This window comes from Paraburkholderia graminis (assembly GCF_003330785.1).
GTDB lineage: Bacteria > Pseudomonadota > Gammaproteobacteria > Burkholderiales > Burkholderiaceae > Paraburkholderia > Paraburkholderia graminis.
Genome location: NZ_CP024935.1, coordinates 627,668 through 1,081,387, shown reverse-complemented (window position 1 = coordinate 1,081,387; position 453,720 = coordinate 627,668). Strand labels below are relative to the sequence as shown.

At 63.1% G+C, this 453,720-nt stretch carries 405 protein-coding genes and 1 riboswitch (1 of these 406 running past the window's edge); of the genes, 185 read left to right on the top strand and 220 right to left on the bottom strand.

Features of this window, described 5'->3' with window-relative positions; translation table 11 throughout:
• A riboswitch (cobalamin riboswitch) is annotated at nucleotides 1-45 on the top strand; it begins 146 nt to the left of the window's first position.
• 83 nt (nucleotides 46-128) lie between these two features.
• Genes cobG through cobJ form a run of 4 tightly spaced genes read left to right on the top strand, consistent with a single transcriptional unit; the run spans nucleotide 129 to nucleotide 4,705 of the window.
• On the top strand, nucleotides 129-1,640 hold the full coding sequence (cobG, locus tag CUJ91_RS23040) for a precorrin-3B synthase (protein ID WP_279635433.1): 1,512 nt from the start codon (nucleotides 129-131) through the stop codon (nucleotides 1,638-1,640).
• On the top strand, nucleotides 1,633-2,259 hold the full coding sequence (locus tag CUJ91_RS23035; RefSeq protein WP_006047013.1) for a precorrin-8X methylmutase: 627 nt from the start codon (nucleotides 1,633-1,635) through the stop codon (nucleotides 2,257-2,259). Before cobG ends, CUJ91_RS23035 begins: the two co-directional genes overlap by 8 nt.
• Nucleotides 2,256-2,999, top strand: a complete 744-nt coding sequence (locus CUJ91_RS23030) for a precorrin-2 C(20)-methyltransferase (protein ID WP_029970557.1) — start codon at nucleotides 2,256-2,258, stop codon at nucleotides 2,997-2,999. Before CUJ91_RS23035 ends, CUJ91_RS23030 begins: the two co-directional genes overlap by 4 nt.
• A complete protein-coding gene (cobJ, locus tag CUJ91_RS23025; protein ID WP_114157236.1) occupies nucleotides 2,996-4,705 on the top strand; it encodes a precorrin-3B C(17)-methyltransferase in 1,710 nt (569 codons plus the stop codon). The genes CUJ91_RS23030 and cobJ overlap by 4 nt, the downstream gene beginning before the upstream one ends.
• A 30-nt stretch (nucleotides 4,706-4,735) precedes the next feature.
• Here cobJ and CUJ91_RS23020 read toward each other — a convergent pair whose 3' ends face one another.
• Together CUJ91_RS23020 and CUJ91_RS23015 are read right to left on the bottom strand one after the other, a co-directional pair.
• On the bottom strand, nucleotides 4,736-7,360 hold the full coding sequence (locus tag CUJ91_RS23020) for an AAA family ATPase (protein WP_114157235.1): 2,625 nt from the start codon (nucleotides 7,358-7,360) through the stop codon (nucleotides 4,736-4,738).
• Nucleotides 7,357-8,499: a metallophosphoesterase family protein gene (locus tag CUJ91_RS23015; protein ID WP_107709852.1), complete on the bottom strand. Its 1,143-nt coding sequence runs from the start codon at nucleotides 8,497-8,499 to the stop codon at nucleotides 7,357-7,359. Before CUJ91_RS23015 ends, CUJ91_RS23020 begins: the two co-directional genes overlap by 4 nt.
• A gap of 223 nt (nucleotides 8,500-8,722) precedes the next feature.
• Between CUJ91_RS23015 and CUJ91_RS23010 the strand changes: the two genes are divergently transcribed.
• From CUJ91_RS23010 to CUJ91_RS22995, 4 genes are all read left to right on the top strand, one after another.
• Nucleotides 8,723-10,003 carry a DUF445 domain-containing protein gene (locus CUJ91_RS23010; RefSeq protein ID WP_029970553.1) on the top strand — a complete coding sequence of 427 codons (1,281 nt, stop codon included), beginning with the start codon at nucleotides 8,723-8,725 and terminating at the stop codon, nucleotides 10,001-10,003.
• A gap of 149 nt (nucleotides 10,004-10,152) precedes the next feature.
• On the top strand, nucleotides 10,153-12,108 hold the full coding sequence (locus tag CUJ91_RS23005) for an AI-2E family transporter (RefSeq protein WP_006047007.1): 1,956 nt from the start codon (nucleotides 10,153-10,155) through the stop codon (nucleotides 12,106-12,108).
• A gap of 173 nt (nucleotides 12,109-12,281) precedes the next feature.
• Entirely contained in the window at nucleotides 12,282-14,030 is a 1,749-nt protein-coding gene (locus CUJ91_RS23000; RefSeq protein ID WP_114157234.1) for an FAD-dependent oxidoreductase, read from the top strand.
• A complete protein-coding gene (locus CUJ91_RS22995; protein WP_114157233.1) occupies nucleotides 14,027-14,227 on the top strand; it encodes a hypothetical protein in 201 nt (66 codons plus the stop codon). The genes CUJ91_RS23000 and CUJ91_RS22995 overlap by 4 nt, the downstream gene beginning before the upstream one ends.
• Before the next feature lie 90 nt (nucleotides 14,228-14,317).
• Here CUJ91_RS22995 and CUJ91_RS22990 read toward each other — a convergent pair whose 3' ends face one another.
• The 3 genes from CUJ91_RS22990 to CUJ91_RS22980 form a co-directional block, all read right to left on the bottom strand.
• The gene (locus tag CUJ91_RS22990) at nucleotides 14,318-15,292 is read right to left on the bottom strand and encodes a 2-dehydropantoate 2-reductase (protein ID WP_044020097.1); all 975 of its coding nucleotides are present in this window, start codon (nucleotides 15,290-15,292) and stop codon (nucleotides 14,318-14,320) included.
• A gap of 4 nt (nucleotides 15,293-15,296) precedes the next feature.
• Entirely contained in the window at nucleotides 15,297-16,088 is a 792-nt protein-coding gene (locus CUJ91_RS22985) for a class II aldolase/adducin family protein (RefSeq protein WP_114157232.1), read from the bottom strand.
• Between the two features lie 70 nt (nucleotides 16,089-16,158).
• Nucleotides 16,159-17,358: an amino acid aminotransferase gene (locus CUJ91_RS22980; protein WP_114157231.1), complete on the bottom strand. Its 1,200-nt coding sequence runs from the start codon at nucleotides 17,356-17,358 to the stop codon at nucleotides 16,159-16,161.
• A 174-nt stretch (nucleotides 17,359-17,532) separates the two neighbouring features.
• Here CUJ91_RS22980 and CUJ91_RS22975 point away from each other — a divergent pair, with 174 nt between their 5' ends.
• Nucleotides 17,533-18,474 carry a LysR family transcriptional regulator gene (locus CUJ91_RS22975; RefSeq protein ID WP_029970546.1) on the top strand — a complete coding sequence of 314 codons (942 nt, stop codon included), beginning with the start codon at nucleotides 17,533-17,535 and terminating at the stop codon, nucleotides 18,472-18,474.
• Between the two features lie 42 nt (nucleotides 18,475-18,516).
• Here CUJ91_RS22975 and CUJ91_RS22970 read toward each other — a convergent pair whose 3' ends face one another.
• The 5 genes from CUJ91_RS22970 to CUJ91_RS22950 form a co-directional block, all read right to left on the bottom strand.
• Entirely contained in the window at nucleotides 18,517-19,326 is an 810-nt protein-coding gene (locus CUJ91_RS22970) for a helix-turn-helix transcriptional regulator (RefSeq protein ID WP_114158036.1), read from the bottom strand.
• A gap of 155 nt (nucleotides 19,327-19,481) precedes the next feature.
• The gene (locus tag CUJ91_RS22965; protein ID WP_114157230.1) at nucleotides 19,482-20,606 is read right to left on the bottom strand and encodes a hybrid sensor histidine kinase/response regulator; all 1,125 of its coding nucleotides are present in this window, start codon (nucleotides 20,604-20,606) and stop codon (nucleotides 19,482-19,484) included.
• A 9-nt stretch (nucleotides 20,607-20,615) separates the two neighbouring features.
• Nucleotides 20,616-21,242, bottom strand: coding sequence for a chemotaxis protein CheB (locus CUJ91_RS22960; RefSeq protein WP_114157229.1), 627 nt, complete (start codon nucleotides 21,240-21,242; stop codon nucleotides 20,616-20,618).
• A 10-nt stretch (nucleotides 21,243-21,252) separates the two neighbouring features.
• Nucleotides 21,253-22,098 carry a CheR family methyltransferase gene (locus CUJ91_RS22955; protein ID WP_114157228.1) on the bottom strand — a complete coding sequence of 282 codons (846 nt, stop codon included), beginning with the start codon at nucleotides 22,096-22,098 and terminating at the stop codon, nucleotides 21,253-21,255.
• A 37-nt stretch (nucleotides 22,099-22,135) separates the two neighbouring features.
• Nucleotides 22,136-25,744, bottom strand: a complete 3,609-nt coding sequence (locus tag CUJ91_RS22950) for a response regulator (RefSeq protein WP_114157227.1) — start codon at nucleotides 25,742-25,744, stop codon at nucleotides 22,136-22,138.
• 247 nt (nucleotides 25,745-25,991) lie between these two features.
• Between CUJ91_RS22950 and treF the strand changes: the two genes are divergently transcribed.
• Nucleotides 25,992-27,815: an alpha,alpha-trehalase TreF gene (gene treF / locus CUJ91_RS22945; RefSeq protein ID WP_114157226.1), complete on the top strand. Its 1,824-nt coding sequence runs from the start codon at nucleotides 25,992-25,994 to the stop codon at nucleotides 27,813-27,815.
• A gap of 60 nt (nucleotides 27,816-27,875) precedes the next feature.
• Here treF and CUJ91_RS22940 read toward each other — a convergent pair whose 3' ends face one another.
• From CUJ91_RS22940 to CUJ91_RS22930, 3 genes are all read right to left on the bottom strand, one after another.
• On the bottom strand, nucleotides 27,876-28,772 hold the full coding sequence (locus CUJ91_RS22940; RefSeq protein ID WP_107709864.1) for a MipA/OmpV family protein: 897 nt from the start codon (nucleotides 28,770-28,772) through the stop codon (nucleotides 27,876-27,878).
• 398 nt (nucleotides 28,773-29,170) lie between these two features.
• Nucleotides 29,171-29,914 (bottom strand): peptide-methionine (S)-S-oxide reductase MsrA, encoded by a 744-nt coding sequence (gene msrA / locus CUJ91_RS22935; protein WP_114157225.1) that lies wholly within the window; start codon nucleotides 29,912-29,914, stop codon nucleotides 29,171-29,173.
• A 203-nt stretch (nucleotides 29,915-30,117) separates the two neighbouring features.
• Nucleotides 30,118-30,633 (bottom strand): Lrp/AsnC family transcriptional regulator, encoded by a 516-nt coding sequence (locus CUJ91_RS22930; RefSeq protein ID WP_029970535.1) that lies wholly within the window; start codon nucleotides 30,631-30,633, stop codon nucleotides 30,118-30,120.
• Between the two features lie 161 nt (nucleotides 30,634-30,794).
• Here CUJ91_RS22930 and CUJ91_RS22925 point away from each other — a divergent pair, with 161 nt between their 5' ends.
• Nucleotides 30,795-31,811 carry a 1-aminocyclopropane-1-carboxylate deaminase gene (locus CUJ91_RS22925; RefSeq protein ID WP_114157224.1) on the top strand — a complete coding sequence of 339 codons (1,017 nt, stop codon included), beginning with the start codon at nucleotides 30,795-30,797 and terminating at the stop codon, nucleotides 31,809-31,811.
• A gap of 48 nt (nucleotides 31,812-31,859) precedes the next feature.
• On the opposite strand, the gene CUJ91_RS22920 is transcribed toward CUJ91_RS22925, so the two are convergent.
• Nucleotides 31,860-32,750 (bottom strand): LysR family transcriptional regulator, encoded by an 891-nt coding sequence (locus CUJ91_RS22920; RefSeq protein ID WP_053859169.1) that lies wholly within the window; start codon nucleotides 32,748-32,750, stop codon nucleotides 31,860-31,862.
• A gap of 176 nt (nucleotides 32,751-32,926) precedes the next feature.
• Here CUJ91_RS22920 and CUJ91_RS22915 point away from each other — a divergent pair, with 176 nt between their 5' ends.
• On the top strand, nucleotides 32,927-33,652 hold the full coding sequence (locus CUJ91_RS22915; RefSeq protein ID WP_006046986.1) for a pirin family protein: 726 nt from the start codon (nucleotides 32,927-32,929) through the stop codon (nucleotides 33,650-33,652).
• A 169-nt stretch (nucleotides 33,653-33,821) separates the two neighbouring features.
• Here the strand turns inward: CUJ91_RS22915 and ahpF are convergent, their stop codons facing one another.
• The 3 genes from ahpF to prpR all read right to left on the bottom strand — a co-directional run bounded on the left by ahpF (nucleotide 33,822) and on the right by prpR (nucleotide 38,320).
• Nucleotides 33,822-35,414: an alkyl hydroperoxide reductase subunit F gene (gene ahpF / locus CUJ91_RS22910; protein ID WP_114157223.1), complete on the bottom strand. Its 1,593-nt coding sequence runs from the start codon at nucleotides 35,412-35,414 to the stop codon at nucleotides 33,822-33,824.
• 179 nt (nucleotides 35,415-35,593) lie between these two features.
• Complete coding sequence (gene ahpC / locus CUJ91_RS22905; RefSeq protein ID WP_006046984.1) at nucleotides 35,594-36,157, bottom strand: alkyl hydroperoxide reductase subunit C; 564 nt, start codon at nucleotides 36,155-36,157, stop codon at nucleotides 35,594-35,596.
• Between the two features lie 123 nt (nucleotides 36,158-36,280).
• A complete protein-coding gene (gene prpR, locus CUJ91_RS22900) occupies nucleotides 36,281-38,320 on the bottom strand; it encodes a propionate catabolism operon regulatory protein PrpR (RefSeq protein WP_114158035.1) in 2,040 nt (679 codons plus the stop codon).
• Nucleotides 38,321-38,539: 219 nt separating this feature from the next.
• On the opposite strand from prpR, the gene CUJ91_RS22895 reads away from it, so the two are divergent.
• From CUJ91_RS22895 to CUJ91_RS22880, 3 genes are all read left to right on the top strand, one after another.
• On the top strand, nucleotides 38,540-39,421 hold the full coding sequence (locus tag CUJ91_RS22895) for an isocitrate lyase/PEP mutase family protein (protein ID WP_029970528.1): 882 nt from the start codon (nucleotides 38,540-38,542) through the stop codon (nucleotides 39,419-39,421).
• Nucleotides 39,422-39,882: 461 nt separating this feature from the next.
• Nucleotides 39,883-41,337: an MFS transporter gene (locus CUJ91_RS22885; RefSeq protein WP_114157222.1), complete on the top strand. Its 1,455-nt coding sequence runs from the start codon at nucleotides 39,883-39,885 to the stop codon at nucleotides 41,335-41,337.
• Nucleotides 41,338-41,365: 28 nt separating this feature from the next.
• Nucleotides 41,366-41,827 carry a GNAT family N-acetyltransferase gene (locus tag CUJ91_RS22880; protein ID WP_114157221.1) on the top strand — a complete coding sequence of 154 codons (462 nt, stop codon included), beginning with the start codon at nucleotides 41,366-41,368 and terminating at the stop codon, nucleotides 41,825-41,827.
• A 39-nt stretch (nucleotides 41,828-41,866) separates the two neighbouring features.
• On the opposite strand, the gene CUJ91_RS22875 is transcribed toward CUJ91_RS22880, so the two are convergent.
• From CUJ91_RS22875 to CUJ91_RS34905, 4 genes are all read right to left on the bottom strand, one after another.
• Nucleotides 41,867-42,790, bottom strand: a complete 924-nt coding sequence (locus CUJ91_RS22875; RefSeq protein ID WP_114157220.1) for a 2OG-Fe(II) oxygenase — start codon at nucleotides 42,788-42,790, stop codon at nucleotides 41,867-41,869.
• 54 nt (nucleotides 42,791-42,844) lie between these two features.
• Nucleotides 42,845-43,324: a nuclear transport factor 2 family protein gene (locus CUJ91_RS22870; RefSeq protein ID WP_006046978.1), complete on the bottom strand. Its 480-nt coding sequence runs from the start codon at nucleotides 43,322-43,324 to the stop codon at nucleotides 42,845-42,847.
• A gap of 170 nt (nucleotides 43,325-43,494) precedes the next feature.
• Nucleotides 43,495-44,940: a nicotinate phosphoribosyltransferase gene (locus CUJ91_RS22865; protein WP_114157219.1), complete on the bottom strand. Its 1,446-nt coding sequence runs from the start codon at nucleotides 44,938-44,940 to the stop codon at nucleotides 43,495-43,497.
• A 138-nt stretch (nucleotides 44,941-45,078) separates the two neighbouring features.
• Nucleotides 45,079-45,273: a hypothetical protein gene (locus CUJ91_RS34905; RefSeq protein ID WP_244231073.1), complete on the bottom strand. Its 195-nt coding sequence runs from the start codon at nucleotides 45,271-45,273 to the stop codon at nucleotides 45,079-45,081.
• A gap of 1,410 nt (nucleotides 45,274-46,683) precedes the next feature.
• Between CUJ91_RS34905 and CUJ91_RS22855 the strand changes: the two genes are divergently transcribed.
• On the top strand, nucleotides 46,684-48,135 hold the full coding sequence (locus CUJ91_RS22855) for a sigma-54-dependent transcriptional regulator (RefSeq protein WP_053859177.1): 1,452 nt from the start codon (nucleotides 46,684-46,686) through the stop codon (nucleotides 48,133-48,135).
• A gap of 648 nt (nucleotides 48,136-48,783) precedes the next feature.
• A complete protein-coding gene (locus CUJ91_RS22845; RefSeq protein WP_114157217.1) occupies nucleotides 48,784-51,528 on the top strand; it encodes a mechanosensitive ion channel family protein in 2,745 nt (914 codons plus the stop codon).
• A gap of 34 nt (nucleotides 51,529-51,562) precedes the next feature.
• On the opposite strand, the gene CUJ91_RS22840 is transcribed toward CUJ91_RS22845, so the two are convergent.
• The 9 genes from CUJ91_RS22840 to CUJ91_RS34040 form a co-directional block, all read right to left on the bottom strand.
• The gene (locus CUJ91_RS22840; protein ID WP_114157216.1) at nucleotides 51,563-53,827 is read right to left on the bottom strand and encodes an ATP-dependent DNA helicase; all 2,265 of its coding nucleotides are present in this window, start codon (nucleotides 53,825-53,827) and stop codon (nucleotides 51,563-51,565) included.
• The gene (locus tag CUJ91_RS22835; RefSeq protein ID WP_114157215.1) at nucleotides 53,824-55,647 is read right to left on the bottom strand and encodes a VRR-NUC domain-containing protein; all 1,824 of its coding nucleotides are present in this window, start codon (nucleotides 55,645-55,647) and stop codon (nucleotides 53,824-53,826) included. Before CUJ91_RS22835 ends, CUJ91_RS22840 begins: the two co-directional genes overlap by 4 nt.
• Nucleotides 55,648-55,701: 54 nt before the next feature.
• Nucleotides 55,702-56,292 (bottom strand): LutC/YkgG family protein, encoded by a 591-nt coding sequence (locus CUJ91_RS22830; RefSeq protein WP_107709889.1) that lies wholly within the window; start codon nucleotides 56,290-56,292, stop codon nucleotides 55,702-55,704.
• Entirely contained in the window at nucleotides 56,279-57,670 is a 1,392-nt protein-coding gene (locus CUJ91_RS22825; protein ID WP_114157214.1) for a lactate utilization protein B, read from the bottom strand. Before CUJ91_RS22825 ends, CUJ91_RS22830 begins: the two co-directional genes overlap by 14 nt.
• The gene (locus CUJ91_RS22820; protein WP_029970513.1) at nucleotides 57,667-58,410 is read right to left on the bottom strand and encodes a (Fe-S)-binding protein; all 744 of its coding nucleotides are present in this window, start codon (nucleotides 58,408-58,410) and stop codon (nucleotides 57,667-57,669) included. Before CUJ91_RS22820 ends, CUJ91_RS22825 begins: the two co-directional genes overlap by 4 nt.
• A gap of 162 nt (nucleotides 58,411-58,572) precedes the next feature.
• Nucleotides 58,573-59,301, bottom strand: a complete 729-nt coding sequence (locus CUJ91_RS22815) for a FadR/GntR family transcriptional regulator (protein WP_029970512.1) — start codon at nucleotides 59,299-59,301, stop codon at nucleotides 58,573-58,575.
• A 74-nt stretch (nucleotides 59,302-59,375) separates the two neighbouring features.
• Entirely contained in the window at nucleotides 59,376-60,545 is a 1,170-nt protein-coding gene (locus CUJ91_RS22810) for a pyridoxal phosphate-dependent aminotransferase (protein ID WP_114157213.1), read from the bottom strand.
• A 171-nt stretch (nucleotides 60,546-60,716) separates the two neighbouring features.
• Nucleotides 60,717-62,195, bottom strand: a complete 1,479-nt coding sequence (locus CUJ91_RS22805; protein WP_006046966.1) for an RNA polymerase factor sigma-54 — start codon at nucleotides 62,193-62,195, stop codon at nucleotides 60,717-60,719.
• Nucleotides 62,182-62,364, bottom strand: a complete 183-nt coding sequence (locus CUJ91_RS34040; RefSeq protein WP_132384603.1) for a hypothetical protein — start codon at nucleotides 62,362-62,364, stop codon at nucleotides 62,182-62,184. The genes CUJ91_RS22805 and CUJ91_RS34040 overlap by 14 nt, the downstream gene beginning before the upstream one ends.
• Nucleotides 62,365-62,703: 339 nt before the next feature.
• Between CUJ91_RS34040 and CUJ91_RS22800 the strand changes: the two genes are divergently transcribed.
• The gene (locus CUJ91_RS22800) at nucleotides 62,704-63,042 is read left to right on the top strand and encodes a BON domain-containing protein (RefSeq protein ID WP_006046965.1); all 339 of its coding nucleotides are present in this window, start codon (nucleotides 62,704-62,706) and stop codon (nucleotides 63,040-63,042) included.
• Between the two features lie 104 nt (nucleotides 63,043-63,146).
• On the opposite strand, the gene CUJ91_RS22795 is transcribed toward CUJ91_RS22800, so the two are convergent.
• On the bottom strand, nucleotides 63,147-63,596 hold the full coding sequence (locus CUJ91_RS22795) for a ferritin-like domain-containing protein (RefSeq protein WP_006046964.1): 450 nt from the start codon (nucleotides 63,594-63,596) through the stop codon (nucleotides 63,147-63,149).
• A 296-nt stretch (nucleotides 63,597-63,892) separates the two neighbouring features.
• On the opposite strand from CUJ91_RS22795, the gene CUJ91_RS22790 reads away from it, so the two are divergent.
• The gene (locus tag CUJ91_RS22790) at nucleotides 63,893-64,150 is read left to right on the top strand and encodes a hypothetical protein (protein WP_114158033.1); all 258 of its coding nucleotides are present in this window, start codon (nucleotides 63,893-63,895) and stop codon (nucleotides 64,148-64,150) included.
• Nucleotides 64,151-64,270: 120 nt separating this feature from the next.
• Here the strand turns inward: CUJ91_RS22790 and CUJ91_RS22785 are convergent, their stop codons facing one another.
• The 5 genes from CUJ91_RS22785 to CUJ91_RS22765 form a co-directional block, all read right to left on the bottom strand.
• Nucleotides 64,271-64,852 carry a hypothetical protein gene (locus CUJ91_RS22785; protein WP_006046960.1) on the bottom strand — a complete coding sequence of 194 codons (582 nt, stop codon included), beginning with the start codon at nucleotides 64,850-64,852 and terminating at the stop codon, nucleotides 64,271-64,273.
• 125 nt (nucleotides 64,853-64,977) lie between these two features.
• Nucleotides 64,978-65,322 (bottom strand): DUF1488 family protein, encoded by a 345-nt coding sequence (locus tag CUJ91_RS22780; RefSeq protein ID WP_029965663.1) that lies wholly within the window; start codon nucleotides 65,320-65,322, stop codon nucleotides 64,978-64,980.
• Nucleotides 65,319-65,885, bottom strand: a complete 567-nt coding sequence (locus tag CUJ91_RS22775) for a DUF4142 domain-containing protein (protein WP_006046958.1) — start codon at nucleotides 65,883-65,885, stop codon at nucleotides 65,319-65,321. Before CUJ91_RS22775 ends, CUJ91_RS22780 begins: the two co-directional genes overlap by 4 nt.
• Before the next feature lie 71 nt (nucleotides 65,886-65,956).
• Nucleotides 65,957-66,508, bottom strand: coding sequence for a type 1 glutamine amidotransferase domain-containing protein (locus CUJ91_RS22770; RefSeq protein ID WP_029965665.1), 552 nt, complete (start codon nucleotides 66,506-66,508; stop codon nucleotides 65,957-65,959).
• Between the two features lie 185 nt (nucleotides 66,509-66,693).
• A complete protein-coding gene (locus CUJ91_RS22765; protein WP_006046956.1) occupies nucleotides 66,694-67,041 on the bottom strand; it encodes a hypothetical protein in 348 nt (115 codons plus the stop codon).
• Nucleotides 67,042-67,240: 199 nt separating this feature from the next.
• On the opposite strand from CUJ91_RS22765, the gene CUJ91_RS22760 reads away from it, so the two are divergent.
• Nucleotides 67,241-68,611, top strand: a complete 1,371-nt coding sequence (locus CUJ91_RS22760) for a DNA topoisomerase IB (RefSeq protein WP_114157212.1) — start codon at nucleotides 67,241-67,243, stop codon at nucleotides 68,609-68,611.
• A 74-nt stretch (nucleotides 68,612-68,685) separates the two neighbouring features.
• Here the strand turns inward: CUJ91_RS22760 and CUJ91_RS22755 are convergent, their stop codons facing one another.
• Nucleotides 68,686-68,982 carry a hypothetical protein gene (locus CUJ91_RS22755; protein WP_114157211.1) on the bottom strand — a complete coding sequence of 99 codons (297 nt, stop codon included), beginning with the start codon at nucleotides 68,980-68,982 and terminating at the stop codon, nucleotides 68,686-68,688.
• A gap of 237 nt (nucleotides 68,983-69,219) precedes the next feature.
• Between CUJ91_RS22755 and CUJ91_RS22750 the strand changes: the two genes are divergently transcribed.
• From CUJ91_RS22750 to CUJ91_RS22735, 4 genes are all read left to right on the top strand, one after another.
• Nucleotides 69,220-69,735, top strand: coding sequence for a PRC-barrel domain-containing protein (locus CUJ91_RS22750; RefSeq protein ID WP_006046953.1), 516 nt, complete (start codon nucleotides 69,220-69,222; stop codon nucleotides 69,733-69,735).
• Nucleotides 69,736-69,932: 197 nt separating this feature from the next.
• Nucleotides 69,933-70,343 carry a DUF3175 domain-containing protein gene (locus tag CUJ91_RS22745; RefSeq protein WP_107709896.1) on the top strand — a complete coding sequence of 137 codons (411 nt, stop codon included), beginning with the start codon at nucleotides 69,933-69,935 and terminating at the stop codon, nucleotides 70,341-70,343.
• A gap of 162 nt (nucleotides 70,344-70,505) precedes the next feature.
• On the top strand, nucleotides 70,506-71,825 hold the full coding sequence (locus CUJ91_RS22740) for a cation:proton antiporter (protein ID WP_006046951.1): 1,320 nt from the start codon (nucleotides 70,506-70,508) through the stop codon (nucleotides 71,823-71,825).
• Nucleotides 71,826-71,892: 67 nt separating this feature from the next.
• Nucleotides 71,893-72,465, top strand: a complete 573-nt coding sequence (locus CUJ91_RS22735) for an FUSC family protein (protein ID WP_114157210.1) — start codon at nucleotides 71,893-71,895, stop codon at nucleotides 72,463-72,465.
• A gap of 312 nt (nucleotides 72,466-72,777) precedes the next feature.
• Here the strand turns inward: CUJ91_RS22735 and CUJ91_RS22725 are convergent, their stop codons facing one another.
• Nucleotides 72,778-73,827 carry an aldo/keto reductase gene (locus CUJ91_RS22725; RefSeq protein WP_114157209.1) on the bottom strand — a complete coding sequence of 350 codons (1,050 nt, stop codon included), beginning with the start codon at nucleotides 73,825-73,827 and terminating at the stop codon, nucleotides 72,778-72,780.
• A gap of 241 nt (nucleotides 73,828-74,068) precedes the next feature.
• Between CUJ91_RS22725 and CUJ91_RS22720 the strand changes: the two genes are divergently transcribed.
• Nucleotides 74,069-78,793, top strand: coding sequence for a DEAD/DEAH box helicase (locus CUJ91_RS22720; protein WP_114157208.1), 4,725 nt, complete (start codon nucleotides 74,069-74,071; stop codon nucleotides 78,791-78,793).
• 275 nt (nucleotides 78,794-79,068) lie between these two features.
• Nucleotides 79,069-81,072 (top strand): cyclic di-GMP phosphodiesterase, encoded by a 2,004-nt coding sequence (gene pdeR / locus CUJ91_RS22715; RefSeq protein ID WP_006046946.1) that lies wholly within the window; start codon nucleotides 79,069-79,071, stop codon nucleotides 81,070-81,072.
• A gap of 73 nt (nucleotides 81,073-81,145) precedes the next feature.
• On the opposite strand, the gene CUJ91_RS22710 is transcribed toward pdeR, so the two are convergent.
• The 3 genes from CUJ91_RS22710 to CUJ91_RS22700 form a co-directional block, all read right to left on the bottom strand.
• Entirely contained in the window at nucleotides 81,146-82,033 is an 888-nt protein-coding gene (locus CUJ91_RS22710) for a crotonase/enoyl-CoA hydratase family protein (protein WP_029965677.1), read from the bottom strand.
• 404 nt (nucleotides 82,034-82,437) lie between these two features.
• Nucleotides 82,438-83,541, bottom strand: coding sequence for a malate/lactate/ureidoglycolate dehydrogenase (locus CUJ91_RS22705; RefSeq protein WP_114157207.1), 1,104 nt, complete (start codon nucleotides 83,539-83,541; stop codon nucleotides 82,438-82,440).
• 92 nt (nucleotides 83,542-83,633) lie between these two features.
• Complete coding sequence (locus CUJ91_RS22700; RefSeq protein ID WP_114157206.1) at nucleotides 83,634-85,094, bottom strand: M20 family metallopeptidase; 1,461 nt, start codon at nucleotides 85,092-85,094, stop codon at nucleotides 83,634-83,636.
• 218 nt (nucleotides 85,095-85,312) lie between these two features.
• Between CUJ91_RS22700 and CUJ91_RS22695 the strand changes: the two genes are divergently transcribed.
• Nucleotides 85,313-85,624 carry a superinfection immunity protein gene (locus tag CUJ91_RS22695; RefSeq protein ID WP_006046942.1) on the top strand — a complete coding sequence of 104 codons (312 nt, stop codon included), beginning with the start codon at nucleotides 85,313-85,315 and terminating at the stop codon, nucleotides 85,622-85,624.
• 34 nt (nucleotides 85,625-85,658) lie between these two features.
• Here CUJ91_RS22695 and CUJ91_RS22690 read toward each other — a convergent pair whose 3' ends face one another.
• From CUJ91_RS22690 to CUJ91_RS22680, 3 genes are all read right to left on the bottom strand, one after another.
• The gene (locus CUJ91_RS22690) at nucleotides 85,659-85,928 is read right to left on the bottom strand and encodes a YodC family protein (RefSeq protein ID WP_006046941.1); all 270 of its coding nucleotides are present in this window, start codon (nucleotides 85,926-85,928) and stop codon (nucleotides 85,659-85,661) included.
• A 494-nt stretch (nucleotides 85,929-86,422) separates the two neighbouring features.
• Nucleotides 86,423-88,027 (bottom strand): MFS transporter, encoded by a 1,605-nt coding sequence (locus CUJ91_RS22685; RefSeq protein WP_114157205.1) that lies wholly within the window; start codon nucleotides 88,025-88,027, stop codon nucleotides 86,423-86,425.
• A gap of 31 nt (nucleotides 88,028-88,058) precedes the next feature.
• Entirely contained in the window at nucleotides 88,059-88,697 is a 639-nt protein-coding gene (locus CUJ91_RS22680) for a TetR/AcrR family transcriptional regulator (RefSeq protein ID WP_114157204.1), read from the bottom strand.
• 450 nt (nucleotides 88,698-89,147) lie between these two features.
• Here CUJ91_RS22680 and CUJ91_RS22675 point away from each other — a divergent pair, with 450 nt between their 5' ends.
• Together CUJ91_RS22675 and CUJ91_RS22670 are read left to right on the top strand one after the other, a co-directional pair.
• Nucleotides 89,148-91,562, top strand: coding sequence for a two-partner secretion domain-containing protein (locus tag CUJ91_RS22675; RefSeq protein WP_114157203.1), 2,415 nt, complete (start codon nucleotides 89,148-89,150; stop codon nucleotides 91,560-91,562).
• A gap of 219 nt (nucleotides 91,563-91,781) precedes the next feature.
• Nucleotides 91,782-93,200 carry a DEAD/DEAH box helicase gene (locus tag CUJ91_RS22670; protein WP_114157202.1) on the top strand — a complete coding sequence of 473 codons (1,419 nt, stop codon included), beginning with the start codon at nucleotides 91,782-91,784 and terminating at the stop codon, nucleotides 93,198-93,200.
• 76 nt (nucleotides 93,201-93,276) lie between these two features.
• Here CUJ91_RS22670 and CUJ91_RS22665 read toward each other — a convergent pair whose 3' ends face one another.
• Nucleotides 93,277-94,158 (bottom strand): LysR family transcriptional regulator, encoded by an 882-nt coding sequence (locus CUJ91_RS22665; protein ID WP_114157201.1) that lies wholly within the window; start codon nucleotides 94,156-94,158, stop codon nucleotides 93,277-93,279.
• A 294-nt stretch (nucleotides 94,159-94,452) separates the two neighbouring features.
• Between CUJ91_RS22665 and CUJ91_RS22660 the strand changes: the two genes are divergently transcribed.
• From CUJ91_RS22660 to CUJ91_RS22650, 3 genes are read left to right on the top strand one after another with little or no spacing between them, the layout of a single operon-like run.
• Nucleotides 94,453-94,947 carry an SRPBCC domain-containing protein gene (locus CUJ91_RS22660; protein ID WP_114157200.1) on the top strand — a complete coding sequence of 165 codons (495 nt, stop codon included), beginning with the start codon at nucleotides 94,453-94,455 and terminating at the stop codon, nucleotides 94,945-94,947.
• Nucleotides 94,948-94,974: 27 nt separating this feature from the next.
• The gene (locus CUJ91_RS22655) at nucleotides 94,975-95,490 is read left to right on the top strand and encodes an SRPBCC domain-containing protein (RefSeq protein WP_114157199.1); all 516 of its coding nucleotides are present in this window, start codon (nucleotides 94,975-94,977) and stop codon (nucleotides 95,488-95,490) included.
• Nucleotides 95,491-95,495: 5 nt separating this feature from the next.
• Complete coding sequence (locus CUJ91_RS22650; protein ID WP_114157198.1) at nucleotides 95,496-96,290, top strand: SDR family NAD(P)-dependent oxidoreductase; 795 nt, start codon at nucleotides 95,496-95,498, stop codon at nucleotides 96,288-96,290.
• Nucleotides 96,291-96,309: 19 nt separating this feature from the next.
• On the opposite strand, the gene CUJ91_RS22645 is transcribed toward CUJ91_RS22650, so the two are convergent.
• The 10 genes from CUJ91_RS22645 to CUJ91_RS22600 form a co-directional block, all read right to left on the bottom strand.
• On the bottom strand, nucleotides 96,310-97,488 hold the full coding sequence (locus CUJ91_RS22645) for an alpha-hydroxy acid oxidase (RefSeq protein ID WP_006046929.1): 1,179 nt from the start codon (nucleotides 97,486-97,488) through the stop codon (nucleotides 96,310-96,312).
• Nucleotides 97,488-99,158, bottom strand: coding sequence for a thiamine pyrophosphate-binding protein (locus tag CUJ91_RS22640; protein WP_114157197.1), 1,671 nt, complete (start codon nucleotides 99,156-99,158; stop codon nucleotides 97,488-97,490). Before CUJ91_RS22640 ends, CUJ91_RS22645 begins: the two co-directional genes overlap by 1 nt.
• Before the next feature lie 72 nt (nucleotides 99,159-99,230).
• Complete coding sequence (locus CUJ91_RS22635) at nucleotides 99,231-100,601, bottom strand: MFS transporter (protein ID WP_006046927.1); 1,371 nt, start codon at nucleotides 100,599-100,601, stop codon at nucleotides 99,231-99,233.
• Between the two features lie 110 nt (nucleotides 100,602-100,711).
• Nucleotides 100,712-101,518, bottom strand: a complete 807-nt coding sequence (locus tag CUJ91_RS22630) for an enoyl-CoA hydratase/isomerase family protein (RefSeq protein ID WP_006046926.1) — start codon at nucleotides 101,516-101,518, stop codon at nucleotides 100,712-100,714.
• Nucleotides 101,519-101,524: 6 nt separating this feature from the next.
• Entirely contained in the window at nucleotides 101,525-103,105 is a 1,581-nt protein-coding gene (locus CUJ91_RS22625; RefSeq protein ID WP_114157196.1) for an AMP-binding protein, read from the bottom strand.
• A complete protein-coding gene (locus tag CUJ91_RS22620; RefSeq protein ID WP_053859196.1) occupies nucleotides 103,098-103,631 on the bottom strand; it encodes a (2Fe-2S)-binding protein in 534 nt (177 codons plus the stop codon). Before CUJ91_RS22620 ends, CUJ91_RS22625 begins: the two co-directional genes overlap by 8 nt.
• Nucleotides 103,628-104,449, bottom strand: coding sequence for an FAD binding domain-containing protein (locus CUJ91_RS22615; RefSeq protein WP_114157195.1), 822 nt, complete (start codon nucleotides 104,447-104,449; stop codon nucleotides 103,628-103,630). Before CUJ91_RS22615 ends, CUJ91_RS22620 begins: the two co-directional genes overlap by 4 nt.
• A complete protein-coding gene (locus CUJ91_RS22610) occupies nucleotides 104,446-107,487 on the bottom strand; it encodes a xanthine dehydrogenase family protein molybdopterin-binding subunit (RefSeq protein WP_114158032.1) in 3,042 nt (1,013 codons plus the stop codon). Before CUJ91_RS22610 ends, CUJ91_RS22615 begins: the two co-directional genes overlap by 4 nt.
• Before the next feature lie 4 nt (nucleotides 107,488-107,491).
• The gene (locus CUJ91_RS22605; protein WP_006046921.1) at nucleotides 107,492-108,106 is read right to left on the bottom strand and encodes a UbiX family flavin prenyltransferase; all 615 of its coding nucleotides are present in this window, start codon (nucleotides 108,104-108,106) and stop codon (nucleotides 107,492-107,494) included.
• Nucleotides 108,099-109,559 carry a UbiD family decarboxylase gene (locus CUJ91_RS22600; protein WP_408481524.1) on the bottom strand — a complete coding sequence of 487 codons (1,461 nt, stop codon included), beginning with the start codon at nucleotides 109,557-109,559 and terminating at the stop codon, nucleotides 108,099-108,101. The genes CUJ91_RS22605 and CUJ91_RS22600 overlap by 8 nt, the downstream gene beginning before the upstream one ends.
• A gap of 337 nt (nucleotides 109,560-109,896) precedes the next feature.
• Between CUJ91_RS22600 and CUJ91_RS22595 the strand changes: the two genes are divergently transcribed.
• Nucleotides 109,897-110,817 (top strand): LysR family transcriptional regulator, encoded by a 921-nt coding sequence (locus tag CUJ91_RS22595; RefSeq protein WP_006046919.1) that lies wholly within the window; start codon nucleotides 109,897-109,899, stop codon nucleotides 110,815-110,817.
• Between the two features lie 24 nt (nucleotides 110,818-110,841).
• Nucleotides 110,842-112,293, top strand: coding sequence for an aldehyde dehydrogenase family protein (locus CUJ91_RS22590; RefSeq protein WP_114157193.1), 1,452 nt, complete (start codon nucleotides 110,842-110,844; stop codon nucleotides 112,291-112,293).
• Between the two features lie 169 nt (nucleotides 112,294-112,462).
• Here CUJ91_RS22590 and CUJ91_RS22585 read toward each other — a convergent pair whose 3' ends face one another.
• Nucleotides 112,463-113,407: an AraC family transcriptional regulator gene (locus CUJ91_RS22585; RefSeq protein ID WP_006046917.1), complete on the bottom strand. Its 945-nt coding sequence runs from the start codon at nucleotides 113,405-113,407 to the stop codon at nucleotides 112,463-112,465.
• Nucleotides 113,408-113,592: 185 nt separating this feature from the next.
• On the opposite strand from CUJ91_RS22585, the gene CUJ91_RS22580 reads away from it, so the two are divergent.
• On the top strand, nucleotides 113,593-114,054 hold the full coding sequence (locus CUJ91_RS22580) for a (2Fe-2S)-binding protein (RefSeq protein ID WP_029965711.1): 462 nt from the start codon (nucleotides 113,593-113,595) through the stop codon (nucleotides 114,052-114,054).
• 2 nt (nucleotides 114,055-114,056) lie between these two features.
• On the top strand, nucleotides 114,057-116,264 hold the full coding sequence (locus CUJ91_RS22575; RefSeq protein ID WP_114157192.1) for a xanthine dehydrogenase family protein molybdopterin-binding subunit: 2,208 nt from the start codon (nucleotides 114,057-114,059) through the stop codon (nucleotides 116,262-116,264).
• Between the two features lie 240 nt (nucleotides 116,265-116,504).
• Here the strand turns inward: CUJ91_RS22575 and CUJ91_RS22570 are convergent, their stop codons facing one another.
• On the bottom strand, nucleotides 116,505-118,745 hold the full coding sequence (locus CUJ91_RS22570) for a two-partner secretion domain-containing protein (RefSeq protein WP_114157191.1): 2,241 nt from the start codon (nucleotides 118,743-118,745) through the stop codon (nucleotides 116,505-116,507).
• Between the two features lie 164 nt (nucleotides 118,746-118,909).
• Between CUJ91_RS22570 and CUJ91_RS22565 the strand changes: the two genes are divergently transcribed.
• Nucleotides 118,910-119,203 carry a hypothetical protein gene (locus CUJ91_RS22565; RefSeq protein ID WP_114157190.1) on the top strand — a complete coding sequence of 98 codons (294 nt, stop codon included), beginning with the start codon at nucleotides 118,910-118,912 and terminating at the stop codon, nucleotides 119,201-119,203.
• Nucleotides 119,200-119,571 (top strand): YciI family protein, encoded by a 372-nt coding sequence (locus tag CUJ91_RS22560; protein WP_114157189.1) that lies wholly within the window; start codon nucleotides 119,200-119,202, stop codon nucleotides 119,569-119,571. Before CUJ91_RS22565 ends, CUJ91_RS22560 begins: the two co-directional genes overlap by 4 nt.
• A 156-nt stretch (nucleotides 119,572-119,727) precedes the next feature.
• On the opposite strand, the gene CUJ91_RS22555 is transcribed toward CUJ91_RS22560, so the two are convergent.
• From CUJ91_RS22555 to CUJ91_RS22545, 3 genes are all read right to left on the bottom strand, one after another.
• Nucleotides 119,728-120,801, bottom strand: a complete 1,074-nt coding sequence (locus tag CUJ91_RS22555) for a porin (protein ID WP_114157188.1) — start codon at nucleotides 120,799-120,801, stop codon at nucleotides 119,728-119,730.
• Between the two features lie 186 nt (nucleotides 120,802-120,987).
• The gene (locus CUJ91_RS22550; protein ID WP_114157187.1) at nucleotides 120,988-122,430 is read right to left on the bottom strand and encodes an MFS transporter; all 1,443 of its coding nucleotides are present in this window, start codon (nucleotides 122,428-122,430) and stop codon (nucleotides 120,988-120,990) included.
• A 240-nt stretch (nucleotides 122,431-122,670) separates the two neighbouring features.
• Nucleotides 122,671-123,594: a dihydrodipicolinate synthase family protein gene (locus CUJ91_RS22545; RefSeq protein ID WP_114157186.1), complete on the bottom strand. Its 924-nt coding sequence runs from the start codon at nucleotides 123,592-123,594 to the stop codon at nucleotides 122,671-122,673.
• A 182-nt stretch (nucleotides 123,595-123,776) separates the two neighbouring features.
• On the opposite strand from CUJ91_RS22545, the gene CUJ91_RS22540 reads away from it, so the two are divergent.
• Nucleotides 123,777-124,721 (top strand): LysR family transcriptional regulator, encoded by a 945-nt coding sequence (locus tag CUJ91_RS22540; protein ID WP_114157184.1) that lies wholly within the window; start codon nucleotides 123,777-123,779, stop codon nucleotides 124,719-124,721.
• 45 nt (nucleotides 124,722-124,766) lie between these two features.
• Here the strand turns inward: CUJ91_RS22540 and CUJ91_RS22535 are convergent, their stop codons facing one another.
• The 6 genes from CUJ91_RS22535 to CUJ91_RS22510 form a co-directional block, all read right to left on the bottom strand.
• Nucleotides 124,767-125,615, bottom strand: coding sequence for an isocitrate lyase/PEP mutase family protein (locus CUJ91_RS22535; RefSeq protein ID WP_114157182.1), 849 nt, complete (start codon nucleotides 125,613-125,615; stop codon nucleotides 124,767-124,769).
• Between the two features lie 143 nt (nucleotides 125,616-125,758).
• Nucleotides 125,759-126,184, bottom strand: a complete 426-nt coding sequence (locus CUJ91_RS22530; protein ID WP_029965723.1) for an OsmC family protein — start codon at nucleotides 126,182-126,184, stop codon at nucleotides 125,759-125,761.
• Nucleotides 126,185-126,432: 248 nt separating this feature from the next.
• Nucleotides 126,433-126,987 carry a carboxymuconolactone decarboxylase family protein gene (locus tag CUJ91_RS22525; RefSeq protein ID WP_006046909.1) on the bottom strand — a complete coding sequence of 185 codons (555 nt, stop codon included), beginning with the start codon at nucleotides 126,985-126,987 and terminating at the stop codon, nucleotides 126,433-126,435.
• Nucleotides 126,988-127,044: 57 nt separating this feature from the next.
• Nucleotides 127,045-128,373 carry an aspartate aminotransferase family protein gene (locus CUJ91_RS22520; protein ID WP_029965726.1) on the bottom strand — a complete coding sequence of 443 codons (1,329 nt, stop codon included), beginning with the start codon at nucleotides 128,371-128,373 and terminating at the stop codon, nucleotides 127,045-127,047.
• 5 nt (nucleotides 128,374-128,378) lie between these two features.
• On the bottom strand, nucleotides 128,379-129,452 hold the full coding sequence (locus tag CUJ91_RS22515) for a C45 family autoproteolytic acyltransferase/hydrolase (RefSeq protein ID WP_114157181.1): 1,074 nt from the start codon (nucleotides 129,450-129,452) through the stop codon (nucleotides 128,379-128,381).
• A gap of 109 nt (nucleotides 129,453-129,561) precedes the next feature.
• Nucleotides 129,562-130,416 (bottom strand): MurR/RpiR family transcriptional regulator, encoded by an 855-nt coding sequence (locus CUJ91_RS22510; protein WP_006046906.1) that lies wholly within the window; start codon nucleotides 130,414-130,416, stop codon nucleotides 129,562-129,564.
• A gap of 179 nt (nucleotides 130,417-130,595) precedes the next feature.
• Here CUJ91_RS22510 and CUJ91_RS22505 point away from each other — a divergent pair, with 179 nt between their 5' ends.
• Complete coding sequence (locus tag CUJ91_RS22505; protein ID WP_114157179.1) at nucleotides 130,596-132,164, top strand: sensor domain-containing diguanylate cyclase; 1,569 nt, start codon at nucleotides 130,596-130,598, stop codon at nucleotides 132,162-132,164.
• Between the two features lie 422 nt (nucleotides 132,165-132,586).
• Here the strand turns inward: CUJ91_RS22505 and CUJ91_RS22500 are convergent, their stop codons facing one another.
• Nucleotides 132,587-132,844, bottom strand: coding sequence for a hypothetical protein (locus CUJ91_RS22500; protein ID WP_029965734.1), 258 nt, complete (start codon nucleotides 132,842-132,844; stop codon nucleotides 132,587-132,589).
• A gap of 270 nt (nucleotides 132,845-133,114) precedes the next feature.
• On the opposite strand from CUJ91_RS22500, the gene CUJ91_RS22495 reads away from it, so the two are divergent.
• The gene (locus tag CUJ91_RS22495; protein ID WP_114157177.1) at nucleotides 133,115-133,423 is read left to right on the top strand and encodes a hypothetical protein; all 309 of its coding nucleotides are present in this window, start codon (nucleotides 133,115-133,117) and stop codon (nucleotides 133,421-133,423) included.
• A gap of 112 nt (nucleotides 133,424-133,535) precedes the next feature.
• Here CUJ91_RS22495 and CUJ91_RS22490 read toward each other — a convergent pair whose 3' ends face one another.
• A complete protein-coding gene (locus tag CUJ91_RS22490; protein WP_006046807.1) occupies nucleotides 133,536-135,818 on the bottom strand; it encodes an amylo-alpha-1,6-glucosidase in 2,283 nt (760 codons plus the stop codon).
• 395 nt (nucleotides 135,819-136,213) lie between these two features.
• Here CUJ91_RS22490 and CUJ91_RS22485 point away from each other — a divergent pair, with 395 nt between their 5' ends.
• Nucleotides 136,214-136,615, top strand: a complete 402-nt coding sequence (locus tag CUJ91_RS22485; RefSeq protein ID WP_006046806.1) for a hypothetical protein — start codon at nucleotides 136,214-136,216, stop codon at nucleotides 136,613-136,615.
• 106 nt (nucleotides 136,616-136,721) lie between these two features.
• Here the strand turns inward: CUJ91_RS22485 and mreB are convergent, their stop codons facing one another.
• Entirely contained in the window at nucleotides 136,722-137,774 is a 1,053-nt protein-coding gene (gene mreB, locus CUJ91_RS22480; protein ID WP_114157175.1) for a rod shape-determining protein, read from the bottom strand.
• A 203-nt stretch (nucleotides 137,775-137,977) separates the two neighbouring features.
• Nucleotides 137,978-138,637, bottom strand: coding sequence for an alpha/beta hydrolase (locus tag CUJ91_RS22475; protein ID WP_029965739.1), 660 nt, complete (start codon nucleotides 138,635-138,637; stop codon nucleotides 137,978-137,980).
• A gap of 346 nt (nucleotides 138,638-138,983) precedes the next feature.
• On the opposite strand from CUJ91_RS22475, the gene CUJ91_RS22470 reads away from it, so the two are divergent.
• Together CUJ91_RS22470 and CUJ91_RS22465 are read left to right on the top strand one after the other, a co-directional pair.
• A complete protein-coding gene (locus CUJ91_RS22470) occupies nucleotides 138,984-140,570 on the top strand; it encodes a DHA2 family efflux MFS transporter permease subunit (RefSeq protein ID WP_029965740.1) in 1,587 nt (528 codons plus the stop codon).
• 92 nt (nucleotides 140,571-140,662) lie between these two features.
• Nucleotides 140,663-141,577 (top strand): glutaminase, encoded by a 915-nt coding sequence (locus CUJ91_RS22465; protein WP_006046802.1) that lies wholly within the window; start codon nucleotides 140,663-140,665, stop codon nucleotides 141,575-141,577.
• 143 nt (nucleotides 141,578-141,720) lie between these two features.
• Here the strand turns inward: CUJ91_RS22465 and CUJ91_RS22460 are convergent, their stop codons facing one another.
• Nucleotides 141,721-142,602, bottom strand: a complete 882-nt coding sequence (locus CUJ91_RS22460; RefSeq protein ID WP_114157173.1) for an NmrA family NAD(P)-binding protein — start codon at nucleotides 142,600-142,602, stop codon at nucleotides 141,721-141,723.
• 296 nt (nucleotides 142,603-142,898) lie between these two features.
• Between CUJ91_RS22460 and glmS the strand changes: the two genes are divergently transcribed.
• The 7 genes from glmS (at nucleotide 142,899) to CUJ91_RS22425 (ending at nucleotide 151,305) form a co-directional block, all read left to right on the top strand.
• Nucleotides 142,899-144,737 (top strand): glutamine--fructose-6-phosphate transaminase (isomerizing), encoded by a 1,839-nt coding sequence (glmS, locus tag CUJ91_RS22455; protein WP_006046800.1) that lies wholly within the window; start codon nucleotides 142,899-142,901, stop codon nucleotides 144,735-144,737.
• Between the two features lie 133 nt (nucleotides 144,738-144,870).
• Nucleotides 144,871-146,403: a N,N-dimethylformamidase beta subunit family domain-containing protein gene (locus CUJ91_RS22450; RefSeq protein WP_114157172.1), complete on the top strand. Its 1,533-nt coding sequence runs from the start codon at nucleotides 144,871-144,873 to the stop codon at nucleotides 146,401-146,403.
• Nucleotides 146,404-146,881: 478 nt separating this feature from the next.
• Nucleotides 146,882-147,619, top strand: a complete 738-nt coding sequence (locus tag CUJ91_RS22445; protein ID WP_006046798.1) for an AraC family transcriptional regulator — start codon at nucleotides 146,882-146,884, stop codon at nucleotides 147,617-147,619.
• A gap of 12 nt (nucleotides 147,620-147,631) precedes the next feature.
• Nucleotides 147,632-147,844, top strand: a complete 213-nt coding sequence (locus CUJ91_RS22440) for a hypothetical protein (protein ID WP_029965746.1) — start codon at nucleotides 147,632-147,634, stop codon at nucleotides 147,842-147,844.
• A gap of 158 nt (nucleotides 147,845-148,002) precedes the next feature.
• Nucleotides 148,003-148,956 (top strand): GlxA family transcriptional regulator, encoded by a 954-nt coding sequence (locus CUJ91_RS22435; RefSeq protein ID WP_006046796.1) that lies wholly within the window; start codon nucleotides 148,003-148,005, stop codon nucleotides 148,954-148,956.
• A gap of 48 nt (nucleotides 148,957-149,004) precedes the next feature.
• Nucleotides 149,005-150,309 (top strand): flippase, encoded by a 1,305-nt coding sequence (locus CUJ91_RS22430; RefSeq protein ID WP_114157171.1) that lies wholly within the window; start codon nucleotides 149,005-149,007, stop codon nucleotides 150,307-150,309.
• A gap of 36 nt (nucleotides 150,310-150,345) precedes the next feature.
• Nucleotides 150,346-151,305, top strand: a complete 960-nt coding sequence (locus tag CUJ91_RS22425; RefSeq protein ID WP_029965750.1) for a glycosyltransferase family 2 protein — start codon at nucleotides 150,346-150,348, stop codon at nucleotides 151,303-151,305.
• Nucleotides 151,306-151,395: 90 nt separating this feature from the next.
• Here the strand turns inward: CUJ91_RS22425 and CUJ91_RS22420 are convergent, their stop codons facing one another.
• The 4 genes from CUJ91_RS22420 to CUJ91_RS34900 form a co-directional block, all read right to left on the bottom strand.
• Nucleotides 151,396-152,463: a lipase family protein gene (locus CUJ91_RS22420; protein ID WP_114157169.1), complete on the bottom strand. Its 1,068-nt coding sequence runs from the start codon at nucleotides 152,461-152,463 to the stop codon at nucleotides 151,396-151,398.
• A 73-nt stretch (nucleotides 152,464-152,536) separates the two neighbouring features.
• Complete coding sequence (locus tag CUJ91_RS22415) at nucleotides 152,537-153,790, bottom strand: LssY C-terminal domain-containing protein (RefSeq protein WP_114157168.1); 1,254 nt, start codon at nucleotides 153,788-153,790, stop codon at nucleotides 152,537-152,539.
• Nucleotides 153,787-155,076, bottom strand: a complete 1,290-nt coding sequence (locus CUJ91_RS22410; protein ID WP_114158031.1) for an LssY C-terminal domain-containing protein — start codon at nucleotides 155,074-155,076, stop codon at nucleotides 153,787-153,789. The genes CUJ91_RS22415 and CUJ91_RS22410 overlap by 4 nt, the downstream gene beginning before the upstream one ends.
• Before the next feature lie 97 nt (nucleotides 155,077-155,173).
• Entirely contained in the window at nucleotides 155,174-155,521 is a 348-nt protein-coding gene (locus CUJ91_RS34900) for a hypothetical protein (protein WP_114157167.1), read from the bottom strand.
• Between the two features lie 554 nt (nucleotides 155,522-156,075).
• Here CUJ91_RS34900 and CUJ91_RS22400 point away from each other — a divergent pair.
• Nucleotides 156,076-156,429, top strand: a complete 354-nt coding sequence (locus CUJ91_RS22400) for a BON domain-containing protein (RefSeq protein ID WP_114157166.1) — start codon at nucleotides 156,076-156,078, stop codon at nucleotides 156,427-156,429.
• Between the two features lie 38 nt (nucleotides 156,430-156,467).
• Here the strand turns inward: CUJ91_RS22400 and CUJ91_RS22395 are convergent, their stop codons facing one another.
• From CUJ91_RS22395 to CUJ91_RS22385, 3 genes are all read right to left on the bottom strand, one after another.
• Entirely contained in the window at nucleotides 156,468-157,301 is an 834-nt protein-coding gene (locus tag CUJ91_RS22395) for a class II glutamine amidotransferase (protein WP_006046788.1), read from the bottom strand.
• 139 nt (nucleotides 157,302-157,440) lie between these two features.
• Nucleotides 157,441-157,659: a DUF2964 family protein gene (locus CUJ91_RS22390; RefSeq protein WP_006046787.1), complete on the bottom strand. Its 219-nt coding sequence runs from the start codon at nucleotides 157,657-157,659 to the stop codon at nucleotides 157,441-157,443.
• 168 nt (nucleotides 157,660-157,827) lie between these two features.
• The gene (locus tag CUJ91_RS22385) at nucleotides 157,828-158,847 is read right to left on the bottom strand and encodes a hypothetical protein (RefSeq protein WP_029965760.1); all 1,020 of its coding nucleotides are present in this window, start codon (nucleotides 158,845-158,847) and stop codon (nucleotides 157,828-157,830) included.
• A 360-nt stretch (nucleotides 158,848-159,207) separates the two neighbouring features.
• Between CUJ91_RS22385 and CUJ91_RS22380 the strand changes: the two genes are divergently transcribed.
• Nucleotides 159,208-160,623: a DUF3300 domain-containing protein gene (locus CUJ91_RS22380; RefSeq protein WP_114157164.1), complete on the top strand. Its 1,416-nt coding sequence runs from the start codon at nucleotides 159,208-159,210 to the stop codon at nucleotides 160,621-160,623.
• Between the two features lie 12 nt (nucleotides 160,624-160,635).
• Nucleotides 160,636-161,559 (top strand): DUF2950 domain-containing protein, encoded by a 924-nt coding sequence (locus CUJ91_RS22375; RefSeq protein ID WP_114157162.1) that lies wholly within the window; start codon nucleotides 160,636-160,638, stop codon nucleotides 161,557-161,559.
• Nucleotides 161,560-161,732: 173 nt separating this feature from the next.
• Here CUJ91_RS22375 and CUJ91_RS22370 read toward each other — a convergent pair whose 3' ends face one another.
• The 10 genes from CUJ91_RS22370 to ppk2 form a co-directional block, all read right to left on the bottom strand.
• A complete protein-coding gene (locus CUJ91_RS22370) occupies nucleotides 161,733-162,350 on the bottom strand; it encodes a PqiC family protein (protein ID WP_006046783.1) in 618 nt (205 codons plus the stop codon).
• The gene (locus CUJ91_RS22365) at nucleotides 162,347-163,966 is read right to left on the bottom strand and encodes a PqiB family protein (RefSeq protein WP_029965767.1); all 1,620 of its coding nucleotides are present in this window, start codon (nucleotides 163,964-163,966) and stop codon (nucleotides 162,347-162,349) included. Before CUJ91_RS22365 ends, CUJ91_RS22370 begins: the two co-directional genes overlap by 4 nt.
• Nucleotides 163,941-165,230 (bottom strand): paraquat-inducible protein A, encoded by a 1,290-nt coding sequence (locus CUJ91_RS22360; RefSeq protein WP_053859234.1) that lies wholly within the window; start codon nucleotides 165,228-165,230, stop codon nucleotides 163,941-163,943. The genes CUJ91_RS22365 and CUJ91_RS22360 overlap by 26 nt, the downstream gene beginning before the upstream one ends.
• Nucleotides 165,227-166,702 (bottom strand): efflux transporter outer membrane subunit, encoded by a 1,476-nt coding sequence (locus CUJ91_RS22355; RefSeq protein WP_006046780.1) that lies wholly within the window; start codon nucleotides 166,700-166,702, stop codon nucleotides 165,227-165,229. The genes CUJ91_RS22360 and CUJ91_RS22355 overlap by 4 nt, the downstream gene beginning before the upstream one ends.
• A gap of 1 nt (nucleotide 166,703) precedes the next feature.
• Entirely contained in the window at nucleotides 166,704-169,949 is a 3,246-nt protein-coding gene (locus CUJ91_RS22350) for an efflux RND transporter permease subunit (RefSeq protein ID WP_006046779.1), read from the bottom strand.
• Between the two features lie 12 nt (nucleotides 169,950-169,961).
• Nucleotides 169,962-171,227: an efflux RND transporter periplasmic adaptor subunit gene (locus CUJ91_RS22345; RefSeq protein ID WP_006046778.1), complete on the bottom strand. Its 1,266-nt coding sequence runs from the start codon at nucleotides 171,225-171,227 to the stop codon at nucleotides 169,962-169,964.
• 177 nt (nucleotides 171,228-171,404) lie between these two features.
• Nucleotides 171,405-171,791 (bottom strand): response regulator transcription factor, encoded by a 387-nt coding sequence (locus CUJ91_RS22340; protein ID WP_029965773.1) that lies wholly within the window; start codon nucleotides 171,789-171,791, stop codon nucleotides 171,405-171,407.
• A gap of 186 nt (nucleotides 171,792-171,977) precedes the next feature.
• Entirely contained in the window at nucleotides 171,978-172,607 is a 630-nt protein-coding gene (locus CUJ91_RS22335; RefSeq protein ID WP_006046776.1) for a response regulator transcription factor, read from the bottom strand.
• Complete coding sequence (locus tag CUJ91_RS22330) at nucleotides 172,604-173,827, bottom strand: ATP-binding protein (protein WP_244231090.1); 1,224 nt, start codon at nucleotides 173,825-173,827, stop codon at nucleotides 172,604-172,606. The genes CUJ91_RS22335 and CUJ91_RS22330 overlap by 4 nt, the downstream gene beginning before the upstream one ends.
• Before the next feature lie 763 nt (nucleotides 173,828-174,590).
• The gene (ppk2, locus tag CUJ91_RS22325; protein WP_006046774.1) at nucleotides 174,591-175,412 is read right to left on the bottom strand and encodes a polyphosphate kinase 2; all 822 of its coding nucleotides are present in this window, start codon (nucleotides 175,410-175,412) and stop codon (nucleotides 174,591-174,593) included.
• Nucleotides 175,413-175,640: 228 nt separating this feature from the next.
• Here ppk2 and CUJ91_RS22320 point away from each other — a divergent pair, with 228 nt between their 5' ends.
• Both CUJ91_RS22320 and CUJ91_RS22315 read left to right on the top strand, forming a co-directional pair.
• Entirely contained in the window at nucleotides 175,641-176,291 is a 651-nt protein-coding gene (locus CUJ91_RS22320) for a VIT1/CCC1 transporter family protein (RefSeq protein WP_114157159.1), read from the top strand.
• A 232-nt stretch (nucleotides 176,292-176,523) separates the two neighbouring features.
• A complete protein-coding gene (locus CUJ91_RS22315; protein ID WP_006046771.1) occupies nucleotides 176,524-176,781 on the top strand; it encodes an RNA recognition motif domain-containing protein in 258 nt (85 codons plus the stop codon).
• Between the two features lie 28 nt (nucleotides 176,782-176,809).
• Here the strand turns inward: CUJ91_RS22315 and CUJ91_RS22310 are convergent, their stop codons facing one another.
• Together CUJ91_RS22310 and CUJ91_RS22305 are read right to left on the bottom strand one after the other, a co-directional pair.
• Nucleotides 176,810-177,397, bottom strand: coding sequence for a BPSL1445 family SYLF domain-containing lipoprotein (locus CUJ91_RS22310; RefSeq protein ID WP_006046770.1), 588 nt, complete (start codon nucleotides 177,395-177,397; stop codon nucleotides 176,810-176,812).
• 161 nt (nucleotides 177,398-177,558) lie between these two features.
• The gene (locus CUJ91_RS22305; RefSeq protein ID WP_044020158.1) at nucleotides 177,559-177,999 is read right to left on the bottom strand and encodes a glycine zipper family protein; all 441 of its coding nucleotides are present in this window, start codon (nucleotides 177,997-177,999) and stop codon (nucleotides 177,559-177,561) included.
• Nucleotides 178,000-178,521: 522 nt separating this feature from the next.
• Here CUJ91_RS22305 and CUJ91_RS22300 point away from each other — a divergent pair.
• From CUJ91_RS22300 to gad, 5 genes are all read left to right on the top strand, one after another.
• Nucleotides 178,522-180,273: a SulP family inorganic anion transporter gene (locus CUJ91_RS22300; RefSeq protein ID WP_114157158.1), complete on the top strand. Its 1,752-nt coding sequence runs from the start codon at nucleotides 178,522-178,524 to the stop codon at nucleotides 180,271-180,273.
• Nucleotides 180,274-180,436: 163 nt separating this feature from the next.
• Nucleotides 180,437-181,024 carry a hypothetical protein gene (locus tag CUJ91_RS22295; protein WP_006046767.1) on the top strand — a complete coding sequence of 196 codons (588 nt, stop codon included), beginning with the start codon at nucleotides 180,437-180,439 and terminating at the stop codon, nucleotides 181,022-181,024.
• A gap of 196 nt (nucleotides 181,025-181,220) precedes the next feature.
• Complete coding sequence (gene aspT / locus CUJ91_RS22290) at nucleotides 181,221-182,912, top strand: aspartate-alanine antiporter (RefSeq protein ID WP_006046766.1); 1,692 nt, start codon at nucleotides 181,221-181,223, stop codon at nucleotides 182,910-182,912.
• 56 nt (nucleotides 182,913-182,968) lie between these two features.
• The gene (locus CUJ91_RS22285) at nucleotides 182,969-184,624 is read left to right on the top strand and encodes a bifunctional aspartate transaminase/aspartate 4-decarboxylase (RefSeq protein ID WP_006046765.1); all 1,656 of its coding nucleotides are present in this window, start codon (nucleotides 182,969-182,971) and stop codon (nucleotides 184,622-184,624) included.
• Nucleotides 184,625-184,709: 85 nt separating this feature from the next.
• Complete coding sequence (gene gad, locus CUJ91_RS22280) at nucleotides 184,710-186,089, top strand: glutamate decarboxylase (protein ID WP_006046764.1); 1,380 nt, start codon at nucleotides 184,710-184,712, stop codon at nucleotides 186,087-186,089.
• Nucleotides 186,090-186,134: 45 nt separating this feature from the next.
• Here gad and CUJ91_RS22275 read toward each other — a convergent pair whose 3' ends face one another.
• The 5 genes from CUJ91_RS22275 to CUJ91_RS22255 form a co-directional block, all read right to left on the bottom strand.
• Nucleotides 186,135-187,280 (bottom strand): AI-2E family transporter, encoded by a 1,146-nt coding sequence (locus tag CUJ91_RS22275; protein ID WP_114157157.1) that lies wholly within the window; start codon nucleotides 187,278-187,280, stop codon nucleotides 186,135-186,137.
• Nucleotides 187,281-187,472: 192 nt separating this feature from the next.
• The gene (locus CUJ91_RS22270) at nucleotides 187,473-187,745 is read right to left on the bottom strand and encodes a hypothetical protein (RefSeq protein ID WP_006046762.1); all 273 of its coding nucleotides are present in this window, start codon (nucleotides 187,743-187,745) and stop codon (nucleotides 187,473-187,475) included.
• Nucleotides 187,746-187,909: 164 nt separating this feature from the next.
• On the bottom strand, nucleotides 187,910-189,250 hold the full coding sequence (locus tag CUJ91_RS22265) for an ArsB/NhaD family transporter (RefSeq protein WP_006046761.1): 1,341 nt from the start codon (nucleotides 189,248-189,250) through the stop codon (nucleotides 187,910-187,912).
• A gap of 17 nt (nucleotides 189,251-189,267) precedes the next feature.
• Nucleotides 189,268-190,305 (bottom strand): amino acid ABC transporter substrate-binding protein, encoded by a 1,038-nt coding sequence (locus tag CUJ91_RS22260; protein ID WP_114157156.1) that lies wholly within the window; start codon nucleotides 190,303-190,305, stop codon nucleotides 189,268-189,270.
• A 364-nt stretch (nucleotides 190,306-190,669) separates the two neighbouring features.
• The gene (locus tag CUJ91_RS22255; RefSeq protein ID WP_006046758.1) at nucleotides 190,670-191,554 is read right to left on the bottom strand and encodes a LysR family transcriptional regulator; all 885 of its coding nucleotides are present in this window, start codon (nucleotides 191,552-191,554) and stop codon (nucleotides 190,670-190,672) included.
• Between the two features lie 122 nt (nucleotides 191,555-191,676).
• On the opposite strand from CUJ91_RS22255, the gene argC reads away from it, so the two are divergent.
• Nucleotides 191,677-192,603: an N-acetyl-gamma-glutamyl-phosphate reductase gene (gene argC, locus CUJ91_RS22250; protein WP_114157154.1), complete on the top strand. Its 927-nt coding sequence runs from the start codon at nucleotides 191,677-191,679 to the stop codon at nucleotides 192,601-192,603.
• Nucleotides 192,604-192,691: 88 nt separating this feature from the next.
• On the opposite strand, the gene CUJ91_RS22245 is transcribed toward argC, so the two are convergent.
• A complete protein-coding gene (locus CUJ91_RS22245; protein WP_114157153.1) occupies nucleotides 192,692-194,086 on the bottom strand; it encodes an MFS transporter in 1,395 nt (464 codons plus the stop codon).
• Nucleotides 194,087-194,217: 131 nt separating this feature from the next.
• Here CUJ91_RS22245 and CUJ91_RS22240 point away from each other — a divergent pair, with 131 nt between their 5' ends.
• Nucleotides 194,218-195,132 (top strand): LysR family transcriptional regulator, encoded by a 915-nt coding sequence (locus CUJ91_RS22240; protein WP_114157152.1) that lies wholly within the window; start codon nucleotides 194,218-194,220, stop codon nucleotides 195,130-195,132.
• A 2-nt stretch (nucleotides 195,133-195,134) separates the two neighbouring features.
• Here the strand turns inward: CUJ91_RS22240 and CUJ91_RS22235 are convergent, their stop codons facing one another.
• Nucleotides 195,135-196,394, bottom strand: coding sequence for a LysR family transcriptional regulator (locus CUJ91_RS22235; RefSeq protein ID WP_114158030.1), 1,260 nt, complete (start codon nucleotides 196,392-196,394; stop codon nucleotides 195,135-195,137).
• 140 nt (nucleotides 196,395-196,534) lie between these two features.
• Here CUJ91_RS22235 and CUJ91_RS22230 point away from each other — a divergent pair, with 140 nt between their 5' ends.
• The 5 genes from CUJ91_RS22230 to dld all read left to right on the top strand — a co-directional run bounded on the left by CUJ91_RS22230 (nucleotide 196,535) and on the right by dld (nucleotide 203,048).
• On the top strand, nucleotides 196,535-197,386 hold the full coding sequence (locus CUJ91_RS22230) for an amidohydrolase family protein (RefSeq protein ID WP_114157151.1): 852 nt from the start codon (nucleotides 196,535-196,537) through the stop codon (nucleotides 197,384-197,386).
• 11 nt (nucleotides 197,387-197,397) lie between these two features.
• The gene (locus CUJ91_RS22225) at nucleotides 197,398-198,330 is read left to right on the top strand and encodes a substrate-binding domain-containing protein (RefSeq protein WP_114157150.1); all 933 of its coding nucleotides are present in this window, start codon (nucleotides 197,398-197,400) and stop codon (nucleotides 198,328-198,330) included.
• Between the two features lie 90 nt (nucleotides 198,331-198,420).
• Nucleotides 198,421-199,773: a C4-dicarboxylate transporter DctA gene (gene dctA / locus CUJ91_RS22220; RefSeq protein ID WP_053859247.1), complete on the top strand. Its 1,353-nt coding sequence runs from the start codon at nucleotides 198,421-198,423 to the stop codon at nucleotides 199,771-199,773.
• Between the two features lie 136 nt (nucleotides 199,774-199,909).
• Nucleotides 199,910-200,947 carry a porin gene (locus CUJ91_RS22215; RefSeq protein ID WP_244231072.1) on the top strand — a complete coding sequence of 346 codons (1,038 nt, stop codon included), beginning with the start codon at nucleotides 199,910-199,912 and terminating at the stop codon, nucleotides 200,945-200,947.
• 361 nt (nucleotides 200,948-201,308) lie between these two features.
• On the top strand, nucleotides 201,309-203,048 hold the full coding sequence (dld, locus tag CUJ91_RS22210) for a D-lactate dehydrogenase (protein WP_114157147.1): 1,740 nt from the start codon (nucleotides 201,309-201,311) through the stop codon (nucleotides 203,046-203,048).
• A gap of 86 nt (nucleotides 203,049-203,134) precedes the next feature.
• Here dld and CUJ91_RS22205 read toward each other — a convergent pair whose 3' ends face one another.
• Entirely contained in the window at nucleotides 203,135-203,404 is a 270-nt protein-coding gene (locus tag CUJ91_RS22205) for a hypothetical protein (RefSeq protein ID WP_006046744.1), read from the bottom strand.
• A gap of 214 nt (nucleotides 203,405-203,618) precedes the next feature.
• On the opposite strand from CUJ91_RS22205, the gene CUJ91_RS22200 reads away from it, so the two are divergent.
• Nucleotides 203,619-204,440 (top strand): PadR family transcriptional regulator, encoded by an 822-nt coding sequence (locus tag CUJ91_RS22200; protein ID WP_006046743.1) that lies wholly within the window; start codon nucleotides 203,619-203,621, stop codon nucleotides 204,438-204,440.
• 41 nt (nucleotides 204,441-204,481) lie between these two features.
• Nucleotides 204,482-205,330, top strand: coding sequence for a siderophore-interacting protein (locus CUJ91_RS22195; RefSeq protein ID WP_114157146.1), 849 nt, complete (start codon nucleotides 204,482-204,484; stop codon nucleotides 205,328-205,330).
• Between the two features lie 168 nt (nucleotides 205,331-205,498).
• Here CUJ91_RS22195 and CUJ91_RS22190 read toward each other — a convergent pair whose 3' ends face one another.
• Nucleotides 205,499-205,936 (bottom strand): winged helix-turn-helix transcriptional regulator, encoded by a 438-nt coding sequence (locus CUJ91_RS22190; RefSeq protein ID WP_232292199.1) that lies wholly within the window; start codon nucleotides 205,934-205,936, stop codon nucleotides 205,499-205,501.
• Between the two features lie 96 nt (nucleotides 205,937-206,032).
• Here CUJ91_RS22190 and CUJ91_RS22185 point away from each other — a divergent pair, with 96 nt between their 5' ends.
• From CUJ91_RS22185 to CUJ91_RS22170, 4 genes are all read left to right on the top strand, one after another.
• A complete protein-coding gene (locus CUJ91_RS22185; RefSeq protein WP_114157145.1) occupies nucleotides 206,033-206,917 on the top strand; it encodes an alpha/beta fold hydrolase in 885 nt (294 codons plus the stop codon).
• A gap of 36 nt (nucleotides 206,918-206,953) precedes the next feature.
• Nucleotides 206,954-208,069, top strand: a complete 1,116-nt coding sequence (locus CUJ91_RS22180; protein ID WP_114157144.1) for an NADH:flavin oxidoreductase — start codon at nucleotides 206,954-206,956, stop codon at nucleotides 208,067-208,069.
• Nucleotides 208,070-208,201: 132 nt separating this feature from the next.
• Nucleotides 208,202-208,816 (top strand): hypothetical protein, encoded by a 615-nt coding sequence (locus CUJ91_RS22175; protein WP_114157143.1) that lies wholly within the window; start codon nucleotides 208,202-208,204, stop codon nucleotides 208,814-208,816.
• A gap of 101 nt (nucleotides 208,817-208,917) precedes the next feature.
• Entirely contained in the window at nucleotides 208,918-209,493 is a 576-nt protein-coding gene (locus CUJ91_RS22170; protein WP_114157142.1) for a DUF308 domain-containing protein, read from the top strand.
• Nucleotides 209,494-209,585: 92 nt separating this feature from the next.
• Here the strand turns inward: CUJ91_RS22170 and CUJ91_RS22165 are convergent, their stop codons facing one another.
• The 5 genes from CUJ91_RS22165 to CUJ91_RS22145 are packed head-to-tail and all read right to left on the bottom strand — an operon-like array spanning nucleotide 209,586 to nucleotide 214,734.
• A complete protein-coding gene (locus tag CUJ91_RS22165) occupies nucleotides 209,586-211,007 on the bottom strand; it encodes an amidohydrolase family protein (RefSeq protein WP_114157141.1) in 1,422 nt (473 codons plus the stop codon).
• 13 nt (nucleotides 211,008-211,020) lie between these two features.
• A complete protein-coding gene (locus tag CUJ91_RS22160; RefSeq protein WP_006046735.1) occupies nucleotides 211,021-211,869 on the bottom strand; it encodes an ABC transporter permease in 849 nt (282 codons plus the stop codon).
• 2 nt (nucleotides 211,870-211,871) lie between these two features.
• Nucleotides 211,872-212,669: an ABC transporter ATP-binding protein gene (locus CUJ91_RS22155; RefSeq protein ID WP_114157140.1), complete on the bottom strand. Its 798-nt coding sequence runs from the start codon at nucleotides 212,667-212,669 to the stop codon at nucleotides 211,872-211,874.
• 3 nt (nucleotides 212,670-212,672) lie between these two features.
• Entirely contained in the window at nucleotides 212,673-213,707 is a 1,035-nt protein-coding gene (locus tag CUJ91_RS22150) for an aromatic ring-hydroxylating oxygenase subunit alpha (protein ID WP_114157139.1), read from the bottom strand.
• Between the two features lie 55 nt (nucleotides 213,708-213,762).
• A complete protein-coding gene (locus CUJ91_RS22145) occupies nucleotides 213,763-214,734 on the bottom strand; it encodes an ABC transporter substrate-binding protein (RefSeq protein ID WP_114157138.1) in 972 nt (323 codons plus the stop codon).
• A gap of 550 nt (nucleotides 214,735-215,284) precedes the next feature.
• On the opposite strand from CUJ91_RS22145, the gene CUJ91_RS22140 reads away from it, so the two are divergent.
• The 3 genes from CUJ91_RS22140 (at nucleotide 215,285) to CUJ91_RS22130 (ending at nucleotide 217,938) form a co-directional block, all read left to right on the top strand.
• Nucleotides 215,285-216,253, top strand: a complete 969-nt coding sequence (locus tag CUJ91_RS22140) for a helix-turn-helix domain-containing protein (RefSeq protein WP_244231071.1) — start codon at nucleotides 215,285-215,287, stop codon at nucleotides 216,251-216,253.
• A 176-nt stretch (nucleotides 216,254-216,429) separates the two neighbouring features.
• Nucleotides 216,430-217,026, top strand: a complete 597-nt coding sequence (locus tag CUJ91_RS22135; RefSeq protein WP_006046730.1) for a tetratricopeptide repeat protein — start codon at nucleotides 216,430-216,432, stop codon at nucleotides 217,024-217,026.
• Nucleotides 217,027-217,110: 84 nt separating this feature from the next.
• Nucleotides 217,111-217,938 carry a hypothetical protein gene (locus CUJ91_RS22130; RefSeq protein ID WP_006046729.1) on the top strand — a complete coding sequence of 276 codons (828 nt, stop codon included), beginning with the start codon at nucleotides 217,111-217,113 and terminating at the stop codon, nucleotides 217,936-217,938.
• Nucleotides 217,939-218,018: 80 nt separating this feature from the next.
• Here CUJ91_RS22130 and CUJ91_RS22125 read toward each other — a convergent pair whose 3' ends face one another.
• The 6 genes from CUJ91_RS22125 to CUJ91_RS22100 all read right to left on the bottom strand — a co-directional run bounded on the left by CUJ91_RS22125 (nucleotide 218,019) and on the right by CUJ91_RS22100 (nucleotide 225,512).
• Nucleotides 218,019-219,191 (bottom strand): enoyl-CoA hydratase/isomerase family protein, encoded by a 1,173-nt coding sequence (locus CUJ91_RS22125; RefSeq protein WP_114158029.1) that lies wholly within the window; start codon nucleotides 219,189-219,191, stop codon nucleotides 218,019-218,021.
• Nucleotides 219,191-220,006, bottom strand: coding sequence for an enoyl-CoA hydratase (locus tag CUJ91_RS22120; RefSeq protein WP_114157136.1), 816 nt, complete (start codon nucleotides 220,004-220,006; stop codon nucleotides 219,191-219,193). The genes CUJ91_RS22125 and CUJ91_RS22120 overlap by 1 nt, the downstream gene beginning before the upstream one ends.
• Complete coding sequence (mmsB, locus tag CUJ91_RS22115) at nucleotides 220,006-220,938, bottom strand: 3-hydroxyisobutyrate dehydrogenase (protein WP_114157135.1); 933 nt, start codon at nucleotides 220,936-220,938, stop codon at nucleotides 220,006-220,008. The genes CUJ91_RS22120 and mmsB overlap by 1 nt, the downstream gene beginning before the upstream one ends.
• Before the next feature lie 27 nt (nucleotides 220,939-220,965).
• Nucleotides 220,966-222,474 carry a CoA-acylating methylmalonate-semialdehyde dehydrogenase gene (locus CUJ91_RS22110; protein WP_114157134.1) on the bottom strand — a complete coding sequence of 503 codons (1,509 nt, stop codon included), beginning with the start codon at nucleotides 222,472-222,474 and terminating at the stop codon, nucleotides 220,966-220,968.
• A gap of 105 nt (nucleotides 222,475-222,579) precedes the next feature.
• Nucleotides 222,580-224,283: an AMP-binding protein gene (locus CUJ91_RS22105; protein ID WP_114157133.1), complete on the bottom strand. Its 1,704-nt coding sequence runs from the start codon at nucleotides 224,281-224,283 to the stop codon at nucleotides 222,580-222,582.
• Nucleotides 224,284-224,378: 95 nt separating this feature from the next.
• Nucleotides 224,379-225,512 (bottom strand): acyl-CoA dehydrogenase family protein, encoded by a 1,134-nt coding sequence (locus tag CUJ91_RS22100; RefSeq protein WP_114157132.1) that lies wholly within the window; start codon nucleotides 225,510-225,512, stop codon nucleotides 224,379-224,381.
• 210 nt (nucleotides 225,513-225,722) lie between these two features.
• Here CUJ91_RS22100 and CUJ91_RS22090 point away from each other — a divergent pair, with 210 nt between their 5' ends.
• The 4 genes from CUJ91_RS22090 to CUJ91_RS22075 all read left to right on the top strand — a co-directional run bounded on the left by CUJ91_RS22090 (nucleotide 225,723) and on the right by CUJ91_RS22075 (nucleotide 230,767).
• Nucleotides 225,723-226,760 (top strand): AraC family transcriptional regulator, encoded by a 1,038-nt coding sequence (locus CUJ91_RS22090; RefSeq protein ID WP_114157130.1) that lies wholly within the window; start codon nucleotides 225,723-225,725, stop codon nucleotides 226,758-226,760.
• Nucleotides 226,761-226,848: 88 nt separating this feature from the next.
• Nucleotides 226,849-228,594, top strand: coding sequence for an NfeD family protein (locus CUJ91_RS22085; protein WP_114157129.1), 1,746 nt, complete (start codon nucleotides 226,849-226,851; stop codon nucleotides 228,592-228,594).
• A complete protein-coding gene (locus tag CUJ91_RS22080) occupies nucleotides 228,591-229,364 on the top strand; it encodes a slipin family protein (RefSeq protein ID WP_006046720.1) in 774 nt (257 codons plus the stop codon). The genes CUJ91_RS22085 and CUJ91_RS22080 overlap by 4 nt, the downstream gene beginning before the upstream one ends.
• A 101-nt stretch (nucleotides 229,365-229,465) precedes the next feature.
• A complete protein-coding gene (locus CUJ91_RS22075; protein WP_006046719.1) occupies nucleotides 229,466-230,767 on the top strand; it encodes an NCS2 family permease in 1,302 nt (433 codons plus the stop codon).
• Nucleotides 230,768-230,797: 30 nt separating this feature from the next.
• Here the strand turns inward: CUJ91_RS22075 and CUJ91_RS22070 are convergent, their stop codons facing one another.
• A complete protein-coding gene (locus tag CUJ91_RS22070) occupies nucleotides 230,798-231,088 on the bottom strand; it encodes a DUF1488 family protein (RefSeq protein ID WP_006046718.1) in 291 nt (96 codons plus the stop codon).
• 436 nt (nucleotides 231,089-231,524) lie between these two features.
• On the opposite strand from CUJ91_RS22070, the gene CUJ91_RS22065 reads away from it, so the two are divergent.
• Together CUJ91_RS22065 and CUJ91_RS22060 are read left to right on the top strand one after the other, a co-directional pair.
• On the top strand, nucleotides 231,525-233,513 hold the full coding sequence (locus CUJ91_RS22065; protein WP_114157128.1) for a sigma-54-dependent Fis family transcriptional regulator: 1,989 nt from the start codon (nucleotides 231,525-231,527) through the stop codon (nucleotides 233,511-233,513).
• Nucleotides 233,514-233,592: 79 nt separating this feature from the next.
• The gene (locus CUJ91_RS22060) at nucleotides 233,593-233,922 is read left to right on the top strand and encodes a 2Fe-2S iron-sulfur cluster-binding protein (RefSeq protein WP_029965842.1); all 330 of its coding nucleotides are present in this window, start codon (nucleotides 233,593-233,595) and stop codon (nucleotides 233,920-233,922) included.
• 18 nt (nucleotides 233,923-233,940) lie between these two features.
• On the opposite strand, the gene CUJ91_RS22055 is transcribed toward CUJ91_RS22060, so the two are convergent.
• Nucleotides 233,941-234,144, bottom strand: a complete 204-nt coding sequence (locus CUJ91_RS22055) for a DUF1653 domain-containing protein (protein ID WP_029965844.1) — start codon at nucleotides 234,142-234,144, stop codon at nucleotides 233,941-233,943.
• 32 nt (nucleotides 234,145-234,176) lie between these two features.
• On the bottom strand, nucleotides 234,177-234,821 hold the full coding sequence (locus tag CUJ91_RS22050) for a helix-turn-helix transcriptional regulator (protein ID WP_006046714.1): 645 nt from the start codon (nucleotides 234,819-234,821) through the stop codon (nucleotides 234,177-234,179).
• A gap of 508 nt (nucleotides 234,822-235,329) precedes the next feature.
• Here CUJ91_RS22050 and CUJ91_RS22045 point away from each other — a divergent pair.
• From CUJ91_RS22045 to CUJ91_RS22030, 4 genes are all read left to right on the top strand, one after another.
• Nucleotides 235,330-235,611: a hypothetical protein gene (locus CUJ91_RS22045; RefSeq protein WP_029965846.1), complete on the top strand. Its 282-nt coding sequence runs from the start codon at nucleotides 235,330-235,332 to the stop codon at nucleotides 235,609-235,611.
• A gap of 125 nt (nucleotides 235,612-235,736) precedes the next feature.
• Nucleotides 235,737-236,009: a translation initiation factor IF-1 gene (gene infA / locus CUJ91_RS22040; protein ID WP_006046712.1), complete on the top strand. Its 273-nt coding sequence runs from the start codon at nucleotides 235,737-235,739 to the stop codon at nucleotides 236,007-236,009.
• A 467-nt stretch (nucleotides 236,010-236,476) separates the two neighbouring features.
• The gene (locus CUJ91_RS22035; RefSeq protein WP_006046711.1) at nucleotides 236,477-237,052 is read left to right on the top strand and encodes an ANTAR domain-containing response regulator; all 576 of its coding nucleotides are present in this window, start codon (nucleotides 236,477-236,479) and stop codon (nucleotides 237,050-237,052) included.
• 9 nt (nucleotides 237,053-237,061) lie between these two features.
• Nucleotides 237,062-238,225, top strand: coding sequence for a CmpA/NrtA family ABC transporter substrate-binding protein (locus tag CUJ91_RS22030; protein WP_114158028.1), 1,164 nt, complete (start codon nucleotides 237,062-237,064; stop codon nucleotides 238,223-238,225).
• A gap of 25 nt (nucleotides 238,226-238,250) precedes the next feature.
• Here CUJ91_RS22030 and CUJ91_RS22025 read toward each other — a convergent pair whose 3' ends face one another.
• Together CUJ91_RS22025 and CUJ91_RS22020 are read right to left on the bottom strand one after the other, a co-directional pair.
• Complete coding sequence (locus CUJ91_RS22025) at nucleotides 238,251-239,675, bottom strand: sensor histidine kinase (RefSeq protein ID WP_114157127.1); 1,425 nt, start codon at nucleotides 239,673-239,675, stop codon at nucleotides 238,251-238,253.
• Nucleotides 239,672-240,367, bottom strand: coding sequence for a response regulator (locus CUJ91_RS22020; protein ID WP_006046708.1), 696 nt, complete (start codon nucleotides 240,365-240,367; stop codon nucleotides 239,672-239,674). The genes CUJ91_RS22025 and CUJ91_RS22020 overlap by 4 nt, the downstream gene beginning before the upstream one ends.
• Before the next feature lie 115 nt (nucleotides 240,368-240,482).
• On the opposite strand from CUJ91_RS22020, the gene CUJ91_RS22015 reads away from it, so the two are divergent.
• The 4 genes from CUJ91_RS22015 to CUJ91_RS22000 all read left to right on the top strand — a co-directional run bounded on the left by CUJ91_RS22015 (nucleotide 240,483) and on the right by CUJ91_RS22000 (nucleotide 245,663).
• Entirely contained in the window at nucleotides 240,483-241,571 is a 1,089-nt protein-coding gene (locus tag CUJ91_RS22015; protein WP_006046707.1) for an ABC transporter substrate-binding protein, read from the top strand.
• Nucleotides 241,572-241,683: 112 nt separating this feature from the next.
• Nucleotides 241,684-243,453 carry an ABC transporter permease gene (locus CUJ91_RS22010; RefSeq protein WP_053859265.1) on the top strand — a complete coding sequence of 590 codons (1,770 nt, stop codon included), beginning with the start codon at nucleotides 241,684-241,686 and terminating at the stop codon, nucleotides 243,451-243,453.
• Nucleotides 243,446-244,513 (top strand): ABC transporter ATP-binding protein, encoded by a 1,068-nt coding sequence (locus CUJ91_RS22005; protein ID WP_006046705.1) that lies wholly within the window; start codon nucleotides 243,446-243,448, stop codon nucleotides 244,511-244,513. The genes CUJ91_RS22010 and CUJ91_RS22005 overlap by 8 nt, the downstream gene beginning before the upstream one ends.
• A gap of 46 nt (nucleotides 244,514-244,559) precedes the next feature.
• A complete protein-coding gene (locus tag CUJ91_RS22000) occupies nucleotides 244,560-245,663 on the top strand; it encodes a porin (protein WP_161966591.1) in 1,104 nt (367 codons plus the stop codon).
• Between the two features lie 205 nt (nucleotides 245,664-245,868).
• On the opposite strand, the gene CUJ91_RS21995 is transcribed toward CUJ91_RS22000, so the two are convergent.
• From CUJ91_RS21995 to CUJ91_RS21970, 6 genes are all read right to left on the bottom strand, one after another.
• Complete coding sequence (locus CUJ91_RS21995) at nucleotides 245,869-246,813, bottom strand: copper resistance D family protein (RefSeq protein WP_114157126.1); 945 nt, start codon at nucleotides 246,811-246,813, stop codon at nucleotides 245,869-245,871.
• Nucleotides 246,813-247,187 carry a copper homeostasis periplasmic binding protein CopC gene (copC, locus tag CUJ91_RS21990; protein WP_114157125.1) on the bottom strand — a complete coding sequence of 125 codons (375 nt, stop codon included), beginning with the start codon at nucleotides 247,185-247,187 and terminating at the stop codon, nucleotides 246,813-246,815. Before copC ends, CUJ91_RS21995 begins: the two co-directional genes overlap by 1 nt.
• 64 nt (nucleotides 247,188-247,251) lie before the next feature.
• Nucleotides 247,252-247,611 carry a copper-binding protein gene (locus tag CUJ91_RS21985; protein WP_114157124.1) on the bottom strand — a complete coding sequence of 120 codons (360 nt, stop codon included), beginning with the start codon at nucleotides 247,609-247,611 and terminating at the stop codon, nucleotides 247,252-247,254.
• Between the two features lie 66 nt (nucleotides 247,612-247,677).
• Nucleotides 247,678-248,973, bottom strand: coding sequence for a copper oxidase (locus CUJ91_RS21980; RefSeq protein WP_114157123.1), 1,296 nt, complete (start codon nucleotides 248,971-248,973; stop codon nucleotides 247,678-247,680).
• A 2-nt stretch (nucleotides 248,974-248,975) separates the two neighbouring features.
• Nucleotides 248,976-250,391: a TolC family protein gene (locus CUJ91_RS21975; RefSeq protein ID WP_114157122.1), complete on the bottom strand. Its 1,416-nt coding sequence runs from the start codon at nucleotides 250,389-250,391 to the stop codon at nucleotides 248,976-248,978.
• On the bottom strand, nucleotides 250,388-250,690 hold the full coding sequence (locus tag CUJ91_RS21970) for a hypothetical protein (RefSeq protein ID WP_114157121.1): 303 nt from the start codon (nucleotides 250,688-250,690) through the stop codon (nucleotides 250,388-250,390). The genes CUJ91_RS21975 and CUJ91_RS21970 overlap by 4 nt, the downstream gene beginning before the upstream one ends.
• A gap of 263 nt (nucleotides 250,691-250,953) precedes the next feature.
• On the opposite strand from CUJ91_RS21970, the gene CUJ91_RS34185 reads away from it, so the two are divergent.
• The 4 genes from CUJ91_RS34185 to CUJ91_RS21950 all read left to right on the top strand — a co-directional run bounded on the left by CUJ91_RS34185 (nucleotide 250,954) and on the right by CUJ91_RS21950 (nucleotide 254,700).
• Nucleotides 250,954-251,178, top strand: a complete 225-nt coding sequence (locus CUJ91_RS34185; RefSeq protein WP_157140563.1) for a hypothetical protein — start codon at nucleotides 250,954-250,956, stop codon at nucleotides 251,176-251,178.
• A gap of 232 nt (nucleotides 251,179-251,410) precedes the next feature.
• Nucleotides 251,411-252,082: a heavy metal response regulator transcription factor gene (locus CUJ91_RS21960; protein WP_006046695.1), complete on the top strand. Its 672-nt coding sequence runs from the start codon at nucleotides 251,411-251,413 to the stop codon at nucleotides 252,080-252,082.
• Nucleotides 252,079-253,479, top strand: a complete 1,401-nt coding sequence (locus CUJ91_RS21955) for a heavy metal sensor histidine kinase (RefSeq protein ID WP_114157119.1) — start codon at nucleotides 252,079-252,081, stop codon at nucleotides 253,477-253,479. The genes CUJ91_RS21960 and CUJ91_RS21955 overlap by 4 nt, the downstream gene beginning before the upstream one ends.
• 33 nt (nucleotides 253,480-253,512) lie before the next feature.
• A complete protein-coding gene (locus tag CUJ91_RS21950; RefSeq protein WP_114157118.1) occupies nucleotides 253,513-254,700 on the top strand; it encodes a permease in 1,188 nt (395 codons plus the stop codon).
• Nucleotides 254,701-254,770: 70 nt separating this feature from the next.
• On the opposite strand, the gene rhaS is transcribed toward CUJ91_RS21950, so the two are convergent.
• From rhaS to rhaM, 6 genes are all read right to left on the bottom strand, one after another.
• Nucleotides 254,771-255,778, bottom strand: a complete 1,008-nt coding sequence (rhaS, locus tag CUJ91_RS21945; RefSeq protein WP_053859273.1) for a rhamnose ABC transporter substrate-binding protein — start codon at nucleotides 255,776-255,778, stop codon at nucleotides 254,771-254,773.
• A 65-nt stretch (nucleotides 255,779-255,843) separates the two neighbouring features.
• Complete coding sequence (locus tag CUJ91_RS21940; RefSeq protein WP_114157117.1) at nucleotides 255,844-256,860, bottom strand: ABC transporter permease; 1,017 nt, start codon at nucleotides 256,858-256,860, stop codon at nucleotides 255,844-255,846.
• Complete coding sequence (locus CUJ91_RS21935) at nucleotides 256,853-257,917, bottom strand: ABC transporter permease (RefSeq protein WP_006046690.1); 1,065 nt, start codon at nucleotides 257,915-257,917, stop codon at nucleotides 256,853-256,855. Before CUJ91_RS21935 ends, CUJ91_RS21940 begins: the two co-directional genes overlap by 8 nt.
• Entirely contained in the window at nucleotides 257,914-259,443 is a 1,530-nt protein-coding gene (locus tag CUJ91_RS21930) for a sugar ABC transporter ATP-binding protein (protein WP_107707457.1), read from the bottom strand. The genes CUJ91_RS21935 and CUJ91_RS21930 overlap by 4 nt, the downstream gene beginning before the upstream one ends.
• Nucleotides 259,444-259,497: 54 nt before the next feature.
• Nucleotides 259,498-260,391 (bottom strand): amidohydrolase family protein, encoded by an 894-nt coding sequence (locus CUJ91_RS21925; protein ID WP_114157116.1) that lies wholly within the window; start codon nucleotides 260,389-260,391, stop codon nucleotides 259,498-259,500.
• Nucleotides 260,392-260,428: 37 nt separating this feature from the next.
• Nucleotides 260,429-260,752, bottom strand: coding sequence for an L-rhamnose mutarotase (gene rhaM, locus CUJ91_RS21920; RefSeq protein ID WP_114157115.1), 324 nt, complete (start codon nucleotides 260,750-260,752; stop codon nucleotides 260,429-260,431).
• 146 nt (nucleotides 260,753-260,898) lie between these two features.
• On the opposite strand from rhaM, the gene CUJ91_RS21915 reads away from it, so the two are divergent.
• Nucleotides 260,899-261,894 (top strand): LysR family transcriptional regulator, encoded by a 996-nt coding sequence (locus CUJ91_RS21915; protein WP_006046686.1) that lies wholly within the window; start codon nucleotides 260,899-260,901, stop codon nucleotides 261,892-261,894.
• A gap of 15 nt (nucleotides 261,895-261,909) precedes the next feature.
• Here the strand turns inward: CUJ91_RS21915 and lra1 are convergent, their stop codons facing one another.
• The 7 genes from lra1 to CUJ91_RS21880 all read right to left on the bottom strand — a co-directional run bounded on the left by lra1 (nucleotide 261,910) and on the right by CUJ91_RS21880 (nucleotide 269,158).
• On the bottom strand, nucleotides 261,910-262,692 hold the full coding sequence (gene lra1, locus CUJ91_RS21910; RefSeq protein ID WP_029965875.1) for an L-rhamnose 1-dehydrogenase Lra1: 783 nt from the start codon (nucleotides 262,690-262,692) through the stop codon (nucleotides 261,910-261,912).
• A gap of 42 nt (nucleotides 262,693-262,734) precedes the next feature.
• Nucleotides 262,735-263,913 (bottom strand): L-rhamnonate dehydratase, encoded by a 1,179-nt coding sequence (rhmD, locus tag CUJ91_RS21905; protein WP_006046684.1) that lies wholly within the window; start codon nucleotides 263,911-263,913, stop codon nucleotides 262,735-262,737.
• Nucleotides 263,914-263,961: 48 nt separating this feature from the next.
• The gene (locus tag CUJ91_RS21900; RefSeq protein WP_114157114.1) at nucleotides 263,962-265,290 is read right to left on the bottom strand and encodes an MFS transporter; all 1,329 of its coding nucleotides are present in this window, start codon (nucleotides 265,288-265,290) and stop codon (nucleotides 263,962-263,964) included.
• Between the two features lie 88 nt (nucleotides 265,291-265,378).
• Entirely contained in the window at nucleotides 265,379-266,131 is a 753-nt protein-coding gene (locus tag CUJ91_RS21895; RefSeq protein ID WP_114157113.1) for an SDR family NAD(P)-dependent oxidoreductase, read from the bottom strand.
• A gap of 175 nt (nucleotides 266,132-266,306) precedes the next feature.
• On the bottom strand, nucleotides 266,307-266,651 hold the full coding sequence (locus tag CUJ91_RS21890) for a hypothetical protein (RefSeq protein ID WP_006046681.1): 345 nt from the start codon (nucleotides 266,649-266,651) through the stop codon (nucleotides 266,307-266,309).
• Between the two features lie 144 nt (nucleotides 266,652-266,795).
• Complete coding sequence (locus tag CUJ91_RS21885) at nucleotides 266,796-268,055, bottom strand: MFS transporter (RefSeq protein ID WP_114157112.1); 1,260 nt, start codon at nucleotides 268,053-268,055, stop codon at nucleotides 266,796-266,798.
• A 200-nt stretch (nucleotides 268,056-268,255) separates the two neighbouring features.
• Nucleotides 268,256-269,158 carry a LysR family transcriptional regulator gene (locus CUJ91_RS21880; protein WP_029965881.1) on the bottom strand — a complete coding sequence of 301 codons (903 nt, stop codon included), beginning with the start codon at nucleotides 269,156-269,158 and terminating at the stop codon, nucleotides 268,256-268,258.
• A gap of 114 nt (nucleotides 269,159-269,272) precedes the next feature.
• Between CUJ91_RS21880 and CUJ91_RS21875 the strand changes: the two genes are divergently transcribed.
• Together CUJ91_RS21875 and CUJ91_RS21870 are read left to right on the top strand one after the other, a co-directional pair.
• On the top strand, nucleotides 269,273-269,698 hold the full coding sequence (locus CUJ91_RS21875; protein ID WP_053859283.1) for a (R)-mandelonitrile lyase: 426 nt from the start codon (nucleotides 269,273-269,275) through the stop codon (nucleotides 269,696-269,698).
• Between the two features lie 88 nt (nucleotides 269,699-269,786).
• Nucleotides 269,787-270,488 carry a carboxymuconolactone decarboxylase family protein gene (locus tag CUJ91_RS21870; protein ID WP_244231070.1) on the top strand — a complete coding sequence of 234 codons (702 nt, stop codon included), beginning with the start codon at nucleotides 269,787-269,789 and terminating at the stop codon, nucleotides 270,486-270,488.
• Between the two features lie 24 nt (nucleotides 270,489-270,512).
• Here CUJ91_RS21870 and CUJ91_RS21865 read toward each other — a convergent pair whose 3' ends face one another.
• The 8 genes from CUJ91_RS21865 to CUJ91_RS21830 form a co-directional block, all read right to left on the bottom strand.
• Entirely contained in the window at nucleotides 270,513-271,121 is a 609-nt protein-coding gene (locus CUJ91_RS21865) for a cation efflux transmembrane domain-containing protein (protein ID WP_208716191.1), read from the bottom strand.
• Nucleotides 271,122-271,125: 4 nt separating this feature from the next.
• A complete protein-coding gene (locus tag CUJ91_RS21860; RefSeq protein ID WP_192699196.1) occupies nucleotides 271,126-272,172 on the bottom strand; it encodes a LacI family DNA-binding transcriptional regulator in 1,047 nt (348 codons plus the stop codon).
• Nucleotides 272,173-272,218: 46 nt separating this feature from the next.
• Entirely contained in the window at nucleotides 272,219-273,424 is a 1,206-nt protein-coding gene (locus CUJ91_RS21855) for an ABC transporter ATP-binding protein (protein ID WP_114157108.1), read from the bottom strand.
• 4 nt (nucleotides 273,425-273,428) lie between these two features.
• Nucleotides 273,429-274,346, bottom strand: a complete 918-nt coding sequence (locus CUJ91_RS21850; protein WP_114157107.1) for a carbohydrate ABC transporter permease — start codon at nucleotides 274,344-274,346, stop codon at nucleotides 273,429-273,431.
• Nucleotides 274,346-275,296 carry a carbohydrate ABC transporter permease gene (locus CUJ91_RS21845; RefSeq protein ID WP_114157106.1) on the bottom strand — a complete coding sequence of 317 codons (951 nt, stop codon included), beginning with the start codon at nucleotides 275,294-275,296 and terminating at the stop codon, nucleotides 274,346-274,348. Before CUJ91_RS21845 ends, CUJ91_RS21850 begins: the two co-directional genes overlap by 1 nt.
• 7 nt (nucleotides 275,297-275,303) lie before the next feature.
• Nucleotides 275,304-276,542: an ABC transporter substrate-binding protein gene (locus CUJ91_RS21840; protein WP_114157105.1), complete on the bottom strand. Its 1,239-nt coding sequence runs from the start codon at nucleotides 276,540-276,542 to the stop codon at nucleotides 275,304-275,306.
• 89 nt (nucleotides 276,543-276,631) lie between these two features.
• A complete protein-coding gene (locus CUJ91_RS21835) occupies nucleotides 276,632-278,026 on the bottom strand; it encodes a GH1 family beta-glucosidase (protein ID WP_114157104.1) in 1,395 nt (464 codons plus the stop codon).
• A 229-nt stretch (nucleotides 278,027-278,255) separates the two neighbouring features.
• Nucleotides 278,256-279,245 carry a LysR substrate-binding domain-containing protein gene (locus tag CUJ91_RS21830; RefSeq protein ID WP_114157103.1) on the bottom strand — a complete coding sequence of 330 codons (990 nt, stop codon included), beginning with the start codon at nucleotides 279,243-279,245 and terminating at the stop codon, nucleotides 278,256-278,258.
• A 75-nt stretch (nucleotides 279,246-279,320) separates the two neighbouring features.
• Here CUJ91_RS21830 and CUJ91_RS21825 point away from each other — a divergent pair, with 75 nt between their 5' ends.
• The gene (locus CUJ91_RS21825; RefSeq protein ID WP_006046668.1) at nucleotides 279,321-279,719 is read left to right on the top strand and encodes a nuclear transport factor 2 family protein; all 399 of its coding nucleotides are present in this window, start codon (nucleotides 279,321-279,323) and stop codon (nucleotides 279,717-279,719) included.
• 98 nt (nucleotides 279,720-279,817) lie between these two features.
• Nucleotides 279,818-280,090 (top strand): hypothetical protein, encoded by a 273-nt coding sequence (locus CUJ91_RS21820; protein WP_006046667.1) that lies wholly within the window; start codon nucleotides 279,818-279,820, stop codon nucleotides 280,088-280,090.
• 76 nt (nucleotides 280,091-280,166) lie between these two features.
• Here CUJ91_RS21820 and CUJ91_RS35210 read toward each other — a convergent pair whose 3' ends face one another.
• Complete coding sequence (locus CUJ91_RS35210) at nucleotides 280,167-280,859, bottom strand: hypothetical protein (protein ID WP_341868932.1); 693 nt, start codon at nucleotides 280,857-280,859, stop codon at nucleotides 280,167-280,169.
• Nucleotides 280,860-281,106: 247 nt separating this feature from the next.
• Here CUJ91_RS35210 and CUJ91_RS21810 point away from each other — a divergent pair, with 247 nt between their 5' ends.
• Nucleotides 281,107-281,433, top strand: coding sequence for an H-NS histone family protein (locus CUJ91_RS21810; protein WP_006046665.1), 327 nt, complete (start codon nucleotides 281,107-281,109; stop codon nucleotides 281,431-281,433).
• A gap of 28 nt (nucleotides 281,434-281,461) precedes the next feature.
• Here CUJ91_RS21810 and CUJ91_RS21805 read toward each other — a convergent pair whose 3' ends face one another.
• Together CUJ91_RS21805 and CUJ91_RS21800 are read right to left on the bottom strand one after the other, a co-directional pair.
• Nucleotides 281,462-281,914, bottom strand: a complete 453-nt coding sequence (locus tag CUJ91_RS21805) for a low molecular weight phosphatase family protein (protein ID WP_244231069.1) — start codon at nucleotides 281,912-281,914, stop codon at nucleotides 281,462-281,464.
• Between the two features lie 205 nt (nucleotides 281,915-282,119).
• Nucleotides 282,120-282,818 (bottom strand): J domain-containing protein, encoded by a 699-nt coding sequence (locus tag CUJ91_RS21800; protein ID WP_114157101.1) that lies wholly within the window; start codon nucleotides 282,816-282,818, stop codon nucleotides 282,120-282,122.
• 445 nt (nucleotides 282,819-283,263) lie between these two features.
• Between CUJ91_RS21800 and CUJ91_RS21790 the strand changes: the two genes are divergently transcribed.
• The 5 genes from CUJ91_RS21790 to CUJ91_RS21770 all read left to right on the top strand — a co-directional run bounded on the left by CUJ91_RS21790 (nucleotide 283,264) and on the right by CUJ91_RS21770 (nucleotide 287,922).
• A complete protein-coding gene (locus CUJ91_RS21790) occupies nucleotides 283,264-283,923 on the top strand; it encodes an NADPH-dependent FMN reductase (RefSeq protein ID WP_107707468.1) in 660 nt (219 codons plus the stop codon).
• A 381-nt stretch (nucleotides 283,924-284,304) separates the two neighbouring features.
• Nucleotides 284,305-284,520: a hypothetical protein gene (locus CUJ91_RS21785; protein ID WP_029965901.1), complete on the top strand. Its 216-nt coding sequence runs from the start codon at nucleotides 284,305-284,307 to the stop codon at nucleotides 284,518-284,520.
• A 151-nt stretch (nucleotides 284,521-284,671) separates the two neighbouring features.
• Complete coding sequence (locus tag CUJ91_RS21780; RefSeq protein ID WP_029965902.1) at nucleotides 284,672-285,595, top strand: hypothetical protein; 924 nt, start codon at nucleotides 284,672-284,674, stop codon at nucleotides 285,593-285,595.
• Nucleotides 285,596-285,606: 11 nt separating this feature from the next.
• On the top strand, nucleotides 285,607-287,061 hold the full coding sequence (gene iaaH, locus CUJ91_RS21775; RefSeq protein WP_114157099.1) for an indoleacetamide hydrolase: 1,455 nt from the start codon (nucleotides 285,607-285,609) through the stop codon (nucleotides 287,059-287,061).
• A 12-nt stretch (nucleotides 287,062-287,073) separates the two neighbouring features.
• The gene (locus CUJ91_RS21770; protein ID WP_208716189.1) at nucleotides 287,074-287,922 is read left to right on the top strand and encodes a CDP-diacylglycerol diphosphatase; all 849 of its coding nucleotides are present in this window, start codon (nucleotides 287,074-287,076) and stop codon (nucleotides 287,920-287,922) included.
• A 43-nt stretch (nucleotides 287,923-287,965) separates the two neighbouring features.
• Here CUJ91_RS21770 and CUJ91_RS21765 read toward each other — a convergent pair whose 3' ends face one another.
• The 6 genes from CUJ91_RS21765 to CUJ91_RS21740 all read right to left on the bottom strand — a co-directional run bounded on the left by CUJ91_RS21765 (nucleotide 287,966) and on the right by CUJ91_RS21740 (nucleotide 294,548).
• Nucleotides 287,966-288,772, bottom strand: a complete 807-nt coding sequence (locus CUJ91_RS21765) for a MetQ/NlpA family lipoprotein (RefSeq protein WP_408279786.1) — start codon at nucleotides 288,770-288,772, stop codon at nucleotides 287,966-287,968.
• Between the two features lie 14 nt (nucleotides 288,773-288,786).
• Nucleotides 288,787-289,860 (bottom strand): formylglycine-generating enzyme family protein, encoded by a 1,074-nt coding sequence (locus CUJ91_RS21760; RefSeq protein ID WP_029965908.1) that lies wholly within the window; start codon nucleotides 289,858-289,860, stop codon nucleotides 288,787-288,789.
• Nucleotides 289,861-289,897: 37 nt separating this feature from the next.
• Nucleotides 289,898-291,868 (bottom strand): arylsulfatase, encoded by a 1,971-nt coding sequence (locus CUJ91_RS21755; protein ID WP_114158026.1) that lies wholly within the window; start codon nucleotides 291,866-291,868, stop codon nucleotides 289,898-289,900.
• Nucleotides 291,869-292,000: 132 nt separating this feature from the next.
• Nucleotides 292,001-292,432: a hypothetical protein gene (locus tag CUJ91_RS21750; RefSeq protein ID WP_114157097.1), complete on the bottom strand. Its 432-nt coding sequence runs from the start codon at nucleotides 292,430-292,432 to the stop codon at nucleotides 292,001-292,003.
• A gap of 213 nt (nucleotides 292,433-292,645) precedes the next feature.
• The gene (locus CUJ91_RS21745; protein ID WP_114157096.1) at nucleotides 292,646-293,773 is read right to left on the bottom strand and encodes a porin; all 1,128 of its coding nucleotides are present in this window, start codon (nucleotides 293,771-293,773) and stop codon (nucleotides 292,646-292,648) included.
• A 100-nt stretch (nucleotides 293,774-293,873) separates the two neighbouring features.
• Nucleotides 293,874-294,548 (bottom strand): response regulator, encoded by a 675-nt coding sequence (locus CUJ91_RS21740; protein WP_114157095.1) that lies wholly within the window; start codon nucleotides 294,546-294,548, stop codon nucleotides 293,874-293,876.
• 506 nt (nucleotides 294,549-295,054) lie between these two features.
• On the opposite strand from CUJ91_RS21740, the gene CUJ91_RS21735 reads away from it, so the two are divergent.
• From CUJ91_RS21735 to CUJ91_RS21725, 3 genes are all read left to right on the top strand, one after another.
• Nucleotides 295,055-296,086, top strand: coding sequence for a fatty acid desaturase (locus CUJ91_RS21735; RefSeq protein ID WP_114157094.1), 1,032 nt, complete (start codon nucleotides 295,055-295,057; stop codon nucleotides 296,084-296,086).
• Nucleotides 296,087-296,165: 79 nt separating this feature from the next.
• A complete protein-coding gene (locus CUJ91_RS21730; protein ID WP_114157093.1) occupies nucleotides 296,166-296,807 on the top strand; it encodes a TetR/AcrR family transcriptional regulator in 642 nt (213 codons plus the stop codon).
• Between the two features lie 205 nt (nucleotides 296,808-297,012).
• The gene (locus CUJ91_RS21725; protein ID WP_114157092.1) at nucleotides 297,013-297,408 is read left to right on the top strand and encodes a VOC family protein; all 396 of its coding nucleotides are present in this window, start codon (nucleotides 297,013-297,015) and stop codon (nucleotides 297,406-297,408) included.
• A gap of 34 nt (nucleotides 297,409-297,442) precedes the next feature.
• Here the strand turns inward: CUJ91_RS21725 and CUJ91_RS21720 are convergent, their stop codons facing one another.
• A complete protein-coding gene (locus CUJ91_RS21720; protein WP_044020150.1) occupies nucleotides 297,443-298,141 on the bottom strand; it encodes an SDR family NAD(P)-dependent oxidoreductase in 699 nt (232 codons plus the stop codon).
• Between the two features lie 126 nt (nucleotides 298,142-298,267).
• Between CUJ91_RS21720 and CUJ91_RS21715 the strand changes: the two genes are divergently transcribed.
• Nucleotides 298,268-299,197 carry a LysR family transcriptional regulator gene (locus CUJ91_RS21715; protein WP_053859304.1) on the top strand — a complete coding sequence of 310 codons (930 nt, stop codon included), beginning with the start codon at nucleotides 298,268-298,270 and terminating at the stop codon, nucleotides 299,195-299,197.
• Between the two features lie 48 nt (nucleotides 299,198-299,245).
• On the opposite strand, the gene CUJ91_RS21710 is transcribed toward CUJ91_RS21715, so the two are convergent.
• Nucleotides 299,246-300,424 carry a GGDEF domain-containing protein gene (locus tag CUJ91_RS21710; RefSeq protein ID WP_114157091.1) on the bottom strand — a complete coding sequence of 393 codons (1,179 nt, stop codon included), beginning with the start codon at nucleotides 300,422-300,424 and terminating at the stop codon, nucleotides 299,246-299,248.
• Nucleotides 300,425-300,753: 329 nt separating this feature from the next.
• On the opposite strand from CUJ91_RS21710, the gene CUJ91_RS21700 reads away from it, so the two are divergent.
• Nucleotides 300,754-301,956 carry a hypothetical protein gene (locus CUJ91_RS21700; RefSeq protein ID WP_208716187.1) on the top strand — a complete coding sequence of 401 codons (1,203 nt, stop codon included), beginning with the start codon at nucleotides 300,754-300,756 and terminating at the stop codon, nucleotides 301,954-301,956.
• A 56-nt stretch (nucleotides 301,957-302,012) separates the two neighbouring features.
• Here CUJ91_RS21700 and CUJ91_RS21695 read toward each other — a convergent pair whose 3' ends face one another.
• Genes CUJ91_RS21695 through mhpT form a run of 3 tightly spaced genes read right to left on the bottom strand, consistent with a single transcriptional unit; the run spans nucleotide 302,013 to nucleotide 306,171 of the window.
• A complete protein-coding gene (locus CUJ91_RS21695) occupies nucleotides 302,013-303,719 on the bottom strand; it encodes a tannase/feruloyl esterase family alpha/beta hydrolase (protein ID WP_114157090.1) in 1,707 nt (568 codons plus the stop codon).
• Between the two features lie 10 nt (nucleotides 303,720-303,729).
• A complete protein-coding gene (locus CUJ91_RS21690) occupies nucleotides 303,730-304,872 on the bottom strand; it encodes a porin (protein WP_107707479.1) in 1,143 nt (380 codons plus the stop codon).
• Nucleotides 304,873-304,929: 57 nt separating this feature from the next.
• Nucleotides 304,930-306,171 (bottom strand): 3-(3-hydroxy-phenyl)propionate transporter MhpT, encoded by a 1,242-nt coding sequence (gene mhpT, locus CUJ91_RS21685; RefSeq protein WP_006046638.1) that lies wholly within the window; start codon nucleotides 306,169-306,171, stop codon nucleotides 304,930-304,932.
• Between the two features lie 444 nt (nucleotides 306,172-306,615).
• Between mhpT and CUJ91_RS21680 the strand changes: the two genes are divergently transcribed.
• The 3 genes from CUJ91_RS21680 (at nucleotide 306,616) to CUJ91_RS21670 (ending at nucleotide 310,966) form a co-directional block, all read left to right on the top strand.
• Nucleotides 306,616-307,452, top strand: a complete 837-nt coding sequence (locus CUJ91_RS21680; protein WP_029965929.1) for a p-hydroxycinnamoyl CoA hydratase/lyase — start codon at nucleotides 306,616-306,618, stop codon at nucleotides 307,450-307,452.
• A gap of 95 nt (nucleotides 307,453-307,547) precedes the next feature.
• Nucleotides 307,548-308,999: an aldehyde dehydrogenase gene (locus tag CUJ91_RS21675; RefSeq protein ID WP_114158025.1), complete on the top strand. Its 1,452-nt coding sequence runs from the start codon at nucleotides 307,548-307,550 to the stop codon at nucleotides 308,997-308,999.
• A gap of 77 nt (nucleotides 309,000-309,076) precedes the next feature.
• Nucleotides 309,077-310,966: a feruloyl-CoA synthase gene (locus tag CUJ91_RS21670; protein WP_114157089.1), complete on the top strand. Its 1,890-nt coding sequence runs from the start codon at nucleotides 309,077-309,079 to the stop codon at nucleotides 310,964-310,966.
• Between the two features lie 75 nt (nucleotides 310,967-311,041).
• On the opposite strand, the gene CUJ91_RS21665 is transcribed toward CUJ91_RS21670, so the two are convergent.
• The gene (locus CUJ91_RS21665) at nucleotides 311,042-311,731 is read right to left on the bottom strand and encodes a hydrolase (RefSeq protein WP_006046634.1); all 690 of its coding nucleotides are present in this window, start codon (nucleotides 311,729-311,731) and stop codon (nucleotides 311,042-311,044) included.
• A gap of 436 nt (nucleotides 311,732-312,167) precedes the next feature.
• On the opposite strand from CUJ91_RS21665, the gene CUJ91_RS21660 reads away from it, so the two are divergent.
• From CUJ91_RS21660 to CUJ91_RS21645, 4 genes are all read left to right on the top strand, one after another.
• Nucleotides 312,168-314,423 carry a hybrid sensor histidine kinase/response regulator gene (locus CUJ91_RS21660; RefSeq protein ID WP_114157088.1) on the top strand — a complete coding sequence of 752 codons (2,256 nt, stop codon included), beginning with the start codon at nucleotides 312,168-312,170 and terminating at the stop codon, nucleotides 314,421-314,423.
• 317 nt (nucleotides 314,424-314,740) lie between these two features.
• Nucleotides 314,741-315,757 (top strand): ATP-grasp fold amidoligase family protein, encoded by a 1,017-nt coding sequence (locus tag CUJ91_RS21655; RefSeq protein WP_114157087.1) that lies wholly within the window; start codon nucleotides 314,741-314,743, stop codon nucleotides 315,755-315,757.
• A gap of 235 nt (nucleotides 315,758-315,992) precedes the next feature.
• Nucleotides 315,993-316,994: a glycosyltransferase family 2 protein gene (locus CUJ91_RS21650; protein ID WP_006046631.1), complete on the top strand. Its 1,002-nt coding sequence runs from the start codon at nucleotides 315,993-315,995 to the stop codon at nucleotides 316,992-316,994.
• A gap of 54 nt (nucleotides 316,995-317,048) precedes the next feature.
• Nucleotides 317,049-318,272 (top strand): acyltransferase family protein, encoded by a 1,224-nt coding sequence (locus tag CUJ91_RS21645; protein ID WP_114158024.1) that lies wholly within the window; start codon nucleotides 317,049-317,051, stop codon nucleotides 318,270-318,272.
• Between the two features lie 18 nt (nucleotides 318,273-318,290).
• Here the strand turns inward: CUJ91_RS21645 and CUJ91_RS21640 are convergent, their stop codons facing one another.
• Nucleotides 318,291-319,142: an alpha/beta fold hydrolase gene (locus CUJ91_RS21640; RefSeq protein WP_029965944.1), complete on the bottom strand. Its 852-nt coding sequence runs from the start codon at nucleotides 319,140-319,142 to the stop codon at nucleotides 318,291-318,293.
• A 124-nt stretch (nucleotides 319,143-319,266) separates the two neighbouring features.
• Here CUJ91_RS21640 and CUJ91_RS21635 point away from each other — a divergent pair, with 124 nt between their 5' ends.
• Nucleotides 319,267-320,088 carry a LysR substrate-binding domain-containing protein gene (locus CUJ91_RS21635; protein WP_171800019.1) on the top strand — a complete coding sequence of 274 codons (822 nt, stop codon included), beginning with the start codon at nucleotides 319,267-319,269 and terminating at the stop codon, nucleotides 320,086-320,088.
• Between the two features lie 68 nt (nucleotides 320,089-320,156).
• Complete coding sequence (locus CUJ91_RS21630; RefSeq protein ID WP_114157086.1) at nucleotides 320,157-321,077, top strand: ATP adenylyltransferase family protein; 921 nt, start codon at nucleotides 320,157-320,159, stop codon at nucleotides 321,075-321,077.
• A gap of 38 nt (nucleotides 321,078-321,115) precedes the next feature.
• Here the strand turns inward: CUJ91_RS21630 and CUJ91_RS21625 are convergent, their stop codons facing one another.
• Nucleotides 321,116-322,357: an NAD(P)/FAD-dependent oxidoreductase gene (locus tag CUJ91_RS21625; RefSeq protein ID WP_114157085.1), complete on the bottom strand. Its 1,242-nt coding sequence runs from the start codon at nucleotides 322,355-322,357 to the stop codon at nucleotides 321,116-321,118.
• A gap of 28 nt (nucleotides 322,358-322,385) precedes the next feature.
• Entirely contained in the window at nucleotides 322,386-323,186 is an 801-nt protein-coding gene (locus CUJ91_RS21620) for an ABC transporter substrate-binding protein (protein ID WP_006046625.1), read from the bottom strand.
• Between the two features lie 238 nt (nucleotides 323,187-323,424).
• On the opposite strand from CUJ91_RS21620, the gene CUJ91_RS21615 reads away from it, so the two are divergent.
• Both CUJ91_RS21615 and CUJ91_RS21610 read left to right on the top strand, forming a co-directional pair.
• Nucleotides 323,425-324,393, top strand: coding sequence for an ornithine cyclodeaminase family protein (locus tag CUJ91_RS21615; protein ID WP_114157084.1), 969 nt, complete (start codon nucleotides 323,425-323,427; stop codon nucleotides 324,391-324,393).
• 106 nt (nucleotides 324,394-324,499) lie between these two features.
• Complete coding sequence (locus CUJ91_RS21610) at nucleotides 324,500-325,144, top strand: helix-turn-helix transcriptional regulator (protein WP_006046623.1); 645 nt, start codon at nucleotides 324,500-324,502, stop codon at nucleotides 325,142-325,144.
• A gap of 18 nt (nucleotides 325,145-325,162) precedes the next feature.
• Here CUJ91_RS21610 and CUJ91_RS21605 read toward each other — a convergent pair whose 3' ends face one another.
• The 11 genes from CUJ91_RS21605 to CUJ91_RS21555 all read right to left on the bottom strand — a co-directional run bounded on the left by CUJ91_RS21605 (nucleotide 325,163) and on the right by CUJ91_RS21555 (nucleotide 335,835).
• Nucleotides 325,163-326,170 (bottom strand): vWA domain-containing protein, encoded by a 1,008-nt coding sequence (locus CUJ91_RS21605; RefSeq protein ID WP_114157083.1) that lies wholly within the window; start codon nucleotides 326,168-326,170, stop codon nucleotides 325,163-325,165.
• A gap of 44 nt (nucleotides 326,171-326,214) precedes the next feature.
• Entirely contained in the window at nucleotides 326,215-326,790 is a 576-nt protein-coding gene (locus CUJ91_RS21600) for an MxaK protein (protein WP_107707488.1), read from the bottom strand.
• Nucleotides 326,787-327,776, bottom strand: coding sequence for a vWA domain-containing protein (locus tag CUJ91_RS21595; RefSeq protein WP_114157082.1), 990 nt, complete (start codon nucleotides 327,774-327,776; stop codon nucleotides 326,787-326,789). Before CUJ91_RS21595 ends, CUJ91_RS21600 begins: the two co-directional genes overlap by 4 nt.
• Entirely contained in the window at nucleotides 327,773-328,708 is a 936-nt protein-coding gene (locus CUJ91_RS21590) for a calcium incorporation protein MxaA (RefSeq protein ID WP_114157081.1), read from the bottom strand. Before CUJ91_RS21590 ends, CUJ91_RS21595 begins: the two co-directional genes overlap by 4 nt.
• A complete protein-coding gene (locus tag CUJ91_RS21585) occupies nucleotides 328,705-329,574 on the bottom strand; it encodes a DUF58 domain-containing protein (protein WP_114157080.1) in 870 nt (289 codons plus the stop codon). Before CUJ91_RS21585 ends, CUJ91_RS21590 begins: the two co-directional genes overlap by 4 nt.
• Nucleotides 329,575-329,577: 3 nt before the next feature.
• Complete coding sequence (locus tag CUJ91_RS21580) at nucleotides 329,578-330,597, bottom strand: AAA family ATPase (protein ID WP_006046617.1); 1,020 nt, start codon at nucleotides 330,595-330,597, stop codon at nucleotides 329,578-329,580.
• Between the two features lie 53 nt (nucleotides 330,598-330,650).
• On the bottom strand, nucleotides 330,651-331,637 hold the full coding sequence (locus tag CUJ91_RS21575) for a LysR family transcriptional regulator (RefSeq protein WP_029965957.1): 987 nt from the start codon (nucleotides 331,635-331,637) through the stop codon (nucleotides 330,651-330,653).
• Nucleotides 331,638-331,649: 12 nt separating this feature from the next.
• Nucleotides 331,650-332,426: a hypothetical protein gene (locus CUJ91_RS21570; protein WP_408280225.1), complete on the bottom strand. Its 777-nt coding sequence runs from the start codon at nucleotides 332,424-332,426 to the stop codon at nucleotides 331,650-331,652.
• Between the two features lie 122 nt (nucleotides 332,427-332,548).
• Nucleotides 332,549-333,460 (bottom strand): substrate-binding domain-containing protein, encoded by a 912-nt coding sequence (locus CUJ91_RS21565; RefSeq protein WP_006046614.1) that lies wholly within the window; start codon nucleotides 333,458-333,460, stop codon nucleotides 332,549-332,551.
• A 28-nt stretch (nucleotides 333,461-333,488) separates the two neighbouring features.
• A complete protein-coding gene (locus tag CUJ91_RS21560; protein ID WP_006046613.1) occupies nucleotides 333,489-333,908 on the bottom strand; it encodes a c-type cytochrome in 420 nt (139 codons plus the stop codon).
• A gap of 106 nt (nucleotides 333,909-334,014) precedes the next feature.
• Nucleotides 334,015-335,835: a methanol/ethanol family PQQ-dependent dehydrogenase gene (locus CUJ91_RS21555; protein ID WP_006046612.1), complete on the bottom strand. Its 1,821-nt coding sequence runs from the start codon at nucleotides 335,833-335,835 to the stop codon at nucleotides 334,015-334,017.
• A gap of 537 nt (nucleotides 335,836-336,372) precedes the next feature.
• On the opposite strand from CUJ91_RS21555, the gene CUJ91_RS21550 reads away from it, so the two are divergent.
• The 9 genes from CUJ91_RS21550 (at nucleotide 336,373) to CUJ91_RS21510 (ending at nucleotide 344,801) form a co-directional block, all read left to right on the top strand.
• Nucleotides 336,373-336,789 (top strand): 4a-hydroxytetrahydrobiopterin dehydratase, encoded by a 417-nt coding sequence (locus tag CUJ91_RS21550; RefSeq protein ID WP_006046611.1) that lies wholly within the window; start codon nucleotides 336,373-336,375, stop codon nucleotides 336,787-336,789.
• Between the two features lie 168 nt (nucleotides 336,790-336,957).
• Complete coding sequence (locus CUJ91_RS21545; protein ID WP_053859322.1) at nucleotides 336,958-337,986, top strand: beta-ribofuranosylaminobenzene 5'-phosphate synthase family protein; 1,029 nt, start codon at nucleotides 336,958-336,960, stop codon at nucleotides 337,984-337,986.
• 285 nt (nucleotides 337,987-338,271) lie between these two features.
• On the top strand, nucleotides 338,272-339,213 hold the full coding sequence (locus CUJ91_RS21540; protein WP_006046609.1) for an NAD(P)-dependent methylenetetrahydromethanopterin dehydrogenase: 942 nt from the start codon (nucleotides 338,272-338,274) through the stop codon (nucleotides 339,211-339,213).
• Between the two features lie 99 nt (nucleotides 339,214-339,312).
• Nucleotides 339,313-340,542, top strand: coding sequence for an ATP-grasp domain-containing protein (locus CUJ91_RS21535; protein WP_114157078.1), 1,230 nt, complete (start codon nucleotides 339,313-339,315; stop codon nucleotides 340,540-340,542).
• Complete coding sequence (mch, locus tag CUJ91_RS21530; RefSeq protein ID WP_208716185.1) at nucleotides 340,505-341,542, top strand: methenyltetrahydromethanopterin cyclohydrolase; 1,038 nt, start codon at nucleotides 340,505-340,507, stop codon at nucleotides 341,540-341,542. The genes CUJ91_RS21535 and mch overlap by 38 nt, the downstream gene beginning before the upstream one ends.
• Nucleotides 341,539-342,615: an ATP-grasp domain-containing protein gene (locus tag CUJ91_RS21525; protein ID WP_114157077.1), complete on the top strand. Its 1,077-nt coding sequence runs from the start codon at nucleotides 341,539-341,541 to the stop codon at nucleotides 342,613-342,615. The genes mch and CUJ91_RS21525 overlap by 4 nt, the downstream gene beginning before the upstream one ends.
• A complete protein-coding gene (locus CUJ91_RS21520; protein WP_408279777.1) occupies nucleotides 342,599-343,642 on the top strand; it encodes a triphosphoribosyl-dephospho-CoA synthase in 1,044 nt (347 codons plus the stop codon). Before CUJ91_RS21525 ends, CUJ91_RS21520 begins: the two co-directional genes overlap by 17 nt.
• 146 nt (nucleotides 343,643-343,788) lie before the next feature.
• The gene (gene fae / locus CUJ91_RS21515) at nucleotides 343,789-344,298 is read left to right on the top strand and encodes a formaldehyde-activating enzyme (RefSeq protein WP_006046604.1); all 510 of its coding nucleotides are present in this window, start codon (nucleotides 343,789-343,791) and stop codon (nucleotides 344,296-344,298) included.
• 95 nt (nucleotides 344,299-344,393) lie between these two features.
• Complete coding sequence (locus tag CUJ91_RS21510; protein ID WP_053859325.1) at nucleotides 344,394-344,801, top strand: hypothetical protein; 408 nt, start codon at nucleotides 344,394-344,396, stop codon at nucleotides 344,799-344,801.
• A gap of 88 nt (nucleotides 344,802-344,889) precedes the next feature.
• Here CUJ91_RS21510 and CUJ91_RS21505 read toward each other — a convergent pair whose 3' ends face one another.
• Nucleotides 344,890-345,450, bottom strand: coding sequence for a dihydroneopterin aldolase (locus tag CUJ91_RS21505; protein WP_114157076.1), 561 nt, complete (start codon nucleotides 345,448-345,450; stop codon nucleotides 344,890-344,892).
• Between the two features lie 412 nt (nucleotides 345,451-345,862).
• Between CUJ91_RS21505 and CUJ91_RS21500 the strand changes: the two genes are divergently transcribed.
• The 3 genes from CUJ91_RS21500 to CUJ91_RS21490 are packed head-to-tail and all read left to right on the top strand — an operon-like array spanning nucleotide 345,863 to nucleotide 350,010.
• Nucleotides 345,863-348,004, top strand: a complete 2,142-nt coding sequence (locus CUJ91_RS21500) for a sigma-54-dependent Fis family transcriptional regulator (protein ID WP_114157075.1) — start codon at nucleotides 345,863-345,865, stop codon at nucleotides 348,002-348,004.
• On the top strand, nucleotides 348,001-348,579 hold the full coding sequence (locus CUJ91_RS21495; protein ID WP_006046600.1) for a flavoprotein: 579 nt from the start codon (nucleotides 348,001-348,003) through the stop codon (nucleotides 348,577-348,579). Before CUJ91_RS21500 ends, CUJ91_RS21495 begins: the two co-directional genes overlap by 4 nt.
• A gap of 48 nt (nucleotides 348,580-348,627) precedes the next feature.
• Nucleotides 348,628-350,010: a DUF6513 domain-containing protein gene (locus CUJ91_RS21490; protein ID WP_114157074.1), complete on the top strand. Its 1,383-nt coding sequence runs from the start codon at nucleotides 348,628-348,630 to the stop codon at nucleotides 350,008-350,010.
• Between the two features lie 47 nt (nucleotides 350,011-350,057).
• On the opposite strand, the gene rpe is transcribed toward CUJ91_RS21490, so the two are convergent.
• From rpe to CUJ91_RS21450, 8 genes are all read right to left on the bottom strand, one after another.
• Nucleotides 350,058-350,771, bottom strand: coding sequence for a ribulose-phosphate 3-epimerase (gene rpe / locus CUJ91_RS21485; RefSeq protein ID WP_035569414.1), 714 nt, complete (start codon nucleotides 350,769-350,771; stop codon nucleotides 350,058-350,060).
• Nucleotides 350,772-350,786: 15 nt separating this feature from the next.
• Nucleotides 350,787-351,824 (bottom strand): class II fructose-bisphosphate aldolase, encoded by a 1,038-nt coding sequence (fba, locus tag CUJ91_RS21480; RefSeq protein WP_006046596.1) that lies wholly within the window; start codon nucleotides 351,822-351,824, stop codon nucleotides 350,787-350,789.
• A gap of 21 nt (nucleotides 351,825-351,845) precedes the next feature.
• Complete coding sequence (gene tkt / locus CUJ91_RS21475; RefSeq protein WP_114157073.1) at nucleotides 351,846-353,915, bottom strand: transketolase; 2,070 nt, start codon at nucleotides 353,913-353,915, stop codon at nucleotides 351,846-351,848.
• A gap of 81 nt (nucleotides 353,916-353,996) precedes the next feature.
• Nucleotides 353,997-354,869 (bottom strand): phosphoribulokinase, encoded by an 873-nt coding sequence (locus tag CUJ91_RS21470; RefSeq protein WP_006046594.1) that lies wholly within the window; start codon nucleotides 354,867-354,869, stop codon nucleotides 353,997-353,999.
• Nucleotides 354,870-354,938: 69 nt separating this feature from the next.
• On the bottom strand, nucleotides 354,939-356,054 hold the full coding sequence (locus tag CUJ91_RS21465) for a class 1 fructose-bisphosphatase (protein WP_006046593.1): 1,116 nt from the start codon (nucleotides 356,052-356,054) through the stop codon (nucleotides 354,939-354,941).
• 25 nt (nucleotides 356,055-356,079) lie between these two features.
• Nucleotides 356,080-357,063, bottom strand: coding sequence for a CbbX protein (cbbX, locus tag CUJ91_RS21460; protein ID WP_114157072.1), 984 nt, complete (start codon nucleotides 357,061-357,063; stop codon nucleotides 356,080-356,082).
• Nucleotides 357,064-357,066: 3 nt separating this feature from the next.
• Entirely contained in the window at nucleotides 357,067-357,495 is a 429-nt protein-coding gene (locus CUJ91_RS21455; protein WP_006046591.1) for a ribulose bisphosphate carboxylase small subunit, read from the bottom strand.
• A gap of 126 nt (nucleotides 357,496-357,621) precedes the next feature.
• Entirely contained in the window at nucleotides 357,622-359,121 is a 1,500-nt protein-coding gene (locus tag CUJ91_RS21450) for a form I ribulose bisphosphate carboxylase large subunit (protein WP_114157071.1), read from the bottom strand.
• 489 nt (nucleotides 359,122-359,610) lie between these two features.
• Here CUJ91_RS21450 and pqqA point away from each other — a divergent pair, with 489 nt between their 5' ends.
• The 3 genes from pqqA (at nucleotide 359,611) to CUJ91_RS21435 (ending at nucleotide 361,165) form a co-directional block, all read left to right on the top strand.
• Complete coding sequence (gene pqqA / locus CUJ91_RS35135; RefSeq protein WP_013342881.1) at nucleotides 359,611-359,685, top strand: pyrroloquinoline quinone precursor peptide PqqA; 75 nt, start codon at nucleotides 359,611-359,613, stop codon at nucleotides 359,683-359,685.
• A 99-nt stretch (nucleotides 359,686-359,784) separates the two neighbouring features.
• Nucleotides 359,785-360,369: a DUF447 domain-containing protein gene (locus CUJ91_RS21440; RefSeq protein ID WP_114157070.1), complete on the top strand. Its 585-nt coding sequence runs from the start codon at nucleotides 359,785-359,787 to the stop codon at nucleotides 360,367-360,369.
• Between the two features lie 52 nt (nucleotides 360,370-360,421).
• The gene (locus tag CUJ91_RS21435; protein WP_114157069.1) at nucleotides 360,422-361,165 is read left to right on the top strand and encodes a (5-formylfuran-3-yl)methyl phosphate synthase; all 744 of its coding nucleotides are present in this window, start codon (nucleotides 360,422-360,424) and stop codon (nucleotides 361,163-361,165) included.
• A 77-nt stretch (nucleotides 361,166-361,242) separates the two neighbouring features.
• Here CUJ91_RS21435 and CUJ91_RS21430 read toward each other — a convergent pair whose 3' ends face one another.
• The 3 genes from CUJ91_RS21430 to CUJ91_RS21420 all read right to left on the bottom strand — a co-directional run bounded on the left by CUJ91_RS21430 (nucleotide 361,243) and on the right by CUJ91_RS21420 (nucleotide 364,187).
• Entirely contained in the window at nucleotides 361,243-361,833 is a 591-nt protein-coding gene (locus CUJ91_RS21430) for an amino acid kinase family protein (protein ID WP_006046586.1), read from the bottom strand.
• A 144-nt stretch (nucleotides 361,834-361,977) separates the two neighbouring features.
• Nucleotides 361,978-363,117, bottom strand: coding sequence for a hydantoinase/oxoprolinase family protein (locus tag CUJ91_RS21425; RefSeq protein WP_114157068.1), 1,140 nt, complete (start codon nucleotides 363,115-363,117; stop codon nucleotides 361,978-361,980).
• The gene (locus CUJ91_RS21420) at nucleotides 363,114-364,187 is read right to left on the bottom strand and encodes an ATP-grasp domain-containing protein (RefSeq protein ID WP_114157067.1); all 1,074 of its coding nucleotides are present in this window, start codon (nucleotides 364,185-364,187) and stop codon (nucleotides 363,114-363,116) included. Before CUJ91_RS21420 ends, CUJ91_RS21425 begins: the two co-directional genes overlap by 4 nt.
• A gap of 13 nt (nucleotides 364,188-364,200) precedes the next feature.
• Here CUJ91_RS21420 and CUJ91_RS21415 point away from each other — a divergent pair, with 13 nt between their 5' ends.
• The 12 genes from CUJ91_RS21415 (at nucleotide 364,201) to CUJ91_RS21360 (ending at nucleotide 375,765) form a co-directional block, all read left to right on the top strand.
• Nucleotides 364,201-364,980 (top strand): HisA/HisF-related TIM barrel protein, encoded by a 780-nt coding sequence (locus tag CUJ91_RS21415; protein WP_114157066.1) that lies wholly within the window; start codon nucleotides 364,201-364,203, stop codon nucleotides 364,978-364,980.
• Nucleotides 364,981-365,347: 367 nt separating this feature from the next.
• The gene (locus CUJ91_RS21410) at nucleotides 365,348-366,757 is read left to right on the top strand and encodes a molybdopterin-binding domain-containing protein (RefSeq protein WP_114157065.1); all 1,410 of its coding nucleotides are present in this window, start codon (nucleotides 365,348-365,350) and stop codon (nucleotides 366,755-366,757) included.
• Nucleotides 366,754-368,466 (top strand): formylmethanofuran dehydrogenase subunit A, encoded by a 1,713-nt coding sequence (locus tag CUJ91_RS21405; RefSeq protein ID WP_114157064.1) that lies wholly within the window; start codon nucleotides 366,754-366,756, stop codon nucleotides 368,464-368,466. Before CUJ91_RS21410 ends, CUJ91_RS21405 begins: the two co-directional genes overlap by 4 nt.
• A gap of 46 nt (nucleotides 368,467-368,512) precedes the next feature.
• Entirely contained in the window at nucleotides 368,513-369,472 is a 960-nt protein-coding gene (gene fhcD, locus CUJ91_RS21400; RefSeq protein ID WP_107707606.1) for a formylmethanofuran--tetrahydromethanopterin N-formyltransferase, read from the top strand.
• The gene (locus CUJ91_RS21395; RefSeq protein WP_114157063.1) at nucleotides 369,469-370,329 is read left to right on the top strand and encodes a formylmethanofuran dehydrogenase subunit C; all 861 of its coding nucleotides are present in this window, start codon (nucleotides 369,469-369,471) and stop codon (nucleotides 370,327-370,329) included. Before fhcD ends, CUJ91_RS21395 begins: the two co-directional genes overlap by 4 nt.
• 14 nt (nucleotides 370,330-370,343) lie before the next feature.
• The gene (locus CUJ91_RS21390; protein ID WP_114157062.1) at nucleotides 370,344-370,910 is read left to right on the top strand and encodes a cytochrome b; all 567 of its coding nucleotides are present in this window, start codon (nucleotides 370,344-370,346) and stop codon (nucleotides 370,908-370,910) included.
• Complete coding sequence (locus CUJ91_RS21385) at nucleotides 370,907-371,887, top strand: alpha/beta fold hydrolase (RefSeq protein ID WP_167450665.1); 981 nt, start codon at nucleotides 370,907-370,909, stop codon at nucleotides 371,885-371,887. The genes CUJ91_RS21390 and CUJ91_RS21385 overlap by 4 nt, the downstream gene beginning before the upstream one ends.
• Complete coding sequence (pqqB, locus tag CUJ91_RS21380) at nucleotides 371,884-372,804, top strand: pyrroloquinoline quinone biosynthesis protein PqqB (RefSeq protein WP_114157060.1); 921 nt, start codon at nucleotides 371,884-371,886, stop codon at nucleotides 372,802-372,804. The genes CUJ91_RS21385 and pqqB overlap by 4 nt, the downstream gene beginning before the upstream one ends.
• Before the next feature lie 43 nt (nucleotides 372,805-372,847).
• The gene (pqqC, locus tag CUJ91_RS21375) at nucleotides 372,848-373,585 is read left to right on the top strand and encodes a pyrroloquinoline-quinone synthase PqqC (protein ID WP_006046574.1); all 738 of its coding nucleotides are present in this window, start codon (nucleotides 372,848-372,850) and stop codon (nucleotides 373,583-373,585) included.
• A complete protein-coding gene (gene pqqD / locus CUJ91_RS21370) occupies nucleotides 373,582-373,851 on the top strand; it encodes a pyrroloquinoline quinone biosynthesis peptide chaperone PqqD (RefSeq protein WP_006046573.1) in 270 nt (89 codons plus the stop codon). The genes pqqC and pqqD overlap by 4 nt, the downstream gene beginning before the upstream one ends.
• A 4-nt stretch (nucleotides 373,852-373,855) precedes the next feature.
• On the top strand, nucleotides 373,856-375,100 hold the full coding sequence (gene pqqE / locus CUJ91_RS21365) for a pyrroloquinoline quinone biosynthesis protein PqqE (protein ID WP_114157059.1): 1,245 nt from the start codon (nucleotides 373,856-373,858) through the stop codon (nucleotides 375,098-375,100).
• A 2-nt stretch (nucleotides 375,101-375,102) separates the two neighbouring features.
• On the top strand, nucleotides 375,103-375,765 hold the full coding sequence (locus tag CUJ91_RS21360) for a response regulator (RefSeq protein ID WP_006046571.1): 663 nt from the start codon (nucleotides 375,103-375,105) through the stop codon (nucleotides 375,763-375,765).
• On the opposite strand, the gene CUJ91_RS21355 is transcribed toward CUJ91_RS21360, so the two are convergent.
• Nucleotides 375,735-376,769 carry a histidine kinase gene (locus CUJ91_RS21355; protein WP_208716183.1) on the bottom strand — a complete coding sequence of 345 codons (1,035 nt, stop codon included), beginning with the start codon at nucleotides 376,767-376,769 and terminating at the stop codon, nucleotides 375,735-375,737. The genes CUJ91_RS21360 and CUJ91_RS21355 overlap by 31 nt on opposite strands.
• Before the next feature lie 202 nt (nucleotides 376,770-376,971).
• On the opposite strand from CUJ91_RS21355, the gene CUJ91_RS21350 reads away from it, so the two are divergent.
• Nucleotides 376,972-379,356, top strand: a complete 2,385-nt coding sequence (locus CUJ91_RS21350; protein WP_114157058.1) for a TonB-dependent receptor — start codon at nucleotides 376,972-376,974, stop codon at nucleotides 379,354-379,356.
• A 49-nt stretch (nucleotides 379,357-379,405) separates the two neighbouring features.
• Here CUJ91_RS21350 and CUJ91_RS21345 read toward each other — a convergent pair whose 3' ends face one another.
• The gene (locus CUJ91_RS21345) at nucleotides 379,406-380,569 is read right to left on the bottom strand and encodes a YVTN family beta-propeller repeat protein (protein WP_114157057.1); all 1,164 of its coding nucleotides are present in this window, start codon (nucleotides 380,567-380,569) and stop codon (nucleotides 379,406-379,408) included.
• Nucleotides 380,570-380,766: 197 nt separating this feature from the next.
• Here CUJ91_RS21345 and CUJ91_RS21340 point away from each other — a divergent pair, with 197 nt between their 5' ends.
• From CUJ91_RS21340 to gph, 3 genes are all read left to right on the top strand, one after another.
• Complete coding sequence (locus CUJ91_RS21340) at nucleotides 380,767-381,483, top strand: MotA/TolQ/ExbB proton channel family protein (RefSeq protein WP_053859351.1); 717 nt, start codon at nucleotides 380,767-380,769, stop codon at nucleotides 381,481-381,483.
• A gap of 152 nt (nucleotides 381,484-381,635) precedes the next feature.
• Nucleotides 381,636-382,412, top strand: coding sequence for an HAD family hydrolase (locus tag CUJ91_RS21335; protein ID WP_114157056.1), 777 nt, complete (start codon nucleotides 381,636-381,638; stop codon nucleotides 382,410-382,412).
• Nucleotides 382,409-383,167 carry a phosphoglycolate phosphatase gene (gene gph / locus CUJ91_RS21330; protein WP_114157055.1) on the top strand — a complete coding sequence of 253 codons (759 nt, stop codon included), beginning with the start codon at nucleotides 382,409-382,411 and terminating at the stop codon, nucleotides 383,165-383,167. The genes CUJ91_RS21335 and gph overlap by 4 nt, the downstream gene beginning before the upstream one ends.
• Before the next feature lie 128 nt (nucleotides 383,168-383,295).
• Here the strand turns inward: gph and CUJ91_RS21325 are convergent, their stop codons facing one another.
• Nucleotides 383,296-384,447 (bottom strand): porin, encoded by a 1,152-nt coding sequence (locus CUJ91_RS21325; protein WP_114157054.1) that lies wholly within the window; start codon nucleotides 384,445-384,447, stop codon nucleotides 383,296-383,298.
• A 526-nt stretch (nucleotides 384,448-384,973) separates the two neighbouring features.
• Here CUJ91_RS21325 and CUJ91_RS21320 point away from each other — a divergent pair.
• Nucleotides 384,974-385,252 (top strand): DUF1488 family protein, encoded by a 279-nt coding sequence (locus CUJ91_RS21320; protein ID WP_006046561.1) that lies wholly within the window; start codon nucleotides 384,974-384,976, stop codon nucleotides 385,250-385,252.
• Between the two features lie 30 nt (nucleotides 385,253-385,282).
• A complete protein-coding gene (locus CUJ91_RS21315) occupies nucleotides 385,283-386,074 on the top strand; it encodes a phosphate/phosphite/phosphonate ABC transporter substrate-binding protein (protein ID WP_006046560.1) in 792 nt (263 codons plus the stop codon).
• A gap of 56 nt (nucleotides 386,075-386,130) precedes the next feature.
• Here the strand turns inward: CUJ91_RS21315 and CUJ91_RS21310 are convergent, their stop codons facing one another.
• The 4 genes from CUJ91_RS21310 to CUJ91_RS21295 form a co-directional block, all read right to left on the bottom strand.
• Nucleotides 386,131-388,158 carry an acetyl/propionyl/methylcrotonyl-CoA carboxylase subunit alpha gene (locus tag CUJ91_RS21310; protein WP_114157053.1) on the bottom strand — a complete coding sequence of 676 codons (2,028 nt, stop codon included), beginning with the start codon at nucleotides 388,156-388,158 and terminating at the stop codon, nucleotides 386,131-386,133.
• Between the two features lie 72 nt (nucleotides 388,159-388,230).
• Nucleotides 388,231-389,016: an enoyl-CoA hydratase/isomerase family protein gene (locus CUJ91_RS21305; RefSeq protein ID WP_107707607.1), complete on the bottom strand. Its 786-nt coding sequence runs from the start codon at nucleotides 389,014-389,016 to the stop codon at nucleotides 388,231-388,233.
• A 28-nt stretch (nucleotides 389,017-389,044) separates the two neighbouring features.
• On the bottom strand, nucleotides 389,045-390,652 hold the full coding sequence (locus CUJ91_RS21300) for a carboxyl transferase domain-containing protein (protein WP_006046557.1): 1,608 nt from the start codon (nucleotides 390,650-390,652) through the stop codon (nucleotides 389,045-389,047).
• A 27-nt stretch (nucleotides 390,653-390,679) separates the two neighbouring features.
• A complete protein-coding gene (locus tag CUJ91_RS21295) occupies nucleotides 390,680-391,861 on the bottom strand; it encodes an isovaleryl-CoA dehydrogenase (protein ID WP_006046556.1) in 1,182 nt (393 codons plus the stop codon).
• A gap of 275 nt (nucleotides 391,862-392,136) precedes the next feature.
• Between CUJ91_RS21295 and CUJ91_RS21290 the strand changes: the two genes are divergently transcribed.
• The 9 genes from CUJ91_RS21290 (at nucleotide 392,137) to CUJ91_RS21250 (ending at nucleotide 400,177) form a co-directional block, all read left to right on the top strand.
• Nucleotides 392,137-392,892, top strand: a complete 756-nt coding sequence (locus tag CUJ91_RS21290; RefSeq protein WP_053859356.1) for a TetR/AcrR family transcriptional regulator — start codon at nucleotides 392,137-392,139, stop codon at nucleotides 392,890-392,892.
• A gap of 112 nt (nucleotides 392,893-393,004) precedes the next feature.
• The gene (locus CUJ91_RS21285) at nucleotides 393,005-393,427 is read left to right on the top strand and encodes a MarR family winged helix-turn-helix transcriptional regulator (protein WP_114157052.1); all 423 of its coding nucleotides are present in this window, start codon (nucleotides 393,005-393,007) and stop codon (nucleotides 393,425-393,427) included.
• An 81-nt stretch (nucleotides 393,428-393,508) separates the two neighbouring features.
• Nucleotides 393,509-393,931 carry a MarR family winged helix-turn-helix transcriptional regulator gene (locus CUJ91_RS21280; protein WP_006046553.1) on the top strand — a complete coding sequence of 141 codons (423 nt, stop codon included), beginning with the start codon at nucleotides 393,509-393,511 and terminating at the stop codon, nucleotides 393,929-393,931.
• Between the two features lie 86 nt (nucleotides 393,932-394,017).
• Nucleotides 394,018-395,118 carry an HlyD family secretion protein gene (locus CUJ91_RS21275; RefSeq protein WP_006046552.1) on the top strand — a complete coding sequence of 367 codons (1,101 nt, stop codon included), beginning with the start codon at nucleotides 394,018-394,020 and terminating at the stop codon, nucleotides 395,116-395,118.
• 7 nt (nucleotides 395,119-395,125) lie between these two features.
• Nucleotides 395,126-396,733: a DHA2 family efflux MFS transporter permease subunit gene (locus tag CUJ91_RS21270; RefSeq protein ID WP_114157051.1), complete on the top strand. Its 1,608-nt coding sequence runs from the start codon at nucleotides 395,126-395,128 to the stop codon at nucleotides 396,731-396,733.
• Nucleotides 396,734-396,743: 10 nt separating this feature from the next.
• Nucleotides 396,744-398,177: an efflux transporter outer membrane subunit gene (locus CUJ91_RS21265; RefSeq protein ID WP_114158020.1), complete on the top strand. Its 1,434-nt coding sequence runs from the start codon at nucleotides 396,744-396,746 to the stop codon at nucleotides 398,175-398,177.
• An 85-nt stretch (nucleotides 398,178-398,262) separates the two neighbouring features.
• Nucleotides 398,263-399,483, top strand: coding sequence for an NRAMP family divalent metal transporter (locus CUJ91_RS21260; protein ID WP_114157050.1), 1,221 nt, complete (start codon nucleotides 398,263-398,265; stop codon nucleotides 399,481-399,483).
• Nucleotides 399,480-399,848 (top strand): hypothetical protein, encoded by a 369-nt coding sequence (locus CUJ91_RS21255; RefSeq protein WP_244231068.1) that lies wholly within the window; start codon nucleotides 399,480-399,482, stop codon nucleotides 399,846-399,848. The genes CUJ91_RS21260 and CUJ91_RS21255 overlap by 4 nt, the downstream gene beginning before the upstream one ends.
• Complete coding sequence (locus CUJ91_RS21250) at nucleotides 399,845-400,177, top strand: hypothetical protein (protein ID WP_114157049.1); 333 nt, start codon at nucleotides 399,845-399,847, stop codon at nucleotides 400,175-400,177. The genes CUJ91_RS21255 and CUJ91_RS21250 overlap by 4 nt, the downstream gene beginning before the upstream one ends.
• Nucleotides 400,178-400,244: 67 nt before the next feature.
• On the opposite strand, the gene CUJ91_RS21245 is transcribed toward CUJ91_RS21250, so the two are convergent.
• Entirely contained in the window at nucleotides 400,245-401,150 is a 906-nt protein-coding gene (locus CUJ91_RS21245; protein WP_006046546.1) for a LysR family transcriptional regulator, read from the bottom strand.
• 146 nt (nucleotides 401,151-401,296) lie between these two features.
• Here CUJ91_RS21245 and CUJ91_RS21240 point away from each other — a divergent pair, with 146 nt between their 5' ends.
• From CUJ91_RS21240 to CUJ91_RS21230, 3 genes are read left to right on the top strand one after another with little or no spacing between them, the layout of a single operon-like run.
• On the top strand, nucleotides 401,297-402,745 hold the full coding sequence (locus CUJ91_RS21240) for a M20 family metallopeptidase (protein WP_114158019.1): 1,449 nt from the start codon (nucleotides 401,297-401,299) through the stop codon (nucleotides 402,743-402,745).
• Complete coding sequence (locus tag CUJ91_RS21235; RefSeq protein WP_114157048.1) at nucleotides 402,742-404,034, top strand: MFS transporter; 1,293 nt, start codon at nucleotides 402,742-402,744, stop codon at nucleotides 404,032-404,034. Before CUJ91_RS21240 ends, CUJ91_RS21235 begins: the two co-directional genes overlap by 4 nt.
• A 42-nt stretch (nucleotides 404,035-404,076) precedes the next feature.
• The gene (locus tag CUJ91_RS21230; protein ID WP_114157047.1) at nucleotides 404,077-405,135 is read left to right on the top strand and encodes a serine hydrolase domain-containing protein; all 1,059 of its coding nucleotides are present in this window, start codon (nucleotides 404,077-404,079) and stop codon (nucleotides 405,133-405,135) included.
• Nucleotides 405,136-405,201: 66 nt separating this feature from the next.
• On the opposite strand, the gene CUJ91_RS21225 is transcribed toward CUJ91_RS21230, so the two are convergent.
• From CUJ91_RS21225 to CUJ91_RS21215, 3 genes are all read right to left on the bottom strand, one after another.
• The gene (locus CUJ91_RS21225) at nucleotides 405,202-405,993 is read right to left on the bottom strand and encodes an SDR family NAD(P)-dependent oxidoreductase (protein ID WP_053859363.1); all 792 of its coding nucleotides are present in this window, start codon (nucleotides 405,991-405,993) and stop codon (nucleotides 405,202-405,204) included.
• Nucleotides 405,994-406,111: 118 nt separating this feature from the next.
• On the bottom strand, nucleotides 406,112-407,470 hold the full coding sequence (dctA, locus tag CUJ91_RS21220) for a C4-dicarboxylate transporter DctA (RefSeq protein ID WP_114157046.1): 1,359 nt from the start codon (nucleotides 407,468-407,470) through the stop codon (nucleotides 406,112-406,114).
• Nucleotides 407,471-407,620: 150 nt separating this feature from the next.
• Nucleotides 407,621-408,787 carry a mandelate racemase/muconate lactonizing enzyme family protein gene (locus CUJ91_RS21215; protein WP_006052121.1) on the bottom strand — a complete coding sequence of 389 codons (1,167 nt, stop codon included), beginning with the start codon at nucleotides 408,785-408,787 and terminating at the stop codon, nucleotides 407,621-407,623.
• 119 nt (nucleotides 408,788-408,906) lie between these two features.
• Here CUJ91_RS21215 and CUJ91_RS21210 point away from each other — a divergent pair, with 119 nt between their 5' ends.
• On the top strand, nucleotides 408,907-409,869 hold the full coding sequence (locus tag CUJ91_RS21210) for a LysR family transcriptional regulator (RefSeq protein ID WP_107707530.1): 963 nt from the start codon (nucleotides 408,907-408,909) through the stop codon (nucleotides 409,867-409,869).
• A gap of 28 nt (nucleotides 409,870-409,897) precedes the next feature.
• On the opposite strand, the gene CUJ91_RS21205 is transcribed toward CUJ91_RS21210, so the two are convergent.
• The gene (locus tag CUJ91_RS21205; protein WP_053859365.1) at nucleotides 409,898-411,229 is read right to left on the bottom strand and encodes an MFS transporter; all 1,332 of its coding nucleotides are present in this window, start codon (nucleotides 411,227-411,229) and stop codon (nucleotides 409,898-409,900) included.
• A gap of 359 nt (nucleotides 411,230-411,588) precedes the next feature.
• Here CUJ91_RS21205 and CUJ91_RS21200 point away from each other — a divergent pair, with 359 nt between their 5' ends.
• From CUJ91_RS21200 to dctA (CUJ91_RS21190), 3 genes are read left to right on the top strand one after another with little or no spacing between them, the layout of a single operon-like run.
• Complete coding sequence (locus CUJ91_RS21200; protein ID WP_114157045.1) at nucleotides 411,589-412,524, top strand: helix-turn-helix transcriptional regulator; 936 nt, start codon at nucleotides 411,589-411,591, stop codon at nucleotides 412,522-412,524.
• Complete coding sequence (locus CUJ91_RS21195; RefSeq protein ID WP_107707533.1) at nucleotides 412,503-413,432, top strand: LysR family transcriptional regulator; 930 nt, start codon at nucleotides 412,503-412,505, stop codon at nucleotides 413,430-413,432. Before CUJ91_RS21200 ends, CUJ91_RS21195 begins: the two co-directional genes overlap by 22 nt.
• Nucleotides 413,429-414,730 (top strand): C4-dicarboxylate transporter DctA, encoded by a 1,302-nt coding sequence (dctA, locus tag CUJ91_RS21190; protein ID WP_114157044.1) that lies wholly within the window; start codon nucleotides 413,429-413,431, stop codon nucleotides 414,728-414,730. Before CUJ91_RS21195 ends, dctA (CUJ91_RS21190) begins: the two co-directional genes overlap by 4 nt.
• A 39-nt stretch (nucleotides 414,731-414,769) precedes the next feature.
• Here dctA (CUJ91_RS21190) and CUJ91_RS21185 read toward each other — a convergent pair whose 3' ends face one another.
• The 8 genes from CUJ91_RS21185 to CUJ91_RS21150 form a co-directional block, all read right to left on the bottom strand.
• Nucleotides 414,770-415,552 carry a substrate-binding domain-containing protein gene (locus tag CUJ91_RS21185; RefSeq protein WP_114157043.1) on the bottom strand — a complete coding sequence of 261 codons (783 nt, stop codon included), beginning with the start codon at nucleotides 415,550-415,552 and terminating at the stop codon, nucleotides 414,770-414,772.
• Nucleotides 415,553-415,603: 51 nt separating this feature from the next.
• A complete protein-coding gene (tcuC, locus tag CUJ91_RS21180) occupies nucleotides 415,604-416,899 on the bottom strand; it encodes an MFS transporter (RefSeq protein ID WP_006052113.1) in 1,296 nt (431 codons plus the stop codon).
• A 139-nt stretch (nucleotides 416,900-417,038) separates the two neighbouring features.
• Nucleotides 417,039-417,377 (bottom strand): DUF4148 domain-containing protein, encoded by a 339-nt coding sequence (locus CUJ91_RS21175; RefSeq protein ID WP_208716181.1) that lies wholly within the window; start codon nucleotides 417,375-417,377, stop codon nucleotides 417,039-417,041.
• A 70-nt stretch (nucleotides 417,378-417,447) separates the two neighbouring features.
• Nucleotides 417,448-417,690 carry a DUF3460 family protein gene (locus CUJ91_RS21170; RefSeq protein ID WP_006052111.1) on the bottom strand — a complete coding sequence of 81 codons (243 nt, stop codon included), beginning with the start codon at nucleotides 417,688-417,690 and terminating at the stop codon, nucleotides 417,448-417,450.
• 111 nt (nucleotides 417,691-417,801) lie between these two features.
• On the bottom strand, nucleotides 417,802-417,984 hold the full coding sequence (locus CUJ91_RS21165) for a hypothetical protein (protein WP_006052110.1): 183 nt from the start codon (nucleotides 417,982-417,984) through the stop codon (nucleotides 417,802-417,804).
• 109 nt (nucleotides 417,985-418,093) lie between these two features.
• Nucleotides 418,094-418,690, bottom strand: a complete 597-nt coding sequence (locus tag CUJ91_RS21160) for a DUF4142 domain-containing protein (protein ID WP_161966590.1) — start codon at nucleotides 418,688-418,690, stop codon at nucleotides 418,094-418,096.
• Nucleotides 418,691-418,848: 158 nt separating this feature from the next.
• Entirely contained in the window at nucleotides 418,849-419,160 is a 312-nt protein-coding gene (locus CUJ91_RS21155; protein WP_006052108.1) for a hypothetical protein, read from the bottom strand.
• 114 nt (nucleotides 419,161-419,274) lie between these two features.
• Nucleotides 419,275-420,255 (bottom strand): AraC family transcriptional regulator, encoded by a 981-nt coding sequence (locus tag CUJ91_RS21150; protein ID WP_114157041.1) that lies wholly within the window; start codon nucleotides 420,253-420,255, stop codon nucleotides 419,275-419,277.
• A gap of 108 nt (nucleotides 420,256-420,363) precedes the next feature.
• On the opposite strand from CUJ91_RS21150, the gene CUJ91_RS21145 reads away from it, so the two are divergent.
• Nucleotides 420,364-421,197, top strand: coding sequence for an oxidoreductase (locus CUJ91_RS21145; RefSeq protein WP_114157040.1), 834 nt, complete (start codon nucleotides 420,364-420,366; stop codon nucleotides 421,195-421,197).
• 34 nt (nucleotides 421,198-421,231) lie between these two features.
• Here CUJ91_RS21145 and CUJ91_RS21140 read toward each other — a convergent pair whose 3' ends face one another.
• Nucleotides 421,232-422,152 (bottom strand): AraC family transcriptional regulator, encoded by a 921-nt coding sequence (locus CUJ91_RS21140; RefSeq protein ID WP_114157039.1) that lies wholly within the window; start codon nucleotides 422,150-422,152, stop codon nucleotides 421,232-421,234.
• Nucleotides 422,153-422,251: 99 nt separating this feature from the next.
• On the opposite strand from CUJ91_RS21140, the gene CUJ91_RS21135 reads away from it, so the two are divergent.
• Complete coding sequence (locus CUJ91_RS21135; protein ID WP_114157038.1) at nucleotides 422,252-423,004, top strand: SDR family oxidoreductase; 753 nt, start codon at nucleotides 422,252-422,254, stop codon at nucleotides 423,002-423,004.
• 123 nt (nucleotides 423,005-423,127) lie between these two features.
• Here CUJ91_RS21135 and CUJ91_RS21130 read toward each other — a convergent pair whose 3' ends face one another.
• Nucleotides 423,128-423,829, bottom strand: a complete 702-nt coding sequence (locus CUJ91_RS21130) for a FadR/GntR family transcriptional regulator (protein ID WP_006052103.1) — start codon at nucleotides 423,827-423,829, stop codon at nucleotides 423,128-423,130.
• Between the two features lie 239 nt (nucleotides 423,830-424,068).
• Between CUJ91_RS21130 and CUJ91_RS21125 the strand changes: the two genes are divergently transcribed.
• From CUJ91_RS21125 to CUJ91_RS21105, 5 genes are all read left to right on the top strand, one after another.
• Entirely contained in the window at nucleotides 424,069-425,628 is a 1,560-nt protein-coding gene (locus tag CUJ91_RS21125) for a sugar ABC transporter ATP-binding protein (protein ID WP_244231067.1), read from the top strand.
• Nucleotides 425,621-426,652, top strand: coding sequence for an ABC transporter permease (locus CUJ91_RS21120; RefSeq protein WP_053859375.1), 1,032 nt, complete (start codon nucleotides 425,621-425,623; stop codon nucleotides 426,650-426,652). The genes CUJ91_RS21125 and CUJ91_RS21120 overlap by 8 nt, the downstream gene beginning before the upstream one ends.
• Before the next feature lie 48 nt (nucleotides 426,653-426,700).
• Nucleotides 426,701-427,648 (top strand): ABC transporter substrate-binding protein, encoded by a 948-nt coding sequence (locus CUJ91_RS21115; protein WP_006052100.1) that lies wholly within the window; start codon nucleotides 426,701-426,703, stop codon nucleotides 427,646-427,648.
• 161 nt (nucleotides 427,649-427,809) lie between these two features.
• Nucleotides 427,810-428,817, top strand: coding sequence for a zinc-binding alcohol dehydrogenase family protein (locus CUJ91_RS21110; protein WP_114158017.1), 1,008 nt, complete (start codon nucleotides 427,810-427,812; stop codon nucleotides 428,815-428,817).
• A 426-nt stretch (nucleotides 428,818-429,243) separates the two neighbouring features.
• A complete protein-coding gene (locus tag CUJ91_RS21105) occupies nucleotides 429,244-430,383 on the top strand; it encodes an acyltransferase family protein (protein WP_053859376.1) in 1,140 nt (379 codons plus the stop codon).
• Nucleotides 430,384-430,395: 12 nt separating this feature from the next.
• Here the strand turns inward: CUJ91_RS21105 and CUJ91_RS21100 are convergent, their stop codons facing one another.
• Together CUJ91_RS21100 and CUJ91_RS21095 are read right to left on the bottom strand one after the other, a co-directional pair.
• Nucleotides 430,396-431,397, bottom strand: coding sequence for an NADP-dependent oxidoreductase (locus tag CUJ91_RS21100; protein WP_114157037.1), 1,002 nt, complete (start codon nucleotides 431,395-431,397; stop codon nucleotides 430,396-430,398).
• A gap of 43 nt (nucleotides 431,398-431,440) precedes the next feature.
• On the bottom strand, nucleotides 431,441-432,301 hold the full coding sequence (locus tag CUJ91_RS21095; RefSeq protein ID WP_114157036.1) for an oxidoreductase: 861 nt from the start codon (nucleotides 432,299-432,301) through the stop codon (nucleotides 431,441-431,443).
• Nucleotides 432,302-432,390: 89 nt separating this feature from the next.
• Here CUJ91_RS21095 and CUJ91_RS21090 point away from each other — a divergent pair, with 89 nt between their 5' ends.
• On the top strand, nucleotides 432,391-432,834 hold the full coding sequence (locus CUJ91_RS21090; protein ID WP_006052095.1) for a winged helix-turn-helix transcriptional regulator: 444 nt from the start codon (nucleotides 432,391-432,393) through the stop codon (nucleotides 432,832-432,834).
• A 30-nt stretch (nucleotides 432,835-432,864) separates the two neighbouring features.
• Here the strand turns inward: CUJ91_RS21090 and CUJ91_RS21085 are convergent, their stop codons facing one another.
• Nucleotides 432,865-433,476: a TetR/AcrR family transcriptional regulator gene (locus CUJ91_RS21085; protein WP_029966068.1), complete on the bottom strand. Its 612-nt coding sequence runs from the start codon at nucleotides 433,474-433,476 to the stop codon at nucleotides 432,865-432,867.
• A gap of 174 nt (nucleotides 433,477-433,650) precedes the next feature.
• On the opposite strand from CUJ91_RS21085, the gene CUJ91_RS21080 reads away from it, so the two are divergent.
• Nucleotides 433,651-434,439, top strand: a complete 789-nt coding sequence (locus CUJ91_RS21080; protein ID WP_006052093.1) for an SDR family NAD(P)-dependent oxidoreductase — start codon at nucleotides 433,651-433,653, stop codon at nucleotides 434,437-434,439.
• 28 nt (nucleotides 434,440-434,467) lie between these two features.
• On the opposite strand, the gene CUJ91_RS21075 is transcribed toward CUJ91_RS21080, so the two are convergent.
• The 6 genes from CUJ91_RS21075 to CUJ91_RS21050 form a co-directional block, all read right to left on the bottom strand.
• Nucleotides 434,468-435,466 carry an NADPH:quinone oxidoreductase family protein gene (locus CUJ91_RS21075; protein WP_114157035.1) on the bottom strand — a complete coding sequence of 333 codons (999 nt, stop codon included), beginning with the start codon at nucleotides 435,464-435,466 and terminating at the stop codon, nucleotides 434,468-434,470.
• 107 nt (nucleotides 435,467-435,573) lie between these two features.
• Nucleotides 435,574-437,226 (bottom strand): AMP-binding protein, encoded by a 1,653-nt coding sequence (locus CUJ91_RS21070; RefSeq protein ID WP_114157034.1) that lies wholly within the window; start codon nucleotides 437,224-437,226, stop codon nucleotides 435,574-435,576.
• A 14-nt stretch (nucleotides 437,227-437,240) separates the two neighbouring features.
• The gene (locus tag CUJ91_RS21065; protein WP_051153874.1) at nucleotides 437,241-437,966 is read right to left on the bottom strand and encodes a nitroreductase; all 726 of its coding nucleotides are present in this window, start codon (nucleotides 437,964-437,966) and stop codon (nucleotides 437,241-437,243) included.
• A 75-nt stretch (nucleotides 437,967-438,041) separates the two neighbouring features.
• Nucleotides 438,042-439,400 carry an MFS transporter gene (locus tag CUJ91_RS21060; protein WP_006052089.1) on the bottom strand — a complete coding sequence of 453 codons (1,359 nt, stop codon included), beginning with the start codon at nucleotides 439,398-439,400 and terminating at the stop codon, nucleotides 438,042-438,044.
• Between the two features lie 210 nt (nucleotides 439,401-439,610).
• On the bottom strand, nucleotides 439,611-441,299 hold the full coding sequence (locus tag CUJ91_RS21055; protein WP_114157033.1) for a tannase/feruloyl esterase family alpha/beta hydrolase: 1,689 nt from the start codon (nucleotides 441,297-441,299) through the stop codon (nucleotides 439,611-439,613).
• Nucleotides 441,300-441,592: 293 nt separating this feature from the next.
• A complete protein-coding gene (locus tag CUJ91_RS21050) occupies nucleotides 441,593-442,609 on the bottom strand; it encodes an AraC family transcriptional regulator (RefSeq protein ID WP_053859386.1) in 1,017 nt (338 codons plus the stop codon).
• A gap of 217 nt (nucleotides 442,610-442,826) precedes the next feature.
• Between CUJ91_RS21050 and CUJ91_RS21045 the strand changes: the two genes are divergently transcribed.
• Together CUJ91_RS21045 and CUJ91_RS21040 are read left to right on the top strand one after the other, a co-directional pair.
• On the top strand, nucleotides 442,827-443,594 hold the full coding sequence (locus tag CUJ91_RS21045; RefSeq protein ID WP_114158016.1) for a 3-hydroxyacyl-CoA dehydrogenase: 768 nt from the start codon (nucleotides 442,827-442,829) through the stop codon (nucleotides 443,592-443,594).
• 104 nt (nucleotides 443,595-443,698) lie between these two features.
• Complete coding sequence (locus tag CUJ91_RS21040; protein ID WP_114157032.1) at nucleotides 443,699-444,907, top strand: acetyl-CoA C-acetyltransferase; 1,209 nt, start codon at nucleotides 443,699-443,701, stop codon at nucleotides 444,905-444,907.
• Nucleotides 444,908-445,804: 897 nt separating this feature from the next.
• On the opposite strand, the gene CUJ91_RS21035 is transcribed toward CUJ91_RS21040, so the two are convergent.
• The 3 genes from CUJ91_RS21035 to CUJ91_RS21025 all read right to left on the bottom strand — a co-directional run bounded on the left by CUJ91_RS21035 (nucleotide 445,805) and on the right by CUJ91_RS21025 (nucleotide 448,256).
• Nucleotides 445,805-446,539: a uracil-DNA glycosylase family protein gene (locus CUJ91_RS21035; RefSeq protein WP_114157031.1), complete on the bottom strand. Its 735-nt coding sequence runs from the start codon at nucleotides 446,537-446,539 to the stop codon at nucleotides 445,805-445,807.
• Nucleotides 446,540-446,946: 407 nt separating this feature from the next.
• Nucleotides 446,947-447,354, bottom strand: a complete 408-nt coding sequence (locus CUJ91_RS21030) for a DUF2000 domain-containing protein (protein ID WP_053859388.1) — start codon at nucleotides 447,352-447,354, stop codon at nucleotides 446,947-446,949.
• A 44-nt stretch (nucleotides 447,355-447,398) separates the two neighbouring features.
• Nucleotides 447,399-448,256, bottom strand: a complete 858-nt coding sequence (locus CUJ91_RS21025; protein WP_114157030.1) for an AraC family transcriptional regulator — start codon at nucleotides 448,254-448,256, stop codon at nucleotides 447,399-447,401.
• Nucleotides 448,257-448,408: 152 nt separating this feature from the next.
• Between CUJ91_RS21025 and CUJ91_RS34475 the strand changes: the two genes are divergently transcribed.
• Nucleotides 448,409-448,843 (top strand): hypothetical protein, encoded by a 435-nt coding sequence (locus CUJ91_RS34475; RefSeq protein WP_114157029.1) that lies wholly within the window; start codon nucleotides 448,409-448,411, stop codon nucleotides 448,841-448,843.
• 27 nt (nucleotides 448,844-448,870) lie between these two features.
• Here CUJ91_RS34475 and CUJ91_RS21015 read toward each other — a convergent pair whose 3' ends face one another.
• Nucleotides 448,871-450,400 (bottom strand): PAS domain-containing sensor histidine kinase, encoded by a 1,530-nt coding sequence (locus CUJ91_RS21015; RefSeq protein ID WP_114157028.1) that lies wholly within the window; start codon nucleotides 450,398-450,400, stop codon nucleotides 448,871-448,873.
• A 265-nt stretch (nucleotides 450,401-450,665) separates the two neighbouring features.
• Between CUJ91_RS21015 and CUJ91_RS21010 the strand changes: the two genes are divergently transcribed.
• Both CUJ91_RS21010 and nadE read left to right on the top strand, forming a co-directional pair.
• A complete protein-coding gene (locus CUJ91_RS21010) occupies nucleotides 450,666-452,225 on the top strand; it encodes an ABC1 kinase family protein (protein WP_114157027.1) in 1,560 nt (519 codons plus the stop codon).
• A gap of 153 nt (nucleotides 452,226-452,378) precedes the next feature.
• Nucleotides 452,379-453,239, top strand: coding sequence for an ammonia-dependent NAD(+) synthetase (nadE, locus tag CUJ91_RS21005; RefSeq protein WP_053859391.1), 861 nt, complete (start codon nucleotides 452,379-452,381; stop codon nucleotides 453,237-453,239).
• A gap of 39 nt (nucleotides 453,240-453,278) precedes the next feature.
• Here nadE and CUJ91_RS21000 read toward each other — a convergent pair whose 3' ends face one another.
• Together CUJ91_RS21000 and CUJ91_RS34470 are read right to left on the bottom strand one after the other, a co-directional pair.
• A complete protein-coding gene (locus CUJ91_RS21000; RefSeq protein ID WP_006052079.1) occupies nucleotides 453,279-453,557 on the bottom strand; it encodes an RNA-binding protein in 279 nt (92 codons plus the stop codon).
• Nucleotides 453,558-453,562: 5 nt separating this feature from the next.
• Nucleotides 453,563-453,712 carry a hypothetical protein gene (locus tag CUJ91_RS34470; protein ID WP_167450664.1) on the bottom strand — a complete coding sequence of 50 codons (150 nt, stop codon included), beginning with the start codon at nucleotides 453,710-453,712 and terminating at the stop codon, nucleotides 453,563-453,565.
• Between the last annotated feature and the right edge of the window lie 8 nt (nucleotides 453,713-453,720).

The following is a 453,720-nucleotide window of genomic DNA, read 5'->3' as shown; positions in this document are numbered from 1 at the left end:
CGACGACCTGCGAGCCAGGAGACCTGCCGGCGAGACTGTTCGTGCCAGCCAACATCGGGCGGGGTGTACCGATGCCGCAGCCAAGCCGCTTTATCGCTTGCTCGGGCCGTCGCGCGACGCTAACCGCGGTGTCCGTCTTGAATCGAGCTTCTCCCTCCTCCACTGTGTTGCCTGACGCGGCTTTCGCGCTGCGGCCCTCGGCGTGTCCGGGGCTCCTGCGGATCGTCGCCGCGCGCGACGGCGGCATCTGCCGGATCAAGCTGCCGGGCGGCGAGTTGAGCGCGGCTCAGGCCCACGCGATCGCGGATGCGGGCGCGCAGCACGCGGCGGGCGTGATCGAGTTGACGAACCGCGCGAATCTGCAACTGCGCGGCGTTCGTGGCGGCGAGGAAGCGGCGTTGATTGCGGCGCTGGTGGATGCGGGGCTTGGGCCTTTGGCGGAGGCTTCTATTTCTTCTGAAGAAAAAGCCGACACCAGGTCTTCCGCCGCTCTCACCGCTTCAGCCGCCGACGACATCCGCAACGTGATGATCAGCCCTACCGCAGGGCGCGACCCCTCCGCGCTCTTCGATACGAGGCCGCTCTGCACGACGTTGCTCGCGCTCTTGCAAAGCGACGCACGTTTTGCGGCGCTGTCGCCGAAATTCGCACTGCTCGTCGACGGCGGCGAGCGTCTTGCGCGGCTCGATCATCCGCATGACGTGTGGCTCGCGGCATCGCAGGATGGTTCCGGCGAGATCCGCTTCATGTTCGGCCTCGCCGGTTGTCCACCGGTTGCTGCGACGAATTCGGCGACGATTGATGCAGGCGCACTCGCCGCCGTGTTGCCGTCGCAAGTTCCGGCGCTGGTGCGGGCGCTGCTGCATACGTTCCTCGATCTCGCCGCCGACTCCGACACGACCCGCATGCGTCACCTGCTCGCCGAACATTCCGCCGACGCGATCCTGCGACACGCGCAAACCTACGTCGATTTCCCGTTGGCACGCGACGCAGCGCTCGCCGAGTGGCAGCGCAGCACGCCCGCCGATGCCACGCTGCGCGTCGGCGCTCACGCGCAGCGTATCGCGGGAACGTGGCACGTCGGCGGTCAACCGCTGCTCGGCCGCATCGACGCAACCGCGCTGCATGGCCTCGCTTCGCTGGCGCGGCAACACGCGAACGGCGCGCTGCGCATCACGCCGTGGCAAAGCGTTCTGCTGCCCGACATCGCCACACATGCCGTGCCCGCCGTGCTTACCGCGCTAAAAACGCTCGGCTTCGCGTGCGACCTGGACGACCCCGCTTCACGCCTCATCGCGTGCGCCGGTTCCACCGGCTGTGCAAAAAGTCTCGCGGATACCAAAGCCGACGCGCTCGCGCTCGCGAAGCGCCTGCCCGCCGGCGTCGACGTGCACCTGAGCGGCTGCCCGCGCTCCTGCGCCGCCGCGCATTGCGCGCCGTTCACGCTGCTTGCCGCGGCGCCCGGCCTCTACGATCTTTACCGACGCGACGCACAGCCGGGTTTCGGCGAATGCGTCGCGCGCCGACTGACGATCGCACAAGCCGCCGACACCCTCGCGCAACTCGCCCAAGCCGGACAGACGCACGCCCAGGACGCACGACCAGAATGCCCGACTCAAATGAGTGATACCGATGCTTGATTACATTCGCGACGGTCAGGAGATCTATCGCCAATCCTTCGCGACGATCCGCGCCGAAGCCGATCTGTCGCGCATCCCCGCCGACCTCGAAAAGCTCGCGGTGCGCGTGATCCACGCGTGCGGGATGGTCGACGTGATCGGCGATCTCGCGTTCTCCCCGAATGCCGGCACGGAGGGGCGCCTGGCGCTCGCGCAGGGTGCGCCGATTCTCTGCGACGCCGGCATGGTCGCGCAAGGCATCACGCGCGCGCGGCTGCCCGCGAACAACGACGTGATCTGCACGCTCACGCACGAAGCGGTGCCGGACCTCGCGCGCGAACTCGGCAACACGCGCTCGGCCGCCGCGCTCGAGTTGTGGCGTCCGCGTCTTGCGGGCAGCGTCGTCGTGATCGGCAATGCGCCGACCGCGCTGTTTCATCTGCTCGACATGCTCGATGCCGGCGCGCCGAAACCCGCGCTGATTCTCGGCTTTCCGGTCGGCTTCGTCGGCGCGGCCGAATCGAAAGCCATGCTCGCGGGCGACAGCCGCGGCGTGCCGTATGTCGTCGTGCATGGCCGCCGCGGCGGCAGCGCGATGGCCGCCGCCGCGGTCAACGCGCTGGCGACGGAGGTCGAATGACCGCCGCGCCGCAACGTGCAGGGCGTCTCTTCGGACTCGGCGTGGGTCCGGGCGATCCCGAACTCATCACGCTCAAAGCACTGCGTCTCCTGAAGGCCGCGCCGGTGGTCGCGTACTTCGTCGCGAAGGGCAAGAAGGGCAACGCGTTCAGCATCATCGAGGCGCATTTGCACGACGCGCAACAGCACCTGCCGCTCGTCTATCCCGTGACGACGGAGGCGCTCGAGCCGCCGCTTTCGTACGAAGCGATCATCGCGGACTTCTACGACACGGCCGCGCAGATCGTCGGCGGACATCTGGACGCGGGGCGCGACGTCGCGGTGATCTGCGAAGGCGATCCGTTTTTCTACGGCTCGTATATGTATCTGCACGACCGGCTCGCCGCGCGCTACGAGAGCGAGGTCGTGCCGGGCGTGTGCTCGATGCTCGGCGGCGCGGCCGTGCTCGGGGCGCCGCTCGTCTATCGCAACCAGAGTCTGTCGGTGCTGTCGGGCGTGCTGCCCGAAGACGAACTGCGCCGCCGTCTCGCCGATGCCGACGCCGCCGTTGTGATGAAACTCGGCCGCAACTTCGACAAGGTGCGGCGCGTGCTCGGCGATCTCGGCCTCGCGCATCGCGCGTTGTACGTCGAGCGCGCGACGATGGGCAATCAGCGCATCGTGCCGCTCGCCGAAGTCGATCCGATGGCGTCGCCGTATTTCTCGCTGCTCGTCGTGCCGGGGGAAAAATGGCAAGGATGATGCCGCCCGCCATCGTCATTCTGGGCGTGGGCGCGTTGGACACGGCGCGGCGCATTCAGGCGCTCACGGCCGGTTCGCAGGTGCATGCGCTGCAAGGACGCGTGCAGGCCGATGTCGCTTACACAGAACTCGGCGCGCATCTGCGCGAGCTGTACGCGCGCGGCACGCCGATCATCGCGCTGTGCGCGGCCGGCATCGTGATTCGCTGCGTCGCGCCGCTCTTGTCGAACAAGGGCGCGGAGCCGCCGGTGCTGGCCGTCGCCGAAGACGGCAGCGCGGTCGTGCCGCTGCTCGGCGGCCTTGCCGGCGTCAACGTGATGGCGCGCGACATCGCGGCCGCGCTCGGTGTGTCGCCCGCCATCACGACGAGCGGAGAACTGCGGTTCGGTACGTGCGTGCTGAATCCGCCCGAAGGCTACGCGCTCGCCGATCCAGGCCAGGGCAAGCGCTTCGTGTCGGATCTGCTGGCGGGCGAAAGCACGCGCGTCGAAGGCGACGCGCCGTGGCTCGACGACGCGCAACTGCCGCGCTCCGCATCCGCGCGGCTCGCGATTCGCGTAACACCGCACGCGTGGAATGGGCGCGAGGATGAGCTTGTGATTCATCCACGCAGCGTGGTTGCGGCGGTGGCGTTGGGAGAAACGTCGGAGATTGTCGCTCGCGTGCGCGCTTCACTTGAGGCGCACGGGCTTGCTCCGCTTTCGCTCGCGGCGTTGGTGGCGTCGTCGGAAGATATGGCGCACGCGGCGTTGGCCGAAGCCGCCGCAAGCCTGAACGTGCCGCTGCGTTTTGTCGAACCTCGTTCCGCAGACGACCGCTCATCGGCGAGGCTGCCACACAAGCTCTTAAACGCCGCATTGCGCATCCCTTACGAAACGCTCAACGACGACCAGGCCCAAGGCGTCGCGCTCGCCCTATCGCCTTTGGCCATCGATCCCGACACGATAGGCCGCGCGCGCGGCCGACTGACGGTGATCGGCCTTGGCCCCGGCAGCGCCGATCTCATGGTGCCCGCCGCGCGCACCGCGCTCGACGAAGCCACCGACATCCTCGGCTACGAGACCTACGTGAAAATGGCCGGCCCGCTGCGCGCCGATCAGCGTGTGCACGCGACCGACAACCGCGAGGAAATGCAGCGCGCGCGCCATGCATTCGAACTCGCGAGCGAGGGACGCTCGGTGGTGATGGTGTCGTCCGGCGACCCCGGCGTGTTCGCGATGGCCGCGGCCGTGCTCGAAGCGCTCGACGCGTCGGACAACAACGCGTGGGCCGCCGTCGAACTCAGCATCGTGCCGGGCGTATCGGCCGCGCTCGCCACCGCCGCGCAAGCGGGTGCGCCGCTCGGCCACGACTTCTGCATGCTGTCGCTGTCGGACAATCTGAAGCCGTGGAGCATCATCGAAAAACGCTTGCGGCATGCAGCGCAAGCGGACCTCGTGATGGCGTTCTACAACCCGATTTCGCGCGCCCGTCCGTGGCAACTCGACAAGGCGCTCGACATCGTGCGTGAATACCGCGCGGCCGATACGCCGGTCGTGCTCGGGCGCGACATCGGCAGACCGGGCGGCACGCTGCGCACGGTCACGCTAGCCGAACTGCATTCCGCCGATGTCGACATGCGCACGATGGTGATCGTCGGCTCGTCAACGACGCGCCGCTTTAGCAAAGGCGCGCAATGGGTCTATACGCCGCGCTGGTATCAATGAGCGCGGCCTGTAGAGTAGAAAGAGCAAAGGTCACGCCGCCGCCTTGATATCGTCGATCGCGCGCTGCCTCACGCCCAGGTCGTCCCACAACTCGGGGTGACAGGTGAACACGAGTATCTGATGCCGCGACGCCGCGTCGATCAACGCCCGCTTGATCGCGTCGCGGCGAGCGGCGTCGGTATGCACGGCGGCATCGTCGAGCATGAGCAGCGTCGGCCGGCCCGACGCCTTCAACAGATCCGCGTACGCGAGCCGCGTGAGAATGCCGAGCTGTTCGCGCGTGCCGAAGCTCAACGCGTCGAGCGTATCGGCGCGGCCGTAGCGGTCGAGCGTCGCGGGACTCAGATCGTCGCCGAGCGCAATCGTCGATTGCGGGAAAATCCGCTTCAGATAATGGCCGAGGCGCTCGGTCAACGGCGCGCGCAGTTGCGCGACCGCCGCATCGCGTTCGGCGACGAGCACTTCATCGAGCAGACTCAACGCACCGGCGCGCAAGCTCAATTCGTCCTTGCGGCGCGTGGCCTGCTCGATCTTTGCCTCGAGCGCGGCGAGCCGCTCGCCGAGTCCCGATGCGCCCACCGTCTCCAACTGGCTGCGCAAATGCGCAATGCGCACTTGCCGCTCATGCTGCTCCTGACGCGCAAGCTGCGCAGACGCGCGATAACGCTGCGCCTCGGCGGCGGGATCGTCCAGACGCGCGGCCTCGAGTTCGCGCTCGCGTCCTTCGCGCTGCTTCGTCAGCGCCTCGACCTGCACGCGCTGTTCGACAATCTTCGCCTGCCATTGCGCGCGGTTGCTGCAAAACGCCGCGTCGCTCAATTGCGCTTCCTTGCGCTGCAATTGAAGCGCGAGCGATTCGGCCGTGGCAATGCCGGTCGAACGCTTTTCCGCGGCATCGTTCAACAGCTTGCGGGCGCTTTCCAACGCGGCGCGCGCGAGGTCGGCGTTGCGCCGCGCTTCGTCGAGCGGCAACGCCGACGAGACATCGGGCAAACTCGCGAGCCGTTCGTTCGCGGCCTGCAAGCGCGCGCTCGCCGAAGCCGACGCCGCACGCAACGCGTCGATGCCGTGCGGCGCATGCGCGTCGAGCACCTTCGCGTGACTCGTCTGCTGCGCGACGAGCGCCTTCCACTGCTCATGCCTCTGTTCGGCTTGCGCGAGCGACGCCACGCCGAGCGCCTGCAACGACTGCGCGTGCTGCGCTTCGAGCGCCGCGAGCTCGGACAGTCGCGCGGGCAAATCGGAGACGCCGGGAATCACGCGCAACTCGCCGAGTTCGCCGAGACCAATGCGCTTTTCTTCTTCCAGACGCAGCACGCCCTCGCCGCCGATCCGCGCATCGCCCACCGTGATCGATCCGTTCAACCGGTATTCGATGCGAGTCATCGCCGCTTCGGTGCGCGCGCGCAGCACGGTCAACGACGCATCGAGCGAAGCCAGGCGCTTCAGTTTCGTCTCGTCGATTTCGAGCGCGGCCGCGGCGCGTGTCGCTTCGACAAGCGCTTCGTGCGCTTCGCTCGCCGCGCCGATCGCCGCTTCGAGCCGTTCGAGTTCGGCGCGATAAAGACCGATCTGGCTGCGCAAATCCGCGGCGCTCACCGCTGCGTTGGCCAGTTCGAGCGCGCGGTTTGCATCGGCCGAGGCTTGCTCCAGTTGGACGACGCGGCTCGACGCCTGCCCATGTTCGGTCTCGACGGCGGACACATTGGCGCGCGCCGCGTCGAGTTGCTGACGATCGCGCGCGACGGCCGCCTCCAGTTCCACCGCGGCCTGTTCCTGCTGCAACGACAACGCGAGTTGCGCCTCGCCGACCTTCAGCGCCTGCACGAGATCCTGCACGCCGCGCTCCAGTTGCACGGCGGCATCGGCGCGCTGTTGCGCGAGCAGCGCCTTCTGCTCGTGAAGCTCCCAGGGCCGCTTGCGCTCGGCGTCGTCGAACGCTTCCTGCTGCGCGGCGAGACGCGCGATGTTTTCGTCGAACTGCTCGCGCTGCCGGACAAGATCGTCGCGCTCGGCGCTCAATGTGCTCAGCGCCGCTTCGGCTTCCGCGAGCGGACCGGTGGACTTCTGCGTGCGCGCGGTCAGCAGTTGCCGAAGCTCGCGCTGCACGACGGCGATCAACGCGTCCTCTCCCGCCGATTCACGGCTGCCCGACAATTGTGACAACGCATCGCGCAGATACTGCGCCGCATGTCCCGTCGAGTCGCGCATTTCCTGGGTGCCGCCCTGCTGCACCCACAGCAAGCCGGGCACGCCCGCGTTCTCGGCCTTCAGCGGACCGCGCGCGGCGCGCGAAAATCCGAGCAAGGCCGCGAGCTTGTCTTCCGCTTCGTCCTCGCCGTACACGCTTTGGCCGATCTTCAGTTCGCAGCGCTGACGCGTGACGAACTGCTTCGACAGGCGGCATGCAACGCCGTCCAGATCGAAGCTCACTTCGACCGAAGGCTGCCCGCTCGCCTTGCCCCACGGCAACAAATCCTTCAGATGCGAAGCCTTGTAACGTTCGAGGAACACCGCGCGCACGGCCTCGGCAATCGTGCTCTTGCCGGCTTCGTTCGGCCCCACGAAAAGATTGAGCCCCGGCTGAAGGTCGTCGATAAAAAGCCGTCCGGTGAACTGCTTGAATTCCTGTATCGCGATGCTTTGTAGCTTCATGCGGACCTCGCCTCACGCGGCAGTTCACGTTGAAAACGCGCCAGCAGCAACAACGCCTCGGCCGCGCGCCGGACCTGTTGCGGATCGGATTGCGGGTCTTCCTGCAGGCCGCGCAGACGCGCGACCACTTTCGCCAGATAACCGCTCTGCGCGCCGAGTTCGGCGAGATCTTCGGTGGTGGGCAGCACTTGCAACGCGCTCATGTCGACGCGCAATGCGCGCACGCGCGCGCGGGTTTCCTCGACGGCGACGTGGAGCGCTTCTGCATCGGCGAGCGCGGCCGTGCCGCTCACCGTGACGCGCAGCACGTCGCTGCCGCTCAGCGTGGCGAGGCGCGCCTTCAATGCGTCGACGTCGGTCGGCACGGAGATCGTTTCATCCCACCGATGCCACTGATACTGACCGACCCGCACGGCCTCCACCACGGCTCGCGCGCCCGGCTCGCTCAAGCTCACATCGAGCACGAAGCCCGGATCGTTCGCGCGAAAACGGTCCTGCTCGTGCGTGCCCGCGTACCACGTGCGATCGTCGACGCGAAGGTGGCCATGCCAGTCGCCGAGCGCCAGATAGTCAAGCCGCGCGCTCGCGGCGCGCGTCGGCGAAATGGGATTGGACGAGTCGATGCCTTCCTGCAGGATGCCGCTCACGCTGCCGTGCGCGAGGCCGACGCGGTGATAACCCGGCGGCGTTTCGGCGCTATCGAAGAAGCCAGTGGTGTCGTCGTAAGTGATGCGTTGGGTGAGCGGCGCGCACAGGAGCGCGCAGCGGCATGCGTCGAGCAACACGACGCCAGGCTCAAGCACGATGCGCACGTTCGGCGGCACGCAGTTCAGGCGCTGCGCGCGCGTCCATACACTTTCGACGAGCGCCGCGTCGTGATTGCCCGGCAGCATGATCCACGGACCGGCGAACGCTTGCAGCGCGGCGAACAGACGCCGGATCACCGTGTCGGACACGGTTTGCAGATCGAATACGTCGCCGGCCACGAGCACGGCGTCGACCTTGCGCGCGGTGGCTTCGTCCGCGATGCGGCGCACCGTGTCGAAGCGCGCCTGCGCGAGATGCGCGGCCTCGTCCGGCTCGAACTGGCCGAACTGCGTGCCGATCTGCCAGTCCGCGGTGTGCAGAAACCTGATCACTGTGCCTCCATTGCATTCGATTGCGTTGCCGCATGGCGCGCGCGATTCGACTCGGCGCATCGCCGCGGCGGTTCAACCGTGCATGTTACCGCGCCGACGCGTCGAAAGAGCCGTATGTGTTTCCCATATCGCTTGGGCTTCGTCACCTCACATCGCCTCGCATGGCCCCGCCCCGCCCCTCACGGCGCTAAACTCGCGTTTCCAGACCCGGGCTCTCTCGCCGATGAACAAAGCACTCGAACTGAAGAAAGCCAAACGCACGCCGTTGCTGCTGCTCGCGGCCGCGGCCTGCGTCTTCGTCGCGACCGCCTTGATGCCGCGCGGCTTGTGGATCGACGGTATCAAGGCGGTGGCCGAGGCCGCGATGGTCGGCGCACTCGCGGACTGGTTCGCGGTCGCCGCGCTGTTCCGACGCGTGCCGATTCCGCTCGTGTCGGCGCATACGGCGATCATTCCGCGCAACAAGCACAAGATCGCCGACAACCTCGCCGTCTTCGTGCAGGACAAATTTCTCGACGTGCCGTCGCTGGTCGGTCTGATCAGGAAGCACGATCCGGCGCAGAGCATCGCGCGCTGGCTCGCCGAGCCCGCCAATAGCGCGCGCCTCGGCGATTACGTGGTGAAACTGACGAGCGGCATGCTCGATCTCACCGACGACGTGCGCATCCAGGTCTTCATCAAGGACGCGCTGCGCGACGTGCTTGCGAAGGTCGATCTCTCGCAGTCGATGGGCTCGATTCTCGATACGCTCACGAAGGACGGCCGTCACCAGGAACTGCTCGACGCCGGCATCGAACAGGTCGTCGCGCTGCTGCGCGAACCGCAGGCGCGCGAGTTTATCGCCGAACGTATCGTCGATTGGGTGAAGAGCGAGTATCCGAAGATGGAGAAGATTCTGCCGTCCGCATGGCTCGGCGAAAAAGGCGCCGAGGCGCTGGCCAACGCGGTGAACCGCATGCTCGAACAGATCAGCGAGAACCCGACGCATGAACTGCGGCAGAAGTTCGACGGCGCGGCGCACAAGCTGATCGTCAAGCTCAAGAGCGACCCCGCGTTCCTGCAAAAAGGCGAGGAACTGAAGCGCTATCTCGTGGAAGGCGAAGCGCTCGCTTCGTATGTGAAGGACATGTGGGGCGAATTGCGCGCGTGGCTCAAGCGCGATCTGCATAGCAGCGACTCGGCGCTGCATGCGCGAGTCGTCGCGTCCGGTCAATGGGTGGGCCGCGAACTCGCGAACGATCCGGCGCTGCGCCAGTCGCTGAACGATCACCTCGAAGAAGCCGCGCGCGCGATGGCGCCCGAGTTCGCGCGATTCCTCACACGGCATATCAGCGATACCGTGAAGAACTGGAACGCGCCGGAGATGTCGCGGCAAATCGAGTTGAACATCGGCCGGGATCTGCAATACATCCGCATCAACGGAACGGTGGTCGGCGGCTTTATCGGTTTGCTGCTTTATGTGAGCACGCAACTGTTCGGCTTGCTGCGCGTGCACATCGGCTGAGCGTGCGATATAGCGTCGCGCGACGCAAAGCGCCTACAATCCGGGCATAAGGTTTGCTCTCCCGCATGGGCCGCACACGGCCTGTGCCGCCGCCGCGTCCATCGCGCCGGACCAGAAGCGACCGCGCCACTCAATCGGACAGTGTGCTCATGAAAATATCGTTGCCGCCGCCTGGGCGGCCCAATCGCGTTTATCCGCCTGGCGCACCAGGCCTGCACGGCCTTGCCTCGGTGATCACGGGCGTCGTGGTGGTGTGCGCGCTTTACTTCGGCCGCGCGGTGCTGATCCCGATCACGCTCTCCGTGCTGCTCAGCTTTCTGCTCGCGCCGCTCGTGCAGATGCTGCGGCGTCTGCGCATGGGACAGTTGCCGTCCATCTTCATTGCGGTGCTGTTCGCGCTCGCCGCGCTGCTCGCTATCGGCGCGCTGATCGGCGCGCAGCTCGTGCAATTGGCCGGCGACTTGCCGCAGTATCAGGTGGCGATCGAGCAGAAGATCGAAACCGTGCAGGAGAAAACGATCGGCCGCGCCGATTCGCTGATGAGCCGCGCCGCGGCCACGCTGCAACGCGTCGCGCCCTCGAAGCCGCCGCCGCCGCGTCCGACCGGCCGCGCGGCGCGCAATGCGCCCGCGGTGCCTACGCCGGTCGAAGTGCACGAGCCGTCGCCCACGCCGATGCAGCTCGCGCAGCGCGCGTTGTCGCCGGCCATCGCGCCAATCGAAACCACGTTCATCGTGCTGGTGGTGACCATTTTTATTCTGCTGCAACGCGAGGATTTGCGTGACCGTTTGATCAGTCTGTTCGGCTCGCGCGACCTGCATCGCACGACGACCGCGATCAACGACGCCGCCGTGCGCCTGAGCCGCTACTTCGTCGCGCAACTCGGCGTGAACCTGAGCGCGGGCGGCGTGATTGCAATCGGTCTCGCGATTATCGGCGTGCCGGGCGCGCTGCTGTTCGGCGTGATCGCGGCGCTGCTGCGCTTCGTGCCGTATATCGGCATCTGGATCGCGGCGATTCTCGCGGTGTTTCTCGCCGCCGCGATTCAGCCGCAATGGACGATGGCGGTGTACACGCTGATACTGTTCATCGTCGTGGATGTGGTGGCCGGGCAGATCGCGGAGCCGCTGCTGTATGGCCACCGTTCGGGGCTCTCGCCGCTGGCGGTCGTGGTCGCGGCGATTTTCTGGAGCTGGCTGTGGGGGCCGATCGGCCTCGTGCTGTCCACGCCGCTCACGCTGTGCGTGGTGACGCTCGGGCGTTACGCCGACCGTCTCAACTTTCTCACGGTGCTGCTCGGCGATCAGCCGGCGCTCACGCCCGCGCAGAACTTCTATCAGCGGCTGCTCGCCGACGATCCGCACGAAGCGATCGTGCAGGCGGAGCGTCTGTTGCGCGAAATGTCGCTGATCGACTACTACGACAAGGTCGCGCTCGAAGGGCTCAAGCTCGCGCGCAACGACGCGATGCGCGGCGTGTTGATGCCCGACCAGTTGGCGAGCGTCAATGAAGCGCTGGTGGACATCGTGGAAAACCTCGAGATCGCGGACGGTTTGCCGGACCGCCTCGCGCGTCCGGAACCGGGCGACGCGGCCGCGCTGCACGCGGCGTCATCGGCGGATCTGTCGGAGCGGCACGAGCAGACCCGCGAGCATTCGTCCGAACATCACGACGACGAAAAGACCGCCGTGCTATGCGTGCCGGGACGCGGCGCGTTCGACGAAGTGACGACCGCCATCGCCGTGCAACTGCTCGGGCGCGTCGGCTTCGCGCCGATCATGGCGACGCACTCGGGCTATCGCAGCGCGCGCGCCGACGAACCGAGCTACAAAAATGCGCCGATCATCTGCATCGTCACGCTCGACGCGCCCGATTCGCCGCCGTATCTGCGCAACATGCTGCGGCGCACGCGCGAATGGCGGCCGCGCGCGACGCTCGTGGTCGGCGTGGGCGGCAGCGCGGAAAACGGGCACGACATCGGCATGGGCTCGACTGCCGCGGCGCATTCGGCGCCCACCTTCCGCGCGATGATCGAGGAATGCCAGGTCGCCGCGTGGGCGTTGCAGGCGGGCCGGCATTCGCATGTCGCCGGTGGGGCGGATTGATCGTGGTCGATCCAACCCCCGCATAAAAGCACCCCGCGCCTGTACCCAAAATGAGGACAGGCGCGCACAAGCTCTCCTCCATACTTCGCTCATCGCTTTTTCATTTCGCGCCACTTCTAAAAGAACCGAACACCCCAGCGGCCGCGAATGCAGCGAACATCGAGGAGACCCGCATGAGCCGCAGCTTCAAACCCTATCCATTTTCGCCGCGCCGTTACGAGGGCGCGGTGCCTCCACTCGTCGACGGACGCGATCCCGTGCGACGGTCCGTTGCGATTGTCGGCGGCGGGCCGGTCGGCATGACGCTCGCGCTGGCGCTCGCCCGCCAGGGCGTGCGCTCCGTTCTGATCGAAGCCGACGACAGCGTATGCACCGGCAGCCGCGCCATTTGCATCTCGCGGCGTAGCCTCGAAATACTCAAGCGCCTCGGCGCCGTTGAAGGCTTCTTGCAAAAAGGTCTGCCGTGGACGGGCGGCCGCAGCTTCTATCGCGATACCGAGGTGTTCCGCTTTTCGATGCATCAGGACGACGAGCAATCGCTGCCGCCGATGATCAACATCGCGCAGTATCAGATCGAACAGTTCCTGCTCGACGAACTGGAGCGGCGCGCGGACCTGATCGAGATTCGCTGGCAAACGCGTGTTACCGCAATCGGGCAACGCGCTGCGTCGGACGCTTCGCGCGGCGCCACGCTCGATCTGCAGACCGGCGACACCGCGTGGCAAATGGAAGCCGACTGGGTCGTCGCGTGCGATGGCGGACGCAGCACGATACGCGAGGCGCTCGGACTCAAACTGACCGGCACGACGTACGAAGGCCGCTACGTGATCGTCGATATCGAACTGCACAGCGATCGCGCGACCGAGCGGCTCGCCTATTTCGATCCGCCGTCCAATCCCGGCTCGACCGTTCTCGTGCACAAGCAGCCGGACAACGTGTGGCGCATCGACTACCAGCTACGCGACGACGAAGACCCGCAGGCGGCCGTCGAACCCGGCAACGTGATGCCGCGCGTGCAAAGCGTGCTGGACGCGATGGGCGAAACAGGCGAATGGTCGCCGATCTGGATCACCGTCTACAAGGCCAACGCGCTGACGCTCGAACGTTATCGCCACGGCTCGGTGCTGTTCGCGGGCGACGCGGCGCATCTGGTGCCGATCTTCGGCGTGCGCGGCGCGAACTCGGGTATCGACGACGCCGACAATCTCGGCTGGAAACTCGGCTGCGTGGTGAACGGCATCGCGTCGCCCGAGCTGCTCGATAGCTATAGCGACGAGCGCGTGTTCGCCGCACGCGAAAATTTGAGCTACGGCATGAAGAGCACCGAATTCATGGCGCCGCCGACCTTCGCGTTCGAGCTGATGAGAAGCGCCGTGCTCGGACTCGCCGAACGTCATGCCGCCGTGCGTCCGCTGATCAATCCGCGGCAAACGCATCCGATTGCTTATGGGCAATCGCCGCTCAATCGCGTGGCGGCTGAAGCAACGGAGAACCCGTTCACCAATGGCGCGGCGCCAGGCAGTGTGCTGCCGGAGTGCCGCCTCAAGTCCATTCGCGATGGCAAGCTGCTCGACATGCACCTCACCGATCTGCTTGCGCCCTGCTTCACCGCGCTGCGCTTTTCCGCCGATGCATCGCAAGAGAGCGCGTGGCGGGACATGCAAGAGGACCTGGCAAGCCGCGCGATTCCGTTCAACGCAATCACCGTGGTTCATGCAAGCGACGAGGCCAACGCTAACGGCACAACCGCAATCGATCACACCGGCCGTCTGCATCAAATGCTCGATGCCGCAAAGGGCACTGTCTATCTGATCCGCCCCGACGGCCATGTGCTCGCGCGCTGGCGCGAAGGCAGCGCGGCCGCCACGCAGCGCGCGCTGATGGCCGCACTGAACATGGAAAACAAGGAGAGCCAGTCATGACCGATAGCGATCTCGACCGCGTCTATACGGCGCTTTGTCAAACGCTCAGCGCCGAAGGCGAAGCCGATGCTCCGCTGTATCTCGCTCGCCTCGCGCTGCTGTGCATCACCGACCTCGACGATGCACAACGGGCTGTGTCTTTGATCGAAGCGGCGCGCTTGCCAAGATCCGAAGCCGTCACGGCGACGGCTGTTTAGCTGGAATAGCCCTATAAAACAGGCATAAAAAAAGCCGCCGCGAGAAAAACACGCGGCGGCTTTCTGCTTTAACGTGGCACTGCGCTGCGTTCAATACAGACCCAGCGTGCTGGCATGCAGGCGCGCGAGACCGAGCAGCGCATCCGTATAAGGCGTCTTCACGCCGGTCAATTGCCCGAGTTCGCGGACCGCGCTCACGAGTGCATCCAGTTCGACCGCCTTGCGCGCCTGCACGTCTTGCAGCATCGACGTTTTCATCGCGCCGAGTTTCAGCGTGACCGCGTGCCGGTCCTCGGGCGCCTGGTCGATCGGAATGCCGAAACGCGCGCCGATTTCCTTCGCCTCGAGCATGATGCTCGTGACGAAGTTGCGCGCCAGTTCGTCGCCGAGAATGCGGTCGGTGGTGGCGCCCGTGATCGCGCTGATCGGGTTCATCGTCATGTTGCCCCACAGCTTGTACCAGACGTCGCGCTGAATCTGCTCCGACACCGACGCATTGAAACCCGCCGCGGCCAGCGTCTCGGCGAGCGCCTTCACGCGTTCGCTCGGACGCCCGAGAGCCTCGCCGATAATCAGCCCATTGCCTTGATGATGCCGGATCACGCCCGGCGCCTCGACGAGGCAACTCGCGTGCACCACGCAGCCCACTGTTTGCGCGCTTGGAATCGCGGCGGCGATTGCGCCGTCGGGATCGATTGACTTGAGCCGCTTGCCCACGAAGTCGCCATGCAGACCGTCGCAGAACCACCACGGCACACCGTTCATTGCGGTCAGCACGACGGTTTGCGCGCCGAGCAGCGGCGCGATGTGCGCGGCCACCGAGGCCATTGCCGGCCCTTTGACCGCGACCACGACGACATCCTGTACACCGAGCGCGACGGGGTCTTCCGCGGCTTGCACGTCGACTGTTTGCGTGCTGCCGCCTTCGATCAGCCTCAAGCCCTGCTCGCGCAACGCGGCCAGCGTCGCGCCGCGCGCCACCACGCCGACCTCGTGACCCGCCTGCGCGAGCTTCACGCCGATCCATCCGCCGATGGCGCCCGCGCCGTAAATCGCTACTTTCATCGCTTCATTCCTTGTAACTCGCATCGATGCGCTCGACGCGCCGCACGAGCGCATCGAACACGTCCTGTCCCGCGCCGTGACGGGGATCGAATTGCAACGCGTCGCGCGAGCAGCGAATCGCGACGTCTTCGGGAACCGGCCGCGCCTTGCCCATCGAAAACGTCGCCATCTGAATCTCGCATGCGCGGTTCAGCGTCCATAGAACCGCGAAAGTTTGCGGCAACGTGCGGCCCCATGCAAGCAGCCCGTGATTGCGCAGAATCACAGCCTGCCTGTCGCCGATATGTTCGACGAGCCGCGGCCCTTCCTCCGCATGCACGGTGATGCCCTCGAAGTCGTGATACGCGATGCGCTCGTGCAATTGCGCGGTGTAGAAGTTGGTCTGCTGCAAACCCTCTTCGAGACACGCGACCGCGACGCCCGCCGTGGTATGCGTGTGCATCACGCAATGCGCGCCTGGCACGCCTTCGTGAATCGCCGCATGCACGACGAAACCAGCGGGATTCACCGGATAACGCGAGCCGTCGAGCACGCGCCCTTGCGCGTCGATCTTCACCAGGTTGCTCGCCGTCACTTCGCTGTAGTGCAAGCCGAACGGATTGATGAGGAACTGGCGCTCGCCGCCGCTCACGCTCTCCGGCACACGCAACGTGATGTGGTTGTAGATCATCTCGGTCCAGCCGAGCATGTCGAAGATGCGGTAGCACGCGGCCAGTTCAACGCGTGCCTGCCATTCGTCCGCATGCATGCCGGCTTTTTGCGGCGCGCTTGCCGGTGGCATATCAAGTGTCGTCATCGACGTCTCCAGGGTTATCTGTTGGCTGTGCGCGTTGCGTGCTCGTTCGCGTTGGCTGCGCTGCCTGTCGCTATGCGCCCGCGACCACCGCGGCAATCGACGACGCCACGTACTCCGCGTTGCGCGCATTCAAACCCGCGACGCACATGCGGCCCGAGCGCAGCACATACACCGCGTGTTCGCTGCGCAGGCGCTCGACCTGGCGCTCGCTCAGGCCCGTATAGGTAAACATGCCGCGCTGCGCGACGTAACGCGCGCGCATCACTTCATCGACACGGCCGGCGAGTCCCGCGTGAATCGTGCCGCGCATCGCGAGAATGCGCTCGCGCATGGTGGCGAGTTCCGCTTCCCACGAAGCGCGCAACGACGCATCGGACAGTACGTTCGCGACGAGACGCGCGCCATGCGTCGGCGGATTGCTGTAGTTCGCGCGCACCGTGGACATCAACTGGCCAAGCACGCGGCCCGCTTCATCGGCGCTCTTGCAGACCACGCTCAATGCGCCGCAACGCTCGCCGTACAGCGAGAAATTCTTCGAAAACGAATTGGCTGCGATCAGCGGTATGTCGGCTTCCGCGAGCATACGCACGCAAGCGGCGTCTTCTTCGAGGCCCGCGCCGAAGCCCTGATAAGCCATATCGACGAACGCAATCAGCTTGCGACGCTGCAATACCGGCACGAGTTCAGCCCATTGCTCGTTGCTCAGATCGACGCCCGTCGGATTGTGGCAGCACGCATGCAGCAGCACGATGCTGCGCTCGGGCAATTCGCCGATCGTCTCGATCATATCGGCGAAACGCAGGCCGCCTGTCGCTTCGTCGTAATACGGATAGGTGTTGACGGTTAGGCCCGCGCCCTCGAACACGACGCGATGATTCTCCCAGCTCGGGTCGCTGATCCAGATTTGCGAAGCCGGGAAATAGCGCCGCAGGAAATCGGCGCCGACCTTCAGCGCGCCGGAGCCGCCAATGGTTTGCAGTGTCGCGATGCGGCCCGCCGCGCGTGCTTCGCTGCTCGCGCCGAAAACCAGCGTCTGCGCCGCTTCGCGGTAGAGCGGCAAGCCTGCCATCGGCAGATAGGAACGCGGGCCGATTGCGTCGAGCAACGCGGTTTCGGCGCGGCGCACGGCGTCCATGACGGGCAGTTTGCCGGCGTCGTCGAAATAGATACCGATGCTCAGATTGACTTTGTTCGGGCGCGGATCAAGCTGGAAGTCTTCGTTCAGGCTGAGAATCGGGTCGCCGGGATAGGCGGGAATATGGTCGAACATGGCATTTCCTTGAAGGGAGCCTGGCGTGGCGCACGCATACGTCCACAGAGGCGAGGCGGAAAGTCTAAGCGCCTTTGTGTGCTTCCGTCGATTGGGACAAGTGTCGATGAACGCGCGGCAATCTACAATCAACCGATTTTGCACGATTCGTAAGTTTTTCTTTAGAATCGCGTCATGGCACTTACTCGCGTCACCATCCGTCAATACGAGGCGTTTCTCGCCATTGTCGATCTTCACAGCATCGGCGCGGCGGCCGAACGGCTGGGACTGACTTCGTCCGCGGTGAGCCAATTGCTCGCGGAACTCGAAGCGGAACTCGGCTTTCGTCTTTTCGACAGGACCACGCGGCGCGTGAATCTCTCGAGCGCGGGTCAGGATTTCCTCGCATCGGCGGAATCGGTGCTGCGCCACGTGCGCGCCGCCGCGCAATCTGCCGACGATATTCGCAACCGCGCGGCCGGCATCGTGCGGATCGGCGCGCCGCTGGTGCTGGCGTCCACCGCGTTACCCGCGGCGATTGCCGACTACGCGCGCGACAAGCCCAAGGTCGTCGTGCGCATTTGCGATACCGTGGTGGAGCAACTGGTCGAGCGTGTGGAAAGCGCGGACGTCGATCTGGCAATCGGGCCGGACAGGCCAAGCGGTGCGCGTGTGCGCCGGGACGCGGCGTTCGCAAGTCCGTGGGTGATGTGGTGCTCGCCGTCGCATCCGCTCTCCGCGCGCAGACGTGTGCAATGGCAGCAGTTGCGCGACGTCCCTATCGTCGCGACCGGCCGCGATCACGAACGGGCCGTCGACCAGATGCTCGCCGATCTCCCCGTCGAGGCGCGCATCGTTCCCGCAGACGTGGTGGACAACGTGACCACCGCTTTCGGTATCGCATCGCGCGGCCTCGCGGTGACGCTCGCGCCGGCTTACGTGGCGCCGCTCGCACGCACTTTCGGTCTGGTGATGAAGCGGATTGTCGAACCGGAGACGATCCGCGAGGTGTGTTTGTACCGCTCGACCGAACGCGCGTTGTCGCCGCCCGCAGCGGGCTTCGCGGATTTTTTGCTGCCGTGGCTCAAGCGCTGGGATCGTGAGACGCAGGCGGATACGCGGGTGAAGCGCGGGTGAAACGCGGTTGGGGCGTGGTTGAAGCGTGGTTTAAGCGGGAAATCAGCCGCGCTGCGGCGTCACGCATAGCGCAAACAGTTGCCGCTGCCCCGAAATACCGAGCCGCGCGTAAGCGCGCTTCTGATAAGTGACGACGCTCGCGGGCTTCACGCCCATTCGTTCCGCGATTTCGACTGCGCTCGCACCTTCGAGCGTGCCGCGCAGCACGTCGAGTTCGCGCGGGGTGAGCGCCGGGCAGATTCGTCTGACGCGTGCGAGCATGGTTGCCGCCGGACTCTCTTCATGCTGCGTATGCAGCGCGTAATGCGTTTTCGCCGCCTGCGCGAAGAGCTGCGCGAGGCTTTCGACTCGCTGCAACTCGCTCGTCTCGAAGACGCCGTAAGCGCGATCGCGATACAGGTTGATCGACAGCCACACGCTTTCCATCGGTTGCACGAGCAACGACAGTCGGTCGGACACATTGGGCTGCGCGTAACACGCCGCGCGATACGCTTCGTTCCCGATCTCGTCGCTTTGCTGCTGATGCAAGACGAGCGCGTCGCGGGAGTGCGGGTTATCGACAATCGCGCGGTTGCCGTCGAGTGCATAAAAATGCGCGGCATAGCGATTCGCGACGTCGCGGAGAAAGCGCCCGCCGCGATGGTCGGCGGCGGAAATGGTGCGCGGCCGTGCGTCGAATTCATACGCGAATACGGTGCACTGCGAAACCGGCATCATGTCGCCGACCGTTCTCAGCATGCTGGCGGCGAGCGCGTCGGCGTCGCCGTGCGCAATCGACATGACCAGATCGACCGCGCGCGCGGTGCTGATCTGTTCGTTTCGGTGAGGCGGGGAAATGCGCCAGGAACGCATGATGGCTTCGGGCTCGCGCGGCATGGATGGGGTGCGTCAAGCGTAGCACAGCGCGTCGCGGCGTGCGTCGGCAGCGGTGTTCATAGCGCGTGCCGTCGCGGCAAAAGCACTGCGCGGTTCGTCGCGCGCAGTTCGTCGCGCGCAGTTCGTCCCGATCACCTCCCCGAAAACGACCCGCGTTGCAGCGTGACCATTCGCGGCAACTCGATCGTGAACACCGTGCCGCCGGTTTCGTCCGATTTCACGTCGACCGTACCGCCGTGCATCCGCGCGATTTCATGGACGATATGCAAGCCGAGACCCAGTCCCTCGCGCGAACGCGAGCCGTTGTTGTTGGGCCCGAACGCCTTGAAGAGATGCGGAAAAACCTCGGGTGGAATCACGCCGCGATTCGCCACTTTCAGACGCACGAAATCCGCCGCTTCGCCGTCCACCTCCACGTTCACGTCGCCTGCCGCGCCGTGGTGCAGCGCATTGCTGACGAGATTGGACACCGCCTGCCACACGAGATCCGTATCCCACGCGCCCGCCGTATTGCCGCGGCTCCTGAACAGGATGCGCTTGCCGTTCTCGCGCGAAGCGAATTCGTCGATCACCGACCGGCATAGCGTTGCGAGTTCGATCGAACGAGGCTGCAACGGCAGACGTCCGCCTTGCAGACGCGCGAGGTTAAGCAACTGATCGACCATCCGCGCCATGCGCAGCGAACTGTTTTTAACGCGCGCCGCGACCGTTGCGGATTGCTGATCGGCTGCCGTGCGCATGAGGTATTCCGCCGACGCAAGCACCGCGCCAAGCGGCGTGCGCAGATCGTGACTCAGCACGGCCATCAGCATCTCGTTGGCTTCGAGCATCTGACGCGTGGTGACGAGCTGCGCGGCAAGCTGGCGCTTTTGCTGTTCGAGCTGAACGAATACATCCACCTTCGATTGCAGAATGCGCGGATCGAACGGCTTGTAGAGAAAGTCCACGGCGCCCGCTTCGTAGCCGCGAAACGTGCGCGACGCATCCTGCGCGGTGGCCGTCAGGAAGATGATCGGCACATGCGATGTTCGCGGACTGCCGCGCATCAACGCCGCCAGTTCGAAGCCGTTCATGCCGGGCATGTTGACGTCGAGAATCGCGAGCGCCACCTCGTGCTTGAGCAGCAGATCGAGCGCGGCCGTGCCCGAGTCGGCCACCAGCACGGCCACATCGGGACGCGTCAGCAACGCCTTGAGCGCGGTGATGTTATGGGCGATGTCGTCGACGATAAGAATATTGACGGGTGAGTTCGACATGGCATCGGGTCAGAGAGAGGCCGGCCATGCTGCGAGCCGCCGGGCCATGGTTTCGGGAGAATAGATGTAGTCGGCCGCGCCGCGTTCAATCGCGGTGCCCGGCATCTCGGACGACATGGCGGTGGCCGGGTCCTGCACCCACGCGACGCCGCCCAACGCGCGCACGCGCTGCAAGCCGTTCACGCCGTCGTCGTTCGCACCGGAGAGCAGCAGCGCCAGCAAATGCTCGCGATACACGTCGGCCGCGGACTCGAACAGCACGTCGATGGAAGGCCGCGAGAAACGCACGGCCGCATCGGTTGAAAGTGCAACGGTCCGGTCCACTTCGACCAGCATGTGATAGCCGGGCGGCGCGACATGCACGCGGCCCGGCATGATCTGCTCGCCCGCGTCCGGTTCGATCACGGGCAACCCACAACGGTGCGCCAACGCATGCACGAGATAGCTCGGCGGGTCGGGCGGCAGATGCATGACGATCATCACAGCGGGTGCAAAGCTCGCCGGCAGCGCGGCGAGCAGCAGGTTGATGACCTCCATGCCGCCTGCCGAACCGCCGATCACGACGAGTTCGCACGCGCGCGCATCTCGTGCGTCACGCACTGCGTCGACGTCAGGTTGAGTGATTGAGCGCGGCATCACGTTGGTCTCAGCGCTTCTGGTAAATACGCTCGCCTGGACGGAATTCGTCGAAGGCTTCGTAATGACGGGAAAACCGCAAGGTCTCCTTGCTGCCGAGGCCGAGAAAACCGCGCCGTACCAGCGCGTTTTCGAATAGCCCCAACGCGCGGTCCTGCAAGCCGCGATCGAAATAGATCAGCACGTTTCGGCACGAGACGAGGTGTGCTTCGAGAAAGACTTCGTCGGTGGAAAGACTGTGGTCGGCGAACACCACGCGGCCTTTGAGCGAGCCGGCGAAACGCGCGCCGCTGTACGCCGCGTGGTAGTAGTCCGACAGCGAGCGCGTGCCGCCCGCCGCGAGATAGTTCTGCGTGAAGCCTTGAATGCGGTCCAGCGCGTAAATGCCGGCTTCGGCGCGCGCGAGCGCGTCGGGGTTGATATCGGTCGCATAGAACAGCGTGCGCTCGGTCAAGCCCTCTTCGTCGAAGAGAATCTTCAGCGACCATAACTCTTCGCCCGTGCTGCAGCCGGCGACCCACACCTTGATCGACGGATACGTGCGAAGACGCGGCAACACATGTTCACGCAGCGCGAGAAAATAGGCAGGATCGCGAAACATATCGCTGACCTGCACGGTGAGATACTGGAACAGCCGCGAAAACTGCTCGCCGTCGCGCATGATGCGGTCCTGCAATTGCGACAGCGTGCCGAGCCCGAACTCATCGAGTGCCTGCGACAGGCGGCGGCGCAGCGACGACATCGCGTAGTGGCGAAAATCGTGCTGGTACTTCAGGTAAATAGCCTCCAGCAGCAATTTCAACTCGATGTCGAAATCGCTCATGCGTTGCCGTGCGTCGAATTCTGGCTGGCTCATTCGTTCTTTCCGTGTCGCTATGCTGATCCGTTTGCGGCTAGCGCTGGCGCAGCCACACGCGGCACAGCGCAACGAGCTTGTCCACGTCGATCGGCTTGGACACGTAGTCGTCCGCGCCGGCTTCGAGGCAACGCAGACGATCGTTCGCCATGGCCTTCGCCGTCAGCGCAATGATCGGCAGATGCGCGAAACGCGGATTGCGCCGTATCTCGCCCATCGCGGTCAAGCCGTCCATCTCGGGCATCATGATGTCCATCAGGATCAGGTCCGCTTCAGGGCCGTTTTCCAACGCTTCGAGTGCTTCGCGGCCATTGCGCGCGATTTGCAGCTTCGCGCCGAGCGGCTCGATCACATGCGAAAGCGCAAAGATATTGCGCACGTCGTCTTCGGCAAGCAGGATCGTGCGCCCTTCGAATGCATTGTCGCGCTGCCGCACCGTGCGCAGCATGCGCTGCTGCTCGGGCGCAAGCGACGACTCCACGCTGTGCAGGAACAGCGTGACTTCGTCGAGCAGGCGCTCGGGCGACTTCGCACCCTTGATGATGATGGATTTCGAGTAGCGGCGTAGACGGTGCTCTTCTTCGTCCGACAGCATGCGCCCCGTGTAGACGATCACCGGCAGCGCGGCATGTTCGGCGTTTGCCGCGAGGCGTTCCAGCAAATCGTAGCCGGTGCCGTCCGGCAGCGCGAGGTCGGTCACCACGCAGTCGAACGACGACTTCTCGAGATACTGCAGCGCCTCCGACAACGTTGCAGCGGCAACGATCTCGGTGTTCTCGCTTTGCAGCAGCGCGCGGATGCTTTCGCGCATCGGCGCATCGTCTTCGATCACCAGTACGCGTTTCAGTTGCTGCTGCAAGCGTGCTTCGAGGCGGCGGATCGCGGCTTCCATCGTCGAGCGCGCGGTCGGCTTGAGCGTGTAGCCGATTGCGCCGAGATGCAGCGCCTTATCCGCGTGATCGGTCGCGGACACGATATGAATCGGAATATGACGCGTCAGCGGATCGTTCTTCAGCCACTCGAGCACGGTCAGTCCCGAACGGTCCGGCAAGCCGACGTCGAGCAATACCGCTGCGGGGCGCATGTCGCGCACGAGCGCGAGGCCGCTTGCCGCGTTGCTCGCATGCACGAAGTCGAAGTCGAGTTCGTGCACGAGATCGCGCAGGATTTCAGCAAACGCGAGATCGTCTTCGATCGCGACGATCAGACGGCCCGTGCGCGTGCGGTTGTCGCGGTCGTCGGCGATGGAAGCGATGGACGCCACGCCGCCTTCTGGTGCGCTGACGTGCGCGGCGCTGGCGCCTGCACCGTTGGCCCCATTCGCAGACGTTGCCGGCATCAATCCGTTCGCGGGCGAGATCACCGCGGGCGCTGCGTCGCTCCACGCTGCACGCGCGAGCAGCGCGTCTTGCGTGTTGCCGTTCGACGCGGTCGCACTCGCGAGCGTTTGCGCAGCCGAGTCCGCGAGCGCGCTCTCGTTGCCCGCCGTGAGCGCCGCGCGCCCATCGAGCGGCAGCCACAACGTGAACACGCTGCCCTTGCCGACTTCGCTTGCAACGGTGATGCGGCCGCCCAGCAAGCGCGCGAACTCGCGCGAAATAGACAGGCCGAGCCCGCTGCCGCCGTACTGGCGACTCGTCGATCCATCGGCCTGCTGGAACGCTTCGAAGATCATCTCGAGCTTGTCGGCCGGAATGCCGATGCCGGAATCGCGCACGTCGATACGCAGCATGTCGTCGTCCGCCGGCGCGACCGACAGCGCGACCTCGCCATGCGCCGTGAACTTGACCGCATTCGACAGCAGATTGCGCAGGATCTGCGTGACACGCTGGCCGTCGCTGACCATCGTATCCGGCACGCCCGGCAAGCGGTCGAATACGAGACTCAGGTGCTTCGCGCCCGCCAATGGCTTGAAGAGTTCTTCGAGCGATTGCAGCGTTGCGTCTATGGAAACCGTCTCCAGTTCGACGTTCACCTGTCCGGCCTCCACTTTCGAAAGATCGAGGATGTCGTTGATCAACACCAGCAAGTCGCTATTCGATGCGTGGATCGTTTCCGCGTAACGCACCTGCTCTTCGGTCAGATTACCGGTGCGGTTCTGTTGCAGCAGCTTGGCAAGAATCAGCGAACTGTTTAGCGGCGTGCGCAGTTCATGCGACATGTTCGCGAGGAACTCGGACTTGTAGCGGCTCGACTGTTCAAGACGCTCCGCGTTTGCCGCAAGATCGTCCTGCGCGCGTAGCAGGTCCGCTTTCTGCCGCTCGAGCCGGTTCGCGTATTCCTCGAGTTGCACGTTGGTCTGTTCGAGTTCCGCTTGTTGCGCCTCGAGACGCGTTTGCGATTCGAGCAGCGCGCGGCCGCGCTCTTCGAGGCCTTCATTCGACACGCGCAATTCTTCCTGCTGAACCTGCAACTCTTCGTTCAACTGTTGCGTTTCGATTAGCGCATCCTGCAAGCGCTCCCGATAAAGCGCGGCCTCGATAAAGTCGCCCATGCTGTTGCTGACGACTTCGATAAACTCCTGGTCGCGCGGCGCGAGTGGCCGAATAAAGCCCAATTCGACGACGCCGTTGACCTCGCCCTCGCTCGCAACCGGCGCGATGATGAGATTCTTCGGCGTGCTTTTTCCGGTTGCCGAGACGACCTGTATGTAGTTCTCGGGCACCTCATGCAACACGACAATGCGGCGCGAGAGCGCTGCCTCGCCGATCAGCGTGTCGGCTTCGCCCAGGTCGCGCGCGCTCGCCTGCTCGCTTTCGCGGCTAAAGCCGTAAGTTGCGATGCGGCGCAGCGTGCCTTGCCGCTTGTCGCGCACGTACAGCGCGCCGACCGCCGCGTCCAGGTATTGCGCGAGGCAATCGAGCATCGCGCGGCCGACGAGTTGCGGCGTGGCCTGCCCCACTACTCGCTCGGCAAGCAGGCGCTGCCCCGAGCGCAACCACACCTGTTTTTCCAGTACTTCCGTCTGCTCCTCCTGCTGGCGCAAAGCCTTGTCGTAGATGCCGGCCAGGTTCAGCAGTTCACGGCGGCCCAGCCACGCAAGCAGACCGTTCACGCCGATGCTAAAGAGCAGGAAGACGCTCACGAGTATTCCGGTGACGCGCCGCGACGCTTCGCTGCGCTCCTGGCGCAGGCGCAATTCGACGGCGAGAAAGTCGTCGAACTCTTTACGTATCTCGTCGAATTCCATCTTGCCGCGGCCGCTCGCCACAATACTCGCGACGTCGCGCATTCTGCGCCGTGCATCGATCATGTCTTCGGCCACGCGGTTCCAGCGCTCCTGAATCGCGGCGACCTGTTTGAGCTTTTCGACTTGCGGCGGGTTGTCGGCGACGAGTGCCTGCAATTCGTCCATTTGCGCCTTGAACTGCGGTCCGCCGTTTTCGTATTGCGCGAGAAAATGCTCGTCGCCGGTGATGAGAAAACCGCGCATCGACGATTCGCGGTCTACTGCGAGACGCAGCATCTGGTTCGCCTTGCCAATCACGCGCTCCGAATGCTCGGCCAGACTCGTGGTGGAAACAAGGTACGCAATGAGCCCGACGAACACGGCTATTGTGATCAGTCCGACTAGCAAGGGCAACGCGATGTTGCGGCGAATGATGCCGCGAAAGTAGCGTTCGTCGACAGCCTGGGATGCGGTCATTTTTTCTATATTCAACAAGGCGGATCATTGCGATCCGGAATATTTTTCAGGGCTCCGGCGAGATTCATGCGTGGCTATGCAAACGCTTAATCATACAGGACGGGTCTCGTTTTTTGCGTGCGTGAGCGCGCTCTGACTTACTTCGTGAAGACCGCAAGAAGCACGCAACTTTGCTGGACCGGCCGCGGTCAATGATGCGAACAATGCCCGCTTATTCATTCATGCGTTCCTTCTCCTGGCTCAGCCGATGACCGATAAAGCCTTCGCTTCCAACCGCCTTCGTTTGCGCAGCGCGCTCGTTGCGGCGTTCGTGCTGCATGCGTCTTTCGCGACTGCTGCTTTTGCTGCTTCTACTGCCGACGTTGCCCACACGGTGAACGGCATCACGCGCGTCGCGCTGCACGTCGAGCCGCCGTCGCAGGCATCGCCGGTTGTGCCCGTCCCGCCTTCCGAGCAATATCCCGAGCTTTATCGCGACGTCCAGCTCGCTCACCTTTTTCCGGACAGCAAGACGTTCGCCGACATGGTGCCGCTCGCGCCGCCGGAGCAGATCGCCGCCGACTACGCGAGTACGCGGCAACAGCCGGGCTTCAATCTCGGCGACTTCGTGAAGCGCAATTTCACGCTGCCTGCAAGAGCGTCGAAAAGCTATGTGTCCAATCCGAACGAGGACGTGGTGAGCCACATCGATACGCTGTGGCCGGTATTGCGCCGCGAGCCGGACTCGACCGCAAGCCGCTGGTCGTCGCTGCTGCCGCTGCCCGATGCGTACATCGTGCCGGGCGACCGCTTCGACGAAATCTATTACTGGGACTCGTACTTCATCATGCTCGGTCTGGAGGCAAGCGGCCGGCATGCGTGGGTCGTCGACGAACTGAAGAACTTCGCAACCCTGATCAATCGGTACGGCCATATTCCAAACGGCAACCGCACTTACTATCTGAGCCGCTCGCAACCGCCTTTCTTCGCGCAGATGGTGCGGCTCGTGGCCGAGAAGGACGGCGACGCTGTCTACGCCCAATACCTGCCCGAGCTGCAACGCGAATACGCGTACTGGATGAATGGCAGCGAGGGCCTCGCCGCCGGCCATGCGAACCGCCATGTCGTGCGCCTCGCGGACGGCACGCTGCTCAACCGTTACTGGGACGAGCGCGCGGCGCCACGCGACGAGTCCTATCGCGAAGACGTCGCCACGTCGCAGCAAACGCCGCAACGCAACGCGGAGGACCTGTGGCGCAATCTGCGCGCGGGCGGCGAAACGGGCTGGGACTTCAGCTCGCGCTGGTTCGCCGACGGCAAGACGCTCGCTACCGTCGATGTCACTTCGCTTGTGCCCGTCGATCTGAACTGCCTGCTGGTCGATCTCGAACGCGCGCTTGCGAAGGCGTACCGCATGCGCGGCGACGTCACGCATGCGGAGAACATGGCGCAGCGCGCCGCGAGCCGCGCCGACACCATTCGACGCGTGCTGTGGGACCCGCAATTGCAGGCATTCGGCGACTACGACTTCGTGCATCGCACGCTCACGCACAGGCTGACCGCGGCCACGGTGTATCCGCTTTATGCGGGCGTCGCGAGCCGGCAGCAGGCGAAGGCCGTCGCGGCGACCGTGCAGCGCCAGTTGCTGCGCCCCGGCGGCCTCGCTACTGCACTGGTCGCGAGCGGCCAGCAATGGGATGCGCCAAACGGCTGGGCGCCGCTGCAATATCTCGCGGTGATCGGCCTGCGCCGTTACAGCGAACCCGCGCTCGCGCAAACCATTGCGACGCGCTGGATCAAAACCAACGTCTCTTACTATCAGCACACTGGACGGCTCGTCGAAAAATACGATGTGGAAGCGGCCTCGCCCGGCGTGTCCGCGGGTGGCGGCGAATATCCGTTGCAGGATGGATTCGGCTGGACCAACGGCGTGTTGCGCGCGTTGCTCGCGCTCTATCCGGAGGCGGTCGGCAGTTCGCGTCCGAGCGATATTGCAGCCGGTCCCGCAGGCGTATCGGAAGCGGCGGCATCCGCCGCTGCGGCGTCGAAAAACACGCATCGGCTGCAAGCGGCGCCGCGCGTGAATCCGTAACCGCGCTGCTTGCGTAACCAGTGCGGTTACGCTTGCCGTCGCTTGCCGTTTGTGCGTCACTCAGAACCGGTAGTTGATCGATATGTCCGCAACGCCATTGCCCTTGCGATGCGTGACCGGACTATTCCCCGCACTGCCGACGAGTTGCTGGAACGCGCCGTCGGCGGTAGCGAACCAGTGCTTGTCGAACAGCCACACAGCGCTGATACCGAAGCCCACCGACTTGAAGCCCGCACTCGCGTGATACTGCCGAAACTGCGAATGCGCCGCCTGTTGCTGATTCACGCCGAACCAGCTATTCATATAAGTCGAGTCCGCGAGCGTGACATTCGGGCCGGCGAACCAGAAGAATTTCTTCGTGCTGCCGGGCATCGGCATATATGCGCCGAGATCGCCGATCCACCCATTCGATCCGCCGAAATAGCGGCGCACGTCCGCGCGCAAGACCAGCGGAAAGTCTTTGGATATGACGTATTCGCCGGACAGCTTGAGCCCCGGCGCGGCATTGATATTGCCCAGACCGTTCAGTTCCTGCGGATCGTCGTGTGCGCGGCGGCCCAGGTCGTAGACCGCTGCGAGGCTCGCGCGCCAGTTCGGGCCTTGCGCGAAGTTGACCCCGAAACCTTCGCCGCTCGATAAGAAGAACAGGTCTTTATAGCGCACGTCGATGCTCGGGCCGGCCATCAGGTGATAGCGGTCCGAGCCTTCGTAGCGCGGCTGAAACGACGCTGCAGCGCCAACGCGCAATTGCCAGTCGGGGATCGTCGGCTGCCACATCTTTTGCAGCGGAATGCCCACCGAGTACTGCCATTCGCCCAATGGCGAAGGCGTTTGCGCAAACGCCGTCCCCGGAAGAGCAGCAACGCCGCCGATGGCGACGGCTACCCAGCAAATTGCCGCGATGCCTGTTTGTTTATTGCGGACCTCGTTGATCCGCTTTCTACGGCTGTTCAACACCAATGCCTCCAATCTCGCGTATCGCGAAGAGGGTTACGTTTGCTCGCTCCAAGCCCAGCGCGTCGGGCGATGAACTCGGGCGACCGCCGCGTTGCTACGCGCGGCATGTAAGTTTTTCAGCAACAGGATGCGTTGCACGGCAAAACCGGTTACTGCGCCAGGTCCCTCTACCGCAATGCACAAGGCTTACTGCTACGGTATTCGTCGGAACAGACAGAGCGAAAGTTTTGCCGACGGACCTGCTAGTGCAAGATGCGGGCCTACGACGTGGAGGCGCGCCTCCAGCCGCCTCTCTTCACCGCGAGAGAAGCCAATAAAAAAGCGCTGCACGGGGCAGCGCTTTTTTCTAAAGCCGATTCAAGGCTCATTAGGCCCATGACCGGACGACGCCGCGCGCCTCATTGCGCGGCCTGAACAAGCACGGGTTTGTCACTGTACAGATTGGGGAAAAGACGCTTCAAACTGGCGACCTTCGGCAAATCGTAAAGCGCAATGTACCCCGAGTTCGGATGTTGCGTCAGGTAGTTCTGGTGATAGAACTCGGCTGGATAAAAGCCCTTGAACGGTTCCACCTTTGTCACGATGGGTGCCGTGAATGTGTGCGCTTTCTCGAGTTGCGCGATATAGCTCTGCGCGACTCGCCGCTGCGTATCGTTCAATGGGAACACCGCCGACCGGTATTGCGTGCCGCTGTCCGGGCCCTGGCGATTCAATTGCGTCGGGTCGTGAATCACCGAGAAGTACACCTGCAATAACTGGCCGTAGGTGACTTGCGCGGGATCGAACGCGACTTGCACCGATTCAGCGTGGCCAGTCGCGCCGCCGCTCACCGTTTCGTAATGCGCCGTGTCGCGCTGGCCGCCCGAATAGCCGGACACCGCCTGCTTCACGCCGTGCACATGCTGGAATACGCCCTGCACACCCCAGAAGCAGCCGCCCGCGAAGACCGCGGTTTCTTCATGCGCCGACGCGGCGGAGACGGGCTCGTCAAGCGCAGGCGGCGCGATCGGCACCGCGTTTTCCGACGAAAACGCCATGCGTTGCGCGAGCAGCAGTGCGAGCGCGCCGAAGCCGATGCCAACGGAAATTCTTGCCACGCGCGAGCGGGAGCGCTTGGTGTCGATACGTTTGTCGATGTTCATGATGTCTGTCCTGTCTGTCCTCATTGCACCTGCATAACGGCGATACCTTTCGGTTCACGCGCGGTTCACGCGGCCCGGCGCGTTTCGCGTGGCTCGAATGGCCCCGAGTATTAGTCGCGCGAGCGCCGCATTAATGACAGCCTCCAATAGCATGCGCGTGTTTTTCTCTTCGCGCCGGCGAACGCGGACCATCGGCGAAGACGTCAAAGCGGAAAACGGGTGGTCGACAGAATCTCCTTGAGCACCATGAACGAGCGGATCTGCCGCACGCCGGGCAAATAGAGCAACTGCTCGGCATGCAGGCGATTGAAGCTGTCGCTGTCGCGCGTGCGGATGGTCATGAAGTAATCGAATTCGCCGGTCACGACATGGCACTCCATGCAGCCGGGCACTTTCTGCGCGGCCTTCTCGAAGTTGGCAAACGATTCGGGCGTGGAGCGATCGAGCACCACGCCGATGATCACGAGCATGCCCGCGCCCGCGGACTTCGGGTCGATCAACGCAACCACGCCGCGAATCAGGCCAGATTCCTTTAGACGTTCGACGCGCCGCAAGCAGGCCGGCGCGCTCAGCTTTACTTTTGCCGCCAGCGCGACGTTCGAGATGGACGCATCCGTTTGCAACTGGCGCAGGATCGCCCGGTCGATGCGGTCAAGCGATTGCAGAGAGTCGCCGGCGGCGGGCGCGGCTGAAGCAGCGCGAACTTTCGTTTTGTTCATTGGCTCCACGGCGAAATAAAATTAAACGCAAACAGCGTTGTCGATCTCGAAGTTACGCTCGAAGCATTTTCTTCGCAAGCTCATTTCCCGGCATTTTTCCTACCATGTGCTGAACGCGGCAACCGCTTGCCCGCGCCGGACCCATCGATCACGGAGATGCCATGAACCTGCAACGCTTCCCCCGCTACCCGCTCACTTTCGGGCCGACGCCCATCCAGCCGCTCAAGCGCCTGAGCGATCATCTGGGCGGCAAAGTGCATCTCTATGCGAAGCGCGAGGACTGCAACAGCGGCTTTGCGTTTGGCGGCAACAAGACGCGCAAGCTCGAGTACCTGATTCCCGAGGCGCTTGCGCAAGGCTGCGACACGCTCGTGTCGATCGGCGGCATTCAGTCGAATCAGACACGCCAGGTCGCCGCGGTTGCCGCGCATCTCGGCATGAAGTGCGTGCTGGTGCAAGAGAACTGGGTCAACTATTCGGATGCGGTGTACGACCGTGTCGGCAATATCCAGATGTCGCGCATACTCGGCGCCGACGTGCGTCTCGTGCCCGACGGCTTCGACATAGGCTTTCGCAAAAGCTGGGAAGATGCGCTGGAAAGCGTGCGCGCCGCCGGTGGCAAGCCGTATGCGATTCCGGCCGGCTGCTCGGACCATCCGCTCGGTGGCCTCGGCTTTGTCGGCTTCGCGGAAGAAGTCCGTCAGCAGGAAGCGGAACTCGGTTTTCGGTTCGACTATATCGTGGTGTGCTCGGTGACGGGCAGCACGCAGGCCGGCATGGTGGTGGGGTTCGCCGCCGACGGCCGCGCCGACCGCGTGATCGGTATCGACGCATCGGCCAAGCCCGCGCAGACGCGCGAGCAGATCACGAGAATCGCTCGTCAAACAGCGGAGAAAGTGGACCTCGCGCGTGACATCACCGCTCAGGACGTGGTGCTCGACGAGCGCTTCGGCGGCCCGGAATATGGCTTGCCGAACGCTGGCACGCTGGAGGCAATCCGTTTGTGCGCGCGCCTTGAAGGTGTGCTGACCGATCCTGTGTATGAGGGCAAGTCGATGCACGGCATGATCGACATGGTGCGCAACGGCGAGTTTCCGGAAGGCTCGCGCGTGCTGTATGCGCACCTTGGCGGCGTGCCCGCATTGAACGGCTACAGCTTTATTTTCCGCGACGGCTGAGTGACGCCTGAGTGTCTTTTGAGTGCTGAGTAATGCCGCGCCTGGCGTTCACGCCGTCAGGCGCTTCTTCAAATGCTTGCGCAGAAAGTCGACGAAAGCGCGAATCGTCAACGAACTCTGCCGATGTTGCGGATATACCGCATACACGCCCGTCGGGCTCGGCAGAAATTCGTCGAGCACGGTGACGAGCTCGCCGCTTCGCAATGCGTCGGCGACAATGAAATCAGGAAGCCGAACTATTCCGAGGCCGGCCACGGCCGCATCGCGAATCAGATCGCCGTTGTTCGCGCGCAGCGGCCCCTGCACTTCGAAGCTTTTCAACGCGCCATCCACGGCGAACTCCCACGCCACGACACCGCCGTGCCCGTATAGCAGGCATGAATGGCGCGCGAGGTCGGCGGGCGCGGCCGGTGTCCCGCGACGGCGCAGATAGCGCGGACTGCAACACGCGACGAGATTCACGTCGAATAATTTCTGCGCAATCAGCGTCGAGTCCGGCAACACGCCGATCCGCACCGCCATGTCGAAGCCCTCGCCGACCACATCGACGGTACGGTCGCTCAACTCCATATCGAAACGCACGTCGCGATGCTCGCGCAGAAAGTCGGCGACGAGCGGCGACAAATGCATCATGCCGAACGACATCGGCGCACTCACCCGCAGCAGGCCGCGCGGCCCGGCGCGCCGCAGCGACATGGCCTGCTCGGCGTCTTCGACCTCGCCGAGAATGCGTTTGGCCCGCTCATAAAATTCCTGACCCAGCTCGGTGACAGCCAGTTTGCGCGTGTTGCGCACGAGCAGCGGCACGCCGAGCGCTTCTTCGAGCGCCATCACGCGGCGGCTGACGAACTGCTTCGACAGCGACAGGCGTTTCGCAGCGGCGGTGAAGTTGTGCGCGTCGACAGTCGCGACGAAAATCCGCATGTCATCCAGTTGCATGGCTATTGTCCACTAAAACGAGACGGTGTTTCCGATTAACGGCCGATTATAGCCTCAAGAGTTGACCTACACTCCTGTTCATGGATCGCGGACAACACATCAGTCCCGATCGCCCGCAACGAAAGTTGCATGGACGACGATCACGACGCCAAAGCGTCGGCTCACAGGAGAAAGAGATGCTTGAAATCAGACACGCCAATCAACGCGGCCGCGCGGAGCACGGCTGGCTCAGTTCGCGTCACACCTTTTCGTTCGCGCACTATCACGATCCGAAGCAAAACGGCTTCTCCGACCTGCTCGTGATCAACGACGACCGCGTCGCGCCGGCCCAGGGTTTCGGCAAGCACCCGCATCGCGATATGGAGATTTTCTCGTACGTGCTCGAAGGCGCGCTCGAACATAAGGACACGATGGGCACCGGTTCGGTGATCGTGCCCGGCGACATCCAGTTGATGAGCGCGGGAACCGGCGTGGCGCACAGCGAATACAACCATTCGAAGACGGACCCGGTCCACTTCCTGCAAATCTGGATCGCACCGGCGCAAAAGGGCACCGCGCCGCGCTATCAGCAACAGCATTTCAGCGAGGACGACAAGCGCGGCGTGCTGCGCCTCGTTATGTCGCCGGATGGTGCGGACGGTTCGCTGGTGTTGCAACAGGACGCTCGCGTGTATGCCGGCCTGTTCAACGGCGACGAAACGGCGCGGCTCGAACTCGCGAATAACCGCTACGCTTATGTGCACGTCGCGCGCGGCAGCGTGACGGTGAACGGCGTGGAACTCGGCGAAGGCGACGGCGTGCGCGTGCGCGGCGAGGAAGCGCTGAGCTTCACGCAAGGCCGCGATGCCGAAGTGCTGGTGTTCGATCTGCGCGACATCGAGACGTCGGCGTTGTGGGCCTAGGCGGTCTGACGCGCGATACTCGCTTGCGTCGTTGAGAGCCGGCCGGTTTGCGCCGGGCGGCTTTTTTGCGCCTGTTTTTCCGCGTGTTTTTACGTGTTCAGCGCAGATGCAATAAAAACGGCGGCCCGCGGGCCGCCGTCATTCGCTACTTACTTGCCAGGCGAGATTATCAAACCGTCGCTTCGGCTTCCACCTCGCTAACCGCTTCCGTTTCCTCGCTGTTGCGGATCAGATGATCGAACGCGCTGAGCGATGCCTTCGCGCCCTCACCGACCGCAATCACGATCTGCTTGAACGGCACCGTGGTCACGTCGCCGGCTGCGAACACGCCCGGCACCGACGTCGCGCCGCGTGCATCGACGACGATCTCGCCGTGCTTCGACAACTCGACCGTGCCCTTCAGCCATTCGGTGTTCGGCACGAGACCAATCTGCACGAACACGCCTTCCAGCTCAACCTTCTTCACTTCGCCCGAACGCAGATCCTTGTAGACGAGACCGTTGACCTTCTTGCCGTCGCCGGTGATTTCGGTAGTCTGCGCCTGCGTGACGATCGTCACGTTGGCGAGGCTGCGCAGCTTGCGTTGCAGCACTTCGTCGGCACGCAACGTAGCGCCGAATTCGAACAGCGTCACTTCGCGCACGATGCCCGCGAGGTCGATGGCCGCTTCCACGCCCGAGTTGCCGCCGCCGATCACCGCGACACGCTTGCCCTTGAAGAGCGGGCCATCGCAGTGCGGGCAGTACGCGACGCCGTGATTGCGGTACTCGCGCTCGCCCGGCACGTTGATTTCGCGCCAGCGCGCGCCCGTCGCGAGAATGATCGTTCTGGCCTTCAGCACCGCGCCATTCGCGAGACGCACTTCGTTGATGCGGCCGGGAATCAGCGCGTCGGCGCGCTGCACGTCCATGATGTCGACTTCATACGTCTTGACGTGCTGCTCGAGCGCGGTGGCGAACTTCGGTCCTTCGGTCTCGGTGACGGACACGAAGTTCTCAATCGCGAGCGTATCGAGCACCTGGCCGCCGAAGCGTTCCGCGACGACGCCTGTCGCGATGCCCTTGCGCGCCGAATAGATCGCCGCAGCCGCGCCAGCCGGCCCGCCGCCGACGATCAGCGTGTCGAACACCGGCTTGTTTTCCAGTTCCTTCGCGGCACGCGCGCCGGCATTCGTGTCGAGCTTCGCGAGGATTTCCTTCACGCCGCTGCGGCCCTGGCCGAACACTTCGCCGTTCAGGAACATGGTCGGCACAGCCATGATCTGGCGCGCTTCGACTTCGTTCTGGAACAGCGCGCCGTCGATCGCCACGTGGCGAATGCGCGGGTTGATCAACGCCATCACGTTCAGCGCCTGCACGACTTCCGGGCAGTTCTGGCATGACAGCGAGAAATACGTTTCGAATTGATAGTCGCCGTCGAGACTGCGGATCTGTTCGATCACCGCGTCGTCGAGCTTGACCGGATGGCCGCCGACCTGCAGCAACGCAAGCACGAGCGACGTGAATTCATGCCCCATCGGAATGCCCGCGAAACGGATGCCGATGTCCTTGCCCGGCTCGCCGATCGAGAACGACGGCTTGCGTTCGCTGTCGCCGCGGCGTTCGATGACGGTAACGCGTTCCGACAACGTCGCGATATCGTTCAGCAATGCCAGCAGCTCTTGCGATTTCGCGCTGTCGTCGAGCGACGCGACGATCTCGATAGGGTTACTAACCTTTTCGAGGTACGTTTTCAACTGAGTCTTGAGATTGGCATCAAGCATGGCTATTCGATTCCGTGACGATGGGTGTTGGATTCCCGGCGCCGCACGCATTCGTGTAAAACGCGTGCGGCCCGGGGACGCGCGAACTGCTGCATGAAGCGGTTCGCACGGTGATGCGCCGCGTGGGCGCGATTGCCTGAAGCTTTGAGGCTATGCGCAGCTTTGGAAGCTGCGAGACCTTAGATCTTGCCGATCAGGTCGAGCGACGGCGTGAGCGTTTCTGCGCCCGGCGTCCACTTGGCGGGGCAGACTTCACCCGGATGCGCCGCGATGTATTGCGCAGCCTGCACCTTGCGCAGCAGTTCGCCTGCGTCACGGCCGATGCCGTTGTCGTGCACTTCGCACAGCTTGATCTCGCCTTCCGGGTTGATCACGAACGTGCCGCGCAGAGCCAGACCTTCTTCTTCGATCAGCACGTCGAAGTTGCGCGAGATTGCCAGCGTCGGGTCGGCGATCATCGGGTACTTGATCTTCTGGATCGTGTCCGACGTGTCGTGCCAGGCCTTGTGCGTGAAGTGCGTATCGGTCGACACGCTGTAGATTTCAACGCCGAGCTTCTGGAAATCGGCGTAGCGATCGGCCAGGTCACCCAGTTCGGTCGGGCAAACAAACGTGAAGTCGGCCGGATAGAAAACGAAAACCGACCACTTGCCCTTCAGGCTTTCTTCAGTGACGGTCACGAATTCGCCGTTGTGATAAGCCTGTGCCTTGAACGGTTTGACTTGACTATTGATGATCGGCATTTGCTGAGTCCTCTTTCTGGGTGGTTGGAAAGTGGAGTCAGTATGTCAGACCACGCTTAATAGGTAAAGTGGATTGTTTTAATTCTTCCGATAGATTGATTCTATCTACTCCGGGGCTTCGGGCTATCGTGCGTCGTCGGCTTTGAGCAGCCGCCACAGTGTGGTTCGGCCTATGCCCAAGGCCCGGCTTGCCGCCGCGCGATTGCCGCCGCACTGCTCGAGCGCCTTCGCGACGTCGTCGCGGGTCGGGGTGATCCGGGGCGCCGCTGGAGCGCTGGCGGCGTCGGCGGCGTGCGCGTTGGGAGCAATACGAACCGCATCTTTGCCGCCTTCGCGCTGCATCCGGTCGAATTCCGGGAAAAGCGCCAGCAGATCGGGCCCGATGTCACGGTCGAGATCGCCTGCCGCGTCGCCGAGATAAATGGCCGCGCGCGTCAGCAGATTTTCCAGTTCGCGCACATTGCCCGGCCACGCGTAGCGCTCGAACAGCGGCGCCAGAAACTGCAGCACCCGCCCGATCGACGCCTCCGACAACCCATATTGGCGCGACCCGCGGCTTAACAAGTGCCGGGCGAGCGGAACGACATCGGCGCGCCGCTCGCGCAGCGGCGGCAATTCTATCTGAAGCAGATTCAGACGAAAATACAGGTCCGCCCGAAACGCGCCCCGCTCGACGAGCGCATGCAGATCGCGATGCGTGGCGGCGATCACCCGCACGTCGATGGGCGTCGCGCGGCCCGAGCCGAGCTTCATTACCTCGCGTTCCTGCAGCACGCGCAGCAGCCGGCTTTGCAGCGCGGCGGGCATCTCGCCGATTTCGTCGAGGAAAATGGTCCCCGTGTGGGCGATCTCGAACAGGCCCGGCTTGCCGCCGCGCCGCGCGCCGGTGAACGCCCCCTCCTCGTGGCCGAACAGCTCGCTTTCGATCAAGCCTTCCGGCAGCGCCGCGCAATTGAACGCGACGAACGGATTGCCGCGCCGCCGGCTCGCGTTGTGGATGCCCTGCGCGACCAGCTCCTTGCCGGTGCCGCTCTCGCCGGTCAGCAGGACGGTCGCGTCGTGCGCCGCGCCTGCGCGCGCGAGCCGCCGCACGCGTTCGAGCGCCGCGGACCCGCCGACCAGATCGTCCAGCCGATGCCGCGCGACCAGATGCTTCGGCCGCTGGCTCGTGCGCAGCGACCGGTCGATCCGCTGCGCGACGAGCGCGTCCTGCACCGTGACCACGGAGCCGGAACGCGCGCCCTGCTCGAGAATCGGGACGCAATTGACGATCAGCGAACGTTCGCCGATCTGCTCGATGCGCTCGTCGGCGGCGTCGCCGCGCTCCGCTGCTTCGCGCAGCCACGGGCCGAGCGTGCGGGCGAGTTCGGCGGGCACATCGCGGTCGCGGTCGTTATCGCGGTGGCGGTCGCCGTGGCGGTCGCCGGTCAGGCCGAGCAGATCGAGCATCGCGGGATTGACGGCCTCGAGCTGGCCGGCGTCGTCGAAAGCGGCCACGCCGTCGCGCAGATGCGCGACGATCGTGTTCAGGCGCACGCGTTTCGATTCCTTCTGCCGGCTCACGCGGGCGAGCTCGACCGAACGCTCGAAGGCTTCCTCGACCGCGCCGAGCGAGTACAGAAACACGCTGTCCAGACCCGCCTGCTGCGCCAGATCGCAAGCCATGCCGGGACCGATGATGACGCGGCAGCCCTCGGCGGCCAGATCGTTGACGGCGGTCCGCACCTCATCGACCGAACGGTAGGCGCGCTGCGTCAGACGAACGTTCAGCCAGCCGCCGAGATCGGCGAGTTCGTGCGAGATGGTTTCGTGCAGCACAAGGCCGATCGGCGCGCCCGGCCGCGCGGCGGTGGCGCGGGTGATCGCGCTCAGCACGTCGAAGCCGTTGACCTTGACCATGACCACCGGCACGCTGAGGTGCTCGCGCAGATACGCGCCGTTCGAGCCGGCGGCGAGCACGACATCGACGGAACCGGCATCGACGTGCGCCTGGAGCGCTGTGACCGCGGCGCCATAGCCTTCGCGGATCGAGAAAAATCGGGCGCGGCCGGCGTAGCGCGGCGCGATAGTCTCGCAAAGCGACTGCAGGCGGCTAATACTGACGAGGGCGATGCCGGGCCGGCCGGGGTCGGCGTTGACGAAAGCAGGCGTGAACGTGGACAACGGGATGCTCCGGTTGCTGCGGCCAAAAGGCGGGATTATGAGTGTTCCGCGAAACGTTTCATGAAACGCCCAGCCATTTTGCCATGAAACGCCGCGCGGACCCGAGTCGCGTGCAAGCGTTTGATTCTGCGTGGAAAACCCGTGGCCCGCCGTCAATGGCATGCATCCTGCACTTCCCGGGTCACCTCAACACCTCAAACCTTTCCGGAGACACCTCTCATGACCACTTCCGCCACACGCCGCGCCGCCTTCCGCGCCAAGGTCAACCAACGTCAGGGCCTGCTCGTGCCCGGCGCCTTCAATGCGATGAGCGCCCGCGTGATCGAGGACGCCGGCTTCGAGGCCATCTACATCACGGGCGCGGGCGTCACCAACATGTCGCTCGGCCTCCCCGATCTCGGCTTTATCGGACTCGCGGAAGTCGCCGAGCACACGGCGCGGATCCGCGACGCGGTCGCGCTGCCGCTGATCGTCGACGCGGACACCGGCTTCGGCAACGCGCTGAACGTGCGCCAGACGGTGCGCGTGCTCGAGCGCAGCGGCGCCGACGTGATCCAGTTCGAAGACCAGATCATGCCGAAGAAATGCGGGCACTTTTCCGGCAAGGAAGTGATCGGCGCGAGCGAAATGGCCGGCAAGATCCGCGCGGCCGTCGATGCCCGCGAGGACGGCAATCTGCAGATCATGGCGCGCACCGACGCGGCGGCCGTCCACGGTATCGAGGATGCGATCGAGCGCGGTCATCGCTTCATCGAGGCGGGCGCGGACATTCTCTTCATCGAGGCGACCGAATCGCTCGCGGACATCGAGCGGCTGCCGTCGCTGTTCGACGCGCCGCAGTTGATCAACATCGTGATCGGCGGCAAGACGCCGGTGCAGTCGCGCGAGGCGCTCGGCAAGCTCGGCTACGGGATCGTGCTCTACGCGAACGCGGCGCTGCAAGGCGCGGTGCTCGGCATGCAGCGCGCGCTCGGCAGCCTGCAAACGAATGGCCGCCTCGACGAGGACGCGACGCTGGTCGCGCCGTTCAGCGAGCGCCAGCGTCTCGTGAACAAGCCGTTGTATGACCGGCTGGATCGGGAGTATGCCGCGAAGGATTGAGCGGAGCGCGTCGAAACGTGTTGCCGTAGCGTGGAGGGCGGCACGCGGGGTGCTGGGTGCTCGCATGCTCGGCGTTCGGCGCTCCCCTCGCGCGCCATCGCCGCAAGCATGCGCATCGTGCTGATGCGCCAGGCTCGATTGCGCTACGATTCAGGGCCGGCGTGCAAAGCCGCGCGAAACGACGTCAGCGGGACCGGCGCAATCGCGCCCGCCCTGCTGCACAACCGCCAGCTGAGCAACCCGAGGCGGCCGCCGCGAGTCCCCTCGCACCGGACGGAGCAAACGCGCGCAAACGCCCGCAAAACACGTATTCGCCAGCGAAAGGTAGTCAGAAAAATGAAGCCCATCACATCGCGCATAGCGTGCATAACGCGCATAGCGTCCCCGGCGCCCCGCATTCGCCCGCCAATTCGCCGCACGCCTGACGAAGCATCCATGCCCACGCTGCCCGGAGCCTTCCAATGAGCGCAGCGAGCGCGCCGCACAAGCACGTCGGCTGGCTGCCGTACATCGTCGCCGCCACGTTTTTCATGGAGTACCTCGACACCACGGTCATCGCGACCGCGTTGCCGCAGATGGCGCACTCGTTCGGCGTCGGCCCTAACAGCGTCAGCCTAGGCATGACGGCCTACATGCTGGCGCTCGCCATCTTCATTCCGGCGAGCGGCTGGATTGCCGACCGCTGCGGCTCGCGCACCGTGTTCTTCAGCGCGATCGGCGTGTTCACCGTGGCCTCGGTGCTGTGCGGACTGTCGCAGAACGTCGCCGAATTCACCGCCGCGCGTCTGCTGCAAGGCATCGGCGGCGCGATGATGGTGCCGGTCGGCCGGCTCATCGTGGTTCGCAGCACCGAAAAAAGCCGCATGATGCAGGCCATTTCGACGATCACCTGGCCCGCTATCGCCGCGCCGGTCGTCGGTCCGCCGATAGGCGGTTTCATCACGACCTACGCGTCGTGGCGCTGGATTTTCCTGCTCAACGTACCGTTCGGTCTCGCGGCGATGGCCGTCGCGCTCGCGATGGTGCCGAACCTGCGCGGCAGCGAGCGCAAACCACTCGACCTGGTCGGCCTGCTGCTGAGCGGCACCGCGCTCACGGCGATCCTGTACGGCGCGGAACTGGCGAGCCAGCCGGCCGAGAACCCGTGGATTGCCGGGGCGATCATCGTCGGCGGTTTGCTGGTCGGCGTCGTCGCGTTCCAGCATGCGAAGCGACATCCGCATCCGCTGATCGACGTGTCCACGCTGAAGATCCCGACCTTTTCCGTGACCGTCGTGACGGGCTCGTTCACGCGCATCGGCATTGGCGCCGTGCCTTATCTGATGCCGCTGCTGTTCCAGGTCGGCTTCGGCTTGTCCGCTTTCAAGTCGGGTCTGCTGCTGCTCGCGAGCGCGCTCGGCAATCTCGGCATGAAGGCGTTGACCACGCGCATCCTGCAGCGCTTCGGCTTTCGCATGGTGTCGATCGTCGACGTAACGGTGGCCGGCATCTTCATCATCGCGTGCGGGTTGCTGACGCCCGAGGTGCCGCTCGCGCTCGTGCTGATCGTGGTGTTTGTGTATGGCGTCGCGCGCTCGATGCAATTTTCGACGCTCGCAACGCTCGCCTACGCCGACGTCGCGCAGCCGCAAATGAGCGCGGCCAGCACGCTGTGGAGCGCCGCGGCGCAAATGACGATCGGGCTCGGCATCGCATTCGGCGCAGTGTCGCTGCGCGCAGCCGCGTTTTTCAACGGCGAGACCACAGGCCATGAGACCGCAGGCCTCGTCTTCACGCTCGACGATTTCCGCCTCGCGTTTCTGCTCGCGGGCGTGTTGACGCTGCTGTCGGTGATCGGCTACATGGGTCTTGCGCGCGATGCGGGCCAGAGCATCGGCGGCGGTTCGCGTGGAACGGGAGATCCCGCGAAGGGCTGATAAATTTCTGGAGCGTTCAGGAGACTACATGAGCACCGTCACCGATCTGCGAATTTCAAGCGACAAGAACGAACTCGACGTCGAGATGATCTACGCGTTCCTGTCGCAGGAAACGCCGTGGGCGAAGGGCATGCCGCGCGAAACGCTCGAACGCGCGATTGCAGGGTCGCTGTGTTTCGGCGGCTATCTCGGCGACCAGACGGGCGACTACGCGAGCGGCAAGCAGGTGGCATTCGCGCGCGTCGTCACGGATCACGCGACTTTTGCGTACCTGTGCGACGTTTTCGTGCTGCCGGAGTATCGCGGCAAAGGTTATGCGCACGCGTTGCTCACGCAACTATTCGCGAGCGAGTCGTTGCAGGGACTGCGAAGAATCATGCTGGCGACGACGGACGCGCATCACGTGTATCGGCCGCATGGGTTCAGCGCTTTGTCGAACCCCGAGCTTTTCATGGAAGTGCATAACGCGGACGTTTACCGCAGCGCCTGATGAAGCGGAGGCGACGTGCCTCCGCAACCCTCGCACCAATCAAACATACGCCCGTTCGCGCATCCACTTCGTCATGATCCACTTGTCGCCGGCACGCACCGGCGCGCCGCCGTGCAAGGTCAGCGGATCGAGTTGACGCTGGCCGTTCATATAACGGAAATACACTGCACCGCCCTGCTTCGCGGCCACAGATAAACCCGCTTCCGGAAAGATCGTTTCGCCGCCGTCAGGCACATCGTTCAGATAGATGACGAGCGTGGCCACGCGTTGTCCGCCGCGTGCCGTATGCACGGTGCTGCCAAGCTGATCGGGCGGGAAATAGTCGAAATGCGGCCGGTATTCGCCGGTTGGGCCATAGTGGAGAATCTGCAAGCCCTCGCCGTTTTCGACCGGCCAGTTCATCAGGCTCGCGATGCGCTGATCGAGCCGCTCGATGAACGCGTCTTCCCCGCGCTGATACCAGATGCCCTCGCTGGTGCGGTTGCGAATCACGTTTTCCTGGCCGGTCGCCGGATCGACGATGGTCGAGCGTTTCAGCCGATGCCGCGAACGCTCGATCACTTCATCGCACTCTTCCGGCGACAGCACGTTCGCGAACACGATCACCTGCGGACGCTCGCAGCGCATCAACACCTGCACGTCGCGGTCGAACGCGCGGATTGTGTTGCCGCGCGCGACAGGCCCGTCGTCGTACGCATACGGCGTACGCTGCACGCCCGGCGCACCAGGCGCACCAGGCGCACCCGGCGCCGTTTGCGGCAGCGCGGCTTCAATCCCGCCCGCCGCTACCGGCGAAGCCGCTGCACCCGACGCGACCACGCCGAACGCGCCATGCACCGCTTGTGCGGCTGCGTCGGCGGCAAAACCCGCCTGGACCATCGCGTCGATCATCGAATCGATCGTGCAGCCGCGCGCTGCATTCGTGCGCAGCCATTCCTGCCACGCGGCATCCACTACCGGCATACGCGACTCCGCTGTTGGATAGAACGAGAATAATGCATCGGCGGAAGCCGGCGGTCAGGCGCCATGATCCTGGCGCCGGTAAATCGCGAGCCCTTTTCTCGCTCGCGCGCGGATCGAGCGATGCACGAGCGGCGACCATCCGAGCAGCGCGCCGCGCGCGCCCAGCGCCTGGCGCATCCACGCCCACAAGTCGAAACTGTCGCGATGCTCGACGATGAGTCCATCGCGAAACGCGAAGCGCGCTTCGACATGATTCACCACCGGACGCCCCGTCTGACTGAATACATAGCCCGCGGTCCAATGCGCGCGGCCGCTGTGTTCGTCGGCTTCGATACTATCGAACGTCAGCGAAAAATCCTGAGCGCGCGTGACCAGCATGCGCCACATGTCGCGCACTTCGTCGCCGCGCAATTCGCCGAACGCCGGGTCGCTGAAGACGACGTCATCGGCATAGCAGGCAATCATGGTGGCGGCGTCGCGCCGCTGGAACGCCGTATAGAAGCGCTCGATCAGTTCGGTGTTGGGATGGCTCATTTGTTGTGTACTTGAGTTGCCGGATTAAAAGCCCGCATTGCAGCCGATATGGAAGCCGGTTTGATTGTGCGCGATGCAACCGGCAATCGAACCGCACGCGCCGCCCACGATCAGCCGAACTTCGCGGGATTGTATCGAATGATCGCGCCCGCGCTCGCATCCGCGATGCGCTAGCCTTCGTGCGCGTGAGCGCGAGCCCGGATTTCCGACAACGATACATCGACGAGCAGCTTGCCCGAATCGAACACCGTTTCCATCGCATCGTCCCAATCGGAGCCATCGGCGCGCGCGTCCCGATCCGGCGCGAGCGGCAGCGTCGCCGTGCGGTACTCGCCCGTTCGACGATTGATGAGCAGCGTGAGCCGTCCTTTCATCGAGCGTTTGGTGCTGTCCGTCACGGGGTCTTTCGATACGTCATGCCATGTATCGCCGAGGCGGATCGCCGAGCATTTCATCGCGAAGCGCTGCGTGTCGCGGTTGATCTGCTGCAACAACGCGCCGCCCATGCCGAACACGATGTTGTCGGCCGCGAAACCCGCGTGGTCCATCGCCGCGAGTATGGCCTCGAGCGAGTCGGGATTCACGCCGTCGCCCTGAATCACGCGCACGTTGTTGAGCACGCGCCGGCCTTTGCTGTTCACCGCCGATCCAAACGACGCCTCCAGCGCGCGCAGCGTTTGCAACACGATGCTGCGCGGATCGCCGGAATCGGGGCGGATCACAAGCGTCGCGCCGGAGTCGAGCACCGCCTGCTTGAGCTCCGTGCCCCACACCTTCAACGCAGCGAACAGATCGTAAGAGTCGGACACCACGGAAACGATTGCGCCCGGCCTCGCGAACTTCGCGATCATGTTGCGATACGCGTCGGTCTCGCGCTCGCGGCCCCACGCGGTGATTGTGCTGTGCTCGGCGGCCGGCACCGAAAACGCGGCCATGCTCTCGTTGTAGTAATGATTCGCCGCCACCACGCCGAGCACGGTATCCGAACCCATGAAGCTCACCAGATGCGCCGCGCCGCCAATCGCCGCCGATTCCGCGCTCGACACGCCGCGTGCGCCGAAGTCATGCAGCTTGAACGGCAGTTGCGTGACATCATCGCTGGTCTTCAGCAGATACTCGCGAATCGTCTTGCGCAGATGCCAGCTTTGCGTCGCGACCGTGACCGGATACCAGACGCGCAACAACATGGTTTCTATATACGACGCGAGCCAGAACACCTCGGGGTCGTCGCATTCGACGGTGACGAGCACGTTATGTGTGGGCACCACCGACCCTTCGGGCACCGCGCGAATGCGCACCGGCAGATAACCGCGATGACGTTCGACGATATGACGCCAGCCCGCTTCGTTGAACGGCTCGCCATGTGCGCTGAAAAACGCCTTGGCCTCGTCGATCATGGGTGCGGTAATGGGACTGCACAGATACTGCTTGATGAGCATCTGCAAGCCAAAGAAGAGCGTGCGGTCGTAGCGCCCGCCGCGCGATTCGATGTATGAAAACATCGCCGACGCTTCCGGCGGGTACTGGAGATAGTGCGACGCCTTGTATGAATCCGTGTTGAGGATCGGATTCGAGAAGATCGCGGAAGCGCCGCTCGGACCGCTGAATTCGTTCATCGTGGATGACGCCGCATTCGGCTCGCTGACGGTAGCTGGCTTTACATGATGCCACGGGCACGATGCGGGCGCGGGCTTCGGCTTCAGCTTCCGCGTTCATGCAACTTGCCCGTGCCGCCCGCTGTTGCGCAACGGTGTTCAGTCCAGATCGTCGTATTCGCGTCGGCGGATGTCCGCATCGCGGTCTGCGTTGCGCTCCTGCGAAACGGGCAATTCATAGGCATCGCGCAGTGCGGGGCGGTGAATCTCGGCCTGCTCGCGGCGCTTGATTGCGTCGGCGATCACGAGCGTCAGCAGATCGACTGGCGGCGCCGCAAACAACGCGCGTTGCATACCGGCGCATGCCCGGTAACGAAGACGGACAACGCTGCCCGCAGATGAAGTAACCGAAGGAGCAACCGAGGAAGTACCCGGCGTGGCCGGCTGATCGTGGCGCGGCGCGCGGGCCGGCCCGGAAACAGGTGCTTTCATGACATCCCCCGTGAGAATGACACATTGAAATGCGCTGACGGCCGCGTTGCAGCCTTCCAGGTCCGCCGTGCCCACGCGAAAGCGCGAACACGGCGCCCGGTCCACCTCGCTATGTGCCTCTCTTATGGAGGCTGTGGCCTTCTCCCCGTTTCGTCGCGCCGGTTGGTCCAGACCGTACGCTGCCCCTTCCCTGTTATGCACGTCGGTCGCGCAAACGTTGCCGCGCGACGACCTGTCGTTATAGGCCCAACACTTGCACCTTCACAGACGAAAAAAACCGGCGAGGTCAGAGCGTTGCGTCGTCGGGTGACGAACGACCGCTTCGCATCGGTCGTTCGCCCCGTGTTGTTTGACGTCCGTCTGTCAGTGGCCCCGCCGCAGCCTCGTAGACGCAATGGCATTCCCCGGCCACGTCCACGAAGTCGTTTATTGCGCCGGTCGTTACCTCTACTGACCGGCACAACAGATTCGCTGCGACTCCCTTAATGCAATGGCTATGCCATGTGCGCCCAGGTGCCGTCGCGCGGAGCGTCGCCGACGATGCAACGCTACCGTCCGCCCGATCGCCCGACTGAAAAACCGCCGGTGATTCGTATTCGAGACGCGTCTGGGCGCTCACGCGGTCTGCAAGATGCGCATCTAACGCATCGAATACACGCTTCCGATAAGCGCCATTCGCTGCCACGCCCGCGCGGCTTCGCGGTTTGTGTGCGAGCCCGGTCATTAATGCCGACGCCGAAACACATAAAAGCGACACGAAAATGGCCGAAAAGGCTTATGCGATTTTTGTTGCATGCATGAAACATCGCAAATGGATGTATGCCTACGCGTAAAGCGCATTCGTTCACGCGCTGTGTACTCCAGCGCGCATAACACGGCTTGACGTATCGCCGTCCGAACAGTATCGGATTAGCCGCGCGGCGCCTTGCAAAATCGGGCGACTGCCGAATAAGCGCACGTCAAATCGGGAAACTTTCTCGATACTGATTTGTTTGTATAGCATTCCAAAGCGCTTTCGCTTATGTTTGAGTCATGCGCCAGTCAGAGCGCCATAAAAAAAACGAACGAGTTAAGAAACGGTATAAGTGATTCGGGGATGAACTACTCCGGCGGTTGCCACGAGGCACCTTCCGTCGCCTGCCGCGATAATGCGGCGCCTCGCGGCTTGCGCCGCGCCCTGCTCGCTCCGCCGCAAACGTTGACTGTAGGCCGGCCACTACCGGTCTTCAATATCTCGCACAGCAGTCTTTCGAGCAGTAGGAATCGGGGGTAATGGAAATGACTTTCGCATCTGCGGACACCGGACGCACCGTTCTTTATGTGTCGAGCTCGCCCGATCAGAAACTCGCCGACTTCCTCGCCGCATCGGGCTGGCATGCCGTGCACGCGAAAAACGCGGCGGGCGCGGAACGCATGATCGAGCGCGACAACGTCAAGGTTGGTCTGGTCGAACTGCCGGAAGACTGCACGACACAGCAGTTGTCCGCGCTCGCTGCGTGCATGCGCCGCCCCGAAACCAACTGGGTCGCGCAGATCGCGCCGGGCCAGGCGGATAACGAACTGGTCAGCCGCTTTATCCTCGATTACTGCTTCGACTTCGTTACGCGGCCGTGGCTCAACGAGCGTCTCGTGTTCGCGCTCGGCCACGCGCATGGGCTGTCGTCGCTGAGGCATGGACATGTAGCGCCGGAACCGTCGCTCGGGCGGCATGGCATGGTCGGTCAATGCGAGGCGATGCAGCAGTTGTACCGGCGCATCGACAAATGCGGCGCGACCGAGGCGCCGGTGTTCATCGCCGGCGAATCGGGCACGGGCAAGGAGCTGACCGCGCTCGCGATTCACGAACGCTCGCCGCGCACCGGCCGGCAGTTCGTCGCGATCAATTGCGCGGCGATTCCGCCGAGCCTGTTGCAGGCGGAACTGTTCGGTCACGAACGCGGCGCGTTCACCGGCGCGCTTCAGCGCAAGATCGGGCGGATCGAGAGCGCGCATGAAGGCACGCTCTTTCTGGATGAAATCGGCGACATGCCGCACGAATGCCAGGCGGTGCTGCTGCGCTTTCTGCAAGAAGGCACGATCGAGCGGCTCGGCGGCAACGGCCCGATTCACGTCGACGTCCGCGTTATTTCGGCGACGCACGTCGATCTCGACAAGGCAGTCGAAGACGGCCGCTTCCGCGCCGACCTGTATCACCGGCTATGCGTGCTGCGCCTCGTCGAGCCGCCGTTGCGCGAACGCGGCGGCGACATCAAGCTGCTCGCGAACTATGCGCTCAGCATGTACAAGCAGGACGGCGCGCGCAAATTGCGCGGGCTGTCGAGCGACGCGATCGTCGCGATGTCGAACTATGCGTGGCCGGGCAACGTGCGCGAGCTGATCAACTGCGTGCGGCGCGCCGTCGTGATGAGCGAGGGCCGTTTCATCACCGCGAACGACCTCGGCTTGCCGGCCACGGACAACGGGCCCGCCGTCACGCTCGCGGAAATTCGCAGCAAGGCCGAGAAAGACGCGATCGAACATGCGTTGCAGCGGCACGGCTATAAGTTGTCGGAGGCGGCGGTCGAACTGGGCATCTCGCGCGCCACGCTGTACCGGCTGATGCACGCGGACCGGCTGCATCCGGAGCCTTCCGGCGGCAACGGGTCGAACGGCGGCGCGGATGCGGACGGGGACAGCGAGGCTGAGCGGCGCGGGCATGGATTGGTGTCGACGGCTTCGGTTTAGGTTTAGGTGGTTGTCGGTGTAGACGGCGGGCGGGCAGTTTAGGGTTGGTGGTCCGCCTGGCGGATTGTTGTGCGATTGACGCGCTGGTTGCGGGGCTTCGGGTGTCGGGCCTGGTTGTTCTTGGCGTTGTTCTTGGCGTTGTTCTTGGCGTTGTTCTTGGCGTTGTTCTTGGCGTTGTTCTTGGCGTTGTTCTTGGCGTTGTGCCTGCCGTTGTTGCGTGCCGTTGTGCCAGCCGTTGTGCCAGCCGTTGCTGCCTCGCGTTGCTGCCTCGGCGTTGTTCTTGGCGTTGCTGCCTCGCGTTGCTGTCTTAGCGTTGTCCTTGGCGTTATATCGCCTAATATCCGTTCACGGCATCTCGCCCCGTTGGCCGCTGAGCCACGCGCAACGGAGTCCTTCCCTCTCCTTGCGCGGTCCCTCCAAAACCCACGGGCAAGCAACTTGCTACCGCATGTTGCCGACGCGTCGCCGACGCGCGCGTCTTCGCGAGCCCGGACGCCGCGTCGCATTCCATAACGACGCAGCGGCCGCCGCCTCAGGAACTTGCGCGGCGAAACTCGTGTCGGTCAAGACCGGGGCCCAGGCCCAAAACAGCCAGACCGGCCGATGCGTCCTGCCGCCGTCCGCATTCCGCAGCCCGTCCCATACCTTATGCGCAAATTTCTACACGCCTGCTTCGTCGTTCTGCTCATTCTCGGCGCCCCGCCCGCTTTCGCCGCGGTGACGCCGGCCACTCCCGCCGCGGAGGCTTCCGGCACCGCCGTCACGCTGACGCCCGACCAGACGCGCCAGGCGCTCTCGGTTCTCAACGACCCCAAGCGCCGCGCGCAGGTCGCCGATACCTTGCAGGCCATCGCCGCGGCCGGCGCGCTGAGTGCGCCGGCATCGGCACCGACGGCCGCCTCCGCGCCCGCTGCGGCGAGCGGCGCAGCGTCGCTCGTGCCCGCCGCGTTCAAATCGAACGGACTGGCCTCGCAGCTCGCCCGTCAGGGCGCGCACTGGGCGGTCCATCTCGGCGGATCGCTGCGCAATTCGGTGACGGCGCTGCTCGACGTCGCTTCGGTGCGCGCGTGGTGGAACTGGCAATCGACCAGTCCGCAAGCGCGCTCGATCCTCGCGCACGTCGCCTGGTCGCTGCTGGCCGCGTTGTTGCCGGCGCTCGCGCTCGAATGGCTCGCGCGGCGTGTGCTGCGCCGCGCGTATCGCACGCTGGCCGCGCGCCGCGAGCATGGCGATCCCGCCGACGCGCCGCGCACCGACTTGCCCGTCGACGTCGAACCACAGCCTGCCGACGCCGCGCATGCCGCACCGCCGTTGCCCGCACCGCCGGTCGCCGAGGCGCAGGCCGAAGCACGGGCCCAAGCGGAATCGAAAGCCGAATCCACAACAACAGCCCGCGCACAAGCCGCCGCGGCCGCCGCCGCAACGGTGCCCGCAACCGGCCAACCTGCCGCGACGCCAACATCCACACCGAGCCCCACGCCGTCCGCCACCAGCGGCAAAGCGGCCGAAGCCAAAGGCAAGCAAAACGCCACGCATCACTGGACGCTCCTGCAACGCCTGCCCCGCGCGCTGCTGATCACGGTGCTGCGCCTTCTGCCGCTAGCGGTGTTCGTGGGCGCGGCGAGCGCCCTCATGTCGATCTTCACCGACGACGGCACGCCGCCAGACCGCGCGCTCGATTCGCTCGTCGACATTTATGTGCTGTGCCGCCTGATCGTGATCGTGAGCGGCTTCTTCCTGCAGCCGGCCGCGCCGCGTCTGCGCCTGTTGCGCATGAGCGATGCGTGGGCCGTGTTCGTGCATCGCTGGGTGATCCGCATTGTCAGCGTGGTGGGCGTCGGCTTGGCGATTGCGGAAATCGGGCAATCGCTCGGCCTGAACGAAGCCGCGCATCTCGCGTTGATGAAGGTCGTCGCGCTCGCCGGCCACGTGATGCTCTCGATCCTGATCCTGCAATGCGCGAAGCCGGTCGGCGAACTGATCCGGCAGCGCGCCGCTACGCGGCCATCGCTCGAAATGTTCGGCAATGCGCTCGCCGATGCATGGGCATGGCTCTCGGTGTTCGTCGTGATGGCGCTGTGGTTCGTCTGGGCGCTCGACGTGCGCAACGGCTATCACGCGCTGCTGCATCTGGGCGGCGCGTCGCTCGCGGTGCTGGTGGGTGCGCGCGTGCTCGCCATCGTGATCTTCGGTGCACTGGCGCGGCTCTTCAACGGACGCGAAGACGCCGACCGCTCGCTCGTGAACCGGCATGCGTACCGCTACTATCCGCTCGCGCGACGCGTGGTGGCGTGGATCATCGGCATCGTGACCGCGCTTGCGTTGCTCGCGGTATGGGGCGTCGACGTCGGCGAACTGTTCCGCGACGGCAGCGTCGGCCACCGGCTCGCGTCGGCCATCGTCACGATCGGCGTGGCGGCCGTGATCGCGCTGCTCGTGTGGGAAAGCGTGAACGTATCGGTCGAACGGCGGCTCGATCGCTGGACCACGACCGGCGACCTCGTGCGCGCCGCGCGCCTGCGCACGCTGCTGCCGATGCTGCGCACCGGCCTCTTCTGCGTAATCGCTCTCGTCGTCGTGCTAACCGGGCTGAGCCAGCTCGGCGTGAACATCGGGCCGCTTCTTGCGGGCGCGAGCATCTTCGGCGTGGCGCTCGGCTTCGGCTCGCAAAAACTCGTGCAGGACTTCATCACAGGCATTTTTCTGTTGATGGAAAACGCGATGCAGGTCGGCGACTGGGTCACGCTCGCGGGCGTGTCCGGCACCGTCGAATATCTGTCGATCCGCACGGTGCGCCTGCGCGGCAGCGACGGTTCTCTATATACCGTGCCGTTCAGTTCGGTATCGACGGTCAACAACACCAATCGCGGCATCGGCAATGCGGCTGTCCGCGTCAACATCGTATTCGGCCAGGACGTGGATCTCGCGATCGACACGCTCAAGGAAATCGGCGCCGGCCTGCGCGAGGAGGAGAAGTTCAAGGACGGCATTCTGTCCGACTTCAGCTTCTGGGGCGTCGACGCGGTGGACGGCTCGGCCGTCACACTGGCCGGCCAGATGCAATGCCGCGACTCGGCTCGCTGGGGCGTGCAGCGCGAATTCAACCGGCGCATTCTCGACCGCTTCCGCGAACGCGGCATCGAAATCGCCAATCCGCAGCGCAACCTGCTGACGTGGGACCCGGAGAGCGTCGCGCCGCGCGTCGAAGCGGGCGAGCCGCCGAAGCAGGAACCGCAGCAGGAACCTTCGACGCATGCTTCCGGCGATGGTGCTTCGTCCGATGGCGCATCAAAGGGCGACGCGCCCGTCGAGGACCAGATCCCCGTCGACTCGAAGCCCGCGGGCGGGCCGGGCACGCCCGCGAATCCGGGACCGACCTCGCCGCACGAGTGACGTACTGACTGACAGGGCGCCGGGCGCGCGCTATCTATTGAACCTGCCACCAGCGAGGCAACAGGCGGCGCACCTCGGGCCGCCTGTACCGGTCGTCGATCAGATGCACGACGCCCTCGTCGTGCTCCGTGCGAATCACGCGCCCCGCCGCCTGCACCACCTTTTGCAAACCGGGGTACAGGTACATGTATTCGTAGCCGCTGCCGAAGCGCGCCTCCATCGTGCGGCGCATCTGTTCGTTCATTTCGTTCATTTGCGGCAAGCCGAGCGTCGCGATGAATGCGCCGATCAACTGCTGACCGACCAGATCGACGCCCTCGGAAAACGCACCGCCCAGCACCGCGAAGCCGACGCCCTGGTCGGTGCCGCGAAAGCGCGCGAGAAATGCGTCGCGGGCCGCTTCGTCCATGCCCGGCTCCTGCGCCCAGACAGGCATGTGAGGATAGCGCTCGCGCATCAGCGCGACCACGCGTTGCAAATACTCGAAGCTGCTCAGGAACCCCAGGTAATTGCCGGGCTGCGCCGTGTACTGCCTCGCAATCAACTCGACGATAGGTTCCAGCGAACGGTCGCGATCGCGCCAGCGCGTCGACACGTTGCCCGCAACCCGCACTTGCAATTGCTCCGCGCGAAACGGCCCTTCGACGTCGAGCCATGACGTGTCCTCGGCGAGCCCCAACGTATCGCGGTAAAAATGATGCGGGCTGAGCGTGCCGGAGAACATGACCGTGGTGCGCGCGGCGGCGTAGCGCGGCGCGAGAAACGGCGCGGGAATCACATTGCGCACGCACAGCACGCAACTGGTTTTATCGCGCGGCGCGTGGCGGTCTGTCGTCAGCGTGATGTCGAAAATCGAATGCTCGCCGAACTGTTCGGCGAGCGCGACGAAATGCATCGCGTCGAAGAAGAAACGCAGCGACGTTTGATCGATGGAAAGCGGCGCTTCGGCAAGCTGATCCGTCACCGCGCCGATCAGATTCTGCGCGGCCGATAACAGCTTGCCCGGTACGTCGGCATAGACCTCGTATGAAGCGATCTGCGCGCGCTTGAGCGCATTCCATTCGCGTTGCAAGCGTTCGAGCGGCTTGCGCAACGTGGGCGGCGCCGTGTTGCGCGCAAGCCGCAACGCCGCCTGATCCAGCGACGCCGTGTACATGCGGCGCGCGCGATCGAGCAGATTGTGCGCCTCGTCGACCAGCACGCCGACGCGCCACTGGTTGATCTGCGTGAGCGCGTAAAGCATCGCGCTGCTGTCGTAGTAATAGTTGTAGTCGCCGACTACGACGTCGGCCCAGCGCGCGAGTTCCTGCGCGAGGTAGTACGGACAGACGTCATGCGCGAGCGCCGCTTCGCGCACCGTGGCGCGATCGAGACGCGGCCCGGCAAGCGCCGCGCTCCGTGCCGCGTCGAGCCGGTCATAAAAGCCGCGCGCGAGCGGACACGACTCGCCGTTGCACGCCTTGTCCGGATGCTCGCAGGCTTTGTCGCGCGCGACGAGTTCAAGCGTTCGCAGCGGCAACGGCGCAGCGCTCTGGCGCAGCGTTTCGATTGCATCGAGTGCGAGCGCGCGGCCCGGCGTCTTCGCGGTCAGAAAGAACACGCGATCGATCTGCTCCGCCGCGCAGGCCTTCAGCAACGGAAAGATCGTAGCGAGCGTCTTGCCGATGCCCGTCGGCGCCTGCGCCATCAGCGGCTTGCCGTCGCGCGCCGCACGATACACGGACACCGCCAGTTCGCGCTGGCCGCTGCGAAACTGCGCGTGCGGAAACTGCAATGCGCCGAGCGCGGCATTGCGTGCCGCACGATGCGCTTCCTCCTGCACGGCCCAGTCGAGAAAGCGCTCGCATTGTTCGACGAAAAAAACCTCGAGCTCGCGCGCCGTATGCGTTTGCGTCAGCAACGTTTCCTTCTGACTGCCGACGTCGAAATAAACCAGCGCGACGGTCAATTGGCCAAGTCCGCGCGCGCGGCACAGCATATGTCCGTACACCAGCGCCTGCGCCCAATGCAGAGTGCGGTGATTCGCGGGCATGCGTTCGAGATCGCCGCGATGCGTCTTGATCTCTTCGAGACGATTGGCCGCCGGGTCGTAGCCGTCGGCGCGGCCTCGCACGGTCAGATTGCGATGCGTGGCGATCAGCGTCATTTCGCTTTCGTAGCCGCTCGCGCGACGCCCCGCGACGGTCACGTGCCCCGCCATGCCTTCGAGCGAAGTCGGCGCGGGCGTGAACCGCAGATCGAGGTCGCCGCGTCTTGCGGTGAACTCGCACATCGCTCGCACGGCGACGATGTAGCTCATGCCGTGCGCTCCGCTGTGAATGTGGCGGGCGTGGCGGGCATGCTTGCGTCGACGCTTGCATTGTCGGGCGCGTTGCACTCGGCTTCGTCCGCCCAACGCAGGTCGACCACGCGCACCGGCATGCCATGCTGCACACAGTAAGCGAGCCAGCGGATCTGGTTGTCCTGCAAGCGGTCGCCGGGTCCCTTCACTTCGATCAACTCATAACGGCGCTCGGCGGGCCAGAAGCGGATCAGGTCGGGCAACCCCGAGCGATTGCCGCGCACATCGCGCAACAGGCGCTCGAACCACAACTTCAGATGCGCGGCCGGCAGACAGTCGAGCGCCGTTTTCACGAGTTCGGGCGTGAGCAATCCCCAGAACACGAACGGCGACTGCACGCCGGCCTTCTCATGCAGATGCCGCAGAATCGTCTGGCGATACGCGCCGTTATCGAGTTGAGCCAGGCACGCGGCGAACTGCACGGCACGGCGCGCATGAAAATCCGGCGCGTGAAGATCAGCGGGACCGCGTTGAAACGGATGGAAAAACGCACCGGGCAACGCGGCGAATACTGGCTCCCAGCAGAGCAGGCCGAATAGCGAATTGATCAGCGCATTCTCGACGTAATGCACCGGCGCGGCGTCGCAAGCCAGATGATCGCGCACGACGAATTCGACGGCCTGCGGCGCTTGCGGCCTCGGCAACGTCAACGTGCTGCGCTCGGCCGCGCGCGCCGCCTGCACGCGAACCGCCGGCTCGCCGAGCTTGCGCTGCAAACGCGGCAACATGCGTGCGATACGTTGCGCCTCTTCCTCGCTTTCCGGCGATGCCGCGGCCTGCGACGCGAGCGCGAGCGCCGCATCGAAACGTTCGCTGCGCTCGAGCACACGCATGCGCCGATGACGCGCGCCGGGCCACGCGCAACTCTCGTACACGGCGAGCGCCGAAGGCCACATCTGCCGCCGTTCGCAATACTGGCCGATGCGGAATAGCAGCTTCGCGCGGCGCGTTTCGAGCCACGAATTAGACGTTTCGACTGCACGAACGCGCGCGACAAGGGCGTTGATCGCGTCGCTTGCCGCTTCTGAATTAATCAGCGATCCGAACGATTCTATCGATTCAAGCTCATCGCGACATGCCTGTAACGCGAGATACACGTCGACGTCCGCGCGCTGCTGAAATGCACGCGACGCCGGCCCGAACGCGACTTTCTCGTACTGGAGCACGCCAAGATCGGCGAGCACGAACTCGGACCAGTCCTGCTGCAGATTGCCGAAGAACATCAGCCGAAAACGCTCGCAGAGCGGCGCAATGTCGACACGAAACACGCAATCGCTCGAATGCGCATGCCATGCGGACAACGGACGCGCGGCGGCACCGCCGTTCTCGCGCTCCTCTTCTTCCGCGTAGAACGGACGCAATGCATCCAGCAACTCGGGCTTGCGCAGGCTGCGCGCGCCGGGAATCATGGCAAGCGCGTCCGCGAAAATATTCAGCAATTCGGCGCGCGTGGTGAGTGCAAAGAGATCGTCGAGCGTTAGATGCGGCGCCGCGTCCAGCCAGCCGAGCGCAGTAACAGGCGCGGCGGCGCGTAACGGGCAGCCGATTTCGTCGTAAGCCAGGCGGCTCGCGCGAAACAGCGTGCCCTTGCGCATCAGCATGCGGACCAGCAATGCGCGCGACGCTTGCGGCAATGACGCAAACGCGCCGAGAAAAGCGCGCTCGCCTGCATCGAGCAGATCGTCGTAACGTTGCGCGAGCCATGCAAGCGCACGCTCGAAGTTCAGCAGATAGTAAGGAGCGCCGGCGAGGGAATCCGGCGGAGCATCGGTTGCCACGGAGTTTGCAGGACCTGTACGTTTATACAGTGATGATAGCAAACTCCACTGCCGCTACGGCTTTGCTGCGAGCCACACCACCGTCAGCGAACGCACGCCCTGCGCGCCGCGAATCAGCACGCCCTCGATGTCCGCGGTCGCGGACGGTCCCGTGACCAGCGCGGCATAACGCGCATCGCGAAAGTCGTCGCGCCGGTAAACGTCCTGCAAACCGTCCACCAGTTGCGCCGGATCGAGCAGCACCACCAGATGCTGCACGATGTAACCCAACGCGTTGACCACGTACTCGCGTTCGCTGAACCACACCGAGCCCGTCTCCGCGACGCCGAAACGCGCGCGCACCACGCCGACGTCGATGTCCTGCAGCGATGCCGGTTCGGTGTCGGCGGTCAGCATGCGCGTGCCGGGCACTTCGGCTGTAGCCGATGTGATCGACACCGCCGCGCCGAACCGCTCGCGGATCAACGCGGCGACATCGGACGCGGCTTGCGCTTGCACGCATGTGCCGCCCATCATTTGCAATGCAGCCGCGAAGCGCTCACGCAGATCGCCGCCCATCGCGGGAAAGAGCGGCACATCGGGACGCGGACGCGCGGCCGGTTGCGCCTGCCGCACCTTCGCGAGAAAAGCCTCACGCGTTGCCATCGCCACCTCCGCGGTTTTTCTTGTACCAGGCGTGGAAGGTCTGCTTCGGCGCCTCGGGCAACTCGCGTTGCCTGCCCCAGATATTCAGCGGGTTATACAGCACGAAATTCGGCAGCCGCCGCAGTGCGCCGCTCATCGACGCGACGGTCGCGCGATACAAGGTCGGACTCGCCAGCAGGCGCCCCGCCATCTTCAACACTTCCTGCTTCACGAACGGCACTTCATGACGCTCGGCGATTACCGTGCGCCATTTGTAGATCTGCTCGTGAATATTGATCTTCACCGGACACACGTTCGTGCAACTGCCGTTGAGCGTCGACGCAAACGGCAACGCGCTATAGCGCTTCAGATCGAAGGTCGGGTTGATGATCGCGCCGATCGGCCCGGAGTAAGTGCCGCCATACGACAGCCCGCCGCTGCGCCGGTAGACCGGGCACGTATTCATGCATGCGCCGCAGCGGATGCATTTGAGCGAGTACCAGAAGTCCTCCATCGCGAGCCGCTCCGAGCGGCCATGATCGACGAGGATGAAATGCATCTCCGTGCCCGGACGCGGCGCGCGGAAATGCGACGTGTATTGCGTGATCGGCGAACCCAGCGCGCTGCGCGACAGCATGCGGATAAACACGCCGAGGTCCGCGACCTTGGGAATCAGCTTCTCGATACCGATCGACGCGATATGCAACGGCGGCACATTCGCCGAAAGATCCGCGTTGCCTTCGTTCGTGCACACCACGACCGTGCCCGTCTCCGCGACGGCGAAATTGCAGCCCGTCATACCGGCCGTTTTTTCGCGCACGAAATAAGGCCGCGTATTCATGCGCTGGCTTTCGGCGAGATAGTGGATATCGCTATTGTTTGGGTCGGTGCCAATGGTTCGGCCGAACAGTTGCGCGACGTCCGCGCGCAACTTGTGGACCGCGGGCACCACCATATGGCTCGGGTCCTGATGATCGAGTTGCTGGATGCGTTCGCCGAGATCGGTTTCCATCACCGTAATGCCGCGCGGTTCGAGATACTCGCGCATCTTGCATTCGTCGGTGAGCATCGACTTGCTTTTGACCAGCGTGGTCATGCCGCGCGCGGACATGATCTGGTGCACGAGCGCGTTGTGCTCTTCCGCCGTGGACGCCCAGTGCACCACGACCCCGTTCGCCTCCGCTGCCGCGGCAAACTGTTCGAGGTACTCGGACAAATTCGACAGCGTATGTTCCTTGATGCCCGAGGCGAGTTCGCGCAGCGTCTCCCATTCGGCAATGCCGTGCGCCTGCGCGTCGCGCTTCTCACGCAAATCCCACAGACGCTTGTCGTGAAACGCAACGTGTTCAGTCTTCCTGATGAACTCGCCGGCCGCCTTCGCGTGGTCGATGCGGCTCATGCGCGTGCCCCGTTCAGCACCTGAGCGATATGGATGAAGCGCGCGTCGGCTTTCATGCGTTCGGCGCAGCCTTGCTGATGCATCAGACACGACATGTCGCCCGATACGATGTATTGCGCGCCTGCGTTCAGATGATCGCGCACCTTGTCCTGCCCCATGCGCACGGAGACGGGCTCTTCCGTGACAGAGAAAGTGCCGCCAAAACCGCAGCATTCATCCGGTCTGGACGGTTTGACGAACTCGATGCCCTTCACGCCTTCGAGCAACGTGCGTGGTTTCGAAAACGGCTGCCCCGCGACTTCCGATACCGACGCTTCCTTAAGATGCCGCAACGCGCTGCAACTGTTATGCAAGCCGACGCGATACGGAAACTCAGCCCACGGAAATTCGCGCGCGCCGACCACGTCATGCAGAAACTCGACGAGTTCATAAGCACCTGCGCGCACGTTTCTGACCTCGTCCGTCTGCTCGATCGCGGTCAGATGCTCGCGCACGTGATGGATACAGCTCGCCGAAGGTCCGACGATGTAGTCGTAGCCCGCGAAGTTGCGCGCAAACACGCGCTCGGCGCCGGCCGCGTCCGCGTGCGCGCCACTATTGGCCATCGGCTGGCCGCAACAGGTTTGCTCCTGCGGATAGTCGACCTCGATGCCGAAGCGCTCCAGCAATTCGAGTGTGGCGATGCCGACCTCGGGGTAAAACGCGTCGATAAAGCACGGAATAAAGAGGGCGACTTTCATGAGTTCATTGGACGGAACGCGGCAGGAGACAACGCCGACGGTCATGTTGGCAAGGTTGGTCAGCTTGGTCTGACCAAAAATATAAGGAAGTCCCCGGTTCGTGTCAATCGGAAGATCGCGACGGGCGCTGAGCGACAGGCGCCCGCGACCGCCCATAAACGTCTACAGCTTCGCCGCGTCTTCCTGATAAATCTCGCGCACGAAGGCGAGATGCCGCTCCGCGGCCTTGCGCGCTTTTTGCGCGTCACGCGCCATGACCGCGTCGTAGATGGCCTGATGCTGGCTCATCAACTGCTTTTCCATCGCCTCGTCGTAATCGATCAGCCGATGGTACTGGCGCATGCCTTCGCGAATCAGCGTATGGATGCCGTGCATCACATGCGCAAGCGCGATGTTGTGCGTGGAGTCGGCAATGGCGAGGTGAAACGCGGCGTCCAGTTCCGCGAGATTGTCACGATCCTGCGATCGCGACGCCGCCTTCAACGCTTCAAACGCGGCCTTGATCTTGCGAAGATCGGCGGCTGTCGCGCGCTCGGCGGCATACACCGTCGAAATGGATTCGAGCCCCTGGCGCAATTCGAGAATATCGGCACTGGTACGCGGATTCTGCAAAAGCAGTTCGGCGAGCGGCCCCGAAATGAGCGGCGCGGTGAGTTCCACCACCGTAAAACCGCCGCGCCCTGACGTGGCGATATAACCGTCCGACTCGAGCCGGATCAGCGCCTCACGCAGCGAGGGCCGCGAGACCGCCAGTTGCGTGGCGAGATCGCGTTCCGCCGGCAAGCGGTCGCCCGGCATCAGCACGCCGTCCGAGATCAATTGCTTGATCTGATCGGCGACCACGTCGGAAAGCCGCTTGCGCGTGAAGGACTGAATCGGGCGAAAGTGCATAGGCGGCGGCTCATAAAGCCGGATGGTTCAAGGTTCGTTGGCGAATGCAAGGCACTTGCGGAATCGCGAATGAATTATACCGTCGCCACAAACGCCGCAATCCGCTTGCATGCCTCGGCAAGACGCGCTTCATCCACCACGAAGCCCAGGCGCACGAAGCCGTTAGCGGTCTCGCCGAACGCGCTTGCATCGAGCACCGACACGCCTTGCGCGCGAAACAGCCGCCACGTGAAATCCATCGTATCGAGACCTGTGCCGCTGACGTCGACCATCATGAACATGCCGGCTTCGGGAAGCAGGCAGCGCAAGCGCGGAATGCGGCTCAAGTGCTCGAACACGACGTCGCGGCGGCGCCGGTAAATCTCGCGCATTTCATCGACGATTCGCGCCTTCTCTTGCAGCGCCGTCAGCGCGGCCTGCTGGATGAAACCCGGCAAGCCGTACAGCATCGCGAGCGCGAGCCGCCCCATGTGTTCGATCAATTGCGTCGGCCCGATTGCCCAACCGACGCGCCAGCCCGCCATCGCATGCGATTTCGACAGACTGCCTAGCGTCACCGTGCGCTCCGCCATGCCCGGCAGCGACATGATGCTCACATGTTCGCGCTCGAACGTGAGGTCGGCATAGACTTCGTCGGACAGCACCCACAGATCGTGCTCGCAGGCGACGCGCGCAATCCGCTCGAGATCCGCGCGCGGCATGACGACGCCCGTCGGATTGCAGGGCGTCGCGAAGAAGATCGCCTTGGTGCGCGAGGTGACCGCTCTTTCGAGAGCGTCGCAATCGAGGTGGAACGCACGCGCGGGGTCCACCGGCACCGGCACGAGCGTCGCTCCCGCCGCACGCACGCAGGCTTCGTACGTGAGGTACATCGGCTCTGGAACGATGACTTCGTCGCCTGCTTCGAGCAGACACAGCGACGTGGCGAACACGCCGTTTTGCGCGCCCGCGGTGAGGATCACGTTGGCCGGCGCGACCGCGACGCCGCTCATGCGCGAGTGTTCGCTGGCAATCGCCGCACGCAACGGATCGCGGCCGGAGACCGCGCTGTAGTGCGTATCGCCGCCGCGCAACGCGTCGACGGCGCGCTCGACGATCGGCGCAGGCGTCGCGAAGTCGGGGTCTCCGACGCTGAGCACGATCACGTCCTCGCCCTTCGCGGCCGCCTGCTGCGCGACCCGATGAATTTCCCACGCCGACGTGCGCCTGCCTTGCAAACCCTCGACCCGACTCGAATACTTCATCGCGCTCACCCGTTTCCATTTGACCCGCCAATGTAATGGGGCGTGCGCGAAACGTCCAGATACGAAAAAGCGCCACGCGGGCGGACAGTCTCGCGTGGCGCTTCAGTTTCGATCGAATCACCGCATGCAACAAACGTCGAGCCGACTCAATTCGCGACTCGAACTCGCGGCTCAAACCTGGCGGCGCAACTCCGCCGGCGGCACTTTCATCAGATGACGATACTTCGCGACCGTGCGGCGCGCGACGAGCACGCCCTGATCGGCGAGCATCTTCGCAAGCGTCACATCGGACAGCGGATCGCGCGTGTTTTCCGCGGCGATCATCTCCTTGAGCAGCGCGCGCACCGCGGCCGCGGAACAGGTGCCGCCGCTTTCCGTGCCGAGTTCACGCGGGAAGAAATGCTTGAATTCGAAAATGCCGCGGGGCGTGGCCATATATTTGTTGCCGGTCGCGCGCGAGATGGTCGATTCGTGAAGACCGAGTTCGTCGGCGACATCGCGCAGCACCATCGGCTTCAGCGCGATTTCGCCGTACTGGAAGAACGCCTTCTGATGCGCGACGATGCATTCGGCCACGCGTTGAATCGTATCGAAGCGTTGTTGCGCATTCCTGATCAACCAGCGGGCTTCCTGAAGCTGCTGCGCGAGCGGCGAACGGCTCGCGCCCGCGGACTGCGCGAACAGCTCGGCATACATGCGGTGAATCCGCGCGCGCGGCTGCACCGCGGGGTTGATCGTCACGACCCACTTGTTGCGCACCTGACGCACGATCACATCGGGCACGACGTAGTTGTCCTCGGTGCGGCCATAGCAGTTGCCCGGCTTCGGGTCGAGCTTGCGCACGAGCGCGCAGGCCACGCGTAGTTCTTCTGCGCTGCAGCCAATCTGCTTCTGCAATTCGGCCTGCTCGCGACGCGCAAGCCGTTCGAGATGATGCTCGACGATCTGCCGCGCCACGTCGCGCCCCGGCGTCTCCGCGGGCAACGCGTTGACCTGCAGCAGCAGGCATTCCGACAGCGAACGTGCGCCGAGACCCGGACGGTCGAGCGATTGCACGAGGCGCAGCGCCACCAGCAATTCTTCTTCGGTCAACTCGGGCTCGAGATCGACGCTGTCCGCGAGATCCGCGAGGTCCTGGCGTAGATAACCGTCGTCGTCGAGCGCCTCGATGATGAAGCGCGCCACGGCGCGATCGCGGTCGTCCAGCCGGTATAGACGCAGCGCGTCATGCAACTGCTCGCGCAAGGTCGGCTGCGAGCGCGCCCATTCGGCCGGATCGCTGCCGTCGGAATCGCCGTTCTGGCGTGCGGAACTGCGGCTGCTGTAGTCGCCCGAGAAGTCTCCCGGCATGTCGTCCGGGCCGCCGCTGTCGAGCGTCTCGCTCGTCACCGCTTCGGCGGGCAACGCGTCGGGCTCGGCGGCTGCGACCGCATCGGTGGCGGGCAGCGCGCCGGCTTCGTCGGGGGTCGGCGTTGCGAGCGCGACGTCTTCCGTTTCCGACGAATCGTATTCGAGGAAGGGGTTCGTATCGAGCGCGGTTCGCAACTCCTGCTGGAACTCCAGAGACGATAGCTGCAACAGACGCACGGACTGCTGCAAGCGCGGCGTGAGTGCAAGAGACTGCCTTGTGCGAAGTTCAATTGAAGGCATCGTGTTGAGGTCCCATGAATAGCTGAAGTAAAGAGCAACCTGAACAGAGCAACTGCCGTACCAGCTTTTGCAACACGCTGTTTTTTCTAGCCTTTGCTTTTTCGGGCTTGCGAATTGCGGCCCCGCGCGGCGCCTTTTTTACAAGCGAGGCGGCAAATTCCGGGTTCACTTCTTATCTTTTGCTCCGCCCTTTCGTGGCGTGCTGAGCGCTTATTCATCAGCGGAAAAGCGCCGCTGCAATCGGGGCTCGACCGGCTTTGCACTGCGCGCACTGATTCGCGGGCACGGACTTTGCGCCCCGGCTCTATGTGGACGGACGTGTGTCCTCGCATCCGGCGCTAATCGTTTAACGACTGAGGCGCAACGACTGCGAAGACCCGGCCGGTGTCGATAACGGGCCCTGACGGAACCGTAGCGGCAACGATCCCACGCGAGTCATCGGCGGCGCAGGCCGCGATCGACCGCAGGCAACAAGACCGCCATTTCATCAACACCCGAAGGAGGAACCATGAAGACCATCCATCTGTTGAAGACCGCAGGCAGCATCGCGTGTGTCGCATTCGCACTGAACGCTACCGCGCAAACCAGCGCCTCGGCGCCGCCCGCATCGTCGGAAAGCATCGGTCAGCATATCGACGACGGCACGATCACCACGAAGGTCAAGGCAGAACTGCTGGGCGCGAAGAACGTGAAGTCCACGCATATCCATGTGAAGACGCGCAAGGGCGTCGTGTGGCTCACGGGCACCGTGCCTTCCGCCGACGATAAACTCGCCGCCCAGGACGTCGTGGAAGGCGTGAAGGGTGTGACGAGCGTCAAGAACCGCCTGAAAATCGCAGCCGAGTAAATGCGGTTGCAGCAAGCCCGGCGCGTTTCATGAATTCCGCGCCGGGCAAAGAGAAAGCCGTCCGCATGCGGACGGCTTTTTTGCGTGAACGCGAGGCTTAGCCGTTAGCTCTTCGCCGCATACTGATCGCGCAGATCACGCACGCGGTCGTGGTTCTGCAGCACGCCCTGATATTGACGCTCAACGATCGCGCGCACATCCGCGGGCAATTCTTTTTCGAGCGCGTCGTGATAGCTCTTCTTCGCGACGTCCTCGCCCTTCTCGACCTCGACGAGTATCTGATGATCGCTGCGGTCCGTCACCGCCGACTTCATGTCGACCCAACCGCGATGCAGCGCGCCGCTCACGCTGCCACCCGTTTCCGGCTTGCCGCCCAAACGCTGAACCACATCCTGCAGTTCGCGTGCGCCGCGGGCGCAGTCTTCGGCACGCGTGAGGAAGAGCGTCTTCAACTGCGTGTCGCGCGCATCTTCGGCTGCCTTGCGAAAGCCCTTTTCTCCATCCTTCGATGTTTCGACGAGATCGTTCAGCACGGAAACAACGTTCGTAGCCATTCAATACCTCCAAGGGGTTTCGTTAATCGCGGAATCCGTCGCGAGGGTTAGCGCGTGTGTTGCCATGCGCGTGCCCTGATTTGTCGTGAGTTGCTCATGAACTGCTCATGAATGCATACGCGACGGAGTTCACTCAACTACTCGCACGGCGCGTGCCTGGCGTGTCGAACGACGCATGCACAGCAAGCTGTTGGGATTGGCATGTGCGTTGCTCCCTTCATCTCGCCCGCGCGATGTCATGCAGTGCACAAGAGTTGAAAAGAATCGCGGGCAGCAACGACAGGGAGAGCAACATCATGAAGATCAGCAGCGCAGAGCTTCTGGCCACCGTCGCGATCGTCACGTCGGCGGGCGTGTTTCAGATTCGTCAGCATATGGACCCGCCTACAGGCGTTACGGCAAGCACGCCCGAAAGCGTACGAACGGCGCCTTCGTCATGCGGCACGTCGCGCAACGGCATCATTCCGGCTTCATGCGAGCCGGCGCGCGAGCAACCGCCGGCGGAGCATGCGCTGCCACTGCCGCAGCGCGGCGCCGCACGCATCTGGGTATAAACCGCAAGGGTCCAAGGCAAGCTGTACGCGTGTTCCGCGGTTTGCGGTCCGTAAAAGAAAAGGCCCGACGTTAAGTTGTCGGGCCTACTCGCTGTTACGCAGCGCTCGTACGAGCGTCCATCAAGCGCGCTTCTCGCTGTACTCGTTGAGCGGCACCGGCTGCTTCAACGGATCGAAGTCGGCCCAGCGCCCCTGCTGCCAACGGCCCGTTGCGCGCTCGATCGACACACCGCCCGCTTCACGCAGCACGCGCGCCGCCTCGAGCTGATTGTCGGGCGATACGTGCACGGCGACGAGCACGCCCGAATCGCGCGCCTCCTGGTGAAACACCGCGCCGTTTCCTGCGTCGCCGTCCTTGCGTGTGCGCCACATCGCGCCGGCAAGCGAGCCGATATAGGCGCCGACGCCCGCCGCAATCACAGAGACAAGCAGCGGCGCCGAGAACGCCGCGAAGATGCCGACGCCGATGATCGCGCCCGCCACCGCGCCGACCGTCACGCCGAGACCGGCGCCCTTCGGCGCGCCTTTCGCACCGGCGTCGGTATGCACGTCGCCGCCAATCGGAAAACGCGCATGCTGACCGCGCGGATTGACGAAGAAAAGCGTGACGTCTTCTTCGACGAAGCCTGCATTGAAGAGTTTTTGCGCCGCTTCCTCAGCGGCGGGAAAAGTCGTAAAGCGTGCTGCGACGATGAGTGACATAAGGCCTCCTTGCATCGTGATGCGTTTTTACAGACGACGCTCGCGAACCGCGGTGCGCCTTGTGGCGAGGAGTTGACGAAGACCGGCGGCGAGCAGCGGAGCAGCGGAGCAGCGGCGCGATGGACTCAGGCAGCGTTGCCGCGATCGGGTTCCATGCCTTCCACCCGGAACAGTCCGCTATGCAAGATTACGCCTTCGCCGTTGTTCTGGTCGAGCGCTTCGGCGCATACCGAACGGATCCGGTTGCGGCCCTTGTCGAAGGCCTCCATCAAGGCGCTTTCGAGCGGCGACTGCGCGCCGAAGTGATCCTCGAGCGCCTCGACGGTAATCGCGCAGACAACCGGTTCGCCGTCCACGCGCGCCATGAAGCGAACCGTCAGGTTCGCGCCGTCGAAGGTCGGCTTGTCGTCGGGGAAAGTGATCTGCATAAGGGAGTCCTCATAGGCAGGCCGCGGCAGGATAGCGTTCATGATGAAGAACCCTTCATGGTGCCGGCGAGCTGCTTCGCCATCTCGAGATGATGCTTGATGACGGGCAGCGCGCGCGCCGCCGCAGCCTTCAGTTGCGAGTCGGTGCCGCTCTGGCTTTGCTGCTGGAACAGATCGACCGCTCGCTGATGCGCCTCGACCCCGACCTGCTCGACGTACGCTTCATCGAACTGCTGGCCCTTGAGCGTTTGCAGTTTGCCGACGAGTGCCGAATCGGCCGCACCCGCCGCCGGCAGCCGCTTCTTCGCGGCGAGCGCGGCCATGCTTTGCGAGAGCTTTGTATGATCGGTGATCATCTGCTGCGCGAACTTCTTCACACGCGGATCACGCGAATTCTTCAACGCGATCTTGCTCGCGGCGATTTCGGTGGCGTCGGATTGCGAAGCGTCCTGGATGAACTGCTGATCCGCGGGCGAGAGCTGCGTGCCGCCTGCGGGCGCATCGCTTGCCGGGGCGTCGCTTGCCTGCGCGTGGACCGCGCCGGCCGACGCCACGCCAAGACCGAGCGCGACAGTCATCACTTGTAGGGAATACCGTAGTTTCATGCTTTTTCTCCCTTGCTTACGGAGTCACCGGCGCTGCTCGCTCGCCGCATGCGCGAATCGCGTTGCGCCGCTCATGCCGCCTTGCGTTTCGACAGTTGCCCGATCAGCGCCTTGTTGAATGCGGGAATGTCATCGGGCTTGCGGCTCGAAATCAGGTTGTTGTCTTCCACCACTTCCTGATCGACCCATGTGCCGCCCGCGTTGCGAATGTCGTCCTGCAGACTCGGCCAACTCGTCACCGTTCGACCCTTGATGATTCCCGCCGATACGGGCAGCCACGTGCCGTGGCAAATCACCGCGATCGGCTTCTTCGCGCTGTCGGCGGCTTTGACGAAGGCCTGCGCCTGTGGCAGCAAACGAATCGCATCGCCGTTCACCACGCCGCCTGGCAACACGACTGCGTCGTAGTCGTCGGCGGTGGCTTTGTCGAAAGTCGAATCGACGTCGACCGTGTCGCCTTTGTCGACGTGCTTGAAGCCCTGGATCTTGCCCGGCTTCTGTGAAATCACATGCACGGTCGCGCCCGCTTCGGCAAGCGCGCGTTTCGGCTCGACCAGTTCCGCCTGTTCGAAACCGTCGACTGCGAGTACCGCTATCTTCAGACCGTCGAGGCTGTTAGCCATTGCGTTCTCTCCTTCAATTCCAGTGCGGGGCGGCACGCGTTCGACGCGGCCGCCTCCGTGATTCGCTACTCATTGACTATGCGGCAGCAAGGCATGTGCCTGCCGCCCGCGCGTGCCCGTTGATCTGGCTGCGCCGCCCGCTGGGCCGGCGTTGCGGCGCGTTGGGTGTGAACCGGACAGGTCGATTAAAGACCGGTGGGGTCCTCGTCGAGACCGTCGTCGCCGTCATCGGCTGCCGATGGCCGCACGATGTGATCGGGCTCGATATCGCGATCGGGATCGAGCGTCGAATCGCCGTCGGCTGCGGCGCGCTCGCCCGTGCCGGCGCGATCGGTGTCGCTGGCGAGTTCGGCTTCCCCGGTTTCGAGCGCGTGATTGTCCAGTTCAGTTTCGACGTCGAACTCGTGACGCTTCTCGCCGGCGACATCGCTGCCGCTATCGGACGAATCGCTCGGTCCCAACGTGCCCGTCGTGCCGGAGGTCTGCTTCACCACCTGTTGCGGCTCTTCATCGGGATTCAGCGTGCTGCTCATGGCGCTCTCCTTTTCGGTTGGGTTTGCGTTTGCGTTGCGCTTGCGTTTGCGTTTGCGTTTGCGTTTGCGTTGATACGTATGACGTTGTTCGCAAGGACCGTTCCGCCCGCACACTCGCAGCGTATGCGCCAGGCACCGGCCTTGCTCCGGGCCATCACTGGCGCAACGCGCTTCACGCTTGAAAGTTCTACCTGCGAAGATGGCTATGACGAACAGCACAACTCAAAACGGTCATGCATCGACCGACGACAGCGCGAAGCAGGCCGCGCCCGCCGCGATGCCGCCCGGTCTGCGCCACGCCGACGACAGCAAGCCTGGCTACACGCGCAAGCGCGAGAAAGAAGGCTTCGCGTATTTCGACGTCGAAGGAAAACGCATTGAAGACGAAGCGGAAATCCAGCGCATCAACTCGCTCGCGATTCCGCCCGCCTATGAGGACGTATGGATTTGCCCCGATCCGCGCGGCCACATTCAGGCGACCGGACGCGACGTGCGCGGCCGCAAGCAATACCGTTATCACCCGCGCTGGCGCGAAACGCGCGACGCGGACAAGTACGAACGCATGGCGGAATTCGGCCGCGCGTTGCCGAGGATTCGCGCCCGCGTCGCGCGCGATCTCGAACTGCCGGGCATGCCTGCCGACAAGGTGTTCGCGGCCGTCGTGCGGCTGCTCGATACGACGCTTGTGCGCGTCGGCAGCGTCGAATATGCGCGCGAAAATCAGTCATACGGTTTGACGACGCTGCGCAAGAAACATGTGAAAGTCGAAGCGGGACAGTTGCGTTTCAGGTTTCGCGGCAAGAGCGGCATCGAGCACGACGTCACGGTCGACGACCCGCGCGTGAAGCGCATCGTGCGGCGCTGTGCCGAACTGCCGGGGCACGACCTGTTCCAGTATCTCGACGAGGACGGCACGCGCCGCACCGTCGGCTCTGCCGACATCAACGACTATCTGCGCCGTGCAAGCGGCGCCGACTTCACCGCGAAAGATTATCGGACATGGGCCGGCAGCGTGTATGCGCTCGCAACGCTGCGGCGGCTCGTGTGCGATAGCGCCACGGAAGCGCGTCGCCATATCGTCGCGACCGTGAAGGAAGTCGCGGGCCTGCTGCGCAATACGCCCGCCGTCTGCCGGCGCTGCTATATCCATCCGGCCGTCATCAGCGCCTTCGAAGCCGACGAATTGCAGACCTTACCGCCGGGCCAGTCGAGGCGCGGTCTGAAAGTGGACGAAGTGGCGTTTGCCGCGTTGCTCGCACATGCGGAAAAACGCGCGGCGAAACTCGCGCGTCAGGCGGGCGCGAAGGGCCGCAAGCTGCGCGAAGCACAAGCCGCCGACAGCATCAACGGCTCGATTTCGACACTGCTTCAGAAGTCGCGTGTGATTCGCAAGGAAGCGAACAAGGCAGCAGCGAAAGCCGGCGCAAAAACCGGCCGGGCTGCCCGCGCTAAGGTCAACGAGGAAGTCACGGGAAAGGCCAGCCGGAAAGCCGGCGCGCGAAGCGCGCGGCGAGCCGCGGGGGAGCGCGTCGGCTCGCCGCAGTCCACGGACAAACCGGCTGCGAGTTGAATCGGCTCACTTCGGATCAGCGCTGCGCTGCATGATTGCACCGCGTACACCACGCAATTAGTTCGGGCAACGAATCACATTTTCTCCTCGAACGCGGCCATTACGAGCCACACGTCGCGCTCGCCGTCGCGGATTTCCGCGGCCAACGCATAAGGATCGCGCGGATCGCAAATCTGCGCGAGCGCTTCATGCGCGATCTCGCCGTTGGGGAACACGCGCTCGGTCAAGGGCCGGACTTCCTGCTTGCCTTCGAACATGCGCTGATTCCTGCGATACACGAGCGTCTGCGATTTCCAGTCGCGAAAGCATTCGAGTACATGCGCGAAATCGCCGCCGCAGATGTTCGACTGATAGTGAATTCGGTTGTTCATGATGAGGTCTCCCACAGATGCGTGGATTCATGATGCTCACCATGAATCGAGCAATCGACATGCCGAGCGCATTCTTTACAACGCGTTCGAAAGCACGGCACCGGCGCAGGAATTTCAATGGGGCGCGCATCATTTACGCGGACCGCGCGAGCGCGTGGCAAACGCTTGGCGAAAGCGGACGAGGAACGCGCGTTGCTGCACTCGTCATCACCCCCAAACCTGCGAAGGAGACAGATCATGGTCATGCAAAGTCAGACGCAAGGCACGCAAGGCGCACGCATCGTCGGTAAAGGCAGCGCGACGGCGGAAGGCCCGGGCCCGGACGTAATGGCGGCAGACACACTCGACGACAACAGAGTGCTCAGCAGCGACGGCGAGGACATCGGCAAGATCAAGGACATCATGCTCGACGTGCGCTCAGGGCGTATCGCGTATGCAGTGCTTTCGAGCGGCGGCTTCCTCGGCATCGGCGACAAGCTGCTCGCCATTCCGTGGCACGCGCTCACGCTCGACACCGAGCAGAAATGCTTCGTGCTGAACATGCCGGCGGAGCGCGTGAAAAACGCGCCGGGATTCGACAAGGACCATTGGCCGTCGATGGCGGACGCGACATGGGCCACGTCCGTGCACCAGTACTACGGCAGCGAGCCGTACTGGAGCCGCGACCGCTTCGACATGCGCGATGACGCCGGCGTCGGCGATATTCCGGCAGGCTCGTCGGACGCGCCGGAAGCCGGTGGCGTGAAGCTGTAATCAGCGAGGCACGCGAAACCGCGCGGTTCGCTGCGCGGTTTATAGACTACGCGCCGGCATGCCGCCGTTGCGGCGGCCGGCGCTTTTAATTTCGAACGAGAGAACGGCGTCGCGCATCGCGCATCACGAATCCGGTATGACAAGCGGCCGCGACCCGCGCAAACAGCACCAGACATCTGGCAAAGGAGGCGGCTCCGATGGCCACCAGCAAGACCACACGCAAGACGAAGCGCCCGAAGGCGCGAAGCCGGTCCGGACGTCCGCCGCGGCAACGTCACGCGCAGGCTCATGCGGCGCAGCACAAGAAGGCGTCGCGCGCGAACGGCGGCAAGAGCCCGCACAAGTGGTCGCATCACGTGATGGAAACGAGCGACGCGATGGACCTCCAGCGGGACATCTTCAAGAACGGCAACGCGGAGGAAATCGCGCAGTCGCTCAAACAGTCGTCGACGAAAAGCCGCCGCCGCAAAGGCACACCGTTTCAATCGGCGATGTCGATGCTCAATTTCTACATCAACCGCGCGGGCCGAAACCTGCCGAAAACTCGCCGCGCAACGCTGGAGCAAGCCAAGCGCAAGCTGCGCGAAGCGTTTGGACGCGCGCCCTGAAGCCGCTTTCGTCCGCATCCATTCGCCTTTCACCGCATTCATGCGCGCTCTGACGCATCACATGCGCTGCCATGCCCTCATGTGCGCGTGACGCATCAAGGCTTGCGCCCTTCCACCCCGGCCGGCACGCGCCGTTTGCATGCCGGCCTTGACTGGATGCTCATGCACGAAACTTTGTGGTTTCTCATCGTCGGCTCCGTGCTCGTTTTCATGGGCGTGGCCGCGACGACGCTGCGCCGCCTGCCCGTCAGCGCGGCGATGGTGTATGTCGCGATCGGCTACGCGCTCGGGCCGCCGGGCGTCGGACTGCTGCACCTCGACATGGCCGCCGACGCGCACTTGCTGCGCATGCTCACCGAAGTCGCGCTGCTGGTGTCGCTCTTCGCGATCGGGTTGCGCCTGCGCGTCGGCGTGCTCGACAAACTGTGGATGGTGCCGCTGCGTCTCGGCTTTCTTGCGATGCTCGCCACCGTGCCGCTGCTCGCCCTCTTCTGCGTGTACGTGCTTCATCTCGGCTGGGGGCCCGCGATTCTGCTGGCCGCGATTCTTGCGCCGACGGACCCGGTGCTTGCCCACGACGTGCAGGTGCATAACCCCGGCGATCACGATCTGTTGCGATTCGCGCTCTCCGGCGAAGGCGGTCTGAACGACGGCATCGCGTTGCCCTTCGCGATGATCGGCCTCGCGTTTTGCGCGATGCACGGCGCGGGCGCGGGCGACGTGCTCAACCTTAAACTCGCCGCGTCCGCCGTGTGGGGCGTGCTCGGCGCCATCGCGATCGGCGCGCTGCTCGGCTGGGTGACGACCCATGCGGTCGCCTGGCTGCGCACGCGCTTTGCGCATGCGCTCGGCCTCGAAGGTTTCTTCGCGCTCGGGTTGATCGGCCTGTCGTTCGGCGCGGCCCAACTCGCGCATACCTACGGTTTTCTCGCGGTGTTCGCGGCGGGCGTGTCGATGCGCCGCGTCGAATATCGCGCGAGCGGCGGCACGTCGCCGCGCGAAACGATCGGCACCGTCGATTCCGCCGACGTCGAAGCGACCGCGTCCGATCCCGACAAGGCGCACGCGTTCATGACCGAGTCGGTGCTCGGCTTCACGATCGAACTGGAACGTATCGCCGAAGTGATCATCATGGCGATGGTCGGCAACGTGCTCGCCACGCTCGCCGCGCCGCTCTTCACGTGGCAGGCGCTCGCGCTCGTCATTGCGCTCTTCATGTTCGTGCGGCCGGCGTCGGTCGCGTTGTCGTTGATCGGCTCGGCCGCTTCGCCGACGCAGCGCCGCCTGATGAGCTGGTTCGGGATTCGCGGCGTGGGCTCGTTCTACTACCTCGCGTATTCGCTCGAACACGGGCCAGCCGCCGACATCAAGCCGCTCGTGCCGCTCGCGCTCGCGGTGGTGACTGCGTCGGTGGTGATTCACGGCGTGTCGGCGACGCCGCTGATGAACCGTTATCGCCGGCTGCGTCGTAGCGAAAGCTAGAATACGGGCGGCCTTTCGCCGCTCGCGTACCTTTCGTTTTCACCAGCCTTTGCTACCTCGCCCGCCGATGACACCTTCCGATCACCCAGCACGAACGAAACGCACAAGCGCCGGCGAGTCGCTGTTCGCCTTCCTCAAATCGCTGCCGTTCGGCGAGCGGCTCGTCGAAGGCTGCCTGATGGCATTGCAGGCGGTGGCGGGCGCGAGCCTCGCGTTCGGCATCGGCCAGGCGCTCCACACCGAGCAGGCGTTCTGGGCCGCGATCACCGCCATTGCCGTGAGCCAGCACAGCTATATCGACACGCGTAAGCTGTCGCGCGACCAGTTCATCGGCGCGATGGTCGGCGGGCTGTGCGGGCTCGCGGGCGCGACGCTCGGCGACGGCTATTTCGCGGCCTACGCGGCGACGGTGGCGGCGGCCATCGTGATCTGCTGGATCGTCAACGTGGGCAGCGCGGCGCGGCTCGGCGGCATCACCGCGACCATCATGCTGCTGGTGCCGGGCATCGGCCCCGCGTGGGACAGGGCGATCCTGCGCCTCGGCGAAGTGACGCTCGGCACCGTGTGCGCGTTGCTGGTCGCATGGTTGATGTCGGTTGTCGAAAAACGCGTGTTCGGCGCGGGCGACGATGCGCGCTGAGGGCCAGGGTTCGCCGTCCGCGCCAGGCAGTTGCAGCCGGCGCGTTGTCGTGCGGTGGACGTCGGTAGCGGCGCGGCGTCACGTCGACGGTTTGCTGAGACGCTTTGCCGAGCGCCGCTTCAGATTGATAGCGCATCGTTTCGCCGATTTTCGCGGCGCTGCGCTGCGGTCCGGCGCTGCGGATCGCAGGCGATCGTTAATCGTCATACGGATTTGCATGAGGAAATCCGTGCAACGGATCGCGCAGCGCGTTCAGCAGCAAGGCCGACGAACCCGGCGTATCGACGAAGCGGCCGCACTTTACGCAAAGCGTCACACCAGACGGCGCGCTTCCTCTAGCTGCTTGCGGCGCGCCTCGCCCTGGCGCGCGAGCATCCAGCCCGGATACTCGGCGGGCAGCGCGCTCACCTGATCGAGCTTCGCCAGGTCGTCAGCGGTGAGCGCGACGCCGGTGGCCGCGATGTTGTCGTCGAGTTGCTCGACTTTCTTCGCGCCGACGATCACCGACGTCACCACCCGCTGATGCAGCAGCCAGGCCAGCGCGATCTGAGCGACCGACACGCGCTTAGCTTCGGCGATCTCGCGCATCGCGTCGATACAGCCGTACGCGCGTTCGCGATCGACCGGCGGGAAGTCGAACGTGGTGCGCCGGCTGCCCGCTTCACCCTGCTGCTCGCGGCCGTATTTGCCGCTCAGCAGCCCGCCCGCGAGCGGACTCCATACCATCAGTCCGAGGCCTTCGCTTTGCAGCATCGGCACCAGTTCGCGCTCGAGGTCGCGGCCCGCGACGGTGTAATAAGCCTGAAGGGTTTCGAAGCGCGCGAGCCCCAGACGCTCGGCGATGCCAAGCGCCTTCACGATCTGCCAGGCCGCCCAGTTCGACACGCCGACATAGCGCACGTGGCCGTGCTGCACGAGCGTATCGAGCGCGCGCACGGTTTCCTCGATCGGCGTGGCCGGATCGAAACCGTGAATCTGATACAGATCGACGTGATCGAGTTGCAGGCGCTTCAAACTGGCCTTCACTCCGTCGATGATGTGATACCGCGACGCGCCCCGCGCATTCGGAAACTCTCCGGTCGGGCCGAACACCTTGGTGGCCATGACGACCTTGTCGCGCGGCACCTTGAGATTCTTCAGCGCCTGGCCTGTGATCTGCTCGGACAGGCCTTCGGCATAGACGTCGGCGGTGTCGATGAAATTGATGCCCGCGTCGAGCGCCCGGCCGACCAGCCGCTCGGCGTCCGCCTGCTGCAAATCGCCGATCTGCTTCCACATGCCTTCGCCGCCGCCGAAGGTCATCGTGCCGAGGCACAGTTCTGAAACGAAGACGCCGGTACGGCCAAGCTGGTTGTATCGCATTGTCGGAACTCCGTTGTGGGTGAGTGGACGGGTTAGCTGTAAAGGGTACTGGAATTGGGTCGGGTCGGTTGGGTGGCGGGCGCAGCAAGTTTGCGGTCGAACCATCGACCGATGCAGCATTTGGCAAACCCCATCAAAACCTGCGAGACTGATTTCCCCATCCCGCGATTGCGGTTTTCTCGCAACGCAGGGGGTTTTCCGTCGTCTGGATATTGGGCATCGCGTCCCCATCTAAGCGAATATGACTTCAGCCGCCACCGCCACCACGACAGCGACCACGACCGCCGCCACCCCGCCCGCTGCGCATGCAGCCGAGCACGGCGGCCCGCTCGCGGCCTTCCACCCCGCGGTGGCCGGCTGGTTCCTGAAGACCTTCCCCGCGCCGACCGACGCGCAAGCCGCCGCGTGGCCGCAGATCCGCCGTGGCCGCTCGACGCTCGTCGCCGCGCCGACGGGTTCCGGCAAAACGCTCACCGCGTTCCTGTCCGCGCTCGACGATCTCGTCCAGCAAGGTCTCGCGAACCACGGCGCGCTGCCCGACGAAACGCTGGTGGTCTACGTGTCGCCGCTCAAGGCGCTTTCCAACGACATCCGCCTCAACCTGCAGATACCGTTGCAAGGCATCGCCGCCGAACTCGACGCGCGCGGGCTGCCGCCGCTCGACATCCGCACCGCCGTGCGCACCGGCGACACCACGCAGCAGGAGCGCAACGCGCTCCGAAAGCGCGCGCCGCACATTCTCGTCACCACGCCGGAATCGCTATACGTGCTGCTCGGCTCGGACTCGGGCCGGCGGATGCTGTCGACGGTGCGCACGGTGATCGTCGATGAAATCCATGCGCTCGCGGGCAGCAAGCGCGGCAGCCATCTGGCGCTCAGCCTCGAGCGGCTCGACGCGTTGTGCGGCCGCCGTCTGCCGCGTATCGGCCTGTCCGCGACGCAAAAACCGGTGAGCGCGGTTGCGCGATTTCTCGTAGGCGGCGCGAGCATCGACAGCGATATTCCGGCTGATTGCGCGATCATCGACGTCGGCCATATCCGCGCGCGCGATCTCGCGCTGGAAATCCCGCCCGTGCCGCTCGAAGCGGTAATGCCGAACGAAGTGTGGGAGCGCGTCTACGACCGGCTCGCCGAACTCGTCGCGCTGCATCGCACGACGCTGATCTTCGTCAACACGCGGCGCATGGCCGAACGCGCCGCGCGTCATCTGACCGAGCGGCTCGGCAAGGAGGCCGTCGCCGCGCACCACGGCAGCCTCGCGAAAGAGCATCGTTTCGACGCCGAACAGCGGCTCAAGCGCGGCGAACTCCGGGTACTGATCGCGACGGCGTCGCTGGAACTCGGCATCGACATCGGCGACGTCGATCTGGTCTGCCAGATGGGTTCGCCGCGCGCGATCGCGCCGTTTCTGCAACGCGTCGGACGCTCGGGCCACCAGGTCGGCGGCATGCCCAAAGGCCGGCTTTTCCCGACTTCGCGCGACGATCTGATCGAATGCGCCGCGCTGCTCGATTGCGTGCGGCGCGGCGAACTGGACGCGCTGCGCATTCCGCGCGCGCCGCTCGACGTGCTCGCACAACAGATCGTCGCCGAGGTGTCGAGCGCCGAATGGAGCGAGGACGCGCTGTTCGACCTGATGCGACGCGCCGCGCCCTACGCGGAACTCACGCGCGAGCAGTACGACGCGGTGCTGCGCATGCTCGCCGAGGGCTACACGAGCCGCAACGGACCGCGCGCCGCCTACCTCCATCGCGACGTGGTGAGCGGCACGTTGCGCGGGCGGCGCGGCGGCAAACTCGTCGCGGTCACGTCGGGCGGCACGATTCCCGAGAACGCCGACTATGCGGTCGTGCTCGAGCCGCAAGCGATCAACATCGGTACGGTCAACGAAGATTTCGCGGTCGAAAGTCTCGCGGGCGATGTGTTCCAGCTCGGCAACGCGTCGTACCGGATTCTGCGGATCGAAAGCGGCCGCGTGCGCGTCGAGGATGCGCAGGGCCAGCCGCCCAACATTCCGTTCTGGCTCGGCGAGGCGCCGGGCCGCAGCGATGAATTGTCGTTGGGCGTCGCGCGGCTGCGCGAGCAGATCGCGCGGCTGCTGGAGGCGGACGAGGCGGCGGCGTCCGCGGCGCCACTCATTGCGCAGTCGCCGAAGACGCGAGCGCGGTTGCAAAGCAAGCGGACAACGAATGGCGAAGCGCCCGCCGAAGCCGAGCAAGCCAAGCAAGCCAAGCAAGCCACAGAGGTCACAGAGGTCACAGAGGTCACAGAGGTCACAGAGGTCACAGAGGTCACAGAGGTCACAGAAGTCACAGAGGTCACAGAAGTCACCCAGCCGACACAAACCCCCAACAACCCCATGCCCGCGCGCCTCGAACGCGCGATCGACTGGCTCATCGCCGAGCTCGGCCTTGACGAAGCCGCGGCGCGTCAGATCGTCGACTATCTCGCACGGGCGCGCGCCGCGCTCGGCGTATTGCCGACGCATGACACGCTCGTGATGGAGCGCTTCTTCGACGAATCGGGCGGCACCCAGCTCGTGATCCATGCGCCGTTCGGCAGCCGCGTGAATCGCGCGTGGGGCCTCGCGCTGCGCAAGCGCTTTTGCCGCCAGTTCAACTTCGAGCTGCAAGCGGCCGCGACCGAAGACGCGATCGTGCTGTCGCTGACCGGCAGCCACTCGTTCGTGCTCGACGAAGTGTGGCGCTATCTGCATTCGGCGAGCGCCGAACATCTGCTGATCCAGGCGCTGCTCGACGCGCCGCTTTTCGGCGTGCGCTGGCGCTGGAACGCGACGACCGCGCTCGGACTGCCGCGCTACACCGGCGGACGCAAGACGGCGCCGCAATTGCAGCGCATGCGCAGCGAGGATCTGCTGACGAGCGTCTTTCCCGAACAGGCCGCGTGTCTCGAGAACGTGGTCGGCGAGCGCGAACTGCCGCGTCATCCGCTAGTCGATCAGACCGTCGACGACTGTCTGCACGACGCGATGGACAGCGAGCGCTGGATCGCGCTGTTGCGCCGTATCGAAAGCGGCGACGTGCGGCTCGTCGCGCGCGATCTGCCTGCGCCCTCGCCGCTTGCCGCCGAAATCCTCAACGCGAAGCCCTACGCTTATCTCGACGACGCGCCCATCGAGGAGCGTCGCACGCAGGCCGTGCTCAACCGCCGCTGGACCGATCCGTCGAGCGCCGACGACCTCGGCGCGCTCGACCCCGACGCGATTGCGAGCGTGCGCGACGAAGCCTGGCCGCAGGCGCGCAGCGTCGACGAAATGCACGAGGCGCTCACGGGCCTCGCGTGCATCACCGAGGCTGAGGCACGCGGGAACGAAGGCTGGCCGCAATGGCTCGAGTCGCTCGCGCAGTCGGGCCGCGCAACCCGCCTGCAAATTGCCGCCGACGCCGCCGACGCCGCGCTGTGGCTGCCCGCCGAACGGCTCACCTGCTTCGCCGCGCTTTACCCGGAGCCGGACGGCCCGCGCTTCGCGCCGCCGCTGACCGCGCCGAAGGGCTACACCGACGAGTGGACCGCCGACGACGCCCTCGTCGACGTGCTGCGCGCGCGGCTGACCGGCTTCGGCCCGCTGCCCGCCGCTGCGATTGCGGACACGCTGCGGCTGCCGCAGACATCGGTCGAACAGGCGCTCATCCGCCTCGAAGCCGAGGGCTATGTGATGCGCGGCCGCTTCACGCCGCAAGCGCTCCAGGCACCCGACGCACCCGGCGACGAATGGTGCGAGCGGCACCTGCTCGCGCGCATCCACCGCTACACGGTCAAGCGCTTGCGCCGCGAAATCGAGCCGGTCGAACGCCACGACTTCATGCGTTTTCTGTTCGAGTGGCAGCATCTGACGCCGGACACGCGCAGCGAAGGCCGCGATGCGCTCGCGGCCGTGCTCGAACAACTGGAAGGTTTCGAGGCCGCGGCCAGCGCCTGGGAGGAAGACATTCTGCCCGCGCGCGTGAAGGCGTACACGAATACTTCGCTCGACGAACTATGCCGCGCCGGCAAGATCGTCTGGACGCGGCTCACCGAGCGCTCGCGCAGCGCAGCGGGCCCCGTGCGCGGCACGCCTATCGTGTTGCTGCCGCGTCCACAGGTGCGCGTATGGAGCGCGCTGATCGATCCGGCGCGTCAGCCGGAGTTGTCGCCGCGTGCGCAAGCGGTTCACGACGCGCTGTCGCAACACGGCGCGATGTTCTTCGACGAATTGCTGCACGAACTTCGCGTCTTGCGTATCGAACTGGAAAACGCGCTCGGCGAACTGGTGGCGGCCGGTCTCGTGAACTCGGACAGTTTCGCGGGCCTTCGCGCGCTGCTGAAGCCGGCCGCCAAACGCAATGCTTATTCCGGCAGCCGGCGTGTGCGCTCGACGGCGCTGATCGGCGGAATGGACGATGCCGGGCGCTGGGCGCTCGTCAACCGCCCTGTTCCTGCGGCCGTCAGCGCGAACGAGGCGCCGCCGCAATCACTGCAAAGTCCGCGGCGGCGCACGTTGCCGCCCGAGATCGTCGAACATGTCGCGATGACGTTGCTGCGGCGCTACGGCGTCGTTTTCTGGCGCCTGCTCGAGCGCGAAGCCGATTGGCTGCCGCCGTGGCGCGATCTGCTTCGTGTGTATCAGCGGCTCGAAGCGCGCGGCGTGATTCGCGGCGGCCGCTTCGTCAATGGATTGGCCGGCGAGCAATTCGCGTTGCCCGAAGCGATTCCGTTGCTGCGCGAAGTACGAAGGCATGCGAACGATGGTGCTTTTGTGTGCGTCGGCGGCACCGATCCGTTGAATCTGGCGGGCACGCTGCTGGTCGGGGAACGGGTGCCGGCTGTGGGCGGCAACCGCGTTCTGTATCGTGACGGCGTCGTCGTGGCCACGCTGGTTGCGGGCGCGTTCTGGTTCGACGCGTCGCTCGAAGCAAGCCCGGCTGAGCGCGAGCGCGCGCGGAGTTGGCTGACGCGGCGCTTCTGATGCCTGGCGCCGCGTAAGCGGCGTAAGCCGCATCAGCCGCGGGCGCCGCGCGCCGGATGCCCCATGCGCGACGCCCCGATGTAAAGAATGCCTCACCACGCACCCTCCACACTCCCTTTTACCGATCGACGCGCGCGCCACACAACCGCGCGTCCTTCATTGTTTTATGGCCCGAATTTCAGTGGCTTCGCTACAATGGGCCGTCTTTAAGTATGATGAAGACTGTCTGCCGCTATCCGCCATCAGGGCCGAACGGCACACCGCCCGGGGATTCCATGAATGACGACCAACACGAGCAGGTGCTTTTTGCGCAGTTCGGCACAAGCAGCCCTTGCTGGCGTCTGTCGAGCGACAGCAACGCGCTCGAACTGACGCCAGTCACCGGGGACGTGCCGGCCAACGTGGCCATTCCGCTGAATCCCCAGCAGGCATCGCAAATCCGTTGCCTCACGGGCATCACCTCGCATGTGGTTCTCGACGTTCGCCTGTTCGGCGAGCCGCTGCGGCTGCATCTCGTCGGCAGAAAAATCAACAGCATCAGTTGGGCGGGCACGGCCTCGGCTTATGACGACACGGAGTCGGTCGCGCGCGATCTGATGCATGGTTTGTCGTTCGCCGAGCAGGTCGTGTCGGAAGTCAATTCTGTGGTTGTGATCGTCGACCGGCATGGGCGAATCCAGCGCTTTAACCGCCTCGCCGAAGAACTGACGGGCGTGAAGGAAGAGAACATCATCGGGCGCAATGTGTGGGCGCTGTTCATGTCCTCGGAAGACGGCGCGGCGTCGAGCCAGAACATTGCGGGCTTCTTCAATCGCGGCGTGTCGTACGAAGTCGAGCGGCGCGTGAAGACGCTGCACGGCGAGCGGCTCTTCCTGTTTCGCAACAAGTTCGTGCAAAGCGGCAGCGGCATCGACGAGCAATATCTGATCTGCTCGGGCACCGACATCACCGAAGAACGTCTCGCGCAGGAACGCCTGAGGCAACTCGCCAACACCGACTCGCTCACCGGCCTGCCGAATCGCAATGCGATTCAGGACTACATTCGCACCGCGATCGAAGAAGCGGCGCCCGGCGAATCGGTGGGCGTGCTGTTTCTCGATCTCGACAACTTCAAGAAGGTCAACGATCACTACGGCCACGTATTCGGCGACCGTCTGATTCGCGACGTGTCGGCCGCCATCGGCATGTGCCTGAACGAAGGCGACACACTCGCGCGGCTCGGCGGCGACGAGTTCATCGTGCTTGCGGCAAAAGGCACGGCGCACGAACTGGAAGCGACCGCGCAGCGCATCCTCGAACGCATGCGTACGCCGTTCAGCCTCGGGCTCGTCGAAGTCTATACGGGCTGCTCAATCGGCATCGCGCGCTATCCGGAACACGGCGACAACCTGGAGTCGCTGATCCGCTCGGCCGATACCGCCATGTACGTCGCCAAAGACGAAGGCAAGCGCACGCATCGCGTGTTCTCGCCGGAGATGAACCGCAAGGTCGCCGAGTACATGTGGCTCGACACGAACTTGCGGCGCGGCCTCGACGAAGGCCAACTGACGCTGCACTATCAGCCGAAGCTGGTGCTTTCAACCGGCGTGGTGCAAGGCGTGGAAGCGCTGGTCCGCTGGAATTCGCCGGAGCGCGGGCAGATCATGCCGGCCGAATTCATTCGTTATGCCGAGGAGTCGGGACTGATCGGCGTGCTCGGCCGCTGGGTCATGGAAACGGCCGCCAAACAGGCCGCCAAATGGAAAGCGGACGGCTACAACCTGCGCATCGCCATCAACGTGTCGGCGCGGCAACTGGTGGACACCGCCGTGGTCCGGCATTTCACCGAAGCGCTCGCCGCGGCCAATCTCGAACCCTGCCTCGTCGATGTCGAGTTGACCGAGAGCTGCCTGATCGAAGACGAAGCCGCGGCCATCGACCTCATCAAGCACTTCCGCCAGATCGGCGCGCAGGTGCATCTGGACGACTTCGGCACCGGCTATTCGTCGCTGTCGCAACTGGGCCGCATTCCGCTCGACGTCATCAAGCTCGACCGCAGCTTCGTGCGCTCGATCAACGCCGACACGAAAGCGCAAGCGCTCGTGCGCTCGATGGTCGTGGTCGCGCAGGAACTCGGCTTCAAGGTGGTCGCCGAAGGCATCGAGACCGAATCGGAAGAAGCCTTCATGAAGGGGCTGGGCGTCGAGTACGTGCAAGGCTATCTGTACGCTCACCCGATGCCCGCCGCCGATTTCGAGCGCTGGTTGCAGGACCGGCAGAAGCTCAGGCTGATCGCCTGAGCCTGTCAGCCGCGACGGGCACGGCGGGCCGCATCGCGATTGAGTGCGCTTGAATGCGCTTGATGCGATAGAGTCAGCCGAAATTGGCCGCGCTCGCGGCCGTCTGCCGCAGGTTGGACGTGCGGCGGTTTTGCAGCATCACGAGCCGTTCCATGAAGGCGAGATCCTTCTCTTCGATCATGAACGCGGCGTCGACCCAATCCTCGGTGATCTCCATCAACTCGGCGCGCGGCAGTTGCAGCACGCGCTGACGTGCACGCAGCATCGCGCGGATGCCGTTCATTTTCGGCTTGAGCGTGTCGATGAACGTGCGGGTCGCCACATACGCGTCGCCGGGTTCGAACAACTGATCGACGAGCCCTTTTTCCTGATGCCACTCGGCCGTATGCGATTCGCCGCCGCCGATCAGTTCCTCGGCGAGGCGCATGCCGGCCTTGCGCGCCACGAGCGAATAGCCGCCCATGCCGGGGAACAGATTGAAGGCGATTTCGGGGAAGCCCATGCGCGCGTCCGACTGCGCGAGCAGGAAGTGATGCGCGAGCGCCGCCTCGAAGCCGCCGCCGAGCGCCGTGCCCTCCACCATTGCAATCGAGATCGCGCCGGTGTCGAAACCGCGCGCCGCCGCATGAACGCAGTCGACGCAAGCGCGCGCATACGCCATCAGCGCCTGGCGCTTGCCCGAGCGGATCGCGTCGGCGAAGAAATCGAGGTCGCCGCCCACGTTGTAGATGTTCGGAATCAGCGAACCCGTCACCCAGAAATCGATCGGCAAGCCCGACTCGCGCGCTGCCTGCGCGAGCCCGAGAATGTCGTGCACCAGATCGAGATTGAAACAGGGACGCGGCTGCGCACGCAGCATCATCCACATGACATTGCGGCCTTCTTCGTAGTAAGCGGCGATTTGCGACAGATTGCCGGCTTCGAGGAACGGGCGGCAGGCGTGGTGGTTATGCAGATTCATTTTGAACGGTCCTTTAAGGTTAAACACTGATATTGCAGTGCGAGCCTAAAACAGACCGGAATCCGATGGGAGCGGGATAACCAACAGAGCAACGCAAGGAAATGTCAAACCCTTGCGCGGCGGGCGTCGCAGCGGGGCGATTCCGTGCCGTGACGTGCGCTGGCGCGCAAACGCTTGCGCGGCCAAAATGGTGCGAGATAGCGCGATGTTTTGCACTATCGATGGAAAGGCCCGGTGGCGCGTGTGAGTGAAAATGCGCGTTGAAAAGGTGAAAGAAAAAGCAATAAAGGCCGATTAGACGAGCCAGTCGAAATTGCTGCTTGCGAATGGGGTTTTGTTGGTGGGGTGGCAGACGGAATATGTATATTGCATGAATGCGCAACCGCTCGTCGGCATGATGAAGGCTATTGGAGCAACGCCGACCAGCGCGCGACTTCATCCGCGCTCATGCCGACCGCGAGTGCCGCCGCAGAGATCTGCGTCCACGTGGCGGCGTCGACGGGAACGCCGTTGGCTTCGCGCTCCGCGCGCGTGACGCGCTCCGGTTCGCCCGGCTCATAGATGCGCTCGGTGCCCACCGCGAGCGGCGAAGCCTTGATCCATGCGATGAAGGCGTCGGCTTCGGCTTGCGCGTCGGGGGCATCGAACGCGGCCGGATCGACGATGACCGACAGCATGCAGTTGATGATCGCGTTAGTCGTGCCGAGCGTGTCCGCATGCGTGGTGAAGCCGCCCGCGAGCGCACCGCTGAAAATCTCGCACATGGCCGCGAGCCCGAAACCCTTGTGGCCGCCGAACGGCGTCAGCGATCCGAACGGCGCCTCGTGCATGACCTTGGGATCGGCGGTCGGCACGCCTTGATGGTCGATGAGCGCGCCGGCCGGCACCTGCTTGCGCTGGTTATACGCGACCCGCGTCTTGCCGTAAGCCACGGTGCTGGTCGCGAAGTCGAGCACGAGCGGCGGCTTGCCGGGCCGCGGATAAGCCGCGCAAAACGGATTCGTGCCGATACGGCGGTCGGCGCCGCCGAACGGCGCGACGAGCGGATCGCCGGCCACGTTGACGAAGTGAAACGACACGAGCCCCGCACGCGCGCACTGCTCGGCCCAATGACCGATGCGGCCAATGTGATGCGCGCCGCGCAAGCCCACCGCGCAAATGCCGATGCGCTGCGCGCGAACGATGCCCGCTTCCATCGCCTCGAAGGCAACCACCTGGCCGAAGCCCTTGTGGCCTTCGACGGTGAGCACGGCGCCCGCGTCCTTGACGACTTCCGCATGCAGATTCAGTTGCAGTTGCCCGTCGGCCAGCGAAGCCGCATAGCGCGGAATCATGCCGACGCCGTGCGAATCGTGCCCCGTGAGGTTCGCCGCCACCAGATGATCCGCGACCAGCTCGGCTTCGCGCGGCGCGCTGCCGGCCCGCTCCCAGATCGCTCTCACGTAGGCGTGCAGTTGGTCGGCCGCGATGCGGGGCGTGCTGGATCGAGCGAGATTGTTATCGGTCATGCGAAGTTAGGCGCTCGAAATCGAGCGCTCGAGTTGGGCACTTATCGGCAGCGAAAATTAGCGACGAAGATCAGCAACGAAAATCCGCCCCCTCAAGGCGCGGCTGCAATCACCTCAGCCACCGCCGCCGTGAGTTTCCTGCCATACGGCACATGCAGAAACTCATTCGGGCCGTGTGCATTCGACTTCGGTCCCAACACGCCGCACACCATGAATTGCGACTTCGGGAAGCCCGCCTTGAGCACGTTCATCAGCGGGATCGTGCCGCCCTGCCCCATGTAGGCGACATCGGCGCCGTAATGCTCGCGCGATGCGTCGTTGAGCGCGGTGGCGAGCCACGGCGCGAGGTCGGGCGCGCTCCAGCCGCTCGCCGCGCCCGCGTCCGGCTTGAACGTCACCTTCGCGTTGTACGGCGGGTCGAATTCGAGCAGCGCCTTGAGTTCCGCGACGGCCTTCTCCGCTTCGATCAGCGGCGGCAGCCGCAGCGACAGCTTGAATGCGGTACGCGGACGCAGCACATTGCCGGCGTCGGCGAGCGCGGGCAAGCCGGCCGCGCCGGTCACCGACAGCGACGGACGCCACGTCGAATTAAGCAACGCCTCTTTCGGATCGGTCGTGGTGGGCAGCACCTGACGGCCGTCCTGGCCGCAAGCCCACGGCAGCTTCTTCCACACATCGTCGCCGAGGATCTGTGCAGTGGCTTCGGCTTCACGCAGACGGTCGGCGGGAATCGGGCTGTGAAAACCCTTCGGCAGCAGCGTGCCGTTAGCGGCGTCTTCAAGCCGGTCGAACAGTTGCCGCATGATGCGGAAGCTCGACGGCGCGATGCCGCCGTAGCCGCCCGAGTGGATGCCTTCGTCGAGCACCTGCACCTCGAGATCGCCGGCGACGAGTCCGCGCAGCGACGTCGTAAGCCACAATTGATCGTAATTGCCCGCGCCCGAATCGAGGCACACGACGAGCCCGACGTTGCCGAGCCGCTCGCGCAGCGCGTCGACGTAGGGCAGCAGATCGTAGCTGCCCGACTCCTCGCAGGTTTCGATCAGGCCGACGCAGCGCGGCCGCTCGACGCCTTGCGCGTCCAGCGCGGCGATCGCGGTGATGCTCGCGTAGATCGCGTAGCCGTCGTCGGCGCCACCGCGCCCATAGAGCTTGTCGTTCTCGAGCTTCGGCGTCCACGGACCCAGGTCGCTGCGCCAGCCGTCGAACTCCGGCTGCTTGTCCAGATGGCCGTACAGCACGATGGTTTCGTCGCTGCCGGAACGCGTGGCCGGCGTCTCGAAGAAAATCACCGGCGTGCGGCCCGGCAAGCGCACGATCTCCAGCTTCAGGCCGCGCACCGGCTGCTGCTCGACCCATTGCGCGGCATCGGTAATCACGCGCTCCAGGTAACCGTGCTTGACCCACTCGGGATCGAACGCCGGGCTCTTGGCCGGCACCGCGATGTAGTCGGTCAGCGCGGGCACGATCTCGTCGTTCCATTTGCGGTCCACGAACTCACGGAGCGTGTCGGGGTTAAGGCGCTGGGTCTGCTGGGTATCGTCGGAGATCATGGTCGCGGTCCGTAACGGTTTCGTTCACTCGAAACGAACATGATAGTCCTGATGGCGAATGTGCTGAAGGGTTCGTCGCTCATCGGTGCAACGCAGCGCGGGGCTGCACGCGCGGAAGCCTTTCAACGAAGCTGCACGTGGCAAACAATCGCGCGACAATCGATGTGAGGTGCCTACGTCGCGTAAGACACGCAGGTCGCGTTTCGGGGAGGCGGCATATGAATGAGCGTGTTGCCATTCAGATCATCGCCGTGGTGATCGCGCTGGCGCTGTATTTCCTGCCGGCGATTCTGGCCGACCGCCGCAAGCGCGTCGACGTGCTGACGCTCGCGCTGTTCAACGCGTGCATGGGCTGGACGGTGCTTGGCTGGCTGCTCGCGCTCTACTGGGCGTTGCAGCCGAACCCGCCGAAGGATCTCGCGGGCGAGGTGGTGGAAAAACGGAAGCTGGTGCGGATGCGCGCGTTTTCGTCGGCGCTGCTGCTACGCGTGCAAAGACGCGACACGGCGCGCGATCATCCCGACAGATAACAAGCGCGCAGCCGTGCGCTCACAGACGACGGCCTTACGCCGCGCGGCCGATCCGGTTCCACTGCACGGAGCCGGCCGGAATACAGCGCGGCTCGGCGCGCACGCTGGAAGGCGAAAACATTTCGCGACGCAGTTCGCCGTGGTCGTCGAACCATTCGCAGATCAGCCACTCGCCAGGATTGAGCGCCACCGGTCCCGCATACGTGACAGTCATGCGCGGGCCTCCGTCTTTCAACGTGACGACGTCGCCGGCGGTGAAGCAGGCGGGCGGCGCGGCAAGTGCGTCAATGGTAGCGGTTAGCATTTTCAATCCTCTACGGAACCGTTGGCAGTATTTGAATGATTGCGCCAGGCATCGGTCCGACTTGTTCAGGACCGACTGAAGAACACCTCTAAAGCGCGTTCAGATTAACAATCGAAATTAAAGACGGCAAGCGCTTTTTATTGAAAGCGATTTCATAGGGACGATAAAGACATTATGACGCACTGCAATTGCGGGTTAAACCGGAGGCGCTCCCCGCAAGGCCGCGGACAGCCGTGTGCGGGAGCGCACAGACCGCAAGAATTACTGCCACGGGCCGTGGTGCGGGTAGAAACTGCATGGCCAAAAATGCTTCATAAGTGAAACAGATTTCGGCGCGGATAACGACATGATGCTATTTGCCAGCGATTCTCAATTACCTATGAATGACTCGCTCATCGGTAAATGCGCTGCAATTAAAAATGAAAACCGTGTGAAACAGCTTAATAATTTTCGCGATGTTATAGCGATGAAAACGATTACCTGGCGCGTCGTTTTCAAAGCGTGCGCGCCGAGCGCCGCAACGCGAGCTGCTGATGGCGCACGAGCAGCACGCTCAAGCCGATGCAAACAAACATCAGCACCGCGTTAATGGCCAGGCTCAACTGGAACGCGTGGGCGTACGCGGCCGGCGTCGAACCTGCGCCGCTCCCGCCGAGTGCGCCGAAGAATGCGCCGCTGATCGCTGCGGTGCCGAACGCCGAGCCGATCTGCAAGGTCGATGAAACCACGCCCGACGCAAGCCCCGCTTTTTCGGGTGCGACTTCGAGCAGCACGATGCGCATGATCGACGGCAGCAGCAAACCATGACCGACGCCCGCGCACACGAGACCCGCGTAGAACGCGAGGTCCGGCGCGGCGGCTTCGCTTGCGGCCCAGCCGGTTATCGTGAAGCCTAGCGTCATCATCGAAAAGCCCAGCGTGAGCACATGCCCGCCGATGCGCTTCACGACCGCCGGCGAAGTCAGCGGCCCGATCACGAAGCCGATCGCGAACGGCATGATGGCGATACCGGACGCGAGCGGCGTCCAGTGAAGGCCGGTTTGCAGATAGATGCCGTAGGTCAGGAAAAACGCGCTGTTGCAATAGAACAGAAACGCGAGCACGAGGCCGAGCGCGAACGCGCGGTTGCGGAACAATTGCAGATCGACGAGCGGATGCCCGCCGCCGCGCTCCACGCGCTTTTCGGTGGCGACGAAGAGCGCGAACGCCGGCACCGCGAGCGCGAACATCGCGAAAGTCCATGCGGGCCAGCCGGCTTCGCGACCGTGCGTCATCGGATAGATCACGAGCAGCAACACCGCGGAAAGCAGCGCGACGCCCTTCATGTCGAGGCCGGTGCGCGTGGCGGGCTGATTCTCGGGCACGAACTTCCAGGTGCCGAAAAACGCCGCGACACCGATCGGAATATTGATCAGGAAGATGATTCGCCAGTCGAGGCCGAACGGGTGATAAGTGATCAGCGCGCCGCCGCCGAGCTGCCCGACGATCGACGAGAGGCCGAATACGAAGCCGTAAAAACTCATCACGCGGGTTTGCTGATGCAGCGGCACGACGGCGCGGATCGTGGCGAGCACTTGCGGCGCCATGATCGCCGCGGCCATGCCCTGGACGATGCGCGAGATCACCAGCATGTGGCCGCTCGTCGCGAAACCGCACAGCGCCGACGCAATCACGAAGGCGGCCATGCCCGTCATGAACATGCGGCGCCGGCCGAACAGATCGCCGAGCCGTCCGCCGGTAATCAGCAGCACCGCGTACACCGACGCGTAGGCGGATACGACGAGCTGCAGTTGCGCGTCGGTCGCGTTCAGGCCGGTGCGAATCGACGGCAGCGCGAGGTTGACGATGAAGTAGTCGAGCGGCGCGAGAAAAGCGCCGACGAACAGCACGGCCAGCGCGAGCCCCTGGCGCGCGAAGCGCGGCGCGGGCGGGTCGGCCGCGGGCGCGGTGTGCGCGGTGTGCGCGGCGCTCGCCGCAACCGAGCCTGGACACACGGCGACGTGCGAAGCACTGCAACCTGCTGCGCGTGACACGCCGGCCAAAGCAGCGGACGAAGGGGACGAGATAGACGAAGACGGCGAAACAGGCTCAGATTTCATGACTGATCGTTCAATAAATCGGCAAAAAAATTTAGACGAGGGCCCGCATCGCGACATCGACGATGCCGGTCAGCGCGTCTTCCTTATGGGCAACGCGGCCCAGCACGCGCAGACCCTGCATGACGCACAGCAGGAAATCGCCGACGGCTTTTTCGTCGAGCGTGGAATTGAATGCGCCGCTTGCCTGACCGCGGATCACCGATGCGGCCAGCAACGTAGCCATGCGGCGCTGGATGGCGGCGACGCGGCTGCGCAACTCGTCGTCGCCGGGCTGCATTTCGAGCGTGGTGTTGGTGATGAAGCAGCTACGCTCGCCGGACAACCCGCACGCGACCCGCGCGTAATGCAGCAATGCATTGCGCAGCGCCTCTTCCGGCAGCACGGGTGCGTTCAGCCGCTCGGCGAGACGCGCCACCGAGCCCTCGGCGTAGTGATCGAGCGCGGCGAGCATGATGCCGTGCTTGTCGCCGAATACGCCGTACAGACTGCCCCGCTGCAGACCGGTGGCTTTGCAAAGGTCGTCGATCGAGGTGGCGTGATAGCCGTGGTTCCAGAACACCTGGCTTGCGCTGGCGAGCACGGCGTGTGTGTCGAACTCGCGTGGCCGGCCGCGCGAGCCGATAGGTCCCGCCTTCTTCGGCGACGAATGGGGTTGACCGGTTGGCTTCATGCAACCGATATTATGACTAACCGTTCAACAAATCAACCCGGAATCTCGTAGGCTGCGCGGCGCGTGCATTGTCACTTGTCCCTGCACAATAGACCGCAAAAATTGAGCAATAGCCTCGCAAACGCCGCTGGACTGCCGCGCATTAGGCCTCGAAAAACGAAAGCTGTTTTGAATCTTTAGTGGTCGGCTGCTTTCGCGCAGGGTCGACCATGGATACTCACCGTTGCAATAGTTCAAGACGTCTTTGCCTCGCCCGCAGAGCCGCACCGACGCTCGATCAGCGTCTTTGGCTCTTGCGACAATAAGGCGCAAATAAGGCGCAAAACGCAGAGATATCGGCAGGCATGCGCAGGGCCAGCAGCTATTCTTCAGACGCTGTGACCAACGCATTTGCGCTCGGCTCTGCGGGTCATCTGCAGCCCTTCCGCTCGTACGCGGAGAAGGGGGTGTATGTCACGTCCAAAACTTCCTCGGCCTGCGCGACGCACACTGCGGCGTCAACATTCAAACGCAGCCTTCCTGCTGGCCATCGGCATTTCGCTGAGTGGACTGTCCCTGACACCTGTGGCGCTCGCGGCGGGCGGCCTTCCACAAGGCGGCACATACGTGGCCGGCACCGGCGCGATCGCAAGCCAGGGCAACGGCCTCCTGATCACGCAGCCAGGTTCAACGCGCGGCGTGATCGACTGGAACAGCTTTTCGATCGGCAAAACCAACAGCGTCACGTTCGATAACGGCTCCGGCGCGACGCTGAACCGGGTGACGGGTGGTTCACCCTCTGCCATCCTCGGCAGGCTCGGTGCGACGGGCAGCGTCTATTTGATCAATCCGCAGGGAATCGTCGTCGGACCATCGGGCGTTATTACGACCGGCGGACGTTTCGTTGCGTCGACGCTGGACATCTGCAACGACGCGTTCATGCAGGGCAGCGGATCGCTCACGCTGTCGGGCACCTCGAACGCATCCGTGATCAATCTCGGCAAGATCAGTTCGAGCGGCGGCGACATATTCCTGATTGCGCGACACGACGTCGTCAACGCCGGCACGGTCGCAGCGCTCAACGGCACGGCGGAGCTGGCCACGGGCGAGCAGGTGCTGCTGCAGGATTCGGCCGGCAGCAAGCAGGTGTTCGTGCAGACAGGCAGTCAGGGCACGGTCTCCAACAAGGGGCGGATAACCGCCGCTCAGATCAGTCTGCAGGCCGCCGACGGCAACGTGTATGCGTTGGCGGGAAGAGGCACGCGTATCCGCGCGACGGGCACCGCGAGCCGCGACGGCCATGTGTGGCTCGTTGCCGACAGCGGCCATGTCGGGCAGTTCGGCAAGATCGCCGCAAGCAACGCCGACGGCAGCGGCGGAACGGTCGACACGCAAGCGGCGCAACTGGAATTGGGCGGGCACGCGGTGGTGCATGCAGGCCTGTGGAATCTCTCGACGCCTGCTTTCACAATCGACGGCGCCGCTGCGCATGCGTTGCAGCGCAGCCTGAACTCGGGCACCTCTGTCGATATCACCGCGACGGGTGCCAACGGCGCGACGGGCGACCTGGGTGTCGCATCGAGCGTGCGCTGGCACGGTCCCGCTTCTCTCACGCTTGCCGCCTACCACGACGTCTCCATAGCGACGAGTACGACCCTCGCGAACGACGGCGCAGGCAATCTGACCTTGCGCGCCGACGCATCGGGCATCGACAACGGCGGCAGCGTCATCAACCACGGCACGATCGACTGGTCGAAGAGTACGGGCATCGTCCGCGCGCTCTACGACATGAACGGCAGCTATACCGCCGGGACAAACCTCGCAAACGCCGCATGGACAGCGGCTCCGTATAGCGGTCTCGTCACGCAGGTGACCGGCTATAAGCTGGTCAATTCGTTGACCGACCTGCAGGGCATCTCGCTCGACCTCGCGGGCAACTACGCACTGGGCAAGGATCTCGACGCCAGTGCGACCGATACATCATTCGCTTTCTCTTCGCTCGGCAATGCCACCACTCCCTTCTCCGGACAATTCGACGGCATGGGCCACGTTATAGACAGGTTTTCACAGCGCGAACAAGGTTCGCCGGTGCCGGGGCTGGGACTGTTCGGTGTGATCGGGCCGATGGGAGTCGTGCGCAATGTGGGGATGACGAATGCGAAGCTCAGCACGTATGTCTATTTTCCAGCGGGAATCGCGTTCGGCATTCTGGCCGGCCTGAACCAGGGCACGATCACGTACGCCTATACGAGTGGGACGCGCGGCACCGCATCGTTCGAAGGTGCGACGAGCGGTGGACTGGTGGGACGCAACGACGGCCTGATCGAGCGCTCGTGGAGCAGCGCGTTCGTCGGGTCGGCCGGTTTGCTCGGCGGACTGGTCGGCCTCAATGAAGGGACAATTCTGCAATCCTATGCAACCGGCGTTGCGAGTGCGGGCAATCACGGCGTGGCCGGAGCGCTGGCAGGCTTCAACGGCGGTAGCATCTCCCAGTCGTATGCAACGGGCACGTCGTATGGCAGTCTGAGCACCGGCGGCCTCGTCTATGAGAACGCCGGCACAATCGAGCAGTCGTTTGCGGCCGGGCTGGTGCAAGGTTATTGCTGCGCGCCGCCGGATACGCCCACCAGCTTCGGCGGCATCGCGGCGTACAACCACCCGGACCCCAACGCGGGGATCTCCGCCAACGTCTACTGGGACAAACAGACGACGACCCGCAGCGTCAGCGCCGGAACCGGCCCGCAACTGCCGGCATCCAACGGCCTCACCACCGCGCAGATGAGCGATCCGGCAAGCTTCGTCGGCTGGGACTTCGGACCGACCGGCGCGTGGGTCATGCCGGCCGGCGCGAGTCACCCTGTCCTGCGCTGGCAACCGAGCCATTAACCGGGCTATTGGCCGACCTATTCACTTTCGCACCGAGTCGCCCTTCTTTCATCCTGGCGGGATGTGCCTGGTTGCGGCCAGTGGCGCCTTTGCTGTTGATGCAATTTGCGCTGCCGCTGGCGGCAATACTGCTCAACGGTGTCTCATAGTACAGCTTGCCAGCGCGGCGCAATCAGGCGGTAACCGCTAGAATCTGCGGTTTTAGACAGGAATACGCCAATGTCTTTTGCGTCGCTTGGCCTGATCGATCCCTTGCTGCGTAACATGCGGGACCTCAATTACCAGACACCTACGCCGGTGCAGGCCAAGGCGATTCCTGCTGTGCTGAGTGGCAAGGACGTCATGGCTGCGGCACAAACCGGTACTGGAAAAACGGCGGGTTTTGCGCTGCCGCTGTTGCAACGGCTGGTGCAACAGGGCCCGGCGGTGTCGAGCAACCGCGCGCGTGTTCTGGTGCTGGTGCCCACCCGTGAACTGGCTGAACAAGTGCTGCAAAGCTTTATCGATTACGGTAAAGGCCTCGATTTACGATTTCTGGCCGCCTACGGCGGTGTGAGTATCAACCCGCAGATGATGAAGTTGCGCAAAGGCGTCGACGTGCTCGTTGCCACGCCGGGCCGTTTGCTGGATCTCAATCGCCAGAACGCAGTGCAGTTCGATCAGGTACAAACGCTGGTACTGGATGAAGCCGACCGCATGCTGGATCTGGGCTTTGCGCGCGAGCTCAACGCTGTGTTCGCTGCGTTGCCCGCAGAGCGCCAGACGTTGCTGTTCTCCGCCACGTTTACGGATGATATCCGCGCCCTGGCGGCGGGCATTTTGCATGGCCCCGTCGACATCAGCGTCAGCCCGCCCAATGCCACGGCCAGCAAAATCAGGCAGTGGGTGGTGCCGGTGGATAAAAGGAACAAGCCTGATCTCTTCATGCACCTTGTGGCTCAGAACAACTGGGAGCACGCGCTGGTGTTCGTCAAGACCCGCAATGGCGTGGATTACCTGGCGGCCATGCTGGATGAAGCGGGCTATGCGGTCGACACCATCCACGGCGACAAACCGCAACCCGCGCGCATGCGTGCGCTCGAGCGCTTCAAGACGGGCGAAGTCAATATGCTGGTCGCCACCGATGTGGCTGCGCGCGGGCTGGATATCGACGACCTGCCGCTGGTGATCAACGTTGATCTGCCGATCGTGGCGCAAGACTATGTGCACCGCATTGGCCGTACCGGCCGCGCTGGCGCCAGCGGCGTAGCGGTGTCCCTTGTGTGTGCCGACGAAGCGCCGCAACTGGCCGCGATTGAAGCGCTGATCCGGCAAACGCTGCGCCGTGAAGAGGAGCCGGGTTTTGAAGCCGAACACCGCGTGCCGCAAACCAGCGCGATGGGCGAGACCGTCAAAGCGCCACAGGCTGCGCCGGGCGCCAGCCAACTGACGAGCAAAAAGCCGCGCCCGCAAATTGGCGAAAACAAACGCAAGCCTGCGGCGCAGCGCGCAGTGGCCGCGGATAAAGCCACAAGGTTGTCCAGCGGTAGTCCATTCAGCGTGCAAAAGCCGCGCAGCAAAGCCGCCAGCAAACCAGTTGCGAATTCAGCCAAGCCGGCTGGCAAACTCGCCGGTGGCCGCGGCAAACGCCAACCCTGATCCGTGGGGATGAGTAACCGCAGCCCTGGAACAGCGTCGCGGCTTGCGGCCAGCTTGCAGGCAAACCGTCCTGGAGCTAAATCCGCTCCGCAAGCGCACCGGCCAGAAAATCCGTCGCACTGCGCACGCGGGTCGGCACAAACCGTCGCTTGGGCCAGATCAAGCTGACCTCCCTTGGCTGCTGTACGAAATCGTCCAGTACGGTGACGATGTCGGATTGCTGGAACTCGCCCACCAGCGAAGCGCGGTGGAACATGCCGATGCCGACGCCGGCCAGCACGCCCGCAAGAATCGTCTCCACGCTATTGGACGACAGATTGCCCCGCACCGGCAAATTGAACGGCCCCTGCGGCCCGGCGAACGGCCAGTCCGTCATCTCGCCATAGACCAGACAGTTGTGATCCGCGAGATCGGCAGGAGTACGAGGTACACCGTGCTGCTCGAAGTAACGGCGCGATCCGGCGCACACGAGTGAGGTGGCAGCCACACGACGCACCACCGAATCGGGCTCTTCAACGGGACTCACGCGAATCGCAAGATCGATCCTGTCTTCCACCATATCCCGCACGGCGTCCGACAGCACCATATCGATGCGCAAGCCAGGATGTCGCGCCAGCAATCCGGGAATCAGTGGAAGCACGTGCAGGCGACCGAACGTCGACGGCGCCGCGATCCTGATGAGGCCCGAAACCTCGAGCGTGGTGCTGGTCAGCTCGCTATCCGCCACCTGGATTTCGTCCACCAGTGGACGCATGCGGTCGTAGTACAGCCGCCCCAGATCGGTCAGCGTCACCTTGCGCGTACTGCGATGGAGCAGCGCCACGCCGAGGCGCTTTTCCAGCGCGTTCACGGCCTTACTGATGGCGGACTGCGACTCGCCAATCCTTCGCGCGGCTGCGGAAAAGCCGCTTGCCTCCACGACGGCAAAAAATGCGTTCAATTCGTCAAACCGATCCATCCCGCGACTCCGGCTACGTCCATTCGACAACTAATTCCAGTTTGGAATAGATCCTATGATAGTTAGCGTGATTATCATTCGATTCGGCGCAAATTACTATTCTCCGCAAGCTGACTCAAAGCAGGAGAACAAAGATGAGCCGGGCTCGCTCCGCGAGGGCGGCTCGCTCGTACGGGCGAGACGCCGCAACTGGGCGCCGCTCATCTTCCAGCATCTCATCAAACCCGAGTGAGTCCCGCGCCGGGCCTCACTCGGCAGCATCACAATCCATCGCTCACCCGTTAGAGAACCACCATGTACGAAACAATCAAGTGGCCCGAGGAGATGAAACCGAGCCGCTCTCCGATCCATTTCACCAACGAGCTCGAGGTCTCGGCATCCGTCGAAACAATCTGGTCCCTGCTCACCGATTTCGACTCCTGGCCAGCTTTCTATCCCGGTGTTCAGCACGTGCAGCCGCTTGACGGAGGCGATCACTTTGGCCTTGGTACGACATTCGAGACGAACCTCGCCGGCCAGGACGTCTTCGCATCCGTGCAGGAGTTCGAGCCGATGACCCGCATCGCGTGGGGCGGCTATCCAAAGGTCTCCACAACGTCCAGGGCCTACCACGCCTGGATCATCACGCCTACCGCAAGCGGGTGTCATCTGTGGACAGAGGAGACGATGCAGGGACCGCACTGGCTGGAACTCGCGAAGCAGGCACCCGACGTGTTCTGGCTCACCCACGAGAAGCTGCTCAGGAACCTCGCCCAGATCGCCACCGCGCCTGAGCATTCCCGTGGCTAACCCAACCGAAAAAAAGGGATTCGATACATGATCGACAAAGTCAACTGGCCGGAACGCTATGACCCGCGTACCTCGGCAATTTACGCGCTCAACGACATCGACGTGAAAGCGCCACCGGAAGTGGTTTGGAAACTGCTCGTCGACGCCGAGCGCTGGTCGCGATACTTTCCGGCCGAGGATCAGGTCCGGATATTGTCCGGCGAGTCGGAACTCGCGCTCGGCACACGCTACGGCCGCGTGACGGTCGGCTATCCGATGTCACTGGTCGTCACTGAATGCGTGCCGAATCGCCGGCTCGCGTGGGCCACAACGGTCGATGGCGATGAAACAGGTTCGAGCGCCTATCACGGCTGGGTGATCACGCCAACGAAAGAAGGTTGTCACCTGCTGACCGAAGAGACACAGCAAGGCCAGTTCTTTGTGGAACTGATCGGTAGCAGACATCCTGGCGCGCTCTATCGCTATCACCAGGATTGGGTCGAATGCCTCGCCCGGGCCGCCGAAGCAGAACTAGAAGCAGAACTAGAAGCAGAACGGAGATAAGCGCTATGAAGATCGAACTCAATGGCCGCAAGGCAATCGTTACGGGCTCCACTGCCGGCATCGGACGGGCAATTGCCGAAGGGCTCGCGCGCGCCGGCGCTGTGGTCGTACTTAATGGCCGAACCCAGGAGCGGGTCGATGCTGCGCTGCGCGAGATGCGCGCCATTCTGCCGAATGCGGAATTGACCGGCGTGGCCGCCGACGTTGCGACAGCCGAAGGCTGCGCGGCCCTGTTTGCACACGCGCCGGAGGCCGACATTCTTGTCAACAACGCAGGCACAGCGCGGCTAAACGACTTTTTCGCACAGGACGACAGCGAATGGCTCGACCTCTTCCAGCTCAACGTGATGAGTGGCGTTCGCACCGCCCGCTATTACGTGCCCAAAATGGCGAAACAGGGTTGGGGGCGCGTCGTGTTCGTCAGTAGCGAGTCAGGGCTGAATATCCCGAAAGAAATGATCGACTACGGTGTGACCAAGACCGCGATGCTCGCGGTGTCGAGGGGGCTAGCCGAACTGGTTGCCGGTACAGGCGTGACCGTCAATGCCGTGCTGCCCGGCCCGACCAACTCTGAGATCCTTTCGAACTGGATGAAGGCGACCGCGCGAGAGCAAGGGATCACGCAAGAGCAGGCTGAACAACAGTTCCTGAAGAACTCGCGGCCCACATCGCTGATCAATCGTTTCGCCACTACGGACGAAGTTGCGAACATGGTTGTGTATGCATGCTCTGAGCAGGCGTCCGCAACGACGGGTGCAGCGTTGCGTGTCGATGGGGGCGTGGTTCGTTCAATTGCGTGATTGCATGGGCAGATATTCACTATCCATGAGCCGCATGCCACGACTCACGCGAAACCTGCACAACAAAGTCCCTATTGAGCTTCTCGATCCTCGGACATCCCAGCAATGCGAGGTCTACGTCGATCTCTCTTCTTAGCAACTGCAACGCATGCCGAACGCCCGCATGACCGCCGACGGCCAGGCCGTACATCGCTGGTCTGCCCACGAGGACCATACGCGCTCCCAGCGACAGCGCCTTTATAACGTCTGTGCCGCGGCGAACGCCACTGTCGAGGATAACCGGCATGTCGCCGGCAACGGCAGTAATGGCCGGAAGCGCATCGAGCGTTGCAAGCGCGCCGTCGAGCTGCCGCCCGCCGTGATTAGAGACAATAATGCCGTCCGCGCCTGCCTGTTTGGCCCGCAGGGCATCGTCGGGATGAAGGATTCCCTTCACCACCAGAGTCCCTTTCCACTGACTTCGAATCCAGTGGATGTCGTTCCAGCAGAGCGCTGCACGGCCACTGCGGTGGTCGCCGGTCGCGCCGGTGATGATCGGTCCGCCCCGGTTGGCCGTGAAGTTTTCGAAATGCGGAACACCTTGCGTAAGCAGCGTGCGTCCAAACGTCGACAGAAGCCATCTGGGCCTTGCCAGACCACCATAGACCAGGCGGCGGCTTAGCCGCAGCGGTACGCTGAAACCGTTGCGCAGTTCGTTTTCCCGTTGCGCGGCCAATGGCACGTCAACAGTAATCACAAGAACACCGAACCCGGCCCTTTCGATACGCGCGAGCAATGGCGTGATCGTCGATCGGTCGGCACTCAAATACCCCTGATACCAACTGCCGGGTGCTGCCATTGCCACCTTTTCGAGGGGAACGGTCGACGCTGCGCTCAGAACGAAGGGCACTTTCGCGTCGCGAGCGGCCGCCGCGAGTTGCAGGTCACCCTCATAGGCACAGAGCCCGGCGAGCCCCATCGGCGCTATTCCCACCGGAGACGTGTAACGTTGCCCAAAAATCTCCACTTCTTGCGAGCGCTCGGCGACGCCAGTGAGCATTCTCGGTACGAGTACCCAACGATTGAAAGCCGTGCGGTTTCCCACTACGGCGCGGTGGTCTTCCGCGCCACCGCTTACATAGCCGAAGATGCTGGCCGGCAGCCGCCGGGACGCGCTTCGCTCCAGGTCCGCGATCGACAGGTGATTGCTGAGACGCATCAGACCCCCGGACCGATAATCATATTTGGCGTGAGCAGGTTGGGATCGGTGCGCAGGACGAGAACTGCCGGGCGGCCTGCCTCGCGTGCGCGTTGGAATGCGTCTGGAAAGTCCACCGTGCGCTCAACGCTTTCCGCGTAAGCACCATAAGCGCGGGCAAGTCCGACAAAATCGGGACTCTGCAATGTCGTGCCAATGACCCGCCCAGGATAGTGACGATGCTGATGCATTCGAATGCTGCCGTACATGCCGTTATCGACAACGATCACAATGACTCGCGCATCGTACTGCACGGCAGTTGCCAACTCCTGACCGGTCATGAGGAAGCATCCATCTCCGGCGAAACAGACCGCAGGCCGATCAGGTTTCTGAAGCGCCGCGGCGATGGCGGCGGGCAATCCATATCCCATCGCGCCACTCGTTGGAGCAAGCTGAGTGCGCCAACCGCGATAACGGAAGAATCGTTGAACCCAAAGAGTATAGTTGCCCGCGCCGTTGCTTACGATCGCATCCTCGGGCAACGCTTCATCGATGTGAGACACGACAGCGCCCAGATCGATTGAACCGCTATTAGGGGGAGGCGCACGTCGAGCCTCATAGTCGGCGTGCGCGGCTTGCGTCCATTCGGCCCACACGGGCTTTGTCGGCGATTCAAGCCTGGCGACGGCGCGCGCAAATTCCGCCATGCCCGAATTGATGGGGAGATCCGCCCGGTACACACGCCCCAGCTCGTTCGCGTCGCGATGCACATGCACGAGCTTGACTGCCGGCGTTGGGATAGAAAAAAGCTCGTAGCCGAGTGTGCTCGTCTCGCCGAGGCGAGGTCCAATCGCAAGCAGCAAATCCGCTTCCCGTAAGCGCGCGGCAAGCGCCGGGTCCATTCCCAGACCCGCTTCGCCGGCGTAATGTCGATCGCGGTTGTCATACAGGTCTTGTCGCCGGAATGTGCAGACAACCGGCAAATCAAACCTGGTCACGAACTGGCGGAGATCGTCGCAGGCCTCGCGGCTCCAGGCCCCGCCGCCGAGAAGAACGATCGGCTTGCATGCCTCGGACAGCAGCTTCTCAACGCGGGCCAACTGTTCGCTCGCCGGTTGCATCGTGATCGTCTGATAAGGGAGTGGCGGCACGACCTTTTCTACTGGTGCCGTCTCAACGAGCATGTCTTCGGGCAAGGCGATCACCACAGGCCCTGGACGGCCCGACGTTGCGACGTGGAAGGCGCGGCTGATCAACTCGGGGATCCGGGCTGCCGAATCGATTTGAGTGACCCACTTGGCCACCTGGCCAAACATCTGCCGGTAGTCGATTTCCTGCCACGCTTCCCTCTCGAGCGTATCGCGTGCGACTTGCCCAACAAAAACGATCATGGGCGTGGAATCTTGCCGCGCGGTGTGTATTCCGATTGATGCGTTTGTCGCCCCTGGCCCTCGCGTCACGAAACAGACGCCTGGTCGATTGGTCAGCTTGCCATGCGCCTCCGCCATGTTCGCGGCTCCACTCTCGTGCCTGCAAACCACGAGCTTGATGTCATCTGCGACATCGTACAGAGCGTCCAGCACCGCCAAAAAACTCTCGCCTGGAACGGTGAAGATCGTGTTGACCGACTGCGCACGCAATGCATCGACCAGGATGCGTGCGCCGGTAATGTCCCGGTTTTCGTTTGCCATACGTATCTTTTGAAAAACAGTCAGAGTTTCGTCAGTCGCCCGTCCAGCACCAAAGCTTCGCATCGCTAATCGTCATGCTCCAGGCATGCCGGCTTCGCTTCTTCGGCTCGCCTCCAGGTTGCCTCGTGTTTCCGGAACGATGAATGCCCCGACGAGGAAGAGCGCCGAAACACCGAGAAGAAACCACGACAGCGTCGCGGGCAACTGCTGCTCGCTTGCTGAGAGAAGCGAGACGAACGTCGGCATCATGCCGCCAAGCGCAAATCCGATATTCCACGAAAGCCCGGTGCCGCTCGCCCGAATCGCTGTGGGGAAGCGCTCATTCAAAAAGATCAGCAGCGGCGCGTAACTTGCCCCGCCGAGAACTGCGAGGAGCAGCGTGTAGCCCGCCAATAGAGGCACGCTGTCTGTCTTCGTCATCAATATGTACAGGATGGGAAGCAGTGCGAGGCGCAGAACACCCGCTCCGATGAATACTTTTTTGCGGCCGAAAAAGTCACTCGCCGCACCGATTGCTATCGCTGCTGCTATTGAAAGCAAACCGGTCGCCATGAGAATGGTTGAAGTCGTACCGTTCGGCAGGTGCTTGACGACCTTCAGGAAGGTCGGCAAATAGCCAGAGCAGAGGTAATAACCTGCACCGCTTGACGTTGTCATGATGACGTTGACGATCATGACCCGGCGATATTCGGAGGAAAAGAGCGTTCGCAGCGGCGAAGATTGCTTCGACACGGCGGCCTTGCGTGCAGCCTTTCGCGCATGCTGCTCTTTCCAGAACGGAGACTCCTCGAGTCTCAGGAACAACAGCGCGCCGAGGAGCGAGGTTATCAATCCGGCAAAGAACATGACGCGCCATCCCCACACTTCGAATTGCGGACCCGGAAACAGCGCCGACGCGATGAAAAAGACAATAGAGGCAAGCAGTCCGCCGATGCCCGCCCCACCCCCGCCGATCAGGCCCGAAACCGCGCCTCGCCAGTGAGGCGGCACGGATTCGGTCCCCAACGTGTGCGAGGAAGCAACGACACCGCCGACAAACACGCCCTGCACCAGGCGAAGAAGCACAAACAGGATTGGCGCTATGACACCAGCCTGTGCAATCGTCGGCAGCGTCCCAAACACTGCCGTGCTTATGCCCACGCCGAACACGGCAATCTGCATTGCACGCTTGCGCCCATTCCGGTCCGCGTACGATCCAAAGAGAGCGGAGCCGATGGGCCGCATCAGCAGCGTCACGGCGAACGACGCATACACGCCTGCGAGAGACAGCGTTGGATGATCCGATGGAAAGAACAGCTTGCCGACGACAGGCGCGACATACAGCAGAATGAACAGGTCAAACAGGTCGAGCGCCCATCCAAAACAGGATGCGGCGGCGGCTATAACAATGCTTCTATTGCTTTGCGTCGCCGTATTCCGCGCGCCAGCTAATGTCGTTTCCATCAATTGTCTCCTTCAATGTACGTCGCCAGAAACGTCAAGTTGTGGCCGGTAGCCGTTCTCCGCGGCGTCATGTTTGTTTGTTGTGCTGCGGATGGCTGAGTGCTTCGGGCCTAGCTGCCGCGAAACACCGGTTTGCGCTTGCCGTGGAAAGCCTCCACTCCCTCGCGGAAATCGTCCGACGCGCGCAGCCGGCTATAGCAATGCCCTTCGAGTTCGATCGCAATCGAGAGCGGCGAGTCTTCCGTATCGTTCAGCAGCTTCTTCGCGGTGCGTTGCGCGAGCGGCGAGAACGCGCGCAGTTCGTCGACGAGCGCATCGGTCGCCGACTCCAGTTCCGCATCGGCTACGCAGTCCACCGCGATGCCCCAGTCGTACGCCTGCTTGCCCGGGATGCGGCGCGAGCGCATCACGATGTCCTTCGTGCGGCCGATGCCGACCATCGACTGCAAACGCGCCGAGCCGCCCGAGCCGGGAATCTGGCCGAGCTTCTGCTCCGGCAGCGCATAAAACGTCGTATCGGTGACGATGCGGAAATCGCATGCCAGCGACAACTCGAAGCCCACGCCGAAGCAGAAGCCGCGATTCGCCGCGATCACCGGTTTCGAGCAGCGCGCGGGCGCCGCGATATTCCACGCGAGCTTCGATACGTGTTCCGGCGACGCTTCCAGAAAGCCCTTGATGTCGCCGCCACTCGAGAAGTGCTCCCCCTTCGCGCGCACGACGATCACGCGCACGCGGTCGTCCTCGTCGAGGGCTTCGAACACGGCGCGCAACTGGTCGCGTGCGTGCATCGAAATGACGTTGAACGGCGGACGGTGCAGCACGATGTCCGCGCGCTCGCGCTGCGCGTCGATGTCGACCGAGAAGCCGTCGAGATCTTGCAGCAGCGTCTGGCCGCGATGGTTGAGATCGCTCATTGTGGGTTACTCCTTGGTGATTGTGGTTTCTGCAGGTCGTGCGGCCTGCGTATTCGAATCGGTCGTGTACTCGCCCGCTTGCAGCTTGCGGCGCAAAATCTTGCCGACCGGCGACTTCGGAATGTCGTCGACGAAAACGTAATCGCGCGGACGCTTGAAGTTGACGAGATCGGACTGGCGGCACCATGCATCGAGCGATTCCGAATCGACGTACTCGCGGCGCTTGATGAAAGCAACCACGCGCTGGCCCCAGCGCTCGTCCTTGACGCCTGCGACCGCGACTTCGTCGACGGCGGGATGCAGCGACAACACCGATTCGATATCCACCGGCGAGATGTTTTCTCCGCCGCTGATGATCATGTCGTCGACGCGGCCCGTCACATAGAGATCGCCGTCGCGGTCGAGATAGCCTGTGTCTCCGGTGAAGTACCAGCCGTCGCGCAAGCTCTTCGCATCCGCGTCCGGACGATGCCAGTAGCCTTCGAAAGCTTCGTCGCCGAGCAGGTCCACGATGATCTGCCCTTCTTCGCCGGTGTCGGCGATCTCATCGGGCGAAAGAGCATCGAGCTTCACCACGCGCAGCCGCGTATTGATGCCCGCGCGGCCCGCGCTGCCGGGTTTCCTGGTTGCATCCTGATCGATGCTGAACGTGTAGACCTCGGACGAACCATAGTGGTTGACGAACAGCTCCGGCTCGAACGCGGCCGAGAGGCGCTTGAGCAGGCCGTCGTTCATCGGTGCGCCGGCGAAGCCGAGCTTTCTGACCGACGAGGTATCCGTGCCGGGGAAGGCGCTGTCGGCAAGCAGATCGTGATAAAGCGTCGGCACCAGATAGAGGCAGGTGAGCGCGTGCTTCGAGATGCATTCGAGCGCGAGCTTCGCGTTCCAGCGCCGCACGCAGACGAAAAGGCCATCCACGAGCGCCATCGCGAGCAGCGAGCGCACGCCCATCGTGTGATAGAGCGGCATCACGCCGAGCGTGCGTTCGCCGCGCCGGTAGAGGTTTTGCGCGACGTGCGCGAGCGCGCCCGCGCGTTCGTGCCGATGCCGCCGCGGCACGCCCTTCCCTTTGCCCGTCGTGCCCGATGTGTAGAGGATCAGCGAGATGTCGTCGGCGGTGGCGTGCGTCGTGTCGCTCGCAGCGCCGCTGCGCGTTCGTTCGACGATGAGCGTATCGAAGGCGGCGGTTCGGCCGGGAGCATCGTCGAGTCCGATACGCGGCACTTTTTGTGCGGCGGCGCTCTGCGCGACGGCAGCGGCGCTGACGGGTTCGTAGACGATCGCCTTCGCTCCCGAGTCGGTCACGCAGTAGTCCAGTTCGTCCGGCTTCGCGCGCCAGTTGATCGGCACGATGACGATGCCTGCAAACTGTCCGGCCCAATGCAGCGTCGCCATTTCCCAGCGGTTTTGCAGCACGACGAGCAGCTGGTCGCCGCGTTGCAGGCCCAGTTCGCGCAGGCCATCGGCGACACTCAGGATCATGCGATGCCACTGCGCGTAGGTCAGTTGCACATCGCCATCGACGAGCGCGAGCGCGTGCGGGCTACGCTCGACGCTCTGCAGGAACGTGCGTCCGAGATCAAGCATGTTCGACCTCCGTCGTGCCTGCCTCGGCCCGGCGGCGCGCCGCAACGTCGAGCACCGCGGCCACGATGGGTGTGTAACCCGTACAGCGGCAGATATGACCCGACAGCATCTGCCGCACCTGCTCTTCGGATGGATTCGGCACGCGCCGCAGATAATCCGCGCACGACATCAAAATTCCCGCCGTGCAGAAGCCGCATTGCAGCGCGTGATGCCGCTGGAACGCCTGCTGAAGGTCGCCAAGCGTCTGATCGGGCGCGAGGCCCTCGACGGTATCGATACGCCGGCCATCGGCCTGCACGGCAAGCATCAGACACGAGCGCGCCGCGACGCCATCGACCTGCACGGTACATGCGCCGCATACGCCATGCTCGCAGCCCACGTGCGTGCCCGTCGCGCCGAGTTCGTGCCGAATGAAGTCCGACAGCAGTTCGCGCGGCTCGCAATGGCCGCTTCGTTCGCGGCCGTTCAGCGTCAGCGCGATCCGCTGCGCTTCGCCGTGCCGCATGATGGTGTCCGTCTTGCTCACTTTGCCTCCTCGATCACGCGCCATCCGAGTTGCCGCACCAGATTCCGGCGATATTTCGCGCCGATGTGCGCGTCGTCCTGCGCGTTCAGTTTCCAGCTCAAATCGTTCAGTGCACCGCGCAGGTCGTCGCCCTGCAGACGCGGCCATTGCTCCGTCACCGGCCGGTCCGCGACGCCGCCGACTGCGATACGGATCGACTCGTCGGTGACGACCGCAGCACACGCGACGATCGCGAAATCGCCGTGCCGCGCGGAAAATTCCGTGAATGCATAGCGCTCGCCCGGGCGGCGCAGCGGAAAGCGCACCGCTTCAACAAGTTCATCCGGCTCGCGCGCGGTCATCAGCATTCCCTGAAAGAAGTCCTGCGCGGCGAGCGTGCGGCGCTTCCTTCGCGAGCGCAGCATCACGTCGCCGCCAAGCGCGGAAAGCACGAGTGGCAACTCCGCGCTCGGGTCCGCATGCGCGATCGAACCGCACACGGTCCCGCGATTGCGAATCTGGAAGTGCGAGATATGCGGGAAAGCCATCGCGAGCAGCGGCGCTTCGTCGGCGAGCGTGCTGCGCCATTCGACGCTGCCTTGCGTCGCCGCGGCGTTCACGACGAGATGCCCCGCTTGCGTGTCGACGCGCACGGCATCGAGTTCGGCAGTACGCGAGATGTCGATGAGCACCTTGGGTTGTGCAAGCCGCATATTGAGCACGGCCATCAGCGACTGACCGCCTGCCAGCATGCGCGCGTCTTCGCCGTATTGCGCGAGCGCGTCGAGCGCGTCTTGCGTGGTCATCGCGCGCAGGTAGTCGAACGGTGCGGGCTTCATGTGTGTCTCCTGAAACGGGCGACGAGTCTTGCGATCCACGATCCATGCGCTTCTACCGGCTTGCCCGCCGCCTGCCGTCCGAGCGATTCGAACAACTGCTTCAGCACGACCTTCGCCGCGCCTTCGAGCATGCGCGCGCCGACCGCGGCGACCTTGCCCGACACCTGGGCTTCGTAGTCGTACGTGAGCCGCGTGCCGCTGCCGTGCGGCGTCAGTTCGACGAGACCGTTGCCGCGCGCGCTGCCGAGCGGCGAGATGCCCGCACCCGCGAGACGCAGGCGGCGCGGCGCCTCGATCTCCGACAAGCCGATACGCGCTTCGAAACGGGCCTTGATCATGCCGACGCCGACGGTCACGTCCGCGCGATACTGGTTGGGCGCCGTTTCTTCGAGCGCGTGGCAGCCGGGAATGACGTTCGCCAGCGCCTTCGGATCGAGCAGCACGGCGAACACGGCTTCGGGCGTCGCGGGCAGATCGACCGCGCCCTGCGCCGTCAGCGCGCGTCCGCCGCCCGGCGTCGCGGGCTTCGTGGCAGGCGCTTCGCGATATTCCGGCCGCGACGGTTCGGGATCGTCGATGCCGATCATCGCCATCACTTTGGGCGGCGTGAGCGGCAAGCGAATGTCTTCGACACCGAGCGCATCCGCCACCGCATTCGCGATGCACGGCGGCGTGCTCATGTTGTTGCCTTCGCCGAGGCCCTTCGCGCCGAGCGGCGTGAAAGGCGAAGGCGTTTCCAGATGCACGATGAGCGGATCGGGCACTTCGCATGTCGTCGGCATCAGATAGTCGGCGAGCGTGCCCGACTGGAAGCTGCCGTCCGCGCCGTAGCGGAACTCTTCCATCAGCGCCGCGCCGACGCCTTGCGCGAACGCGCCGCGAATCTGGCCATCGGCGAGTGCGGGGTTCAGGATGGTGCCGGCGTCGTGCACGGTCACATAGCGGTCGATGCGCACGCGTCCGGTCGTGCGATCCACTTCGACACCGCACATGTCGAATGCGAAGCCATACGCCGCCGATGTATTGATGCGGTCGTGCTCGTCGGGCGCATCCATGTGCGGCGGCGACCAGAACACGGTTTCGCGCAGGCCCGGCTCTTCGCCTTCGGGCAGGAGCGCGGGCGCCCAGTGCGGCGCATTGCTCGCTGCGCGCGCGAACGGCAGCGCGCGGTCCGCGGCGTCGCGCGGATAGACGCGCCCGCCTTCGAAGCGCACGTCGTTCGCCGCGCAGTCGAACTGCCTGGCGAGCACGCGCGCGAGTTTGTCGCGCACGCGCGTCGCGGCGAGATGCACGGTGCCTGCCACCGCGCCCGCGAAGCGGCTCGAATAATTGCCCGCCGCGACGGACCAGGCGTCCTTGTGCGTATCGAACTCGACATTGACGACGATGTCCTTCGGATCGAGCCCGAGCACGTCGGCCACGACTTGCGCACACACCGTCATGTGGCCCTGCCCCGCAGGCGTCGACGCGATGGTCACCACCACGCCGCCGAGCAGATCGACGCTGACCGTCGCGCTCGCGATCGCGCCGTTCTTCGGTCCGGCTTTTTTGCGCGCGTCGGCGGGCATCACAGTCGTGATATAGCCCATGTTGGACACCGACGGCTCCACGATCGCCGCGAAGCCTATGCCATAGAACCGCCCTGCGCGTCGCGCGGCGTCGCGGCGCGCGACGAGTTCGTGGTATCCGCCATCGTCGATCGAACGGCGCAGCGCTTCCTGATAGTTGCCCGAATCGAGCAGCGCGCCCGCTGCCGCGCGATACGGGAAGGCATCGGCGGGAACGAAGTTGCGGCGATACACGTCGAGCACATCGAGCTTCAACTCGATGGCGATGCGCTGGATCAGCCGCTCCAGCGCGAAGTACACCTGCGGTCCGCCGAAGCCGCGCACGAGTCCGGTCGGCGTCTTGTTGGTCAACACGACGCGGTTGCGCACGAGCAGATTCGGGATGGCGTACGCGCCCGTCAGACAGCCGTGCATCCGGTAAAACGTCGCGGGCTCGGGCGCGCGCACGTAGCCGCCGACGTCTTCCAGTTGATCGTAGGACAGCGCGACGATGCGGCCATCCGCTTCGACCGCCGCTTCGATTGTCGAGAGGCGCGCGGTCGCCGATGTGGCCGCACTCAAATGCTCGAGCCGGTCCTCGACCCATTTCACCGGCGCGCCCGCCTTGCGCGACGCGAGGCACATCAGCACCACGTACGGAAACACGGCCTGCTTCACGCCGAAGCTGCCGCCGGAATCGCGCGGTGCCTTATGACGCAGACGATTGGCGGGCACGTTCAACGCCATCGCCATGACGGCGTGCAGCGAGAACGGTCCCATGAAATTCGACGTGACGTCGTAGCCTTCATCGCCGGAAAGGTACTCGGCGATGACTACGCCGCACTCGATCGGCGCACAGGTATTGCGCGGATAATGCGCGACCAGCTTCACGCGATGCGGCGCGCGTTCGAATGCCGCTTCGGGCTCGCCGTAGCGGAAGTGCCGGTCGCTGATGACGTTGCTGCCCACGCGTTCGTGTAGCGCGGGGCCTTCGTTGCTCGCGGCCTGTTCGATCGACGTCACGGGATCGAGCATCGCATAGTCGACCTTGATGCGATCGAGCGCGTCTTCAGCGAGCGCACGCGATTCGGCCATCACGACCGCGACCGGCTCGCCGACATAGCGCACGCGGTCCATCGCGAGCGCCCACTGCTCCATTGGCGACTTCACGCCGACGACGAAGGGACGCGACCACGCACGCAGATCGTCGCGCGTTAGCACGGCGCGCACGCCGGCGAGTTTGGCTGCGGCTTGCGTATCGATCGACAGGATCTCCGCGTGCGCGTGCGGCGAACGCAGAATCGCGGCGTGCAGCGTGCCCGGCTTCACAGCGATGTCGTCGCCATAGCGGCCGCGGCCTGTCAGGATCGCAGGGTCTTCGAGGCGCTGCATCGAGCGCCCGATGTGACGCCGCGGTGTGCTCGCGTCGCGCGTCCCGTTGTCGGCGACACGCGCGTTTATGTCGGCAAATGCGGTTTCGCGCTGATTCATGACGTTACTCCTCACGCGCGGCGCGGCCGCCGAATTCGTCGGCAAGACCGTTCCAGCGGCGCGCAATTTCCTCATGGTCGATACCGAACAGATCGAGAATGCGCCCGACCGTGTGATCGACCACGTCCTCGATGGTCTGCGGATGCGCATAGAACGCGGGCACCGGCGGCATCACGATCGCGCCCATTTCCGTGGCGAGCGTCATGTTGCGCAGATGCGCGAGATTGAGCGGCGTTTCGCGCGCGACCAGCACGAGGCGGCGGCGCTCCTTGAGCATCACATCGGCGGCGCGGGTGAGCAGGTTGTCCGCGAAGCCGTTCGCGACGCTCGCAAGCGTTTTCATCGAACACGGGGCGATCACCATGCCTTCGGTCAGAAACGATCCGCTCGCGACCGCGGCGCCAATGTCGCGTACGTTGTGCACGACGTCGGCGAGCGCGTCGATGTCGCCGCGCGCGAGGCCGAGTTCCTGCGCCGCCGTCACCGCGCCGGAAGCGGACACGACCAGATGCGTTTCGTGCGTGCCGAGGCGGCGCAACGCGGCGAGCAGGCGCACGCCGATTACCGCGCCGCTCGCGCCCGAAATACCGACGACGATGCGCTTCTTGCGTTCAGTCATGATCGCGCGACAAGTAGGCGTCGAACGCGCTGTTGTCAGCGGCGACGAGTGTGTGCAGATCCACCGAGTCTTGCCCCGGAATGCGCACGCGTGTGAACACATGCGCGGGATACACGACGGGGCGCGTCGCATCGAGGCCCATCTTCGCGCTCACGCCTTGCAGATGCGACGGCGCGTCGTCGGGCTGGCCGACGGTCGTCGACGGATCGAGCGGCGAACCCTGCGCGCCTTCGATCACGACGAGATCGCGGTCGGCCTGAAAGCGCGTCGCGATGGCCCATTCGATTTCGGCGGGATCGTGCACGTTCACATCGGTATCGACAACGACGACCTGCTTGATGTCGTAATGCGCGCCGAACGCGCACAGAATGACGTTCTTCGCTTCGCCTTCGCGCTTCTTGTCGAACTGCACCCACAGGTGATAGCGGCACACGCCGCCGACAGACAGATGAACGTCCTTCACCGCCGGATGGCTGCGCTGCAGATGCGCGAGCAGCGTTGCTTCGCGCGGAATCGCGCCCAGCAGCAGATGCTCCATTTCCGCAGGCACGATCGTATGAAAGATCGGATCACGCCGATGCGTCACCGCGGTCACCTCGATGACTTCGCGCGCTTCCCTCGCGCTGTAGTACTTCGGAAACTCGCCGAACGGGCCCTCGGGCTCGCGGACGTTCGGCAGAATCCGCCCTTCGATGACGATCTCCGCAAACGCCGGCACGTGCACACCATTCGTCACACATTGCGCGACCGGCAGCGGCGCACCATGCAGCGCGCCCGCAATTTCGAGCTCGTCATGATCGATGGGTGTGATCGCTTGCGACGCAAGCATCGTGAGCGGATCGACACCGATCGCGATTGCTACGTCGAGCGCGTCGCCTGCAGCTTCTGCCTCGCGATGAAATGCGTAGAGATGCCGCGGCAGCAGCAGGATCGCCATGCGATTCTGGCCATGCACCTGAATGCGGTTGATCGAAACGTTCTGCACGCCGGTGCGCGGATTGCGCGCGATCACGAGGCCCGCCGTAATGTACGGGCCGTTGTCGTACTCGCTGTGCGTGGGAATCGGCAGCAGCGCGTGAAGATCGATGCCGCTCGTATGCACCACTTGCTGACACGGCGCCTCTTCACGTCCGACGAGTTTCGATTCGAGCGGCGCGGCGGCCGCAGCGGAGAAACGCGCGAGCAACGCGGATTCGTCGACGCCCATCGCTTCCGCGATCCACGCACGCTTCGACATGAAACCGCTGACGACGGGCACCGCATGGCCGCCCGGCTGCGTGAAGAAGGCCGCCTGCGTGGCGTCCAGGCACTTGGCGATCGCGGCGAGTTCGTGCTCGAGCGCAACGGGCTTGTCGATCGCCGCGACGCGGCCGCTCCGACTCAGATGTGCAAGCCAGTGACGCAAGGTGCGCGCAGGCCCGACGTCGTTCGCCGGGGCGCCCAGGGACGTCATCGGCGAGCTTTCGCGTGAATTCATTTTGAGTCTCTCTCCATTGCTGCCGGCCTCGGAGGTGCTAACACCGGCAGATTGAAGAGCAGAATATCGACGCCACGGTATAAGCGATAATATTAATTTTTGAACCTAGGCATCAGAAGTACTGATGTCCGTACGGATACTGATGCAAGACAGTCCCCGTTTTGATACCAAGTAAAAAAGGGAAGACGGACCGGGCTTTTGATACACGCCAACGGTACGAATCGCAGCACACCGGCAAACATGTTGATACCTCGACTCATCGCGTATCAGCGCATATGATTGGCGAAACAGGTATCACGACGAGCGCTGCCCAATGGATCTCAAACAAATTCAGTACTTCATCGCTCTCTTCGAAGACGGATCGGTAACTCGTGCGGCCAAACGGCTAAACATAGTTCAACCGGCTTTGAGCATGCAGATCGCCAAGCTCGAAGACGAGTTGAAGCAGACCTTGTTCGAGCGCGGCGCACATGGAATGACTCCAACTGCTGCCGGCCGTTTGATGTATCGCCTTTATTTGCCGATCATGCGCGATCTCAAGCAAGCGCAGACACAACTGATGCAGCGCGATGAGGTCGTGTCTGGACACGTTTCCCTGGGACTGATTGCGTCTGTCAGCGAGAGCGTGCTTGCGGATGCGCTTTCGCGCTTTCACGAGCAGTACCCGCACGTCGAAGTAACGGTCGCCGACGGCTACAGTGCGACTTTTATCGATCTCGTGACAGGCGGACAGCTTGAAGCCGCGTTGATCAACCGGCCACGCGCCCGCTTATCTCTCGACTCGGAGCCATTGCTGGACGAAGAAATGGTGTTGGCAACCGGCGTGAATGGCGGACCCACATTGCCGCCCGTCATTGAGCTCGCACAAGTGCAGGAACTGGATCTTGTGTTGCCGACAAAACGTCACGGCTTGCGCGGCGTGCTCGACGCGGCCGCGCAATCCGCAGACGTGCTTCTGGCGCCCCGTTTCGAGATCGATGTTCTGAGCGCCATCGTCAAGCTCGTCGAAAACACGGGGTTCGCCACGATCCTTCCTCGCATCGTGGTCGAACGTTCGGTGCAGCGCGGCACCATGCGCGCGCATCCGATCCTTGCGCCGCGAATCGTGCGGCACATCGTGCGAATCAGTCACCCTCGCCGTCCGATAAGTGCTGCTACGGAAGCGCTAACAGCGATCATTGCCGACGAACTACGGAAGGTATCGGCCGGCGCATCCGACCCTGTCGATTCTTAACAACCACGCCCACTGGATAGTTAAATGGAAAGAGACGCTATGAATTGGATCGCCGGCGAATGGGCCGGCAAGCCCGTGCTCGCAAGCTCCGATCCTTCGAACGGAGAGACGCTCGGCCGGTTCGTCAGCTCGAACACGCAAGACGCGGACGCCGCCGTCGCGGCTGCCCGCCATACGTTCGATCACACAACGTGGGCACAGGATGCCCGTCGACGGCAGGATGTTCTGCTTCGCTGGGCCCAGACTCTCGAGTTGTCGGTGGAACCGCTAGCGGAATTGCTGACACGTGAAAACGGCAAGACTATTGGGCAGGCGCGAGGAGAAATGCGCGCCGCGATTTCCGAAGTGCGCTACTACGCGGGACTCGCGCGCCACATTGCCGGTCACGTCATCGAGCCCGAGCCAGGCACCATCTCGACGATGTTGCGCGAGGCCGCCGGCGTTGCTGCGATCATCGTGCCGTGGAACGCTCCCGCCGTGCTGCTCGTGCGGTCCCTTGCGCCCGCCCTCGCTGCCGGATGCACGGCCATCGTCAAGCCGGCTGCCCAGACGTCATTGATCACCGCGGCAATGATCCGTTGCCTCGACCAGCCGGCGCTTCCCGCCGGTGCTGTCAATCTGCTTCTCGAAAACGGCGCAGAAGCCGCTGCGCGACTGGTCGAGTCCGCCGATGTCGATGTGATCAGCTTTACGGGTTCGACGGAAGTCGGCAAGCGAATCATGCGCGCCGCTGCAGACAGCATGAAGCGATTGTCGCTTGAGCTGGGCGGCAAATCGTGCTGTGTCGTCTTCGAGGACAGCGACGTTAAGGCCATTGCACCTCGTCTTGCCCGGGCCGCGACCATCATCTCCGGACAACAATGCACCGCTGCACGGCGAATACTCGTGCATGTGTCAAAGGCGGACCAAATGCGAGACGAACTCGTCAAAGCACTCGCAAGCCTCAAGGTTGGCCCAGGAATCGATCCAGCTTCCGACATTGGCGCGCTGATCGATGTTGCGTCCCGCGACGCTGTCCAGACCACGGTTGAACGAGCGTGTGACCTTGCAGATCGCGTGCTCTTGCGCGGGACTTCGAGCGGACCGGGCGCCTTCCTGTCACCGACGCTGGTCGAGCACGGAGAACCTCACGCCTTCTTTTGCCAGGACGAGATCTTTGGCCCGTTCGTCACGTTAGAGACCTTTGAGACCGAAAAGGAAGCCGTTGAAAAGGCAAACAACACCGTTTTTGGCCTGTCCGCGAGCGTGTGGACCCACGACTCGGCTCGGGCTTTCCGGATTGCGCGTGCGCTGCGTGATGGGACCGTCTGGATCAACGACCACAACAGGTTGTTCGCAGAGGCCGAAACTGGCGGCTATCGGCAGAGCGGACTGGGCCGGTTGCACGGCTATGACGCGCTAGCGGACTTCACGGAGATCAAGCATATCTGTGTCGGTGCAGGAGTCCTGGAAGGCATCGAAGTGCTTGGCTCGTGACGGAATCAGATAACCATTGACCTCGATTGCAAAAAAGCGCGATGGCTCAATCGGAACACGGCACGTAAATATGGGTCCCGCGTGCATCAGGGCGGGCGGGCTTAAGAGAATGCGTGACGGTCTGGATCGGCCTGCTTTTCCAATACGGACGGACTTAGCCGTCGCCAGCCTACTCTCCGAACCCCACCATGTTCCGGCGCCTTAGCTGCGCCACATCGCGAAGTGGAGGCGCCCCAAACAACCGGCTATATTCGCGGCTGAATTGGGAAGGGCTGTCATACCCGACCCTGATCGCCACCGACCCAACATCGCCGTTCTGCCCAAGTAACATTCTCCGGGCCTCTTGCAGTCGCAACTGTTTCTGATATTGCAGCGGGCTCAGCGTCGTGACGTTCTTGAAGTGGTGATGGAGCGACGACACGCTCATGTTCACGTGCTGCGCGAGCATCTCCATCCGCAAAACCTCGGTGTAGTGATTCTGGATCCACTCAATCGCCCGCGCGATCCGGTTCGTCGGACTCCCGTTGACGGCGATATGCCGCAGCCGCTTGCCCTGCTCGCTTGTCATCAGCCGATAGAGCAGCTCCTTCACGATAAGCGGCGCGAGAACCGGGATGTCATTCGGAGTATCGAGCAATCGCGCGAGCCGCAGCGCCGCATCGAAAACCGGTGCCGACAGCGAGCCGACCGCGATGCCTTCGCCCGCCGACGCGGCGCCCGGTTCCGGCAGACGCACTTGCGTCGCCAGTTCGGCGATGCACTGCGGATCGAGTGCGAGCTTCACGCACAGGTACGGCGCGTCGGACGACGCTCGCGTGACCCGCGACGTCATCGGCAGATCGACGGACGTCACGAGGCAATGCAGATGATCGTAGTCGTAAGCCTGCCCTCCGACCACGACCCGCTTGGCGCCTTGCGCCGCGAATACCAACGCGGGGCTCGCCACGCCGCAGCCGAGATCGACGGGCGTGGAGTACCGGTAGAACGCCAGCGAGGGAATCGCCGTCTGATGCGCGCCGTCCACGGGCGCGAAGCGGCTGACGAGCGCGGCAAGCTCGCGGCGTGCCGTTTCGCGCGACGCCGAAGCATCCAGCCAGGAAGAATTCTGTTTCATGCGCGTTGAGCTCCGTTGACGGAACCGAGCATAACCAGGCGCTGCCGCGCAACGACGGTTGTGCTGCTCCATTTGCAGCATTGTTCAATAATTTTGCAGGATTGTGTAAGCGCAACGGCACGCACTCGGTCACACTGCCGCGTACACCCGGCGCCAAGTTCGGGCCTTCCCCACGGAGAGGTTCCATGTCCACATCGTTTGTCCTGAACGGCAAGAACGTTACGCTCGATGCCGATCCCACAACCCCGCTTCTCTGGGCGATTCGCGAGAACGCGGGCCTGCACGGCACGAAGTTCGGTTGCGGCATGGCGCAATGCGGCGCCTGCACGGTTCATCTGGAAGGCGAAGCCACGCGTTCGTGCGTGCTGCCGCTCGCCGCCGTCGCGGGTAAGCGCATCACGACCATCGAAGGTATCGAAAGCCGGCCTGCGAAAGCGATCCAGGCGGCATGGGTCAAGCTGCAGGTGCCGCAGTGCGGATACTGTCAGTCTGGTCAGATCATGTCCGCGACCGCCTTGCTCGAACGCAACACCACGCCCACCGACGCCGACATCGACGCCGCGATGAACGGCAATCTGTGCCGCTGCGCGACCTACGCCCGCATACGCGCGGCCATTCACGAAGCCGCTGCCACCCTGAAGGCCTGACCATGACGACCGATCTCGATCTCCCGGATGCCGTGCGCCCGTCGCGCCGGACCTTCCTCAAAGCAGCCGGCGCAGTCGCGGCAGTCGGCCTCACCATCGGCTTCGAATGGGCGGGTACGGGCCGCCGCGCGCTCGCCGCCACGGCGCCCGAGGCGGCGTTCGCACCCAACGCCTTCCTGCGCGTCGCGCCGGACAACAGCGTGACCGTCATCGCGAAGCACGTCGAGATGGGCCAGGGCGCGTACACCGGCATCGCGACGATCGTCGCCGAGGAACTGGATGCGAACTGGCAGGACGTCCGCGTCGAAAGCGCCCCCGCTGACGCGAAGCGCTACGCGAATCTCGCGTTCGGCATGCAGGGCACGGGCGGCAGTTCGGCGATGGCCAACTCGTGGATGCAATTGCGCGAAGCCGGCGCGAAAGCGCGCGCGATGCTGGTCTCCGTCGCCGCCGCGCAGTGGCGGACGCCCGCGTCCGAGCTGACGACGCGCGACGGCAGCGTTCATCACGCGGCCACGAACCGGACCGCGACGTACGGCTCGCTCGCGTCGGCCGCGGCCCGGCTACCGGTGCCGGACAAGGTCGCGCTCAAATCGCCAAAAGACTTTCGTTTGATCGGCCACCAGGCGCCGCGCGTCGACGTCCCTCCGAAAACCGACGGCACCGCGCAGTTCACGCTCGACGTGACGTTTCCCGGCATGCTGGTCGCGTTGCTCCAGCGTCCGCCTCTCTTCGGCGCGACGGTCAGGTCGTTCGATGCGTCCGCTGCGAAAGCCGTGCCGGGCGTGGTTTCGGTCGTGCAGGTGCCGGGCGGCGTGGCGGTGGTCGCGAAGGGCTTCTGGGCGGCCAAGCAGGGCCGCGACGCCCTGAAGATCGAATGGGACGATTCGAGGGCCGAGAAGCGCAGCTCGGACGCGATCATGGCCGAATACCGGCAGCTCGCCGAACAGCCCGGCGCATCCGCCCGCAAGGACGGCGATGCGACGCAGGCGCTCGCGGGCGCGGCGAAGAAGATATCCGCCACCTACTCGTTCCCCTACCTTGCTCACGCGCCGATGGAGCCGCTCGACGCCGTCGTCAAGCTCACCGCCGACAGCTGCGAGATCTGGGCCGGCGACCAGTTCCAGACCGTCGACCAGGGCAATGCCGCGCGCACGGCGGGGCTCGACCCGCAGCAGGTCAAGATTCACACGCTGTATGCGGGCGGCAGCTTCGGGCGGCGTGCGAACGCGCGGTCGGACTATATCGTCGAGGCCGTGTCGATCGCCAGGGCGTTGGGCGCGAACGGCACGCCCGTCAAGCTGCAGTGGACCCGCGAGGACGACATCCACGGCGGCTTCTACCGGCCGATGTACTTCCACAAGCTCGACGCGGGCCTGAGCGCGGACGGCAAACTGGTCGGCTGGCGGCACAGGATCGTCGGCCAGTCGATCCTCGGCGGCACGCCGTTCGCGAGCGCCATGATCAAGAACGGCATCGACGCGACCTCCGTCGAGGGAGCCGCCAACATGGCATACGCGATTCCGAACATCTCGGTCGAACTGACGACCACGCAGACCGGCGTGCCGGTGCTGTGGTGGCGGGTGGTCGGCAGCTCGCACACGGCATTCGCGGTCGAGGCGTTTATTGACGAAGCCGCGCATGCAGCGGGCAAGGACCCGTTCGTGTTCCGCCGCGATCTGCTCGCGCACGAACCGCGCATGCGGGCCGTGCTCGAACTCGCCGCGCGAAAAGCGGGCTGGGACCCGGCCAAACCGTTGCCGAAAGGCCGCGGACGCGGCATCGCGGTGGCCGAGGCGTTCAAGACGTTCGTCGCGCAGGTTGCGGAAGTCTCCGTCGACAAGGACGGTAACGTGAAGATAGAGCGTGTCGTCTGCGCGGTGGATTGCGGTACGCCCATCAATCCCGACATCATCGCAGCACAGATGGAAGGCGGGATCGGCTTCGGTCTCGGCGCGGTGTTGCACAGCGCGATCACGCTGAAGGACGGCAAGGTCGAGCAGAACAACTTCGACGGCTACCAGGTACTGCGAATCGCCGAGATGCCCAAGGTCGAAGTGCATATCGTGCCCTCGGGCGAGGCGCCCACGGGTGTCGGCGAGCCGGGTGTCGCGCCGGTCGGGCCTGCGGTCGCGAATGCGATTTTTGCAGCCACCGGCGAACGGCTTCACAGCTTGCCGTTTCCGGCCGCTGCGAAGAAAAGCGCCTGACGGTCGATTCTTCCGCCCCTTTGACGCCGAGTGTTCGGCCTGTCCTACGTGAAGGTGACGTCGCGAACGGTTCCATACGTGGATCCGTTCGTGCCTCGCTCAAAGGGGGTTGGAAAATCAGGCGGTAGCGTCGCTGAATGCACCGTTGACGAACGATGAGCGCGTTGAACAGCGTCGCGGTATCGGTCGCACCTTGGGACTCGCCGGAGGGCGCCGACGGCTGGCGGCATCGATCAAACTTCAATGTTCGACTTGCCAGCGCAGCACCGGATGCGTGGCGCCGGCCGGCATCGCCCACGCGCCATCGCTGCCGAAGTTCCAGCCCACGAAGCTCTTTGGGTCGCTCATCTGCGCAGTGGTCAGTCCGTTCGAAGCGGGCAGATTCCCGCCGCTCTGGGCCTCTCCTGTCGTTTCGGTATTCCAGTACACGTCGCTGCCAAGACCGGTGCAAGATATGCAGACGCCACCGCGCAGGGTTGAGTAGACGCCGCCTGTCGCGAACGCCTCCGATACCGTTCCGCTGTTGTCGTGTACAAGTCCGGCGGATGAGCCACGCGACGCAACCGCGTACACGATGCCAGTAGCGTAGGACTGCGATATCGTTCCCTGATTGTCATAGACCAGACCGCCACCTGCGCTGCCGTGGTAGACCCTGGCACTGCTTCCGGAACGCCCGATCGTTCCATAATTGGTGCCGACGAGGCCGCCCATCGACGTGGTCGAGAAATTGGACCGCGGGCCGATGACGCCCGACGCAAACGTATTCATAATTTTGCCGTGATTGCTCATGGCAAGAATACCGGCGAACAGTCCGGACGGTAGTGAATATCCCGCTGACGCGTCGAGGAGGCTGACGTCGCGCACTACGGCGTTTGCGGCAACATCACTGATGAACGAGATGTCTGGATGGAGATTCGACACGCTATGCCACATGCCGTCGAACTGCCCGGTGAACGCAGTCTTGCTCGCGAAGCCGAGCGTCTTGAACGCGTAACCCGTCGCGTCGATGTCGTGGCCGAGCGCGTAGTTGCCGTTCATATCGCTCTCGATGTTCTGAAGATCCTGCGCCGTATTGACCAGCTTGTAGCCGGTGATCTGCGTAACCAGTCCACTGTAGTCGGGCGCCACCCACGCACTGTTCGCGAGCAGGGTGCCGGGCGAATAACTGCCGTTCATGTCATACAGCGCGCTCACCGTGCCGGTGCTTCGCGACCAGTCGATCGTGCCGTTGTTCGTAAGGCTGCCGCCATTGTTCACGCTCGCCGCGTCCGTGCGCAGTGTCAGCGCGCCGCTGCCCTGGTTGCTCAACGTGACGCCCGGGCTGACTGTCAGGCTATGCGCCGCGTTCAGCGCGAGCGATGCGCCGCCGGTCCATTGAATGCTTTGATCAGCAACGAGGTCGCCGCTCTGGCCGTTCGCGCCGGTGGTCGTCATCGAAATGGATGTGCCGTCGTTGAGGCTTCGCGTGAAGGAGCGCGATGCGCCGTTGTCGAACGTGTAGGTGGGCAGCCTGACGTTCCACTGACCCGCCACGACCTTCGCGAAGTCGCCCCAGAAGGTGAAGAGCCCGGTGTCCATATCGACCGTGCCGCCTTTGCCGTCCGCGTTCTTCGCGGCGATGTTGCCCGCGAGAATCACCTGTCCTCTCGGACCGGCGACGAGCCACACGTGACCGTCGCGCACAGCGGTGCCGGTCGCGCGCAAGACGTCGGCGTTGCCGGCGAGCGCGTAGATGTTGCCATCGACGGCCTGAAGGTTCACCTGCGCCGCTTCCACTGCACCCGTGTTGACGATCGCGCCGCCGCTCGCCGTCTGCACGAACATCTGTTGCGAACTCGACGAGTCCTGCAAGAGCACCTTGTTGCCTACCGCGATCTCGGCGGTGCCGTTCGGCGCGCTGATGTTGCCGTAGTTGTCGACTTCGCTCGCGGCAATAAGCAGCACGTCGCCGTTGGTCGACCCAATGTTGCCGAGATTCACCACGCGCTGCGTCGACTGACCGGAAAACGTGAGAGGACCGCCGGCCATAAACGATTCGTTGTCGGTGTCGAGTGTCGAGGCAACGAAGCGCCCGCCTGTTGTGATTACGCCCTGCTGACCGACCACCACGCCTTGCGGGTTGATCAGATAGACACTGCCCGTTGCGTTGAGCTTGCCGAGAAGCATCGACGGCGTGCCGCCTGTTACGCGATTGAGCGTCGCGCCCGCGCCGTTGTCGATGTTGACGGTATTGGTCTTGCCGATCGAGAAACTGTTCCAGTTAATCACGCCGCGCGATGAGCCCGGTTGCGTGACGGTCAGTGTATTGCCGGAAGTCGAGATGGAGCCGCTACCGCTTACGTAGGCGCCGCCTTGCGGCAGGACGCCGGCGGCGAGCACCGGGGCGGCGCACGAAAGACCTAGAAGGCAGACGACGACGGAGACAGCAGGTAGGCTCCGCGCACCATCGGGCGCGAGCAGTGACGATGTATTGAGCGGCATATTTTCCTTTCCTGCAAAAGGATTGGGATGCCACTCGGCCCAGCGGGGTGTTTCAGGGTGTGGCCTTCAAAGCATAGACATAACCTGAGTACTTAACTAACAGCAAACTTTCAACGTTTTGCGACGTCATTCCCTGACTTTGCGCCGGATTTGACGAACTGCATATGGGCACGACAGCCACACTGGATTGCTACGAGTCGGACGACGGGAAGACGTCGTGGCGGCTGTATGAAGAGCTGTTCGAGTCGGGCGCGGTCGACCTCGAACTCACCGCGCAGGCGCAGACCCGCCTCGTGATGCGCCTGCCACTCGACATGGCCAAGCGTCTGGCGACCGCGAACGTTACGACCCGAAGCGGCGAGGTCGGCAGGACCTGCCACAAAATTTTCCGAAGCATTGTCGATTCCCGACCATCAGCATCGTCGTCAGTACATACCCACTCAAAGGATCTCCTATGAAATACCTCGGATTGGCCTACTTCGCCCCCGAAAGGTTTGCCGCGATGCCACCGGACGACGTCAAGGAACTGGTGAGCCGATGCCCCGCGTTGGACGAGAAGATGCGCGCTACCGGCAAGGTTCTGATTTCCGCGTCGCTTGGCGATCTGGACGGCTGGAGGACACTTCGCCCGCGCAGTGGCAAAACGCAAGTGACCGATGGACCGTACACCGAGTCGAAGGAAGTCGTGGGCGGCCTGTTTATCATCGAAGCAGATAGCCTTGACGAGGCGTTGCGCATCGCGTCCATGCACCCGGCCGCCACTCTGGGCGAGGAAGGCGGATGGGCCGTTGAACTTATCCCCATGGATTTCTACCTGGCTCGATAGCGGCCGCAGCGCCTGTCTCAAGAATGAGTGGGCGCCTTTCTCCACAAACACCGTCCAGGCTTCGTCGTTTCTGCCCCGCAGTGCGCGTTCCCTATCGGACCGGGAGGAATGGCGCGCGCTGGGTCCTATCAAGCAGGTAATGCGGACCAGGTCAGGTTAGAAGGTATGACGAACGCCGACCGCAAAAGTATTGCCAGTGGGGTGCGCGCTCAGCTTGTCGTAAGAGTAGATCGCGTAGATGTCCGTCCGTTTGGACAGGACGTGGTCGTAACCAAGAGACGCCGTGTTGCGAAGGCTGTTGGTCGCAGCCGTACGCCCGGATCGTTGCGTGCGCGCCCACTCGGCAAGCAGAAAATCAGCAGGTGAAAAGGGAATCGACAAACCGGCCTCGTACGTGTGGCTACCAGTAGGTGTACTCACGTCGCTGGTCATCGTCCACGCCCCAAACAGCGTCACGACCTTGAAGTCGTACGCTGCACCCGCGAGATAGGCGTACTGCGCGCCCACCGGCCCCGCTGCGGTGTACCGTACGCGTTGGCCGGACAGTACTGCCGTGAGGCCGTGTCCCTGATAATTCAGGTGAACACCGACATTACCGATGCCAGGCGAACCCGCGACGCCACCGAGACCGTAGATTACGGTCGCGCCGAAGCCTCTGTAGTTTGGCGTCGTGTATTTGGCCGTGTTATTCCACACCGTATCTCCGATGATCGTGCCGCCATAGTTCGTCACGAATGTCTGCAGCACCAGCGGAGAAAAGACGGTCGACGATCCGAACGGATTGACCATCGATTCTGCGGTATACGTCGGATTTCTTTGCCGTCCGAAGGTCAACTGGCCGAAGTCGCCTTTGAAGCCCACATACGCATTGCGTGACCAGAACGGGTCCGCCGCGCTGCGACCCTGCGCGCCGTTTTGCGGTTGGAAAAAACTCTCAAGGGCAAAGATGGCGCTGACACCGCCGCCAAGGTCTTCCTTGCCGCTGATTCCCCAGAACGAAGTGGTAAGTCCGCCGCTTCCCATCAGCGCAGTAGATTGCGGCGTGTCGCTACGCTTGACGCTTCCGACGTAGGTCCCCACGATCCCATAAAGCTGGACCTGTGAGCCGCTATCTGCCCGTGCGTCGACAGGAGTGAATGCCAGACCGGAGCAGAAAATCGCCGTCACTCCAAGCGTACCAGCAACTTTCCGCGCTTGAAGGCGGACCATGACCCGTTGTGCCTTTTTCATTTCGGTTGTCTCCATTCATTGTTTTATGAGCGACCTTTTCCACGGTCGTCCTCTCAGTACTACTGATGGACCACCATGAATCCGTAGCGCTTGTTGCAAGCGCGTCGCTGAAGCTAACGGTGTGACCGGGGAGGAAGCTCCTTCCCTTGAGTCATCTCAGGAAGGAGCCGTCAGCAATGCAGTTGACTACGGGGAAATCTCTTCGAGCGCGCGATTGGTCGTCTCCACCATTCGGCCGGCGACGAGGAAGCCCACTGCACTGACCACGGCAAACATAATGAATACCGCCGCGATGCCTTTCCCTGTCAATACGACGCCGACAATCGCTGGCGCAGCGGCAGACGCTGCTCGCAGCCAGGAAGTAGCGAGACCCGTGCCGATCGCGCGCATCCGGGTCGGGTAGATTTCAGGCGTGTACAGGTATAAAAGAACCGTTGTAGTTGCCATCACCGCGTAGGCCGACGATCCTAGCAACATCACCGACCATGCGCTGCCAGCGCCATGAATGCCGAGAACGGCGAGCAGAATTCCGCTGATGACAAAGCAGGCCATTGCCCAGCGGCGGCGCCCCACTCGATCGATCAGCAACGCGCACGCGAGCACCCCGCACGTACTCAGGACATTCGAGATCGACGCCATGTGAAGCGACTCTTGCAGCGGCAGATGGTAGACCGTCCTGTAGAGGCTCGGCAGCCAGTTGTTGATGCCGTTCGCCACGAAATAAGAACTCGCCCAGAGCAACCATACGACGACAGTGCGTCCCCGGTAGAACGGCGAGAAGAGTTCTTTCCACGTTCCCTTCTGCTTCGACTCGAGTCCGTTCAAAAGACCCACCACGCGCTCGTCGACCTCCGCCTTTTGCGTCCGCGTATCGAGGTTGCGCTTTCTCGTGCTGGCCTCCAGACGCTCGATGATACGTTCAGCCTTATCGAAACGTCCCCTTGAAATGAGCCAGCGCGGCGATTCTGGAAGGCGTGCAATCAGGATCGCTACGACGATGCCGGGAATTCCGCCGATCAGGAACATGTACTCCCAGCCGAAGCGCGGGACGATGAACGCACCGAGCTGCGCGGCCGCAAGGAGACCCAACGGAAAAATGAGTTCGTAAAGGATGAAGAACCGTCCTCGGCCATGCGCCTGGGACAGTTCGTTAATGTACGTTGCGGCCACGGGCACTTCTCCGCCCACTCCGATACCTTGCAGAAAGCGCATCAAAAAGAGCATATGAAGGCTGCCGGTGAAGGCGCACACGACGCTCATTACCGACATGACACCCACCGTTACTGTGGCGCTCGGCACCCGTCCAATACGTTCGGCAAGCCAACCGAAAACCAACGCTCCTACGACTTGCCCGAGATAACCGGCGGCGATCAGCACACCGATCTGGCTGGCAGAAAGATGCCAAAGACCGACCAGGACGGGAAGCACGAAGGCAAGCGAAAGCGCGTCGAATGCGTCAAAGAGCGTCGCGCTGCCCATGACGATACGTGCCCTCGTGTGCCACTTGCAGAACGGCACGTTCTCGATGCGGAACAGCAGATTCGCCGCACGCAATTGCTCGCTCATGGGACGCGTTTCGCTCTGCGTGTGGCTAACGGCGTCGCTATAAGCGGTCGAAGGGGTGTTCATGCTGTCTCCTGGAAAGGTGCATTTTATGGGCCCTCGATTTTCTTCTTGTCTTGAAGCACCGATTCGCGTTTCTTCGTTATCGTGTCGCGACGTCGGAGCTTTCTGGTCGTTTGCCGATCCTGTTATGGGCGACGCGCGAAACGAGGTTTCGCGTGCCGCCGTTACTGCTCAACGCTGACAGCGAAGCAAGAAGGCGCTTCGCTATCGTCATAACGGCTGCTGGTTCGCCGCTTCCTCCTGTCAGTCCACGAGGCCCGCCGACCGAAGCGCGTCTGCGATCTCAACGTCCGCGCCTTCCGCGAGCGGCAGCAACGGCGAGCGCACCGTGGCGTGCTCGAGGATGCCGCGGGCCACGAGGCCGTGCTTGAGTGCAACGGTGCCTTCCATATGCGAGCCACGGTGGTACACATTGCGCGTCACGGGCAGCAGCCGATCATGGATCGCGCGAGCCGCCCTGTAGTCTTTCGCCTTGCCTGCCTTGATCAGTTCGATGAGCGGCTCGGGGGCCAGGCTGCCGTAGCCGACGAGCGCACCGTCGACGTCAAACATCGTGTGGAGCAGATACTCGTCGTGGCAGGTCAGGATTTGCAGTTCCGGCCGCTCGCGACGGATGATCGGAATTTCAACGTCCCAGCGACGCATATTGCGCACGCCGTTTTTCATCGCAAAGACGCCAGGTTGCGCGGCGATCTCCAACTGCGTCTCGAGGTTGTAGGTCGCCTTGGTGGCGTCCGGGTACTGGAACAGGATGAGCGGCAGGCCGCTGCCTTCGTGGATGGCGCGGTAGCGGTCTTGCGGTGCGCCCTTCTGGTAGCCAAAGCGCAGCCAGCCGTGCGACGGATACACGAGACCGGCCGACGCGCCCGCCTCGACCGCGCGCTTCGCCTCTTCGACGGCCACTTCGGTGCCTTCCAGCGTGATGCCGGCGATGACCGGGATCTTGCCGTCAACGGACTTCACGAAGCTCTGGATAACCTCGGCCTGTTCTTTCTGCGTGAGGAACGTGCCTTCGCCTGCGTGACCGAGAACGGTCAGACCTTTTACGCCTTCGATGCTGCCAAGCCAGGCGCCCAGCCGTTGAATTGCTGCGTGGTCCACCGCTCCATCGCGGGTGAAGGGGGTAACGGGTGCCGGGACCAAACCGCGCAGATCGATCGCTTTCATGACGTCTCCAAATGTGAGCTTTTCCGCTCCTCTTTCGCAGAGGAGAGCCCGCTGCTCGTGTCGCCTCAAGCTGGAACAACGGTGCATGCGTTGCAGTGTAGGGACGGCCGACTCATGCGAGAACTGCCTAGGAATACATTTCAGCTATACTGATTTGACATATCCGATTGGGAGCCTGAGCGGTGGACTACGCGGCCTGGAAGCTATTTATCGACGCGGCAGAACTCGGGAGCCTGAGCAAGGTTGCCGTGGCGTACGGGACCAGTCAGCCGCATATCAGCCGTCAGATTGTCGAGCTCGAGCAGTACTGCGGCGGCCGTTTGTTTCAGCGCACCGGGCGAGGCGTGGTATTGACCGAGCTGGGCGCGCGTATTGCCCCGCGCGTGAGGACGTGGCTTGCCAGTACGGAACAGTTGTCCAACGACATCCGCAGTACGGCGGGAGAGCCAATCGGGGTGGTCAGACTCGGGATTTTGCCGTCCACCGCTCATCCCCTTGTCAGCACGCTTTACCATCGCCTTCGCGAGCGTTATCCGCTAGTGCAATTACAGGTGCGCGAAGGTCAAGGTGCGTTGCTGGAAACCTGGCTGGAACAAGGCAGTGTCGATCTCGCCATCCTTTTTCGAAACAGCCCGACGCCGAGAAACGGTGACGAGTATCTCGTTGAGGCGGCGACCTACCTGGTCGGCGCGGAAGGCGATCCGTTGACCAAAGACTCCACGGTCGAGTTTTCCAGGCTCGACGGGATTCCTCTGGTGTTTTTCTGCCGCCCCAATAGCTGGCGCGACCGGCTCGAGCAACTTGCTGGTGAACGCCGGGTGTTTCTTAACTTCGCGGCAGAAGCCGACTCTTTGAGCCTGCAGGGACACATGGTGGCCGATGGCGGCATCTACGCGTTGCTCGGACCTTACGCCATCGCCAATCTGCAAAAGGAATGCCGGCTGCAGGCGTCGATGGTGGTTGAGCCGGCCGTGCCGCGCTTTATCGCGCTAGCTATGTCGCCCCATGGCGAACTGACGCTGGCTTGCCGCACGGTCATGCAGCTCACCAGGGAAATCGCACGCTTGCGCAACCTCTCTTCGGAGTTCCAGCAGGGTGTATCCGCGGCCTTCGTGCGGTCCATCTGAGGGCTACCAGGCGCTGGGTGAGTTGGTGATGCTACGCGTGCCTTGTCACCCCGGCGTCGGCCACTTTCGCTCGGCGGTTGCGAAGGACTCGTTGAGTTCGTTGCCGCTCGCCGCGTCCTTCGTGTAATTGAACGTGCCCTCGTCGCGAATCTCATGCGCAGCGCGCAAGAAGGCGCCGAGCGCCGCGCGCGCCAGCGAACCGCCGACGCTCACGCGGCGCACGCCCATCGATTGCAATTCATCGACGCTGAGCAGCACGCCCTGCAAGCCCATCAACACGTTGACGGGACGTTCCAGTGCGTTCACCACGGCAGCGATTTCCTCGCGCGTCTTGAGCCCCGGCGCATACAGCACGTCGGCGCCCGCTTCCTGATAGGCGAGCAGGCGGCGGATCGTGTCGTCGAGGTCCGGGCGCCCGCACAGGTAGTTCTCGGCGCGCGCCGTCAGCGTGAACGGAAACGGCTGCGCGCGGGCGGCCTCGACCGCGGCGCGCACGCGCTCGACGGCGGCCTCGAATGGATAGATGGGTTCGTCGGCGCGGCCGGTGGCGTCTTCGATCGAGCCGCCGACCACGCCCGCCTGCGCCGCCAGGTGGATGGTCTTCGCGCACTCCTCGGGCGCGTCGCCGAAGCCGTTTTCCAGATCGGCGCTGACGGGCAGATCGGTGGCGTGCGCGATTTCGGCGAGGTGCACCATCATCTGCGCGCGGCCTACTGCGTTATCCGGCAAGCCGCGCGAAAACGCGTAGCCAGCGCTGCTGGTAGCGAGCGCCTTGAAGCCGGCCAGCGCGAGCAGCCGCGCCGAGCCGATGTCCCACGGGTTAGGAATGACGAACGCTTCTTGCGCTGCGTGCAGCGCCTGGAATTGCGCCGCTTTTTCGGCCTGGTTTTTCATCGCGGATGCCATTGAGAAGCGCCGCGCCGGCGCAAGATGCCGGCACTGCGGCGCGGGTTGCCGGGAAGTTTTGAAGCGCGGCGAGGCGATGCAATGCGATGCGCGCCGGCATCGCTCGCCGCTAACCGCGTGCCGAGGTCCGCTCAGGTTTCGAGCTTCGCGTCCATCGTGATGGTCGCGTTCAGCACCTTCGACACCGGACAGCCCGCCTTCGCGTCCGCGGTGGCTTTGTCGAACGCGGCCTTGTCGCCGCCGGGAATTTTCACCGCGACGTCCAGATGCACGGCGGTGATCGTGAAGCCGCCGCCGTCCTTGTCGAGCGAAACGGTTGCGGTCGTGCCGATACGTTCCGGCGTGATGCCCGCCTTGCCCAGTTCCGCCGACAACGCCATCGAGAAGCAGCCCGCATGCGCGGCCGCGATCAGCTCTTCCGGATTCGTGCCGATGCCGTCCGCGAAGCGCGTGGAAAACGAATATTGAGTCTCCTTGAGGACGCCGCTGTCGGTGGAAATGGAGCCCTTGCCGTCTTGCAGACCGCCTTGCCAGACTGCTGATGCCTTGCGCTTCATCGTTCTCTCCTGTTTGTGCCCTGCTTCGCACGCTGCACGACTGATCGCGAGTACCGCCGCGGCGGTCCAGCCCGAAGTTTCCGCGGCTTGAGGCGTCGGTCGCGAGTGCGGCGCTGCGTGACGGGCGCGGACGTGGACCGACCTTCATCATAGGCGGTTCCGTGTGCCAATGCCGTGAAGGTGTCCATGCGCCCGCGACGGCCTGGCGCGATACGGCCGCCAAGCCGTCCCGCTGCCGACGAAAAAAACTATTCGGCGAACGGCAGACTCTGTTGCCCGTTGGCGCGCATGTCGAACACGTTGAGCGTCATCGCGACGAGCGCATAGTAGCCGAGAAGCCCGACGAGATTGATCACGACCTCATGCCCGAAGCGCGCGAGCGCCCTCGCATACGTCGCGTCGGACACGCGCTTCGTGTCGTACAGTTCGCTTGCGAAGTCGTAGATAAGCGCGTCGTCCGCGTCTTCGAAGTCGGGCTGCAGTCCGTTGCGGATCGCTTCCGCGTCGGCTTCGCGCACGCCCGCCTCGAGCGCAATCGGATAGTGGATGTACCACTCGGCCTGCGCCTGCCAGCGCGCCGCCGTCACGAGAATCGCGAGTTCGGACAGACGCAGCGGCAAGCCCGTGCGATAGCGGCAGAACGCGCCCAGGCGCTGCGCCTGCTGCGCGAGTTCCGGGCTATGAATCCAGCCGAGAAAGGGTCCGTTCAGGTTGCCGCGCGGCCCGGACAAAATCTCGTCGAGAACGGCCTTTTGTTCGGGCGTCGCATCGGATAGCTGGAAGGCGGGCAGGCGCTCGGTCATGGTGGTCTTTCTCTCTCTGGTGAAAATGAAGGCAATCGCAGCGGGCGTGGCCTGCGCTCAGATCGCGGCCAGCGCGCCGTCGATCGCATCGGCGAGGCGGCTCACGATTTCGTCGATGTCGCGCGCGGTGCAGATAAACGGCGGCGCGAGCAGCACATGATCGCCGATCTTGCCGTCGACCGTGCCGCCCATCGGATACACCATCAAGCCGCGCGCGAATGCTTCGCGGCGAATCGCGGCATGCAGCTTCAGGCTTGCGTCGAAAGGCGCCTTGGTCTCGCGGTCGCTGACCAGTTCGACGCCGACAAAAAGTCCGCGCCCGCGCACGTCGCCGATATGCGGATGCTTCGCATAGTGCTCGCGCAACAGCCCGCGCAATTGCTCGCCGCGCGCGAGAACGTTGGGCAAGAGCTTGTCGTCGGCGATCACGCGCTGGACTTCGAGCGCGGCGGCGCAAGCGGTCGCGTGACCGATGTACGTGTGGCCATGCTGAAAAAAGCCCGTTCCGCCGACAATAGCCCGATAGATCCGCTCGCTCACGAGCACAGCGCCGATCGGCTGATAACCGGCGCCGAGTCCCTTGGCGATGGTCAGGATGTCCGGCGCGACGCCGTCTTCCTCGCATGCGTACAGGTAGCCGGTGCGGCCCATGCCCGACATGATTTCGTCGAGAATCAGCAGCACGCCATAGCGGTCGCACACCGCGCGAATCTTGCGGAAGTACTCGCGCACCGGCGGCACCGCGCCCGCCGTCGCGCCGACCACTGTCTCCGCGACGAAAGCCGCCACCGAATCGGCGCCGAGTTCGAGAATCTTCTGCTCGAGTTCATCGGCGAGGCGCTGGGCGAATTCGATGTCGGTTTCGTCCGCGCGCTGCTCGCGATATGCGTAACACGGGCTCACGTGATGCGCTTCGATCAGCATCGGCAGGAACGGCTCGCGCCGCCACGCGTTGCCGCCAATCGCGAGCGCTCCGAGCGTGTTGCCGTGATAACTCTGCCGCCGCGCGATGAAATGACGCCGGCCCGGCTCGCCCATTTCGACGAAGTATTGGCGCGCGAGCTTCAGCGCGGCCTCGATTGCCTCCGAGCCGCCCGACACGAAATACACGTGCTCGAGACCTTGCGGCGCAGCGGCGACGAGCCGGTCCGCGAGTTCCTCGGCGGGCTGCGTCGTGAAGAACGACGTGTGCGCGTAGGGCAACTGTTGCGCCTGCCGTTTGATCGCGTCGATCACGCGCTGGTTGCTGTGGCCGAGGCACGACACGGCGGCGCCGCCCGATGCGTCGATATAGCGCTTGCCGGTGGAGTCGATGATCTCGATGCCGTCGCCGGCAACGGCAATCGGCAACGACTGCTTCGGCGAACGATGAAATACGGTGGACATGGCTTTCACTTATGAAGAATGGCGGCGTTCGATGAGGAAGCGGACTGAGGTGCCGTGCGGGGAATGAACGTGTCGAAGACGCGCTGGCCGTCGCGCACGACCTGCATCGACACACCTGCGTTGCCGATTTCGAAGAGCGCGGTGGCCAACGTGTTTTCGTCGTCGGGATCGGAGGGATCGTCGCGATAGACCGGCAAGCCCGCGGGCGCGCGATCTTGCAACATGGCCAGCAATGCGTCTCCATTCAGCGAACCGGCTGCGGCGCGCAACAGCGCATCCACGCGAAGCTGCCTGTCGCGAGACGACTCGGTGACGATCTGCGCCTGCGTTTCGCAGCCCGCGTGAATCATATGGTTCGCGTGACCGGCGCGCGTGCCTACGCTTTGCACCGAGCAGCGCTGCGCGGTGGCCTCAACGCTGAACACGCGCGGGTCTCCGGTGCAACCGAGCGTGTGATGAAAGCCGCTCGCAGCCGGCGCAGTGCGCAGCGTGTGCAGCGCTTCGTCGAGCGAGCCGGCGTCGAGAACGGCCCGCGCCAGAATCATGCGCGGCACGCCGACCGTGGGCGTGCGAATACGCAAGTTGTTGATTGTCTGCACGAGGCCGGCGCGGTTCGCCGCGAACGTATGTCCGGGCAGCGAGCCTGGATAATAGAAGCTCACGAAGCCCGGCTTGCCGATGGGCTGCACGTCGACCAATACACAGCGTTCGCGCAGGAAAGGATCGCCGTCTTCGTTATGGGCGATGAGGCGTGCATCGGCTCCAATGGCGGCGAGCGTCGTGCAGCCGTCGGGCACGTGATGAATCAGTTCGCCACGGCAGTTCCATAGCAGGACGTCTTCGACAGGCCAGCGCAGGCCCGCCGCCATGCCTTCGAGTTCGACCAGCAACGCGGGAAAGTGGACACGGGCCGCGTCGCGCAGCGCCGCTACGAAGGACGCGCCGCGCCATCGGCTGACCGCCCGCCACGCGCTGCTTTGTGCCATGTAATCGGCGAACACGGGCCTTGCCAGTTCGCCGAGGGCGTAGCCGATTTCATACGGCTCGCCTTTTATCTCCACCACCTGCAGATTTCGCATGAATCGCACCGCTCCCGCTCACTCAACAATCGGTACGCATTTATACGTTGAAACAACATTTGTTGTCAAACAGGATAAAACGACACCACCGGTCGTCGAGGAACGGAAATCAAGGCACGTAAGCGCCCTTCGCGTGCAGCGATTGTTCGGCGATGCCGAGTTGCTCGACGGCGTCGGCGCCTTCGAGTGCGAGCAGATGCGCGACCAGCGATTCGGCGATGGCCGTGGCCGCCACGAGCGACGGAAAGAACGAGGGGCTTTCGTGCGAGAAGATCAACACCTTGTCCGCATTGAGCGCGATGGGCGACACGGCGCTGTCGGTGATCGCAATGAGCTTGCTGCCCTTTTCGAGCGCGGCTTCGGCGACGCGCGCGGCTTCGACGGAATACGGCGCGAAACTGATCACGATGGTGGCGCTGTCGCGCTCCACGGTGCGCAGTTGCATTTCCAGCGTGCCGGCCTCGCCGTTGAGCAGCGACACCGACGAGCGAAAGAACCGGTAGCCGTACACGAGCCCGAAGGCGACGGAGTAGCACGAGCGGAAACCGGCGACATGAACATGCGGCGCGCGCCGCAAGAGCCGCGCCGCCTCGACGATTGCGCGGCCGTTGTGCGCCGCGGTGACTTCGAGATTGTGCTGCTGCGCGACGAGCAGATCGTTGGCGAGCGCGTCTTTCGATTTGACGAGCGAGCGCGCGCGGCTCGTCAGCGGCTCGGGCCGCGTGCGCACGCGTGCGACGAACAGGTTGCGCAATTCGTTCCAGCCAGGAAAGCCGAGCTGCTGCGAAAGACGCACGAGCGACGCCGGCTGCACCTGCGCGCGCTCGGCGACTTTGCGCATCGACGAGACCGCGACTTCGTCCGGATGATCGAGCAGGAAGCCCGCGCCCATCTGGAATTGCGGACTCAGTTCGGAGAAGCGCGCCCGGATCAGGGCGGCGAGCTGGTCGAAACTGTCTGGCATGCGATGGTCCGGCGAAGGGTTGTAGAGGCGACAACAAATGTTACCACTGGGGGGTGGGCACAGAAGCGCGGTGCGCCTTCTAAACCATCCCCCTCCGGGCAATTCCCCATAAAGAACCGCCGTCGTCCGCCGATAAGACAAGGAACCTAGCTCCGCCCCGCACTAATTCGAGCGGCCTCATGGCAGTCAATCTTTCCGTTTCTGAGTCGATCCTCGCGACGCCGCCCGAACTCGGCGCAGCCGTGTGTCCGTCTATCCGCGCCCGTCTGTTGTCGACGCTTTTCGACAACCGGCGGCCGCTTGTCATGTCGATCGTCGCCAGCGCGTTCGTCGCCGCGGCGGCTTATGTGCGCCTGCATCAGCCGTGGACGATCGTCTGGCTGTTCGCCGACGTCTGGCTATTGCTAGGACGCCTGAGCATCATCCACGCTTACGTCGCGCATAGCCGCAAGGGACCGGCGAATCCGGGCCCGTGGGCCGCCGCCTACGCGCCGTTGTGCGTCGCGACGAGCCTCATGCTCGGGCTCGGGACGATGGGCTGCGTGCGCACCACCGACACCACGCTCGCAGCACTCGCCATCATGGTCGCCTCGGGCATCCTGGGCGGCGTCGCGTCGAGGAACGCCGCGGTACCGCGCCTCGCGATCGCGCAGATATGCGTGGTGTCGATACCGATCGGCGTCGGCGCGCTGCTCTCGCCGACCGATGGTTCCTGGATACTCGTGCCGCCGCTGCTTCTGTACGTCGGGGCGATGACGTCCATCGTGCGGCGCCACTACCGCGGACTCGTCGCGCTGATGACCGCCGAGCAGAATCACGCCGAACTCGCGGCGCGTTTCGACGCCGCGCTCACGCACATGCCGCACGGTCTATGCACGCTCGATCCCGCGGGCAAGGTGGTGATTGCGAATAGCCGCACGGCGCAGTTGTTCGGCACGAGCGTCGATATGCTCAAGCTGAATTTGCCGCTGCCCGAGTTCATCAGCCATGCCGGTTTTGCGCAGTTCGACGACGCGCTGCGTCAGCAGTTCGTCGAACGATGCACCGCCTGGCTGCAGGAAAAACGGCAGCCGCTGGCGCTCGAATTGCGCAACGGGCGTCAACTGGAGTTGCGGCGAAATCCGGTGCCCGACGGTAGCGCGGTCGTCATCATCGAGGATGTGACGGAACGCCGCCAAAGCGAAGCCAAGGTGCTCTATCTCGCCCGCCATGATTCGCTGACGGGACTCGCGAACCGGCGCGAACTGCGCGAGTGTCTCGACCGAATCCTGTTGCGGAGTCACACGCGGCGCGAAACGCGCACGGCGGTGCTGTACCTGGATCTCGACGGCTTCAAGCAGGTCAACGACCGGCATGGCCATACCGCCGGCGACGAGGTGCTGGAGACGGTCGCGGCGCGCCTGCGCCAGACGCTGCGCCACGGCGAATTCGCGGCGCGCCTCGGCGGGGACGAGTTCGCTGTGATCGTCGAAGAGGCGACGCTGAGCGCGATTGTCGCCATCGCGCAGCGCGTGATCCGCGAAATCGCGAAACCGTATACGCTCACGACGGGCGGCACGATCAGCCTCGGCACGAGCATCGGCATTGCGCTGGCCGAGCCGCACGAACCCGTCGACAGTCTTATCAGGCGCGCCGACGAGGCGATGTACAGCGCGAAGAACGCGGGTAAAGGCACCTATCGGATTGCTCGGAACGACGGCGAGTTGGAGACGGACGCGGATTACGACGCGAGCGTCGGCGCGGCGTAGAGCGGTGCGGCGTAGCGACGGGACGCGCGGTTTGGCGCGAGGGCAGTAGCTGCGGCGCGGCGAGATTTACGTCGTTCTGGCTCGGGCCGCTTGGTTCGGCTCGCCAGGCTCGATGCGCTTGAGTCCGCTCGGGTGCGCCCGGGTGCGCCCGGGTGCGCTCGGTCCGCTCCGGTCCGCTCCGGTCCGCTCCGGTCCGCTCGGTCCGCTTGGTCCGCTTGGTCCGCTTGGTCCGCTTGGTCCGCTTGGTCCGCTTGGTCCGCTTGGTCCGCTTGGTCCGCTTGGTCCGCTTCGTCCGCTGGTCCGCTGGTCCGCTGGTCCGCTGGTCCGCTGATCCGCTGATCCGCTTCGGTCGATTCGGTCCGCTCGGTCAACGTTCGTCCGCGTCTATCCGCATCAGTCCGGCTACGTCCGCCTCACCCCACCTACTTACTAGCCGCCCCCTCGGACGCCGCTGCGCCCATCGCCCCCTTCTTCTGCTTTTTCATTGGTTTGTGCGACGAGCCCATGCCGTCGGACGGCGAGGCCATCGTCCCGCTTGCATTCGGCGTCGGCATGCCGTTGCCGCCCTGCCCCGCGCCGGCACCGCCGCCGGCGTTCGTTGCCGCTCCTTCCGCGTAGACCGCGCCCGACAAACCGAGCATCAACGCCGACATCACGACGCCTTTCGTAGTCACTCGCATGATGGCCTCCTCCATTGCAATGCGCTGGTTGCAGCCCGTGTGCAACACCTGGCGCATGCAGCGACGCAATCCGCGTGCCGCCGCCAGACGCGCAAGCGGCCAAAGCCCGCCGGTTGGCGGCTCCGGGCGAGCAGGAAAAACGGCGTATTTCCCCCGGATTGACCCGCCTCGCCGCGTGCACTAACAATCCGATATGCATATCGGCGACGCTTATCCGGCGATGCCCGCCAGCGACGCCGCGCGCGAACGCCGAAGTCAGTGGAGGACGCCATGATGCTCACGAGACTTGCCGCCGTCGCAGCGTGGACCCTCGTGATTGCGGGAACGGCCTACGCGCAGGGGACGGACGCAGGCGCAGGCCGCCCGCGTTCCAATCCCGTCTCGACGGGCAGCGCGCGGCCGCAAGCGCCGCAGTCCGCAGCGCCTCCCACGCCGGCGTCCCTACCGACGACCGGCAGCACGTCGCTCTTGCCCGGCGCGGGCCTCATCGTCGCTCCGGAGGACGGCGCGAGGCCGCCGCGTCCCGAGGCGTCGCCGGGCACGCCTGCCAACCCGAGCGGCCTCAAAAAGCCCGACTGAGAATAGGCCAATTGGAGGCCAATCGCCGGCCAATCGAAGGCTTAACGAACGGCTCCATCGAGCGGACTGGCCGCCAAGCCGGATCACCGCACCGCCGCCCTCACCCGCCCCCTCACAACAACGCAACCACCCGCACGTCGCCCTGTTCCGCGGACGCCACCACCTTCTCGCCGATGCGGCGGAACGTGATCGACACTGACGCGTCGCCGACCCGCAGATCGCCCAGCTCAAGCCAGTCGATGCCCTCGGGCAGCATCGGCTGCTCGATCAACACCTCGCGGCGTTCGGCGTCGATGGTGATACCGAGACACGCCTCGAGCATCATGAACGGCGAGCCGGCCGCCCACGCCTGCGGCAGACACGCGACCGGGTAAGCAGTCGGCGGCTCGCCGCGCCGGCGCGGGAATCCGCAGAACAGCTCCGGCAGACGCATGTCGAAATTGACCGCTGCCTGAAACAGCGCCTGCAGCAGCCGCACCGCCGCCGCCTTGCCGCCGTAGCGCGACAGGCCGCGCGCGCAGATCGCGTTGTCATGCGGCCAGACCGAGCCGTTGTGATACGCCATCGGATTGAACCGCGACTGGCTCGCGGCGAGCGTGCGCACACCCCAGCCGGTGTGAAAGAGCGTCGAGTCCAACGCGCGCACCACCGATTCGCCGCGTTCGCGCGAAGGCAAACCGAAAGCCAGCAGATGCCCGGCATTCGACGCCATCACGCGGCACAATTCGCCGTGGCCGTCGAGCGCGATGCCGTAGAAGCCCGACTCTTCCATCCAGTATTTTTCTTCGACGCACTCGCGCAGCTTTTTCGCCCGCGCCTTGTATTGCGCGGCGGCGTCGTGCATGCCGCGCAGCTTCGCGTAGTGGGCCATCGTGTCGAACGCCGCGCTCGCATACGCCTGCACTTCGACGAGCGCGATCGGGCCATCGGGGAAGCGGCCATCGGCATGGAACACCGAATCGTGGCTGTCTTTCCAGCCCTGGTTCGCGAGGCCGCCGTCCGACTCGCGCTGATAGTCGAGCAGCCCATAGCGGTTCTTGTCGCACACGCCCGCGACCCAGCCCGCCGCGCGCTCGAGCGCGGGCCACAATTCGTCGATCAGACCGACGTCGCCCGTGCGCGCCGCATAGGCGCCGGCCAGCACGATGAAGAGCGGCGTGGTGTCCACGCCGCCGTAATACAACGCGAACGGCACTTCGCCGGTGGCGGCCATTTCGCCCTTTCGCATCTCGTGCATGATCTTGCCGGGCGCGGCATCGCGAAACGGCGAGTTCTCCTGCGCCTGATGCTCGGCGAGAAAACGCAGCACGCCCGCGGCCAGTTGCGGCTGCAACCACAGCGTCTGCAACGACGTGATCACCGCATCCCGGCCGAACGGCGTGGAGAACCACGGAATGCCCGCGTACGGATACGGGCCGGTCGCAAGGTCGGTGGTCAACAGGCCAAGGTCCGCGAGCGAGCGGTCGATCCACGCATTGAAGAGCGGATTGCTCGAGCGCACGCGCGCGGTCACGCGCCGCCGCTCGCGCATCACGAGGTGCGCGTCGACCAGCGCCGCGCGCACCGCGGCCCGGCCGACCCGCGGGCGCTCGGTGTCGATCTGCGACATATGCGCTTCGCTCAACGGATGAGTCGGCGACGACACGCCCGCGCTCGGCGCATCGGGCGTCTTCGAGACCACCTGAACCGAGACCGACAGATAGATCGACACGCATGCCTGCGCCGGCAGCGTGACCGTGTAGTCGGCGCGATCCGCAAACAGCTTGTCGGGCCGCGGCGCGAAGGCGATCTGCACATTGCGCGCCACATCGTCGAGCCCGAGATAGCCGAGCAGCACTTCGTCGTTCTCGACGCGCGCCGGCTCGATACGCCCCTGCTTCGCGCGGCTCAGGCCGCGCACCTCGAACATGTCGCGGAAGTCGCTGGCAAAGGAAATGGACAGCGGCACGACGGCGTCGCTCGTGCCGTAGTTGGTGAGTTCGATGGCTTCGTTCAACACCGTGCCCGACAGCACGCGCACGCGCTCGACGTGGATCACGCCTTCCGGCGTGCTGGCGCCGCCGAGCGGCGGCAACGGGCGGTTCGTCAGATGCGCGGTGAACGACGTGTTGTCGCTGCTGACGCTGCCCGAGAGCAGCGACGGCGCGCGGCCGCCGAACGTCAGGCGCAGTTGCGAGAGGACGCGGGTGTCGTTGACGAAGAGGCCGTCGTCGACGCCCGTAATATCGCCGAGAGGATCGTTGACGATGAACGTGTCGCCCGACTTCAGCACATGCTGCGTGGCGCTTGCAACGTTGAGATTTTCCGTCGGGATGAATACGCCGTCCGGCTCGGATTCGCGGTGATCGATTCCGCCCGAGTGGGACAGGCCGCCGAGGGCTTCAGGCTGCTGCATCAGGGTCGCTCCTATGGTTCGCTGCTGCGTATGCTTCGCTTGCGGTTGCCGCCGGTCGGTGCTCGTGGCGTTCGTGGTGCCCGATGGTGCCCGTTAGTGCCCGGCCGCTTCCGATTGTAGAAGCTCTCGTCTCGTCAGACGAACTTATCGCAGGCGAGTTTCGGTTTTTTTTCAGTGGCATGCGACGTGCAGGCAGGCGCGACGTAAGGGACGAGATGGGCCGCTAACCGAAACAATGTTTTGCTGGCGCGGCACTGAGTGGCTGAGGGGTGCGTCTGCGATACTCGCTTCGTGTTTCGCTTGCCCGGCGAACACATCGCTGTCTTTGGCCCGCTGTAGAGGCGGGCCTTTTTTAATCAGCCAGAGCAGTCAGCCGAAAGAACAGGAAGAACCGAATGAACGCCTCTCTTGAAACGCTTTTTCCGGACCACGTCCATCGCGACGACAGCGCGGTTAGCGCGCTGAACCATCAGGACATCGTCGTCGCGTTGTCGGCGGCTTTGAAGACGCAGGATGTCGCGGTGCTGCATATGCTTTATCCGCGCACCGACGCGCGCACGCATCGCAGCCTCGATGCGCTCGTCGATGTGTTGCATGGACACGGTCTGCACGAAGTCGCCGATCTGATCGCGCACGAAGCGCACTATCTGCTGTTCAAGGACCCGGCGAAGGCGTGGAAAGCCTTCCACGAAATTCGCAACGACTCGCTCGCGATCGGCGTGCATCTCTACTATCACGGTCTCGTCGGCGAGGCAGCGGAACTCGCGCTCGACAAGGATGCGCATCGCAAGGGCTGACGAAGCCGCGCGGAACGCTCACCGGTGATTCGCCGCGCGAGCGAGTGAGCGTGCGTGCCTATTTATGCAGGCACTGTCGCTTGCTGCCGCCTGATCGACCTTCGACTCATTCGCAAGCGAATTCGTCGAGCATGCCGGTCGCGGCCGCGGCGCCCGCGCCGCGCACGGCGCAGGTCAGCGGCTCGTCGGCGACGCGCACCTCGAGACCGAGTTCGTTCGTGAGACGCCGCTCGAGATTGCCGAGCAGCGCGCCGCCGCCGGTCAGCACGATGCCGTTGTGCGCGATATCCGTGATGAGTTCGGCCGGCGCCATTTCAAGCCCGCGCTTCACCGCGCCGATCACCTGGCGCAGCGGGCCTTCGATTGCATCGGCGATATCGTGGTTGCTCAACTGCACTGTGCGCGGCAAGCCGTCGTCGACGCTGCGCCCGGTCGCGTTCATGTGCTCGGCGGGCACGTCGCGCACGGCCGTGCCGATGTTCTTCTTCACGTGTTCGGCGGTCTGCTCGCCGAGCAGCACGCCGTACAGATTGCGCACGTAACTGACGATGGCCATATCGAAGCTGTCGCCGCCCACGCGGATCGAGCCGCTGTACGCGGTGCCGCCGAGCGAGAGCACGCCGACTTCCGTCGTGCCGCCGCCGATATCGACGACCATCGAACCGGTCGCCTCCGTCACCGGCAAGCCCGCGCCGACCGCCGACGCCAGCGATTCGCCGATCAGGCTCACCTTCCACGCGCCGGCCGCGACGGCCGCTTCCTTGATTGCGCGGCGCTCGACCTGGGTCGCGCCGGCCGGCACGCACAGCGTGAACGCGGCGCGGCGGCTGAAGAATTGCCGCGGACGCGCCATGTCGACGAATTGCCGGATCATGTGCTCGGCGGCGGAAAAGTTGGCGATCACGCCGTGGCGCATGGGCCTCACGGCTTCCAGATTGCGCGGTGCGCGGCCAAGAAGCTGGCGCGCCTCGGCGCCCACCGCCGTCACGCGTTTCGGACCGCCCGCATGATCCTTCTCGAAGCAGACGACCGACGGCTGATTCAGCACGATGCCGCCGTCGTCGGTATAGATCAGGGTGTTGGCGGTGCCGAGATCAACGGTCACTGCCTGGCGGAACAGTCGATCGAAAAGCGGGTGATGCGGCGTCGGTGTGGCCATAAGAAGGCTCTGTTATGTCGCTCGGTAGCGTCGCGCTCGCGTCGCCGATTCGCGTCGTTATTCCATGCGCGGCAGTGTGAAAATGCGCCCCGTCGCCCAGCCCGCGAGCATTGCGCAGTCCCGCGACGGGCGTGATTTTCGTGCTATGAGCAGTTAACGGCAAGCCGATCAATAACTTTAGCCCCGCTTTTCGTGCGGACGTATCAATCGCGCGACAATGCGCCGAGCGTGCGCTCCAGCGCGGCCTCGCCGAGCGCGACGCCGTCCGCGCTGATCGTATGGCCGACGCCCGGCAATGCGTACGCATCCACCGTGTAGCCGGCCGCGCTGAAGGCGTCGGCTGCATGTTCGAGCGCCTGCACCGGGATCACCTCGTCTTCCTCGCCGTGAATCAGCGTGAGCGGCGTGCCGTTGCGCGCGAGCACGGGCGACGCGAGCCGCCCCGAGTACGCGACGACGCACGCGGCGCCTTCCGCGCTCGTCGCCACATGATGCAGCGCCATGATCGAACCTTGCGAAAAGCCGACTAGCGCAAGGCGTCCGAAAGCAAGCTGCCAATGCGCGAGCTCGGCTTCGAGCATGCGTCGCATGGCCGCGTACGCGGTCGTCGCGCGCGCCTCGCGGTTGGCCTCGTTGATGTCGCGCAGACTGAACCACTGACGGCCGCCGAAGCCGCCGTCGAAGGGATCGGTGCCGTCGAGCGACGTGAAGGCGATGTCCGGCAGACGCTCGCTCCAGATGTCGGCGAGCGGCATGAGGTCGCGCGCGTTGCTGCCCACGCCGTGCATCAGGACCACGAGCCCTTTGGCGGGCGCCTGCAGCGGCGCACGCCGCCAGCCATGTTCGAATTGTTCCCAGGCCATATTGCTTTCCTTTCCTTTTTGCTTCAATTGATTCGCGGTTGGTTCGCCGTTGGTTCGCCGTTGGTTCGCCGTTGGTTCGCCGTTGGTTCGCCGTTGGTTCGCGGTTTGATCACGTTTAAAGGCGATTGATCGCGCGGCGCTCGACGTCGCGCTATGCGGTTTGGTTCTGTCCAGCCGCGAGCATACGCTGTCGGCTTCGTTCACGGCGCGTTGCAATGCCCGCAGCGGCGACGTCGAAAGATGAATACAGGTATGCTTTTGCGAGCATCCAGCGGACCCGCCGCGTAATACGGCCACACGCAAAGCCGCGCGCGAGGTCCGCGGCATATCGATCCGGGAGAATGTCTTGAGCCAATCCACGTCTGCGGAGTCGCCCGCGCCCACGTCCGCGCCGCCCGCGCCTCCGCCGCCGCTGAAAGGCGGCCAACTGGTGCTGGCGACCATCGCGGTCGCGCTTGCCACCTTCATGAACGTGCTCGACACGTCGATTGCGAACGTCGCGATTCCGACCATTTCGGGCAACCTGGGCGTTTCCGTCGACGAAGGCACGTGGGTCATCACCGTGTTCGCCGCGGCCAATGCCGTGTCGATTCCGCTCACCGGCTGGCTCACGCAGCGCATCGGCCAGGTGAAGCTGTTTGTCGGCGCGATCCTGATGTTCGTGATCGCGTCCTGGCTGTGCGGCATTGCGCCGACGCTGCCGATCCTGCTGCTCGCGCGGGTCTTTCAGGGCGCGGTGGCGGGCCCGCTGATTCCGCTGTCGCAAGCCATTCTGCTCGGCTCGTATCCGAAGGAAAAAGCGTCGACCGCACTCTCGTTATGGGCGATGACCGCCACCGTCGGTCCGATCGCGGGTCCTGCGCTCGGCGGCTGGATCACGGACAGCTATAGCTGGTCATGGATCTTCTATATCAACATTCCCGTTGGACTATTCGCAGCCGGCGTCACGTGGATGATCTATCGCACTCGCGAATCGCCCACGCGCAAACCGCCTATCGACGTGGTCGGCCTCGGGCTGCTGATTACCTGGGTCGCGTCGCTGCAGATCATGCTCGACAAAGGCAAGGATCTCGACTGGTTCGCGTCGCCCGTCATCGTGATTCTCGGGCTGACCGCGCTCGTCAGCTTTGCGTTCTTTCTCGTGTGGGAATTGACGGAAGAAAATCCAATCATCGATTTACGGCTCTTTCGCGAGCGCAACTTTCTTGGCGGCACGATTGCCATTTCCGTCGCCTATGGCGTGTTCTTCGGCAACCTCGTGCTATTGCCGCAATGGATGCAGGAGTACCTCAACTACCGTTCCGTCGACGCCGGCCTCGTCACCGCGCCGCTCGGCATATTCGCCGTGATTCTCGCGCCGGTGATGGGCCGCGTGCTGCCGCGCTCGGACGCCCGCATCATTTCGACGATGGCGTTTGTCGGCTTCGCAATCGTCTTCTATATGCGCTCGAAATACGTGATCGAAATCGACACCTGGCATCTCGTGATACCCACGCTATTGCAGGGTATTCCGATGGCATTGTTCTTCGTACCGCTGACGTCGATCATTCTGTCCGGACAGCCGCCCAACAAGATTCCTGCGGCGGCCGGCCTGTCGAATTTCGTGCGCGTGTTTTGCGGCGCGGTGGGCACCTCCGTCGCGGGCAATGCCTGGAACAATCGCACGGTACTGCATCATGAACGGCTCACCGAACGCGCTTCCGTCGACAACCCGTTGTTCAATCAACAGATCGATTCGACGCAATCGCTGCTGCATCTGAATACGCAATCGGCGCACGCGCTATTCGATTTCACCGTGAATACGCAGGCCGCGATGATGGGCCTGAACGACATCTTCTTTGTATCGGCGGTCATCTTTATTCTGATCATTCCGCTGATATGGATTACGCGGCCCGCCAAAGGCGGCGGCGGGGATGCAGCCGGCGCGCATTGACCGTATCACGCGTATCGCACGTATCGCCGAGCGCAATCGAACCGTTCGCGGATGCTTGCCAGTAGAATCGCGGCTCCACCGGATTGAGCCTCATGAACTACGCATCCATTCTCGAGCAGATTCATCGCGACTTGCGGCCTTATCTTGGCACGGGCAAAGTTGCGGATTACATCCCGCAACTGGCTAAAGTCCCGGCCGAGAGCTTCGGCATGGCAATCGTCACGGCGTCGGGCGAAGTATTCCGCACCGGCGAAGCGGACACGCGCTTTTCCATTCAAAGCATTTCGAAGCTATTCGCCTGCACAATGGCGTTCCGTCTGCTCGGCGACGCGCTATGGCAACGCGTGGGCCGCGAGCCGTCGGGCAATGCTTTCAATTCATTGGTCCAACTCGAGGCGGAGCACGGCAAGCCGCGCAATCCGTTTATCAATGCGGGAGCGCTGATCGTCACCGATGTACTGTGCCGGCGTTTCGTGCAAGCCGAAACCGCACTCGTCGAATTCATGCGGCGCGTGACCGGCGAGACGAGCATCGACTACGATTCGCGCGTCGCTCAATCGGAATTGCAGCACGCTCACCGCAATCGCGCGATGGCGCATTTCATGGCGAGCTTCGGCAACATGGAGATGCCGCCGGAAGTCGTGGTGGACGCGTATTGCCGCCAATGCGCAATCTCCATGAGTTGCGTCGAATTGGCAAAAGCCGCGCTCTTTCTCACCAATCACGGCGTTGTGCCTTCCACCGGCGAGCGGATTCTCGACACGAGTTCCGCGAAACGTCTTTCGGCACTCATGCTGACTTGCGGCACTTACGACGCCGCGGGCGACTTCGTGTACCGCGTCGGCTTGCCCGCTAAAAGCGGCGTGGGCGGTGGGATCGTCGCGGTGCTGCCCGGAGAAATGGCGGTATGCGTATGGTCGCCGGGACTCGACGCAAACGGCAATTCATTAGCCGGTGTACTCGCGCTCGAATGGTTGACGACGCATACAGGCAAGTCGATCTTTTAAGCGCGAATGAGCGGCGGCGTACAGACATCAACGATGAATAACGAGTAAGCGAATAGCGCGGTGCCCGGTTTGTTTTTAAACGCAAGCGTTGCGTCGCGCTATTCGTTATTTGCTTTTCGTCTGTAGTTCGCAGCTTAGGGTAATTATCGAGCGCCGCGCCTCACGAGTTCGGCCAGTACTGTCCGATAGGCGGTCTCGCCGATCACATGCTCGTTCGCGCCGCCCTCGAAGTCGATCCATCCGGAGTTAAAGCCGTCGAGCATTTCAATGCGCGGCGTCGGCCACGCCGTGCCTTGCGACTGGAACCGCGCTTCCCATTCGGCGCGCGGCACCGCCTGAGCCTTCACGTCGCGCTCCAGTACACTGCCCAGCAACGCCGCGATCTCATGCTGCGTGTAACGCTGCGGCCCTTCTATTTCGATGACGCGCCGCCCCTGCCACGTCTGCGTGAGCGTATCGGCAATCACGCGGCCGATGTCCGCCGTCGCGACCATCGGATAAGCGCGCTCGAGTGGCTGCAGAAAGCCCGGCATGACGCCCGTATCGCGCGCCGGTGCAACGTCCCATAGCGAGTTCTCCATGAACCACGCGGGCCGCATGATCGCAGTGGGTATGTGCAAAGCGGGCAGTTCCGCCAGTGCCTGCTCCAGAATGTGCACTTGAGTAATGAGCCCGAGGCCGGATTCACGGTGCCCGCCAACCGACGACAATGCCGCCACCCGCTCCGGCCGCGCATCGACTAGCGCTTTTTTCAGCACTGCAACTGCCCGATGTGCGTTCGGATAGCCGGGCTGCGGCGCGAAATTCGGCGCGAGCATTACGAACACGCCTGCGGTTCCGCGAAATGCAGCGGCGAGCGCGTCGGCGTCTTCGAATGATGCAATGGCTATTTCGGCACCGCGCTCACGCCACTGCGCGGCCTTCGTCTCGTCGCGCAATACCGCACGCACCTCATGTCCCGCAGCCAGTAAAGCGCGCGCCGCCGCGCCGCCCACCTGCCCTGTCACACCGGTAATGGCATACATATCGATCGCTCCTTGAATGGTTAATGCGGTAGTGCGACGCATTCTCGCTGTTTAACCGTCATTTCACGAGAGCATGAATGTCATTTGTCTAATGACGGATCGGCATGCATATGTTTCAGGAATGTTGCGCGCGAAACCAACGTGCTCGTTACTTGCTCGTTAAGCGGACAACCGTTCAACGTTTCGCGCCGCGCTCGACTCGCGCCGCCTCGCGATGTCTATGCTTGGTTGCAATGCAACAGATCGAACAGCGCCAGTACTTTCGTATGAATCGCTGCGGAATCAGGAGACCTTCCATGTGCGGAATCGTAGGAGCAGTGGACCGCCGCGATGTCACTTCCACGTTGACCGAGGGCTTGCGGCGACTCGAGTATCGCGGCTACGACTCGTGCGGAATCGCGGTTCTTCAGCAAGGCGCACTGCGTCGAGTGCGCAGCGTCGCGCGCGTCGCGAGTCTCGCGGCAGAAGTTGCCGAAGCTAACCTGTCGGGAATGATCGGTATCGCTCATACACGTTGGGCGACTCATGGAGCGCCTGTCACGAGGAATGCCCATCCGATCTTCTCCAGCGGCGAAATCGCCATCGTGCATAACGGCATCATTGAAAACCACGAGGCGTTACGAGAAGAACTGGGAGTACTCGGCTACGTGTTTGAGTCGGACACCGATACGGAAGTTGTCGCGCATCTGATTCACCATGCGTGGAAAAAGCAAGGCGGAGAACATGAAAGCGACCTGCTTTCTGCCGTGCGCCATGCGCTCGAACGGCTTCACGGCGCTTACGCAATTGCCGTATTCGCGAGTAGCGATCCGGGCCGGGTGATCGGTGCACGGGCCGGTTCACCGCTCGTCGTCGGCCTGGGAGAGCAAGGCAACTATCTCGCGTCCGACGTCATGGCGCTTGCCGGGACGGTGGAGAACTTCATTTATCTGGAAGAAGGCGATATAGCGGAATTGACACTGGACGGTGTACGGGTCGTCGATCGCGCCGGCCATGCAGTGCAGCGCGAAATCAAATTGCAGCGATCGAGCACGAGCGCAGTGGAACTCGGCCCGTATCGGCATTACATGCACAAAGAGATCTTCGAGCAGCCAAGTGTCATTGCAGACGCAATTGAAAACGTTCACACCATTACCGCCGACCTATTCGGCGCGGGGGCGCGGCACGCGTTTCGCGAAATCGACTCGCTTCTGATAGTGGCGTGCGGCACGAGTTATTACGCCGGCATGACAGCGAAGTACTGGTTCGAATCGCTCGCCAAAGTACCGGCGCAAGTGGAAGTCGCGAGCGAATACCGGTATCGCAGCAGTGTGGCGAGTCCCAATACGCTGGTCGTGGTCGTATCGCAATCGGGCGAAACCGCCGATACGCTCGCCGCGCTCAAGCACGCTCAATCTCAGGGCCATCGGCACACGTTGGCTATTTGCAATGTCGCAAGCAGCACGATGATGCGGCAGGCGCAGTTCCAGCATCTGACTAGTGCGGGACCGGAAATCGGCGTTGCGTCGACAAAAGCCTTCACGACGCAGCTAGTTGCGCTGTTCCTGCTCGCATTGACGCTCAGCAAACAGCGCGGGCGCCTTCCGGCCGCGCAAGAAGCGGCGTTTCTCGATCAACTGCATCGCTTGCCGGCGAAGCTGAACAGCGTGCTTGCGCTGGAAACGCAAATCGTCGCGTGGGCAGAAGCGTTCGCGCGTACAGAACATGCACTCTTTCTCGGCCGCGGCCTGCATTATCCGATCGCGCTGGAAGGCGCATTAAAGCTGAAAGAGATCTCGTACGTGCACGCGGAAGCCTATCCCGCAGGCGAATTGAAACATGGGCCACTTGCACTGGTGACGAGCCAGATGCCGGTCGTCACGGTGGCGCCCAACGACGCGCTGCTCGACAAGCTCAAATCGAATATGCAGGAAGTCAGGGCACGCAGCGGCCAATTGTATGTATTCGCCGATGCGGATTCACGAATTGCGAGTGGCGATGGACTTCGCGTGATCCGCATGCCCGAGCACTACGGCAGCCTGTCGCCGATCCTGCATGTCGTGCCGCTGCAACTGCTTGCGTATCACACCGCATGCGCACGCGGCACCGACGTCGACAAGCCGCGAAATCTCGCGAAGTCCGTCACTGTCGAATGAGGCATAGCGCACAGACGCACTGCGCGCATGGGTGTACAAGCAAACGGTTGCGCGGACATAAACCGCGCGCCGCAATGTAATCGGAACTCATTGGCGGGCCACTGCCTCGCTTATTCGCGCAAGGAAAGCGAACATGCAGATCTATCCGATTCATCCGAGCTTTACTGCGGGAGCCAGCTTTGAACTCGCGGTGCAGCCCGGCAGGCGCTTTAGCATCGCCATTTATCAGCAGCAGGACGACGACTCGCTCACGAGCCTGTGCGGCGTGGTGGTTACAGGTAAGAACAATGTGACCGCCAATCTGCTGGACGGCAAATACGTATTCCAATCTACAGGCAATAGCGCGGCAAAGCGCTTCGACGAGGATTGGAATTGGCCGACAATCGACATTCGCCCGAACGTCGCGAACTTGCACAGCGGCGCCTATGTCGCGATCGCCTATGAAGTCGACGCCGCAGGAAAGCCGACCCAGGAACTCGGGCGCGCGTGCGCCGCGCATCGGCCGATCTTCGCAGCACGGCCCGACAGCGACAGCATGGCGCTTGTGATCGCGCGCCCACGCACGCCCACCGCCACGCTCGCGTACATCATTCCGACGGCGACCTACCACGCCTATAACTCGACGGGTGGAGGAAGCTTCTATGACGACCGCATTCACCGTTACCGCGCCGCAAACAAAGTGAGCTTGCTCCGCCCCGGCGGCGGACTCGGCGCACGGCTCGGCGAACCGGACGATCCCTACGACAAACGCTCGACCCGTCAGCAATTCGCTCACTGGGACGCGAAGTTTATCCGGTGGCTGCGCAACGAAGGCATTGCCTGCGACTTTTATACGGATCTCGACTTGCACAGCGCGACCGCGCTCGACCTGACTCGCTACCGCTGCATGCTGAGCGTCGGTCATCACGAGTACTGGAGCGAGGAAATGCGCGCACATGTCGCGTATTTCGTCACGCAGGGCGGAAACGTCGCTGTTTTCAGCGGCAATACGTGTTATCGGCCTGTGAGGTTTATCGGCGCTGAACCGGGTCAACTCAGCGAGATGCGCAAGCTTGCGGACAACTGGGATGTACTCAAGGAACAGATCGATCTCGATCCGCGCGTAAGCGGCAATGAAAGCCATTTGATTGGACTGACCTATAAGCACGGCGGCGGCCACTGGGGCACGTGGTCGCGGTGGCGTCGCCGCTGGGTGAAGTGCGAGCGTCAGGCAATTGGCTTTACCGTCAAACGGCCGGACCATTGGGTATTTGCAGGAACTCAACTGCAACAAGGTGAAAGCTTTGGCGCAGAAGATCGGCTCGTCGGCTATGAAGCGGACGGCATCCCGCCGGACTGGCCCGACGATGCAATCGAAAGGCTTGCGGTTACCGAACGGCTCACAGGATGGGAAATGGGCGGTGCTGGCGCGATCGGCTTATTTCGTCCACTGCTGCGAGACGGCCGCCGCAGTGCGGGAGAAGTCTTTAATGTGGGTACGACAGACTGGGCTCGTGTGCTGACGGACAGCACGGCGCAGAGCCATGACGTCGTGCAGCAGATCACCCGCAACGTGATTCGCCAATACACCGGCGCGCAGGAGATAAACGCAACACAGCAGAAGCGTCCGCTGCACGAAGCGGCCGATGCAGGCGGCGAAGCCGCATTGCAAACCGACGCGGGTTGAGCGCAATGATGGTCATGAACGCAGTGACCGTTGCGCACACGATGTTGTCCGCTCATGACGCGCTTGAGTCGATCCTTCAAGCGTGTGAACAAACGTTTTCTAAGGCATTTTGTACCGCTTCTCAGAACTTTCGAAACGGGCTTCATTACGCGTTTTTCTTGCCACATTTCTTATCGGTTTAACGCCTTTGACACAGTACTCGAACCGGCGGTTGAACCGTCCGGCGCCCGCGCTCGTTCGTCGCGCGGCACGCCATCGAGCACCTCTACGTTGTCAGCCAAGGTTGGCCGGTGGAGGCTGAATTTAGGTGAGCACGCAACCAGCCTTACAGCGTATCCTTCCATTCAAATCCCAAACGAAGAAAGATTGCGTAAGCATCGTCTTCTCCAACGCTTCTTCGCTCGCGCCCAACACAAGCACTGTCATACCTGAGCGGCATTACCAATAACTCGTTAGACCTCGAACACCAGGAGACAGCATGAATAAACTCGGCCCCGCTAGTTGCCTCCTGCCGACTGATAAAGCGGCACAAGTACTTCGTCTAATTAATACGAATGCACATATCGACATCGTTTCAAGCCGCGATCTTCAATCCGGCGAAAACGAAATGCATCTCGATCAATCGGCTACTGCAAACGCGATGTCTATTCCTCGCGCGCCCGAGCACGCCGATAAGATGCAAATGCTGATTGCGCCGGATACGGATGCAACTCTCGCCTCTATCGTAAGGTCCAATTTGAATTGTCAAGATTTAATTGCGCCGGTATGGATCCTGGACCACACAGTTCAGGGCGCCGTGATTGCACGCGCCGCCGAAATACGCATCAGCTTCTTTCCGCAGGCAGATGATGCAAGCGGCGCAACGTCCGTTAAGCCGAAGCGCGAAGACGAGAAGATTCACGCGCTCGCGCAGTGGCTCACTGAAAACTGCGAGCACGACATTTCGATTGCCGAAGTCGCTCAGCGCGCCGCGATCAGCGAACGAACCTTCTTGCGCCGGTTCCGGCAACAGATCGGCACGCCGCCTTCCGAATACCTGTTGAGGGCTCGGCTCGACCGGTCGCGCAGGCTGCTAGCCGACTCCGATCTTCCGGTCGACAAGATCGCTCGGCGCAGCGGCATGGGCAACGGGTCGCAACTCGCGAAGCTCTTTCGCAAGCGCTTCGGAGTCTCGCCAACGGAGTTTCGGCGCCGCGCCCGCACGGGTTCCGCCTAAGCGAGTGCGACCATGGAAGAAGGCCGGCCGCGGGGTCACTGGCGAGACCAGCCCTTGGCTTCGCGTGCCGAAAGGTTTGCGTTCACCGTGATATTGACTGGCTTTGCAACGGTTTATGTCGTGGCGGTGATTGTCGTTTTTCTGGTGGTGGCGATTGTATTGATTCCGGTGCGGATTTTCTGCTCCATTGCCGACGCTATCCGGGCCGCAAAGCGGCGCGGATAACCGCGATTTCAGAAGATCCGCGCATTGGCGAGGCGCGACAAGCAATTGGCGGCTGCGCCGCCGATTAGCGGACTTTTACCGAATCCGCGCTCACTACAATTCAGGCTGTTGCCAGACTTTTAGTGCATTTGATAAATATATTGGGAGCCCTAATCGTGATGGATCTCGTTGAACTCTCCAGGCCGCACGTCGATGAGAAGCCCGACTGTCTGGAACCGCCGAGGCACATTGGCCTTCTCGTGTCGCAGAACTTCTTCACGGCAAGTACTGGCGCGATTGGCGATGCTTTTCGCCTTGCGAACATGGCGCAACTGCATCGTGGCGAAGACCCGCCGTACCGGCTTACGGTATTGTCAGAAGAAGGCGGCGTCGTCACGAGTTCGTGCGGCATTTCGATCTTCACGGAACAACTGAGCCGTTACAGCGTGGGCGATTTTCACGCGTTCTTCGTGGCGTGCCGCGACACGGCGGCGCCAACGGAACCGAATGACCGGCTGCATTCGTGGATCACGCGTCACGGCGCAATGGCATCGCTTCGCATCACGCAAGGGTCGAAGCTCGCAGTGGTTTACAAAAACGCTTCACGGCTGGCAGTACCCGTCTTTCTATTCGACGATGACTTCGTGGCGTCCCGCATCAACGGCGCAACGCCCGCCGAGCTGGCGCTTTCGCAGATCGAGCGCGACCTCGGTCCGCAGATCGCCAGAAAGGTCGCGCTTGAACTGCAGACGAATGCGATCAAGCACACAAGGCCACGCGAAGGCGACGCCAAATCGCTCACCACCGCAAGCAAGGTTCGCGAGTCGGCCCGCTGGATCCAGGAGAACTACAGCAAGCCGATTTCCGTTGCGCAGGCAGCCGAATCCGCGGCAATGAGCAAGCGCAATTTCCGGCGCCGTTTCAAGCAGGAGTTCGGTATGACGCCGCTGGAGTACCTGCTGCGCACGCGCTTCGACGTGGTCCGGACAATGCTGAGTTCCACCAATATCCCGGTTGGGAAAATTGCGCGGCGGTGCGGAATGGGCGACGGTAATCGTCTGGGCCGTCTCTTCAAGGAGAGGTACGGCATGTCGCCCACCGAATTCCGTGCACAGCGGCATTTGAGCCTGTAGAGCGGCTTGACGCATGAGGAGAGCCACTATTGCACCAGGCGTATTTTTATGACGACTCCGATTCGCAACACGCTGTTCTATCTGATTCTGATTCAGGGCGGCAATTACATCGTACCGTTGCTGATGTTGCCGTACCTGGGTCATGTACTCGGTGCAAGAGAGTTCGGGGTGTTGGCCTATTGTCAGGCTGTCGCGCAATACATGGTGCTGCTGACCGACTATGGCTTCAACTTCACCGCAACACGACTCGTATCGGTCAAACGCGGCGACGCTCACGGGCTCGCCGAGGTCTATACGAGTACATCGGCCGCGCGGCTCGTACTGGTTGCAGCGGCGCTTCTTCTGCTCGTAGCGGGCATTGCATTCGTGCCGGATCTGCGAGATCACGCCGATGTACTGGGCGCGCTATTTCTCGGCATCGTCGCCAACGCGGTTACGCCGGTATGGCTGTTTCAGGGTCTGGAACGTATGCGCGCGTTGGTGTTGCCGACGTTTGTTTCGCGGCTTCTCGGTCTCGCCTTCGTCTATCTTGCAGTGAAAGGTCCGGGCGATGCCGCGCTTGCCGCTTTGGGCGTCAGTCTCGGCAATGTACTGCTCGCCATTTGTGCGCTGTGGATTCTTCATCGCAACAGGCTGGTGAAACTCGTCGGCATATCCACGAGAAAGATTGTCGACGCGCTGAAAGACGGCTTTCCGTTGTTCCTCTCTTTTGTATTGATCAGCTTCTATGTGAACTTCAACTCGATTCTGCTGAACTACTTCCACGGACCGGAAGTGGTCGGTCAGTTCGCGATGGCGGACAAGATTCGCGTGGCCGCGCAGGCCATGTTCATGGTGATCAGTCAGGCTTTCTATCCGCGCATCAGTCAATACCACGCGACCGATCCGCAAGCCGCGCAGCGCCTGATGCGAATGGCGATGCTCGCCGTGTTCTCGACATCGATCAGCCTTTTTGTCGGCATCGAATTGCTCGCGGCGTGGGGTATCGAAACATGGGTTGGGCCGCAGTTTCATGCGTCCATTCCTCTCCTGAGACTCGAAGCCGTCTTGCCGCCCATCATCAGCGTCGCTGTCGTATTCGGCGATCTCGGGTTGCTCGCTCAAGGCCGCGCGCGTTCGCTCACGAATGTGTTTCTCGGCGCGACGGTTCTGCATCTTCTCTATGTGGTTCCGCTCACCCGCTACGGCGGCGCGAAAGGAACGATCGTCGCCGTGATCCTGACCGAGGTGGTCGGCGCGGTGGCCTTCATGTGGCTGTATTTCCGCGGCGTTGCACCTGCCTCGCGAGGCGCGGCGCTCATGCCGGTTGCATCCGGGGCGCGTCAGGAAGCACGCGGCGCGGATGCCGGTTGAGTTGCGGTTCTGCTTATCAAACAATCGAGGTGCCTTATGCCCGCTTTTTCCATCATCGTGCCGGCCTACAACGTTGAGCACTATCTCGACGAAGCGCTCGCGAGCGTTGCGGCCCAGTCCTTCACGGACTTCGAGCTGATCCTTGTCGACGACGGCTCCACGGACGGCACCGCCGCGATTGCACAGCGCTATTGCGACAGCGACTCGCGCTTTCGCTACGTCTATCAGCCGAATCGCGGGCAATCCGCGGCACGCAATCTCGGCACTTCGCTGACCACGGGCACGTATGTGTACTACATGGACAGCGACGACCTGATCGACACCGACACGTTGAGCGTCTGCCACCGCGAATTCAGCAATCCCGAGATCGACGCGGTGATGTTCGAAGCCGCGGTATTCCCGAACGATGCGCCGATGTACAAGCAGGAAGTCAACGGCTACCGCCGGCCGCTCGGAAGCGCGACGTTGTGGTCGGAAGAGTTCGTCGTCGAATCGTTGCGGCAAGGGCGCTATTTTGTTTCGCCGTGCTGCTTTATCACGCGACGTTCGGCCATCGGCAATCTGCGTTTCATAGAAGGCATCGTGTATGAGGACAATCACTTCTTCGCTGCGTTGTTGCTACAGCAACGACTTAAGCTGGCAGTGCTGAACCAGGCGCTCTTTAAAAGAAGATTGCGCATGGATTCGACGATGTTCACGACGAAGACGCTGCACCACTACAACAGCATGTACCGGTTGCTTCACGAGGTGTCGGCGCTGTCTTTCATTGCGCTCGATCCACCGGAGCGCGCGCGCATCAAGCAGGAGATCATCGGCAAGACGCTCGGCGATCTGCATTTTGCAAGCGCGCTGGTCGGCCCCGATCTGAAGCTGCGCAGCATGAACGTGGCGGCGACATGGTATGTGGCCACGCATATCTCGCCGCGGCTTTTTTCGGCGAAGCGTCTGTTGCTCGCGCTCGTGCCGGAACTGTATCGGTTGAAGCCGGAAGTTTGAGTTGCTTTAAAGCTGAGTCGCTTTTAGAGCGCGGCGCCGCTACTTTGCTGCGCCGCGCGCTAATAGCGGTACTGCATAAAGGCACTGCCTTCACATTCCGGAAGTTGCCATATCCTCTTCCACGAAACGCAGAATCGCCTCTGTCAGTGCCTCGCGAGGGTAGGCATTTTGCGTGACGAACAACGATGCGATCGTCGTGTGCGTTCGAGAGACAGGCACGGCCAGTGCCCAATGATCCGCATTGACGTAACCCATCAAGACGCTGCCGGGCACGACCTGATCGTAGAAGATCACCTGGCTGTCGTTGCGGGCGTCGACTCGTGAGAGTTTTTCGTAGCTCGATTCGAGTATCGACGAAATGCGCTCTGGCTGCGGAAAGGTCACGAGCGAGTAGTAGCGCAGATCGCGCGGAAGCGGATGGCTGGCCATCCACGCCCTGCGCGTGGCCGGCCGCAGGCTTTGCACGGCCCCGCCGTCTCCCGAGTGGCAAGCCGCGCCCGGAAAGTGCCGCAGCATGTCCGCCTGGTATTGCTCGGCGTCGTTGGCAAGCGGCGATCCGCCAACCGCCCCCGCCGCGCTGACGACAGCCGCCACGCGGCTGCGAATCTCCGGATACGCGACGACGGCCTCGAGAATATCGGCCGCGCCCTTCGAGTAGCCGATCAGCACCAGTTGCGCTGCGCCTTCGGACATCGGCATGGCCATCACGGCGTCGCGGATCTGGCGTGCATTGTTCGCCGAGCCCGACAGCCCGTCCACGTTCAGCATGATCCCGTCGTAACCGGATTGCCGCAGGTTTTGAACGACGGTGTTCGGAGGATTCAGCCACGGCCTGAAGCAGTCGTACCCGATGCCGGGCACCACTGCCGCGATGAGGTGGCGTCCCGATCGCCCGAGATCGACGGGCGCACCTGTACCGGCAGGCTCGGCGCCCACGCGTGTGAGTGCGTCTTCGCAGGGACGGTAGTCAGGCAGCGCTGAGCCGTGCGCTTCGAGCACCGCACAGTAAATCTCGCGAAAGCGGGCCCGCTTGTCTTGCACGCCGGCCTGCGATGCCGCCACGAGAGCGAGGGGCGGCGTCTCCGTCGAGTAGGGAATGAGCGGCTTCGTTGCGCATGCCGTTAGCGCAAGAATGACCGCTAGCGCCGCGCCGTGCATGCAGTGCCTGCTCCATGCCCGCCGATGCACAACGCGCCGGCGCACCGCGCCGCTTCGTTGCTGACAGACCGCCTTACTTGCCGGCATCGCCACCCTCCCGGTTCGTGGAGGACTCGCGCTGCTCGAGGTATGGCACCCACTGGAGCATTTCCACGTTCGCAAAACTGAGCGGACGAGTGGCGAAGAACATCACGGCGCGTAGTCCGTCGGTGTGATACGGCGCGCCGTTCAGCGTTGTCCGCGGCTGTGCCTGTGGCGATGGACCGACGCCGTACACAAAACCGAGCTTGTCGAGACCGCCCGAATACATCATGTCCTGGATGAGGAAGTTCCTGGCCTCGTCGACGTCATCATGAAGCGTGTCATCCGCCGTATCGTGATGCGCGAAGCGGCCCCCGACAGGACGTCCGGCTTGCGCGACATACACCGGGTCGCCGTTAAAGCGAATGGGCGTGAGCCACGCGCGCAATGAAGTCGACAACGCACCCGCCTGGGCCTGCTTGCGCAGCACGACGTCGGGCGTGCGTCCAAATAGCCACTGCGAATAGTCGCTCTTTCGCATCTCCCGGCGATAGCTACGGCGCACCATCGCGGCGCCGATGTCTCCCAGTTTGCCGATCACGATCACATTCAGAGGATCGCCTTCGGTCTCGCCATTCTCGCTCGTCGCGCAGCGCGGCATCCGTTCGAGCGCGGCCCGCAGCGACGCGAGGTCGTGGTAGTCGGTCAAAGCCGCCTGCTGGTACTGGAATGGAGTGAGCGCGAAACGCGGGTCGGCGGCATCGTCCGGTACGGGTAGAAACAGCGAGAAAGGAATCAGTGTTCTGCTTGCGAAAAGATCGATGTTGACGAGCTTGATCTGCCGGTCAGGATTGGCGAAAAGAAAGCCGCTGCGCGTTTCTCCAGCCGGGACGGGATTTTTGAATCCAAGCTTGTTCAAGTGGCTGTCGATGTCCGCGTTCGTCGCGCCGCCGAGAAGCGTGTGCATGGACCATGCGACTTCGAGTGGCGAAAAGTAGTCCGGGTCGGTTCCGGAGTGCAGCAACCATAACGCTTGCGGTGTATGGTTCTCGACTTCGATCCAGAGCGGCTGAATGTTGCTGCTGCCGATGTCGGCGCCGATCATGCGCCTGCTGTCGTCGGCGCCTAGAACGGCTACGCTGACGCGCGCGCCTTGCCTCGTGTCGCTCACCGCACGCTGACGCAGCGGCGCATCGTCGGGGCTGACGGGCGCGGTCCAGGTCGCACAGCCGCCACAAACGAATAGAAGCACAACGCTGCCGGCAACGCGCGTCAACGCACGCCGAAGCGTTGGCGATTCGTTCATTGATCTGCTCCCGCGGGCACGGCGTTGAACTTTGCAACCGACTCCCATGGAAAAAATTCGATACCCGAGAGCGAGGTAGGCTGCCGGTCGAATACGAGGACCTGGCGAAGGCCGTCGGTGTAGTACGGGTCCGTAGTCAGATTCTGGCCCGGTGCGCTTTGCGAAGCTGCGCCGACTCCTTTCACGAAGCCGATCTTCTGCAGGTTCTGTGAATAGGCCATGTCCTCGGTCAGCGCGGTACGTGCTTCGTCCACGTCGGGATCGATCTTGTGCGTCGTCAGCGTGGGCGAGTGGAATGTCAGACGCACGCCGATATCCCGGCTGATCTGACCGACCCACACGGGCTTGCCACGGTAGCGCATCGGGCTGAGCCAGAGCCGCAAGTGATTGCGCTGGTGGATGGTGTCGCGCGCCTTCTGCAATGCGAGGTCCTGCGCCCGCCCGAACAGATAGAGATCGCTCACGGGTGCATTGACATAGCGCTCGCCGGAAAATGCGGACGTGACGGTCTTCATGATCGAGCCGGACCATTTCTGTTCGGTCGGACTCCAGCCTCGTCTAACGAGTGCGGGAAATGCGTCGTCGAGACCGCCCACGATGACGAGATTGAGCGGGTCGCCATTCTTCGCGCCGTCTTCGCTGGTTGCGCAGCACGGAAGCGATTCGAGCGCGGCGCGCAACGCGCCGTCGTCGGTGTAGTCCACCATCCTCCCCGGCGGATAGACCTCACGGCGAAACACCGCGCTAACGTGGTAATCGGCGTAGAAGCCGGGCACCACCATGAGAAAGGAAAATGTTTGCGCCCGACCGCTTGCGACAAGATCAAGCTGAATAAGCTTGGCGCCCTCGGAGAGATTGGTCAGGATATAACCGGACACAGTGTGGCCCGGCAACACGGGGTTACGGAAGGCGAGTGCGCGAAAGCGTCGCTCGATGTCATCGCCTGCCACCGACGATTTGCTGCCGGCGAATGCTTCGGCCGCTTCGGAGGCGGGAAAGAAGTTGGGGTCGAGGCCCGGCGACATCAGAAAGTAGCTGGACGTGTCGTCGTTTTGCACCTCGACCCATACGGGCTGAATGCCCTTTTTCGCGAGCGCTACGCCATAAACACTCTCGCTCTCTTCGGCCGAAAGCACCGAACCTGAAACCCGGAGTCCTCGTTCGCTACGCGTGACGGCGCGGCTTTGATAGTCGAGTCCGCCGGCGCCCGGCAACGTGATGGCGCAACCGCATAGCATGAAAGCAACGACAACTGCAGGCAGCAGTCGATTCACGATGTGATCCATCGCGTCACCCATTTGCCGCGACCCGGGGCGGCGTTCCCGTCAGTGAACCGGGGTGAAAGCTTCTGGAGGCAGAGTCATTTGAGTACCTGTTCGCCGCCTAAAGGCAGCCTCCTACATCTCCCATCGCATTGCTGCCTCCCCCGCTACCTGCACGGAAGCCGACCGACGTTTTGCTATTACCCGTCCACGATGGCCGCACCACGGCGGCTGCGCCACCCGGAGGCTGCTGACCTGGCACATAGACATCCATGGCCTGGTCGTTCGCCACGATCACCTGCGATATGACCTGTTGTTGCGACCGGTCGGCCCAGTCCTTCGCGATGCATTGCGCAACGACAGGAGCAGACCGTTGGCTTTCTCCGACCGCTTGCGCGCCCGGCGGCATGGGTTGGTTTGCACAGGCTGACACAGCAGCGGTCACGAGAAGAAGCGATAACGGTTTCATTTTTCACGTCCGGTTGAATGTTGCTTTTGAAAAGGCGCGTGGATCAACGCCGCGGTGGTCCTCGAGTTACTGCTGACGGGCCGGCTCCAGAGCATGGGCACTGGATACGGTTACCGTCGCGGCGGATTCAGAGGGTGGTGGCAACGCGACCTCGCTAGCCGCGATAGAGCCAACGGCAGACGGCGTCACGGCAGCGACGGCGGCAGGCGGTTCCGGTGTACGCGGAGCCGCTATAAGAAAGCCACTCGATGTCAGAAAGATTGCGAGTAACAGGACAAATTCCACGGCCACTCCAGTTCGATATCATTGCAGGCTCGCATGGCACCTGTGAGTACTTGGCAGCTCATCGGTCCATCCGCTCGCTCTTTACAAGCTTAACCAGCCGATATACCAGGCCAATAGGACCTTGGTCCTACACTTCGCGGGGCGGGTTTAAAAACTGGGCCGCGTGGCGCCTTTCAAGCTGCGTAGTTATTTGCAGAATGACATTTGATCGGCGCGCAACGTTGGCTATCTTTGATTCACGAACGTCGGAATCAACAGGAGAGGCAATCATGAAAACACCGCGCGCCGTGAGTTGTTTTGTCTTCGCGGGATGTGTCGCGTTAATGCCAAACGTCCATGCGCAAACCGCCAACGCCATGCCGGTGGCGTCGAGTCCCGGCGCAGGTTCAGGCAGTGCCACGCAGGCGGACAAGAAGCTGGCCCGCGACGTTCGCAAGGCGTTGTCCAGAGCGCCCAACTTCAACGTATCGAACGTATTCGTCAAGGCGCGTGGCGGTGTCGTGACATTATCCGGAAGCGTGCCGGACGGTCCTCAGATCGAGCAGGCAGCAGAGGTGGCGATGAGCGTGCCGGGTGTAACGTCGGTGAGCAACCATCTCTCGCTTTACACGAAAGGGTATTAACGCTTCGCCGCGGACAAGCGCGGCGCTTGCGACGATCCTCAAGCCGCTCGCGGCTCGAATGCAAACCGCTCGACCTCGCCGCCGCGCGCAACCACCGCCGTGCTCTCCGGAATCTCCTGCCACCAGCCCGGCAAATCGGCGAGCGGCTCCGACACGACCAGAAACGCGTCCTGCCCGGCCATCGCAATGCGCGGATCGTCGGGATACAACTCGTGCATTTGACGGAACGACGTATTGTGAAACAGCGTGCGGGACTGCCGTTCGCTCGAATAACGCACAGCGATAATCTGCTCGCCGTCGGTTGCACAGACGGTCATGTTCAGCGGCTCTTCAACGCCGTGGCGGCGGCCCGTTTCTTCGACGAACGCGACCATCCTCTCGAGCGCAGTGACAGGCGCGAGTTCCAGACCAAAGGTTAGCGCGAGGAAGAACAGCACTTCCGAGTCGGTCGAGCCCTCGATAGAAGCGAACAGTTCGGGCGCAATCGCGACCATCAGGTCGCGGCGCACGGCAGGATACTTGCGCACTACTCCGTTGTGCGCGAACAGCCAGCGGCCATGACGAAACGGATGACAGTTGGTCTCCTGTGACGGCGTGTCGGTCGCGGCCCGGATGTGCGCCATGAACATCGGCGCGTGGATTGCCCGCGCCGCTTCGCGCAGGTTGCGGTCGCTCCATGCCGGCTGAATGCAGCGGTAGCGAAACGGAATGTCGGTCGGATGGCCGTACCAGCCGATCCCGAAACCGTCGCCATTGGTGGTCGTGTGGCCGAGACGCGAATGAAGGCTTTGATCGATCAGCGAATGCTTCGCGTTGAAAAGCACCGTTTCAAGCTGAAGGGGATTGCCGGAATAAGCGAGCCAGCGGCACATGAGATGTCTCCATGTATCGGATACGCGCTAATTCCGCCAGCCAGTTGCAGCGGAAGCGTATCCAGAACGTCATCAAGAAGGGAAAGAACACACCGCCCGCGCCACTCGGGTGAGAAGCTGGTCCGCAGCACGCACAGTGCTATCGTGAGACCGGCTTCTTTTTGCTGGAGAGGCCTGGAACGGATATCAGGTTGAGCGCAATCACCGCGATCGCGATACCCAGAAAAACCGCGAGTACGCCATAGCGGAATTCGGGTTGGCGGTCGTACAGCAAGCCAGTGATGGTCGCATAGAGACCAGCCAGCCAGATAGCGACGCCGACCAATGCGATCGCAACCCGTCTTTCCGATTTTTTCATCACGACCTCGGCAATCAGCGCTGGTTCTCTAAACATATTAGTGCGGCGGAGCCATGTTTTCCAGAACTGGTCGTATACGTGCCGAAGAAAACCAGCGCCGTTCAACGCGAGGGCCCGTGCAGCGGCGGGAGGAAGACATGAGCCGCATTCTTCCCACCGCCCGCTACGTTAAAAACTCACAGCGAAGCCGATCGAAACGCCGTGCACGTTGTGCCCGAAAACATACCTTGCGATCAACCGTGTGCGGGTAATGACAACGGGATACCTGCTGCTATCGAGTTCAAGTCCCACACCCAATGACGTCAGGTCGTTGAATCCGAGCACGCCCGCGCTGTCCCCGAAATAGTGCGAATAGGCAGTTTCGAGCACGTAGCGCACGGGCCGGTCCAGCGCGTGCCAACCGGTAGGCGCGCGCCAGCGGGCCCACAGGCTGAACTGCTGCGCGGTCGCCGAACCCTGCACCGCCTCGGACGAGCCACCGAAGCTGCGAAGATAGATATCCGTCGCACGAAGTTCGACGTCGATTTCATAGTTCTCCCGATAGTGCTCGTAATCGAGCATGAGCGAGCCACCATAGCCGTATGCGTCGAGTGAGCCGTTGTCGAGAAACTGCAGATTGCTGTCCGTGACGCGATTGATAACCGTCTGCCCTACCCTCAGATCGCTCGAAACGCGCCCGATGGTGCCGTTCAGTATCGGCCGAAAAACCAGCTCGTCTGTGATGTGGAAGTCCCACCCGATGCCCGCCGTCGTGCTGAACGTGTTCCAGCGCGTCGGCAGCGGCCGCTGTTGCGCGCCATCCGTGGCGACGAATGTCGGATCGTAGCGGCTATACGCCAGCGTGCCTTCCAGATACAAAGGAAATGACTTGCTGAGCGTGAAGCCACCGCCCAGTTGTGTCTGGCCGAATCCGGGATTGCCAGTGGTGCCGCTATTGATCGAAAGCGAACTGGTGGTCACATCGGGTACTGTCGTGTAGCTCATGACGGCGAGTACCGCATCTGCGTGCCGTTTCACGTTACCGCCTACAACGGCGCGGCTCGACAGCGCATCCGGCGCGACCTGCGCGCGGGACTGCAAGGAGATCACAATCAGGACGATACCCGCGCACGTTATCGCCCTACTGTTCGCACTGCTGCGCCGCGCGCGCAACTGGTTTGAAGCCGACTTCATGGCTGTGCTGCGCATACGCACTCCAGTTCGTATCGGCACCTCTCGGGCCGGCGGTACATTTCAGACATCGTCATGAAAAATCCGCCAATCGCCCGTGAAGCCATTCAATGAATGAACGGCGACCGTGTCACGCTCTCGCAATTGCCCCGAGCGCCGCATCGATTAACGAAGCGTAGCGGCTCGTGGTGAATAAAACTTCGCGATCTGCCGCATGAAATCGGCAAATGATGTCGGCATTAAGGTTCCAACATCCCGGGGATGTTCTAAGATTGTATTAAGCACTATTTCGTGTTCAGCATAGTATCTGCAATTCACCGTCGTTCACAACCGGCCCGATTATTTCGGACACCTTCTTACCATCCCGAAGGAGCGGCCATGTTCCTGTGGAATCAACGATGGAGCACGGCGCTATGCCGGTGGTCACTGGTCGCCCTGACCGTCGCCATGACGACAGGTATCGCGCATGCGCAAAACGACGCTGCACCGCCAACGCCGCCCTTCAAGCCCGAAGAAATAGAGGCGCTGGTCGCGCCGATCGCTCTCTATCCGGACTCGGTGCTGTCGCAGGTGCTCATGGCCTCCACGTATCCGCTCGAGATCGTGCACGCGGCGCGCTGGGTCAAATCCAATCCGAAAGTCAAGGGCGACGCCGCCGTGAAAGCCGTCGAGAATCAGCCGTGGGATGTCAGCGTTAAATCGATGGTTGCCTTCCCGCAAATTCTCGAGCCGATGAACGACAAGCTCGACTGGACGCAGAAACTCGGCGACGCATTCCTGGCGCAGCAGAAAGACGTACTCGATGCCGTTCAGAGACTCCGCGCCCGCGCCAAGGAATCGGGCAACCTGAAGTCGAACGAACAGCAGAACGTCGTGGTGGAGCAGGCGCCCGCCGGTGGGCAAACCATCGTCAAAATCGAGCCTTCGAACCCACAGGTCATTTACGTACCCGCGTATAACCCGACTGTCGTCTACGGCTCGTGGAGCTACCCGACTTATCCGCCGACCTACTGGCCGCCCTACCCAGCCTACTACCCGGGCGGCGCGCTGATGACCGGCTTCGCATGGGGCGTCGGGCTGGCGGCCGCGGGTGCGATCTTCGGAAATTGCAACTGGGGAGGCGGCGACGTCAACATCAACGTCAACAAGGCCGCCAACATCGACCGCAACTTCGATCGCACCAAGGTCCAGGGCGGCGGACGCTGGCAGCACGACGGCAGCCATCGCCAGGGCGTCGCGTATCGCGACAATGCCACTCGCGACAAGTATTCGCGCAACGTCGGTGGGGCCGAGGGGCGTAACGACTTTCGCGGCCGCGACTCCGGCAACGGCGCACGTGCCAATACTGCCGACCGTGCGAACGCAGGCGATCGAGGCCGAACCGGCGACCGCACGAACGCGGGTAATCGTGATTCGGCAGCGGACAGATCGAATGCGGGTAATCGTGATTCGGTAGCCGACAGGTCGAATGCAGGCAATCGCGGAGGAACAGCGGACAGGTCGAACGCAGGCGATCGCGGCGGCGTCTCGAACCGCCCGAGTACCGGCGAAGTGTCCCGCGCCAGCGACCGCGCAGGCGGCACAGGCGGCGGCGTAGGCGCAGGCAGCGCAGGCGGTGCTGCCGGCGGAGGGCGCGACAATGCCTTCCAGGGCGTAGGCGCGGGCGGCGCAACTCAGCGCAGCGCCGATCGCGGGCGTTCCAGCATGCAAAGCTCGAACTTCAGCCGCCCGAGCGGCGGAGGCGGAGGCGGAGGTGGCATGCGCGCGGGCGGTGGACGCGGTGGAAGACGTTAGGGAGACCACAACATGTCATCGATGTCACGAAGCCGGCGGCTCACCGCAAACAGCGCGTTGCGCATCTTCACGTTTGCATGTGCAATGGCTCTGGGCGGATTGCCCTCGGCGCATGCGGAGCAAGACTTCCGTTCTCCCGATGCCGCGATGAACGCATTGGGCGAAGCGGTCAGCCGCAACGAAGAGACGGCACTGCAATCCATTCTGGGTCAGAACTTCCGCACGCTCATTCCACCCGTCGGCGCCGAGATCCGCAGCCGCTTTCTCGATGAATGGGCTCAGTCGCATACAGTGCAGCAGATCGACGATCGACACGCGCGCATTGCGGTCGGCACCGACAACTGGACCTTTCCCATCCCACTCGTGAAGCGGACAACAGGATGGCAGTTCGACATGAAGGCGGGCGCCGAAGAAATGCGGGAACGCCGGATCGGCCGCAACGAACTTGCCGTCATCCAGACGATGCTTGCTATCTATGACGCTCAGCATGACTACGCGCTCACGGACCACGATGGCGACGGCCTGCTTTCCTATGCGTCGAAGCTCGCGAGTTCGCCCGGAAGACAGGACGGCCTCTACTGGCCGACGCAGGCAAACACGCCGGCCAGCCCGTTGGGACCCGCGTTCATTCAGGCGCGCGCACGTCAGTCAGCGGATGCCGGTTATCACGGCTACCAATACAGGCTGCTGACCTCGCAAGGACCGCACGCACCAGGCGGTGCTTACGACTATCTCGCACATGGCAAGCTCTATGGCGGCTTTGCTGTCATCGCGTGGCCCGTGCGATACGGCGACACGGGTATCAAAAGCTTCATGGTCAGTCACGCGGGCCAGGTCTACGAGCGTGACCTGGGTCCGGACAGCGCGGCCAAAGCGAAGGCGATGACGTCGTTCGATCCCGGACCCGGCTGGGCAGAAGTGCAGCCACAGCGTTGATAATCAGCCGGACCTGGCGTTCGGCCGCCACAATCGTCAGGCCCCGCTCTGTCGAGCAAATTGCGCGATACGTCGCGTGACTGGCGCAGCCGCCGCACAGCCTGGCGACGCATTGCCGGCTTCTGTTCGCCGCAACGCTCGTGAATGCACAGCACACCAGGCCGACGCATTTCCTATTGAGGCGCGCTCGTCTGAATGGCCGCAGCAATCTCGCGGCTCACGCCGCCGAGCGCCCGGTCGCTGGCCGACACCAGAGCCTCGTAACCCGGCGTGCTCATCTCCTCACGCACAAGCGACTTTCCGGCAAGGGGCACGGCTTTGCCCGGGGGCAGCACAGTCCACAGCGCCTCGATCGTGACCGATTCGCCCAGCATCGCATCGAAACGCATCACGTCCACCCGCACGCGCCATGTACGCGTTGCATCCAGACCGGTATCGAAGATCGACGCCCGTTGAGATCCAAGCAGCGTCGCCAGGTTGCCGGCGACCGCACGCGCGATGCCGCCCTTGAGCGGCTGCCCCCAGCGGGCAAACTCGTCGAGCGTCACCTGGTTACTACCGAGGCGCGTCACGATCTGCGGCCTGTCCAGTATGTCCGGCACGGTGACCGGACTCACCACCACGTTCACCGGCGTGGCCGGCGTAAGCGGCCCGAGCGTGCGGTCAGGGCCGAGCGTGTAGAAGCTCGCCGTAGCCGACCTGCCGCACGCGCCGAGCAGCGAGCCTGCGAGCACCGGCAGCACGATTAGTGCGGCTAACATCGCGACGATAAACAAAGGCCCGCGTCTCATGGCTGATCCTCCCGCTTGCCGCGCACCAGCGCCTCGGGGTGGCGCTCGAGGTAATCCGCGAGCGTGCGCACGGCGGCCGCCGTTTGCGCGAGCTGGTTCATCGCGTCGCCGACATTCTGCTGCAGCGCCGAGTCCGGCTGCAGCGCGCCGTTCGCGGAAGTCATGGTTCCCTGGGCTGCGGTCAACGCGTCTCTCGCTGACGGAACCACGTCCTTGTCGACATGCGTAAGCAGCGAATTCGCGCTTTGCAGGGTTGCTTGCGCGTTCTTGCCGATTGCTTCGAACGGAATGGTGTTCAGTTTCGCCACGAGCCGCGACATGGAATCCTGAAGCGACTGCAGCGTGTTGGGAACGGTCGGGTATTGAGGTGGATTTTTGTTCCAGTCTATTTTGCTCTTCGGGGCATCGGGGAAGAAGTCCACTGCGAGGTAGCGCTGCCCGGTCAGCAGATTGCCGGTTCTCAATTGCAGGCGCAGGCCCTTGGAAACGAGGTAATCGGCGAAATCGCGCGTGTTCTTCACCACTGGCCCGCCCGTCGGTCCACTCTCATAACGGTTCGTGAAGCGTTCGGGATAGAAGGCGACCTCCACCACGATACTGAGCTTTCTCGCCTCGCGGTCGAACCGGGTATAGATGCCGCTCACCTCGCCGATCGTGATGCCGCGAAAATCGAGCGGCGCGCCGACCGTCAATCCACGCACCGAGTCGTCGAACTCGGCGACGAACCGGGTGACAATGCGGTCTTGCCGCTTCATGGCTTCGCCGAGGTTCTCGAACAGCGTGAACGATGCGCCGGCCGCGGCCGGCGGCTCGTTAAGCGAATGCTCGAGCGTGTCGAAAGCGACGCCGCCCACCAGGATCGACACGAGCGATTGCGTGTTGATCTTCACGCCGTTGGTGTCCAATGCAATGTCCACGCCGCTCGCATGCCAGAAGCGCGTATCGGGTCTCACGAACTTGTCGTACGGTGCATTGACGAACACGTGCAAGGTCACGCTTCTGCCATCCGGATCGAGAGCGAAGGAGGTGATCTGTCCCACCTGCAACCTGCGGTAAAAGATTGGCGTGCCGGCATCCACCGAGCCCATGTCCTTGCTTTTGAGCACGAAAGCGCGCCCTGGAATATCGCTTGCGATGACGGGCGGCGTCTCGAGCCCGGTGAATTGCTGGCGCGCCTTGGGCGAACCTCCCGCATCCATTCCGACGAACGAACCGGAGAGCAGCGTCCCAAGGCCCGATACCGTGCCGCCGGAAATGCGCGGGCGCACGACCCAGAAACGCGTGTCGTCGACGAGCAGATCGGACGCGTCCTTCACGACCTCGGCGGTCGCGATCACATGCTTGTGGTCTCTCGACAAACTGACTTCCTTGACGACGCCGATATCGACATCGCGGTATTTGATCCTGGTCTTGCCCGCCTCCAGTCCTTCGCCAGTGATGAATGTGATGGCAATCTTCGGCCCCTCGTCGAGAACCGCCTTCACGGCCAGCCATCCGCCGATCAGCACGGCGACGATCGGCACGAGCCATACGACTTGCAGCCGCCAGCGTGCGCGCGGCGCAGCCACGGCCTCCGGAAGATCCGGCAGCTCAGGTGTGTTTCCGGATTCCGGCATGATCTTGCGTGGCCTCGTCCCAGATCAGACGCGGGTCTAACGACATGGCGGCGAACATGGTCAGTACGACGACCGCGCCGAACGCGACGGCGGCCGGTCCTGCCTGGATCGTGGCCAGCGCCTTGAACTGGACAAGAGCGACCAGCATGGTGATGACGTAGATATCGAGCATCGACCACCGTCCGACCAGTTCGACCACCCGATAGATGCGCGCGCGCTGTTCGGGATTCCAGCGCGAATGAAACTGTATCGAGAGTGAGAGAAATGCGATCGCCAGTATCTTCAGCATCGGCACCGCGATGCTCGCGATGAACACCACGAGCGCGAGCAACCACGAGCCCGATGTCCAGAGATAAACGACGCCGCTCATGATGGTGTCTTTCGCGGCCCCGAAAAGCGAACTCGTGTACATGACCGGCAGCACGTTGGCGGGAACGTACAGCACCATTGCAGCGAATAGAAACGCCCAGGTGCGCGCGAGGCTGTCCTGCTTGCGACGATGCACCGAGGCTCCGCAGCGCGGACACGACAGCTCGTGCGCATGGGCGGGCGCCCTCGCAAGCAGGCCGCAGTCGTGACATTGCACCAGCCCGCACTCGGCCGCGCTCAGCCAGCCGCGCAGCACGGAACGCTCGCCGGACGCGTTGCTGCCGCCCTGCTCCAGCGCACCGATGCGCAGCCACAGGCTGCGTGGATCGAAGGCCGCGCCCACCGCGGCGAGCGTCAGCGTGAGCGCGCCGAACGACCACAGGCCGATGCCCGGAACGACGCTGGCAATGTGGGAAAGCTTGACGAGCGCGACCAGCAGTCCAAGGATCAGCACCTCGATCATGCCCCACGGCTGAACCAGACGGGACAGCCGGAACACAACGCCGGCGGCCCACGGCACACGATTCAAACGCAACGGCACGAGCAACCACAGCACCGTAGCAATGTGCAGGATGGGCGTGAGAATGGTGGTGGCGAAAACGAGCCCGGCGATCGGCCACATTCCGTCCCTGTACAGCACGCGGACCGAGCCGATCAGCGTGGTGTTGACCAGCGTGCCGTTCACCGAAAGCCCCACGATCGGAAACGAGTTGGCGATCACGAGCAAAACGGTCGCGCCTAACGAGAGCGCGAACGCGCGGCCCAGCCAGTCAGCCCGATTGCGGTAAAGCTCGCCATGACAGCGCCGGCACCGGAGCACGCCGCCTTCGGGAACACCTGCATCCCGTTGCAGCAGGTCGCATTCGTGACAGGCGAGAAGAGTGGCGCGCGTCATCGTTGGGCCTCGGCTGCCGGCACGCCCGCTATCGGCTGCTGGACGGCGGGCGGCTGCGTCAGTTCCTGCGCCTTGATAACCCAGCCGCCGCCCATTGCCTTGTACAGATTCACGAACGACGTCAACTGGACGCCTTGCGTCTGCGTGTAGCTCAACTGCGCGTTGAAGAGACTCCGCTCTGCGTCGAGCACCTCGATGTAACTCGTATATCCGCCTTCGTAGCGCAGCCGCGCGAGGTGTGCGTACATGGCGAGCGCGTTCACCTGATCGCCCTGCACGCTCAGTTGTTCGCCCGACTTTTGCAGGTTGATGAGCGCATCCGAGACTTCCTGGAACGCGACCTGAATCGCCTTTCGGTAGGCGAAAAGTGCTTCCTGTTGCCGTGCCTCCGCCTGATGCACTTGCCCTTCGATATTGCCGGCCGTGAAGATCGGCAACGACACCGCACCGGCGAACGACCATATGCGCGCGGGTCCGGAAAACAGGCTGGCGAAGTCGGTGCTGAGCGAGCCGAACAGCCCGGTCAGCGAAATCGACGGGAAATACAGCGCACGCGCCGCGCCGATCAGCGCATTTTGTGCGACCAGATTCTGCTCGGCCTGCAGCAGATCGGGGCGGCGTTCGAGCAGATCGGACGGCAGACCGGACGGGATTGTCGGCGCGGCCAGCGCATCGAGATCGTGGCCGCGCACGATCGGTTCGGGATTGCGTCCCAGCAGCACGGCGAGCGCATCCTCCTGCACCGCAATCTGCGCCTCGAGTTGCGGAAGCGTCGCGCGGGCCGCCTGATATTCGGACTGGCTCTGCGCCAGTTCCAGTTGCGATACCTCGCCGCCCTTGAAGCGCAACGTGAATACGTTGACCGAGTCGGCGCGGCTCTGCACGGTCGCTTTGGCAATGTCCAACTGTTTGTCGAGGCTGCGCAGATTGATGTAGGACGAAGCGACGGAAGCCACGAGAGAAAGAATCGTCCCGCGGCGGCCCTCTTCGCTCGCGAGCAGATTCGCGCGCGCGGCTTCGCTTTGACGCCTGATTTTGCCGAACAGATCGATTTCCCACGACGCCGACACGCTCGCATCGACCTGGTTATAGACGGCGCCGACACCGGCCGGCAGCGGCACCGCGCCGCTCTGCGACGCGCGCTGGCGCGACGCATCGAAGTTGGCTCCCACTTGCGGAAAGAGCCCGGAGCGAGTCGTCACGAACTGACCGCGAAATTCTTCGACGCGCGCAGCGGCGATCTTGACGTCCAGGTTATCGGCGAGCGCCGCGGCGATCAGTTCGTTCAGAACGGGGTCCTGAAACTGCTCCCACCAGACGGTGTTCGCGGTCTCGGCGGTTTGTTCCATGCTGAAGCGGAACGTGGCCGGCACCTCGGTTTTTGGCCGCTCGTAGTTCGGCCCGAGCAGACAGCCGTAGAGGCTGGTCAGCACAAGAACCGCGAGCAGGCGCTCGAATGCCGGTCCACGCATGTCAGTCGTCCTCGTGCCTGGCTGAAGGCGTGGCGTTGGGCGCACCGGGACCGCCCGCAGCGGGCACCACGGGCACCACAGGCGTTACGGGCACCGGGGTGCCGGCGTCCGCCCCCGGCTTGGTCTTCGGTCCGCTCTTGCGTGACGACCACGATTCGAGCACGTAATAGAACATTGGGATGAAGAACACAGCGATGACGGTTGCGCCCAGCATTCCGCCGATCACGCCGGTGCCGATCGAATGCCGGCTGTTCGCCGACGCGCCCACCGCGATGGCGAGCGGAACGCAGCCGAGAATGAACGCGAGCGAGGTCATGACGATCGGGCGCAGCCGCTCTTCGGACGCGCGCACGGTCGCATCCAGGACCGACGCGCCCGCCTCCCGGTTGATCACCGCGAACTCGAAGATGAGAATCGCATTCTTCGCCGCGAGCGCGACCAGCATGGTGAGACCGATCTGGAAATAGATGTCGTTTTCGAGGCCGCGCATCATGATCGCGAGGAATGCCCCGAACAGCGCAAACGGAACCGCCATCAGCACGCCGACCGGCAGCGACCACTTTTCGTACTGGGCGGCGAGGATCAGGAACACCATGATCAGGCCGAAGATGAACACCGCGCCGGAGGTCCCGCCGGACTTGCGTGCTTCATAAGCCTCACCGCTCCACGCTACGCCGTAGCCGGCGGGCATCTGCGCGGCGAGTTCTTCCAGCGTGCTGATCACCTGGCCCGAGCTGTAGCCGGGTGCCGCATTCGCCGTGACCAGAACCGCTGGGAAATTGTTGAAACGGGTCAGCAGATCCGGACCCGTGACGTATCGGTAAGTCGCGACCGCCCTCAAAGGAATCATCGATCCGCTCTTGCCGCGCACGAAGATTTGATCCAGGTCCTGAGGCCTGAGGCGGTATACCGGATCAGCCTGCAAGATGACCTGCCACAGCCGGCTGGAGCGGTTGAATTGCGAGACATAGAGGGAGCCGAACATCGTCTGCATGGAGCTGTAAATGTCTTCAATCGGCACGCCGAGCGTCTGCGCCCTCTCACGGTCCACCTCGACCAGCAACTGCTGCGACGAAGCGTTGAACGTCGTCGTCACGCGCGAAAGTTCGGGGCGCTTGCGCGCCTGCTCGATGAATTGCTGAACGACGCCGGCGAGCTGATCAATCGTCGCGTCGCCCTTGCTCTGTATCCAGACTTCGGTTCCGCCCGTTGTGCCGAGGCCTGGAATGGATGGCGGATTGACCGGAATGACGAGCCCGGCCGTCACTTTCGACAAGGTCCGGTAAGCGTCCGTCAGCACCGCTTTTGCGTTTTGCGTGCTGCGGTTCGCGCGCGTGTAGCGCTCGTCGAAACCCTTCAGGCCGACGAAAAAGGTGCTGGCGTTATTCTTGTTCTGCACATCCAGCAAGCTGTAACCGTCGACCGTGGTGATGCTGCCGACCGCCTCCTGCTTCATGAAGTACTCGGTAACCTGGTCGGATACGGAGGCCGTGCGATCCAGGCTCGCGGCATCGGGCAACTGGACCGCGCCGAGCAGATAGCCCTGGTCCTCGGGCGGCAGGAACGCACCCGGAATCGCTTTAACGATCACCACGGTCAGCGCGATCATCCCCACAAAGATCAGCAAGCCTAGTACGAAACGCTTGATGATGAACTGGATCGCGCGCGAGTAGCCGCTTGTCATTCGCGCGAATGCATTCTCGAACCAGCGAAAAAAACCCTTCTTCTCCTTGTGCGTGCTCTTGAGCAGCACCGCGGCCAGCGCCGGCGACAAGGTCAGTGCCACGAGACCGGAGATGACCACCGAGATCGCAATCGTGATAGCGAACTGCTTGTATAACTGACCGGTGATTCCGCTCACGAACGCCACTGGCACGAACACCGCGCACAGCACGAGCACGATCGCGATGACCGGTCCCGCGACCTCGTCCATCGCCGCCTTGGCAGCTTCTTTCGGAGGAAGCTTGTGGACCGTCATGTTGCGCTCGACGTTCTCGATCACCACGATCGCGTCGTCAACCACGATGCCAATCGCGAGCACCATCCCGAAGAGCGTCAGCATGTTGATCGAGAAACCCAGCAGCGCCATGCCCATGCACGTCCCGACAATCGAAATCGGCACTGCCAGCACCGGGATGAGCGTCGCGCGAAGACTTTGCAGGAAGATGTACACGACGATCACGACCAGCACCAGCGCTTCGAAAAACGTGTGGATCACGTCGGAGATGGACGCTCGCGTGAACTCCGTTGTATCCATCGCGATGTCGTATTTGATGCCCTCCGGGAACGACTTGCTGAGTTCCGCAAGACTCGCACGCACCTGCTTCGACACATCGAGCGCGTTTGCGCCGGGTTGCTGATAAACCGCGATGATCGTGGCGGGCTTGCCCTGGAAACGGCTGCGGATCGAATAGTCTTTTTGCCCGAGTTCGGCCCTGCCTACGTCCTTCAGCCGCACGATCGCCGAACCTTCGCTGGCCGCGCGCAGGATGATGTTTTCGAACTGCGCCGGCTCGGCGAGACGGCCGCTTGTCGTCACCGCGAAAGACTGTTCGACGGGCGATCCCGTAGGCGACTGCCCGATGCGGCCGACCGCGAACTGCTGGTTCTGGTTCTGCACCGCGGTTTGCACATCGGTCGCCGTGATCGCGAGCTGCGCCATGCGGTCGGGCTTTAGCCACACTCGCATCGCGTAGTCAGGCGTACCGAAGATGCTCGACTGGTTGGCGCCGGGAATGCGCTTCAGTGCATCGAGCACATAGATGTTCGCGTAGTTCGCGATATACGTGCTGTTAAAGCGCTGATCCGGCGAATAGATGGCGATGACCATCATGAATGCCGACGACTTCTTCTGCACCTGGACGCCCTGCGCCTGAACCGACTGCGGCAGTTGCGGCAGTGCCAGGTTCACGCGGTTCTGTACGTCGACCTGCGCGAGTTGCGGATTGGTGCCGATTTCGAAGAACGCGTTAATGGTCAGATTGCCGGTCGACGAACTCGACGAGTTCATGTAAATCATGTTGTCCGCGCCGTTCACCTGCTGCTCGATCGGTGCGGCCACATTGTTGGCGACAACATCGGCGCTCGCTCCCGGATAGGTGGCGGAGATCGTGATCTGCGGCGGCGTGATATCCGGATACTGGGCGACGGGCAATGAGAACATCGTCAACGCGCCGCCCAGCGTGATGACGATGGAGATCACGGACGCGAAGATCGGCCGGTCGATGCAGTAGTGGGAAATACTCATCGTTGCCGTCCTTTATTGCGTGCCGCCGGCGCTTGTCGGCCGCTGGACGATTTTTAGCGGCACGCCGGCCGTCACGCGGATCGCGCCGTCGACGACGACACGCTCGCCGGCCTTCAGTCCGTCTGTGATGAACCAGTCATCGCCTTGCCATTCACCGACTTCGACGACCCGCTGATGGCCCTTCGATTCGTTGTCCACGACCCACAGAAAGTGGCTCTTCGAGCCTTGCAGCACCGCGCGCTGAGGCACGAGAATCGCGTTGGGCCGGATCGCGCCGGCCACGCGCGCGCGCACGAATTGTCCGGGACGCAGGACGGACTTCGCATTGTCGAACACGGCCCGCACGAGGAAGGTTCCCGTCTCCGTGCTGAAAGCAGGATTGGCAAAGTCGATCGAGCCTTGCTCCGGATACACCCCGCCGTCGGCCAGGACCAGCGACACCGTGAAGCCGTTATTCGGAGGGAAGCGCAGACGTCCGGTGGCAATCTGATCGCGGTATCTCAGCATTTCATTCTCGGAGATGCTGAAGTTGACCCACATCGGGTCCAACTGATAGACGGTCGTCAGCAATCCCGATTGCGTCGCCGTGACGTAGCTGCCATCCTGTTGCCGCGCGAAGCTCGACAGGCCGGTCAGCGGCGATTTGATCGTCGTATAGCTGAGGTTCAGGTTCGCGGTGTCCACTTCGCCTTTGGCGGCGATAACCGCCGCGGCGGCTTGCGCTTCGCCGCCGACCGCGTCGTCGAGATCTTTTTTGCTCAACGCGTTCTGCGCCACCAGCGGTTGTACGCGCGCCAGATTGGCCTTTGCCACCTGGTGCCGCGCCTGCTGCTGCGCCAGTTGACCTTTTGCGGTACGCAGCGCGGCCTCGAACGGCTTCGGGTCCATCAGAAACATGGTCTGCCCGGTCTTCACCAGCGAGCCCTCGACGTACGCGCGCCGATCGAGAAAGCCGTCGACCCGCGCGCGTATCTGAACTTCGCGCGAGCTCTCTGTCTGCGCGGTGAATTCAAACTGCACAGGCGTGTCGCGCGGCGTCACCGTCATCACAGTGACTTCGGGCGCACTGGGTTGCGGCAATGCCTCGCTCTTGCCGCAGCCCGCGACGAGCGCGAGCAGCGCAAGAGCCAGCATCGACATCAGCAACGGGATCAGCAACTGCCGCAGTGTCGACTGCGAATGCCGGATAGGCCCAGCATCGTCGGGCGTGCCCGTCAGCGCTCGAGAAAGACGCACCGGCAGCCCTGGCAGCAAGCAGGTAACGGAGGCAGTATTCATCGCATGCTCCGGCTAAATGCGTCCGGGGTCTTTATCACCGTATTCTCCGGATGGCGTCAGCGCGGCTGACGGCTGCGGGAATTCCAGTTTGGTCATCGCGCAAAGGCAGGGCAATGGGACTTTGGTCTCATATCGCGGCGCGCGCGCCTCTGCGTAGCAGACGCGGCAACAGCGGCGTCAGGGCGTGAGCGGAATGCCCAGCGCCATCTGGACCGTGCGGATCAGGACCGAACCGTTGAATGGTTTGCGCAAATAGCCGACTGCGCCTGCGGCCAGAACCTGCTCCCGCACGGCGGCATCGTCGTGAGCCGTTATGATGACGACGCGAATCAGACTTCCCGCCAGCCGGCGCTGCACATCGAGCCCGCTGATGCCGGGCATCTGAACGTCGAGAACCGCGCAGCCAGGACGGAATGACGGAACCGACGACAGCCTGTCGAGGAACTGTTCCCCTGTGGTAAAGACCTCGGCCTCCATGCCAACCGACCTCAGCAGGCGCTTGATCGCCCTTCCGACCGACTCTTCATCGTCGACCACGGCCGTTGTTGGTGTGGCATTACCCATATGGTGTGTCGGACCTTTCAGACGGTGCGGCAAAAAGGCGATTGAGTAGAGAAGCGTAGCCGTCCGGCGCGTAGACGGAAATAGGACTTTGGTCTCGTGCCTGACGGATTGCGAAGGATTGCGAGGAATTGCAACGATTTGCGGATAGGCAGAACGCCCGTACACGGATGACACGCGTGCGTTCCGCTAGCGCCCGGGGTCTGCGCTCTGTGCCAAACGAGCCTTCTCGGCAAGACGGACGAGTTCAGCAAGCGAACCGGCTTTCATCTTTTCCATCACACGTGCGCGATGGATCTTGATGGTCTTTTCCGCCGCCCCGAGTTCGCTCGCCACCTGCTTGTTCAGATAGCCTTCCACCACGAGCATCATCACCTCGCGCTCGCGCGGCGTAAGCTGATTCAGGCGGCTATGGATGTCGGCGAGTTCCGCGCGCGCGGCGAAAATGCGCCGTGCCCGTTCCAGCGCGCGTTCCAGCACGTCGAGCAACACGGCGTCATGGACAGGCTTCGGCAGGAAGTCAGCCGCACCGGCCTTCATTGCATCGATAGCGGAATCCAGGTCGCCATGACCGGAGATGACGATGACCGGCACGCACTCGTGCAACCGGCGTTGGAGCGCGAGTCCGCTCAGATCGGGAAGTTGCAGGTCCAGCAACAGACATGCCGGAGACGCTTCCAGATCGGCGTCTTCGATAAACGCTTCCGCACTGGCGAACGTTTCCACGCGATGCCCCGCGGAGCGGATCAGCCGTGCCAGAGCAGTGCGGACGTGTTCGTCGTCATCGACGATGAACACCACGGGAGCGGAAGCGTTCACGACGTATAGCGAGAACCGGATGCCAGCCCTTCAGCGCCGCCCGCCGATGGAAGCAGGATGTGAAATGTTGCACCCCCATCATCGTTGTTGTCGGCCCACAGACGGCCGCCATGCATCGAGATTATCGAACTGCTGATCGACAGGCCGAGGCCGAGCCCATGCATCTTCGACGTGAAAAAAGGTTTGAACACGTCGCCGACCTGGTCCGCATTGAGCCCCTGCCCCCGATCGTTCACGGTGATGCTGACGCCTGCCTGCTGAGGCGCTGCCCTGATTCTCACCGAGACCACGCGATGTTCCGCACTGCACTGTTCGACGGCGTCGAATGCGTTTTGCAACAGATTGATCATCACCTGCTGCAACTGCGTGTTGTCGCCGCGTACTTGCGGCAAATGCTTCTCGACGTCGAGCGTGACGCTTACGCCAAGTGCGAGCGCACTGCGGCGCATCAGGTGGGTCGCGCCGCGCACGAGGGTGTCGATCGCGAGCGGCCGCGTTTCGGGCGTCGCGCCTCTGACCAGTTGGCGCAGTTTGCGAACAATTTCAGTGGCTCTGAAGCTATCGTCGACGATGTCCGCGAGCGCTTCCCGCAAATTGTCAGGGTCGCTTACGGGCGACTGGAGAAATCGCTGCGCCGCCTGCGCGTTGCCGAGAATCGCGGTGAGCGGCTGATTGATTTCATGCGCGAGAGCCGCCGCCATTTCGCTCAGATCCGACACGCGTGCGGGTTGCACACTCTTCAGGTCGTCTGCGGAGGCGTGCGCGTGTTCGCACGGATCGACGATAGTCACGATCCACGGCGATGCGCCCGCTTCATATCGCGTGCATTGCACGCTGACCGGACGCTCGCCACCGTCCCTGCACCGGGCGACCGCCATGCGTCGCACGCCTGCGGTCCCAGCGCGCGAACCCGGCACGAAGGCGCCCGAGGGTATGGCCTGCTTATCTGTGTCGTCGGCTGTGTCGTCGGCTGTGTCGTGCGCGGTGTCGTCCGCCATGCGCGGACACAATTGCATGAAGGACAGGCTGCACAGTTCGTTTGTCGTATACCCGAAGAGCGCCGCCGCCGGTTCATTGACCTGCATGACCCGATAGTCGTCATCGACGACCATCACCGCAACCGGCATCGCATCCAGCAGCGGCCTCAGATCGGCGCCTGCGTAGGCAGACGGCGCGTCGTTCGCGCGGCGGTGCCACCAGGGTATATATCCGGCTAGCACAGCGCTCAATCGGCTCGCCCGTCCGACTTGAGCTACCGCGGAATGCCTGTGCGCGCGTGTGCTGCGCGGGTCCCGACGCACGGTATTCTGGCCCGCTGCCGACCGGTCGCGAGGGAGATGGAATCCTGCGTCGTGCAGATGCATGGGTGTCCTAATTGTGCCCGCCATAAGCTCGAGCGCTGATCCGGAAGCGGCGGCGCGAACCCGCCCTGGAGAAATGAGCCGCTCAACTGCTGCCACGACTTCGGACACTACGTTGCGATGATGATGCCTGAGACCATTCATGATCGAACTCTCCGTAGGATGCCTTACGGTGTCGAGCAGCAACGTCGATTTGCAGCAGTTTGCAGCCGATGCTTGCCGCGTGGCCGCGAACCTTCTCGCTGACGAGCCAGCGCACCGACCTGTGAATTCAGCAGCGATCCACTAATAGCGAAGTATTCGACCGCGGACCCGGCTAAGACGATGTTCTGTCTGCGCGTCTTTTGAGAAAGATATACTTAAGCGTAATGAAATGACAGGCTTGTTGTCAGATTTTCCCTAATATTTGACTGACCCTCGATCTCGACCAAGTAAAAAAGACTGAATGATTCACCGGGTCTATTAAGGCTGTCCGCACATAGCCTGAACGCCGTTGGAATGACGTGCCGCATTGCGTTTCAGGGCTGGAATACGGACATGAAGCGCCGTCACACCGCCGAAGGTTCGAAGCGCTGATATATCGTGTGCAAGTCGTCTGGATACGCAAACCGTATAACCCGTGTCAAAATTTTTCGGGTACATATTTATACGGATAAGCGGGCTCCTGATAGCTCTTCGCCTTCTGTCGCGACGGCAATTGAATTGCTTCGCGTCGCACGGGCTCATACGGAATCTGGCTCAATAGATGGCTAATGAGATTCAGGCGTGCCCGCTTCTTATCGTTCGAGATCACGACATGCCACGGTGCGAATTCCGTGTCGGTCATCGCGAACATATCGTCGCGGGCGCGTGAATAATCGTACCAGCGCCGGTACGATTCGATGTCCATCGGAGAAAGCTTCCAGATCTTGCGCTCGTCCTTGATGCGCGCTTCGAGCCGCCGCGTCTGCTCCTCGGGACTCACCTCCAGCCAGTACTTGAGGAGAATCACGCCCGAATGAATAATCGCGCGTTCGACGAGTGGCACGACGCGCAGAAACTCCTGCACCTGTTCATCGGTGCAAAAACCCATGACGCGCTCGACGCCTGCCCGGTTGTACCAGCTTCGGTCGAACAGCATGATTTCTCCCGCTGCTGGCAGGTAGGGCAGATAGCGCTGAATGTACATCTGACTCTTTTCACGCTCGGTGGGTGCAGGCAGTGCGACGACCCGGAAGACGCGCGGACTGACGCGTTCTGTAATCGCTTTAATGGTGCCGCCCTTGCCCGCGCCATCGCGGCCCTCGAAGATCACGCATATTTTCGCGCCGCTTGCTTTCGTCCATTCCTGAAGCTGGACCAGTTCGACATGAAGCCTCGCAAGCTCCTTCATATACGCCTTGTTGTCGAGCTTGCGCGCACGTCCGGCGTCTTCGACGTTGCTGGCATCGGCCATTCTGGACATAGTCTCGCCTCCATATTCTGTGCCCGCGCGGCACCGCTTGCCTTCTCGACTATCGACGCCGGATAAGACGCGGGCAATAGGACCTTAGGCCGATGTTGGCGAGCGGCCACCATGATCCAATGCATGGCGTAGCCGGTTCAACGCAGCGCGCATCCGTCGATAGCGCAAATAGCCGCGCCCGAAGAAGCCGTCAGGTAATGAACAATGAACAATCGGTAAGAGGTGTTCATGGAGCAGGATAAGCGTGTGCCGTTGCTTAATCTCATCGATCGCGTCTCCGAAATCCTGTTCGGCCTCCTCATGGCCGTGACAATTATGGGCTCCGTATCGATAGCTTCCACCTCGCGCGACCCGGCCCGTGCGGCGACCATTGCCGCCCTCGGCTGCAATATCGCGTGGGGACTTGTTGACGCAGTCATGTATCTGATGCGGACCGCGACCGAACGCACGCGGATACGCCGGATCGCACACAAGGCGCTCGGCGCGGACGCGAACGGCGCACGCCGACTGATTGCCGATGAATTGCCGGAGCACGTGCGGGCCATTACGGGTGACGACGAACTCGAGGGTATGCGCAGGCGTTTGCAGACGATCGAGCCGCTTCGTCGTCACGCACTGGGGCCGCGGGACTTTGTCGAAGCCGCCGGCATCTTCGCGCTCGTGGTCATTGCCACTTTTCCGGTCGTCGTCCCTTTTCTGCTGTTGAGCGACGTGAAGGCCGCCATGAACACGTCACGGGTAATCACCGTCGCGATGCTGTTCGTGCTTGGCGTCGCGCTGGGCCGCTACGCGGAATATCTGAAGCCGCTGCGCACGGGCCTTGCTATGGCCTTGCTCGGCGTCGTGCTCATCGCGGCGGTGAAAGCGCTGGGAGGTTAGCGTGGCTGCATCGGGACAGAGGCCATGCGGAGAAACCGGCGCATTAGAGCGACCGCCGTGCGCGTGTAGGACTTTGGTCTAATTGCCAGGGTCAACTGCCGCCTTCAGGATCAAAGCGATGGCGAGCCGCCCACCGCTGATCCCGCGCTTGGCCCGAGAGCCGCCGTATAGCGGCGGCGGCGTCAACCTCATGGCCCGACCGATGAATTGACGGACACTCAAGGAGCGCATCATGGCCGATCTCTGGATAGGAAACGTCGAAGAGAGCACTTCGGACGACGAAATCAGGGACTTTCTTATCAAGTACGGATTTCCGCCGTTTGATCAGGTCATGCGCTATCACGGAACCGGAGCACGGCCCGCGCTCGTGCTCACCTTCCACGACACTCCGCCGGACGCATTGCGCCGCCTGCAGTCCCGAATCCACAACATGTTCTGGAAGAGCCGGACCATTGTCGCGCAGGTCATGCCGGAGCACGACGACAGCTAGGAGAAGCCGCGCACGTGGCGCGGCGCGTTCATATCGTCAGCCGGGTCACTTTCGCGCCGTTGACCGACGCATCGGCCATCAGACCGACATTGGTCAGCACGAGCGCCACGACTTGCGACGACGCGGACGTCGTATCGATAGCCCCGTTGGCACCGACCTTGGCGATCGAAACGCCCACATCGCCACCCGCCGACCAGCCCGCCGAGCTTTGGAACGCCGCGAGCGAATCCTGGGTCATGAAGAGGAAAATGACCGCGGTCGACTGTGCCCCTGCCTGGAACCCAAACGACGCTCCCGCCACGCTGAAGTAGCCGGCCGTCTTGCCGCCGGAACGCAATGCGCCCTCGCCATACTCGGCGCCGACGATAAACGCCGCCTTCTTCACGTCCGGGAACACGAGGATGCCTTGAGCCTTCGACATGAGCTCGCGCGAACCTTGCACCGTCGATGACAGCCGGCTCAACGTGCCATCGACGCTCGCATCTATCGCCTGGCGCTTCGAAGCATCGGTCTCGCCACTCTTGCCGCTGCTGGACGTCATCGTGCAACCGGCAAGAACCAGAGTCCCGGCGGCCGCGGCAGCAGTAGTCGTCAGCACAAAATGCCGTCTGTTCATTGTTCACCTCCATAGTGTTGCCGTGGCGAAACTTTCCGTGCCCGATTACATGATGTCATGGCGGCCGAATCGGCGAATCGGACTTTGGTCTTACAGCGCGCTCGTATCCGCGTCGCGGGAGGCGCGCAACTCGTTGCGTCGCTTAGGATCCCTCTTTCGCCTCATTTCACCGAATATCCGCGCCCCTGCATGCATGCGGCCCACGCCCGATCATAAGTATCGATAGCCCCTTGCGATTGAGCCTGAGTGGAGGCCGCTGCAGCCCGTTGATTGTTGCGAGCCCGCGCGCCGCCGGCCATCGTGCCACCCGCTGCACCGATTGCGGCGCCCTTGCCCGCGTCACCGGCAATCGCGCCTATCGCTGCGCCTCCAGCGGCGCCTCGCGCGGCGCCTCTAACACGCTCGCCGCCGCCGACCGCAGGTCCCGAAGGTGGTGGCGGGCTGGTGTTCACCGTCGCTGGATCGATGCCCGTGTTGCTCTTGGCCCACGAATAGCATGCGCCGTCGTCCTTCTGCTGCTGTTGCTGGCTTTGCCCTTTGGCGGGATAGGCAACCGGCTTGGCCTGCACGGCGGAGCCAAACAACACTCCGCTCGCAAGCACCGCGCAAAAGCAGCGTTCCCTGTAAGTGTTCACAGCGACTCCTCGATTGGGCGCGCGATGACGGCATCGGATTGCATCTGCCGGTGCGTGCCGCGCCGTCGGATACAGCGGCCCGCATGCGGCGCCGTCGACGCATATCGTCATGGACGCTGACGAACCTCACCGCCGCGCCGAAGCCCATCGACCGTCGGCCGCCGTCAGCGTGTCTGTGCGACTCGTCCCTATCCGTCACGCACGCGCGCAGGTCGCGCAGGCGCGCCGCGAACCTGGGAACGCACAGTCCTGCTTCGAAGATTGTGTCGCCTGCCGGGCGAACACAATCGGACCATGGTCGTATCCGTTCGACGATGCCATCGGACAGCCGCAATCTGCACCAGGACCAAAGTCCGATGTGCACCGGTTCTCCCCCGCACTATGCTGAACAATCGGTACATGATCGTCGCCGTGAATGGGTGACGCCCGGACGGCTCTGTTCGCGCCCCGCTACGAGCTCGAACCGGCTCCGCGAAAGGAGACCTCGCGATGAGCGACCCGCCTCGCCCACAGCCATCCATGTTGAACCCGGAGCGTGTCGCCGGCTGGCGTGCGGTATTTCCCGTCGCGCAGTGGCTTCCTGCCTACCGCGCCGAGTGGCTGAGGCACGACGCGATTGCGGGCGTGACGCTTGCGGCCTACGGCATTCCAGTGTCGCTCGCGTATGCAACGCTTGCCGGGTTGCCGCCCCAATACGGCATCTACTGTTATCTGCTCGGCGGCCTCTGCTACGCCATCTTCGGATCCTCGCGGCAGCTTGCGGTCGGACCGACATCGGCCATTTCAATGCTCGTCGGCGTGACGGTCGCGGGCCTCGCAGGTGGAGACCCTGAGCGCTTCGCGTCCATCGCGGCGCTGACGGCAATACTGCTGGGAGCGATGTGCGTCGTGGCATGGATACTTCGGCTCAGCTCCCTCGTCAACTTCATCAGTGAAACGATTCTGCTTGGCTTCAAGGCCGGCGCGGCGCTCACGATCGCGCTCACGCAGTTGCCCAAGCTGTTCGGTGTCAAGGGTGGAGGCGAACAGTTCTTCGAGCGCATCGTCGTGCTCGCCCGGCAACTCCCCGATACGAATTTCACGGTGCTCGCGTTCGGGCTAGCCGTCATCGTCCTGCTGCTGCTCGGAGAACGGCATCTGCCGGGGCGCCCTGTCGCGCTGCTGCTGGTCGTGGCCTCCATCATCCTGATGTCGGTCACACCGCTCGCATCGATGGGCGTCAAGGTCGTCGGTGCGATCCCACAGGGCTTGCCCGCGTTTCATGCGCCGGGCCTACGCTTGCGCGACGTGGACGGAGTGATTCCGCTCGCCTTCGCCTGTCTGCTGCTCGCTTATGTAGAAAGCGTCTCCGCCGCGCGCGCCATCGCGCACACGCGAGGCTATGAGATCGATCCGCGTCAGGAATTGCTGGGCCTCGGCGCTGCAAATCTGGCGGCTGGCTTTTTTCAGGGTTTCCCTGTGGCCGGCGGACTCTCCCAATCGTCGGTGAACGATAAAGCCGGCGCAAGGACGCCCCTCTCGCTCGTCTTCGCTTCCGTGACGATCGGGCTTTGCCTGATGTTCCTGACAGGACTCCTCGCCAATCTGCCTAACGTGGTTCTCGCGGCGATCGTGCTCATCGCGGTTAAAGGTCTCATCGACGTCGACGAACTGCGCCACGTATGGCGCGTCAGCCGCTATGAATTTCTCGTTGCGATGGTGGCTTTTGCCGCGGTGCTGTTGCTTGGGATTCTGAAAGGCGTCATTTTCGCCGTGCTCGTCTCCATGTTGCTGCTTATCAGACGCGCTGCCTGTCCGCACGTCGCGGTTCTGGGCCGCATTCCCGGCACGCGCCGCTATTCGGACATCGAGCGCAATCCCGACAATCAGCCAGTACCTGGCGCATTGATGTTCCGGGTCGAAGCATCGTTGCTCTACTTCAACGCCGACTATGTTCGCGCCACGGTGTGGGCACATATTCGCGCTTCCGCGCAGACGCACTCGCTCGTGATATGCGATCTCTCCGCTTCGCCGTTCGTCGATCTTGCGGGCGCGCGCATGCTGTCGGCGTTGCACGCCGAACTGGCAGCGGCCGGCATACGCCTGCGGCTCGTCAGTGCTCATGCAAGCGCGCGCGATATCCTGCGCGCCGAGGGAGTGGAACAACAGGTGGGTTATATCGGACGGCGCGTGTCGGTGGCCGATGTCATCGACGAGTGGCGTGGCGTTGCCAGCGCCGGCGTTATCGCGCCGCCCAACTGACAGCCACAGGGAGGAACTGCAAACAGACAGAAGAAGGCGTCCAACGATCCGGCATGCCAATGCCTTGCTTGCCCTGCTTTGCACCTGGTGGTCCAAGGCATGGCGGATTCCCGGCATGTCCGGACTGTCAACGAAAGAGTGTCCTCACCCAATGGAGAATTCAATGAAGCACAGAACAGCGCTACTCATCGCCACGATGATCGCCATCGCCCCGACAGCGTGGGCACAGACGGAAAATGTGGAGACGATGAAAGCTCCCGGCCACGCCAGCATTAAAGGCACCAGCCGGATGACGGCGACCGTGGACTCTATCGATGCTGCGACCCGAACTGTCACGTTAAAAACGCAGCAAGGAAAAATGGTCGAGGTCGAAGTCGGCCCCGAGGCGCGCAACTTCGACCAGTTGAAGGTAGGCGACGTGGTGACAACGGTCTATCGCGAATCGCTGAGCCTCAGTCTCAAGAAAAACGGCACTGAGCCCGCGTCGATTTCCGAACAGCCTTCAATGGAGCGCGCGGCCAAAGGCCAAAAACCCGGCGGCACATTAGGGCGACAAGTCACAATCGTCGCCGACGTGATCGCAGTTCACCCCAAAACCAAAACCGTCACGCTGAAGGGTCCCAAGGGCAACATAGTAGACCTGGTTGTCGAAGATCCGGAACAGATCGCGAACATAAAAAAGGGCGATCAGGTGGAAGCCGTGTATACCGAAGCGCTTGCCATCTCGGTCGAACCGGCCGTCAAGAAATAATGCTTTTGCGCTGACTTGGGGTCTCGCAAAAAAAACGGCAAAGCCGACGAAACTGCACCAAATAGGACCAAGGTCCGATACATCGCGAAATGTCGGAAATGTAATCTTGATAGGGTCGCGAAAACAAGGCGTCGCAGAGAAACTGTATCGGACCAACTGCTTCCTTTGGACGGAGTACTTTCCATCAGGAGTGCGTATGTCATGGCTCTCGGAAACACTACGCAGTTACCCGGAAATTGCAATTTTCCTGTCTCTTGGAATTGGCTATTGGGTCGGCGGAAAAAGCTTCAAGGGATTTAGTCTCGGCGCGGTGACGGCAACGCTTCTCGCCGCCATAGCGATAGGCCAGCTAGGCATTACTGTTTCGCCGAATGTGAAGTCAGTTTTCTTCCTGATGTTCCTCTTCGCAGTGGGATACGGCGTGGGTCCGCAATTCGTACGGGGCATCGCGAAGGACGGCATTCCGCAAGCGCTTTTCTCCGTGGTTCAGTGCCTGCTATGTCTGGCGGCGCCTGTGGTCGCGGCAAAAGTCGCGGGTTACAGCATCGGCTCCGCTGCCGGGCTGTTGGCCGGCTCGCAAACAATCTCAGCGTCGATGGGCCTCGCCACCGACGCCATCAATCGCCTCGGCTTGCCGGCGGACGAGAGCAAGGCGCTTCTCAATGCCATGCCGACCGCCTATGCCGTCACCTATATATTCGGCACGATCGGCTCTGCACTGATACTCGCCACGCTCGGCCCCCGGCTATTGCGCATCGACCTCGTGGCCGCCTGCAAAGAGTATGAAGCAAGCCTTGGCGCCACGCGCGAACTGGGCGGCGCTGGACAGGCATGGCATAAATTCGAATTCCGCGCATATCGTGTTCAAAGCAACGGGCCTGCCGCAGGGTTGACAGTTGCACAGGCCGAAACAATGGCTGCGGTAAACAGCAGGCTTTTTATTGAACGCATCAGACGCGACGGCCAGATACGGGACGCCACACTCGATCTGGTTTTACAACCCGACGACATCGTCGCGGTGGCGGGACGCCGTGAACAACTTGTCAACGCCATCGGGCCCGCGGCACTGGAGATCGACGATCCCGACCTTCTCGCGGTTCCTGTCGAAGGTGTCGACATCTACGTGACCAGCAAGGCAATCGACAACAAGACGCTGCAGGAACTGAGCACACTCCCCGCTGCAAGAGGAGTGTTTTTACGGAAGATCAAGCGCGGACCGACTGAGACGCCCATTCCGATACTGCCCAACACCAGGTTGCACCGCGGCGATGTGATCACCGTCGTCGGACGAACGCAGGATACAACCGCCGCAGCCGAGGCCATCGGCGTGCTGGACCGGTCGACAAGCGTAGCCGATATGGCTTTCGTCTCGCTCGCCATTGCGGTGGGCGCCCTGATCGGTGCAGTGGTGATCCGTGTCGGCGCGATTCCAATTACGTTGTCGACGGCGGGCGGCGCGCTCATCGCCGGCATCGCATTCGGCTGGTTCCGTGCGATACATCCGACGTTCGGCCGCATTCCCGAGCCGACAATCTGGTTCATGAACTCGGTGGGGTTGAACGTGTTCATCGCGGTGGTGGGCATCACCGCCGGTCCCGGTTTCGTCGCCGGATTGCAGCAACTCGGCGTCAGTCTGTTTCTTTGGGGCATCGTCGCAACATCGGTCCCGCTGATCCTCGGCATGTTCATCGCCAAGTACATATTCAAATTCCATCCCGCGCTGCTGTTCGGCATCTGTGCGGGTGCCCGAACCACGACGGCAGCGCTCGGAATGGTCTGCGATGCGGCGAAAAGCCAGGTGCCCGGTCTGGGATACACCGTCACCTACGCGGTCGGCAACACACTCCTCACGATCTGGGGGATGGTGATCGTGATAGTCCTTTCATGACAGCGCAATGCGTGCGTGGCTACCTGAATACGCAATACTCGATCTGGAGGTAAGTGATGGAGAAGTCCCGCAAATCGGCGGCAGGCGATACTTCGAAACTGGCCGCACTCAGCCCCTTCGAGCTGAAAGATGAACTCATCAAAGCCGCTGGCGGCAGCGCGGTGGAACGCCCAGCGAATCTGGCCATGCTCAACGCGGGCCGCGGCAACCCGAACTTTCTCGCGACAATTCCGCGCCACGGTTTCTGGCAACTCGGTCTCTTTGCGATGCGCGAGTCGGAACGTTCATTCGCGTACATGCCGGAGGGCGTCGGCGGATTTCCGAAGCGCGATGGGCTCTCCGAACGCTTCGAGCTGTTCGTGCGTGAGAACAAGGGCACGCCGGGCATCGACTTCCTGGCGGGCGCCGTTTCCTATGTGCGCGACCAGCTCGGGCTTTCCGCCAACGATTTTCTGTATGAGATGTGCGAGGGCATTCTCGCGTCGAACTATCCGGTGCCCGACAGGATGCTGAAGCTGTCGGAAATCATCGTCGGACAGTATCTGCGACGCGAGATGATCGGCAAGCATCCGTTCGTCGGCGAATTCGACCTCTTCGCGGTTGAAGGCGGGACGGCGGCAATGACCTATATCTTCAACACGATGCGCGAGAACCGGCTCATCAAACCGGGCGACAGGATTGCGCTCGGCATGCCGATTTTTACGCCTTACATCGAAATTCCACGGCTAAACGACTATGAGCTCGACGTAGTCAATCTGAACGCCACTGTGGAGAACAACTGGCAGTACTCGAATGAGGAACTCGACAAACTACGCGACCCAACGGTGAAGGCATTCTTTCTCGTCAATCCGAGCAACCCGTCGTCTGTCAAGGTCAGCGACGACAGTCTCCGGTATATCGCCGACATCGTGAAAGAACGCCCCGACCTGATTCTGCTGACTGACGACGTGTACGGCACATTCGCCGATGACTTCGTGTCGCTCTTTGCCCTCGCGCCTCACAACACGATTCTCGTCTATTCGTACTCGAAGTACTTCGGCGCGACGGGCTGGCGGCTTGGCGCGATCGCGACGCATCGAGATAATGTGCTGGACCGTCTGCTCGCCGAATTGCCGCAGGACGTCAAAAAAGTGATGCATCACCGATACGAGTCGATCACGACCGAGCCCGATCAACTGAAGTTTATTGACCGCCTGGTGGCCGACAGTCGTACTGTGGCACTCAACCATACGGCCGGGTTGTCGACGCCGCAGCAGGTTCAGATGGTGCTGTTCTCGCTGTTTTCGTTAATGGATACGCCCGACGCGTACAAGAACGCATTGAAGCGGCTCATCCGCAACCGCAAGAAAGCACTCTACGACGAGATCGGCATTTCATTCGAGGATACCGATCCCAATCAGGTCGATTACTACGCGGTTCTCGACCTCGAGTATCTCGCCGAGCGGGCGTACGGTCGCGAGTTCGTCGAATGGCTGCTCAAGAATACCGCGCCCACTGAGCTGCTGTTCCGTCTCGCGCGTGAAGCTCGTGTCGTACTTCTGCCGGGGCGCGGCTTTGGGACGATGCATCCATCGGGTCGCGTTTCGCTCGCCAATCTCAACGAGTCGGACTACAGGCAGATCGGCAAGGCCGTACGGCACATGCTTTCCGAGCATGTCGACCGATACAACAGTGAAACAGGCAACACGCTCGACCGGAATAAAACCTTATAGATCCGTCTCGAGCCGCACCGCAATGTCTGCGCGCGGGTCCGCAAGCAGCCGACCCGCGTCCGCTATTCCTGTTGAGGAGACGCATATGACTACGCCCCCCGAGAAGATGACCCCGTATGACGAATTCAACCTGGAGGTGCCTGAAAACGCATTTCCGCAACAGGGCATGTCGGCGAAAGCGGCAGCAGCGCTCGTGATCAGCGACGAATGGACCGACGCCAATCCGATGCTCAACATGTCGTCGTTCGTGACGACATGGGCCGAGCCCGAAGCGGCAGAAGTCGCGAAACGCAACATCTTCAAGAACTACATCGACCACGACATGTACCCGCAGGTTTTCGCAACCGAAACGCGCATGGTGAAGTGGCTGCATCAACTATGGAATGGCCCGGCAGGAGTCGAGCCGTACGGCACGGCTACGATTGGGTCGTCGGAAGCCTGCATGCTCGCCGGGCTCGCACACAAGTGGAACTGGCGCCAGAAGCGCGAGCGTGAAGGCAAGGATGCGACCCGGCCTAATATGGTGACGGGCGGCAATGTGCAGATTGTGTGGAAAAAATTCCTGCGCTATTTCGACGTCGAGCCCCGCATCGTTCCGCTCAGGCCGGGCAACTATCGGCTAACCGCGGAGCAACTGGACAAGTATGTCGACGAAAACACGATCGCCGTAGTCGCCATTGCCGGCCAGACTTTCACTGGCGAAGACGACGACATCAAGGGCATTCATGACTGGCTCGACGCCTATGAGCAGAAGACCGGCATTTCGGTTCCGATGCATATCGACGGCGCGTCGGGCGGATTCGTTAATCCGTTCCTTTATCCTGACTACGAATGGGACTTCAGGCTGCCACGCGTGCAATCGATCAACGCGTCCGGTCACAAATACGGACTGGCGCCGCCCGGACTCGGCTGGGTGGTTTTTCGGGAACGGAAAATATTCAACGAAGACCTGGTGTTCTACGTCAACTACCTGGGCGGCGAAATGCCGACCGCCACGTTGAACTTCAGCCGCAACGCTTTCCAGGTCGCGGTTCAGTACTACATGTTCTTGCGCCTTGGGTTCGACGGCTATAGACGAATCATGAAGCACACCTTGAACAACGCCATCGCGCTGCGAGAAATGATCGTGAAGAGCGGCTATTTCACGATCATGAACGAGACGCAACGCATCCCCGTTGTCGCCGTGACGTTGGACAAACGAATCACGAACTTCAACGAATTCGACGTTTCGAACAAGGTTCGCGAAAAAGGCTGGGTGCTGTCCGCCTATTCAATGCCGCCCGATGCTGAAGAGGTGAAGAGCCTTCGGATCGTGGTGCGGCCTCACATCAACCGTAACTCCGCGTTACTGCTCGGCGGCGATATCATTCGCGCCTGCAGATTCCTCGCGGAACACGGCGGAAACGCGACCCCGCCCAGGCTGCACACGCACAGCGTGGAAACGTCCTCTACAGTGAAATGCTGAAGTGCTTATCGCGACGTGGACGCGAGCCGGCGCCGTGTGGCAGCGTCACGAATGCTTCGGTACTTCGGCTGTCTCTGTCTGCACGAGGCGCGCGGGCTCGTTCTCGTCGATCCGCTCGGCCTGCGGCTGGTCTTTCACCCATCGCCAGAACAACTCGTAACCGACAGCAAGCATGACGGGGCCGATGAACAGCCCAATGACGCCGCCTGTCACCATGCCGCCCAGCGCGCCGATCAGCACCACGGGCATCGGCACCGCGACGCCTCGGCCCAGCAGCAACGGCTTGAGCACGTTATCGGCCAGGCCCGCGACGAACACATACGCGGAGAAGGCGATCGTCGCCGTGCTGACGCCTTCCGTGAGCATCACGAACGCGATCACCGGAAGCGTAATCAGCGTGGCAGGCAATTGCATGATGCCGATAAGCAGTACGCCGAGCGCCAGCAAGCCCGCGGCCGGAATACCCATCACCACGAACCCGCCGCCGATCAGCAACATCTGGATGAACGCGATGCCCACCACGCCTTGAGCGACCGCGCGAATCGTCGCCGTACAGAGATCGGTGATCTGCGCGCCCCGCTCAGGACCGGAGATGCGTGACGCAATCTGCTGCGCGCTGCGGTGGCCCCTTTCGCCATACGCCATGAGAATTCCCGCGACGATCAGCGCGACGAAGAAAACGAGCAGTCCCGCGCCTAAGCCGGTGACGGTGCCGAGCAACGCACGGCCGGCTTCTTTGAGTTGCGGCGCAAACCGCTGCGCGAGGCCCGTCAGGTCTGTCGAGGCCTGCTGCCAGAAGTCGTGCACGTGCTGGCCGACCAGCGGCCAGCCTGCAACCGATTCTGCCGGCGGCGGAATGCGGAAGCTGCCGCTTTTCACCACCGCCATCACATGCTCGATCGAATCGGCGACCGCGACGCCCAGCAGATAGCTCGGCACCAGAATGACGCCGAACGCGACGAGGACGATCAGCGTGGCAACGAGACCGTCCCGGTTGCGCAAGCTCCTGCGCAACCGGATGTGCAACGGATAAAGCGTGATCGCAAGGATCAGCCCCCAGACCATCAGGTCGAGGAACGGAACGACGATCCGGAAACAAAATACGGCAAGAACAGTGATCAGCCCGGCGCGAATCAATACGTCGAGCATTTCCCGGGATAGCGTTCTGTGAACGGTCGGTGTGGGCAGCATCGGTTATCTCCGCGCAGGAATAGCGCAATGCACGCGTGCGCGAGAAGAACCGTCAGGTTCAGGATCGCAGCACGGGATTGGCCGAAAGCGGCATCGTCCAGCGGAACAGGCGCAAGCGTCGCTCGCTGCCACAGCGAAGGCAATACGCGACGCTGTAACGCAGCGTCGGGCCGTCGCTCTTCACTGCCGCTACTACTGGTCCACGCCCTGACGCGCAGCGGCTACAGCCACGTCGCGTTTCTTTTTGGCGTCGCTTTTCTTATGGTCAAAGACCTTTTTGGCAGCCGCGACTTCCCTGTCGTACTCGCGATTCGCCGCAGCGACCTGCTGGTGCATTTTCACGATTTCATCGGGATGGTCAGCCGCTGACGGTGCAGTTGTTCCAGAAGCGCCTTGCGCCCAGACACCAGGAACGGATGCCAGTGCAAGAGAAGCGGCCGCCGCGACCGCGATCAGGTGTTTCATGACGGACTCCAGACGTTATGCTCGCATCGTTGAATCTGCCGATTAAAGCCGGCGAGCTTCCAGCCTATACACGTCCAGACGAAAGTTGTATTGGACTTTGGTCCCATGATCGGGCTGCCTGGCTGCGCATTCGTCTTCCTGGCACGCGGCGGTGCGTGTGCGCGTCACCGCATGAAATGCGCGAGTGCGAACACATAGACCGCCGACGCCGCCAGTTGCGCAACGGTGACAGGCAGCCCGTAGCGCAGAAAGCGGACAAACGTAATGGGCTTGCCTTCGCGTGCGCAGATTCCCGCTGCCACTATGTTGGCCGCGGCTCCGACAAGTGTCGCGTTGCCACCGAGCGTCGCACCGAACATCATGCCGACGAACACCGCGATCGTAGGCGCAGGCCACTGCGTGAACTGATCCGAGAGCGCGACTTCGGGCACGAACTCCGCCGCCACCAGGTAGCCCTTTACCATCACGATAGACGCCGCCGCTACGGGCACGTTGGCAAGCAGTGACGAAAGCAGCCCGATGCCCGCGATCATCGCGAGCGCGACGAGCGTAAGGCGCGTGCCGAACAACTCGTATAGCTTGACCGACATGACCTGAAGAAGCCCCGTCTTCGCCATCGCCTGAACCAGACAGAAAATGCAGGCGAGGAACAGCAGCGTTTTCCAGTCGACATCGCGCAGCACGTTGTCGGTCGGTTCGACTTTCGCCGCATAACCGACGAGTAGCGCCAGCGCACTGGCAATCAGCGCGACCATCGGCGGGAGGAGGCGCGTCGGCAGCGCTTCGCCGAACACGAACAGCACCATCATTGCGGCCAGCACCGCGAGCGACAGACCGGCGTATGCGGGCCTCGCGATGCGCGCGCGCTGTTCCGCAGGCGGCAAGGTCCGCCGCACTCGCCAGATGTCGGGCATCAGGAACGGCAACAACGGCACCACGACGGCGAGCGCCAGCAGGCCGCCAAGACTCACGTGCTTCAAATAGTTGCCGAACGTCATGCCGATCGAGCTGCCGACCAGAAACGTCGCCGGATCGCCGACCAGCGTCAGCAGTCCGGCGGCATTGCTGACGATCGCCGTGAGGATCATCGGCAGCACGATATCCACTTCGAGTGCCACCGCCACGCGAATGATGATGGGTGCGAGGAGGATCACCGTCGTGGCATTCGGCAGCAACGCGCACAAGGGCGCGACGACAACGATGAGAAGCAGAAGAAAACGCCGCCCGCTGCCGCCGGTCGCCCGCAGATACACATCGCCGATCAGATCGAACACTCCGGTGGTCGAGAGGATGCGCGCGACGACCATGCCGCCGAACAGAAGACTGATCGGCCCGGCGGCGATTCGCACCGCAGCGAGAAGATCCTGCTCGTCGAGAATGTTCAGCACGATCAGCACGCACATGCCGACTAGCGCCGCCACGGCCATGTCGATCACATTGAACGCGATCGCGAGTATCACTGCCGCGAACACGCCCACCACGATATAGACCTGCATTGCGCTCATGCCAGCCCTCGCGCGATTCAACGAATGGGCGGCGCGTACATCAGGCCGCCACGGGTCCATAAGTCGTTCGTTCCGCGCGCGAGACCGAGAGGACTGTGCGCGCCGACGTTGCGATCGAACATCTGCCCGTAATTGCCCACGCTTTCGAGAGCTCGCACGGTCCAGCCAGGCTCAACGCCGATTGAGCGGGTCACCGTGTCGTCCGGCACGAGAGCCCTGGATACCGATGGATTGCGCAGGCGAATCTCAAGGTTCTCCCGCGTCACGTCCATCTCTTCGGCGCCTATCAACGTCAGCAGCACCCAACGCACGAGCGTGAGCCATGCCTGATCGCCCCCGCGCACGACGGGCCCAAGCGGCTCTTTCGAGATCCGCTCGGGAAGGATCGCGAAGGCCTGCGAGCCGCCCGGTGCGTGCAGAAGCAGCGCGGCAAGGTACGATGCGTCCGCTGTGTAGGCGGCGCAGCGGCCCGCGAAGAATGCCCGCCTCGCCTCGTCCGCGGAACCCGCCACGAGAGGCTTGATGTCCGCCCCGCTTGCATCCGAATACGCGATGAGATGGCTAAGGGTAGACGTGTCTTTCTGTACGCACACCGTTGCCCCTTTCAACGCGCCAGCCGATTGCGATGCGCTTGCGGCCGGAACCATGAAAGCCTGGTTGTCGTAGAACAGCACGCCTGCGAACTGCGCCTTGAGTGCGCCTTCGCGCAGCAAAGTCCAGGTGGTGTTGCGGGACAGTACGTCGATTCGCCGCGTCTCGAGTGCGGGAAACCGCTCCGACGCCTTCAACGGCACGAACGCGACCTTGCGGCTATCGCCAAGCGCTGCTGCTGCCAACGCCCGGCAGAAGTCGACATCGATACCCGACCATTGCCCGGCGGCGTCCTGAGCGGAGAAACCCGCGACGCCTTCGCTAACACCGCAACGCAGGACGCCACGAGTCTTCACGCTCGCCAGGGCTTCGCCATCGGCGGCATTCGAAATTGAAGGCACGCTCGCCAGCGAGAGCCACAGACCCAGCAGTACTGCACCGGCAATCGGACTCGCGGCCGCCATGATTGTGTCCTCTTGCTGCCTGTAAGAGACCATCAATGCAGATGCGGTCCGACGGCAACCGCTGACTATCTGTAATCGGCGGCGTATTGCAGCCGGACACCGCGAGTGACAAAGCAATCGACAAAGCAACTGAGGGCGCAGCGAGATGGACGCGCATGCGGATTCCTTCCGGAGCGTGCATGACTGGCGCGAGCCGGCGGTCTGGTCCTGTACGTTGAGCAAACTGCGTGCGACGACAGTGCGAAAGCAGATGTGCTTCCAGCCTATATGGGTCTATACGAATGTTGTATCGGACTTTGGTCCGATGACGGGATAGTCGCGTGCTGTCCCGGCGAGGCCGAACCGAAACGGCACTGACAACCGCCTACGCTAATCGCAGATCCCACAAGACATCGAGTACGTGTTGAGTGGCACGCTCAACGTGCCCGGCACGGTGTGCAATGCCGAGTCGGCGCCACAACGCCGGGCGCAGCGGACGCATGACGACGCGCCTGTCGGGTAATGGCGTGGTCGCCTCGTGGGGCAAAAGCGCTGCGCCGTAACCTGCCGCTACCAGACTCTTGATTGCGTCGTTGAAGTTGAGCTGAATGCGCGGCGCAGGATGATGCCCCGCGGTCGCAAACCACTCCGCCGTTAAGCGCGAGAGCCGCGTGGTCGCGTCATTGAGAATGAGAGGCTGTGCGGCAAGCCATGCAGGCGTTACACGGGCGGGACAGCGCCAATGCGCCGGCACGAAGGCCATCACGGGGTCACGCCGCCAGGCCTTTATCGCGAGTCCGGCCACGGGAGGCTGAGGCAGTGCGACCAGCCCGACATCCAGCGTTCCATCCGCCAATCGGGACAGCGTCTCACGCGATGTGAGCACCGCAAGCTGAACGTCGATTGCGGGATTGCGCTGGCGCAGCGCCTCGAGCGCTTGCGGCAACAGGTACGCGATCACACCGGTCGACGCACCGAGCCGCACGCGCCCTTCAAGCCCCTGCACCTGGCGTTGAATATCGTCCAACGCCTGCTCCGCATCGGCCAGCAGTCGACGCGCGCGCTCCACCAGCACCTCTCCTATCGCCGACGGCCTTACCTGCCCGCGCTTGCGTGACAGGAGCGGCGCCCCGATGCGGTCCTCCAGTTCGGCGATATGGAGGCTGACCGTCGGAGGGGCGAGATTCAATGCGCGCGCTGCGTCGGCAAATGAGCCACGCTCGGTTATCGCAATCAAAGTGCGCAGGCGGTCCAGGCTGATCTCTCGCATGTCGGCGTCCCGATTCAGGAAAACTGAACTTTATGGTCATCAAATTCAACTTTCCCTATTCTATCCGCTCAGGGAACATAGGGCTCATTCTTCCCTTAGCCACCACTCGGAGTATTCCGCGTATGAGCGCTCCCCTTGTTTTCATCGATGGCGACCAAGGCACTACCGGACTGCAGATCCACGAACGGCTGCGCGATCGGACCGACATCTCGCTGTTCACGCTCCCCGCCGCCGACCGCAAGGATGCGCGCCGTCGCGCGGAAGCCATCAACGCCTGCGACATCGCCATTCTCTGTTTGCCCGATGCCGCCGCACGCGAGGCGGTGGACGCCATCGTTAATCCTGCCGTCAGAGTTATCGACGCAAGCTCGGCGCACCGGACACAGCCGGGCTGGACATACGGCTTCCCGGAAATGACGCCGGGACAAGCCGAGCGCATCGCGAGCGCCCGCCGGGTCACCAATCCCGGCTGCTATCCGACGGGGGCAATCGGATTGCTTCGTCCGCTGTTGCAGGCTGGGCTGATACCAGACAGCTACCCCATCAGCATTCATGCAGTGTCCGGCTACTCCGGACGCGGTCGTGCCGGCGTCGAGCAACACGAGGGACAAGATGCCGTCGACGCGCCTCCGTTCCAGGTGTACGGCCTGGAACTCGCGCACAAGCACACCCCGGAAATCCAGACGCACGCAGGACTCGCGCAGCGGCCCATCTTCGTCCCTGCGTATGGTGCTTTTCGCCAGGGCATTGTGCTGACGGTGCCGCTCCAGTTGCGGCTGCTCGGACCCGATGTGGACGGCGCGAAGTTGCACGCATGCCTCGCACGCCACTATGCGGACGCAGCGCATGTCGATGTTTCGCCGCTGCATGAATCGGGGGTCTTGACGCATCTGGATCCGCAAGCGTTGAACGGTACGAACGACATGCGCTTAAGCGTATTTCCTAACATGGAACACGGACATGTCCTGCTGTCCGCGGTTTTCGACAATCTCGGCAAAGGCGCATCCGGCGCTGCGGTTCAGAACCTGGACCTGATGCTGGGCCGGTAATAGTCGCCGATGGCTCGAGCTAACGGTCGGCCGCAAGTGCGTTCAACGAGTGTCGGGAATCTCGCGCTCGCATTGTCATGACGCAGCTTCAACCAGCACATTTCGCGATGGCAGATTGGCGTTGTTCAAGCCGCGTCCTGGCCACCACGAGGCTTAAGAGCGTCGTCGCAAACGCGAGGGTCACCGCGATATGCAGCCCTGCAACGATATCGTTGGACTCGGGCCTGACCAGCGAGCCGAACACTCCGACTCCGACCACGCCGCCGATCTGGCGTGCGCTGTTCAGCACCCCCGACGCGATCCCGACGCGGGACGGCCCGGCATGCGTGAGCACCGCCGTGTTGATCGATGGGACCGCGAGCGCAACTCCACTGCCCACAGCCAGTAACGGCAACGCTATCGCCAGCGCGCTGCTGTCCGCGTGCACGAACACGAGCGCAAGGTAGCCGAGCGCCGCCAATGCTTGACCATAGAGCATCGGCAGGCGATAGCCGAAGCGCGCGGTGAGCCTGCCGGATACAAGGTTCGCGACTGTCACTACGGCAGTCATCGGCAGGAACGCGAGGCCGGTTTCAAGCGGCGTGTCGTGGCGCACACTCTGGAAAAACAAACTCATCGCGAACATCAGGCCGTAGTACCCGAAGTTCAGCGACCACCCCGTCAGCGCGCTCACGCTCACCGCGGCGCTGCGAAACAGCGCGAGCGGCAACAGCGGTTGCGCAGATCGCGCCTCGACGGTGATGAACAGCGCAGCCATGACGACCGATATCGTGAGCCCCGACAGCACGATCGTGCTCGTCCATCCGAGCCGGCCACTCTCGACGACCGCATACGTCAGCGCGGCCAGTGTGACAACGGCGAGCGTCTGCCCGGCCAGATCGATTCGACGCGCTGCATGACGCAGCGTTTCGGGCGCATGAGCGAGCGTCAGCCAGATGCCCGCCACGCCAATCGGCACGTTGATCAGAAAGATGGAAGGCCAACCGAACCGGTCGACCAGCAACCCGCCCACCAGCGGCCCGGCACCGAGCGCTAACGCCGCCGTGCCCGCCCAGATGCTGACGGCCTTGGCGCGCGCATCCGCGTCCGGAAACGCCGCGCCCAGCAGCGCCATCGACGACGGCACGCACAGCGCCGCGCCCACGCCCTGCACTGCACGCGACGCCACGAGCATGCCCGCGCCATCCGATAGCGCGCAGCCGATCGACGCACACGTGAAAACCGCGAAGCCGCCAACGAAGACGCGCCGCGCTCCCAGACGATCCGCTAATGCACCGGCCGTGAGCAGCAAGCTCGCGAACGCGAGGGTATATGCGTTGACGACCCACTCGAGCGCCGTCGAGTCGATCTGCAGGCCGTCGCGCATCCTCGCTAGCGCAACGTTCACGACCGTGACGTCGAGACAGATGATGACGAAGCCAAGGCTGGTCGCGAGCAGCGCGAGTCTTGGAGACCGGTTGGATGAGCGGATGGGTGTGCGCATGAATGTCCGTGCATGGAATGGCGCGAAGCGAGCCGGACTGGCCCGCGCGTCGAGCGTGGACACACTCTATTACCTTCGCAAAAATTGATAAACGCACGGCGAATGGCAACAGAACCAATTATTATGGGGGAATGGATCTTCTCAAAGCGATGACCGTATTCGTGCGGGTGGTGGAAACCGGCAGTCTGACGGCAGCCGCGGTAGCGTGCGAGCTCTCGCCGACCATGGTTGGCAACCACCTGCAGGCACTGGAGACGCGGCTCGGCACGCGCCTCATCCATCGCACGACTCGCAAGCAGCAGGTCAGCGCGTTCGGGCAGGCGTATTACCAACGTTGCGTCGAGATTCTCGGGTTGATCGACGATTCCGAGCAGCTCGCGCTCGACCATCTCGCGACGCCGCGCGGCCGCCTGCGCGTCACCGCACCCATCGTGTTCAGCAACGAATGCCTGATTCCGGCGATCGCGGATTACTGCGCGCGTTATCCCGAGGTGAAGCTCGACATTGTCGCCACGGACGCACTCTCCGATCTTATCGACGATGGCTTTGAAGCGGCGATCCGTATCGGTGCGCTGGCCAACCCGGACCTGGTCGCACGGCCTCTCACGCCGTACAGGCTGGTGCTGTGCGCGTCGCCGGCTTATCTGAAGGCGCATGGCAGTCCCGCGACGCCCGATGAACTCTCGGCGCATCAGTGCCTGACGTATGCGTATCCGCCGCGTTCGGAATGGCACGCGGCACAGGCCGAATGGATCTTGCATGGACGGGACGGTCGCGCGAGCGTGCCAGTAGATGGCCGCCTGAAAATCGACAACGCCGAGGCGTTGCGCCAGGCCGTTTTGCGTGGCCTCGGTATCGCGATGCTGCCGGCAATTCTCATCGACGAAGATCTGCGCGCGAAGCGGTTGCGCAAAGTACTGCCTGAGTATTCGGCGCCCGAGCGGCAGCTAAGTCTGCTTTATCTGCGCGAGCGGCAGATGTCGCTTAAGCTGCGAAGCTTCATCGATTTTGTGGTCGAACGGTTTGGCGCGGATGAGGACCGCTGAGTCTACGTTGCGGAGTGTCGCAGTCGTTCCGCCTTATCGACGGAGCACTCCTGCCGCAGATACTCGATGAAGCCCGACTGCACCGCTGTGCCGAGCCAGTCCGCCCGCACCGTGTAGCCGACCGCACGATCGGCTTCCGGCGTTTTCAACTCGAGCGCAACGATCTCGCTGCCCGGATAGGCCTCGCGAATCTGCGAACGCGATAGCAGTGTGATGCAATCGCTTTCCACCAGCATCGCCATCATCATCGCAAGAGAACTCGTCTCGACGACGACCGGCGGCCTGATCGGCAACCGCGCGAAGATCGAATCGATCACCGAGCGGCGCGGTACATTCTGCTGCGGGACGACCCACTCGTAATTGGCGATGTCTCGAGGCGCGATAGACTTTTTACGCGCGAGGCGATGCCCCTTACGCACCGCGACCACATACGGATCGGCAAACAGCTCGGTCTCCCGCACGGCTCCGGTGAGACGTGGCTCACGCAACCCGCCGACGATGATGTCGATCGTGCCCATCCGCAGATCACGAAGCAGCGCCGCGTGCGAGCCCTCATCGACAGTGACGTGCGCGGACGGATAGCGCTCGCGCAACCGCTGGATCACACGTGCGACGAGACGCGGCGGCATCAGCGGCAACACGCCGATCGCCACCTTGCCGCTCAATTGTCCCCGGGCGTATGCGATCTCCTCGCGCGCCTGCGCAATTTCATAGAGCGCGAGGCTCAGGCAGCGAGCGAATTCGAGTCCAGCGGCATTGGCCGACACGCTATGCACGCGTCGCCGATATAACGACACGCCGACCGTCTGCTCAATCTGCCGCGCCGCGCGATGCACGGCGGGCTGCGAAATGCCAAGCTGCTGTGCCGCTTCCGACGCCGATCCGGCGCGTGCGATCGCGATATGACAACGGACTTGCGTATCGGTCAGATGGCGGCAGACGTTGCGCGCATTCATGGCCGACGAATTTTGCCCCGTCAGGCCCATGACCGCGCGCTCCATCTGATCGAGCATGCGCCGTACGCGCCGTTGCAGTATCGCGCCTTGCGCAGTCAATTCGCAGCCGCCAAAACCCCGCTCGAAAAGCACGCCGCCGAAACTCGCCTCCAGCTTGCTGATTGCCAGGCTGACGGCCGGCTGCGTGCGGCCCGCGCGCGTCGCAGCCTGGCCGATGCCGCCTGCCTCGCACACTGCATCGAACAGAAATAAGCGCCTCAGCCGCGTCAGATCGTCGTCGGGCGATTCGTCCGGGTGCTTCGCCATCGCCTTCCCCATGCCCCGTGAAAGCCGTCAGCTTAACTGGAATTTATGCCTTATGCCGAAGTTCGTATTAAGGGGTTTTGCTTCAGCAGGCTTACAGTTGAGGCCATTCGATCGAGACGTTTTCAGCAAGGAGCCCGTTTATGTCCGTCGTTATCGACACTCACACGCACGCCATTTCCCCGGATAAGCAGCGCTATCCGCTCGCGCCCGTCGGCGGTCACCAGTCGGAATGGTCGGCCAAACGCCCTGTCAGCTTCGAAGGCTTGCTTGCGTCGCTCGACGAGGCCAGCATTGACCGGGCGGTCGTCGTGCAGGCATCGACGGTTTATGGCAACGACAATAGTTATGTGGTCGACGCGGTGAGAAACCACCCGGACCGCTTCGCGGGCGTGTTTTCGATCGACGTGCTGGCAAGCGACGCCGTGATGCAGATGCAGCGCTGGCTCGACGCGGGCCTCTCCGGCCTGCGCCTGTTCACGACCGGCAGCACGATGCCGGGGCAAGCAGGCTGGCTCGACGACGAGCGCTCCTTCCCGGTGTGGGACTATGCGCAGCGCCATAACGTCTCGATCTGTTTGCAGATGACGGCACAAGGCATTCCGGCGCTGCAGAATATGCTGGCGCGCTTTCCGGATATCCGCGTCCTGCTCGATCACCTTGCGCGGCCCGACTTGGCGGGCGGCCCGCCGTATGAAGCCGCCGCGCCGCTCTTTAGCCTCGCTTCGCACGAGGGCGTTTATCTGAAGCTCACAAACCGCACGATCGCCGAAGCATCTCGCGGCGCGTCGACGCCGGACGCATTCTTCCCGCGTGTGCTCGACGCGTTCGGTGCACATCGCATCGCATGGGGCTCGAATTTCCCGGCCGCCGAAGGCACGCTGCCGCAACTGCTTGCCGATGCGCGCAATAGCCTTGCGATGCTGCCCGCCGACGCGCGCGACGCAATCTTCGGCGGCACCGCGCGCGCGGTCTATCCGGTTCTCGCCGCGTGAGGATCGACTCAATGACACAAGAATATACGGACGCGAGCACTGAGATGCCACCGCTTGAATTGAAAATTGCATTGAAGACTTATCCGCACACGCGGCCGCTGAAAGATGGCGAACTGGCCGATCCCAACGTGCAACTGATGTTCGAGGATATCGAACCGATTCACCGCGCCTTCGCACCGATGGCGCGCCGCCAGGCGTATGACGTCAGCGAAATGGCAATCGTCACGTATTTGCAGGCGAAAGCTTATAACAAGCCCGTCGTGCTGCTGCCCGCTGTAGTCGCCGCGCGCTTTCAGCAAGGCTGCATTATTTATAATGCTCGACGCGGCAAGCTCGGCGTAAGCAACCTGGTGGGCAAGACAGTCGGCGTGCGCTCGTATTCGCAGACCACCGCAATGTGGGTGCGCGCGATTCTCGCGAATACCTATGGCGTGCCGCTCGAGGAAATCGACTGGGTCACGACCGAGGGCGCGCATCTGGAAGAGTATCGCGATCCGTCCTTCGTGCGTCGCGCGGAGCCGGGCAAGCAGCTATTGCCGATGCTGCGCGCGGGCGAGATCGACGCCGCCATCCTCGGCAACGATCTGCCCGACGAAGCCGGCCTTGAACCCGTGATCGACGATGCGGCCAGCGCCGATCTCGCGTGGTACGCGATTCATCGCTACGTGCCTCTGAACCACGTCGTGGTAGTGACGCAATCGCTTGCGGATACACATCCGCGAGCGGTGCGCGCAATGTACGACCTGCTGTGCCGCGGCAAAGCGTCAGTGGCCTCGTACAACGCGGGCAAGCCCGACAAGCTGCTGTTCGGCTACGACGCGTTGCGCGGCCCGCTTGAGGAAACAATCGCGTTCTGCGAGCAACAGCAACTGCTGCCGCGTAAGCTGAGCGTCGACGAAATTTTCGCTGACAGCATCGATATTCTCGGCCGCATCGCGAGCTGAATAACGGCTCTTTCAACGTTTTCGAGCGGACTCCAGTTCGCCAAAGCTTCACCGCAGCCCATCGTGGATGGGCCTAAGCAAGGAGACACCATGAGCTTGCCTCGCACGGGCGCCATGAAACCGAAGCCACGTCCGCCGTTCTATCGCGACCTGTCATTCCAGGTGCTGGCCGGCATGGCGCTTGGAATCGCCACGGGCTACTTCTTTCCGAAGTTCGGCATCAATCTGCAGCCCGTCGGCGACGCCTTTATCCGCATCATCCAGATGCTGATCGGGCCGATCATCTTCTGCACCGTATGCAGCGGCATTGCGGGCGTCAAAGACTTCGGGAAGGTCGGCCGCGTCGCGATCAAGGCCCTCTTCTATTTCGAGGTGGTGACTTCTCTCGCGCTGGTGCTGGGGCTTGTAACGATCAACGTGCTGAAGCCGGGCGTCGGCATGAACGTCGACATGCATAGCGTGCACTCGGCCGCCGTCGATGCCTATGTCGCGAAAGCTCATCACGTTGTCACCACGAGCGACTTTCTGCTCAATGTCATTCCGCACACGGCGATCAGCGCATTTGCTGGCGGTGACGTCCTGCAAGTACTGTTCTTTTCGGTGCTATTCGCCTTTGGGCTGGCCGCAATCGGGGAACGCGCGCAGCCCGCGCTCGACTTCATCGATTCGGTATCCGGTGCGCTGTTCTGGGTAATCGGCCTGACCATGAAGATCGCACCACTCGCAGCGTTCGGCGCCATCGCCTTCACGGTGAGCAAATTCGGTTTCGGCACGCTGCTCTCGCTCGGCAAGCTAGTGCTGGAGTTCTATCTGACGTGCGCGCTCTTTTTCCTGCTGATCCTGTGGCCCATCGCAAAGGTAAACGGCTTCAGCCTTTTGCGCCTGATGCGCTATATCGGCGCAGAACTGCTTCTCGTAATCGGTACGAGTTCTTCAGAAACCGTGTTCCCGCAACTGATCGACAAGCTCGAACGCCTTGGCTGCGAGAAGTCGGTGGTTGGCCTGGTGCTGCCAACTGCCTATACGTTCAATCATGACGGCACGTGCCTTTACTTCGCCGCAGCCGCCGTGTTTCTCGCTCAGGCAACCAATACGCCGATGAACTGGCACGATCAGTTGGTGTTGCTCGCGGTGCTGCTGCTCACGTCGAAGGGAGCCGCCGGCGTGTCGGGCGCTGCAATCGCAGTGCTTGCTGCAACGCTGGCTGCGTCGAACACGATTCCGGTCGAATCCATCGCGCTGATTCTCGGCGTTCACAAGGCCATGTCCAGCGCGTTCGTCTTCACCAACATCGTAGGCAACAGCGTAGCCACTATCGTGGTGGCGAATTGGGAAAAGGCACTCGACCGCGTCGCCTTGCGCCATGAACTGAAGACGGGTTTCAACCCCGCCGAAACCGCGCACTCGCTCGAACAGCCGGGCAGCACTTCAGCCGGCCACTAACGCAGGACCGGCGGTACGTCCGCGTTGTGCCGGCCGGTCCCGGCGAGTAGATCAAAAGTAATCCCAATAGGCAATTTAATTAGGGTTACGTATCAAGCAGTACATTAAAAACACAACGAAAATCAGGAGACAAGCGGTGGACAAGGTTTGGAAAATCATCGGATTGGGCATCTCGGCCACTGCGGGCGCATTGGCAACGAATCCCGCACACGCGCAAACGAGCGTGCAGTTATACGGAACGGTGGATGGCGGCATACGTCATCAGACCAACGCCGCAAAAGGCGGCGGCTCGGTGACGACAATGAACTCGAACGGCTACTACAGTTCGAACAAGCTCGACTTTCGCGCGAAGGAAGACCTTGGCGACGGCTGGAACGCGCATTTTCTGCTGGAAAGCGGCTTTAACGTCGGCAATGGCCAGTTCGATAACACGACAGGCACCGAATTCAATCGGCAGGCGTTTGTCGGCATCGGCCATACGAAATTCGGCTCGCTCGATCTCGGCCGGCAGTACACCATTGCTCATGACATCATCAGCATTTACGATCCGTTCGGCTTTCATTTCACGCCGATCATTCCGCTGACCACGGCCTCTGATGGCACGCGAAACAGTAATGCCGTGAAGTACAAGAACACGTTCGGGCCGCTGCTGTTCGAAGTGGACAACTCCTTCGGCGGCGTGGCAGGCAATTTCAGCAGCGGCGCAGCGCGCGCCGTGGGCCTGAGCTATGCGACAGGTCCCGTTGCGATCGGCGGCGTCTATGGGCATCGCAGTGTACTGACTGGCTCGACCTATCTGGGCGACAGCTACTACATGGTCGGCGCCAGCTACAAGATCGGGCCGGTGCGTTTGTCGGGCGGTTTCATGTCCGAGGACTTGCAGAATCCAGCCACGCCCCACCAGGTAACGAACAATGGGTTCGGCGGCCTCTCGTGGACGATCACGCCGACTCTGGTTTTCCGCGGCAGCTACTACCAGACCACGGTAACGAACGACAAGTCCAGCCGGCGCGGACTCTCAGTGCTCTCGCTTGGCTACCTGCTGTCCAAGCGCACCACGCTTTACAGCGAACTCGACTACACCTCGTACAAGCATGCGGTGGTGAGCACGCTCAACCCGGCCGGCGTGAAGAGTCAGACCGCGTTCACCATCGGCATCGACCATTTGTTTTAAATGATCTGCTTCACCGAGTGCTTTCTTCGGAGGCGCCCAAGACGCTGCTGACTCAGACCTACTCGCTTCCATTCGATCGGATTGTTCAATGCCTCGAGATATCGACTATTGATATCGTGGATATCAATGCAGGCTCTGTGGCTGCCGCCTGTTAATATCTATCTCAACCATAGGCGCAGGCATGCAGCGCGCCGTTCCGGTCATACGAGCAATCGTCGATTCAGGCGTGCCACGACACGCACTACGAGATCATGCAACTCATTCGCGACGGCAATGTGCGCAAAGCCTGCACCGAACTGCGCAACCACATTCGAAGCACGGAGGACTCGTATATCCGTGCAAGCATCAGCGGAGAAGCGCCATGAAGCACGATCTTGTCCGTCTGCTCGGCGACATCGTCGGTAGCCAGTTCGTCTTTACGGGCTCGGCTGAAACGCGGCGCTTCCGCCAGGGATATCGCTATGGCAGCGGCCCACTATTGGCTGCTGTGCAGCCTGGCACATTGGTCCAGATGTGGCAGGCGCTAAAGGCGTGCCATGATGCGAATGTCATCGTCATTTGTCAGGCCGCCAACACCGGCTTGACCGGCGGATCGACGCCGGCTGCGGACGGCTACGATCGTCCGGTAGTCGTGATCAATACGATGCGGTTGCGCCGGCTCGACGTGATTCGCAATGGCGAACAGGTCGTTTGTCAGCCGGGCGTTACCCTGGACCAACTGGAAAGGCGTCTCGCACCGCTCAAGCGCGAGCCCCATTCTGTGATCGGATCGAGTTGCATCGGCGCGTCCGTGACGGGAGGCGTTTGCAACAACTCGGGCGGGTCTCTCATTCGCCGCGGTCCCGCGTTTACCCAGCTTTCGATACATGCCCGCGTCACCGCCGACGGCGAACTAAAGCTGGTAAACCACCTGGGAATCGATTTGGGCGATTCCGCCGAAGCCATACTTGGCCGCCTCGACGCAGGCGAACTGCCGCACGATGTTCCGCCAGCGATGGGACTTCTCGCGTCCGACCACGAATACAGCACCCACGTGCGGGATATCTCGGCATCGACTCCCGCGCGCTTTAATGCAGACCCGCGCCGCCTTTACGAAGCGTCGGGCTCGGCGGGGCACCTCGCGGTTTTTGCCCTTCGGCTGGACACATTCGCGGCGGACGAGCGCACCCAGGTGTTCTACATCGGCAGCAATGATCCGGCCGAGCTCGAATCAATCCGCCGCGATATTCTGGGCGGTTTCCAAAGTTTGCCGATTGCAGGCGAGTACATGCACCGTGGCGCGTTCGATATCAGTCGCCGCTACGGGAAGGACATGTACCTTTACATTCGGGCTTTCGGCACCGACAAAGTGCCGCTAGCCTTTGCGGCGAAGAGCCGGTTCGACGCCATGACCGAGAAGATGGGTCTTGGTACGGCCATCAGTGACAGACTGCTGCAGGCAGCGAGCCGGCTTTTGCCCGAACATCTGCCGCGGCGACTCATCGAGTACCGGGATCGCTTCGAGCATCACCTGTTATTGAAGATGGGCAATGAAGGTGTAGACGAAGCGCGTACTTATCTGAAGTCGCGCTTTCCGACGGCTCAGGGCAACTACTTCGAATGCACGCGAGAAGAAGGCGACGCGGCGTTTCTCAACCGCTTCACGATTGGTGGCGCAGTGGTCCGCTATCGGGCCGTTCATTCTCGGACCGTCGAGGACATCGTGGCGCTCGACATCGCGCTGCCGCGTAATGCAACCGACTGGTTCGAACAGTTGCCGCAGCATATTTCGAAGCACATCGAGTTCACCATGTATTGCGGCCACTTCTTCTGCCATGTGCTGCATCAGGAATATCTGGTGAAGAAGGGTGTGGACTGCGATCGCATCAAGGACGACATTCTCGCCCTACTCGCCGCGCGCGGTGCGGAGTATCCGGCCGAGCACAACGTCGGCCATCTGTATGAGGCGAAGGAGTCGCTCAAGCAGTTCTACGAGGAACTGGATCCGACTAACTCCTTCAATCCGGGCATCGGGAAAACCTCGCGGCTCTTCAACTGGGGAAGATCGCCGTATCGCTGCGGTTGCGAGGATCGGCCCGCAGTAAGTCAGCAGACGCTCTAGCGTAGCGTTACGCGAAGACCACCAGATTTTTTGCGCGCAAGGACGGTGCTCCCGACCTTGCGCCGGCCCTTGCGTGCGCAAGTCGCTTACACACCCAGGATCCTGCCGACCGTTTCGTTAAATTCGGCCGTCGCATCAGCGATCGCCTGGTCGGCCTCGTCGTCGAGGTTGTCGACGTTCTCGTCGATCACCTCCTGCAGGCTCAGGTAAGCCGCGATGATGCTGTCCAACTGGTCGCTCGCGGCCCGGGCGTAGACGGCCTCGCCAAGCGCCTCCATGAAATCGCCGCGACTTCCTCCGATCAGGCCATCCGCGTTGTTTTCCAGGTCGTCCTTGAACTGTTCGACGTCTGCCATGCTTTTCTCCAGAAGGTCAGGTGCAGCGTTGCCGGAATGAGCGTTCGCACGCAAGGCGCGCGCCTGGTCGTACAGTCTCGCGACCGTCACGCCGGCGACGCGCGCGGACCTTGTTGCGTCCTTGCATCCCGAAAGCGCCCAAAAGAAAGTTTGACAAACCATCTTTAGATATATATCTTACGACATATCTTAAGACATAAATGGAGGACGCAAGATGCGTCATCACCATCGTTTTGACCGCCGTCACGGCGCGGATCACGCTTCTTTCGACGCCGGCTTCGAGCGCCCCTCGCTCCATGCGCTGTGGCACGCGTTCGCTCATCACCACGCAGTTCGCAGCGAAGACGCCGAGCGCGTCGGCAGCGCGCATCGCTTTTCGCCCTGGGCGTTCTGGCATGCAATCGGACGTCATCACGAGCATCGCGGCGGACGCGGTGGGCGCGGTCCGTTCGGCGGCAGCCCTGGCGGCTTCGGCGGCGAAGGCGATGGCTTCCCGCGCGGCCGCAAGTTCAGCTCCGACGATCTGCAACTGCTGCTGCTCTCGCTGATCGACGCGCAACCGAGCCACGGCTACGAGCTCATCAAGGCGCTGGAAACGCGTTCTAACGGCTTCTATAGCCCGAGCCCCGGCATGGTGTACCCGGCGCTCACGTACCTCGAAGAACTGGGCTACGTCACGGTACAGCTCGAAGGCAACCGCAAGCGCTACGAACTCGCGCAAGCCGGACGCGAGTACCTCGCGGCCAACCGCGAGCGCGTCGAGTTGATGCTCGCGAAGCTGAGCCACATCGCGCGCAAGATGGATTCGGTGCGCCGCGCGTTTGCCGGTGAAGAACCGGCCGACGTGAGCGAAGGCGGCTGGCTGCCCGAGCTGAACGCCGCGCGCCGCGCGCTGAAAAATGCGCTGCTGCGCCGGGACAACGCGTCGGCGGAAGAACAGCGCCGCATCGCCGCGATCCTGATGCGAGCCGCGAAGGAAATCGAAGGCGAACAGGATTCGGGCAACGGCAAGCGCGACGATGCGGCCACTGCGTGACATCGACATCGACACTTCGACCAGACAGGAGTAACAACTCAATGCCGACTCAAGAAAAACGACCCGACCTCGCCGTAGAGCGCGTGCGCCATCCGCTCAGGTTCCGTCTGCTGCAAGTGAAGAAAGTGCAGGCGCTCACGCCGCATCTGATCCGCGTGACCTTCACGGGCGAAGACCTGCACGACTTCGTGTCCGCTTCGTTCGACGATCACATCAAGGTCTTCTTCCCCGAACCGGGCGCCGACAAACCAGTGCTGCCGCAAGCCGGCCCGGACGGCCCCGTGTTCCCCGAAGGACGTCGCCCGACGGCGCGCGATTTCACGCCGCGCCGCTTCGATCGCGACGCGCGCGAGCTCGATATCGAATTCGCGATGCACGAAGCCGGTCCCGCGGCAACGTGGGCGGCGCAGGCGAAAGCCGGCCAGTACCTGGGCATCGGCGGGCCGCGCGGGTCGCTCGTGATCCCCACCGCTTTCGACTGGCACCTGCTGATCGGCGACGACACCGCCCTGCCCGCCATCGCGCGCCGCCTCGAGGAATTGCCGGCCGGCAAGCGCGTCGCCGCGGTGATCGAAGTGGCCGATCCGTCGGCTCGCATCGAATTCAGAACCGAAGCCGAACTGCACCTCGTGTGGTGTTATCGAAGCGAACGCGAAAGCGGAAGCGGAAGCGAACACTGCACGCGCGGCGAGGCGTTGCTGCAAGCGGTGCGCGCAACCTATCTGCCGGATGACGGCGAAGGTTATGTGTGGGCTGCGGGCGAGTCCGCGACGATCCGCGCGATTCGCTATCACCTGTGCACCGAACGCGGCGTCGACAAGTCGCGGATTCGCGCGGCGAGCTACTGGAAACAGGGCGCCGTGGCCGTGCATGAAACCATCGACGACTAGGCCATCGGCGACTAAAAGACGACCAGGAGACGATCCCGGCACCACGTGCCGGCAAAGACCCGTGCTTTTCTCGACTTCGCGATCGAACGAAAACTGCACTAGAAACAGGTCGCCACTCAACTCGCAACGGCGCCTCAATCATCGAATAAGCGCGCCGATCTTCTCTCCCTATTGCTCTGCCGGCATCTGTTGATCGTAGGCTTTTTGCGCCTGATCGATCTCATGCAAATGCTTGATCGACCATTCATAGACTGCTCCGAACGGAACCTGCAGGGTACGCCCGAGTTCTGTGATCGAGTATTCCACCGCGACCGGCGAAGTATTGAGCACATTCCGCGCGACGAGGCCATTGCGTTCGAGACGCCTCAACGCCTGCGTAAGCGCCTTATGCGTGATTCCTTCCAGCCTGCGCTTGATCTCGTTGAAGCGAGTTGGCTTCCTGGTCAGCAGCGTGAGAATCATCACTGACCACTTGTTCGCCACCTGATCGAAAAACGAGCGTGCGGCGCAATCCGCAAAGAAAACCTCGTCAACCTCGCAAGTCATGTCGGTATCTTCCTGTATATCTGCGCACCTGAAGGTGCGTAATTGACCGTAGATATCCAATGTATAACACGGAGTCCGGTCAATTGCTTGGAGCTCGGCGTCACACAGCCCAGCGAGCCAGGCGTTTGATGTACTCGTGATAAATAAGGATAGCGAATGAAAATGATGGAACACGAACTGTCTCGACGCGACATGCTGAAGGTCGCCGGTGCGGCAGCGATTGCGACCACTCTCGGGAACCATGAAGCCTTTGCTGCAACGAAATCGCCGGCCACACTGTTCGCGACCGAGGTAGGTACGGGAAAGAACGTCATGTTTCTCCACGGCTGGACTTGCGATTCGCATGACTGGAGCTGGCAACTGCCGCTCTTCGAAAGCAGGTATCGCGTCGTCGCTGTGGATCTGCGCGGGCATGGCAGATCGGAGCTGATGCCGCCTGGCGCTTATCGGCCCGCCGACTACGTCGCGGACATCGAGGCATTTATCGCAACAAGGTATCCCGGACAGAAGTTCGTTCTCGTCGGGCATTCGATGGGTGGCCAGATCGCAGCCCGACTTGCCGCGAAGCGCCCGGATCTGGTCAGCGCGGTGGTGTCCGTCGATGGCGCGCTCGGTTTTTCCGGCGCCGCCGCCGAACTTTTTGCGAAAACTACGCATGATTTGAATGCGGGCGATCCTGGCATCGCGGTGCCGGCCTTGTTCCAGCTTGTCTATGACCGCATCACTGAGCCGGCATTCAAGCGTTGGCACGCGAGGCGCGTCCAGGGCATGCCAGTGCATGTCGTGCGCGAGTCGTTCGGTCCGCTGTTCTTCGGCAACGATCAGGTCGGCATTGGAGAAGCGAGCGCAACGTTGTGCAAGAGCCTTACCGTTCCCTTCTATCAGATGTGCCGCGACCCCGAGCAGGCGAACCGCATGCGCTCCTGGTTCTCGCATTCGAAATCGAAGGTGGATGTATGGACCAACACAGGCCATTGGATCATGCAGGATCGCGCGGACGACGTGAACACCGCGATTACCGCATGGATCGACGCCCTATAGCCAACGGTGTTTGCCAACTTGAATCCGGAGAACCCGATGCCCGATCTCGACATTCTGCTCACCCCTTATCGACTCAGTGCCCTCACCGTGCCTAACCGGGTAGTCATGGCTCCGATGACACGGTCTTTCTCACCAGGCGGCATACCGGGCGCCGACGTCGCCGCGTACTATCGGCGACGTGCGGCGCACGGCGTCGGTCTCATCATCACCGAAGGAACCGGTGTTGGTCGCGCGGCCGCGCTCGACGATCCGGACGTCCCGCGCTTTCATGGCGAGGCGGCGCTGGCCGGCTGGAAGAAAGTAGTCGACGAGGTCCACGCGGCTGGTGGACGCATTGCGCCGCAACTGTGGCACGTGGGACATAAGCCTTCGAATGGAGCGGGCGAGCGGGCGTTGTCCGCTCATCGCTACGAGAGCCCGTCGGGTCTCTCCATAACCGGCGAACGCGTGGCTCAGCCGATGAGCGAGTCAGACGTCGCGGACACAATCGACGCATACGCGCGAGCCGCAGCAGATGCAGAGCGGCTCGGCTTCGACGGCGTCGAACTGCACGGCGGGCATGGCTACCTGATCAATCAGTTTTTCTCGGAGGATCTCAACCAGCGCGGCGACCGATATGGCGGAGCGACGCTCGTCGAACGCTCACGCTTCGCTGTGGAAGTGCTGAAGGCGATCAGGGCGGTGGTGACACCGGGGTTTCCAGTGATTCTTCGCCTCTCGCAATGGAAGCCGAAGGACTTCCGCGCACGGCTCGCGGGGACGCCAGCAGTGCTCGAAGAGTGGCTTGGCCTGCTTGTGGACGCCGGCGCGGATGCTTTCCACCTCTCCCAGCCAGCCTACTGGCAGCCCGCGTTTCCCGAAGCCGACGCAAACCTGAACCTGGCCGGCTGGGCGAAAAAAGTCACGGGCGTCACAACCATTACAGTGGGATCGGTGGGACTTGGAAGCGACGTCTACGACTCCTTTGCGGGCAAGGACGCGCAATCCGCTCCGCTGGACGACTTGTTAGCGCGACTGGAACGAGGAGAGTTCGATCTGGTAGCGGTCGGACGCGCGTTGCTGCAGGACGCGGCATGGCTCGAGAAGATCCGGCAAGGGCGCATCGACGAGATTGGGAACTTCACCCCGGACGCTTTCTCGACCTTGGCCTAGGAAACCGCTGATGGCACCGGCCTGGAACCATACTCAATCGGGCGGAGTTGCAGGGGGTCGGTCATCTGACCGATGCCGCCGGAACGAGCAAGATGCGATGCTTACCGCCGATCCTAACCAGACGGAGCATCCATGTCATTTCGTTTCCAAGTTGTCGTTTCACTAATCGCGCTGGCGTTCGCCAACGCATCGTTCGCACAGACTTCCGCTGACAAGCCTGAACGGATCAGGGGCACCATTCAGTCGTACTCCGGCGGCGTGCTCCAGGTGCACCGGCGTAGCGGCGAAACGGTCGGCATTGCAGTAGTCGATGCAAGCGGACTGAATGCGGTGAAAGCCATACAGCTTTCCGATATCAAACCCGGTGCCTATGTCGGAGCCGCTGCGATGCCCGGCGCGGACGGCAAGCTGGAAGCGAAGGAGGTTCTTGTATTTCCCGAAGCCGCACGCGGGATGGCAGAGGGCCATTTTGCATGGGACCTCGGCGCTGGCAGCTCGATGACGAACGCCAACGTCGACACCATCGTGCAAGGTACAAGCGGCCGTGACCTGAAGCTCTCGTACAAGGGTGGCACCAACACGGTCACCGTGCCTGCAAACGCGCCGGTAGTGACGCTCATTCCCGCGACGCGCGACGAACTGACTGCGGGCAAGCGGGTGTTCGTGGTGGCAACGCACGGCAAGAGCGGTGCGTACAACGCTGTGCAGATCATCGTCGAAAAGGATGGCGTGGCTCCGCCGATGTAAGGCGGTTCGAGCCGCGGTTCGCCCGCCGATTGCGGCGCTCAACCAGCGGCTCGCGCATCGCCGGTCGACGGGTGCGATCGTGACAATCAGGAGAAGTTGCTATGAATGAACGCCAGATGAGTGGCATAGCCGCTCGCGACGAATGGTGGCTCATGCGCTATTACTTCGTTCGGACTGCGTTTTCCGCGCTGTGGGTCGCGCTCGCTTTTTCGGTCGGGCAGCGTTCTCCGGAGGCGACGGCAGTGCTGCTGTTCGTCTATCCCGCGTGGGATGCGCTTGCCAACTACTTCGATATGTCGCGCAGCGGCGGAATGACCGAGGGCCGCACTCAGGCAATCAACGCCGTCATCAGCATGGCCGCGGCGGTGGCGGTCATCGTGGCCTTGAATGCGCGCATGCACTGGGTGCTCGGCGTCTTCGGGGTATGGGCGATACTCTCCGGGTTCCTGCAACTCGGGACCGCTGTGCGGCGCTGGAATCGCTTTGCCGCGCAATGGGCGATGGCTCTCAGCGGTGCGCAGTCGGCGCTGGCAGGCGCGTATTTCATCGTGCAGGCTCGCGCGCCCACGCCGCCGGCAATCTCGCGGGTGGCTGCGTATGCCGCGGTGGGCGCGATCTACTTTCTGGTGTCGGCGTTATGGCTGTACGTGCGTCGACTGCGCCGCGAGACCGCGTGACTGTGTCGTCGATCCCCGCATGCTGCCGCCGGCTTCGCGTGATCGACGCGACGGGCCCCGCCGGTTCAGACGCCGCGCGACATGCGCCGGCGTCAGGCCACCTCCGCGATCATCGCCCTGACTTCCCGAGCCGCTTCGCGGCGCAGCGCGCCGAGATCGACATCCGGCAGCACGTCGTTTCGCACGATGCATTGACCCGCGCAGAAGAGCGCGGCGAGTTCGGGGCGCCCGCCCGAAACCACCGGCCCTATCGCCACGTCATGCAGGCCGAAGTAGCGCGGATCGTCGAGCCGGTAGACGGCGATATCCGCTTGCGCGCCCACTTCGATCCTGCCGACGCCTTCGAGCCCGAGCACGCGCGCGCCACCCGCCGTGCCCCAGTGCACGACCTCCTCCACCGACGCCGCATCCGCTCCGCCTTCGAAGCGCCCTCCCCGATATTCGGGCTGTGCCGCCATGCCGCGCCGGGCCCGTTGCGCAAGCCACGCCATGTGGACTTCGGAGATCATGTCGGCGGCTTCGTTGGAGGCCGCGCCATCCACGCCGATCGAAACCGGCACGCCCGCATCCGCCAGTTCACGTACCGGCGCAATACCGCTGCCTAGCCGTCCGTTCGATTGCGGACAATGCGCAATGCCGGTTCCGGTCGCGGCGAGCAGATCGATCTCGCTGGCATCGAGCTTGACCAGATGCGCATACCACACGTCTTCGCCGAGCCAGCCGTGCTCGCGGCAAAACTCGACCGGCGTGAGCCGGTGCATCGCCTGCGCACTGTCCTGATAGTTGACGGTCTCCGAGAGATGGCTGTGCAGACGCAATCCGAGCCTGCGCGCCTCGCCCGCAATCGAGCGCATCTCGGCGGGAGAGATGGAAAACAACACTGTGGTCGGCGCGGCGACCACGCGGCGCATGGAATGCGGCGAGGCGTCGTGAAAACTGGAGGCGAGACGTTGGAGATCGCTCATGAAGGCATCGATCGATTCGGGACGCATCGCGGTGGGCAGTCCGGCTTCGAGCTGACGCGTGCGCGTCGCGCCGCCGCGCAGCAGCACGAAGCGCACGCCGAGCTTCTGCGCTTCCTCGAACAGAATGGCCGAGCTGTCGAACGGCATGTCCGGGTAGTACACGTAGTTGTGGTCCGCGATGGTCGTGCAGCCCGAGCGGACCAACTCGATCATGCCGATGCGCGCAGCGAGCCGGAAGCGCTTTTCGTCGAAGCGGGCGCGATACCGGTATGGCGTAGCCGCGAGCCACGGCGTGAGCGATGCGTTGATGCCCGCCGGGTCGCCCTTCAGCAGCGCCTGAAACAGATGATGATGAGTGTTGACCCACGCGGGATAGACGACGCAGTCGGTGGCGTCGACGATCGCTTCGCCGGGCATCGGGGTAAGCGCGCCGACGGCCCGAATGCGCGTGCCTTCGATACGGATATCCGGGCCGACCGCGCGCGCCGGTTCGTTTGCGCCGCCGCCCGTCATGATGGCCGCCGCGTTTCGAATCAGAGTAGTCGTCATGCGGTGTCGTTCCTCATAGTTCGCTTTCATGCCAGCCGCGCAAGCCCAGGCGCGAAACCCAGACGGTGATGCCGAACAGCACTACGCCCGTGACGGTAATCAGCATCAGCGCGGCAAAGAGGCGCGGAATGTTCAACTGGAAGCCTGCCTGCAAGATCTGATACGCGAGCCCGGAGCCGGTGCCGCCCGTGCCCGCGACGAATTCCGCCACCACCGCGCCGATCAGCGACAAGCCGCTCGAAATGCGCAGTCCGCCGAAAAAATACGGCAGCGCGCTCGGAACGCGCAGGCGCGTGAGCGTCTGCCAGCGCGTCGCGCGATTGATACGGAACAGGTTGACGAGCCCCGGATTGACGCTGCGCAAACCCAGCGCCGTGTTCGAGATGATCGGAAACAGCGCGACCAGCGTCGCGCAGATCACCAGCGCGAAGGTCGTGTCCTTCACCCAGATAATGATGAGCGGTGCGATGGCGACGATGGGCGTCACCTGCAGCAGGATCGCATACGGAAAAAAGCTCGCCTCAATGAGCGGACTCTGCGCGAACACGAGTGCGATCGCCACGCCGAGCACCGTTGCGAGTGCAAAGGCCAGCAGCGTGATCCTGAGCGTGGCAAACAGCGCGGCGAACAGCATCGGTGCATCGACAACAAGTTGCCGCGCAATGTCATGCGGCGCGGGCACCAGATACACGGGCACGTCGAAGACGGCGCACGCCGCCTCCCACATCGACAGCATCAGCACGCCGACCACCCACGGCGCGAGCGCCTTCATCGCGCCGGGACGCTGCAACAAGGGCCTGCGCGGGTTGACGGCTTTCCGCTCGTTCGCGGCGGCCCGGTTGACAATGGTTTCGCTCGTCATCGTTACGCTCCTTGCAGTTGATGCGCGTCGGAGATCAGATCCGATAGCGTCTTGCAGTGCGCCAGAAACGGCGCGGACACGCGATACGCTTCGTCGCGCGCCTCCATGCCGTCAATGGGCACGTCGGCGATCACGCGCCCTGGGCGCGCCTGCATCACCACCACGCGGCTCGACAGATACACCGCTTCGTAAATGCTGTGCGTGACGAACACCACCGTCATGCCGCGCGACTGCCAGAGCTTGCGCAGATCGGCATCGAGCTTGTTGCGCGTGAATTCGTCGAGTGCGCCAAACGGTTCGTCGAGGAGCAACAGGTCGGGCTCGGTGACGAGCGCACGCGCCAGCGACGCGCGCATCTGCATGCCGCCCGACAACTCGCGCGGACGCGCATCGCCGAAGCCCGCCAGACCCACGTTGGCGAGCGCATCGGCTACGCGCGCGTCGGCTTCCTTGCGCGGCACGTGTGAGAGATCGAGCGGCAACCGGACGTTCGCGGCAATGCTGGCCCACGGCATCAGCGTGGCTTCCTGGAACACCATCGACATGCGGCGCCCCTTCGTGCCCACCGTGCCGGTCATGGCGAGCGGCTGGCCCCACCAGCGCATGTGGCCGTGCGTGGGGCTCTCGATGCCCGCGAACATCTTGAGCAGCGTGCTCTTGCCGCAGCCCGACGGACCGAGCAGCGAGACGAACTCGCCCGCGCCGATATCGAGCCGCACGTCGGTAAGCGCGGTGGTGCCGTTCGCATAGATCTTGTCGACGCGCTGCACCGAGAGCGCCGGATTGTGCTGTTCGCTCATGGCTCACACCTCCGCATCGATACGAAACACTTCCTTCTCGCCGTGATCTTCCAGCAGCTTGAGCAGCATGCGGCGCATCAGCAGGCCGGGCTGGTCGGAGACCATGTGGCATTCCTGCTGACGGCTCACGTCGATACAGGCGTCGTAATCGGTGGCTTCGAGAATCTCGCGGTCTTCGTCGGTGATCGGGCGGTCCCAGTCGATCAGCGCCTGTGTCGAGCATTGCTCTTCGGTGTCGTTGCGATAGAGCCATTGCACGAGCATCATCGTTTTATCGTCGATGGGCGTCGCGCAGTTATAGATGATGTGGTGAATCCCACTCGCCGGATACATGCAGCCGAAGCGCCGCGCGAAGGGCATGAACCAGCGGTTCACGAGATGCCGCTCGGTGATGTCGTCGGTCGTGCCGGTAATGCGAAAGCTCGCCTGCGGATTGCGGATAGGCACGCGCGTCTCCGCTTCGAAGCCCCATTCGCCTGGACGGAATTCGTATTTCGACGGCCTGGGCTGATCGAACAGCCCGAAGTTCGACTTATGCACGAAGCTGAAGTGCGCGTTGTCGAACGAGTTCTCCATCATGCGCAAGGGGCTCGTGTTCCACTGCTCGTAGAACTGGAGAATGCGGCGATAGCCGGGCGCGGTCTCTTCCGGAAACTCGGGAATGGGCTGCAGCGGCTCGTCCAGCGCGACCCACGCATAACCGTAGCGTTCCTCGCAACGGTACGACTGCACGACGGCACGCGAGGGAATCTCGCCCGCGCCGTTCTGCGGAATCTTCACGCACTGGCCGGTGCAGTCATAGGTCCAGCCGTGATAGCCACAGGCGATGTTGCCGTCTGAATCCACAAAGCCCTTGGAGAGCTTCGCCGTGCGATGGCAGCAGCGGTCGCGCAAGGCGTGCGGCTTGCCGCCCGCTCCTTTCCACAGCACGATGTTTTCGCCGAGCAGCGTGAACGGCTTGGGGCCATCGTCGAGATGGGACATGGGAACCACTGCGTACCAGAAGCGGCGCAGCACTTTTTGACGGGTGACCAGCATAATGTTGTTCCTCGGTTTGGTGGGCGCTTTGCCGGATGTGTTTAAGGCATCACCTTTAAGGCATCACCGTCGCGTTCTGCACATACTTCAGCGTGTAGGCGCTTTTGTAGTCCGTGCCCGGCTTGAGCAGCTTCGCTGACACCATGTAGTCATAGGTCTTCTTCCAGCGGGCATCGGTCATCGCGCCGATGCCGAGCGTGGCCGCATCGCCGCCGGTCACGAGCTTGAGCGTCTTCAGTTGCGCGACGCCGAACGCGAGCTGCGCATCGGTCATCTCCGGGTTGTCCTTTCTGATGAGCTCGTTGCCCGGCGCAGGATTGGACAGATAGCTCTTCCACCCTTCCATCGAAGCCTTCACGAAACGCGCGACCACGTCCGGCTTCGCGTCGATGCTCTTCTTCATGCCGACGATGGTCGTGTTGTAGGGCGGATAGCCGTCGTCGGCGAACAGGAAAAAGTGCGTCTTGACGTTGGCGCGTTCCGCCTGAAACGGCTCGGAAGACGGATAAGCCTGCATCGCGACGTTCCGGTCGACAAAGAACGGTTGCAGGTTGAAGGTGTAAGGACGCGTCTGGCCGTCGGTGTAGCCGTACTTTTCCTTGAGCCACGGCCACCACGAGGTGCGGCCCGAGCCGGCGACCAGGATCGTCTTGCCTTTGAGGTCGCCGAGGCCTTTCACGTCATCGTGTGTGAGCATGCCTTGCGGGTCGAACTGGAACGAAGCGGCGACGGTCTCGACAGGAATGCCTGCCTCGATCGAGGACAGCACCTGAAAGTCATAGCCGAGGATGAAATCCGCCTGCCCGCCCACCAGCAGTTGCATGCCGTTGACCTGCGGGCCGCCCATCCTGATGGTGACGTCGAGTCCGGCTCTCTTGTAGAGGCCGGTGGCGACAGCCTGATAGAAGCCGCCGTGCTCGGCCTGCGCGTACCAGCTTGTGAGGACGGTGATGTGGTCGTCGGCGTGAGCGGCAAGCGCGGCGAGACCGAGAACAGCGGTGCAAAACAGGCGACGAATGAAACGCATGAATGGCTCCCGAATGAGGACATTGGAAGACCATGAGGACGTTCGAAAGTCAGGGGCGATACTGCGTGTCCTGTCGTTGAAATCGGGCGATTTCATTCGAACGCCGACACAGTCGACGTGGGTGCGCGATGCACCCCAGGAGCAATGCCCCACGCCGAAGCGAACCTTTCGCCTGGCGCTAGCCGCTTATACTCCGCACGACGGTTATGCGAGAAGCGTGCCAGAAGATCGAGGCCATGAAACGTGGGTTACGCCTGGCCGAATGCATGGCCGCATGCGTCGTCGCGGGGCATCCGCGCCCCGCGATCGCGCACGACAGCACCGTGAGCGTGGATTAATCGGGACTCACGCAAAACATTAATAGGCGCTTAGACGAATCACACCTCTTCTCCATATAAGGCATGATTGTCGAAAACGCGTGCAACACTGAATCAAAAGATCCGGCAATATGACCCTTCACTCCCGGAGTTCGAGATTGAATCCATATTTCTATCGCTTTTGTACTGAACCGTACCCGAATGAGCAACGATTTGAAGTATGGCGTGAGGAGGTGAACGCGATATTCGACGTCGATATCGAAAAGTCGGTTTCTTCCAGTTTCAATTACGATCTTTCCACCGGCTATATCGGCTCTCTATTGATGGGTTGCGGCACCTGGGCCGGACAGCAGGAACCGGTCGCCTATGGCGTAAAGCGGTCAGCGCAAATGATCCGCAGGGACGGCCTCGATCATTTTTATCTCTGCCTCGGCATTACTCATTCTCTATCCGGATATGCGGCTCGCACGCCGATCGAAGCAGAGCCGTCGAAAATCTATGTACTCGATCTGGCCCGCGAACTCGATTCGGAAATCGTAGCCGGTGACACGGTTATTCTGACGATCGCCCGCGATCTGCTCGAGCCGCGCATCCGCTCAGCGAATCTGCATGGCGCCGTGCTGCAAGGCCCGATGAGCGCCCTGCTCGGCGACCACATGATTTCGCTGCGGCGCCAGTTGCCGTACCTGTCGCCCGCCGACATGCCCTATATCGAGCAGGCGACACTGGCGATGGTCTCGGCGGCGCTGGCGCCATCGGCTCAAACGCTCGCCGATGCCGAAAACGAGATCAACCACGCGCTGCTGGTCCGCGTGCGCCGTTATATCGATGCGAATCTGACGGCCGCGCAGCTTTCTCCGCAGCAGATCTGCCGCGACGTGGGCATTTCGCGCGCTCATCTGTACCGGCTGTTCGCGCGCGAGTCGGGCGTCGCCGCGTATATCCAGCAGCGCAGGCTGGCAAAAATCCGCGAGATACTGGAAAGCCCGAAGGGCCGGAAACAGCGGCTGTCCACGCTGGCGTTCCAGTACGGTTTCAAGAGCGAGTCGCACTTCAGCCGTAGCTTTCGCCAGGCGTTCGGCTGCTCGCCGAGCGACGCCCGCGAGCGGGGCGCAGCGGAACCTGCGCAGGCAGCCGCGTCGCGCCGCGGCGGCCACTCGCCAGGCTCGCTGCGCGACGTGCTGGACAAGCTCGACAAGTGAACATGCACTGAGACGCACAGACAAGTAATAGAGACGCTCAGGCAAAAGCGCGCAACGCGCAACTGCTACTATTTTTCCGCCTGTCTTAGTTATGAAGATACGCGTCAGGAAAACCCAACGCTAACCTCGGCTTGCGTTTCCTGGCGCGATTTCACAATCAGAACCGGGGATCACAAATGGGGTATCGCCAATTGGCGCCATCGGCCGTCCTGATTCTGGCGGCCTGTGCGCATGATCAGTCGGCGAGTCAGTTCGTGCGCATTTGCGACGACAGTGGATGTGCCGAGCGGCCAAAAAGTCAGATTGCCTTAGACGCTTCGCGCAACGGCCACGATTCGGCCGAAACAGATTCGGACCGGCGCATCGCCGCGCTGGTAAAAGCCGGGGAGACCAACCCGCGTGCAGCTTACGACCTGGGCCTGCGTTATTTTCGCGGCGACGGCGTGCGCCAGGACAGTTATCAGGCGCTCAAATGGATGCGCAAGGCGGCCGAAGGCGGCGACCTGCAAGCACAGAAAGCACTGGGCCGTTTTTATCTGTTCGGTCTCGAAGAGATGGGACCCGATCCTCGTGAGGCCGAGAAGTGGCTGATGATCGCATCGGAACGCGGCGATAAGGAGTCGGGAAAACTACTCGCGCAAGCGCGAGCGGCCAAGCAATCCGATCAGGATTACTACCGGTGGCAGACAGAGGCGCGTGCGCTTTACGGCAACTGGTATGCCGATTACCCCTACCAGGGCTATTGGCAAGGCCGGGGCTGGTACTGGTATTGACACATCTCAAACAGAACATATCCGCTCGGCCATCTCATTGATATTCCGTCAACTGCATCACGCATCCTCCAAGAACATCAAAACATGAAGCTCAATTCGACATATCGGAGCGCCAAGGGCGTCTTCTCGATCATTTTGATCGGATCTCTAAGCGCCTGCGGGGGCATGGTATCCACTGGCGGACAAAGCGCGGGTGTCTCCGGTGCAGCCGGTGGCTCGACAAGCGCGGGCGCCGACGAAACGCTCGAGCGCTGCAAGGCGCCGCTCGGCACGATTGCAGTCGACGACGGACGCAATGCAGACTGGTTCGGTCCATTCGGCAGCGCGACTCAGGTCACGACGATCGAGCCGCTGCTGCGTCTTGCAGTACAGCAATCGAACTGTTTTGTGATCACGTCGATCGGCAATCAGAAGACCGATGCACGGCTGTCGCGCATCACGGGTTTGCAGCGCAATTCCGGCGAGTACCGCGCCGGATCGAAACAGCAGAAAGGTCAACGGGTCGCGGCAGACTACTACATGGAACCGCAGATCATTATCAACGACTCGGCGATTGGCGGCGTCAGCGGCGTGCTGGGCGGGTTGATCGGCGGCAATGCGTTGGGCAAGATCGCGGGCGGCATGCAGTCGAAGGCGTCGGTGGTCACACTGACGCTCTTCGACGTGCGTTCGGCCCTGCAAATATCGGCGGCCGAAGGCAACTCGACCGCGACCAACTATGGCGCGGCGTTGGCCGGCCTCGGCGGCGGCGCAGGAGGCGGACTGAGCGGATTCTCAAGGACGCCGGAAGGCAAGGCGACGGTCGCGGCGTTCATCGACGCATACAACAAGATGGTCGTCGCGCTCCGTAGCTACAAGGCACAGGACGTCAAGGGCGGCCTGGGAAGAGGCGGACAGTTGCAGGTGAACTGATCGCGTTTTCCGTTCCATGATGCCGCGTTGGCCGTTCCGGTCATCGCGGCTCATGGTTGGTCGTGAATCTGGCCGGTGCATCAGTTCGTATCGACACCCAGATCGCCCAGCGGATGCGCTTCCCGCTTCCACGGCGAAGTCAGAAAATGCCTGACCCGCTCGGGCCGCACTTCGGCGAGCGTGGCCGGTGCCCAGCGTCCCTTGCGGTCCTTGTCGATCAACTGCGCGCGCACGCCTTCGCAGAAATCGCCCTCCTCGATCGCGCGCTTGACGATGCCGAGCTCCATCCGGAAGCATTCGGCGAGTGTCATCTGCCGGCCGCGCAACAGCGCCTCGCGCGTCACGTAAAGCATGGTCGGCGAGTGCGCGACGAGCGCATCGTAGGTGGATTGCAGCCATTGCTTCACTTCACGCGGCAAGTCGCGTTCGAGATCGTGCCGCAACGTCGCGACGATTCTGTCGACGGCCGAACGCCGGTCGAAATGCCGTAGAACCTGCGGCGTCAACTGCGCCAACGCGGCGTGCGGCACGATGTTGCAGGGCGGCTCGAACACGCCGCGCAATGCGCTCATCAGATCGCCGTCATGCGGCATGCGCCGCAAGCGCTCTTCGAAAGAAGCGAGCCAGTCGGCCGGCACGCACAGATCGGCGAGTTGCAGCCGCAACGCATCGGCGCCGGACAGCGTCGCGCCCGTGAGGCCGACATACAGTTCCAGTTCCGCGGACATCGCGGCGAGAAAGCGCGTCGCACCAACGTCGGGCAGAAAGCCGATGCGCGTCTCCGGCATCGCGATCTTGCTGCGCTCGGTGACGATGCGCAGCCGCGCTGCCTGGCCGAGCCCCATGCCGCCGCCCATCGCAATGCCGTCGAGCAGCGCGACGACCGGCTTCGAAAAAGTATGCAGCGCGTAATCGAGCCGGTATTCGTCGATGAAAAATGCAAGCCAGCGGTTGTCCCCGTTCTTCGCGAGCCGATGCACCTCGCGCACATCGCCGCCCGCACAAAAGCCCTTGTTTCCAGCACCTTTCAGCACGAGCGCGACGATGCCGTCGTCGTTGCGGCAATGTTCGACCAGCATCGCAAGCTCGCGAATCATCGCGTGCGATAGCGCATTCAGCGCAGCGGGCCGGTTTAGCGTGATGATCGCGACGCGGTTGACGACGCGAAAGAGGATCTCGCGTTCCGGCTCTGCGCCGGCTTCGGATGCGAATTCTGATGCGAATTCTGATGCGACGCTTTGCAAGGCGCTCATCATTGCGTCTCCTCGTTTGCGCGAGCGGCATCTACGCTTTGCATGACCTCCCAGCGCGGCACGCGTTTTTCGAGGAACGCATTGACGCCTTCGCGCTGATCGGCTCCGTCGAACAGATCGACGAAACGTTCGCGCTCCAGCGCCAGCGCAGCCGAACGCGGCACGCCGTTGCGCGCCTGATGAATCAGCGTCTTGCTGAAGCCGACCGCCTGCGGACTCAGCCCTGCGACGCGCGCCGCCATAATCAGCGCGGCCTCGCGCGCAGCGCCCTTTTCCACGACCTCTTCGACGAGACCGATGCGCAACGCGGTCGCCGCGTCCACGCGTTCGCCGGTGAGAATCATGCGCTTCGCCCAGCCTTCGCCGACGAGCCACGGCAGCGTCTGCGTGCCGCAACCGCAGGGCAGCAAGCCGACCGCGGTCTCGGGCAGCGCCATCACCGCGTGCTGTTCGGCGATACGGATATCGCAAGCGAGCGCGCATTCGAGCCCGCCGCCCATTGCATAACCGTTGATCGCGGCGATCACCACGGGCCGCGCATTCTGCAACGTTTCGAACGCGGCGCCGAAGCGGGCCGCCGCGACACGAGCCACTTCGCGATTGCCGTCGGCGAAGGTGTTGAGATCGGCGCCCGCGCTGAAGAACTTCGGCCCCTCGCCCGTGATGACGATTGCACGAACGCGCGCGTCGCCGTTCAGCCGCTCCACCGTCTGCTGCAATTGCAGCAAGCCTTCGGGCGTGAACGCATTCGCGGGCGGGCGCTTGAGGGTGAGTTGTGCGACGGTTCCGTTGTGCGCGTAGTCGAGTTCGATCATTACGCGTCTCCCTTCGTGCTGTCGTTGCCGCTGCCGTTGTCACTCAAGCTACCTTGACGATAAAGCTTGATGACCGCCGAAAAGTCCAGACGTCCCGCGCCTTTTGCGCTCATCGTTTGATAAAGCTGCTGCGCGAGCGCGCCGAGATAGACGGGTTGACGCGCGAATTTGGCCGCATCCGTCGCGAGGCCGAGATCCTTGAGCATGAGATCCGTGCCGAAACCGCCGCTGTATCCACGCGAGGACGGCGCGCTGTCGATCACGCCCGGCATCGGGTTATACGTGTCCGAACTCCAGCAGCGCCCCGTCGACGTATTGACGATGCCGGCAAGCACCTTCACCTCGATGCCGAGCGCTTCGCCGAGCGACATGGCCTCAGCCACGCCCGCCATCGTGATGCCGAGCACGAGGTTGTTGCAGATCTTCGCGACCTGGCCCGTGCCCGTGTCGCCGCAATGCACGATGTTCTTGCCCATCGCCGACAATACCGGTTTCACCGCTTCATACGCGCTCGCGCTGCCGCCGACCATGAAGGTCAGCGTGCCCGCGGCCGCGCCGCCGGTGCCGCCGGACACGGGTGCATCGACGAACGTGTTGCCGTGCCGCCGCGCGAGGTCCGCGAACGCTTTCACGCTGGCGGGATCGATCGTGCTCGAATCGACGATGGTCACGCCTTTGGGAATGCCGGCCAAGACGCCGTCTTCTGCCGTGAGCACACTGCGCACATGCGCCGCCGCGGGCAGCATCGTGATCACGCATTCAACGTCGGCGACCGCCGCTTTCGGCGAAGCGGCCGCCTTAGCACCCGCATCGACAAGCGCCTGCAGGGCTTGTGCGTTCAGATCGAAAACGTTGACCGCATGGCCCGCCTTCAAGAGGTTGTGCGCCATCGGCGCGCCCATGTTGCCGAGTCCGATAAAGCCTATTTTCATGATGCCGTCTCCCTGTTTGCGGCTCGCTCAGCGCAGGCTGATCGTGGTGTTCACGCCGTCGTTGATCGTGTCGTCGTCAAACCAGCGCGCGGTGACGGTCTTCGTTTGCGTATAGAACTGCACGACCTGTTTGCCGTACGGACCCAGATCGCCGAGCTTGGAACCGCGCGAGCCCGTGAAGCTGAAGAACGGCACTGGCACCGGAATCGGAATGTTGATGCCGACCTGGCCGACGTCGATTTCGCTCTGGAATTTGCGCGCCGCCGCGCCGCTTTGCGTGAACAGTCCGACGCCGTTACCAAACGGATTGCGGTTGACGAGCGCGATCGCGTCATCGAGCGTCGCGGCGTTGAGCACCAGCAGCACCGGCCCGAAAATCTCCGTGCGATAGATTTCCATCTCCGTGCTGACGTCGCTGAAAATCGTGGGGCCGATGAAATTGCCCTGCTCGTAGCCGGGCACTTTCACGTCGCGGCCGTCGAGCGCGAGCGTCGCGCCTTCCTTCACGCCCGCTTCGATCAGCCCGAGAATGCGCTGCTTCGCGGCGCGCGACACTACCGGACCGACATCGGTGTTCGGCTCGTGGCCCGCGTTGACCTTGAGCGTCTTCGCCCTGGCGACGATGTCCGGCAGCCATTGCTGCGCCGCGCCCACCAGCACGACCACCGAGGTCGCCATGCAACGCTGCCCCGCCGCGCCGAAGCCCGCACCCGCGAGCGCATTCAACGTTTGCTCGCGATTCGCGTCGGGCAGCACGACGGCGTGGTTCTTCGCGCCCATCATCGACTGCACGCGTTTGCCGTGCTCGCTGCCGAGGCGATACACGTGCGTGCCGACCGCCGTCGAGCCGACAAACGAAATCGCCTTCACGAGTTCGTGTGTGCAGAGCGCATCGACCACGTCCTTGCCGCCGTGCACGACGTTCAGCACGCCCTTGGGCACGCCTGCCTCGAGCGCGAGTTCGACCAGTTGCATCGTCGACAACGGGTCCTGCTCCGAAGGCTTCAGCACGAACGTATTGCCGCAGACGATCGCCATCGGGAACATCCACAGCGGGATCATCGCGGGGAAGTTGAACGGCGTGATGCCCGCGCATACGCCGAGCGGCTGGCGCAGCGTGTAAGTGTCCACGCCGCCCGCGACGTTTTCCGCGAATTCGCCCTGCTGCAAGGTGCCGATCGAACACGCATGCTCGACGACTTCGAGTCCGCGAAAGACGTCGCCTTCCGCGTCGGCAATCGTCTTGCCCTGCTCGGCGCTCAGTGTCTTTGCAATGCGCGGCAGATGCTCGCGAATCAGCGCCTGGTACTTCAGCATGATGCGCATGCGCGCGCCGATCGGCGTGTTCTTCCATGTGCTGAACGCGGCATGCGCCGAGCGGATCGCTTCGTTGACTTCGTCGGCGGTCGCAAACGGCACGCGCGCCAGCACCTGTTGCGTCGCCGGATTGACGATGTCGCGCCATTCGGTGGTTGTCGATTCGACGAATTCGCCGTTGATCAGCAGCTTGACGGTATCCGGGGCAATTACGCTCATGCTGGAAACTCCTATGCGGTGAATCGGTGGTGGCTCGGTGGTGTGCGTCGTGGCTCAGTGGCCGACGCACAGTAAGTACGATCGAATAAAAGCGCTTAATGACGCCTAGCGCAGATCGGGGAAATCTTCTTCCCAGTACTCGTCGGGCAAGCGTGCCGGCTCGGCTTGCCGCTCCATTTCGCGGCGCCGCAACTCGACGCGGCGAATCTTTCCGGAGATGGTTTTCGGCAGTTCGCTGAATTGCAGACGGCGAATCCGCTTATACGGTGCGAGCTTTTCGCGCGAGAATGCGAACACGGCGCGCGCGAGTTCGGGGCCGGCTTCGTAGCCCTGGCGCACGGTGACGAAAGCCTTCGGCACCGACAGGCGCAGCGCGTCGGCGCTCGGCACGACTGCCGCTTCGCCGATGGCCTCGTGCTCGATCAGCACGCTTTCGAGTTCGAACGGACTGAGCCGGTAATCGGACGATTTGAAAACGTCGTCGGCGCGGCCGACGTACACGTAGTAGCCGTCATCGCGTCGCAGTGCGACATCTGACGTGCGGTAGAAACCGTTGCGCATGGCCTCGGCGGTCGCCTTCGCGTTGTTCGCGTAGCCGGTCATCAGACCGAGCGGACGGTCCTTGCCATCGGCGCCGATCGGCAATGCAATTTCGCCTTCGGTGACTGCGTGATCGTCGGCGTCGATCAGTTCGATTTTGTAGCCCGGCAACGGACGTCCCATCGAACCCGCGACAACCGGTTGGCCCGGCGAATTGCCGATCTGGCAAGTGGTCTCGGTTTGCCCAAAACCGTCGCGTATCGTGATGCCCCATGCGTGCTTCACGCGCTCGATAATCTCCGGATTGAGCGGCTCGCCCGCGCCGACAATCTCGCGCAGCTTCACCGGATAATCCGCGAGCGGCTCCTGCACGAGCATGCGCCAGACGGTCGGCGGCGCGCACACGGTGCTCACGTTGAAACGCACCAGCACGTTCAGCGTGTCTTTCGGCACGAAGCGCGCGAAGTTGTAAACGAACACACAGGCCTGCGCATTCCACGGCGCAAAGAAGCAGCTCCACGCGTGTTTCGCCCAGCCCGGAGAGCTTATATTCCAATGGATGTCGTTCGGTTGCAGGCCGATCCAGTACATCGTCGACAGATGGCCAACCGGATAGCTCTGATGCGTATGCTCGACGAGCTTGGGCTTCGACGTGGTGCCGGACGTGAAGTAAAGCAGCAGCGGATCGGTGGCGCGCGTGACGCCTTGCGGAGTGAATTGCGGCGATGCGTCATACGCGGCCGCAAGATCGATCCAGCCGTCGCGCGGCGTGCCGACGGATAGACGCGTCAACGGCACATCGAGCGAATCGAATTTGGAAAGCTCCGCGCTGTCCACCACGACGAAGTTCGCGCCGCCTATCTGCACGCGGTCGCGCACGTCGTCGGCGGAAAGCTGCGTGGTGGCGGGCAGCACGATCGCGCCGAGCTTCATCGCGGCGAGCATCACGTCCCACAGTTCGACGCGGTTCGGCAGCATCAGCAGCACGCGGTCGCCGCGTTGCACGCCCACGCCGCGCAGAAAGTTGGCCATGCGCGCGGAGCGCTCCGACATTTGCGCGTACGACAAACGCAGGCCCTCGCCTGCCGGATCGTCGACGATCCACAACGCCGGGTTGTCGTTATCGCGCGCGATGACGTCGAAGTAGTCGAGCGCCCAGTTGAACTCGTCCAGCACCGGCCACGCGAACTCGCGGTATGCGCGCTCATAGTCGGTTCGATGGCGCAATAACAGATCGCGTGCGTCGAAAAATGCTTTCGCTGCAGTCATGGTCGTCTCCTGATGGGCGCGGTATCGGTCCGCGTTTGCTCGGGTTTAGTTTTATCCGCAAGCTATTTTGCGCTCAAACTCGGCTCGCGCAGCGTTCAAACGTGACGCGCGATCACCATGCGCTGCACTTCGCTGGTTCCTTCGTAAATTTGCGTGATGCGGGCGTCGCGGTAATGGCGCTCCACCGCGTAGTCCTCGAGATAGCCGTAGCCGCCGTGAATCTGGATCGCGTTCGAGCAGATCTGCTCGGCCATTTCCGACGCGAACAGTTTCGCCTGCGATGCCTCCGACAAACACGGCTCGCCCGCCGAGCGCAGCCGCGCTGCATGATGCACGAGCAGGCGCGCGGCGTTCAGGCGCGTGGCCATGTCCGCGAGCATGTTGGCGATGGTCTGATGATCCTTCAGCGCCTTGCCGAACTGCATGCGCTCGCTGGCATAGGCGCGCGCGGCGTCGAACGCGGCGCGCGCAATGCCCACGGCTTGCGCCGCGATGCCGATGCGTCCGCCCTCCAGGTTCGACAGCGCGATACGCAGGCCCTCGCCCGCTTCGCCAAGCAGATTCGCTTCGGGCACCGCGCAGTCGTCGAGCGAAATCGGGCAGGTGTCGGACGCGCGAATGCCGAGCTTGTGTTCGGGCTTGCCGACGTTGAAGCCCGGCGTATCGGTCGGCACGATAAACGCGGACAGGCCGCGCTTGCCGCGATCGGGGTCCGTGACCGCGAATACGATGGCGATGTCGGCGCGCGCACCGTTGGTCACGAACTGCTTGCTGCCGTTGAGTATCCACTTGCCGTCGCGCAGCACCGCACGCGTGCGCAGATTGTTCGCCTCGGAGCCCGCCTGCGGCTCGGTCAGACAGAATGCGCCGATGCGCCGTCCGGTCGCGAGGTCCTGCAAATAGCGGTCTTTCTGCGCGTCGCTGCCGAAGTTCAGAATCGGTCCGCAGCCGACGGAGTTGTGCACGCTCATCAACGTCGCACACGCGGCGCAGCCGGCGGCGATTTCTTCGAGCGCGAGCGCGTAGGCCACGTAGTCGGTGTATGAGCCGCCCCACTGCGGCGGCACGATCATGCCGAGAAAGCCGAGCTCGCCCATTTGTCTCACGACGTCCGCGGGCAGTTGCGCGTCGCGATCCCATTGAGCGGCGTTCGGCGCGAGGCGCTCGCTGGCGAAGTCGCGCGCCGCGTCGCGGATCATGCGTTGTTCTTCGGTGTAGAAACTGTCCATGAGCGTGAGTCCTGTGCTTGCGTTCGAAGCAAGTGTAGGCAAGCCGGCCGCCGGCTTCGATGCTCAGCGCGATCATTATGTGTGAGCGCATTTGCCATACTGATACCATGCAGTGCGGCAACGGCCGCGTTTTTGCCGCATTAGAGCTTTTCGGATAAGCAAAACGTTGAGCGCGATTGCCACTTCAACTACCCTGCCGAACCATCGCCGATGAAAACCGAAAAAGGCACCATCTCCGTTGCGCTGGTCAACGAAACGCTTGCGCTCGCGGCGGCGCGCGGTGTGGATGCGCTGCAGCTTGCAGAAGCCGCCGGCATCGCCGCGCCGATGCTGGCGTCGCCGAAAAGCCGCGTGTCGTCGGCGCAATACGGCGCATTGTGGGTCGGCATCGCACGCGCGCTCGACGATGAATTTTTCGGTCAGGACTCGCATCGCATGAAATTCGGCAGCTTCATCGCGATGACACAGACCGCGCTCACGGCGCGCAACGGTGCGCAGGCGCTGTCGCGCGCAATCGGTTTCATGCGGCTCGTGCTGGACGATCTGGGCGCGCGCGTCGAGACCGACGCGGAGCGCGTGCGTCTCACGTTCGTCGAACGCGAGGGAACCCGGCCGCCCGCGATGTTTGCGTACGCGACGTATTTCATCGTCGTTTATGGGCTGTTGTGCTGGCTGGTCGGACGCCGCATTCCGCTGATCGAAGCGCGCTTTCGCTGCGCCGAGCCGCCCGCCGCGCAGGAGTACCGGCTGATGTTTTGCGACGACATGGCGTTCGATCAACCGGAGTCTTACGTGGATCTCTCGCCCGCATTTCTCGAGCTGCCGGTGATTCAAACGGCGAACTCGGCGAGGCCGTTTCTGCGCGATGCGCCGGCGAGCTTCGTCGTCAAATACCGCAATCCGGGTTCGCTGGCCGCGCGCGTGCGCAAAACGCTGCGCGCGTTGCCGATGGCGAGCTGGCCCGCCGCCGACCAGATGGCCGCGCGCCTGAACGTCGCCGAGGCGACCATGCGGCGCCGTCTGAAGCAGGAAGGCCATACGTATCAGTCGATCAAGGACGACCTGCGGCGCGACATTGCGATTGGCGAATTGCAGCAGTCGCGCCGCACGATTGCGGACATCGCGGCGTCGGTGGGCTTTGCGGAGCCGAGCGCGTTTCATCGCGCGTTCCGCAAATGGACCGGCATGCGGCCCACCGACTATCGTCCGGCGCGCGCGGACCTCACGCGGCGCGCGGAATCGGACTAAGCTGTAAGAAGCAGGCCAGTCTTCCTGGAGGGTCGGCCCGCGCCGGTCCGTCTTCGTATCCGTCGACGGCACGCGGCGCCCGTTAGCCATGAGCACGTCTTCACGTCGCCCGTTCCGGCAGTCTGGCGCGCGCCGGCCGTTTATCCGCGGCGGTGTCGCGCGCCGGTTCCTGCGCGGCATGACCGCGTTCGGGATGCTTTTGACGTTCGCGGTTGGGGGTCTGTTTGGGCCTGGGTTCGTACCTGGGTTCGCGTCGGGCGAAGATGCGGCTGTGGCTCAGGCCGCGCCCGTCGGTGGACAGAACGCCGTTGCGCAAGCGCTCAACAGCGTGGTCGTGATTCCCGTCAGCGGCGCGATCGGACCTGCGAGCGCCGACTTCATCGTGCGCAGCCTGCAACGCGCCGCCGACAGTCACGCGCAACTCGCGGTGCTGCAACTGGATACGCCGGGCGGACTCGATACGTCGATGCGGCAGATCATCAAGGCGATCCTCGGCTCGCCGGTGCCGGTCGCGACGTTCATCGCCCCGAGCGGCGCGCGGGCCGCGAGCGCGGGGACCTACATCGTCTACGCGAGCCATATTGCGGCGATGGCGCCGGGCACCAACCTCGGCGCGGCCACGCCGATCCAGATGGGCATCGGCGGCACGGAGCCTCCGGGAGGCGGCACGCCGCGCCTGCCGGGCACGGGCGATCGCACGCCGCAAGCGCCGGCGCCCGGCGGTTCTGCTAGCGGCGTTGGGGGCGCCAGCAGCGCAAGCGGCGCGAGCGCCACGACAAGCCCGGCATCAACCAGCTCCCCCACCACACTCCCGCTCGACACCCAATCGACGGAACTGCGCAAGCAGGTTCACGACGCCGCCGCCTACATACGGGGCCTCGCGCAAATGCGCGGGCGCAACGCCGACTGGGCCGAGCGCGCGGTGCGCGAGGCAGTGAGCCTCACCGCCGCCGACGCGCTCGCGCAGCACGTCGTCGACCTCAACGCGCGCGACGTGCCCGATCTGCTGCGCCAGCTCGACGGCCGCACCGTCGCAACGAGCGCGGGCAACGTCAAGCTCGCGACGGCGCATGCGCCCGTCGTCACGCTCGAAGCCGACTGGCGCAGCCACTTCCTCGCGGTCATCACCGATCCGAATGTTGCGCTGATGCTGCTGATGCTCGGCATGTACGGCCTCTTTTTCGAATTCGCGAACCCCGGTTTCGTGCTGCCCGGCGTGGTCGGCGCGATCAGTCTGCTTATCGGGCTGTTCGCCATGCAGATGCTGCCGGTCAACTACGTCGGCCTCGGCCTGATCTTTCTCGGCATCGCGTTCCTGATCGGGGAGGCGTTTCTGCCGACCTTCGGTTCGCTCGGCTTCGGCGGCATTGTCGCGTTCGTGATCGGCGCGTTGATGCTGATCGACACGGACGTGCCCGGCTACGGCATCCCGCTGCCGATGATCGCCGCCGTCACCGTATTCAGCGTGCTGTTCGTGCTGGGCGTATCGCAGCTCGCGCTGCGGGCGCGGCGCAGGCCGGTCGTGACCGGTTCCGAAGGGCTGATCGGCAGCGTCGGCGTGGTGCTCGAAGGCGGTCTCGTCGCCGCCTCAGACGCGGCCGCAGACCCAGGCGCGGCAAACAGCAGCCTGGCCGGCTGGGCGCGGATCAACGGCGAGCGCTGGCAGGTGTCGAGCGCGGCTCCGCTCGCGGCCGGCGACGCGGTTCGCGTGACCGCGCGCCAGGGGCTGACGCTCACGGTCGAGCCCGTCGCCGCCGCGCAGGCGCTCCAACAACAGCAAGCACAGCAACAACAGCAACAACAACACCCCTCTCTCGGAGGAAAAACCTCATGATCGGTTTCACATTCGGCTTCAGCAGCATTCTGATTCTGCTCATCGCCGCGCTGATTGCATCGTCGATAAAGATCTTTCGCGAGTACGAACGCGGCGTCGTGTTCATGCTCGGGCGCTTCTGGAAGGTCAAGGGGCCTGGGCTCGTGCTGATTATTCCGGTCGTGCAGCAGGTGGTGCGCATCGACCTGCGCACGGTCGTCTTCGACGTGCCGCCGCAGGACGTGATTACGCGCGACAACGTTTCGGTCAAGGTCAACGCGGTGGTGTACTTTCGCGTGGTCGATCCGGAGAAGGCCGTGATCCAGGTGGCGCGCTATTTCGAGGCGACCAGCCAGCTATCGCAGACCACGCTGCGCGCGGTGCTCGGCAAGCATGAACTCGATGAACTGCTCGCCGATCGCGAGCAGCTCAACGCCGACATCCAGAAAGTGCTCGACGCGCAGACCGATGCGTGGGGCATCAAGGTTGCCATCGTCGAGATCAAGCATGTGGACATCAACGAAACGATGATCCGCGCGATTGCCCGTCAGGCCGAAGCGGAGCGCGAACGGCGCGCGAAGGTGATTCATGCGGAAGGCGAATTGCAGGCGTCGCAGCAATTGCTGCAGGCCGCGCAGACGCTCGCGCGCGAGCCGCAAGCCATGCAGTTGCGCTACCTGCAAACGCTCACGACAATTGCCGCCGACAAGAACTCGACCATCGTGTTTCCGCTGCCAGTCGATATGCTGAACGCCGTGGTGGACCGTCTGACGAAGCCACGCGAGCCGTAAGCCGCGCGCACCGTTGCCTGGCGACATCGTAAATTCGCTTGCGGCTGCGCCCCACGCGCTGGCAAGGTATCATCTCGCCCCTACGACGAGAGACCCGCCATATGGATTCCATAAAACGCTATTTCGGCCTCGACGCCGCCGGCACCAATCTGCGCACGGAAGTGCTGGCCGGCCTGACCACTTTTCTGACGATGGCCTACATCATCTTCGTGAACCCGGCGATTCTGGGCGACGCGGGGATGCCGAAAGACGCCGTGTTCGTCGCGACCTGCCTCGTCGCCGCGCTGGCCTCGCTGATCATGGGTCTGTATGCGAACTACCCGATCGCGCTTGCGCCGGGCATGGGCCTGAACGCGTACTTCGCGTACACGGTCGTCAAGGGCATGGGCTTTACGTGGCAAGCCGCGCTCGGCGCGGTGTTCATCTCCGGGTGCCTGTTTCTCGTCGTCACGCTGTTTCGCGTGCGCGAGGTCATTGTCACCGGCATTCCGCACTCGATACGCATTGCCATCACCGGCGGCATCGGCCTCTTTCTCGCGATCATTTCGCTGAAGACGGCGGGCGTCGTGGTCGGCAATCCGGCCACGCTCGTCACGCTCGGCGATCTGCATAACCCGCATGTGGTGCTCGCGATCATCGGCTTTTTCGCGATCGTCACGCTCGACTATCTGCGCGTGCGCGGCGCGATCCTGATCGGCATTGTCGGCGTGACCGTATTGAGCTTTTTCTTCGGCGGCAATCAGTTCCACGGCATCGTGTCCGCGCCGCCGTCGATTTCGCCGACGCTGTTCCAGCTCGACATTCGCGGCGCGCTGTCCACCGGCGTGCTGAACGTGATCCTGGTGTTCTTCCTCGTTGAACTGTTCGATGCAACGGGCACGCTGATGGGCGTGGCCAATCGCGCGGGTCTGCTGGTGGAAGGCAAGATGCATCGGCTGAACCGCGCGCTGCTTGCGGACAGCACCGCCATTCTGGCGGGCTCGATGCTCGGGACGTCGTCGACGACCGCGTATATCGAAAGCGCGTCGGGCGTGCAGGCAGGCGGGCGCACCGGCGTGACGGCGGTCACGGTGGCCGTGCTGTTCCTTGCCGCGCTGTTCTTCGCGCCGCTCGCGGGCGTGGTGCCCGGCTACGCGACGGCGCCGGCGCTGCTCTACGTGTCGTGCCTGATGCTGCGCGAAATGCTCGACCTGCCGTGGGACGACGCAACCGAAGTCGTGCCGGCCGCGCTCACGGCTCTGCTGATGCCGTTCACTTACTCGATCGCGAATGGCGTCGCGTTCGGCTTCATCTCGTATGCGGGACTGAAGTTGCTGACCGGCCGCGCGCGCCAGGTGAAGCTCGTCGTGTGGATCATCGCGGCGATCTTCCTGTTCCGCTATTTCTACCTCGGCAGCGAGTAAGTTCTTGCGAACCGCGGCGTGCCGATGCGCTCAGGCACGCCAGTTCGCTTCATAAAAGCGCACATAGCCGCTGCGCAGCACAACGCATTGCGCGCTCGTCTCAGAGAGCAGACGACGCGTGGCGGCTTCGATGCGCTCGCGGTGCGTATCGAACGCGCCGACCATGTCTTCCAGACGCGGCGACGCGGCGCCGAAATGATCTTCGAGCGCTTCCGCGGTGATCATGCACTCCACCCTCTGCCCATCGACCAGCGCCGGAAACGCCAAGGTGAGTTCGCGACCTGAATACTCAGGATTTTCATTCGGGAAAAGGATCTGCATGGGAATCACCTGGAAGTTAGGCGCCGCGCATGATTCGCATGGGTAATGCGCACGCCGATTACATCTGATCGCGCCCCGGGCTGCCTCCTCCTTGTCCAATGCCGGCGACGCGGGCTCGTCATCCGTCGCATGCGGAAACGCGCCATTCGCGCGTCGCGAGGATGATTTGATTCACTTTAGACGAGTTCCTGCGCGGCGCAAGTTTTCCTTTCCGCCGCTTGATCCAGGTGCGAAGTTGCCCGCGAATTGCGCACGCGATTGCGCACGAAGCGTGCATGGCGCTTGCGTTCCTACCGACCCGCGCCGGGTGTTTTCCCTGCGACGCGCGCGGCTTCGGCTCCTGTAATATCGGTATTCGCCCGCAAGCGCGCATGCTGCGCTGCGGCATCGAACGGCGGGCAACGCATCCGCCGCATCCGAATACCGGAGACATGCCTTGAGCCATCGCCCCGCCACGCCGTCCCGCATCGGTCGGCCCGATGTCATCGCGCAAGCTCATGCGCGCTCGCTCGAACTCGGGCTGCGCGCGTCGGAAATGCCGGATTTTCAGCCGCTGCGCCGGCCTGCGCTGCGCGAACTGGTCGAGTGCAATCAGTCGCTGTATACGCATGCGCTGCCCGTCATGGAAACGCTGCATGCGCAGATCGTCGACACGCAAAGCATGGTGCTGCTCACCGACAGCCAGGGCGTGATCCTCCATAGTCTCGGCGACAGCGATTTCGTCGCGAAGGCGAATCGCGTCGCGCTGTGTCCGGGCGTCTCGTGGGCCGAGGCCGACCGCGGCACGAATGCAATCGGCACGGCGCTCGTCGACGGACAGCCGACCGTGGTTCACGCCGACGAACACTTCCTGCACGCAAACCGCATTCTCACCTGCTCGTGCGCGCCCATCGCCGATCCGTTCGGGCGCACCATCGGCGCGCTCGACGTGAGCGGCGACACGCGCGGCTTTCATAAGCACACGCTGGCGCTCGTCAGAATGTCGGCGCAGATGATCGAAAATCATCTGTTCTCCAATCAATTCGCCGATGCGTTGCGCGTGCACTTTCACGCGCGCGCCGAATTCATCGGCACGCTGTTTGAAGGGCTCGCCGCGTTCGCTGCAGACGGCACATTCCTGTCGGCCAACCGCAGCGCGCTGTTTCAGTTCGGACAAGCGCTCCCCGCGTTGCAGGTGCAGCCGTTCGAGGCGCTGTTCGGCGCCGCGTTCGCCGACGTGTTGCAGCGGATCGCGCGCGCGCCGGGCGACAATATCGTGCTGACGTTGCCGAGCGGCGTGCGGGTTGTCGCGCGCGGCGAGTATTCGGCGCAGCGTTATGTCGCGCCGGCAGCGGATGTTGTCGGCACGGCGCGTGGCTTGACAACGCATGGCGCGCGTCACGCGGCGCGGATTGTGGAATCGCCGTCCAATGTCACGCCAGCCACACTTGAAACACTCGACACCGGCGACGCGCAAATGTCCGCGATTCTGCGGCGCGTCGGCAAGGTGCGCGGTCGCGACATTCCGATCCTGATCCTCGGCAAGACAGGCACCGGCAAGGAATGGCTCGCGCGCGCGATCCATCACGATTCGCCGCGGCGCACGGCGCCGTTCGTCGCGTTGAACTGCGCGTCGCTGCCCGACAGTTTGATCGAGGCCGAGCTGTTCGGCTATGAAGACGGCGCGTTCACCGGCGCAAAAAAACGCGGCAGTGTCGGCAAGATCGTGCAGGCCGACGGCGGCACGCTGTTCCTCGATGAAATCGGCGATATGCCGCTCGCGCAGCAAGTGCGGCTCATGCGCGTGCTGCAGGAGCGCAGCGTGGTGCCGCTCGGCGGCACGCGCGCCATTCCAGTCGATCTGCGGATCGTGTGCGCGACGCACCGCAATCTGCGCGCGATGATCGAGGAAGGCACCTTCCGCGAGGACCTGTACTACCGCATCAACGGACTCGTTGTGACGTTGCCGGCGCTGCGCGAGCGCACGGATCTGGAAGCGCTCATCGCGCGTGTGCTGGAACTTCAGTGCGAAGGCGACGGCGTGCCGCGCCGCGTTTCGCCGCAAGTGCTCGAGCGCTTCATGCAATGCCGCTGGCCCGGCAATCTGCGGCAACTGGCGAACGTGCTGCGCACCGCGAGCATCATGGCCGAAGGCGCGGATCAAATCGAACTCGACGATCTGCCGGAAGACTTTCTGCATGATTGCGCCGATTCGGCGGCGAACGACGACTCGCGCTCACCTCGGCGAAACTGCGACGACGCGATGGACAACAACCTGGCTAGCGCTCAGACGCCCGCGCCGTCGCGCATGGAAGACTGGCAGGCCACGTTGATCGCGCAGACGCTTGCGCGGTTGGACGGCAATGTGTCGGCGGCGGCACGCGAACTGGGACTCGCGCGCAATACGGTGTACCGCTATTTGCGGCGGGCCGGCACGACTCATTGAAGCGTCGATACAGCGACGGCCGCCAGGAAAGACCGCGCGACCGTGTAAAGTGTGACGAGCCCAGTCACACATTCACACGATGTCCGATTCACACCGCCCGCCTGTCGTGCGCGTCGAGCCGCTTGGCCGCAGCTTCGAAGCGCCCGATTCGCTCACCATTCTGGAAGCCGCCGGCTTCGCCGATCTGCGCTTGCCGCGTTCATGCCGCAACGGCACGTGTCGTACGTGCATCTGCAAAATGACGGCGGGACAGGTGCGCTACACGATCGAATGGCCAGGTCTTAGCCGCGAGGAAAAGCAGGAAGGTTATATCCTGCCGTGCGTCGCGATTGCCGAAACCGATGTGGTGATCGAAGCGCCGGACGCTGTGGAGCTGCAGTCGTCGTCGTTGTCGTCGCCGCCGCGTTGAGCAGCGAGGCTTATCCCCTCAATCGATCCTGGCGAAGCGCGGCATCGTCGCGCCTTCATGCTCGATCTGCTCGAAAAACACCGACGCCGGACGTGTCCAGATCGTGCCGTTGCTCGCCTTGTAGACGATCATCGTGACAGTCGGATCGGCTTCGAGCGTCGCCTCGCATATCAGTTCGTAGAGGCCGCCTTTGTAATGGCGGTAGCGTGTGATTTCAGCCATCGAATTCTCCCTGGGTTGGACAGTGCGGCGATTCAACCGCCTTCCTTCATCTGCTTGAGGATTTTGTAGACGGTTGCGCGGCCCATCGTCAGCACGGCGGCCACATAGTTCGCCGAACTGCGGCCGCGAAACGCGCCTTGCGCATGCAGCGCCTCGACGATTTCGCGCTTGTGTTCGCGCGTGAGCGCGTTGATGCCGATCTGCCGCTCGCGCAGCCACGTATGCAGATACGTGTTGATGCGGTCCTGCCAGTCGTCGCGGAACAGGTCTTCGGCGGGTGCGTCGGTCAAATTGCCGCCGCGGATGAACAGGTCGAGCGTGGAACGCACGTCTTCGAACACCGCGATATTGAAGTTGATGCACAGCATGCCGGCCGGCTTGCCGTTGTCGTCGAACAGAATGTTGCTCACGCAGCGCATGCGGCGGCCGTCCCAGTTGAGCTTCTCGTACGGGCCGATGGTGCGCCCGCGCGCCGCATAGTGCACTTCGTCGAGCACCGACGGACCGCCCACTTCGAGCTTCGACAGATTGTTCACCAAGTACGCGATGGTCTGGTCGCGCAAATCGTGGATCACGACTTCGGCGCACGGATAGAAGAGCGCCGCGATGCCGTCGGCGATGGGAGCGTAGCGCTCGAGCAGCAGGTCTTTCACGGGGGTCGCGGTTGTCTGGCGCATTGGATGACGATGTGACAGTGTTCGGGGGCGCGTGCTGCCTCGCGCGGCAACTCGCCATTGTAGCGACCGGCCGGCCCCTCTGTTCGTGGATGGAACTTTTTACTATCCAATCAGACGTATTTAGTGCATCATATTGGAATAGTTGTATTCCGCATTCGCAGCCTGGCTGTCTCATACCGCATCTGCGCAACACCCCCGACTGTTCGACCGCCGCCCGTCGGCGATCCCGTCACTCCGGCAATGCGCCGCCAGCATTAGCCGTCGCGAGTTGTGTAGCTGAGTTGTTCAGCTGAGTTTCAGCTTTCACCCGCCTGGTGTCCGCGCGACATCAGCGTGTTTCTTCTCCATCGAATCCGCGAATTTACGCGGCGCGCTCAAGCCCTCGCTATCGGGCCTGCGCTAACTTTTTCAATGGCGGCGCGCCTTTCCGGTGCTGCGCTGCCCGGCCTGCGGTGCCGCGCGTAACACGCGTGACATGCCGGCCACGTATTACAGGACATCTATGCTAATGAACTCGGCAGTCAAGACGTACAAAGGTTATGAGATTCACCCGCTCGTCTATCCGCGCCGCCCCACCGACGGCCAGACGAGCCGCAATCCGGACGCGGGCTACGACGCGTCGGTGCGCATTTGCCGCGTGGGCGCGAATCCGGCCGCCGAGGGCCGCGTGTTCCGCCTGCAGTATCTGTTTCCGTTCGACGGCACGGGCAAGGCGCGCATCGCGTGCATGGCTCACGCCGAGCAACTGATCGACGGCCGCGTGGACGGCCAGTCGGTCGCCGATCTTTGAGCGGTCACGGCGGCGCATAAGCCGTTGCCGCACGGCGGGCCTGCCGCCCGCTTGCAACCGTATCTGATGCAGCGCCGCCCGCAAGGCGTCGCGCAAACCCTTATCCCATCGACCAGGAGTTATGCATGGCGAAAGAAGAACTGCTTGAACTTGACGGTATCGTCGACGAAGTACTTCCGGACAGCCGTTACCGCGTGACGCTCGACAACGGCGTCGTGGTTGGCGCTTACGCGTCCGGACGCATGCGCAAGAACCACATTCGTATTCTCGCGGGTGACCGCGTGACGCTGGAACTGTCGGTCTACGACCTGACCAAAGGCCGGATCAACTTCCGTCACAAAGACGAGCGTGCAGGCGGCGGCGCCGCGCGCAGCAATTCGCAATTCCGTCGCCGTTAAGGCGAGCGGCACGCGCCGGCGGTTTTTGCGCGTGCCTGCGTGGGCCTCTGCCTTGCGGCCCTGAAGTAACGTTGTACGCGAAGCCATTGGCGCGCCTTCTCGAGTTCGGCCCGGTTCGAACCTGAGCGGCGCGCAGCGGCGGCGCTTTTTAGGCTTTTTTAACGGCGCGTTTTTCGCCGCGTTTTTCAGCCGATTTTTTGTCGCGACGCTCGTCGCGATGTCTTCCGAGCCGTTGCCTTGCCTCGCGATTCTTGTCGCGGGTTCTGTTCGTCTCGCCTTCTTAAGAATTCTCAAGAATCGCCCGCTGTGCGCCGCTTCGGTGCATCCGCGACGCATGCCCTTTCCCGGTGCGCCACTCGTCACGAAAAAGCTCGGCCTCAGTGCGTAATCCCTTCGTACACAAGGCTTCGCGGCCACTGGCATCCAAGTTGCTTTAACGATGTTCAGCCGTCGATTGCCACTACCCCATGCTGCGTGTCCTCCTCGTCACCGATACCGATAAGCCGATAGGCGACCTACGTGACGCGCTCGCCAGGCTCGGTTACGAGATGCTGGCCAGCACCGCGACGCCGCACGCGCTGCACAGCGCGGTTCAGAGCGAGCGGCCGGACGTCATCATCATCGATACCGATTCGCCGTCGCGCGACACGCTCGAACAGCTCGCGGTGATGAACGCGACCGCGCCGCGTCCGGTGCTGATGTTCAGCCACGACTCGAACCAGCAGTTGATCCGCGATGCCGTCGGCGCGGGTGTGACCGCGTATCTCGTCGAAGGGCTCGAAACCGAGCGGCTCGCCCCGATTCTCGAAGTCGCGCTCGCGCGCTTCGCGCAGGAATCGCAACTGCGCGAACGCCTCGCCCAGGTCGAGAACGAACTCGCGGAGCGCAAGCTGATCGACCGCGCCAAACGCCTGCTGATGGATCAGCAGAAAATCACCGAGCACGCCGCCTACGCCACGCTGCGCAAACGCGCGATGAACCAGGGCGTGAAGCTCGCCGAGGTCGCGCGCGCGGTCGTCGCGGCGGCTGAATCGCACAAGTGAAGCATGCCCATGAACTCCGTTAGCTCACTCGTATCTTCGTCGGCTTCGTCGTCCACATCCGGCCAGCTCGAGAAAACGCACCTTCGCCTCGGCTTCGTCGCGCTGTCCGACGCCGCCCCGCTCGTCGCCGCCAAGTTGCTCGAATTCGGCCACGCGCATGGCCTCACGCTCGAACTGTCGCGCCAGCCGTCATGGGCCGCCGTGCGCGACAAGCTGCTGTCCGGCGATCTCGACGCGGCGCATACGCTCTACGGCCTCGTCTATGGCGTGCAACTCGGGCTCGGCGGTCCGCAAACGGACATGGCCGTGCTGATGGTGCTCAACCGCAACGGCCAGGCGGTCACATTGTCGAACCGTCTCGCCGATGCGCTCGCCGCACACGGCACGTTGCCGAAGGCGCTCGCCGCGCTCGGCCGCAAGCCGGTGTTCGCGCAGACCTTCCCGACCGGCACGCACGCGATGTGGCTGCATTACTGGCTCGCCGCGCAAGGCGTGCATCCGCTGCGCGACGTGGAAAGCGTGGTGATTCCGCCGCCGCAGATGGTCGCGGCGCTTGCCGAAGACGGACTCGACGGCCTGTGCGTCGGCGAGCCGTGGAATGCGATGGCCGAAGCGCAAGGCGTCGGCAGAACGGTCGCTTATACGAGCGAAGTGTGGCCCGATCATCCCGAGAAAGTGCTCGCTTGCCGGCGCGATTTCGTCGACGAAAATCCGAACACGGCGCGCGCGCTCGTGCGGACCATGCTCGAAGCGTGCCGCTGGCTCGACGGCCCAGGACATCGCCACGAGATCGCGCGCTGGCTCGCGCGGCCGGAGTACATCGGCATCGACGAAGCATTGATCGCCGCGCGTTTCGGCGACGCGATTCCCGCGTCGGTGCCGCACGGTTTACCGGTGCGTTTCTTCGACGATGGCGCGGTGAACTATCCGCAGCCATTCGAGGGCGCCTGGTTTCTGACGCAATTCGAGCGCTGGGGAATGATCGACGCGCGTGCCGATTACGCGCAAATCGCCGAGCGCATCAATCAGACGCAGTTGTATCGCGAGGCGGCCGCGCAGGTGAAAGTCACGGTGCCGGCGCAAGAAACCACGCAACGGTTCATGGACGGCGCCACATGGAACAGCACGACGCCGGCCACGGGTTTCGCACGCAGTTTTCCGATTCACAGATAACGCATCGATAACGCACGAGCCCGCCTCACGCCGCCCCTTGCACAAGCGCCGGAAACCACACGCTCACCACCAGCCCGCCGCCGCGCGCATCGCCCAACTCGACGCGCGCGCCATGAACCCGCGCGATCTCGCGCACAATCGACAACCCCAACCCGCTGCCCTCCACCGCCTGCGTCGCCTCGCTGCGGTAAAAGCGCTCGAATACCGCGTCGCGTTCGCTCGCGGCAATGCCCGGCCCGTTGTCGATCACCTGAAGCAAGGGCTCGCCGTGCTCGCACGCGACCCGCACGGTAATGACCGAGCCATCGCCCGAATAACGGATCGCGTTGTCGATCAGATTGCCCACCAGTTCGGCAAGCAGATCGGATTGCCCCGTCACGTCGACGCGCGTCTCCTGCTCGAAGCCGAGGTCGATGCCGCGCGAGCGCGCCACCGGCGACCAGTCGAGCGTCACGCTGCGCGCGACCTTGTGCAGCGGCACCGCCGCATGCCTGACCGTGTAGCCGCTGTCCGCATCGAGCCGCGACAGCGACAGCAACTGCTGCACGATACGCACGGCCTGCTGCACCGCGCGATTCAGCCGCCGCAAATGGACGCCGTGACGCCTCGGGCCCGCATTGTTCGCATCGACGCCATCGAGCCCGCGCTGCGCCAGTTCGGACTCCGCCTGAATCACCGCGAGCGGCGTTTTCAACTGATGCGCGGCGTCGTTGAAAAAGCGCCGCCGCGATAACTGCATCTTCTGCGTGCGGCCAATGTACTGATTGATCGAATCGACGAGCGGCGCGACCTCGCTCGGCAAGCCGACGGTATCGAGCGGCGTGGGATCGTCGTCGGCGCGCGCCGCGACTTTCGCCGACAGACGATTGAGCGGCCGCAAGCCGCGCGCGACACCGAGCCACACGATGCCGAGCGCGAGCATCACCAGCAAGCCTTCCTGTTGCAGCGAGCCGGTAAGGATCTCGCGCGCCAGCGCCTGGCGCGCCTCGATCGTTTCGCCGACTCTCACCAGCACCACGCGCGTTTGCGCACTCGGCACGTCGTGCACCGGCAGCCGCAGCATCGCGATGCGCAGCGGCCGGCCGCGGAATACATCGTCATAAAACTGCACGCTGTACGGCTCGGCCGGCACCTTCTTCGTCTCCGGCAGATCGGGATAACCGGTCACCACGCGGCCATGTTCCTCGCGAATCTGATAGTAGATGTTGCCGCCGCCATTCGATTCGAACATCTCGAGCGCGAGATAAGGCAAGTCGACTTCGATGCGTCCATCGCGCAGACGCACGCCGTCGCGAATCGAGCGCAACGAAAATTCGAGCGTGCGATCGAATGCCGCATGTGCCGCGTTCATTGCGCGTTGATAGGTGAGCCAGGCATCCAGCGCGAGCAGCAATAACAGCGGCACCAGCAGCCATAGCGCGACCCGCACGCGCAGATTCGGCCGCGTCATGGCGTCCTGGCTTCGAGCAGATAGCCGAGCCCGCGCAGCGTGACGATGCCGACCGAACTGCGCTCGAGCTTCTTGCGCAAACGGTACACGTAGATTTCGATCGCATCGGCATTCACCGATTCGTCGAGCCCGAAAATTTTCTCCGACAGCGTCTCTTTGTTGATCGCGCGGCCGTTGCGCAAGATCAATACTTCGAGCACCGAACGTTCGCGCGGCGTGAGCGCGAGCGGTTCGCCGTCGAGCGTGAAGCCGCGATCGACGCTGTCGTAAACCAGCGTGCCGCATTGCGCGACCGATGCCTCCTGACCATGACCGCGGCGCAGCAGCGCACGCGCGCGCGCTTCGAGTTCGGTGAGCGCGAAAGGCTTCGCGAGATAGTCGTCGGCGCCGAGATCGAGGCCGCGCACGCGCTCTTCCACCGAACCATGCGCGGTCAAGATGAGCACCGGCACGGCATTGCGCCGCGCGCGCAAACGGCGCAGCACTTCGAGCCCGTCGAGCTTCGGCAAACCGATGTCGAGAATCACGAGCGCGTAGTCTTGCGTGCGCAATACGTGATCGGCAGATTCGCCGTCATGCATGCAGTCGACAGTGAGTTTGGCATTGGTCAGCGCGTCGGTTAGCGAGCGGGAAAGAATCGGATTGTCTTCGACGAGCAGCACACGCATGAACAGAATCCCAGGGAAATCCATGAGGCGAATTCGTTCATTGTGACGCATTTCCCTCGCAAATTGAAAGCGTTCAGAAAGCGCGCGTCTCTTACCATTCGCCTTCACAAAATCAACATGATGTTTTCTGGAGGAAGACGTGCATATCTCTTTAAAGCTTCTCGCCGCCGCTGCCGCATTCGCCGCACATTCGACATGGGCAGCGTTCCCAGCCGGCTATCCGGGCGATTATCAGGCCACTGTCGACGCAGCGAAAAAAGAAGGAAAACTGATCGTCTACTCGGTCACGGACACCGCGCTCGTGCGTCCGCTGATCAAAGACTTCGAAAGCCTGTACGGCGTGAAAGTCGAATACAACGACATGAACAGCACCGAGCTGTACAACCGCTACATCAGCGAAAACGCGGCGAGCAGCACGAGCGCCGACGTGCTGTGGAGCTCGGCCATGGACCTGCAGGTGAAGCTCGTCAACGACGGCCTGATGGCGACTTACGAATCGCCCGAGGCGAAGCAGTTGCCGCAATGGGCGCAGTACCAGAAGCAGGCGTACGGCACGACCTATGAACCGCTCGCGATCGTCTACAACAAGCGCCTTTTGTCCGCGGGCGAAGTGCCGCAGACGCGCGCCGACCTCATCAAGCTGCTGCAATCGAAGCCCGATCAGTTCAAAGGCAAGGTCACGACTTACGACATCGAGAAGTCCGGCGTCGGCTTTAACTATCTGACGCAGGACGCGCGCGTGAACCCGCAGGTCACGTGGGATCTCGTCAAGGCAATGGGCGCGACCGGCCCGAAACTGCAATCGAGCACGGGCGCGATGATGGAGCGCATTTCGTCGGGCGAGAACCTGATCGGCTACAACATTCTCGGCTCGTATGCGCTCACCAAGGCCAAGAAAGATCCCTCCATCGGCTATGTCTATCCGAAGGACTACACGCTGGTGGTGAGCCGCCTCGTCACCATTTCGAAGAAGGCGAAAAGCCCGAACGCCGCGAAGCTGTGGGTCGACTATCTGCTGTCGCAGCGCGGCCAGACCCTGCTCGCGAACCAGGCGAGTTTGTTCTCGATTCGCTCCGACGTGGAAGGCGAAACGTCGATGGCCGGCCTCACGAAGCAGCTCGGCGATTCGTTAAAGCCGATTCCTATCGGCGCGGGCCTGCTGGTTTATCTCGATCAGTCCAAGCGCCTTGAATTCCTCAAGCAATGGCAACAGTCGATCAAGCGCTAAACCCTCGCGCCTGACACAGAGGCGCACACGTTCGCGCCGCCACGCGCGAACGTCTCTGCTTTTTCGTTGAACACCTGCCGATATGCGGCTTTTGCGCCGCAGGGGGACACTCATGCTTTTTACTAGCGCAACCGGGCCTCGCGACGCCGCGCCGCTCGCGGCTGACGACGGCCCCATCGGCGCGTTGCCGCGCGGCCGTCTGCAACCGTTGGCGGGGATGCTGCGCTGGCTCGTCGTCGCCGTGCTGACGGTCGCCGTGGCGCTGCCGCTCGGCTTCATCCTGTTTCAGAGCGTGCTCAATGCGCCTTTCTTCGACGCCAACCGCACGCTCGGCCTCACCGGCTTCGAGTTTATCTTCAGTGATCCTGATTTCTGGTCCGCGCTGAAGAACTCGTTCGTGATCGCGAGCGGCATGCTGTTCATTTCGATTCCGCTCGGCGGCATTCTCGCGTTCCTGATGGTTCGCACCGACCTGCCCGGCCGCCGGTGGCTCGAGCCGTTGCTGCTCACGCCTGTCTTCGTTTCGCCGATGGTGCTCGCGTTCGGCTACGTCGTCGCGGCCGGCCCGGTCGGCTTCTATTCGGTCTGGTGGAAAACGCTGTTCGGCAGCGCCGAAGCGCCGTGGACCGTGTACTCGATTCTTGCGATCACGGTGATCGTCGGCCTCACGCATGTGCCGCACGTGTATCTGTATTCGTCGGCGGCGCTGCGAAATCTCGGCTCGGACGTCGAAGAAGCCGCGCGCGTCGCGGGCGCGCGCCCGTTTCGCGTCGCACTCGACGTGAGCCTGCCGATGACCTTGCCCGCCCTGCTCTTCGCAGGCGTGCTGGTGTTCTTCCTCGGCTTCGAAGTGTTCGGCCTGCCGCTCGTGCTCGGCGATCCCGAAGGCCACCTCGTGCTCGCCACTTATCTGTACAAGCTCACCAACAAGCTCGGCGTGCCGTCGTATCACCTGATGGCCGCGGTCGCGGTGTGCATTGTCGCGATTACGTTTCCGCTCGTGCTGCTGCAACGCAGCCTCCTCAAGCGCGCGAACCGCTTCGTCACCGTGAAAGGCAAGGCCGGACGTCAGACCGTGCTGCCGCTTGGCGCATGGCGTTGGGTCGCGCTCGCGATCGTCGCGCTGTGGCTCTTGTTGACCGTGTTCGTGCCGATCTCGGGCATCACGCTGCGCGCGTTCGTCACGAACTGGGGCGAAGGCGTGAATCTCGCCGACGTGCTCACGCTCGCCAACTTCACCGAACTGTTCGAACAGGACAACCTGGTTCGCGCGATCCTCAACACGCTCGGCATCGGCATATTCGGCGGCGCGCTCGCGGTGGGCTTCTATTCGCTCGTGGCGTTCGCCGGTCATCGCCGCAACGACTGGGCGACGCGCCTGCTCGATTACCTCGTGCTGCTGCCGCGCGCCGTGCCCGGTCTGCTCGCCGGCCTCGCGTTCCTGTGGATCTTTCTCTTCGTGCCGGGCGTGAAAGAGCTGAAGAACTCGATGTGGAGCATCTGGATCGCGTACACGGTCGTCTGGCTCGCGTACGGCATGCGCCTGATTCAAAGCGCGCTGCTGCAAGTCGGCCCCGAACTCGAGGAAGCGGGACGCAGCGTCGGCGGCACGCGTGCGCGCGTGAGCCTCGACGTCACGCTGCCGCTCGTGCGCTTCGGCCTGCTCGCCGCATGGCTACTGATCTTCATGATCTTCGAGCGCGAATATTCGACCGCCGTCTATCTGCTGTCGCCCGGCACCGAAGTGATCGGCGCGCTGCTCGTGTCGCTGTGGGCGACCGGCGCGGTCGATCAGGTCGCGGCGCTTTCTGTCATCAACATCGCGATGGTCGGCGCCGGGCTCGGCGTGGCCCTGCGCTTCGGAGTGAAACTTCATGGATAAGCTCTCGGTCGACAACCTCTTTCTGAGCTATGGCGATAACCCGATTCTCAAGGGCGTGTCGTTCGAACTGAATCCGGGCGAAGTGGTGTGCCTGCTCGGCGCGTCAGGCAGCGGCAAGACGACGCTGCTGCGCGCGGTCGCCGGTCTCGAGCAGCCTTCGTCGGGGCGCATCGAACTCGACGGCAAAGTGTTCTTCGACGGCGCCACGCACGCCGATCTGCCGGTCGAGCAGCGCTCGCTCGGTCTCGTGTTTCAGTCGTATGCGCTGTGGCCGCACCGCACCGTCGCGGAAAACGTCGGCTATGGATTGAAGCTGCGGCGCGTGTCGGCGGCCGAGCAGAAAAAGCGCGTGCAAGGCGCGCTCGATCAACTCGGTCTCGGTCATCTGGCCGCGCGCTATCCGTATCAACTTTCCGGCGGCCAGCAGCAGCGCGTCGCGATTGCGCGCGCGCTCGTCTACAACCCGCCCGTCATTCTGCTCGACGAACCGCTGTCGAATCTCGACGCCAAACTGCGCGAGGAAGCGCGCGCCTGGCTGCGCGAACTGATCGTGTCGCTCGGTCTCTCGGCGCTTTGCGTCACGCACGATCAGACCGAAGCGATGGCGATGTCCGACCGCATCCTGCTGCTGCGCAATGGCCGTATCGAACAGGAAGGCACGCCCGCGGAGCTGTACGGCGAGCCGCGTTCGCTTTACACCGCGGAATTCATGGGCAGCAACAACCGTATCGACGCGCGCGTGGCCGCCATCGACGGGGAGCGCGTGACCTTGGCCGGCGACGGCTGGCAATTGCAGGCGCAAGCGCGCGAAGCGCTGACGGCCGGCCAGCAGGTGCAGGCGGTGATTCGCCTCGAGCGCGTGCAGGTCGCCGACGGTCCGGGCGCGAATCGCCTCGAAGCGGACCTGATCACGTCGATGTATCTCGGCGACCGCTGGGAGTACCTGTTTCATTGCGGCGAGCTGCGTCTGCGCGCATTCGGCAACGTGCCGCGCGCGGCCGGGCGCCACTGGATCGAATTCCCCGCGAACGATTGCTGGGCGTTCGCCCACGCGAGCTGACGCACTCACCCACCGAAGTAAAAAAACCAGCTACAGGAGACTGTCGATGAAGTTGAGCATCAAAAGAACGACCTTCGGCGCGAGCCGCGCAGGCCTCGCGTATTTCGCGGGCTTTGCGGGACTCGCCGCATTCGCGACCGGCGCGCACGCGCAATCGAGCGTGACGTTGTACGGCATCGTCGATGCGGGCGTCGAATACGTGAATCATGCGAGCGCGGACGGCGGCGCAACGCGTCTCGTGTCGGGCGGCAAGAACACGTCGCGCTGGGGTCTGCGCGGCGTCGAGGATCTCGGCGGTGGATTGAAGGCCGTGTTCCAGTTGGAAAGCGGCATCAACATCGCGAATGGCCAGTTCGACGACGGCCCCGGCGCGATCTTCGACCGGCGCGCGACCATCGGCCTGAAGAACCGCTTCGGCCAAATCACGCTCGGCCGCAATTTCACGACCACGTACGACTACATGCTGCAGTTCGACCCGATGGGTTATGCGCCGAACTACTCGTGGGCGACCTCATCCACGGCAACGGGCGGCCGCAAGGACGGACTGTTCTCGCGCTCGGCCAACGCCGTGCGCTACGACGGAACTTTCGCCGGCTTTAAATTCGGCGCGATGTACGGCTTCGGCAATGTGCCCGGCAGCATGAAATCGAGCTCGAAATACGACTTCGGCCTCGGCTACGAGAACGGCCCGTTCGCCGCCGTGGTCACCTTCGACCGTCAGAACGGCGCGAACGACAGCGTCACGCCCGCGGACACCACCAACTACATTCAGGGCATTCATGCCGGCTTGAGTTACGACTTCGGCCCGGTCAAGGCAATGGCCGGCTATCGCAACTATCGGCGCACCTTCCACACGGCCACGCCGACGCTGCGCAGCGACATGTACTGGATCGGCGGTCAATACGAGGTGACGCCGTTCTTCTCGCTGTTCGGCGCTGTTTATCATCAGGACATCAAGAACGCGAGCGACGCCGACCCGACGCTCTTTTCGCTGCGCGGCCAGTACGCGTTGTCGAAGCGCACGGTGCTGTATCTGGCCGGTGGCTATGCGATGGCGAAGCATGGCAACGCCGTCAGCCTGTCGCGCGATCTGACCGGCGCGGCGGATACGCAAGCGGGTGTGACGGCGGGTATTCAACATCGGTTTTGAGCGGCCGAGTTTAGTTCGCGTGTGACATGCGACGCGAATACATGGCGCTCCGCCGCGATCAGCGCATCGTGGCGGAGCAAAAAAAGGCCCGACGCGCGGCCGAGCCTGTAAAAGATGGAAGCGCCAGTGCACGGCGATCATTCGACAAGATATGAAGCCGCTGCACAGACACCACCATCTGCGTGGACTGGTAAAAAGTTTTCCGTCAGGAAGAAGTCCCCGGTAAAGGACTCGAAACGAGAACCGCGGCGACAATAAGCACACCCGCCAGCACGACCGACTCAATCTGAAGTACTCGCGCAAAGCGCCTCAATGCAACGCGCGACTGCATCGCATGCGAGCCCTTCAATGACATGAGTACTTTCGGCATTTCAACGATCCGGTTATGTCCTCCAAGCGCCGCTGCAATCAGCACAAGCGCGAGCTTCAGCACAAGCACCTGCCCGTAAGTCGACGTCCAGAGATTGACGGGACTGCTCACGCCGCGCCAACCGTTGTACGCGCCCGTGATAGCCAGCATCGCGAGCGCAACAGTGGCCGCGTTTGAAAGCGATTGCACGAATGCCGCGCTATTGGGCGCGTCGTCTTCCGGGGCCTTGCCTAACCGCGGCACGACGATACTGGCCGCGACAAGCACGAGGCCGACCCATACGCTGATAGCAAGCACGTGTACCCAGTCGGCCCATACCGGCGGCGAAAAAGTACCGGCATCGACGGGATGTCCCGTATTGCTTCTCGCCAGGGCCGCGCCGGCTGTGGCGAATGCAATGACGACTGCGTATGGCCCGCGCTTATGCACGTTCGCCATCAGAAGCGCAAGAACGACGAGCAGTAGAACGCAGTTCACGAGCCAGGCATGACCGAACCCGGTCTCCTTCAGCATCGATACGACTGCCGGCCCCGCTTCACTCAAAGAGGATTCACTCATTAGCGCGCAGTGAGCCCAGAAAGCCGAAAAGCTCGAAAGCAACGCAACTAATGCCGAAATCCTCATGGTCGTCAGGAGTCGCCGACTGACGCCCGACTGCCATCGCGACGCGCGTCGCGACAACCACATGTCACTCAGCATCGCTCCGATAAGCACGGCAAAGCTCACGTTTTGCAGCGCTACCGATATCAGCCGGACAACGCCGAGGGAGCCTTCGTTCATCACTTCACCGCGAATGTGTAGATGCCTTTTGTCTTGTGCGCGTCATGCGTCATCACAGCCCATTGCACGGTGTACGCACCCGAAGCGAGCTTCGGGATCGCGACGGCCAGTACGCGCGGGTTGGCGGTGTCGACGGTTGCCTTTTCTTTAGTAACGGGCGCGCCGCTCGCATCGGCGACCTTGATCGTGCTGAACGATGATTCGAGGTCCTCGTTGAACGTCAGCCTGAGTAAGTCGGGCGATACATCGACTGTGCTGCCCGCCGCCGGCGTCGCCGTTTCCAGCTTGCCGTGCGCAAGCGCGAGCGCGGGTGAAAGCATGAGTGCAGTGGTTGCCACCGCACCAAAGAACGTTTTTCGCATGTTGGTATTCATGATGCTGCCTCCCGGAATTTAACCAGGGCGCCGTGCGTGCGTCATGGGCGGCGCCCATTGCATGTCACTGCTTTTGCAGGCTCGTCACGGTCAGTGAGCCATCGACTTCTTCGGCGACGAAATCGATCTTGTCGCCGACGTTCACCTGAGACAACATCGCCGGGTCTTTAACCTTGAAAACCATCGTCATGGCTTCCATGCCAAGGTTCTCCAGGGGACCGTGCTTGATGGTGAGTTTGCCCGCGGCGGTATCCACCTTTTTAACTTCGCCATGCGACATGCTTTTGTTCGCGTCCGCGTTCACGTCCGCGCTTTGCTGTGCGCCACTCGCCATGTTCATATTTCCCATATCGCCGGCTGCATAAGCGGTCGCGGAAACCGAAACAGCACAACACATTGCAATGAAAGCCACTACGTTCCTCATACGTTCCCTCAATAGTCAGAGTGATAAAAAATCCGGCCGAGCCCAATGAGCCGGCTTCGGGCTAATTCAGCTTTCCGGCATTTCGCCGGTGTACTCGTACGCCACGGTGCCCTTCGGGTGTTTGAACCAGCCGGGGTCGCGATAATCGTTGCGGCCGAGACCGTCGCGCACTTTCACGACGCTGAACATGCCGCCCATTTCCAGCGGGCCAAATGGTCCCGTTCCCGTCATCATCGGCAGCGTGTTGTCCGGCAGCGGCATTTCCATATTGCCCATCGCGCCGCCCGTCGCGCCCATCGCCATGTAGTCCGGCACCAGCTTGTTAATGCGCTTCGCGAGATCTTTTTGCGGTACGCCGATCAGGTTGGGAACCTGATGCCCCATTGCATTCATCGTGTGATGCGACTTGTGGCAATGAAACGCCCAATCGCCGGGCCGGTTAGCGGTGAACTCGACCGCGCGCATCTGACCGACCGCGACGTCGGCGGTGACTTCGGGCCAACGCGCGGACGGAGGAATCCATCCGCCATCGGTTCCTGCCACCTCGAAGCTGTATCCGTGAAGATGGATCGGATGATTGGTCATCGTCAGATTGCCGAAGCGAATGCGCACCCGGTCGCCGGTGCGAACGGGCAATGGATCGATGCCCGGAAACACACGCGCATTCCACGTCCACATGTTGAAGTCCGTCATTTCGTTCACGCGTGGCGTGAAGCTTCCTGGGTCGATGTCGTAGGCCGACATCAGGAACACGAAGTCGCGGTCGACCGGCATGACGCCGCGATCCTTCGGATGAACGATGAATGTGCCCATCATGCCCATCGCCATCTGCACCATCTCGTCGGCATGCGGGTGATACATGAATGTGCCGTGTTTCTCGAGCTGAAACTCGTAGACGAATGTCTTGCCAGGCGGAATATGCGGTTGCGTCAGACCGCCGACGCCGTCCATTCCGCACGGCAGCAGCATCCCGTGCCAGTGAACGGTCGTGTGTTCCGGCAGCTTGTTGGTCACGAAGATGCGGACCTTGTCGCCTTCCACGGCCTCGATGGTCGGGCCAGGCGCCTGGCCGTTGTAGCCCCACAGATTCGCCTTCATGCCCGACGCCATTTCGCGCATGACCGGCTCGGCGATCAGATGAAACTCCTTCCATCCGTTCTTCATGCGCCACGGCAGCGTCCAGCCATTGAGTGTGGCAACGGGCGTATAAGGCCGGCCATTGGGCGGGACGAGCGGCGGCTGCGTGGCGGTTTTTTGCATCGTTGGCGCTTCTGGAAGCGAAGCCGCGCCCGCCTTGCTGACCAGCGCTGCACCGAGCAGCGCGGCGCCTGAGCCGCCAAGAAAATTTCGACGTGACACCATGTTCATTTACCTTCTGAATTCGTCGGCGACGCCGGTTGAGCTGCGGACATCGCGGCAAGCGGCGGAAGACGGCCACCAAGCGACTGCTGAAGATCCGTCTCGGCAACCCAGTAGTCTTTCAGCGCATCGATATATCCGTTGACGGCCGCGACCTGATCGCGCGAATCGGCGAGCAGTTCGAACACGCTCGCGAGCATGCCGTTGTAGCGCAGCAGCATTTCGTCAGAGATGGTCTTGCGCACGGGCACGACTTCGTCGCGGTAATGCTTCGCGACGTCATAGCTCGTGACGTAAGCGGAATACGACTCGCGCACTTCGGAACGCGCATCGATTGCCGTCTGTGCAAGCCGGTTAGCCGATTGCATATAGATGGCTTCGGCGCGCGCGGTCTTTGCACTGCCCCAATCGAAGAGCGGAATCTCGACGCTGATTTCGTAGCCGCGCTCATGTCCCTTGTCGGTCTCGAAGTTGTTGAGATAACCGACGTCGAGTGCATTGACGAAGCGCGTTGCTTTCGTCAGTCCCAGAGAACTGGCAACGCTTTCCGTTCTCAGCTTCGCGGCCTGAATGTCCAGCCGATTTCGCATCGCAAAGCTCTCGAGATCGTCGAGTTGCGGCTTTTCCTTTGGCAGTTCCGGCAGACGGTCGGGCAGTTCGAATTGCGTTCCCGAACCCCATAAGCCGATCGCGCGCGTGAGCTTCTCGCGCGCCATGACTGATTGCTGCCGGGCCTTTGCGAGTTGCGCGACGGACTCCGCATAAAAGGCCTGCTCGCGCGCGTAGTCGAGTCTGCTGAAGTTGCCCGCCTGGCGCATGCGCAGCGCGAGTTCCGCGCCGGCTTCGGCCGAGTCCTTGACCTGCTCCGCGTAGAGCGCAGCCTGTTGCGCAGCCACCGCGTTCACATAAGCCTTGCGGGCGTCGGCGGCCACGGCAAGCATCGCATTGGCCGTCTCGAGCTTCGTCTGCTCGAACCGCCGGCCTTCGACGCGTGTCGCCAAAGGCAGCGTAAGCAGACCGAGCACGCCCATCGAGAAAGTACGGCTAATGCCGAATCCATCGCTCCAGTGCGTTCTGCTGAACGTGAAGCCTGGATTCGGCAGACGGCCCGCCTGCACGAGGTCGGCCTCCGAGACGCCCAGTTCTCCGTAAGCCGCCTGAAGTCCGCGGTTGTTCAGCAACGCGAGTTGCACCGCGTCGTCCATGTCGAGCGGCTTTGACAGCAGTTCCCGCGTGCGCTTGAAAACGGCTTCGCGGTCTTCGTCGGTCTTCACATAGACCGCGTCCTTGCCGAGCCGCTGCGATGCAGTCGTCGATACGGCGCCGAAGCCGCCGTCGTTTGAAAACGTTGTGCAGCCGGCGAGCAGCACTGCCGCGACGGCGATGCACGCGACGCGGGTCTGCGCGAGGTGACGCATCATTTGGAGTCGCCTCCATGCTCGGAACCGCTTTCGCCGGCCGATGCCGCATTCGCGTGCTGCCCGTGTTTCGCGTGTTTCGCACCAGTCGCTGCCCGGCTCGGTGCGACTTCGCGATTGAGCTGTTGCCAGCTCGGCGCTTCTCCATCGTGCCAGGGCTTGTAACCGTCGAATGCCGACGACGTTGCAGGCGGCGGCACCGACGCTCCCGCATCGGCCGGGTCCGGCAAGGTCGTCGCGGCGTGCGCGAGCAGCGGCAACGCCGCGGCCGCGCCAAGCAGCGCCACAGAAATTTTTCGCATGAGTTGTTCTCGTCGTGAATCATCCGGAGGCCGGTTGCCGGTCTCCAGGAACATGCCTCTGCAGCGAACGGCTGCGAGGGCGCGGACTAGACGAGAATCGAGCGCGGAGGTCGTTCAATGCCGCCCGTCAGGAACGACACGACGGGCGCGGAAGAAGACGGGGACAAGAAGACGTGAGCGGTTTCAGCCGTGGGCGGCAGGATCGGCACGAACAGCATGACTGCACCGGAACAGCACGATGCGCAGGTTGCGCACGCGTGCGCTTGATGACCATCGTGGTGATGATCGCCGCTTGCGTGAAGATGCTCTGCACCGGACATGGCTGCATGATGCTCGCCGCCTTCCGGCGCAACATGCGCACTATGATGATGCGCCTGGCCGACGCCACATTTCATCGCGACGGCCGCGAACGACTGAGCCGGAAGGCTCAGTGCAAGCAGAACGACGATGAAGAGTTTGCGCCAGTAGTACATGGGGCCGGAGTCTAGCACGCGATTTTGGGCGGTTGTAAGCTGAAACGTGTCAACGCGTAACGGCACGGCCGACGCTCAGGACCAAAGCTTACTGCGGGCCTTCTGACGCCGCGATGGCCACGAGATGACTGATTTTTCATGCTCGCGAAGATGAAAAAAATGTCATGCTCCCGTCATCTCACGACTGCCGAGCCATGTCTAAGCTGACCACACTCCCTCCTTCCGCGAAAAGATGAACCGTCGACCGATGCGCATACTCATTATCGAAGACGAGCCGAAGATGGCCGCCTATCTCAGGAAGGGACTGGTTGAGGCCAGCTTTACGGTGGACACTGCCGACAACGGCGTCAACGGTCTGTTCCTCGCGTTGCACGAGGAATTCGATCTGATCGTACTCGACGTGATGCTTCCCGGAATAGACGGCTTCGAGTTGCTTCGGCGGCTGCGTAAGGAGAAGCAGACGCCGGTTCTTCTGCTGACCGCGCGCGACACGGTCGCGGACAAAGTCGAAGGTCTCGAGTTGGGCGCGGACGACTATCTGTCGAAGCCTTTCGCCTACGCCGAGTTCCTCGCCCGAATCCGTTCGCTGCTGCGGCGGGCGCCGCGCGCGGTCAAGGACGTGCTGCGCATCGCCGACATGGAAGTGGACTTCATCAAGCGCCGGGTGAAGCGCGGCGATCTGCGCATTGACCTCACGGCGCAGGAGTTCTCGCTATTGCAATTGTTAGCCGAAAGGCAGGGCGAAGTACTGACGCGCACCTTCATCACGTCGCAGATCTGGGACATGAATTTCGACAGCGATACCAACGTGGTCGATGCCGCCGTCAAACGCCTGCGTGCAAAAATCGACAACTCGTTCGAGACGAAGCTGTTGCACACGGTCCGCGGAATGGGCTATGTACTCGAGGACCGTTCGTGACCGCGAGAAAGGCTCCCTACTCGCTTCTCAAGCGATTGACCGCTGCATTCGCGGTAGCGGCGCTTGTCGTATTTGCGCTCATGGGTGCATTCCTTTATCGCTCGCTGTCGCAGGAATTGCAGCGGCGCGACGACATTGAGATCATCGGCAAGCTCGCCCAGTTTCAGCAGCTCGTGCGCGATGCCGGATCGATCGACGCCGTTAAAGCGGCGCCGGCAATTTTCCATGAAGTGCTGCTGTCGCATCCCGGCGTCTATCTCGGCATTTTCGACGCGCAGAATCGCGTGCTGGTAGAGCACGTTGGCCAGGAACATCTTGATCTTGCGGCTGCGTTTTCCGGCAAGCACGCTGGCGGCAGTCCGTTCACCTGCGAGATCGCGTCGATAGGTTCATCGCGTTGCATCTTCTCCGCGGCAACGCTGCCGTCGCATGAAACCGTGCGTGTGGTGCTGGTGCGCGCCGCCTCCGACCGGCAATCGCTTCTCAAGAGCTATCGCGTCGACGTGCTGATTGCCGTCGCGCTCGGTGCTGCTCTCGTGGGCACGGTCGGCTATGCCGTCACGCGGCGAGGACTTTCGCCGGTAAAAAGCATCGGCCGTCAGACTTCGCGCATCGAGGCTCACAACCTGAGCGAGCGGCTCGATATACACGGCGGACCCATCGAGCTTCAGGCTATTGCGCTGTCGGTCAACCGGATGCTCGACCGGCTGGAACGCGCATTCGTGCATCTGTCGCAGTTCTCATCCGACCTCGCACACGACATGCGAACACCGCTCGCCAATGTCATCAGTTCATCGCAGGTCACACTGTCTCGCACGAGAACCATCGACGAATACGAAGCACTGATCGACTCCAACATCGAAGAGTGCGAGCGGCTTCAGCGGATGATCGAGAACATGCTGTTTCTCGCGCGCAATGAAAACGCGCAGCAGCTTATTCATGTGGTCAAACTGGACGCAACGAGCGAATTGAGTAGGCTCGCATCGTATTTTCAGGGCCTCGCGGAAGAAGCCGGCGTGAATCTCGCCGTGAATGGAAATGCACAACTATCCGCGGATGCGACGCTGTTCCGGCGCGCTGTCAGCAACCTGATGTCCAACGCACTCGACCATGCTTTTGCGGGCTCTTGCGTCGAGTTGCGCTCGTTCGAATCGCCGAAGTACTCGGTCGTCGAAGTAACCAACCGGGGGCATGCGATTGCGCCCGAACACGTCGAGCGGATTTTCGAACGTTTCTATCGCGTCGACGCGTCGCGGCATCGTTCAGCCCGAAATGCGGGTCTCGGCCTTGCTATCGTCAAATCGATCATGGAATTGCATCGTGGCAAAGTCGAGGTCGCGAGCAATGACGAGCGCACCACTTTCACGTTGTACTTTCCGCGTCCGGTCGACGTATAGCCAGTTCAGGAGTTTTCCAAGCAGGAGGTTGCGATGCAGATAGTTACTGCTCTCGGTCACGCGCTATGGATGGCTTTCACCATGCTATGGCAAATCTTCTGGGGCCTCAGTCTCGGCTTTCTCTTCTCTGCCGTGATTGAAGTCATCGTCTCCAAGTCGGAGATGTCGAAGCTTCTGCCCGATTCATCGGCCAAAACGCTGACCGTCTCCGCGCTGTTAGGCGCCGCGTCGTCCTCGTGTTCTTATGCGGCAGTTGCGATGGCCCGCTCTATTGTGCGCAAGGGCGGCGACTTTACCGCCGCAATGGCGTTCCAGTTCGCCGCAACCAATCTGGTGCTTGAACTCGGCGTTTTGATGTGGGTGCTCATTTCGTGGCAGTTCGCCACCGCTGAGTTTATCGGCGGCCCGATCATGATCGTCGTTATGGTGCTCTTCTTCCGTTTCTTTCTCAAAGACTCGCTCAAGCGCGACGCGATCGAGCAGGCGGACAAAGGTATTGCCGGCAGTATGGAAGGCCATGCGGCGATGTCGATGAGCGAACAGCAAGGCACCTGGAAAGAACGCCTGTCGTCCAGAGAGGGATGGATAGCGATCAGTCACAGCTATGCGATGAACTGGGCGATGTTGTGGCGCGACATCGGCGTTGGCTTACTCGTCGCGGGAGCTTTGGGCGCATGGGTGCCCGACAGCTTCTGGCAGAAGTTCTTTCTCGTCAGCCATCCAACGGCCGCGATGATCTGGGGCGCGTTTGTCGGGCCACTCATTGCCGTCGCGTCGTTCACCTGTTCCGTAGGCAATGTGCCGCTTGCAGCAGTACTGTGGAATGGAGGCATCAGTTTCGGCGGCGTCGCCTCGTTTATTTTTGGCGATCTCATCATCCTGCCCATTCTGAATATCTACAGAAAGTACTATGGCGGGCGAATGACCGCTTTTCTCGCCGTGACGTTCTACCTTGCGATGGTGTCGGCGGCACTCGTTGTGGAAGGACTGTTCCAGGCGCTAGGCTGGGTTCCGCACGAGCGGCATACGGCTGTCGGGGATGCAGCGATTACCTTCAACTATACGACCGTACTGAATATCGTCTTTGGGATTGTGGCTGTCATTTTGACGGTGATCTTTTTTAAAACCGGCGGGCCAGAGATGATGCGCATGATGGAGGGCGGTGAGCACCATCATGCGGACCATTACGGCCATCAGCACCATCACGGTCGCTCGGAATGACCTTCAGAGAGCGCCCAGCGGGGCGTTCTCTGCTCTGATTCACGAATCTATCGCGTCGTGCTCGACCGCTCTAGAAATTGAAGTTGTCGATATTGCCGGCATCGAATGTAGTCGGCGGTCCGAGAATGATCTCGCCTTGCGGGCCGATGGTGCGCTTGCCGAGTTTGCCCGCATCGAAAGACTCGCCCTCCTTGCCGCTGATCGTGCCCGACGCGAGCGCCGCGGCCGCATAGCCGGCGAGGTAACCCAACTGGTTCGGGTCCCACAACTGGAATGCCTTCACCGTGCCGTTCTTCACGAACGCGCGCATCTGGTTCGGCGTGCCGAGCCCTGTCACCGCCACCTTGCCCTTGCTTGACGACGACGAGATATAACGCGCCGCCGCAGCGATGCCCACCGTGGTCGGCGCAACGATCGCCTTCAGGTTCGGATACGCCTGCAACAAACCCTGCGTTTCGACGAACGACTTCTGGTCGTCGTCGTTGCCGTACGCGATCTTGACGAGCTTGATCTTCGAATACTCGGGCTTCTTCAGTTCCTCCTGCATCCACTTGATCCACGTATTCTGATTGGTCGCATTCGGCGTGGCCGACAGCACCGCGAATTCGCCCTCACCGCCTATCAGCTTCGACACGAGTTGAATCTGGCCGCGGCCGATGCCTTCCGCGTTCGCCTGATTGACGAACAATTGACGACCTTCAGGCGCCGTGTCCGAATCGAACGTGACGACTTTGATGCCTTGCGACATCGCCTTCTTCAGATACGGGACGACCGCGTTTGCGTCGTTGGCGGCGATCACAATCGCGTCCTGACGCTGCGTGATCAGCGTATTGATGTATTGCACCTGCGACGACGCGCCCGCATCCGACGGACCCACCACCTTGCCCACGCCGCCGAACTCCTTGATCGCGGCGAGGCCGCCGTCGTCGGCGATCACTTCATACGGGTTGTTGATCTGCTTCGGCAGGAACGCTATTTTCAGGCCGCTTTTCAGGCCCGCGGCGGGCGCCGCGCAACTGATCGCGAGCAACGCGATGCACAGCGCGGCCGCGCCGGTGTGACGAAGAGGTTTGAACATGAAGTGTCTCCTGCTTGTTGTTGGACGTGGTGATGTCCGGGTTTGGTGGTCAAGCAATGGTCACGTTACGGGGAAGAAACCGACTTCGCGATGAACCGCCGGTCGCGTGCCGCGCGCCAGCGTGCAACCAGATTCGGTATCAGCACCGACGCAAGCAGCAGCACGCCGGTGACGATGGTGAGCGTCTCGCTGGACACGTCGTCGAGCGTCAACGCGTTTTTCAGCACGCCGATCATCAGCAGCGACAGCAGCACGCCGATCATCGAGCCGCGTCCGCCGAAAATGCTCACGCCGCCGAACAGCACGGCGGCAATCACCGACAACTCGAAGCCTTCGCCGTTATCGCCGCGCGCGCTCGTGAAGCGCAGCGTGTAGACCACACCGGCCAGCGCGCTCATCAAACCCGACAGCACGAAAAGACGCAGCCTGATCTTCGCGACCTCGATGCCGGAGAACGCGGCCGCGGTCGGATTCGCGCCGATCGCATAGAGGCTGCGGCCAAACGCGGTAGCCTGCAGCAGCACCGTAAACAGCACGGCGCCGACGATCACGATCGCGAAAGGCAACGGGATGAAACTCGCGCCGAGCGTGTCCATGCCGAACGCGGTGTAAGCAGGCGGAAAATCGGCGACGGCCTGATCGCCGAGCAGCACATACGCGAGCCCGCGAAACAGCGCGAGCGTGCCGATCGTGACCGCGAGCGACGGCAGGTTCAGCTTCACGATCACGAGGCCATTGAGCAGCCCGGCGACCGCGCCCGCGACCAGCACGAGCGCGATCACGACCGGCATCGGCAAGCCCATGTGCCACAGCACGCCCATCAATGCGCTCGATGCACCGAGCACCGAGGCCACCGACAAGTCGATTTCAGCGGCGACGATAATCAGCGTCATCGGCAGCGCCATCAACGCGATCTCGGTGAGATCGGCCAGCACGTTGCTCAGATTTGCGCCGGTCAGGAACACGGGCGACAGCATGCGTCCCAGTGCAAGCGACAGTATCAGCACGATCACCAGCAGCGCTTCCCATTGCAGCGGCGTTTCGCGTTTGCGCGTGAGCAGCGCGGAATCGGGTTTAGCCATGATCGCGTTTCCTCATCATGCGTTTGGCGACGGAGCGGGCCAGCAAGGTATCGGCGGTAATCGCGGCGACGATCAGCGCGCCTTCGATCGCCTGCTCCCAGAACGGCGAAACGTGCAGCACGACAAGCGCAATGCTGATCACGCCGAGCACGAGCGCGCCGAGCGTTGCACCGAGTATGGTGCCGACGCCGCCTGTAATCGCCACGCTGCCGACCACGGCCGCCGCCACCACTTGCAGCTCGATGCCCTTCGCGGTGCTCGCATCGACGGTGCCGAAGCGCGCGAGCCACAATGCGCCCGCAAAGCCGGCAATCGCGCCGGACAGCAGAAAGCCCGCCATCACGCGCCGCTCGACATTCACACCGGCAAGACGCGCCGCTTCAGGATTCGAGCCGATCGCATAGTGCTCGCGTCCGCCGCGAAACTGCTTGAGGTAGATCGCGAGCGCGAGCAGCACGACGGCGGCGATCAGTGCGAGCGTCGGTATGCCAAAGAAAGTGCCTGTGGCAAGGCGCGAATACGCTTCGGGCAAGCTCGTTGCGTTGATCTGTCCGCCATGCACCCACGCATAATCGGCGCCGCGAAAAATGTACAGCGTGGAGAGCGTCGCGACGAGCGACGGCACGCGGCCCACCGCCACGAGCAACGCGTTAATGCCGCCCGCGACGAGGCCAATCGCGAGTCCCGCCGCGAGCGCGACGATTACCGGCATCTGCGGAAACGCAACGTAGAGGCTGCCCACTGCATACGCGCTGATGCCGACCGTCGAGCCCACCGACAGGTCGATATGACGCATCAGGATCACCACGGTCATGCCCGCGGTCAACAGGCTGATGATCGACACGTTGAGCAGCACGTCACGCAGATTCTGCAAGTTCAGGAACTGCGGCCTCGCGAGCGCGGTGCCCACGATCAGCAGAATCAGCACGACGAAGAGTGTCGTCTCCCGGCTCTTCGCGAGGCTCGCAGCGAAGCCGCCTGGCGTACTCGCGGAGCGCTTCGAAGATGGCGGCGGCGTCTGCACCGGCGCGGCATGAGTCGATGAGTGGCGCATCATGCGGCCCGTCCCAGCGGTGGAATCGGTTGTCCGAGTGCCGCGGCCATGATGCGTTCCTCGTCGGCCTCGGCGCGCGCGATCTCAGCGCTGATGCGTCCTTCGTGCATCACCAGCACGCGGTCGGCCATGCCGAGTACTTCAGGCAATTCGCTCGAAATCATCAGCACGGCCATGCCGTCCTGCACGAGTTCGGCGAGCGCGCCATACACCTCGGCTTTTGCGCCGACGTCGATACCGCGCGTGGGTTCGTCGATGATCAGCACTTTCGGGCCCGTTGCCAGCCACTTGCCGAGCACCACCTTCTGCTGATTGCCGCCCGATAACGTGCCCACTGGCGCATGCGGATCGCCCGCTTTCAGACGCAGCCGCGTGCCCCATTTGTTCGCAAGCTGCGTCTCGCTGCGCGTCGTGATCAGGCCGTGTCTGACGAGCCTGCCGAGCACCGTCATCGACGCATTGCGCGCGATGCTCAGCTCCAGCGCGAGCCCTTGCTGGCGTCTGTCTTCGGGCACGAGCGCGAGTCCCGCGCGCACCGCGGCCGCTGCGTTGCCCGCGGCAAGGCGCTTGCCGCCGACCAGGATTTCGCCGGCATCCAGCGGATCGATACCGAAGATCGCGCGCGCGACTTCGCTGCGCCCCGCACCGACGAGACCCGCGAGCGCGACGATCTCGCCTGCGCGGACATCGAACGAAATGTCCTTGAAAACGCCGACGCGCGTGAGACCGCGAACCGACAGACGCACTTCGCCGGGCGGCCGCTCCGCTTTCGGATAGAACGTCTCCAGATCGCGGCCGACCATTTTTGCCACGATGGCGTCGGTGTTCAGATCAGCGGTGAGGCCGTCGAACACCTTCGCGCCGTCGCGCATGATGGTGACGCGCTGCGTCAGCGCGAAGACCTCGTCGAGCCGGTGCGTGATGAAAAGAATCGCCACGTCCCGCTCGCGCAGCTTGCGCACGATCGCAAAGAGCCGTTCGACTTCGGGCAGCGACAACGCGGCGGTCGGTTCGTCCATGATCAGCACGTTCGCGTTCAGCGACAACGCCTTGGCAATTTCAATCACCTGCTGATCCGCAATCGACAAACCGCGCACCAGTTGATCGGCACGCAGATCGACGCCGAGCGACGCGAGCAGGCCGTCCACTTCGCGGCGCATCGCGTCGTACTGAATGCGGCCGATGCGGTCCACGGGCTGCCGTCCCATGAAGATGTTTTCCGCAATCGACAGGTCGAAGAACAGCGTCGGCTCCTGGTAGATCACGGCGAGTCCGGCATCGCGTGCTTCGGCGGGCGTCGCAAAGCGGCGCGGCGTGCCATCGACGAGCATCTCGCCGCTATCCGGCTGATGCACGCCCGCGAGAATCTTCACGAGCGTCGACTTGCCCGCGCCGTTCTCGCCGAGCAGCGCATGCACTTCGCCGGGCCACAGCACGAGATCGCCGTCGGACAGTGCGCGCACGCGCCCGAACGATTTGCTCGCATGCCGCAATTCGAGCCTCGGCTGAGCGGTTGAGGGTTGCTGCACTGCGTGTCTCCTTCGTTTGCGTTATCGGGCGCTTTTGTTTTTTGCCGCGGTTCTTCAAATGCGATAGAAGCGCTCCGCGTTGCCGCAAAAGAGCGCCTCTTTCTCCGCGACACTCGCGCCTTCCACAATCGCGCCATACGCATGCCACAAATCCGTATACGACCCGAACAAACGGTCGACGGGAAAGTTCGACGCGAACATCGCGCGCTCGGCACCGAACGCGTCGATTGTCTCGAGCACATAGGGCCGCAGGCTTTCCACCGTCCATTGATGATCGAACATCGCGAGTCCGCTGATCTTCACATACACGTTGCTGCAACCGGCGAGCATGCGCAGGCCGTCGCGCCACGCGCGATAACCGGCGACGCTGCTTCGGTCCACGAACATGCCCGCATGATTGACAGCGAACAGCGTGTCCGCATGCGCGCGCGCCAGAGCGGCGGCCTCTTCCATTTGCGACGGATACAACTGCAAATCGAACGACATGCCGTGACGGCGCAGCAACGCAAAGTTCTCGCGCCACTGCGGCTCGCGCATGAAATGGCGGCCGACATAATCGAACAATCTGTTCTCGTGCACATTGAGAATCTGCCGCACGCCGCGCGTATTCGCAAACGACGCATGCGCTTCGAGCACCGCGGGCGCATTCGGCGAAGCGAGATCGACGGCGGCGACGATCGCGTTCGGCATGCCGCGCGATTCGGCGCGATCCGCAATGCCTTGCAGCCAGCGCGTTTCCTCGACGGGATCGGCGGGATCGTGATTCGCTTCAACGTGCACGAGCTTTTTCACATCGATGTCGCCCGCTTCTGCTAGCAGGTTATCGAGCAGATAGTCGTGCTTCAGAGCGCGCGCGTCGCCGACGAACGACACGCCCGGATTTTCCAGCCAAGGGTAACGGTGCGTCTTCAGATCCCACAGGTGGATATGCGAATCGACAACCTGCATGCGATGCCTCCGTCTTTATAGCGTGGCAAGCAATCAATTAGCTGAGCGAACTCAGACGAAACACCTGTTCGAGCGGCTGCTGAAGCGGCGTGTGGTCCGCGGCGGTATGCATGATGTCGGCCATGTAATCCCACCATTTGCGCATGACTTCGAGTTCGGGAAGCGCGTCCATCGTGTGATGCGTGGTGCGCGTGAGCACCGCGAAAAGATGATCGGTGCCGGGATCGAAGAAGATGCGGTACTCGTGCACGCCTGCGTTGTGCAATGCGTCAACCAGTTCCGGCCAGATCTGTGCGTGCCGGCGCTCGTATTCCTCGCGCATGCCGGGGTTGAGCACCATCCGGAAAGCGATTGTCTCCATTGCGGCTGTCTCTTCGTTGTCGTTCGTTGTCTCGGCGTTATGCGCTTTCGCGGCGAAGCGCCTGCAAAGACTATAATTCGAGCGTCGATAGCATCTCAATCCGTTGTTGGGATTGGGCGATCCACAATCCGAATCGCACCGGGATCATGAGCCAACTCTCAGCAACCGTCGCACTCGTCAATCGGCTCAAGTTCAAGCACCTCGCGCTGCTCGTCGCGCTCGACGACGCGCGCAATCTCCATCAGGCCGCCGAAGCCGTCAACGTCGCGCAGCCGAGCGCGAGCCGCATGCTCGGCGACATCGAGGAAGCGTTCGGCTTTCTGCTGTTCGAACGCAATGCGCGCGGCATGACGCCCACGCCGCTCGGCGTCGTCACGCTGGCCTACGCGCGGCGCGCGCTCGCCGAACTCACGCGTTTCGCCGAAGACCTCGAAGTCAAGCGCCGCGGCGGACACGGCCAGTTGACGGTCGGCGCGATCATGGGCGCCGCGCCCGATCTGATGGCGATGGCGGTGGCCGCGCTCAAAACCGAAAGCCCCTTGCTCAACGTGCGCATACTCGGCGAAACCAGCGACCAGGTCGTGCAGTTGCTGCATCGCCGCGAAGTCGATCTCGCGCTTGGACGGCTGACGAGTCCGTTGCAACACAACGATTTCAGTTTCGAGCCGCTCGCGCGCGAAACCTTGATGCTCGTGGTGCGCTCCGTACATCCGCTCGCGAGCCGCGCGCGCATCACGTTGCGCGAACTGATCGACTGGCCGTGGGTTGCGCAGCCCGTCAGCAGCCCGGCGCGCGTGCTGTTCGAGGAAGAACTCGCGCGTGCGGGGCTCGCGACGCCGGTCAATCTCACCGAATGCGCGTCGATCTTCGCGACGCTGCAATTGCTCGAGAACTACGATGCGGTCGCGATGCTGCCGGAGTCGGTCGTGCGCGATCACCTGCGCGGCAAACTGCTGGTCGCATTGCCGCTCGAAATCGGCAAGAGCCTTGCGGGTTTCGGCATTCTCACGCGCAAGGAAGAACCGCTCGCCGAGCCGGCGCTGCGCTTTATCGAACTGCTGCGCGGTTTCTCGCGGCGCCTCACACGCGATGGCGGCACCACGTCCACGCTGGCCGCGAATGCTTCCGCACCGGTTAGCTGAAATCGGCATCGCGCGTCATTGCAGATTGACGAACAGCCCGCCGTCGACGAGCAACGCCGCGCCCGTCACATAGCGCGCACGATCGGACGCGAGAAACACCACGCAATCCGCCACATCGTCGGGACGGCCCAGGCGCCCGAGCGGAATGCGCTTTTCGAAGTAGACTTTCTTCGCTTCGTCGGCGAGGTCTTCCGCGTTGAGGTCCGTCGCGATCGTGCCTGGCATCACCGAGTTGCAGCGGATGCCATACGGTCCCAATGCAACCGCACACGACTGCATCAGCGAGTGAACGCCGGCCTTGGTCGGCGTGTAATGCGTCTGCATGCCGCCGCCGACGAGCGCGCTGATCGAACTCGTCGCGACAATCGCGCCGCCCGTGCCCTGCGCTTTCATTTGCTGCGCGGCGGCTTGCGTGACGTAGAACGCGCCATTCAGATTCACCGCGACGGTGGACTCGAGTACTTCCGCCGGCATGTCTAGAAACGCATGGAACGGGCAGATGCCGGCGTTACTCGCGAGCACGTCCACCTTGCCGAACGCCTGAACGGTTTCGCGCACCAGTTGCTGCCCTGTCTCGCGCGCGGCGACATTGCCTTCGATAGCGATCACGCGCCGCCCGAGCGCCTCGATTTCCTCGACCACTTCGGCGACGGCCGAGCGGCGTCCGTACGACGCGTCGTTATCGCCCCAGTAGTTGATCGCGACGTCCGCGCCTTCCGTTGCGCACGCAACGGCTATCGCGCGCCCGATGCCGCGCGAACCGCCGGTGACGATCACGACCTTGTCCTTGAGCAGCACGTCATTCTCCTTCGCTGATTGAATCGAAAGAAGTGCAGCGCATTAGCGCGGATAAGGCCGCACCAGCGCGCATTCCGGATTGAGCCGCACGCCGAAGCCCGGCGTGTCGGGCACTTTCATACGTCCATTGACGGGCACCGGTTCGTCGAGCAGAAGCGGCGTGAACATCGGCACGACTTCATCGGCTTTGGGCGCCATCATCAGAAACTCGGAGAACGGCGAGTTATGACGCGTGACGACGAAATGATAGCTATACACCGACGAACCATGCGGCACCACCATCACGTTATGCGCATCCGCAAGCGCCGAGATCTTGATGAGCTCGGTAATGCCGCCGCACCAGCCCACGTCCGGTTGAATCAGATCGCAGCATTGCATCTCGAGCAGCATGCGAAAGCCCCAACGCGTCGCTTCGTGTTCTCCCGTCGACACCATCATGCCGCGCGGCACGTTGCGCCGCAGTTCGGCGTAACCCCAGTAGTCGTCGGGCGACAGGCACTCTTCTATCCATTTCAGTCCGTACTCGTGCGCAGCATGCGCAAGCCGCGTCGCATACGGCACGTCGAGACTCATCCAGCAGTCGTACATCAGCCAGAAGTCGTCGCCGACGCGGCTGCGCATGTCGGCAAGTTTCTCGAGGTTGAGCTTGAGTCCCGCTTCGCCTTCGGCGGGACCGTGCTGCAACGGCAGCTTTCCGCCGATAAAGCCCATTTCTTTCGCGAGGTCGGGACGCGCGCCGGTTGCATAGAACACCAGTTCGTCACGCACCGGACCGCCCAATAGCTGATAGACCGGCTCCTTGCGCACTTTCGCGAGCAGATCCCACAGCGCGAGATCGACGCCGGAAATCGTATTGAGCACGACGCCTTTGCGCCCGTAATAAAGCGTGGCGTAGTACATCTGATCCCACATCTTCTCGATGTCGGTGACGAGCTGGCCTTCGAGAAAACGCGCCAGATGTTTTTCGACGATGAATGCGCCGATCTCGCCGCCCGTCGTCACCGCGAAGCCGACTGTGCCGTCGCTCGCTTCTATTTCGACAACCAGCGTGCCGAGTACATTGATGCCGAACGACTGGCGGCTCTGACGGTACTCCGGATAACGCGCCATCGGCGTCGAGATGTGATCGTCGATCCAGTGTCCGCCGGGTTGGTCGTGATAGTCCGCTCCGCCGCCGCGGACGATGAAGGCACGCACGTGCCGGATTGTGGGCATGGCCATGAGAGAGAGGCTCCGTGATGGGCGTCGAAGGTGTCGCCGGAAATGCGCCTAGCGGGCGCGATGCAGCAGGTCGTGAAATGAATCGGCAGGCTGCGCGCCGTCGCGGCGCAACAGCGTGCCGATCAGCAGCGCGGCGAGCAGACTCGACGCGCCAAGCACGACCAGTCCCGCCGATGTCGAGGAAAACGCGCGTTCGGCCGCGGTGCGCAAGCTCGGCGCAATGAAACCGCCGAGGCTGCCGAGCGAGTTGATCAGCGCGATGCCGCCCGCGGCGGCCGCACCGGTCAGGAGGCGCGTCGGGAATGTCCAGAACAGCGGCTGGGCGGCAATGAAACCGCTTGCCGCGCAGCACAGCGCAATGAGCCCGATGACCGGGTTATGCGCGAGCCCCGATAGGCCGATGCCGAGACCCGCCATGACGAGCAACGCGGAAGCCCAGCGACGATGCCCGCCCGTCCGATCCGCGCGGCGCGGCACGTACCAGGTGACGGCGAGCGCACACAACCACGGCAATGCGGCGACGAGTCCGACGTGAAAACCCACGGTCGTTCCAAGCAAAGCGGCGACCTGTTGCGGCAAATAGAAGATCACGCCATAGACGCTCATCTGAATCAGCAGATAGATGAGCGACAGCAGCAACACGCGGCGATCCACCAGCGCGGCAAGAATGCGATGCGGTCCATGTGCCGAGGCTGCGCGCGCGTCTTCATCGAGCGCCGCGCGCAAGCTCGTGCGTTCGTGCGAATCGAGCCAGCGTGCGTCGTCGGGACGATTGTCGAGATACCAGAAAGCCCATATACCGACGAGCGTGGCGAGCAAGCCTTCGACGAGAAAAAGCCACTGCCAGCCCGCGAGGCCGAACGCACCATGCAGTTCGAGCAGCGAGCCCGACAACGGACCGCCGAAAATAAACGCCAACGGCGCGCCGAAATAAAACATGCCGACGGCGCGGGCGCGCGCACGCTGTGGGAACCAGTGTGCGAGGTAATAAATGACGCCGGGAAAGAAGCCTGCTTCGGCGACGCCTAATAGAAAGCGCAGCGTGTAGAACATCGTCGCGGTATGCGCCATGCACATCGCCGCCGAGACGAGTCCCCACGTCACCATGATGCGGCACATCCATGCTCGCGCGCCGACGCGATGCAGCAGCAAATTGCTTGGCACCTCGAACAATGCATAGCCGACAAAGAAAACGCCCGCGCCGAACGCAAAGGCCGCGTTCGAAAGCCCGGTGTCGTGCTGCAGCGCCTTCTGTGCGAAGCCGATGTTCGCGCGGTCGAGAAATGCCAGCACGTACATCAATAGCAGGAATGGCAGCAGCCGGCGCATGACCTTGCTGGTGATCGCCTCCAGCGAAGCGCTCGCTTGCGGGTCCATGTCATCTCCTTCGCGCAGCTCGCGTTCGCGGCCGCGCGGTTCTTGTGTGATGTGACGCTTGCGCCTTAAGCGGCGCCGCGTTGGACGCTCAGTAAGTCGCGCGTCCGCCCGACAGATCGAATACCGAACCGGTGCTGAATGCGCAGTCTTCGGAGGCGAGCCAGAGAATCAGCGACGCCGCTTCTTCGGGGAGAAGAAAGCGGTTCATCGGAATCTTTGAAAGCATATAGTCGATGTGCTGCTGCGACATTGAATCGAAGATCTCGGTCTTTGCGGCTGCGGGCGTGACCGCGTTGACGAGAATGTTCTTCGTCGCGAGTTCCTTGCCGAGCGATTTTGTGAGGCCGATGAGCCCCGCCTTCGACGCGCTGTAGTGCGACGCGTTCGGGTTGCCCTCCTTGCCCGCAACCGACGCGATATTGACGATCCGCCCATAGCCCTGCTTGAGCATCTGCGGGACGACGGCGCGGCAGGTGAGATACGGGCCGATCAGATTGACGTCGATGACGCGCCGCCACATCTCCGGCTCCAGTTCCCATGTTGTGCCGTTGCCGCCGGTAACGCCCGCGGAATTAATCAGCACGTCGATCGCGCCGTGATCGAGAACGGTCTGCGCAACCGCATGCTGGACGGCCGCTTCCTGGGTAAGTTCGACGGTGACCGCGGTCACCTTGCCGAGTGCGCTGAGTTCGCGCTGACTGCGCGCGAGCCGCTCGCCGTCGATGTCCCATAGCGCGACCGATGCACCCGAGTTCAGCGCGCGTTGCGCCACTGCATAGCCGATGCCGCGCGCGCCGCCCGTAATGGCGACAACGCGTCCTTCCAGATCGATTCGGTTCATTCGCGTCTCCAGCGTCCGTGTTTTCGTAGTGGGCTTTACGCCAATATACGGGCGCCGTGATGCGGCGACAATCCGAGAAATGGAAAGGTCGATAACAAAACTGGATCGGTGGGAGGGCCGTGCGGACGCGCGGCACGATTGGCGAAGTCCGCAGGAAGAGACAGTATGAATCCGGTCAGATCGCTTCCTGGCACAGCGCCATCATGCGCTGAACCATCGTGCTCGCTTCGTTCAGTTCCATTTCGCTGGTAAAGAGCGCCTGCACATTCGACAGGCGCACGGCCACGCCCGCGTCGATGAGATCCTGGCTTGCGATTTTCAAAGCGAGTTGCCCGATGCGCACACGCTCGAGCCAATGCATGGTCGTTCTATTTTTTGCGAGCCACTGGCGGCAGCACTGAACGACGTGATCCACGCGCCACTCGGCGCTAAGCGCATACGATGCCGCCGCGATCGCCACGAGAAAGCACAGCAACTCCGCACGCGTCGCCGGAGTGTGTGTCGAGTCGACTTTTTTCATCCGCGTGATTTTTCCACCTGTCCTGTTCAACTGTGAGCACTCGACTCGCACTTGCCGGCCGTATCCGGCCGTATAGATAGTCAGCTTAGTGAATTGAGGGCGCGCGCGTCGAAATCAACACCCGCGCCTTCTAATGACCAGAAGCTACACGCGGCAGTTGCATTCGGTGCACGCCACCGCTTCAGGCGCAGGCTTCCTCTCGCCGCTTCTACCGAAGCTCGCGAGCGCCGCCAGTCCGAGCAACGCGAGGCCGCTGCCGAACAGAAAGTCCGTCGCAATGCCCACGTGATCGACCACGATTCCGCCGACGAGCGAACCCACCGCAATCGCCACCTGAATGATGCTCACGAAGAGCGCGGAGCCGGCTTCCGGAGAATCGGGCGTCGCGCGCTGAATCCAGATGCTGAAGCATAGCGGCAGCGCGCCGAACGCCACGCCCCACGCGAGTACGAGCGCAATGACGCCGGGCGGCGAATGCTGTAATACGGGCAGCAGAACAAGCGCGAACAGGAGCAGCGAGATCATCGCACCAAGGGAGATTTTCAGACTGCGCGTAACCGTCGACGAAACAGCGAAGTTCGAAAAGAAACCGATGATGCCAAAGCCGAGCAGGAGCCAGGTAATGGTCGGCATCGTCAGGTTCGCATTGCGCAGCAGGAACGGCGTGATGTACGTGTACGACGAGAAGTGCGCGCCGAACACGAGCCCCACCATCATCATGCTGCGGCGCGGATGCGGCCTGCGCAGCAGCGAAACGAGATCGTGCAAACGCAATGCGGCGTTCGAGGGCAGCGACGGCACGAACAGGAACTGCGCAATCAGCGCACTCGCGACGAGCCCGCCGGTTGCCATAAACGACGCGCGCCACGACGCGAAACTCGCGATGAACGTGCCGAGCGGCACGCCGATCACCGTTGCACAGGTGACGCCGGTGAGGATCGTCGCCATCGCGCGCGCCGAATCTTTCGGCAGCACGAGACGCCCGGACGCAGCAGTGGCGAGCGTCCAGAAGCCGCCGAGCGCGGCGCCGAGCAACGCGCGGCCCACCAGCATCACAGTGAAATTCGGCGCGAACGCCGAAATCAGATTGGATGCCAGCAATAAAGCCGTGAGTAACAGGAAGACGCGCCGCCGATCCATGCGGCCCGCGACCAGCATCAGGCCAGGTGCCGAAATCGCGGCGATCACGCCGGGCACCGTGACCATCAAACCGGCCGTGCCAGGCGACACGCCGAGATCGGCGGCGACGCGCGGCAAGAGTCCGACCGGCAAAAATTCCGTCGTCACGAATGCAAAGGCGCCGATTGCAACGGCCACAACGGCGAGCCATGAACGCAAGGGCGACGACGCTCGGTCGTCGTCGGGCGCGACCTCGCTCGCCGGCAAATTATCTTCTCTCAACATGGGTGACGCATGCTCCATCGTGATTCGTTGAAATCAAGGAAACCTCGCGAACAAAGGGGTTTTTTCATTGCCTCGCTGTCCGGTATCCTTCAGCGCAATTGAGCAAGATACAGCAGTTTCGCGGACTTCGTTTGGACACGAACGCTCGCGCGGCAAGCGTCGCGAGTGAGACAAACACGCCGCGCGATTGAGCACTGTTCTTATCGCGTTCGCCCCGTAAAGCCGGCCTTCAGTGCATCGACGACGAGTTCAACCGCCCTCGACGACTTATGGCGGCTCGGATAATAAACATGGTGGCCGACAAATGTCGGAAACCAGTCTTCGAGAACCCACGCGAGACGCCCGGCCTCGACATGCGGCTCCACCAGTTTCTTCGGCACGTACGCAAGCCCGAAGCCAGCGAGCGCGGCCTCGACCATCTGATAGACGTTATTGAAAGTCAGTTGTCCCTCTACGCGAACCTGTAGTTCGCGCCGCCCCTTACTCAACTCCCAGGCCAGCAACGAGTTCATGGTCGGCAGCCGCAGATTGATGCAGTTGTGCCGAGTCAGATCCTGCGGTGTTTTCGCCACGATTCTCGACGCGAGATATTGCGGCGATCCGACTATCGACATCGTCATATCGGGCGCAATGCGCATCGCGATCATGTCTTTCGCGACCTGGTCGCCGAGGCGCACGCCAATGTCGTACCCGTCCGCGACCAGATCGGAAAGACCATAGTCGTACACGAGCTCGATTTTGATCTCCGGGTATTGGTGCAATAGCGTTTGTACTCGCGGCCAGACATATTCGTTCGCCGCGTAGTCCGTCGTCGTGATCCGAACGCTTCCGGCGGGCCGGTCCGTCATTGCACGCAGCGATTCAAGCTCTGCCTCGATGTCCCTAAGGCGCGGTCCGATTGACGAAAGCAGCCGCTCGCCCGCCTCTGTCGGCGCGACACTGCGCGTCGTGCGAGTGAGCAACGGCACGCCCATTCGCGCTTCGAGCGCGCGGACCATGCGACTCAGAGCCGATTGCGACATGCCTAGCTGCGCGGCTGCACGCGTGAAGTTCCGCTCATGCGCGACTCGCATGAACGCGGCCAGTTCGTTGAAGTCTTCCATTTCGATTCATGCACCATTGCATAAGACCATGCCAAGTTTGCCACCTAGTCGCATGAATGGCGAGACGTTACATTGATGTAATGCACCGACCCACCTCGACGGAGAAGCAGCACGATGGAATTGAAGCGCGCGGGCTCGCAGCCCTCTATTAAAGGCCCTGACGAATGGTTCACCGGCACTGTCCGCATCGATCCTTTGAATGCTCCGCCGCCGCCCGCACGCGTGTCGTGCGCCAGTGTCACGTTCGAGCCGGGCGCGCGGACCGCATGGCACACGCACCCGCTTGGCCAGACGCTGCTCGTGACGGCCGGTTGCGGCTGGACGCAATGCGAGGGCGAGCCGCGTGTCGAGATTCGTGCCGGCGATGTGATCTGGTGCCCGCCCGGTCACAAGCACTGGCATGGCGCGACATCGACTACCGCGATGACTCACATCGCAATTCAGGAAGCGCTCGACGGCAAGAACGTCAATTGGCTCGAGAAGGTGACGGACGAGCAGTACCTCCAATCGGTCGGCGATGAGCAACACCGCCAGCCATAACCTCGTTCTCCGCCGGCCAGCGTTAATCGCGGCACTGAGCGCGTCGCTCTTCGTCTGCGCCTGCGCACCTATTAAAGGGAGTGGAAGTATGGAACAAGCACCGTCCGTTGCGGACTTGAAATCGGTATCTCCAGCGTTCGCGCGATACACCGCGAACACTGTGTTCGACGGTCTATGGAAACGGCCGCTGCTCTCGCCGCGCGACCGCAGCATCGTCACGCTTTCGGTAATGATCTCGCGCGGGCAGACCGCCGACATGCCGTTTTACTTCGGGCTTGCGCTAGACAATGGCGTTAAACCAGCCGAGATCTCGGAGATGATCGCGCATCTGGCGTTCTATTCCGGGTGGGGCAATGCAACCGCTGCATCGAGCGTGGCGACGCGCATCTTCGACGAAAGAGGCATTGGACCGGATCAGATTCCTGACGCCGACGTGACGTTGCTGCCTTTAAACGAAAGCTCGGAACAGCAGCGCGCGCGGATGGTCGAGGAGAACTTCGGCGAAGTCGCGCCCGGCGTCGTTCAATACACGACCGATGCACTGTTCCGCGATTTGTGGCTGCGTCCGGGACTCGCGCCGCGAGACAGGAGCCTTGTGACAGTGAGCGCACTGGTTGCGAATGGGCAGGTCGCGCAGATTCCGTATCACCTGAACCGCGCGATGGACAATGGGCTCACAAAGGAAGAAGCGTCCGAGGCATTGACCCAGTTGGCCTTCTACGCGGGATGGCCGAATGTTTTTTCGGCAATGCCTGTGTTCAAGGATGTGTTCGCAAAGCGCGTGGTGTGACGGATCAATTGCGGCGCTGCCCGCTCATGTCTGCGCAGACCGATGCTCATCCCTCGCAGCGAGCCAAACTTCCTTCGCGGCGTCTGCATTGACAATGGCGATTCCGAGTCCGACCAGAAGGTCGGGCCAGCCAGAACGCCAGAACAACGTGACCAGTCCGGCGAGAATGATCGCGATATTCGCGAATGCGTCATTGCGGGCCGACAGGAATGCCGCGCGAGTAAGGCTGCCCGAATGGTGCCGGAATCTGGCGAGCACAACCGCACACGCGAGGTTGACCGCTAACGCTCCAAGTCCGGTGCCCGACAGCAGCCAAGGCTCCGGCGGTGTCGGTGCATTGAACTTCTGCCATGCGGTCCAGAGCAGCGCCAACGCAGGGACTAATAGAATTGCCGCGAGCACCATGCCGGCACGCGCTCTATTGCGCACGGACCATCCGAGAGCGGCGAAAATTAAAAAGTTGACCGCGGCGTCTTCGAGAAAATCGATGCTGTCGGCGAGAAGCGAAACCGATCCAATTTTCCGGGCAACAAAGAACTCGACGAAAAAATACGCGGCGTTTGCCAGAGCGACGCCGGCGACGACCCGACGCAGTAGCGGCTGCGTCATTGCAGATGATGCGTTCGGCTGCATCGCATCATGCCTGCGTCGATTCACCGGTGGGAACAGCCTCCACTCCACGCGCCGGCCCCACCGACTCGCGCATCGTCACGCTGACCGGAAACTCGCGGAATATCTCCCACGTGGTTCGATAGCACTGGTTGATGAGCCAGCGCACCGCGTTCTGCGTCAGTTCGGCAGTCGGAATATGGACCGACGTGAGGCCGGGCGCGGCATAGGCAGCGGAGTAATCGTCGTCGTAACCGATCACCGACAATTCGTGCGGCACTGAAACGCCCGCCTGATGAAAACGCGCGAGCGCGCTGACAGCCATCGTGTCGTTCGCGCAGAAGAGACCCGTAAAACGCTGCTTCGAATCGAGCAGTTTTTGCGCGGCCGCATAACCGCCTTCCGGCGAGAAGTCCGATTCGATCAACGTCACGTCGCCGCGCGCAATGCCCGCGCGCGCGAGTTCGGCGAAGAAACCTTCGAGCCGCGTCATGTTGTCCGACGCTGTAAAAGGCCCTGAAATCACGGCGATTTCGCGATGCCCGTGGTCCAGCAGTGTGCGCGCAGCCAGCTCGCCGCCATGCCGATGATCCGCGCAAAACGACGCTTCTGGAAACTGATCGAACGCCCGATTCAGAAAAACCATTTTCGGGTGCATCCGATGCAGCATGATGAGGTCTTCGTCATGCAGATCGTGGCTGATTACCACGACGCCGTCGCAGTCGCGGCCAATCAGAAATCGCACTGCCTCGATGGCCTGCTCGCGCGGCGACACTTCGCCGCAGCCGGTTGCCACGACCACATGACGTCGCACGGCGCGCAGTTCAGTGTCGGTCTGCTTGAGGATCGTGCCGTAATACGAGCCGAAGAACGTCGGCACGAAAATGCCGATCATGCCGAGCGACTGCGTCGCCATTGCGCGGCCGATGGACGATGGGCGGAAATTGAGCTGCTCGATTGCCGCCCGCACGCGCGCGGCCGCGTCGCCGGAAACGGGCCCTTTGCCGGAAATAACGCGCGATGCGGTCGACATGCCGACACCGGCCAGCGCCGCGACATCTTTCAGTGTTGCCACACGGTTCTCCGTCACCCAGGCGGGTTTCATCCTACTCTGACCGGCGCTATAAACGCGCGCCGCCCGCTGCGTCGAAGAGCGAGACGTGTGTGCTGTCTAGCGAGAACGATACGGTGTCGCCCGGCATCAACGGCGCTTTGCTCTGATCGATCGACGCGATCTGCGCTCCATGATAGTCGAGCCAGACGACGCGGTGGTTGCCCATCGGCTCGACAAGCGCAACTTTCGCGCGCTCGCCGGCCTGCTCGCCGCTCTGCGTTGTGTGAATGCGCACGTCTTCCGCGCGAACACCGAGCACGCATGACTGGGGCTGCGCTCGTGCATCGCTACGCGGATTCGTGAACGCATACTTCGACACATCGAGCCGCCAGTGCGCAGTGCAAAAATGCAGCGCCCCGTCGCGCTGCTCGAGCGTACCGTCGACGAGATTCATCGCCGGTGTGCCGAGAAACGTTGCAACGAACAGGTTGGCGGGCCGCGCATAGACTTCGGCGGGCGTGCCGAACTGCTGGATCGCGCCGCCGCGCATCACGGCCATGCGCGTGGCGAGCGTCATCGCCTCGACCTGATCGTGCGTCACGTAAATCATCGTTGCGCCGAGCCGCTGATGCAATTGCTTGAGTTCGCGGCGCAATTCGGTGCGCAGTTTCGCGTCGAGATTCGACAATGGCTCGTCGAATAGAAACACGTCCGCTTCACGCACGATCGCGCGGCCAATCGCGACTCGCTGCCGTTGTCCGCCCGATAATTGCGCCGGCTTGCGCTTGAGCAGCGGTCCGAGTTGCAGCATCTCGGAAGCGCGCGCCACGCGCCGCGCGATCTCCGCCTTCGGCGTGCCGTTGATACGCAACGCAAACGACAAATTACGCTCGACGCTCATCGTCGGATACAACGCGTACGACTGGAATACGAGCGCAATGCGGCGATCTTTCGGATCGGCCCACGTCATGTCCTCGCCGGCAATTTCAATGCTGCCCTCGGTCACGTCGATCAGCCCCGCGATGCTGTGAAGCAGCGTCGATTTACCGCAGCCCGAAGGCCCGAGCAGCACGACGAATTCGCCCGCCTGAACGTCGAGATCGAGGTTTTCGATCACGGTATTCGCGCCGAGCCGGATAGTCAGGTTGCGCACCGCGACGTTTGCGGCGTGCGCGACGTCCGCCGCACTCGCCACGCCCGGCGCCTCGCTGTTGCGCGGCACGCTGCCCAGCGGACTGGTCAGCGCATTTGTCTCTTTCGCCACGTATGTCATCGCCCTATCCTTTGACCGCACCGGACGCAATGCCGCGCACGAACCAGCGGCCGGAGATGAAGTACACCGCGAGCGGCACCAGCGAAGTCAGAATGGTCGCCGCCATGTTGACGTTATAAAGCCGCTCGCCGGTCGTCGTATTGATGATGTTGTTCAGTTGCACCGTCATCGGCAAGTTTTTAGTGCCGGCAAACACGAGGCCGAGAATGAAGTCGTTCCAGATACCCGTCACCTGCATGATGATCGCCACGACAATGATCGGCGTCGACATAGGCAGCATCAACTGGATAAAGATACGCCAGAAACCGCCGCCGTCGATGCGCGCGGCCTTGAACAGTTCTTGCGGAATCGACGCGTAGTAGTTGCGAAACAGCAGCGTCATGACCGGCATGCCGAAGATCGTATGAATCACGACGATGCCCGGCAGCGAACTGAACAGATGCACGCTCGCCAGCACGCGCACAAGCGGATACACCATCACCTGAACCGGGATAAAGGCGCCCATCAGCAATACGCCGAACAGCACGCCCGCGCCGCGCGGCCGCCAGAAAGACAATGCATAGCCGTTCACCGCGCCGATCGCGATAGAGAACACCGTGCTCGGCACAACGATACGCACTGAGTTCCAGAAGCCGACCTGGATACCGTTGCAGTCGAGTCCGGTGCATGCGGACTGCCACGCGGCGCTCCATGCTTGCAGCGTGAAATGCGTGGGAAAAGCGAGCAGATTGCCGAGGCGGATTTCGCTCATCGGTTTAACCGACGTCACGAGCATCACATAAAGCGGCAGTAGAAAGAACAGCGCGGCGGTGAGCAGAAATGCGTACACGCCGACGCGCGCCGGCGTGAGCGCCGCGCGGCGCCGGTGCTTCAGCATGGGTCGCGGCGTGCCGCTCTTCAGTACAGAGCCGGGCGTGTTCATCACACCTCCTTGCGTAATGCCGCACGGCTGCGCGCATAGAAGAACGGCGCGAGAATCGCGAGCACGGTCGCGAGCAAGACGATCGACGCCGCCGACGCGAGACCGATATTCGCGCGGCCGAACAGATAGTCCATGATGAACTTCGCCGGTACTTCGCTCGCGGTGCCGGGGCCGCCTTGCGTCATCGCGACCACGGCGTCGTAGAGCTTCACGACCATCACGAACAGCAGCACGAAGGCGGTCGAGATCGACGGCCCGAGCATCGGCACGACGATGCTTGCATAGACCCGCCAGCGCGGAATGCCGTCGATACGCGCGGCCTTCCACAGCTCGTCGTCGATGCCGCGCAAGCCCGCGAGCAGCAAAGCCATCACGAGTCCGGAAGCCTGCCACACGGTGGCAATGACGATCGTATAGATCGCCCAGTCCTGGTCGACGATCCAGTCGAAGCGCGCATGCACGAAACCCAGCTTGTGCAGCACGGCCTGCGCGCCGAGTTGCGGATTCAGAATCCATTGCCAGACGAGACCTGTCGCAACGAACGACATCGCGTAAGGATATAAAAACACCGTGCGCAATGCGCCTTCCGCGACCACGCGTTGATCGATAAAGATCGCGAGCAGCAAGCCGATCACCATGCACGCGACAATAAAGCACGCGCCGTAAATCACGATGTTTTGCAGCGACAACAACCAGCGGCCGTTGTTGAAAAGCCTCGCGTATTGCGTGAGGCCCGCGAAGTCGCCGGATGGAAACGTGCGCGAGTTGCTGAGCGAAACCCGCGCGGTCCAGATCATCGTGCCGAGATAGGCGAACACGACGGTCAGCGCCATCGGCAGCAATGCAAGCCATGCTGCCAACGAAAAGCGCCTTTTTAGCGGCTTTTTCGCGGGGTTTTTACGCAATCCCGAACGCGAGCGCGACGACGCATGCAGCTTGAGCGCGTGCATGTCGAACCTAACTCTTCAGCGCGCTTGCGAACGCCTTTTGCGCGTCGTCGACCGACTGGTTTTTATTCCAGAAGTTAGTGACGACGTCGATCAGCGCGCCTTGCATATCCGGCGACAACAGCATTTCCGGGTTCGGCAACTGGCGCGACTTGTCCTTCATGATCGCAATGCCCTCCTTCGCGCAGATGTCAAGCGTGCCCGCGTCTACGTCGGGGCGAATCGGAATTGAGCCTTTCCTTGCGCTGAATGCGACTTGCGCGGACGGCGAGGTCATCACCGTGGCCAGAAGATTTTGCGCTTTCACCGTGGCGGCGTTATCGCTCTTTGGAAATACGAATACGTCGCCGGCGACGAGATACGGCGAATGCGGACCGAAGCCGGGGAAGCAGCCGAATTCCTTACCCGCGCTCTGCTTCGCCGCGGAGAACTCGCCCTTCGCCCAATCGCCCATGATCTGCACGCCGGCCTTGCCGGAAATGACCAGTGCCGTCGCATCGTTCCAGTTGCGGCCGGGCGAACCGGGGTCGACGAAATCGTGCAGGCGCTTGAATGCAACCAGTACTTTTTTAAACGCGTCGGACTTGACCGCATTGGCGTCGTGACCGCGATACACCTTCAGGTAGAGGTCGGGACCGCCTACATCGGCGAGCACGGCGTCGAATGTGATCTTTTCCTGCCAGGGCTGGCCGCCGAACGCGAGTGGAATGATGCCTGCGGCTTTGAGCTTGCCGAGATCGGCGATGAACTCGTCATAGTTTTGCGGCTCGGCGGTAACGCCGGCTTTCTGGAATGCGGGCTTCGAGTAGAAGAACCACGCCGGCATATGAATGTCGACCGGCGCCGCGTAGTAATGGCCTTTTACTTTGATGCTGTCGAGTATCGATTGCGGGAATACGCCGTTCCAGTTTTCTTTTGCAGCGACGTCGTCGACATTGTTGAGCAGTCCCTGATCGATCAGATCATGAAACTGCTTCGACGTATTGAACTGCGCGGCCGTGGGTGGATCGCCGCCGACAATGCGGTTGATCGCCGTGGAGCGCGCCTGGTCCGCGCCTGCGACCGCGTTATCGACCCACTGGCCGCCGGCTTTGTTATACGCATCGGCGAACTGCCGAATCGCGGCTGACTCGCCGCCCGAGGTCCACCAGTGAATCACATTCGCCTTCAAAGGCTCGGCGTGCGCGACGATGCCATACAACGCGAGTGCTGCAACCATCGCCCGCAAGACCGTTTTTCTGCTGTTCATTCCGTCTCCTCCAAAGGCTCGCGCCCGTGTTCCAGGTCGACATGCAAACCAGCTTTCGTTGCCTATATGTGTTGCTTCAGACGCGTTGCTTATATGCGTAGATTCCGTTCCTTGCGCTCTTTCAGGAAGCGCGACACCAGTTCGGCACTCCGCTTTATCGTGCGCTTCTGCGTCGCGTAATCGACATGCACAATGCCGAAGCGGCGCTCGTATCCGAATGCCCACTCGAAGTTGTCCATCAGCGACCACAGGAAATAACCGCGTATGTCGACGCCCGCCTTGATGGCTTCGTCGACGGCCGCAAGATGGCGCTTCAGAAACGAAATGCGTTGTGTGTCGTCCACGCGGCCGTCGATCACTTTATCGTCGGACGCCATGCCGTTTTCGGTGATATAGACCGGCGGCAAATTCGCATACTCGCCCTTGAAACTGATCAGCAGATCGCGCAAACCGTCGGGATACACTTCCCAGCCCATCTGTGTGCGCTCGACGCCTTGCAGCGGCACGTCCTTGAAGCCGTGAGCACCATCGCTCGCGACATTCGTGCGGAAGTAATAGTTGATGCCGAGAAAATCGAGCGGCGCGGAAATGGTCTGCATGTCGCCATCGAGTATCAATGGCTCGGTGCCTGGCCACAGTTCGAAAAGCGCCTGCGGATACGTGCCCTTTAGCAATGGATCGAGAATCCATGCATTGTGCTGAACCTCGAATAGATGCCCGGCGCGGCGATCGTCGGCACTATCGCTATCGGGCGTGCCGCGCCCGATGTTCGCGACAATGCCCTTTTGCGAAGCCGGATCGTTCGCGCTCAATACAGGTACGGCGAGACCGTGCGCGAGCAGCAGATGATGCATCGCCTGCGTGGCAAAGCGCCCGTTGGCAAGACCCGGCGCGTGATGACCGTTTCCATAGCCGAGATACGCGGAACACCAGGGCTCGTTGAGCGTCGCCCATCCATCGACGGTGCCGGCCAGTTCGCGGCTCATCAAATCCGCGTAATCGGCGAAACGGTACGCGGTTTCGCGATTCAGCCACCCGCCGCGATCTTCCAGATGCTGTGGCAAATCCCAGTGATAAAGCGTGACGAACGTCGTGATGCCCTTCTCTTTCAGACGCGTGAGCAGGCGCTTATAGAAGTCGAGTCCTTTGCGATTGGGCGTGCCGTCCAGATGCATCACGCGCGGCCACGCGATCGACAATCTGTACCCTTCGAGCCCGAGCCCCGCGAGCATGTCGACGTCCGCTTCCCAACGATGATAGTGATCGCAGGCCAATTCACCGCTGTCGCCGGCAAGCACCTTGCCGGGCGTCGCGCAGAAGGTGTCCCATATCGAAGGCAGGCGGCCGTCTTCGTTTACAGCGCCTTCGATCTGATACGAGGCAGTGGCCGCGCCTAATAGAAAGTTCTCGCGCCACAAAGTAGAGTCGGCGGGCGGCGTGAACGGATCGGCGGATGAATGAGAGGAAAGTGCGTCGTGTGCCACGGATTCTCCATGCAAGCGAGTTGCTCGGCTGAACTGACTGAACCGGGTACGGCAATGACGAAAAGCGACTGCGTTGGACGTCGAAAGACCTGAGACTGGAAGCGCTTCCACACAAGCGCCCGCGAACAATATCAGTGGGCTCTTTGGCGCAGCAATCAGGGTTTGTCTGGAGGGGTGCTGGCACGCGCGCTTAATGCATGTGCGATGCATCGCGACGCGGGGCGATGCATTAAAGCGGAAGCTTTGCACGCGCGGTCAAAGACGAAGACGGTATCGATTGTTCTTCTTCCGCCATCGTCGCGAGAGATTCGGCAAGCGCGCGAATCTTGTGCTGCGGCGCGCGTTGCGACGGATAGACGAGAAAGTAGCCGAGGCCGTTGCGCGCGACGTGATCGAAGGGCGTGACGAGCACTCCCGCTTCGATTCGGTCTCTTGCCATCCTTGCATCGCCGATAGCGACACCGTGTCCTTGCGCGGCGGCGGTGAGTGTCAATTCCAGTGTGTCGAGGACCAGTCCCCTGTCGGCATCGACATCTTTAGCAAGCGCACTGTCTAGCCAGCATCGCCATTCGTCATGACTGGGCCCGGGATGCAGCAACGTGATGCGCGCGAGGTCGGCTAAACATGTCAGCGATGCGGCCAGCTCCGGCGTACACATTGGAGTCAGCGTCTCTGCAAACAAAGGTATCGCATTCAGTCCCGCCCACTGTCCGCTGCCGCGCACGACAATCGCGTCGATGTCGGGCGTAGTGAATTCCGGCGTGTCGTCGGATGAAGTCGAGATGCGCAACTCGATTCCCTTCAGCGCGCTATTGATCTCAGAGAGCCGCGGCAGCAGCCATCGAATCGCAAACGTGGACGGTAATCGCAGCGTGAGAACCGCGCCCGTTGCAGCGTGTAGATCGGCATGCTCGACGAGCCGCGCAAGTACATCGACTGCGACGGCCTGCAGCGCCTGTCCCTCGGCGGTCAGTGTCAGCCCCGACGCATGGCGCACGAAAAGCGCGCAGCGATAGTGCGCTTCCAGTTGCTGAATCTGGCGACTCACCGCGCCTTGCGTGCGGCACAGATGATCCGCGGCTTTGCTGATGCTGCCGAAATGCCCGGCCGCCACGAATGACTGCAATGCCGCGAGTGGCGGCAAGCGGCGCGTGAGGTCGGCAAGCGGATATGCGAGCGCGGCATACCCGGCTTGCAAATTTTTCGATGGTTCGGTCATCGGTGCATCGCTATGGTGTCGATACCGGATGCCCGTTTGTTCAGACGGGTCGGATTGCCAAAAAGGAGGACGATCGTGAATTCATCGTCGAAAGAACTATACACGGAGCAGATTCGTACTTACCTTGCAGCGCTGGAACGCGGCGACGTCGGCGCGATTTGCGCATTGTTCACACCGGACGCGCAAATCTTCTCGCCGTTTCTCGGCTGGATGAAGCCGGCGCCGTTCTTTGCAAAGGTCAATGCGGCGTCGGGCAAAAGCACGATCACACCTATCGACATTTGCGTGAGCGCGACTGGAGCTCCGCGCGCGACGGGTTACTTCATCTACGACTGGGGACTGAAAGACGGTTCGGCGGTGCGCTTTGAATGCGTCGATGTATTCGAATTCGATGAGAACGCAATCATCGAACGGATGATCATCGTCTACGACACCTATCCGATTCGCAGCACGGTCGGCGATAAATACGCGTAGAGGAAAGACGCACTAGACACGCTAACGCGCTGGGCATGGTGCTTGCTGACGGGAAACCACATCCAACGTACTCATTGCTCGATTAGAGGACATTGAACATGGTGAACAACCGCCCTTGCACCGCGACCTGCGTTATCGACGGCATGCCGGTTACTCTGACTTTCTATCCTGACAGCGGCATACTGCGAATCGCCGATCCTTCGGGCGCGTGCATCAAGGAAACGCGCTGGCACGCGTCGTGGCGCTCGCTGCTGGACGAGTTCCGCCGCTTCGGCGAGCGCGCGGCGATGCAAGGGCCGGGCGTGGAGGCAATGGTGAGCCGCATCGTCGACAGCACCGATCACTCGACGACGCAATCCGCTTTGGCATAAAAGAACCGCGAGGCAGCGGCGTCGAAACCCGCTGCCTCATGCACTGCTTCGAATAGCAACGCCTAGCGCCTTTATTTCACTGGCCAAAGTAAATAGTGCATTGCGGGCCGCGGGAACAGCGCATATTTTGCCGGCTGCCGGCTTCTGAGCGCCCTGCCGCGACGCCTCCATAGGAAACGTTTTGCGTCGGCTGCGAAGCGCCTCCGGTGGGCTCGCTCAACGACATGTCGGTCGTGGCCTGTGCCGATTCGTTCGCATGGTTCATCAGCCTTTCGCTGGCGGGCGTCGCCGTCGATGTCCCAACGCCAGGCTCGCTCGTCATGTCGCCTGCGCTCGCGGCACGCGGCGCGAGAAAAAGAAGAGCGCTCACAAACACCATCACTAATCGTAGTTTCATGTCCAGACTCCTTGAATCCGGCGCAGCAGTGTCGTCCCTCCTCGAGAATCGATCCGTGTAAAAAGCCAGCGTGGCCAAGCCTGGGACCAACGAAAAACCAGTTGTGACGCGGGCCTGCTGCATGGACTCGTCGAATGAAACGGATAGCGAGTCGCCCGCACCTGGCGGCCGGCGTGCCTGCGCGTACGATGATTGGCGCTCGGACGCCGCAGCCGGAAAAACACGGATTGTCCTCTCCGCTATTTCTTTTATAGTTCGGCCGGCGCGGAATTCAATCCGGCGACGCGGAACCGGTGAACGATCCCGGTTGCGCAGCCGGCAGTCCCAGTCGACGCTTAAATGCGAGAAAATCAGTTCAAACGGTGCGTGCATTACGCTCGCAGTGCGTTATGATGACGACATAACCACAAGACTGGCCCCGCACATGCACCGTTGCGAAACGGAGCGTGCACATGAGACGGCCGCCCAATGTCAGTGCATCGCCCCCATCGTTTTTTCCAATTTCGATTAATGACCTCACCGCGGACGGACGCCATTTAAATGGACTCCAATCTTTCGCGGGTTTTCCTCGCAATCTGCATTTGACAGAACGCTGACGCTTTAGAAGGACGAATATCTTATGGACGAAAGGAAGCGAGATAGCATGATTGCGTATCTCCGCCATCGCATGGAAGAGTTTGGCATCAAGCCGGAAGACCTTGCCGCCGTGCTGGCATCCGAACCGGTCGCGGAAAAGAACGCACGCTACCGCAGCGCGACGGGAGACAGTTGGGACGGCCAGGGCGAAATGCCTCAATGGTTGAAGCAGGCCATTAGCGCAGGACAATCTATCGACCACTTTGAATTATCGGCGCCGCCCGCGCCCACGCCGCAGCCGAAAAAACGCGTCGACTGGAAAAACGACCCGTTCGCAGGCAGTCCGCTCGCGCGCTCGAACGAACACTAAGCGGCAAGCGCCGCGCTAACGCGGCACATCACAGGTTGGCAAACTGGCCGGTGCACGAGTGCTTGCACTGCGTCGCGGCGTCGCTCGCTCTGGGCACGGCATACTGCGGCGCGTCGATAAAGGCGCTCAACTGACGCACGATTTGCCAGAACACCTTGTCGAATAAACGAGCCCGTTCGGGTTCGGTGACGTCGTCCGCGAGCGGATTGGCGAGATTCCATTGAGAAAGCGCGGGACTGCCGGGAAAGACCGGCGCATGCGGCGCAGCGACGCCCGAGTCGAGCGCGACCACGAAATCCATGCGCGGCGCCCATTCGCCGGTGAATTCAAGCCAGCTTTTCGGGCATAGCACGCCGAGGTCGGAAACGCCCGGCCGCAATTGCGTTATCGCAAGCGGATGCACTCGCGCGGCCGGTTCCGGGCCCGCGCTGAAAGCCTCGAACCGGTGTCCGGCCAGTTCCCGCAACAAAGCTTCGGCCATGATGCTGCGTGCTGAATTCTCTCGGCAGAGAAACAGCACTTTATATTTCTTGGTCACGCTTACCCCGTACCGTGTTTTTAGTCTCTTGTATGTGCGATTGTGCCCGCAGAGTCTTGCGCCCCCGTGACACTACGATGTCTTTATTCCGCGCGCTACGGGAATTTGCCCCTGGAGCGGGCGGATCAAGAAACCGCCGACCGGATGATCAGAAGCGCAGCCCGTTGAGGAACTGGAACCAGAGACTGGACAAGCCACCGGCTGTATCGGCTTCTTTCGCCGTTTCTTTAGCGGGTTCTTTAGCGGTCTCTTTTGCGGCACGCGCGCGACGACCGGCAGTGTCTTCCGCGCCGGCGCCCATCGTGGCCGATTCCGACGAGCCGGCGGCACTTGCGTGCGAGGCGGCATCTGCCGCTTCCGCGGCCTCTGTAGAAGCATTATTCGCTGCCGCCTCGCGCCTCGAAGCGTGCAAGGCGGCCACACTGTCGGCAATCTGCGCGGCGCGCCCCGGCTCGCATTGGCGTCCGAGCAATACGCCGAACACGACATCGCGGTTGTGGCCTTCGTCGGCAAAACGCATGGCGAGCGACACCATCTCGGCGTACGCGGCCTCGTCCGCCGCACGCGCCGCCGCCTCGCGCTCCGCCTGCGCCTGTTGATGGCGCGCGCGCTGCGCTTCCCATTCGCGCATCTGCTCGGTGTACACGGCGTCGTAAATCTTGCGCTGAGCCGCGTCCGAGAGGATCGCGTAGGCGTCCCTGATCTCCTGAAAGGTGGCGCGCGCAACTTCCTCGGAACCCGCGTTGCGGTCCGGGTGCCACTTCATTGCGGCCTTGCGGTACGCGCGTTTGATCTCTTCGTCGGTGGCGTGCATGGGCACGCCGAGCGTGTCATAGAGAGTTGCCATTTGCGTGCTGGACCTTGCCGGGTATCGTGTCGCGGATCATCGTAGCACGCGATAAACGGCTCGATCATGAAGCGGCGCGCACGCGCCTGACTGCAGAACGCGCCAATAGAGCCCACGAAAAATGCCAAAAAAAAGCCTCGCCAGCAATATGGCGAGGCCGAGTCCCATGTCAAGGAGTGTCATGGAGGAGACGCTTCGATCATAGCGGCCTGCCCGCTCCAACCTAAACAATTGTTCGCCATATGCTTATCGGCGCGGCATGGTCGGCGATCGCGGCATCGCGGCCATCGCGGCATGCACGTCGCGGTTATATCGTTAGAACAAAAAGTCGCTTCGTGCCGCACGCCTCGCTGATTAAGATGGTGCTTCATAGTCCGGTTCGCCCCGGCGCGCTTGTGCGCAACCCGCGCGAAGCGCCGTGAGCCGCTACCGAAGGAGCATTTCGTTGACCAGTTTCGATCATCACCGCCGCCCGCTCGTCGTCGGCATTGGCGGCACGACCCGCGCAGCTTCGTCGACCGAACGCGCACTCGGCTTTGCGCTGCGCGGCGCGGAAGCCGCGGGCGCCAGGACCCGGCTCTTTGGCGGCACGTTTCTGCATAGCCTGCCGCACTATGCGCCCGAACACAGCGAACGCACCGACGAACAGCTCGAATTGATCGAAGCCGTGCGCCACGCCGACGCGCTGATCATCGCGACGCCGGGCTATCACGGCGGCGTCTCCGGTCTCGTCAAAAACGCGCTCGACACGCTCGAGGAACTGCGCGCCGACGAGCGTCCGTATCTCGACGGCCGTGCGGTTGGCTGCATCGTCACGGCTTATGGCTGGCAAGCGGCGGGTTCGGTGCTGACTTCGCTGCGCTCGATCGTCCACGCGTTGCGCGGCTGGCCGACGCCGTTCGGCGCGGGCATCAACACGCTCGAGACGCGCTTCGATAGTGTCGATACCTGCTCCGACGCGAAGGTCGTCGACCAGCTCGCCACCGTCGGCCAGCAAGCCGCGCAATTCGCGCTTGCGTTCACCGCTCATCGTGCGCCAGGTCCGAGCGCATCGGGCGTTCAGGTTCAGCAAGCGCAGTCCGCGCGTCTGCTGCACGCGGTTTAAAGCTCGGGCTCGAAGCCCCCGTTAGAAAGTTATCGTTTACAGCGCCCCTGGTTTCGCGTCGTCTCGCTACGCGAACGAGGGGCGCCTGCATTCGTGCGCATGGTGCAGATCATGTAGACCGTGCGGCACATAACAGACTCATCGGCCGCCTGGCGCCATAGTGTCTGCGAACCCACCAAACGCGCCGTTATCCGGTGTTCCGAAGAGCGTTGCGGAACTCCCCTGATTTGCTTGCGAAGAATGATTGGTTCACGGGCCCTTCAGTGCGGCCTACGCTTGAGCCAGCCCGCAGACTCATCCGCCGCCTGATGCAAACGCGCATGCCACGCGTCATCTGTACCGGCTTCCTGTAAAAACGCGGGCATATCCACTGCCACGATCATGAATTCACACATCCGCTATAAAGGCTACGAAGTTGCGCCGGCCGCGCAGCGTTTGCCCAATGGGCTGTTCGCCGCCAACCTGACCATCGAAAAAGCCAGCGCAAGCCACGGCCCGGCCTATTGCTTCGACGCGCTCGACTATTTCTTCGACGAAGAACATGCGCTCGCCTATGCATTCCGCTGGGGACGCATGTGGGTCGACAATCATCAGTGAGTTATTCGCAGTGACCCATCCGCAGTAACCCAGCGCCAATGACGCGGCATCGACGCTGACGCGCGCCCGCGATCGTGCACCGTAGACGCCGCGTTGCGGGGCAATGTGACAGAATAGGCGACACATCGAGTTCGCTCTCTGTACGCTTGCCATGTCCGACACATTGACAGATGTAGCCGAAGACCCCAGCCTGCGCCACTGGACATTCACGGGCACTGCCCGCGTGAAGATCGGATCGGAGGCGCACAAGCACATGTTCTGCCGCATGCTGCTGGAGACTCACGATCCCTACAAACCCGCCGTGATCGACTGGCCGGCGCTGCCGCCCGACGCGCTCGCGCGGCTCTGCTCGCTGCCGATCTGGGACATCGCCGTGCAAACGGAAGGCCGCGCGTCGATCAACGTTCACACTTACGCCGCGCAATTGCAGGACCCGCTGCTGCGCGAAGCCATCACGATGGACGGCGACGAAGAAGCCCGTCACAAGCGCGTGCTCGCGAAGCTGATTGCGGCCTACGGCATCGAGATCGCGCCCGAGCCGAATTATCCGGCGCCGCGCGATCCCGAATGGGCGTGGATGCGCACAGGCTATAGCGAGTGCATCGACAGTTTCTTTGCGTTTGGCCTGTTTCGCGCCGCGCAGCAATCCGGCTATTTTCCAGAAGCGCTCGTCGAGACTTTCGAGCCCGTGATTCAGGAAGAAGCGCGTCACATTCTGTTTTTCGTCAACTGGGTTGCATGGCATCGACGTAACATGCCGCTATGGCGCAGGCCGTGGCACGCATTGCGTGTGGCCGCGATCTGGGTCGTGCTGATCTGGGATCGCGTGGCGATTGCGAGAGGCATCGACGCAAACGGCGTGGCACGCGATTCGAATTTTCTGCCCGCGAACAGCAGCGTGATCGGCAAGGGGCTGGACACGCCCGAACTCATCGAGCTATGTCTCGCGGAAAACGAGCGCCGCATGAGCGGCTACGATGTGCGGCTGCTGCGTCCGCGACTCGTGCCCGCGCTTGCCCGATTCGCGCTGCGCTTTTTTATCCGGCGTTCGCGCGGCCCGGACACTGAACCATAAGGAGAACGGCCATGACATGGACCGTCGATGAACAGCTCGCGTTGAGCGCAACCGAAGCCGTCGCCGCGATCCAGTCGGGCCGGCTCAATGCAACCGATTATGTCGCGACGTTGCTCGCGCGCGCGGCCGCACTTCAGACGCTCAACGCGCTGACCGTGATCGATCTCGACGGCGCGCTCGCCGCGGCACGGCGCATCGACGCGCTGCCCGCCGAAGCAAAAGCGCAACTGCCGCTTGCCGGCCTGCCGATCGTCGTGAAGGACAACATCAATACGATAGGGTTGCCGACCTCGGCGGGCACACCGGCTCTCGCAGGCTTCGTGCCGCAGACCAATGCGCGTTCGGTGCAACGGCTTCTCGATGCGGGCGCAATCATTCTCGGCAAGGCCAACATGCACGAGCTCGCGTTCGGCATCACGAGCAGCAACCTCGCGACGCATGCGGGCCCTGTGCGCAATCCGTACGACCCTGCGCTGATTCCGGGCGGCTCGTCGGGCGGCACTGCGGCGGCGATTGCCGCGCGCATCGTGCCCGCGGGACTCGGCACCGACACCGGCGGCTCGACGCGCATTCCCGCTGCGTTGACAGGCACCGCGGGCTTTCGTCCGTCAGTCGGCAATGGCGGCGCCGAGCGGCGCTATGACGACGCGTACGGCGTCGTGCCGATCAGCCACACGCGCGATACGGTCGGTCCGATGGCGCGCAGCGCAGCCGACATCGCATTGCTCGACGGCGTGATTACCGGCGCCGGCCCGCTGCCCGCCGTCGCATTGAACGGCTTGCGTATCGGCTTGCCCGCGCCGTTGTGGGCAGGACTTGAACGACAGGTCGAAGACGTCGCGCGCGCGGCGCTCAAAAAGCTCGAAGCAGCAGGCGTCGTATTTGTACCGGTCGCGATGAGCGAACTCGCGGATCTCAACGGCATGGTCGGCGGACCGATCGCGATTCATGAAGCGCGCGTCGACCTGCAAGCGTGGCTCGCGGCCAATCAGGCGCCGGTGCAAACCGTTGCGGAGATCGCGGCCCGCATCGCGAGTCCGGACGTGCGCGCGATCTACGACGAAGTGCTCGCCGGCACGCTCGACCCGCACTATGAGGCAGCGCTCAATCACTGGCGGCCGCTGTTGCAGGCTTATATCGCCGCCACTTTCGCCGGCGAGCGTCTCGACGCGCTGCTGTTTCCGACCACGCGGTTGGCCGCTGTGCAGATCGACGAGATCAACGGGTCGTCGACGGTGTCGATAGACGGCGCGCCGCCGATCGACACGATGGAAGCCTTCTTGCGCAACACCGATCCTGCGAGCACATCCGGCATTCCTGGCTTGTCGTTGCCTGCGGGAATCAGCGCGCAAGGCTTGCCTGTCGGCCTGGAAATCGACGGGCCGCTCGGCAGCGACCGGCGCCTGCTCGCCATCGGCGTTGCAATCGAACAGCTACTCGGCGAAATACCGCCGCCCGTGTTATAGACCCGACACAAGATGCCGCTAAAAAAAGCTCTGATTCACGCGCCGACCGACACACTGGCGAATCCGCAATCCGTTGTTCAATCTCATCACCGCAGTCCTGCAAATCGCGGCGCGCGCCATGTCAGGCGAGCCGCGGCGCTACTCGGCATTGCGCTTGCCGCTGCGGGCTGCGCGCGTCTCGCAGCCATCGATTCCAATGCGTTATGGAAGATCGTCGATATTCGCTGCGTGCCGGCAGAACAGGCGACCGGCACACCGGGTCAATGCACGGCGGTGAACCTCGACAAACGCTACGCGATCCTAAAGGATATTGTCGGACGCTCGCAGTATTTGCTGATTCCGACGGATCGCGTGAGCGGTATTGAAAGTCCGCAGGTGCTCGCGCCGCATGCGCCAAGCTATTGGGCCGACGCGTGGGCCGCGCGGAGCTACGTGAACGGCGCCGTCAAACGGACGCTCCCCGATAATCAGTTGGGCCTGGAAATCAATTCGCAATTTCGCCGCACGCAGAACCAGTTGCATATTCACATCGACTGCATGCGCGCCGATATCAGCGACGCACTCGCGCGGCACGCGAAAGACGTGCCGGGCACATGGCATTGGGACACGCTCGACGGCGACCGATACCGGATCATGCGCGTGACCGCGCTGACCGGCGCGAGCGATCCATTTCGCCTCGTCTCGCTCGACAACCCGGACTCCGATGCAATGGCGATGCAAACCATCCTCGTGACGGGCGCGGGGGCGTCCGCGGAGAAAGACGGCTGGCTGGTCGTGAACAGCGGCCTCGATGCGGATAACGGCAGCGGTTCAGCCGAGGGGCTGCTCGATCACGCATGCCGTCTGGCGGACGCGTCGTAGCCGTCCCAAGTGCTGCTGTTGCGGCATATGAGCACGCACGCCATCACCAGGGCCGGCGCACCGAGTCCTGATAGTGCGTGAGAATGAAATGCGCGACGTCGTCCGAGTGATACGCGGCCACCAGTTGCGCGACCCACGGCTGGCCGCAATCGGCGTCGCGCACGGTCAGCACGCCGGCATAGGGCGAGCGCGCATCTTCCATGCCGATGCTGTCGCGCGCCGGATAGAGTCCCGCCTGCTGCGCGCTCGCATTGTCGATCACGACAACGGCTGCATCGCTCAGCGCCGTTACGAGCCGCTCGCGCGGCAGCGCGAGCAGCTTCAGATTGAGGCGGTTGGCAGTCACATCGCGCAGCGTCGCGTGAAGACCGGCGCGGTCGTTGAAAGTCAGCAGCGTGTAGTTTTGCAGCAGGATCAGCGCGCGTGCCATACCGTCGCGATCGGCGGGAATGACGATCGTCGCGCCTCGCTGGATCTGCGTGAGGCTCGTCAGCTTGCGCGAATAAAGCGCCATCGGCAACGTGACGGTCGTCGCTACTTCGGAGAGCGCGTAGCCATGCTTTTCGCGCGATGCTGCGAACGCGGGGCCGTCCTCGAAGCTCGCGGCGTCGATCCGATGCGCGGCGAGCGCGGCATCGATCCGCGCACCGTCGTCGAATGTCACGACGTCGATGTCGAGTCCACGCGACGTTGCCACGCGCCGCACTTCGGCCATGATTTCAGCGTGCGCGCCGCGCGTTACACCGACTTTGACGGCGGCTTTCACATCGCCGCTGTTTGCTTGAGGCTGCACGCCATACGCGGCGATTGCCGCCCCGCCGAGCAATGCGGCAGCGATCGTGGCACGCATATAACCTCGCAGTGTCATCCGTCGACATCCCGCAAGAGAGTTCTGAAGCCGATATGCGACGCCGGCAGATCCGCTTCCTGTTGTTCACGCGACGAGGCGCGATAGCGCACACAGTAATCGCGCGAGCAGAGGAACGAGCCGCCCTTGATGACCATAGGCGTGTCGTGCCTGCGCGTGGACGGCGCGACCGCCGCGGTGTCGCCGTTCGTATGCGGCTGATGCGCGCCGGTGTAGACGTCCTTGGTCCACTCCCATGCATTGCCGATCATGTCGTACAGCTTGAAGCCGTTCGCCGCGTAGCAGCCGACGGGCGCGAGACCCACATGCCCGTCGTCGTTCGTATTGAGCACGGGGAACACGCCTTGCCAGTAGTTCGCGGCGGGCTTGCCCTGTGCATTGCGCGGCGCCGTGTCGAGATCGGCGCCTTCGTTGCCGCCCTTCGCCGCGTATTCCCATTCGGCTTCGGTCGGCAGATCGCGGCCAAGCCACCGCGCGTACGCCAATGCATCGGCTTGCGTGACCAGCGTCACGGGCTGGTTCATCAGACGGTCGATGCCGCTGCCCTCGCCTTGCGGATGCCGCCACGACGCGCCCTTCACCCACGTCCACCATGCGAGGTCGCGTGCGTCCATTTCCGCGCGCGTCGGCGAGTGAAAGACGGCTGCACCGCCCTGCTTTTCCGCGTCGGTGACGTAGCCGGTCGCGTTGACGAAAGCGGCGAACTGCGCGTTCGTCACGTCCGTCTGATCGATCCAGAAGCCGCCGACGCGCGTGCGGCCGTCGCCCGCCGGTCGTTCGTCCTGATAGCCGCGCGTGCTGCCGAGCACGAATGTGCCGCCATGCAGATGCACCATGCCGGCCTTCGGATCGTCACGCCATCCGGCGGGTAAACCGGCGTAGCGCTCGCACTGTGTTTCGGAGCCGAGCGGCGCGAGCGAACGCGCGCGGTTCAGCTCGTCGAAACCGCTGGTTCTTGCAGGCCACGCTGCCGCCACCGCGAAAGCCGCGCCGAAGGCCGCAATGAAGACCGCGACGAAGAGGCCGCCAAATGCAGCAAGTGTTCTTGCTCGGATGCGCGTCCTACTCATGATGCTGTGCCCGACATGATTGCACTCACGCGCTCGCTCAGTAGTAGCCGCGCGGCCGCAACGGTTCGACACCGCCCACGCCGGACATGTAGGCATTCCACTGCTGCACGAGTCCGTCGATGATCGAAGGATTCTGCGCGGCCACGTCCGTCGTTTCGCCGCGGTCCGAGGTCATGTCGTAAAGCTGCCAGTGACCATCCACGGGACCGAGCGGCGGCTCCGTCCACAAGGCTTTCCACTTGCCGTCCGCGCTGCGCAGATAGCCGCGGCCGTACGCTTCATCGCCGAACGATGCCGTGTGCACGTCCGCATTCGACTGATCGGTCAGGACAGGCAGCAACGATTGCCCGGTGATGGGATACACATAGCGGTTGTTGTAAATCACCTTGCCCTTGTTCTGATCGACGCCTGTCAGCGAGTTGATCAGCGCAGGCGCGGGCTGCGTCGGCGGCGTAACGCCTGCGACGGCAAGGAAGGTCGCCGTGTTGTCGGTGACGTGCGTAAAGACGCGCAATGCCGGCTTCTGCGTCGTCTGGCCAGGCAAGCGCACGATCAGCGGCGTGGATACTCCGCCTTCCCCGGAATAGCCCTTCGTCAGACGGAACGGCGTTGCGCTGACTTCCGCCCAGCGCAAGCCGTATTGCAGACGCCGCGCGTTCTGCAGGCCGTTGTCGGTGCCGAGCGTCGAATAGACAGGCTCCGCGGCATTCGCCGTATCGGTCGCGCGCGGGTCCGCGCCGGAGTCGATCGGCCAGCCTTCGGCGCCGTTATCCGACTGGAACATGATGAACGTGCTGTCGTATTCGCCGATGTCTTTCAAATGCTGGATCAACAGACCGATGTTGTGGTCGAGGTTCTCGACCATGCCGGCATAGATCTCCATGTAGCGCGCCTGCGCTTTCTTTTCATCCGCGGAAAGGCTTGCCCATGACTTGTTCACAAAGCCCGGACCATAGTCGGAATACCCTTGCGCTGCACTATGAACGGCGCTCACGTATTTCGCGTTGGTGGTGCCGTTATTCGCGCTGGCCGGCGTGGCAGTCAGCGTTTCTGCGGCGCCCGCGTAGGGATTAAAGTCGGCGGGAATAATGCCGAGTGCTTTTTGCCGAGCGATGCGCGCCGCGCGAATGACGTCGTAGCCAGCATCGTACTTACCGGCATAGTTGTGCAGGTACGGTTCCGGCACCTGCAAAGGCCAATGCGGCGACGTGTACGCGGCATAAGCAAAAAACGGCTTGCCGTCTTTTCTATTTGAATCGATGTAGGAAATAAGCCTTTGCGTATAGAAGTCCGTCGAATAGAACACGGCCGGATTGCCGCCCGCGCCGCCGGGCTGACCCGGCTGTCCGGGCTGCACGTACTGCCCGTCTTCCGTATAGTTCTTCGAGCCCGCAGGCTCATGCGCGAAGTGATTGGCCGCCGCGCCGCCGAGCAGCGCATAGCTATGCTCGAAACCCCATTGGTCGGGCGTCTGTCCGCTGCCCGTTGCACTGCCGGCAATGCCCGAGCCGATATGCCACTTGCCCGCCATGTACGTGTGATAGCCCGCGTCCTTCAGCAGTTGCGCGACCGATAACGCGCGGTCGTTCAGATAGCCTTCGTAGCCTGGCAGACCTTTGCGTTCATCGGTCGGCACGCCCATGGTGCCTTCGCCGACCAGATGGTGATCGGTGCCTGAAATAAGCATCGCACGCGTGATCGCGCAAACGGTGCCCGTATGATGGTTCGTGAGAATGCGTCCGGATTGCACGAGCGCATCGAGATTCGGCGTATTGATTTCGCCGCCGAACGCGTGAATATCCGAGTAGCCCAGGTCGTCCGCCATGATGTACAGAATGTTCGGGCGCTTCGCGGCGACAGGCGCGGAAACCGGCGGCGTGGGAGACACACCGTCCGAACAGGCAGAGAGCGCGACGACGCTGGCAATGACACCGGCAATGGCCGCACCGACTGCCCGCAGCCTGGGAACGGTTGGGAACGTGGATCGCTGCGACCTGGAACTCTGCATTGTTATATGACCGTGGTTGTCCGAGCCCGAAATGGTAGCAACCGGCCATTTGCCGCCCAACCAAGGTTTACTGAAAAGCAAGCGAGTTTCCGTGCTAAGGGATTGCCGCGTGTTTCGCGGCCTGGCGCGCGATCAATGATAGGTCGTCGTGGACGACTGCAGTTTCGTCAACACGCCGCGCTGAAAACGGAACCAGCCTTGCGAGCCTTGCATCATGACCTCGTCGCCTTGCCAGAACACGCGCTTGACCGTCATGCGTACACCGACGCGCTGCACCTGCGGCGGACGACGCCGGAAGTCGTACAGCACCGGGCCGGAGTCGGTTTGCACAAGCATGCGCGTGAGCGTGTCGTTTGCGCTGCTTACGTCGTCGAAATGCGCGAGAGTATTTGCGGCAAAGCGATCGAGAACATCTTTATCGAGCAGCGCGGTGAAATCGCGGCCGTCGTGCGCGAATTGCAGTTTTCCAGCGGGTGTATCGAGCGGGCCTGGGTCGTTGCTCTGTGCATGAACCGCGGTGGCGAGAGAGACGGCCGCTAATGCGGCAACGAACAGTCGTTTCATGTTGTCTTTTAGTTAGGCAAGATGTGCGGACGGCGGAGTACGAGTCCCGATTTGTTTATTCGCTTATCACCGCCATCATACCTTTCTGAAAGACCAGGACTGTTTACGCGATCGATGCGTGTCGACGTTTCTTCATCTCTTCATGCGAAGGGCAAAGGAAGCGGCGAACGGACTTATCCGCCGCTTCGTGCTTCCTGCTTCCTGCTTCGTGCATCAAAAGCGAGTGCGGACACCTGTCGTCAATTCAAGCTGATTCGACGCGCCGAACGTGCTGCCGACCGTATAGCCGCCATGCAGCTTCATGTAATCGCCGGCAAGGTACACCTCGGTACGCTTGGACAGGTGATAGAACCCGGACCAGTAGAGCGTCTCCTTGTAGCCGTTGTGCAGACCGGAAGTCGGATCGAACGCGCCAATGTTCGCGTTCGGAATATTGCCGTCGGCGTTATACGCTGCATTCTTCACGCGCATCTGCTGATAGCCGAGTTCGTAATCGAACGGGCCTTTCGGCGCCAGCTTGAGCGATACGGTCCACGCGTTGTCCTGACGCTGACCGAGCGCGCCCTGGTTGCCCAGGTAGCGGAAATAGCCGGCGTTGGCGCGCAGAATTCCAAATGTATAGTTTCCACCAACGGAATACGACTGGTTCGTGATGCCCGCGCGATTCACATGGCTATAGAACGCGGACACGTTAAACGGGCCGCCGTTGTAGCCCAGTGCCGCCTGATAATTGGAGTTCGAGCCGAAACTCGTCGAATTGCCGAACGCGTAGCCCGCGCTCGCGAAGATGCCGTTATTGAAGAGTTTTTTCCACGCAACGCCGTTGTTATAGCGCGTACCCGTCGCGCTGCCCGCATAAAAGATCATCTGCTTGAAGTTGTTGGCATTCGTCCAGCCGCCCTCCTCGGTAGTGAGGCGCGCACTGCCGTACGGGTCGCCATAAATGGCGGCTGCATCGCGAGCAATGGTGTTCTGAAAACCCGCCGTGATCTTGCCGAAGCTGTCGTTCTCGATACCGACCCACGCGTCGCGGTCGAAGATCTGACCCGGATCTTCCATCTCGCCGTTAGCTACCACGTATTCGCTTTCGAGCCGGAAGATGATCTTCGAGCCGCCGCCAATATCTTCCGCACCCTTCAGGCCCCAACGGCTGCCGCTGAACCACGGCTCGCCATCGATACCCATGCCGATGACGTGCGCGCCGTTCGCATTGGCATGCGACTGGTAGGTCGGCACGCTCAGGTCCATCAATCCATAAAGCTGCACGCTGGACTGAGCGTGAGCGCCGGTTACCCCGCAAGCACCGGCTGCGACCGCGAGAGTCAGGTATCGTTTCTTCAAGTTTGTCTCCTCAAGTTGCTACGTTGAAAATCTGATTGTTCTGGTCGTAATTTGGATAACTAAGCAGATTCGCCGATGCTTCGGATTACGGCGCTTGCGACTATTCGAAATGCTTCGCGCGGAGGATGTAGCCGAGACCTCGCAGCGTCATGATCTGCGCGCTCGACCTGGCGAGATGCTTGCGCAAACGATGAATGTAGATGTCGATGGCGTCCGCGCTTGGCTCGTCGTCCAGGCTGAAAACGCTTTCCATCAGCACGGACTTCGACACTGTCTTGCCTTGCCTCAACATCAATGTTTCGAGGACGGTATGCTCGCGGCGCCGCAGCGCGAGGCGCTCGTCGTTATGAAAGAACTCCCTTGTATCGGAGATGTATTGCAAGTCGCCACAGATGAGGCACGACGACATGCCGCCCGATTGCCGGCGAATCAGCGCCTTGATACGCGCGACGAGCTCGCGCACATCGAATGGCTTGACCACATAATCGTCGGCGCCTGCGTTGAAGCAATCCACTTTGTCGTCGGTCGAACCATGCGCGGTCAGCATGATGACCGGCACCATGTCGCCGCGGCGGCGCAATCGTGCGAGCACTTCCTTGCCGTCCATTCGCGGCAGCCGAAGATCGAGCACGACGACGTCGTAGTGTTGCGTCGTCAGCATGGTGTCCGCGCACTCGCCGTTAGGAACGCAATCCACCGCGAAATTAGCGAGGCGCAGAAGATTGACGGTCCAGTGTGCAAGCTCGCTGTTGTCTTCAACCAGTAGTAGCTTCATCGGACCTTCCATTGATTAATCGACCAGAAGGCGCTCGCCATGCCACGTGAGTTTCTTTCAGAAAGTCGCGCTCCCGCGTCACGCAGACAGCATGCTGTAAGCGGACGACTGCTTGCATCCTGTGGTGCCGGTTCTCAACGTAGCCTCGCTCGTACTGCTTCGCTCCGCCTCGTTGCAATCACGCCGCGATTATGGGAGGACAAATCCTTCTCTCCGCTTTCATGGCGACCCGTTTTCCTTAGGGGAAATCCATGATGCATAGTGAAGCAATTGCACAATTCGCGATTGCGCGGCGACTTTTTTGAACCGTTGAGCCGATCGTTGAACGACGTTTCTTAAGATTCCTTAAGGGTGAAGTCGCGGGTAGCAAGACGCGGCGTGAGTCGTTAATCGGCAGAACGGTTCTTTCGCAGCCGTAGCGCAATGCAATCCCGAAGAAATTGGTTCCGGCGCCGTCTATTGGCCTTTAGCATCGGGTCTAAACTTGCATCCGATCGATTCAGCCGATGGCGATTTACCTCGACGACACCCAGCGCAACGCAATCGCCAGGCTCTCCATGAGCCGCGCCTGGCGCACACAATGGCCGACATGGGCGCTCATCGTCGCGATCTACGGCGGATGGTTCGGCCTCGCGACGCACGCTCGCGTGCTCGGCTTGCCGCTCACCACGGCGCTGCTTGCTCTCGTGAGCGCGTGGTATATGTCGTTGCAACATGAATTGCTCCACGGCCACCCCACGCGCTCGGCGCGGCTGAATGCACTGCTTGGCTTCGCGCCGCTGGCGGTGTGGTTTCCGTACCGCGTCTATCGCGACTCGCATCTTCAGCATCACGACGATCCACAGTTGACCAAGCCAGGGCACGACCCGGAAAGCTATTTCGTCGACGGTGAAGTGTGGGAACGCGCCGGCTGGGCGATGCGCGCGCTTCTCACGTGCCGCAACACGCTGGCCGGTCGCCTGCTGCTCGGACCGGCTTTCGCCATTGCGGCGACGGGCGTTGATGCGCTGCGCAAAATCAAACGCGGCGATTGGCGCGACCTGCCCGCCTGGCTTGCGCACTTCGCCGCACTCGCCGCGCTAACCGCGTGGCTGCAATACGTTTGCTCGATTCCGGCGTGGGTGTTCATTCTCGGCGTCGGCTATGGGGCGCTGTCGCTTGGCTCGCTTCGCTCGTTCCGCGAGCATCGCGCTGCGCACGAGTGCGCACATCGCACGGTTATCAATGAAGCAGGCCTGTTCTGGCGGCTGCTTTATCTGAACAACAATTTCCATCTCGTCCACCATGACTTGCCGCACGTTCCGTGGTTCGCGCTGAGGGCGGTCTATGAGGCGTCCCGCGAGCAGTACATCGAACGGTCGGGAGGATTTCTGGTCGCGGGTTATGGCGAATGGATAAGGCGCTACGCGTTCGTCCCGGCTGAGAACCCGGTGCATGACCGGCCGCGCGGGTTTGCGCCTGCATTCAAGGAACCTGCGATGTATGCAGGGAAGGCGCTGCTCATCGCTGCATCGCGCGATGAATCCGAGAACCGTTAGCTGTCGGAACCGAAAATAGTCCCGCTTTTCGTGGCGCGGTAGAATCCGAGCTAACGCTCGCTTCCTGCCATGCCGCACCATGAAAACGACCAGACGTCCCTCGTTAAAACCGCGCAAGCTTCCCCAGCAATCGCGCGCACAACAAACCGTGGCGACGACACTCGAGGCCGCGGCGCTCGTTCTCGAAACCAAAGGCTCAGACGGCCTCAACACCAATCTGGTCGCACAGCGCGCCGGTGTCAGCGTGGGCACGCTGTATCAGTACTTCCCCAACAAGGACGCGCTCATTGTCGCGCTGAGCAAACGCGAGCTCGCCGTGTTCCTTGCGGAAGCGGAAGGCGCGTTGAACGAGCCGACGGGCCAGAGCGCATTGAAGCACCTGATTACCGTCTCGGTGCGCCAGCAACTGCGCCGCCCGGCGCTTGCGCGCGTGCTCGATTTCGAGGAAAACCGCCCCGCCATTGCCAGGGAACTGGCCAGGTCCAAAGCGGCATTTCGCGCGGTCATCGAGCAGATTCTGGCGCGCGACGACATCCCGCCGCAGCCAGACATGCAGATCGCCACGGATGATCTCGTCGCCATCGTTCGCGCGATCGTGGACGGCGCCGGAGAGCGCGGCGAAACGGACCGCGCAGCGCTGGAAAGGCGCGTTGGGCGCGCGTTGTGGGGCTATCTGGGCATCGTGGATAACCCTCTTCCGAAGCCGCGGAGCCGCAAATAGAACGTGGACAAAATACGAGTAGTCGCTCAGCTTGCCGTCCCCTCTTCGCGCGAAAGCCTTTGCCCGCGGAGGACTAAGCGCTGCTAACACCCGCTCTCTAATGCGAGTTTCAAAACTGAGCGCTTGCTCGCAAAATAGGTTCTGTGAAGCGCGGCAACGTTCGCGCGCTTCACAGAACCTATTAACGTTTTCTGCGAGTTCGACTATGAATCTTCACAAAGAAGCCAAGCTGAACCACCTGAGCTTTCCCACTAACGACGTCGCTGAAACGGCCGCCTTCTTCGAAAAGTACCTGGGCTGCGAGGTCGCCGCTGCCGGCGAGCATCGCCTGCTCAAGCGCGACGGCTTCGACATCGTGCTCGAGCATGTCAGCGAAGAGACACCTGTCTGGCCTAAAAACTTTCACTTCGGTCTCGAAGTCGCCACCCTGAACGATCTTCGCACGCTTCACGACGAGTTCCTGAAGGGCGGCGTTCAGATGGAAACAGGCGTCTTCAACAACACACGCGGGTCGCGGTTCTTCTGCCGCGCGCCCGGCGGCGTGCTCATCGAGATCAATACTCGCGAGGACATGCAGGAGCAATGGCGCAAGCTGTTCTAGCGTGAATGCGAAGACCCACGCGATCGTCTGGCTTTCACCACGGCACCACTCGCCCGAGATAATCGAGGTAATGCAAACCGCCGCGGCCCTCGTAAGCCTCCATCGTATCGAGCAGATTCGGGATGCTCTCTTCGATACTCAGGCGCGCTTCAGGGCCGCCCATGTCCGTGCGTACCCAACCCGGCGCCATCAGCAGCAAGGTTCGCGGATCATTGGCATGGCGTGCAGCAAAGCTACGCATGAACATGTTCAGCGCGGCCTTGCTGCCGCGGTAAACCTCGTAGTTGCCGTTCACGTTGTTGGTCACGCTGCCCTGGCCCGAAGACATCACGCCGATGGTGCCGCCCGGTTCAACCAGATCGTGCAAGCGCTCGATCACCCGCATCGGACTGAGCGAATTGGTCACCATCACGCGCACGAATTCCTCGGTCGATACGTCCGCGATCGTTTCGCGATCGTCGTTCTTGACGCCGGCATTCACGAAGAGCATATCGAGTCGACGGCCTGCAAGGCGCGCGCGCAAATCCGCAATCTGCTCAGGCACGGTTATATCGAGCGTTTCGATTTCGAGTGCGCCTTGAAGATCGCGAAGCTTCTGCATCGAATGGGCGCGGCCGGTCGCAATCACGCGCCAGCCGCGTTTCAGATATTCGGCGGTCATCGCGAGGCCGAGACCGCGCGATGCACCGACAAGCAGAACCGTCTTTTGCCGATTGATGGTTTCCACAATCATCTCCCCGTCGTTAAGCAATTCGATCGGGAAAATATAGTCGCTCGTGACGACTGCCGGAAGGCGCGACAGATGCATTCATAACCTGCGGCAAACGCCTCGTCCCGCACGCGAATGTTACGATCGGACATGCCCGAAACCGACCTCAATCTATTGATTGCGCTTGAAACGCTGCTCGACGATGGAAGCGTGGCGGGCGCTGCCCGCCGCCTGGGCCTGAGTGCCTCGGCAATGAGTCGAACGCTGGCGCGGCTTCGCGCTACAACGGGCGATCCACTGTTGGTGCGCGCGGGGCGCGAGATGGTGTTGACGCCGTATGCCGAGGCGATTCGCGAACGCACGCGAAGTGCTCTTTATGAAGCACGCGCCGTTCTTCGTCCGTCGCATACTGAACCCGACTTGTCGACGTTGCGGCAGACCTTCACCATTCGCGCCAACGACGGTTTCGTCGAAGCCTTCGGCTCGCCGCTCATCGCCGCGGCAACAAAAATTGCGCCGCATGTCCGCTTGCGTTTTGCATCGAAGCCGGAGAAGAACGCGAACCCGCTGCGAGACGGTTCCGCTGACCTCGAAATCGGCGTGCTCGGCGAGATGGGTCCGGAAGTGCGCTTACAGGCGCTATTCCGCGATCGTTTCATGGGCGTAGTCAGGAAAGGCCATCCGCTCGAACGGGACGGCGAGATTACCGCTGAACGGTATGTCGCGTTCGGCCACGTCGTGGCGTCGCGACGCGCAAACGCAAGCGGCCCTGTCGACGACGCGTTGGCGCTCCTCGGCCTCGAACGCACCATCGTCGCGGTGGTGCCGGGCTTTCCCGCCGCGCTCGCGGTGGCGCGCACCTCCGATCTCGTCGCGCTCGTACCGGCTTCATTCGTCGGCGCTCACACGGCATGCCGCGAAGGCGCTGCAAGCGCCGACATCCACGCGTTCGAACTTCCGGTCGCGACGCAGCAGATCACCGTCTCCCAGATGTGGCATCCGCGTGTTGAAGTGGACCCGGTTCATCGTTGGCTGAGGCAACTGGTGTTGTCGGTATGTCGCCAACAGGTGCCGTTGTAAAGCGGCCGATTGCGGGTCGACCGCGCCCGGAACACCACACGCAACACGTCATCTTGCAACCGTAAGATGCACCACCTTCCCCGCCTCTTCCACCCGATTCCCACCCAGCGACTTCGCGCGATAAAGCGCCCCGTCCGCAGCGGCCAGCAGTTCGGCAAGCGGCTGACCCGCGTGCGTCGAATGCGCGAGGCCGATGCTGACCGTCGCCCGGACTTCCGCGCCGTTCACGCGATGCGAGACCGTCTGCGCGAAGCACTCGACAATCGCCTCGCCCACCGCTTTCCCGCGCGCTTCGTCATGGCCTGGCAACAGCGCGGCGAACTCTTCTCCGCCGATGCGCGCCAACACGGCATCGTGGCCCACCACGCGGCGGGCCACTTCAGCAAACGACCGAAGCACTTCGTCGCCGGCATGGTGACCGTAGCGGTCGTTGAGCTTCTTGAAGTGATCGAGGTCGAGCGCAAGCAGCGACAAGGGCCGGTTCTTGCTGCCTTCGCCGAGAACGCGTTCGCCTTCCTCGAAGAACCATCTGCGATTGCCAAGACGCGTCAGAAAATCGGTTTGCGATTCCTGCAGGAGCCGGCCATGCGTTTCCTCGCGGATGAGCTTGAGTAAAGTCATCGGCAGAACGACCGAATAGAGCACGCCCTCATACATGGTTATCGCGCTCGCGATCAGCAACAGGTCATTGCCATACCGCGCGACGAGCCACGGCAGGGCGAGCGCCCGCATCGCATAAGTGAGCGCGTGAATGCCCGTCACGGCGACGGCGATATAGCGCGATTGCAGGGCTTTGAAGTCGTCGCTTCGGAGTAGTTCGCGCGACGTCATGCCGCTCGCGAGCGCGATCGGGATCGCGCTAACGTAGGCCCAGACCGTGTTCTCCCAATGCGCGCCGCTCGCCATCCAGACGAGCGCCATCACGACGAGCAGCCCGAAAGACGCGGCTCGATATTGCCGTCCGTTCAGCAACGCGACACCGTGCAGCACCAGCAAATAGCCCGTCAAAATGACCAGATTGCTCAGCGCGGAACCCCACGGGCCGGGCACGTCGCGACGAAACACTGCCGCCGCGCAACCGATTGCGAGCGTCGCATAGGCGGCTGCCAGTACTCTCAACTCCGTGCTGCGCTTCGGATGACTGCGGTGCTCCCACAGCGTCATTCCGGAACTGGCGAAAAGCGTTCCGATGATCAGGAGATAGAGGGTAAGAAGATCGACATGCATCGCTGACGGAAGGGTTCAACGCCAGCAGATTGCGGCGGCTGCGGCATTTTACCGTGCCGCCGCATTCCCCGATGCAGGTGAGCTAAATGACGCCCGGTTTCTCCCGACACGCCAAAATGCGACATAAAAAGTCGCAAAACGTTGTTATTCAATCCGTTTATTTCGCAAATGCATCTGCTAACCTCAAATTGCCGATTTGTATGAGCGGGCGCCTGTGCGCCAGCTTCGCCATTCCGTTGCAGCCGGTCTGCGCAGCGAGGGGCATGCCGCGCAGGTAACGCGGCGTCTGCTTCCACGTATTCAATTTCAACCAAGGCATGGAGCACGCAATGTTGGAACGGCTGTATTCACGATCCGCCCTGATTGGCGCCTTACTGATTCTTGCCGGCTGCGGCGGTGGAGGCGGCGGCGGAGCCTCGAACCCAGGAGCCAACGGTACGGGCGCCGCGGCACCCGCGCCCGCTGCATCGGGCACGAATGTGACGACACCCACGCTGGCCGCCGCGACGCCCGTGATCGACGGCACCACGCTTGGCGACGCGAACTGGCCGACAGGCTCCACGTCTTCGGGCGGAACCGGGCAGCCGGTCAGCGGGCTTAACTGCGCGGTGCGCAGCACGGCTTACACGTACACGCATCTGTCCATCTATCAGAATGGCCGCCTGCTCGCGGTGCCGGCCAACATCGGCACGGTCGGTCCGACGATGGCCGCGCAAACGGGTTGTGCGTATCCGCTGCATACCGTCGATGCAAGCGGCAAGATCCATATGGATACGACGACCGGCGCGTCGTACACGCTCGGTCAGTTCTTTGCGATCTGGGGCGAAACGCTGGGCGCGTCGAGCGTCGCCGGGCTGAGCGGATCGCCGGTTACGATCTATGTGAACGACGGCGGCACACTGTCGAAATACACGGGCGATCCTGCGAGCCTCGTGCTTCCGCCACATGGCGAAGTCACCGTGATGGTCGGCACGCCGTTGACGCAGATTCCCACTTACACATGGACCGATCCGCCGCCGTTCGATCCGAAGCCGATCACGTTGGCCTACGGCGGCGTGGTGGGCACGACGTTCTGGCCGAACGGCAATACGTCGACGGGCGGCACCGGCGCAGCGGTCGACGGATTGATCTGTGCCGCGGGAATGGCCGAGCTGTATCACGTGCACGCGCATCTCGCGATCATCAAGGACGGTCAATGGCTCGCGCTGCCGGCCAACGTGGGCATTCTTTCCCAGTGCAACTACGAGATGCATACGCACGACCAGACCGGCATCATCCATATCGAAACGCCGACGCTCAAGACCTTCACGCTCGGTCAGTTCTTCGACATCTGGGGGCAGCCGCTTTCCAGCACGAATGTCGCGGGCATCACGGGGGACGTGGTGGCGTATATCAACGACAACGGCGATTCGCGCCGCTATATGGGCGACCTGCGCAACATCGAGTTGACTTCGCTGCGCGACGTCACGCTGCAGATCGGCACGCCGCCGATAAGCACACTCGCGACTTATTCGTGGTACGAGCCGCAGTGATGTGACGGCATTTCTGTGTGAACGCGGCGCCGACGCCGGCGCCGCGCGATCACACATCAACTACACGAAAAGCTGGCCGCTGAATTCACATCCCCGCTCTTGTAGCGCGCGACCTTCGGATAAGGACACAGCGGCCGCGTGCGGCCCGCGCCCCAATTCGCCGGCACTTCGCTGTTCGGTAGCGCGTTGCTCGCGTCGCGCGCGGTCGCGATCACGCTATCGGGCGCCTTGCCCTGCTCTACCCACGCGATCATCGGCGTCAGCATGTCGAACTGGTCGGCGGCGGGACCACCCGAACAATGGTTCATTCCGGCGACGGTATAAAGCCGCGCGAAATTGCTCGCATCGCCGCCGTTGGCCGCCATCAAGCGTTGATACCAGTCGGTCGTATCGTTCGACGAGAACACCGGGTCGCTCGTGCCGTGATACACCATCAGCTTCGCGCCGCGGCGCTTGAGTGCACCGAGGTTCGTTTCATCCGGCGGCGTCATGAACGACCACGACGATTCCGAGTAAGCGCCGCTCGTCGCGAAGATTTTCGGCGCGTCGGTATCCATGCTGAAGTTCAGCGCGTAAGACGACAACTGCGCGAGCAACGACGCGCTTTGCGGCGGCGTCGTAAATGTGAACGCAGCCGCGGCGGGATCGAGCGTGATCGAATTGGTCTGCTTCCACTGCGCCCAGCCCGCGCCGCTCACGCCGACATCGTACGGAAAGCTTGCGTAAAGCGCCGTGCCCGCGCTGTTGCGCGCGCCGGAGAATACATTGCCGATTGCATCCTTCTGCGCGGTGGTCAGGCATGTGCCGTCGCGCACGTCGCCCGAGCAGGTCGGCACGTCCGCAGCGAGGCTGAAGTTCGCCTGGCATGCCTTAATATCCTGCACCATGCCGTCCGCGGCGCCATCGAGCGCATCGCACTTCGCGATGATTCGCGAGGCCACCAGTTGCCGTTCCGCCGCGGTAAAGCCGGTCTTGATGTCGGGCAGGCCATTCGCGGTCGTTGCGGTCGCAACCTTGGCGAGTTGCTGCGCGCCCCACATTTCGCCGATAGCCGCCTTCGGCAAATGAAAGCCCGGATCGCCGGCAATGATGCCGTCGTATTCCGCCGACGACCTCGCCGCCGCCACCATCGCGTGACGCCCGCCGTTCGAGCAGCCTTCGAAATAGCTGCGATCCGGCGCCTTGCCGTACGCGGTGCGAATCGCCTGCTTGGCCATCGGCGTGAGCGTGGCGACCGTGTTGTAACCGTAGTCGATGCGCGCCTGCGGATCGAGACCGAACAGCGGGTTCTGCGACGACGAGTGGCCGGCGTCCGAGCTGATCACGGCGAATCCCATGTTCAGCGCGTCGTTGAGCGGACCGCCTCCGCCGATCTCGCCCGTCGCCGTCACGACGTTGCCGTCGAGCCCGCCGTTGGCCTGATAGAAGAAACGCCCATTCCATGCAACGGGCAGACGCATTTCGAAGCCGATCGCATACGTTTTTCCGTCGACGGCACTCACGCGCTGATTCATCTGCCCTTGCACGAGGCAATGTTCGGCAATCGGTTTGCCCGCCACCTTCAGTGTTCCAGCGGGTACGTCCTGCACGGAACTGAAGGTGGTGTTCGCGAACGACAACTTGCTGGCCAACGCCGCGCAATTGCCGACGAGCGCCGCGGGTGTCGCCGCGCTCAGACGCGGCAACGTCGACGTGTCGTCCGTCGAGCCGCCGCATGCACTCAACGTGGCCGACACACATACCGCAATCACAGACTTTCTCATTCGATGTCTCCTAGAATGCGTGCTTGATGCCGAGCATCACGCCGGTTTGTCCGATGCCCGCCGCGGGCGTGGTGCCGCCACCGCCGCCGCTTACCGAATAGCGCGCCTTCGCGCTATTCGCGAGATACGCCGCTTGCGCGTACACCGACGAGCGCTTGCTCAGCAGATACGTGGTGCGCAACGTGCCCATCGTCGCGCGCGAATCGTGCGCACTGTTGATGATGCGGAATACTTCTCCATCGACGACAAACGCGGGCGTCACGAAGTACGACGCGCCCACGAAGAAAAGATCGGAGCGCACGTTCGGCACCGCCGGCGAATCGGTCACCACGCGACGGCCCAGCCAGCCCGCGCCGACTTTCGCGCCTGCGTATTGCGCGTAGGCACTGACATGCGTGCGCGCGTCCTTGTCCGCGCCGTTGGAGAGCACTGTGGGCGGCACGCCGTCGAAGAAATTCGCCTGTCCACTCGCACCGCCGCGCTGCTCCTCATACGATGCCGCGACGCCGAAGTACTGCGCGTCGTACTTGAGCATCACAGACCAGTCGCGACATTCCGTCGGATGCCCGGCGACCGAGCCCGCGCATGTGCCCTGTCCCGGCGAATTGCCGGTGCCCGCCGAATCGCGGCCGAACGAGTAGCCCGCGCCGAGCGTAAAGCCCTTGTACGTGCCCATGTAGGTAACCGAATTGTCGGCGCGCGCATTCGGCACATAAGCGTCGAGCGAACCCATGCCGTAGATGTCCGGTCCGATAATGTCCGCGCCTTGCAACGCGAGATACGTCATCGTGTATTGCCGGCCGAATGCAAGCGTTCCATAAGGCCCCTTGAGGCCGACGAAAGCCTGTCGTCCGAACAACCGGCCGCCCTGTCCCGAACTGCCGTCGCGAACGTTGAAGCCGCTTTCGAGTGTGAACACGGCGCTATAGCCGCCGCCCAGATCTTCGACGCCGCGCAGGCCCCAACGCGACGGCAGCTCGCCCGTCACGGCAGGCATGCGAAACACGTGACCGCCCGCGGCGTTCGCATGCGATACGTATTCGATGCCCGTATCGACGATGCCGTAGAACGTGACGCTCGACTGCGCGAACGCCGTCGTGCTGAGCGCACAAAGCGCGCTCGATACCAGAAGCCGGGTCGTGGTTGTTTGCATCGCGATTGTCTCCAAACGTAGTGTTGTTATTTCAATGTCGATACTCAGGATGGCTTATCAGTCCGCCGCACGCGGCCGGCGAATCAGCAACAACGCCGCTGCCGCCGCAATCAACGTGACGGGAATGCTTGCACCGATGACCGTGGACGAGCTGCGGCCCATCGCGAGCAATTGGCCTGCGGCGAGCGGCCCGACGACCGAACCCACGCGGCCCACCGCCACCGCTGCGCCGACGCCGGTGCCGCGCATTGCCGTCGGATAGAACGCGGCGGAAAGCGCATACAGCACCGATTGCCCGCCGATCACGAACATCCCCGCGCAGAACGCGGACACGGTCAGCGCCGCAAAGCTGGGCGCGATCGACAACGCCGCGAGCGACGCGATGATGCCGACGTACATGCCGGACACAACAACGCCGCCGCGCAGACGATCCATCAACATGCCGATGAAGAGCGCGCCGAGTCCGCCGCCGATGTTGAAAAAGATCTGCACGTAGCCCACTTCGGCGCGAGCGAGTCCGCGCGCCGCCATCAGCGAGGGCAGCCAGTTGAGCAGGAAGTACAGGACAATTAGCGTGCAGAAGTAGCTGACCCAGATTTGCAGCGTGGAAAGCCCGCGGTTCGCGCCGAACAGCACTTCGCCGATAGGCGCCGGTTTTGCATTCATGCCGTGCGACGCGCGCTGGAATGCGCTCGATTCGGGCAGGCACGCCAGCAGCAGCGGCACCAGAATCAATGGCCCCGCGCCGCCCACATAGAAGATGTGACGCCACTCCGTATCGCCGATACTCACGATGCCGACGATCGAAGCGATCACTCCGCCAAACGGAATGCCGCAATACATCACGCTGACCGCCGTGTTGCGCGACTTCGGCGACACGGCTTCCGACGACAGCGCGATCAGGTTCGGCAGCGCGCCGCCAAGACCGATGCCCGTCAACACGCGCACGAACACCAGCATGCCGAAGCTGCTGACGAGCGCCGTCGCGATCGACAACAAGCCGAACAGACACGCGCATAGAATCAGGATGCGTTTGCGGCCGATACGGTCCGCGAGCCGTCCGCCGAGCATCGCGCCCGGCAACAGTCCGAACGTGCCGGCACTGAACGCGAGCCCCATTTGCGCGACGCTCAGGCCGAATTCGCGCGCCATGCGCGGCGCCGCGACGCCCACCGATTGAAGGTCGAGTCCTTCGAGCAGGGCAACCGCAAAACAAAGGCTCAATGTCACGACGGCGCCGGTTCGCGCGGCGGGCTGCGTGATGCCGTCTGCCGGCAAGGCTGTTCGGGTGGATTTCATGTCTGTCTCCTTTCGACCGGAGCCGACGCGCGAGCGTCTTACCGCGGTCTCATGCAAGTTGATTGCTGCTTGTTATGTCGATGTCCGCCGATGCTTCAACGTCGTATGTATCAGGCCACCTGAGATTCAGAGCGAAGAAAAGCGCGTTCGGGAGAACGCGCGGAAGTTCGCTGCGATTGAGCATATTAAATATCAGGCACCCTGACAAAACAAGAACCGCGTGTTTGGTGAATACCCCAGGTATCGAGCGCAATGACGAAACGCAACGGCAGCGCCAAGGGTTTTCCCCGATCACATAGCGATTGTGTCGCAGGCCGCTTGATACTAGACTTGTATCAGGCTACCTGATACGAAACGCCGCTTCGGACGCAAGCGGAAACGCTATCGGGTACTCGCACATCACGACACACATTGATACGCGCAAAAAGCGCTGGAGCTACGAACATGGCAAGTTATGAGGGTCGCTGGAAAACGGTCGACGTAAAGGTCCAGGAAGGCATTGCATGGGTGATGTTCAATCGTCCCGAGAAGCGCAATGCAATGAGCCCCACGCTCAACAGCGAAATGGTGCAGGTTCTGGAAACGCTGGAACTGGACGCCGATGCAAAAGTACTCGTGCTGACCGGCGCGGGCGATGCATGGACGGCGGGCATGGACCTGAAGGAGTACTTCCGCGAAGTCGACGCGGGCCCGGAAATCCTGCAAGAGAAGATTCGTCGCGACGCCTGCCAATGGCAATGGAAGCTCTTGCGCATGTACTCGAAGCCGACCATCGCGATGGTCAACGGCTGGTGTTTCGGCGGCGGCTTCTCGCCGCTCGTCGCGTGCGATCTCGCGATCGCAGCCGATGAAGCGGTGTTTGGCCTCTCCGAAATCAACTGGGGCATTCCGCCGGGCAATCTGGTGAGCAAGGCGATGGCGGATACGGTCGGACATCGCCAGGCGCTCTACTACATCATGACCGGCGATACGTTTGACGGCGCGCAAGCCGCGGCAATGGGCCTCGTCAACAAGAGCGTGCCGCGCGAGCAGTTGCGCGCGGAGACGGTCGCGTTGGCGGGCAAGCTGCTCGAAAAGAACCCGGTCGTTCTGCGCGCCGCGAAGCATGGCTTCAAGCGTTCGCGCGAACTGACCTGGGAGCAGAATGAAGACTATCTGTACGCGAAGCTCGACCAGGCGCAATTGCGCGATCCGGAAAAAGGCCGTGAGGAAGGACTGCGACAGTTCCTCGATCAGAAGTCGATCAAGCCGGGGCTTCAGGCATACAAGCGCGGCGAATGAAACGTGAATGAAGCGTGAATGAAGCTAGTCTGCGTGCCGGCGCTTTCGACGCGCACGGCACGCAAAGCAGGAACAACATGAAGGAGACAGCCATCGTGAACGAAGTAAGCATGTTGATCGGCGGCAAGAACTATCCGGCGTCGAACGGCGCGACGTTCGAGCGCATTAATCCCGTCACCGGCGAGGTGGCTTCGCGTGCGCCGGCCGCGACGCTCGCCGATGCGGACGCCGCGGTTGAGGCCGCGGCGGCCGCGTTTCCCGCGTGGTCCGCACTGCGGCCCACCGAGCGCCGCGCGCGTCTGCTAAAAGCCGCTGACATCATGGACGCACGAGCCGGCGCATTCATCGAATGCGGCATGGCGGAAACAGGCGCGATGGCGAACTGGTACGGCTTCAATGTGCATCTCGCGGCCAACATGCTGCGCGAAGCGGCCGCCATGACCACGCAAATCGACGGCAGTGTGATTCCCACCGACACGCCCGACAACATCGCGTTGGCCGTTCGCCAGCCGTGCGGCGCGGTGCTCGGCATCGCGCCGTGGAATGCGCCGGTGATTCTCGGCACGCGCGCGCTCGCCATGCCGCTCGCGTGCGGCAATACGGTCGTGTTGAAGGCGTCGGAAGCCTGCCCGGCCGTGCACAGAATGATCGGCAGCGTGCTGCATGAAGCGGGCCTTGGAGACGGCGTCGTCAATGTCGTGACGAACGCGCCGGAAGATGCAGCCGCCATCGTCGAACGATTGATTGCGCATCCTGCCGTGCGGCGCGTGAACTTTACCGGCTCGACTCACGTGGGCCGCATCATCGCGATGCATGCCGCCAAGCATTTGAAGCCCGCGTTGCTCGAACTCGGCGGCAAGGCGCCGGTGCTCGTGCTGGACGACGCCGATCTCGACGCGGCCGTGGATGCGATCGCATTCGGCGCGTTCTTCAATCAGGGGCAAATCTGCATGTCGACCGAACGCGTGATCGCGCATCGCAGCGTGGCCGATGCGCTTGTCGGCAAGCTGGCCGAAAAGACCCGCCAACTCGTTGCGGATGCACCGAACGCGCATGGTGCGGTACTTGGAGCGATGGTCAGCGCTCAGGCCGCGCAACGCGCAACGGCACTGGTCGACGATGCGCGCGAACATGGCGCGACGATACTCGGCGGCGGCGCATTGAGCGGCGCGATCATGCAGCCCACCATCGTCGATCGCGTGAGCCCGGCCATGAAGCTATACGCCGAGGAATCGTTCGCGCCGGTCGTGACCGTGCTGCGCGTGGTCAGCGACGACGAAGCCGTGCAACGGGCGAACGACAGCGAGTTCGGTTTGTCGGCGGCCGTTTTCAGCCGCGATATTGCGCGTGCAATGGGCGTCGCCAAACGCGTCGAGTCGGGCATTTGCCACATCAACGGGCCGACTGTGCACGACGAAGCGCAGATGCCGTTCGGCGGCGTGAAGGGCAGCGGCTATGGACGTTTCGGCAGCAAGGCGTCGATTGCGGAGTTCACCGACCTGCGCTGGATTACGATTCAGACAGGCCCGCGCCACTATCCGATCTGACACGCACGCCGTGTATCGGCATCATTCGAATCCGCGTTCTTCGCAACAGACGAAAGACGGCAGGAAGGAGACAATCAGTGAATTTGCAGCCGACGCAATCCAGTGTCGACAATGAAACGTCCGTGCGTTATCGCGACGTGCGGATCGGTTCGGCGCCCGCACGCGTTCGCCGCGAGGCAGACGTCTGGTACATGGAGTCGACCGCGCAACCCGGCGCGTACCCGAAGCGTCTGACCGACCGGCTCGCGAGCGGCGCGCAACAGCATCCCGATCGCTGGCTCGTCGCGCGCCGCGGCGCGGACGGCGCATGGCACGGCATCAGCTATGCGCAGATGCTCGAGCACGCGCGCGCGATCGGCCAGGCGCTGCTCGATCGCAAGCTGTCGGCTGAACGGCCCGTCGCGATTCTCTCGGGCAACGATCTCGAACACATGATGTTCGCGCTCGGCGCAATGTGGGCCGGCGTGCCGTACGCCCCTATTTCGCCGGCCTATTCGCTCGTTTCCAGCGATTACGGCAAACTGCGCCACGCGCTCGAACTGCTCACGCCCGGCCTCGTATTCGCAACGGACGCCACTGCGTTCGCCGCCGCGATCGACACAACCTTGCCCGCCAATGTCGAAGTCGTCGCGGCGACCGGTTCGTGCGGACGCGCGATAACGAATCTGTCCACGCTGCTCGACACTGCGCCCACAACGGTCGATGCCGCGCACGAAGCCATCGCCGCTGACAGCATCGCCAAGTTTCTCTTCACGTCCGGCTCGACGATGTTGCCGAAGGCCGTGCCGACCACGCATCGCATGCTGTGCAGCAATCAGCAGATGCTGCTCGAAACGTTTCCGCAATTCGCCGACGAGCCTCCCGTGCTGGTCGACTGGCTGCCGTGGAATCACACCTTCGGCGGCAGTCATAACGCGGGCATCGCGCTCTATAACGGCGGCACGCTTTATATCGACGACGGCAAACCTGTCGGCAAGAAATTCGACGAGACGCTGCGCAATCTTCGTGAGATTGCGCCGACAATCTACTTCAACGTGCCGAAAGGCTGGGAGGAATTGACGAGCGCGCTCGAAAGCGACGCAACACTGCGCGAGACGTTTTTCTCACGCGTGAAGGTGTATTTCTTCGCGGGAGCCGGACTTTCGCAGGCAGCGTGGGATCGTTTGCAGCAGGTCACGGAGCGCCATTGCGGCGAGCGCATTCGCATCATGGCGGGCCTCGGCATGACGGAAACGTCGCCGTCGTGTCTCTTCACCACGCTCCCCGCGATGTGCGCGGGTTATGTCGGCGTGCCCGCGCCCGGTTGCGAAGTGAAACTCGTGCCCGTGGCGGGCAAGCTCGAAGCGCGCTTTCGCGGACCGCATGTGATGCGCGGCTATTGGCGCATGGACAGCGCGGCCACTGCGAAATCGTTCGACGAGGAAGGCTATTACTGCAGCGGCGACGCGCTCAAATTCGTGGACCCGCAGCAGCCGGAAGTGGGGCTGATGTTCGATGGCCGCATCGCCGAAGACTTCAAGCTGAGCTCGGGCACGTTCGTTAGCGTGGGGCCGATGCGGGCGCGCGTTATCTCGGCCGGCGCTCCGTATGTGCAGGACGTGGTCGTGACAGGACTCAATTGCGACGATGTCGGCATGCTGGTTTTTCCGCGACTCGACGATTGCCGGCGGCTCGCGCAACTGCCTGAGTCGGCAAATGCGTCCGAGATCGTGAATGCACCTGCCGTGCGGCAGTTCTTCACGGAACTGCTAGAGCGGCTCAATCGCGAATCGACGGGCGGCGCAACCACGATCGCGCGATTGCGTCTGCTCGACGTCGCGCCATCGCTCGATCTCGGCGAAATCACCGACAAAGGCTCGATCAACCAGCGCGCAGTGCTCACGCATCGCGCCGAGCTCGTGCAGGCGCTGCATGATTCCGTTCGGCGCGATCCGGACGCGATATACGCGCCGCACGTCTGGGTGTAAAACCAAATGACGCGGCGCGCGGGCTACGAGGCCGTAAGAGCCCCGAGGGCCGCGAATCGCGGCCCATTCGCTTACTTACTTGCGTGCCGGCACGGGCGCGAGCACCTCATGCGTTCCGGCCGCGCGCTGCGCCGCCTTGTGGACCATCGTGTACGCGTAGTCGACGCCCATACCGTACGCGCCCGAGTGCTCCTTGACGATGCCCATGACCGCGTCGTACGTCTCTTTGTGCGCCCAGTCGCGCTGCCATTCGAGCAGCACCTGTTGCCACGTCACCGGCACCACGCCGGCCTGAATCATGCGCTGCATCGAATATTCGTGCGCTTCTTTCGACGTGCCACCCGATGCGTCCGCAACCATATAGATCTCGTAGTCGCCTTCGTCCATCGCGCACAGCGAGAAGGTGTTGTTGCAGACTTCCGTCCACAGGCCCGCGACCACGACTTTCTTGCGGCCATTAGCGGCGAGCGAGTCGCGCACCTTCTGGTCGTCCCACGAATTCATCGACGTGCGCTCGAGCACCTTATGGCCCGGGAATACATCCAGCAACTCGGGGTACGTATAGCCCGAAAAGCTCTCCGATTCCACCGTCGTGATGGTGGTCGGAATATTGAACACGCGCGCGGCCTTCGCGAGGCCCACTACGTTGTTCTTCAGCACCTGACGGTCGATCGACTGGACGCCGAAAGCCATCTGCGGCTGCTGGTCGATGAAGATGATCTGCGAGTTCGCAGGCGTGAGGACTTGGAGTTTCGGATTAGCCATGGTTTTGTAGATCCTGAAGGTCGAAAAGGGGTCTGCTGACAGGTCGACTGACGGGTTGACTGTCAGCGGGAACGCGCGCCGCACTTGCTTCTGCTGCGAGGAACTGCAATGCAGTCTATCGGCGGCCCTCTGCGGAGTCCTTGTCCAGGTCCTTAATCGTTCTTAAAAATAACAAAGCGAAAGCTGGCGACATTAAAAGCCGACGAAAGCCCCGCCCAACAAGCCTGAAGCGCTTGCGGGCCGCGCCAGGCACAGGCCTTGCTGCCAATGCAGGTTGGGTCGGCGGCCGTTCCGTTAGAGACGCCGACCGTTTTGCGCTGCATCTGCCGAGCGCGCTTCTTCAGGAAAGCGCCATCGCGCTTTGCAACGCATGTTCCGCATTACAACCGGCGGGTAAATTCTTCGAAAGGAGAAGCTCTCGTCATGGCAGTCAAAGATGCTCACTAGCACCAACCCGTCTCACGAGGACACGCACGACACCGGCCATTTCGTCCAATTCTACGAATCCGACGCGAGCTTGACCGAAGACGTGGGCGTCTTTCTGCTGCGAGCACTCGACGCAGGCGGCAGCGCGATCGTCATCGCCACGGCCGATCACGTCGCGTCGCTCACTTCATGGCTCGATGCGCGCCTGACTGCGCCCGCGCGACCCGCCTCGCATGACGCGCTTATCCTGCTCGATGCCCAGGCTACGCTTGATCGCTTCATGGTCGACGGCTGGCCCGACGAGGCGCGCTTTATTTCGACGGTCGGCGCGGTCGTCGCCAAAGCGGCTCAGCGCGGACAGCCACTGCATGCGTTCGGAGAGATGGTCGCGGTTCTCTGCGAGCAAGGACTCGGCGATGCCGCGTTGCGTCTCGAGGAACTCTGGAACCGCCTCGCCGCGCATCACAGCTTCTCGCTTTTTTGCGCCTATCCTGAGCACCTCTTTCCTGGTGCCGAGCAGACGCAACTGTTTCGCCACATTTGCCACGCGCATCATCATGTTATGGCCGGCAGCCCGTTGCGTGATGCCGGCAGCAAGGAACTGCATCTGCGACTCGCACTAGCCGAGCAGCGCGCAAGATCGCTCGAAGATGAAATGAACCGCAGAAGGACCGCCGAGCATCAGCGCGACGCCGTGCTGATGAACTCTCCGGTCGCGTCGGCGCTTCTTCTTGGGGACAAGCACACGTTCCAGCTCGCTAACCCGCGCTATCTCGGCATGGTGAAGCGCGAGGATCTGCTCGGCCGCGCGTATCTCGACGCGTTTCCGCACGAGCGCGGCGGGCCGATTGCCGCCGCGCTCAAGCACGTTTACGAACATGGCTTGCCGATCGTGCACGAGGAGTATCGAACTGGCAATATCGGCGATATCGGCAGCATCGGCAATTCGCTTTCGGCACGCGTTTATACGCTGCATTTCGAACCGTTGCGTGCATCGTCGGGGAAGATCGAGGGCGTCATTCTCAGTGCGGTGGAAGTCACCGGCTACGTGCGTGCCCGCGAAACGCTCGAAAAGTCGCGTGCAGACCGTGAGCTTCTGCTTGCGGAATTACGCAAGGCGAATGGCGCAAAAGATGAGTTTCTCGCGATGCTCGGACACGAACTGCGCAATCCGCTCGCGCCCATCGTCAGCGCGCTCGAATTGATGGAGCGGCGCGGCACTGATTCGGCCGCACGCGAGCGCGCGGTTATTCAGCGTCATGTCGATCATCTCGTGCGCCTCGTCGACGATCTGCTCGACGTTTCGCGCATCATCCGCGGCAATGTCGAACTGGACAAGCACCGGGTCGACGTGCACGAAGTCATCACGAAGGCCGTGGAGATGACGAGCGTACTCGTGCAGCAACGCGCTCATCGTTTGAAGATCGACGTCGATGAGGCGCTCGAATGTGTGGCAGACCTGATGCGGCTCGCGCAGGTCATCGCTAACCTGCTCATCAACGCTGCGAAATACACGCAAGCGGGCGGCGAGATCACGGTCAGCGCGATGGCCGCAGACGCTGACCATATCCGCATCCGCGTGTGCGATAACGGCATGGGCATTGCGCCAGACGTGTTGCCTCACGTCTTCGATACGTTCTATCAAGGCACGCAGACAATCGACCGCGCCGAAGGCGGGCTCGGTATCGGGCTCGCTCTCGTCAAGAACTTCGTCAAGCTGCATGGCGGACACGTGGAAGCAGCGAGCGGCGGCCCCGGTTGCGGCAGCGAGTTTACGATCGTGCTGCCGCGCGCGTCGTCGGAGACAACGACCGGCAATGCGAGCGAAGCCATCCGTGTCGCGGAGCCTGCGCCAGTCGTCGTGCCTCGTGATGAGCCAGACAGCAGCACCCGGCAACGGCGCATATTGCTAGTGGACGATAACGTCGATGCCGCGGACGCACTCGCGGAACTGCTGCGAAGCTATGGTCATTCGGTGAAGACCGTCTACGATCCAACGGCGGCGCTTGCAGAGGCGAATACTTTCAGACCCACTGTATCCGTACTCGACATCGGATTGCCTGTCATGGACGGCTATGAACTTGCCCGGCAGTTGCGACTGCGTTCGGGCAACCGGCCGTGCGTGCTGGTCGCGTTGACGGGCTACGGTCAAAAGGCAGACCGCGACCGCAGCCATGCGGCGGGTTTCGATCATCACTTCGTTAAACCGCTGAAGCCCGCGGATTTACTGGAAGTAATCGACAACGCATCAGACGCGTCGCTCTAAAGTCGATAGGCTTACGGCCTCCCTGCATTACGGCCGGCGAATTGAAAATCATTCGCCAATTAGCAGCTTTGCGCTGTTCGCTTCGGCCACTTTCTTTCGATTGCCAGACACCGTTATGCCTGGTGATTGGCCGTTGGCCGCGGCTGGCCTATCCACCTCCCACAGAAACGGCCGCTTTCACTGGATTAGGCCAAAACACCTTCGTTTAGCGACGCCTTCAATTGCGCCGGGTTCCGTGCGTTAACCTCGCATCGTGATACATCGGGAAGCCTGGCCGGGCTCTGATTGTCGCGCGAACTACTTACGGGACTCGAAAAATGACGACGACCAACTCAGTACAATTTCCGGGTGAAGCCGGTACTTCCGTACCGCAACAACCAGCCAGGTTAGCGGAAAGCACGGCTCCAGTGCGGCGGCAATCGACGCTGCGCAAGCTCAAGGAAGCAGCCAAGTCGCTACTGCCGACGCCGGTGTTTCTAAGCCTGCTGCATCACAAGGAAATAGGTCGTTATCCGAATCTGCTTCGCCCCACTACTTTCAACGAAAAGATCCTGCAAAAAAGCCTGCGGCCCGACCCGTGGTTCGCGGAGTTGACCGACAAGCTCACGGTTCGCGAGTACGTCGCGAGAAAGCTCGGAGAAGAACATGTTATACCGCTACTCGCGGCGCCCGAGATCTTCACGAGAGAAGTATTCGACGCGTTGCCGAACTCGTTCGTGATGAAGGCGAATCACGGCAGCACGTATGTCGAAGTAGTGAGAGACAAATCGACACGCTCTTTCGAACAACTGAGTCAGCTTGCAAATCACTGGCTGACGCTCGACTTCTACAAGATCGCGCGCGAAAAACACTATCGCGAGATCAAGCCGCGCATCTTCTTCGAACGACTGTTGCTCGACAATAGCGGGCAGATACCGGCAGATTACAAGCTGCACTGCTTCGGCGGGCGAAGCGGAAAGCCGCTCATCTATATTCTCGTGATCTCCGACAGGTTCGGCGCCGACACGCGCGGCGACATCTACGACACCGACTGGAATCATCTCGACATGGCCATTGGCGCGTATAAGCCGAGCCCAAAGCCCGCGCCTCGTCCCGAGAACCTGGATGCGATTCTCGCCGCCGCGACCACGCTATGCGGCGATTTCGACTACGTTCGCGTGGACCTTTACGCGCCGGATAACCAGATCTACTTCGGCGAGCTGACCTTCACGCCGGGGGCCGGCGTGCTGCCCTTCACGCCCGACCGGATCGACTACGAGTGGGGTCGACTCGTGCCTGACGCATTCCTGTCGACCAGGCCGCCTTTACCGATGCATTCGGTCAGCGCTGCGTAACGCTTGCCGATTTTTTTCGGCAAATTTGTCGCTCGTCTGCGTGGCGTCTGGGCGCTTGCTCCCGGCTTTACCGAAGCCAAATCGAGTCGCTGCCCGCTGTGTTATCGACCGCACATATCGCATTACCGTTTGTTGGCGGCGCAACCAACGGAAAGGTAAATTGATTTGTGCTAGTTCGGCAAATGTCCCATGCGACCCGATGTGCGGTTGCGGTTCACGACAGTGGTGAATAAATATGCAAAACGTGACGATCGTCATCTGTAATTACAACTATGGCCGCTTTCTCGCCAAGGCAATCGACTCAGCGCTCGCCCAGGATTATCCCGCGACGCAGGTGCTCGTGATCGACGACGGATCGACAGACGGCTCTCGCGACATCATTGAAAGCTACGGCTCCCGCGTTAAAGTGTTCTACAAGCAGAATGGCGGCCAGGTCTCCGTCTATAACGACGCGGTCAATATCATCGACACCGAATTCGTCATGCTGCTCGATTCCGACGATCTGCTCTATGCGCACGCGGTGTCGAACGTGATGCGAGTGTTTGAAACGGGCAACTTCGTCAAGGTTCAATTCCGGCTCGACGTTATCGATCCGACGGGCAAACCTTCCGGTACTTATGTGCCGCATTCGGCGGCCCCGAGCGATTGCGGCAGCCTGCTGCGCCAGGGCTGGCTGTATCCGTCGCCGCCGGCATCGGGCAACGCGTACCGGACAAGCGCACTAAGAAAGATATTCCCCGTGCCGGAAGCCAACGTGAATCGTTACGGCGCGGACTTCTATGCGATTTACGGTGTCGCGCTGGTCGGAGCCGTCGCGACTATTTCCGAATCGCTCGGCGCATACCGCGTGCATCGCACCGAAAACTGCGGGATCGATTTCGCGAACTCGGAAAGCAACGACAAGGCACCCAAGGCGTTGACCAAACGCTGGGCGATTCTGCGGCAGATGGCGCGCGCGCGTTTGGGCATTGAACTCCCTCTTTGCTTCTATGACTTCTCGCTCGAAAAGTCGTACTTCTGTTCCGCCGTCTATCAGGCGCCGTTTGCGAAGCGCTGGCGATGGGTGAGCCGACAGTCGCATAGTTACTTTCGCTCGATCCTCGGCAATCCCTTCTGGAGCTACAAGAAAAAGATCGGCACGCTGGCGCTCTCAAGCCTTTGCCTTCTACCCTTTTCCGCACTCTCCGATTTTGCCGTTCGCTATATTGCCAACCCTCTTGCCCGGCGTCGCCTTTAGTCATCCCAAACAAATTCCGATTGAGATCGCAACCCATCTCGCATGGACCTGATGATGAACAAGTTCGTTGGCCTCGACGTGCTGCGCTTTGCACTCGCCGTTTATCTGATGGTCTTTCACTCGATACATCAGTACCCGCAGTACGTGACGTTGCCGTTGATCGAACTGGCCAATCTCGGCGGATTCGCCACCAGTTCGTTCTTCATTCTGTCGGGCTTTATTCTGGCCCACGTCTACTTCGGACGCACGACTGAACTGCGCGGCGGCACCCGTGAATTCTTCGTGAAGCGCCTGTCCAATCTTTACCCGGTGCATCTGATCGCGCTTGTGCTGGTGCTTCTGGTCTCAGTGGCAGGCACGCGTGGGTTTCAACAGTTCGCAATCATGTCGCTCGACGATGCAGAGCATTTCGTTACGCTGAGCCCCGCGGAAACTGCCGTCCATTACGTGCTGAACCTCTTGCTGCTGCAGGTGTGGTATCCGCTGTATGGGTCGGTGAATCCGCCGTCGTGGTCACTGGCGACATTGTTCTTCTTCTATCTCGCCTTTCCATTCTTTGCGCCGCGCCTTCTCAAGGCCCGGAACAAGTACCGGCTCCTGGTCGTGCTGTGGGTTCTTTATCTGATTCCGCCTGTCGCCGCCACGCTCATGCACTGGTACGGTCCAGCCGCGGTCGGCTTCGTCACGCGCAATCCGGTGCTGCGGCTGCCTGAATTTCTCGCGGGTATCGTGGCGTATGGACTGTTTCGCGAGGGGCAACTCAATGCACTATACGAAAGCCGGGCGAAGGTCGTTGCAGCATTGCTCTTCTTTGCGGGCTCGTTCGCGATTGCCGCGTGGCTCGAGTCGCACGGGCCGCTCAATACGCGCTATGTCGTTCACAACGGCGCATTGATGCCGGCCGAAGTGGTGCTCGTCATCGTCTTCGCGGGACTCGCGGTGCCCGCGCGATTCGCGGCACTCTCGACTCGTCTTGGCAACTCGGCGCTGTCCATCTTTGCGATTCACGTCCCGATCTTTCTGGTGCTAATGAAAGTATTGAAACTGCTTTCGATCGGAAAGTCGCCGCTATGGTGCGCTGCGCATTTCTCCGAATGCGTCGCGGCGTCGAAAGAAGTCATACCTAGCATGGCGACGTATCCGCTGTATCTGATCGGGACGGTCATCGCGGCTGTGTACTTTCAGGAGCGGCTGGTCGCGCCGTTAAGAGACTGGATTCGCAGCCGATTCCTCACGACGCGGCCGCGCGCGCCGGCAGCCGGCGCCAGAAGTCTTTGAGAGAACTTACGCTACCGCTCAGAAGCTCGCAAACGAATGCACGAGCCGATTAAAGGCGCCCGCGTTCGACACATTCATGCCGTGTGACGCGCCCGCGATTGTCTGCTTGTCCGCGTAATCGATCCACTCCGCGAGCTTCTCGACGTTGTTGCGGAACATACGCGGGCTCCGTTGGCCCTCGATCAACAGCGTTCTGCATTGGATGCTACGCGCGGCCTCACGCGAATACGCGGGCAACGGATCGCGAAACTGCTTTGGCAAAGTCGCTGCGTTGTCGGCGGCCATCGTGCGAAACGCAATCGAACTCTTGCGCCACGAGCCCGGCGCACTCACGGAGTCGACGAAAAGCTCGAGCCCCGCTTCGATCTCGCCGCCTTCGATCAACTCCGCCACGCGCGCGCGCAGCGCATTCGTCGCGGCCGGCAGCGCGGCCTCGGCCATGCCGTCCATCTGCAACGGACCGCCCGGATCGGCGAGCGTAAGCGTCTTGACAAGCCGCGGATGCTCGCGCGCCATGTGAAATGCGACGCAGCCGCCGCGCGAATGCCCGACCAGATGCACGGGCGCGATGTCGAGCGCCTCGATGAATTCCGCGAGTTCGGCGACATGCGTCTGCCAGCCGAATTCGCCCTGAATGCACGCCTCGCTCGCCGGCCAATAGTGGCTCAGGCTCACGGAGATGCAGCGAAAATGCTCCGACAGCGCCGCCGTCTGCGCGCTCCAGTAGCGGTAGTCGCACAGCGAGCCGTGCACGAAGACGAGCGGCTCACCCTGTCCGCACTCGACGTACGGCACGCAAATGCCCGACGCGATCGTCGCAAACGACAGCTCGGGCGCGGCTAGCAGGGAGAAATCGGTTCGGGCGTTCATACACTGGCTCCTTTGCCAGCACTATGCCGCACGTCAACATTTAAGAAAATCGCGTAATATTGATGGAATCCATCTACTTTTCTGATATCACGCCTTGAAAGCTCTTGATCTCGACGTCATGACGATGATCGTCGCCGTGGCGGACGCCGGCAATATCAGCCGTGCGGCCGAAGTCGTGCACCGCTCGCAGTCGGCGGTAAGCATGCAGATCAAAACGCTTGAAACCGCGCTCGGCAAGCCGCTTTTCGTGCGCAAGCCGAGAAGCGTCGTGCCCACGCAAGACGGCGAAGTGCTGCTCGCCTACGCGCGCCGCATGCTGGCGTTGCGCGACGAAGCCTGGGCCGCCGTGGTCCGGCCCGACGTGACCGGCCGCGTGAGCATCGGCGTGCCGGACGACTACGCGTCGTCGCTGCTGCCGCCCATCCTCAAGAAATTTTCCGCGACCTATCCGAAGGTTGAGATTCGGGTGGTCGGCCTGCCGAGCGTCGCACTCGCGCCGATGGTGAAGGACGGTTCGGTCGATCTCGTCTGCGCGACGCGCGTGAAGGGTTTGGCAGGAGAGTTTCTGCGACTCGAGCCGATGGTGTGGGCCGCGTCGCCGAGCGCGCACGACATCTGGCGCGAACGGCCCTTGCCGATCGCGGTGTTCTTGCCTGGCAGCGTCGCGCGCGAAAATGCGATCCGCAGCCTCGAACAGGCGCGAATCAGCTATCGCACGTCGTATGAAAGCCCGAGCCTGATGGGACTCGTGTCGATGGCCGAGGCTGGTCTTGCGGTCGTTCCGCTCGCGCAATGCGCCGTTCCCGCGCACTTCGCGCTACTCGGCCAGGCGCAGGGCTTGCCCGAAATCGCGGCGCTCGAAGTGGTGCTCGCGCGCAGCACGGCATCGAAGCGCCCGCCCTGCGATTTTCTCGCGGAGAAGATCATTGCGGAGTTGAGGCGCTAGGTCGCCGTTCGCGCGACGAGTGTATAAAGTGAGCTACATGTCGCGCAAAACCGAAGCCGCTCATTGCCATGAACACGCCTCCTCGTGAATCATCGGGCACCTTGTGGTCCGCCATCGTGCGCCAAACCGCGCATGCACTGGCTTGCGGCGCGTTGCGTCGCATACAAACGCGCCTCGTGACGATTGAAGACGGCGGCGTGCGGTTCCTGATCCGGCAAGTGTCGAGCCTCGAACGCAAGGAGCAGCACGCGCAACAACGCAAGACGGAATCGCCAAGCAATCGCGCAGCCAATCCTTTTCTGCCCTGCGAGCCCGATCTCTTCGTCGCCGATTTATCGGACACGCATATCGTCCTGCTCAACAAGTTCAACGTCATCGACCACCATCTGCTGATCGTGACGCGCCGCTTCGAGTTGCAGGAAAACCTGCTGAATCCAGCGGATTTCCGCGCGTTATTCGATTGCATCACGCAGTTCGAGAGCCTCGGTTTTTACAATGGCGGCCCGGCTGCCGGCGCGAGTCAGCCGCACAAGCACTTGCAGATCGTGCCGCTGCCACTCGACGAAAGCGCGCCTCATCTGCCGATCGAGCCGTTGCTCGCGGCCGCGCGCAACGACGGCGCGGTTTGCACTGTGCCCGGCCTCGGCTTTGTGCACGCGTTCGCCGCGCTTGATGAGAAGCTCGCGGATAGACCGCAGGAACTGGCCCGCATTGCGTTCGATACGTATCTGCGTTTGCTCGACGCGAGCCGTTTGCACGCTGTGGATGTGGACGGCGAACCGCGGCAGTCGGCGCCCTACAATCTGCTCGTCACCACGCGATGGATGATGCTCGTGCCGCGCTCTGTCGAAAGCACTGAGGGCATCGCAGTCAACGCATTGGGGTTTGCCGGTTCTCTTTTTGTGAGGAACGATGCGCAGATGCAAACGATCACGCGGCTCGGTCCAATGAATGTGCTGCAACGCGTTGCGGGAACGATTGCAGCGTAGACGTTGCATGCAAGCGGACGCAACTGAACGCGAAACGTCTACCCGAACCGCTCGACCCGAAACGGACGCGCATCCGCAAAAGGCTCTACGCCCGTCATCATTTCGGCGAGCAGTCGCCCGGTCACCGGACCGAGCGTCAATCCATGATGGTTGTGGCCGAAACAAAACCATAGACCTGTATGACGCGGCGCGGGTCCGATGATAGGCCGCATGTCGGGCGTGCACGGACGCAAGCCGAGCCACGGGTTCGCATCGAGCCGCTCGCCGAGTCCAAACACGGACTTCGCCGAGCGCTCCGCGCGTTCGAGCTGAATGCCGGTCGGCTTCGCGTCGCGCCGCGCGATCTCGACGCCTGTGGTGAGCCGCAGGCGCCCTTGCATTGGCGCGACCACGTAGCCTTGTTCGGAATCGACGTAAGGCATGGACAGCATGGGCTTCGTCGGCCGATAGTGCATGTGATAGCCGCGTTTTGCGCGCAGCGGAATGCGATAGCCGAGCGGTTCGAACACCTGGTCGGACCACGGACCGAGCGCGACCACGACCTCTTTTGCACTGATGCTGCCCGCCGATGTGCGCACGGTCCACGCGCCCGCTTGTGGTTGCAGCGTCGTCGCATCGCCGGTCAACAACGTGCCGCCGTCCTGTTCGAAGAGACGCGCGTAACCCTTCGTCAGCGCCCCCGGATTCACGATGCTTTTCGGGTCCTGCCAGTGCAGCGCGCCGCAGAATCCATCCGCGAGACCGGGCTCGTGCGTCGCCAATACCGTTGCATCGAGCGCGACCACGCGCAGTCCATGCGTTCGCGCGGTGGCCTCGGCGGCCGCCGCATTGCGCGCGAATTCCGCGGGCGTGCGAAACGCCTCCATCCAGCCTTTGCTGATCGCGAGATCCGCGAGACCGGCGCGGTCGATCAACAGATCGTGCTCCGCGACGCTTTGACGAATCAGCGGCAGCATGTCGCGCGCGGCGCTCATCAGCCGCTCGGGCGACGACTCCCACCAGAAGCGCGCGAGCCAGCCCGCGAACGACGGCAACGCGCGATAGTCCCAGTAAAGATCCGTCGACTGGTTGCGCGCATAGCGCAGCAGCGTGCCGAGATTGCGCGGAAACGCGTAAGGCACGACCGACGACGACTCGATCAGCCCCGCGTTGCCGAAACTGGTTTCCTCGCCGGGCGCCCGCCGGTCGACGAGCGCCACACGCCGGCCCCGGCTCTGCAAATGCAGCGCAGTCGACACGCCGACGATTCCTGCGCCCAGCACGATCACATCGAAATCCATAAGCTCGCTCTGCTGGCTCCGCAACACATTACTTCGCGATGATGTCGCGATTGAAGTACTTCTGCGAAAGCGCGCTGAGCGTGCCGTCTTTCTTCAGCGCCTCGAGCGCCGCGTCGACCTTCTTCGCGAGCGCCTTGTCGCCCTTGCGCAAGCCGAAGCCGGTTCCTTCGCCGAGCGTGGCGGGATCGCTGAGCGGCTGACCGGCAATCGCATAGTCGTGGCCGGCCGGCTTCTTCAGGAAGCCGTCTTCCACCGTTTGCGTCTCCTGCACGGCGGCGTCGAGCCGGCCCGCGACGAGGTCGGTGTACACCTGGTCCTGATCCGCGTACGAGACGACCGAGACGCCCGCGTTCGCCCAATGCGCCTTCAGAAAATCTTCCTGCGACGAACCTTGCAGCACACCGACCCGCTTGCCCTGCATGCTCTTCACATCCGGCATCAGGCCCGAGCCGCGCTTCGCGACCATCACGATCGGCACGATATAGATGGGACGCGTGAAGTCGATGGTCTGCTTACGCTTGGCCGTGATGTTCATCGCCGAATTGATGACGTCGAACTTGCGCGCCTGCAACGCGGGAATCAGGCCGTCGAACGCGTTTTCGACCCACTCGCATTTCACGGCCATCTTCGCGCACACCGCATTGCCGACGTCCACGTCGAAGCCCTGCAATTGACCCGTGGCGGTCTTGCTTTCGAAAGGCGGATAGGCGGCTTCAATGCCGAAGCGCAACGTGTTCTGGGTTTCCGCGCTGGCCGTGCCGACGGAACCGACAGCACCGGCCACAACAGCAGCGGCGACGAAAAGAGAGAGTTGGAGCTTGCGGAGCATGGTGGTTCCCTGTCTGTTGGGGATCGCGAATCAGCGGCACGAATGGGCGTCGCCTGTCTGCCTGGAGAGGCCGCGCGAATGTCGGTGAAAACCCGCGTCCGCGCCCTCTCTGGAACAACAGTCTATTGTGGACTCGGGCAAAAGCAAGCGATTTTCAAAATAAAAGTCCAGTCTGGACTTTTTGACTTTAGAATGGCCGTGACGCCGGATACCGGCAAACGTTGCGGAGAACAGGCACATGAGCACGACACACACGGACAAGGCGATTCCTCTGATCGTCGACGAAGAAACCGTTCGCAAAGCGCTACCGCATCTCGACGTGCGCGGAGCCTTGACGCGGATGTTTCGTGCGCTCGCGAACGACGCGGCCGTGCAGCCGCCGCAAACGCTCACGCTCTTTCCGCGCGGCGCGGGCGACTTCATCACGTACCTCGGCGCGATGTCGGACGCTCAGGTGTTCGGCGCGAAGCTGTCGCCCTACATCGTGACCGGTTCGAAGCCGGTGATCACCGCGTGGACCGCATTGATGTCGATGCAAACCGGCCAGCCGCTCATGTGGTGCGATGCGGGGCTGCTGACCATCGAGCGAACGGCCGGCACCACCGCGCTCGCCGTCGAGCATATGGCGCCGCCCGGCGCGCGCACGCTGGCGGTCGTCGGCGCAGGCGCGGTGGCGCAGGCTCATATTCGCCATCTCGCGGCGCTGAGGCCGTGGACTGCGATCCGCGTCTTCTCGCGCGATCTGAAGGATGACGAAATAACGCAGAAGAAAATCACGGCGCTCGATGAGCGCATCCACATCTGCACGCGCATTGAAGATTGCGTGGCAGACGCCGACGTCGTCGCGCTGTGCACGTCGTCCGGTACGCCCGTGCTGGCCGACGGGATGCTTCGCAAGCCCGCGCTCGTCACATCGATCAGCACGAACGCGGCAAACGCTCACGAGGTCCCGCCCGCGTGGATTCCCGCAATGGACGTGTACTGCGACTACAGACAAACCACTCCGGCAAGCGCGGGCGAAATGAAACTGGCCATTGAGCAGCACGGCTGGCACGCACGCAACGTGGCGGGCGATCTGCCGGAACTCGTCGCCGGTATCGCGGCGCGGCCGTCCTATGAAAAGCACGCATTTTTCCGCTCGATCGGGTTGGGACTCGAAGACGTGGCAATCGCATTCGAACTCTTCAGGCATCTGACCGCGCAATAGCGTCGATGCAGCGATGCCGCCTAAGCGGCCGCACGCGTCGCTCATGGCAAAATGACGCGCGAGCCGACGCGTTGTAGCCTCTGCGAAACCGGAACCCACCTGCCCTATGCGAAAGACCAAGACAACGGCCACGCGCCGCCTGCTTCTGGATCGATACAGCCGTGTCGCGGACGGCATCGCGCTGCTTTTTTTCCCCTACGTCGAGATCGTCATTCACGACCTGCACAGTCAGACGGTCGCGTACATCGCGAACAATCTGTCCAAGCGCGAGATCGGCGACGAGTCCGCGCTGGAGGAAATCGATCACACGGTCGAGTCCGGCACGATCGGGCCTTATGAAAAGATCAACTGGGACGGCAGGCGCATGCGCTGTGTGAGCACCGTGCTATTCGACGACGCGGACGTGGCGGTCGGGGTGATGTGCGTGAACTACAACATCGCCGTGTTCGAGGACGTCAAGCATGTGATCGACCGCGTGATTTCAGGCGCGGGCGTCGTGAAGCAACCCGAGGAACTCTTCAAGGACGACTGGCAGGAGCGCATCAACACGTTTCTTCACGCGTGGCTCCAGGAGCGTCAACTCGCGCTGAATTCGCTGACGCGCGACCATCGCCGCGAACTGGTGGAAGCGTTGTGGGCCGAAGGCGCGTTCAAAGGTAAGAGCGCGGCGAACTATGTGGCGAGCGTGCTGGGAATGGGCCGCGCCACCGTCTATCAACATATCCGCGATCTGCGCGGAGCAGCCGCGTAAGTGGGCGTATGCAGCGCGCTATTCGACCAGATCGCGGTTGCGCGCGGCGGCAGCCGCGGCGGCGTAGTGAGCGCTGTCGGCAGGCGATGAGCTAATCGCGCGAGCGCGCCGCGCCGGGCCAAAGAGCCGTGCGAGAGGCGTCGTACCAAACCGCATCGTCTCTAAAGAAACAGCAGTCCCCGGCAGAAAGCGCCAGACGAGCAGCAACAGCGCGAGCACCGCGGGACACCAGCGCAAATCGGTCGGCACCGTTTCGCGGTGAGCGAGCCGCGTATCGAGCATCGCGTCGCGCAACGACTCCGCGTCCATCAAACGCCGATAACCGAAGCCGACCTGCCCGGCCACCGCGCTCAAATAATGCCCTTGCAACGCGGACCGTTCCTCGTGACTGGCCGCATGAGCCGCTGACGCATGCATCTGCGGAACCTGCACGACCTCGTCCGCCTGCCAGTAGCCGATGCGATTGCCGTGCGCGTCGCTGCGCGGAATCGGCGCCGGCTGATCGCCGCCCACGCCGATCAGCCAGCCCTTCACGTGCGCGGGATTGATGTCCTGCTTGAGTGCATCGGAGGGCAGCAGCGGCGGCGCTTCCTGGCCATCGGTGACGAAGACGACTGCCGTGCTGTCGCCAATCTCCTGCGCCACGCGAACCGCCGAATAAACACCGCCCTCGGCGATGCGGCTGTAGTTCGTCCAGCGCATGTGCCCGTCGATCCGATCGAGCGACGCCAGCAGCGCATCATAGTTGCCGCACACTTCGACGGGCGGCAGCAGCAGAAAACTGCGCTGCCCGGTGAACGCGCTCCAGCCGATTTTCGACCCGCACGGCAATTGCCCGAGCGCCTCGCGCATCGCCGCACGCGCGAACACGAGCCGGCTCACCGGCGCACCGTCGAGCATCGCATCTTCCACGTTCATGCTCTGCGTAATATCGAATGTGACGATGTAGCTCGACGCATCGCGCGGCAACGCGACCGGCGGCATCGCAAGCGCCAGAATCAGCAGCACGAGCGCGGCTGCCGTCATCCAGTGACGTCCGGTGAAAAAGCCTCGCATGGATGCGCGCAGGCTCACGGCAAGTCCCTGCTTTCGGGATCGCGCACCTTGATGTCGTGCTGCTCCTTGACGTCAGGCGCACTTGACGCGGAACGCGTCTCGGGCGCGAGCCACAACGCACGTTCGAGGTTGTAGCGCGCGTCCCAATCGTCGGGTGCGATGCGCAGCAGACTCCGGTAGCGCGCTTTCGCTTCCTCGACCATTGCAAGCGATTCGACCGCGCCCGCAGGGCTATGTCCGATGCCCTGGCGCAGATACAGATTGCCGAGATCGAACAGCGCAGCGCGTCCAGTGTCGCTCTCGGGTTGCTCGCGAATCAGCGACTCGAAGAGAGGACCCGCCGTGTCGTAAGCGCCCTCTTTCGACAGCGCGATCGCACGCGCGAGTCGGACTTGCGGCGCGTCGTCCATGCTGCCGGCGCTGCGCGGCGCCTGCTTCGCGGCTGCCTTGCCGGCGGTAGCGGTAGCGCTAGCGGCCACGACCTGATTCACCTCTTCCGCGTGACGCAATCGCAGCCAGTCATAAGCGGCCACCGCCGCACAACACAGCGCGACCGCCCCGAAGATGACATGCACCGACGCGCGCTTCATGCCCACACCCGAACCTGAAAGAACCGCAATGCGATGAGCAGCACGCAACTCGCAAGCGCTGCCGCGAAGCAATACGAACTCAGATCCTCGCGCGGCAAACGCTCGACGAACGTCGTCTGCGCATTCTGCTGCCGGTTGATTTCGGCCATCGCGTCCCTCATTGCTTTTGCATTACCCGTCTGGAACAAACGATAAGGTGTCTTCAGCGAAAGAAAATAGCGGTGCAATTCCGCTTCCGCCGACGACTCGCTCGCCGGCACCTTCGCATTCAGGTCGGGACTGTAAATGCTGCTTCGCAAGTAGATGAAGTAGAGCGCGATGTCATTGCGCAGCAGGCCGTCTTCAATCAGTTGACGCACACGCGCATTGAGCTTCGCGCCGCCGTCCGACACGAGCACGATTGCGCGGCGGCTCGACGAATGCTGCTGATTGAATTCGCCGATCGCAGTCAGCAGCCCGAGATCGAGTTGCGTGTCGGGCATGCCGCGGCCCACGCTCGTACCGGCGATGGCGGCGTCGATCGCGCGATGGTCGTACGTGAACGGCATCGCCAGCAACGGGCTCGTGCCGAACATCATGAACGCGAGCCGGTCGTTCGGCCGCTGCGCGACGAACTCCGTCAACGAAGCGCGCGCCACCTTGTTCTTCGATTCGCCCGCGCTGACCTCGACGCCCTTGCTGTTGATCGGCTCGTCCATGCTGGCGCTGCGGTCCATCAGAATCAGAATCTGCGCGCCGCTGCCCGTGCGCAATACCTCGCGATGCGAGCGTCCAGGACCGGCCAAACCGACGACGATCGCGAGCATCGCCAGCACGGCGCTGCCCTGCGCGACGGCGCCGATCCAGCGTCCCGCGCGATCGTCCGGCACCCACGCGATCCACGAAAACGCGAGCGTGTCGGCGCGGCGCGGCAGCAGCGGCAGCAATGCGAGCGGCAGCAGCGCGAGCAGCCAGGGATGAGCGAAGTCGAGCGCCATATCGTTCATCGCTGATGACGCTGTTCCGCGCGATACAGCGCCTCGCACAGCGTCTTGAGCGGATAGGCCTCGGCGGTCGACGCGCGCACGAAAAAGCGCTCCGCCGATTGCCGGTAGAACTGCTCCAGTTGCGCGCGCAACGGTTGCAGATACGGCGCCCGTGCGAACAGCGCCGGCAGCGAACCGCCATGCACGACATGACCCGCCGTTTCGTTCAACGCGCGATGCAGGCAAAGCCACGCATCCGTGGAGGCATCCATGCGCGGCTCGGGGTCGCGCTGCGTGCGTTGCATGCGCCGCATTTGCCGCCACGCGCGCGCGAACGGCAGCCGCGCCGACTCGCGCGCATTGCGCCACCACCACCAGCCCGCCCACGAGAACAAGGTCAGCAACGACAAGCCCGCAGCGATGCCGGCCTGCCGCCGCAGCGGCGCAGTGGGCAGCGGCAAAGCCTGGCGGTCGGGCCGCAGCGCTTGCAGATCGCCGGCATTGAACGGATTCGCAGGCGTCGCGGGACCGATGCTGATCGGCCACTCGGCGACCCGCAGCGTCGCGCCCGACGACGACGGCAGCGTCAACGCGGGCAACGCAATCTGCGTGAGCGCGGTCGGCACGTTGACGAGCTGATAGTCGATCGCCATCCAGCGGCGGCCCTCGTCGTCGGTCTCGGTGCGAACGCGCCGGCGCTCGAGCCACGTATCGGTACGGCCGAGCGAAGGCGGCGTCACCGAGCCAATCTCGCGGTCGCCGTCTTGCAGCAGTATGCGTTGCGTGAGGACATCGCCGAGCAGATAGCCGAACGCGCGCGGCTCCTGCACGGTCGGCTGGAATGCGGCGCCGCTCGCGGCTGCTGCGTTCGTCGACGGCAATAGCGAAGGCAGCAGCACGATAGCGACGATCATCGCGGCCCGTATGCGGCGTAGCGTTCCCCCGAATCTCATGCAACGGCCTCCAGAAAGTAGCGCGACATGGCCTCCGGATCGAAAGCGCTTTCGATAAAAAACGGCTGGATCGCGCGCTTGCCGAACATCTGCGAGAGTTCGGCGCGGCGTGTTGCAACGCCTTCGCGCCAACGCTCCCGCACGCCGGCGCTCAGCCACAGCGTGCGCCGCGCGCCGGACTCGGCATCGCTGACCGCGAGCAGCGGACCGCCCGCGGGCGGCACGGTCTCCGCTACGTCCCATATGACGATTGGCACGACGTACGAATGCACCAGCAAGTCGAGCGCGGCGGGTAAGGCCGCGAGCGGCCAGTGGAAATCGGAGACGATAAAGACCAGCGCCTGACGGCCCGCCAGCGTCGACGCGACGCGCCGCAGTGCGTCCGCACTTTCGCTGACGTCATTCGACGCCGCGCTCTCGCTCCCGCGCAGCATCGTCGCGAGCAGATTGCCGATGCCGCGGCCCGAGCGCGCCGGCATGAAAAGATCGTCGCGTGAAGCATGATCGAAGGCGAGCATGCCCAACGGATCGCCCACACGAAATGCGCTATAACCCAATGCCTCGACGAAATCCGCGGCCACCTCCAGTTTCGTTTGGCGGCTGCCGAAGCGCATCGACGCGGACACATCGACAAGCACCTGCACCGGCACCGCCGCGCGCTGCAAATGCACCCGCACGAGCCATTCGGAGCGCGCCGCGCGCACGCTCGCCCGCAGATCGAGACGGCGCGGATCGGGATAGTCGAAGAGGCGTCCGTGCATCGCGAATTCCTGGCCCGCGCCGAAGCTCGATCCACGATGCGAGCCGGGCCGAACGCCCGATGAGCGCATCGGCAAACGGTAGTGGAATTCCGCTATCGCGTTCATCGCTCAAGGCACCGCCAGTCTGCCGACGATCTGCGTCATCAACGCCTCCGAGAGTTCCTGGCGGCGCAATTCGTAGATCGGCGTGAAGAACACGCGGTGGCCGAGCGCGGGCAGCAGCACCGCGTGAATGTCCTCGGGAATCAGATGCGTGCGGCCCGCGAGCCACGCGACCACACGCGCCGCGCGCAACAGCGCGCTCATCCCGCGCGGACTCGCGCCCGCGAGAATGAGCCGCTCCATGTCCACGCCGTCGAGCGCGATGCCGAAGCGCTGCGGCGTTTCGGTAGCCTGCCAGATGTCCAGCACGTAGCGCTCTATCGTCTCGCTCGATTGCACGCTGTGCTGGATCGCCGCGCCGATCTGGTTCAACTGCTCCCACGGCACGATGGCCGGCGAAAGGCGCGCGAGCAGCCGGTCGACGTCGTGATAGTCGGCATCGAACACGAGCGCGCGGCGCACCTCGGTGTCGTCGGGCGTCGGCATGCCGAGTTCGAAGAGAAAACGGTCACGCGCCGCCGACGCCAGTTCGAACGTCTCTTCCTTCTCGACCTTGTTGCGATCCGCGAACACCGTCATGTGCGGAAAGCGATATTCGCGATCGAACGCCCACACCGAACGCTCGGCCATCGCACGCAACAGCAGCGACTGCACCTGCGGACGCGCTCGATTGATTTCGTTGAAGAAGAACGTGGTGAGCCGCTCGCCGTGCCGCAGAAGCGGACCGGGATCGATACGCGGCCTTCCTTCGGCATCGACATAGGTGTGATAGACGAGATCGCCCGGCATCAGATCGATCGTGCCTTCGACGCGCTCGAACTCGCCGCCCACCACGCGCGCAAACGCGCGCAACACGGTCGTCTTGCCGACGCCGACGCCGCCTTCGAGCAGCACATGGCCGCGCGCAAACAGCGCCACGGTGATGAGCCGGATCACCTGCGACTGGCCGATCACCGCGCCCGCGACTTCTTCCTCGATATGCAGCGCGTGCAGACGCCAGTCCTGAAGCTGTTCGCTGGAACCCATCGGTGCAATCTCCTATGGCGGGCACACACCGCGCCGCCGGCAAGAAAAACGCTTCACGCGGATGCGTCGTCGACTGCCTTTAACAGAACCTTCGATCTTCCCGGCGACGGCACGAACCCCGCATACTCGCGCTCCAGATAAGCTGCGGCCTCCTCGAGCAGGAACTGCCGGAAGATCATGCAGGTCGGCGAAAGCTGCTTGGCGCGCAAATGCACGATCTGCCACGTCCGCTCGATCGGCGTGCCGTTCACATCGAGCAGGGCGAGTTCGCCGGTACGCAGTTCAAGCAGCAGCGTATGCAGCGAAATGAGGCTCACGCCCATGCCCGCGATCACCGCCTGCTTGATCGTTTCGTTACTGCCCAGCGTGACGACTTTCGCGGGCGTGAACAGATGCTGGCGGAACATTTCCTCCGCGGCCATGCGCGTGCCGGAACCGGGCTCGCGCACCAGAAACGTGTCGCCGCGCAGCTCCTGCAAGTCGAACCGTTGCGCGCCCACGAGCGGATGATCGACCGGCGCGATCACCACTTGCGGATGCCATGCGAGCGGCTCGGTCGTCGTGTCCAACTCCGGCGGCGGCCGGCCCATGATCGCGAGATCGATCGCGTTGTCCTGCAACAGACGCAATAGCGCGTCGCGATTGCCGACCGAAAAGTGAACGTCGACTTTCGGGTAGATGCGCGAATACATCGCGAGCAGCTTGGGCGCGAAATACGTCGCCGAACTGACGATGCCCACCGCGATCGAGCCGCTGTCGGCCTGCTTGAGCGAGGTCATCGCATCTTCGGCGTCCTTGATCTCGCCGAGAATGCGGCTCGCGTGATGGCTGAACTTCTCGCCGGCCTCGGTCAATGCGAGCTTGCGCGCAATCCGTTCGAACAGACGCAGGCCCACGGCTTCCTCGAGTTGATGAATCTGCATCGACACGGCCGGCTGCGTCAGATGCAATTCCTCGGCCGCGCGCGCGAAGCTCGTATAGCGGCTCGCCACGACGAAAATCTGCAACTGACGCAGCGTGAGCGAGCGGATGAAATTCAAGGCCATGCGCCGCTACCGGCTCGCGCGCGGCGCGTTCGAAGGCGTGACGGGATCGTTCGGCGAACGCGGCGCGTTGTTCGGCGCGCCAGGCGCATTCGGTGCATTTGGCGCATTGCCCGGCGGCGTCAGCTTGCGCAACACAGCCTGAAAACTGAGCGCGCGGCTTTGCAGCGGATGCGCGAAATCGTTGTTGGCGCCCGGCACTTCCGTGCGAATCATCGCGACCTGGCCCGGCACCGTACTCGCGATCAGAAACGTATAGCGCTTGCCCGTGTATTGCGGAAAACGCGCGGCGTTGGGATCGTCGAGATACGGCTGCACGACGATCTGCTGCGCCTTCACCGCCTTGCCGCCGATCTGGCTCGTCACCGTTTCGATCTTCGGCCCGGCGGCGAGCGCGAGCCGCAGGCGCTGCTGGAAATAGCGGCGCTTTCCGCCCGTCAACTGCTCCATCTCGGCGATGTCGCGCTCGAGAAAATAGATGATGACGGGATTGCACTGCAAGCCGCCGTTCGGCAACGGAACCGCGCCGCGTTTATCGGACACCTGGGCGTCGCCCTTCGCGTTGTCGGCGCTCGTCACGAGTACCTTGACGGTGTCGCTGCCGTGCGCGGACGTGTCGGAGCTGAGCAACGCGTAATCGAGTTCGGTTTGCTGCTCGACGCCGTGCAGATGATCGGTCGTGAAGATGAGGCGCTCGGCGGGCGAAATATCGCTCGCGCCCGGCGCGGATGCGGGTGCAGGCGTGGCCGCTTGCGCGTTGGCTACAACGACGCCCATCGCACCCATTGCGCCCGTCACGCATGCGATGCTCGCGGCGCACGCCGCGAGCACGCGCCGCCTGCCGTTGCCGATACCGCCGCTCACGCCGTCGTCAGGAATACCGCCGGGAAACCCACCACACTCCGCCGTCATGGCGACGCGTCCGCGGGTTTGCCCGCCGGTGCGTCGACCGGTTTCAGCAGCGGCACTTCATAGCTCGTGAGGATGCTGTCGATCTTGTCGTGGTTCGCGCCGATCCATTGATCGACCTTGTCCTTCCACGCTTTCTCGCCGTAGCGCACCCCCATCGAAATCGTATAGTCGAAGCGGATGCCCGGCGTGGCCGGGAACGGCACGAGCTTCACCGAATCGCCCGAGCGCTTCGCGAAGTAACCGGCAATCGGCCCCCACAGAAACACCACGTCGACATTGCCCGCCTGCAGATCGCGTTCGATCATCTGGCCGGGATATTCCTGCGGGTCGCCGCTTTGCACCTGATACGACACCGCCTGATCGATCAGGTTATGACCGAGCAGCCAGTCGACGGCAGGCGTCTGCGTGAAGATGCCGAAACGCAGTTTATGAAGCTGGTCGGGCGGCAGCTTGAGCAGATCGTCGGGCGTATTGATGCCGGCCAGTTCGGGCCGCTTCTTGAACACCATTGCATACGTCGAGCGCAGATAGGGCTGCGTCGTCGATGTCATGTCGTAGCCTTTCGGCACGCCGATGATCAGATCGCATTTGTACGCGCCGGTATCGGCCACCTTCTCGCGCAACGTATGGCGCACGAAGCCCATGCGCTGCGGAAAATACGTGTATTCGAGCTTGTAGCCGAAGTCGCTCGCCATCTGGCTCGCGATGCGGTTCTCGTAACCTTCGCCCTTGTTGTTCGACAGGGGCATGTTGTTCGGGTCCGCGCAGACGCGCAGCACGCCGTCGGCGCCGTCGTTGTTGGGCAGCGCCTCGCCCTGGGCGCGCACTGCGCCGCTTGCGAGCGCCGCATAGCAAAGCGCGCCTGCCACGAGCGCGGCATGCACGTGCATTGAATGACGATGACGCATCGATCACCTCCTGAAGTAAAGCCGCGCGCTATTTTGCGTCGATGGCCTGCAGATCGCCGGGCTTGATCTGCCCGTCCGAACGCCCTTTCAGATAGGCGTAAAGGTTCTCCCAGTTCTTTTGCATCATCTGGCTGGAACTGAAGTCGGGCATGCCCTTCTCGACCCGCCCGCCAAACACGGTGCGATGAAACTCGTTCTTGTCGAGCGTCTTGAACGCCTCGACGAGCGACGGCCCCACCATGCCCTGCTGCTGCGCGCCGTGGCAGCGTTCACAGGCAAGCGCGCGCCAGGTCTTCCATCCTTGCAACGTGTTGCTGTCCACCTTGCTGCCGTCGACCACCTTGTACGCCACCTGGGCAATCGCGGGATTGGTCTGAGCGTACGCGACAGGCAGCACGACGAAAAGGACCGGCAACGCCGCTCCCAACAAGATTGATCGGCCTTTCATATGCAGATGTCTCCTCGATCCTCGGGAAAGGGCCGCGCCGGCTGCTTCGTGCAGCGACGCGGACCCATGACTCAATTGAACCAACTGTTATTGAACCAGCCGTTGATTAACCGCCGGCACCGCCAGGGATGGCGAACACGAACAGCGTGCCGCCGAGCGCCGTGTACTTCGCGAGTTCGCGATAGCCGCCCACTGCGCCCAGACCTTCCGTCGACTTCTCGAGTCCTGCCGCCATGCCGATGCCGGCCCAGCCGCCGATGCCCGAGTACACGCCCACGTATTGCTTGCCCTGATACTGATACGTGAACACGTTGCCGATGATTCCCGACGGCGTCTTGAAGCGCCACAGTTCCTTGCCGTCCTTGATGCGGACTGCCTTCAGGTAGCCTTCGAGCGTGCCGTAGAACGCGATGCCGCCAGCGGTAGCGAGCGCGCCCGACCACACCGAGAACTTCTCCGGCTTGGACCAGACGATCTTGCCCTTCGCCGCATCCCACGCGATGAAGTTGCCCATCGCGTTGTTCTCGTTCGGACCCGGATACATCGACAGCGTCGCGCCCACATACGGCTGACCCGACACGTAATCGACATCGAACGGTTCGTAGTCCATGCAAACGTGATTCGTCGGCACGAGGAAGAGGCTCGAGTTCGGGTCGAACGCCGCGGGCTGCTGGTCCTTCGAGCCGAGCGCCGCCGGACAGATGCCCTTCACGTTGTGATCCGAACCGGCTGCCTGCGTCGAATAAGCCGCATTGCGGATCGGCTTGCCGCTCTTCAGGTCCACGCTGTCCGCCCAGTTCACGGCCGGATCGTACTTCTGCGCGACGAGCAGTTGGCCGCTCTCGCGGTTCAACGTGTAGCCGAAGCCGTTGCGGTCGAAGTGAACGATGGCGGGCACCTTCTTGCCGTCGATGGTCAGATCCGACAGGATCATTTCATTGACGCCGTCATAGTCCCACTCGTCGTGAGGCGTCATCTGATAGACCCACTTCGCCATGCCGGTATTCAGATCGCGGGCCATGATCGACATCGACCACTTGTTGTCGCCGGGACGCTGCGTCGGGTTCCATGTGCCCGGATTGCCGGTGCCGTAGTAGACAAGGTTGAGCTTCGGGTCCCACGCATACCAGCCCCACGTGGTGCCGCCGCCCAGCTTCCACTGATCGCCCTTCCATGACTTCAGCGACGAGTCTGCGCCAACCGGCACCATCTTGCCGTCGGTGTAGGTCATCGTCTTGTCGGGGTCCATCAGCATGTCCTTGTCCGGGCCCGTGCTAAATGCGGTCCAGACCGGCTTGCCCGTCTTGATGTCGTAGGCGATCAGGCGTCCGCGAACGCCGAACTCGCCGCCCGAGATGCCCGTCAGCACCTTGTCGCCGAATACGTGCGGCGCATTGGTGTTGGTTTCGCCGGCTTTCGGATTGCCGTTCTGCGCGCTCCACACGACGTCGCCGGTTTTCGCGTTCAACGCGACGAGCTTGGTGTCGGCCTGTTGCAGGAAGATCTTGCCGTCGCCATAAGCGAGCCCGCGATTAACGGTGTCGCAGCACATCACGGACACAACCGAATCGTCCTGTTTCGGCTGGTACTGCCAGATGAAAGTCTGATCCTTGAGGTTGATCGCAATCACCTTGTTAGGGAACGGCGAGTGGATATACATGGTGTCGCCGATCACGAGCGGCGCGCCTTCATGGCCGCGCAGCACGCCGGTCGACATGGTCCATGCGACCTGAAGTTTGCCGACGTTGCTTTCGTTGATCTGCTTGAGTGGGCTGTAGCGGTGGTTGGCATAATCGCCTGCCTGAGCCGCCCAGTTAGACGGACTTTTCATGAGCCCGTCGAGCTGCGAATCGGCCTGTGCAACGATAGAGCTCAAGGCTGCCGACGCGAGGATCGCGAGCCCAAGAACCGTGGTGCGTAAGTTCATGTCTCCTCCAGAATGGTCTTGCTGTTCAACTCACGAATGACCCACGCTACCTCGCAGCACCGGGCGCGCCACCACGGAGCAGGGTAACGATCAACGCCATTCCCGATCGTTGTCGGGTTTTGCGGCGCATGTCGGCCAACGCATATTCCATGCCGATGCGGCAGCGGCGCACAGCGCAGGCGCTGTTACGAGGCGAGCGTCAAACGCCGCGCGGTCACATCGCATCAAGCCGCGCGCGGCGCGTCGGGCGTCGTCGGCCTTGGCATGTGACACGTGGATGAAACACCAATGACGGGCGACGCACGGCAACTGTGTCACGCCGTGACACCACCGATGCGCGGCATGTGGGACATACTGTGTCATGGCCCGATACGAAGCGTGTCCGTCGCGAGGCAGGCTGCATGCGAAGCGGTTCGCGCGATGCGTCGGTCCATCCGCCAGTCGCATGGCGCATCAATTGCAGCGCAACATGAGGCCGAGCGATCGATTCAACATTGCGATCCGACTTTGCGATCCAACATTTGCGGAGCAGCGATCATGGCAAGCACAGAAAAGGTCTATTCCGACGACGAGATCCAGCAACGTCTCGTCGGTCCGCTACAGCACTGGTATGTCGAAGACGGCTGGTTGCGGCGCAAATACCGCACCGAAGGCTGGAAGGGAACGCTGATGGTGGTAAACGCGGTGGGTCATCTCGCGGAGGCCGCCTGGCATCACCCGGATCTGACGGTCTCCTATGCATTCGTGATCGTGAAGCTCAAGACGCATTCGGCGAAGGGCATCACCGACAAGGACTTCGCGCTCGCCGGCAAGATCGAGTCGTTCATCCAGTGGCAGCCGGCCACCGAGGGCGGTCCACTGGAAGGCACGCCCACCGACGACCAGCGCTTCCGCTATATCAAGTACGACGCGCCGAAGCCATCGCAGGCGCCGGAAACATCGGAAGGCGGTTGACGCGACGCATCGCGCGGCAGCCTGGTACGCCTTTCGCTTGACGTCCTGCGCCGAGCGTCGCGCCGTGGCGCTCATGGCCACAGTCACAGTCATGGTCACACCAATGGCCGCGTGACGATTCCTCCCGCTCGAGCGCCATCGGGTCACGCATGAACAAGGACACTCGCGATGCAGCTTCACGTTCGCCGCCTTTCGCCTGACGCCACCGTGACGGTCGACGCCCCCGCGCGGCTGCATCTGGGCTTTCTCGATCCGAACGCGTCGCTCGGGCGCGCGTTCGGCAGCGTCGGGCTGATGATCGACGGCGGCGGCACTCGCATCGAAGCGCGCTTCGCCGAGCGCGACAGCATTAGCGGCGCACTATCGGATGCGGAACGCGAGCGCATCGCCATCTGTCTCGAACGGCTGCATGCCGCGTTCGACCCCACGCCGGTCGCGATTCAGGTCACGCAGATGCCGCGCGCGCACACCGGGCTCGGCTCCGGCACGCAACTCGCGCTTGCGGTCGGCATGGCGTTCGTGCGGCTGCTCGGCCATCTGGCGACGACGTCCGAACTGGCGAGCCTGCTCGGCCGTGGCGCGCGTTCGGGAATCGGCGTGCTCGGCTTCGATTCCGGCGGCCTGCTGGTCGACGGCGGGCCGTCCGGCGATTTGCGGCCGGGCGTGCCGCCGCTACTTGCACGTCAGCCGTTTCCCGAGAACTGGCGCGTGCTGCTCGTCAGCGACACCGCGCGAGAAGGTCTGCACGGCCCCGAAGAACGGCGCGGCCTCGCGGCGCTCGCGCCGTTTCCGCAGCGGCTCGCCGCGCATCTGTGCCACCTCGTGCTGATGAAAATCCTGCCGGGCGCCGCCGAACGCAACATCGTGCCGTTCGCGCACGGCCTGACGGAGATGCAGCAGACCATCGGCGAATATTTCGCGCCCGTGCAGGGCGGCGTGTTCACGAGCCCCGGCGTCGAGCGCGCGCTGCGCGCGGTGGCCGCGCAACGCACCGCGGGCATCGGCCAGAGTTCATGGGGTCCGACGGGTTTCGCGATCGTCGGCAGCGCGCGCGACGCCGAAGCCGCGCTCGCCACCGCGCGCGAAGCGACGCGCGGCATGCCGCAGATCGAATGCACGATCGTCGGCGGACGCAATCGCGGCGCCACCGTGCGCTCGAGCGAGGCGCGGCAGCATCACCGCATCGGCGCAGCATGAAGTGCTTTTACTCCGCGCCGCGATTCGTGCACCGGGCGGTTCACGAACGGTCCGCGCATGCCGGCGATGCCGCAGCACCGCGCGCGACGCGACGCACGTCACGAACTCCCGGACGTCATGAACGCCATCAACGTCACCAGCGCGACGCGCGCCACGACATGCGACTCGCGCAAACAGCATGGCGTACCAGCCCGCGCCTTTTGCGTCATCTCGACGGGAGCGCGGCTTCTCTCGGCCCTTCCCTTGCGCAATCCACGACATCGCCATTGAAACGAGCCCCCTGCCATGTCCGACACCACTGAAAAACCCGCCGAACGGCCGTACATCCTGCACATGCTGACGGCCACGCCGCAGATGAGCCCCTTCGACGTGAACATGGCCGCCGATGCCGGCTACCAGATCATCGTGCCGTACTGCAACGTCGACGCGGGGATGGTGGCGAACCTTACGCAGGACGCGATCTTTTCGCGCGGGCCGAAAGGCGTGGCGCGCACCGGCATCTTCATCGGCGGACGCGACGTGATGCTCGCCGCCGACATGCTCGACAGCGCGCGCCGGGCAATGGTGCCGCCGTTCGAGGTGTCGGTGTTCGCCGACCCGAGCGGCGCGTACACGACCGCCGCCGCGCTCGTCGCGCTCGCCGAGCGGCATCTCGCGAAGGCGTACGGCATGGAACTGGGCGGCAAGCGCGTGCTGATTCTCGGCGGCACCGGCGCGGTCGGGCGCGTGGCGGCGGCGATGGCGGCGTCGCTGGGCGCCGACGTTTGCATCGCCAGCCACACCGACGCGGCGCGCGCCACGCGGGTGAGCGACGAGCTCAATCAGCGCTTCCAGATCGTGACGAAAGGCGTGGGCACGGCGACGTCCGACGAACTGCGCGCCGCACTCGGCGAGGCCGAGATCGTGCTCGCGACCGCCGTCGCCGGCGTGCAGGTGGTGAGCCGCGACGACCTCGCCCACGCGCGTCACCTGCTGATCGCCGCCGATGTCAACGCCGTGCCGCCCGAAGGCATTGCCGGCGTGAACGTGATGAACGACGGCAAGCCGATCGACGGCGTGCCGACTGCGGGCGGCGCGATCGGCATCGGCGCGCTCGCGATCGGCAACGTCAAGTATCAGGTCGAGCATCGGCTCTTCACGCGGATGCGCACGGGCGGCAAGCCCGTGTATTTGAGTTTTCCGCAGGCGTTCGACGAGGCCCGCGCCGTCGCGGCCGGACTCGGCTGAGCGGCGCGCCGTGCGACAGGATCTTGGCATGTCACGCCTGACGGACCACGACCACAACCACGACCACAACCGCGGCGTCGCGCCGTTGCGGGAGCGGCCATGACGGCGCGTACGTCTTCGGCGCGTGCGCCGTTTGTCGCGGTGGCTGGGCTGTCTGCGCGCATGCTCGCGCAGTCCGCCGCGCGCGCGGGCCTGCGCGTCGTCGCGCTCGATATATTCGGAGACCGCGACACGCGCGAGGCGTCGGAGCTGTGGTTCGACATCGGCGGCGGCCCGTTGTCGATCGACGTCGCCCGGCTCACGGACGCGCTCGCCCGCAGCGCGCGCTTGCCGGGCCTGATCGGCTGGATCGACGGAAGCGGGCTCGAGCCGTTTATCGCGCAGTTGTGTAGCACGCCGGGGCTGCCGCGCTTCATCGGCAATTCCGTCGACGCCAGCGCTCAGGTGCGCGATCCGCGGCGCTTTTTTGCGCTGCTCGACGAGCTGGAGATTCCGCATCCGCAGGTTGCGTTCACGCGACCTCGGGAGGCGTACGGCTGGTTGATGAAACGCGCGGATGGCTGCGGCGGGACGCATGTGGAGCCGCTTGCGGCGGTTGCGGCGCGCGACCCGCTCGCCCACGACACTCCCCCGCAAGCCTACTTCCAGCGCCAAAGCCGTGGCCGCCCGATGTCGGCGCTCTTCGTCGCCGCGCGCGGCAGCGCTCGCGTGATCGGCTTCGCGCAACAACTCACGTGCAGGATGGGCACGCTGCCCTTCGTGCATGCCGGCTCCATCGGTCCGATCGGCTTGCCGCCGGCCGTCGAAATGCGGGTGCGCGCGGCGATCGCCGCACTGTGCGCCCGAGTCGGACTCGTCGGCATCAACAGTTGCGACTTTTTGCTCGACGGCGAGTCGTTCGAAGTGCTCGAGATCAACACGCGTCCGTCGTCGACGATGACGCTCTACGAAACCGCGTCGCCCGAAGCGTGGCCGCGCGGCCTGCTCACCTGTCATATCGACGCATGCCGCCTCGGCCGCCTGCCCGCCGAGCCCGCGCGCGCGGCCTGCTGCGCCGGCCAGCAGGTGCTGTTCGCGCCGCATCCGTTCACGGCGTCCGAGGCATTCAGCGACGCCTGCCTGCGCGATCCACGCTGCCGCGACGTGCCGATGCCCGGCACGCGGCTCGAAGCCGGCCAGCCGGTCTGCACGCTGCTCGTGCGCGCAGCGTCCGTGGACGCGGTTCGGCACGCGCTCGACGCGCAGCACACGCTGGTTCTTGAACGAATCGAAACCTGCCATGAGCCCTTCCATGAGCCCGACCGTGCCATCCTCCACTGCCACACCTGACGATAACCGTCCACCGCTGGCAGCCGCGCTCAGCGTGAACGCGCTCAGCGAACGCCTCGTCGCGCGTCTCGTCGACGACGCGCCGCGCTTTGGCGCCGCCGTCAGCCGCACGGAGAACGGCACCGTGCTGGTCGACGCGGGCGTGGCCGCGCCGGGCAGCGTCGCGGCGGGCGTGCTGATCGCGCGCATCTGCATGGGCGGCCTCGGCCACGTGACCGTGCGCGAGAGCCTGGATGCACGGCCGCTGTGGCCGAGCACGATCGAAGTGCGCACCTCCTGGCCCGTGCTCGCCTGCCTCGGCAGCCAATACGCGGGATGGAGCCTCGCCGCCACCAAGGAGCAGACCGGCGGCAAGAAGTTCTTCTCGCTCGGCTCCGGCCCGGCGCGCGCGCTTGCCGTCAAGGAACCGCTCTTCGCGGAACTCGGCTATCGCGACCATCACGACCGGGGCGCACTGGTGCTGGAAGTGGACCGTCTGCCGCCGCAGGTGATCATCGACAAGGTGCTCGCCGACTGCGGTCTCGCGCCCGAGCGGCTCACGCTTGTCACCACGCCGACACACTCTGTCGCGGGAACGGTGCAGGTGGTGGCGCGCGTCGTCGAAGTTGCGCTGCACAAGACGCACGTGCTCGGCGTCGCGCTCGACGAAGTGGTCGAAGCCGGCGGCTCCGCGCCGTTGCCGCCGCCCGCGCCCGACGGCGTTCAGGCGATGGGCCGCACCAACGACGCAATCCTCTACGGCGGCCGCGTGCATCTCACGGTCAGGCACGATGCGGTGGCAAAACGGCTCGCCGCCGAGTTGCCCGCGTCGAACTCGCGCGATCACGGCCGCCCGTTCGCGGACATCTTCACGTCGTTTAACTACGACTTCTATCAGATCGATCCCGCGCTCTTTGCCCCCGCCGAGGTGTGGGTCAGCAGCCTGGAAAGCGGCGCGACGTATCACGGCGGCAGCGTCGACGCGGATCTGCTGCATGCTCAATGGAGCGGCAAGCCATGAGCTTGCCGTTGCCACTCGCACGCCCCGAAGCGGACGAAAAGGACAAAAAGGACGACGGCGGCACGAACACGTCAGCCGCGCCGGCCCCGCTGCGCATCGCGATCATGACCGACGAAACCGGCTGGCACACCGGACGCCTGAAAAAAGCGTTTCGCGCGCGCGGCGCCGAGGCGCGCTGTGTCGATCTCGCCGACTGCCGGATCGATACGACATGGCAACCGCACGGGCTCGTGCTGCCCGGCTTCGGCCATACGCTGCCCGATGCGGTGTTCGTGCGCGGCATCGCCGGCGGCACGTTTGAGCAGGTCACGCTGCGGCTCGGCATCCTGCACGCGCTGCGCGAATCGGGCGTGCCGGTCTATAACGATGCGCGCGCGATCGAACGCAGCGTCGACAAATCGATGACGAGCTTCCTGCTGCATCGCTACGGCGTGGCGACGCCCGCGACGTGGGCGGGCGAATCGGCGGCGTTCGCGCAGCGCGTGCTGATGCGCGAGGCCGCGGCGGGCCGCCAGGTCGTGCTTAAGCCGCTATTCGGCTCGCAGGGTCATGGGCTCAAGCGGCTGGGCGCGCGCCGCGCGGCGTCTGCGCTGCTCGCGCCGCTGCCTTCGCTGAAACCTTATAGCCAGGTCGCGTATCTGCAACGTTATATCGACGGCGGCCGCGCCGGCTTCGACTGGCGCGTGCTGGTGATCGGCGCGCGCGCGGTGGCGGCGATGCGCCGCACCGGCGGAAAGGGATGGATTCATAACTTCGCGCAGGGCGCGACGTGCGAGCCCGCCGAACTGGATGCGCCGCTCGCGCAAACCGCCGTGCGTGCCGCCGAGGCACTCGGGCTCGACTATGCGGGCGTCGATCTGATTCCCGATCCGCACGACGCCGCCCGGCCGCTCGTACTCGAAGTGAACGGCGTGGCGGCGTGGCGCGGCCTGCAATCGGTGACGCCGATCGATATTGCGGCTGCGCTCGTCGACGATCTGCTGTTTCGCAAGCTGCCGGCGCAGCGCGGCGCGTCCGCGCTTGCCGAAACCGGCGACGCGGCCGTGGTGGCGCTGCATGGGCGTCATGGTTGAGCCGGAATCCGGTCGCGCCGACGAGCCAGGCGGCTCGACGGGCCGCTTGTTGAATCCGGACGCTCATCGCGATGCCGACACCACGGCGCATGAGCGCATGCGCGCTGCCTTCTTGACCGCCTGCCGCCTCGACGTCGACACGCCGAAGCCCGGCAACGTCAGCGTGGACAGCGAAGGACACGGCATGAGCGCGGCGCAGTTCCTCGCGAGCGCCAACGCCGCCGCCGACGCGCTGCTCGCGCGCGGTGCGCCAATCGGCCAGCGCCTGCTCGACGCGGTGACGCGCACGCGCGCGGCCGTCGGCTGCAATACGAATCTCGGCATCCTGCTGCTGGTCGCGCCGCTCGCGGCGGCGCTCGAACAGACTGCGCGTCCGTTGTCGGCGCACGCATGGCAAGCCGCGACCGAACGCGTGCTCGCGCGGCTCGACGTTGACGACGCGCGCCTCGCGTACCGTGCGATCGCGCTGGCAAATCCCGGCGGTCTCGGCGACGCGCCTGAGCAATCGGTGCACGACGCGCCGACGGTCGGCCTGCGCGACGCGATGGCGCTCGCCGCCGCGCGCGACAGCATCGCGCGTCAGTATGCGGAAGGCTTTCGCGACATCTTCGAAACGGGGCTTGGCGCTTTACGGGAAGTTTGTGGCGAGCAAGCGCTGAACGCGGCGCGTGATGTCACGCTCGCCGCCACCCTAAACACATTCCTCACCTTCCTCAGCACGTGGCCCGACTCGCACATTGTGCGTAAGCACGGCGCGGCCGTGGCGCAGAGTGTCACGCTTGCGGCACGCGAACGGCATGCGCAATGGCGAAGCGCGCTCGCGCAAGCCCGCCTCGGCGCGACCGGCGCATCGCTCGAAACACTCGAAGCGCCCGCTGCATTCGACCCACTTCGCGCATGGGACGCCGAACTCAAAGCCGCCGCCATCAACCCCGGCACGAGCGCGGACCTGACCGTGGCGACGCTGTTCGTCGCCCTTTGTCTCGACGACGAGAACAACACAAGCCGCACTCACAGCGCACCATAAGCGCCAACCCGCCACGCTCTGGCACGGAACCTGTTAGTGAATGCCATCGTGCATCAACCGCCGCCGGGCGTTCGCGGACCAGGAACGTCGCGGGCGGCGTGTCAGTCAGTCGGCAAGTCCCCCATTCCACTCATCGGAGGAACAGCATGGCCAAGATCAATCGCGTCCTGATAGGAGAGTCGCTCGTCGGCGACGGCAACGAGGTCGCACACATCGACTTGCTGATGGGACCGCGAGGTTCCGCTGCGGAAACCGCATTCTGCAATGCGCTCACCAACAATAAGGATGGCTTCACATCGCTGCTCGCGGTCGTCGCGCCGAATCTGCTCGCCAAGCCGAACACGATCCTCTTCAACAAGGTGACGATCAAGGGCGCGAAGCAGGCCGTGCAGATGTTCGGGCCAGCGCAGCATGCTGTGGCGCTCGCCGTCGCGGACAGCGTCGAGGACGGCACGATCCCGGCCGACGAAGCCGACGACCTGTTCCTGTGCGTCGGCGTGTTCATTCACTGGCAGGCGGAGGACGACAAGAAAATTCAGGAGTACAACTATAAGGCCACGCGCGAGGCGATCCAGCGCGCGGTGAGAGGCGAACCGACTGCTGCCGAAGTGGTACAGAAGAAGAGCAGCGTCGCCCATCCGTTTGCACCCAACTGATCGATGGCTCGGGGTCCGCGCGCACGCCGCCGCACAGCGTTGCCGCGCGGACCTTCGCAGTGCGCCACGGTGCAATTGCTTTGAAGAGGCATGAGATGACCCTACGATGTCGCGCGCTGGCGGCGTGTGCCTGCATCGCGCTCGCCGCCCCGCTCGCCTGGGCGGACGGCGACGCGCCCAAAGCGGCTGGCCCGGCGGGAGGCTACAACTACCCGACGACAGGCCGCGTCGAATACGTGCTCGCGTGCATGGACGACAACGGACACGATTTCGCCAACGTCTACAAATGCTCGTGCGTGATCGACAGAATGGCGACCGCGCTGCCCTACGACGAGTTCGTCGATCAATCCACGTTTTCCCGGTATGCGTCGCTGGGCGGCGAAGGCGGCGCCGAGTTTCGCGTCGACCACGCGAAGGCTCAGACGAAGAAATTCCGCGCGCTGCAGGCCGACGCTTATCGTAGCTGCGGGCTCAGCACCGACAAGACGGCGGCTTCGAAGTAGAAGAATCGCGGGCACGCGGCCCGCGCCATCTTCGCCACACTGTGCGCTACCGAACCGGCGATGCCATTGCATGCGGTTCGGCTGCGCGTCAATTCGGAATCAGCCCCTCGCCTAGCGACGCATAATCCGCGAGACCGCTTTGCGCAGTCGCTGGCTTCGGCATGTCGCTGCGCTGCCGTTCGATCTGCACGCCGACCGCCGCGACGTCGTCGAATTTGGCCGGCTTCGCGAGCGCCACGCGTACCCAGTGCGCGCCGAAATCGTTGATGAGCAGGCGCGCCACCGCTTCGGCGAGCGCCTCCAGCAGACGCACGCCGTGCGATTCCAGCAGCGCATGCAACGCCGCGCGCACCGCCGCATAGTTGATGGTGTCCTCGATACGATCGGTCGCGCACGCGCGCAGCGCCGGTACGCCGATCGCCAGATTCATGCGCACGGGTTGCGGCACGTGCAGCTCGCTGCTGTCGATTCCTATAATGGTCTGACCGATAAAGTTTTCGATGAACACGACGTCCATGCGACGCGCCGGCGGCGCTTCGGAAGGCGCGCCCCACGGCGCGCTCGCGCGCGGCGCGGCGGTGTCGGCAGTCGAAGCGGCCGAGGCGGCGATTGGGAAGCTCGCGAGGCGAGCGATGTCGATACGGTCCATGGTGTACTCCGCCGCCTAGCGGCAACAAGTTAAATGACGCAACCCGGGTAAACGCAAGTAGTACAGGATGAGCCGCGCGCGCAGCACGGTGCGGCGTGCATTGATTAAAAGCAAAAAGCGGGCGCAGCCTGTACTATTGATGCGACTTCGTATTGAACACGAACGACATCGGGCGTAGAGTTTTAAGCCAACGCCTGACAACGGTCGCAGGCAGCACCAGTAGCAGCATCCATAGCAGCACCCGTAACAGGCGAATTACTCACTGCGCATACGGACCCAGAAGCCGCGGCGCGAGGGGATGACATTATCGATAAAGCGGTACACGTAGACGCGCAACGCGAAGTCCGGGCGAGCAGCAATACGCAGGGCAACGCAGGGCGCGCATGAATGTGCCGCAACGGAGACGAACCCCATGTCGTTGCTCGCTGACAGCTCCATGCACGTCCGTGAAATTCTCAACGTCGTCAATCATCAGTTGGCGACGCGACCGACGAGCGAGCCCGTCGCTCAATCGTGGGCGCGCTGCGTCAATGAATTCCAGCTCGATCCTTCCCGTTTCGTCACGCCGCCCATCCTGACGGAGTACGAACTAAGCTCGCGCCGCGAGGCGATGGGCGATCTGATCGCGTGTTCGAAGCTGGAAATGACCACGCTCTATCAGCAGTTGGCCGACCCCGAACTCGCGGTGGTGCTGGTCGACGCGGGCGGCGTGATCGTGCATCAGGTTTCGTCGGTGCCGTTTGCCGAGGCCGTCGCTTCCGACGGCTTTCGCGTCGGCGCGCTGTGGAGCGAGCGCGAAGCGGGCACCAACGGAATGGGCACGTGTCTCGCCGAGCGCGATTGCATCGCGGTGTGCCAGCACGAACATTTCTATCCGCGCTATACGTCGCTCACCTGCTCCGCCGCGCCGATCTTCGACGACAGCGGCGAGATCGCCGGCGTGCTCGACGTGACGAGCCGCTCCAAACTGTTGCAGCAACACTCGCTGGTGCTCGTCGGCATGTCGCGGCAGATGATCGAAAACCGTCTGATCGACGCGCGCTACCGGCACGCGAACATGATCCACTTTCATAGCCGGCCGGAATTCGTCGGCACGCTGCACGGCGGCAAGCTCGCGGTCGCGGACGACAGCACCGTGCTCGCCGCAAACCGCAGCGCGCTTTTCCAGCTCGGCTTCCGCTCGCTCGGCGAATTGCGCGGACGGCGTATCGAGGAGGCGTTCAATGCATCGCTCGAGGACATGATCGCGCGCAGCATTCGCGGCTCGTTCCATCCGGTCACCGTGTACAGCGCGAACGCGACCAACCGCTTCTTCCTGATCGCACAGGCCGCGCAAAACGCCTCGGGCCGCGGCGCGCGCGTCGCGGTGGCGGGACCGGCATCTGCATCGACATCGGCATCGGCGCCGCGCGCGAGCGCATCGGACAAGCGGCCGCCGCCCGCACGGCTCGACGAAATCGCGCACCTGGAATTCGGCGACCCGCGCATGGCCTCGCAGATTCAGCTCGGCGCGCGTGTCGTGCAACGCAAGATTCCGATCATCCTCAGAGGGCAAACGGGAACCGGCAAGGAAGTTTTCGCGCAGGCGCTGCACAGCATCAGCCCGCATTCGTCGGGGCCGTTCGTGCCGGTGAATTGCGCGTCGCTGCCGGAGAACCTGATCGAAAGCGAACTGTTCGGCTATCGGGCCGGCGCGTTCACCGGCGCTCAACGCGAAGGACGGCGCGGCAAGATCGTGCAGGCCAATGGCGGCACACTCTTTCTGGACGAGATCGGCGACATGCCGCTTGCGTTGCAGGCGCGGCTTCTGCGCGTGATAGAAGAACACGAGGTCACGCCGCTCGGCGCCGAGACCACCGTGAAGGTCAATTTCCAGTTGATCAGCGCGAGTCACCGCAATCTGCTCGAACTCGTGCACAGCGGGCAATTCCGCGAGGATCTGTATTACCGGCTCAAAGGCGTCGAGCTGAATCTGCCGCCGCTCGCGGAGCGCGTCGACAAGCTGCCGCTGATTCATCATCTGCTCGCGGCCGAGACCGACGACGATCCACCCGAGCTGACGAGGGAAGCCGAGCAGGCGTTGCTGAGCTATGCATGGCCCGGCAACATCCGCCAGTTGCGTCACGTATTGCAAATGGCGATTGCGTTATGCGACGGACAACCGATCCGCTGCGAGGATTTGCCCGTCGAAGTCACGCAGCGCGAACCGGAGGTGGCGTCGCCCGCCGCGCCACAGGCGGCGGCGCAGCCCGCCCCGCATGCAGACGACGACCCGGACCTTTCCGCGCTGAACGCGATTCAGTTGAACGAACGCGAGACGGTTCTTGCAATGCTCGAGGAAAACCGCTGGAACGTGAGCAACGTGGCGAAGGCGCTCGGCATCAGCCGCAATACGCTGTACCGGAAGATGCGGCGGCTGCAAATCCGTCTGTCGCACGACGGCTCGGGCAGCGACGGCCTGGAAACCGACGACGCGGCCGACGAAATCACCTCCGATGCGGCCACGCCCGAAGGCTCGCCGGGCGATGCCGCGCATCGCGCCCATGACGCATGAGCCAGGCGCCGGCTCGTCATCTCGCGGACTTCAAGCCCGATGCGCGCTTTGCGTGGTGCGTGACCGGCTCGGGCCATCTGCTCGAGGAGTCGATCGAGCTCGCGCTCGCCTTGCCGCGCACCGACCTCTTTCTCTCGGCCGCCGCCGAGGAAGTGCTGCCGCTCTACGGCTGGAAGCTGCCGCGACTGCGTGAGCGCTTCAACGTGTTCCGCGACAAGAGCGCGAGCGGCGTGCCGGTTGGCATGCTGTATCACGGGATGTATCACACTGTGATCATTGCGCCGGCCACCAGCAACACGGTGGCCAAGTGCGCGTTCGGCATCTCCGATACGCTGCCGACCAACATGTACGCTCAGGCGGGTAAGCAGTGCATTCCGGGCATCGTCTTTGCATGCGATACCGAGCCGACCGTGGTTACGCAAAGCCCTAACGAATGGGTCGAACTGCGGCCGCGGGCGATCGAGCTCGACAATGTGGAGCGGCTATCGCGCTTCGAATATACGACGGTGGTGCGCTCGCTCGATGAGTTGAAGGCGGCGCTGGATCAACGGGTCGCGATGCTCGATCTTGCATGAAAGCACTCTCACGCTAAAAACCTGCCCGGCGGCCCGGCGCGTACAGACATGGACCACATCCTCTTCCTGACGGGCCGGCTCGCCGAAAAGAGCCTCGTGCGCGTGCTCGAAAGCATGGCGCCCGCGCCGTTCAGTTGGGAAATCCGCGAAATCGGCTTGCAGGTTGCGGCGCTGATGACGGCCGACATGATCCGCCGACGCGTGCCCGCGCCGCTCGCCGCGCAACGCGTGATCGTGCCGGGGCGCTGCCGTGGCGATCTCGCCGCGCTGAGCGAACACTACGGCGTGCCGTTCGAACGCGGACCGGAAGAAGTGAAAGACCTGCCGCAATTCTTCGGCCGCGAGGCGAAACCCGTCGACCTGTCGCGCTACGAGACCGAGATTTTCGCGGAGATCGTCGATGCGCCGCGCCTCGATCTCGACGGCATCGCCGCGCGTGCTCGCGACTACGCGGCGCAGGGCGCGGATGTGATCGACATCGGCTGTCTGCCGGAAACGCCGTTTCCGCATCTCGAGGATGCGGTGCGCCGTTTGAAAGCCGAAGGCTATCGGGTGAGCGTCGATTCGATGCGCACCGACGAGTTGCTGCGCGGCGGCCGGGCGGGCGCGGACTATCTGATGAGCCTGAATCTCGACACGCTGTGGATCGCCGACGAAGTGCCGTCCACGCCGATCCTCGTCGCGCGCGATCCGGGCGACCCCGCTTCGCTCGACGCAGCCATCGAACTTTTAACCGCGCGAGGCCGCGCGTTTCTCGCCGATCCGATTCTGGATCCGATTCCGTTCGGTCTCGCGACGTCGATTGCACGCTATGTCAGGCTGCGCGAACGCTATCCGGACGTGGCCATCATGATGGGCATCGGCAACGTGACCGAGTTGACCGAAGCGGACACGAGCGGCATCAACGCGGTATTGCTCGGCATGGCCGCGGAGCTTCGCGTGAGGGCCGTGCTCACCACGTCCGTGAGCCTGCATGCGCGGCGTGCGGTGCGCGAAGCCGACGTCGCGCGCCGCGTGATGCACGCCGCACGGGAAGCGCACATGCTGCCCAAAGGCATCAACGGCGATCTCGCGACCGTTCACGCAAAGCGCCCTTTCCCCTATAGCGCGGCGGAAATCGACGAATTCGCGCGCGATGTTCGCGATCCTAACTTTCGTGTGCAGGTCAGCGACGAAGGTATTCACGTCTATAACCGCGACGGTCATCTCAAAGCCGGCGATCCGTTCGCGCTCTACCCCGATCTTCACCTCGAAGCCGACGGCGGCCACGCGTTCTATATGGGCGTACAGTTGGCGCGCGCCGAGATTGCGTGGCGTCTCGGCAAGCGCTTCGATCAGGACCAGCCGCTCGATTGGGGTTGCGCCGTCGAGCGGCCGGAACAGGATCTGTCGGCATGGTGCGCGCCTGGCGAAACGATGAAAAAACGCTGACGCCATTCGGTTCGATTTCTCCCAAACCGAACAGCCGCCCGAGTTTTTCAGCGCACTTCCGCCAAAGCCCTTTCGTCCGATTCGCTCACTTGCGCAAGTTCGCCGCGCATGTCGCTGATCGCCCGCGCATAGTCGTCCGCGCCGAACACCGCCGAACCGGCCACGAACACATCGGCGCCCGCCGCCGCAATCTGCGCGATGTTCGACGCCTTCACTCCGCCATCCACTTCGATCAGCAACGGACGACCCGTGCGCTGCATCGTCGCGTCGACCCGTTCACGCAGCATGCGCAACTTCGCGAGCGTCTCGGGTATGAACGCCTGGCCGCCGAAGCCGGGGTTCACCGACATCACGAGCACCACGTCGAGCCGTTCGATCACATGATCGAGCACCGCGAGCGGCGTGGCCGGATTCAGCGCGAGTCCGACGCGCGCGCCCTGCGTCTTGATGAGTTCGATCGTCCGATGCACATGCAGCGACGCTTCCGGATGAAAACTGATCGTGTTCGCGCCCGCTTCCGCAAAGGCGATGACGAGCGGATCGACCGGCATGGTCATCAGATGCACGTCGATCGGCACGCGCGTATGCGGCCGGATCGCCGAACACACGAGCGGCCCGACCGTCAGATTCGGCACGTAATGGTTGTCCATCACGTCGAGGTGAATCCAGTCGGCGCCGGCCACGGTGACGTCGCGAATCTCGTCGGCGAGACGCGCAAAATCCGCGGACAGCAGCGAAGGAGCAATCAGAAAATCACGCATGATGTCTCCTTGCGTTCAGTGATAACGGCGCGCCATTGCCTCGAGCGGCAACGGCTTGATGCGCGGCGCCTGCCCGGCGCAACCGAACGCCTCGAAGCGCTCGACGCAAATGCCGCGCGCCGCCGCCGTCGCCGCCTTCAACGCGGCCCGCGGATCGAATTCGCCGCGCGCGTTCGCCATCGACTTGCGCATCGCGCCGCTCATCGCGAGCCGGATGTCGGTGTCGATATTCACCTTGCGCACGCCGTGAGCAATGCCGCGCTGAATTTCCTCGACGGGCACGCCATAGGTCGTCGGAATCTCGCCGCCATATTCGCGGATCACCGCAAGCCATTCCTGCGGCACCGACGACGACCCATGCATCACGAGATGCGTATTCGGAATGCGCTCGTGGATCTGCACGATGCGGTCGATAGCGAGAATATCGCCGGTCGGCTGGCGGCTGAATTTATACGCGCCGTGCGATGTGCCGATTGCGATGGCGAGCGCATCGACGCCGGTTGCATCGACGAAAATTTGCGCCTCGCTCGGGTCGGTCAGCAGAGCGTCGCGCGTGAGTTGGCCTTGCGCGCCGACGCCGTCTTCCTCGCCGGCCGTGCCCGTTTCGAGCGAACCTAAGCAACCCAGTTCGCCTTCAACGGAAACGCCGACCGCGTGCGCCGCTTCTACTACACGACGGCTCACGTCGACGTTGTAGTCATAGGCGGCGGGCGTTTTCTGATCGGGCAGCAGCGAGCCGTCCATCATCACCGATGTAAAGCCCGAGCGGATTGCCTGCTGACACACGGCCGGGCTCGCGCCGTGATCCTGATGCAGCACGAGCGGAATGTCCGGATGCGCCTCGAGCGCGGCGAGCACCAGATGACGCAGATACGGCTCGCCCGCATACTTGCGCGCGCCCGCCGACGCTTGCAGGATCACCGGGCTCGCGGTTTCCTCCGCGGCCTGCATGATCGCGTGAATCTGCTCCATGTTGTTGACGTTGAACGCGGGCACGCCGTAGCCGTGTTCGGCCGCGTGATCCAGTAGTTGACGCAGTGCGATGAAGGCCATTGCAAACTCCTCGGGAACGAATCATTGGATTCTGTTGTGCCGCTCGTGCGAAGCGAAGCGCTGCACGACGCGGCGCGCTTCGTCGGCCACGGCTTGCGCGGTCAGCGCGAAATGTTCGAACAGCGCGGCAGCGGGCGCGGATTCGCCGAAGCTGTCGATACCCACGACGCCGCCTTCAAGGCCCACGTACTGCCGCCAGAACGCGCGCACGCCCGCTTCGACGGCGACGCGCGGCACGCCCGGCGGCAGCACCGCTTCGCGCCATGCATCCGGTTGCCGGTCGAATACGCTGGTCGACGGCATGGAGACGACGCGTGCGGCGATGCCCGCTTCGGCGAGCAGCGCGAGCGCATCGAGCGCGAGCGATACTTCGGAACCCGTAGCAATTAGCACGACGCGCGCTTGCGCATTACCCTCCGGCCAATCGCGCAACACATAGCCGCCCCGCTCGATTGCGTCGATCTGTTCGCTGCCGCGCGCGACGAACGGCAGGTTCTGCCGGCTCAGCAGCAGGCACGTCGGCCCATTGCGTTCGATCGCGCTGGCCCACGCGCGCGCGGTTTCCACCGTATCGCACGGTCGCCAGGCGTCGAGCCCCGGAATCAGCCGCAAGCTCGCCGCGTGCTCGACCGACTGATGCGTCGGCCCGTCTTCGCCGAGCCCAATCGAATCGTGCGTGAACACGAAGATCGAGCGTGTCTTCATCAACGCGGCCATGCGCAGCGCGTTGCGCGAGTAGTCGGAAAACGTGAGAAACGTGCCGCCGAACGCAATCTGCCCGCGATGCAGCGCGATGCCGTTGATCACCGCGCTCATGCCGAATTCGCGCACGCCGTAGTGCAGATAGTTGCCGCCGCGCAGGCCGTCTTCGTCCGCGTGGATGTCCACCGCCGCCTGCCAGTTGGTCAGATTCGAGCCTGTCAGATCCGCCGAGCCGCCGAGCAATTCCGGCAGCGCGCGAGCGAGCACGGCGATGGTCTGCTGCGAAGCCTTGCGCGTCGCGATGGTTTGCGCCGCGCTGTCGGCGTCGCGCAGCATCGCGCGAACGGCATCGTGCCAATGCGCGGGCAGCCTGCCCTGCGTCCTGCGCTCGAATTCGGCGGCTTCATGCGGATAGTGATTGCGATACGCTTCGAAGCGGCGCCTCCAGTCGGCTTCGGCCGTCTCGCCGCGAGCGCGCGCATCCCACTGCGAGCGAGCCTCCTCGGGCACGACGAACGGCGGATACGGCCAGCCGAGCGCGCGCCGCGTATTCGCGACTTCGTCGGCGCCGAGCGGCGCGCCATGCACATCGTGCGTGCCCGCTTTGCCAGGCGAGCCTCTGCCGATCACCGTGCGGCAGCAGATCAGCGTCGGCCGGCCGGCTGCGCGCGCGTCTTGCAGCGCGCGGTCGACCGCGTCCGCATCGTGACCGTCGACGTCGCGCACCACCTGCCAGCCGTAAGCGGCAAAGCGCGCGGGCGTGTCGTCGTTGAACCACTGCGCGACATGGCCATCGATGGAGATACCGTTGTCGTCGTAGAGCACCGTGAGCTTGTCGAGCTTCAGCGTGCCCGCAAGCGATGCCGCTTCGTGCGAAATGCCTTCCATCAGGCAGCCGTCGCCGGCGAATACATAGGTACGATGATCGACAATCGTATGGCCGGGCCGGTTGAACTCGTGCGCGAGCAGCGCTTCCGCGAGCGCCATGCCGACCGCGTTGGCGAGGCCCTGGCCAAGCGGACCGGTGGTCGTCTCGACGCCGGGCGTCACGCCCACTTCGGGATGCCCCGGCGTTTTGCTGTGCAATTGACGAAAGCGTTTCAGTTCGTCTATCGGCAGATCGTAGCCGGTGAGATGCAGCAGCCCGTACAACAGCATCGAACCATGTCCGTTCGACAGCACGAAGCGGTCGCGGTCGGGCCATGCCGGATTGCGCGGATTGTGTTTCAGATGCCGGTCCCACAACGCAACGGCGATCTCGGCCATGCCGAGCGGCATGCCGGGGTGACCCGACTTCGCCGCTTCGACGGCGTCGATGGCGAGCATGCGCAGCGCGTCGGCCATCAGGCGGGTTTCAGGTAATGCAAGCGATTCTGCGACGGCGCTCATCGAATGTCTCCTTGGAACAGCAAGCCGGTGTTTCGCGTCGGGTCTTTGCGGCGGGGCCGCGGTTACGGCCGCGGCTACGGCTTACGCTCGCGAGCGCCGGTCGATCAGTTGCAGAATCATCGGCGTGAAGATCAGTTGCATGGCGAGGCCCATCTTGCCGCCCGGCACGACGATCACATTCGGCCGCGACATGAACGAGTCGTGCAACATGGTCAGCAGATACTGGAAGTCGATGCCTTTGGGCCGCGCGAAGCGGATCACGACAAAGCTCTCGTCGGGCTGCGGAATCTCGCGCGCAATGAACGGGTTCGACGTATCCACGGTCGGCACGCGCTGGAAATTCACATGCGTGCGGGAAAACTGCGGGCAGATGTAGTTCACGTAGTCGGGCATGCGCCGCAAGATCGTATCGACGACCGCCTCATGCGAGTAACCGCGCATAGTCTGATCGCGATGCAGTTTCTGAATCCATTCGAGGTTGATGGTCGGCACCACGCCAATCAGCAGATCCGCATGCCGCGCGATGTCGATGTGGTCGGTCACCGCCGCGCCGTGCAGACCTTCGTAGAACATCAGGTCAGTGTCGGGCTGCACGTCTTCCCACGGCGTGAACGTGCCGGCATCCTGCTTGTAGAGACGCGTCTCCGTTTCGTCGTGCACGTAATGACGAAACTTGCCGGTGCCGGTCTCTCCGTAGCTCGCGAAGAGCGCTTCGAGTTCTTCCAGCAGATTCGCTTGCGGTCCAAAGTGGCTGAAGTTCGGCACGCCGTCGCGCTCGTGCTGCTTCATTGCTTCGCGCATGCCGTTGCGGTCGTAGCGGTGAAACGCGTCGCCTTCCACGATCTGCGCGTTGATCTTTTCGCGCCTGAAAATATGGGCAAAGCTCTTCATCACGGTCGTCGTGCCGGCGCCGCTGGAACCGGTCACCGCGATGATCGGGTGTTTGATTGACATGCGCTTGTCTCCGGATAGTAGTGTTGTGTTCGGCCGCTCTGCGTCAGTGCGAGCCTGCATTGCGCGCAATCAGGCGGTGAAGCCCGGCAGAAACAGCGAGCGTCGGCCGAAGAGCGGCGACGTGAACGGCTGGTCCTCGCCACGGTCGTACTCGCCGTGATAGCGGCCAATGCGCTCGACTTCGTTGCGCGAGCCGAGAATCACGGGCACGCGGCCATGCAATGTGTGCGGCACGACGTCGAGAATGCGTTCGCGGCCTGTAATCGAAAGACCGCCCGCCTGCTCGACCAGAAAGCTCATCGGATTCGCTTCGTACAGAAGCCGCAGGCGCCCGTGCATGCCGGGCGTTTTCGAGTCGCGCGGATACATGAACACGCCGCCGCGCATCAGGATGCGATGCACTTCCGCGACCATCGAGGCGATCCAGCGCATGTTGAAGTCCTCGGTCCGGCAGCCGGTGCGTCCGTCCTTGCACTCCTGCACATAGCGGCGCACCGGCGGCTCCCAGAAGCGTTCGTTCGATGCGTTGATCGCGAACTCCGCCGTCTCGGCGGGAATGCGGATGTTCGAATGCGTGAGCACGAAATTGCCGATGTCGCGTTCGAGCGTGAAGCCATGCGTGCCGTTGCCGACCGACAGCACGAGCATGGTCGAGGGACCGTAGATCGCATAGCCCGCCGCGACCTGCTCGCGGCCCGGCCGCAGAAAAGCGGATTCGCCCACGGGTTCTTCGGCGTCGGCGGGACGATCGTCCACATGACGCAGCACCGAGAAGATCGACCCGACTACGCCGTTGATGTCGATGTTCGACGAGCCGTCGAGCGGATCGAATGCGAGCAGATAGTCGCCGCGCGGATAGTGCTGCGGAATCGTGTAGACGCGCTCCATTTCCTCGGAGGCCATCGCCGCGAGGAGACCGTCCCACTCGCAGTGCTGCACGAAGACTTCGTTGGTGGCGACGTCGAGTTTCTTCTGCTCCTCGCCATGCGTGTTGACGCTGTGCGCCGAGCCGTAATGCCCGCCGAGCGCGCCCTTGGTGAGCATCGCCGAAATCGACTTGATGGCCGCGGCCACGTCGATCAGCAGCGCGGAAAGTCCCGCGTTTTGCGCGGTTCCGGCCGCGCAAGGCTGGCGGTCGAGCGTGTCGATCAGAAACTTCGAAAGGGTCGTGCGTCCGTCTTGCATGGCGATCTCCTGAGGTTGTTCTGTTTCAGCCTGGCGGCGCGGGGGCGGTGTGGTGCGCTTCGGGCGCATCCGGCGCATCGGGCGCGTCGGGCGTATCTGCGTTCGACGCATGGGCGGACGCTTCGGCGAACACGCGGCTCGCGCGAATGTCCTCGGCTGCGATCAGCGTCAACGCGGCTGCGTCGATTGGCGCGCCGCCGTCGATCGCTCTCGCGAAAAGACGATTGGCCTGGCGCAGCCGCGAGCGGTCGAGCGCATTGCGCACCGAGCGCGCATTGGCAAAATTCGGCTGACGCGTGCGCAATGCGAGGTAGTCCGCGAAAGCGCGCCGCGAATCCGTGTCGAAGCGGTAATGCATCGTCGCGAGCATGCGCTCGGCAATGTCGAGCAATTCCGCGTCGCCGTAATCGGGAAACGTGATGTGATGCGCGATGCGCGAGCGAAAACCCGGATTGCTCTCGAAGAACACTTCCATCCGCGACGCGTAACCGGCGAGGATCACGACGAGATCGTCGCGCTGGTTTTCCATCGTTTGCAGCAGGATTTCTATGGCTTCCTGACCGTAGTCGCGTTCGTTCTCGGGACGGTACAGGTAATACGCTTCGTCAATGAACAGCACGCCGCCCATCGCGCGCTTCAGCACATCGCGCGTTTTTGGCGCGGTGTGGCCGATGTACTGGCCGACCAGATCGTCGCGCGTGACCGACACGAGATGATTGCGGCGAATGTAGCCGAGCCGGTGCAAGACCTCGGCCATGCGCAGTGCAACCGTGGTTTTGCCGGTGCCCGGATTGCCCGAGAAACACATGTGCAGCGTCGGCGCGCCGCTCGCGAGACCGAGCGATTCGCGCGCACGCTCGACCAGCAGATGCGCGGCAATCTCGCGGATGCGCGTCTTGACCGGCACGAGCCCGACGAGATCGCGGTCGAGTTCCGCGAGCACATCGCCGATGCCCGAGTCGCGATACAGCGCGGCGAGATCGATATGGGGCGGCAGCGCGAGGTTCATGTGTCAATGCTCCGTGCCGTAGCGTTCGCCCGAAGGCCGGTCGCTCGCATAGCCCGCAAGGCCGTAGTGTTGCAAACGTCCTGGCCCGTCCTGACGCGTCAGACGGAAGCCCGGCTCATGATCGGGACGATTGACGATGAACGACAGGCGCATCGTTTCGAAGCCGCGCACCGAATCGAACGCATTGACCTTGATGTAATGATCGGGCCTCGCGGCGCGGCACGCCTTCACTTCTTGCAGCACGCCGGCTGCATCGTGCAGGTCGAACATCGGCAGACCCCACATTTCCCAATACGTATTGCGCGGATGCGGGTCGTCGGTGAATTCGACGGAACAGGCCCAGCCCTGGCTCAATGCATAGTCGATCTGCAAGCCGATTTCCTCGTCGGTCAATTCCGGCAGGAAGGAGAACGTGCCCTGTGTAATACGCATGACGTACCTCGCGATTGATTGACTGCAACGTTCGGACGGCGCAAGCGGTGTCACGCGCGGTGCGTCGGCACCGCTGCGAACTTGCATCCGTGATCTTTTGATGCGGGGTTTAAGCTGCTTAACGACCTAGGCTGCCGTCGGCGTGGCCGCGAAATCCGGCGAGTCAGTCGACGCGTAGTTGAAGGTCACGTCGCGCCACGTATCGAGCGCCTGCTTGAGCGGCCCGCACCAGCGCGCCGCTGCTTCCAGAATCTCCGGCCCTTCCTGACGGATGTCGCGCCCTTCGTTGCGCGCCTTCACCATGCACTCGAGCGCGACGCGATTGGCAACAGCGCCCGCCTGAATGCCGCCCGGATGACCGATGGTGCCGCCGCCGAACTGCAGGATCGCGTCGTCGCCGAAGAGGTCCAGCAGTTGATGCATCTGCCCTGCGTGGATGCCGCCCGAGGCCACCGGCATCACCTTGCGCAAACCGGCCCACGGCTGATCGAAGAAGATGCCGCGCGACAGGTCCACTTCGTTATGCGCCTCGCGGCACACGTTGTAAAAGCCCTGCACGGTCAGCGGATCGCCTTCGAGCTTGCCGACCGCCGTGCCCGCATGTGCGTGATCGACGCCCGCCATGCGCAGCCACTTCGCGATCACGCGAAACGAAATGCCGTGATTGCGTTGCCGCGTGTACGTGCTGTGCCCCGCGCGATGCAGGTGCAGGATCATGTCGTTCTTGCGCGCCCAGCGTGCCATCGACTGAATCGCGGTCCAGCCGATCACGAGGTCGATCATCACGATGCACGAACCCAGTTGCTTCGCGAATTCGGCGCGCTCGTATATGTCTTCCATCGTGCCCGCGGTGACGTTCAGGTAGTGCCCTTTCACCTCGCCGGTTTCGGCCTGCGCGCGGTTCACCGCTTCCATCGAAAAGAGGAAACGGTCGCGCCAGTGCATGAAAGCCTGGGAGTTGATGTTCTCGTCGTCCTTCAAGAAATCGAGCCCGCCGCGCAAACCTTCATAGACGACGCGGCCATAGTTCTTTCCCGAGAGGCCGAGCTTCGGCTTGACGGTTGCGCCCAGCAGCGGCCGGCCATATTTGTCGAGCCGTTCACGTTCGACGACGATGCCCGTCGGCGGTCCCTGGAAAGTCTTCAGATAAGCAACAGGTATGCGCATGTCTTCGAGGCGCAGCGCTTTGAGCGGCTTGAAGCCGAACACGTTGCCGATGATCGACGCGGTCAGGTTCGCGACCGAGCCTTCCTCGAAGAGATCGAGTTCATACGCGATGTACGCGAAGTACTGCGGCTCGCTCGCGCTCGACGCGGGCACCGGATCGACGCGATACGCTTTTGCGCGGTACATGTCGCACGCGGTGAGGCGATCGGTCCAGACCACGGTCCAGGTCGCCGTCGACGATTCGCCGGCCACCGCGGCGGCCGCTTCCTCCGGATCGACGCCCGGCTGCGGCGTGATGCGAAACAGCGCGATGACGTCGGTGTCTTTCGGCGTGTAATCCGGTTGCCAGTAGCCCATCTCGCGATACTTCATCACGCCTGCGGCATAACGCTCGCGAGGATCGCCCGCATTGCGCGGCTTGTGGAGGGACTCGATCGCCGGTTGACTGAAATCGTTCATGACGTATCCTCGATGGTGGACAGGCGCGCTGCCGGAAGAACGAAGCGCTTGTGTGCACTGTAGGCAAGGTCGTCATCGACGGGAATTCACGATTTTATTTGGCAGAGTTAAGCGATCGGTTATTCATCGCACAGGGTGGTGTGGGGTTTTGGCAGGTGAACTCAAATGCCGTCCTCACCGACCAGCACCAGATGCTAGTGCTCAGGACGAACCCTAAGTGACACCCGCACTAGGGTCTTTGCTGCAAGGTGGCACACTTTGCTGCATTATCGGAACAGTGCGCCGCACGAACTGCCGTCAGGCACCCACGCGGCGTGCGAAGCTACCGCCGCCGCTATCCGGCGAAAACCGTGTCGCGGCGCGGCATCGGCTGCATCGAGTGCGATTGCCATTGCGGCACGAACCTTGCGTAGCCGATGATGCCCATGAAGTCCGGCGCCTTGCCGGACCGACGGCGTGACGCTGTATCAACCGATGGAGGAAGCACATATGCAATGGACGACTCCGAGCTACACCGATATGCGTTTTGGTTTCGAAATCACGATGTATATCGCTACGCGTTAAGCCCGCATGGGCCGCGTAATGCGGCCCCTCTGCGGACCGATTGTTAATCGTCAGCCATACGGGCGGCCTGACGTGCTGCCACGACATGCGTTCCCATCCATGATCCACGAAACGATCGTCACTACCGCAGCGAGCGATGGCCGTCCACATGTCGCGCCGATGGGAGCCCGTTACGAGGGCGACTTCGTCGTCCTGTCGCCTTTTCGTCCGTCCGTCACGCTCGACAATATCGTCGCCACCCGCGCGGCGGTTCTCAACTTCACCACCGACGTCCGCGTTTTCGCCGGCTGCGTCACGCATTGCGCAACCGACTGGCCGACGCTCGCAGCGAGCCGCGTCGCGAGCGTGAGACTCGCCGAATCGCTCGCGCACGCCGAGTTCGAACTGCACGAGCTGCGCGACGACAACGAGCGCCCGGTGCTGCGGATGAAATGCGTGCACCGCGAAACGCATGCGCCCTTCACGGGTTTTAACCGCGCGCAGGCGGCGGTCGTCGAAGGCTCGATTCTCGTGAGCCGGCTCTTCATGCTGCCGGCCGACAAGGTCGATCGCGAGATGGCCTATCTGCAGATCGCCATCGACAAAACCGCCGGCGAGATTGAACGCACCGCGTGGGGATGGCTCACTTCGGCGATCGCGCGACATCGCGAGCGGCTTGCATCGCCCGGCGGCCAGGCCGCCTAGTTCGCTTATTTCGTATCCCTCCCGCTTTTTCCGCTTTTTTCGGAGAATACCGATGACGGCATTGCTTGCGAGCGTCCGCTCGCACGACGAAGCATTCGACGCGGCCCGCGCCGGCGCGGACCTGATCGACCTGAAAGAGCCGAACGCGGGCGCGTTGGGCGGTTTGTCGATTGGCGATATTGCGCGGATCGTCCGCGAGCTTCGCGCCCGCTATCCGGTCAAGCCGATCAGCGCGACGATCGGCGACCTTCCGCCGGAAGCGCTCGACGAAATCGCCGCGCGCGTGATCGATGTGAGCGATACGGGCGTCGATTACGTGAAGGTCGGCGTGACGCCCGGACCGGCCGCGCGCCGTTGCCTCGAACAACTCGCGAATCTGCCGGCTGCGGTCGTGCCGGTGCTGCTGTGCGACGGCGGCATGGAGGGCGAGCTGGTCGCGCATGCCGCGTCGCTTGGTTTTGTCGGCGTGATGTTCGACACCTCGACGAAAGACGGCAGTACGTTATTCGATCACGTGGACAGCGATTCGCTCGCGCGTTGGCTGCGGCTCGTGCGCCAGCAAGGCGCGATGTGCGGCCTCGCCGGCTCGCTGGGCCTCGCTCAACTGGAACAGATTCGCGCGCTTGCGCCGGATGTCGCGGGTTTTCGCACGGCGTTGTGCGTCGATGGCCGGCGCTCGCGGCTCGATCCGCAACGCGTCGCCGATTGGGCGGATGCGCTGCATAGCGGATCGGGCGGCGTTCGAGGCGCGGGTGGCGACGTGGATTCTGTGGTGGTGGGTACGCTCGGCGCTTAATGAGCGCGCGGGGCGACAACGGCTCGCTGCAAGAGCCGCATGTCGTGCAGGTAACGCATGCACCACTGCGGCAGCCTTCAAATCACCGGCGTATTCAACAGCCGGTCTCTCATCAATTCGACGTTGTCCTTGTTGAAAAGCTCGACCACATAGTTCGCTTCGTTCACGTAATCGACGAAACGGCGGTCCACCACGCCCGACGCCGCGAGCGCGTCGAGCCGTTCGTTTCCCGCTATCGGGCACGACTTCACGACGATCAGGCGCTCGGCGTTGAGCATCGTCGAGAGCCAGGCGGCGAGGCTGTCCGAGGTCGTGTCCCAGTTGCTCATCGCGTCGGGCGTGTCGCGCATCAGCGCGGTCGGCACCCAGACGGCGACGTGCCCATCGCGCAGCGCGCGGCGAATCTTCGCCTCGCTCGATGCCAGCACGAGTTCGGGCAGCACGCCCTGCATCAGAAGCGCGTACTGGGTCATCGCGAGCAGACACATGTTGTGCGCAGCGAGGTCGTCGAAACACCACTCGCTCTGGTACTGGCGCACCTTGTCCGCGAAATCGCCGCCGCCGGGAACGATGACGATGCGCCCGCCCCCCACCTCGCATAGCTCCATGAGCCATTGGCGCAGCGCCGGCTCATGACTCAGGCTGCCCCCGATCTTGACCACCCACATGATCGTCGTCCTCGTTTGCGATTAACCTCGTTTGCTTGTCCGCTTCGCTGCCTGTTTGCTTCTATGCCGGTCCTCCTGTGGATGGTTTGTGCCGTTTGCCTGCGTTTTCCTCTAGCCACAATCACTGCATCGGCCGCGTCCCCTTCACGCGGCGCGAAAAGCCGCATCGACGCTCGCGGCGCCCTCGCCGGCCGTCACGTCACCCGCTTTCCCATACCGCGCCGCTGCAAGCAAACCCACCGCGACGCTCGGCGCACACGTCGCCGCCCACTCCGCCTGATCCGCCGCGCCGCCCGCGAGCGTGCCGAAATCGATGTAGCCGCGCGCCTCCTCGCGTGCGAGCGCCGCCGCGAGAAAACGTCCGCAGCCCGCGCCCACCAGCGGCGCGGCGGCCAGTTCAGGATGCGCGGCCGTCACGCGCGTCAGGTTCGCGCCGATCTCGCGCAATTGCAGCTCGCGCCAGCGCAACGCGAACGCGCGCCATTCGGCGGGACTCGTTTCGTGCGCGTCGCGGCCGATCATCCGCGCGATCCGCCTTCGGCTCGCCAATTCGGTTTTCGGGCCATTGTCGGCACTCGGGTAGAGGTCGTATTGCGGCGCGAGTTCGCCCGTGAGCCGGTAGACGTCGGCGGTGCTCGCGAACCATTCGTTCATCACGTTGACGGCCGCGCCGCCGAATTCGATGCGCCGCGCGATGCCACACAGCGGCGTGCGCACCACGCCCTGATACACGAGTTCGCCGGTCGCGAGCCGCCCGGCATCCGTCGATGCGCGCGCAACCACACGCCCGTTCGCGACCGGAATGATGTCGGTCGTCGTGCTGCCGATGTCGATCAGCAACGCATTCGGCACGCGCGTCGCGAGCCAGTGGGCGGTCGCGAGCCAGTTCGCCGACGCGACGCTGCGCCAGCCGGCCGCGCACGTCTCGCGCGTCAACCAGCCCGCGTCGCCCGCATAAAAAGCGACGCGCGGCCCGAGCCGCTGCGCCAGTGCGGCGGCAATCGCGCGCACGCCTTGCGAGCGGTCCTCGAAGAGGTCGACCATTTCGCCGGTCATCGTCACCGCATGACGCGCCGCGTAGGTCTTCGCGACCGGCCAGCGCTCGAATACAAGGTCGATCGTGCGCTCGAGATGTTCGAGCCCTTGCCACAACGGGCAGGCCCACTGACCGACGTCGAGCAGCACGCCGCCGGCATCGCTCATCGACACCTTCACATGCGCGCCGCCGACGTCCCAGCCGAACACCGGCGAGCGGCCTACCGGTTCCATGCGCGGCGCGTTCATGGCTGCACTCCGCAAGCGGAGTGAGTGTCGAACTCGCGCGCCGCGCTCGTGGTTTCGCGAGGTTCGCCAACCCGAACCCCATGCGCGCCCAGCAACACCGCGGAAAGGTTGCGCCCAAGCGCCGCCGACAAACCCGCATAAGCCACGGTCAGTCGCGGATTGACCTCGATGACCACAGGACCGCGCGACGGATGCCACACCACATCGATTCCGGCAAACCCGCGCAGCCCCGGTATCGCCTCCGCGACGCGATGAGCGAGTTCGCGCAGCGTCCGTCCCTGATCGCTGGCCGTGTCGATCTGATTGACCGTCACGCCGTCGAATTCGACGATGCTCGCGCGCTGCCCCGGCGCCGTGCTCTCCGAGAGCCCAATCCGTTGCCGGTTGATGCTGACAAGTTCGACGCCTTTGCCGTCGCAGATCAGCGAAAGGCTCAGCGGCTCGCCGTCGACCCACTCCTGCAACACCGGATTACGCGCCGCTGCCGCGCGCGCATCGTATTCGGTGCAGGCTTCGGCGAAATCGTCGAATACGAAGGTGTCGAGTCCGCCCGCGCCGTCGTCCGGCTTCACGACCCACTTGCGCCCCGCGTGGGCCATTGCATTGGCCGCCGTATGACCGGGCTCGATGGCCGGCGTGGTCGCAATGCCGTGCATGGCGAGGCACGCGGCGGTCGCGCTCTTGCTCGACGTGACGCGGATCGCTTCCTTCGCGCAGCCGAGCCAGCGCGCCGCGCCGACCGCGTCGTACAGATGCAGCAGCAAGCCGTCGCATTCGGGCGCGACGATCCATGCGTAGTCATGTTCGCGAGCCGCGCGCGCGACGAAAGCCGTCATCGATTCGCCCGGCGCGGCCATACAATGAGCGAGCGCGGGGTCGACGTTTTCGAAGCGCGAGGTTGCGAAGCTCACCTCGACATCGTCGAGTTGGCGCAGGTCCGCGACCAGCGCGTCGCGCATCACGCGGCCTTCGACGATCAGCGCGCTCAGGTCGGCGAGACTCGCCGCGCCGGCCAATGCCGGGTCGATGCCGCCGCCGGTGAGATACTCGAAGACAAAGATCTTGGTCAAAGGACGCGCCCCTATGCAGGTGATACCGGTTCTCGATCTGCTCGACGGCCACGTCGTGCGCGCGGTGCGCGGCGAACGGAGCGCCTATCTGCCGATACGTTCGTCGCTTGCCGCCACCAGCGAGCCGCTTGCCATCGCCCGCGCGCTGCTTGCTGCAAGCGGCGCCCGCACGCTCTACATCGCCGACCTCGGCGCGATCCTTCAGCAGCGCGCTCACATCGAGACGCTTGCCGCGTTGCGCGCCGCGCTGCCCGGCATCGACATCTGGCTCGATGCGGGCTATGCCGACTTCGCGTCGATGCAGGCGCTGTTCGCGCGCATCGACGCAAGCAATCAGCACCCGCAACACCCACAGCACGCGCTCGCGACCCTCGTGCCGGTATTCGGCACCGAATCGTTGCAAGACATTCACGCACTGCGCGCCGCCGAAACAGCCGCGTCGCCAACCTCGCCAGCCTCGCCAACCTCGCCGATCCTCTCGCTCGACCATCGCGCCGGCCAACTGCTTAGCGCCGCTGCCGCTCACGAATGCCCGGAGCCCGCGCGCTCATGGTGGCCGCGCAGAGTCATCGCGATGACGCTCGATCAGGTCGGCAGCTACGACGGTCCCGATCTCGCCACCTTCGAACGCATTCGAGCCAGTGCGCCTGCCGATACTCAGGTGATCGGCGCGGGCGGCATTCGCGATCGCGGCGATCTGACTGCTGCGGCGCGTACCGGCGCAAGCGCGTGGCTCGTCGCGTCGGCGTTGCACGATGGCCGCATCGGCCTGCCGCTCGCAGCGTCGACGTAGGCGAGCAAAACAAGTTCCATGCCAATCGGCGGAAGCGGTGCGGTGGTAAACAACGGCCAGGCTTTATCGTGCTTTCGCGGGCCGCGGGTGACACTCTGCTCCAGAACGGCACACAACCTGTACGCGGACAACGCAGGCGCATAGCGCGGCGCGGCGCAGCGGGCGGCCTTCGCGAAGTCGGGCACGCTGTTCAATCGGCAGGCGTTTGTGGGTTTGAGTTCGGACACGGCGCGCCCTCGCGACCGTTCGCCCGGCATGCGCGTTCGAGCGCGTTGAAGCCCGACGCGACCTTAAGCACGACGCATTTCGAGCGCACTATTGCCGCGCGATGAAACGCATCGGCATGGAGCTTGCTAAAAGTCGCCCCATGCACCTCTCGCCCACCGATCCGTCGACGACCAGCCCATCGGGCGCGGCCACCTCGGCCGCCGCGTCGATCACGCGCGACTGGACCTGCCCGTTCTGTCCGCTGCTCTGCGATGACCTCGCGATCGAATCGCATGACGACGCGACGCTCGCCGTGCAGAACACCGATTGCCCGCGCCTCCTGGAAGCGCTGACGTATTACGGCGCCGCGGATGCGCAATGCAGTGCGAGCATCGACGGAAACGCAGTGGACCTCGACGCGGCGCTCACGCGCGCGACGCACATTCTGTCGTCGGCGCGGCGGCCGCTGTTCGGCGCATTGGCGACCGACGTGGCCGGCGCGCGTGCGCTGTACACGCTCGCTGCCGGCTGCGGCGCGATCCTCGATCATCAGCATGGCGATGCAATGAGCGCCGCGACGCTCGCGCTTCAGGACCGCGGCTCGTTCTTCACGACGCTTTCCGAAGTGCGGTCGCGCGCCGATTTGCTGCTGTTTTTCGGCTGCCAGCCATCGCGGCGCTATCCGCGCTTTTTCACGCGCACCATCGAGGGAACGACGACGCCGCGCGAGCTCGTGTTCATCGGCTGCGAAGCGGACCCGGCGGCGAGTGGACCTGGCTGCGAGCATGTGCGGGTCGAGTCGATTTTGCCCGACGCCGATCCGTTCGATACGCTCGCGCTGTGGTCGACGATCAGCGATCGCCGTCCGCCGACTTCGCTGCATCAGGACGTCGCCGATGCGCAAGACGCGCAGCGCACGCTTGCCGCGTTGCAGGCGCTTCAGGCTCGCATCGATGCCGCGCGCTACACGGTGCTCGTGTACGAACCCGCGTCGTTGCCCGGCCCTCATGCGGCGTTGCTGATCGAAGCGTTGAACCGGATCGTGAAGGCGTCGAATCTGAAGTCGCGCGCGGGCGGCCTCGCGCTCGGCGGCGATGACGGCGCGTTGACGGTCAACCAGACGGTGACATGGCTCTCGGGCCTGCCGCTTCGCACGCGGGTATCGACACCGGCGCGTATCGCGGGGACTACGCCGCTCGACTACGATCCGTATCGCTATCGCACAGAAAGACTGCTCGCGGATCGCGAAGTCGACGCGCTCTTGTGGGTCGCGAGTTTCGCGCCGCCCGCGTGGCCCGAAGCGCTTGCCGACGATGTGCCGCTCATCGTGCTCGGGCATCCGGCTCTCGCGCAGCGCGCGGCGGCACGCGGCAAGGACACCGTGTTTATTCCAGTGGCGACACCGGCTGTGGACAGCGGCGGGCATCTGTTCCGTGTGGACAGCTCGGTCGTGATGCCGCTCACCGCCGCGCGCCGCGCCGGGCTTCCGTCGGTCGGAACGATTGCCGCAAAGCTTGGCGCGCTGCTGGCCACGCCGCTCGCCTCGTCTCACGCAGAGGCCCAGCCATGACGCTCATCCGCCTCAAGGGCGGCACCCTCTTCGATCCGGCCAACGGCGTCGACGGCGAGCGCCGCGACCTGGCAATCCGCGACGGCCGCATCGTCGACGTCCCCGCGAACATTCCAGCCGACCGCGAATACGACGCGACCGGCATGATCGTGATGGCGGGCGGCATCGACATGCATTCGCATATCAGCGGCGGCAAGACCAATCTGTCACGTCTCCTGCTGCCCGAGGATCATCGCGACGATCCCGTGCGCGACGCATCGTACGAATCCGTGCGGGACGCAAACGGCCGCTATCTGCGCCTGCCGTCTTGCGGCGTCTGCGCGCCCGGCACGCTCGCAACCGGCTACCGTTACGCCGAAATGGGCTACACGGCCGCATTCGAACCGGCGATGATCGCCTCCAACGCGCGCCACACGCACCTCGAGATGGGCGACACGCCGATCATCGATCACGGCGCGTACGTGATGCTCGGCAACGACGAGCTGTTCCTGCAAATGCTGGCCGCGCGCGACGATTTCGAGCATCTGCGCGACTACGTCGGCTGGACGATTCATGCGAGCAAGGCGCTCGGCGTGAAAGTCGTGAATCCGGGCGGCATCTCGGCGTTCAGGTTCAACCAGCGCTCGCTCGATGTCGACGAACCGCACGTGCATTACGGCATCACGCCGCGCGAAGTGCTGCACACGCTGACACGCGCGCTCACCGAACTGCGCGTGCCGCATCCGCTGCATGTGCACGCGAGCAATCTCGGCGTGCCCGGCAACATCGATTCGACGATCGCGACGATGGACGCCGCCGACGGCCTGCCGATCCATCTCACGCATATCCAGTTTCATAGCTATGGCGTCGAAGGGCCGCAGAAGTTTTCGTCGGGCGCGCGGCGCATCGCGGAAGCCGTGAATGCGCGGCCGAATGTGTCCATCGACGTCGGCCAGATCATCTTCGGGCAGACCGTCACCGCTTCCGGCGACACCATGATGCAGTTCCGCAACGCGCCGCTCGCGCGGCCGCACAAGTGGATCGTCGGCGACATCGAATGCGACGCCGGCTGCGGCGTGGTGCCGTTCCGCTATCGCGAGCAGAGCTACGTGAATGCGTTGCAGTGGATCATCGGGCTCGAAATCTTTCTGCTGGTGGACGACCCGTGGCGCGTCGCGATGACGACCGATCATCCGAACGGCGGACCGTTTACGAGCTATCCGCATCTGATTCGTCTGCTGATGGACAAATCGTTTCGCGACGAGCAACTCGCGAAGCTGCATCCCGACGCGCAAGTGGCGAGCGCGTTGCCGCAACTGACGCGCGAATTCTCGCTGTACGAGATCGCGACCATCACGCGCGCGGGGCCGGCGCGTCTGCTCGGCCTGAAGGACCGCGGCCATCTCGGCGTGGGCGCGGCGGCGGACATCGCCGTGTATCGCGACGATGCCGACCGCGAGCGGATGTTCACGTCGCCCGCTTATGTGTTCAAGGACGGCGAACTGGTCGCGCGCGACGGCACGCTGGTCTCGACGCCAACGGGCGGCATTCATTTCGTGTCGCCCGAATTCGACCGCGGCATCGAGAAGCGAATCCGCGCGTACAGCGAAGCGAATATTGCGAGCAACTTCGCGCATGCCGCAATCGGCGACGACGAGATCTGCCACTGCTGCCGCGGCGGCAAGCTGTTGCCGGTCGAATGCTTCGCGAACGGTCAACGACATGGCTGAAACCGCTGACCCGACGACCGTCACCCCGAACCGTGACCCGCACACGATGAGCGACACGCCGACCTTGCAGATCAACGGCACCACGATCGACGCCACCTTCGCCGAAGCGTTTCCGATGAAGGCGACGCGGCTCGTCATCACCGCGCATACGCCGGCGTGGGCGATGAACGCGGCGCACTCGCTGACGGGCTTCGCGACCTCGGTGATCGGCTGCGGCTGCGAGGCGGGCATCGAACGCACGCTCGAAGGCGACGACACGCCGGATGGTCGGCCAGGCGTCGCCGTGCTGCTGTTCGCGGTGTCGTCGAAGGAACTGGCGAAGCAGATCGAGCGGCGCGTCGGTCAATGCGTGCTCACGTGTCCGACCACGGCCGTGTATCGCGGCATCGATCCGCAAACGAGCCGCGCGCCGCTGTCGGACCTCGCGCCGCTCGGCAAGAACCTGCGCTTTTTCGGCGACGGTTGGCAGATTTCGAAGATGCTCGGCGACACGCGTTACTGGCGCGTGCCGGTGATGGACGGCGAGTTCGTCTGCGAAGAAACCGCGCCCACCGTGAAGGCCGTGGGCGGCGGCAATCTGATCCTGCTCGCGCGCGACATCGACGCTGCGCTCGCCGCCGCCGAGGCCGCCGTCGACGCGATGCGCCGCCTGCCGAGCGTGATCCTGCCGTTTCCTGGCGGCGTCGTGCGGTCTGGATCGAAGGTCGGCTCGAAGTACAAAGGCGCGACCGCGTCCACCAACGACGCGTTCTGTCCCACGCTCGCCGGCCTCTCCGCGCGCAGCGAGTTGAGCGCGGAAGTGGGCTGCGTGCTCGAAATCGTGATCGACGGACTCACCGAAGCGGATGTCGGCGCGGCGATGACGGCGGGCATCGTCGCGGCTGCGGGACTCGGGCGCGCAGGCGGCCTGCTGCGCATTTCCGCAGGCAATTACGGCGGCAAGCTCGGCCCGTATCACTTCCATCTGCATCAACTGGCCGGCGGCCTCGGCGGGAGCAGCGCATGAGCGTCGTGACGACATTGCGCGTGCGCACAGCGCCAGGTTTTCGCGTCGATGCTTCGGCGTTGCTGCCCGCAACGCTCGCGGCGCTCGCGGTCGCGGACATCGAGCGCCTCGTGCTGCCGGCGGGCAACGATCGTTGCGTCGTCGGCGATGTATTCGATGTGTCGCGCGACGGCGACGCAGCGCCCGACGCAAAGGACGAGCAGAACGCACAGCCCGCCGAAGCCGCGCTCGTGATCGAAGACGCCGTCCCGTGGCTCGACCGTCTCGGCGCACGGATGACGCAAGGCCATCTGATCGTGCGCGGTTCGGCGGGCGATCACAGCGGCTTCCAGATGGCGGGCGGTGTATTGCGTATCGACGGCGATGCCGGCCACTTCACCGCCTGCGAAATGCGCGGCGGACGGCTGACCGTCGCGGGCGATTGCGGCGATTTCGCGGCGGGCGCGCTCGCCGGCGACGTCGAAGGAATGACGGGCGGCACGCTGACGATTCACGGCAACGCGGGCGCGCGGCTCGCCGACCGGATGCGCCGCGGGCTCGTGCTGGTCGGCGGCGATGCGGGCGACTTCGCGGCGTCGCGGCTCGTGGCGGGGACCATCGGCATTGCAGGCCGGTTGGGCGCACACTATGCGTACGGTATGCGGCGCGGAACCCTGCTGCTTGCGCAGCGTCCCACCAGTCTGCCGCCTACTTTCGCCGACGGCGGCCGCGGCTTCGACGTATTCTGGTCCTTGCTCGTACGCAGTCTCGCGGGCGAAATCGCGCCGTTTTCGCAGTGGCGCGCGGCCGCGCTGCCGCGCCGTTATGCGGGCGACGCCGCCGTCGACGGGCGCGGCGAAATACTCGTGATGAGCTAACCAGGGAGGCAGAGATGACGACCGCGCATGCTTCTTCCGCACAACGCCGCGCCGACACGTCCACGCAGCGCTATGCGGGCTCGTTGATCGCGCTGCACTGGCTGATCGCGTTCGGCATCATCGGCCTGCTTGCGCTCGGGCTCTATATGGTCGGACTGCCGAAGGGCCTGCCGCTCAAGGCGACGCTGCTGAACCTTCATAAATCCATCGGACTCACAGTTTTCCTGCTGGTGCTTCTACGCATCGCGGCGCGGGCGGCCTTTCATCGGCCGCCCCTGCCGCCGATGCGACCGTGGCAACGCGCCGCCGCGCGCACTACGCAGGGCCTTTTATACGTGGCAATGGTCGTCATGCCTGTGTCGGGCTATCTCGGCTCGTCGTTCAATCGCTATGGGACGCGCTTCTGGGGCATTCCTCTGCCGAAGTGGGGTTGGGACGATCCCGGCTTGCGCGAGCTCTTCTTCGGCATTCATGAGGTGACGGCGTATCTGCTGATCGCGCTGATCGTGCTGCATGTGGCGGGCGCGATCAAGCATCAATGGATCGACCGCGACAATCTGCTCGCGAGGATGCTGCCATGACGCGGGCGCGAACAACCGGCACGCTGCGCACGCGCGACGCGCATCGCGTGTCGTTCACGGTTGCCGGCGCCGACGACGGCGTGCCGGTCGTCGTCCTGCACGGCGGCCCAGGCAGCGGCAGTCAGCCTGACGCAACGCGGCTCTTCGACCTGACGCGCTTCAGGGTCGTGCTGATCGATCAGCGCGGCACTGGAGCCTCGACGCCGCGCGGCGGCGTGCGCCGCAATCGCACCGACCGCTTGATCGAAGACATCGAAGCCGTACGCGCGCGGCTTCGCATCGAACGCTGGGGCGTGCTTGGCGGATCGTGGGGCGCGGCGCTCGCGCTCGCCTATGCGGGACGGCATCCGCAATCGGTGACGGGCGTGGTGCTGCGCGGCCTTTTTCTCACGTCGATGCGCGAGGTTCGCGGCCTGTTCGTCACGTCGCGCAAACGCGCGCCGCGCGCATGGCAAAAGCTCTGCGCCGCTGCGCATTGCAAGCGGCCCGCTGCGCTGCTTTCGCAATGCCATGCGCGACTGCAACGCGGTCGCGCAAGCGACGCCCAGCAGCGCAAGCTCGCGCTCGCATGGCGCGGCTATGAAAACGCCGTGCTCGCGAGTGCGAACACGCGGCGCAGGCTCGTACCGGCCAGGCTCTCGCATAAGGACAGCCGCAAGCTCATCGGCAAGTACCGCATTCAGGCGCATTACCTGATGCATCACTGCTGGCTCGGCGAAGCGCGGTTGCTGGCGTTCGCGCGCCGCGCCGCCGCCGCCGGCGTGCCGCTCGCCGCGGTGCACGGTTCGCGCGATCCCGTGTGTCCGCCGGATAACCTGCGACGCCTCGCGCGAGCGGTTCCCAATGCTCACATTGAATGCGTGCGCGCCGGCCATCTTGCAAGCGATCCCGCTTTGCATGCACGCGTGGCCGATGCACTGACAACACTGTTTCTTCCACTCACCGACGAGGGGCGCACGCTGCGCCGCGCGGCATGAAAATCAAGGTACTCGGCTCATCGGCGGGCGGCGGCTTTCCGCAGTGGAACTGCAACTGCCGCAATTGCGACGGCGTGCGGCGCGGCACGCTGAAGGCCACGCGCCGCACGCAATCGTCGATTGCGGTGAGCGCGAACGGCGAGGACTGGCTGCTCGTGAACGCGTCGCCCGATCTGCTCGCGCAGATCGCCGCGAACTCGGAGCTTCAACCGGCCCGCCGCGCGCGCGACAGCGGCATCGCGGCGGTGCTCGTCATCGACGCGCAGATCGATCACGTCACCGGCCTCCTGATGCTGCGCGAGCGCGACACGCCGCTGCCGCTCCATGCAACCGACGCCGTCTGGCAGGACCTGACAAGCGGCTTTCCGATCGCGCCGATCCTCTCGCACTACTGCGGCGTCGAGCATCGGCGAATCGCGCTCGACGGCGCGCCGCTCAGCGTCGACGCATTGCCCGGCGTGCAGATCGACGCGCTACCGCTCACCAGCAAGGCGCCGCCCTACTCGCCGCATCGCAACTCGCCCGAGCGCGGCGACAACATCGGGCTCGTATTCACGAACCGGCAGACCGGCAAGCGCGTGTTTTACGCGCCCGGTCTCGGCGAGATCGAACCGCACGTACTCCAGGCGATGCGCGCGGCGGATCTGCTGCTCGTCGACGGCACGCTGTGGACCGCCGATGAAATGATCCGCCTCGGCCTCTCGAAGAAAACCGCTGCGGATATGGGTCATCTGCAGCAATCGGGACCTGGTGGCATGATCGAAGTACTGGATTCGCTCGACGCAAACAACGCGCGCAAGGTGCTGATCCACATCAACAACACCAACCCGATTCTCGTCGAGGATGGCCCGGAACGCCGCCTTCTCACGGAGCACGGCATCGAAGTTGCCTACGACGGCATGACCTTCGAACTATGAAGCGCGGCCACGCAGCACGCGTCGCGCAGGAACGGGAGATTGCATGAACGCGAAAGACACGTTGGGCACCACGCCAGGCAGCGAGCGCGCCCGCGACGAAGCCTGGACCCGTGAGGAATTCGAAGCGCAGTTGCGCGCGAAAGGCACGGCGTACCACATTCATCATCCGTTCAATGTGAAGATGAATAGCGGCGGCTGCTCGCCCGAACAGATTCGCGGCTGGGTCGCGAACCGCTTCTACTATCAGATCAACATTCCGCTGAAGGACGCGGCCGTGATGTCCAATTGCCCGGATCGCGAAACGCGCCGCCGCTGGGTGCTGCGCATTCTCGATCACGACGGCTACGGCGGCGAGGAAGGCGGCATCGAAACATGGGCGCGTCTGGGCGATGCAGTGGGTCTCTCGCGCGACGAACTGTGGTCGCTCGAACATGTGACGCCTGGCGTGCGCTTCGCCGTCGACGCGTACGTGAACTTCGCGCGCCGCGCGCCGTGGCAGGAATCGGTGTGCTCGTCGCTCACCGAAATGTTCGCGCCGCAGGTTCATCGCGACCGGCTCGCGAGCTGGCCCGAACACTATCCGTGGATCGAAGCGTCCGGCCTCGCCTACTTTCGCTCGCGCATCACGCTCGCACAGCGCGACGTGGAGCACGGCCTCGAAGTCACGCTGAATTACTTCACGCGGCGCGAACAACAGGAACGCGCGCTCGAGATTCTGCAATTCAAGCTCGACATTCTGTGGACCATGCTGGACTCGATCGAAAAGGCCTTTCCGCAATGAACGACATGTCCAACGCCGATCGTCCCGCGCTCAACAAGCTGTTCCGGCTGCAATGGGAACCGGCGCAGAACGCGCACGTGCTGCTGTATCCGGAAGGGATGGTGAAGCTCAATCAGAGCGCGGCGGAAATCCTCAAGCGTTGCGACGGCACGCGCGATATCGAAACGCTTATCGCCGATCTGGAGCAGGCGTTCAACGCAACAGGACTTGGCCCCGAAGTACGCGCATTCGTGACCGAAGCGCATTCGCGCGGATGGCTGGAGTAGCGCAATGATCGATCTCTCGCAACCTGCTGCCGACATTCACACTGAAGCACAGCCCGAAGCGACGCCCGCGAGCGTCGCGCCGCCGCTGTGGCTGCTCGCGGAACTGACGTATCGCTGCCCGCTGCATTGCGCGTTCTGCTACAACCCGGTCGACTACACCGATCACAATCGCGAACTCAGCACCGAACAATGGCTCGGCGTGCTGCGCGAGGCGCGCGCGCTCGGCGCCGCGCAATTGGGCTTTTCGGGCGGCGAACCGCTGATGCGCGACGACCTCGAAGTGCTGGTCGGCGAAGCGCGCAAGCTCGGCTTCTATACGAATCTGATCACCTCGGGCGTCGGTCTCACGGACAAGCGCCTCGGCGACCTGAAAGCGGCCGGGCTCGATCACATCCAGTTGTCGTTTCAGGACTCGACTCAGGAACTCAACGACTTCTTGAGCAGCACACGCACGTTCGATCTGAAGCAGCGCGTCGCGGCATCGATCAAACAGCATGGCTTTCCGATGGTGCTGAACTGCGTGCTGCATCGCTATAACCTGCCCCACGTCGACAAGATCATCGACATGGCGCTCGCGATGGGCGCCGAATACCTCGAACTCGCGAACACGCAGTACTACGGCTGGGCGCATCACAATCAGGCGCAGCTCATGCCGACCCGCGAGCAGCTCGAGGAAGCAGAAGCGGTGGTCGAACGTTATCGGCGCACCCATGGCGATCGCTGCAAGATTTTCTTCGTCGTGCCCGACTATTTCGAGCGACGCCCGAAGCGCTGCATGAACGGCTGGGGCGCGGTGTTTCTCGGCGTCGCGCCGGATGGCGCTGCGCTGCCCTGTCACGCGGCGCGCGCGCTGCCCGGCCTCGTGCTGCCGAATGTGAAAGACATGCCGCTGCGCGAGATCTGGTACGAGAGCGACGCATTCAATCGTTTCCGCGGTCTGCAATGGATGAAAGAGCCGTGCCGCAGTTGCGACGAGAAGGAAAACGATCTCGGCGGCTGCCGTTGCCAGGCGTATCTGCTCACCGGCGATGCGGCCAATGCGGACCCTGTCTGCGACAAGTCGCCGTTGCATGAAAAAGTGGTCGACGTGACGCGTCTCGCGGCGGCGGCGCATGAACCACGAGAGCAGCCCATCATGTTCCGCAACGATGCAAACTCGCGCAAGCTGACGGGCGCGCATGCACCGCAAAACAAGGTGCAAAAAACGGCGCACGACGAGCCAAACGACAACGGCCACACCGGGGGTTGACCATGACAGCGGCGGACATTTCAGTGTTGCTCGTCGACGATCACGCCGTGGTGCGCGAAGGCTACCGGCGGCTACTCGAAGTGAATGCCGACGTGCACGTGTGCGGTGAAGCAGCCGACGCCGCTCAGGCCTATCAGCGCTTCTGCGCGCTGCGGCCCGATGTCGTCGTGATGGATGTCTCGTTGCCGGGCGCAAGCGGAATCGAAGCAATGCGGCGCATGCTCGCGCGCGAGGCCGATGCGCGCGTGCTGATTTTCAGCGTCCACGAAGAGGCGATTTTCGTGCGCCGCGCACTCGACGCCGGCGCGCTCGGTTATGTGACGAAAGCCAGCGCGCCCGACGTGCTGGTCGAAGCGGTGCGCACCATCGCGCGGCGCGCCAGTTATCTAAGCCCCGACATTTCGCAGGCACTCGCGCTGCGCAATGCATTCAGCGAAGGCCCGCCCGGACGGCAGTTGTCCGCGCGCGAATTCGAGGTTTTGCGTTTGCTCGTGCAAGGCTACACGCTGCCGAGCATCGCCGAAAAGTTGGGGCTCAGCCAGAAGACCGTGGCCAATCATCAGTCGGTGATCCGGCAGAAGTTCGGCGCGGACAACGGTGTGCAACTCGCACAAATGGCAAGCCGCCTCGGCCTTCAGTTCACCGGCTCCGCCAGTCCCGCTTGAACGGGCACGCGTGCGCAAAACAGGAAGCCGCCTTCGGGCTTGCTCGCGACATGAAACTCGCCGCCTAGCGCTTCGACCCGCTCGCGCATGCCGATGAGCCCCAGGCCCGCGCGCGGCGCATCGAGGTCGACGCCGGGACCGTCGTCGGCCATCGTCACGACGATTTCGTCGATTGGCCGGCGTTTTTGCGCACTTTTCTGCGGCGCATGCGCCTCGCGCGGCGCGCGCACCATGAACACTTCCACGCGCGAGTGCCGCGCGAACTTCGACACATTCGTCAGCCCTTCCTGCACCAGGCGGTAAAGCGTGATGGTGAGCGCGTCGCTGAGTCCTGTGTAATCGCCTTCTATCGTTAGCGAAAACGACGCGTCGGGCAAGCGCTCGCGCCATCCGTCGATGCAATGCTCGAGCGCGCTCGGCAAGCCGAATTCGTCGAGACCGATAGGCCGCAAGCGCCGAATCATTCCGCCGATCTGCCGATACACATGACTCGCGCTCCGCATCAATTCCACCGATATGCGATGAATCTCCGGCTCGCGCGCGGCGGAGAGATCGCGAATACGTGCTGCGTCGAGTGAAATGGCGTTCAGGTACTGGCCGAGTTCGTCGTGCAGTTCGCGCGCGAGGTGGCGGCGCTCGAGTTCCTCTGCCTGCAACGCCTGGTTCGCAAGACGCCGGTTGTCGGCGAGCAGACGTTCGGCCTCTTCTTCCAGCACGCGCCGATGCGCGAGTTCGCTGCGCGTCTCGCGATAGCGGCGCCACGCGAACCACGCAAGCCCCAGCGACAGCACGCACAGCGTGAGCGGCAACTCGTCGAGTTGAAAGCGCTCGACGCCGCGCGTCCACCGATAAGCGCGCTCGCTGACATCGAACAGCGAGCCGAGCGCGGCCGCGAGCAAGGTCAGCGCGAGCACGCAGGCAAGATCGCGCGGCACCGCTGAATGCTGCGAATTGCGCGGCATATTGCGGCGCGTTTGATGAGGTTGGGTGGATTCGCTCGACATCACGTTTGCATTCTAGTCAGGCCAATCGGACACGAAGTTCGTCGCAACCAGTTTGGGAACGCTTCCTCGCGATTTCGGGAAAAGCTCCCGAGCCTTCACGCGAGCGCGCATGCGAAGCTTTGCACACCTTGAAAGAAAGCGCTACGTATGCCGCCACGCGGCTGCGTCCGAAGAAAGCGTCGATTCGGCAGGAGACAGAATAATGAATATCTCATCACGCGTGCGCCGCGGAAAACCCGGCCTCGGCTTCAGGCGGCGAGCCGGCATCACGCTTGGATTCGGCAGCGCGCTTGCGAGCATGTCGATAGGTGCGTGGGCGCAAGCGGAGCCGGCGGCTTCAGCAGCGGCTCCGGCTTCGGCTGCGGCTGCGGCTCCGGCTTCGGCGGCTGCCGCAGCCGATGCGCCAGACGATACGCCCTCGACCACGCTCACGCCCGTGGTGGTGGTCGGCACGACGCCGCTGCTCGGCATCGGCACGCCGCTCGCGCAGGTGCCCGCCAACGTGCAGACCGTTCGCGCGCGAGACATCGAAGCGCAGCATCGCTTCAATCTCACGGATTACCTCGCGAAGAATCTGCCGAGCGTCGACATCGCCGATGCGCAAGGCAACCCCTATCAGATGAACGTCAACTATCGAGGCTTCACGGCGTCGCCGCTGCTTGGCACACCGCAGGGCATTTCGGTGTTCGTCGACGGCGTGCGCGTGAACGAGCCGTTCGGCGACGTGGTCAACTGGGACGTGCTGCCGCAACAGGCCATCGACACCATTCAATTGATTCCCGGTTCGAATCCGACGTATGGGCTGAATACGCTTGGCGGCGCGCTCGCCATCACGACGAAGAACGGCAAGACGAGCCCCGGCGGCGAGGCCGAAGTGGCGCTCGGCTCGTGGGGCCGCAAGACCGCGCAGATCGAACAGGGCGGCACGATCGGCCAGAACCTCGATTACTACGTGACCGGCAACGTCACGAACGACAACGGCTGGGCCGAGCAGAATGCGAGCCGCGTGCGGCAGATTTTCGGCAAGCTGCGTTATACCGATGCCGACACCACGCTGTCGTTATCCGCAGGCGGCGCGGACAACGATCTGCACGGCACGCAAACCATTCCGCGCTCATTCCTTGGCAATCCGAAGCAGCCTTATACGTATCCCGATCAGAACCTGAACAGCGCGGGCTACGTGACGCTGTCCGGCGAACACTACTTCAGCGATAACGTCGAGCTGAGCGGCAATGCGTACTACCGGCACTTCCGCAATAGCAATGTGAGCAGCAACACGAATCCGAACTTCGGTTCGATCGACGACGACGGCGACGTCGACACCACGCAGGCGACCAACGAGAAATCCGTCGTCTCTACCGATAGTTTCGGCGCGAGCCTGCAACTCACGCTGCTCGGCAAACTCGGCGGCATGCAGAACCAGTTCGTTGCGGGCGTATCCGCGGACATCGCGAATTCGCGCTACACGCAATCGTCGCAGGATGCGGTTTTCACGGCTTCGCGCGCGACGGTCGGCATCGGCGATTTCACGCAGGAAACCGCGGCGAAAACCCATAACGGCAACTACGGCATCTATCTGCAAGACACTTTATCGCTGACGAAGCAATGGACGCTGACGCTCGCGGGACGCTACAACTGGGCCGAAGCGACCATCGGCGATTCGAGCGGCGCTCAGCCGCAACTGGACGGACACCATACGTTCTCGCGCTTCAATCCGGCGGTCGGCATCAACTGGAATCCGACCTCGGCGTTCACGGCCTACGCAACCTACAACGAAGGCATGCGCTCGCCGACTGCGATCGAACTCGCGTGTGCGGATCCGGCCGCGCCCTGCTCGCTGCCGAACGACTTCGTGTCCGACCCGCCGCTGCAACCGGTGATCTCGAAGACCTTCGAAATCGGCGCACGCGGACGAATCGGCCAGGCGACAAGCTGGAGCGCCGCCGTCTATCGAACCACGCTCGATAACGACATCGAATTCATCGCCAGCAATGGCGCGGCGAGCAATCGCGGCTTCTTTCAGAACGTGGGCCGCACGCGCCGGCAAGGGTTCGAACTCTCGGGACGCAGCCAGCTAGGCCCGCTCGCGGTGACCGCAAGCTACAACTACATCGACGCCACGTATCGCACCGCGTGGACCGAGAACAGCGCGAGCAATTCCAGCGCGGATGCGAACGGCAACATCAACGTGAAGCCCGGCGATCATCTGCCCGGCATTCCGGCGAACACGGTCAAGCTGCAACTCGACTACGCGGCGACCGCGAAGTGGAGAGTCGGCGCGAACCTCACGTGGCGCGGTGGCATCTATGCACAGGGCGACGAAAACAATCAGGACGTCAATGGCAAGATCGCCGGCTATTTTCTGATCGATCTCGACACGTCGTATCAGGTCACCAAACAGTTGCAGGTGTTTGCGAGCGTCTCGAATCTGCTCGACAAGCGCTATGCGAGCTTCGGTTCGCTCGGAGAAAACTTCTTCAACGGCCCGAACCATACGTTCGACGGCGCGAATCCGAGCAACGAGCAGTTCGTCGGACCGGGCGCGCCGCGCGGGTTTTGGGTCGGCCTGCGCTATGCGTGGAAGTAGGTGGAAGTGAGGGCGGTCATGCGTCGGCTCGCGCATGACCTCCGCGTGCTCAGTGCGATTCGATGGAGCCGTCGCTATGCGGATAGGTGACGATGCCCCACGCGAGCGGCAGTTGACCAATCTGCGTGACCGGCTGATAACTGCGCGCGTCGAGCACATAAACGGCATCGGAGCGCCCGCAGGCGACCAGCAGCTTTGTGCCGTCGGGCGTAAAACTGAAGTGCCAGCAACGCTGACCGACCGGCACGTCGGCAAGATGCTCGTAGCTCTTGCCGTCGAATACCTGCACCGTCTTGTCGCGCGCCGCAGCGACAAAAAGCCGCTTGCCGTCGGGACCGTAGGCGACGCCGTAAGGACCCAGTTTGGTATCGACGGTCTTCTTCACCTTGAACGTGCGCGCGTCGATCACGACGAGTTTGCTCAGCGACTCCAGCGTGACCACGTAGTCCTTGCCGTCCGGCGACAGGCGAATGCCACGCGGACGCCCGCCCGCCGCGAGCTTCACGGTCCTGACGGGCGCGCCCGTGCGCGCGTGATAGACGGAGACCGTATCGTCGCCTTCGTTGGTGACGAGCATGTTCTTGCCGTCGCGTGAAAATTCGATGCCCTCGGTTTCGTGGCCGCTCGTCACCGAGCGCACCACGCGCCAGCTTTTCATATCGACGATAGCGATCTCGGCGGGCGGTTTGTTGGCGTCGTCATCGTCGTCGGCGTGGGGTTTGCCGGCTTGCGCTTCGCCTGGCTTCTCGGCTGGCTTGTCGCCTGGCTTCTCGGCTGGCTTCCCAGACTGTCCGCTCGCTGCAGGCGGGCCGCCGTCTTCGCCCGGCTCATACGTCACATACGCATAGCCGTTGTGCACGCGCACAAACTCCGGGTTCTGACCGATCTTCACGCGCTGCACGACTTCCCCGGAAGCCGTATCGATCACGGCAAGATCGCCCGTGTTCTTGTTGGCGACCAGCAGGCGCGAGCCGTCCGCATTGAGGCTCAGGCCGCGCGGGCCGTCCGCGCCGACGGGGAAGGTTCGGGTCAACGTCATCTTGTCGAGGTCGATCACACCCACGCCGCCCTTCTCGCTCGTCACATAGGCGAGAGGCGCCGCGGCATGCGCCGAAGCGGCGCCGAACGCCGTCGCCGCGACCATACCCGCCGCGATCAAGGCTGAAACGATGGGGCGTCCCCGTGTTGTTTTGCGAAACCGTGTCTCCAGCATGTGTTCTGCTCCGTTGTAAAAGCACTGTGCCGCACAAGGCCGGCATTCAAGCAAAGTAGTTCATTAGAGGATCGTTTGACAACGGACGAAGGCGGGAGATTTTCCCGAATTGACCTGGCAAGGCCGCTAACGGTACTAAAACACCGGGCCGCGGCGGACAATGAACGCGGCGGCTCGACGAGTCGAAGGAAACGGTCATGCAGCACTATGGTCTCGCGAATGTCTGGCAAAGCGGCGATTTCATCACGCGCGCGATTCTCGGCATATTGTTCATCATGTCGATCCTGTCGTGGACGGTTATCGTCGTCAAGCTGTGGCATGTGCTGCGCATCAAGCGAGTAACCGGCCGCACCGACGCGCAGTTCTGGCAGGCCGACAACTTCGAACACGGGCTCAAAAACCTGGGCGGCCTTGCGGGCCACAGTAGTGAGGCATCGGCTGAGGCGCTGCGCGACAATCCGCTGCTCGCTCTTGCGATGGCCGCATCGGAGGCGGCCGCGCATCATCGCGACACCAGGCCGCATTTGCAGGATCGCATCGACGTATCGGACTGGATCGCGCGCCGCCTGCAAGGCAGCATCGACGACGCCGTCGCGCATATGCAAAGCGGCCTCGCGGTGCTGGCGTCGATCGGCAGCACCGCGCCGTTCGTCGGGCTCTTCGGCACGGTGTGGGGCATTTATCATGCGCTGATCGTGATCGGCGAAACGGGTCAGGCGTCGATCGATCATGTCGCCGGACCGGTCGGCGAGTCACTCATCATGACCGCGTTCGGGCTCTTCGTCGCGATACCGGCCGTGCTCGGGTATAACGGGCTCACGCGCGCAAACAAGTCGATCGTCACGCGGCTCAAGCGCTTCGCACATGGACTGCACGCGTACTTCGTGACGGGTCTGCAATTGCCGCACGGGTAATGGACCGTTAAACGATGCGTTATCGCCCGTCAAAGAATCTCTGAATTCAAATCGCGTGCGCGCTCCGCTATCGTGGCTTGCATACCGGCCTGATGTAGTCGTGCAATCACACGCATCGCGCCGGCTCTCCATCACTGTGAGAGGACCGGCCCATGCAAGCCCTGATCTTCGATGTCGACGGCACGCTTGCCGATACCGAAAGCGCGCATCTGCACGCGTTCAACGCGGCGTTCGCGCAAGCCGGTCTCGACTGGCACTGGGACGAAGCGCTCTATGTGCGCCTTCTGGAAGTGGCGGGCGGCAAGGAGCGTCTGCTGCACTACTGGCGCATCGTCGATCCCGAGGAGGCGGAAGGCCCCGGCGTGAGCCGCGTGATCGACGCGGTGCATGCAATCAAGACGCGTCACTATGCGGCGCATGTTCGCGATGGCGGCTTGCCGTTGCGGCCGGGCATCGCGCGCCTGATCGATGAAGCGGGCGCGGCCTCTATCCCCGTCGCCATCGCGACCACCACCACGCCCGCGAATCTCGACGCGCTGTTGCACGGACCGTTCGGCCCCGAATGGCGCAGCCGCTTTGCCGCGATCTGCGATGCAAGCACGACGCAGTCAAAGAAGCCCGCGCCCGATGTGTATCTCGACGTGCTTCGTCAACTCGGCCTCAAAGGCCAGGACTGCATCGCGTTCGAAGATTCCGCGAACGGCTTGCGCGCGGCGCGTGCAGCGTTTGTTCCGACTATCGTGACGCCGACAGCGTACACGGCGCATCATTCCTTCGACGGCGCGCTCGCCGTGCTGCCTCATCTTGGCGATCCGCATGCGCCGCTCGCTTCGGAGGCTGCGAACGAGAATGAGCGGCCCGCATGGGTGGATCTCGACACATTGCGCGGCTGGCATCGCAATGCGTTGAGCGAGGCTGCGGCCGTATGACGACGCCGCCGGTTTTTTCGCCTGAAGCGCCGGCGGCAACGCTAACGCAAGCGTTGCCGCGATCACGAACGCGCGCCGTGCTGATCGACCTCGACGGCACGATGGTCCACACAGCGCCGGATATCGTCGAAGCGGTGAGCTGCATGCTCGCCGATTTCGATCAGCCGCCGTTGCCCTTCGACACGGTCAGCAGTTTTATCGGCAAAGGTGTGCCGAACCTGGTTAAGCGCACGCTCGAAACGGCGGCGCTCGATGGACGAGTCGACCTCGACGCCGCGCTCGCGGTGTTTGATCGGCACTATCGGCAGACGAATGGGCGCTTCGGTCATGTTTATCCGCACGTCGCCGCCGGTCTTCGCGAACTCGCGCGGCTCGGCTATCGGCTCGCGTGCGTGACCAACAAACCCGAGGCGTTGGCCGCGCCGCTGCTGCGCATGACAGGACTCGCGCAAGATATCGAAGTACTGGTCGCAGGCGATTCGATCGACAGCATGAAGCCCGCACCGCAACCGCTGTGGCACGCATGCCGGTTGCTGGATGCAGATGTCAAATGCAGCGTTCTGGTGGGCGATTCGCCCGTCGATGTCAGCGCGGCGCGCGCGGCGGGCGTGCCGGTGTTTATCGTGCGCTACGGCTATGGCGGCCCCGATGGCGCGACGGCATTGCAGTGCGATGCGTTAATCGATTCGTTCGCGCAGTTGCCCGATCTGCTTGCGCTGCGCGATGAGCGCTTGAACGCCGATGCAGGGTCGTAGTTCTCGCAGTCCACTATGAAAACGACCCGGACACTTACGCGTCCGGGTCGTCGGTTTCTCTGCTGCAAGCAAGCTCGCCAACAAGCTCGTCAACAAGCCGCTACAGCAGAATCAACCGCAGCAGAACATCAGAACTTATGACGGATACCGACGATCGCCACCGCCTGCGAATCGGTGCCGTTGTAGCCATACGAACCGATCGAAGCCTGCGCGTCCTGCGTGGTGCCATCGGCGAGACGCTGCGTGCCGCTCGCGTGCTGGTAGGCCGCGACCGCGTAGAAGTCGGTGCGCTTCGAGATGTTGTAGTCCGCGCCGATGCTGAACTGGTGGTAATGCGCCGACGTGTCGCCGGAGGCAGCGGTGTACGCGTAGCCCAGACCCGCGACCAGTGCCGGCGTCGCCTGATACGCAACGAAGGCTTTACCGCTGTTGTACTTCTCAGTGCCGGTGAAGGTGGACGCGCCGTCGCTCTTCAACTGCGTGTTGCTATACGAAGCGCCGAGCGTGACGGGGCCGAGCGCGTATTGGCCGCCGATCTGCGCGATGCTGACCGATTTCGCCGTCACGTAGCCGTCGTTGATATGGCTGTCGAAGATCGAATCGGTCGTGCTGCTCGCCCAGCTCGAACGCGCGGCCGTAGACGATGCGTTGGTCGCGCGCAGGTAGCCGCCCGCGAGCGAGAATGGACCGTTCGAGTACGACACCGCGCCGCTGTAGGTGTAGCCCTGGCCCGCCTGACCCGCGACGCCGCTGAATGCATACAGTGCTTCGAACTGCAGGCCGGCGTAGTTCGGCGACACGTATTTGACCGCGTTCGATACGCGCGCGCTGTTGTCGTTGTTGTCGACGTCGCCCGGCGTTGCGAAGGCGGAGCCGAAGAAGTTGTCGGCGGTGACGCCCTGCACCATGTCCGTGATCGGATCGTACTGGCGGCCGGCCGTCACCGTGCCCCATGTCGCGCCCGTCAGCCCGACGAACGACTGGCGGCCGAACTCGCGCGAGCCCTGACCGAGTTTGCCGGTGCCGACGTCGAAGCCATTTTCCAACGTGAAGATCGCCTTCAGGCCGCCGCCCAGATCTTCCTGGCCCTTCAGCCCCCAGCGGTCGCCGCTCAGATTGCCGTTGAGCATGCCCGCGAGATTGCTGCCCGAGCTGGCGTTATGCACATAGCCGATGCCGGCGTCGATCACGCCGTACAACGTCACGCTGTTCTGTGCATGGGCGGACCCCGCCGCGACCAGCAGTGCGAGAGAGGCGGAAGTCAATGCTGTCTTTTTCATCCTTGTTCCTTTATTCACGTTTCAGAAAGACATTGCGGACGCGCAGCATACCTTGATTAATTTAAAAATCAATAAAAGCGTTTGGAAATTCCAACACGATTAGTATCGCCAATTGATTACAAATAATTAAGGGCTATGTGCGAACACATAGCCCCGAGCCCGGCGCAACGACTTTCCCTGCGTGGAGACGTGGAGAAAGAACCGAACGGGATGCATTTAGCCAGCGCGATAGTGTGAAGTCAAGCGGCGGTCGATTGAGTTTCCTTTCCTGATCTTTTCACGCTCTCTTTATCGCGGCTTTATATTTCATTTTATTAATTCGCCTTTCCATTTCTAATTATCAAAGCGGGACGATCGAATCAAGAGAATCCCGTTTCAGTGACACCCTATTGCACAACCCTGGCCCGCGCGCCGCGCCCGTTGGCATGCACTGGCTTTTTCTCGCGAATGCTGGCTCTCCCACATACTGGCGGTGCGGAGCTTGTCATGCTGACGACTCAGGCGCGCGCGCGAAAAGGAGGTCGCCATGTCGGTCTATGTGGATGAAGGATTCCGGCCCTGTGTCACGGAGCGCGCAACGGTCGCGTTCAGGGTCTGCTGGGACGACCGGGCGCAGGTTTTCGAAGTCAGCGCGGACGCGCTCATCGCCTATTGCGGCGCGGCAAGCGCGCGCAAGAAAGACTTGCTGCTCGCGTTCGAGGGCGCGCAAAGCGAGATCCTCACAGTGGCCGCACGGAAGTGGACGTTCCGGCCGACAGAGCCAGTGCCACTAGGCGTCGACGAATTCCGTATGATCATGCATTAGTCCACCCACTCGCCATGCAAGCACTGCGCCATGACCTGGATCGCCGCCCTGCCGATGTACAACGTCACGCCCTCGCTGGAAAACGAGTGGCGCGGGTGGCTTGCGGACGTGCTGCGCATGGTCAAGCCGGCGTGCCGTATCGTCGATCCCGATGAAGAATTGCACGGCTTCTGGCGGCGGCCCAATCTGCTGATTTCACAAACCTGCGGTTATCCGTTGATGCACGGTCTGCGCGAGCAGGTGCAACTCGTCGCGACGCCGCGTTTCGACGCGCCCGGTTGCGAAGGCGCGCATTACTCGAGCGTGATCGTCACGCGCGCCGACGCGCCATTCGATACGCTGGCCTCGTGCCGCGGCGCGCGCGTTGCCTACAATCAGGACGATTCGAATAGCGGCATGAACGCGCTGCGTCATGCAGTGGCGCCGCACTCGCAGGAAGGCGCGTTTTTCCGCGCAGCGCTGCGCACCGGCTCGCATGTCGGTTCGTTGCGGGCCGTCGCGGACAATCACGCGGACGTCGCCGCGATAGATTGCGTGACCTTCGCTTTCGTCTGCGATGAAATGCCGGAACTGGCGCGGCAGGTTCGACGCATCGGCATGACAGCGGCGTCGCCGGGTCTGCCGTTGATTGCGTCCGACACCGTGCCGGCCGCGACTGTTGAAGCACTGCGCGACGCACTGAACGAAGCGCTGGCATTGCATCCCGAACGCGCAAAACGCCTGCGTTTGCAGGGGTTTTCCGCGTTGCCGCTCGAGGACTACGAGCGCATCGCGCAGCTTGAGAGCGAGGCGCGCGCGGTGGGGTATACGCGGCTTGGCTGATACGGCGCCGATTGGCTCAGCCTGTCGGCGCGCTTAATCGTGCGCTTATTCCCGCGCTACTGCACGTCCAGCACCAGAAGCTGCGCGCCGTCGGCAACCTGATCGCCCACCGCATACAGCACTTCCGACACAACGCCGGCCGCCGGCGCGCCGATGGTGTGCTCCATCTTCATCGCTTCCATCACGATGAGCGGCGTGCCCTTCTCCACCACCGTGCCCGGCTCGACGAGCACCGCGATCACCTTGCCCGGCATCGGCGCGGTCAGCCGGCCTTCGCCATGTTCCGCATCCGCGGCGTGCGCGAGCAGGTTCTGCCACTCGAACGCCAGTGCGTGACCGAGGCAGAACACATGAAACGTATCGCCGTCGATAAAGACGCGCCCCGTGGCCCGCGCATCGCCGATGGTCGCGCGATATTCATGCAAGCCCGAACCGCTCGACCACGTGAAGCCTTCGCGGAGACCGTCGTGTTCGAGCGTTTGCGTGCCGCCGTCGCGCGCGAACGTGACCGTGAACGCATTGTCGTCTTCGACACTGCGCCAGCCTAGGGTCTGCGCGTAGCCGCCATTCAGACGCCAGTGCGACAGCGCATCCCAGGGCGACGCGCCGTGCGCGGTGCCGCCCTCGCGCGTGAGCAACGCGCCGCACGCGAGCGCGAGCGCTTCCTTGAACGGCTTTTTCACGGGCGCGAACAGGGCCTCGTGATGCCGTTCGATCAGACCGGTGTCCAGATCGCCGCTCGCAAACGGCTCGCTTTCGACAATGCGCTGCAGAAACTCGACGTTCGTATGCGGCCCGACCACTTCGCATGCGTGCAACGCACGGCTCATTCGCGCCAGTGCTTCTTCTCGCGTCGCGCCGTGCACGATCAGCTTTGCGATCATCGGATCGTAGAACGGCGTGATCGTGTCGCCCTCGCGCACGCCGCTGTCGATACGCACCGGCGCTTTACGGCCAGGCTCGCCGAGGCCGGCCGCGTCGATCGCGAATTCCACGCCTTCAGGCATGCGCAAATGCTTGAGCGTGCCGGTGGACGGCAAGAAGCCGCGCGCCGGATGCTCCGCGTAGATGCGCGCCTCGATCGCATGGCCGTCGATCTTGAGTTGATCTTGCGTCAGCGGCAACGGCTCGCCTGCGGCCACGCGCAGTTGCCATTCCACCAGGTCCTGGCCCGTCACCATCTCCGTGACCGGATGCTCGACTTGCAGACGCGTGTTCATTTCCATGAAATAGAACTCGCCGGTAGCCGTCATGATGAACTCGACCGTGCCCGCGCCGACATAGCTCACCGCGCGCGCGGCAGCGACTGCGGCCTCGCCCATTTCACGCTTGATTTCCGCGGACAATCCCGGCGCGGGCGCCTCTTCCAGCACCTTCTGATGACGACGCTGCACCGAGCAGTCGCGATCGAACAGATACACCGCGCCGCCGTGACGATCCGCGAAAACCTGCACTTCGACGTGGCGCGGCCGCGTCAGATACTTTTCGATCAGCACGCGATCGTTGCCGAAGCTGCTCGCCGCCTCGCGCTTGCACGAAGCGAGCGCCGCCACGAAATCCTCGCTGCGCTCGACCACGCGCATGCCCTTGCCGCCGCCGCCCGCGCTCGCCTTGAGCAGAACCGGATAGCCGATCGAATCCGCCTCGCGATGCAATAGTTCGGGGTTCTGATCGTCGCCGTGATAGCCGGGCACGAGCGGCACCGCGGCCGCATGCATCAGCGCCTTCGCGGCGGCTTTCGAACCCATCGCCGCAATCGCGTCGACCGGCGGTCCGATGAATACGATGCCCGCCGCTTCGCATGCATGCGCGAAGTCTTCGTTCTCCGACAGAAAACCGTAGCCGGGATGCACCGCCTGCGCGCCCGTCGCGCGTGCCGCTTGGATAATGCGCTCGATGCGCAGATAGCTTTCCGCCGCGCTCGCGCCGCCGATATGCACGGCTTCGTCGCACGCGCTCACGTGTTTGGCATCGGCGTCCGCATCCGAATAGACGGCCACGCTGGCGATGCCGAGCCGCTTGCAGGTCGCCGCGACGCGGCACGCAATCTCGCCCCGGTTGGCGATCAGGATCTTGTTGAACATGTGTTGTCTCGATCTCGGGATATTCTTCTGGTGAACGCCTCAAGGCGCCGCGCAATGTCGGTGAGCCGCACGTCAGTCGCGCCAGGCGGGCGTACGCTTTTCGAGGAACGACGCGACGCCTTCGCGGCCTTCCGCACCGGCTCGCGTGCGAGCGATGCGCGCCGCCGTGTCTTCGATCAATGCATCGTTCAGCTCGCGGCCGGCCATGTCCTGCACGAGTTGCTTGCAGGCGCGCACCGCTTCTGGACCGTTGGCGCAGAGCGTTTGCGCGATCTGCTGCACGGTGGCGTCGAGTTGCTCCGCGCTGACCGCTTCGCTCACGAGCCCGAGGCGCAGCGCGGTCGCGCAGTCGAACTGCTCGGCGGTGATGAAGTAGCGCCGCGACGCCTGCTCGCCCAACGCGCGTATCACGTACGGCGCGATGGTCGCCGGAATCAGGCCGAGACGCGCCTCAGAAAGACAGAAGCGCGCGCTTTCCACCGCGACCACGATGTCGCACGCGGACAAGAGGCCCATGCCGCCCGCGTAGGCGTCGCCGTTCACGCGCGCGATCACCGGCTTGTTGCAGCGATAGATGGACGACAGCATGCTGGCGAGCAACATTGCGTCGGCGCGGTTCTCGTCGTGCGAGTAGCCGGCCATCTTCTTCATCCAGTTCAGATCGGCGCCCGCGCAGAACGCCTTGCCGTTCGCGGCGAGCACGACTGCGCGCACATCGTCGCGTGTGTTCAGCGCGGTGAAGGCCGACGTGATGTCGGCGATCATCGTTTCGTTGAACGCATTGCGCACGTCAGGACGATTCAGCGTGACGGTCGCGACGTGTCCGGCGATCTCGACATTCAGCGTTTCATAGTGCATCGTGGCGGCTCCCATGCGTCGCGCTCTGTCACATCCGGAACACGCCGAAGCGTGTGTCTTCGATCGGCGCATTCATCGCCGCCGACAAACCGAGGCCGAGCACGTCGCGCGTTTGCGCCGGGTCGATCACGCCGTCGTCCCACAGGCGCGCGCTGGCATAGTACGGGTGCCCCTGATGCTCGTACTGCTCGCGAATCGGCTGTTTGAAGGCTTCTTCTTCGTCGGCGCTCCATGAACCGCCGCGGCTTTCGATGCCGTCGCGCCTGACCGTGGCGAGCACCGACGCGGCCTGCTCGCCGCCCATCACCGAAATGCGCGCGTTCGGCCACATCCACAGAAAGCGCGGCGAATACGCGCGGCCGCACATGCCGTAATTGCCCGCGCCGAACGATCCGCCGATGATCACCGTGAACTTCGGCACCTTCGCCGTGGCAACGGCCGTCACCATCTTCGCGCCGTTACGCGCGATGCCTTCGTTCTCGTACTTGCGGCCCACCATGAAGCCCGTGATGTTCTGCAGAAACACGAGCGGAATCTTGCGCTGGCAGCATAGTTCGATGAAGTGCGCACCCTTGAGCGCGGACTCCGAAAACAGAATGCCGTTGTTTGCAATGATGCCGACCGGATGCCCCCAGATATGCGCGAAGCCGCACACAAGCGTCGTGCCGTAGCGCGCCTTGAATTCGTCGAATGCCGAGTCGTCGACGATGCGCGCGATCACCTCGCGAATGTCGAACGGTTTGCGCGTGTCGACGGGAATCACGCCGTACATGCTCTTGACGTCATAGCGCGGCGGCTTCGGTTCCTGCAACGCGACCGGCACATGCTTCGTACGATTCAGATTGCCGACGATGCTGCGCGCAATCGCCAATGCATGCGCGTCGTTCTGCGCGAGATGATCGACCACGCCGGAAAGACGCGTATGCACGTCGCCGCCGCCGAGGTCTTCGGCGCTCACCACTTCGCCGGTTGCCGCCTTGACGAGCGGCGGACCGCCGAGAAAAATCGTGCCCTGGTTCTTCACGATGATCGACTCGTCGCTCATGGCCGGCACATACGCGCCGCCCGCGGTGCACGAGCCCATCACCACGGCAATCTGCGGAATGCCCGCAGCGGACAGATTCGCCTGGTTGTAGAAGATGCGGCCAAAGTGGTCGCGGTCGGGAAACACGTCGTCCTGATTCGGCAGATTCGCGCCGCCCGAGTCGACCAGATACACGCACGGCAAGCGGTTTTCCGCGGCGATTTCCTGCGCGCGCACGTGCTTCTTCACGGTGACCGGATAGTAGGTGCCGCCCTTGACCGTCGCATCGTTGCAGACGATCACGCACTCGTGGCCCGCAATTCGCCCAATGCCGGTGATGACGCCCGCGCCCGGCGCGTCGTCGTTATACATGCCGTAGGCCGCGAGTTGCGAGAACTCGAGAAACGGCGTGCCCGGATCGAGCAGCTTTTCGATGCGCTCGCGCGGCAGCAGTTTGCCACGGCCCGTGTGCTTTTCGCGCGCGGCCTGGCCGCCGCCCAGCGCGAGTTTCTCGACCTTCGCGCGAAGATCGTCGACCAGCGCCTCGAGCGCGGCCGCGTTGGCGCGAAAGTCGTCGGAGCGCGGATTCAGCTTGGATTCGATGATCGGCATCGCGTCGTTCTCCTCGTGTGGCCCGGCTTACATCGTTTCCGCAAACAGCTCGCGGCCGATCAGCATGCGACGGATCTCGCTCGTGCCCGCGCCGATCTCATAGAGCTTCGCATCGCGCCACAGACGTCCAACCGGATACTCGTTGATATAGCCATTGCCGCCGAGAATCTGGATCGCTTCGCCGGCCATCCACGTGGCTTTTTCCGCGGTATAGAGAATCACGCCCGCGCAGTCCTTGCGAACCTGGCGCACGTGCTCCGTGCCGAGCGTATCGAGTTGACGGCCGACCGCGTACAGATACGCGCGGCATGCCTGCAACGTGGTGTAGAGATCGGCGACCTTGCCCTGAATCAACTGGAATTCGCCGATCGACTGGCCGAACTGTTTGCGGTCGTGGATATACGGCACGACCGCGTCCATCACCGCGACCATGATGCCGGTCGGGCCGCCCGCAAGCACGGCGCGCTCGTAATCGAGGCCGCTCATCAGCACCTTCACGCCGCCGTTCAGTTGACCCAGAATGTTTTCTTCGGGCACTTCGACGTCCTGGAACACGAGTTCGCCCGTATGCGAGCCGCGCATGCCGAGCTTGTCGAGCTTCTGCGCAACCGAAAAACCCTTCATGCCTTTTTCGACGATAAACGCGGTAATGCCGCGCGAATTCGCTTCGACGTCGGTCTTTGCATACACAACCAACGTGTCGCAATCGGGGCCGTTGGTGATCCACATCTTCGTGCCGTTCAGCACGTAGTGATCGCCTTTCTTGTCGGCGCGCATCTTCATGCTCACGACGTCCGAGCCCGCATTCGGCTCGCTCATCGCGAGCGCGCCGACATGTTCGCCGGAGACGAGCTTCGGCAAGTACTTCTGCTTTTGCGCGTCGGTGCCGTTGCGATGAATCTGGTTCACGCACAGATTCGAATGCGCGCCGTATGAAAGACCGACCGACGCCGACGCGCGCGAGATCTCTTCCATCGCGACCATATGCGCGGTGTATCCCATGTTCGCGCCGCCGTATTCCTCGGAGACCGTCATGCCGAGCACACCGAGATCGCCGAATTTGCGCCACAGGTCCATCGGAAACTGATCCGTGCGATCGATTTCGCCGGCACGCGGCGCGATTTCTTTCGCAGCGAACCCGGCAATGCTGTCGCGCAGCATTTCGATTTCTTCGCCGAGTGGGAATTGCAAACCGGGCAGGTTGCTCATTGCTGTGTCTCCAGAGTTCATTGGCGACCGGCTGGCTTTGCCGGCGAATTCGTGTGTGGCCACGTCTGCGGCCGTATGCGGAATCGCATCTTCCGATCTTTAAGGCGCGACGTTCAACGCGCATTTCACGCCAGATTTACGTAAGCGTCAATAGGTATTTTTGAGTGTCACTCAGAAAACGGGTTGACCCAGTTCATTGGCTTGCCACTTGTGATAGCATCGAATCGACCGGGTTTTCCATACGAAGCTCGCCGATAAATTTGACCTCGACTCATATGACGGTTGCTATCAAGCCCGAACTGCCCGCGTCGCGTCGCCAGCCGGCCGGGCGCAAGTCGCAGCAGCGCGTGAAGGAAATTCTTCAGGCGGGCCGCGATGTGTTCTCCGAAAAGGGCTATGAACGCGCGACGACCGCGGAGATCGCTCAGCGGCTAGGCGTTTCGGAGGCCACCGTGTTCAGCTATTTCCGCGGCAAGCGCGAGTTGTGCGCGCGGGTAATCGGCGACTGGTACGACGAAATCATCGGCGCAATCGAATCCGGACTGCCGCGCGACGGCACCGTGCGTCAGCAGTTCGCGTTCATCGTGCGCACGCATTTGCGGCTGATGCTCGTGAACGGCACCGACCTCTGCGCGCTCGTGCTATCGGAAGGCCGCGCGCGGCATCATGAATTGAGCGAAGCGCTGACCGAATTGCAGCGCCGCTACACCGCACCGTTGATGCGCGTCCTGGCGGAAGGCCAGGAAAGCGGCCAGATTCGCGCGGACATGCCGTTGCGTTTATTACGCTCGATGGTGTTCGGCCCGATGGAACACGTGTTGTGGGACGCGACGCTGGCGAAGCGGCATACCGACATCGAAGCCACCGCGGATCAGCTGATCGAAGTCCTGTGGGCCGCGTTGACGCCGCCCGATCCCGCGGTGAATGCATTGCAGCAGTTCCGCGCGGAAGTGGCGGAAGCCAACCGGCGTTTCGACGAAGCCACGCGTGAAACGGCCGCGCGCGCTACGAACCCGGCCAGCGGCGAATAGCGTTTCAGCGCCGCCATCGGCACCGCTGTTGTAGTTCCAGCAATGCAGCGTTTCAACGCATCGACCGTTGATCCGCTTGACAGTGTGCTTATACACACATAGAGTGCCACCCATGAACCGCCCTATCTCCTACGACGAATGCAACTGCTTCGCGCTGCGCCAGGCGGCACGTCATGTCACGCAAATCTATGAGCGCCATCTCGGCCGCGTGGGCTTGACGGCTGCCCAGTTCACGATTCTTGCGAAGCTCGCGCGCACGCCCAATTTGCCGATATTGGACCTCGCGGACGCCATGGTGATGGAGCGCACCACGCTCCTGCGCGCGATGAAACCCTTGCAGCGCGACGGACTGGTGGTGGCCGAATCGGCGGAACACGACGGCCGTACGTTTCTGTTCAGCCTGACGGAGCAAGGCGAAGCCATGTTCGATCAGGCCGCCATTGCGTGGCGCGCCGCGCAGGACGAATTCGAACAGAAATTCGGCAGTGCGCGCGCCAAAGTTCTACGCGCCGAACTCTTTAGCATCACCGACTAATTAGCGACTCGCGTGCTCGTTCAACAGCGATCGGTTCGCCCTTAAATGTGCATATGCACTAACTGATAAGGAAACGCGGAAATGCAAGAACTGTTCGACGACGATTGCTTCGCAATCCGCCAGGCCGCGCGCTATGTCTCGCAAATATACGACCGGCACCTCGCTCATGTTGGGCTCACGATTACGCAGTTTTCGCTGCTAGGAAGGCTTAGACGCACTGGCGCGATGACCATGAAGCAAATGGCCGAAGCCATGCGCATGGAACGCACGACCCTCGTTCGCACCGTTCAGCCGCTGCGCCGCAACGGCCTCGTGTCGAGCGACGCACTCGGCGCCGACGCGCGCGCGCTGACCGTCACGATCACGCGAGCGGGAGAAGAACGTCTGAAGGCGGGCGGTCAACATTGGCAGGCCGCGCAAGCCGAATTCGAGCATCGTTTCGGCGAACGGCGCGCGGCCGCATTGCGCGGCGAACTGTTTGCCGTCACCCACGATTCCAACTGAAGTCGCGGACACAGCGACATGCGGCTCACGCAATCGTCGGGCCGCTTTTTTTCAACGTAAAGAGTGCATACACACAGGCCGACAACATGTCCACTACTCCATCGACTATCGCCCCGCCGAGCGCGGCGCAGACCGCGAGACCGGCACGGCGCATTCCGTGGATGCTGCTCGCGATCATCACCGTGCTTGCCGTGCTCGCGCTTGCGGTCTCGTACTGGTTCTTCGTCGGCCGCTTCTACGAGACAACGGACGATGCTTACGTGGGTGGCGACGTCACCGTGATGGCGCCGAAGGTCAACGGCTTCGTGACGAACGTGCTCGTGCGCGACAACCAGTTCGTCCACGCGAACGACGTGCTGATCCAGCTCGATGCGCGCGATTACGACGCGCGGCTCGCGCAAGCCAGAGCGGAAGTGCGCAGCGCGCAAGCCGCGGTGATCGAACTGCAGGCGAAGAAATCGTTGCAGCTCGCCACCATCAACCAGCAGGCCGCCGAAGCGCGCGCGTCCGGCGCCGAATTGACGCGCAGCGCCGCGGATCAGACGCGCTACCGCGAACTCGTGAAGGACGATGCGGTGTCGAATCAGGTCGTCGAACGCGCGGATGCCGATCTCGTCAAGGCACGCGCGGCGGTCGATCGCAGCGCGGCCGCGTTGACCGCGGCGCAACGCCAGATTGCCGTGCTCGATGCGCAGATCGGCGACGCCGAGGCGCGCATCGCGACAGCGCAAGCCGCCGAGCGCGTGGCGGCGTTGAACGTGGAGTACACGACCATTCGTGCGCCGATCGACGGCTATATCGGCAATCGCACCGCGCGTGTCGGCGTGCTGGCGAGCGCGGGTGTGCCGCTCTTGACCGTGGTGCCGTCGGGCGGATTGTGGATCGACGCGAACTTCAAGGAAGACCAGTTGAAGAAGATGCGCGTGGGCGACAGCGTCGACGTCGATCTCGACGCCTTCAGCACGCCCATTCACGGCGTGGTGGAAAGTCTCGCGCCGGCCACCGGCGCGACGTTCAGCGTGCTGCCCGCGGAAAACGCCACCGGCAACTTCACGAAGATCGTGCAGCGCGTGCCGGTGCGGGTGCATCTTACTGTGCCGAAGAACATGGAGGGCGCGTTGCGTCCCGGCCTCTCGGCCACGGTGAAAGTGCATGTCGATAGCGGCAAGACGCCGGCGCGCGGCTGAGCCCATCATGACTCAAGCTCTCGCCAACTCCGCCGGCCCTGCCACGCCCGCCGCCCCCGCCAATCCCGCCGACCTGCCGACGCGAATCAAAGTCCTGGCCTTCACGCTGATGTGCGTCGGCTTTTTCATGGCAACGCTCGACATCCAGATCGTTGCGTCGTCGCTGAAGGACATCGGCGGCGGCTTGTCCGCGAGTCAGGACGAACTGTCGTGGGTGCAGACGTCGTATCTGATCGCCGAAATCGTGGTGATTCCCATGTCCGGCTGGCTCACGCGTGTGTTTTCCACGCGCTGGGTGTTCGCGTTTTCCGCGCTCGGCTTCACGATTGCGAGCATGTTGTGCGGTCTCGCGTGGGACATCAACTCGATGATCCTGTTTCGCGGCCTGCAAGGGGCGCTCGGCGCCGCGATGATTCCGACGGTGTTCACCACCGCGTTCGTGCTGTTTCCCGGCAAGCAACGGCTGATTGCATCGACCACGATCAGCGCGCTCGCCACGCTCGCGCCGACCATCGGCCCGGTGATCGGCGGCTGGATTACGTCGCAATGGTCGTGGCACTGGCTGTTCTATCTGAACCTGGTGCCGGGTGTCGCCGTCGCGTTGCTGGTGCCGAAATATGTGCACTTCGACAACGCCGACCTGTCGCTGCTGAAGAAGGGAGATTACTTCGGCATCCTTTTGATGTCAGGCTTTCTGGCCTGCCTCGAATACGTGCTGGAGGAAGGGCCGCGCAAGAACTGGTTCGGCGACGACGTAATCGTGACGTGTACGTGGATCACGGCGATTTGCGGTTTTCTGTTCATCGTGCATGCGTTCACCGCCAAAGAGCCGATCGTCGATCTGCGCGCGTTGGCCATCCGCAACTTCGGCATCGGCAGTCTGCTGTCGTTCATTACCGGCATCGGCATTTTCTGCGCGGTGTTTCTGACGCCCGTGTTCCTGTCGCGTGTGCGTGGCTTCGATTCGCTGCAGATCGGCGTGGCCTTGCTATCGGTCGGCTGTTTTCAGTTGGCCGCGATGGTGGTGTACTCGGTGGTCGCGCGCTTCGTCGACATGCGGATTCTGCTGGTGATCGGTCTCGTGCTGTTCGGCCTCGGCTGTTATCTGTATGTGCCGTTGACCAGTCAATGGGGCTGGCGTGAGTTGCTGATCCCGCAGGCGTTACGCGGCATCGGCCAGCAATTCTGTATCCCGCCGATCGTGACGATGGCGCTCGGTTCGTTGCCGATGTCGAGGCTTCGTTCGGCTAGCGGCCTCTTTAATCTGATGCGCAACCTCGGCGGCGCGATCGGCATTGCGGTGAGCAGCACGATGCTGAACGACCGCCTGAACCTGCACTACGAGCGGCTCGACGAACATCTGAACGCGGGGCGCCCGGTCGTCCAATCGGTGTTGCAGCAGCAGACCGCGCATTTCGCGGCAGTCGGCGGCAACGCGTTGAACGCGGCCAACGCCGGACTCGCGCAACTGCACGCGCTGCTGATGCGCGAAGCGCTTGTGCTTACGTTCTCCGACACTTTCTTCGCGTTGTCGCTGTGTTTCGTGGTCGGGCTGTTGAGCGTGCTGTTATCGCAGCCGTTCGGTAATGCAGCGCCGCCGCCCGATGCCCATTAAGGAATTCGACATGAAACCGAACTTTGTCAAAGTACTGGCGAGCGCCGCGTTGCTGACGCTCGCGGCGTGCGCGGTGCAACCGGAAAAGCATGCGGATTTGCCGCTCACCGTGAAGACCGTCGCACCTGCCGCGTGGAATGTCGATGCGCCGCAAGACGCCGTGAGCGCCAACGCATGGTGGGCCCAATTCGGCGATCCGGTCATGCATCAACTGGTCGAATCCGCGTTGACCGGCAACCTCGATGTGCAGGCGGCAGTGGAGCGCGTCAGGCAGGCGCAAGACCTGGCGAAGCAGAATCGCGCGGCGCTGCTGCCTGAACTCAACGCGAGCGCCACCGCGTCGAACTCGCGCCAAAACACGCCGCCGCCCCTCGGCTATGTGCGCCAGGCCGGCGTCGGCTTGACGGCGAGCTGGACGCCCGACGTGTTCGGCGGCGAACGTCTCGCCGTGCTGGCCGCTCAGGCGCAAGTTTCGGGACGGCAGTCGGCATTGAACGAAGTGCGCCTCGCGCTCGCGGCGAATACCGCCGCAGCCTATATCGATCTGCGCTGGGCGCAAGCGCAGTTGCAGATTCTCAGCGACAACGAGACGATCCGCGCCCGCGCGCTGAAGCTCACGCAACAGCGCCTGCGCTACGGGCTGTCGACGCAACTCGACGTGGCGCGCGCGCAGAATCAGCTTGAGGATTTGCGGGCGCAGATTCCGCGCGTGCAATCGGCGGTGCAGCATCAATTGAGTTTGATCGCGGTGTATTCGGGGCGCACGCCGGAGAGCGTCGATACGCTGGTGCTCGCCAGCGCACGCGAGATTCCGGTGCCCACGCAAAGCGCGCCGCAGACCTTGCCATCAGAAGCGTTGTTGCAGCGGCCGGACGTACGCACCGCCTACGCGACGGTCGAGCAGCGCGCCGCGGAAGTCGGCGTGTCGAAAGCGCAGCGCTATCCGCAGTTCCGCCTCAATCTCGCCGACGGCCTGCTGGCCTCCTCTTATCTCGGCTTGCCGACGCTCACCGACAACCTGTTCAGTGCCGCGTTGAACGCGACGAGTCCGATCTTCAACGCGGGCCGCATCACCGCGAATATCGATGCGAGCGAAAGCCGCATGCGCGAATCGCAGCTCGCATTGCAGCAGACCATGCTGCAAGCGCTAAAGGAGATCGAGGACAACCGCAGCGATCTGGTCAACGGCGCAGTGCAGGTGCAGCGCCTTGGCGGTGCGCTGGATGCGTCGAACCAGGCGCTGCGTTTATCGAGCGAACTGTATAAGGGCGGCGCGTCGAGCTTCCTGGATGTGCTCGCCGCGCAGGAGGCGTATCTGCGTGACGCGGAGTCGTTGAACCAGGCGAAACGCGAGCATGCGCTTTCGGCCGTCTCGTTGTATCGGTCGCTTGGCGGCGGCTGGGATGTGCATGACGCAGTCGCGACCGTGTCGGCAAACAACTGATCGACCGATGCTTTTGCCTACGTAAAGTCATCACGCCGGGAACAAATCATGCTGCACGACGGCTGAGTTCCTGCCGGGCCGGGTGATGAAAAAACTGCTCGAAATCTGCCTCGGCGTCGTGACGGGCGTCGGCGGCTTTCTGGAGATGGGCTCGCTGGCGACAGCCGTACAAGGCGGTGCCGCGTTTCGCTTTCAGCCTGGCTGGGCCATCCTCGTCGGCACCGTGTGCCTCGTCTTTCTCACGGAGATGGCGGGCCGGTTCTCCGCGGTCAGCCGGCATACGATCGCCGACGGCATTCGCGACCGCTTCGGCGTGAAGTTCTTCCTGTTACCGCTCATCGCGGTCGTCCTCGTCAATGCGCTGGTTATGTCGGCGGAAATCGGAGGCGTCAGCGTTGCGCTTGAGATGGCGACCGGCATCAAGCATCCTTGGTGGGCGTTTCCCGTCGCGTTGCTTGCGTGGTGTGTCTTGTGGCGCAGCACATTCGGCGTGATCGAAAAAGGAACCTCGCTGCTCGGCCTCGTCACATTAAGCTTTGTCGCCGCGGCTATCTTGCTCAAGCCCGACTGGCATCAGGTGGCACGCGGTCTCGTGCCCAGCGCGCCGCATCACGATCCCGCGAACTACTGGTTCACGGTGGTCAGCATTCTCGGTGCGTCGATCACGCCTTCGCTGTACCTGTTCTATTCGTCAGGCGCTATCGAGGATCACTGGGACCGCGGCTATCTCGGCGCGAATCGGGCGATTGCCGGTTTGGGCATGGCCTTCGGCGGCGGGATTTCACTGGCTGTTCTGATTGCGGCCGCCGTCGTTTTTCCGGCGCACGGCATCGCGCGCGTCGACGATTATCAGCAGTTGCCGCTGACGCTCGTCGCGGTGTTCGGCTTCTGGGGCTTCGTGCTGTTCATCGCGTCGCTCGCTTTCGCGTGCTTCGGCGCGACGCTGGAAATGGCGCTCGAGCAGGCGTACTTCGTCGCGCAAGGTTTCGGCTGGAACTGGGGCAAAAATCGCAAGCCGCGCGACGACCCAGGGTTTAGCCTCGTGTACACCTGCGCGCTCGCAATCAGCGCGATCCCGATTGCCGCGGGCGCCGATCCGCTGAAACTGACGGTATTCTCGATGGCGCTGAGCGCGTTTAGCCTGCCGCTCACGGTCGTTCCGTTTCTCGTGCTGATGAACGACGAGAGTTATGTCGGACGTCATCGCAACGGCGCGTTCTCCAATGCGGTAGTCACGGCGATCGTCGCGCTGAGCTTCGTGCTGGCAATCGTCACGCTGCCGCTGCAGATAGCCGGAGGCACATGATGGATCTCGTGCGAGACATACTCGACAAACAACTGGTGGATCGGCACGGCGCGAAGATGGGCCGCGTCGATGGAATCGTCGTTGAGCTGCGCCACGGCCGGCCGCCCGAGGTGATTGCGCTCGAGACCGGCCCGATAACCATAGGGCGACGCATCGGCAAGAGTGCCGCGGCCTGGGTCACGCGTCTCATGATCCGTATCGGCGGCCCACAGAACGGCGAGCCCTACCGCATTCCATGGAATCGCGTGCGCCGCATCGAGATCGATATCGGCGTGGACGCCGACGTGGCCGATACGCCGCTTGGCAGGCGGCAGAACTGGTTGCGCGAACATATTGTCGGGCGCATTCCGGGGGCTCGGCGATGACACAACTCAACATCGAGCTTGTGCTCGGTCGCGAAGTGCGCTCTCGCGATGGCAAGCGACTCGGACATATAGAAGCAATCCATCTCGCACGCGACGGAGACTCGCTATTCATCAGCGAATTCCACATCGGCCCCGATGCGTTGCTTGAGCGTCTCGCGGTGGGATTATTGCCGCAGTGGCTGCGTGAAGTGGTCCATCGCAGGAATCAGTCGCGCCGCCATCGGCTTGCGTGGGACCAGATGGACCTTAGTGATCCGCGACATCCGCGGCTGATTTGCGACGAAGCTCAACTCAGGAAGCACGCGCACACAGATGACGGCCGGGCGTGAAGCCGTGTTGCGTTGAAGTGTCCGAAGGAACGTCACGTCAACTCGACGAGGCATCGAACGGCGCAAGTCAGTCGACCAGTTGCGGGTCGTCAATCGCTCCCGTCAGCAACTGAAGAAACGCCTGCATCGCGACCGGCAACGATCGGCCTGCCATCGTCTGAATCTGAAGCGTGCGTTGATGCAATGCAGGGTTGCGAATCGGCAGCGCGGCGAGGCCGTCCGCGGCGAGCCGGCTGCGTACCGTCAGCAGCCCGGTCAACGTCACCGCATCCGTTTGGCGCACGAAGCTTTGCAGCGCCGGGTGATAGTTGCTCACGAACACGGGATCGAACACGAGCCCTTCGAGGCTGCATGCAATGTCGAATAGCTGACGGATCGTCACGCCCGTGTTGTTGATCGCGAACGGCCACTGCAGAAGATCCGCGAGCGTCACGGAGTCCTGCTTGCAAAGAGGATGATCGCGCCGCAGAAGCGCAAAGATCGGCGCGCGCTGCGAGTACACCACGTTGATGTCCTTCTCGGGCGCGATGCTGAAGCACACGGCGATGTCGGCGGTGCCTTCGCGTACGCGCTGCGTCGCGGCCGACGGCGCCGCCACGTCGAGCTGGAAATGCGTCGCCGGATGCGTCTTCAGAAAGCGCGCGAACACCTGCGGCAAGAAATGCGGCGCGACGCCTTCCGAACTCGCGACGCGTATCGTCGCGCGTCCGCCGTTGGTCAGCCCGCGAATTTCCTCGGTCACACGCTCGGCGTCGAGCAGGCTGCGCTGCGCGTGTTCGGCCAGCAAACGCCCCGCATCGCTCAATACCATGCCGCGCGGACGCCGCTCGAAAAGCGCCGCGCCCACCTCTTCCTCGAGCTTCGCGATCTGCCGGCTCAGCGCGGACACGGCCACATACAGCCGCGTCGATGCCTGGCTGAGCGAACCGCTGCGAGCCACCTCCAGAAAATAACGCAGTGCGGTGTTGTCCATATCGGTCGAGCTGCCCTTTGCCGTTTCGGCAACGATCGGTGCCAAATATTGTAATTGTCCACAAATATCGTCCACGCCAGGATTGCAGATAACGCCTCATCAACCGTTAGCGCCGCGGCGCGTCATTGCGCCATTGGAGAACCATGTTGACACGCGACACCGCCATCCAGCAGGCCACGGATCAGTACGACTCCGGCCGTTTTCTCGACGACCTGCAGCGCCGCGTCGCGCTTCGCACGGAAAGCCAGGAAGCCGACAGCGGCGCGCGCCTGCACGCTTATCTGCGCGACGAAATCACGCCGACGCTGACGCAAATGGGCTTCACCTGCCGCATCGTCGACAATCCCGCTGCGGGCGCCGGGCCGTTTCTGGTGGGGCACCGCCACGAGGGCGACGGCTTGCCGACCGTGTTGACCTACGGCCACGGCGACGTGGTGCGCGGCTACGACGCGCAGTGGCGCGAGGGCCTGGGACCGTGGCGCGTGACGATCGAAGGCGAACGCTGGTACGGCCGCGGCACCGCTGACAACAAGGGCCAGCACAGCATCAACCTGGCGGCGCTGCAAGCGGTGCTCCGCGCGCGCGGCGGCAAGCTCGGCTTCAATCTGAAAGTGCTGTTCGAAACCGGCGAGGAAGTGGGTTCGCCGGGCCTGCACGCGGTCTGCGCGCAGTTGCGCGACGAACTGGCCGCCGACGTGCTGATCGCCTCGGACGGCCCTCGCCTCGCCGCGCAACGTCCGACGATTTTCCTCGGCTCGCGCGGCCTCGTGAACTTCCGCCTCGACGTGAAGCTGCGCGACGGCGGCCATCATTCGGGCAACTGGGGCGGCTTGCTGCGCAATCCCGCGGTCGTGCTCTCGAACGCGATTGCGTCGATGGTCGACGCGAACGGCCGCATCCTCGTTGAAGGCTTGCGCCCGCCGCCCGTGCCCGACGCGGTTCGCCAGGCGCTCGCCGACATCGCTGTAGGCGGCAATCCAGGCGAGCCGGAAGTCGATGCCGACTACGGCGAGCCTGGCCTCACGCCGACTGAGCGCGTGTTCGGCTGGAACAATCTCGAGGTGCTCGCATTCCGTACGGGTAATCCCGAGAAGCCGGTCAATGCGATTCCGCCGCACGCGTTCGCGTACATGCAGATCCGCTTCGTGGTCGGCACCGATTGGGAAAACCTCGAACAAATCCTGCGGCGGCATCTCGACGATCACGGCTTCAGCATGGTCGATATCGACGTCGAACGCGGCATGCCCGCAACGCGCGTCGATCCTCTCGATCCGTGGGTGCAGTGGGCGTTGCGCTCGCTGCGGCAAACGACCGGCGTCGAGCCCGTGCTGCTGCCGAATCTCGGCGGCACCTTGCCCAACGACGCGTTCGCCGACGTGCTCGGCATGCCCACGCTGTGGATTCCGCATTCGTATCCGGGCTGCTCGCAACATGCGCCCGACGAGCATCTGCTCGGTCCGGTGGTGCGCGAAGGACTCGGCATGATGGCGGGGCTTTTCTGGGACCTCGGCGCGCGGGATGCCGACGCGCCTCATCGCGCGAGAGCTGGTGCATCGCAACTTCCACGAAACGTTGCACAAGGACAACCGTCATGAGCACCGATACCGCCACCGCAGCCGGCACAATCGCCGCGCCTGCATCGAACGCGCACCTGTCGCGTCTGATCCTCGCGACGTCCATCGGCAACGCGCTCGAGTTTTACGATCTCGTCGTGTACGGTTACTTCGCGACGGTTTTATCGCGGCTGTTCTTTCCGGCTCACGACAAGACCGTATCGCTTCTGCTGACGCTCGGCACCTTCGCGCTGTCGTATCTGGCGCGGCCTGTGGGCGCGCTCGTGCTCGGCTCGTTCAGCGACCGCAAGGGCCGCAAGGCATCGCTGACGCTCTCCATCGCGTTGATGACGCTCGGCACCGGGCTCGTCGCGCTGATGCCGCCGTATGCGGCGATCGGCGTGCTCGCGCCGATCGGCATCTTCGCGTCACGGCTTCTGCAAGGCTTTTCGGCCGGCGGCGAGTTCGGCAGTTCGACGGCGTTTCTGATCGAGCATGCGCCTCAGCGCAAAGGCTTCATGGCAAGCTGGCAGTTCTCAAGCCAGGGCGCAAGCACGCTGCTCGCGTCCGCGTTCGGCGCCGTGCTGACAAGTACGCTGACACAGGATCAACTCGAAGGCTGGGGTTGGCGCATTCCGTTTTTATTCGGGATGCTAATCGGTCCGGTCGGGCTTTATATCCGCCGACGCATCGACGAAACGCCCGAATTCGAGCGCGCCGAAAAAGCCGCCTCGCCCGTGCGTGAACTGCTGGCCACGCAGAAGTCGCGCGTGCTCGTGTCGATCGGCGCGCTCGTGCTGACCACCACGGCCAACTACATGCTGCTTTACATGCCGACGTATGCGTCGCGTCAACTGGGCCTCGCGCCGTGGGCGGGTTTCGTCGCGACCTTGCTGGCCGGCTTCATCATGATGGTGCTCACGCCGATAGTCGGTCACTGGTCCGACAAAGTGGGCCGCACGCGCATCATGCTCGGCGCCGGCGTGCTGTTCCTCGTCACCGTCTATCCGGCCTTCATGCTGATGAACGCGCATCCGTCGCTCGTGACGCTGCTCGCCGCCGTCGTATGGGTCGCGCTGCTCAAGGCGACTTACTTCGCGCCGATTCCCGCGCTGATGTCGGAGCTGTTCCCGACCCGCACGCGCACGACCGGCATGGCGCTCGGCTACAACATCGGCACTACCGTGTTCGGCGGCTTCACGCCGCTCGCCGTGGCGGCGCTGATCGCGGCAACCGGCAACAATCTCGCGCCGGGTCTTTATCTGATGCTCGCGGCTGTCATCAGCCTCGGCACACTCATATGGGCGCGTGCGCGGCTGAACGCGCGCTGATCGTCCAATCACGCTGAACCCGTTAATAGCAGGAAATCTGGAATGCAAGAAGATTTGCAACGAGCCGTGCAGTTTGCAGTTGAACATGAGTCGCTGTGGGATCGTCACGTCGACGGCGCATGGGGTGTGCATGTGAACGATCCGCCGCCGTGGAATCGCTTGCTCGGCCCCGTACACGATCGCGGGCCGGTGTCGGGCGCGATCGCCGTCGACGGCCGTGTGCTGACCACCTGGGGCGAACCCGATCGCGCGGACCTGACCTTCAGCGTCGCGAAGATGTACCTCGCGTTGCTCGCAGGCGTCGCGCACGATCGCGGCTTGCTGCCCGATGTGGACGAGCCCGTGCGTCTGCGCGTGCCGAACATCGGTTTCGATGACGAGCACAACGCAGCCGTCACATGGGCGCATTTGCTTCAGCAAACCAGCGAGTGGCAAGGCACCTATTTCGGTTTGTCCGACCAGGCCGATCACTATCGCGCCGTTAACTTCGCCGCACCGCCAATTGGCAAGAAGGGCGACTTGCGTCCGTTGCAGCGTCCCGGCACGTACTGGGAGTACAACGATGTGCGGATCAACCAGTTGTCGCTCGCGCTGCTTCATCTGTTTCGTCGACCGTTGCCCGAGGTCTTTCGCGAAGCCATCATGCGCCCTGCCGGCGCCAGCGAAAACTGGCAATGGGTCGGCTATGACAACGCATGGGTCGAGATAGACGGACGGCGCATGCAATCGGTGCCGGGCGGCACGCACTGGGGCGGCGGCATGTCGGTGAGCGCGAACGATCAACTCAAGGTCGCGCAGATGCTGCTCGACGAAGGCGTGGCGAACGGCCGCCGTGTTCTGTCGCAAGAATGGATCGCGCGCATGCGCACGCCTTGCGCGATCGCGCCGTTTTACGGCTATCTCGTGTGGCTCAATACGGACCGGAAGGTGTTTCCGAGCGTGCCGGCATCGAGCTATTTCGGCGTCGGCGCGGGCAGTTCCTTTACGTGGATCGAGCCCGAGCGACGCATGACCGTTGTGGTCCGCTGGTTGAATCCGGCCGCCGCCAACGAGTTCTTTGGACTGGTGCTCGATGCGGTCGATGCCGTCCACAGCGCGTGACATGTTCCGCCGCGAATCGCGAAGTCGAAGTGCGCAGAGGCCGGCGCGATGCCGGCCATCTGTCGTCTAGAACGCGCTTTTGATAACGCCTCCATCGGCGCGCAACGAAGCGCCGGTCGTGGCCGACGCAAGCGGACTGGCGATATACGCGACAAGGGACGCGATTTCCTGCGGCGAACCGAATCGCTTGATGAGCGATGTGGGACGCACCTTCTCGAAGAACTCCTTCTCGAATGCTTCGAACGATTTGCCGTCGGCCTTCGCGAGCGTCTCCACGAATTCGCCCACGCCGCGCGACTTGGTCGGCCCCGGCAGCACGCTGTTGACTGTAATCCCGGTGCCCGCGACGGCTTCGGCCAGCCCGCGCGAGACCGCGAGCTGCGCGGTTTTCGTCACGCCGTAGTGGATCATTTCGGCGGGAATCTGCACGCCGCTTTCGCTCGAAATGAAAATAATGCGCCCCCAGTTCGCCTGCTTCATCGCGGGCAGATATAGGCGGGCAAGGCGTACGCCGCTCAGCACATTGACGTCGAAGAAACGCTGCCAGTCGGCGTCGGGAATCTCTTCAAACGGCTTCGGCTCGAAAATGCCCAGGTTATTGACCAGAATTTCGACAGCGGGATAGCGGCGCGCGAGTTCGTCGGCTGCGGCGGCCGTGCTCAGGTCGCCTGCAAATCCGACCACGTCGCCGCCGGTGTCCGCTTTCAGTTGCGCGACCACTTCATCCACCGACGACTGTGAGCGGCCATTGACGATCACACGAGCGCCTTCCTGCGCCAATGTGCTGGCGATCGCGAGGCCGATGCCGGCCGTGCTTCCGCTAACCAGCGCGAGTTTGCCTTTCAGGTTCAGGTCCATCAGCAATTTTCCTTTTCCGTGGATGAAATAGAAATGACGGCATCCGGTGTTGAACAACCGGATGCCGTCGTGCTGATATTGACATACTCGCTATCTATCCGCGCTCGCCTCCACTAACTCAATGCGCGTTCGAACCAACCGGCGCTTCGCTTGCAGACGCTGGTTCCGCGGCCGGATGCCCGGCCGACCGCAAGTCTTCAATCTCGTCGATGTTCTCGCGATTCAGCACCACACGGGCTCTATCCATATCAAGCTGCCCTTCCCAACGCGCGACCACGACAGTAGCGACGCCATTGCCGATCAGGTTCGTGACCGCACGCGCCTCGTTGAGGAAGCGGTCGACACCGAGCAGTAATACGAGCCCTTCGACGGGAATCTTGTGCATCGACGCAAGCGTCGCCGCCAACGCAACGAATCCCGCTCCCGCGACACCCGCTGATCCTTTTGACGTCAGCAACAGCACGGCGAGTACGAGCAACTGGTCCCAGATCGACAGATGAATGTTCATGGCCTGCGCGATGAACAAGGCCGCCATCGTCAGATAAATTGCAGTGCCATCCGCATTGAACGTGTAGCCGGTCGGCAGCACCATGCCGACCACCGGACGTGAGCATCCCATCTTCTCCATCTTGATGAGCATTTGCGGCAATACGGCTTCCGTCGACGCCGTGCCAAGCGTAATCAGAATTTCGTCCTTGATATAGCGAAGGAACTTCCAGAGCGAAAGTCCGCATAGCCGCATCACGAAGCCAAGCACCACAACGACAAAGAAAATCGACGTCAGATACAGGCAAAGCATCAGTTCGCCGAACGACGCCAGCGTGCCGATACCGTACTTCGCGATCGTGAACGCCATGCCGCCGAACGCGCCGATCGGTGCAACGTACATGACGATCCGCACCACCCCGAACATGCCCTGCAAGAACATGTCGAGCATGTCGACAAACGGCGCGGTCCGTGGACCGAGCTTGGCAAGCGAGATGGCGAGCAGGACAGAGAAGAAAATGATCGGCAGCATTTCGCCGTTTGCGAATGCCCCTACAATGCTGTTCGGAACAATGCTCATGAAGAATTCGAGCATGCCGTGTTGCTTCGCCGCGTGCGTGTAAGTCGCGATTGCCGCGCCGTCGATATGCGACGGATCGACGTTCATTCCGCTACCCGGCTTGATGACATTGACGACTACCATTCCAATCAAGAGCGCAATCGTCGATGCAACTTCAAAGTAAACAACGGCCTTCACGCCGACCCGCCCCGCTTCATGAAGATCGTTCATGCGCGCAATGCCGACCACGACAGAGGCAAAGATGATCGGTGCAAGCAGCATCCGGATCAGCTTGATGAAGAGATCGCCCAATGGCTTGAGTTGCGAGCCAATGTCCGGATAGAAGTGCCCCACGAGGATACCGGCGACGATGCCGATGAGAACCTGCACGTAGAGCTTCGAGACGATTTTCCTGCCTTTCGATACCAGCATGTCTGTCTCCTGTGACTGGCGTCTTCTGGAAAGAGGACGTGCGGCCACAGCGGAGCAACCCGCCCTGGCGACCACGGCTCGCTTTCGCCTTCGTTGTATTTTTTATGTGTGCACCGACGGGCGCCGCCGATGCATTTTTACTGCGACGTTTTATACGGACAGCTTGCGCATTTCGGCGATCAGATCGGACTTACCTTCGAAGCCAATACCCGGCAAATCCGGCATCGTGATGTAGCCGTTGTCGACTTTGACGCCATCGGGGAAGCCGCCATACGGCTGGAACAGGTCCGGATACGACTCGTTTCCGCCGAGGCCGAGTCCAGCCGCGATGTTCAGCGACATCTGATGGCCGCCGTGGGGAATGCAGCGGCTCGGCGACCAGCCGTGCTGACGCAGCATGTCGAGCGTGCGCAGGTATTCGACGAGGCCATAGCTCAACGCGCAGTCGAACTGCAGCCAGTCGCGGTCGGGACGCATGCCGCCGTAGCGGATCAGGTTGCGGGCATCCTGCATCGAGAACAGGTCTTCGCCGGTTGCCATCGGGTTGTCGTAATAGTTGCGCAGCGTGGCTTGCAATTCGAAGTCGAGCGGATCGCCCGGCTCCTCGTACCAGAACAGGTCGTATTGCGAGAGCGCTTTCGCGTACTGAATCGCGGTATCGAGATCGAAGCGGCCATTCGCGTCGACGGCGAGTTTCTGGCCGTCTTGCAGCACGCTGAGAATCGAGTCGATGCGGCGCAGGTCTTCATCGAGCGACGCGCCGCCAATCTTCTTCTTCACGACCGTATACCCGCGGTCGATATAGCTGCGCATCTCGTCTTTCAGCTTCTCGTGATCCTGGCCGGGGTAGTAATAGCCGCCCGCCGCATACACGAAGATCTTGCGATCCGGCTGGCCATTGCCATAGCGGTCCGCGAGCAACTGGAACAGCGGCTTGCCTTCGATCTTCGCCACTGCATCCCAGATCGCCATGTCGATCGTGCCGATTGCAACCGAGCGCTCGCCGTGACCGCCGGGCTTTTCGTTGGTGAACATGGTCGCCCAGATCTTGTGCGGATCGAGGTTGTCGCCTGCATCGTTGACGAGAGAGGCAGGGTCCGCTTCGAGAATGCGCGGAATGAAGCGCTCGCGCATCAGCTTGCCCTGGCCGTAGCGGCCGTTCGAATTGAAGCCGTAGCCCACCACCGGCTTGCCGTCGCGGATCACATCGGTGATGACGGCGACCAGACTCAGCGTCATCTTGCTGAAGTCGATATACGCGTTGCGGATCGGGGAACTGATCGGAACGGTCTTTTCGCGGATTTCAACGATTCTCACGGCACAGTCTCCAGAGTTTTGGCAGAGGATTGGGATACGTCGATTGCAATATGTGACGTAGCTTAATCGCCGGAAACGCTGCTAAACTGCACTTCGATTCATTTCATTTTTCACATTCGGTGAATACTGCCACCCAACCCGCCACCGACTTCGAGTTTTTCATTCTGCTTGCGAAACTGCGGAGCTTGTCCGGGGCAGCGCGAGCGCTCGATCTGTCGCCGCCCGCCGCGACGAAGCGACTCGGCGTGATCGAGCAGCGCCTCGGCGTGCGCCTCGTGAATCGAACCACACGAAGCGTGAGTCTCACGCCCGAAGGCGAAACGTATCTGCGATATGCGTCGCAAATCGTCGGGCAAGTGCGCGAGATGGAAGAGGCGATTTCAGGAGCGAAGCGCGACCCGCAAGGTCTTTTGCGCATCAACGCGACGCTCGGTTTTGGCCGCACGACGATTGCGCCGCTCGTCTCGGAGTTCGCGAAGCGCTTTCCGGCCGTCGAAGTTCAGTTCGAAGTAACGGACCGTCCCGTCGATCTGGTCGAAGGCGCGTTCGATATGGCAATACGATTCGGCGAACTACCGGACAGCCGGCTCAGCGCGCGGCGCATCATGAGCAACCGCCGCTTTCTCTGCGCATCGCCGAAGTACCTGGAGAAGTACGGCACGCCCGAGCGCGTTGAAGATCTCGCCGAACACCGCTGCATCATCCATCGGCAAAACGACGATGCGTACGGCGTCTGGCGCTATATCGTCAACGACCATATCGAGGCGATCAAGGTAAAAGGCGCGCTGTCCAGCAACGACGGCGACATCGTGCTTCGCTGGGCATTGGACGGACACGGAATCCTGATCCGCTCCGAATGGGATCTGGCCAAGTACGTGCAGAGCGGACGACTCAATCTCGTGCTGCCCAACACGGTGCTTCCATCGGCCGATCTGTTTGTCTATTACCCGCGGCAGAAGAACCAGACGGTTCGCGCGCGCGCCTTCATCGACTTTTTGGTCAGCCGGTTTCAGGCGCCGTTCACGCCGGTCGAGACAGGCGTTCAACCGCGCGAACGGAATAAACGAAACGCGCGCAAATGATGGCGACGTGGCTAGTGCCCAGAGCCACTCACGCCGTCGCTTGCTCTACTGCGGCCACACTCTGTCTGTTTTTATCCATGAACAGAACGGCTATCGTGGCAATCACCGCGGGCGCGGCAATGGCGACGAAATTCAGCTTCAGCGGCAACGCCATTTCCATCAGAATGCCAATGATGATCGGCGCGAGAATTGCCCCGCTTCGTCCAAACCCCGATGCCCAGCCGATTCCCGTCGATCGGATCGCCAGCGGATAAAACTGCCCCGCATATGCGTAAGTGAGAATCTGCGTACCGATCGTCGACGCACCGGCGAGTCCGACCACGAAGAACAGTACCGGCGTCGGCATCTTGAACCCGAGCAACGTGATCGACACGGCGGCGAGCGCATACATGCAAGCCAGCACATGCTTGATGTTGAAGCGATCCGCGAGCCACCCGCCGCCGATCGCGCCGATCATCGCGCCGAGGTTCAGCACCAGCACGAACGTCAATGCCGAACCCAACGTGTAGCCGGCGCTCGCCATCAATTTCGCGAGCCACGAACTCAGCGCGTAGACCATGAAGAGGCACATGAAGAAGGCGATCCACAGCATGACGGTGCCGAACGCGCGTCCATCCTGGAACAGCTTGCCGATCGGCGTCGCGCGCGCCGTGCCGCCATCGGACAAAACGAAGCGGTCGCCTTCCTGCGGAACGTAATCGGGCACAAGACGCGCGGCGATGGAGCGCAACGCGTCGGTGCGGCCCGTGCGAAGCAGGAACGCCATCGACTCCGGCATCATTCGCAATACGAACGGAATCAGCAGAACCGGCAGACCCGCGGCGATGAACACGGACTGCCAGCCGAAGCGCTCGATCAAGCCTTTGCCGAGCAGCGCCGCCAGCATGCCGCCGACCGAATAGCCGCTGAACATCAACGTCACCATCGTGCTGCGGATTTTGCGCGGCGAGTACTCGGACATTTGCGCGACCACGTTGGGCATCACACCGCCGATACCCAATCCGGCGACGAAGCGAAACGCGCCGAACGTCACCGGGTCCCTGGCGAAGCCGGCCGCCGCGGTAAAGACGCTGAACAGCAAAACGCAAGCAGCGATTGTCCAGCGCCGGCCGATACGATCCGCGATTGTGCCGAAGATCACCGCGCCGAACATCATCCCGAACAACGCGGTGCTGACCATGAAGCCGGCGCTGGTCGCCTTGATGCCCATCTCCTTCATGATCGACGGCAACGCGATGCCCGCGACCGCCAGATCGTAGCCGTCGAAGATGATCACCAGCGTGCACATGGCGAGCACGATTGCATGTAGACGCGTAAAGCGCGCGTCGTCGCCAAGCTTGTGAATGTCGATGTGCCGCATGTTGGTTCTCCTTGAACCGGCTTGAACGAGGCGCACGCGCACGGCGTGCCAGGAACAGGTGTAGCTGGCGGCCTGATTGGGATTGCCGCTCGTGTAAGTGCCCTTGGCGGGATACATGCGCGGCTGTATTGCCGTTCGTTAGTTCGATGCACGCGGCGGCAGCGTTAGCCGCATCGCCAAACCCGCTCGTCCCGAGTGAATGCACTATAGAGCACATTTAACATGCACCATAATGCTCGTTAACACTAGCGCAGCGCGTTGCATCGGGTCGGCAAGGGCTCGCGGAGGGCCGCTCCGTCGATGGCCGCCGGGCGGCGATATACTCGGCTACTTCAGCCGTCCGCCTTCGTGGGAATCGAATGAATTCATCGCCGACCGACGCGGCCGCCGACGCAGCGCCCAAAGAGCCCGTGCTCGTCGCACTGGGTGAGCGCGTCCGCCTTTTGCGCGCGCGGCGAGGCATGACGCGGCGCGATCTGGCTAATCAGTCGAACGTGTCCGAACGTCATCTGGCCAATCTGGAGATGGGCAGCGGCAACGCGTCCCTGCTCGTGCTCGCGCAACTCGCGCAAACGCTGGGCTGCTCAGTCGCGGCGCTCGTCGGCGATCCGTTGAGCTGCTCGGCCGAAGGCGAGCAGATCCTGGAGCTGTTGCGCGATCAGCCACCGGCTGCGTTGCAGCACGCGCTCGAAACACTCAGGCAGTCGCTCGCCGCCCGTTCCGCGGACCCTGGCCGCTATCGGCGCATTGCATTGATCGGCTTGCGAGGCGCCGGCAAATCGACGCTCGGCAAAATGCTGGCCGATGCAATGGGCTTGCCGTTTATCGAACTCACGCGCGAGATCGAGCGCATTGCGGGCTGCAAGCCGTCCGAGGTTCATGCGCTGTATGGCGCGACCGCCTATCGGCGTTATGAGTTCAGAGCCCTCGAAGAAGTCCTGAAGCGCGAAGCGGAAGCGGTCATCGCGTCGCCGGGTGGACTGGTATCGGAGACGCGCACGTTCAATCTGCTTGTGTCGCGCTGCTTCACCGTCTGGTTGCGCGCGACGCCCGAGGACCACATGCAGCGTGTTATCGACCAAGGCGATCTGCGGCCGATGGCAGGCCGAAGCGAAGCCATGGACGACCTGCGCCGCATTCTCGCGGGCCGCTCGGAACTCTATGCGCGCGCGGACGTTGCTTACGACACCAGCGGCAAGACGTTGAAGCAGGCTTATCGAGGATTGCGCGAGCTGGTGACGGCGAGCGTCGAATCAAATACGGGGGATGGCTCTTGGGCGTCAACTTCGACCTGAACGATTTGCAGGCGTTTCGAGCCGTCGTGGAGTTGGGCAGTTTCCGCAAGGCAGCGGAGGCGGTCAATATCTCGCAGCCGGCGCTGAGCCGGCGCATCGAGAAACTCGAAGCGGCGCTCGGCGTGCGGCTGTTCGAGCGGACCACGCGCAGCGTGACGCTGACCACCGTCGGCCGCGTGTTCGCGCCGAGCGCGGAACAGCTTCTCGACGATCTCGACGTCGCCTTGCTCGGCATCCGCGACGTTTCCAGCAGCCGCCTTGGTCATGTGACCATCGCCTGCGTGCCGTCGGTTGCGTACTATTTCCTGCCGAGCGTCGTTGCCGCCTATCACGCCCGCTATCCGCGCATCCGCGTCAAGCTGCTCGATTCGAGCGCGAACGAAGTGCTCGGCTCGGTCATCAGCGGCGAAGCCGACTTCGGCGTCAGCTTCATGGGCAGCCAGGAGCCCGAGGTGGAGTTCAAGGTTCTGCTACAGGAAAGGTTCGTCGCGGCATGCCGGCGCGACCATCCGCTCGCCCGCAAGACGCGCGTGTCCTGGAGCGAGCTTTACGAACACGAATACGTTTCCGTCGACAAGACATCCGGCAATCGCCTGCTGCTAGATCAGGCGTTGACCAGCGTGGCGCCGCCCGTGCCGAGCGTCTGCGAGACGCGCCATGTGACCACCCTGCTCGGCCTGATCGAAGCGGGACTCGGTGTGGCCGCGGTGCCTTCGATGGCGATGCCGATGCGCGATCATCCAATCTTGACCAGCGTGCCGCTCGTCGATCCGGTCGTGACGAGGCGCGTCGGCATTCTCAAACGCCGCGGCCGCCCGCTTGCGCCGGCCGCGCAACAGTTCCATCAGATGATTCTCGAGGCCAGACGCAGCAGCACGGCGCGCGCGGCGAAGAAGACTTCGAAATGATGCTCGCCAGGCCATTGCGGCTGCTTTACGTCCAGGTGCTGCTTGGCATGGCGCTCGGCATGACCGTCGGCCATGTGTGGCCGCAGATCGGCGCATCGCTCAAACCGCTCAGCGATGCATTCGTCGCGCTGGTACGCATGATGATCGCGCCGATCGTGTTCTGTACGATCGTCACCGGCATTACTTCGCTGGCGAGCGGATCGAAGATCGGCCGGACCATCCTGAAGGCGCTGGCGCTCTTCTACTGTCTGACCATCGTCGCGCTCGTTCTCGGGCTCGGCACCGCGTTCGCGCTGCATCCGGGCGCGGGAATGCACATCGACGCGCATCATCTGGATACGGCCATCCTCGCGCACTATTCGGCGCGCACCGAGTCGCACGGACTCGTCGAATTCGCGCTGCATGTGATTCCGCAGACGCTCGTCGGCGCGTTCGAGAAAGGCGAAGTGCTGCCGGTCCTGCTGCTCGCCCTTCTGTTCGGCTTTGCATTGAACGCGAGCCCAACAGCCGGGCGGCGGGTGCAGGAAATGATCGATAGTGTCGCGGACGTGCTCTTCCGCATCCTCGCGATGATCATGCGGCTTGCGCCCGCCGGCGCGTTCGGCGCGATGGCGTTCACGGTCGGCCGCTTCGGCATTCGTTCGATCGGCTCGCTCGGCATGCTGATGCTGTCGTTCTACGTGGCGTGTCTGCTGTTCGTGATCTGCGTGCTCGGTCCGCTCGCGCAGCTGCATGGCTTCTCGCTGTGGCGGCTGCTACGCTACATTCGCGAGGAACTCGTGATCGTGCTCGCGACGTCGTCGACGGAACCGGTGTTGCCGCGCCTCATCGTCAAGCTCGAAGCGCTCGGCTGCGACAAGGGCATCGTGGGTCTCGTGCTGCCTGCGGGCTACTCGTTCAACCTGGACGGCACGGCGATCTACCTGACGCTTGCCTCGATGTTCATCGCTCAAGCCTGCGATGTCCCGCTCTCCGGCGGCCAGATCGCGACGATGCTCGCCGTCATGCTGCTGACGTCGAAGGGCGCGGCGGGCGTATCGGGCAGCGGGCTCGTCGCGCTCGTCGCGACGCTCGCCGTGATTCCCGACTTGCCGCTTGCGGGTGTCGCGCTGCTGGTCGGAATCGATCGCTTCATGTCCGAAGCACGCGCGCTGACGAGCGTGATCAGCAACGCGTGCGCGGTGATCTTCGTATCGATGTGGGAGCGTGCCTGCGACCGCACGCGTCTCAGAGAAGCATTGAGCCTCGCGCACGCGCCGGAAGAAGCATTCGATCAGCCCGCAGACCTGCCGGGCTGAGTGCTTGCCTTCAATGATTGCGTTGAATGGTTGCCTTCGTCAGTGCGAGGCGACGGAATCGAGCCCGGTCGATCGCACTTCCGGCTGCGCGGCGGGCGACGCGAGATAGTCGAGCAGCGCCTTGGCCTCCTTCGGATGCTGCGCGCCGACCGGAATGCCGGCCGCGAAGCGCGTGACAGACTGCAGCGACTCCGGAATCTTGCCGACGTACGCCGCGCCCTTCACGGGCAGCAACTCGCTCACCTGCTGAAATCCCAATTCGTAATCGCCGCTTGCAACCACCGACGCCACCGGGATCTTCGGGATCATCTTCGCCTTGCCCTTCATCTGTTCCTCGATGCCGAGCCGCTTGAACAGTTCGCGCTCGACATACACGCCGCTCGCGCTGTCCGAGTAAGCGATCGAGCGGGCATGCAGCAAGATTTGCTTAAGCGCCGCCTCGGAGCCGATGTCGGGCTTCGGCGCGCCGTCGCGCACGACCATGCCGATGCGCGAATCCGCGAGTTCGACGCGCGAATCGGGGATTACCTTGCGCTGCTTGATGAGGTCGTCGAGTGCATAGCCGACCATGATCACCACGTCGGCCGGCTCGCCGCGTTCGAGCCGGTTCGGAATGGCTTCGGGCGACTTGCCCATCGACGGGCCGAACGCGGTATCGAGTGTATTGCCCGTCGACGCCGCGAATTGCGGTCCGAGCACTTTGTAGGCGGCCGTGAAGCCGCCCGAGCTCATCACGCGCAGATCGGCGGCCTGCACATTTGCCGCCGCGGCGGCGCTGCCGAGCAGCGCCACGGTACACAACTTCAGGAAGAAGGATTTCATGGTCGGAAGAATGTCAGTGTGAAGTCGAACGAACGACGCAGCGATGCATCACTAAGCTGCACGCAGCGGCGCGGCACGCCGCCGATACAGTGCGATGGTCGCGCCGAGGCCGCACATCGCGGCGAAGCTCATCCAGTAACCGGGCGCGGCCTTGTCGCCTGTCATGTGAATCAGCGCGGTCGAGATGACGGGCGTGAAGCCGCCGAACACCGCCGTCGCGAGACTGTATGCCAGCGAGAAGCCCGCCACGCGCACTTCGACCGGCATCACTTCGGTGAGCGCGACGACCATCGCGCCGTTGTACATGCCGTACATGAACGAGAGCCACAAGAGCACCAGCAGCATGTTGACGAAGCTCGGCGCGTGAGCCAGCAGCGATAGCGCCGGATAGGCCGTCGCGATCGCCAGCAGCGTCATGCCGAGCAGCAGCGGACGGCGCCCGATGCGATCGGACAGCGCGCCGCCGATGGGCAACCAGATGAAGTTGGAGATGCCCACGCACAGCGTGACGAGCAGACTGTCCGCGGTGCTCAGATGCAGGACCGTCTTGCCGAAGGTCGGCGCATACACGGTGATCAGATAGAAGCTCGTGGTGGTCATCGAGACCAGCAGCATGCCCGCGACCACGACGTTCCAGTTCTGCACGAGCGTCGCGAAGACTTCTTTCATGCTCGGGCGATGCTGACGCTGCTTGAATTCCCGCGTCTCCTCGAGATTGCGTCGCAAGATGAAGATGAAAGGCACGATCATGCAGCCGACGAAGAACGGCACGCGCCATCCCCACGCAGCGATCGCCGCCGTGTCGAGCCACTGATTGAGCCCGAAGCCGAGCGCCGCCGCGATCACGATCGCCACTTGCTGGCTCGCCGACTGCCAGCTCGTGAAGAAGCCCTTGCGGCCCGGCGTCGCCATTTCGGCGAGATAGACCGAGACGCCGCCCAGTTCCGCGCCCGCCGAGAAACCTTGCAGCAGGCGTCCGATCAGCACGAGCGCCGGCGCAACAAGTCCGAGGGTCGCGTAGCCGGGTACGAACGCGATCAGGATTGTGCCGCTCGCCATGATCGACAGCGTGACGATGAGGCCCTTGCGCCGGCCGACATCGTCGATATACGCGCCGAGGATGATCGCGCCGAGCGGCCGCATCAGAAAGCCGGCGCCGAACACGGCGAACGTCATCATCAGCGAAGCGAATTCGCTGCCCGCCGGGAAAAACACGGCGGCGATCTGCGTGGCGTAAAAGCCGAACAGGAAGAAGTCGAACTGCTCGAGGAAGTTGCCTGCCGTCACGCGCAGCACGGCGGATGTCTTCGATTGCCCGGGAGCGACAGGCGTTGAGGAAGCATGCATCGAGGGTGTCTCCAGAAATTTCGAACTCGCGGGGGTGCGGGCGGTTTGTTGTTTGTCGAATCTTCGCCCGGCGCGCGGGAAACGATAAGTGCTATTTTCTGAATGATCGATGCACGGTGGTTATCAATCGCGGCGCGACTCAACCGGCCTGCGATTGCGGGCACTCCGTCTGAAACCAGTAGTCGACGAGGCGCTGCGCGGCTTGCAGATCGTCGGGATAGTAGGGATCGTCATACCAGGGCGACGGGTCGTAGCCGGCTTTCCTGAGAGCCGCGAGTTCGCTTTGGTGTTGGCCCATCGTCGGCGGTGCGTTGGTTTTTAGCGCCGCCAGGTCGCGGCACTCCGTCGGGCTGAGATGCGGTCCCGCGTATGGCGCGCCGCCGACCACGCAACCGGAGAGCAGAAGCGCGAAAGCCGACGATGCCCACACTGCCGGCAGTGCCCACCGTGCCGGCCGAAATGTTTGCCGTGTGCTCATACCGGTTGCGCTCCGAAAAAGTACCGCATGTCGAATTTACGACCGTTACACGCGAATGTTGGAACAGCGCCTATTCGTCTCCACTGTAGTACACGTAGCCCGGCTGACGCAGACGAACCTGTCCGTACGGTTCATCGGTCGTATTGCCTTGCATTGGAAACTTGTCCCACAGCAACGCCCTGCCCTCCATCTGCTGTCTGTCCACCTCGGGATGCGTCGCCTTGTACTGGTTGAGAAACTGCTCGAAGGGCGACACGTATAGCCCTTTTGTCGCATCCGAAGCGTTATTTGACGAGCGGCCGAATAGCTTCATTTCACTCTCTCACATCGTCCACATTGAAGGCGCACGCCGAACCGCGCGTGCGCGTGTGCATTGCTGAATACAGCTAGCCGCGTGCCACGCGGCGCATACCGGCAACAAGCGCTAACGCGGCCCGTGCCGTTGCTTTGCGCCGCCGCCGGCTCCGTGGTCCTTGCCGGCCTTGGTGTGATTCGCCGCGTGTTGTCCGCTGCCCGGCTTGCCGCTGGGCGTCGTTGCGGGCTTGCCGGAGTTTGCTTCGGCCTTGGCATCCTGCTCGGTGCGATTATCGGGGGGAGCGGTCTTCACGATTGATCCTCCATTTGCGCATGGCGCGGTAACGATCCAGCGACGCGCGAGCCGCACACGTCGCCGGTCCAAAAAACAAGCGCTGCTTCGCGAGCGGCGCTTCGATAGGTCACTTCGACGAAGACACCCCAAGCGCTTGCGCCAGCTCGGCTGCATGTTGCAGATGTTCTTTGCCGACGGGTACACCTCGCGCCGCGAATGCCTTGACGTCCGGGTCTTCGCCCTGCGCGGCCTCGCTGGCATAGAGCGAGTTACCCATTCGATGAATGTGCAGTTGCGAGATCACATATTCGCGATCGAATTGCGCTCCGGACATATGCGAGAGTTCCGAATAGAGCGTGTGATTCGCGGGGTCCATCGCCTTCAGGAGCCGGACATGTTTCGTGTCCGCGAGCTGCGTGAGCTCGGCGTTGATCCGCGTATGTTCGGCGACCATGTGCTCGCCGAACGAGCGGACCTCCGGCGAACTGCCTCGCGTCGCCGCCAATTGGCCGAGGTCGATTTCAGCGGTTCCGACGCTCGCCGCCGTCAGCATGAATTGCTGATCGGTGGGGGTGACTTCGGCGCCCGACTGCATTAAACGGCATCCCGCTGCGGCGAGCATCGTGGCGCAACACAGCGCGGCAAAGAGCCAGCGTTGCTGCGCGTGGCGCGAGGTATTGCGCGCCTGGGTTGACGCGCCGCTAGTGCTGTCGATGCGATTCATTGTCGGCTCTCCCGTATGCCACCGCCTGCGATGCGTGGGCAGCGGTCGTTGCTCGTCGAAGGCGATGGCGGCCTCGTTCATCCGCTCGCGATACGCGGATGCCTGGGCGCAAGTTCATCTCGACGACGTACCGAGCATGGGCTATGCCTGGCGCGCGATCAGCCCGGTTGAGCTTGCGTGCATTCGGTCTCGTACCAGATGTTCACCTGGCGCTGCGCCGCTTCGAGATCGGCCGGGTAATAAGGATCGAAGCGCCATTCCGGGTGATAGCCCGCGCTGCGCAGCGCCGTGAGCTCGCTCATGCTGCGCTCGTGCGTGGCGGGCGCCTTGTTGCGCAGATCGGTGAGATCGCGGCATTGCGCGGCGCTCAGATGCCGTTGCGCGGTCTGCTGCATGCCGCCCGTCGCGCAACCGGCGAGCGAGAGCACCAACGCCGCAAGCAGCGGCTCGAACTTCGTCGCGATCTTCATGTGGTGTCTCCTTTAATCCAACTTAGCCAAACTTGATCCAACGATCACGGCGGCGCATGCCGTGTTCCTGGCTCACAGTGCGGACGTCGGCGAAGATGGCCAACTCGGCAACGCTCAATGCGACGACACATACGTCGCATCCGCGAAGGCCGGCAGCGCGAAACTTTCGCGCATGCGCTTCGCCTCCGCCGCCGGCGTCAAGCCGAACAGGCGCTTGAACTCGCGGCTGAACTGCGAAGGACTCGTGTAGCCCACGGCGTGACCGGCGGCTTCCGCAGTCAGGTCCTGGCGAACCATCAATAGACGAGCCTGGTGCAGACGCGTCGACTTCACGTACTGCATCGGCGACACCTGCGTAACCGCCTTGAAGTGGCTATGGAAGCTCGGCACGCTCATGCCCGCCTCGTCGGCAAGCTGCATCACGTCGAGCGGCTCTGCAAAAGCGGCATGGATGAGGCGCAGCGATCTGCCGATCCGGCCGAACTGTCCGCGCATCGCCAGCGCCTCTCTCATCGAGCGTCCCTGCGCGCCGGTGAGCACGCGGAAGTACAGTTCGCGCAGCAGGCCGGGTCCGAGGACAGCGCCTTCGAGCGGCCGATGCAACGCTTCGAGCAGGCGCAATACCGACGACTGCATGGCCGCATCCATCGGCGTCGACATCATGCTCTGGGGCGCCTCGATGGCTTCCGTCGCGGCTTCCGTCACGCCTTCGCGATCGATCTGCGCGGCGAGCTCCGCAGCCATCGCGAGATCGAGATGCAGATACAGCGCAAGCAGCGGACGCGCCGGGCTCGCGTCGGTTTCCATCGTGAACGGTACGGGCACGGACACGGCGAGGTAGTGGCGCTCGTCGTAGAGATAAAGCTGATCGCCGAAGTAACCTCGCTTGCGTCCCTGGCAAACGATCACAATGCCGGGATCGTAGAGCACCGGCGTACGCGACAGCGCCCGGTTTGAGCGCAGGATGCGCACGCCCGGCAACGCGGTCAGGTTGTAGCCCTCGTCGGGCGCGAGCTTGCGCAGCAGCGCAACGATGCGCTTCTGGTTGGCGCGCAACAGTTCAGGCTGCTCGGCGAAGACGCGTTTTGCGTTCATAGTTTGCGTTCATAGCTTTAGGCAAGAAAATTAGCGGAACCGGGCTTTCGGTGCTCCGCTCGCAAGATTAGCATGCACTTTTCACTCAACACGACGGAGCGTGCTTCAATGTCATCCAGCAAAACCCTGCTTATCACGGGCGTCAGCAGCGGCTTTGGCCGGGCGCTCGCGCAAGAAGCGCTCGCGATGGGCCACCAGGTCGTCGGTACGGTAAGAAGCGCGGAAGCCCGGCGCGATTTCGAGTCGCTCAGCGCGAGCGGCGCTATTGGACGCATTCTGGATGTGACCGATTTCGATGCCATCGACAACGTCGTTGCCGAAATCGAAAACAGCGTGGGCCCGATCGATGTGCTCGTGAACAATGCCGGCTACGGTCATGAAGGCATTCTCGAGGAATCGCCTTTATCGGAGATGCGTCGACAGTTCGATGTGAATGTGTTCGGCGCGGTCGCCATGATCAAAGCCGTGTTGCCCTTCATGCGAACGCGCCGGCGCGGCCACATTCTGAACATCACGTCGATGGGCGGCTACATCACGATGCCTGGCATTGCTTACTATTGCGGCAGCAAGTTCGCGCTTGAAGGCATGTCCGAAGCGCTTGCGAAAGAGGTCAAGCCATTCGGTATCGCGGTCACAGCCGTGGCGCCCGGCTCGTTCCGCACCGACTGGGCCGGCCGTTCGATGAAACGGACACCCCGCTCGATCGCGGACTACGACCAGACGTTCGATCCCGTGCGCCAGGCTCGCGAGGAAAAAAGCGGCAAGCAACTGGGCGACCCGCGAAAAGCCGCGCGCGCGATGCTTGCCGCAATCGACGCAGCCAATCCGCCCGTTCATCTCTTGCTCGGCAGCGATGCACTCGCGCTGGTGCGAGGCAAGTTGTCGTCGCTCGAAGATGAAATCCGCGCGTGGGAAAGCGTCACTGTCTCGACGGATGGCTGAGCATGCCAGGCAAAGTGCAAGCACGCTGCATTGCCTATTCCTCTCGAAGCGCGGCGCCCGCAGCTTCGCGGGCGTACTGCGTCGGCGGCATGCCGACATGACGTGTGAACGCGACGCTGAATGCGCTCGCCGAGCTATAACCTACGCGCGTCGCGATGGTCGCGACGCCGACTTCGGCCCGGCGCAGCAGGTTTCTCGCGATCGCCATGCGCCACGACAACAGGTATTCCATCGGCGCCACGCCGACTGCGCGGCTAAATCGGTCGAAAAAAGACGAGCGTGAGAGCGCGGCGGCCTTCGCGAGTTCTGCGACCGTCCAAAGCTTTTCCGGGCTTTCGTGCATCTGGCGAATCGCAGGCGCGAGACGGGCGTCGGCGAGACCGCGGATGAGTCCGGGCGATGCGCCGGTTTGCGTCGATCGCAATGCTTCGATGAAGAGCACTTCGAGCAGGCGCGCGAGCACGACTTCGCGCGCGGGCCGCTGCGCGCGCGATTCGTCCCGCACGAGTTTGACGAGCGTCGCGAGCCGGCGATCGCCGCGCACCAGCACGAGCCTGGGCAGAAGCGAGACCAGCAACGCGGCATCCGGCGAACCGAACGCGCAGAGGCCGGCAAGCCACTGCGCTTCCGGCGCGGCGGAGGGATCGCCGAAACGAAAGGTGCCGTCGGGCAGCGCGGTAGGCGCGCTCTGAGGCAACGCGTCGTCGTCGGGCGGCTCCATGCTCGTTACCGAAAACCCGAAAACCTCGGGTACGAGCACGAAGTCATCGGCCTGCAGAACGAGCGGCTCGCAGCCGTTGACGGACAGACGCAGCGACCCGTCGAGCACCACGCAATAAAACGGCTGTCCGATTTCCGTGCGGCTCGCGCGCCAGCGCCCGGCGCCGCTCAGCACCTTCGAGAACGTGGGAGTCGGCTGAAGCAAGGTGACGACTTCAGCGAGCGGATCAGTCATGGATGGACGATTTCGAATGAAACATGGACGTTCGATTGTAGCAAGTCCGACCGTTCACGACGTATCGTCTGGGGACTGTCACCGACCCCAGGAGTCGACATGAAGACCGTATTGATTACCGGCTGCTCGTCCGGTTTTGGCGTGGAAATCGCGCGCTATTTTCTGGCTCGCGACTGGCGCGTGATCGCCACCATGCGCACGCCACGCGACGATGTGTTCGCAGCTTCCGACCGTCTTTTGATTCTTCCGCTCGACGTAACGGACGCGCAAAGCATTCGCGCCGCCGTCGATGCGGCCGGTCCGATCGACGTGCTCGTCAACAACGCCGGCATCGGCTTTCTGAACGCCGTCGAAGGTACGCCGATGGACACCGCGCGCGAGATCTTCGAGACCAACACGCTCGGCACCATCGCAATGACCCAGGCTGTATTGCCGCAGTTTCGCGAGCGCCGCGAAGGCGTGGTCGTCAATGTCACGTCGACGGTGACGTGCAGGCCGTTGCATCTGCTCTCGGTCTATACCGCGAGCAAGTCGGCGGTCAATGCGTTCAGCGAATCGCTTGCGCTCGAACTCGAGCAGTTCAATGTGCGCGTACGTGTCGTGCTGCCGGGACGCGCGCCTTCCACGCGCTTCGGCGAGAACGCACGGTCGCGGATGCAAAGCGGCTTTCCCGAGGCATACGGCGCGCTCGTCGAGCAGATATTCGCAAACTGGGAGAAAGAGACGACCGTCACGCACGCAGCGGATGTCGCGGAAGCTGTCTGGCTTGCAGCCACCGATTCTTCGAGCCCGTTCAATATTCCCGCAGGAGAAGACGCTGTCGAGTGGTACAACTCGCGCGGCCTACGCTAATGGAATTGTCCGGCGTATCGGCAACGTACTTCGACGTTCGCCATCCTAACTAATTAGTCGCGCATTGGCCGCCATGTTCCGACATGGCCGGCATGCACTTGCGGCGAGCGACGCAAGATAAACTTAAACGTCGCCCTGCCGCAATACACCTGCTATCCAGCGTTCCTCCGACGCTTTGAGGTGCGTCCGCATGGCCGTCTGCGCGGCAATCGGATCGCCGCTCTGCAGCGCCTTGAGAATTTCCTCGTGCTCCCGTACCGCGGCCGACCAGGTTTCGGTGCTTTCGGAGTGATCGCGAATCGCCGCCGCAATCGGGTCATGGCGGCTATCGAACATCTCGGCAACGAAGCGGCTCAGCACCGAGTTGCCGGCAATCTCCGCGATCAGCATATGAAATTGCCGGTCGGCATCGACCGGCGATTTGCCCGCGGCCGCCAGGCGCTTCATTCGCAGCACCGTGCGGCGCAATCTGTCGAGCGTGGCCGCCGACAGCTTGCCTGCCGCCAGGACGATCACAGTCCCCTCTATTGCCGCCCTCGCCTGCATCAGTTCGGAAGGACTCTCGCCGAGGGCCGGCACCGCATTGTCGCCGCCGGTCTTCGAATCGCGGACATAGACGCCCGAGCCCATCCGTATCTCGATCTGCCCGCCTATTTCCAGCGCGATCAACGCTTCACGCAACGAAGGACGCGATACGGCGAGCGTATTGGCAAGCTCGCGTTCGGCGGGCAGACGCGCGCCCGGCTGCAGCCCGGCCTGTTGAATTAGCGCGAGAATCTGCGTCGCCACAGATTGGTAAAGCCGCTTTGGCTCAGTTTGTTTCATTGTCCGCAGGGTCCGTCGGAGGGCCGCAAAGCGCGGCCGCGGCAAAGTCTAGCACGCGGCCACGAGCCCCGGCCACGCGTGCAGTTGCCAACTCAGGGTTTCCCTTATTGGAATGACCAGTTGCGCAACGCTGAATTGGCTTGACCAGATAAGCGGTTATGCGCTCTAATTTGCTCAAATTGGACTGACCAGTCGGCGGGATTCCGTTCCTGTGTGCCGACTCGCAGATTCCTGAACAAATGGAGACGGGATTGACACAAACGACCGCGCAGCCGCGGCCAGGCCAGGCGCCTGAGCCGCCAGTTCCCCGGGAGGTCTTGCAACTCAAGGGAGTGGGCAAGCGTTTCCCCGGCGTCGTGGCGCTCGACGGCGTCGATCTCGATCTGCGCTCCGGCGAAGTGCACGCGATCTGCGGCGAGAACGGCGCGGGCAAGTCGACGTTGATGAAAATCATCAGCGGTCAATATCACGCGGACGATGGCGTGATGTGCTACGACGGCGCGCCCGTGCAGTTCTCTTCCACCTCGGAGGCGCAGGCGGCCGGCATCGCGATCATTCACCAGGAACTGAACCTGGTGCCTCATCTGTCCGTCGCGGAAAACATCTTCCTTGCGCGCGAACCGAAGCGCGGCCCGTTCGTCGACTACCGGACGATGAACGCCAACGCGCAGCGCCTGCTGCAACGCATCGCGCTGAACGTGTCGCCCACTACGCTGGTCGGCGCGCTGTCGATTGCGCAGCAGCAGATGGTGGAAATCGCGAAGGCACTGTCGCTGAATGCGCGCGTGCTCATCATGGACGAGCCGACGTCGTCGCTGACTGAATCGGAAACGGTGCAGTTGTTCCGCATCATTAAAGAACTGCGCGCCGACGGTGTCGCGATTCTTTATATCTCGCATCGGCTCGACGAAATGGCCGAGATCGTCGATCGCGTCACGGTGTTGCGCGATGGCCGTCATATCGCAACGACCGATCTCGCGGCGACCAACGTGAATGAAATCGTCGCGCGGATGGTGGGCCGCGCGCTCGACGACGCCTATCCCGCGCGTCAGTCCACTCCGACGAACGACATTCTGCTCAGGGTGCGCGATCTGCAGCGAGCGGGCACGTTCGGCCCGGTCTCGTTCGAGTTGCGCAAGGGCGAAATTCTCGGCTTCGCGGGCTTGATGGGCGCGGGACGCACCGAAGTCGCCCGCGCGATCTTCGGCGCCGAGCGGCCCGACTCGGGCTCGATTCTGCTCGGCGACACGCCGGTCGAAATCCGCTCACCGCGCGAAGCGATTCGTCACGGCATCGCGTATCTGTCCGAGGACCGCAAGAAAGACGGCCTCGCGCTGTCGATGCCGGTGTCGGCAAACATCACGCTTACCAACGTTCGCGCCATCTCGTCGCGCGGCTTTTTGCGTTTCGCCGAAGAGACGGCAATCGCGGAACGCTACGTTCGCGAACTCGCGATCCGCACGCCGACGGTCAGGCAGATTACGCGGAACCTGTCCGGCGGCAATCAGCAAAAGATCGTGATCGGCAAATGGTTGTACCGCGGCTCGCGCATCCTGTTTTTCGACGAGCCGACGCGGGGCATCGACGTCGGCGCGAAGTACGCGATCTATACGCTGATGGACCAACTGGCCGCCAAAGGCGTCGGCGTCGTGCTGATCAGTTCGGAGTTGCCGGAACTGCTCGGCATGACCGATCGCATTGCCGTATTTCACGAAGGGCGCATTACCGCGGTCCTCGAGACAAGACAAACGAATCAGGAGGAGATCTTGCACCATGCATCAGGGAGAAGTCATGCTTGAGATCACATCGGGCCGCGAGCAGGCCATCGAGAAGCAGGCGCGCCAGAGACGCCGCGACCTGATCCAGAAATTCGCGGCGCTCGGGAGTCTCGCAGTTCTGGTCGTCGCGTTTTCGCTGACCAGTGCCGCGTTTTTCTCGGTGGGCAATCTGCTGACCGTTGCGCTTCAGGTCACGTCGATCGCGTATCTCGGCGTGGCCGCGACGTGCGTAATCATCACGGGCGGCATCGACCTGTCGGTGGGATCGGTGCTGGCGCTGGCCGGTGTCGCGGCCGCGCTGCTCGTCAAGGCGGGCGTACCGGTGCCCGTCGCGATGCTGGGCGGCATGCTGGTCGGCGCGGCCTGCGGATGGGTCAACGGCATTTGCGTCACGCGCATGGGCTTGCCGCCGTTCATCGCAACGCTCGGCATGATGCTCGTCGCCCGCGGCGTCGCGTTGCAGATCACGGGCGCAAGACCTGTCTCCGGTCTCGGCGACGCCTTCGGCGAACTCGGCAATGGCGCGCTTTTCAAGGTCTCTCACATCGGCGCAGACGGCTTTCCCGACACCGTCTTTCCGGGCATTCCGTATCCGGTCGTGATCATGGTCGTGCTGTTCGTCGCGGTGTCGGTACTGCTTTCGCGCACCTCGCTTGGCCGTCATATCTACGCGGTCGGATCGAACGCGGAAGCAGCGCGGCTTTCCGGCGTCAACGTGCAAGGCGTCAAGCTTTTCACCTATGTGCTGTCCGGCGTGCTGGCCGGCGCGACCGGCTGCGTGCTGATGTCGCGCCTCGTCACCGCGCAGCCGAACGAAGGTGTGATGTATGAACTCGATGCGATTGCGAGCGCGGTGATCGGCGGCACGTCGCTGATGGGCGGCGTCGGCACGATTTCCGGCACGGCCATTGGCGCATTCGTGATCGGCGTGCTGCGCAACGGGCTGAACATGAACGGCGTATCGAGCTTTATCCAGCAGATCATCATCGGTGTGGTGATTCTCGGCACCGTATGGATCGATCAACTCCGCAACCGGAAGTCATAAAGTCGTAATCAGAAGACGCAGTTGAAACCACAAATCAAGGAGCGAGACATGAAAAAGGTATCCGTACTGGCTGCGGCCGCGGCGATGTGTGCAATGTTCAGCGCGTATGCGCAAGCGGCAGGCGGCGAGATTGCCGTGATCGTGAAGACGGCCAACTCAAACTACTGGCAGAACGTCCAGAAAGGGGCGACCGCTGCAATGGCCGATGCGAAGGGCTACACGATGACCTTCCAGGGTCCCGCGACGGAGTCGGCTATCGCGGACGAAGTCAATATGGTCGAGAACGCTGTGAACCGGCATGTGGCCGGCATCGTCCTCGCGCCGTCGGACCCGGATGCGCTCGTGCCCGCGATGAAGAAAGCGTGGGAAGCCCATATTCCCGTGGTGCTGATCGACTCCTCGGTGTCCGATGCCGGCAAGCAGTACTACCAGTCGTTCCTGTCGACCGATAACGCGAAGGCCGGCGAACTCTGCGCAAAGGCGATGATCGACCGTGTCGGACAGACCGGCAAGGTGGCGGTCATGTCATATGTGCCGGGCGCCGGATCGGAAGTTGGCCGCGTCGGTGGATTCCGCAAGTACATTGCCGCGCATTCGAAGCTGCAACTGGTCGGCCCGTTCTACTCGCAGTCGCAGATGGCGAATGCGCTCAATCAGACCACCGATGTACTGTCGGCCAATCCCGACCTCAAGGGTGTGTTCGGCGCGAATGAGCCGACCGCCGTGGGCATGGGACGCGCCCTTCAACAGTCTGGGAAAAGCGGCAAGGTGATCGCCATCGGCTTCGACGGCAATCAGGATTTGCAGGGCTTTGTTCGCGACGGCACGATCCAGGCCATTGCGGTTCAAAGCTCGTATCAGATGGGCTACAAGGGAATCGAGACGATCGTGAAGGTGATCGAGCGCAAGCCTGTGTCGAAGCAGGTCGACACTGGAGTGATGATGGTCGAGAAACAGAACCTCGATTCGTCCGAGGCAAAGAACGTTCTCTATTGATGAGCGTTCGCCGGCGCGGCGCTTTATAGCTGCGCGCCGGCATGTGCCCATTCGGACGACCTTCGTGCCCACGCCAACGTTTTATCGGCAACGTATGCCGTTTTTTTACAGAGTCGATCCGCCGTCCGGTGATCGACAAGTCCAATCAAGAGGATGCCGAAATGCTTAGCGTCATTTGCGAATCGCCTGGCGTGCTGCGCCGTGAAGACCGCGAACCACCTCACCGTGCCGAAGGCGAAGTGCTTTTGCGCGTCAGCCGCGTGGGTATTTGCGGGACCGATATGCACATCTATTCCGGCAACCAGCCTTACTTGCAATATCCGCGTGTGATGGGCCACGAACTGTCGGCCATCGTCGCCGAGGCCGATGCCAATGCGCACGTCGTGCCCGGCGACGCCGTTTATGTGATGCCGTATCTGTCGTGCGGAAGCTGCATCGCGTGCAGGCAGGGCAAGACCAACTGCTGCGTCAATATCAAAGTGCTCGGCGTGCATCGCGACGGCGCGCTCACGGAGTTTCTCTCGGTGCCCGCGCAGTTCGTGCATAAGGCCGAAGGCGTCACGCTCGATCAGGCGGCCATGCTCGAATTTCTCGCGATCGGCGCGCACGCGGTGCGCCGTGCCGATGTGTCGGCCGGCCAGCGCGTTCTCGTCGTGGGCGCGGGCCCGATCGGCATGGCGGCCATGTTGTTCGCAAATCTGCGTGGCGCACAGGTCACCTGTCTCGACACGCGCGAGGATCGTCTCGCATTCTGCCGCGAGCATATCGGAGTCTCAGCGGTTCAGATCGGACCGAACGACGTCGACGAACTCGCGGGAATGACAGGCGGCGAGTTCTTCGACGTCGTATTCGATGCAACTGGAAACATCAACGCGATGAATCGCGGCTTCCAGTTCATTGCTCACGGTGGCAAATACGTGCTGATTTCGATCGTACCCGGCGAGGTCACCTTCTCCGATCCGGAGTTTCACAAGCGTGAAGCGACGCTGCTCGGCAGCCGCAATGCGACCGCCGAAGACTTCGAGACAGTTCTCGAAGCGATGCGCGCGGGCCGCATTCCCGACAAGGCACTCAATACGCACCGAATGAGCTTGTCGGATGTACCCACCGAGTTCCCGAAGCTGATGGAGCCAGGACAGACCGTCGTCAAGGCGCTGGTGGAGTGCTGATTTAAGTCCGTTGGGTCAAACGGAACGCAGTGCTGCCACAAAGCAAAAAAATCCGCGTACTGCGAACTATCGCAAACAACGAAGTCGCAAGATTTAAGCGCAGAAGGCCACTGCGCTTAATCACATGGCGCGTTTTACTTATACGCGATACGCGCCCGCACTAAACGACAACCGCCGAAAAAGCCGTACTCACTAATCGAAATGCGCCAACAGTTCGCGATATGGAGACTCACAAGCCATCGCGCGCATCGATTGAACCTATACTCCCCCGCTGCGTGACGGCACTCAAGAGTGCCACGCTAGTCCGCTATCTACATGCCGCTTGCCGGGTCCGCCTCGGCATCGAAAGTTTTCAGAAAGCACTAAATCCTGTCCGATGTCTCCCGACCTCGGATGCGTTTGTCTTCTTCGGGGAGGAAGTGGCCAATGAATATCAAGAGTTTTACTTCACTCCGTGGTTTGGCCTGTCTGGCTGTCGTAGGAACTCATGTCTGGACCCTGTTCGATCTTCAGCGCCTGATCACCGCGCGATACGGCGTGGATTCGTTTCAGAACAAGATAGCCATATTCGTTGACAGAACGTTCAACGGACAAGCCGCAGTCGAAGTCTTCTTTGTTCTCAGCGGATGTGTACTCGCTTTGTCGTTGATGAGCGGCTCAGCCGCGAATAAGCCGTCGTGGGTCAAGACGTTTTATGTAAAAAGATTTTTCCGCATTTATCCCGCGTTGTGGTTGTCGATCGCGCTTGCGCTCGCGCTGTGGCCGCTCATCAAGACGGGACTGTCCTCTCCGGCCTATAGCGCCTGGGCGACGAGCGCCTTCCCTGCAAAGATCTCGGCTCCGCTGGTCGGCCTCTCGCTCGCATCTATATACGTCCATTTGAATTGGCCGATGTGGACACTTCGCGTGGAGCTGTTTTATTCGGTTCTGTTCCCGGCAATCTATCTGCTCGTGCAAAACCCGCGCACGCGCAAGCCGTTTCTCGTTTTCCTGGCACTGGTCGCGCTCGCTCCGATTCCGCGCACGCTGTCGCTGCACTATGCATTGGCCTTTGGTCTCGGCGCGCTGATTCCGCTCACGCGCGGAATCAGCCATTTCCGTTACCGCCTGATCGGCCTCGGCCTCATCCCGGTCTTAATGTATTCGCGCATCCTGCTGGAAGGTATCTTTGATGTGAAGAATATAGAAACGATGGAGATTCTGATTGCCTTCGGCATCGTCTATTGCCTGTTTCACAACAAGAGGAGGATGCCGCTTCTGGATCGGCCGATATTCGAGTACATGGGCACGATTTCATACAGCGTGTACGTGCTGCATTTTCCGATCGTGTTCGGTCTCGGTGCCTGCGTGGTAAAAGCTCTCGGAACATCCGCCGTTCAACAGCAGCCGTTGCTCATGGCTTCATTACTGGGCGTGTCGACTTTGATTATCACTCTTCCGCTCTCGATGCTCAGCAACAAGTTCGTCGAAGATGCAGGCAATAATCTGGGAAAACGTCTTGCGGCTTCGTGGTACGGCCGCCGCCAGGAGGCACCTGTCCTGGCAGCGACCGTGGAAGAACAATGATGCGCGCGCCCATCACCGTATTTTGACAACCACCTTGCCTTTGGCGCGCCCGCTATCGACATAGGCCATCGCCTCTCCGATCGAATCGAATGCAAAGATGCGATCGACGACCGGGCGTATCACGCCGCCTTCGATAAGCGATGTAATCTGCGCGAGCTGGTCGCCGCTTGCGCGCATGAACAGGAAGGAATAGCTGATTTTCAGGCGTTTGGCCGCCTTCCTGATCCGGTAACTGAGTAGACGCGTCGCCAGTCTGAGGAAGCCCGGCAAACCAAGCTCTCTTGCGAAGTCGGGGTCCGGCGGCCCCGAGATCGAGATGAGCCGACCGCCGGGTCGCAGCACGCGAAGCGATTTGTGCAACGTCGCCGCGTCCAGACTGTTTATCACCACGTCATAGCCGGCGAGCGTTTTCTCGAAGTCGTCCTTCTTGTAGTCGATGACGACATCGGCCCCGAGGCCCTTCACCCATTCCACGTTCGCCGTACTCGTTGTCGTCGCGACGAATGCACCCAGGTGCTTCGCCAGTTGGATCGCGAACGTTCCGACGCCGCCGGAACCTGCATGAATCAGGACCTTTTGTCCTTTCCGCAACTGCGCGTTTTCGATCAACGCTTGCCACGCAGTGAGACCCACGAGCGGAATCGAGGCAGCCTCTTCCATGCTGAGTGTCTTGGGCTTGATGGACACGTCCGCTTCTTTCACCGCAATCAGTTCCGCGAACGTGCCGATCCGATCCTTATCCGGCCGCGCGTAAACTTCGTCGCCGACCTTGAATCGCTGCACGCGCGGTCCGACTCGCACGATCACGCCGGCTACATCGTTGCCGAGAATCAGCGGCAAACGATACGGCAAAATCAGCTTGAATTCGCCGTCGCGTATTTTCGAATCCAGAACATTAAGGCTGGCGGCGTGGACCTGGATCAGGACGTCGTCGTCGCGTAGTTGCGGCTCCGGCACGTCGGCGATATGCGCGCCATGCTTGCGTCCGTATCGCTCGAGAATGAATGCTCTCATGATGCTTTCGGGTCCCCTGGTGTGATCTGGCGCTGCATGTTTTTCATTCTTGCAAGAGAGGGCTTACCGACTGCGACGCCGGTATCGTGTCGAGTCGAAGGTCTTTACGAAGCCCGGCATCCACGAGCGCGGCCGGCGCGAATCTGCGCAGCATTTGCAGACGGCTCGCAAGCGCGCCGGCCGGGTAGCGCAGCTTCGGCTTCGCCGCGACTGCCGCCTTCAACACGACTTCAGCGACAACCGAAGGCTCAGTCGCCGTTGCCATCACCTCATTGACCCGCTTGCTGACAACCGCACGGGCTTCGCGATACGCATCGAGCGTGGAATCGGGTGCGAGGAAGTTCGCGTCGAACGGCGTCTTCGTATAAGCGGGTTCGATAACCGACACGCGGATGCCCCAGCCGCGCAATTCATGATCGAGCGATTCGGAATAGCCCTCGATTGCATGCTTCGTTGCCGCGTAGAGCGCGCCGTACGGCATCGGCACAAAACCCAGGACTGAGCCGATGTTGACGATGCGGCCGCTGCCCTGCCGCCGCATATAAGGCACGACCGCGCGGGTCATCCGCACAACGCCGAAGAAGTTCGTGTCGAAGATCGACTGGGCTTGCGCAATCGAGCTTTCCTCGGCGCCGGCGGGCGCGACGCCGAAGCCCGCGTTGTTCACGAGCAGATCGATGCGGCCGGCTCGCCGCATAACCTGGGCGACCGCGGCGTCGACGGATTCGTCGCTGGTGACGTCGAGCGTCAGCATGTCGAACGGATGCTGGCCCTCAGGCACTGGCCGCCGGCTCGTGCCGAAGACCTTGTAGCCCGCTTCGCTCAATCGCTGCGCGGCGGCCTGTCCGATACCCGAAGACGCGCCTGTGACAAGGGCGACACCCAACGGCTTTTTGTCAGTCATTTCAAGCTCCATGTGCGGAACGCCCGCGTCACTATCAAATTGAAATCGACTATACTGGGAAATCAAATCCATGTCACTATCAAAATAGTATGGACGACATCAATTCGTGCGATGACCCGTGTCCGATTGCGCGCAGCCTGGCTGTCGCGGGCGACGCGTGGAGCATCCTGATCTTGCGCGACGCCCACGCGGGCCTGACGCGCTTCGACCAGTTCCGCAAAAGTCTGGGCATTGCGCCGACCATGCTGACGCGGCGTCTGGCCGCGCTGGCGGAACAAGGTCTATTGGAGAAACGCCGCTATTCGGAGCGCCCGCCGCGCGACGAATACGTGCTGACGGCTGCGGGCATGGACTTCCTGCCGGTGCTGTTCATCATCGGCGCATGGGGGCGGCAACACCGCGGGGATAGCAAGCTGGTTCGCTTCCTGGACGCGGAAACGGGAACGGAGATCAAGGCGATTGCGATCGACGAAGTCACCGGCGCGAAGATCGGGACGCGCCCGATACGCATTGTGAATGTCGATGAAGATTGACGAAGCGTTCGCGCCTTGGGCCGACGAGTGCTACGGCTTCTTCTTCGGCGCGGACAGGCGCGAAAGCGCGCCCGACTCGCAGGCTTGGAGGATTTCGTCCGCGAGAGGCGAATCATCGGGACAGGCGCGCGAGAGCACGACCGCGCCCACCAGTTGCGCGATGGCGTCGATCGAGCGGGCTCGCGCTTCACGCTTGGCCGCGGCGCTTGTCGCGTTAGTCGCGCCACTCGCGCCACTCGCGCCATGCTTGCTCACCATGCTCATCAGCAGCCGTTCAATGCCGTCGGCAAAGGCTTGCTTGACCTGTTCCGGCTGACGCCCGGCATCCACGGACAACGCCGCCATCGTGCAGCCCGTGCCGGGCGTATCGCGGTGCTCGCGGGACAAGTACTGCTTGATGAACGCGGCAATGTCGATCCCTTCACTGCCGGCCGCCGACTCCGAAAAGCCACAGGCCGCCGCCTCCGCCATCAGATCGGCCTTCGAGCCAAAGTGCTTATAAAAGCCGCCGTGCGTGAAACCGGCGGCCGCCATCAGGTCCGCGACGCCCACACCGTCGTAGCCTCGCTCGCGAAACAGCGTCGCAGCCGTCTCGACGATGCGCGCCCGGTTCGCCTGCGCTTGCGCCTTAGTGACCTTCATGTTCGGTGCCTCTCTTCGACTAACGCCACGCTAAAGTGTTAACTATACATTGATGTCGATCATCATCAAAGTCGTTGACTTTTTTGATGACGACCATCATTATTAACGCCAGCCTGCACCGCCGCCCTCGCTGATGGGCGGCAGCGGTCCCCACTCAAGCCAAGGAACACCAAGATGAAAGCCCTGCCCACTGTCCTCATTACCGGCGCCTCTTCGGGCATCGGCGCCGTTTATGCGGAGCGTTTTGCGCGCCGTGGCCACCCGCTCGTTCTGGTCGCGCGCGACAAGGCGCGGCTCGAAGCGCTGGCCAGCCGCTTGCGCGACGAAACGAAGGTCGATGTGGACGTGTTGCAGGCCGATCTGACGGAGCCCGCCGATCTCGCCGCAGTCGAAGCGCGCCTGCGCGAAGACGCGAACATTCGCGTGCTGATCAACAATGCCGGCCTTGCGCAGTCAGGCGGCTTTGTCGAGCAGAGCGCCGACGCCATCAATCGTCTGGTGACGCTCAACATCACCGCGCTGACACGGCTCGCGGCCGCCATCGCGCCGCGCCTTGCGCAAGCCGGCGAAGGGTCGATCGTCAACATCGGCTCGGTCGTCGGTCTCGCGCCCGAGTTCGGCATGACCGTGTACGGTGCAACGAAGGCGTACGTGCTGTTCCTGTCGCAGGGCTTGAGCCTGGAGCTGACGCCCAAAGGCGTGTATGTGCAAGCCGTGCTGCCGGCGGCCACGCGCACCGAAATTTGGGAGCGCGCCGGCATCGATATCGATACGCTGCCCGAAGTGATGGAAGTGGGTGAACTGGTGGATGCCGCGTTGATCGGCTACGACCGCCGCGAGTTGGTGACCATACCGCCGCTTCACGTCGCCGAACGCTGGGATGCACTCGACGCCGCGCGCCAGGGTTTGCTCTCCGATATCCGGCAAGCGCAAGCTGCGGAGCGTTATCGGGCAACGGCCTGATCCGCTTCGGCTGAGCGAAGCGCAGGCGTTAGCCCGCGTCGCTCGAACCGACGACCGCTTCGGGAAGCACGACGATTTTCCCGCGTCTTTCGCGGTCGAAGGTTGCGAGCACAGCGTCGCTTGCGTTGGCGAGTGGGAAAGCGATGGTCGCAGGCGGTCGAAGATGACCGCGCGCGACCATCGAAAACAGCGCGGCGCGTACGCGCCGCGCCTGTTCCGGCCGGGTTGCGAGGAAATAGCGCACATCGACGCCATGCAGCGTGGCGTTCTTGAGAAGCGCGAGATTGACCGGCAGCGACGGAATCGCGCCGCCCGCAAATCCGATCACGAGATAGCGGCCGCCTTTCGCAAGCGAGCGGAACGCAGGCTCCAGCATGTTTGCGCCGACGGGGTCGAGCACGACGTCGACGCCTTCGGGCGCCACACTCCTAAGCGCGTCGCGCCAGTCGGGAAGGCGGTAGTCGATCGCGGCCACGGCGCCGAGTTCGCATGCGGCTTTGCGCTTGGACTCGCTCGATGCCGCCGCAATCACACGAGCGCCCGCATGCACCGCAAGCTGAATGGCGGCGGACGACACCGCGCCGCCCGCTCCGAGCACCAGCAGCGTATCGGCGGCTGTCAAACGTCCCTGATCGAACAACGCGTAGTGTGCCGTCTGATAGTCCACCAGCATGGCCGCGGCGATCGGCATGGGTAGCCCGCTCGGGGCGATGTCAACGTCAGCGGCATCGACCACCACGTATTCCGCGAGGCCGCCGCCAAGCTGCCAGGTGACGACACGTTCACCGACAAGCGGCCGCGTCACGCCCGGACCCACAGCGTCGACGACGCCGGCAATCTCTCCGCCGGGCACGTAAGGCAAGCGCGGTTTGATCTGATAGCGGCCTTGCATCATCAGCCCGTCGACGAAACCCAGAGCCGTTGCTTCGATGCGAATGCGCAGTTGTCCGTGACTGGGCTCCGGCATCGGTTCATCAACTAACGCGTACGAGCCGATGTCGAAGCTTGTTCCAACGAAGCTTTTCACGCTCTATCTCCGTCTCTCTTGCACAATCATCAGCATACCTACTAATGCGTGTGATTGCAGCCGCGCTTGGCTGCACAGCGAATGGCGGCTTCGCAAGACAACGTGCGTCATCCCGCCAGTCGCGTAATCGCGATTCGACTGCCCGCCTGCTCTCGCAAACGAAACTTCTGGATCTTCCCTGTAGCGGTTTTCGGCAATTCGCCGAAAACGACGCGGCGCGGGCATTTGAAATGAGCCAGTCTTTCACGGCAGAACGATATGACGTCCTGCTCGGTTATGTCGAGAGCATCAGGCTTCAATTCGACAAACGCGCAAGGCGTCTCGCCCCATGTGTCGTCCGGCTGCGCGACCACGGCTGCATTGAGTACACCCGACATGCGATAGATCACCTCTTCCACTTCCACGGATGAAATGTTTTCTCCACCAGAAATGATCACGTCCTTCGAGCGGTCCGTGATCTGGATATAGCCGTCCGGATGAACGACCGCAAGATCTCCGGTATGAAACCAGCCGCCGGCGAAAGCTTTTTCGGTTGCGTCGGCATTCTTCAGATATCCCATCATCACCGTATTGCCGCGGACGAGAACTTCGCCGCACGACTGGCTATCGGCCGGCACCGGTTCGAGCGTCGCGAGATCGGCGACCGACATTTTCTCGAACGCTGCCGCACGTACGCCTTGTCGCGCTTTCAATTTCCCTTGCTGCTCCGGCGGCAACGTATCCCACTCGTCGTGCCATGCACAGCTAATCGGCGTGCCGGAGATCTCGGTGATTCCAAATACGTGATCGACGTCGAAGCCCATTGCGCCGACGGCTTCGAGCACCGCAGCGGGCGCCGGCGAGCCGGCGGTGAGAACACGCACGCGACGCGGCAGCGGCTGACGCTCCGACTGCGGCATGCTCGCGATGCCTGCGAGAACAATTGGTGCCGCACAAAAATGATCGACGCCATGTTTCTCGATCGCGGAAAGGATATTGGCCGCGTTGACCTTGCGCAGGCATACATGCGTTCCCGCCGCGGCAGTAATCGCCCATGTGAAGCACCAGCCGTTCGCATGGAACATGGGGAGCGTCCACAGATAAATCGGCGCACGCGGAAGCGGCCAATTCGTCATCTGCAGCAGGCTCATCAGATACGTGCCGCGATGGCTCGGAACGACTCCCTTCGGATCTCCGGTCGTGCCCGATGTGTAGTTCAACGCGATCGGCGTCCATTCGTCGACGGGGCCACGGCCGGCAAATGCCGGGTCGCCACTCGCGAGCAGCGATTCATAATCGGTTTCGCCGATGGCGGCGCCGTCGGGCGCTTCATGATCGTTGATGTCGATGAGACGCGGCGGATTCGGGACTGACTGCAACGCTTTTTCGACCAACGCGGCAAACTCGCGATCCACCAGCAGAAGCTTGCATTCGCCGTGGCGCAGAATGAACGCGATGCCGTCAGCATCGAGACGGCAATTGATCGCATTAAGCACGGCTCCCGAGAGCGGCACGCCGAAGTGCGCCTCGAGCATGGCCGGTGTATTCGGTGCGATGATCGACACGGTATCGCCCGGCTCGATGCCCAATTGAACGAGCGCCGACGCGAGGCGATAGCAACGCTCGCGCGTCGTCGCCCACGTCTGCCGGAATTCGCCATGAATGATCGCGGTGCGTTGCGGATAGACGTCGGCGGTTCGATCGAGGAAGGTTAATGGCGTCAATGGAACGTGGTTTGCCGGATTCTTCTCGAGCCCTCGCGAGTAGGCCTTTGCACTCATGACTTTGTCTCCGTTCATTCATTATAGAAAGTAGTGAAATCGCTCACTGGGACACGGTCCGTCACTAGCGAATTCTCGATACAGTCGTGATCGGCATAACCGAGGCTCATTCCGCAGACCAGCATCTGGTTGTCGGGAATCGACAGTTCGTCGGCGATCACGCGGTGGAACTTGTTGAAAGCCGCTTGCGGGCAAGTGTCGAGGCCGCGCGCGCGAGCGGCGAGCATCACGCTTTGCAGGAACATGCCGGTGTCCAGCAGACTGCCTTCGCGCATGACGCGGTCCACTGTAAAAAACAGGCCGACGGGTGCATCGAAGAAGCGATAGTTGCGGCCGTGCTGAACGTGCATTCGTTCCTTGTCGCCCTTCTCGATGCCGAGCAACCCATACAGGTTCCAGCCGACCTTGCGGCGGCGATCCACATACGGCGCGATCCATTCGCGTGGGTAGTAGTCGTAGGGCTCGTCGAGGTCCGAGCTGCGGGCGGGATCGTCATTGATCTCGTTGATGGCGGCAGACAGCCGCGACTTCTTCGCGCCTGTCACGACATGCACATGCCACGGCTGAATGTTGACGCCGGTAGCACTGAAGCGCGCGACCTCCAGGATGGACTCGATGTCCTCACGCGCAACCGGTGTCGGCAAGAAGGCACGAACGCTGCGCCGGGTGACGAGCGCCCAGTCGACGGCTCGACTGACGTCGATAAACGAGGTGAAAGGAGGCGGAGATAGACGATCCATTTCTTTCTGCATGTTAAAAATGTACTGCCGCGTAGACGTGGCTTTTCTCGAGTGAATAACCTGCAATAGGCGCTCTTAGCGCCCTGCACTGCGCTGAACTGCGGGAATAGCCGCACTGCGTCCGCGATAGGAATCGGCACGCGCGTGATCGATCAGCGTCACGGCCATTGCACCAATCAAACCTGCCACGCCGATTGCCATGAAGTTCTGTTCCAGCGGCAGCTTCAGCGACACAAGCCAGCCGATTAGCACCGGCGCCACGATCGCGCCGATGCGGCCCACGCCAGAAGCAAAACCGACCCCCGTAGAGCGGATTGCATGGGGATAGAAGCCGCCCGCATAAGCATAGGCGAGCAATTGAGTACCGAGCGTCGATGCGCCCACAACGAATACAACGACAAACAATGACGCTGTCGATTTCGTGTAACCCATCAGCGAGAGTGCGACGGCTCCCACGACGTAGAACGCGATCAGCACCCGCTTGATATTGACCCTGTCGCCCAGCCAGCCGCCGAGAATCGCACCGGCAATGGCGCCGACGTTAAACACGATCACAAAGTTCAATGCCGAACCGAGGCTGTATCCCGCCATTGCCATGAGCTTGGTCAACCACGAACTCAATGCGTACACCATGAAGAGGCCCGTCATGAATGCGACCCACATCATCGTAGTACTGAAACCGCGGCCGTCCTGGAAGAGTCGGCGCACCGAGACGTCTCTATTTTTGTCCGACGAGGGTCCTGCAAACTGCTCGTCGTCACTCAACGAATAGTCGGGCACGAGGCGCTTCACGAGCGCACGCAGTTCTTTATGTCGGCCGTTCTTGACCAGAAAGGTCATCGAATGAGGCATCGTTTTAATGATGAACGGAATTAGCAGAACAGGCAGGCCCGCGGCAAAGAAGACGGATTGCCAGCCATAACTGCCGATAAGCTCCTTTGCAGTGAGCGCCACCAGAATGCCGCCAACCGAATATCCCGCGAATACGAGTGTGACCAATCGCGTGCGCAGTGCATTCGGCGAGAACTCCGCCATTTGCGCGGTGACGATCGGCAAAACGCCGCCGATGCCGAGGCCCGCGATGAATCGGGTGACGCTGAAACTGACAGGATCGTTCGTGAGTCCGGCGGCGGCGGTAAAGAGACTGAACAGCGCCACACACACGCAGATCATCATGGGCCGGCCGAAACGGTCAGCCAGCGTGCCGAGGAAAATAGCCCCGAGCATGACGCCAAACAGTGCCGATGCGGCCATGATGCCGGCACTGGTCGCGTCGATGTGCATGCCCTTCATGATCGACGGCAACGCTGCACCGACGATGGCGAGATCGTAGCCGTCGACTATCAGCATCAACACGCACCAGAACAGGACCAGCCTGTGCAAGCCATTGAACCTGGCCTGGCCCGCGAGTGAATGAACATCGATCTGGTTCATGCTTGTCTCCTTTGGTTTAATGTCGTGGCCGAAGTCCGCGCAGGCCGCTGTGTTACAAGCAGTGTCGGGCGAAGGCTGCGGACAGTCGATGTCCATTAACTTCAAGATGAGTGAGGTCGCCGAACACCTGCGTTTGCGGTGTTGCGACACTGGCGGTCCCGGTGTAACGCTAACGCCCGGAACCGCACATGGCGCGCGCTGCCAACGCGATTAGCTAGAGCACACGAAGCTGGCCGCAAGGTTCTGATCGCCGCCGACGTATTTGGGCCACTGCGGGTATTCGCAGATTGGCCGCGTGCGTCCGACTGCCGGCGGAGCGAGGTCGGTGATAATCAGATTTTTGGGTTCGACGCCTTTCGTCACCCAGTTGTCCAATGCCGTCAGACCATCATATGAACCATTGAATTGCCCGCCGGCACTGTGCGCCGCGCCCGGCACCACATAGAACTTTAGAAATTGACCCAATGGCCCCTGCCCGAACCGGGATACCAGCCGGTCGTAGTAATCAATCGACAATTGCGCCGGAATGAACTGATCGGATTGTCCGTGCTGCAGAATGATCTTGCCGCCGCGCGCCTGGAATTGACTCAAGTCGGTACTCGTGCTGTCCATGAGCGCGCTCACCGCTTGCACGCGCGAGGTTAATGATCCGGGGTTGGCCGGATTAAAGTTCAGCGTGCTCAAGCCAGGATCGCGAGCAACCGCGAATCGAAGCATGTCATTTGAAAACGTATAGAAGAACGCGCTTTTGCCGATCACGCCAGGCTCGACTACCGCATCGGTGGCTGACGCGCCCCATGCAAAGGCAACGGACCAGAAGTCTGCTCCCGTGAACGCGTTAAATGCGGGGAAAGTCTGGACTCCGTTTGCCAGGTTGAAGCTAAGGTTAAGCGGCGTGCCGGCGGTGGTCATCGTATTGATTTGCGTGTCCGACAAGCAGCTATCGCCAGTGTCGACGCCGCTCGGGCAACGAATCGTTGCTGGATCGAATACGCATGCCGCGGGGTTACTGATAATGCCGTCAGCCACGCCATCCAGAGCATCGCATTGCTTGATGACTGCTTCGAGAAGAACCTTGCCTTTGGCAGGCGTGACGTATCCTCCGGGCGCCAGCAGCGATCGCGAGATCCTGCCCATCTGAAGCCACAGTCCTGTTATTCCTGAAGCGGGATATGTGGAAATGATGCCGTCGTAGTCATGCGGGAATCGTTGTGCCGCAATCAGACCTTGCCGGCCTCCGCCTGAACCGCCAATAAAATAACTGTGCGTGAAGTCCGAGCCGTATCTTGCCTTTGCGATGTACGCTGCGAAGTCTCGCGTCTTCTTGATGTGGTCGCCTGAGTAGTTGGCGAGTGCCTCATCGTTTGCCGCGAACGAACCGTCCATAAAGTTTCCCTCATGGCCAGCGTCGCTGCCGACAGTCACATAACCTCTGCGCAACGGTGTACTGACGCCTGCGGGCTCTGCTCCGGATAAGAACCCGTCCGCGGGAGAGCCCTTCGTATCGGGGATGGTGCCGCCGAATCCCCCGCCGCCAAAGTGAACGACTTTGCCGTTGAAGTTAGTCGGTAGATCCGCCTCCACTCGAATATCCGGCGCATTGAAATCCACCGGATGAATAGCTCCGAGAACCTTGCAGTACTCGCCGTTGCTGTTGCCGGAATCGGTAGCTGCAACGAGCGTCGCGGATACGATAGTGGCACCCGTTGTCGGCAATCCGATCGAGCCGGCGGGAACGGTCGTACCCGCCAACGCACTACATTTCGCGGCGGGCGTCGCGACCGCGACGTTGGCCGGCGCGGAATCACTGCCGCCGCAGCCGGATACGGCAATCGCCGATGCGGCGAATAAAGCACTCACCATTGCCGAGCTTCGGCGGCTTCTCAACCGGGTTCTCATTCTCGTCTCCGTCTATTTTTTATACCGCAATGAGTGGCTCGGTTGCTTGCGCAACCGGGCGCGACGCGTCCTTTGATCTGCCGAACGCGAGTGCAGTGTCAGCCTGCTCGGCGCACCGATCCATGTCCGCCGACCTCAGTTTTCGTGAGGCGTGCGGACACGCTCCGCTTAATCGAATGAGCGTTCGCGCGAGGCGTGATTGGGAGAAGAGGATTGGATCTTTTGACCATTCAGACGTGCAAGCACATCTGAACGCGTGAATGGTGTGATGACGATGCTATGTGTTCTAACGGTTAAGAACTCGCCTTGCCCTGACGGTACATTCCCGGACTCGCCCCCGTCCACTTTCTGAAGGCCCGGTGAAAAGCACTCGTTTCCTGAAATCCAGTGCGTGCAGCGACTTCTGCGACCGTGAGAGTACTGTTCGAAAACAACTCGATTGCGATGTCACGCCGCAATTCGTCTTTCAGTTGCCGATAGTTCGTGCCTTCAGCCAACAGGCGGCGTTGCAGCGTGGCCGCGGATAGATTCATTAATCGCGATAGCTCGTCGAGGTCAGGCCAGTCGTCGGGGATCTGGTTTCTTAGCCGGCGTCTGACGAGGGCCGTAGTACTCGATTCGTTGCGATACTTGACCAGGATATTGGCCGGTGCGTTTTGCAGAAATGCACGCAGGCTCGCTTCCGTCTCGGACAGTTTCAGGTCGAGAAAACTGCGGTCGAATCGGATCAGCGTTTCTTCCGCGGAGAACGTCACATCCTCGCAAAAGCGCATACGGTAGTCGCTGTCATCCGTTGGCGCCGAAGCGCGGAACCTCATCTCGATCAGCGGAATGCGTCTGCGTGCGAGCCAGCACGCGAGACCGTGCACGAGGATAAACCAGGTCCCGTAGGCAAAGAGGCGGCGCGTTCGGCCATCGTCATGCAGGACGATCAGTGCATGCTCGCCTTCGCAGCGCAACTCGCCATGAATGTCGTCGAGAACCGCGCGCAGGAACTTCAGCATGCGACGCAGCGCGTGTTCGAGATTGTCGGCATGCAGCACGGCGTGACACATCAGCGCGTAACTGCCTCGTCGCAATGCGTGGCTGTCGAGACCAAAGAACTCGTCGTCCATCAAGTCGGCGAGAGCCGCCCACAGACGCGAAAAGGCTAACGCCGGCACTCGGGCTCTCGGCGCATTCAGCAATTCCGCCGCGATGCCCGCGTGCTGGAGAACCGCCGACACGTCGAGATTACGCTGCGTGGCAACGAGAATTGCTTCGCGCACGAGGCCGATAGAAGTTGTGCCCTTGTCTTGAGCGTCATTCATGGTCAGGGTCTACCTACAGAAAGTGCACTGATGTTAATCGCTGCCGGGCGTAAGCGAAACCTGGTATCACTGAGCATGAGCCGCACGATATGTCCGAAAGGCGCACGCAGGAAGAGGTCGATGGACATGGGCGTGGTTTCGCGTGCCGCTTACGATGATCAGTCAGTTGGTCGTCGCGAATATGGCTTTGCCGGCCGGTCACTTTGAGGAGACAGCATTGCAAATTCAAGGGAAAGGTTTCGTCGTCACAGGCGGCGGCTCAGGGCTCGGCGCAGCCACGGCGCGCCGTCTGGTAGCGGGCGGCGCCCGCGTGCTGCTGATCGACCTCGACGAGGACGCCGGTGCCTCACTCGCGGCGGAACTCGGCGCTAATGCCCACTTCGCCAGGGCCGACGTATCGGACTCGGCGAGCGCCGAGCGTGCGTTGGCCGCGTATTGCGAGACCTTCGGCGCGCTGCATGGCCTGATCAATTGCGCAGGCGTTGCGCCCGCCGAGAAAGTGCTCGGACGCGAAGGCCCGCATCGGCTGGAAAGTTTTGCGCGCACCGTTCAGATCAACCTGATCGGTGCGTTCAACATGGTGCGGCTGGCCGCGGCGTGCATGGCTGGGAACACGCCCGAGGCCGATGGCGAGCGCGGGGTCATCGTCAATACCGCTTCGGTTGCGGCCTTTGACGGCCAGATCGGACAAGCGGGCTACGCTGCATCGAAAGGCGGTGTCGTGGCGATGACGCTGCCTGTCGCGCGCGAATTGGCCCGCCACGGCATTCGCGTGCTCGCCGTCGCGCCCGGAATCATGGAGACGCCGATGCTCAAAGGCATGCCCACAGAAGTCCAGGACGCGCTTGGGAAGATGGTGCCCTTTCCCCCGCGCCTGGGCCGGCCGGAAGAATTCGCGGCACTTGTGCTGCATATCATCGAAAACACTTACCTCAACGGCGAGGTGATTCGTCTTGATGGCGCCATTCGTATGGCGGCCAGGTGAACTTAGTCATCGCCGCCGCCGGGTTCGAGTGGCAATGATCCATCGACGACGACACCTTCCTCACCCTTTGCAACGCCGCCATGAAGCGGCGAATGGAGACTCGCATGACTGCCTCTTCGACTTCCGATGATCCCGTTGTGATCGTCGCTGCTGCCCGCACGCCGCTGGGTGGTTTCCAGGGCAACTTCGCTTCGCTGACGGCGCCTGTAATGGGCGCGCACGCGATCCGGGCTGCGGTGCAACGTGCCGGACTGCAACCCGACGCCGTCGATGAAGTGCTGATGGGCTGCGTGCTGCCCGCGGGCCTCGGCCAGGCGCCCGCGCGCCAGGCGTCGCTCGGCGCGGGTTTGCCGCTATCGGCGGGCTGCACCACGATCAACAAGGTCTGCGGCTCGGGGATGAAGGCGGCGATGCTCGCGCACGATCTGCTGCTCAGCGGCAGTCAACGAGTGATCGTCGCGGGCGGCATGGAATCCATGAGCAACGCGCCGTACCTGTTGCCCAAGGCACGCTCGGGTCAGCGTCTGGGACACGGCCAGGTACTCGACCATATGTTCTTCGACGGCCTGGAGGATCACTACGGCCTCGCCTCCGATGGCCGCCTCATGGGCACCTTCGCCGAGGACTGCGCGCGCCATTTCGATTTCACACGCGAGGCGCAAGACGCGTTCGCTTCGACCTCCACGCTGCGCGCGCAGCAGGCGCAGCGCGATGGCCTATTCCGCTGGGAGCTTGCGCCGATGACCGTGCCGGGTCGTAACGGCGAGATACTCATCGACGAGGACGAAGCGCCGGCGAAGGCGCAACTGGACAAGATCCCGAAGCTCAAACCCGCGTTTGCGAAGGACGGCACGGTGACGGCCGCGAACTCGAGTTCCATCGCCGACGGTGCGGCGGCCCTGGTTCTGATGCGCCAGTCGACCGCACGCGAGCATGGCTTGGCGCCGCTCGCCGTGATCCGCGGACACGCCACGCATTCTCAGGAACCGGCCTGGTTCACGACGGCGCCGGTCGGTGCGATTCAGAAGCTGCTCGCCAAGGTGGGATGGCGGGCGAGCGATGTCGACGTTTGGGAAATCAACGAGGCATTCGCCGTGGTGGTCATGGCTGCGATGCGCGAGCTCGCGCTTTCGCACGAGCGCGTGAACGTGCATGGCGGCGCTTGCGCGCTCGGTCATCCGATCGGCGCGACGGGCGCGCGGGTTATCGTGACGCTGCTGGGTGCGCTTCGGCAACGCGGGGGGAAGCGTGGGGTGGCTAGTCTTTGTATCGGTGGGGGGGAGGCTACGGCGGTGGGGGTGGAGGTGGGGTGAGGGGGGATGGTCGAAGATGATCGACCGGCGGCAGCGTGCCGTTTAGTGGTGATCGGATGTGGGGGGACGCAATCGGCCAGGAAGGGACGTTCGACGCGGCGAGCTAAATCGATGACAATCGCCGTTTCAACACCCCCGCTACTGCGAATCAGTTTATGTCCCGCCCACCTCGTCCGCCCGACCTGATTGTGAACTTCTCCCTAACAGAGCATCGATCAGACGGTTCGTTGAAGGAGGTCGTTTCAGGCTATCGTCCGATCTACAAGGTGCGCACTGACTACTGGTCATCTGCACACCACGAATTCGTGGACGCCACTGGCGTCTGCACCGGGCAGCAATGTGAGGCGGAGGTTTGGCTATTATCGCCTGGAGCATACCCACACACGTTTTGGCTCGGTCGACGCGTTGAAGTAGTTGAGGGTTCGAGAGTTGTAGGCGTTGCAGACGTCCTGAAAATAGTCAATCCGCTGCTCGAATTGAGCGCAGATAGCTGAGTGCTTGGGTGCCGAGAGGCACGCTCCCCAAACGGCTTCAGTTGACCGCATCGGGCACCAGTCGGCCAAGAACGGTTATTCGACATGGGGCCGTGAATCGCGCACAATCGACCGGCCGATTCCCACTACATCGCACAAGTCATGAAGCAGCGTGTACGGATAAAACTCGTCCAAAGACGACAAGTAGAGTGCCGGGCGGCCCGCAAGCCAGCGGGAACGAAAGGATATTTGGAAGGTGACTACGGGTCTCGACTTGCCGTTATCTACTCTCAGCACAAAGAGCTGTTCAAGCGACTAGACGACGCGTGAGCATGAGGCGTAACGGATGGGCCGCGTTCCGGCTCGTCAACACAGCATCAGTACGCTGTACGACCGTGCGGAAGAACGTTGAGACAACGGCAGCCTATGGCGAAGCACTCGGCATCGATAGGCGCACAGCAAACGCCTTCGACGCGGTGTCGATTACCTCCTGGTAGTACTCTTTGATTGGTCTTGGGGCCTGCTTATCCCGCGCACCTGGATGAAATGTCCTAAAACACTCGATGCCATTTGACTGGAAGTGCCACAGCGCCTTTGGCTCAACCTTCACATTCTGACGGGTCGGCAGGACAGCTTTCAGAGCACAATCGTACGCGTGGCCGGTACCGAAGATGATTAGGTCTGGCTTAAGCAGCTCGATCTCAAACTGGACGGCCGCCACCGAGAAATTGAATAAATGCGCGGAATGATCAATCGAGGTTCGAGAGAAGCCGCGCTTCGGGCGGTACCAGTCCATCTTCATTAGATTGTTCCAGCAAACAGCCGCTCGATCGCCTCGTGCGAACGCATTAGCGAACCGCTTCCACTGCCGCAACAACTCACTACGACCTGTACCACGGGAGTGTTGACTCTCGTAGCGAGCTTTCGCGATCTCGATCCTGTCAGAACGTTCGTAGAAGGCTCCCAGCTTGCCACACCAACCGTTAGTTTCCTTCCCGATGAACAACACGCGGACGGGCGCATCGAGGTAAGCCTGAGATACGCTAAGGAGAAACGGCGCCGACAGCTCGCGAAAATGTTGAATAAAGCCGGGCTTTGCCACGGCAAGCGCATCTGCATAGTAAGAATCCAAGACCGCTTGTACGTCGCGTTTAAGCATGGTTTTTCACCGGATACTTTGCCATGGCGCGGCGGACCAGCCTTTGCCGTCAGCTCTAGATTTCGCGGCAATTGTGGCATAAGTGGATCGGATGTCGGCTGATCCACGGTTGTCCGCTTTGGATTTCCTCGACTGTCTCCTGAGATGCAGCGCGTAAAAACCGTGAAGCCGGACGTCGTTGCTACGGACTGAGATTCCAGCATAGCTGCTCTGGTGGAGTGCCCGTTGAGCGTCCGTTCTGAGGTAAATCGACCGTCCCTTGTGGGTCGACCTCTGCCGGATTCAACCGATGCGTCGGCGGTAAAGTCACTGGTTCAATCACCCACAGACCCACAGGTGCAGACCGCCTCCCGCCTCACGACCGCCCTCCCCCAAACCGCACGCACTCCGCGCATCTGCATCCCCCCTCACCCATGCAACCCCAACCCCTTCACCGCCTTATCCACCGCCTTCCTCGCCCCATGCACCGCGAGCCCCACTAAATCCAGATTACCCGCATCCTGAGCACGAAACACCTCACGATTCGCCGCATCGTGCCCAGTCGAAAACATCGCATGGACATACGGCACAATCTCGAGCTCGCGGTTAACTGCCTGCCGATGCGCAGCCTGCAAACCCGGCAGATCAGCGGCGAACACCAGCATCGGTTGCCCGAGCATGCGGCCATACCGACGTCCCGCAGCGTCCTCATAAGGCTCGCCTAGCGCATCGGGTATCGCAGCCGCCACGCCCGTCGCGAGAAATGCGACGACGTTGAGTTTTTGCCACACAGCCAGATCGTCGCGCACGATCAGCGCCACTTTTGTTTCGAACATGAACGTCCCTCCTTGGAACGCTCATGGTCCACGATCCGCGGCGATCAGTCTGGAACGTTTGTGCACATGCGCCGATAGGCCGCCGGCGTCATCCGGTACGCGCGATGAAACCAGCGGCCAAGATGACTCTGATCCGAGAACCCGACAGCCGCCGCAACCTGCGCAGGCTGATGACCGGTCGCCAGCATTTGACGCGCGGCGCGCAGACGCAAACGCACCAGATACGCATGCGGCGACGTGCCGAACGCGCGCTTGAAGAGGCGCGTCAACCGGAAGCGGTCGATGCCCGCAGCCGTCGCCAGTTCATCAAGTCCGATGTTGCCGGCCATCTGCTCGTGCAAAAGATCGCGCACGCGAAGCGCGGCGAGCGGTATCGCGGAGTCAGTCGTCGACGGCGCATCAAGCACGTGGCCGCTGAGTTGCGTCAGCACGCGATCGAGCGCCTGGTCGCGCGCGAGCCTGCCCTCGTCGTGATAAATGGCGAAAAAAGCGGCCCGGATTGCATCGACGAGATGTTGATCGTCCACCAGCGTATGGCTAAAGGCCGCCTCAACCCCGCGTAACCCCGGAAGATTCAGTTGACGCGCCGCGTGCTCGACCCAGCCTTGCGGCAGATACAACGCGGCATAAGTAAAGCCGCTCGCCTCCGGCGCGTGACCGTCATGCAGCGCGCCGGGCTCGATCAGGATCGCCCGACCCGGTGTGCTCGTGTGCAAAGACCGGTGGCACTGAAAACGTTGGACGCCTTGCTCTGTGTAGCCGATCAACATGTCGTCGTGATCGTGCGGATCGTAGGCGTGGCCTCTGAAATGCGCACGCAGCCCTTCAATGCCCGTCTCGGGATCGCGCCGCGCGACGAGCCAGTGATCGGTCCGCTCGTTAAACACGGTTGCGCCTGTCATCGCTTACTCCAATGGTGTCGGCATATTGCGTTGGGACAATGGTATTACATCGGACGACAAGCAATCGTGAGCTTGCAGTCGACGGCTTCGCTTCTATCGACGACAATCGTCGTCTCCCGAACGGAGTGTCGGTAGCCTATGAATCGAGAAAAATGCAAAACGATGTGTCCCGTGCCGAGTATTGGATGGCGTTCATCCTTAACCGATGCCAGTTTCCCAATCCAATAGCGCTCGCAGCGCAATTCGCAAACGCCGAAATCGTGGAACTCTGCGAATGCGGATGCAATAGCTTCGGGTTGTCGATGAGTGCACCCGAATCAGTTCCAAAACTATCGGCCGAGGGGCCCGGGAACCGATTAGTGTTTGAAGCGGACTTCCGCGCCCGGGACGAGTTGGGCGAATCAAGGTCGCTGCAAATTCTTCTTTTCGTCGATGAGTCGGGGCACTTGAGCTACGTGGAAATCGATTACTGCGTAAATGCGTTCCCTATGCCCGATCATCTGAACCTCGATGAGTCGCCGTATCGCGTCTTCGCAAGCGACTCGTTGATCAGCCAAAGCGGACACAGCGGACAAAGCGGACCCTAAGCGAGCTCCCGCAATTCCCGCTCACGCTCACGCCCGCAGCGCCTTCGCAAGATCGGCCAACCGATACGGCTTTTGCACGAATATCAGATCCCGCAGTTCACTCTTCTCGTCGTGCAGCGGAGCCGGCGAATAGCCCGACGTGAGCACCACCCTGATCGCCGGATAGTGCGCGCGCACGAGTTGCGCCAGTTCCAGCCCGCTCATGCCGTGGGCCATCGAGATGTCGGTGAAGACAACGTCGATGTCAGCCCGCTCCTCGAGAATCAGCGCCGCCTCCGACGCACTGCTCGCCGGCACCACCTCATAGCCGATGTTCATCAACAGTTCGGACGCAACGCCGAGCACGTCGGGCTCGTCCTCGACCAGCAAAACGGTCTCATGCCTTGCCGTCGACGGCAGACCGACGGCTGCCGGCGGCTCCGCGACGGGCAGATAAAGATCGACCGTCGTGCCCTTGCCCACTTCGCTCGATAGATGCACGTCGCCGCCCGACTGGGCGATAAACCCGTACACCTGGCTCAAGCCCAACCCCGTGCCCTTGCCTGGCTGCTTGGTCGTGAAAAACGGCTCGAACGCCTGCGCGAGCACGTCCTCGGACATGCCGCTACCGGTATCCGCAACCGAAATGCGGACGTAGTGCCCGGCAGGCAGCGCCGGGGTCACTTCCGTCTCCGACTGGACCGTGTCGGTGGTAATCGTGACCGCGCCGCCGGTCGGCATAGCGTCGACCGCGTTGACAACCAGATTGAGCAAGGCCGCCTCGAAACGCGCGGCATCGACGGATGCGAAAGCGTGAGTGGCATGCAGGCCAAGCTCGACATGCGTGTTGCGGTTGCCGGCGCGCGAGAGCATGGGCGTGAACTCGCGAATCAATCCGTTCAGGTCGTGCACCTGCGCCTGCAACGGCTGTTGCCGCGCGAACGACAGCAACTGCTGCGTCAGCGACGCGCCGCGGTCGATCGCCCGCCGCATTCCGTCGATCATTTTCTTGTCGAGCGGCGTGCGCGCCTGCAGCGCGAGCACCTCGAGACCGTTCGAAAGCACGGCCAGCAGATTGTTGAAGTCGTGCGCGACGCCGCCCGTCAGCCGCCCGATCGCTTCCATCTTCTGCGCCTGGAACAGCGCGGCGTTGGCCTTCTCGAGCGCGGCCGCGGCTTCCTTGCGCTCGGTGATGTCGCGCGTCACCTTTGCAAATCCGACGAGAGAACCCGCTTCGTCGCGGATCGCGTCGACCACGACATGCGCCCAGAAGCGGCTGCCGCCTTTGCGAACCCGCCATCCTTCGCGTTCGGCACGGCCTTCTCTCGCCGCGATCGCGAGTATCTGCGCGGGCGCGCCGGCCGCTTTGTCCTCGTCCGTGTAGAAACGCGAGAAATGCTCGCCGATGATCTCCGACTGCCGATACCCCTTGATCCGCTCGGCGCCGACGTTCCAACTCGTGACGACTCCGGCAGGCGAAAGCATGAATATCGCGTAGTCAGTGACGCCCTGAACGAGAATCCGGAACTGCTCCTCTGTTTCGCGCGTCACATCCTGCCTGTCGTCACTCTGACTCATAAGGGTTGTTCCAAATCGGTAAAAAAAATGTACTTACCGGACTCATTTTACCCTCGGCACGCGCGGGCGGTTCGAGCGGCAACCGGAAGCCTGTTTGCTTGCTGATGGCGCCGCTATCCAATTGAAGATAGAGGTCGTGCGCATTCGGCAACACGTCGTTGAATGCGACCGCACGCCGCACACCGCGCATCCCTGATAATCTTAGCGTCCTGGCCCCGCGGCGCGGCAGTTGGACGCGCGCCGCATTGCCGTCGATCGAACTCCGATGCCGCCACTGTTTCGCCGCTTACTACTGCTTTACCACGCGCTGCGATATGGCGCGCGCCTGCTCTGGCTCGCCGCGCCGTCCGATCGCAAGCTCCACTGGATGATCGAACTCGTCGGCCGCGTGCATGCGTCGGCGGACAGCGCGCGCAGCGTGCACGGCCTGCTGCCGGCGCTCGGCCCGCTTGCCGGCCGTTTCGCGAAGACGCTAGTCGAGCGTCCGGAACTGGCGAACGCGACATTGCACGACGCCATCGACGCCGTCGATCATCTCGAAACGCCGCTGCCGCCGCGCGAATCCGAGGAGGCGCTGGCGCGCGCGTTCGGCCGTCCGCTCGCCACGCTTTTCAGCGCGGTGGACCTCGTTCCGGTGCGCAGCGGTTTTGCCGAACAGACGCATTTCGCTCGGCTCATCATGCCCGTCAACGGTCATCGCGAGGTGGCGATCAAGCTGCTGCGCGCCGGCCAGTTGCAGCAGATCGGCGACGAACTCGCGCTGTTGCGCTGGGTCGCGCGCTGGCTCGAAAAAGTGTCCGGCACGGCGCGCCGCCTGCGGCTGCGGGCGCTCGCGCAAACCTTCACCGACGACATCCTGCGCCGCTTCGATCTGCGCGCCGAAGCCGCCAACCTGAGTCAGACCGGCCATCATTTCGACGGCGACACGCGCATCGTCGTGCCCAACGTGATCTGGGACCTGTGCACGCCCCTCACGCTCACCATGCAGCGCATCGACACGCTGCCGGCGAGCGACCTGAGCGGCCTGCACGCGCATCACGTGAAACTCGCGCCGCTCGCCGCGCATATTGTCGAGGTCGTGACCGAGCAGGCTTTCGAACACGGCTTCTTTCACGCGACGCTCGACGCGCGGCGGGTTCGCGTGAGCATCGAACCGGATTCGCTGGGCCGCCTCGTGCTGGCCGAGTTTTCGATCATGTCGAGCCTGTCGACAGGCGAGCGCGAGTTCTTCGTGCACGGCGCGACTGCCCTGTTCGAGCAGGACTATGGACGGCTCGCGGAACTGCATCGCGACGCGGGACACGTGCCGAACGACACGCGCGCCGAGCTGCTCGAAGCGGAGTTGCGCACGCGTGCCGAAGCGCATTTCGCGGCGGCGCCAGAGGACCGTTCGGCGGGCTCGCTGTTTCATCATCTGCTGCACGCGGTGCATCCGTTCGACGGCACCGTATCGAGCCGCCTCGCCACCGCGCAACGCTCGTTCCAGCAGGCCGAAATGCTGGCGCGTGCGCTGCATCCGGGCGTCGATACATGGAATATCGCGCGCGGTGTGCTCGCGGATATTGCGCGGCGCGACATCGATCACCGCGGCTGGTTCAAGCGCATTTCACGCGAACTGCCGCATCTCGCGCACATGCTGCCGCGCGTGCCGCAACTGGCCGTGCGCTATCTGCAGCACGAGCACGATCGCGCGCGCTCGCCGGGGCAGAATGCTCGACTGCTTGCCGAGATCGGCCGCGAATATCGGCGCACGCGCGCGCTGTTGTGGGCGTGTGTGTTGTGCGGCGGCGTCCTCGGCGCGGGCACGGTGTTGTTGATGTGGTGATGTCGGCGTGATGCGCTGATGTGTTGATGTGCGCTTGCGCGGCCCGTCGCGTTCTGCCGATCAAAACTTCGCGGGTCCGCTACATGCTCGTACGATCGCGGAAGCCGTTCTTCATCAGAAAGCACTGCGCCACCAGCAAGGAGCAAGACAACCATGAAGCAGACCGATCCAGCCACTGTTCAGACCAACATCGCGGCGGAAATGCACGTTAGCGCCGGCTTCGACGCCAACGAGGAAATCGAGCGCCGCATCTCTTTTCTCGCGAACTATCTGCGCAGCAACGGCCTGAAGACGTACGTGCTCGGCATCAGCGGCGGCGTGGATTCGACGACGGCCGGGCGCCTCGCGCAACTGGCCGTCGAGCGCTTGCGCGCCGAAAATTACGACGCGCGTTTCGTCGCGATACGCCTGCCGCACGGCGAGCAGAAAGACGAGGCCGACGCGCAGCAGGCGCTCGCCTTCATTCGTGCGGACGAGACGCTGACCATCGACATCAAGCCCGCCGCCGACGCGATGCTCGCGTCGCTGCATCAAAGCGGCCTGCCGTTCGCGGACGAAGCGCAGGAAGACTTCGTGCACGGCAACATCAAGGCGCGGCAAAGAATGATTGCGCAGTACGCGGTGGCGAGCACGCGCACGGGCGTCGTGATCGGCACGGATCACGCGGCGGAATCGCTGATGGGATTTTTTACGAAGTTCGGCGACGGCGGCGCCGATGTGCTGCCGCTCGCGGGCCTCAACAAGCGCCGCGTGCGTGCGGTCGCGAAGGCGCTCGGTGCCTCGGACGCGCTCGCGCACAAGGTGCCGACCGCGGACCTCGAAGCGTTGCGCCCGCAACGGCCCGACGAAGATGCCTACGGCGTACCGTACGAGACGATCGACGACTTCCTGGAAGGCAAACCGGTCAGCGACGAGGCACGCAACATCATCTTGCGTTTCTACGATGTGACGCAGCACAAGCGCGCGCTGCCGTACACGCCGTTCGACTGGCCCGCGCCCACGAGCGAAGCGTGAGCCGCAACATGAGCCGCAACGCGAACCGCAGCTCAGCGCTTAGTGCGCGGGCGGCTGGGCGGGCGGCGAGTCGTCGGTGAAAAGATCGGCGCTCGCCTCGAGCGCCATTCCGCCCAGGTGCTTGCCATGAATCTGCCGCGCGATGACTTCGCCGACATACGGCACTTGCGCGTCCAGTTCGACCGTGGCGTAGGCGCCAGGCGTGCCCGCGTCGACGACCTCGACGTTGCGCGCGTAATGCCCCAGCTCGTGCTTGAGGAATTCGCGCACTTCCTGCTCGGTGCACGACGGCGCGATGTTGCGCACGATCAGGTTCATGCTGCCTACTCCTGGCGGCTGCTGCGCGACCTGTCGACGCGTACGCGCGCCGGGCGCAATGCCGCGCGTTGTCTCGCCTGTGCGGCGGCCAGTTCGCGGATGAGTGCGGCGCCCGCCGCGCCGAGCGCGGCCAATGACAGGTAGAAAGCGATCATTTGAATCT

What these genes read in the sequence shown, in the direction of transcription:
- CUJ91_RS22265 (WP_006046761.1), bottom strand. Translation starts at nt 189,250, where the DNA reads ATGAGCGCAATGCAGGTCTATATCGTGGTGGGCGTGTTCGCGGCAGTG.
- cobJ (WP_114157236.1), top strand. Translation starts at nt 2,996, where the DNA reads ATGATGCCGCCCGCCATCGTCATTCTGGGCGTGGGCGCGTTGGACACG.
- pdeR (WP_006046946.1), top strand. Translation starts at nt 79,069, where the DNA reads ATGAATGACGACCAACACGAGCAGGTGCTTTTTGCGCAGTTCGGCACA.
- CUJ91_RS22395 (WP_006046788.1), bottom strand. Translation starts at nt 157,301, where the DNA reads ATGTGCCGCTGGCTCGCTTATTCCGGCAATCCCCTTCAGCTTGAAACG.
- CUJ91_RS22505 (WP_114157179.1), top strand. Translation starts at nt 130,596, where the DNA reads ATGGCAGTCAATCTTTCCGTTTCTGAGTCGATCCTCGCGACGCCGCCC.
- rpe (WP_035569414.1), bottom strand. Translation starts at nt 350,771, where the DNA reads ATGCGTGATTTTCTGATTGCTCCTTCGCTGCTGTCCGCGGATTTTGCG.
- CUJ91_RS21555 (WP_006046612.1), bottom strand. Translation starts at nt 335,835, where the DNA reads ATGAACTTACGCACCACGGTTCTTGGGCTCGCGATCCTCGCGTCGGCA.
- CUJ91_RS21800 (WP_114157101.1), bottom strand. Translation starts at nt 282,818, where the DNA reads ATGGCAACTCTCTATGACACGCTCGGCGTGCCCATGCACGCCACCGAC.
- CUJ91_RS21865 (WP_208716191.1), bottom strand. Translation starts at nt 271,121, where the DNA reads ATGCAGCCGAACGCATCATCTGCAATGACGCAGCCGCTACTGCGTCGG.
- CUJ91_RS22545 (WP_114157186.1), bottom strand. Translation starts at nt 123,594, where the DNA reads ATGAAAGCGATCGATCTGCGCGGTTTGGTCCCGGCACCCGTTACCCCC.
- CUJ91_RS22165 (WP_114157141.1), bottom strand. Translation starts at nt 211,007, where the DNA reads ATGACGACTACTCTGATTCGAAACGCGGCGGCCATCATGACGGGCGGC.
- CUJ91_RS21290 (WP_053859356.1), top strand. Translation starts at nt 392,137, where the DNA reads ATGACGGTTGCTATCAAGCCCGAACTGCCCGCGTCGCGTCGCCAGCCG.
- ppk2 (WP_006046774.1), bottom strand. Translation starts at nt 175,412, where the DNA reads ATGTCCAGAATGGCCGATGCCAGCAACGTCGAAGACGCCGGACGTGCG.
- msrA (WP_114157225.1), bottom strand. Translation starts at nt 29,914, where the DNA reads ATGAACATCGACAAACGTATCGACACCAAGCGCTCCCGCTCGCGCGTG.
- CUJ91_RS21500 (WP_114157075.1), top strand. Translation starts at nt 345,863, where the DNA reads ATGTCGTTGCTCGCTGACAGCTCCATGCACGTCCGTGAAATTCTCAAC.
- CUJ91_RS22915 (WP_006046986.1), top strand. Translation starts at nt 32,927, where the DNA reads ATGCTTGAAATCAGACACGCCAATCAACGCGGCCGCGCGGAGCACGGC.
- CUJ91_RS22570 (WP_114157191.1), bottom strand. Translation starts at nt 118,745, where the DNA reads ATGCCGCTCAATACATCGTCACTGCTCGCGCCCGATGGTGCGCGGAGC.
- CUJ91_RS21940 (WP_114157117.1), bottom strand. Translation starts at nt 256,860, where the DNA reads ATGGCTAAACCCGATTCCGCGCTGCTCACGCGCAAACGCGAAACGCCG.
- CUJ91_RS22450 (WP_114157172.1), top strand. Translation starts at nt 144,871, where the DNA reads ATGCAGATCTATCCGATTCATCCGAGCTTTACTGCGGGAGCCAGCTTT.
- CUJ91_RS22175 (WP_114157143.1), top strand. Translation starts at nt 208,202, where the DNA reads ATGTCATTTCGTTTCCAAGTTGTCGTTTCACTAATCGCGCTGGCGTTC.
- CUJ91_RS21430 (WP_006046586.1), bottom strand. Translation starts at nt 361,833, where the DNA reads ATGTGGGTGGTCAAGATCGGGGGCAGCCTGAGTCATGAGCCGGCGCTG.
- mmsB (WP_114157135.1), bottom strand. Translation starts at nt 220,938, where the DNA reads ATGAAAATAGGCTTTATCGGACTCGGCAACATGGGCGCGCCGATGGCG.
- CUJ91_RS22630 (WP_006046926.1), bottom strand. Translation starts at nt 101,518, where the DNA reads ATGAGCGATCTCAACCATCGCGGCCAGACGCTGCTGCAAGATCTCGAC.
- CUJ91_RS22720 (WP_114157208.1), top strand. Translation starts at nt 74,069, where the DNA reads ATGACTTCAGCCGCCACCGCCACCACGACAGCGACCACGACCGCCGCC.
- CUJ91_RS22775 (WP_006046958.1), bottom strand. Translation starts at nt 65,885, where the DNA reads ATGAAACTACGGTATTCCCTACAAGTGATGACTGTCGCGCTCGGTCTT.
- CUJ91_RS21055 (WP_114157033.1), bottom strand. Translation starts at nt 441,299, where the DNA reads ATGAGAACCCGGTTGAGAAGCCGCCGAAGCTCGGCAATGGTGAGTGCT.
- rhaS (WP_053859273.1), bottom strand. Translation starts at nt 255,778, where the DNA reads ATGTTCAAACCTCTTCGTCACACCGGCGCGGCCGCGCTGTGCATCGCG.
- CUJ91_RS21595 (WP_114157082.1), bottom strand. Translation starts at nt 327,776, where the DNA reads ATGAACGATATGGCGCTCGACTTCGCTCATCCCTGGCTGCTCGCGCTG.
- CUJ91_RS22625 (WP_114157196.1), bottom strand. Translation starts at nt 103,105, where the DNA reads ATGCTTGATCTCGGACGCACGTTCCTGCAGAGCGTCGAGCGTAGCCCG.
- CUJ91_RS22995 (WP_114157233.1), top strand. Translation starts at nt 14,027, where the DNA reads ATGACCGATAGCGATCTCGACCGCGTCTATACGGCGCTTTGTCAAACG.
- CUJ91_RS22240 (WP_114157152.1), top strand. Translation starts at nt 194,218, where the DNA reads ATGGATCTTCTCAAAGCGATGACCGTATTCGTGCGGGTGGTGGAAACC.
- CUJ91_RS22350 (WP_006046779.1), bottom strand. Translation starts at nt 169,949, where the DNA reads ATGAGTATTTCCCACTACTGCATCGACCGGCCGATCTTCGCGTCCGTG.
- CUJ91_RS22225 (WP_114157150.1), top strand. Translation starts at nt 197,398, where the DNA reads ATGACACAAGAATATACGGACGCGAGCACTGAGATGCCACCGCTTGAA.
- CUJ91_RS21345 (WP_114157057.1), bottom strand. Translation starts at nt 380,569, where the DNA reads ATGCTGGAGACACGGTTTCGCAAAACAACACGGGGACGCCCCATCGTT.
- CUJ91_RS22085 (WP_114157129.1), top strand. Translation starts at nt 226,849, where the DNA reads ATGAGCACGTCTTCACGTCGCCCGTTCCGGCAGTCTGGCGCGCGCCGG.
- CUJ91_RS22535 (WP_114157182.1), bottom strand. Translation starts at nt 125,615, where the DNA reads ATGAAAAACCAGGCCGAAAAAGCGGCGCAATTCCAGGCGCTGCACGCA.
- CUJ91_RS35210 (WP_341868932.1), bottom strand. Translation starts at nt 280,859, where the DNA reads ATGCACGCACCGTTTGAACTGATTTTCTCGCATTTAAGCGTCGACTGG.
- rhmD (WP_006046684.1), bottom strand. Translation starts at nt 263,913, where the DNA reads ATGGCCATGCCCACAATCCGGCACGTGCGTGCCTTCATCGTCCGCGGC.
- CUJ91_RS22355 (WP_006046780.1), bottom strand. Translation starts at nt 166,702, where the DNA reads ATGCGTGGACCGGCATTCGAGCGCCTGCTCGCGGTTCTTGTGCTGACC.
- CUJ91_RS21715 (WP_053859304.1), top strand. Translation starts at nt 298,268, where the DNA reads ATGCCCGAAACCGACCTCAATCTATTGATTGCGCTTGAAACGCTGCTC.
- CUJ91_RS22030 (WP_114158028.1), top strand. Translation starts at nt 237,062, where the DNA reads ATGAACTCCGTTAGCTCACTCGTATCTTCGTCGGCTTCGTCGTCCACA.
- CUJ91_RS21760 (WP_029965908.1), bottom strand. Translation starts at nt 289,860, where the DNA reads ATGAGTAGGACGCGCATCCGAGCAAGAACACTTGCTGCATTTGGCGGC.
- CUJ91_RS22135 (WP_006046730.1), top strand. Translation starts at nt 216,430, where the DNA reads ATGGGGTATCGCCAATTGGCGCCATCGGCCGTCCTGATTCTGGCGGCC.
- CUJ91_RS22340 (WP_029965773.1), bottom strand. Translation starts at nt 171,791, where the DNA reads ATGGGTAATGCCACACCAACAACGGCCGTGGTCGACGATGAAGAGTCG.
- CUJ91_RS21880 (WP_029965881.1), bottom strand. Translation starts at nt 269,158, where the DNA reads ATGGAAGACTTCAACGAACTGGCCGCGTTCATGCGAGTCGCGCATGAG.
- CUJ91_RS21525 (WP_114157077.1), top strand. Translation starts at nt 341,539, where the DNA reads ATGAGCTTGCCGTTGCCACTCGCACGCCCCGAAGCGGACGAAAAGGAC.
- CUJ91_RS23005 (WP_006047007.1), top strand. Translation starts at nt 10,153, where the DNA reads ATGAAAATATCGTTGCCGCCGCCTGGGCGGCCCAATCGCGTTTATCCG.
- pqqB (WP_114157060.1), top strand. Translation starts at nt 371,884, where the DNA reads ATGAAAATCAAGGTACTCGGCTCATCGGCGGGCGGCGGCTTTCCGCAG.
- CUJ91_RS34900 (WP_114157167.1), bottom strand. Translation starts at nt 155,521, where the DNA reads ATGAAACCGTTATCGCTTCTTCTCGTGACCGCTGCTGTGTCAGCCTGT.
- CUJ91_RS21680 (WP_029965929.1), top strand. Translation starts at nt 306,616, where the DNA reads ATGGCAAGTTATGAGGGTCGCTGGAAAACGGTCGACGTAAAGGTCCAG.
- CUJ91_RS22830 (WP_107709889.1), bottom strand. Translation starts at nt 56,292, where the DNA reads ATGGCAACGCGTGAGGCTTTTCTCGCGAAGGTGCGGCAGGCGCAACCG.
- CUJ91_RS21770 (WP_208716189.1), top strand. Translation starts at nt 287,074, where the DNA reads ATGCCGCTAAAAAAAGCTCTGATTCACGCGCCGACCGACACACTGGCG.
- CUJ91_RS21765 (WP_408279786.1), bottom strand. Translation starts at nt 288,772, where the DNA reads ATGCGTGCCACGATCGCTGCCGCATTGCTCGGCGGGGCGGCAATCGCC.
- CUJ91_RS23030 (WP_029970557.1), top strand. Translation starts at nt 2,256, where the DNA reads ATGACCGCCGCGCCGCAACGTGCAGGGCGTCTCTTCGGACTCGGCGTG.
- CUJ91_RS22270 (WP_006046762.1), bottom strand. Translation starts at nt 187,745, where the DNA reads ATGAAACACCTGATCGCGGTCGCGGCGGCCGCTTCTCTTGCACTGGCA.
- CUJ91_RS22005 (WP_006046705.1), top strand. Translation starts at nt 243,446, where the DNA reads ATGGATAAGCTCTCGGTCGACAACCTCTTTCTGAGCTATGGCGATAAC.
- CUJ91_RS22145 (WP_114157138.1), bottom strand. Translation starts at nt 214,734, where the DNA reads ATGCGTTTCATTCGTCGCCTGTTTTGCACCGCTGTTCTCGGTCTCGCC.
- CUJ91_RS22710 (WP_029965677.1), bottom strand. Translation starts at nt 82,033, where the DNA reads ATGAATCTGCATAACCACCACGCCTGCCGCCCGTTCCTCGAAGCCGGC.
- CUJ91_RS22530 (WP_029965723.1), bottom strand. Translation starts at nt 126,184, where the DNA reads ATGAAGCGCAAGGCATCAGCAGTCTGGCAAGGCGGTCTGCAAGACGGC.
- CUJ91_RS22285 (WP_006046765.1), top strand. Translation starts at nt 182,969, where the DNA reads ATGGAGAAGTCCCGCAAATCGGCGGCAGGCGATACTTCGAAACTGGCC.
- tcuC (WP_006052113.1), bottom strand. Translation starts at nt 416,899, where the DNA reads ATGCATGCTTCCTCAACGCCTGTCGCTCCCGGGCAATCGAAGACATCC.
- CUJ91_RS22425 (WP_029965750.1), top strand. Translation starts at nt 150,346, where the DNA reads ATGCCCGCTTTTTCCATCATCGTGCCGGCCTACAACGTTGAGCACTAT.
- CUJ91_RS22495 (WP_114157177.1), top strand. Translation starts at nt 133,115, where the DNA reads ATGATGCTCACGAGACTTGCCGCCGTCGCAGCGTGGACCCTCGTGATT.
- CUJ91_RS22185 (WP_114157145.1), top strand. Translation starts at nt 206,033, where the DNA reads ATGAAAATGATGGAACACGAACTGTCTCGACGCGACATGCTGAAGGTC.
- CUJ91_RS22950 (WP_114157227.1), bottom strand. Translation starts at nt 25,744, where the DNA reads ATGACCGCATCCCAGGCTGTCGACGAACGCTACTTTCGCGGCATCATT.
- CUJ91_RS21355 (WP_208716183.1), bottom strand. Translation starts at nt 376,769, where the DNA reads ATGTCGAGCGAATCCACCCAACCTCATCAAACGCGCCGCAATATGCCG.
- CUJ91_RS34470 (WP_167450664.1), bottom strand. Translation starts at nt 453,712, where the DNA reads ATGATCGCTTTCTACCTGTCATTGGCCGCGCTCGGCGCGGCGGGCGCC.
- CUJ91_RS22000 (WP_161966591.1), top strand. Translation starts at nt 244,560, where the DNA reads ATGAAGTTGAGCATCAAAAGAACGACCTTCGGCGCGAGCCGCGCAGGC.
- CUJ91_RS21230 (WP_114157047.1), top strand. Translation starts at nt 404,077, where the DNA reads ATGCAAGAAGATTTGCAACGAGCCGTGCAGTTTGCAGTTGAACATGAG.
- mch (WP_208716185.1), top strand. Translation starts at nt 340,505, where the DNA reads ATGAGCCCGACCGTGCCATCCTCCACTGCCACACCTGACGATAACCGT.
- CUJ91_RS22370 (WP_006046783.1), bottom strand. Translation starts at nt 162,350, where the DNA reads ATGAGACGCGGGCCTTTGTTTATCGTCGCGATGTTAGCCGCACTAATC.
- CUJ91_RS22255 (WP_006046758.1), bottom strand. Translation starts at nt 191,554, where the DNA reads ATGCGAGAGATCAGCCTGGACCGCCTGCGCACTTTGATTGCGATAACC.
- CUJ91_RS21095 (WP_114157036.1), bottom strand. Translation starts at nt 432,301, where the DNA reads ATGACTGACAAAAAGCCGTTGGGTGTCGCCCTTGTCACAGGCGCGTCT.
- CUJ91_RS21385 (WP_167450665.1), top strand. Translation starts at nt 370,907, where the DNA reads ATGACGCGGGCGCGAACAACCGGCACGCTGCGCACGCGCGACGCGCAT.
- CUJ91_RS22400 (WP_114157166.1), top strand. Translation starts at nt 156,076, where the DNA reads ATGAAAACACCGCGCGCCGTGAGTTGTTTTGTCTTCGCGGGATGTGTC.
- CUJ91_RS21820 (WP_006046667.1), top strand. Translation starts at nt 279,818, where the DNA reads ATGGTGAACAACCGCCCTTGCACCGCGACCTGCGTTATCGACGGCATG.
- CUJ91_RS21175 (WP_208716181.1), bottom strand. Translation starts at nt 417,377, where the DNA reads ATGAGCACACGGCAAACATTTCGGCCGGCACGGTGGGCACTGCCGGCA.
- CUJ91_RS21470 (WP_006046594.1), bottom strand. Translation starts at nt 354,869, where the DNA reads ATGTCAATCAAACACCCGATCATCGCGGTGACCGGTTCCAGCGGCGCC.
- CUJ91_RS21640 (WP_029965944.1), bottom strand. Translation starts at nt 319,142, where the DNA reads ATGAACGCCCGAACCGATTTCTCCCTGCTAGCCGCGCCCGAGCTGTCG.
- CUJ91_RS21545 (WP_053859322.1), top strand. Translation starts at nt 336,958, where the DNA reads ATGCAGCTTCACGTTCGCCGCCTTTCGCCTGACGCCACCGTGACGGTC.
- CUJ91_RS21415 (WP_114157066.1), top strand. Translation starts at nt 364,201, where the DNA reads ATGCAGGTGATACCGGTTCTCGATCTGCTCGACGGCCACGTCGTGCGC.
- CUJ91_RS22580 (WP_029965711.1), top strand. Translation starts at nt 113,593, where the DNA reads ATGTCCACATCGTTTGTCCTGAACGGCAAGAACGTTACGCTCGATGCC.
- CUJ91_RS21645 (WP_114158024.1), top strand. Translation starts at nt 317,049, where the DNA reads ATGAACAAGTTCGTTGGCCTCGACGTGCTGCGCTTTGCACTCGCCGTT.
- glmS (WP_006046800.1), top strand. Translation starts at nt 142,899, where the DNA reads ATGTGCGGAATCGTAGGAGCAGTGGACCGCCGCGATGTCACTTCCACG.
- CUJ91_RS21100 (WP_114157037.1), bottom strand. Translation starts at nt 431,397, where the DNA reads ATGAGAGCATTCATTCTCGAGCGATACGGACGCAAGCATGGCGCGCAT.
- CUJ91_RS21560 (WP_006046613.1), bottom strand. Translation starts at nt 333,908, where the DNA reads ATGAAAGGCCGATCAATCTTGTTGGGAGCGGCGTTGCCGGTCCTTTTC.
- CUJ91_RS21900 (WP_114157114.1), bottom strand. Translation starts at nt 265,290, where the DNA reads ATGGACCCGCAAGCGAGCGCTTCGCTGGAGGCGATCACCAGCAAGGTC.
- CUJ91_RS21015 (WP_114157028.1), bottom strand. Translation starts at nt 450,400, where the DNA reads ATGAGTCAGAGTGACGACAGGCAGGATGTGACGCGCGAAACAGAGGAG.
- CUJ91_RS21840 (WP_114157105.1), bottom strand. Translation starts at nt 276,542, where the DNA reads ATGAACAGCAGAAAAACGGTCTTGCGGGCGATGGTTGCAGCACTCGCG.
- CUJ91_RS21550 (WP_006046611.1), top strand. Translation starts at nt 336,373, where the DNA reads ATGGCAAGCACAGAAAAGGTCTATTCCGACGACGAGATCCAGCAACGT.
- CUJ91_RS22755 (WP_114157211.1), bottom strand. Translation starts at nt 68,982, where the DNA reads ATGAACAACCGAATTCACTATCAGTCGAACATCTGCGGCGGCGATTTC.
- CUJ91_RS21440 (WP_114157070.1), top strand. Translation starts at nt 359,785, where the DNA reads ATGATCCACGAAACGATCGTCACTACCGCAGCGAGCGATGGCCGTCCA.
- CUJ91_RS21895 (WP_114157113.1), bottom strand. Translation starts at nt 266,131, where the DNA reads ATGAACCGAATCGATCTGGAAGGACGCGTTGTCGCCATTACGGGCGGC.
- CUJ91_RS22500 (WP_029965734.1), bottom strand. Translation starts at nt 132,844, where the DNA reads ATGCGAGTGACTACGAAAGGCGTCGTGATGTCGGCGTTGATGCTCGGT.
- CUJ91_RS21225 (WP_053859363.1), bottom strand. Translation starts at nt 405,993, where the DNA reads ATGGACCTGAACCTGAAAGGCAAACTCGCGCTGGTTAGCGGAAGCACG.
- copC (WP_114157125.1), bottom strand. Translation starts at nt 247,187, where the DNA reads ATGAATACCAACATGCGAAAAACGTTCTTTGGTGCGGTGGCAACCACT.
- CUJ91_RS22665 (WP_114157201.1), bottom strand. Translation starts at nt 94,158, where the DNA reads ATGGATCGGTTTGACGAATTGAACGCATTTTTTGCCGTCGTGGAGGCA.
- CUJ91_RS22565 (WP_114157190.1), top strand. Translation starts at nt 118,910, where the DNA reads ATGGGCACGACAGCCACACTGGATTGCTACGAGTCGGACGACGGGAAG.
- cbbX (WP_114157072.1), bottom strand. Translation starts at nt 357,063, where the DNA reads ATGAACCTCGCGCTGCCGCCCCATATCGATCTCGCCGCGCTGTATCGC.
- CUJ91_RS21590 (WP_114157081.1), bottom strand. Translation starts at nt 328,708, where the DNA reads ATGAGATTCGGGGGAACGCTACGCCGCATACGGGCCGCGATGATCGTC.
- CUJ91_RS22315 (WP_006046771.1), top strand. Translation starts at nt 176,524, where the DNA reads ATGGCCGATCTCTGGATAGGAAACGTCGAAGAGAGCACTTCGGACGAC.
- CUJ91_RS22035 (WP_006046711.1), top strand. Translation starts at nt 236,477, where the DNA reads ATGCTGCGTGTCCTCCTCGTCACCGATACCGATAAGCCGATAGGCGAC.
- CUJ91_RS22840 (WP_114157216.1), bottom strand. Translation starts at nt 53,827, where the DNA reads ATGAGCTACATCGTCGCCGTGCGAGCGATGTGCGAGTTCACCGCAAGA.
- CUJ91_RS21120 (WP_053859375.1), top strand. Translation starts at nt 425,621, where the DNA reads ATGCTTGAGATCACATCGGGCCGCGAGCAGGCCATCGAGAAGCAGGCG.
- CUJ91_RS22320 (WP_114157159.1), top strand. Translation starts at nt 175,641, where the DNA reads ATGGAGCAGGATAAGCGTGTGCCGTTGCTTAATCTCATCGATCGCGTC.
- CUJ91_RS22975 (WP_029970546.1), top strand. Translation starts at nt 17,533, where the DNA reads ATGGCACTTACTCGCGTCACCATCCGTCAATACGAGGCGTTTCTCGCC.
- CUJ91_RS22055 (WP_029965844.1), bottom strand. Translation starts at nt 234,144, where the DNA reads ATGGCTGAAATCACACGCTACCGCCATTACAAAGGCGGCCTCTACGAA.
- CUJ91_RS22275 (WP_114157157.1), bottom strand. Translation starts at nt 187,280, where the DNA reads ATGCTGCCCACACCGACCGTTCACAGAACGCTATCCCGGGAAATGCTC.
- CUJ91_RS22090 (WP_114157130.1), top strand. Translation starts at nt 225,723, where the DNA reads ATGAAAACCGAAAAAGGCACCATCTCCGTTGCGCTGGTCAACGAAACG.
- CUJ91_RS21720 (WP_044020150.1), bottom strand. Translation starts at nt 298,141, where the DNA reads ATGATTGTGGAAACCATCAATCGGCAAAAGACGGTTCTGCTTGTCGGT.
- CUJ91_RS21130 (WP_006052103.1), bottom strand. Translation starts at nt 423,829, where the DNA reads ATGAAACAAACTGAGCCAAAGCGGCTTTACCAATCTGTGGCGACGCAG.
- CUJ91_RS21695 (WP_114157090.1), bottom strand. Translation starts at nt 303,719, where the DNA reads ATGAGAAAGTCTGTGATTGCGGTATGTGTGTCGGCCACGTTGAGTGCA.
- CUJ91_RS22705 (WP_114157207.1), bottom strand. Translation starts at nt 83,541, where the DNA reads ATGACCGATAACAATCTCGCTCGATCCAGCACGCCCCGCATCGCGGCC.
- CUJ91_RS21105 (WP_053859376.1), top strand. Translation starts at nt 429,244, where the DNA reads ATGAATATCAAGAGTTTTACTTCACTCCGTGGTTTGGCCTGTCTGGCT.
- CUJ91_RS22870 (WP_006046978.1), bottom strand. Translation starts at nt 43,324, where the DNA reads ATGAGCCATCCCAACACCGAACTGATCGAGCGCTTCTATACGGCGTTC.
- CUJ91_RS21030 (WP_053859388.1), bottom strand. Translation starts at nt 447,354, where the DNA reads ATGTTCGAAACAAAAGTGGCGCTGATCGTGCGCGACGATCTGGCTGTG.
- CUJ91_RS22025 (WP_114157127.1), bottom strand. Translation starts at nt 239,675, where the DNA reads ATGACGCGGCCGAATCTGCGCGTGCGGGTCGCGCTATGGCTGCTGGTG.
- CUJ91_RS21025 (WP_114157030.1), bottom strand. Translation starts at nt 448,256, where the DNA reads ATGACAGGCGCAACCGTGTTTAACGAGCGGACCGATCACTGGCTCGTC.
- CUJ91_RS34905 (WP_244231073.1), bottom strand. Translation starts at nt 45,273, where the DNA reads ATGCAACGCGCGTTGTTTGCGGCGCCGCCAGTCGATCTGCTGACGCTC.
- CUJ91_RS22420 (WP_114157169.1), bottom strand. Translation starts at nt 152,463, where the DNA reads ATGCACGGCGCGGCGCTAGCGGTCATTCTTGCGCTAACGGCATGCGCA.
- CUJ91_RS22845 (WP_114157217.1), top strand. Translation starts at nt 48,784, where the DNA reads ATGCGCAAATTTCTACACGCCTGCTTCGTCGTTCTGCTCATTCTCGGC.
- CUJ91_RS21845 (WP_114157106.1), bottom strand. Translation starts at nt 275,296, where the DNA reads ATGCACGCGCTCAAGCTGCATGCGTCGTCGCGCTCGCGTTCGGGATTG.
- CUJ91_RS21850 (WP_114157107.1), bottom strand. Translation starts at nt 274,346, where the DNA reads ATGAACACGCCCGGCTCTGTACTGAAGAGCGGCACGCCGCGACCCATG.
- CUJ91_RS22955 (WP_114157228.1), bottom strand. Translation starts at nt 22,098, where the DNA reads ATGAGCCAGCCAGAATTCGACGCACGGCAACGCATGAGCGATTTCGAC.
- treF (WP_114157226.1), top strand. Translation starts at nt 25,992, where the DNA reads ATGACCGATAAAGCCTTCGCTTCCAACCGCCTTCGTTTGCGCAGCGCG.
- CUJ91_RS22375 (WP_114157162.1), top strand. Translation starts at nt 160,636, where the DNA reads ATGTCATCGATGTCACGAAGCCGGCGGCTCACCGCAAACAGCGCGTTG.
- CUJ91_RS21260 (WP_114157050.1), top strand. Translation starts at nt 398,263, where the DNA reads ATGAAAAAACTGCTCGAAATCTGCCTCGGCGTCGTGACGGGCGTCGGC.
- CUJ91_RS22640 (WP_114157197.1), bottom strand. Translation starts at nt 99,158, where the DNA reads ATGGCAAACGAAAACCGGGACATTACCGGCGCACGCATCCTGGTCGAT.
- CUJ91_RS22970 (WP_114158036.1), bottom strand. Translation starts at nt 19,326, where the DNA reads ATGCGTTCCTGGCGCATTTCCCCGCCTCACCGAAACGAACAGATCAGC.
- CUJ91_RS21600 (WP_107707488.1), bottom strand. Translation starts at nt 326,790, where the DNA reads ATGAAGCGCGCGTCGGTGCATGTCATCTTCGGGGCGGTCGCGCTGTGT.
- CUJ91_RS22700 (WP_114157206.1), bottom strand. Translation starts at nt 85,094, where the DNA reads ATGATCTCCGACGATACCCAGCAGACCCAGCGCCTTAACCCCGACACG.
- mhpT (WP_006046638.1), bottom strand. Translation starts at nt 306,171, where the DNA reads ATGAAATCCACCCGAACAGCCTTGCCGGCAGACGGCATCACGCAGCCC.
- CUJ91_RS21090 (WP_006052095.1), top strand. Translation starts at nt 432,391, where the DNA reads ATGGACGACATCAATTCGTGCGATGACCCGTGTCCGATTGCGCGCAGC.
- CUJ91_RS21725 (WP_114157092.1), top strand. Translation starts at nt 297,013, where the DNA reads ATGAATCTTCACAAAGAAGCCAAGCTGAACCACCTGAGCTTTCCCACT.
- CUJ91_RS22410 (WP_114158031.1), bottom strand. Translation starts at nt 155,076, where the DNA reads ATGGATCACATCGTGAATCGACTGCTGCCTGCAGTTGTCGTTGCTTTC.
- CUJ91_RS22690 (WP_006046941.1), bottom strand. Translation starts at nt 85,928, where the DNA reads ATGCTAACCGCTACCATTGACGCACTTGCCGCGCCGCCCGCCTGCTTC.
- CUJ91_RS22230 (WP_114157151.1), top strand. Translation starts at nt 196,535, where the DNA reads ATGTCCGTCGTTATCGACACTCACACGCACGCCATTTCCCCGGATAAG.
- CUJ91_RS21915 (WP_006046686.1), top strand. Translation starts at nt 260,899, where the DNA reads ATGAGCCAACTCTCAGCAACCGTCGCACTCGTCAATCGGCTCAAGTTC.
- CUJ91_RS22645 (WP_006046929.1), bottom strand. Translation starts at nt 97,488, where the DNA reads ATGCGTCTCAGCAATCACCTGTCGATCGCGGACCTGGAGCGAAGCGCG.
- CUJ91_RS21325 (WP_114157054.1), bottom strand. Translation starts at nt 384,447, where the DNA reads ATGAAAAAGACAGCATTGACTTCCGCCTCTCTCGCACTGCTGGTCGCG.
- CUJ91_RS22725 (WP_114157209.1), bottom strand. Translation starts at nt 73,827, where the DNA reads ATGCGATACAACCAGCTTGGCCGTACCGGCGTCTTCGTTTCAGAACTG.
- CUJ91_RS21145 (WP_114157040.1), top strand. Translation starts at nt 420,364, where the DNA reads ATGTCATCCAGCAAAACCCTGCTTATCACGGGCGTCAGCAGCGGCTTT.
- CUJ91_RS22110 (WP_114157134.1), bottom strand. Translation starts at nt 222,474, where the DNA reads ATGAGCGTAATTGCCCCGGATACCGTCAAGCTGCTGATCAACGGCGAA.
- CUJ91_RS22160 (WP_006046735.1), bottom strand. Translation starts at nt 211,869, where the DNA reads ATGACGAGCGAAACCATTGTCAACCGGGCCGCCGCGAACGAGCGGAAA.
- CUJ91_RS21580 (WP_006046617.1), bottom strand. Translation starts at nt 330,597, where the DNA reads ATGGGTTCCAGCGAACAGCTTCAGGACTGGCGTCTGCACGCGCTGCAT.
- CUJ91_RS22365 (WP_029965767.1), bottom strand. Translation starts at nt 163,966, where the DNA reads ATGCCGGAATCCGGAAACACACCTGAGCTGCCGGATCTTCCGGAGGCC.
- CUJ91_RS21970 (WP_114157121.1), bottom strand. Translation starts at nt 250,690, where the DNA reads ATGCGAAAAATTTCTGTGGCGCTGCTTGGCGCGGCCGCGGCGTTGCCG.
- CUJ91_RS21085 (WP_029966068.1), bottom strand. Translation starts at nt 433,476, where the DNA reads ATGAAGGTCACTAAGGCGCAAGCGCAGGCGAACCGGGCGCGCATCGTC.
- CUJ91_RS21250 (WP_114157049.1), top strand. Translation starts at nt 399,845, where the DNA reads ATGACACAACTCAACATCGAGCTTGTGCTCGGTCGCGAAGTGCGCTCT.
- CUJ91_RS21295 (WP_006046556.1), bottom strand. Translation starts at nt 391,861, where the DNA reads ATGAGCAACCTGCCCGGTTTGCAATTCCCACTCGGCGAAGAAATCGAA.
- pqqE (WP_114157059.1), top strand. Translation starts at nt 373,856, where the DNA reads ATGATCGATCTCTCGCAACCTGCTGCCGACATTCACACTGAAGCACAG.
- CUJ91_RS21735 (WP_114157094.1), top strand. Translation starts at nt 295,055, where the DNA reads ATGGCGATTTACCTCGACGACACCCAGCGCAACGCAATCGCCAGGCTC.
- CUJ91_RS22920 (WP_053859169.1), bottom strand. Translation starts at nt 32,750, where the DNA reads ATGCAACTGGATGACATGCGGATTTTCGTCGCGACTGTCGACGCGCAC.
- CUJ91_RS22695 (WP_006046942.1), top strand. Translation starts at nt 85,313, where the DNA reads ATGAATGAGCGTGTTGCCATTCAGATCATCGCCGTGGTGATCGCGCTG.
- CUJ91_RS21780 (WP_029965902.1), top strand. Translation starts at nt 284,672, where the DNA reads ATGTCCGACACATTGACAGATGTAGCCGAAGACCCCAGCCTGCGCCAC.
- CUJ91_RS34475 (WP_114157029.1), top strand. Translation starts at nt 448,409, where the DNA reads ATGCAAAACGATGTGTCCCGTGCCGAGTATTGGATGGCGTTCATCCTT.
- CUJ91_RS21455 (WP_006046591.1), bottom strand. Translation starts at nt 357,495, where the DNA reads ATGCGTATTACACAGGGCACGTTCTCCTTCCTGCCGGAATTGACCGAC.
- CUJ91_RS22075 (WP_006046719.1), top strand. Translation starts at nt 229,466, where the DNA reads ATGGATTCCATAAAACGCTATTTCGGCCTCGACGCCGCCGGCACCAAT.
- CUJ91_RS22680 (WP_114157204.1), bottom strand. Translation starts at nt 88,697, where the DNA reads ATGAAGCCAACCGGTCAACCCCATTCGTCGCCGAAGAAGGCGGGACCT.
- CUJ91_RS21890 (WP_006046681.1), bottom strand. Translation starts at nt 266,651, where the DNA reads ATGAAAAAAGTCGACTCGACACACACTCCGGCGACGCGTGCGGAGTTG.
- CUJ91_RS22635 (WP_006046927.1), bottom strand. Translation starts at nt 100,601, where the DNA reads ATGGAAACGACATTAGCTGGCGCGCGGAATACGGCGACGCAAAGCAAT.
- CUJ91_RS21280 (WP_006046553.1), top strand. Translation starts at nt 393,509, where the DNA reads ATGCAAGAACTGTTCGACGACGATTGCTTCGCAATCCGCCAGGCCGCG.
- CUJ91_RS21925 (WP_114157116.1), bottom strand. Translation starts at nt 260,391, where the DNA reads ATGCAGGTTGTCGATTCGCATATCCACCTGTGGGATCTGAAGACGCAC.
- CUJ91_RS22100 (WP_114157132.1), bottom strand. Translation starts at nt 225,512, where the DNA reads ATGGACAGTTTCTACACCGAAGAACAACGCATGATCCGCGACGCGGCG.
- gph (WP_114157055.1), top strand. Translation starts at nt 382,409, where the DNA reads ATGACGACGCCGCCGGTTTTTTCGCCTGAAGCGCCGGCGGCAACGCTA.
- CUJ91_RS21035 (WP_114157031.1), bottom strand. Translation starts at nt 446,539, where the DNA reads ATGCTTAAACGCGACGTACAAGCGGTCTTGGATTCTTACTATGCAGAT.
- CUJ91_RS22360 (WP_053859234.1), bottom strand. Translation starts at nt 165,230, where the DNA reads ATGACGCGCGCCACTCTTCTCGCCTGTCACGAATGCGACCTGCTGCAA.
- CUJ91_RS21115 (WP_006052100.1), top strand. Translation starts at nt 426,701, where the DNA reads ATGAAAAAGGTATCCGTACTGGCTGCGGCCGCGGCGATGTGTGCAATG.
- CUJ91_RS21305 (WP_107707607.1), bottom strand. Translation starts at nt 389,016, where the DNA reads ATGCACTATGAAACGCTGAATGTCGAGATCGCCGGACACGTCGCGACC.
- CUJ91_RS21540 (WP_006046609.1), top strand. Translation starts at nt 338,272, where the DNA reads ATGTCCGACACCACTGAAAAACCCGCCGAACGGCCGTACATCCTGCAC.
- CUJ91_RS21265 (WP_114158020.1), top strand. Translation starts at nt 396,744, where the DNA reads ATGAAACCGAACTTTGTCAAAGTACTGGCGAGCGCCGCGTTGCTGACG.
- CUJ91_RS22195 (WP_114157146.1), top strand. Translation starts at nt 204,482, where the DNA reads ATGCCGACTCAAGAAAAACGACCCGACCTCGCCGTAGAGCGCGTGCGC.
- CUJ91_RS22260 (WP_114157156.1), bottom strand. Translation starts at nt 190,305, where the DNA reads ATGGCGGCCGCGAGTCCGATTGCCGGTGCAGTACTGCTGGGTCTGTGG.
- CUJ91_RS22885 (WP_114157222.1), top strand. Translation starts at nt 39,883, where the DNA reads ATGAGCGCAGCGAGCGCGCCGCACAAGCACGTCGGCTGGCTGCCGTAC.
- CUJ91_RS21435 (WP_114157069.1), top strand. Translation starts at nt 360,422, where the DNA reads ATGACGGCATTGCTTGCGAGCGTCCGCTCGCACGACGAAGCATTCGAC.
- CUJ91_RS22520 (WP_029965726.1), bottom strand. Translation starts at nt 128,373, where the DNA reads ATGTCCACCGTATTTCATCGTTCGCCGAAGCAGTCGTTGCCGATTGCC.
- mreB (WP_114157175.1), bottom strand. Translation starts at nt 137,774, where the DNA reads ATGGCCACACCGACGCCGCATCACCCGCTTTTCGATCGACTGTTCCGC.
- CUJ91_RS21610 (WP_006046623.1), top strand. Translation starts at nt 324,500, where the DNA reads ATGCGAAAGACCAAGACAACGGCCACGCGCCGCCTGCTTCTGGATCGA.
- CUJ91_RS21980 (WP_114157123.1), bottom strand. Translation starts at nt 248,973, where the DNA reads ATGGTGTCACGTCGAAATTTTCTTGGCGGCTCAGGCGCCGCGCTGCTC.
- CUJ91_RS22200 (WP_006046743.1), top strand. Translation starts at nt 203,619, where the DNA reads ATGCGTCATCACCATCGTTTTGACCGCCGTCACGGCGCGGATCACGCT.
- CUJ91_RS21870 (WP_244231070.1), top strand. Translation starts at nt 269,787, where the DNA reads ATGGAACAAGCACCGTCCGTTGCGGACTTGAAATCGGTATCTCCAGCG.
- CUJ91_RS21960 (WP_006046695.1), top strand. Translation starts at nt 251,411, where the DNA reads ATGCGCATACTCATTATCGAAGACGAGCCGAAGATGGCCGCCTATCTC.
- CUJ91_RS22965 (WP_114157230.1), bottom strand. Translation starts at nt 20,606, where the DNA reads ATGTCGAACTCACCCGTCAATATTCTTATCGTCGACGACATCGCCCAT.
- CUJ91_RS21875 (WP_053859283.1), top strand. Translation starts at nt 269,273, where the DNA reads ATGGAATTGAAGCGCGCGGGCTCGCAGCCCTCTATTAAAGGCCCTGAC.
- CUJ91_RS22925 (WP_114157224.1), top strand. Translation starts at nt 30,795, where the DNA reads ATGAACCTGCAACGCTTCCCCCGCTACCCGCTCACTTTCGGGCCGACG.
- ahpF (WP_114157223.1), bottom strand. Translation starts at nt 35,414, where the DNA reads ATGCTTGATGCCAATCTCAAGACTCAGTTGAAAACGTACCTCGAAAAG.
- CUJ91_RS21995 (WP_114157126.1), bottom strand. Translation starts at nt 246,813, where the DNA reads ATGAACGAAGGCTCCCTCGGCGTTGTCCGGCTGATATCGGTAGCGCTG.
- CUJ91_RS22960 (WP_114157229.1), bottom strand. Translation starts at nt 21,242, where the DNA reads ATGCCGCGCTCAATCACTCAACCTGACGTCGACGCAGTGCGTGACGCA.
- CUJ91_RS22880 (WP_114157221.1), top strand. Translation starts at nt 41,366, where the DNA reads ATGAGCACCGTCACCGATCTGCGAATTTCAAGCGACAAGAACGAACTC.
- CUJ91_RS22485 (WP_006046806.1), top strand. Translation starts at nt 136,214, where the DNA reads ATGAACGCCTCTCTTGAAACGCTTTTTCCGGACCACGTCCATCGCGAC.
- CUJ91_RS22650 (WP_114157198.1), top strand. Translation starts at nt 95,496, where the DNA reads ATGAAGATCGAACTCAATGGCCGCAAGGCAATCGTTACGGGCTCCACT.
- CUJ91_RS21630 (WP_114157086.1), top strand. Translation starts at nt 320,157, where the DNA reads ATGAACACGCCTCCTCGTGAATCATCGGGCACCTTGTGGTCCGCCATC.
- CUJ91_RS22020 (WP_006046708.1), bottom strand. Translation starts at nt 240,367, where the DNA reads ATGGATTTCCCTGGGATTCTGTTCATGCGTGTGCTGCTCGTCGAAGAC.
- CUJ91_RS22150 (WP_114157139.1), bottom strand. Translation starts at nt 213,707, where the DNA reads ATGCTGGTCACCCGTCAAAAAGTGCTGCGCCGCTTCTGGTACGCAGTG.
- argC (WP_114157154.1), top strand. Translation starts at nt 191,677, where the DNA reads ATGAGCGCTCCCCTTGTTTTCATCGATGGCGACCAAGGCACTACCGGA.
- infA (WP_006046712.1), top strand. Translation starts at nt 235,737, where the DNA reads ATGGCGAAAGAAGAACTGCTTGAACTTGACGGTATCGTCGACGAAGTA.
- CUJ91_RS21535 (WP_114157078.1), top strand. Translation starts at nt 339,313, where the DNA reads ATGACGGCGCGTACGTCTTCGGCGCGTGCGCCGTTTGTCGCGGTGGCT.
- CUJ91_RS22460 (WP_114157173.1), bottom strand. Translation starts at nt 142,602, where the DNA reads ATGTATGCCATTACCGGTGTGACAGGGCAGGTGGGCGGCGCGGCGGCG.
- CUJ91_RS21410 (WP_114157065.1), top strand. Translation starts at nt 365,348, where the DNA reads ATGCACCTCTCGCCCACCGATCCGTCGACGACCAGCCCATCGGGCGCG.
- CUJ91_RS21635 (WP_171800019.1), top strand. Translation starts at nt 319,267, where the DNA reads ATGATCGTCGCCGTGGCGGACGCCGGCAATATCAGCCGTGCGGCCGAA.
- CUJ91_RS21810 (WP_006046665.1), top strand. Translation starts at nt 281,107, where the DNA reads ATGGACGAAAGGAAGCGAGATAGCATGATTGCGTATCTCCGCCATCGC.
- CUJ91_RS21335 (WP_114157056.1), top strand. Translation starts at nt 381,636, where the DNA reads ATGCAAGCCCTGATCTTCGATGTCGACGGCACGCTTGCCGATACCGAA.
- CUJ91_RS21110 (WP_114158017.1), top strand. Translation starts at nt 427,810, where the DNA reads ATGCTTAGCGTCATTTGCGAATCGCCTGGCGTGCTGCGCCGTGAAGAC.
- CUJ91_RS21830 (WP_114157103.1), bottom strand. Translation starts at nt 279,245, where the DNA reads ATGACCGAACCATCGAAAAATTTGCAAGCCGGGTATGCCGCGCTCGCA.
- CUJ91_RS23010 (WP_029970553.1), top strand. Translation starts at nt 8,723, where the DNA reads ATGAACAAAGCACTCGAACTGAAGAAAGCCAAACGCACGCCGTTGCTG.
- CUJ91_RS23020 (WP_114157235.1), bottom strand. Translation starts at nt 7,360, where the DNA reads ATGAAGCTACAAAGCATCGCGATACAGGAATTCAAGCAGTTCACCGGA.
- CUJ91_RS21350 (WP_114157058.1), top strand. Translation starts at nt 376,972, where the DNA reads ATGAATATCTCATCACGCGTGCGCCGCGGAAAACCCGGCCTCGGCTTC.
- CUJ91_RS21155 (WP_006052108.1), bottom strand. Translation starts at nt 419,160, where the DNA reads ATGAAGATCGCGACGAAGTTCGAGCCGCTGCTTGCGGCGTTGGTGCTC.
- CUJ91_RS21570 (WP_408280225.1), bottom strand. Translation starts at nt 332,426, where the DNA reads ATGGGTGCGATGGGCGTCGTTGTAGCCAACGCGCAAGCGGCCACGCCT.
- iaaH (WP_114157099.1), top strand. Translation starts at nt 285,607, where the DNA reads ATGACATGGACCGTCGATGAACAGCTCGCGTTGAGCGCAACCGAAGCC.
- tkt (WP_114157073.1), bottom strand. Translation starts at nt 353,915, where the DNA reads ATGAGCGCCGTCGCAGAATCGCTTGCATTACCTGAAACCCGCCTGATG.
- CUJ91_RS21065 (WP_051153874.1), bottom strand. Translation starts at nt 437,966, where the DNA reads ATGGATCGTCTATCTCCGCCTCCTTTCACCTCGTTTATCGACGTCAGT.
- CUJ91_RS21300 (WP_006046557.1), bottom strand. Translation starts at nt 390,652, where the DNA reads ATGCCGATCATCGAATCCAAGCTGAATCCGCGCTCCGACGACTTTCGC.
- CUJ91_RS22490 (WP_006046807.1), bottom strand. Translation starts at nt 135,818, where the DNA reads ATGCAGCAGCCTGAAGCCCTCGGCGGCCTGTCCCACTCGGGCGGAATC.
- CUJ91_RS22430 (WP_114157171.1), top strand. Translation starts at nt 149,005, where the DNA reads ATGACGACTCCGATTCGCAACACGCTGTTCTATCTGATTCTGATTCAG.
- CUJ91_RS21200 (WP_114157045.1), top strand. Translation starts at nt 411,589, where the DNA reads ATGAATTCATCGCCGACCGACGCGGCCGCCGACGCAGCGCCCAAAGAG.
- rhaM (WP_114157115.1), bottom strand. Translation starts at nt 260,752, where the DNA reads ATGGAGACAATCGCTTTCCGGATGGTGCTCAACCCCGGCATGCGCGAG.
- ahpC (WP_006046984.1), bottom strand. Translation starts at nt 36,157, where the DNA reads ATGCCGATCATCAATAGTCAAGTCAAACCGTTCAAGGCACAGGCTTAT.
- CUJ91_RS22615 (WP_114157195.1), bottom strand. Translation starts at nt 104,449, where the DNA reads ATGAAGCCCGCACCGTTCGACTACCTGCGCGCGATGACCACGCAAGAC.
- pqqC (WP_006046574.1), top strand. Translation starts at nt 372,848, where the DNA reads ATGAACGCGAAAGACACGTTGGGCACCACGCCAGGCAGCGAGCGCGCC.
- CUJ91_RS21505 (WP_114157076.1), bottom strand. Translation starts at nt 345,450, where the DNA reads ATGGACCGTATCGACATCGCTCGCCTCGCGAGCTTCCCAATCGCCGCC.
- CUJ91_RS21615 (WP_114157084.1), top strand. Translation starts at nt 323,425, where the DNA reads ATGAGCACGACACACACGGACAAGGCGATTCCTCTGATCGTCGACGAA.
- CUJ91_RS22585 (WP_006046917.1), bottom strand. Translation starts at nt 113,407, where the DNA reads ATGAAACAGAATTCTTCCTGGCTGGATGCTTCGGCGTCGCGCGAAACG.
- CUJ91_RS22060 (WP_029965842.1), top strand. Translation starts at nt 233,593, where the DNA reads ATGTCCGATTCACACCGCCCGCCTGTCGTGCGCGTCGAGCCGCTTGGC.
- CUJ91_RS22825 (WP_114157214.1), bottom strand. Translation starts at nt 57,670, where the DNA reads ATGAGCCGCATCGACCACGCGAAGGCGGCCGGCGAGTTCATCAGGAAG.
- CUJ91_RS22555 (WP_114157188.1), bottom strand. Translation starts at nt 120,801, where the DNA reads ATGAAAAAGGCACAACGGGTCATGGTCCGCCTTCAAGCGCGGAAAGTT.
- CUJ91_RS22605 (WP_006046921.1), bottom strand. Translation starts at nt 108,106, where the DNA reads ATGACTGAACGCAAGAAGCGCATCGTCGTCGGTATTTCGGGCGCGAGC.
- CUJ91_RS22795 (WP_006046964.1), bottom strand. Translation starts at nt 63,596, where the DNA reads ATGGCTACGAACGTTGTTTCCGTGCTGAACGATCTCGTCGAAACATCG.
- CUJ91_RS22760 (WP_114157212.1), top strand. Translation starts at nt 67,241, where the DNA reads ATGGCTATGACGAACAGCACAACTCAAAACGGTCATGCATCGACCGAC.
- CUJ91_RS22235 (WP_114158030.1), bottom strand. Translation starts at nt 196,394, where the DNA reads ATGGCGAAGCACCCGGACGAATCGCCCGACGACGATCTGACGCGGCTG.
- CUJ91_RS22445 (WP_006046798.1), top strand. Translation starts at nt 146,882, where the DNA reads ATGAATAAACTCGGCCCCGCTAGTTGCCTCCTGCCGACTGATAAAGCG.
- CUJ91_RS21140 (WP_114157039.1), bottom strand. Translation starts at nt 422,152, where the DNA reads ATGACTGATCCGCTCGCTGAAGTCGTCACCTTGCTTCAGCCGACTCCC.
- CUJ91_RS21655 (WP_114157087.1), top strand. Translation starts at nt 314,741, where the DNA reads ATGACGACGACCAACTCAGTACAATTTCCGGGTGAAGCCGGTACTTCC.
- CUJ91_RS21650 (WP_006046631.1), top strand. Translation starts at nt 315,993, where the DNA reads ATGCAAAACGTGACGATCGTCATCTGTAATTACAACTATGGCCGCTTT.
- CUJ91_RS22390 (WP_006046787.1), bottom strand. Translation starts at nt 157,659, where the DNA reads ATGAAAAAATCGGAAAGACGGGTTGCGATCGCATTGGTCGGCGTCGCT.
- CUJ91_RS22735 (WP_114157210.1), top strand. Translation starts at nt 71,893, where the DNA reads ATGACACCTTCCGATCACCCAGCACGAACGAAACGCACAAGCGCCGGC.
- CUJ91_RS22130 (WP_006046729.1), top strand. Translation starts at nt 217,111, where the DNA reads ATGAAGCTCAATTCGACATATCGGAGCGCCAAGGGCGTCTTCTCGATC.
- CUJ91_RS22590 (WP_114157193.1), top strand. Translation starts at nt 110,842, where the DNA reads ATGGAAAGAGACGCTATGAATTGGATCGCCGGCGAATGGGCCGGCAAG.
- CUJ91_RS22050 (WP_006046714.1), bottom strand. Translation starts at nt 234,821, where the DNA reads ATGCGCCAGACAACCGCGACCCCCGTGAAAGACCTGCTGCTCGAGCGC.
- CUJ91_RS22790 (WP_114158033.1), top strand. Translation starts at nt 63,893, where the DNA reads ATGAAGATCAGCAGCGCAGAGCTTCTGGCCACCGTCGCGATCGTCACG.
- CUJ91_RS22465 (WP_006046802.1), top strand. Translation starts at nt 140,663, where the DNA reads ATGAACTACGCATCCATTCTCGAGCAGATTCATCGCGACTTGCGGCCT.
- CUJ91_RS21805 (WP_244231069.1), bottom strand. Translation starts at nt 281,914, where the DNA reads ATGGCCGAAGCTTTGTTGCGGGAACTGGCCGGACACCGGTTCGAGGCT.
- CUJ91_RS21510 (WP_053859325.1), top strand. Translation starts at nt 344,394, where the DNA reads ATGACCCTACGATGTCGCGCGCTGGCGGCGTGTGCCTGCATCGCGCTC.
- CUJ91_RS21950 (WP_114157118.1), top strand. Translation starts at nt 253,513, where the DNA reads ATGCAGATAGTTACTGCTCTCGGTCACGCGCTATGGATGGCTTTCACC.
- CUJ91_RS22765 (WP_006046956.1), bottom strand. Translation starts at nt 67,041, where the DNA reads ATGAGCAGCACGCTGAATCCCGATGAAGAGCCGCAACAGGTGGTGAAG.
- CUJ91_RS22525 (WP_006046909.1), bottom strand. Translation starts at nt 126,987, where the DNA reads ATGACCGAGCGCCTGCCCGCCTTCCAGCTATCCGATGCGACGCCCGAA.
- CUJ91_RS21975 (WP_114157122.1), bottom strand. Translation starts at nt 250,391, where the DNA reads ATGATGCGTCACCTCGCGCAGACCCGCGTCGCGTGCATCGCCGTCGCG.
- CUJ91_RS21390 (WP_114157062.1), top strand. Translation starts at nt 370,344, where the DNA reads ATGACGACCGCGCATGCTTCTTCCGCACAACGCCGCGCCGACACGTCC.
- CUJ91_RS22610 (WP_114158032.1), bottom strand. Translation starts at nt 107,487, where the DNA reads ATGAATCAGCGCGAAACCGCATTTGCCGACATAAACGCGCGTGTCGCC.
- CUJ91_RS21935 (WP_006046690.1), bottom strand. Translation starts at nt 257,917, where the DNA reads ATGATGCGCCACTCATCGACTCATGCCGCGCCGGTGCAGACGCCGCCG.
- CUJ91_RS21885 (WP_114157112.1), bottom strand. Translation starts at nt 268,055, where the DNA reads ATGTTGAGAGAAGATAATTTGCCGGCGAGCGAGGTCGCGCCCGACGAC.
- CUJ91_RS21070 (WP_114157034.1), bottom strand. Translation starts at nt 437,226, where the DNA reads ATGAGTGCAAAGGCCTACTCGCGAGGGCTCGAGAAGAATCCGGCAAAC.
- CUJ91_RS22670 (WP_114157202.1), top strand. Translation starts at nt 91,782, where the DNA reads ATGTCTTTTGCGTCGCTTGGCCTGATCGATCCCTTGCTGCGTAACATG.
- CUJ91_RS21490 (WP_114157074.1), top strand. Translation starts at nt 348,628, where the DNA reads ATGGACCACATCCTCTTCCTGACGGGCCGGCTCGCCGAAAAGAGCCTC.
- CUJ91_RS22785 (WP_006046960.1), bottom strand. Translation starts at nt 64,852, where the DNA reads ATGTCACTCATCGTCGCAGCACGCTTTACGACTTTTCCCGCCGCTGAG.
- CUJ91_RS21405 (WP_114157064.1), top strand. Translation starts at nt 366,754, where the DNA reads ATGACGCTCATCCGCCTCAAGGGCGGCACCCTCTTCGATCCGGCCAAC.
- CUJ91_RS22770 (WP_029965665.1), bottom strand. Translation starts at nt 66,508, where the DNA reads ATGGCTAACAGCCTCGACGGTCTGAAGATAGCGGTACTCGCAGTCGAC.
- CUJ91_RS22155 (WP_114157140.1), bottom strand. Translation starts at nt 212,669, where the DNA reads ATGAGCGAACAGCACAATCCGGCGCTCTCGGTGCAGCGCGTCGACAAG.
- CUJ91_RS21495 (WP_006046600.1), top strand. Translation starts at nt 348,001, where the DNA reads ATGAGCCAGGCGCCGGCTCGTCATCTCGCGGACTTCAAGCCCGATGCG.
- CUJ91_RS22855 (WP_053859177.1), top strand. Translation starts at nt 46,684, where the DNA reads ATGGAAATGACTTTCGCATCTGCGGACACCGGACGCACCGTTCTTTAT.
- CUJ91_RS22560 (WP_114157189.1), top strand. Translation starts at nt 119,200, where the DNA reads ATGAAATACCTCGGATTGGCCTACTTCGCCCCCGAAAGGTTTGCCGCG.
- CUJ91_RS21785 (WP_029965901.1), top strand. Translation starts at nt 284,305, where the DNA reads ATGAATTCACACATCCGCTATAAAGGCTACGAAGTTGCGCCGGCCGCG.
- CUJ91_RS22045 (WP_029965846.1), top strand. Translation starts at nt 235,330, where the DNA reads ATGAACTCGGCAGTCAAGACGTACAAAGGTTATGAGATTCACCCGCTC.
- CUJ91_RS21185 (WP_114157043.1), bottom strand. Translation starts at nt 415,552, where the DNA reads ATGAAATCCTTCTTCCTGAAGTTGTGTACCGTGGCGCTGCTCGGCAGC.
- CUJ91_RS22575 (WP_114157192.1), top strand. Translation starts at nt 114,057, where the DNA reads ATGACGACCGATCTCGATCTCCCGGATGCCGTGCGCCCGTCGCGCCGG.
- CUJ91_RS23035 (WP_006047013.1), top strand. Translation starts at nt 1,633, where the DNA reads ATGCTTGATTACATTCGCGACGGTCAGGAGATCTATCGCCAATCCTTC.
- CUJ91_RS22550 (WP_114157187.1), bottom strand. Translation starts at nt 122,430, where the DNA reads ATGAACACCCCTTCGACCGCTTATAGCGACGCCGTTAGCCACACGCAG.
- gad (WP_006046764.1), top strand. Translation starts at nt 184,710, where the DNA reads ATGACTACGCCCCCCGAGAAGATGACCCCGTATGACGAATTCAACCTG.
- CUJ91_RS22675 (WP_114157203.1), top strand. Translation starts at nt 89,148, where the DNA reads ATGTCACGTCCAAAACTTCCTCGGCCTGCGCGACGCACACTGCGGCGT.
- CUJ91_RS22780 (WP_029965663.1), bottom strand. Translation starts at nt 65,322, where the DNA reads ATGAACGCTATCCTGCCGCGGCCTGCCTATGAGGACTCCCTTATGCAG.
- fhcD (WP_107707606.1), top strand. Translation starts at nt 368,513, where the DNA reads ATGAGCGACACGCCGACCTTGCAGATCAACGGCACCACGATCGACGCC.
- CUJ91_RS21205 (WP_053859365.1), bottom strand. Translation starts at nt 411,229, where the DNA reads ATGCGGCACATCGACATTCACAAGCTTGGCGACGACGCGCGCTTTACG.
- pqqD (WP_006046573.1), top strand. Translation starts at nt 373,582, where the DNA reads ATGAACGACATGTCCAACGCCGATCGTCCCGCGCTCAACAAGCTGTTC.
- dctA (WP_114157044.1), top strand. Translation starts at nt 413,429, where the DNA reads ATGATGCTCGCCAGGCCATTGCGGCTGCTTTACGTCCAGGTGCTGCTT.
- CUJ91_RS22440 (WP_029965746.1), top strand. Translation starts at nt 147,632, where the DNA reads ATGGAAGAAGGCCGGCCGCGGGGTCACTGGCGAGACCAGCCCTTGGCT.
- CUJ91_RS21315 (WP_006046560.1), top strand. Translation starts at nt 385,283, where the DNA reads ATGACCTGGATCGCCGCCCTGCCGATGTACAACGTCACGCCCTCGCTG.
- CUJ91_RS22080 (WP_006046720.1), top strand. Translation starts at nt 228,591, where the DNA reads ATGATCGGTTTCACATTCGGCTTCAGCAGCATTCTGATTCTGCTCATC.
- CUJ91_RS21000 (WP_006052079.1), bottom strand. Translation starts at nt 453,557, where the DNA reads ATGAACCTGATCGTGCGCAACATCGCGCCGTCGTGCACCGAGCAGGAA.
- CUJ91_RS22515 (WP_114157181.1), bottom strand. Translation starts at nt 129,452, where the DNA reads ATGCGAAATCTGCAGGTGGTGGAGATAAAAGGCGAGCCGTATGAAATC.
- dld (WP_114157147.1), top strand. Translation starts at nt 201,309, where the DNA reads ATGAAGCACGATCTTGTCCGTCTGCTCGGCGACATCGTCGGTAGCCAG.
- CUJ91_RS21245 (WP_006046546.1), bottom strand. Translation starts at nt 401,150, where the DNA reads ATGGACAACACCGCACTGCGTTATTTTCTGGAGGTGGCTCGCAGCGGT.
- nadE (WP_053859391.1), top strand. Translation starts at nt 452,379, where the DNA reads ATGAAGCAGACCGATCCAGCCACTGTTCAGACCAACATCGCGGCGGAA.
- CUJ91_RS22750 (WP_006046953.1), top strand. Translation starts at nt 69,220, where the DNA reads ATGGTCATGCAAAGTCAGACGCAAGGCACGCAAGGCGCACGCATCGTC.
- CUJ91_RS21125 (WP_244231067.1), top strand. Translation starts at nt 424,069, where the DNA reads ATGGAGACGGGATTGACACAAACGACCGCGCAGCCGCGGCCAGGCCAG.
- CUJ91_RS22415 (WP_114157168.1), bottom strand. Translation starts at nt 153,790, where the DNA reads ATGAACGAATCGCCAACGCTTCGGCGTGCGTTGACGCGCGTTGCCGGC.
- CUJ91_RS22300 (WP_114157158.1), top strand. Translation starts at nt 178,522, where the DNA reads ATGAGCGACCCGCCTCGCCCACAGCCATCCATGTTGAACCCGGAGCGT.
- CUJ91_RS21465 (WP_006046593.1), bottom strand. Translation starts at nt 356,054, where the DNA reads ATGCAAGACGGACGCACGACCCTTTCGAAGTTTCTGATCGACACGCTC.
- CUJ91_RS22345 (WP_006046778.1), bottom strand. Translation starts at nt 171,227, where the DNA reads ATGAATACTGCCTCCGTTACCTGCTTGCTGCCAGGGCTGCCGGTGCGT.
- CUJ91_RS21665 (WP_006046634.1), bottom strand. Translation starts at nt 311,731, where the DNA reads ATGGCTAATCCGAAACTCCAAGTCCTCACGCCTGCGAACTCGCAGATC.
- CUJ91_RS21310 (WP_114157053.1), bottom strand. Translation starts at nt 388,158, where the DNA reads ATGTTCAACAAGATCCTGATCGCCAACCGGGGCGAGATTGCGTGCCGC.
- dctA (WP_114157046.1), bottom strand. Translation starts at nt 407,470, where the DNA reads ATGCTGGTATCGAAAGGCAGGAAAATCGTCTCGAAGCTCTACGTGCAG.
- CUJ91_RS22385 (WP_029965760.1), bottom strand. Translation starts at nt 158,847, where the DNA reads ATGCGCAGCACAGCCATGAAGTCGGCTTCAAACCAGTTGCGCGCGCGG.
- CUJ91_RS21450 (WP_114157071.1), bottom strand. Translation starts at nt 359,121, where the DNA reads ATGAACGATTTCAGTCAACCGGCGATCGAGTCCCTCCACAAGCCGCGC.
- CUJ91_RS22660 (WP_114157200.1), top strand. Translation starts at nt 94,453, where the DNA reads ATGTACGAAACAATCAAGTGGCCCGAGGAGATGAAACCGAGCCGCTCT.
- CUJ91_RS22875 (WP_114157220.1), bottom strand. Translation starts at nt 42,790, where the DNA reads ATGCCGGTAGTGGATGCCGCGTGGCAGGAATGGCTGCGCACGAATGCA.
- CUJ91_RS22510 (WP_006046906.1), bottom strand. Translation starts at nt 130,416, where the DNA reads ATGCCAGACAGTTTCGACCAGCTCGCCGCCCTGATCCGGGCGCGCTTC.
- CUJ91_RS21395 (WP_114157063.1), top strand. Translation starts at nt 369,469, where the DNA reads ATGAGCGTCGTGACGACATTGCGCGTGCGCACAGCGCCAGGTTTTCGC.
- CUJ91_RS21080 (WP_006052093.1), top strand. Translation starts at nt 433,651, where the DNA reads ATGAAAGCCCTGCCCACTGTCCTCATTACCGGCGCCTCTTCGGGCATC.
- CUJ91_RS22980 (WP_114157231.1), bottom strand. Translation starts at nt 17,358, where the DNA reads ATGTTCGACCATATTCCCGCCTATCCCGGCGACCCGATTCTCAGCCTG.
- CUJ91_RS22800 (WP_006046965.1), top strand. Translation starts at nt 62,704, where the DNA reads ATGAAGACCATCCATCTGTTGAAGACCGCAGGCAGCATCGCGTGTGTC.
- CUJ91_RS21320 (WP_006046561.1), top strand. Translation starts at nt 384,974, where the DNA reads ATGTCGGTCTATGTGGATGAAGGATTCCGGCCCTGTGTCACGGAGCGC.
- CUJ91_RS22180 (WP_114157144.1), top strand. Translation starts at nt 206,954, where the DNA reads ATGCCCGATCTCGACATTCTGCTCACCCCTTATCGACTCAGTGCCCTC.
- CUJ91_RS21690 (WP_107707479.1), bottom strand. Translation starts at nt 304,872, where the DNA reads ATGCAAACAACCACGACCCGGCTTCTGGTATCGAGCGCGCTTTGTGCG.
- CUJ91_RS21605 (WP_114157083.1), bottom strand. Translation starts at nt 326,170, where the DNA reads ATGACGGCAGCCGCGCTCGTGCTGCTGATTCTGGCGCTTGCGATGCCG.
- CUJ91_RS22600 (WP_408481524.1), bottom strand. Translation starts at nt 109,559, where the DNA reads ATGACGTCCCTGGGCGCCCCGGCGAACGACGTCGGGCCTGCGCGCACC.
- CUJ91_RS22310 (WP_006046770.1), bottom strand. Translation starts at nt 177,397, where the DNA reads ATGAACAGACGGCATTTTGTGCTGACGACTACTGCTGCCGCGGCCGCC.
- CUJ91_RS22125 (WP_114158029.1), bottom strand. Translation starts at nt 219,191, where the DNA reads ATGAGCGCCTTGCAAAGCGTCGCATCAGAATTCGCATCAGAATTCGCA.
- CUJ91_RS22070 (WP_006046718.1), bottom strand. Translation starts at nt 231,088, where the DNA reads ATGCAGATCCTTTTCCCGAATGAAAATCCTGAGTATTCAGGTCGCGAA.
- CUJ91_RS22810 (WP_114157213.1), bottom strand. Translation starts at nt 60,545, where the DNA reads ATGAAGTATTCGAGTCGGGTCGAGGGTTTGCAAGGCAGGCGCACGTCG.
- CUJ91_RS22295 (WP_006046767.1), top strand. Translation starts at nt 180,437, where the DNA reads ATGAAGCACAGAACAGCGCTACTCATCGCCACGATGATCGCCATCGCC.
- CUJ91_RS22990 (WP_044020097.1), bottom strand. Translation starts at nt 15,292, where the DNA reads ATGAAAGTAGCGATTTACGGCGCGGGCGCCATCGGCGGATGGATCGGC.
- CUJ91_RS22475 (WP_029965739.1), bottom strand. Translation starts at nt 138,637, where the DNA reads ATGGCCTGGGAACAATTCGAACATGGCTGGCGGCGTGCGCCGCTGCAG.
- aspT (WP_006046766.1), top strand. Translation starts at nt 181,221, where the DNA reads ATGTCATGGCTCTCGGAAACACTACGCAGTTACCCGGAAATTGCAATT.
- CUJ91_RS21855 (WP_114157108.1), bottom strand. Translation starts at nt 273,424, where the DNA reads ATGACATACGTGGCGAAAGAGACAAATGCGCTGACCAGTCCGCTGGGC.
- CUJ91_RS22740 (WP_006046951.1), top strand. Translation starts at nt 70,506, where the DNA reads ATGCACGAAACTTTGTGGTTTCTCATCGTCGGCTCCGTGCTCGTTTTC.
- CUJ91_RS22010 (WP_053859265.1), top strand. Translation starts at nt 241,684, where the DNA reads ATGCTTTTTACTAGCGCAACCGGGCCTCGCGACGCCGCGCCGCTCGCG.
- CUJ91_RS21170 (WP_006052111.1), bottom strand. Translation starts at nt 417,690, where the DNA reads ATGAAGCTATTCGGCCGCTCGTCAAATAACGCTTCGGATGCGACAAAA.
- fba (WP_006046596.1), bottom strand. Translation starts at nt 351,824, where the DNA reads ATGGCCTTCATCGCACTGCGTCAACTACTGGATCACGCGGCCGAACAC.
- CUJ91_RS21625 (WP_114157085.1), bottom strand. Translation starts at nt 322,357, where the DNA reads ATGGATTTCGATGTGATCGTGCTGGGCGCAGGAATCGTCGGCGTGTCG.
- CUJ91_RS21340 (WP_053859351.1), top strand. Translation starts at nt 380,767, where the DNA reads ATGCAGCACTATGGTCTCGCGAATGTCTGGCAAAGCGGCGATTTCATC.
- CUJ91_RS21010 (WP_114157027.1), top strand. Translation starts at nt 450,666, where the DNA reads ATGCCGCCACTGTTTCGCCGCTTACTACTGCTTTACCACGCGCTGCGA.
- CUJ91_RS21700 (WP_208716187.1), top strand. Translation starts at nt 300,754, where the DNA reads ATGTTGGAACGGCTGTATTCACGATCCGCCCTGATTGGCGCCTTACTG.
- CUJ91_RS21275 (WP_006046552.1), top strand. Translation starts at nt 394,018, where the DNA reads ATGTCCACTACTCCATCGACTATCGCCCCGCCGAGCGCGGCGCAGACC.
- CUJ91_RS21750 (WP_114157097.1), bottom strand. Translation starts at nt 292,432, where the DNA reads ATGAAACGACTGTTCGTTGCCGCATTAGCGGCCGTCTCTCTCGCCACC.
- CUJ91_RS21150 (WP_114157041.1), bottom strand. Translation starts at nt 420,255, where the DNA reads ATGAACGCAAAACGCGTCTTCGCCGAGCAGCCTGAACTGTTGCGCGCC.
- CUJ91_RS22685 (WP_114157205.1), bottom strand. Translation starts at nt 88,027, where the DNA reads ATGAAATCTGAGCCTGTTTCGCCGTCTTCGTCTATCTCGTCCCCTTCG.
- CUJ91_RS21520 (WP_408279777.1), top strand. Translation starts at nt 342,599, where the DNA reads ATGGGCGTCATGGTTGAGCCGGAATCCGGTCGCGCCGACGAGCCAGGC.
- CUJ91_RS23000 (WP_114157234.1), top strand. Translation starts at nt 12,282, where the DNA reads ATGAGCCGCAGCTTCAAACCCTATCCATTTTCGCCGCGCCGTTACGAG.
- CUJ91_RS21985 (WP_114157124.1), bottom strand. Translation starts at nt 247,611, where the DNA reads ATGAGGAACGTAGTGGCTTTCATTGCAATGTGTTGTGCTGTTTCGGTT.
- CUJ91_RS22380 (WP_114157164.1), top strand. Translation starts at nt 159,208, where the DNA reads ATGTTCCTGTGGAATCAACGATGGAGCACGGCGCTATGCCGGTGGTCA.
- CUJ91_RS21585 (WP_114157080.1), bottom strand. Translation starts at nt 329,574, where the DNA reads ATGAACGCGATAGCGGAATTCCACTACCGTTTGCCGATGCGCTCATCG.
- CUJ91_RS21710 (WP_114157091.1), bottom strand. Translation starts at nt 300,424, where the DNA reads ATGCATGTCGATCTTCTTACCCTCTATCTCCTGATCATCGGAACGCTT.
- CUJ91_RS22105 (WP_114157133.1), bottom strand. Translation starts at nt 224,283, where the DNA reads ATGACTGCAGCGAAAGCATTTTTCGACGCACGCGATCTGTTATTGCGC.
- CUJ91_RS21040 (WP_114157032.1), top strand. Translation starts at nt 443,699, where the DNA reads ATGACTGCCTCTTCGACTTCCGATGATCCCGTTGTGATCGTCGCTGCT.
- CUJ91_RS21425 (WP_114157068.1), bottom strand. Translation starts at nt 363,117, where the DNA reads ATGAACGCGCCGCGCATGGAACCGGTAGGCCGCTCGCCGGTGTTCGGC.
- CUJ91_RS21270 (WP_114157051.1), top strand. Translation starts at nt 395,126, where the DNA reads ATGACTCAAGCTCTCGCCAACTCCGCCGGCCCTGCCACGCCCGCCGCC.
- CUJ91_RS21740 (WP_114157095.1), bottom strand. Translation starts at nt 294,548, where the DNA reads ATGAAGCTACTACTGGTTGAAGACAACAGCGAGCTTGCACACTGGACC.
- CUJ91_RS21235 (WP_114157048.1), top strand. Translation starts at nt 402,742, where the DNA reads ATGAGCACCGATACCGCCACCGCAGCCGGCACAATCGCCGCGCCTGCA.
- CUJ91_RS22595 (WP_006046919.1), top strand. Translation starts at nt 109,897, where the DNA reads ATGGATCTCAAACAAATTCAGTACTTCATCGCTCTCTTCGAAGACGGA.
- CUJ91_RS22170 (WP_114157142.1), top strand. Translation starts at nt 208,918, where the DNA reads ATGAATGAACGCCAGATGAGTGGCATAGCCGCTCGCGACGAATGGTGG.
- fae (WP_006046604.1), top strand. Translation starts at nt 343,789, where the DNA reads ATGGCCAAGATCAATCGCGTCCTGATAGGAGAGTCGCTCGTCGGCGAC.
- CUJ91_RS22245 (WP_114157153.1), bottom strand. Translation starts at nt 194,086, where the DNA reads ATGCGCACACCCATCCGCTCATCCAACCGGTCTCCAAGACTCGCGCTG.
- CUJ91_RS21135 (WP_114157038.1), top strand. Translation starts at nt 422,252, where the DNA reads ATGAAGACCGTATTGATTACCGGCTGCTCGTCCGGTTTTGGCGTGGAA.
- CUJ91_RS22815 (WP_029970512.1), bottom strand. Translation starts at nt 59,301, where the DNA reads ATGCACTTTCGCCCGATTCAGTCCTTCACGCGCAAGCGGCTTTCCGAC.
- CUJ91_RS21360 (WP_006046571.1), top strand. Translation starts at nt 375,103, where the DNA reads ATGACAGCGGCGGACATTTCAGTGTTGCTCGTCGACGATCACGCCGTG.
- CUJ91_RS22895 (WP_029970528.1), top strand. Translation starts at nt 38,540, where the DNA reads ATGACCACTTCCGCCACACGCCGCGCCGCCTTCCGCGCCAAGGTCAAC.
- CUJ91_RS21050 (WP_053859386.1), bottom strand. Translation starts at nt 442,609, where the DNA reads ATGAATGACGCTCAAGACAAGGGCACAACTTCTATCGGCCTCGTGCGC.
- CUJ91_RS21660 (WP_114157088.1), top strand. Translation starts at nt 312,168, where the DNA reads ATGCTCACTAGCACCAACCCGTCTCACGAGGACACGCACGACACCGGC.
- CUJ91_RS22745 (WP_107709896.1), top strand. Translation starts at nt 69,933, where the DNA reads ATGGCCACCAGCAAGACCACACGCAAGACGAAGCGCCCGAAGGCGCGA.
- CUJ91_RS21060 (WP_006052089.1), bottom strand. Translation starts at nt 439,400, where the DNA reads ATGAACCAGATCGATGTTCATTCACTCGCGGGCCAGGCCAGGTTCAAT.
- dctA (WP_053859247.1), top strand. Translation starts at nt 198,421, where the DNA reads ATGAGCTTGCCTCGCACGGGCGCCATGAAACCGAAGCCACGTCCGCCG.
- CUJ91_RS21160 (WP_161966590.1), bottom strand. Translation starts at nt 418,690, where the DNA reads ATGAATCGCATCGACAGCACTAGCGGCGCGTCAACCCAGGCGCGCAAT.
- CUJ91_RS21565 (WP_006046614.1), bottom strand. Translation starts at nt 333,460, where the DNA reads ATGCGTCATCGTCATTCAATGCACGTGCATGCCGCGCTCGTGGCAGGC.
- CUJ91_RS21730 (WP_114157093.1), top strand. Translation starts at nt 296,166, where the DNA reads ATGAAAACGACCAGACGTCCCTCGTTAAAACCGCGCAAGCTTCCCCAG.
- CUJ91_RS22655 (WP_114157199.1), top strand. Translation starts at nt 94,975, where the DNA reads ATGATCGACAAAGTCAACTGGCCGGAACGCTATGACCCGCGTACCTCG.
- CUJ91_RS22930 (WP_029970535.1), bottom strand. Translation starts at nt 30,633, where the DNA reads ATGAACAAAACGAAAGTTCGCGCTGCTTCAGCCGCGCCCGCCGCCGGC.
- CUJ91_RS21620 (WP_006046625.1), bottom strand. Translation starts at nt 323,186, where the DNA reads ATGCTCCGCAAGCTCCAACTCTCTCTTTTCGTCGCCGCTGCTGTTGTG.
- CUJ91_RS22120 (WP_114157136.1), bottom strand. Translation starts at nt 220,006, where the DNA reads ATGATCGAACTCGACTACGCGCACAACGGAACCGTCGCACAACTCACC.
- CUJ91_RS22435 (WP_006046796.1), top strand. Translation starts at nt 148,003, where the DNA reads ATGGATCTCGTTGAACTCTCCAGGCCGCACGTCGATGAGAAGCCCGAC.
- CUJ91_RS22820 (WP_029970513.1), bottom strand. Translation starts at nt 58,410, where the DNA reads ATGAAAGTCGCCCTCTTTATTCCGTGCTTTATCGACGCGTTTTACCCC.
- CUJ91_RS22805 (WP_006046966.1), bottom strand. Translation starts at nt 62,195, where the DNA reads ATGCCTTCAATTGAACTTCGCACAAGGCAGTCTCTTGCACTCACGCCG.
- CUJ91_RS21285 (WP_114157052.1), top strand. Translation starts at nt 393,005, where the DNA reads ATGAACCGCCCTATCTCCTACGACGAATGCAACTGCTTCGCGCTGCGC.
- CUJ91_RS22985 (WP_114157232.1), bottom strand. Translation starts at nt 16,088, where the DNA reads ATGACGACACTTGATATGCCACCGGCAAGCGCGCCGCAAAAAGCCGGC.
- CUJ91_RS21755 (WP_114158026.1), bottom strand. Translation starts at nt 291,868, where the DNA reads ATGCAGAGTTCCAGGTCGCAGCGATCCACGTTCCCAACCGTTCCCAGG.
- CUJ91_RS22205 (WP_006046744.1), bottom strand. Translation starts at nt 203,404, where the DNA reads ATGGCAGACGTCGAACAGTTCAAGGACGACCTGGAAAACAACGCGGAT.
- CUJ91_RS21255 (WP_244231068.1), top strand. Translation starts at nt 399,480, where the DNA reads ATGATGGATCTCGTGCGAGACATACTCGACAAACAACTGGTGGATCGG.
- CUJ91_RS22865 (WP_114157219.1), bottom strand. Translation starts at nt 44,940, where the DNA reads ATGAACGAATTCAGCGGTCCGAGCGGCGCTTCCGCGATCTTCTCGAAT.